Here is a 461,373-nt window from a genome sequence, read left to right as displayed (position 1 = left end):
CGCCGCGGATACGGAATTCTTTTAAGCAGCGCAGCATCTTGGTAATAGCAATCTGGTGAGTGAGGCCCCAGGTGGTAGCCTTAACCAGCAGAGAATCGTAGTACGGAGTGATGACGGAGCCGGTGAAGGCGTTGCCGCCGTCCAGACGGATGCCGAAGCCGCCGCCGCTGCGGTAATTAATCAGCTTGCCAGTATCGGGCATAAAGTTGTTGGACGGGTCCTCGGTGGTAATACGGCATTGGATAGCATGGCCGATGGTGGTCAGCTCATCCTGCTGCGGCAGGGAGATTTCCGGGCCGTGCAGGTTGTAGCCCTCGGCAATCTTGATTTGTGTCTGCACAATGTCGATACCGGTGATCTGCTCGGTAACGGTGTGTTCAACCTGAATGCGGGGGTTAACCTCGATAAAATAGAATTTGCCGTCGGGCGTAGCCAAAAATTCTACGGTGCCGGCGCTGATGTAGTCAACATTTTTCATCAGCTTGACAGCAGCGTCGCAGATAGCCTTGCGCTGCTCCACAGGCAGAGCGAAGGCCGGAGCAATTTCAACCAGCTTCTGATGGCGGCGCTGTACAGAGCAGTCACGCTCAAACAGATGCATCAAATTGCCGTGGGTATCGCCGATAATCTGTACTTCGATGTGTTTCGGATTTTGCAGATATTTTTCCAGATATATTTCATCATTGCCAAAGGCTTTTTTAGCCTCGCTTTTAGCCATGTCGTAGGCAGTTATAGCCTCTTCGGCGCTGTGAACAACGCGCATACCGCGACCGCCGCCGCCGTTGACTGCTTTAATGATGATAGGATAACCGCATTTTTCGCCAAAGGCCAGTACCTCATCGAGGCTGTTTACCGTGCCCTTGCTGCCGGGAATCATGGGGATGCCTGCCAGCTCGGCTTGTTTGCGGGCATTGATTTTGTCGCCGAACATTACCAGGTGCTCCAGACGCGGGCCGATGAAAATCAGGCCTTCCTCAGCACAGCGGCGTGCTAAATTACTGTTTTCGGATAAAAAGCCATAACCGGGATGGATGGCATCTACGTCATGCTCCTTGGCTACGCGCAGAATGTCTTCGATATCAAGATAAGCGTCGGTCGGACTTTTGCCTTCGCCGACCATATAGGCCTCGTCGGCTTTGTTGCGATGCAGGGACAGGGTGTCCTCCTTGGAATATATAGCAACAGTACGGATTCCTAATTCGTTGCAGGCGCGGAAAACGCGGATAGCGATTTCGCCGCGGTTAGCAACTAAAACTGTATTAATTTTAGGCATAAGCTTGACCTCCTTAGATAGTTACATGCTAATTGTATAGAAAACGGCATGTAAATTCAAGGGATAGAACGCATGTATACAAGTATTCTTGCAGGGGACGGGGAGAGTGTTTCAGACTGTTCAGTTACGGCAGATAATAATATTTGTTGCTGCCGCGTCCGCTGACTGCTAAAAGACCGCTGCTCATCATATCTCTGGCGATAAGATAGGCGCGTGTGCGTTTGACATCCAAAAGCTGTTGCAATTCTGTTTCAGAAATCCTTTTATGTTGTTTAAGGTATGCTATAACAGTTTGCTGTTGCTTGTCAGGATATTTGTAGCTGACAGTTTTTTCAGCGGCAAGATTAAGCTCAGGCAAAGGGTGCACACGATTTTGATTAGGCAGAATTATTTTGAATGTATGCTGTGTAATGCTTATTTGTGGCTTGATGTAGCAGTCCTTGTAAAGAGCAAAAATACGTCGGATGCCTGTACCATAGGCTTCTATAAAGTTCAGACGGTGGAAAAGCTCTGCCAGTCTTACGTTGCGCGGCTGAGAAATACCGGCCTGAATATCTTCGAGGGTGAGCTCCGGTAACAACCCGCCTAGGGAAATGAACTCCATACATTCTTTATTGATGTTGACAATAATACTGCCGCTGTAGCTGTAATCCCGATGAATTATAGCGTTGAGTAAGGCTTCACGGACAGCTTCCTGCGGATAGTCCCAGCTGTCTATACGCGAAAGACCTGCAAAGGTAGAGCGGTTTTGGTTACAGAGCATAAGAAATTCATAGGCTGCTTCCAACTGCTGCAGCAATGAACCGCTAAATTCACGGTGTGCCTGAAATTTAGTGTTTTCTCTATCCTCGAAAACAGCTATTTTAATACTGTGCTGGCATTGATCGGATAGCAGAAGTCCCAGATTGGTATAAAGATTATCTTTCAGATTAATAAGACCTAAGGCGCTGTATTTGTTTTCGCTGAAAGTAATGCCGTTGGCGGAAAATACAGTGTAAGCTGTATTGAATGTCAGTTCTTGCGAGAGGGAACGCATTGCTTCGTAGGTGTCACCATCTGTTGCTTTGATAAAATAACGGATTTGCTCAGGTGAGGCAGGGACGGAGGATGCACCCTGGCGTACATAGACACCGCTGGGCTTTAGGCCCTTGGATTTAAGATAATAAGGCTTTGCGCTGCCTTCGGCGATCTCTATGGTAATAATCCCGTCAGAATTTGAGCTGTATTTTATAAACATGGTGATATCCGGAAGGATTGCATCGCGGATAGTATTGGTGATTTGTGTATATATCTGGTCAAGATTATCTAAAGGTGCAAGCTTTCCATCATCTTTTAGACCGACTATGATTTTGCCACCATTAGTATTGGCGAAAGCGATAACGCTTTTACAAAGATTGGGGATAGCTTCCTGCTTGAATTCCAGACTTTCGCTTTCATATAGCATCTTATTCACTCCATTCAGTTATATATTCACTATATTCATTATAAGTGAATGCACAGTGAATTGCAAGCTGCCTGCCTATGGAAAAATATACGTTTTATTTCAGCAAACATGCTGACTGCATCGTCAGCTTCACATTTTTTTCGTTTGTTTATTGCTATAAATAGGTATACAATAATACTTATAAAGAATAGCGAGGAGATGAAATGATGAACGATAACAATGATAAAAAACGGCCATTGACGTATTATTATATGCTGATGCTGGTTTTGATTCTGGTATTCAATTCCGTAATCATGCCAATGTTCTTCAACCCGAAAATGAAGGAGGTTTCCTATAATAATTTTCTTCAGATGGTGGATGAAGGCAAGGTATCTAAGGTAGAAATTACCGATAAGCGTCTGGCGGCTGTTGATAAAAATAACGAAAAGGAAATTTATGTTACCGGCAGGGTGGAGGACCCGGAGCTGGCCAACCGCCTGATGAAGAGTAAGGTAGAATTTACGCAGGTTGTGCCTAAGGAACAAAGTCCGCTCGTAACCTTTTTCACTAATTGGGTACTGCCGATTCTGATTTTCTTTGGGCTGGGACAGCTGTTTATGTACTTCATGGGCAAGCGCATGGGTGGCAACGCCATGAGCTTCGGCAAGAGTAATGCCAAGGTCTATGTGGAAGCGCAGACTGGTAAAAGCTTTGCCGATGTAGCAGGTCAGGACGAAGCCAAGGAAGCGCTGATGGAGCTGGTTGATTTTCTGCATAATCCCGGCAAGTACAAGGATATCGGTGCCAACATGCCTAAGGGTGCTTTGCTGGTAGGCCCTCCGGGTACAGGTAAAACCTTGCTGGCGCGTGCGGTAGCAGGTGAAGCCAAGGTGCCGTTCTTCAGCATCAGCGGCAGTGAATTTGTAGAAATGTTCGTCGGCATGGGCGCTGCCCGTGTGCGCGATTTGTTCAAGCAGGCGCAGGAAAAGGCACCTTGCATAGTATTTATCGATGAAATCGATGCCATCGGCAAACGCCGTGATAACGGCCAGTTCGGCGGCAATGATGAACGCGAGCAGACTTTGAATCAGCTGCTGAGCGAAATGGACGGTTTTGACGGCAGCAAGGGCGTAGTTATCTTAGCAGCTACCAACCGTCCGGAATCCTTGGATAAGGCGCTGCTGCGTCCGGGACGTTTTGACCGTCGTATTCCTGTCGAGCTGCCGGATCTGAAGGGCCGTGAAGCTATCCTGAAGGTTCATGCACGTAATGTGCGTATGGCAGACAATATCGACTATGGCACGTTGGCGCGGGCAACAGCCGGAGCTAGCGGTGCAGAGCTTGCCAATATTATCAATGAGGGTGCTTTGCGTGCCGTAAAAATGCATCGTAACGTGGTGGAGCAGGAAGATCTGGAGGAATCCATTGAAACCGTTATCGCCGGTTACCAGCGTAAGGGTGCGGTAATTTCTCCTGAAGAGAAAAAGGTTATTGCCTACCATGAAATCGGTCACGCACTTGTGGCTGCGATGCAGAAGCACAGTGCTCCGGTACACAAGATCACCATTATTCCGCGTACTAACGGCGCCTTGGGCTACACCATGCAGATAAGCGAAAACGACAGCGTGCTGATGACTAAGGAAGAGCTGTTCAACAAGATTGTAACCATGACCGGCGGCCGCAGTGCCGAGGAGGTTGTTTTCGGCAGCATTACCAGCGGCGCTTCCAATGATATTGAGCAGGCTACCAAGCTGGCACGCAGCATGGTAACACGTCTGGGCATGACGGAAGAATTTGACATGATGGCCACCGAGGTTATTGCCAACCGTTATCTGGGCGGCGACGCTGCCCTGCAGTGCAGTGAAGCGACGGCCGGCAAGATTGATGCCAAGGTTTTGGCGTTGATTAAGGAGGCGCACGAAAAGGCACGCACGATTTTGCAAGACAACAGAGATAAGCTGGATGTACTGGCACAGTACCTGCTGGAGAAGGAAACTATTACCGGTGAGCAGTTTATGGCTCTGCTGCAGCAGGAGCAGGCTAAAGAAAATGCTGAGGAGAAAACTCCGGAAGTATAACAATTACAAGCTTAAACGCAGTTACGTATTCCGTAAAACGGCAACGTGACTGCGTTGTTTTTTTGCACGCAGCATTAATCGCGGAAAAAAATAAAAAATTTAAAATTAGCTATTGCTAACTGCAATAATATGTGCTACAATAATCGTGAAGTTAGTGATGGCTAACCAATGTATATCGTCCCTTCCTGATTTTGCATTGCAGCCTTGACCTTTGACCTTGACAATTTCCTTAAGTGCATTGGTTAGCTCCTCTACTTTTAAATAAGCTGCTATTTGCTTTTTAAGCAAATTCATATTTTCTCCTCCAAAAACAGACAGAACGCTGAAAATCCGTTAGGCAAGCGGGTTTCGGCGTTCTGTTTTGTTGTGTTGGCATTATTTTGGTACATTTTTATATATTTTTCTGTTGCGGCAAAGCTTATTTCCCTAAGCGTAATTTTATTATGCAATTAAGGCTGTATTGCAGATTTTTATTTGCACAAAAGCGGCCTTAGCGTTATAATAATTTATTGTATGATTTTGTTTTGAGGTGGATTTTATGAAAAACTGGAAGCTTATTCTGGCTATCCTCACGGCTAATGTCGTATTGATGGCCGCAGGCTATACCATGCTCATTCCCTTTTTGCCGATGTATCTGATGAACGAGCTGGGAGTGAGTGCGGATGATGTAAAAATGTGGAACGGTGCGATTTTTTCCATAACCTTTCTGATTGGCGGTATCATGGCGCCTATCTGGGGTAAAATGGCTGATACGCGCGGCAAAAAGATGATGGCGGTACGTGCGAGCGCAGGCCTGGCGCTGTCATACTTTCTGGGAGGCATAGTAACTACGCCGGAGCAGATGTTTGGCGTGCGTGTGCTGCAAGGCTTTGCTGCAGGACTCTGGAGTGCGTGCCTGGCGATTGCTACCAGTCTGGTGCCGATGGAAAAGCTGGGCGTGAGCCTGGGCATTATGCAGGCGGGACTGACCTGCGGCCATGTCATCGGTCCGCTTGTAGGCGGTTCACTGGCAACACTGTTTGGCATGCGTGCTTCATTTTTCGTTGCAGGTGCGTTGCTGACGATTATTACGCTGGTATTTATGTTCTATATCCCCGAGCCGCCGAAGGCGGAACCGCAAAAGCTTGCGGCCAAGCCGCAGGTACAGCTTTTACAGCAGCCTGTAATTCGTGAAACGCTGATTTATATTGCTGTAGCTCAGATGGTTATCCTGCTGATTCAGCCTATTTTGAGCCTTTATGTGGCAGAGCTGAATCATGGTGAGGGCAACATTATGTTTCTTTCCGGCGTGACCTTTTCGCTCGTAGGCATTGCCAGCGCTATTACTGCTCCTAGCTGGGGGCGCTTCGGACAGGCGCATGGCTTTTATAAAGCGCTGTGTGCTGCAGCGCTGCTTTCAAGTATTATGAATGTAGTGGCTGCATTACCGCGAACCTTACTTTTGTTCTGCGTCTGCAATTTTTGCTATGGTTTGTGCTGTGCCGGCATTCAGCCTTCGCTGAGTGCGATTTTGGCCAGCAATACATCTACCGACCAGCGCGGACGCGTTTTTGGCTTTATGTTCAGTGCGCAGCAGTTCGGTTCCATGATAGGTCCTGTACTTGGCGGAGCTGTTGCTACATATGCGCCGCTGCAAAGCCTTTTTGTGTTAGCAGGTGGTATCTTTTTTGTAATCAGCGTTTGCGCCTGGATGCGTCATGGTCATGAGCAAAATATTATTGCTTAGACTGCTTAGACCATTATAATTACAGATAATTTTCAGGAAATTAATCAGTTGAGAAAAACTCTGTAAGTCTTGTAATATGAGGCTTGCAGAGTTTTTTCTTTTGCTTGCGATAAAAAGAATCTTTTATGTCACACAGATTTCACATATGTGACAAATAAAATTAGACAGAAAATTCACAAATAACCTATAATCGGCCATGTGGAGGTGATGAAAATTAAGCTTAGAGGAGGCGTGAGCCTGGCGGAACAGATCAGCTTCTGCCGGCAACTGGCGGTAATCCTGCGCAGCGGCCTGCCGTTGCTGAATGCGCTGCAGCTTTTGCAAAAGCATGGCAGTGCAAAGCAGATGCTGCTTTGCTACCGTCTGCAGCAAAGATTGCGCCGTGGCAGCAGTCTGGCGCAGGCCTTAGCAGCGGAAGCGGACTATGGCAAGCAGCTTACTGTTGCTTTAGTGGCTGTGGGTGAAGAAAGCGGCGAGCTGGCTACGCTGTTGGAACAGCTGGCAGACTATTACAGCCGTCAGCTTAAGCTGCAGCGCTTTGTGCAGCGGGCTGTAACCTATCCTGCGTTTTTGCTGCTGGCCTCGGTTTGCGTGCTGCTGTTGTTCTTGCTGTATATTCTGCCGGTTCTGGCTGATACCTACAGCGCTATGGGCGTGCTGCCTATGGGTACCTTAGCTTTGCTGCTGACGCTGAAGGATGTTTTGCTGCAGCAGCCGTTAGCGGCGCTGGCGGTGGCGGCAGGCGTGGCAGCTGTACTTTTCTTGTTGGGGCGCAGGCTGCTGCGTTGGTTTTTACGCAGCCGGTTAAGCGGAAATTTTCATGGCCTTTTATTAGAAGTACGCTTTTGCAGATTGCTGGCCCTGCTTTTGGAAAGCGGCGTAGGCATAACAAAAGCGGTGGCGATTGTGACGGATACCATGGATGATGAGCAGTATGCACAGCAACTGCGCCTGCTGAACAGCAGGCTGCAGCGCGGAGTTGCTATTGAACAGGCTGCAGGTGGGGCGAAGGAGCTTTTTTCGCCGCTGATGCTGGAGCTTGTATGCGTGGGCGCATCTACAGGCTATCTGCCGCAAATGCTGCAGGAAGCAGTAACGGCCGGTGAGCAGCGTCTGCAGCAGCAGCTTGGCAGGCTGCAGGAGCTGTTGGTGCCCTTGCTGCTTTTAGTGGCAGCGATTATCATAGCGGGAATCGTCTGCATAGTTATCGGTCCGCTATTTGAGATGCTTTCGGCAATGCCGGAGTAAATTCAGGAGGTGCGATTATGTTAAAAACAATGCGTAAACAGGGAGGCTTTACTTTAATCGAGGTAGTGGCAGCGGCGGCGCTGATTGGTATTATGGCTACCATGCTGCTGCCTTCGCTTTCGGGTGCTAACGACAGAGTGAAGAATGCCCGTCTGCAAAATGATCTGGTGACTATCGACCAGGCAATTCAGCTGTATAAGATGGATGCAGGCACGGTGCCGGCAGAGCTTACTACTTTGGACAGCGAATATCTGGGCGGCAAGCTGGAATTCAAGGATGCCAAGGGCGAGGCTCTGACCTATACACCCAATACAGCCGACGGCACCTATACCCTCAGCGGCAAAAACAGCAAGGGTGCGGCAGTAACCTCACCGGGCAGTAAAGCTAACGCCGGTGAACAATAAGGCAGCAGGCTATCTGCTGTTGGAGCTGCTGTTAGCACTGGGGTGCCTGGGACTTGCGGCAGTAATGCTTTATCCCGGAAGCAAAACGTTGCAGCGGCAGTATTACAGGCAGCAGTTGCGCTATACAGCATATCTTTTGGCGGCGGATATCAGACAGATGCAGCAGCAGACGCTGTTTCAGCCGGAAAATTATATGTACACGCTTAAAGTCAGTGACAAGGATAAGCATAGCTACAGAATTGAGCGTGCGCATAAAATCTGGAAGCTTGTAAGGCTCGATGCGGACATCAGCCTGACGTGCGAAAAAGCGATTAAGAATCTCAGCTATAATGAAAACGGCAATCCGACAGCCATTGGCGGTTACAGGCTGGAGCATAGGCAGCTGCCTGATATGTACTGCCAGCTGACAGTACAGCCGGTTACAGGCAGGGTGTCGGTTTATGAAAAATAGCAGGGGCTTTTGCCTGGTACAGGAGCTGGTGTGCTTCTGCTTGACTGCAGTGCTGCTAGCGACAGCGATACAGGGCTTTTACCGCAGCAATTATCTGCTGAATGAAAGCCTTGAACTGCAGCAGGCGACGCAGGCCGCACAGCAGGTGCTGGCAGGCGAAGAATATAGCGGCCGCTTTGACGTGACGCAAAGGAGTAGCACCGGCAGCACAGAAGGTTTGGCGGTACAGGAGGTGCAGGCTGCGTATGGCAAGGTCAAGGTTAAGCTTATCCGTGCGCTGCCGACGGCAGAGGGGCTATCTGCTGCCGGAGGTGCTGCTGGGATTACTTCTGGCAGTGGTGCTGGTGACGCTTGTTTTTAAAGCAACAGGCATCGCCGGGCGCAGCTTTGGCCGCCTGCAGGATGAGTTGCAGCTGCAGGAGGCCAGGCGTCACATTCTGGCACAGCTGGAAAAGACAGTCTGCTATGATGCGCAGAGCGTGCGTCTGCAGGCTGACGGCAAAATAAGCTGCAGGATGCTTGAGGGGTGTAAGCAGGTGACTGTTTACAGTGATAAGCAGGGCATATACCAAAGGACGCGTACCAATAAGGGCACGGGTGTGAATCCGGTGTCGCTGGAGGGTGTGGGCGTTTTTGCATGGCAGGTGCGACGCTGCTCGCCGCAAATGCTGTGCGTAAGCTTCAGTCTTTATCGTAACGGCAGAAGCATGCGGGTGACGCAGTATCTTATTTGTTATAGTGCGAGGATAACAGATGATGCATAGCGCAAAGGGCAGTATATCGCTTCCGTGCTTGCTGGCAGCGCTGCTGTTGGCGCTCAGCGCTCAGCTTTGCTTGCATTATGCAGTAAAGGGCTATGAGGCGGAAAAGGAGTTTTTACGGGGGCAGCAGCTACGGCTGCTGTGCGGCTCCGTATTGCAGGCCATAGGTCAAAAACCGCAGCCTGCGGGTACGCAGCTTTGCTATGAGGGCGAGCTGCAGCCGGGCAACGAACCGGTAACAGTGACAAGCGAAAGCAGTTACAGCTCGGATGGGCAGATGGATTACCTGAAGGTGTCTGCCGCAGCCGCTAATCATGTTGGCGCAGTACAGCGGCTGCACAGGCTCAGGGTGAGCTTCAGTCCTGAGATTCAGGCTTTGGCAGCCAAGAGCGTTCTTGCGGGACGTTCGCTGACAGGAGGTGAATATCTGCAGCAGGCAGCGTTATATACAAGCAAAGAAGAAGTAAGGCTGCCGCAGATTAGCTTTCTGCAGAATAAATGCGCTGCTTCGCTGAACAAAAGGACTACGGAGGAAAATGGCCTCAGCGCCCGCTTTTATTATCTGAGGAGTAATACTTCGTTGAGTCTTGGCAACAAAGGCCTGCAGGGTGCAACGCTGATAGCAAATAAGCTGGCGATAATTACAGCGGCCGGTTCCTACTACCCGGACCGCATAGTGCTTATCAGTGAAGAGGGGGATATTACGCTGGGCGACGGCACTAAAATGGCACAGGCGCTGCTGCTGGCGAAGGGAACGGTGACGATAGGCGCGGGCTGTCGGCTGAACGGTTTTGTCTTGGCAGATAAAATCGTGCTTAGGGGAACAGCAGACCTTACTCCTGATACAGGTGCTGTAGAACCGATGCTGACACCGGCCTTCAATAAGCCGTAATTTTGTCAAACAAATTGCATAACCAAAAAAGAACTAGCCGGAGCTTTGACTGCTCTTGCTAGTTCTTTTGCATGTTTTGTTATTCAGCTGCAGGCTTTTCAGCCTTAGCCTTTTTCTTATTGTGCGCCTGCATAACTTCTTCGATGTCGCCGGATTTAATCCATTCCTCCAGCGCAGTGGCCATTTCTGCTACTGCTGCTTCGATAGCGGTTTTGTCCTCGCCCTGGAAGGCATGCAGTACATGGTTGACAACGGCCTTATTGTTGCGTGCCGGATGGCCTATGCCGATTTTAAAGCGTGGGTAGGCGTCGGTGCCTAAATGCTCGGTAATGGATTTGATACCGTTGTGGCCGCCGGCGCTGCCCTTGCGGCGGATGCGCAACTGGCCTACGGGCATATCCATATCATCCTGGATAACAGCGATATCATCCGGGTCGATGTGATAGAAGTTGGCGTAGGCACCTACAGCAACGCCGCTGAGGTTCATGTAGGTGGTAGGCTTGATGATGATGATTTTTTCGGGAGCGCGGTATTCTGCCATATAGGCACTGCGGTCCTCCTTGCCGAAGCTCACGCCAAGACGGCGTGCCAGCTCGTCAACTACCATAAAGCCGATGTTGTGACGGGTATTTTCGTATTCGCGGCCGATATTGCCAAGGCCGACAATTAATTTCATATTGTTGCTCCTTTTTTATTCATTAAGTTTATCAATGGTGACAAATTCATATCCCTCTGCCCGCAGACGGTCGATGATGATGCCGACTGCCTCAATCGTCTGGTCACGCGGTGCCAGATTTTTGGGACTATCGCCGTCATGCAGCAGGACGATAGCACCGGGGGCTGCGTTTTCGCAGACTCTGTCGGCGATTACCTGCACGCCGGGGTTTGTCCAGTCGCGGGGAATGATGCTCCAGTTTACTATCTGCATACCTGCATCATTGATAGCCTTGACAGTGCTCCAGTCCTTGAAGCCGTGCGGCGGACGCATATACTGCGGTGCAGTGCCGGTGATGTTCTGCAGCGTTTCCTTGCCGTAGGCGATGTTGGCGGCAGCTTCGCTGCTGCTGAGCTTAAGCAAATCCTTGTGATAGCCTGCATGCAGAGCAATCAGGTGTCCTTGTGCCTGGACGAGCTTTACTGTTTCCGGATGCTTGGCAGCGTTTTCGCCAACCATAAAGAAGGTGGCGTGCACGTTCTTGGCTGCCAAAAGCTTGAGCAGCTTTTGGGTATAGGGCGGATAAGGGCCGTCATCAAAGGTGAGGGCAATGAGCTTACGTCCGTGGGTGTTTTCCGCATGTGTTATAACCTTGCCGTAAAAGCTGTTGCCCGGAAGTACGGCGAGCAAGAGCAGCACGCCTGCAAGCGCAAGGCTGATAGCGGCGCTGACAGCGGCGGTTTTTCTGCTGATTTTTTTGTATATCCCCAGCCATAGCAGCAGTACGCCGGCAAGGGAACAGATAATAAGAAGATAAATGATACGCATAATTACTCCAAATATTAAAGCCGGTAGTTTTGCCGGCTTTAATCATAACAAAAAGGCTTGCCAGAGGCAAGCCTTTTTATATTACGCTTAGTGTTTGGTATCGAATAATTGGCTTACAGACCAGTCATTGTAGATGCGCAGAATGGTTTCTGCCAGAATCGGCGCAATGGAGAGCACCTTAATTTTCGGGTGCTTTTTGGAAGGAGCCAGAGGAATAGTGTTGGTAACAACCAGCTCGGTGATATCGGATTGAGCAATGCGGGACAGTGCCGGATCGGTCAGGATCGGGTGAGTGCAGCATGCATATACTTCTTTAGCACCGAATTTCTTCAGAGCGCGTGCGCCTTCGGTCAGGGAGCCTGCGGTATCAACCATGTCGTCTACCATGATGCAGGTTTTGCCTTTAACGTCGCCGATCAGGTTCATAACCTCAGCAACGCCGGGTTCCGGACGACGTTTGTCGATGATAGCCAGCGGTGCATTCAGCATTTCAGCGAAATTGCGGGCACGGCTTACGCCACCAAGGTCCGGAGAGATAACAACCATGTCTTCCAGATTCTTGGATTTAATGTATTCTGCCATCAGCGGGCCGCCGGGCATATGGTCAAAGGGGATGTTGAAGAAGCCTTGAATTTGTGCAGCGTGCAGGTCGATGGTTACTACACGGGTAATGCCTGCGGTTTCCAGCAGGTCTGCCATCAGCTTAGCAGTGATAGGCTCACGGCCACGTGCTTTGCGGTCCTGGCGTGCATAGCCATAGTAAGGAATAACAGCAGTGATGTGGTTAGCGCTGGCGCGTTTGAAGGCATCAGCCATAATCAAAAGCTCCATTACGTTATCGTTAACGATAGGGCCGCAGGTCGGTTGTACAATGAAGATATCCTTGCCACGTACACTTTCGTTAATCATTACCTGAACTTCGCCGTTGTTGAAACGGTTAACTACAGAATCACCAACGGTGGTTCCGAGGTAAGCAGCGATTTCGCGTGCCAGATCAGGGTTTGCATTACCGGTAAATATTCTTAACTTATTCTCGTCAGACAACATGTCCAATCCCTCCAAAATTACCTTGTTTGTAGTTTGCTGGTGCGATGAGCAAAACTTTACTTAAATTTAATTATACACAAAAAACACGTAAATCACAAGTTTTTTGTAAACTTTTTGACACATATGTGACTATAAAAGCTTATTTACCCTCGTTACGGTATTTTTCAGCCCAGCCTTCGATATTTTTCTGACGGGCACGTGCAATGCCCAGAGCATTTTCGGGTACTTCCTTGGTGATAGTGCTACCTGCACCGATGTAGGTGTTGGCCTGTACAGTAACAGGAGCAACAAGGTTGGTGTTGCAGCCGACAAAGGCATTGTCACCGATAACAGTGCGATGCTTCTTCTTGCCGTCGTAGTTGACGGTGATGCAGCCGCAGCCCATGTTAACGCCGCTGCCGATGTCGCTGTCACCGATGTAGGTGAGATGCGGCAGCTTGGTGCCTTCGCCTACGTTAGAGTTTTTAACCTCTACATAGTTGCCGATTTTAACGTGGTCGCTGATAACGGTGTCGGGACGCAGATGTACATACGGACCTGCGGTAACGTGGTTTTTAACCTCGCAGTCATGGCCGTAGATGAATTGCAGATGGTTGTCGTCACCGATTTTTACATTGGTGAAGCGGGCGTTAGGACCGATTTCGCAGTCCTCGCCGATTTCAGTTGTGCCTTCCAGCCAGGTGTAGGGATAAATAACGGTATCGCGGCCGATTTTTACGCTTGCTTCGATAAAGGTGCTGGCAGGATCCATAATGGTTACGCCTGCATCCATCAGCTTATCCAAAATGCGTTGGCGCATAACGCCTTCGGCAACGGAAAGCTGCTTGCGGGAGTTGATGCCCATAACCATATCGCTGTCGGCAGTGGAAATACCGCCAACCTTAGCGCCTGCTTCGTTGAGCTTTTGCAGTACGTCAGTCAGGTAATATTCGCCTTGTGCATTGTCGTTTGTCAGGGTAGCCAGCACGTCAAACATTTGCGGGCATTCCATGCAGTAAATACCGGTGTTGATTTCCTTGATAGCCTTCTGCTCTTCGGTAGCATCCTTTTGCTCTACGATGCCCTGTACATTGCCGTTGGCATCGCGTACAATGCGGCCGTAGCCGAACGGATCGTCCATAATTGCCGTAAGTACGGTAGCAGCAGCGCCGCTTTCCTGATGTGCTTCGCAGAATTTTTTCAGCTCTTTGCCGTCCAGCAGCGGAGTGTCGCCGCACAGGATGAGTGCAGTGCCGTGGAAGTCCTTCAGGGCATCGGCAGTCTGCATTACAGCGTGGCCGGTGCCAAGCTGCTCAGCCTGCAGGGCGATGGTGCCCTGATTGCCTACCATTGCTTCTACCAGCTCTGCTTCATGGCCTACGATAACAACCTTTTTGTCTGCGCCGGCAGCGCTTGCAGCGTCAATTACGTGCTGCAGCATGGGCTTGCCGCCTACCTTGTGCAGTACCTTGGGGTATTTGCTGCGCATTCTTGTGCCTTTGCCGGCGGCGAGGATTATTGCTACTAATTTTGACATGTGAGTTCTTCCTTTCCTGGCCGTCTATAAGGCACCATCTTACGACACCTTCTAGCCAGCCTGACATATTCTATATTATTTATTTACTTCCAATGTTACTTTCTGCTGTTCTTCGTCTACGTTATGCAGGGTGAAGAAGGCAGTGTAATCTTCTACCAGCTTGCGGTCCGGTGCAGCGGTGGCAATTAAAAAGGCTTTGCCTACAACCTGTGCGCCGACTTCGTGAGCCAAAGCAATCATGCCCTTGGCGGTGCCACCGCCCTTCATAACATCATCCACAATCAGCACACGGCTGCCGGGCTGCAATGCGCGCTTGGGCATGGCCATGTTTTGGATAACCTTGGTGGAGCCGCTGACGTAATTGATGTTGACGGTGCTGCCTTCGGTAATATCACTGGTGTGACGGGCGATAACAAGAGGCACGTTAAACGCACGCGCTGTCTGCATAGCCAGCGGAATACCGCTTGTTTCAACCGTCATGATGCAGTCAGGTGCCAGCTCCTGCAGGCGGAGCATAAAGATTTCACCCAGACGCACTACGGTTTCCGGATGGCAGAGAATGTCGGTAGTATAAAGCATACCGCCGGGCAGGATGCGGTCCGGAGAGGTGAGGCGGGCAGCAAGCTCTTCCAAGAAGGCTGCGTCATCCTCCGGCAGATGGCCGGGGATAAAGCGCACACCGCCGGCAGCACCGGAAACGGTTTCTACCTTGCCCAGGCCGTAAAGCTCCAGTCCTGATTTTACGGCTAAAACATCCTCGCTGAGGGTGGATTTGGCGATAGCAAATTTTTTACAGAAATATGAAAATGAAAACAGCCGATATGGATGATCGGCTAAAAGTTTACTTAACGCTGCTACGCGTTCAATTCTTTTGGCTTTTACCATATGTAAGCGTCCTCCTTGCAAGTTCTAAATCACTTGGTTTATCTATATCCATGCCGATACATGCATGACGGGTGATGATGGCTTTGCAGCGCATTTCCAGAAGTGCGGAGGTGCGTGTTTCCGCATCGGCCACTGTCAGGCGATGGCACAGGAGCTTTATCAAAAAGCCCCATCCGAGCCAGTTGCACAGCTTAAGCGGTGATTTGCGGCGGGCAAAGATTTCGCGTGCTTTTTGCTGACCGCCGGGAATAATTTCTTTGGCCATCAGCATCATGTTGCCGCCGGTAAAGACGCCATCACGCAGCTTGCCGTAGGTGCGCTTTGCATCGGGATAGGCGCTCAGGCAGGCATCCTTGGGGATGATGGGATAATAAAGCTGGCCTTCGGGGAAGGCATTGCAGGCTGCAAGAAAGTCGCGTACTGCAAGGGAGGTCAGCAGCGGAATGTCGTCGCATACTCCCAGCAGCTTTTCACTGGCATCAGGGCCTAAGGCTTCGGAGGCAGCGAAGGCTGTAGCCGGCAGGTCGCCTGCGGCTTTACACAGCAGAACGTCGGCCGGTAACGTACCCTCTAAAAGCGCCAAGGCTTCGGGGCGGGCAGCTACGACAATACGGCGGATGCGTCCGCTTCCCTGCAGGGCCGCAATGATATAGTCTATGAGGCGCTTATCGCCAAGCGGTGCCAGGCAGCGGTGTTCGGTGCCGGCATAGGACTTCAGCCAGGGACTGAGGCCGCCTGCTACAATAAAAGCATCTATATTAGCAGTTGTCATGCTTACGCCTTCTTCTGCGGTAGATGCTCGCTGAGGGAACGCATGAGGGTGTGCTCGGCGTTTTCCAGATGGATACGGGCTGCGTATTGCGCACGTTCTACATCATGGGCGGCAATTGCTTCTACCAGATTGCGGTGCTCGTCCATGGTTTCCACCAAACGTCCCGGGTAGCTCATGGAACGGCCGCGGATAGTAGTCATCTGCTCGCGCAGGTTATTGATGATGCTGCGCAGACGCTCGTTGCGGCTGGCAGTGTATAACATATCGTGGAAAGCAGTATCTACTTCGACGATTTTATCCATATCGTTGTTGGCGATATGCTGGCCGATTTCAATAAGATAACCGTTAAGCTGTTCAAGCTCCTCATCCGTAATACGCTCGGCAGCCAGGCCTGCGGCCAGAATATCAAGGCTGATACGGATTTCGTAAATTTCGGTGATATCCTTAATGGAAATATCGGCAACATAGGTACCGCGACGGGGAATCATAACAACGAAGCCTTCCAGCTCCAGCTTACGGATAGCTTCGCGCACGGGCGTACGGCTTACGCCCATTTCGTCAGCCAGCTGAATTTCCATGAGGCGTTCGCCGGGGCTGAAGGTGCCGTCAATAATAGCTTGACGGATATTTTCACAGACAAGCTCACGCAGAGGCTTGTAGCTGTCTAGTTTTATAGGCTGCAAATGTCCGGACATATTAGTTTCTCCTTCCGATAGTTGTCGTAATTGCTGTTTCTACATCAAAATCTGTCAGTGCCTGCTGCACGCGCTCGGCAGTTTCTTTGTCGGCGGTAAGGCCGAATACTGTCGGACCGCTGCCGCTCATAAGAGAATAGTAGGCTCCTGCTCCCAGCATAGCGGCCTTGATAGAGGCTATAACGGGGTGTGCCGGGATAGTTACTGTTTCCAAAACATTGCCCATGTAGGGGGCGATGGCCTTGCCGCCTTCGCGCAGATATGCTTCCAGCTGCCAGATGCAGGGTGCATGTACTACGCGGCCGTGGTTGAAGTTTTGGTAAACCCAGGCGGTGGAAACCTCCAGTCCGCGGGGCTTGGCCAGTACCAGCCAGGTTTCGGGCATATCCTCCAGTTTGGTGAGGACTTCGCCGCGTCCTGTTGCCAGAATGGTGCCGCCTTCGATGCAGAAGGGGATATCGCTGCCTAATTGTGCAGCGAGCTGTTCCAGTTCATAATTTTCCAGGTTAAGCTCCCAATAACGGTTCAGACCGCGCAAAACTGCTGCTGCATCACTGCTGCCGCCTGCCAGTCCTGCCGCCAGAAAAATTTTTTTGTTCAAGGCGATGTGAACGTTCGGAATAATATCGCAGTGACCTGCGAGCAATGCGGCTGCTCTGTAGGCCAGGTTATCAGGACCGCAGCTGAGGTTGTGCAGATTGCAGCTGATCTGAATGCCGTTACCCTTGCTGATAACAACCTCGTCGCTCAGACCGACGCTCTGCATAATCATACTTACCTCATGGTAGCCGTCCTCTCGCTTGCCGAGAATATCAAGTCCCAGATTTATTTTGGCATATGCCGTTTCTTTTATTTGCTTCATTATAAGTTCACCTGCCTAATGTTGTATACAGTATTATTTTATACTGCTTATGCCTGCATAGCAAGAATTTTTTTCGAACGTTCGGGATTTTGGCGAGAAAAATATTTAGTAGTTGCCTTTCTGCGTTAAAGTGTTACAATATATACATAAAAAACATATTCAGAATATTTTGCTTGCAAAGGAGAATTTTATGAATCCCGCTTTGAAGAAAAAACTTTACCATTATGCTATGGTGACCTTGGCCTGTGCAATTATGGGTATTGCGATGAATACCTTTTATATGCCTAATAAGATGCTCAGCGGCGGCATCGGCGGCGTTGCCGTACTTGCCTATTATGTTGCCGGCCTGCCGATGGGCGCTACCAGCTTAATCTGCAACGTGCCGCTGTTCTTTTTAGCCTATAAGTATATGGACCGTGAATATACTATCAGCGCGCTGTATGGTATTATTGCTTTTTCTGTATCTCTGGATTTCTTTCATTTCTTGTCAACCTATACTGTAGTGCATGACAAGCTGCTGGCCTGCATTGCCGGCGGTGTGCTTTACGGTATCGGTGCTGCGTGCATGTATCGTGTGGGCGGCTCCAGCGGCGGTACGGATATTATCGGCGCTATTATCCAGAAGAATTATTCTATCTCTATCAGTACGACAGGCTTTGCCTTCAACATCTGCCTGCTGCTCGCCAGCGTTTCCTTATTCGGCATCGAGCCGGTGTTGTATACCTTGCTTACCTTTTTTGTGATGACTAAAACCTGTAATGCGTTTACGACAGGCTTTGATTATAAAAAGAAGGTTATCATCATCAGCGAGCATCACGAGGAAATTGCGGAAGCGATTATTAAAATCGTCGGCCGCGGTGTTACCTATATCAGCGGCGAGGGCTGCTTTACGCATCGTCACCGCGAGCTGGTTTTTGTAGTCATCAAGCTGACGCAGCTGGCGAAGGTACGCTCCATTGTGCGTGAGATTGACCCCAGTGCCTTTATGATTATCAGTGATGTTAACGATGTCTTCGGCCGTGGCTTTACGCTTAAGCCGTCCGGTCCGAATTTCCCCAGACCTAAATTCCCGGAGAAGCATGAATAAGAATTTGCGTTGTTCCCCTGCCCGGTTGTGTGCAGGGGATTTTCTTTGTCTAAAATAACGAAAATATTTTTATTATAATACAGACATGTACGTTTAAAAGTGCTATAATAAAAACAAAGTTGACAGTAAAGGAGGAGAAGGCGTTGCAGCGTACCTATATCGCTATAGATTTGAAATCGTTTTATGCATCGGTAGAATGTCGCGAGCGCGGACTTGACCCTCTGGATACTAATCTGGTAGTGGCGGATGAACGGCGGACGGATAAAACCATTTGTCTGGCGGTGACGCCTTCGCTGAAAAGCTACGGTATTCCGGGGCGCGGGCGCTTGTTTGAGGTGAAGCAGCGTGTGCAGCAGATAAATGCCGCACGGCGTTTTGCTGCTCCAGGCAGGCAGCTTTGCGGTTCGTCGTGCTCCTATGCGCAGCTTCAGAGCGAGCCGCAGCTGGCACTTGATTTTATTATTGCGCCGCCGCGGATGGCCTATTATATGGAATACAGCACGCGAATTTACGAAATTTATCTGCGTTATGTGGCGCCGGAAGATATCATAGTTTATTCTGTGGACGAGGTATTTATGGACGTAACGCAGTATTATGAACTTTACGGCTTGTCGGCGCGGGAGCTGGCGATGCGTATTATTCTTGAGGTTTTACGCGAAACGGGTATTACCGCTACTGCAGGCATCGGCACTAATTTGTTTTTGGCGAAGGTGGCGATGGATGTGCGGGCGAAGCATATTGCGGCGGATGCCAACGGCGTGCGTATTGCGGAGCTGGACGAGCAGAGCTTTCGGCGTGAGCTGTGGCAGCACCGGCCGCTGACGGATTTCTGGCGCGTCGGCCGTGGCTACGCAAGTAAGCTGGAGGCCAGAGGCATATATACTATGGGTGATATAGCGCGCTGCTCGGTATATAATGAAGAGCTGCTGTACCGTCTTTTCGGAAAAAATGCGGAGCTTTTGATTGACCATGCCTGGGGCTGGGAGCCTTGTACGATTGCCGATGTGAAGGGCTACCGGCCGCAGGTCTGCAGCCTGAGCTCTGGGCAGGTGCTGCATCGTGCGTATGAATCGTCGGAGGCGCTTTTGGTGCTGCGCGAGATGGCGGATGCGTTGGCGCTGGAGCTGGTGAGCAAGGCGCTGGTGACCGACCAGATAGTGCTTACTGTGGGCTATGACATCGATAATTTGAAGCAGGGCAGCAGCTATCAGGGTGTGGTGAAGATTGACCGTTATGGGCGCAGGGTGCCGCAGCATGCGCATGGCAGCTGTAACCTGGGGTGTTTTTCTTCATCATCTAAATTGCTGGTACAGGCGGTAGCGGATTTGTACGAGCGTATTACGGACAGCAATCTTTTGGTGCGGCGGCTGACCTTAGCAGCGAATCATGTGCTTCCGGCGCAGGCGGCGGCAAAAAAGCAGGAACAGGAGCTGAGCTTGTTTGACTTTGGGAATGAGGCAGTGCAGCAGGCTGCAGGGCAGCGCGAAAACAGACTGCAGCAGGCACAGCTGGAGATTAAGCGGCGCTTTGGCAAGAATGCCGTGCTGAAGGGTATGAGTTTGCTTGACGGGGCAACAGCAAAGGAGCGCAACGAACAGATAGGAGGGCACAAGGCATGAGTGATAAGTATGAGGATATTATCAATTTGCCGCATCATGTATCAAAGCGGCATCGGCAGATGCCGCTGGCAGAGCGGGCGGCGCAGTTTGCGCCCTTCGCCGCGCTGGAGGGACATGCTGCCGCCGTAAGCAGTACGGCGCAGCGGGTGCGCCTGCAGGTTGAGGAGCGGGAGAAGGCAGAGAATATATATCAGCTATAACTGATAAAACCATGAAAAACAGGCAGAACGGTGAAAGCTTTTGCCATTTGTGAATTTTCTTCATTACTGTTATACTAGCAGTAAGAAATCTTAGTGAACGACAGCTATGGAGGTTAGTTTTATGGATAATAAAAAGCTCAAGGAGCTGGAGGCAAATTTATGGGAGGCGGCAGACGACCTGCGTGCCAATTCCAATTTGACGAGCAATGAGTATTGCATGCCTGTTTTGGGCCTCATTTTTTTACGTTACGCGGAAAGCCGTTATGAAATGGCCGAAAAGGAGATATTGAAGGAGCATCCTGTGCGCCCCGGCAGGGAGTTTAAAATTCGTCCGGAACATTTTCAGTCGAAAAGCGCTTTATTTTTGGAGAAGGAAGCACGCTACAGCTATTTGCTTAGCTTGCCTGAAAATGTCAAAACTGCTGGCTTGAAAGATAAAGACGGCAGGGAGATAGCTTCACTGGGGGAGGCGCTCGATAATGCGATGAGTCTTTTGGAGTCGCAGAGCAAGCAGCTGGAGGGCGTGCTGCCAAAGTCTTATTACAAATTTAAAGATGAATTGCTCAGTGCGCTTTTGCGCAACTTTGATAACGAGCTTTTGAATGACGTAGGCGGCGATGTTCTGGGACGTATTTATGAATATTTTCTGGGCAAGTTTGCCAAGGCGGTGGCGCAGGATGACGGCGTTTTCTTCACGCCGAAGTCGCTTGTGCGCCTGATTGTCAATATTATTGAGCCGGAGAAGGGCATTTTACTTGATCCTGCCTGCGGCAGCGGCGGCATGTTTGTGCAGACAGGCGATTTCGTCAATAACAAGGGCATGGAGGCCAATAAAAAAATGACCTTCTATGGTCAGGAAAAAACGGAGTTTAATGCGAAGCTGTGCGCAATGAATATGGCTGTGCATGGCTTAAACGGCAATATTGCCAGTGGCGAAGAGGCAAATACCTTTTATCACGATGTACACGAGCTGGCAGGCAAATGCGATTATGTAATGGCTAATCCGCCGTTTAACGTGGACAAGGTAAAGGCGGATGACGCACATAGCGCAGGCCGCCTGCCCTTCGGACTGCCGACAGTTAATAAAAAGAAGAAGGAGGTTGGCAACGCCAACTATTTATGGATTTCTTACTTTTACGCCTATCTTAATGAACACGGACGTGCGGGCTTTGTTATGGCGGCATCGGCTACGGACGGTAAAGAGGCAGAGATGCGCAGACAGCTTGTGGAGGAGGACGCTGTCGATGTTATGGTCAGCGTGGGCAACAACTTCTTCTATACGCTGTCTTTGCCCTGCTCGCTGTGGTTCTTTAATAAGGCTAAGACAGAGCAAACTGAAGATAAGGTGCTTTTTATCGACGCACGTAATTATTACACTGTTGTAGACCGCAATCTGAACGAATGGAGCGAGTGGCAGCTGCGCAACCTGACGGCGATTGTGTGGATGTACCGTGGGGAAAAAGATAAATATAAAGCTTTGCTTGCGGAGTATAAAACTGCGCTTATGGAATACGCTATACAGGCAGAAAGCCAAAAACTAGCACAGATTTTATCGGCAACTGATGATTTGCCGGCTTTAAAAGCTGAACTGGATGCTTTTGCGCAGAAAGTGCGCGATGAAGCAAAAAAAGCTGTTGAGGAGGCTAAACGTAACGAAAAGAAGCAAATGCGTGCTTATTACGACAGCGAGCTGGCTTTCATTGCGGAGATTACATCCGTCGTTGAAGCTTGGCAATGGCTCGTGGAAAAATTCGGCAGCGAGGGAGAATATCAGGACGTTGCAGGCCTGTGCAGAATTGCGGATAAGAGCGAAGTTGCCGAGAAGAATTATTCACTAACGCCGGGCGCTTATGTGGGCGTGGCTCCGGTGGCAGACGACGGCGTGGACTTTGGCGAGAGAATGCGCGAGATTCATGGCGAGCTTGTGAGCCTGCAAAAGGAGAGCAATGAGCTGATGGAGAGGATTGCGCAGGATTTGGAGGCTATGGGGTTATGAAGTGGGAGAAGAAAAAAATAGAAGATATATGTCTAAATATCACTTCTGGTGGAACTCCTAAGTCTACTAACGAAGCTTTTTATAATCCTCAAGAAATACCTTGGTTAAAAACAGGAGAAGTAAATTATTGCAGAATTTACGATACTGAAAAATACATTTCTAAAGAAGGGCTATACAATTCTAGTGCGAAAATTATACCAACAAATTCGGTAATAGTTGCAATGTATGGTCAAGGAGATACTGCTGGTAGAGTTGCAATTAATAAAATTCCTTTGACTACAAATCAAGCTTGCTGTAATTTGATTATAAATGATAAAGTTGCTGATTGTGAATTTGTGTATTATAAGTTATCTACATTGTATGAAAAGATGGTTTCGCTCAAAAATGGTGGAGCGCAACCAAATCTAAATGTTAAGATAATAAAAAGTATAGAAATTTCTCTTCCCCCTCTCCCCGTTCAACAACGCATCGCTTCCATCTTGTCCACCTACGACGACCTTATCGAAAACAATCAGAAGCAGATTAAGCTTTTGGAAGAAGCAGCGCAGAGATTGTACAAGGAGTGGTTTGTGGATTTGCACTTTCCTGGGCATGAGAACGTGAAGATTGTTGATGGCGTGCCTGAGGGATGGGAAAGTTGTAAGCTTCGTGATGTTGCAGAAATAAATGGACGAAACATTGATGAGAATTATCCATATGATAAAATAAATTATATTGACATTGCTTCCGTTAGAAATGGAAGAATTTTAGAAAAAGCAAATTATAATTTAGAAGAAGCGCCAGGAAGAGCCAAAAGAATTGTTCAAGATGGAGATGTGATTTGGGGAATGGTGCGCCCTAATTTAAGAGCGTATGCGATGGTGCTTAATCCTGACAAAAATGATGTGTTTTCACCTGGTTTTGCAGTTTTAACATCGAAGAAAGTACCTTTTTCGTTTTTATATTGTAACGTAACTACTGAAGAATTTGTGGGGTATTTAGTGAACTGTACGAATGGAGCAGCTTATCCAGCAGTCAAGCCTATACATTTCGAGGAATATAATGTATCTATTCCTCAAAATAATTTGTTAAATAAGTTTCATAATATAACAGAGCCTTACTTTAGAAAAATATATTACTTGAGCAAACAAATCTCTTCTTTACGCGAAGCACGCGACCGCCTGCTGCCCAAGCTCATGAGCGGCGAAATAGAGGTATAATAGAAAGCAGACGCGCTTGTGAAAGCTTGCGTCTGCTCTTGCAAATAGAAAATGTACGTGCTATACTAAAGATGAAAAAGGGCTCCGATAGACGGTTAACCCTAAAAAAGACTTACAAAAAATAGCTGCTTATCTTGTCAGGATTGGGGCGGCTATTTTTTTTCGTGAATTTGGCCTAATGCATAACCTATAGTAATGCCAATACCTAATGACGTCAGACATAAGCTGATGACAGAGATAAGATTATCTAAAGTTAACATGGGCCTCACCTCCCTCTTAGCTGAAGATTTCCAGCAAGTGGATCTTGAGTGCAGAGGGAAAACCGCCTACCGTTATGGAGCACCTTAAAAAATATTTTAGCATAGAAAGCATAAGCTTACAACGAACACGCTGTGAAATCAGCCTGCGTTGTAAGCTTTTCTGTTTTGCCTTGCTTGTTGTCGCCGGCCTTAATATGTAGTAAAATGAGCTTAAAGAAATTTATAAATATAATCTTCAACAGAAGCGGTGAGAATGATGATCAATGAGTATTGCGAAAATATTTTGATACAGCAGACAATGGCAGATTTTTTGCAGGAAAAATTGGGCTGGAAGGTGAGCTATGCTCATAATAAGGAAAAGCTGGGAGCGAATGGCACCTATGGCAGAGAATCGTATGAAGAGGTTATTCTGCCCAAGCAGTTCACTGCTGCCGTAAAAAAGCTCAATTCCTGGCTTACGGACGAGCAGCTCGGAGAAGTAAAAAAAGCCTTGGAAAGTCATCTTGCTTCTGCTTCCCTGATGACGATAAACGAAGAAAAACATACTCTGCTAAAAGACGGAGTTTTTGTCAGCTATGTTGACAAAAATGGTGAACGCAGACAGAGAAAGGCGCTGCTTATAGATTTTGATAAACCGGAAAATAATGACTTTTTAGCTGTGCAAGAGCTGAAAATTGCCAGTCCTCAGTTTGGCAGCCGCAGGACGGATATCGTCGGCTTCGTCAATGGCATTCCTCTTCTGTTCGTAGAGCTGAAAAAGCAGACGGTGGATATTGCCGACGCTTATAACGACAACTACCGCGATTATCTGCATAAAATTCCGCAGCTGTTTTATTACAATGCCTTTATCATTTTATCTAACGGACTTGATGCCAAAATCGGTACCTTGGGCAGCAAGTACGCCTTTTTTCACGAATGGAAACGCCTGCAGGAAAGCGAGCAGGGACGCGTAGATTTGGAAACTATGCTTCTAGGCGTGTGCAAGAAGGAAAATCTTATCGACCTTTTGGAAAACTTCATCGTGTATGACCACAGCAATGGACGTGTTGCCAAGATTATGGCACGCAACCACCAATATCTTGGTGTCAATCTTGCATTTGCCAAATATGCCAACAGGGATTTTTCCGGAGGCAGGCTGGGCGTGTTCTGGCATACGCAGGGTAGCGGCAAAAGCTATTCGATGCTGTTTCTGACGCAGAAAATAAAACGCAAATTGCCCGGCTCGCCAACCTTTGTCATGGTTACAGACCGGGAAGAGCTTAATAAGCAGCTTAGTGCGACCTTTGCCAACTGCGGTGCTTTGGGTGCGCAAAAAGCAAGCAGCTTTATTGCGTCCAGCGGCGAAGATTTAATCGATAAGCTCAAAAGCAACGGCAGCTATATTTTTACATTGATACATAAATTCAACAAGACTGATGCAGAACAGATTGTGCCTAATCATGAGCTTTTTATCATCTCTGACGAAGCACATCGCAGTCAGTACGGAGATTTGGCGGAGAATATGTGCCGTATGCTGCCTTCCGCTATCCGCATAGGCTTTACCGGCACACCTTTATTCACCAGTGATGCGATTACGCGCCGAACCTTTGGCGATTATATTTCTGTCTATGATTTTCAGCGGGCTGTTGATGATAAGGCTACGGTGCCTTTGTATTACGAAAACAGAGCCGATAAAATAAAAAATCTGCATAATCCTAAGATTACTGACGAGCTGTTGGAAGCGATTGCTAATGCAGACCTCGATGATAAGCAGAAAGAGAAGCTGGAGCATGACTTTGCCAAGGAATATCATCTGCTTACAGCGCAGGCACGTCTGGACATTATCGCAAGGGATTTTGTGAAGCATTACAGCTATATTTGGGAAACAGGCAAGGCCATGTTTGTCTGCCTGAATAAAATAACATGCGTGCGCATGTATGATCTGGTGCAGAAATATTGGCAGGAAGAGATTACGCAGCTTGAAGAAGCGATAAAACGTATACCTGACCAGCAGGATGCTCTTTATCTGCAAAGAAAGCTGGACTGGATGCAGCAGACTAAGATGGCTGTTGTCATCAGCCAGGAGCAGAATGAGGAAGAAAGGTTTGCCAAGTGGGGGCTGGACATTGCAACGCATCGCAGAAAAATGCTGCAGTGCGAGCTGGATAAGGAATACAAGGACAGTGAGAATCCCTTACGCATAGTATTTGTTTGCGCGATGTGGCTCACGGGATTTGATATACCGTCCTTGTCCTGCTTGTATCTGGATAAGCCTTTGAAGGCACATACGCTTATGCAGACTATTGCCCGTGCTAACCGTGTGGCCGAGGGTAAGACGAACGGCCTTATCATAGACTACGTTGGTATTATCAAGGCTTTGCGGAAGGCGTTGGCAGCCTACACTAACAGTGAAGGAAAAGGCGGCGTGGATCCGACTATAGACAAGGAGAAGCTCATTGCAAGGATTATGACTCTGGTGCAGGATACTAGAGGACTGCTGCTTGCAAACAAGATAAACTTAGATGAGCTGATAGCAGCGAACGGCTTTGCCAAAATTGCTATGCTTCAGGATATATCAGAAACGCTTTACAGCAGCATTGAGCTGAAAAAACGCTTTCAGCTGCAGGTTGGCGAGCTTATGCGTCTGTTGCGGTATCTTGACAGAGAGGAAATTACGGAGGATATCTGCAAGAACAAGGCTGCTTTGAGCGCGATAGAAGATATGCTGCATGAAAAACGGCGACATGTGGATACTACGGATATCATGGTTGCTGCGAACGAAATCATCAGCCGGCATTTGGAAATTGAACAGCAGGAGCAGGCTGTTGCTGCGGATAAGCTTTTTGATTTGAGCAAGATAGATTTTGCGGCTTTGGCAGCAGAATTTAAGCAGGTTAAGCATAAAAATACGTTGCTTAGAGATTTAGAAGGCGTTTTAGAGCAGCAGCTGGAGAAAATGTGCCTGACAAATCCTGCCCGTGTTGATTATTATAAGCGCTATAATGAAATCATTGATGCTTATAATAAGGAGCAGGACAGAGCAGAGATTGAGAAGCTGTTTAATGAGCTTATGAATTTAAGCAGAACTATGAGCGAGGAAGCTCAGCGCTATGTGCGCGAGAATTTTGATAATGATGAACAGCTGGCGCTTTATGACCTGCTTTTTTCTGATGAGCTGTCGAAGCAGGATATCAAGGAAGTAAAGCAGATGGTGAGAGAGCTTTATAAAAAAGTAACGCAAATGATTGCCGAATATGACCATTGGAAGGAAAAAGAAACGACATGTGCAGCAATAAAATTGGCAATAGGAGATACAATTTTGGAAGCTGCGCCGGATGTAATTTATGATAAGCAGGAAAGATATCAAAGACTTATCTATCAGTATTTCTATAACAATTATCAGTAATTGTCGAAACAATATATAAGTTATGCCAAAAGGATATATTCCCTTGATGATATTATGCTATAATAAATGGGAATAATTCGGGATAATTTTGCGGAAAAAATGGCTTGTTTCATCATTTTTGTAATAAAAGTAATTGACGCAAGTGTCAAAAATGTTATACTATATAAGGAATGAATAGTTTAGTGTTTTTCGTGTGCAAGGAATCAGGTTTCGGTGGAGAAAGAAATAAATGTTAAGTGCTTATGGTTTTCCCTTTCTGCTTGCCGCTCTGGTGAGCTATATATTGACCCCTTATATTAAAACATTAGCCTTTAAAATCGGCGCGATTGACAAGCCCGATAACCGCAAGGTGCATAAGAAGATTATGCCTCGTCTTGGCGGTCTGGCTATTTATATTGCCTTTATGATTGCCGCAGTGGCAAGCTTGGAAATGACGAAGGATATTGTCGGCATTCTGCTTGGCGGCAGCGTGATTGCCATCGTAGGCGTACTGGATGACAAATATCAGCTGCCGGCAAAGGTTAAGCTGCTGGGGCAGATTTTTGCTGCCTGCGTACTTGTGGCCTTTGATATCCGTATCGAATGGCTGAACAATCCCTTCGGCGGCTATTTTTATCTTAATGAATGGTTTATTTCCGTACCGCTGACAATTTTCTGGGTTATCAGCTTTACGAACGTTGTCAACCTGATTGACGGCCTTGACGGTCTGGCAGCAGGCGTATCTGCTATCGCTTCGATGACGGTCATTCTGGTTGCGGTTCAGATGGGTTATTACCATATAGCTGTAATGACTGCGGCTCTGGCCGGCGGCATTATCGGCTTTATCCGCTATAATTTTAATCCCGCTACTATTTTCATGGGCGATACAGGCAGTATGTTCATCGGCTATATGCTGGCAGCTATTTCGGTTTACGGCGCAGTCAAGACTGCTGCTACCGTAGCGCTGATTGTACCGGCGATTGCACTGGGCCTGCCGATTATGGATACAGCCTTTGCGATTATGCGCCGCTACAGCAACGGCCGCCCAATTTTCCAGCCCGATAAGGGCCATTTGCATCACCGCCTGTTGGCGATGGGCATGAACCAGAAGCAGGCAGTTTTGCTGATGTATGCTATTACAGCCGTGCTCGGTATCGCAGCCGTGCTGTGGGCAGAGTTCGACGGCTTCTACGCCGCACTTATTATAGCGGTTATTATTACGGCAGTTGCCGTTGGTGCTAAGAAAATCGGTATTCTGAACGACAGATAAGGGGGAGGAAGAACCGTGGAGAAGATAAAGTTAATGACAGTTTTCGGCACTCGTCCGGAAGCCATCAAAATGTGCCCGCTGGTGCTGGCAATGCGTAAATATCCCGAATATATCCAGCCGATTGTGGCAGTTACCGCACAGCATCGCGAGATGCTTGATCAGGTACTGGATTTGTTTGGCATTACGCCTGATTATGATTTGAATATTATGTCGGCAGGTCAAACCCTGTATGATGTTACTACCCGCGCGCTGATGGGCCTGAAATCCGTTATGGAGGAAGCAAAGCCCGATATGGTGCTGGTGCATGGTGACACCTCGACTACCTTTGCCGGTGCTCTGGCTGCCTTTTATGCGCAGATTCCCGTAGGCCATGTGGAAGCAGGCCTGCGTACCGGTAATAAATATTCTCCTTACCCGGAGGAAATGAACCGCAAGCTGACCGGTGCGATTGCCGATATGCATTTTGCGCCGACTTCTACCAGCAAGGCGAACCTGCTGAAGGAAAACATCTGCCCCGAGCAGATTCTGGTAACAGGCAACACTGTTATCGATGCTTTGCAGACTACGGTGAAGGAAGGCTACCGCTTTGAGGACGAAGAGTTCAACAAGGTGTTTGCCAGCGGTCATCGTCTGATTCTGATGACTACCCACCGCCGTGAAAACCTGGGCGAGCCTATGCGTCATGTTTACCGCGCTTTGAAGAGCGTACTGGAAGCACATTCCGATGTGGAAGCAATCTTCCCGGTACACAAAAACCCCAAGGTGCGTGAAATCGTCCGCGAGGAGCTGGGACATTTAGACAGAGTACATCTGATTGAGCCTATGGAATATGAACCGTTTGCCAATTTAATGGCTAAGGTTGATATCGTGCTCACCGACAGCGGCGGAATTCAGGAGGAGGCTCCTGCCTTAGGCAAGCCGGTTCTGGTTCTGCGTGATACCACCGAGCGTCCGGAGGCTGTTGAAGCAGGAACTGTTAAGCTCGTTGGCACAGCTTATGATGATGTGCTGCGCGAAACCAATCTGCTTTTGGATGATGCCGAGCATTATCGCTCCATGGCAGAGGCTGCCAATCCTTACGGTGACGGCAAGGCCTGTGAGCGTATTATCCATGCGATTTTAAGAAAAAATGGCTTTGACGTAGAAAATTTGCCGGAATTTGCGTCTAAGGCATAGACAGAAACTGTGAAAAATATTAAAATTAAAAGAGTAAATATGATTAATTTGTGAATTCGTGCTGTGGTGAAAATATCATGACTAACAAAACACCCGATAAGGAGCATATGCGGATGCTTGAAGCTTTGGCTACTGTGTCCTCTTTGGCGTTTATGGCCGTGATTGATTTTCTGCTGGCGTACTTCGGCGGCGACTGGCTCGACCGTCATCTGGAAACCGGCGACCATACGATGCGGGGCATCTGCATCGGTCTGGCAATAGTTTCACTTGTTATGACCTACTATAATCTGATTCAGAGGAGCGTCCTTTCGCGGGACACCGAACACAAGAAGGATGAAAAGTAACTTTGATTTGACGCCCATAGCGAGAAACGGCGCGAACGCCTTCGTAGCGCGCATCTGTATGTGTGCGCTGCTTGTAGCGGTGCCGCTCTGGTTATGGCAGCGCAGTGCCTTTGCCCACGGCGTGCTTTGCGGCGTGCTGGCCGGCACGATAGATCTGTCCATTCTGTTTTTAGGCATCAAAAAATCTCTGCCCTACGTAGAGGTGCCCAAGCAGGGACTGAAAATCATGAAGCGTTTCCGCTGGGCCCGACTGGCCGCTGCGGCCGCGTTTATTATTACGATGTTAAGGATGAAGCTTGCTGTGCATGGCGCATTCGGCGGGTTTCTTCTGATACATATATTCTTTATTTTAAATCTATTATTTATCGCGTACCAACATCAAAATGAGAGGGCGTGAAGAAAGGAGTGTGTAAAAATGGGAAATGCAGCAGCTGAAGGTGCAGAAAAATCCGGAGAGATTATCCATTACCTTACCCAATCTACCTTTTTAGGTGAAGTCAACATGCAAACCATGTACATGACCTGGGTAACCATGGCAATCGTCTTCGTACTGTTCCTTCTGGTTTGTAAGAACCCGAAAATGGTTCCTTCCGGACTGCAGAATGTAATGGAAATCATTCTTGATTTCTTAAATGGTCTGATGGAAGACAACCTGGGATCCAAAGGCCGTAAATTTATGGCACCGTTCATCGTTACCTTGTTTATGTTTATCCTGGTAGCAAACGAACTGGGCATTTTGCTTCCGCAGATTGGCGTTCACTGGACTTCACCTACCAATGACATTAATACCTGCTTTGCGCTTTCTTTGCTAATTGCGTTTAGCGCGTACTGCGTTGGTGTGGCGAAACAAGGTATCGGCCACTTTAAACATTTCATCAGCCCGAGTCCGGCATTCCTGCCGTTGCATCTTTTGGATGCAGTGACTAAACCGCTGACCATGGCTCTTCGTCTCTTTGGTAACATCCTGGCAGGCGAAATCCTGTTGATCGTACTGTATCAGCTGGCTCCGTGGGTAGTTCCTGAACTGTGGGTAATGTTCTCCCTGTTCATTGGCTTCGTTCAGGCTTTTATCTTTACCATTTTGTCTTTGGGCAGCTATGCACTGGCATTTGCTAGCCACGACGAACACTAAGCTTTTTAAGCAAAAAAAATTTAAAATCACAATTTCGAAAGGATGAAACAAATGTCTGAAAATGCAATCATTACTGCTGCATCTGTAATCGGTGCAGGCCTTGTTTGCTTGGGTGCTGCTGCTGGCGCTGGTATCGGTAACGGCAACATGTGCGGCAAATCTATTGAATCCATGGCTCGTCAACCGGAAGAAGCTGGTAAAATCTTTACCAACATGCTGGTTTGCGTAGGCTTGATCGAATCCATGCCTATTCTGTGCTATGTAATCGCTATCGTTCTGGTATTCGCTAACCCGTTCATTAAATAATTTAATTTTGCAAGATATTACAAAAAGGAGCGTGCTATAATTGGTTAACTTCAATGCAACACTTATCGCGCAGATCCTGAACTTTTTGGTTTTAGTTTTCGTTCTTGCAAAATTCGCTTACAAACCCGTATGCAACATTATGGAAGAGCGTAAGAACAAAATTGCAAGCGATCTGGAAGCTGCAGAAAAGGCTAAGACTGACGCAGAAGCAGTTAAAGCTGAATACGCTGCAAAGCTGGCTGAAGCTAAACAAGAAGCTCAAGCTATTGTTGATGCTGCCCGCAAAACTGCTCAGGCTGCTCATGACAAGATCATGGCAGACACCAAAGCTGAACAAGATCAGGTTATTGCAACTGCTAAAGAAGCAATCGCACTGGAACAGAAGAAAGCTATGGACGAAGTTCGTGCACAAGTTATCAACCTGTCCATGATTGCTGCTAGCAAGATCGTAGAACAAAAGTTAGGTTCTGAAGAAGACAAAAAAATGGCTAGCAAAATCGTTGATTCTATCATGAAATAATTTTGCTGCTTTCCCTATTAAGCCGGAAGTATGCCGCTGAAATGCGAAACAGCAGGCAAAACCCCGGTATTCGGAGGTGATTGGTACAATATGAAGACAGAAGAAAATATTGCTTTAATTAAGCAACAATTGTCCGACTTCAAAATCGATCTGGGCTCCATTAAAGAGCTGTTAGATGTAAACGTTACTACCGCCAAGAAATTGTCGGCTGACGAGTATCAATCCATTTCTGTAATCCTGACCGAGAAACTGGGCCGTGAGATTTTCCTGAACAAGAAAGTTGACCCGTCTATCCTCGGCGGCATCATCGTACAAGTTGGCGATAAGGTATTCGACGCTTCCGCACTGCGCAAGCTGAAGAAAATGGAAGTTGCTCTGAACGGCATCGACGTTCACGAGTACACCAAACCGGAAGCCCTGGGTGATGCTCTCAGCAACAAGCTGGAGAATTACAATGTGGATGCTGATCTGGAAGAAGTTGGTATCGTAGAAAAAATCGGTGACGGCATCGCAACCGTTATCGGTATGAAAAACGCTATGGCTGGCGAATTAGTTGAACTGCCCCACAACGTATCCGGCATGGTTCTGAACCTGAACCCGGACAGCGTTGGTATCGTACTGATGGGCGGCGAGACCAAAATTAAAGAAGGCGACGTAGTTCGCCGTACCGGCCGCATCATGGAGGTTCCTGTTGGTGAAAACCTGCTGGGCCGTGTAGTTAGCGCTATCGGTGACCCGATCGACGGCAAAGGCGAAATCGCTGCTGCTGAACGTCGTCCGGTTGAATCTCCTGCACATGGTATCGCAGATCGTAAATCCGTTGATACCCCGCTGCAAACCGGTATTAAATGTATCGACGCACTTGTTCCTATCGGACGTGGTCAGCGCGAACTTATCATCGGCGACCGTGGTACCGGTAAGACTGCAGTTGCAATCGACACCATTATCAACCAAAAAGGCCTGGGCGTTATCTGCATTTATGTAGCTATCGGCCAAAAGGCTTCTAACATTGCTCGTATTGTTCGTACTCTGGAACAACACGGCGCTATGGAATACACCATCATCGTTGCTGCTACTGCTGCTGACTCCGCTCCGCTGCAATACCTGGCTCCGTACGCTGGCGTAACCATGGCTGAATACTTCATGGATCAGGGCAAAGACGTTCTGTGCGTATACGACGACCTGTCTAAACACGCTGTTGCATACCGTGCAATGTCCCTGCTGCTCCGTCGTCCTCCAGGACGTGAAGCATACCCTGGCGACGTATTCTATTTGCATTCCCGTCTGCTGGAACGCGCTGCTAAGCTGAACGATGAACTGAAGGGCGGTTCCATCACCGCACTGCCGATCATCGAAACCCTGGCAGGTGACGTAGGCGGCTTCATTCCGACCAACGTAATTTCTATTACCGACGGTCAGATCTTCCTTGAATCCGAGCTGTTCTACTCCGGTATCCGTCCGGCTATCAACTCCGGTCTGTCTGTATCCCGTGTAGGTGGTGCTGCTCAGATTAAAGCTATGAAGCAGGTTGCAGGTACCTTACGTCTGGATCTGGCTCAGTTCCGCGAGCTGGCAGCATTTGCTCAGTTTGCTTCTGACCTCGATAAAGCTACCAAAGCACAGCTGGACCGTGGTCAACGTCTGACCGAGGTTCTGAAACAAGGCCAATACAGCCCGCTGTCTGTTGAAAAACAGGTTATGGCTATTTACCTTGGTACCAAAGGCTATCTGGATGACGTAGCAGTTAAAGATGTAACCCGCTGCGAAAAAGAATTCCTGGACTTCATGGAAGCTAACCATCCGGAAGTTGGCGGAGACATCATCAAAACCAAGAAAATCACTGATGAGAACGAAGAAGCTCTGAAGAAAGCTATCGCCGAGTTCAAGGATACCTTTGTTAGTGAAGGTAGGTGATTAACTAATGGCTACTGCACGCGAGATTCATCGCCACATGAAAAGCGTAGGTAACATTGGCAAGATCACGAAGGCTATGAAAATGGTTGCTGCTGCCCGCCTCAGAAGAGCGCAGGAAAGAGCTGCTGCAAGCCGTCCGTATGCCATCAAGATCAAAGAAGTGTTATCCAGCGTTGTGAGCGATCCGAGCATCCTTGCAGGCTTAAGTGCCAAAAAACACCCGCTGCTTCAACATCGTGATGTTAAAAAAGTTGGTTATCTGGTGCTCGCCTCTGATAAAGGTCTGGCAGGCGCATATAGTTCCAACGCTTTGAAAAAAGCAGTTGCGGAGATTTCCGAATGTGAGCATGACGTAGTCATTATCACCAGCGGCCGTAAGGCTAGAGATTTCTTCCAACGTCGCGGCTATAAAGTGCTGAGCAGCCACTTCGGCTACTCCGACAGACCGTCTTACGCAAATGCAGTAGAAATTGCTCAGGATGCAATCAAACAATTTGCTGACGAGCATTTCGACGAGCTGCATATTGTGTTTACACTTTTCAAAACCGCTTTGTCCCAAATTCCTACCAGCGATAAGATTCTGCCGGTAGAGCCTCCTGTAAAGGAGAAAGGCAAAGCTAGCGCAAGCTTTATTTTCGAGCCTGATGAAGACGAAACTCTGCAGGTACTTGCACCTAAGTATCTGGAAACTGTAGTTTACGCTGCACTGGTACAATCTGCTGCCAGTGAGTTGGGTTCTCGTATGACTGCTATGAGCTCTGCTACCGATAACGCAGGCAAGCTGGTACAAAACCTGGAGCTGTCTTATAACAAGGCACGTCAGGCATCCATTACCCGCGAGCTGAACGAAATCGTTGGCGGCGTAGAAGCTCTGAAACAGGCACAAAACTAATTAGATATTTCGTAGGGAGGCTAAAACCTTGAATACAGGTAGAATCGTACAAGTTGTAGGCCCTGTTATCGACGTAGAGTTTCCTCCTAAAAGCATGCCTGCTATCCTCAACGCACTGCACATTGACGGCACCACCGATGAGGGTAAAGTAAAAATCCACCTGACCGCAGAAGTTATGCAACATATCGGCAATAACATTGTCCGCGCTGTTGCTATGAGCTCCACCGACGGTCTGGTTCGTGGCATGGAAGTTGTAGATACCGGCGCTCCTATCAGCGTTCCGGTTGGTCCTGGTGTACTGGGCCGTATCTTCAACGTTTTAGGTGAAACTGTAGACCATGATGACACTCCGGTTGAAGCAGCTGATCACTGGCCTATTCATAGACCGGCTCCGAGCTTTGACCAACAGGCTACAGCTACTAAAATTTTGGAAACCGGCATTAAAGTCGTTGACCTTATCGCTCCGTATGCAATGGGCGGTAAAATCGGTCTGTTCGGCGGTGCTGGCGTAGGTAAAACCGTTATTATTATGGAGCTTATCCATAACATTGCTACTGCACACGGCGGCTATTCCGTATTCGCAGGCGTTGGCGAACGTACTCGTGAAGGCAACGATCTGTGGGGCGAAATGAAAGAGTCTGGCGTTATCAACAAGACTGCTCTTGTATACGGCCAGATGAACGAGCCTCCTGGAGCACGTATGCGTGTTGGTCTGACCGGCCTGACCATGGCAGAATACTTCCGTGATGTTGGCGGCCAGGACGTACTGCTCTTTATCGATAACATTTTCCGTTTCATTCAGGCTGGTTCCGAAGTATCCGCATTGCTCGGCCGTATGCCTTCCGCAGTAGGTTACCAACCTACCCTGGCAAACGATATCGGCGCACTGCAAGAGCGTATTACCTCCACCAAGACCGGTTCTATCACATCCGTACAGGCTGTATATGTACCTGCGGATGACTTGACTGACCCGGCTCCGGCAGGCACCTTCGCTCACTTGGATGCAACCACCGTATTGTCTCGTCAAATCGCAGAGCTTGGTATTTATCCGGCAGTTGACCCGCTCGACTCCACCAGCCGTATCCTCGATCCGCTGGTAATCGGCGAAGAGCATTATCATGTTGCTCGTGGCGTACAGGCTATCCTGCAACGTTACAAAGAATTGCAAGATATCATCGCAATTCTGGGTATGGAAGAATTGAGCGAGGAAGACAAAGTAACTGTTGCTCGTGCTCGTAAGATTCAGAAGTTCCTCAGCCAGGCATTCTTCGTTGCTGAACAGTTCACCGGTACCCCCGGTCAATATGTTCCTCTGAAGGAAACCATCCGCGGCTTCAAAGAAATCCTCGAAGGCAAGCATGATGACCTGCCGGAAGGTGCTTTCTACATGGTTGGTACCATTGATGACGCTGTTGCCAAGGCTGCAACTATGAAGGATTAATAGATGGCTACTCCGTTTTCTTTTGAAATTGTCACGCCGGATAAGATGCTGTTCGCTTCTGAAGAAGTAACTTATGTGGGTTTCCGTGCTTTGTCCGGTAATCTGGGCCTCAAAGCTAGACATATGCCTATCATTGCGACCATGGATATTGCGCCGATGAAGCTGGAGTTCACCGACGGCAGCGTTAAAGAATTTGCTGTTTGCGGCGGCTTTCTGGAAATGAAAGACAATAAATGCACCGTTTTGGCAACTATTGCCGAAGCTGATGCAGATATTGATACCGCTCGTGCAACTGCAGCAAAAGAACGTGCAGAGCAACGTCTTGCTTCCAAGAGCGAAGACATTGATACTGTTCGTGCCGAAAACGCGCTGAAGAGAGCTGTTGCCCGCTTGCGTACTACTCACAAGCTGTAATAAGCATTGCGACAATGCCAAAAAAATTACCCCCGTCCGTCAGGGCGGGGGTTTTTGTATTGTATACATTTCCCTTCCTCTCCCCAAAAGGTGCTATTTGTGGTATTATTTACATAGTGTCGTTTGGCACTGCTTACCAAAGCTTATACAAGGAGTGATAGATTATGACAACTGCAAAGGAATTGCAAAAGAATTTGACATGGGAATTCCCTCATATCGCTAAGAAAAACACTGCTGCCAAGGAAGCAGCGTTTGCATACTGCGAAGGCTATAAGGAATTTTTGGATACAGCAAAAACAGAGCGCGAATTTACTGCCAAGGCTGTAGAAAAGCTGGCTGCTGCAGGCTATGTTCCCTTCGAAGAAGGTAAGGCATACAAACCCGGCGACAAGGTTTATTTCGTAAACCGCGGCAAATCCCTGGCTATGTCCACCTTCGGTACTGCGCCGTTGGAGGCAGGCGTGCGCCTGAACGCTGCGCATATCGATTCTCCGCGTCTGGATTTAAAACCGAATCCGGTATACGAAAATCATGAAATGGCATATTTCAAAACGCATTATTACGGCGGTATCCGCAAATATCAATGGGTAACCGTGCCTCTGGCTATGCATGGCGTTATCATCAAAAAGAACGGCGAGCTGGTGAAGGTCTGCGTGGGCGAAAATGCCGGCGACCCCGTATTCTGCGTAACTGATTTGCTGCCGCATCTTGGCGCTAAGCAGAACGAGCGCAAGCTGAGCGAAGGCATTAAGGGCGAGGAGCTGAATATTGTTATCGGCAGCCTGCCTTTTGTTGACGAAAGCGAAGAAGAAGGCGTAAAGGATGCCGTAAAGCTGAACGCACTGGCCCTGCTCAACGAAATGTACGGTATTACCGAGCATGATTTTATGCGTGCGGAAATTGAATTCGTTCCCGCAGCCAAGGCGCAGGATGTAGGCCTGGATCGCAGCCTGATCGGTGCCTACGGCCAGGATGACAAGGTTTGCGCTTATACAGCACTGACTGCGGAAATTGATACCAAAGCACCGTACTACACCACTGTTACAGTTTTGGCAGATAAAGAGGAAATCGGTTCCTACGGCAACACCGGCCTGAATTCCGATTTCGTGCTGCACTATCTGGAGGACCTGGCAGCAACTCAGGGTGCCAACATCCGCAAGCTGCTGCGCAATACCACCGCACTTTCCTCCGATGTTAACGGTGCTTACGATCCGAGCTTTGCTTCCGTATATGAAGAGCGCAACAGCTGCTTCGTAAACAAAGGCCCTGTACTGACCAAATATACCGGTGCGCGCGGCAAATCCGGCTCCAATGATGCCAGTGCCGAAACAATGGCCAAGGTTATCAGCATTATGGATGAGGCTGATGTTTTCTGGCAGATCGGCGAGCTGGGCGCTGTAGACGAAGGCGGCGGCGGTACCGTTGCCTTGTATGTTGCTTCTATGGATATGGATGTAGTCGATCTTGGTGTGCCTATTCTGTGCATGCATTCTCCGTTCGAGCTGAGCTCTAAGCTGGATGTTTATTACACCTATAAAGCATTCGCTGCTTTCCTGGAGAGCGACAAATGAATACAGCAGCTGTAACCGCTTTGCTGGCAGGCAAGGAGCCTGTGCGCGTACTTGTTCTGGCCTCTGAAAAAGAAGCGGCAGAGCTGGCTGATTTGGGACTTCCTGTAAATACTGTTGACAGCAGCTTATCGATGCAGCATCTGGCAAGCGCAAAATTTGCTGCCGAGCGCATGCTTGGCAAGGCCGGCAGGCTGCAGGTAATGACTGTTACGCGTGAGGAGCCGCAGGCTACGGAAGCGGAGCGGGCGCTGATTTATGCGATGCTTGTGCGTTGCCGTAAGGTTATCAGCTGCCGTGACAAGCTGGAGGATATGCTGAAATTTGACGATCGTGAGGGCTGGAATGAATATAAGGCTGCTTATGAAAATAAGGTGCTGGATATTTTTAAGGCTACCTGGCGGGAGAAGGATGTCTATCCCTATAATATTATTGACAATATCAAAGAGTACAACAAAAATGAAAGCTATATTTTGAAGCAGCTGTACTGGCATCTGGCAGAGCGTACTCCGGGCAGGATTAATGACGATGACGCCAGGATGATTAACGAGCTGCGGCAGATGTTCAGCGATATCAGTATCAGTCTGCTGGCACCGGATACGGTGCTTGTGGGTGATGTGGCGCAGGACGCGCAGCTTGCTGCGTTAGCGGAAATGTTTGCTGGTAAAGCCGAAATTATCAAGCTGTAAAGTTAAGCCGTCCGGCGGGATGCTCCTGTCGGGCGGTTTTTGCGTTTTGTCACAGATTTTTCCTTGCATATTAAACTTGCTTATAGTAGACTATAATATGTAGAACTAGGCAAGGCCGCTAAGCTTCTTGAGAAGAAGCACAAGATATATAAGTAAGGACGGTGACTGTAAGATGGCTGATATCGTAGAAAGTCTGGCAGGAAACAAAATGCTGATGCTGAAGCAGGATATAGCTTTTTTGCGCAAGCGTCTGGCGGAATGTGCTGATGAGGATGCTAAAAAGGCTATCCGCAGGGAATTAATGGAGAAGGAAACCTATTATAATATTTTAGCAGACCGCCAGCGGGTGAATTTCTGAGCCGGAAGCAGTGCCGGCTTTTTCTTATAAGGTCGGGCGAAATATGCCTGTGGCAAAATTTTCCGGATTTTTATTAAGTCTTGAAAAGAGCCTGTGTTTGATGATAAAATATTTGTTACGGAAAAATTTTTCCGACTTCGCATATGCAGGAGGGTTATTTTGGAAAAACTAATTGTGAAGGGCGGAAACCGCCTCGTTGGTGCAGTTAAAACCAGCGGTGCGAAAAACGCTGTACTGCCGATTATTGCAGCTTCTATCCTGGGAACTACCCCAAGTCATCTTGATGAAGTTCCGATGCTGGAAGATGTGCATACTATAAGTGAAGTTTTAAAATGTCTGGGACTGGCTGTAGAGTGCAGTCCGGAAAAGAATGTGCTGGATATCGACAGCACCGCGATAACCTCGTATGAAGCACCGTATGAGCTGGTGCGCACCATGCGTGCGTCCTTTCTGGTAATGGGACCTCTGCTGGCGCGTATCGGTAAAGCGCGTATTTCTATGCCCGGCGGCTGCGCTATCGGTGCCCGTCCGATTGATATTCATCTCAAGGGCTTTGAGGCTCTGGGTGTAAAAATCGAGCAGGGACATGGCTATATTGAAGCAAGTGCTCCCGAGGGACTGAAGGGTACCAGCATTTATTTTGATTTCCCGAGCGTAGGTGCTACCGAAAATATTATGATGGCAGCTTCTCTTGCTGAGGGTACTACTATTTTGGAAAATGCTGCCGAGGAACCGGAGATTGTCGATTTGGCCAACTATCTGAATAAGATGGGTGCCAAAATACGCGGTGCCGGTACCGATACTATCCGCATTGAGGGTGTAGAGAAGCTGCATGGCGCAGACTATACCATTATTCCGGACCGTATTGAGGCAGGCACTTATATGATTGCTGCTGCTATGACCGGCGGTGATATTGTTGTGGAAAATGTTCTGCCGGAGCACCAGAAGCCGCTGATTGCCAAGCTGCGCGAGGCAGGTGCCGTGGTTGAAGAGGATATTGATAAGGTACGCGTTATCGGCAAGAATCCGCTGAAGGCCGTATCTATCAAAACTCTGCCTTATCCGGGCTTCCCGACGGATATGCAGGCTCAGATGATGGCGATGATGGTTATTGCCGAGGGCCGCAGCAAGGTTACGGAAACTGTTTTTGAGAACCGTTTCATGCATGTTGTTGAGCTGAACCGCATGGGTGCGCAGATTTCTACCGAGGGCCGCAGTGCCGTTATCGACGGTCCCTGCAAGCTGACAGGCTGTGATGTGCGTGCAACCGATTTGCGTGCCGGTGCCGCTATGATTCTGGCAGGCCTTGTGGCTGAGGGTACAACACGTATCGGCGATTTGCACCATATTGACCGTGGCTATGAGAACATTGTTGCTAAGCTGAAAAATCTGGGTGCGGATATTGAACGCGTAGATGTAGATTAAGGAGATATGACTAATGTTTAAAAGTATGGATATCGGTATTGATTTGGGTACCGCTAACATTCTTGTTTATGTCAAGGGCAAGGGCGTTGTCCTGAAGGAGCCTTCTGTTGTGGCTATTGACAAGGTACGCAACAAGGTGCTGGCTGTGGGCGATGATGCCAGAGAAATGCTGGGACGTGCTCCCGGCAGTATCGTTGCTATCCGTCCGCTGAAGGAAGGCGTTATTGCGAACTATACCGTAACGCAGAAGCTGCTTGCTTACGTTATTGAAAAGGTTGCAGGCAAGAGCCTGTTTTTCAAACCGCGTGTTATGACCTGTGTGCCTATCGGCATTACTTCTGTAGAAAAGCGTGCTGTTATGGAGGCTACTACTCAGGGTGGTGCATCTAAGACTTATCTGATTGAGGAACCGCTGGCTGCGGCTCTTGGTGCCGGTATTGATATTTCCGTACCGCGCGGCAATATGGTTGTTGATATCGGCGGCGGTACTACCGATATCGCTGTGCTGAGCCTTGGCGGTATTGTTGTTGATTCTTCTATCCGTATCGGCGGCGACCATTTTGATGAGGCTATTGTGCGTCATGTGAAGAAGGTACATAATGTGCTTATCGGTGAGCGCACGGCTGAAGAAATCAAGATGAATGTTGCTACTGTTATTACTGATGGTCGTCATGAGTCTATTACTGTGCGTGGCCGTGATATGGTTACCGGTCTGCCGACTACCTTCAGCGTAAGCTCTGAGGATTGCCGTGTGGCATTGGAGGATGCTGTTGCTTCTCTGATTGCTACTGTGCGCGGTGTTCTGGAAAAATGCCCGCCGGAGCTGGCTGCGGATATTGTTGATAACGGTATTTATCTGACCGGCGGCGGTGCGCTACTTGACGGCCTGGCTGAGATTATGCAGCGTGAAACCGGTATTACTACACATATTGCCGATGATCCGTTGGAGTGTGTGGCTCTTGGTACCGGCAAGGCGCTGGAGAATCTGGATAAGCTGCATCCGGGCACTGTTTATACTGCGTCTAATCTGGTGGATTGATGCTAGGGTATTGATTGTTGATTATTGATTTTGGGGAGGAGCTGCCTTTGGCAGCTCCTTTTGTGTAGATGTGAAGAAGAATCTTTGGCGTTCTGCTGTCATTCTTGCCTCTCCTAGGGGAGAGGTGGCATCGCGAAGCGATGACGGAGAGGGGCTGTATGCTACGTAATTGACATATCGTTACGCTCAGGAAAAATTTTTCCGTGCCCACAGGGCACAACGCAAATTTCGTGTGGAACCAGTACGAAACGTGCGGCGCCGATTTTGTTCGCAAGTAACCTTTAGTTTTCGGTTGCCTTGTTTCTATGGTTCCAGACACTCATTTGCTAAAATTTTTATTCGCTGCACGGTATATCAATTACTTGCTTTGGTGTTCTGCTGTCCTTCTTTCGAACTTTTATATGCTCCCTGCGTCGCAAAGCGACATTAGCACGACCGGCAGTTTCTCGCGGCGCGTAGCTTGCGATAAACTGGGTCTTAGCGTCAAGGGAGCTGGCATCGCCGAAGGCGATGACTGAGGGTTGTGCTACGATATATTAATTGCTCGTGCAAGATTTGGCTAGCCTTTTTGCCTGCCCCTTAGGGGAAGGTGCCGAGCGTAGCGAGGCGGAAGGGGGCGTATACACACGACGCTCTAATACACTCTTCTTCCTTCTACCTTTGTTTTTCTCTTAAGAGGTCCTATACATGAATTTCAAAAAACTTATATGTTCTGTTTTTATGCTGGCTGCGCTGTGTGCTGCTCCGCTTGCGGCGAGCGCCGCTCCCGTTACTGCTGTGCGCAGCAGCATTAGTCCTGCGCGTGTGCGTCTTGTGTTCGACAGCAGGGAGCCTGTTAAATATACTGCTGCAAAAAACGGTCTGCAGCTTGTGGTTACCTTGCCGGAGGGCACGGCGCTGACGCAGAAGCCTGTCTTTAAGCAGGATGCGGTGATTAAAAACATCACTGTTCCTGTCAAAAAGAAGAAAAAGGCTCAGGTGGTTATAGATTTAACTAAGGATTGCCAGTACAAGCTGTATAACCTGAAAAATCCTGACCGTCTGGTGCTGGATATTTACCGCATTCCTATCAGCAAAACAACAACGCAGCTGGCAGGCGGCGTTACCTATACCTATGCGCAGGAGGAGCTGAACGGCAGACCGCTGGTAAGCTATCTGGTGAGCGTTGCGCCTTCGGCGCGCCTGGAGCTGAGGCCTTTTTCGGCCGAAGGCATGTATAACGGACGCGGCAGTCTGGCTAAGCAGGCGGCGCAAAGAGGCCTTGTGGCTGCCATTAATGCGTCGTATTTTGATACCGATGGCTGGGTTATCGGCAATGTTAAGGATAAGGGCAATTTTGTCGCTATGGATGCTACGCCGCGCAGCGGTTATGTAGTGCAGGGCAATGAGCAGAAGATTGTGCGCGACATTGCATATACAGGACAAGTGACGCTGCCAGACGGCAGAGCGCTGCAGCTGAAGGGCATGAACCGTGCGCGCATTGCCAATGATTTGGTGCTGTTCAATTCCTATTACGCTACCTCGACCAAAACGAACCAGTACGGGCGTGAGGTAAAAATCAAAAACGGCCGCGTTGTTGCTGTATCCACGGCAGGCAATATGTCTTTGGAGCCGGGCTGCGCAGTGCTTTCCGGTCATGGCACAAATGCGGCTGCTTTGGCAGGCCTGCGCCTGGGCGACCATGTAATGCTCACGCAGAGCCTTGGCAGCAGCATTGCGGATGCGGCAACGACTGTTGTCAGCGGTGGTCCGTTGCTGGTAGAAAACGGCAGGGTGAATGTGCGTACTGCAGAGGAGCAGATGGCTCCCGATATCGCACGCGGCAGAGCGCCCCGTACTGCGATAGGCCTTAAACAGGACGGCACGCTTCTGATGCTCGTTGTTGACGGCAGAAGCAGTGCTTCCGCAGGCATGACGCTTGCTGAGCTGGCGCAGTATTTTGTGAAGCTGGGTGCGGTGAGCGCTGTCAATTATGATGGCGGCGGCAGCAGCGAAATGGTCATCAACGGCAAAATCGTCAACAACCCTTCGGACGGACGCGAGCGCTTAGTGAGCATCGGTCTGGGACTGTTTATCAAATAAGCTGGTTATATAGGCAAAATAAAAAAACAAGGGGCGGTCACACTTTAGCTGTGACAGCTCCTTGTTTTGTTGTTGTGGTTTATAGCTTAATCCTCGGTGATGATTACACCTGTGCCTATGCCGCCGTTATCGCTGCAGACAAGCTCCTTCAGGCTTTGGATATCCGCATTGCGCAGGCGGATGCAGCCTTCGGAGGCCATCGTGCCGATAGAAGCGGGATCATGTGTACCGTGAATGCCGATGCCTATCCAGCCGGTGTCCAACGAAAGGAACCAGGGGCCGTAGGCACCTTCGATTACGCCCTTGCCGTCACCGAAATCGTGCGTCCAGTAATGCGCCGGGCAAACCTCCTCGATGCGGAAGGGAACCTGCGCCGAAGGCACGCCGACTGCCGCACCTGTGTAGCGGGAGGGAATAGCTGCTGCACTGCCCCAGGAGGTGGGGGTGCGGTTGTCGCCGGTGTACTGCTTGTCACCGGGATTTTTGGCAACAGCGATAGGATAGCTGCAGACTGCTTGCTCCACGCCCTGCTGATAAACGTCAAGGCGGTAGCTTTGCTTGTGGATGCAGATGAGATATCTGGCGTTGCCGAACAGTGCGGACGCAGGCGCCGCAGCTGCTAAGCTGCAGCTTAGCAGCAGACAGACACTGAATATTAAGCCTAAAAGTTTTTTGAGCATTGGTGATACTTCCTTAATGCTTATTTAGCAGGCTACGCGTACAAAATCTGCGCTTACATAGCCAACCTCGCCTTGAGCGTTAATAGCTTTCCACCATTGGCGGCCTTCGGCTTCAAATGCGCCTTCTAACGGTGCTATTTCTTCGCCGGACATCAGCGAATCAATTACATTGCTGCTTGTGGAGGGGGCGGTGCGGAAGTTTACATAGTCACCGGTTAAAACCAGTTTTACGCCGGGAGCCCAATAGCTGTCCATGTTTTCAAATTTGCTGTAGAGATTGTATATTCTTTGATTGGAGTATTGCAAACTTTCGGCAGACATGCTGTCCCCGTATTGAGCATAGGCTTTGCGGGCAGGGATAGAGTGTGCATTTTCGGTGCGGAGATCATCGTAGGTACTGATAAAGGCATTGATATATTTTTTGTTGTCATAAATAGTAGTCAGCCAGTAATCACCGTCACCGGAATCGGCTTCGCCCTTGGCGCTGAAGCTTACTGTGGCGCCGTTACTGCTTTGCTGCACATCATACATCTGCAAGGCGGCAAAGGCAATCGCTTTGGCCTCCATATCACTGATGTAGATGCCTTTGCGGCTGAAGCAGGGAGCGACATATTCCTCGGCATAGTTTACGGTCATGGTATGCTTTACATCAAAACGGGTTTGTTTAAGCAGAAAGGCTTCTGTTTCGCCGCAGCGGGAGTCAATCTTAGTAGGGAGTCTGCTTGCAGAGGTATTATATACTGCTGCCTCCATAACAGATGTGCCGGTGAAGAGCATTGCTGCTGCCAGTGCTCCGATAGCAAAATTTTTGATTTTCATAACAACATCTCCTTTCCAGATGTGGAAATTATATTCTTTGATGCTTATATTATAGCCAAAAAAATGCTTTTGCACCCTACCCCAAAGGGTGATTTCGGGTAGGATAGGCAAAAAAAGCGTAAAAAATTATGCGCCGGTAAATTTTTAACTGCAGATGATTTTCATAATGTTTTATTTAAGAGCTGTTTACAGTCTGTTCACTTGTCAAAATATTGCGTAGGCTGTATAATTTATGTTAGAGAAATATATCTGAAATGAGGTGAGTCACATGGGTAAAAAGTTGATAGTGATTTTGACTATTGCCGCTTTAGGCATCTTTACACTTGCTGCCGTTGGCTGTGCTGCTGTGACTGACCAGCGCGCCGCTGTCAGCGGTATTGTAGTTGCCGATGGACTGGCACAGGAGGGCACCCAGGTTAAGCAGGGTGACATTCTGGTAAAGGTAAAATCTATAGCTGGCGGCAGTATTGCTGCTGCACGTGCTACAACTGCAGGTAAGGTTAGCCAGGTACTGGTTAAACCCGGTGATAAGATTGAGGCACAGCAGGTTGTAGCTAAGGTGAGTGAATAACGGTAAAGAAAACCGGCGAGCTTCTTAGCCGCCGGTTTTTGTAGTATTATGACGTAAATACCGGAAGCGGACCGGTAAATATTTTATTTTTAGGAGCGAGTATGAGAGTATTTTTATTAGCATTATTGTTTTGCTGCCAGCTGCTGACGGCAGCTGCCGCCAATGTTCCTCTGATGCCGGTGCGTGACCTGCGCGCAGGTATGCAGGGCATAGGCAAAACCGTTATCAGCGGTGATACTATTGAAACCTTCAATGTAGAAATTTTAGGTGTCAACGGCAGTGAAGCTATGGGTTATAATATTTTTGTGCGCCTTTACGGCGATCTGATTGAAAAGACAGGCGGTGTTGCTCAGGGTATGAGCGGCAGTCCTGTTTATGTAGACGGCAGACTTGTCGGTGCTGTGGCCTTCGGCAAGACCTTCAACGATCCGCATTACTGCTTTCTGACACCTATCGGCAAAATGCTGCCGCTTTTGGACGAACCGAGAGAGCTGCCGGCCGACTGGATTCCTAAGGGAACGGCGCTGATGGCAGGCGGTTTTACGGAATACGGTATGGAATATCTGCAGGAGAAGCTGCAGCCCTTCGGCCTGACTGCTGTCAACAGCGGCGGTACGGGCGCTTCCAGTGATAAACCGCTGGAGCCCGGCAGCAGCGTCGGCGTCGCTCTGATGCAGGGTGATATGACTCTTGGCGCTCTCGGTACTGTTACCTGGACCGATGACAGCGGTAAGATTCTGGCCTTCGGCCATCCCTTTATGCAGCGCGGCAGCAGCAATTTCTTTATGAATAAGGTGTGGGTGCTGGGCGTAGTTCCCAACCTGCAGAGCAGCTATAAGGTAGGCAATCTGGGCGAGGCTATCGGCAGCATTACGCAGGATCGTTCCAGCGGTATCGGCGGTGTAGTAGGCAAGCAGCCTGCTTCTATTCCGATGTTTGTTACGGTTAACGACAGCAGCCGCGGACAGGCCAACAGCATGCGCATGCGCCTGATTGACGACGAGCAGCTGGTGCCTTCGATGGTGGATGCTGCCGTAGTAAATACTGTGAGCAAGACTGTGGACCGCAACGGCGGTGGTACGGCCAAGCTGCATTTTACCATTACCGGCGTGGATAGCAAGAAGGAAATGCTGACGATTGACCGCGAAAATATGTATTATTCCAATGACGCGCTGCTGAAAAACCTGGATGCGGAGCTGACGGAGGCTGTAACGATTCTGATGCAGAACAAGTTTGAGCCTGTGCAGATTTACGGCATTAACGTAGAGGCAGAGGTCAGCAATGCGGTGCAGGTAGCGGAAATTCTTAACGTGCGCACCAAGAATGCCAAGGTTAAGCCCGGTGATAAGGTAGCTATTGATGTTACTATGAAGCCTTACCGTGGCGAAGAATTTACCAAGACAGTTTATTTCAAGGTGCCTAAGGATCATCCTGGCGGCAAGCTGGCACTGAACGTGCGCGGCGGCAGCAGCATGGCTTGGGCTATCGAATTGCTGCGTAAGCAGCAATCCGAGGGCGTACCCGCTGCCAAGAAAAAGGAAACACGCCACAAGCTCAGCGATTATATCAAGAGCGTGAATACGGCTGACAAGAATAATGAACTGATTATTGATGTGGCGATGGGCCAAATGCAGCCGCCAAATCCGGAGGCTGCGGCTAACGATGCAGGATTGGCAGGCATGCTGCAGGGCTCTCCGTTCAAGCAGAAGTATCCCTTTGACTTTATTATTGACGGCGAGAGCGAAATCGTTCTTACCGTTGACAAGTAATTTTTCTGAGTGATATTTTCTTTCGCTTAACAAAATTTTTCCCGTTACTGTATCGGTATGGCTGTTATGTGTCATACATTCGCCATAATTTGGCGGTATAATAATTATGTAGAAAAAGCTGAAGATAAGGATGTAAAGATGCTGAAATCTCTCTGTGAAGCAATGGGCAACAGAATATTGGCCTTCTGCGCTGCCAGCGGCAAGCTGACGCTGCTGTTGTTGGCAACGCTGCGACATCTGAAGGATGCCAACGCTAAGGAGGTTGTGCGTCAGATGGCATTGTTGGGAGCGGATTCGCTGCCGATTGTGATGATGACGATTCTCTGTACCGGTATGGTATTTTCTGTACAGACGGCAAAGGAATTCGTGCGTCTAGGTGCGTCCTCTTCCGTAGGTGGCATTGTAGCTATCGCTATGGCGCGTGAGCTGGTGCCGGTGCTGACAGGCGTTGTTGTTGCTGGCCGCATAGGTGCGGCGATTGCGGCGGAGCTTGGCACGATGAAGGTTACCGAGCAGATTGACGCGCTGCGCGTTATGGCTGCCAATCCGGTGAGCTATCTGGTGGTGCCGCGCTTTATTGCGCTGGTGCTGATGATGCCAGTGCTGGTGGTTTTTGCTAACTTTATCGGTAATATCGGCGGCTGGGTTGTGGCGCATTATTACGCCGGCATCGGCAGCTTTACTTATGAAAATTCTATCAGGACACTGGCAGAGTTCTATGACGTATTTGGCGGCATGGTCAAAAGCTGTGTCTTTGGTGCGATAATTGCTATCGTAGGCTGCTATAAGGGCCTGAACGCGCCGAACGGCGCTGAGGGCGTTGGTCTGGCGACTACGGCCTCGGTAGTGCTTTCGATTATTCTGGTGTTTATCACCAATTATTTTCTTTCTATCGTTTTGTATGTGTAAGGAGTCGGCAGAATGTCAAACGAAGCTATGATTCAGCTCCGACAACTTAAAATGGCCTTCGGCAGCAAGGTAATTCTTGATAATCTTGATTTGGATGTATGTCAGGGTGAAACGCTGGCGGTTATCGGCCCGTCCGGTACAGGCAAGAGCACGATTATCAAGCTGCTGACAGGACTGCTGGCACCTACTTCCGGCAGTATTGTTATCGACGGGCAGGAGGTAAGCTCCTTCACCGAGGATGAATGGGATGGCTTACGCCAGCATATGGGCGTAGTTTTTCAGTATTCCGCTTTATTCGACTTTTTGAGCGTAGGCGAGAATGTAGCCTTTGGCCTGCGGCGGCACTTTAAGCTGCCGGAGGAGGAAATACAGGAGCGCGTCGGCAAACTGCTGGAGATGGTAGGCATGCCGAATACGCAGCACATGCTGCCGGCAGAGCTTTCCGGCGGTATGAAAAAGCGCGTCGGTCTGGCGCGGGCGCTGGCTATGCAGCCGCAGATGGTTTTTTATGACGAGCCCACTTCAGGTCTGGACCCGGTAATGACGATGACCATCAGCAGGCTGATACGCAAAACTCAGCAGACGCTGGGAGTAACTTCGGTTTTGGTAACACACGATATGGAATCGGCCTATTACGCCGCAGACCGTATCGCTATGCTATATAATGGACGCATTGTGCAGATAGGCACGGTTGCGGAGATAAAAAACAGCACTAATCCTATCGTTAAAGCATTTATTAACGGTACGGAATTGAAAGAGGAGGAGAAGGATGAGCAGCAGTGAGGTTAAGGTAGGTGCCTTTGCATTAGGCGGCGCGGTGGTGCTGGCTGGCATTATTACCTTTATGGGTGCTTTCAGCTTTGGCAAAAAAGGCTACGAGCTGCGCATTAACTATCCTCAGGTAAGCGGACTGATGCCTGGGCATGTTGTGCGCTATGCAGGCGTGCAGGTAGGCACGGTCAAAAAGATTAATGTGGCACCCGATAAGGTAGAGGTTATCACAGAAATCAACGATGATATCAAAATACCGCAGGGAGCAACCTTTACGATTTCTTCCGACGGTATTATGGGCGAAAAATTTGTCAGCGTTATTCCTCCTGCTAAGCAGGGTAACGGTTATGTAGCCGAAGGCAGCACGATTAACGGTGTTGCCGGCGGCGGTATGGACGAATTTTTTGCTTCCTCCGGTGATTTGGTAAAGCGTATGGAAAATATCGCCAATGCCTTTGAAAATGTTTTTGGCGACAAGGAAGTACAGCAGTCCATGAAATCCGGCTTTAAGAATATGAATGATATTGCCGAGAACATGAATACCTTCACGAAGGTAATGGCTGATGTGGCAGTAGCCAACCAGCAGGATATTACTTCGATGATTCATCAGATTAATGAGCTGAGCCATCGCATGAACGGCACGGCGGCGCATATCGAAAGCATTATGGCCGGTGTGGACAATAACGGCAAAACGGGCCAAAATGTGGCTGCGATTGCCCAAAATATGGCAGACACCAGCCAGCGTATGGAAAATATTGTCGAGGTGCTGGAAACGGTAGCCAAGGACCCGGTAACACAAAAGTCGCTGAAGGAAACGCTGGTCAACGTCAAGGAAACGAGCGAGCGTGCCAACAGGATTTTGGGAACCCTCACCGAGGCGAAGGTTTCGACTGACGCCGGTTTTGCTGCCAAGGGCGGCGACTGGCGCGGCAGCTTAGGCGTAACGCTGCATCCTGCGGATGACACCTTCCTTTATATGGGCGGTTATGACATCGGCAATGCCAATAAATTTGATTTTCTCGTAGGCCGTCAGTATGGCAACGCTGCTTTCAGTATGGGTGCTATGCAGGGTGACTTCGGTGTCGGCGCCAGCTATGATTTAGGCAGGGATTTCAGATTGTATTCCCAGTTATATGACTTTGATGATCTCAAGGTGCGTTTGGGTGGCGAATATCGTTTGCATGATAATTTGTCACTTTACGGCGAAACCATGGATGTGCGTGGCAATAAAGCTAATACTTATATGGGCGTGCGTACTTATTTCTAAAAAATATTTGACAAACAGCCCTAAATAAATATATAATTTTACTACTGACTGGTTAGTCAGTTTTAGAAAATGGAGGTTTTTCGGATGAATAGAAATAAATTAACAAAACGTTTCTTGCTTTTATCTGCAGCGCTGACCATGGCACTGAGCCAAAGTGCTTTTGCCGGCGAAACTGTAGCCCTGAATCTGGACGATGCTATGCTGCGCGCGTTCCAGACCAACCCGACTGTAAGCATTGCTCAATACGAGCTGGACAGCGCCCGTGCCAGCTACAATGCTGCGCGCCAGAGCCGCGGCATCAGCATCAGCGCAAACCATGATAGTAATCGTGGCGGTAATAATGATGCGCCTAAGAGCATTAAAAATACGCATTCTAACACACTGACTGCAGCTCTGCCAATTTTTACCGGTGGTAAATTGAGCGGTACCATTAAACAGGCTAAGGCTAACTATCAATATAATGAGGTTGGCGTACAGCGCACCTATAATGAAATGCGTTCTACCGTTACTGACGGTTATTTCAAAATGCTGCAGGCAGATAATATCCAGAAGCTCAGTGCTGAATCCGTCACCCGTCTGGAGGACCATCTGAAAAATGTTCAGGCACAGTATGACGTTGGCGTGGTAGCCAAGGTTGACGTGCTGCGTTCCCAGGTGGAGCTGGCAAATGCTAAGCAAACCCTGATTCAGGCAGAAAATTCCTATCAGGTTGCTGAAGCAAATATGAACAAAATCGTCGGCCTGCCGATGGATACCACCCTGCAGCTTGATAACCTGCTAGTTTATAATGCTTATGATAAAAACATGGATGATTGCCTGGCTTATGCTGCCGAGCACCGTCCGGAGCTGATGCAGGCTAAATATGGCGTAGATTCTGCCAAAGGCGCATTAATGGTTGCCCGTAGCGGTCATATGCCGCAGGTTAGTGCAAGTGCTACTCAAGCTTTAGGCTCAGATCATTGGTTAGGCGACAATAGAACTAAATGGTATGCTGGTATTAATGTAAAAATGAATGTTTTCGATACCGGTGTAACCCTGTCCAAGATTCATGGCGCTGAGGCTGATCTGAAAAAGGCCGAAGAAACCTATCGCGATACTGTGAACGCTGTAAATCTGGACGTGCGCAGCAATTACCTGGGACTGCGTGAAGCAGAAAAACGTATCAGCACCACTAAGCTGGCTGTAGAGCAGGCTGATGAGGATTACCGTATCGCTCAGCTGCGTTATATGTCCGGCGTTGGCACCAACACTGACGTGCTCGATGCTCAGGTTGCGCTGACACAGGCTAAGACCAACTATACTAAGGCTCTGTATGATTACAATACCTCCAAGACCGCACTGGAAACCTCTATCGGCGTACCGATGAGCAATCCTGCTACTGCTGTAAAAGTACAGGCTGCCAAAACTGCGGAAGCTGTTAAAGCAACCGAAGCAGCAACCGAAGAAGCTGCCAAATAATTAAGGCTCAATTTAATATTTGATGATACAACTAAGCCGGTGAGGCATAAGCCTCGCCGGTTTTTTATGTGTTTTTGCCGAGATTTCAGCGGATAAAAGAAATTTCTTCTCAATAAGAGGATGTTTTCTGCTAATGTCGAATAAATAAAAGTCGAAGTATATAAAAAACAGTCTTGTCATATTTTTGTCATAGAATTTTGTTAAACTATTGAATGGTGAAGTGTCATGAAAAAATATCTACAATTTGTTGGAGCATTAATCATACTGCTTGCGGCAGGCTATATCTTTTTAGTCCATACGGTGATGCCTAAGTATATTAAACAGGCGATACCGCAAATGCAGCAGCTGGCAGCGGAATACATCAACGGCAGTGTTTCTATCGGCGGCCTGAAATGGGAAGGCGGCCTGACGGCCGAGCTGACGGACGTTGTCGTAAAGGATGCTAAGGGCGAGAAGGTGGCGGAGCTGCCGCGCACTGTGCTTACGCTGCGCCCTTGGCTGGCCATGCAGAAGCCTGAGCGTGCGCTGAGCAGGATTGATGTGATGCGCCCGAAAATATATCTCACAATGAATGACAAAAATAAATGGAATATGCAGAATCTGCTGAAGCCGTCGGATTCCGAGGAAACGCCTTTTTACGGTACGCTGGCGGTGGACAAGGGCGAGCTGTTGGTAACTATGCCGCAGGGCAAGTGGCAGTTTGGTGTGGAAGGCAATATCAACGGTGGTGCCAATCCTGATTTTGCCGTGGATTTGGCTGTGACAAGCGGTGATGATAAGCTGAAGCTGGCCGGCACGATGACTACTAAGGGCGAGGGCCGCATGAAGCTGACCGGCGACAAGCTGGCGCTGGCCCCCTATGCTGCTTTGGCCAAGCAGTACGGTAATGTTGATGAGCTGCAGGGCGGCTTAGGCAAGCTCGCTCTGATTTATGTAAATAAGAACGGCAAGCAGCGCTTTAGCGGTGAAGTGAACCTGGCGGCGCTCAGCGGTAAGCTGAGCCTGGCAGGCGAGCAGCACAGCCTGCAGCTGGACGGCCTGGTACGCGCGGAAGAAAACCTTATCAGCGTCAGCAGTCTTGACGCTCTGGTTGACGGGCAGAAGCTGCACCTGGAGGGTGAAGCGGATTTGCGCAATACGGATGCGCCTTCAGGCTTTGGCGTGCTGAGCAGTGATGCCTTGGCCTATAAAGGCTATAAGGCGGAAAAGCTGCGTGTGCCGTTTGATGTGTCTAAGGACGTGGCGCAGCTGCATGATGTGAGCGCGCAATACGGCGGCGGTACGATTACCGCTAACGGTACGTATGACCTTAAGGAGCAGGTACTGACGGCAGACGCACAGCTGCAGCAGGTTACGCAGAGCCTGCCCGGCAAACAGCAGGAGCAGGTGCATATTAACGGCAAGCTGGCTGTTCTGGCCAAGCTGGGGCAGGATAAGCTTACGCTGCATGCCGCTGCCGATACAATGGATATCAGTTGGCGCAGCCTGAAGCTTAAACGCTTAGCCTTTGACGGCAGCTATGACAGCAAGGGCTTAGTTATTGATGACCTCAGCTTTTTTGCCGAAGGCGGCGGTACCTTGGCTGCCAAAGGACGCGTGGCTAAGGATGGTGCTTTGGCTGTGCACGGACGTATGGCAGATTTTCCGATTGATCCTGTGCTGGCTGCGGCAGGTCAGGACGGACGCGGGCTGTGTTCTACCGGCTTTGATGTAGGCGGTACGCTAGATGCTCCCGAGTTTTCCGGTATGGTACAGCTGACGCAGGCAGAATTTATGTCGCAGAAGCTTAACGAAGCGCATGGCATTATCAGCATGAAGGATAATATCCTGGGCTTTAATGATTTTACCGCACATATGGATCAGGGACAGCATATTCTTAACGGTACCGTTAACCTGCAGGGTGCAGAGCCTGTGGCGGAGCTTACGCTGACAACGAAGAACGTGCGCATTGAGCCGCTGATGGTGCTTGTGGGCAAGCCTGATATAGTTACCGGTAATCTTGATAATACTATGCAGATAAAGGGCAGCCTCAGCCATCCTTATATTCATGGCGAGGTGCATGCTGCCGACGGCAGTGCCGCCAAGCAGCTGTTTAATAATATCAGCGGTCATTATGCTTATGAGGACGGCATGCTGAGATTGCAGGATTTTGTAGTCAATGCCTTTTACGGCAGTCTGACCTTGGATGGCACAATGACGGCCGACCGCAGACTGAACTTTGTTATGGATGCCAAGAATGTTGATCTGGAGCATTTGCCGATAAGTGATGATACAGTCGATTTGGGCGGCAAGCTTAATGCCAAGGGACATTTGAGCGGTACGCTCACAGCTCCCTTCTTTGACGGCGAAGTCAGCAGTGAAAAGATAACTGTTAATGGCGAAGCTTTGACGGAGCTGGAAGGAACGCTTGCCAGCAACGGACGTGATAAGAACAAGCTGAATGCTTCCTTTAAGCAGCCTTATCGTGACGACCCTGTCAATTACGGCTTATACAGTGCAGACCTTAATCTTAACCTTGTACAGCATTATATTGAGGGCAAGGTGGAAAATATTTGGGGCGATATCGGCGGCCTGCTGCGTATGGCACGTCAGGATTACGATATTAACGGCCTAATGCAGGGACAGTTGCTGTTCAGCTACAAAGGCCATGGCGAAGGTGTAAAGATTACGGCTGCGGCCGATAATGTAAAAATTCATGATCTTAATTATGCCCACATGCGTTTTGAAGGACGCATTGATAAGGGCGGCGTACTGCATTTTGACAATGTCAGACTGCAGGAGCAGGACGGCGTAAGCGATAGAGGAATTATCGCTGTCGGCGGTTCTGTTGACTTTAAGAAAAAGCTGCTGGATGTAGAGGTGGCCGCAGTTAAGGCTAATCCGGCAATCGTTACCGCAGTCATGAAGGACCCGCCGGAAATTAAAGGCGAAACGGATATGCTGGTGCAGGTGCATGGCAGCTTTGACAATCCTCAGGGAACGGCTTCGCTGGAAATTGCCAACGGTTCTGTTGCCGGCGTAAGTGTGGACGAGCTTACCGCAATGCTGGCACTGGCTGATGATAATATTAAGCTGCAGCAGCTGATTGCTACTAAGGATGCTTACGGCGTCAGCGCAGCAGGCGATATTCCGCTTGATTTGTTCCGTGATAAAAAACAGCGCCGCAATCCTGATGCACAGATGAACATTGTGATGGATCTGGATAAGGCACGCCTGGGTATTTTGCCGGCGCTCACCAAAATGGTTGAATGGGGCGTAGGCGATACACAGGGCAAAATCCGTCTGGCCGGTACGTTGGAGGAGCCGTTGCTTTTCGGTTCTGTTAAAATAGCCGGCGGCAGTGTTAAGGTTAAGTATATCAACACAGTCTTTGATGATATTAATCTGGATGTGCTGTTTAACGGCAATACCGTACAGCTGAAGAATCTTTCTGCTAAATTAGGCAAGGGCACACTCAGTGCCGAAGGCAGCTATGCACTGCACACCGATGCTGATACAGCCTACAGTCTGCATATCAAGGCAGATAAGGCGCAGCTGGCTTCCAAGATTTTCACCGGTACGATTACGAGTGACGTAAATTTACAGCCTGAACAGTATCCGGATATGAAAAACCGTAAGGGCAATGCTGCACCGCCGATGGCCTTCCGCCCGCGTATCAGCGGCAGTCTGCGTCTGGATGATGTGCTGATTAATATGCCGACGGTACCTGAGCTGGGTGAGGGCGACAGCAATATAGGCCTCGATATGAAGCTTGTACTGGGGCCGAAGGTACATCTGTACAACAGCTATCTGTATGATATCTGGCTTAAAGGCGGCATTGATATCAAGGGCAGCACAGTCTTCCCGATGATTGACGGCACGATTAAGGCCGATAAGGGCACTGTAAAATATCTGCGTACAGACTTTAAGCTGAATCAGGCAGGCCTGGTATGGGTTGACCCCGGCAGTTTCCTGCCGAACGTAAATCTGGACAGCACAGCGCGCTTCAGCCGTTATAATATCTTTATGAAGATTAACGGCCCCGTAAGCGAAATGGATTTGCAGCTGACAAGTGATCCGCCGCTGACACAAAATACGATTGTGCGTATGCTGACGCTGCAGCGTGAAAGCGCAGGCAGTAACGAGGTTACCGGTGATGATATGGCAAATCTGATGACCGTAGGCCTGCAGATGACAGTACTGGGGGACGTAGAGATGTTTGTCAAACAGACACTGGGACTTGACCAGTTCCGTATCTATACCGGCAAAACACGTTCCGGCATTGGCTTTGAAAGTGTTTATGACCGTAATAAAGAGTTGACGGCAGATGAGAAAAACCAGTATAATGTTTTAGTAAGCAAATATCTTAATGATAATTTTATGCTTGGTTATACAACAAGCTTTGATGCTGTTGACAGAAGCATTTTCGGACAGTACGATATCAGTAAGCACATGAATGTTACTTATTCACGCAGCTACGATATGTCGAGAGATCCGAAGGACTGGTATGGCTTGGAATATAAGATTTCGTTCTAAGCAAAGAATATTTTACGAGAGGAGGTGAACAGATGCTGCAAGGATATCTGGAAGAGCTGCGCAAGACTTCGCTGCTGGAGCCGGAAGAAGAGCTGGAGCTTTGGCGGCGTGACGCTGCCGGTGACGAAGCAGCACATCAGCGCCTGATGACAGCTTACCAGCCGTTGGTTTTCAAAATTGCGTCGAGCTTCAGGCTGCCTGAGGCCGATACAATGGAGCTGATTCAGGAAGGCATGGTGGGACTGCTGGAAGCGGCGGAAAGCTATGATTATAAGCGTCAGGTAGCCTTCAGCCTGTTTGCCTCATACCGTATAAGAGGAAGCATGGTAGATTATCTGAGGCACAGCACGGATAAGGGCATGCTTTATTTGGACAGTGAGCTCTCCAAGGGCTTTACCTTAAGTGATGCTCTGCCGTCGGAGCTGGCATCTCCCAGCGAGGTGACGGAACAGCATCTGCTCTGCGAAAAGGTGGCGCAGGCGATGGACCGTCTGCCGCTGAAGGAGCAGCAGGTGCTGCAGGGAATGTATTTGGAGGACAGGCCGGCACAGGCAGTTGCCGATGCTATTGATGTAAGCCTGGGTCATGTTTACCGCCTGCAGAAGCAGGGTGTGCGACGTATCCGCGGTATGCTTTCCCGCTTTATACATGAATTTAACAAGGAATAGTATTTAAGCCGATAAATAACGAAAAAAAGCGAAAATGCAAGTTAGCTTTACTAAATCTGTTGTAATCATCTGAAATGACTTGTGAAAACTCAAGGCAGCAGACGATTATATAAGACATAGTTATTAAAAACAATTATGCACAGAAAGGGGTAAAAGCATGACGCAGTCAAGCCGTACATTGTTTCAACGCATCCGCTGCATAAAGAGCAGTCTGGATAAGGCGGAGCAAAGCTTTATGGATAATAAGGATATACGGGGCGAGCTTGATTTGATGCTGGCGGAGGCTGAGCTGAAAAATCTGCGTCGGAAGAAGGACCGCCCCTGGAGCTGGAACCGGCAGGTTCTGGCAGGATGTGCAGCTGTTTTGCTGGTAGTTGCCGGTTTTGGCGGCTGGTGCTTTGCCAGAAACCATTACCGCGCGAAGGCGCAGGCCGCGTTGCCGCCGCCTGTGGCAGCACCTGTGGTCAAGCCGGAGCAAAAAATGTCGGTGCAGGCTGCGGTGCCCAAGACTGCAGCTATACAGAAACAGCAAGCTAAGGATACACCGGTACAGGAGAAACAAGGCGCTCCCGACCGTGTTACTATATCTAAAGCCGATATGCACAAATTAGTGCAGTCAGCGCGAGTTGAGTTGAGTAACTCTAAATGAAATATGAGGAGGAATATCAATTGAAGAAACAAAAATTATGGCGGCCTCTGACAATAGGCCTGACAGCAATGATGCTGGCAGCACCTGTCTATGCCGAAGAAATTCAGACACCTGCCGCAGGTGCTGATACCTCTGTAACGCAGACTGCACCGTCATCCCATCAGGAGGAAAACAAGCTGGCTCCTTACATTGGCAAGACCATTACCAAGCAGATTATTGAGGGTAATGTTACTGTGCCTGAGGCTGAAATTGCCGCTGCTTTGAAAACCAAACCCGGCATGCAGTTTACCGAAGCAGGCCTGAGCGAGGATTTGAGCGCTATTTATGATCTTGGCTGGTTCTATGACCTGCGTCCGGAATTCAAGACGGTACCGGAAGGCGTACAGGTAATTTACCATGTTATGGAAAACCCTGTATACCAAAAAACCGATGTTGAAGGCAACACTGTACTGAACAAGCAAAGGGTTGCAAGCTTTTTTGACCTGGAGCAGGGCAAAATCGCTAATCTGAAGGATATTAATAAATGCGTACAGAAGCTGGAAGAGGAATACCGTTCCAACGGCTACATCCTGGCGCGTGTTACCGACGTGCATATGGAAAAGGACGGCACTCTGAAGGTTGCTGTCAACGAAGGCGTTGTTGAAGGCTTCAAGGTTAAGGGTAACGTAAAAACCAAGGATTATGTTGTTACCCGTGAAATGAAGCTGAAAAAAGGCGAGCCCTTCAATGCCAAGGCTGCCCGCCGCAGCATGCAGCGCGTATATAACCTGGGCTATTTTGAAGACGTTAACATTAAGCTGAATCCGGGCCGTGAGCCTAATGGTGTTGAAGTAGAAATTTCCGTAGTTGAAATGAATACCGGTACCTTCGGCATCGGCGCAGGCTACAGCAATGCCGACGGCTTTGTAGGTATGGTTTCTATCGGCGATAAGAACTTCCGCGGTATCGGTGACAAGATTAACCTGCGCTGGGAGTTCGGCGGCGAGGATAACAAGAACTATGACTTCAGCTATACCCGCCCCTGGCTGGATGACAAGGAAACCAGTGCTACCATTAACCTTTACGATATCACCAACGAATATGCCGATTACAATATCGACGGTGACGAAATTGCGCGTTATGACAAAAAGCGTCGCGGTCAGGAAATTACCTTCAGCCGCAGAACCCATAATGAATTTGTCAGCAACTACATTACGATTAAAAACCGTGATGATATCTATAAGGGCGAAGCTGACGGCTACGAAGGCGATGAGAATCAATATTACGAGGATAAATTCTTCAAAAAAGAAGGCGACAAAGTTATTTATCAAAGCGGTAAATATGAATCCTGGATGCCTGAAACTAAAGAAGAGCGCCGTAAGGAAAACTTTGGTGTTACCCGCAGTATTACCTTTGGCCGCGTATATGATTCCCGCGACAACATCTATGATCCGCATGAAGGCAAGCGCATCGGCTACAGCGTAGAATGGGCCGGCGGCATGGGCGGTGACTTTGACTTCACCAAATGGACCGCTGACTGGCGCTACTACTATCGTGCAGGCGGCGAAAGCGTTTGGGCACTGAATCTGGGCGCAGGCTATGCAAGCGGCGATATGCCGTTGTCTCAACGCTTCACCATGGGCGGCAGTGACACCCTGCGTGGCTATGAGGATGACCAGTTCCGTGGCAACAGCATGCTGAAGGCAACTCTGGAATACCGCTTCCCGATTGTCAAGAAGGTTCAGGGCGTACTCTTTACCGATAACGGTTATGCATGGGATAAACGCCATGAGGATGAATTTGATATGGGACTGCTCAAGAACAGCTACGGCGTAGGTCTGCGTATCAACTCTCCGCTGGGACCGGTTAAGCTGGACTATGGCTACGGCGATAACGGTGGCAAGTTCCACTTCAGCTTTGGTGGACAGTTCTGATTTTGCGGAGAATATTTAGGCTATGAAGCTGAATAAGATTCTGTTCTGTGCTGCAATGACAAGCATCTTGCCATTGCAGCATGCTTTTTCTGCACCGGTTAACAGTGTAGAAGTACAAGTTATAGATACTAACGGCGGCACCAGTCAATTGCTGCTGCAGAAGATGAGCGGCAGCATGCAGGTGGTGGCGGACCAGCTGTTTATTGATAAGGATACGGCGATGATTGACGCTGCCGGGGAGGACTATGCCCGCCTGCTGACGGAAATCGGCGACAGGGTATTCACCGGCTACGAGCTTACCGATGTTAAGCTGGATGTAGGCGAAACTACACAGGTGAAGCTGTATGCACGTCCCTGGAACAAGGTTATCGAAAAGCCGCTTATCGATTTGCAGTTTTCCGGAGTAGAGCCGCAGACGGCGGCGCTGCTGGAGCGGCGTATTCCTGCGCTGCATGCTCAGCTGGAGCAGGCCATCAGCGGTGCATCGGTGGATGCGGGTGACTGGGCCGGCGGCGTACTGCGCAAACTGGTACGCAGCGAGGTGCAGGCACAGCTGCCGGAATTTAAGCCGGCGGTGGATGTGCTGCAGGAAGACGGACGCACGGTAGTGCAGGTCGTTATCTATCCCGTAGGACAGCTGGTGCGTAATATCCGCTATGAATTGCGCAGCGAGGCTATTCCCAATGTGCTTTTAATGAAGCTGAAGTATAAATATGTCGGCGAATGCGATAAGCTGCGCGGTTTGCCTGTTGCTTATGTGCAAAGGCATCGCCAGGAGCTGGAGCAGCAGCTTTTAGAGAAGCTTATGACTGAGCCGGAGGTGAAAAATTATCAGCTGCGCCCGGAAGTTAAAATTACTCCCGGTGCTGATCTCGGCGTAAATATTATGATTGAATCGGATGATTATAAAATCTGGTTTGAGGGCTATGGCGACATCGGCCGCAATAAGGAAAACCTTTCCGGCAAGGCCCATCTTGGTAAAATGATTTCGCCGCGCGATGAGATTTTCGGCGAGGCAGAGGTTATCCTGGATGACGTACAATGGCGCTTCGGCACAGGTTATACGCATTATTGGGGCAAGAGCGGCTGGAGCTACGTACGACGGATACCTATAGGCGACAATAATTATCGTTTAGAATACAGCCTGAGTCCTAAATGGCGTTTGCGGGCCGAGCATTTTTCCGGTGATAACCGTAATGAGTTTGCGGTGCGCTACCGCATTCATGAGTTCCTCAGCGCGGAATATGTTTACGGCGGCAAGGAATTTTACCTGCGTCTGATAGGAAATCTCTAGCAATTCTTGAAAGAATTAGCGCAGGCTGATATAATAAGATATATTATTGCAACAGACAGTACAAAAACGGATGACGGCAACTTGCTGCTGTTTTCTGCTGTTGTAGCTTCTGAAATTTTGTATGAGGAAAAGAAGGTAGGGATTTAGATTATGATGCAGAAATTGCGTAACCCTAAAAATGTAAAGCTGATCTCCTTGTTTGTAGCAGCGATTTTCGTACTGGGCTGCTTTGCGCTTTCCGTAACGCAGAGCGGTGTAGGCAAGAGTGCTTTTGCCGCTTCCAGCGAATCCGCTATCGGTGTAGTTAACTATCAGATGCTGGTAGCACAAAGCCCAGATCTGAATAGTGTTAATGAAGCTATGAACAAAGAAATCGAAGCTGCCCAAAAGGATTTCAATGAGAAAAGCAAAACCATGAATGAGGCAGAAAAGAGAAAGTATTATACGCAGACTCAGGAACGTCTGGCCAACAAACAAAAAGAGCTGATGGACCCCGTACTGAAGAAGATTGAAGCCAGCATCAAAAAGATTGCTGACAAAAAAGGTCTGGCAGTTGTAGTAGATAAGAACACTGTTGTTTTCGGCGGTGTAGATATTACTGACGAGGTTGCCAAGGCTATGCAGGCAGGCAAATAACAGCTTCTGCAGCATTGCTGCTCTGAAGTTGGCAGCTTGTCTTGTGTAATGTCAATTTAATCGCGGTATTTACGGATGGACAGCAATGTTATTGGAGGCAGGCATGAAAAAGAACAAGCTGGTAAAAATAAGTGCTATTATTGCAGCTGCTCTGCTGATTTCGGCATGCAGTACCAATGTCCGGGGACCGCAGGAAAAAATTGCTGTTATCAACTGGGAGCAGGCGGTAAGCGCCCATCCTCAGTATGCTAAGCTGGAGCAGGGTGAAAAAATTCTGCAGGATTTGCTTAATAAGCGTAAAGGTCAGGAAGAGCTGGCCAAGGCGCAGCTAAGCAGCCTGAATAAGCTGCGCAGTCTGCGGCAGCTCAGCCAGCAAAGCTTTATGGAGGCGGATTTCAATACCCGTATGGTAGAACAGAGGGAGATTGAAAATGCCAAGCTGCAGAAGTTCGCAGCTCAGGCCGAGGTGGAAGCAGATAATCAGCTGGCCGAACGCAAAAAGAATATCGAAGAAGCCTATAAGCTTAAATTATTTAATCTGCGGGCTATCCTGGAGGCTGTAAAAATGAAGCCTGATGAACGTCAGGCTGTTGAAAAACAGCTGCAGGAGCTGCAGAAAGAGCGCGGTGCACAGATTGCCGAGCTGCAGGCGGAAAAACGCCGTCTGGTTGATGCTAAGGTACTGCCGTACAAGGCAGAGGCCGAGCAGCGGATGCGTGATATGGCGCAGCAGCAGCATGCTCAGGCTATGCAGCAGCTTAAATCGCCGGAGGAACGCGACAAGGAAATGCTTGACGCGGCACCGAAGGCCTTAAATAATGCACTGAGTATTATAGACAGAGAAATTGATAAGCAGCAGGAAAAGAACGATAGCCTGAAGAAGCAAATCAATCAGGATATCGAAAGCCAGGCTGTGAAGCTGGCGCATGAGCGCGGCTATACTATTGTTTTCAATAAGTTTAGAGTTAATATGAAGGCAGAGGATATTACCGCTGCTATAATAAAGGCCCTGAAAAAGGCATGATATTGTTAAGTGTCCGGGCCTGATATGAGCTATAATTAAGTGAGGTTAAAAATTATGAAAAAAATTATTGCCGGTCTGATGATTGCAGCATCTATGTTTACTTTCGGCTGCAGCGGACGTAATGCTGATTTTGGTACTGTTGATATGAGCAAGATTGAAGCAGAAGCTCCTATCGTAAAAACCACTCAGGAAGATGTAACTAAAAAAATGACCGACCTGAAAACCCAGATGGATAAGGACATGGAAGGCAAAACCGGCGATGATGCCAAAAAGGTTGCCGAAGATTACGGTGCTAAAGCCAAGCTGATTCAAAGCGAAGCTCAAAATAAGCTGAAAGCAAGCCTGGATACTGCTCTGAAGCAGGTTTCCGACGAGAAAAAGCTGGGTGCTATTTTGGATAAGCGTGCCGTTCCTCAGGGCGGTACCGATGTTACCAGCGATGTAATTGCAAAAATGAAATAATAGCAGCACCCTGAAGCGGGCGGATAGTCCGTCCGCTTTTTGCGTAAGCGGCTTTATGGTGGAGGTATGAAATGGAGAAGAGTGTACAAGAATTAGCAGAATTTTTAAAAGGCACGGTAGAGCATGATAACCCCGAATTGCGCATTACCGGCGTTAACGGACTGGTTGAGGCAGGACCGAAGGATATTTCCTTTGCAGTTCCGCCTCATGTAGAGCACTGCCATCTTAGCAAGGCAGGCGTAATGGTTCTCAGTCCCGAAGACCCGGAGCTGGACGGCCGTCCGGTTATCAGAGTTGCTAACCCGCGTGCGGCTTTTGCTGCGCTGCTGGAGCTGTTCCGCCCGCAGGAAGAGGTTGAGCGTGTTATCAGCCCCTATGCTTATGTATCCAAGAAGGCGAAAATCGGCAGCAATGTAGCTATTCAGCCCTTTGCTGTTGTTGAGGATGATGCCGAAATCGGCGACGGCTGCGTAATCTATCCGCATGCTTATGTCGGCAAACGTGTAAAAATAGGCAAGGATTGTACCCTTTATCCTAATACCACTATCCGTGAGGACTGTGTATTGGGCGACAGAGTTATTCTGCAGTCCGGTTCTGTAATCGGCGGCGACGGCTTCGGCTATATTACCCAAAACGGCAAGCACAGCAAGGTGCTGCAAACCGGTAATGTAGTGCTGCAGGATGATGTAGAGATTGGCAATAATACCTGTATCGACCGTGCTACCGTTGACAGCACTATCGTTGGCAAGGGCACCAAGATTGATAACCTGGTGCATCTCGGCCATAACGATGTCTTAGGTGAAAACTGCCTGGTTGTTGCTCATGTAGGTATTTCCGGCAGCGTAACCGTAGGCAACAATGTTACCTTTGCCGGTCAGGTTGGTACTGTCGGTCATATTACTATCGGCAACAACTGCGTATTTGGCGGCAGAACAGGTATTACCAATAATGTTCCCGACAATTCCGTTATGGGCGGCTTCCCTGCTATGCCGATGAAGGAATGGCTGCGTCAGGAAGCAAATATGCGCAAGATGGGCGATATGCTCAAGCGCGTCAAAGCTCTGGAGAAGGAACTGGCAGAGCTGAAAAAATAATAGGGTGGTGAAAGCTTGTTAGGTTATTATATAGTCAAGCTTTTTAGTAAATTTATGTGTGTTTCCCCCATGTGGCTGCGCAAGCTGGTGGCAAAATTCCTGGGCAGCGTAGCAGTGGCGGTTGTACCGCGCTGGCGTATGCAGATGGCAGAGGCCAACATCCGCGAATGCCTGGGGGTTGATGAAGCAAGAGCTGCGGAAATCGCTGCAGACAGTCTGCACCGCTTCGGCCGCATGGTCGTTGAGGTTATGCGTTTCCCGCTGCTGAATAAGGATAATATTGACAAGAAGGTAAAGGTAGAGGGCCTGGAATATCTAGAGGCTGCCTATGCCCAGGGCAAGGGCGTCATCATGGCTACAGGTCACTACGGCAACTGGGAGCTTTTGGGCGCTACCGTAGCGCTGCACGGCTACCCGATGCTTTCTATTACCCGTAAGCAGAACAACGGTCATATGGATAAGCTTATCAATGAATTCCGCCAGATGGTGGGACAGAAGGTTACCTATAACCGTGGCGAGCATGGCCTGCTGGCTATCAGCCGTATGCTGCGCGAAAAAAATCTTCTGGGTATCCTTTATGACCAGGATACGAACGACGATGGCGTGCGCATTGACTTGTTCGGCAAGGATTCTGTTATCCCTATGGGACCGGCGGCGCTTTCGCGTATTTACGGTTCACCGATTTTACCAATCTTTCTGCACAATAATACAGATGGCACATGTACGGCTAAAATCTATCCTCCCTTGTACACCCCGAAAACAAAAAACAAGGAACAGGATTTTTATGCGGTAACCCGTGAGCTGGTAACAATACTGGAGCATGAGATTATTGCGCATCCGGAAATGTGGTTCTGGGTGCATGACCGTTGGAAAGACGGACGCCAGCGTTTTGGCAGAAAAAAATAAATTTGATAAAGGAGGAGCAAAATGACCGAGCAAAAAAAGGAATACCAGCATACAATTGCTAAAGAGGTATCCTATTCCGGCATTGGTCTGCATTCCGGCAAGGATGTGCTGATGACACTGAAGCCTGCAGAGGCTGATACAGGTATTGTCTTCGTCCGTACCGATTTACCGGGCAGACCGGAAATAAAGGCTTTGCCGGAGAATGTAAGCTCCACGGTAAAGGCAACAACACTTAGTGCAAACGGTGCTGAGGTTTTTACAGTTGAGCATCTTATGGGTGCGCTGTCTATGATGGCGATTGACAATATCCGTATTGAAATGTCTTCCCCGGAACCGCCGGTAACCGACGGCAGTGCCAAGGTTTTCTGCGAGCTGATTGAAAAAGCAGAACCGGTGCAGCAGGAGGCAGAACGTCATATATATGCCGTTGATAAAGCATTTTCCGTTTATGACAATGACCGTTATATCGTTATTTTACCTTATGACGGCTACAGAATTTCTTTTACATCCATCAACAGTCATCCGATGCTGGGAACCCAGTATTTCGATATCCTGCTCGATAAGGAGAGCTTTAAAAAGGATATTATGGCTGCCAGAACAGTTGCTTTTACTTCCGAGCTGGAAATGCTGCGTAAGATGGGACTGGGCCTTGGCGGTTCGTTAGAGAATGTAGTTGTTTTTGATGATGAAAAAATTCTTTCTGTGCCGCGTTTTGACGATGAACTGATCAGACACAAGATTCTTGATGCCATTGGCGATTTGTATCTGCTGGGACCGATTAAAGCGCATGTTATTGCCGTAAAAACAGGACATGCTTTTAACTCGCAAATCGCTAAGCAAATTCAGGCTTACAGAACAAAGGGGGAGTAATAAATGACAGTATTAGATATTAACGAAATTAAAAAGATCCTGCCGCATCGTTATCCGATGCTTTTGGTTGACCGCATTCTGGAAGTTGAACCTATGAAGCGTGCAGTAGGTATTAAAAATATTACCGCTAATGAAATGCAGTTCTTAGGTCATTTCCCTAATGAACCGATTATGCCCGGCGTTCTGCTGATTGAGGCTATGGCTCAGGTTGGCGGCGTTGCTATGCTGTATCCGGAAGAAAACCGCGGCAAGATTGCTGTTTTCGCTAAAATAGACAATGTACGCTTCCGCAAGCAGGTTGTGCCCGGTGACCAGGTTGTAACCACCGCTGAGGTAACTAAAATTATGCGCGGCAGCATGGGTATCATTCATTGCGAGGGTAAGGTTGACGGCAAGGTTGCCTGCGAATGCGATTGCACCTTTGCTATTATGGACCCGAAAGAAAATTAATCAGCAAAATATAAAAAAAGCTGTAATTGATAGTATAAGCGAGCAATACAGCTAAAATTAATGCTAAATTCATTTAACTGTGGTTTTTGTAATGTTAAAAATCGTGGATGCCTGTGATTATAGTATTATATTTGTATTTAATTGCTTGATTAACATCTTGTTTGGGGAGTGAAAATAATGAGTTCGGTTATTATGCCAACCAATGGTATCCATGAAACTGCAATCATTCATCCGTCTGCTAAAATCGGCAAGGACGTAAGCGTAGGTCCTTATGCTGTCATCGATGAAGATACGGAGATTGGCGACGGCTGCGTGATTGGCGCACATGTGACTATCCATCCATATACTAAAATCGGCAAGAATTGCCACTTTTTCCCGGGCTGCTCTATTGGCGCAGTACCGCAGGATTTAAAGTTTGTAGGTGAAAAAAGCTATACCATTATCGGTGACGGCGGCAGCTTCCGTGAATGTTGCACTGTTCACCGTGCATGCGGTGAAGGCAACGAAACCCGTATCGGCAACAACATCCTGATGATGGCCTACACCCATGTAGCACATAACTGCATCGTGGGCAATAATGTTATTATGTCTAACGTTGCAACACTTGCAGGTCACGTTATCGTTGAGGACCGTGCTGTTATCGGCGGTTTGTCTGCGGTACACCAGTTCTGCAAGATTGGCCGTAACGTAATGATCGGCGGTATGGCACGTGTAACCCAGGATGTGCCTCCGTTCATGATCTGCGCCGGTGATCCTGCTTTTGTTTCCGGTCTGAACAGCGTAGGTCTTTCCCGCGCAGGTATGCCGGTAGAGGAACGCAGTGAGCTGAAAAAGGCTTTCCGCATTCTTTATCGCAGCGGTCTGCCGCTGCAGGAAGCAATCAGCACTATGGAGCAGGAGCTGACAAGCTCCGAGCCTATGGAACATCTGATGCGTTTCCTGCGTAATGTAGAACGCGGCATCATCCGTACACGCAGAGGCTAAGGCTATGGAGGTGCTGGGCGTACTTTCAGGTGTCGGACATCTGCCGGTAGAGGTAGCACGCTCAGCGAAAGAGCTGGGTTACCATGTTGTCGCTGTAGGTGTTGTTCCCGGTATTGACGAGGAGCTGCCCGGCAGTGTTGATGTTTATTACGATATCAACATCGGCAAAATCGGCAAGATTATTTCTACACTGAAAAAAAATAAGGTTACCAAGGTCACCATGATCGGCAAGGTAACAAAGGAAGTTTTGTACAAAGCAGGCAGGATTGTTCCTGATCTGCGGGCGATAAAAATTTTGGCTACCATTCCGGACCGCAAGGATGATACTATCATGAATGCGATTGTCAAGGAGCTGGAGGACGAAGGTATTGAGGTTATGGATCAGACATTGCTGATTAAACCGCTGCTGCCGCCGCCCGGTGTCCTGACCAAGCGTAAGCCTACGGAGGCAGAGCTTGCGGATATGGAATTCGGCTTTGAGATGGCCAAAGCCATCGGCGGACTGGATATCGGTCAGACCGTTGTTGTAAAAAATCGTGCCGTTATGGCGGTAGAAGCGATTGAAGGCACTGATGCCTGCATTCTGCGCGGCGGTTTTTTAGGCAAGGGCGGCGTTATCGTAGCCAAGGCTGCCAAGCCGAAGCAGGACCAACGCTTTGATATTCCCGGTTTTGGTACAACGACGATTGAATCAATGATTCACGCCGGTGCTACAGGAGCTGTTATTGAAGCAGGTAATACTATCATTCCGGAGCGCGAAAAGGTGATTGCGCTGGCAGATGAGCATAATATTACCATTCTTGTAAAATAAATATCGGAAAAATTTCGTATTTCTTAGCGGCTGATAGCTTATGTCAGCCGCTTTTTGTGTTATAATATATACTGAATATATATAGGTAAATGCAAGGAGACATCATGGCGAAAATATTAATATCTGCCGGAGAAGCCTCTGGCGATATCCATGCAGCTGCTGTGACTGCTGCTATAAAAAAACTTGATAGCAAGGCCGAGGTCTTTGGTATGGGCGGCGATGCTCTGCGCCAAGCCGGCGGCGAGGTGCTGTGGGATATTAAGGATCACGGCGTAATGGGCTTTGTGGAGGTTATCCGCAAGCTGCCTGATTTATTCCGTCTGCGCAGTGATTTTGCGCGCATTATGGACGAACGCAAGCCGGACTGTCTGGTAGTTGTCGATTACCCCGGTTTTAATATGAAGCTGGCAAAGCTGGCTCACGATAAAGGAATTCCTGTTGTATCATATATTGCTCCGTCGGCATGGGCCTGGAACAAGGGCCGTGCCAAAAAGGTTGCGAAGATAGTGGATAAGGTTGCCTGCATCTTTCCTTTTGAATACGATGTGTACAAGGAAGCAGGTGCTCCCGTAGAGTTTGTAGGTCATCCGCTGCTGGATATTGTGCATCCTGCGATGACTAAGGCCGAGGCTGAAGCCTGGGCCGGCAAGCAGCCCGGTAAAAAGCTGGTACTGCTGATGCCCGGCAGCCGTCTGATGGAAATTGAAAAAATGCTGCCGACGCTGCTGGCAGGTGCAAAGCTTTTAAAGCAACAGCTGCCGGATGTACAGTTTGTTATGCCGCGCGCCAATACCATTCCGCTTGCTATGCTGCAGGAAAAAATTGCGGCGTATGGCATTGAGGTAAAAATTACCGAAGGCCATAACTATGATTTGTTCAGTGTAGCGGACCTGGCGCTGGCTACCAGCGGTACGGTAACGCTGGAGGCTGCTTTGTGCGGCTTGCCGAGCGTTATTGTTTACCGTACTTCCGCACTGAATGCTTTTATCGCGCGTTTGGTAATCAACATCCCCAATATCGGCTTGCCGAATATTGTTGCGGGCAAAACGATTATGCCGGAGCTTCTGCAGGAGGACTTCACCCCGGAAAAATTAGCAAAAACTGCAGTAGAGCTTTTGCAGCCTGAGCGTCAGGCACAGCTGCAAAGCGATTTGGCATATATGAAGCACAGACTTGGTGAACCCGGTGCGGTAAACCGCGTTGCTCAATTAATCTTAAAAATGACTGAGGAGAGAAAATGAATTTATACCTTCGAGCACTGAAATATGTAAAAGCCTATTGGATGCGTGCGCTGGCAGCGCTTATCTGCACCGGCATTGCCTCCGGCTGTACTGCTTATCTGCCCTGGGTTATCAAGGACATGGTAGACCAGGTTCTGCGTGATAAGGATACATCTATGCTGAACTATATTGTAATCAGCATTGTGGTTGTTTTTATTATCCGCGGTGTTTCCTATTACGGACAAAGCTACCTGATGAACTATGTCGGTCAGCGTGTGATTATTGATATCCGCAGGGATGTTTTTGAAAAGCTGCAGCGCTTGAGCATGAGCTTTTACGATAAGCATAAAACCGGTACCATTATGAGCTACGTTACCAACGACGTTAATGCGTTGCAGTCCGCAATGGTAGAAAACGTTGTGGAAATGTTTACCGAAAGCGTTATTCTTATCGTATCTATCGCTATGATGCTGTATCTGGACTGGAAGCTGTTCCTCGTAACTTTTGCAACCTTCCCGGTTGTACTGTTCTTCATTGACAGCTTCGGTAAGCGCATCCGTAAATCCGGCAGCCGTATTCAGGAGGCTGCTGCTGATATTACCTCTGTACTGCAGGAGGTTGCTTCCTCTCCGCGCGTTATCAAATCCTTCGTGCGCGAAGGCTATGAGGTAGAGCGCTTCGACAAGGAAAACATGAACAACTTCCGCGCCAACATGAAGTATGCGCAGCTTTCTTCAACGCTCACCCCGACGATTGAATTTGTTGCGGCTGTCGGCGTTTCCATTATTCTCTGGTACGGCGGCAACAGCGTTATCAACGGCAGCATTACCGCAGGCTCTCTGGTAGCCTTCCTGACCTATGCTGTTAATATTTCTAACCCGATTAAACGTTTAAGCCGTGTTATCGGCAATATTCAGAAGGCATTGGCTGCAGCGCAGCGTGTTTTCGACGTATTGGATTTGCCTGAGGTTATAAAAAATGCACCTGATGCCAAGGCTTTGCCGAAGGTGAAGGGCGATGTACGCTTCAATGATGTAAGCTTTGCTTATAACGAAAACGAAGAGGTGCTCAGCCATGTATCCTTCGAGGTTAAGCCCGGCGAAATGATTGCCTTTGTCGGTCCTTCCGGTGCGGGCAAATCTACCGTTGCCAGCCTGTTGCCGCGTTTCTATGATGCGACTAACGGCAGCATTACGATTGATGGCCAGGATATCCGCAAGGTTACGCTGGATTCCCTGCGTGAGCAGGTAGGCATTGTACCGCAGGAAACAGTGTTGTTCAACGGTTCTGTTTATGATAATATTCTTTACGGACGTCTTGATGCGACACGTGAAGAGGTGGAGGCAGCAGCGAAGGCTGCGAATGCCCATGACTTTATTATGCAATTGCCTAACGGCTACGAAACAATGCTGGGTGACCGCGGTATGAATATTTCCGGTGGTCAGCGTCAGCGCATTTCTATTGCCCGGGCAATATTGAAGAACCCGCAGATTCTGATTCTCGACGAGGCAACCTCTGCACTCGATACGGAAAGCGAGCGCGTGGTACAGGAGGCTCTGGACCGCCTGATGGTAGGCAGGACATCCTTTGTTATTGCGCATCGTCTTTCGACGATTAAAAATGCCGATAAGATTATGGTTTTGGAAAAGGGCCAGCTTATCGAGCAGGGTAACCATGATGAGCTGATGGCTATGGACGGGCTGTACGCGCATCTGTATAAGATTCAGTATCGCAGCAAGGAAGCCAAGTAAGGCGAAAAGAGGTTAGTAAATGTATATACTCTACAATATTCTTATTTTAATAGTGCTGGTAATTTTTATTGTCCCCTATTACACTTACCGCCTGTTTACAGAAAAAGGCTTCGCCTTGCGCTTTAAGCAGAGCCTCGGTTGTGTAGATGAAGAGGATATTGCCAAGGTTGCCGGCAAGGACTGCGTATGGATTCATGGTGCATCCGTAGGCGAAATTGTTGCTACCAGTCCGCTTGTCAAACAAATCCGCAAGGAAATGCCAGATCGTCCGGTATTGGTATCTGCCTTTACCGTAGGCGGTTATAACATGGCCAAGCAGATCATTCCCGAAGCAGATGCTATTATCTACTTCCCGCTGGATTTGCCGTTTGTTGCGGAATCCTTGGTTAAGCGTATTCATCCCGGCGTATTCATGCCGGTAGAAACAGAGCTGTGGCCTAATTTCCTGCGCGCTATCCGTGAACGTCATATACCTGTAATGATGGTAAATGGCCGTATCTCCGAAAAATCCGTAAAAAATTACAAATACCTTTATGGTATCTGGGATGATATGCTCAATACCGTAACCCGCTTTTGCATGCAGTCCAGCATTGATGCCGATTATATTGCGCATCTCGGTGCCGACCGCAGCAAAATCTTTGTTACCGGCAATACCAAGTTTGACCAGACTTATGCGGAGGTTACGCCGGAGGATTTGGCGAAATACCGCTTTGAGCTGGGCTTGAAAGAGGATTATCCTATTATCGTTGCCGGCTCTACGCATCCCGGCGAAGAAAAGGTGCTGTTTGAATCCTTCAAGTGCATCCGTGAAAAATATCCGCATGCACGTCTGATTATCGCACCGCGTAAAACTGCCAGAGCGGATGAAATTGCCAAGCTGGCAAGCCATTACGGCTATGAAACCGGCTTCCGTTCCAAGATGTTGGAAGAAAGTGGTGAGCGCAAGGAATATCCTTTGCTGATTATCGATACCATCGGTGAGCTGGGACGTATTTATGCCGTAGGCGACGTTGTTTTCGTCGGCGGTTCCTTCAGCAATACCGGCGGTCACAATGTGCTGGAGCCTGCTGCTCATGCCAAACCGATTCTCGTAGGCCCGAGCATGCAGAACTTTAAGGATTCCTATGCACTGTTGAGCAAGGTTAAAGCCTGCAAGATGGTTAACAATAATGATGAGCTGACGAAGGAAATGCTGGATATTCTGGGCAATGACGAGCGTCGTGCGCAGATGGGTGCGGCTTCCCTGCAGGTTATCAAAGAGAACCGCGGCGCAGATGTGCGCAGCATCCATTATCTCAAGGAGCTGCTTGATTTAACTGCTGTGCCTGCACGTGAATACAAAAGCTATCCGATTAATACGCGTAACCTGACGGATGAAGGCGGCGGACGCCTGCGTCACGGTGATGCGATTATCCAATATGTTATGCAGGTTGCCTATGGTCCGGAAACGCCATTCTTCGGCTGGCTGCTGTTGGCAGTTCTGCGTGGCATGTCTTATTTATACGAATTCGGCGTTTGCTGCAAGCTGTCTATGTATAATTGCGGCCTGTTACACAGAGAAAAGCTGAACTGCTGCGTTATCTCTATCGGTAATATTACCGTAGGCGGCACAGGTAAAACTCCTACCGCCCAGAAGATGGCGGCAATTATCAAGTCTATGGGCTATCGCGTTGTTATCCTGAACCGCGGCTATCGTTCGCATTGGGGCAAGGAGCTGGGAGTAGTTTCCGACGGCAATAAGATTTTCATGACTGCCTATGAAGCAGGTGACGAAGCTTACCTGATGGCTAAGACTTTGCCGGGTATTCCGGTAATCATCGGCAAAAACCGTGCCGTTACCGGCCGCTATGCTGTTGAAAAGCTGGATGCCGAGGTTATTATTATGGACGATGGCTATCAGCATTGGCAGCTGGAGCGCGATCTGGATGTAGTTCTGGTAGATACGCTGAATATGTTCGGCAACGGTTGCGTGCTGCCGCGCGGTACTCTGCGCGAGCCGCTCGAAAACCTAAGCCGCGGCGATTTGTTCCTGCTGACCAAAACCGACCAGAGCAGCAAGCTGAGCCGTATTCAGCTGCGTCATACTATTGCCAAATATAATGATAAGGCACCGGTGGTGGAAAGTATTCACCATCCGAAAAACTTTGTGGAAATTGCCGACTGGTACAAGGGTATTTCCGAAAATATTAAGGATCTGGAAGAGCTGCGCGGCAAGGATGTTATGGTCTTTTCCGCAATCGGCAACCCGTCCTCCTTCGAACAGACACTCTCCAGTATCGGTTTGAATATAATGGAGGCTGTACGCTATCCCGACCATCATGATTACGGTATGCTGGAAATGCAGTACATCAATGAGCGTGCCAGCAGCCTGAAGGCTGTAGCGATGGTGACTACGGCGAAGGATGCTGTTAAGATTCCGACTGAATTTATTTATTCTGCCCGCGAAATTCCTCTGTATATCCTGAACATGGATATCTGTATTACCGAGGGTATGGATAAGTTCAAAGAATATATTGACCATGCCATTAAAAAGGAGCTTGATAAAAAATGAAAGTTTTATGCGTAATTCCTGCACGTTATGCTTCTACCCGTCTGCCGGGCAAACCGCTTTCCCTGATTGCCGGCAAGCCGATGATTCAGCACGTTTATGAGCGTGCCTGCCAGGCTAAGCTGCCGGATGAGGTAGTTGTAGCTACCGATAATGAGCTTGTCAAAAAGGCTGTAGACGGCTTCGGCGGCAAAGCAATGATGACATCTCCCGACCATCCGAGCGGTACCGACCGTTTGGCCGAAGTAGCGCTGAACTATCCTGATGTTGACGTTATTGTTAACGTACAGGGTGATGAGCCGATGATTCCGCCTGAGGTTATTGACCGTCTGGCTGAATGCTTTACCGGTGACAGCGAGCTGCAGATGGCAACATTGAAGGTTGCTATGAACGAGGAGGATTACAACAATCCTGCTGCCGTAAAGGTTGTAACCGACCTTAACGGCTATGCACTGTACTTCTCACGCAGCCTGATGCCGTATCCGCGCAATAAGCCGGAGGGCTACAAGGTTTACAAGCATGTAGGCATTTATGCTTACCGCCGCAGCTTCCTGCTAAAATATGCAGCACTGCAGCCGACACCGCTGGAAAGAGCGGAAAGCCTGGAGCAGCTGCGTGCACTGGAAAATGGTTATAAGATTAAAGTTCTGGAAAGCGATTTCCAGGGCATCGGTGTTGATACCCCCGAGGATTTGGCAGCAGTCAATGAGCTGTTTGCTAAAATGAATAAATAAGCTGGAGGATACTTATGCAAATCGTTAAAGTTGGTAATTATGAAGTAGGTAAGGGCCATCCCCTGATGCTGATGGCAGGTCCCTGCGTGCTCGAAGGCTATGAGCGCAGCCTGATGATTGGTCAGCGTACAAAAGCAATCTGCGACAAGCTTGGCATTCCCTATGTATTTAAGGCTTCCTTTGATAAGGCTAACCGTTCCTCTTATGCTTCTTTCCGCGGACCCGGCATTGAAGAGGGCTTAAAGCTTTTGGCTCAGATTAAAAAGGATCTGGGCGTTCCTGTAGTAACCGATATCCACGAGCCCTGGCAGGCTGAAAAGGCTGCCGAGGTTGTAGATATTCTGCAAATCCCGGCTTTCCTGTGCCGTCAGACCGATTTGGTTTATGCAGCTGCCAAAACCGGCAAGACTGTTAATGTAAAAAAAGGTCAGTTCCTGGCACCTTGGGACATGAAAAATGTTATCAAAAAGGTTGAGGAAGCAGGCAATCATAATATTCTGCTGACCGAACGCGGAGCAAGCTTCGGTTACAATACACTGGTAACCGATATGCGCGGTCTGGCTATTATGCGTGAGCTTGGTTATCCCGTAGTTATGGATGCTACTCACAGCGTACAGATTCCCGGTGGCCAAGGCACCTCCAGCGGCGGTCAGAGCCAGTATGTTCCGCATATGGCACGTGCTGCTGCGGCTGTAGGCATTGATGCACTGTTCTTGGAGGTGCATGATAATCCGGCAGAAGCATTGAGCGATGGTCCGAACATGGTTAAGCTGGATAATCTGGAAAAATTATTGACCGACGTGCTGGCAATCGACAAGATTGTACGTGGCTAAAGGTAGGGTGAAAATATGGAAGCAATGCTAAAGCATGCACAGGATGTTCTGCGCATGGAGGCAGAAGCGATTTTAGAGCTAGTGCCACGTGTAGATGAAAATTTCGCTGCAGCAGTAAAATTGATTTTAGATTGCCAGGGCCGTACCGTTATTACCGGTATGGGCAAATCCGGCCTGATTGGCCGCAAAATGGCTGCAACCTTAGCCAGCACCGGTACACCGTCCTTTTATCTGCATCCTGCAGAGGGCATTCACGGTGACCTGGGCATGGTTACGGAAAGCGATGTTGTTATTGCTCTCTCCAACAGCGGTGAAACAGGCGAGGTTTTGAATATCCTGCCGTCCTTGCGCCGCATCGGTGCCAAGATTATCGCTATGGTTGGCAAGCCTGATTCAACACTTGGCAAGAATGCCGACGTTGTACTGAATGTCGGTGTCAGCAAGGAGGCCTGCCCGCTTGGTCTGGCTCCGACAAGCAGCACAACCGCAGCGCTGGCCTATGGTGATGCGCTGGCTTTGGCGCTGCTCAAAAAGCATAACTTTACCGCAAGCCAGTTTGCTATCTTCCATCCGGGCGGAAGCCTTGGACGTAAGCTGCTTTTGACCGTAGGCAGCATTATGCATAAGGGTGAGGAGAACCCGACTGTATTGGCTGATACCAAGGTACAGGACGCTTTGTTTGTTATTACCGACAAAGGTCTGGGTGCTGTATCCGTTGTTGATGCGGACGGCGTTATGCAGGGCGTGCTTACCGACGGTGATATCCGCCGCGGTCTGAGCAAGGGTGTTGATTTTCTGCAGCGTCCTGTTTGCGAGCTGATGACGAAGTCTCCGAAAACTATTACCGAAGACAAGCTGGCAGCACAGGCTCTGCATCTTATGGAAAGCAACAAGCCGAAACCGATTACCGTGCTGCCTGTTATTGACAAAGACAATAAGGTTATCGGCCTGCTGCATATGACCGACCTTGTAAGACAAGGAGTGGTATAATGGTAAGCTGGTTCGACGATGCACAGGATGAGGATGACGAATTTATAGAAGCAGCTAAAGCAATCAGACTGCTGGCATTGGATGTTGACGGTGTACTGACCGACGGAACCATCTATATTGCGGCAGACGGAGAATGCTTCAAGGGCTTTAATGCGAAGGATGGCATGGGCATCAGCTGTGCCCTGCGCAATGATCTTGAGGTAGCGATTATTACCGGACGCAAAAGCGAGATTATTCACCGCAGAGCCGAAGAACTTGGCATAACAACCATTATCGAAGGCGCGAAGGATAAGCGTGAAGCGCTGCGTTCCTTAAGAAGGCTGCGCGGACTGTCGGTAGAAGAGGTTGCTTATGTAGGTGATGACCTCAATGATTTGCCGGCCTTTGCCGAGAGCGGTCTTACATTTGCTCCCGATGATGCTGCCGAGGATGTGTATGATGCAGCTGATATAGGCTTAGAAAATTCCGGCGGCAAAGGTGCTGTCCGCGAGGCAATAGAGTATATTTTAGCTGCTCAGGACAAATGGGAAAAAATTGTTGCTTCATATGAGCAAGCTGGACAAGGAGATAGACAATAATGTGGCTTTATTATTTATTAAAAACAATGAGTACCGTAATTTCCTGGCTACCCTATAAGGCAGTTGTGGTTATCGGTAAGGGTATGGGCCACCTCTATCATAAAATTGCCAAAAAGCAGCGTGTGCGTGCTGAGGAAACTATCCGCGAGCGCTTAGGCTATAGTCAGGAGCAGGCCGAGGCTACAATCAAATCGCTGTTTGTGAAGCTGGGCATAACATTTATGGAAATCATGTACATGCCGGCGTTGAACAAGGACAATATCCGCGGTCTGGTAACCTTTGACCGTCCGGAGGTTCTGTGGGATGCACTCAAGGAGAAGCATGGCGTTGTTATGCTGGCCTGCCATATGGATAACTGGGAATGGCTGGGCGCTGCACTGGCGCTGAACGGCTTCCCGCTGAGTGCGGTAGAAAAACCGCAGCCTAACCGTGTTTACAGCGATTTTATGAATGAGCTGCGCAAGGGCGTAGGCCAGGAAATCTTTTCACGCGGTACAAGTGAAATCCTTGGCTGTGCGCGTGCTATGAAGAAGGGCCGTATGCTGGGCCTGATAGCTGACCAGGACGGCGGTTATGACGGCATCTTCGTTCCTTTTTTGGGCAAGATGGCATCAACGCCTAACGGACCGGCGTATTTTTCCCGTAAATTCAAAGCACCTATTGTGCCGATTTTTATAGTACGTAAGCCTGACGGCTACGGCCATAAAGCGATTGTGCGCGACCCTATCCATTATGAATTCACCGGCGACCAAAAGCTGGATGATTATAATGTTACCCTGAAAATGACTCAGGAAGTTGAAAAAATAATCAAGGAATATCCTGATAACTGGTTGTGGTTCCAGCATCGCTGGAATACACCATACACCCCACCGGAGGAGGAAAAGCAGCCAGATGAAAAATAAGAAAGTAGTTCTGTCAGTGTTGGCAGGCATTGTAATTGCCGGTGCAATTATTGCCTGGCTGATGCTGAGCGGCGATAAACCTATAACTGTAAAACCGGGTGATGGAATTACAGCGCAGATTAATGCTTCCTTAAAAAACAGTGTTATAAAAAGGGAAAAGGATGGCAAAAAGCTGTGGGAGTTTACAGTAGAAGAGGTTGTTAACGATAAGGCTAAAAACACAGCCTATCTGAAGGGAATCAAAGGCAAAGTTTATCGTGCGGACGGCAGCTTTATTGATATTTCTGCCGATAAAGGCAGTGCCGGCATGAAGAGCAATGACTTTTTCCTGGAGGGTAATATTAAGGCTGTACTGAATACCGGCGGCGAGCTTTATGCCGATAAAATAAACTGGAATCAGGAAAAAGAGCTTATTACGGCAACAGGACATTTTAAAATGCATAAGGATGCCTATACCGCAACTGCGGATAGTGCTGTAACTACCAGTGCTTTTAAGCATATTAAGCTTAAGGGTAATGCTAAAGTGGAGAAAGGCGGCGAATAAGATGGCTTATAAAAATAGATTACTGCTAACAATAGCTGCAGCCGTACTGGCAGCAGGCATAACAGCAACTGCTTATGCGGCTCCCGGCAATTTCAGCGTTCAGGCTGATGAGCTGGAGTATGACCTGGGCAGCGGTGAAGCTGTAGCAAAAGGAAATGTTGTACTGATGCAGGATGGCGGCAGAGCTACTGCCGATTATGCCAAATTCAACAGCAAAAGCAAGAGCGGTGTTTTAACCGGCAATGTTATTGCCGACCGTGATGATGCACATATTGTGTGCAATGAGTTTATAGTGCATAATGAAAATGATTTGTCTGCTGTAGGCGGTGCCATGATTACCAAGGGCGGCAAAAGCCTGAGCTCTGACAGAGTTGATTATTACAAGGCGCGCGAATTTGCCGAAACAATCGGCGGCTGGGCGCGTCTTACCGACAGCGACGGCAGTGTGCTGAATGCGGCAAAGATTGATTATAATATGGCACAGGGAGTTGCCAATGCTTATGGCGGTGTTGATATCCGCAGTGATGCACGCAGCCTGACAGCTTCTGCTGACAGCGCAGTCTACAAAACCGATAACAGCGGTTATGTAGAGCTTATCGGCAATGCCAAAGCAATTCAGAACGGCAACAGCGTTGCCGGCGACAAACTGCGTCTTACCAATACCAACGTGGCTATTGCCGACGGTAATGTAGATATTATCTATATTCCGGAAAAGCAGCCTGCGCTGCCAGGTAAAGAAACGCAGGGCGCAGATGATAAAGCTTTAGCCTAAGAAGCGGAGGGCAAAGTTTTGGTTATAACAACAGATAATCTTGTAAAAATTTATAATACCCGTCACGTTGTTGATGGAGTAAGCATCAGCGTAGAGCAGGGCAGCGTAGTAGGCCTGCTCGGTCCTAACGGTGCCGGCAAGACGACAACCTTCTATATGATTGTCGGTATTGAAAAGCCTGATGCTGGTACCGTGATGCTCGACGGCAAGGATATTTCCGCAATGCCCATGTATGAAAGAGCGCGTGCAGGTATCGGCTACCTGCCGCAGGAGGCTTCTATTTTCAGCAAAATGACGGTAGAAGACAATATCATGGCAATTTTGGAAACTACTGATCTGAATGCCTCGGAAAGAGAAGCGAAGATGAACGCTCTGCTGGATGAGTTCCGTCTGAACCATGTGCGCAAGAGCGAGGGCAAGGCACTGTCCGGCGGCGAACGCCGCCGCGTAGAGATTGCCCGTGCGCTGGCTACCGACCCGGCCTTCATTCTGCTGGACGAACCGTTTGCCGGCATCGATCCTATCGCCGTAGCGGATATCCAGGGCATGATTGCGCATCTGGCGCAGCGCGGCATCGGTGTGCTGATTACGGACCATAACGTCCGTGAAACACTGAGCATTGTTGATAAGGCCTATATTTTGGCCGAAGGTCATATTTTACTGCATGGCGACAGCGAAACAATCGCTAATGACCCTGTTGCCCGTAAATATTACCTTGGCGATAACTTTAGCATGTAACAGGAGGAAGAAAAGTGCGCTTACGATTATTAGACCGTTATGTACTGAAGGAGCTTTTATACCCCTTCGTTTTCGGCATCGCTGCTTTCTCCAGTATTTTTATTGCCAGCACGATGCTGTTTAAAATTACGCAATACATGACTAAATACGGTGCTCCGCTGGAGACTGTAGCCCGTTTGTTTATGTATAATCTGCCGGAGGTTATCAACTATACCTTCCCGATGTCTATGCTGCTGGCAGCACTGATGGCTTTTGGCAAGCTTTCCGGCTCCAGTGAGATTACGGCAATGAAGGCCGGCGGTGTCAGCTACTACCGTATTGTTGCGCCGGTGCTGGTTGTTGGCTTCTTTGTCAGCATGTTTTCCATGGTGTGGGCAGAAAAGGTAGTACCTACCTCCAAAGCGAAGGCGTCGATAATCCTGAATGAGGAAATCCGCCACAATACGCGCCCCACAACTCAGAATCATATTATCATCAAAACTATCAGCGGTGATACCCAGCGTGTTACTTATGCTAATAAGTTTGATGAAAAGCTTGGCAAGATGACTGATATCACTATCGAAGAGTTTAATAAAGGCAAGATTGCTCGTATTCAGACCGCCAAGGAAGGCTATTGGGAAAACGGCAGCTGGCGTATTGTGAATGGCAACGTTTTTGCGCTGGACGATAAGGATGGCGTACAAAGCAGTGCCAAATTCAAGGAGCAAATTATTCCTTTGAATTTCTCGCCGAAGCAGATTTCCTGGGAGCAGAAGGAGCCTGAGGAAATGACTATCCGCGAATTGCGCGAATATATCAGCATGCTGGAAGAACAGCATACCTCTGCGGCACGTCAGTGGTGCGAAATCTTTATGAGAATCAACATTCCGCTGGCAAGCTTCTTCTTTGCAATGATCGGTGCTTGTCTGGGCACTCAGAAGCAGCGTACCAGCTCTTCTATCGGTCTGGGCATCAGTATCATCGTAATATTTATTTATTACGCAATAATGACCTTCACCACCGGTTTGGGCAAGGGTGGTGCAATGCCGCCGCTGCTGGCCTGCGCATTGCCTAACATCCTCTGCTTGGGTGTCGGCGTTTATCTGATGAAAAAGAAGAATGCCTAAAAGACTTGGATGAGTAAGTCATGGAGGTGAGTACTTGGTAGGTATAAGATTAATTATCATTATGGCCATTGTAGGTGGCCTGATTGCCTATTTGGCCGATAAAATGGGCAGTAAAATAGGCAAAAAAAGAATGTCGGTATTTGGGTTGCGTCCAAAGCATACGTCCATATTACTTACGGTACTCGGCGGTACTATTATTGCTGTTCTGACTATCAGTGTTATGGCAATAGCATCACAGAGTGCGCGCACAGCTTTGTTTGGCATGGAAAAGATTCAGCAGGAGCTGCTGCTTTTAAACAAAGAAAAGGCAGACACAACTGCTGCACTTGAACAGGCTAAAGGCAAGGTTAATGAGCAGAACAAAAAAATCAGTGAGCTTGATGCTAAAATCCAGGAAGCAGTTGCCGAAAATGATGCAATGGAAGTTAAGCTGGCTCAGGTTAATGACATGTACAGCCAGGCACAGAATGAGGTAAATTCTCTTACCCAATCTAAGCTGCAGCTGACAAATGAAATTGACGAGCTGGAAAAAACTACCGAAGCTCTGCGTAAGGGTATCATCAATATGCGTGAAGGCCAGGTTTACTACCGCGCCGGTGAGGTTGTCTTTGCCGGTGTTATGCGCGGCGGTCTGAAGCATGAAGAAAATATGATTCAGATGAACTGGCTGCTGCAAAATGCAAATGAAGCAGCATTGCAGCGCTTGGGCGTAATCCACGATGAGAAAAAGCCTCTGCAGGCTATCTGGATTGGCAAAAATGTTGTTGATAATGCTGTAGCAAAGCTGGATAAAAGCAAGGGAAATATGCTTTTCCGTATCCGTGCCGTTGCCAATATCATAGTTGGCGAGCTAGCAGTATGCGATATTGAAATGGTAGATAATCAGTTCATTTATCCTGACGGAACCTTGATTTTCAGTGAGCAGTATAATCTTGGTACTAACGGCCCGAGCTATGAAAGCGTGCTTATGGAATTCCTGACGCAGATTAACCATAATGCGGTAAAGGCCGGTGTGCTGCCTGATCCGATGACGGGTAAGGTTGGCAGTATGGATGCTGCTACGATGATAGAAGCAGCTAATTCAATGCGTCGCACCAGAGGAAGCTTTATTCTGCGTGCTTATGCTAAAGGCGATATTACGACAGCCGGACCTGTAAGGGTAAGGCTGGAGGTGGTTCCGGTCAATGAGTAATTATCTTGGCGTAGATCCGGGGCGCAGCAAAACAGGATTGGCATTAGTTGCCGCTGATGGCAAAATCCTGAGCCTGCATATTGCGATGACGGATAATCTGGCTGCAGAGCTGCGACAGTTTGTCGGTTCAGCTAAGCTGCAGGGAATTATTATGGGCAACGGCACAAATAATAAGGCTATAGGCGCAGTTTTGCGTGAGCTTTATCCTGATTTGCTGCCGGAGCTTGTCGGTGAAGCGTACAGTACGGAGGAAGCTCGTAGCCTGTATTGGCAGGAAAATCCTCCTAAGGGCTGGCGCAGGCTGGTGCCGTTAGGCCTTTTGGTGCCGCCGGAGCCGCTTGATGCATATGCTGCTGTTGTACAGGTGCGCAGATGGTTGAAGAAAAATGAGGGGTTAAATTAATGAATAAACTTGGCGATTTAAGCTGTAATGATTTTTTGACGGAGCTTGCAAGCGCTGCACCTGCCCCTGGCGGTGGCGGCGGCGCTGCTATGGCCGGCGCCTTGGCGGCGGCACTTGCTTCCATGGTTGCCAATCTGACGATTGGCAAGGAAAAGTTCGCTGACCGCGAGCCGGAGGTTAAAGAGCTGCTGCAGCAGGCAGAGGCAGAGCGTCTGCGCCTTTTGGAGCTGGTAGATGAGGATGCAGCTGTTTTCAACAGCTTTATGAGCTGCTATAAGCTGCCTAAGGCTACAGATGAAGAAAAGGCAGCACGTACAGCGGCTATCCGCGCTGCTGCGAAGCAGGCAGCGACTGTGCCGCTGAACATTGCCCGTAGCTCCTTTGCTGTCCTGCAGCTGGCAGACAAGCTGGTAGTGTCAGGAAACCCCGGCGTGATTACGGACGGTGCCTGCAGCGGCCTGCTGGCACGTGCTGCATTACGCTGTGCGGAGTACAACGTGCGCATTAACCTGGGACTGACCAAGGATGAGGCGTGGAACGCGCAGGCTGCAGCAGAGCTGGTACAGCTTTTGACAGATGCCGAAGCGTTGGAAACACGTTTGCTTGCAGTAACGGATAAAGCGTTGCAATAAGGCTTTATTGATTGGTGCGGTAGAAGTACTTGACGTAAGCGTGTTTTTAAAGTATAATAAAATTCTAATGGAAAGGTGGCCGAGTGGTTGAAGGCTCTAGTCTTGAAAACTAGCGAAGGTGCAAGCCTTCCGTGGGTTCGAATCCCACCCTTTCCGCCATTAAAAAATTATAATAGGGTCTTGCAATTTAGATAAGAATCTGTTATAATAAACAAGTAGTCTAATGGAGTGGTACTCAAGCTGGCTGAAGAGGACGGTTTGCTAAATCGTTAGACGGTTTACCCCGTGCGTGGGTTCGAATCCCACCCACTCCGCCAACTATGGCAATCGGCTCTCGGAGAAATCCGAGAGCTTTTTTGTTGCTTGAATTTGTTCCTTGCGAAATGTTACAGCGGTTTACCCCGCACAGGGTTTGCTACCCCAACCCACTCCGCCACTATGGCAATCGGCTCTCAGAGAAATCTGAGAGCTTTTTTGTTTTGCTAGAAAAAACATGATAGAAAATAAAAACGAAAAATCCGTTGATAATTTTCGAAAGACGTTATATAATAAAATCAGTAGAAAATAAAAACATAAAAACCGTTTTTAGTTGGAGATGATACAATGAAAATACTGCGGATAACTGTGAATGGTTTGCCTTTATTTAAACAGGAGTTAGATCTTTTATTTTATACTCAACAACGAGTTAGTGAAGATGACAAAGAAAAACTCTATAAGATAGAGCCTAATTATTACCTGCATACAGCTTGTGCGTTTATTGGTATTAATGCTTCTGGCAAAACTTCTGTATTGAAAGTAATCAATTTAGCCTTGAATATTTTGCGCAATGAACCTATCAATCATGTTGAGTCGAGGAATATTCTTGGCGGTTGCGAGAATGCGTCGTTTAAAATTTGCTTTTTTGATAACAAGCGTAATATTTGTTGTCTGGAAACTGTTGTTAAATCTAAAAAAGCTAAAGCAGGGGGATATGTGTATTCTATAGTTGAAGAAAAGCTTTGGGAAAAGCCTGTCAGCAGCGTTAAATCTAAAAAATACCTTACTGATTTTTCTGGCCTGCGTCCAATAGCAGCCAGAAATACAGATGAGGCTTATCTGCCCGATGACGTAAGTTTTATCATAGCTCATAATAAAAAAACAAATGATAGGATAGATGTGTTTAGCCTGCTTTCATATACCAACATTAATGTTCTTCCGTTTACTGATGATATTCCGTTAGAAGTCATTACATTCCTTGATCCTACTATTGAAAAGTTATGCTTTGAAAAAATTGAAGATAAGGCGTTAATTCATTTGAAGTTTAAGGGAGAGGAAGAGCTTATTTTAAATAACGCGGTAGAACTTGAGCAGTATCTGTCTTCTGGTACAATAAAGGGCATTATTACCTTTTCTATGGTCAAAGAGGTCTTGACATCAGGAGGCTATCTTTTGATTGATGAGCTTGAAAATCATTTTAACAAAGAGATAGTTGTCACATTGATGCGCTTCTTTATGGATACCACCTTAAACAAAAGTGGTAGTACGTTGATTTTTACAACGCATTACTCGGAATTACTAGACGAATATGATAGAAATGATGCCATCTATATTGTAAGAAACCGCAATGGTATCACTGCTGAAAATTTGAGTTATATTTTAAAGCGCAATGATATAAAGAAAAGCGATGCTTATCAGAGCGGATTTCTTGAGGGCACTACTCCTGCCTATGAAGCTTATCTGCGCTTAAAGAAAAATTTAGCTGCTTCGTTAAAGTGAAGGGGGCAGTTAGATGAAACTAGCAAAATATAAGGCTTGTATCTGTGAAGGTTCTGCTGAGTCCGCAATCATTGATATTTTAGTAGATAATAATTTGTTGATTTTTACACGAGAAGAAATGTTGGATGAAAGGGTTATCAGATGCAGAAGTGCGAAGAATTTTGAAGAAAGATACTTACGCAAAGGCTTTGATGAACCTATTTCTGTTATACGCATTTTAGATTCTCGTAGAGAAAGCTTTAAGCTGAGTAAAGCTTATACTTATAAAATAGATGTTATTAACGTCATTACTGCTCCTGAGATTGAAATGCTTATTATTCATAATGAGGGAGCATATGAGCGCTTTAAGCGTTCGGGGAAGAAGCCTAGCGATTATTGCAAAATGGATTTGCATATGCGCAATGTAAAGGCATATGATTTCGTGAAAGATTATTTTTGCAATCCTAAAATTTTAGTGGAAGCTATACGAGAATACCGCAGGGTTGCTAATGTCCCTAAAGGAGAGTATAGCTTAGCAGATTTGCTGAAATAAATGATATATGGAATTGAAAAATGCCTTTGCGTTCTGTTGTTCCTATTATTGTTCCTCTCTGTTCCATATATTTGTGGTGCAATCAGAACGTTTTTTAGAGAAATTTTCAATGAAGTGACCACTATATATAGTTGTTAAAATGGCGTTGTTGCCACAAATTGTTGATTTCCCGTTTTTGCTAAATCGTGACAGCGGTTTACCACGCACAGGGTTTGCCACCCCCACCCACTCCGCCAACTATGGCAATCAGCTCTCGGAGAAATCCGAGAGCTTTTTTGTGTCTTAAATTTGTTTCTCATTTTTCCTTATGCGGTCTATATGTTTTGCCTTGCTTACCCATTTTCGAAGCGCAACGATTGGAGCAGTAGCGTTTGTCTGCGCGGCGTCCGCTGATGAGAAAATAATTGCTGCATTCAGGATTGGCGCAGCGGTGGTATTCGCCCGGATTGAGCAGCAGTTGATACAAATCAAGATAAACTGCCTGCATAAGATAACTGCATTGCCAAAGGCTGGTAAAGTTTTCTTGCGCCATGTCCATTTGCGGTCTGGCGGTATAGATATTATCGTTGATGATATCGAGCAGGATGCGTCTGGCAAAAGTGTGGTCAAGGCTTATGCTTGGAATATCTTCAGCGAGAATTATAGCAGTAAGCTGTTTCTTCGTCAGCAGATCTTTGTCATAATCAGCAAGTGTGTGCAGCATATGCTTGTCTAAAACTGTGAGAAAGCTTTGCAGCTGGCAGGCGTAGTCAGCATCTGTTTTGCGGATATTTTTGAGCAGCTGCGTGTGCGAAATACGCTTGTGCGTAGCAAAGTATTCTGCTGCCTTGAGCGTAGGTGTTTTGATGCGCGGCAGCAGGTAGTGAATGCCACGTGCACTGTAATGCAGCAGGTAGGCAAGCGCATAGATAACGCCTGCCTGTGTCCCTTCGTGTCGGAAGAGATAGCTTTGGACAATAAGAAGACTGCGGACGATTTTGACGCAGCGGGTAAAAAGGCGCAGGCTCATAATGTCTATTTCGTCTACTTCGAACAGTGTGTAATTCAAGGTAACTTCGGCATCATTGGCAGCGTAGTCTTTTTCTATAAGGATATCTCCCATAAAAAGGGTAGTGTCGATAAAGCTGAAATCGTTGATGATTACAGAATGATTTTCGTCATCAAGGTGTGCACGTTTCTCAAGGCAGCGCTGCGAAGAATAGGGCAGGCCGTAGGCATTGCAGAAGGCAAGCACCTGTTTTTTATCGTTTTCGTCAATATTGGCGAAGGCTATAGCCAGGGAAGAAGCTGTCGCACCTTCCTCACTTTGTGAAGCGATAGTTTGCGTATGAAAGGGGCCTTGGGCGCAGATAAAGTCGTCCTGACCGTTAAAAAAGCGGCGAATCTGATAATTGCCGCAGATATTATTGGTGAAGAATTTGGGAATCACTGGCGCCGGAAAGGCGCGTTGCATTGTCGTCATAGGTATAACCTCGCAAAAATCTAAAATCTTATGTTGCTAGCAGATGCTGATGTTTTGTCGGCATCTGCTAGCAACATAATATCACAAAAAAGAAATTTTATCATGGTGTTATTATTTCTGACTTCATCTTATACTAAAAGCAGGCGGTGGTCAAGTAAGCTTGCGGATATTATGTCAAATATATTCCATATATATAAAATCTAAAGCACCGCAAGAGCCATCTTTTTAGTGCATAATAGAAGGGAAGAGATAAGAAGTGATGCTTTTTGTTTGAAGAAAAATATAAAACTATTGGCTTAAATATTATGTATTATCGCAGGGCATTGAGTCTGACGCAGAGCGAGCTGGCGGAGAAAGCCCAAATGTCAAGGGCTCGCGTCTCGGATATAGAATGCGGTAAGGGACCGTTTAATATGGAATCTATATTTTTGCTGGCGCAGGCCTTGGGGGTTGACCCGGTGCGGCTTCTGCAGGAGAGAAAGTGAGAAGCAGCGGCAATAAAAAATATTAGAGGGAGGCAGATATTATGTCAAAGTATTGTATTAAGTGTGGAGCCGAAATTGACGACCAGGGAAGGTTTTGTCCGGTATGCGGGACAGATCAGTTACCAAAGATTGAGCCGACAAATGTAATTTGCCCTAAGTGTGGTACAACTTATCCTATTGGTGTCAAATTTTGCACAAAATGTGGTTTTCAGTTGGGAAAAGCTCATAGCAATGATAATCCCAAGGATTTTAAAGAAATCTTCAGCAGACTTTTTGGTAATAATCCCGAACGTAAACCTGCTTTGAATAAAGAGATTTTTAAAGAGCAGTTTTTGAGCTTTGAGGGACGCATCAATAGATTGGATTATTTCCTCAAGAGCATGAGTAGTTGTTTGGTGTTTTTTATTATCGCCTGCATCATCGACGAGTTTGTAGATGATTACTATATGGAAGCAATTGATTATCTGGCTTGCTTCATAGGCTTAATAGCTTTTACTCTTTTGGTTTGGATAAATAGTGCTATATCGGTTCGTCGCTTGCACGATTTGGATAAAGATGGCTTATTAGTATTATTAACCTTTGTGCCACTTCTCAATGGCTTTTTTGAGTTGTATTTACTGTTTGCGCCTGGTACGGTAGGTGATAATCGCTACGGAGCAGATCCTTTGCAATAGTACTTTTTTTATAAAACATTTAACTGGAAAAGTTATACGAGGAGGTCATAGTGTGAAAAAGCTGTTTTTTTATGCAATGCTTATCTTAACAGTGGTGCTTACCGGTTGTGGTAAGTCAGAAGAGCAAAAAATACATTCCATGTATCTTAACAACAGTACGAAGGTTGCCGAGATGGAAACAGAGCAGGCTCAGGCCATTCTGGAAAATCGCAATATTGATAAACAAAAAATGCTCAAGCAGATTAAGAGTTTAATTGAAGAAAATGAAAAGAATATCGCCAAGCTGAGTGATGAAAAATATGATGAAGCGAAGGCCAATGAGAGCTTTATGGATTTCAACAAGAAAATGATGGACAGCAAGGATAATGGTCCTTCTAAAAAGGATGGGGAGAAAGCCATCAAACGCTACCAAATAGCTAATTACGCTAAAAGCGTGAAGGATTATCTGCAGGCTTATAATGTTTATCTTAAAAGAGTCTGCTCTAATATGGAAAAATATTCTGGCAATGATGGACCAATGGAAATGGAAGCCTTTGAAAAGGTAGAATTCCAAAATGCTGTTTTGCAGCACGATTTAAACTGGTATGGCATGGCTAATGATGGTGAATTTCATAAGGGAGCCGCTTATTTAGATTGCAGTGACGCTTCGTATCGAGTTCAACAAATTGGCGATACCAAGCTAGGCTTTGCCGTGCTTGAACGACGCAAGATTGATGATTGGGTTTATAGTGTAACGATAGCTTTTACTAATATGAGCAAAAATGAAACAATAGACCTTGATAAGCTTTCTGTTAACCTGAGAATTGGCAATGACTTGCTAACGCCTAAAAAATTTAATGTTATTACTTTTGGCGATCGTAATGATTTAAAAGGCTTCAAATTGAATTCTAAGCAAGTTGTGACAGTAGAGTGCCAATATTTCTTAGAGAGTAAATACAAGGACTTTAATTTACACTGGACTCAGTTAGAATTAGATAATGGTAAAGGCAAGCTGCTCATCAATACAGGTGCCTATAAATATAATGTGCAAGGCATTTTAAACATGCAGCAGGAAGAGAATAATAGTAAAGCAACTACATACAACAATAACAATGCAAATAGCAATGTGAATAGCAGTGGACCGAAGTATAATTTATTTCATCCGCAAGCGTTTTTGAATGGCGATAAATATATACCGGAAGTATTCCAACGACAAGGAGCACATCGTTATGTTGATTGTCGCAGTGCGAAAATTTTGTCGCGCAATAATGGCCAAACTATTGTGCAATATGACATGATTGTAATAAGTAGCACTGGGCAGCAAAGTCGACAGCAAGGTATTTTAGGTCTGCTTACTGGTAAAGGTTATGGTGTTCAATATCAGGCTGATGATGGTTCGTGGCATCCTATGGATAGGACAACTGCTTCGCTGGCCGGCTATAACGCTGGTTTGGTATTGATTGATTATTTACAGCTATAAGGTAACAGGCAGGGCTGCGTTTTGCAGTCCTGCTAAAAATTTATTTAATATGTTGAACTTTAAATGTGTTCATGCTCATGTGGCAAATGGGTGATTTGACGTGAGGTTAGGAGAATAACGCACCATAACTTCTTATCGCAATTATGGCGGAAATATAAATTACGTAAGCACCTTGCCAAGCTTAATAGGTAAAGCGCAAGAAATTAAACTATATGTAAAATTGTGAAAAAATTGTGCAAAGATATGAATTTGAGAATGTGCGATAATATAGTGGGAAAGGGAGCTAATGCTAATTATTCGCACAGAGATATAAGAAAATAGGCACTAAGATGCCTTACTTGCAGGCAATTGAAGAGTTTGATACAGGAATAGGTTGCCAGGAAGCTGATGATTACGATGAGTGAACTAATAGCAGCGGCAATAAATACTTCTTTATAAATTTTGGAGGCGGCATATGAGTGATAAGATAAAGCGTAGTCAGGTAGATGACATTAACAGACGCAACAATGCGGCTGACAGCTATAAAAACAGATCCTTTGGCAATAAAAAAAGTATAACTGACGAATATACGGGTAAGAGAATTTTTTATGATGCTAATAAGCATATTAATGAAAAGCAATCAAACGTTGACCACATTGTTCCGTTAGATGAGCAAATCAGGCGTTATGGTTCTGATTTGACGCCGGAGCAGATAAGAACAATGGCTAATGCTGATGCAAACCTTGCTAATACCAATGCTTCGCTGAACAAGTCCAAGGGTGCGCTGAATAATCACGAGTATATAGCAAAAAAATATACTGAAGCAGGCGCTGCGCAGATTAATGATGTATCAGAGACTTTGTTTGGCAAAAAGCTTTTTAAGACAAATAAAAAAGCTGTTGACTGCCCGGATGCTGTGACGAGCGTTAATATGCTGAAAGAAGAAGTGAAGGCAGAGGCGCATATACGGACACAGGCGACTAAGTATAAAATAGAAAATACGGTTAATGAAATAAAAAACAGCAAAGTTATCAGTTCTAAGCTGGATGCAGTTGCGCCATCGGTCAAGAAGGCAACTGCTGCCGGCAGTGAAGCAGCCTTTGTAACTGCAACTGTTTCCGGCTTGACCAATCTTGTGGGCGTGGTGAAAGGTGAACAGGACATTAAGCAGGCTGTAAAAAATGTCGGGAAGGATACTGTAAGGAGCTTTGGCAGTGCTGCCAGTATTTCGGTAGTACAGGATGGCGTTGTCGCAGTAGCGAAAAAGGCCGGGGCAAAGGATTTTGCTAAGCTGGCAGGAAAAAATTTGCCGATTATGCAGCTGACGATGGCTGTAGAAATAGGTGGCATTGTTGCGAACTATTTAGATGGCAATATCAGCGGCGAAGAATGCTCTGCGCAGATTGTTTGCGGCACTGCCGGTGTATTGGCAGCAAACATGGCGTTTGCTTTGGGCGGACCGGTGGCGGCAGTGGTTACTTCCCTGGTTGTGGGGGAAATAACCAGGGCGGTCACTAAATATCAGATGGAACGCAGGCTGGATAAAAAACGTCAGGCGGAATTTAAGCATATTATTAATACTGCACTGCAAAGTCTGGCGCAGCAAAAGCAGCGGATTGATGAATACAATAAAGCAAAAGCTGCATATATGACAGCGGCCTTTGACGGTGGCTTTGAGCTTGTTATGCAGGGAGTTTACGCAGTAGATGATAAAGCAATCACCCAGGGCCTGAATGATATTTTGGCGGTGTTTAACCAAAAATGTGCTTTTCAGTCACTGGAGGAGTTTAATAGTTTTTTTGACGATAAAGATGCAGTGCTGACATTATGAAGGGGGCAGATGATATGATCGGACTGGTACTTGGGGCAGTTTTGGGCAGCGGCCTTTATGGCGCAGAAAAATCAATGCAGATAGATAGCAGGACGAGAAAGCGTTATGCTAAAGCTTTTGCGATGGAGCAAGAAGCTCACAGGCTGGTGGAAGTAAAGAAGCAGGCAGCAGATAATGCTATGAAGAAGCTTTCCAACCGTAAGCGTTCGATATTGATTACTTCAATGCAGAATTTTGTTGATGTGTACAGCAAGCTCATGAAAATTGACTTTCGTGATGACAAGATGCTGGCAGTTTTAAACCAGCAAAGCTTTAGCCCTAAAGAGATACAGATTATCAATGCAGTGGCGCAGACAGCGGTAAGACCGATGACTGATAAAGAAATTGCTGTCAGTATCTTAAAGGGCTTCGGAGTATTTGGCTTAGGCAATGCGTTTATCAATGATTCTGAAAGAGAGCTGCAAATGGCTGGTGCGCAGCTGCGCAGTTCGCGTGTTGTCTACAGTCAGGCTGAAAATTTAGCTGCTGTCTTAGACGGCGTGATAGCTTCTTGCAATAAGGTGTCTGATTTATTGCCAAGGTTAAACAGGTTGTTTATGCAAGCTATCAGCTATTCAGATGAACTGATTGCTGCTAAGGGCAGGGACAGAGCTGCTTATACAGAAAACGATCGCAAGGCCTTTTGCAGCTGTATAAATCTGGCGGTTACACTGAAAAAAATAATTGATGCTCCTGTACTTACGGACGAAGGAAAGGTTACGCAAGAAACAAAGGAAGCGTTGGCAATTGGCAGTCAGTGTATGCAGGATATAAAAAATTTGTAGATTTGGAGGAATCAAGATGAAAAAATTTGTGGTTAGTGAAAAATGCATTGCTTGTGGCAACTGCTTATTAGAAACAAAACTTTTGCAGGAAGATGCAGAAGGCAAGGCTGTGCCTGCCAATGGTGGCTATTTTAGTGATGATTTTTTAGCGAAGGCTGAAGAAATTGTTGCCAGTTGCCCTGTGCAAGCTTTAAGCATAGCGGAAGGCGCAGGCGCAGACTTAAGCAAGCTGCCGGAAAAGCTGCAAAACGCTTTAGCCAAGATTACTGTTCCGAATGTTACCAGAAAAGATGTTGAGATGCACGCACAGGATTACCGTATGACCTGCTCCTATCCGCAGGGAGAATATCGTTATGATTATTCCAGCGAAAGCAGAGCTATGAGTGCTGCGGAAAATGAATTTGACCGTATCTGCTATTCTCAGTATAAGAAATTCATTCTTGAGGTTTTTGTGCAATACAAGGAAGATAAGCTGAGAAAGTTTTATACCTTTGATGAAAGTGGCTTCTGGGGACAGATTAACAAGCAATATGCAGATGTGCTGCAGGAATTTGCCGGAGCGGCAGCTGCAGGCGGAATTATGCTGCCAGCAGACTTTAAAGAATTTGCGGTTTTCCCCGGCGGCAGTAAGAATTCTACGCTTGTTGATATCATCAATGCAAGGCTCAAAGAGTTTGAAGACCGCGGTTGCAGTGATGTAATGAGAGAGTTTAATGGCTGCAATTATACTTCCCGTAGTGATTATAGGGATTATATGGATACAGATGATACAGAAGTATATGCAGGCACTAGCTTCTTCGGTAATGATAAATATGAAGAGAAATATTGCTATAAAGATGTAAATAAGGCTTGTGAAGAATATATGGGAGATTTGAAGGACGCCATTAATTATGTGGATTACGATTCCCAGGTTATCGATACCATTGATGCGGCCTTAAAGGATTACAAAGAGCGTGTGCAAAAGGAAATAGATAAAAAGGTTGCCCTGCTGAGTAAGGCAGTTGCAAGTTCAAAAGTAGCACTGCTGAATAGCGGCGTTGGAGATTCCAAAGCAGCACTGCTGAAATAAAAATTGATAGGATTAAATAAGCATTACTTTGTTGTTGGGTTAGAAGACCTTAACCCACTCCGCCAACTATGGCAATCGGCTCTCGGAGAAATCCGGGAGCTTTTTTCTTATTCAAATATCACAAAGAAGAAATTTTATAGTGGTATTATTGTTTCTTATTTCAATTTATACTAAAAGCAGGCGGTATAATAGCAGGTTTACAGCGTGCGTGTCAAATATATTCCACATATATAAAATTTAAAGCACCGCACGAGCTACCTTTTTAGTGCATAATATAAGGTGAGAGATAAGGAGTGGTACTTTTTGTTTGAAGAAAAATATAAAACTATTGGCTTAAATATAATGTATTATCGCAGGGCATTGAGCCTGACGCAGAGCGAACTGGCAGAGAAGGCCAAAATGTCAAGAGCGCGCGTTTCAGACATTGAATGCGGCAAGGGACCGTTTAATATGGAGTCTATATTTTTGCTGGCGCAGGCTTTGGGGGTTGATCCTGTGAGGCTTATGCAGGAAAAAGAATGAGACGCAGCATAAATAAATAATGATGTAAGTACATTACCAAGCTTCCAAAAAACAAAATATGAAAATCAAACTATATGTAAAGTTATGAAACAATTGTGCAAAGATATGAAATTAAGAATGTGCGATAATATAGTGGTAAGAGGAGTGATGGCTAAATGTTTGCATTAAGATATAAGAAAATAGGTGCTAAAATCGTTTTTTACAGAAAACTGAAGAGCATGACACAGGAAAAGCTTGCAGAAGAGGTTGGCATTACGCCGCAGTATTTATCGCGGATTGAAAATGGCGGCTATACAAAAAGCGTATCACTTTCAACCCTAATGAAGATTGCCGAGAAGCTGGGTATTACTATGAGCGAGCTGATGGATGGGGTTGAAGAAAGCATTTAATGATAATAAATGTGTCAATTGAGGCCGCAAGTAATAGATAAAAAGGCTTAAGAGGATTTTTTCAAAGTTCCGGCTTTACCGGTTGTTTTATAGTTGCATTGATAATCAGCAGATTTAGCCTTATGCAGCTAAATACAAATTAAGGGGATGGTTTCTGTGAATTGGAAGGTTTATTTAAAAGTCAATCGTTGGCTATGAGTTTTGCTGAAGAATGTGCCTGCGTGGAGTGGGCGTTTGCAGGTAACGAATGTTGGCGGTTGGCTTTTTTATTTAACTTGATAAAAGGATGTGTATTATGGATAATTTGATTTTAAAAACCGTAAATTTTTTGTTTGTACCAGAAGCTGCACTAGCTGTGGTTTTTCTGATAGTATTTATCATTTTATGCATTTATGGCTATTTAAAAGTAAAAAAATGCAAATTATTTATTATGGAATTAGAACAGAATATGGAAGCTGAATTTGATAAATGTAAGGATAAATATAATCCTCATACTTTTATTAGCGGAAAATTAGCTGCCATTTCCGGGATAGAAAATGAGGTTATGCAGATACCGAATATTTTTGTAAGTATTGGTATTTTAGCAACCTTCTTAGGCTTGGGTGTAGCCATTCAAAGTGCAGCAGCTTTACTGAAAAGTAACACAGTGGAACTTGCAAAACTTAATGATGTGTTAGGCATTATTGCTTTTAAATTTCAGACTTCCGTTTGGGGCATAATGTTCTCTCTTTTGTTTCAAAAAATAATCGTTAATACCTACTTTGAGTTTAAAGAAAATATTGTTAGTGCTATGCACGAAAAGTTATATGAGAAAGTCAAGGCTGGTATACATAAAACTCTTGATGAACAGAACGGATTGCTGGAACAACAAATTGAGCTACAAAAAGAAACTCAGCAACTAAATCAAAATAATATGGATAGCTTGCAAAATTTAACAAAAGAGCATATGGATAGTTTTGCCGCTATGATGCAAGCTAATATGACTGGTTTTGCTAATATTATGCAGCAAAGTTTTGATAAGTTTAATCGGACTATGCAGGATAATTTCAGTAATTATAACAGTTCGATGAATGACAGTATGCAAAAATTTTTGAACTTAACAGAAGACTATAGAGCTATTTCTGAACAGTTTACTCAAAATGTAAATAATTTTGCTAACGAAACAAATGCTCAAAACAAGTTAAGAACTCAGCAGCTTGTAGAATTCAAGGATAATTTGGAAACACAAAAAAATTATCTTGATAGCCAGATGGAAAGATTTATCCAAAATTTGCAGGATACGCAGGAAAAGGCTAATGAGAGTAATAGAGATGCTGTATTGAGCTTTAACGAAAGCGTAAAAGCTATGGAGCAACGTTTTATTTATAATGAGAACGAGTATGCTAAGCAGACACAGGATAGACTTGGAGAAGCTTTAGATAAGCATTTGCGTATGATTTCTGATGAAACCATAGGTCAGTGTAGAGCAGTCAGAAAAACTGTAGATACCCTAGACAACACAATTAATAAGGCTGTTAATATGCTAGATGCAACCTTGAATGTAACAGACGAAAAAATGAGTTCCCTGCAAAATGTTGTTATTGACTTCAAGAAAACGCAAAAGCAACTAATTGAAGATTCAGCGTCGATAAGTGAAAATAATACTAAGCTTGTAGCGTCAATTAATGAAACGCAATTGAAGAATGAGAAATTGTTGCAGGATACGTTGGAAGAAGTAAAGCAGTTGCTGCAAACCCAGCAAGCCGGTAATAAAGATTTGTTCCAGGGTATAGTTGAAAAGCAGAATGAAGATGCTGCTGCTAACATTAACACTATTATCAGACAACTGAATAATAATAAGCAAAGTTATGATAATAAAATAGTTTCAATATTAAATTTGCTCTCGGGCAAGCAACAAGAATTCAATGATAACCTGGCAAGTGTAGATGTTAATGTTAGCAAGTGCTCAGAAAATCTGCTTGAACTTAGTAATTATATAAAGAATGCTTCAGCGGAAAACAGTGAGCTTAGAGAACAATTTGTTAGTAGAATCATCAAGGCAATTAACAATGCCCAAAAGACAAAAGCTCTAAACAATATTAACAATCTGCTTGTGAAGCAAAATGAACTCTTAGAAGGCTGTGCTGAGAATCTGGGAGTAAAGCGGGAGGTGCCTTCCGGTAATTTAGATAAGAAAAACAATGGAGGAATCATTCCTAGAAATTTATGGAGCGGTATTAAATAATGAAACAGCAAAGTAATCCTTGGATTTCAATTTCTGATTTATTGTCAAGTGTTGTACTGATATTGTTATTGCTATTTATTATGGCTTCCATTGTGCCTAAATTTAGCATGGACTCACAACGCTTGGAAATGATGAACCAGATTAATCTGGCTTTAAAAGAATACGAAAAAGAAGGTCTTGTAAAAGTGCATCGTGAATCCGGTGTTCTGGAATTCACTTCGGTAACTTTTGATCAGGGTAGTGCTCAGCTAAATAGCAATACAGAGCATCTGGTTGAGGAAATGTCTAAAAAATTGCAGGTTTATCTGAAAGAAAAACCTAATCTGGAGATTTTAATAGAGGGGCATACTGATCCTAGTGCTGTACATAATGTCGTTAATATTGGCGGCTATTATGATAGTAATATACAGCTTTCGGCATTGCGAGCTATTAATGTACGCAATACATTGCTCAGACATGTGGGTGCTGAATATTCCGGTCGTATTGGTGTTGCCGGTTACGGTGAGACTAGATTGAAGAATAAGGATAATCCCATGGCTTCAGAAAATAGACGCGTAGAAATACGTTTGCTTTGGAGCAATACAGATAATAAGTAGTTATGGAGGTTTGGCAATGACTATTAGTGGCATAATTTACCCAAAATGTTTAAAAAATGAAAAAGATATCAAAATTACTAAAGTAGGCTTAGAAGCAGAGGCCGCGGAGCTTGAAGATGCTGAAGCAGTTGAGGTAGATGTCCTTAAAGGTGCTGAAGCAACAGAGGTAAATGACCTTAAAGATACTGCAGCAGTTAGTAATGCTGCAATTGATGAGAAGCAGTATATAGCTATTGGGAGGTGATGGATTGTGAATTTAGTGGATGTAGAAGATGCTGTTCTGTATCCAAGCATCAGAGATACTGAGAGCGAAAAGGATGTAGAAATAATATATACAGACATAGTAGCTAATGGTACGCAGGAAAGTACCTATTTTCCTTATAGCTTTCGCTTACATCGTGTTGTAATTGATCTTTTAGGTAATCAATATATGCGAAGTATAGAAGAATATAGTGAAGACGAAGGTTATATTATAGGCGAACAATTATGTGAGCAAAAGAATTTGAAGCGCTTAGCAAAAGAATATCTTCCAGTAAAAAAATTCCTGGACTTTTTAAAAGAGAAAAAGTTTTGGAGTGAGAATTTGAGGATTTTTGCTATTTACTTATATGAAAGTGAGGAAAGCGCGGAAAATAAACAAGATTTTTTACTTCTGACGGATAAATGTATATATATTCGTTATGATAATGGTATGCAGTGGGAACGTTATGGCTACTATGAAAAGCAATTTTATAGCGATGTATTAGCAGCCAATCAGCCGTGTGATGTATTTAAACAATTTTTACGCGATATCAGAAGGCTAAATACTTCGATGATTTCTGCTATTACCAGTCAGCATCCTGTATGCTTGGAAAATTTTCTTTATCGTAGCAGGTATCTTGAGTTTTTAACGAAGTATGCCGTAGCTGATAATAGCATTTCGCTGTTTGCTTATAATAAGCTGGAATATATGGCGCGAGTTTTTGGAATTGCAAGCCGTGATTTTTTACAGTGGCTTAGTTCAGCTACAAAAGTAAAGGAAATAACTGATACCAAACTCAAAAAGCTTATTAATGATTTCCGCAAAGATATCAGCAGTAATGTGCAGGCTAATGTCTTGCTTGCGTATATGGATGCTTTAGAGCTGGTTTTGGATAAAGATGAAAAGTTTAAAAAGGTTTTTGCTCAGAAAACCTATTGTGGTAGGGAATTTTATGAGCAGTACATTGAGTATCTGAAACTGAAAGCAGAGCTTGTAGAGAAGCAAGAACAGGTTTGGCTTCAAGCGTCTGAAGATGGCAATGATTATAAATTGGCAGATTTCACTAAACAACTTCAATATAATCACAATATTGAAGAACAGATTTTAAGAATAGGAGTTGAAATTAATGATGTCGAGTACTGAAAATGAAGTTAGAAGAATTATGAAGGTGCAATTGCGCTTTAAAGCAAAATCGGGCGAAGAGAATGTTTATGAGCAGGAAGGATTGCAGAGCAAGCCGTTAGAGAAGATAATGATACCGTTTTCTTTAAATGCCTTTAATGAGCCGGAAGAATTTCAATTTGTGGTTTGGGAAAGCCAGGTTAGCCAGGAAACAATTAGTGATTACGATTATTTTAAGTATATAGTGAGCAATGATGTAGATGACGAGACTAAAGCAAAAGAATATGAAATGCAGAAACGCAACAGTATTTTTGCTACTTTGCCGGAAGAGTATTTTGAGCTCCAAGAGAATGATTTTCCCAAAATGAACTATTGTGATATTACTGAACAGGAAATGTTTGGCTATGATAGTATTCCTGCTAATACGTTGCTGTCGGAAAATGTTGGCTTATGGGCTGATAGTGGACTGCGTAAGCTGGAAATTAATATTAACGGGTTGGATGAACAGCTTCACGGAGCAGGAGCACAGAGAAAGGTTGGCAGCGACGAAAAGATTAAGGCTGCCTTCTATTGGGATAAAATTGAAGGCGAAGATATTCCCAAACACTTTGAAGAAAAAATCCGCTATAACGAAGCAACACATGCTTACTATGTTTTCTTGAATACTAATAAATATGGTGCCTTGATGCAAAACCAGAATACTGTTTACTGCAAATTCCAGGGACGGTTTACGCTACATGTTAGCCGTAGAGACTATAAATATGTATATTCCTATCCTGTAGAAATTTGCTTTTATAAGACAGGCCTGAATGAAAAAGGTAAAAATAAACTTATTGATAATAATCCGGTATCTATAGACTTTGGTACGAGTTCTACCTGTGCTGCGGTTAAGGCAGATGGCCGAGCAAAATTGTTTACTTTGTCTGGCAATGGTAAGCTGGAAAGAGATGCAGACAATAAGGCTGTTGATAATAAATACGAGAATCCGACCAATGTATTAATTTATAATTGGGATGAATTATATAAGCAGTGGTCGCAAGATAATCATAACATGCCATATTTTGTGACCAAAAGCGATAGCGTTGATGTGGATTGTGCAGATTATGATTCCGGTTACACTGTACAGGATGTTTTCCAGGAAGTGGACGAAGAGGATGGACGCAGAAAGATGCGTGCTATTTTAACGCAGCTGAAGATGATTCCGTATCTTTTGCAAAGAGACGTTGAAAAAAAGGTTTATCCCTACAAGGGAGAGACTGTTATAAAAATTACAGATAGTATCGACGAAGAGTCTGACAGCAAGTTTAATCCGATAGCTTTTTATGGTTATTTATTAGGCCGTGCTATCAATAATCCTAGTGGCCATAGAATATATACAAAGTATAATATTACCTGTCCTGTTAAATTTGATAACGAGGTAAAAGAAAAGATTCGCACATCGTTAGAATATGGTCTTATGCGCGCTTTGCCAAAAAATATTCGCAAGGGCGTTAATCAAAAGGGCAAAAGCATTGTTAGCGTAAAAATGGAAAATTCTGAACCGGTGGCTTGTATCGGTGCCTTTGTTGGTAAGCAGTTGAAGCTTGCTGCTAATACTGCTGAGAAGTTTGCAGTCTACGATCTTGGCGGCGGCACAATGGATTTTGTGTATGGCGTATTCCGTGAAGCCGGGGAAGAAGACAATGTAGAGCAAGATGCTGTTATTGAAATTTTAGGCTTGGGTGGCGATAGCTCTATTGGTGGTGAAAAGCTTATTCATAAGCTTGCTTATAAAATCTATAAAGATAACAGAGAAAAAATTGAAGAGAATAAAATTCCTTTTGCATTGCCTGATGGAGAGCTAAAACCCGATGGATTTGATGGCCTGATTAGAGAAAATTATGGTGCTGATGATATTGCTGATGCTAACGTCAATATCTTAAAAGAAAAAATTGCCGGTAGATTATTTAAGTATAGCGATGATATTGACAACAATATGCAGAATGTGCTTGGCGAAATTGCTCCGGATGCATCTAGCGCTATTGTAACTTTAAAAAATGTAGATAACGAAGAAGTTTCTGATTTAGAGCTTGAAGTAACAGGCATAGATGACTTTTTGGAGGACAAAATAAAAGAAACTGTAGTCAATTTTGCCCAGGAGATGGATGCAGCATTTACTAAAGAGTTCGGTAAAGACTATCGTAGGGAAGATGTGCATATTTTCCTGGCTGGCAATGCATCGAAACAAAGATACGTTTTGGAAACTATGCAGCAGGAAGAATTCTTTAATGGTGCTGATATCCAGAGAATCGGTAAAGGTACTGATGAAGAAGAAAATGATGATGGTTTGAGTGCAGAGTATAAGATTAACGAAAAGACTGCTGTTGCCTTTGGTCAGTTGGATTTAAGCAAGTATTATGTTGATGACAGCCGAATCAGAATTAACGCTGACTTACCGCCATTTCAGTTCCATGTTGGCTATAGGGATTCCAAAAATGATGAATTTGTCTGCGTTATTGCCAAAAATGCTACTTCACAGGATTGGGTGATGGCTAATCCTATTGATACGGACAATGAATGTACGCAATTAGAGTATACAGGCAGCTCCGTTGAGCAGAGAGATAGCTTTAAACCTTTGCAGCATGACATCGATGATTACGATGAGGATGATGGCAAGAGCAGATTGTATTTGAGAATTAATTCTGAAGATACGCTTGAATACAGATTGGGTACGAAAAAAGAAGGTCCACAGAATGACGAGGCTGTTGATGAAAGCAAGCTTATTAAGCTTAAATGAATTGGAAATTAAAGTTTTATACTATGCTTACATCAGAAATGGAGGTAATTTTGGTATGGATGATAGTAAAGTAAAGCAAAAAGAGGAGTTTAATAAAAAATTGCTGGATAAAGAGGATGTAGAACAGCTTATTAAAGATGCAGTAAATACGGCATTAGAAGAAAACTTTAGCATGTATTTTGCAAAGGCTGCTAAGCTTTCTCTTGCGGAAGATTTGCTTTATTTGAGAAATGCTGTTGATCAACTTGTAGCTCCGCTTAAAACTAATGTTGATGATTTGAAAAAAACATTGGAAGAAAATCATCTCCGTGATGTTAATGAATTACGTATTAAACAAAAGCAATTAGATGACAAAGAGGCAGAACTTTATATTGCCAAGGAAGAGGCTACTAATTTACAGAATCAGTTAGCTATGCAGGAGACTGAAATGGGTAGAAAAAAAGAAAAAATTAAAAATCTTGAGTTGCAAGTTGATGAACTTAAGCAAAAGTTAGCAGATAAAAAAGCCGAAGCAGAGAAGTTGTCAGCGCAGTTGAGCACAAGCGAAGAAAAAGCTGAAGGACTGGAGAAGAAATTGTCCGATAGCGAAGAAAAAGCAGAGAAGCTGTCAACTGACTTGAGAACAAGCGAAGCAAAAGGCAAAGAGCTGGAGGCAAAACTGTCTGATAGTAAAGTCAAAGCAGAGAAGTTGTCAGCGCAGTTGAGCACAAGCGAAGAAAAAGCTGAAGGACTGGAGAAGAAATTGTCCGATAGCGAAGAAAAAGCAGAGAAGCTGTCAACTGACTTGAGAACAAGCGAAGCAAAAGGCAAAGAGCTGGAGGCAAAACTGTCTGATAGTAAAGCCAAAGCAGAGAAGTTGTCAGCGCAGTTGAGCACAAGCGAAGAAAAAGCTGAAGGACTGGAGAAGAAATTGTCCGATAGCGAAGAAAAAGCAGAGAAGCTGTCAACTGACTTGAGTGCAAGCGAAGAAAAAGCCGAAGGACTGGAGCAAGAACTGTCCGATAGTAAAGCCGAAGCAGAGAAGTTGTCAAATGAACTGAGCATAAGCGAAGAAAAAGCTCAAGTACTGGAACAGGAACTGGCAAAAGTCGATGCTCTGTTACAACCTTATCATGAAATTTATAAGGCTTTTGTGGCTTGCCCTGTATTTAAGAACTTACTTTCGCAGCGTGGTATAAACGATGAAGAAAAGTCTTCAATGCTGAAATTGGCAGAGGTTTTAGGCGAAAGCTATACTATTGCCGGAGATATGTATGAGCAAATCAAGAGTGCCAAGAAGGAAAATAAAGAACCTTTGACGCATGAAGAGGGAATTGTTTATAGCCTTTTAAATAAATATTATCGTGAACATAATAATATCGAAGTAGATATTTTCACGTTGCCTGGCGAGCAGAATTTTAATCAAGACTTTGTAAAAACTGATTTTAATAAGAATGAACAAGAGGATTTAACAGATCCTTCAGGTGCTAAAAACAGAAAGTTTGCTGCTAAAGTTTATGTTCCGCGTTTCAACAGAGACAACGGCAATATGATGAAGAAAGCTATAGTTGAAGCCTCTAATATATAATGCTTTATTTAAATCATGAAGAGGAAAAGACAAAAGTTTTAGGTCCTGGTGTCAGGTATGTAGTCTGGGTACAGGGGTGTAAACGCCGCTGCCCAGGCTGCATTAACCCCTTAGGACAGCCTTTGTCTGAAAATGGTTATTGGAAAAGTGTAGCTGCTTTAGAACAGGATATCCTTCACGTTGAAGGTCTTACGGGCATAACGATTAGTGGCGGAGAACCTTTTTTGCAAGCTGAAGCTTTAGCAAAGCTGGTTAAACTAATCAAAGAAAATAGTAAGCTTGATATTATGATTTATAGTGGTTACACATTAAAGCAGCTGCGTGAGATGCAAAACGCAGATGTTGATTATATATTAGGTCATATTGATTTACTGGTCGATGGAGAATATGTGGAAGAATTGAATCATAATACCATATATCGTGGTTCAGATAATCAGGTTATACATTTCTTGTCTTCTAAATATATTTCCTTTAGAGAAAAAATTAATAATACACATAATCGTTCTGTAGAATTCGTTTATAAAAATGACGATTTGTTTTTGGTAGGAATTCCGGAAAAAGGATTCGATGAAAAGTTTTGGCAAAACTTGCAAAAGGTTTACCTAAATAAATCAAGGGAGGATATAAAATGAGTGGTAAAAAGGGCTCTGAAGTAGCTAGTGTTTTAAAAATGGGCGAAACTGCGCGTAAAGATACTGATAAAAAGTATGACATTAAAATCAATGATTTAGAAAAAAAGACGCAGAGCACTTATGAAAAAGCACAAAACCTGGAGCATACTATTTTAGAGAAAAAGATTCAGGGTACCAAAGAAGCTCAACATATGTTTGCTTCGCAATTAAAACAGGAAGAAGAACGGTTGGCAGATATAAAAAAACAAGCTATAGTAAATTTTAAAGCAAAAGATATTAAAGGACGCTTGGCAGAAGTAAAGAGTAAGTTAGCGTTAGCGGATAATAAAGCTGCTGATATAAGAGCACGTATTGCGTATAAGCATGACTATTGTGATAATGAATATAGAGAGGCTACTGCTGTAAAGAATACTTATTCAGCATGTAGAGCCGATTATGAAAATATTTATAATACTGCTGTACAAAATCTTAATGGGGCTACAGCAGAGTTAAACAGATTAAATAAGTTGAATAGTGAAGCACAACAGATAGCTGAGCAAATCGGAAAAATGAATATTATTGCTAAAGAGAAACAAGAAAGTGACAGTTTTAGACAAAAAATTAGCGATACAGTAGCTGGTATTGATAAAAAAATCGCTGAGAAGTTTTTGGCGGCTGAATATAGTGATATAGAAAAAGGTGCCCAAAGATTTTATGCAATGACTGATAAAGAGGTCTTGAACAGCTTTAGTCAATATTACGAAAAAGTAACAGCATTTGTTGGCAGCTTGAATGCAAAATATGCTCAGTGGAAACAGGAGAAAGCTGATGCTGAAGGTTTAAAGCAGCAGGTGTTAGAGATGACAGCAGAGCAGTTTGAAGATCCATATGAATGTGCGTTAGGCAATGAGGATAGTGAGCAGCTTCCATTGTTCCAGTTTTTGAAAAAGTACGTAGAGACAGACTTTGAAACAAAATATAATGCCGGTATGAACAAAATCGAAAAACTTCTTGCTGAAGAAAAGTTTGTTGAAGCCAAACAAGTATTAAGTGAAGCTCAAAATACTGTTATTGAGGCAAACAGCTTTGCAGCTAACCTTTCAGAACGTATAAAGGCGAAAAGTGGCTTGGCTTTAGAGTTGTATAATATTATGAGCGATATGGGGTATGACGTTGGCGACGAAATTATTGATGGTAACCCTGACAAGGGATTTCGCATAACCTGTCAGGCCGGTGATGAAATTATTGATTTCAATACTGTTAACATCGATGAGGATGGCCGTGTAATAGTAGATATTGACCATACAGAAGCTGTTGGTGGAACGTGCAAGAATGCGTGGCCGAAAATTGTAAAAAAATTGAGAGAAGCAGGCATTCCTATGACCGATGTAACTAAAAATGGCAACAGTATTTTGTATTCCCAAAATGTACAGGGGACTAAAACTAATAAGCAGCAGCGGGCAAAGCTGAATTAATGGAGGGATGAAACAAATGTCCAGTGAACCGAAATTAGAGACTTTCATTAGTAGAATCAAGAAAGCTGATTTACAATTAGAAGAATTATATAATAACCCGGATAATTTAAAAGAGCTTTTATGGTTTTTTGATGAAGCGAGGGGAAACGAGGTAGCACAAAAAATTCATAAAGAAGAAGTAGCTGTACACGCTACAATTGTGAAGAATTTAGCAAGCCTGTATCCGCTTTCCAAGTATGTTTTGCATGCGTTCTATCAACAAGATGCCAAAGAAACTGATGCTGATTTTATTGACGTACTTAAAGAAAGTGGCGATATAGTTGCTTCTATTAAGTCTGTTATCGGCCATATAGAAGTAGAGAAGCCTAATATAACCACTACCTTTCAGGATTATCAAAAAAGAGTAGAGAGCTTGCATAAGGAAATAGCAGAGAAGCAGGCTTCATTGAAGGATTTGGCTGCTCAGAAGGCAGAAGTAACCAGATTACAAAGTGAGTTAGATAAAATAAGCAGGGACATAAGTGATTTAAAGAATATAGAAATCGATAAGCTGAAAAAGGATAAAACTGCTAAAGATAACGAATTAAAGCGTCTTAAAAGTGAAAAAGAAAAGCTTAGCGGTGATATTGATAAAATCGAGAAGCAGTTACAGGCTGAAAAAGAAAATATTAGTGATGAAAAAATAATTGCCAAATTAAGAGAGTTATCCAAGATGTTACCGGCGGGAGTTGAGTACTAATGGAGAATGACGTAAAGATACAGCATAGAGTTATTGATAAAATTGAAGAGAAACGCCAGAAAGGACAAATAGTACATTTCCTTACAGGTAGTGGTATTCAGGATAATTATTTCTATAATTATTTGGAAGGTGTGCTTAATCTTGCGGATAGTTTAAAGACATATTATTTGCGCAAGGAAAACGAAAAAAATAGTGAAAAATATGATTTCCTGATACATTGCTCTTATGCTGCAGAAGCTGTTTCTTATTATAAGAAAAACCTGGATGGAGAAATTGATCAAATAGATTTTAAAGATTTAAAAGCTCCCAAACGCAGAGGTGGTTTTGCGAATGCAAAGGTCAATAGAACTGATAATAAGTTACAGGAAGAAGCTCAGAAAGAAGCTGAAGATGCGACAAAAGGTCATGATGTAGCGCTAGTTACGGGTAGAATTGGCGAACTTCTAAAAGAGGGGAAAAAAATAGTACTGCTTTTAGAGGGCTTGGAATGGATCAGCAAAATGTACGATGCACAGCAGGATTTGCGCTGGATTGGCATACTGACGAAATGGGCTAAGGAAAATAATTTACTTGTTGTAGCTACAATCAAAGATTTTGAAAGTATAAAAAAATATGGCTTTGAACAAGAAGAGACTTTTATTGGGAATCCGAGTGAGTTGGAGATTCTGTATACGTATTTGAGATACCTGTTGCGCAAAACGAATAATAACTACAGTTTAGATTTAAAAGTACTGCAGGATGTTACACAGGCGCTTAGTGCTGGTAAAAAATCATTGGTTGACTGTATGCGTATCTTGAGTGCTGTGCTGGCTAAAAATAAGGTTTCTTTAGTATTTGAGGATTTTAAAGATAGTATAAATAAAAATATTCCTGAAGAAGTTAAATTGGCGGATGTACGCTTAAATTCCAAAACGAAAGAAAGTATAAAAGCTTCTGTTGATAAATTCATGGATTCCCCCAAAGAAGCCAGAAAAGGCTTCATTTTAACAGGACCGCCTGGAACAGGTAAAACAATGATTGTTAAGGCGCTTGCAAATGAAGAAAAATGTTATTTTATGGCACCTACTTTAGGTGATCTTAAGGGAGAATATGTTGGACAAAGCAGTGGCAAAATAAAGCGTATTTTTGCAGAAGCCAGAGCTAATCAGCCAACTATCTTATTTATTGACGAAGCCGATACAGTATTTCCTAGTAGGAATATGGGAAGCCAGGGAGACAGTTTTGGACTTGATATGGTTAATCAGTTCTTGCAGGAAATAGATGGTGCAACGACTGGTGAGCAGAAAATCTTTACCATTGCTGCTACTAACAGAGTAGATGTAGTAGATAGCGCTATAAGGAGTCGTTTATCGGAAGTTATTACTATAGGTTTACCTGATAAGGAAATGAGAAGATTAATTTTCGAGGATAATTTAACATTCTCCATTAAAGGTAAGTGTTATGAAGAGTATATGCTGGAGAAATCCGAAAAAATGTCCGGACGTGATATTACTAATTTTGTAAAAAAATTAAAGGAAAAAGCTAAGTTAGTAAGTATCGAGTTAGGAAAAGATGATGCTATCGATAATAAATTGATAGAAGAGTGCTTTGGTAAAAAAGAACGAGAGGCATTTGAGGAGATTCAAAGAACAGGCTTGATTGAATGCAAGACTCCGGGTGAAATAAGAAATCGCTTTTCAGATGTTATTGGCTATGACGATATAAAAACTAAAATCAGACGTAAAGCTGAATATATTTCCTACAATGAAGACGAAAAGCTCAGATTTGAGAATTTTGGCCTGGAAATCAGTAAGGGTACTTTGTTATACGGTCCTCCTGGTAATGCTAAAAGTATGTTGGCAGAAGCGGTTGCAGGAGAATTTGGTTTTTACTTTTTTAAGGTAGTCAGCAAAAATTTTGTTAGCTTGTATGCTAATGACACAATTAAAAAGTTAGCAGATATTTTCTCCCGTACTATCCAATTCTCTAAGATCATGTCTGAGGCAAAAGGCATAGTTCTGTTTTTTGATGAATTTGATTCCTTAGCAGGTTCTTTGCTTAGCCAGGATATTAGAGGTTCGCTGCTGGATTTTCTCAGTGATCAGGGAGGCTTGCGTAACAAGGACTCTAAAATTCTTTTTATGGCAGCTACCAATTATTACGAGACTATTGATGAAGCAGTTAAGCGTAAGGGGAGAATTGATGAGCATATCTTTATGGATAATCCTACTGAGGAAAACGGTAAGTCTATGCTAGCTAACTTATTTAAAAAAGATAAGCATATCAAACAACCTGTAGCCAATAAAGTTTTGACAGGCCTTTATGCAAAATTGTTGGAAATTAGCCGTAGGCAAATAAAAGAAGCAATAAAAATATATGAGAATACAGGTGATGCTGGATTAAAAAAGGTGTGGGAGCAAAAATTGGCAAATACCAGACCATCTGGTTCTGATTTGCGAAATGCGTATCAGGAGCTGAAAAATATTGCTTTTTATATGGATGGTAAAATCGAAAACAATCAATTGATTATCGATGAAGATGTATTACGTGCTTATTCTCCTGAAACAAGAAATAGTTAAGCTTAGGGTAAAAATGGCTTCTAACCATAAAGTAAGCGTCAAATAAGATTACGGCTTACTAATCGTACAATTTATTATTATACAATCTGCGTAGACATAAAGCCTGCGCAGATTTTTTCTAGGCAACAATTTTTGACGCTTACTTATTTCTTCCCAAGCAATAGATAAAATTACTACTTTTTCTGTAAGCTTTGTCTTCACCCAGTTTTACAAAACCTTGTTGACAACCATCGTCAAAAGTGCTATAAATCTATATTCGATAGATGTTTTATGTACATGAGAGGATGAGTATATCATGAGAAAAAGTTTTGCCAATTCCTTTGCAGCCACGTTTATGGCTGCAAATATTTGCCTTGCAGTCCCGGCATTTGCCGATGATTTGCAGACATACAATCTTGATACGATGGTTGTTACCGCGCAGCGTGAAAGCAAGCGGGATGTAGATACGCCTGCTTCCGTTACAACCGTTTCCCAGAAGCAACTTGTGGAAACCGGTGCTTCTAATCTTTTTGATGCTTTGCGCCTGCAAAGCGGTGTTACTACCTACTCCTATGGCGGAAGCCAGTCCCTTGGCGGTATGAACGCAAAAATCCTGATGCGCGGTGCGAATAAAGGCACTGTGGTAATGATTGACGGTGTACCTGCCAACATCAATGAAACCTATTATCTGGATTCCATTCCTGTAGAATCTATTGCACGTGTAGAAATTGTTAAGGGTGCTGCTTCTACTCTTTACGGTTCCGAGGCTTCTACCGGTGTAATCAATATCATCACCAAAAAGAAAATGCCCAACACCTTGTCACTGACCAAAGGCGAATACGGCAGGGAGAAGGCAGCACTGACATTGAATGCTGATAAGCTGAACTTTGCAGTAGCGCTGGAGCAGAGTGACCCGATGAAGGGTTATAGCAGTAACTATAAGCAGATTAATGATTTAAATAAAAAGTCCTTTACTGCCAGCTATAAGTTTGATGATAACTGGAGCTTCTCGCATCAGCATAACGACAGCAAGTATTCCTATGATCAGTATGACAAAACCTGGAGCAAGCTTACCGAGGATGCTAATTATCATTATATTGATGATTTTTCTCGCTTACAATATAAGGATGACAGCGTGAGCGCCAATTTGTTTTATAACCGCAGCAACCGCAGAAATCAGACCTACAATGTTACCGGTTCTAAATGGACCAAGTCCGATCATTTACGCTTTGATACCATAGGCCTTGATTTGCAAAAGCAGATTACCGGTAAATTCGGTGATGTTATTGTTGGTACGACGGTTTCCCGTGATTCCTATAAAAATGATATTACCGTAGCCAAAAACATCAAACCCGGTACGAAGATTAACGAATTCAGAACAAATTATGCTGTGTTTGCACAGCTTTCCAAGGATCTTGGTGCAGGCTATACTGCTACCGTAGGTGCCCGTGAAACCGTTGTAGAGGCCAATAAGCGTTATAATGCCTTTACACCGCAGTTTGCTTTGCTGAAGAAGCTGGATAACAACAGCAGCTTATATGCAAATGCGGCAAAATCTTTTAAGATGCCTACATTTACCCAGATTTACGGCGGCGGCGGTGCCAACTTTGCGGCTAATCCTTTACTGGAGCCTGAAGAAGGCTGGACCTATGAGTTCGGTTACAAAAAGACATCTAATACAAGCATGTTCAAAGCTGCTTTGTATTATATGGATTTGGATACTATTGAATATGAAGGCAAGGGAACCAGCTCCAATCCGTATGTAACACGTAATATGTCCTTTAAAAACAAAGGTCTGGAAATGACCTATGAGAAGGATTTTGGCAGCAAGTACAGCTATTCTCTGGGCGCTAATTTCTGCAATCCTATGGGCAAAAATAAAAAAGGCATTTGGGAGCGTAAATTTGCACGCGAGCAATACAATGCCGGCATTAAATATCATGATGCTAAGTTCAATGCTGCACTGACAGGCATGTTTACTACGGACAGAGCCAGCGGCTGGGGCGATTTGCTGCCGGTAAACTTTATTGCCGGCTATAAGTTCGATAAGAGCAGTACGGTAGAGCTTGGTGTGGAGAATATCTTCGACAGAGATGATATCGTAAGCAATCCGGGCTCCGCTACCAAGTATTACTGCCTGCCGCGCATGGTGCATGTGACCTATATTTATACATTCTAAACATAAATAGGCTGCTATGCTTCTAGGGCATTTGGTTTGCAAAGCTTTTTATCTGACTATATTAAATATCCATAAATTGAGCTTATTCAGATGCCAGTCAAAAGGTTATAATGATTACATTATTAAAGTGAAGGAGTGTGTCTTATGACCTTAATGAATAAAGCATTGACAATTGCCGGCAGCGATACAAGCGGCGGCGCAGGTATGGAAGCGGATATTAAAACTATGGAGGAGCTGGGCGTTTTTGGTATGCCTGCTTTGACCTGCATTGTTACTATGCATCCTACTACCTGGGAGCACAGCGTATTTCCGTTGCCTTTGGATTTGGTAGAAAAGCAGCTGGTGACAGCGATTGAAGGCGTTGGCATCAATGCGATGAAAACCGGTATGCTGGGCAGTGCCGAGCTGGTAGAACTGGTTGCAGCTACTATTGATAAGTACGATTTGCAGAATGTTGTTATTGACCCGGTTATGGTCTGCAAGGGCTGTGACCTGATTTTGGTGCCGGATGCGGCAGAATCTATCAAAAAGCTGCTGATGCCGCGCTGCGACATCATTACACCGAACACCGTGGAAGCTGCTTATCTTGCAGATATGCCTGAGGTTACTACCGTAGAGCAGATTAAGGAAGCAGCAGAAAAGATTGTTGCTGCCGGTGCGAAGAGCGTTGTTATCAAGGGCGGCGAGCGTCTGAGCGACAATTCCGCAATTGATATTTTCTACGATGGCAAGGATTTCGTAGAAATGGCTGTGCCGAAGATTTATCCTTCCTACAACCATGGCGCAGGCTGTACCTTCTCGGCGGCTATTACCGCAGGCCTGGCAAACGGTCTGAGCATGAAGGAAGCGGTACTGCAGGCAAAGAAATTTGTCACTGCTGCGCTCAAGCATGGCTTTGCTATCAATAACATTGTCGGTTGCACCAACCACACCGCATATAGAAAATACGGCGAATAAAACAAATAAAACCGTCATTTCCTCAGCTTATTGGGGAAATGACGGTTTTTGTATGCGAAAATGCTTATTACAGAGTAGTGGAATCCATAGTGCAGTCTTCCAGCAGCTTTTTGGCATCAACATATTGCGCAATGCCTGCAGCTACCTTCTTCGATTCCTTCATTGCCAGTACGACGGTTGCGGGACCGTGTACCACATCGCCGCTGCTGAAAACGCCGGCGCGGGTAGTCATGCCGTAGGGACGGTCACGTGTGATAACAAAACCCTGCTTATCAACCTGAATACCCTTGGTGGAAGAAACAATGCGTGCTGCCGGTTTTTGGCCTACTGCGAGGATTACGCAGTCGCAGGGGATAAGCTCCTGGCCGCCTTCTGCGATAAACTCACCGTTTTCGGTTTTGGTGATGTTTTGCAGCAATAAGCCGGCTAATTCGGTTTCGTCCGCTGCCGTAGCCTGTCGGCGGATATTCTTTAAGGCGCGCATCTGCTTCTTGTTGAAATAGGCGATAGGCTGTTTCAGGAAGCGGAACTGTACACCTTCGGCAACAGCGGCTTCATATTCAGATGGAAAAGCAGAAATCTCGGCTTCAGTTTTGTGGTAGACGATAGTGACGTTTTTGGCACCGCGGCGGATAGAGGTGCGGGCAGCATCCATAGCCACGTTGCCTGCGCCGACAACAATAACGTTGTCACCGGTGTGCAGCAGTGTTTCGCTGGCATCCAGCTTGCCTCCGTCAGCCAATACAACCATACGCAGGAAGTAGGTGGCAGTCAAAATACCGGACAGCTCCTTGCCGGGGATATCCAGTGTGCGTGGCAGGGAAGTGCCTGTGCCCATGAAAATTGCATCATAGCCTTGGGCAAAAAGGTCATCTACGGTAAAATCTACGCCGGCAAGCTGCTTGGTGCGGATTTCCACACCGATATGCTGCAGCTCGCTGATTTCACGGCGGACAACGTCCTTTTGCAGACGGAATTCCGGAATGCCGAAAAGCAATACGCCGCCAGGCTCGCTTTGTGCTTCAAAAATAGTAACGTCGAAGTCCATTTTTGCCAAATCGCCGGCAACGGTAAGACCTGCCGGGCCGGAGCCGATTACGGCAACCTTACCGCGCAGCTTGCTTGAAGGCTGCGTGGGCTTCAAATCATTGTTGTGGGCAAAGTCGGCAATGAACATTTCCAGACTGCCGATTTCGATACCGCATTTCTTTTTGGTCAATACGCAATGTGCTTCGCACTGACGCTCATGCGGGCAGACGCGTCCGCAGATAGCGGGCAGATTGCTGCGTTCGGAAATAATCTCGTAGGCCATACCTATATTACCTTCGCTTAAGGCACGGATAAAGCCGGGAATATTGTTTTCAATCGGACAGCCGGTGCGGCACGTAGGGCGCGCACAGTTCAGGCAGCGGCGTGCTTCCTGAATGGCTTCTGCTGTGGTCATTGTTCTGCTCATTTTTCTACCTCTTTTTAGTCAGAATGCTTACTTTGAGTGTCATAAATAAGATTTTCCAATTCCTTGAGGCGGCCGTTAATTTCTTCCATGTGCTTGGCGAGCAGCTCTTCATAATCTGCTACCGGATCGGGCAGTTTATCGTGGTTCAGGTCAATCATGCTTTCAGCATCATTGTTGGAGGCAATACGTACACCGTTGCGTGTTACAACACGTCCGGGTACACCAACAACGACGGAATTGGGCGGAACCTCTTTAAGAACTACGCTGCCGCTGCCAATTTTGGAATTGTCGCCTACCTTGAAGGAACCAAGCACCTTCGCACCGCTGGAAACAACAACATTATTGCCGATGGTGGGATGGCGCTTACCCTTTTCTTTGCCGGTACCGCCGAGAGTAACTCCCTGATAGAGCGTGACGTTGCTGCCAAGCTCAGCGGTTTCGCCGATAACAAGTCCCATACCATGGTCAATAAAAAGACCGGGGCCCAGTTTAGCACCGGGGTGGATGTCAATACCGGTAAGGAAGCGGGAAAATGTATTAAGCAGGCGTGGGAATACTACCCAGCCCTTCAGATAAAAGTGATGCGCTATACGATGGAGCCAGATGGCATGTAGCCCGGGATAACACAGTGCGGCCTCCAGTCTTGTTTTTGCGGCCGGGTCGCGCAGCATAATGGCATCAATATCTTTTTTCATCTGAGCAAACATGTCAAGACTCCTTTCTTTAATATTATATCAACATGTGCTGTAGTTGTCAGCAGTCAACTGTTTTAAGTCAGACTCTTTCTGCCGACAAATACTATTTTTATATTTTAGCACAGATAGCGGTAAAAGGTAAACAGAAAAACTGTAAAACTTAGCAAAAAAGTAGGGAGTAAACATTTTGAAGCACGTATTTAGTGGACAATATTCTGAAAACTAGCTGATATTGCATCAAACTGCACATTATAAGGCAACGATTTTTTTAGCGGATATTCTTATTTGACTTTACCTATAAGTATGCTATAATTGAGTTAAATACTTAAAATTTTTTATTAATGTACGTATTGAAAAGACAAGTACGCTGGAGGCGCATTAAGATGACAAAAGAAATTTTAAAAGAAAAGGCATGTGCGACGATTGACGCATATGCGGACAAGATAAAGGCAATTTGTGCCAGCATCAACGATGAACCGGAATTAGGCTTCAAGGAAGTCAAAACCGCTGCCAAGGTTGCAGAATTTATGCGTGACCTGGGCCTGGAGCCGCAGACCGGCCTGGCAATCAATGGTGTTAAGGGACGTGCGAAAGGCGGCAAGCCCGGACCGACAGCTGCCGTTTTAGGCGAGCTGGATGCAGTTGGCTGCCCGACAAGTCCGAAGGCGGACCCGGCCACAGGCGCTGCGCATGCCTGTGGCCACAATCTGCAGATTTCCACCATGCTTGCTGCTGCCTGTGGTATTGTAAAATCTGGCGTGCTGCCGGAGCTGGCCGGTGACGTTGTGTTCTTCGGTGTTCCTGCTGAGGAATATATCGAAATTGCGTACCGCAAAAAATTAGTGGAGTCCGGCAAGCTGCATTTTATGAGCGGCAAGGGCGAGCTGATTTATGAAGGTGCTTTTGATGATATTGATATGGCAATGCAGATGCATGCCGATAAAAATATGCCGAAGCCTACGGTTTCTATCGGCGAAAGCAGCAACGGCTTTGTAGGTAAAACCGTTCGCTATATCGGTAAAACAGCTCATGCAGCTGACGCTCCGCATGAAGGTGTCAACGCGCTGAATGCTGCCTGCCTGGGACTTATGGGCATCAACGCTTTGCGTGAAACCTTCCGCGAGCAGGATGTAGTGCGTGTACACCCGATTATTACTAAGGGCGGTGACTTTGTAAATTCCGTGCCTGATGATGTACGCCTGGAGCTGTATGTGCGTGCGAAAACCATGGATGCTATTGATTCCACACATACGCGCGTTGACGCAGCACTTAAGGCCGGCGGCGATGCTGTCGGTGCCAAGACTGTTATCGAAACACTGCCGGGCATGTTCCCGCTGAGCTGCAACAAGCGTATGAATGAACTGTTTGCAGCGAATGCGAAAATTGCTTATCCGGATGTAGAGATAAAGGATGCCGGTCATTTCAGTGCCTCCACCGATATGGGTGACGTATCACACCTGATGCCTGTTATCCATCCGTTTATCGGCGGTACAGACGGACTGTTGCACACACCTGACTTCCATATGGTAGATTTTAATGCTGCCGTGCTGCTGCCGGCTAAAGCCTTTGCGATGATGCTGATAGATTTGCTGTATGATGATGCGAAAGAGGCTAAGGCTATCCTGGCTGACTTTAAGCCGATTCTGACCAAGGAAGAGTACATTGCAAAATTGGAGAGCTATTTTAATAAGTAAAATAGAAATAATTTGTGGGAGGGAATGTAATGAAGAACATTAAATTACATGCCATAATTCTGGCGCTGATCATTGTTTCCGAGCTGATCGGCACTCATACCCTGAAGTTCGGTATCGGACGCATCGTGCTGCTGCCGATGCTGTATGCTCTGCTTCTGGGCATTCTGACAACACCTAAGTTTTTGAACCTGTCCGGCAAAAAGGAAATGCTGGATGCCAGCAGTTTGGTCGGCGTAACGCTGATGCTTTTGATGGCACGCTACGGTACGCTGGTAGGTCCTACTCTGCCGAAGATTCTGGCTGCTTCTCCGGCGCTGATTCTGCAGGAGTTCGGTAACCTCGGTACTGTGCTTTTAGGCGTACCTGTTGCCGTTTACCTGGGACTGAAACGCGAAACCATCGGTGCTGCGCATTCTATCGCACGTGAGCCAAACGTAGCGCTTATCGGCGAAAAATTTGGCCTGGACAGCAGTGAGGGCCGCGGCGTTATGGGCGTTTATATTGCCGGCACTGTTTTCGGTACTATTTTCTTCGGCCTGATGGCCAGCGTTGCTGCTTCCGTACTGCCGATTCACCCGTATGCACTGGCTATGGCCTCCGGCGTAGGCTCTGCCAGCATGATGACGGCTGCTGTGGGCTCTTTGGTTGCTATGTATCCCGATATGGCTGACCAGCTGGCAGCCTTCGGCGCAGCAAGTAATATGCTTTCCGGTCTTGACGGTCTGTATATGTCCGTATGGCTGGGCCTGCCGATGACCGAATGGCTCTATAAGAGATTCTATAAGATTAAATACGGCGTACTGCCTGAAGCTGAGAAGAAAGGAGAGGAAGCATAATGAAAATTAAAGATACAATTATCATTTTGGCTATTGTAACCTTCATGAGCTTGTTCTCCAACGTATTGGGAACCAAGGCTGATATTATCCAGTCTATTCCCGGCCTGCTGATTTTGGCGGTGATTGCTTTTGTCGGCATGTTGCTTTCGAAATATATTCCCGGAGGTATTCCGGCTGCGGCATGGGTTGTAACACTGGGCTGTATTCTGACTATCCCCGGCGTTCCCGGCAGTGATATTATCAACGGCTATGTAAAAAATGTCGGCTTTGTGGCCTTATGTACCCCGATTCTGGCTTATGCCGGTGTATCCATAGGCAAGGACCTGGATGCCTTTGCCAAGACCGGCTGGCGCATTGTTATTCTGGCAATCGTTGTCTTTGTAGGCACCTATATTGCCAGTGCGATTATCGCTCAGTGCATTTTGAAGGCTTTGGGACAAATTTAAAATAATTGCTTCTGAACCGGCATCAGTTCGATGCCGGTTTTTTAAAAGCTTCAAATTTATTGTATACATGCTTTTTTGTTGAAATAATCTGCAAGTTAGAGTAAAATATGACTATAAACCATGAGGAGGTATCACTATGTCTGAAATCTTAGCGGAAGCAACTTTTCCGAGTGTAATCCATAATAATGAAGTTTGCGAAGAAATCGTTAAATGGGGCAATAAAAATGGTTTCCCTCTGCAAAAAGCAAAATTATATAATAAAATGGATGGTTATGTAGGCTTTTCTCCTGATAATTACTTCATTAAGGCAACCCGTCTGCCGCCTGTTCCCGGTGGCTGGAAGGTTGTTGTAGAAAAATATGAGGCTGAAAGCCGCATTATTCCTTTGAATGTTAAGCCAGGTACCAATGAAGTTAACCGTTTCATTCTGAAAATGATTGATGAATATGTTAAGGAAGGCCTGAAAATGGAGCTGAGTGACGAGGTTTATGAATCCTACGGCACTTATCTGCGCGATTTGAAGGTTACCGGTCACACTGTATTGATTAACACCTTTGAAGACTTTATCGAAAACATGCGTTAAGCTATGGCCGGTGTTTTGGAAAAACAGCTGGCGCGGGCGTTGGATATGCGTCTTGCGGTTTTCGCATCCAAGGCAGCAAGCGGCAGCCTGCTGCAGGATGAAATGTCTTTGCGCGCCGCTGCCTATATGGCCAGCGAAATCATTATGCCTTGCTGCTGCATGATGTGCAACAAGGCTAAGCTGGAAGCATTGCTGTCACAGACGAAGCTTTGTGCGGAAAACCAGGAATTAACGCAGCGTCTGGCGGCGCTTGTCTATGATGATTTGGCGCGTTGTAATGGGTTAGGATAGGGCTGAGAAAAAAGTTGAAAAAAATCTCAACTTTTTTCAAAAAAGGTGTTGACAAAAGTCGCCTGATGCCTTATACTTATATTCGTTGCTGATGCACATGACGCGGAAATAGCTCAGTGGTAGAGCACCTCCTTGCCAAGGAGGGGGTCGCGAGTTCGAATCTCGTTTTCCGCTCCACTTAAAAATTTGCCCGACAGATTGCTTCTGTCGGGTTTTTTGGTATTGTCAAGAAGCGAGCATTGTGATATGATATTATGAGCGATTTGTGTCAGCACATTTTCGCTAAGGAAGGCTGACAGTTTAATCCGATTATATTATTTTTTACCCACATAAATTTAAGGGAGGATTTTATTAATGAACGTTACTGTTGAAAGAGTAGAAAATGAGGCAACTTTAAAAATTACCGCTCCGGCTGCTGAGGTAAACGCAGGCTATAAGAAGGCTGTACAAAAAATTGCTGACCAGGCAAATATCCCTGGCTTCCGTAAAGGCAAAGCTCCGCGTGCTATCATCGAAATGCACTATGGCAAAGAAGCTGTAAAACAAGAAGCTTTTGAAATCGTTGCTAACCAAGCATACAGCGAAGCTCTGGATCAGGAAAAACTGATCCCTGTATCCGATCCTAAAGTTGAAGAATCTACCTTCGAAGAAGGCAAAGATATGGAACTGACCATTAAAGTAACCCTGAAACCGGAACCGGAACTGGGCGAATACAAAGGTCTGCATGTAGAGAAAAAAGAAGTTGAAGTAACTGACGAGCAAGTTGACGCTCAAATTAAAGACATGATGGGCCGCGACGCTAAAATGGTAGTTGCTGAAGAAGGCGCTGTAATTGAAAAAGGCGACTTCGCTATCATCGATTTTGCTGGTACCGTTGACGGCGAACCGTTCAGCGGCGGCGAAGGCAAAGGCTATCCTCTGGAAGTTGGCTCCAACTCCTTCATCCCCGGCTTCGAAGATCAGCTGGTTGGCCTGTCCAAAGGCGATTCCACTGACGTAGAAGTAACCTTCCCGGAAGATTACTTTGTTAAAGACCTGGCTGGCAAAGAAGCTATCTTCAAAGTAAACATCCAAGACGTAAAACGCAAAGAGCTGCCGGAACTGAACGACGAATATGTTGCTTCCAAGACCGACTTCAAAACTGTAGAAGAGCTGCGTGCTAACTACAAAGAGCGTATGCAAAAAGCTGCTGAAGCTAACGCTAAAGCTGAATACGAGCATGAACTGATTGACCTGGCTGTAGCTAACGCTAAATTCAGCGTTCCGGAAATCATGATCGAAGACAAAATCAGCCAAATGGTTGAAGAAATGAAAATGAGCCTGGAAAGCCGTAAAATGAGCCTGGATATGTACATGCAATACACCGGTCTGGACATGGCTAAAATCCGTGAAAACCAACGCCCGGTTGCTGAAGAAAACGTTAAGACCGATCTGGTTCTGGACGCTATCGCTAAAGCTGAAGACATTCAGGTTGACATGGCTGACGTTGATGCAGAAATCGCTGCTATTTCCGCACAACACGGCGCTTCTCCTGAAGAAGTTAAGAAAATCATCAAAGGCAACGGCACCATGGGCCTGCTGCTGGCTAACATCCTGCGCCGCAAAGCTGCACACGTTGTTATCGACAGCGCAAAATAATTTTAGGTTATACTTACAGTAAAGGAGTGTGACAAAATGAATTATGTGCCTATCGTTGTTGAACAATCTAGTCGTGGAGAACGTTCCTATGATATTTATTCACGTCTTTTGAAGGATAGGATTGTTTTCGTTACCGGTCCGATTGATGACAATATGGCAAATGTTGTCATTGCTCAGTTATTGTTCCTGGAGTCCGAGGATCCGGACAAAGACATCCATCTGTATATTAACAGCCCCGGTGGCAGCGTAAGCGCCGGTATGGCTATTTATGATACGATGCAGTATATTAAGCCTGACGTTTCTACTATCTGCATGGGCATGGCTGCCAGCATGGCATCTGTGCTCCTGGCAGCAGGCGCGCCGGGCAAGCGTTTTGCATTGCCGTATTCCCGTGTTATGATTCATCAGCCCTTGGGCGGTGCACAGGGCCAGGCAACGGAGATTGAAATCCATGCCCGCGAAATCCTGCGTATCCGTGAAGAAATGAACCAGGTACTGGCAAAGCATACCGGTCAGACAGTGGAAAAGATTGCTGCCGATACCGAGCGCGATCATTATCTGACAAGTAAAGAAGCTAAGGAATATGGCCTGATTGATGAGGTTGTTTCCCGTAGTAAATCTGCAGAGTAAGATATACTATAAGGAGATTTAAAATATGAATTTTGATGAAGGACATGATGGAAAACCATGCTGTTCCTTTTGCGGCAAGCGTGAAGGTCAGGTAAAAAGACTGATTTCCGGTCGTGGAGTATTTATCTGCGATGAGTGTGTCGACTTCTGCAAATCCATGCTTGACGAGGAAAAAGAAAGCGATGCTGCCGAGCAGTTGGCGAATGCAGCTGATCTGCCGAAGCCTCAGGAAATCAAGGCAATCTTAGATGAGTATGTTATTGGTCAGGATGAGGCTAAAAAGACCTTGTCTGTAGCAGTATACAATCATTACAAGAGAATCAACTACGAAATCCAGAATCCGGAGTCCAAGCGCGACCTGGAGCTGCAGAAATCCAATATTCTGATGCTCGGTCCTACCGGCAGCGGTAAAACACTGCTCGCCCAGACTCTGGCAAAGATTCTGCAGGTTCCCTTTGCCATTGCTGATGCTACTACCTTAACGGAAGCAGGCTATGTAGGCGAGGATGTTGAAAACATTCTGCTCAAGCTTATCAGCAATGCCGATTATGACATTGAAGCTGCTCAACGCGGCATTATCTATATCGACGAGATTGATAAAATTGCCCGTAAATCCGAAAACGTTTCCATTACCCGTGATGTTTCCGGTGAAGGTGTTCAGCAGGCTCTGCTGAAAATCCTTGAAGGTACTGTTGCCAGCGTTCCGCCTAAAGGAGGACGCAAGCATCCGCATCAGGAGTTTATCAATATTGATACAACCAATATCCTGTTTATCTGCGGTGGTGCCTTCGCAGGACTGGAGCATATCATCAATGCCCGCGTAGGCAAGAAAAACCTGGGCTTTGGTGCTGATATCCGCCGTAAGGAAGAGGTTGATAACGAGGCTGTATTTGCCAAGGTATTGCCTGAGGATATCATGAAGTTCGGTATTATTCCGGAATTTGCAGGACGTATGCCGGTAGTAGTAACACTCAATCCGCTGGATGAGGCTGCACTGGTACAAATACTGACTGAGCCGCGTAATGCTTTGGTTAAGCAATACCAGCGTTTCCTGGAAATGGATGGCGTGGAGCTGGAGTTTGAACCTGGTGCTCTTACTGCTATTGCTGAGGAAGCATTGAAACGTAATGCCGGAGCGCGTGGCCTGAGATCTATTATTGAATCCACCATGCGTAACGTAATGTATGATGTTCCTTCCCGTGATGATGTAACAAAGTGCATTGTTACTGAAGCTACTATACGCCAGCATTGCGAGCCGCAAATGCTTACAAAATAACAAAATATCTAAGGGGGAAGGATTATTATACCTTCTCCCTTATTTTATCGCTATGGCAAGTATGCCTGCGTGCGTACTGCCGATAAATTTCTCTCTTGTTTTGGGAGCTTAAGGAGGGATTATATGGCTAATTTGATAATTACAAAGCCCCTTCTTGCTTTGAGGGGCGTCTTGATTTTTCCGGGCATGATTGCCAATCTGGATGTCGGCCGAGAAAAATCTATAGCTGCTATTGACGCAGCCGAAGGTACGGACAAGCAAATTATTCTGGTTGGGCAAAAACAGCCTGAGCAGGAAAATGTTGTTGCCGATGATTTATATGAATGGGGCGTTCTGGCTAATATCAAGCAAAGGCTGCAGCTGCCTAACGGTGCTGTGCGCTTGCTGGTAGAAGGCTTGGAGCGCGTACATGTGCTGAATGCGGTAGAGGTTCATGAGAATGAGCAGGATTTCTTTGTCGGTGAGGTAGAAGTAGTGCCTGCTGACGATGCGGTCGATGCCGAAGCAGAAGGCCTGCGCCGTCTGCTGCTGGATGCCTTTGAGCAATGGGTACTGCTTACGAAAAAGGTTAATCCCGATACGGTGCAGTCGCTTAAATCGCGTACTGATTTAAGCAAGGTGCCTGATATTATTGTCGGCTATCTGCCGCTGTCTTTGACCGAAAAGGAAGAGCTGCTGGAAATGGCGCCGCTGAAGCTGCGTCTGCGTAAATTATACGAGATTTTGGTGCGTGAGCAGGAAATTGCCGATGTAGCCAAAAATATTTCCGAACAGGTACACCAGCAGGTGGAGCAGAATCAGAAGGAATATTATCTGCGTGAACAGATTAAGGCTATCAGCAAGGAGCTTGGCGAAAACGAAGACGTACAGGCAGAAATTGCTGATTACAAGGAGCAGATGTCCAAGCTGAAAATGCCGCAAAACGTGGCGGAAAAAATCAACAAGGAGCTTGGACGTCTGGCGAAAATGCCGCCGATGACGCCGGAGGGAGCGGTAATCCGAACCTACATCGATTCTTTGCTGGCATTGCCCTGGGGCAAATTCACTAAGGATAATTTTGACCTGGATAAGGCGCAGGCTGTTCTTGATAATGACCACTACGGCCTGAAGAAGGTTAAGGAGCGCATTCTGGAGTATCTGGCAGTGCGTGCGTTGTCTAAAAGCACACGCGGACCGATTCTGTGTCTGGTAGGACCTCCGGGCGTAGGCAAAACAAGCTTGGCAAGCAGTATTGCCAAGGCGATTAAGCGCAAATTTACCCGCGTTTCTTTGGGCGGTGTGCGTGATGAAGCGGAAATCCGCGGTCATCGCCGTACCTATATCGGTTCTATGCCGGGCCGTATTATTCACGGTATGCAGACCTGCGGCTGCATGAACCCTGTATTCCTGTTGGACGAGATTGATAAAATGGCTTCCGATTTTCGCGGTGATCCGGCTTCAGCGCTGTTGGAGGTGCTTGATCCGGAGCAGAACAACAGCTTCAGTGACCACTTTATTGAATTCCCGTTTGATTTGTCGCATGTATTCTGGATTGTAACGGCCAATGCCGTAGATACTATTCCGCCGGCTCTGCTGGACCGTCTGGAGATTATCCAGCTGAGCAGCTATACTGATGAAGAAAAGGTTAAGATTGCTCAACTGCATCTTTTGCCGAAGGAGCTGAAGCTGAATGGCCTGGAAAAATACAAGGTAAGCGTCAGCGAAAAGGCTATCCGCCGTGTAATTCACGACTATACCAGAGAAGCAGGCGTGCGTAACTTGGAGCGTAAGCTGGCAGGCATCTGCCGCAAGGTTGCGTTTAAAATTGTCAAGGGCAAGAGTAAGGGCGCTCAGGTAACAGAAAAGAATCTGGAAAAATATCTGGGACCGGTTATTTACCTTGATGATGATATCAGTCTGAAATCAAGTGTCGGCGTTGCCAATGGACTGGCGTGGACCAGTGTCGGCGGCGAGCTGCTGAAGGTAGAGGTGCTGGCGTTTAAGGGCAAGGGCAACCTTACGCTTACCGGCCAGCTGGGCGATGTAATGAAGGAGTCGGCTCAGGCCGGTTATACCTATATCCGCAGCCGTGCGGAAGCTCTGGGGATTGCAGCTAACTTTGGTGAAACGATGGACATTCATATCCATCTGCCGGAGGGCGCTGTGCCGAAGGACGGACCTTCTGCCGGTGTAACGATGGTTACTGCCATGGTATCGGCGTTGACAGGCAAAAAGGTTAAGGGCAAGCTGGCGATGACCGGTGAAATTTCCCTGTCCGGCAAGGTATGGCCTGTCGGCGGTATTAAGGAAAAAATGCTGGCGGCTTATCGCTATGGCGTAAAGACAGTACTGCTGCCGAAGCGCAATATGCAGGATCTGGACGAGCTGCCGGAAAATATTCGTAAGGAAATGCAGTTTATACCTGTTGAGCATCTTGATGATGTTTTGAAGCTGGCATTGGAGGATAAAAATGAGTAAAGATAATTGGGATATTATCCGTGCTAAATATGTGGCCTCTGCCGTGCGTGCAGACCAATATCCGCAGCCTGCTCTTATTGAGGCTGCCTTTATCGGCCGCAGTAATGTCGGTAAATCGTCGCTTATCAATTCACTCTGCCGCCGCAACGGCCTGGCACGCGTAAGCTCTACTCCGGGCAAAACGCAGACCATCAACTTTTACGAGCTGGAGGCTAAGCGCGTAGTTGAGGGTGAAGATGAAAGGGCATCCTTTTATCTGGTAGATTTACCCGGTTACGGCTTTGCTAAAACAAATCATAATAATAAAGACCAATGGTCCGGCTTTATCAGCAAATATTTATCCGGCAGTGAAAACCTCGGTGTTGTCTGCCAGCTGATTGATATTCGTCATAAGCCTCTGGACAGTGATATGGAATGCTTCAACTGGCTGCGCAGCTGTGGCCTGAAGGTGCAGGTTGTGCTGACCAAGTCCGATAAGCTTTCTAAAAATGCGGCGATGTCCCAAAAGGCGCTCTTTAAGCGTGAAATGGGCCTGAAGGAGCATGAGATTATCACTTATTCCTCCTCACAGCATACAATGCGCGGAGAGCTGATTGAGCGTATTATGGATGCTTTATCCGCTAACGGCGTAGAGCAGGAGTAAAAGCTATGTTTTTAAACCGCTTGTTGCTTTTTATCATGGCACTTTGCTTAGGCAGCCTGCTGGTACGCATGCATCTGCCGATACCGTTTTTGCTGGGCGGCCTGTTGACTGCTCTGCTTTGCAAAACACTGACGCATCGCAGTGACGTAAGCTGGCCTAAGCAATGGCGCGAATATGCATTGATGGTTGCAGGCTACGGTATCGGTTCTACCTTTACCTCGGACACTTGGAATAACTTTCTGGCAGAGCTGGTAGGTGTAGCGGAAGCAACGATAGTTATTTTGGCTGCCAGTATCGCACTAGCCTTTGTTACGGCAAAGCTGGCGCGGGAAAACCTCAAAAGCTGTGTTATGGGTATGCTTCCCGGCGGCATGACGCTGACAATGCTGCTTTGCGAAGAGGATAAAGAAGTAAATCCCAACATTGTTATGGTGATGCAAGTGCTGCGTCTGCTGGGCGTAGTTATTACTGTGCCGTTTCTTGTTATCTGGCTGCTTGATGCGCATGTGACGGGCAGTAGCGTAGCATTGCCCAACCATGGCGGTGTACATTGGCTTGTTGTAGTGCCCTTGTCTATATTGGGCAGCTTTATAGCAACGAAAATACATATGCCGACGCCGAAACTGTTAGGACCGATTTTGGCGACGGCTGCATTTTCCGTCTTTGACGGCGGTGTGCAGCCTGTGCCTTTTTGGCTCATGGCGGCGGCGCAGGCCAGCATCGGTCTGTTTATGGGTATGCAGCTTGATGCGGATCGCATCGTAAAAACAGAAAAAATGGTGCCCTATATTCTTATCGGTACGGCGATACTCATTGTTGTGAGCATCGGTATGGCTAATGTGCTTTCCGCACGCTACGGCTTTTCGCTGGTAACGGCATTTCTGGCGATGGCGCCGGGAGGCATAGCCGAAATGTCTTTAGCCGGTATGAGTATGGGTGAGAATGTTTCGATTATCCTGACCTATCAGCTGGTGCGTGTGCTGGTGATAAATATCTTTATCCCGCCGCTGCTGGCATGGTGGTTTAAGGCTAAGCAGGTATAATTTTAGAGGATTGCAGAAAAAATTTTCATGATTTAAGAAAAATTTTTCTTGCAGTCCTCTTTGCTTTTGTATGTAAAATCCTTGTAAAATCGCATGGTGCAAGGCTTTGAAGCATTATAACCATCTATTGGGACACCAAAAGTCCATAGTGGACAAAAACGTCATAAGGTGTTATACTTAATGCATGTTAAGGCAAGACCTTAAAATAAAGCAGAAAGGATGATATAAAAATGACTTTTGAAAAATTTGTTGAAACTCTGTGCAACTTTAAATGGTATATGATTCACTGATTTCGGGAGGTGAGAATAATGCTGGAAAAATTTGTCAAAGTTTTGTATGAAATGAATTTCTACTATATCCATTAACAGGTGGTATAAAAATGAAGATTGCTAAATCGTAAGAACGCTTGCAGCTGAGCTGTAGGCGTTTTTTATTGCCTTAAAGCCTGCTGCTGATATAATAGATTTCTGATTGTATTATATGTGAATTAAACACAAAGAACAGTTAATCAGAAATGAATGCAACTACACATGAGACTGATACATACATGGAATAATAACACAAAAAATAAAAATCAGCAAAAAAGGTTGACAAGGTAAATAGTAACTGCTATAATTAAGACAACAAGTTGATATTGATATTACAGGTGCGAAAGCTCAATAGAGAAGCCGGTGAAAGTCCGGCACGGTCCCGCCGCTGTGACGTGGAGCGTGTTTTGTTTATACCACTGGAGGGGTCCTCTGGGAAGGTGAAACACGTGAAGAAGCGAAGCCAGAAGAACTGCCTGTAAGATGCATCGTCGTTTGACCTGCGAGAGACGGGGAGAGATGTCGTAGAGCTGTAGTATAGGTTTGTGCGCCTAGTAGCTTTTGATATTTCGCCGTTTTTCAAAAGTCCTGCCCATATTGGGTGAAGGATTCTTTTTGAGAAACGGTTTTCTGTTTCTTATGCCATTGAAGGTCACGTGATGGCTGTGACCTTTTGGAGAGTGGCCGGGCCATCGATGTTATCTGTCATACTTGTCCGCGATACTGGACATATCGTGTTTTTCAAATCCCATTCTCAAATTTTTCTTTTAGCTGAGAACATTTCCTTTCTCCTCTCAAGTACGACAGCGTAGGGGTGCGCTGTCGTACTGACAATCCAGCCATCACAAATGTGGTGGCTTTATTTTTTGCTGTTTAAAGGGAGGTTATTGATATGAAAGAATTATATTTGGCAGGCAAAATTGCTGAACTGCTTGCAGCCTTTGAAGGTATGAAAGGCGTTGAAGAAGTTGTTGCCGGACGTGCTAAAGCCAGCGGTGAGCTGGAAGTAAAGTGCGTACGTGTACAATATAACCCCAAAAAGACAGATATCTGCGAGCTTTTGAAAAAATACTTTAATGAAGGGGTAAATCCCTATATCATCGCAGAAGATCCATTGGAACAGGCTGCTGTTATTTACAAGGCTGCCGAAGATGTTCCGCAGATTGAATACTATGCCCGTTTTATGCAGAACCGTGGCGCAGAACCCGGTGCTGCTTTAGGCAACATGATTCTTAATGATACTATGCCTGAAGAAAACGAGCTGCGCAGAGTCCAGATTAATTACGGACGTCTGCAGGAGTTCCTGGCAGATTAAACTGCCTGTTATTTTGTTATATACGGCCTGGACAACCGTGACCGTGTATATAAATGCTGTTTGCTTCTTAAAATCTATCCAAGCAAGGATGCGGCACATGTCCCCTGATGACCGGGTGAGAGCGGTCGGATAGCAGCTGCATCGGCAGACGAGATTGGCTGGAGGTGATATGCGTTTCAGCTTGGTGCTGTGAGCTTTTTCACAGTAATGATTAAATTATTAAAGGAGGATTATTTGAATGGCTGATGAACAACAAAAAACTGCAGCAGTCGTTGATGGCGAAAGACCGTTGACAGACAAAGAACTGGAAGCCATGTTGCGTAAGTCAGAGAAAGTAACCGAATTCCCGGAGGTAACTTTTGATGAATTTACCGAACCCACCTGGGATGAATGGGTGGAGGCATGTAATGCACTGTTGAAGGGCAAACCCTTTGACAAGATCATGTATACCAAAAACTACGAGGGCATTACCTTTGACCCGATTTATACTCGTAAAGGCACTGATGCAATTCTGCCGACCAACGATTATCCCGGTATGGGCGATTTCCTGCGTGGCGCAACTGTTAACGGTTATGTACACGAGCCCTGGGGCATTGCACAAGCTTGCGATGAAACCCTGCCGGCTGAAAACAACGAGCTGCTGAAGGAAGAAATTTCCAAGGGCTCCACTGTTTACAATATCAAACTGGATACTGCAACCAAAAACGGCGTAGACGTTAAAGATGCAGAAAAACCCGGCGATATTGGCGTGAACGTTACTACTGTTGAAGATATGAGCGTTCTGCTGGATGGTCTGAAACTTGACAAATATCCTATTATGATGTACACCGGTGCCGGCGCTAAAAACCTGCTGGCTCTGACTGTTGCTGCTCTGAAGGGCGCTGGTCATGATGTTAAAACCCTGCGCGGTGTTATCGGCGGCGACCCGATCGGCGAGCTGGTAAAAACCGGTAAAACCGAAACCTCTCTGGATGCTTTGTATGATGAAATGGCTGAAACCATTAAATTTGCTAAAGCTAATACTCCGGAGTTGCGCACTGTTTTCATCAACAGTGATGCTTACACCGATGGCGGTGCAGAAGCAGTACAAGAAGTTGCTTACACCTTCGCTACTGCTGTTGAATATGTACGTCAAATGCAAAAACGCGGCGTTGAGCTGCACGACATTGCTAACTCCCTGTACTTCTGCTTCAACCAAGGTGCTAACTTCTTCATGGAAATCGCAAAACTGCGTTCCCTGCGTATGATTTGGGCAGCTATTATGGAAGCATTCGGTGCTGAAGAAGCAGACCGTGCTATTAAAGTTCATGGCCGTTGCGCTCGCTTCACCAAAACCGTTGTTGACCCGTATGTAAACATGCTGCGTAACTGCACCCAAACCTTCTCCAGCGTTGTAGGCGGCGTTTGCACTTATGACAACCCGCCGTTTGACGAGCTGATCCGTAAAGGCGACGTATTCTCCCGTCGTATCGCTCGTAACCTGCACGTAATGCTGCAAGAAGAATTTGGTATGCTGAGCCCGATTGATGCTGCCGGCGGTTCCTGGGGCGTTGAAACCCTGACCAAGCAGATCACCGAAAAAATCTGGGCTGAGTTCCAAAAGGTTGAGGAAATGGGCGGCATCATTAAAGCTCTGGAAGCCGGCTATCCGCAAGCACAAGTTGCTGACGTTCTGGCTAAACGCTTCAAAGCTCTGGAAATGCGCAGCGACCGTGCTGTTGGCGTAAACATGTACCCGAACATGACCGAAGAACCGCTGGAGCGCCGCGAAGAGGACACTCCGAAACTGAAGAAAGAACGCGAAGCTGCTGTTGCTGCTTACGTTGCCGATATCGACACCAACTACCTGGCAGGCAAACTGGCTGCAGTTGAAACTGTTGAAGGCGCAATCGAAGCATTCAGCAACGGTGCTACTATCGGCCAGGTTGCTGCTGCATCCTGCAAGGCTGAAGCTCCGGAAACCGTTGAAGCAATCGCTGCTCATCACTGGACCGAGCGCTATGAAGCACTGCGTTTCGAAACTGAAGAATATGTTAAGAAAACCGGCAAAAATGTTGAAGTATTCCTGTGCAACATGGGACCGATTCCTCAACATAAAGCTCGTGCCGACTTCTCCACCTCTTTCCTGCAGGTTGGTGAATTCAACGTTCATCTGAACGATGGTTTCCAAGACGGCGAAGATGGCGATCAATACGAAAAATGCCTCAAAGCTTTCAAAGAAGGCGACTACGATGTTGCAGTTATCTGCTCCACCGATGCTACCTATCCGGAAATCGTTCCGAAACTGGCTCCGATGATTAAAGCAGCTATGAAACCGTCCGCTACTCTGTTCTTGGCCGGCGCTGCTCCGAAAGACATGGAACAAGTTTACAAAGATGCTGGCGTTGACGATTTCATCAGCGTAAAAGCTAACTGCTTCCAAACTCTGAAGATGCTGCAAAAGAAGAAAGGGATGATTGAATAATGAGCATTAATCCGGATTTCACTAAAGTAGCCCTTCCTGATCATCCTTCTTGTTCTTATGACGAATGGAAGAAAAATCTGGAAGAAAAAATGGGCGAAAATTATGATGCCCTTTATGATACTACCTTGGAACGTATTCCTAAAGCTCCGCTGTACACCAAGGATATCTATGATAAATGTAACCATTTGGACTTCATGAGCGGTATTCCTCCGTTCCTGCGTGGTCCTTACTCCACAATGTATGTATTCCGTCCGTGGACTGTACGTCAATATGCAGGTTTCTCCACTGCGGAAGAATCCAACGCATTCTATCGTCGTAACCTGGCTGCAGGCCAAAAAGGTCTGTCCATCGCGTTCGACTTACCGACTCACCGCGGCTATGACGCTGATAACCCGCGTGTAGTTGGTGACGTTGGTAAAGCAGGCGTATCTGTTTGCTCCATGCTCGATATGAACATCCTGTTCTCCGGTATTCCTCTGGATCAGATGTCCGTATCCATGACCATGAACGGCGCAGTTCTGCCTGTACTGGCATTCTTCATTGTATCCGGTGAAGAACAAGGCGTTGATAAATCCATCATGGCCGGTACCATTCAGAACGATATTCTGAAAGAGTTCATGGTACGTAACACCTACATTTATCCGCCTGCTATGTCCATGCGTATCATCGGTGATATTTTCGAATACACCACCAAATACATGCCTAAATTTAACAGTATCTCCATTTCCGGTTACCATATTCAAGAGTGCGGCGCAACCTGCGACCTTGAATTAGGCTACACTCTGGCCGATGGTATGGAATATATCCGTACTGGTGAAGCTGCAGGCCTGCCTGTAGACGCATTTGCAAAACGTCTGTCCTTCTTCTGGGATATGGGCAAAAACTACTTCATGGAAGTTGCAAAAATGCGTGCTGCTCGTGTTCTGTGGGCTAAGATTCTTAAGAGCTTCGGCGCTAAGAACCCGAAATCCATGGCACTGCGTACTCACAGCCAGACTTCCGGCTGGTCTCTGACCGAACAGGATCCGTTCAACAACATCTCCCGTACTTGTATGGAAGCTATGTCTGCTGCTCTGGGCCATACTCAATCCCTGCATACCAACGCACTGGACGAAGCTATCGCACTGCCGACCGACTTCTCTGCTCGTCTTGCTCGTAACACCCAGCTGTACATCCAGGATGAAACCAAAGTCTGCAAGATTATCGATCCGTGGGGCGGTTCCTACTATGTTGAATACCTCACTAACGAAATCATTCGCCGTGCTTGGGCTCATATCCAGGAAGTTGAAGCACTCGGTGGTATGGCAAAAGCTATTGCAACCGGCCTGCCGAAGATGCGTATCGAAGAGTGCGCAGCTCGTCGTCAAGCTAACATCGATAGCGGTAAAGAAACCATCGTTGGCCTGAACAAATATCGTCTGGCTAAGGAAGATCCGCTGAACGTACTGTCCATCGATAACACCGCTGTACGTAACGCTCAGATTAAACGTCTGGAAAAACTGAGAGCAGAACGCGACAACGACGCAGTTGCACGCGATCTGGAAGCTATCACCCGCGCAGCAGAAACCCGTGACAACGGCAACCTGCTGGAAATGGCTGTACAAGCTGCTCGCGACCGTGCTTCCCTCGGTGAAATTTCTGACGCAGTTGAAAAAGTATCCGGTCGTTTCAATGCTGTAATCCACACTGTATCCGGTGTATACTCCAGTGAATTCAGCGGCAACGATGACATGGAAAAAGCTACTAAACTGGCTGATGAGTTTGAAAAACTTGAAGGCCGTCGTCCTCGTATCTTCCTGGCTAAAATGGGCCAAGACGGTCATGACCGCGGACAAAAAGTTCTGGCAACCTCCTTCGCAGATATGGGCTGGACCGTCGACGTTGGTCCTCTGTTCCAGACTCCGGAAGAATCTGCACAAGACGCTGTAGATAACGACGTTGATATGGTTGGCTTCTCCTCCCTGGCTGCAGGTCATAAGACCCTGCTGCCGGCAATCGTAGAAGAACTGAAGAAACGTGGCCGTGAAGATATCATGGTATGTATCGGCGGCGTAATTCCTGCACAGGATTACGACTACCTGTATGAACATGGTGCAGCAGGCATCTTTGGACCTGGTACCAACATTCCTAAGTGCTGCATCCAATTACTGCAAATGTTGGTTGACCGTGCAAAAGCTGAACACGCTGAAGACTGAGGTGATATAAATGCCTGAAACTGGTGAAAAAGATATTAGGCCGAGTTGGGTACCCCTGAAAAAAGATCCTAACTTTGCCTGCTCTGTAATGGGCGGGATTGACAGTGCCGTAAACGCTGTCAGCGAGGAGAAGTATAACCCTGTGGATAAAATTAGGAAATTCCCCTTGAGGAAAAAGCCTAGTCCGGAAGAGTTAATAAAAGGAGTCAGTGAAGGCGATCGTAAAACCTTATCTCAAGCTATTACTCTTATAGAAAGCAATGCACCGAGGGATTTTGATAAAGCACAGCGTGTTCTGCAGGCTCTCCTGCCGCGTACAGGCAAAGCTTTGCGCATTGGCATTTCCGGTGTACCGGGTGCCGGCAAAAGTACCTTTATCGAGTCCTTTGGCCAGATGCTGTGTCATCAGGGCTATAAGGTCGCAGTTCTTGCTGTCGATCCTACCAGCTCTATTACCGGTGGCTCTATTTTGGGTGATAAAACGCGTATGCAGATGCTTTCGCGTGAACCTAATTGCTTTATCCGTCCGTCCCCTGCAAAGGGTACCTTGGGCGGCGTTGCCCGTAAAAGCCGTGAAACCATGCTGCTTTGCGAGGCTGCAGGCTGTGACGTTATTTTAGTTGAAACCGTAGGTGTAGGCCAGTCCGAAATCACCGTCCGTTCGATGGTTGACTTCTTTATGTTGGTTGTACTGACCGGTGCCGGTGATGATCTGCAAGGCATCAAGAAAGGCATCATGGAGGTTGCCGACGCTATCGTTGTCAACAAAGCCGATGGTGACAATCTGCCTAAAGCTATCGTTACCCAGGGTGAGTATGAGCGTATGATTGAATTCATCCGTCCTGCTACCGAAGGTTGGAAAACTCACGCTTACAGATGCTCTGCTTTGACCAAGGAAGGCCTGCTTGAGCTTTGGGCAGTAATGCGCAAGTTCGAAAAGGTTACCAAAGAATGCGGTTCCTTCGACAAACGTCGTAAATCGCAGACTATCTCTTGGGTTAACAGCATGATTGATGAGCATTTACATAACCTGTTCTTTGAAGATCCGATGATTAAAGGACGCTTACCGGCAGTAATGGAAGCAGCTGTTAATGGCGTGGTATCCCCAAGTCAGGCTGTTACCGAGCTGATTAACGCCTTTGATATTGATCGTGCTTCAATGAGGCATCGCAATCAAAACAAATAAAGTCCGGCAAGAAAGCACCCAGTGGTGATTTTTGACCGGCAAACATAAAAGGCTGTCATTGATGAAGCTTCATCGGTGACAGCCTTTTCAATTTATAACAGTTTATAAATCATCTAAGAAATCACTGTAAAAATTTAAAAAGATAACATAAAATAAAATAGAGCGTGAAAAATTTTAACTTTGAAAGAGTAAGAGATGCTAATTCTTTTGTCGTCAACAAATGAGCGCATATTTAGTGAGATACATTCTTACAATATTTTTTTCGGGAACTTTTTCGCTAAAGTCTTGACATTCTTAATCGGACTTAGTATAATTAAAAGCAACAAATCAATATTTCGTATGAAGCGCTAATTGGTGAAAATCCACACGGTCCCGCCGCTGTAACAGGCTTGCCTGGAGTCAGCAAAGTACTTCGTACAAGCATATGCTTGACCTGCGAGCGACAGGAGAAGATGTTAACAGACAAGATACTGTTTATGTGAGAGTGGCAGCTATCTTAATTGTGCGCATTAACCGTCTTTGCTTGCAAAGACGGTTTTTTTCAACTATCAAATGTGGGTCGAAATATTGATTTCCCAAACATTAGAACAAACTAAGCAAATCGGACAATTTGCTGTTCTGTTACGTAAAGATTTTTCAAATTCTCCTTCTCCTCCAATTTTATCGTGTGTAGCTTGTTACAGGGGTGTGGCAATGCAACAATAAAAAAACCGCCAGGTAAGGCGGCTTTTTTATTGCCTTCGCAAGGAAAGCATAAGCATAGTATTATAAAACAAAAAACCGCCGTGAGGCGGTTTTTGTTTTATAACGAAGAGTTTTTCAGGACTTCATCCAGGTTGCATACCTGCTGTGAATTACGTGTCTTGGAATAGAATTTGAGGAAATGCTGGGCAACGACGGAAAGCGGTCTGTCCTTAACCTTTACTACGGTCTTGTAAACGTCTGCCTTGATGTCTGATATAGGACGGGTGATAAATTCTTCACCAAGGTCCTCTCCGGGCTCTACAGGCACTATAGAAACAGCTGCCTTGACGCGTGTCCATTCCAAAGTAGTGCTGCGGGTGGTGCTGGTGCAGGTGATACGTGGCACGATGGATGCCTGCGCACAGGCCTTGAGGAAGATTTCGGAGCAGCCGGAGCTGATGCTCAGAGGTACATCCTCTAATTCCTTAAGGGTGACAACCTTTTTGCTGTCATCCAGAAAAACAGAGTTTTTATGGAAAACGGCTGTAAGCTCTTCATCACGACGGAAGAGAACCTCAAAGTTATCCTGATGCTCTACCGGTACGCTCAAAATTCCCAGCTCGGTAATACCGTTAAGCATTTGCTGTGTCTGTTCGTTGATGCTTGCTTCGAACAGCTCACATTTGATATTAGGATAAAGAGCACAGAAATCCTTGAGGGAGGATTTGATGAATAAAGCACTGCGGGAGTTGGCAATGCTGAAGCGCAGCGTACCTACAACACCGCCCATGATGTTTTCGATTTCGCTTTTGGCAAGATCCTCCAAAGCACACATGTACTTTGCTTTTTGATAGAGGACGCGTCCTGCCTCGGTCAGGAGAATCTGACGGCTGCCGCGGGTGGTAATTATCAGCTTGGTGCCGAAATAGTTTTCCAGGGCACGCAGCTGCTTGCTGAGGGCCGGCTGAGCGATATGTACGTAATCAGCCGCACCGGTAAAGCTGCCGGCTTCGATAATTGCCAAAAAGTTTCTGTAATTGTCTAATTCCATGTTTTGCAGACCTCCAACTAAAACTAAACTTATGTAAAATAAAAACAGTAATGAATTCTAAATATAGGAATAATATAATTAGTTTATCATATTGCTAGTACATTTTCAAGAAATTCAACGATTAAGGCTATTATAGAACATATGAATGCTAAAAAGAAATAATAAAATGTCATATCTATAATTCCTATTAGCTATTTTTCTTATTAAGCAATATCTGTTATACTAAATGCGTATAAAGCAGAGGCCTTATACAGAGCAAATTGACAAATTGACTTATTCAAAGCAAAGGAGAGAACAATCATGGCTGAAACAAAAATGGCAGTCGAAAAAGAAATCGGTTTATTCGCACATCTGTGCCGTCAACGCAACGGTGCAGCAAAAGTATTCCCGCATTGTGGTGAAAAAGGCTTTGCCTTCAGCAAAAGAGTACAGGGCTTCAAACTGAGCGAAGCATCCCTGAAAGCATTAAAAAGAGGTTAAGAAGAAAGATGAGCTTTGTACTGAACTATCTCAAAGAGTTGGACAGAGAATACTATAGCAAGTGGTTTAAGAATATTTTACTTTAAGCTTGAAACAGCAGCATTATATATGCCAGTCCGCAAATGATGACGTTATAGCCTACCTCCTTGTACGTCATTGGCAGACTGGCTTTTTGTTTGCCCGAAATATTCCTGACAGGTATATGAATAATGCTACACAGGTATTTTTATTCCGGCGATAATTGTCGTATAATATAAAACTGCCTGCTATAAAAAACAAGTAGAAATTAGTTCCGAAATATATTTAATTACTTTCTGAAATATACTTAATTCATATAACTTCTATTCCAACTAGGTATTTTTATTATTTTGGAATATGTTGTATAATCTCTAACAGTGAAAGGCACTCTCCAAAAGGAACAAGAAAGGAGCTGATAAGTTTTGGACATTGCACTTATCATGAATGATGAAAAAGAAGATTCTAAGATTCGGGAGTACCTGAAACAGGTAGACAAGAAATTTTACTATCGAGCTATCGAGAACAGGAAAAAGGAAGGTAAAGTCTTCCCGCATCGAGGCGAAGATGGTAAGCTCTTTGTAAACACTTTTCAATATGTAAACCTATTTAAGAAGAAATAAGTGGAGGGAAATTTTTATGACACCAGCAATTAAATGCTTGATTTTGTTAGCAGTAGTTGCACTGTTATTCGTTACCGAAATGATTCCGCTGGCAATGACCGCGGTTCTGGCTGCTATAGCCTGCAGTGCATTGGGCCTGGTTCCTGAGAACCAAATCTTCCTTGGCCTGGCAGATTCTACTGTAGTTCTTTTTGGCGGTATGTTCGTCGTTGGCGCTGCTATGTTTTACACCGGCCTTGCTCAAAAGGTTGGCGGCGCTGTAGTAAAGCTGTTTGGTACCAATGAAAACAGCCTGATGTTTGGTCTTATGGTTATTGCAGCAGTTATGTCTGCGTTCCTGTCTAACACCGGTACCACTGCTTGCCTGATTCCTGTAGTTATGGGTATCTGCGCACAAGCAAAGCTTTCCGCTTCCCGTCAGCTGATGCCGTTGGCTTTCGCTGCCGGCCTGGGCGGTACCTGCACCCTGATTGGTACCCCGCCGAACATTCTGGCAAACGTTGCTCTGAAAGCAGCAGGCATGCCGGAGCTGCAATTTGGTTTCTTTGAATATGCCTATATCGGCATTCCTATTACTGTTGCCGGCATCGTTTACATGATGTTCCTTGGCAAATACATTCTGCCGGAAGCTAAAACCGAAGAGATTGCAGATGTAGAGCAGGAGATTGATGCTACCAACACTACTCCTAAAAAACAGATGATCTGCGGTATCATCATGGTTGGCGTTATCGGTTCTATGGCAACCAGCGTCGTTCCTCTGGAACTGGCTGCTGTTGTCGGAGCGGTACTGTGCGTACTGACAGGCTGCATCACTGAAAAACAAGCCTATAACTCCATCGATTGGATTACCATCTTCCTGTTCGCAGGTATGATTCCTGTTGCAACAGCTATGAACACCAGTGGTGCAGGCAAGCTGATTGCTGAATTCACCGTAAGCCTGATGGGCGGCAATCCGTCTCCGTACCTGGTAACTGCTGTACTCTTCGGCCTGGCAGTTATCCTGACTCAGTTCATGAGCAACACCGCTTCTAAAGCTCTGCTGTGCCCGGTTGGCATCGCACTGTCCGCACAAATGGGTGCATCTCCGAAAGCTGTACTGATGGCAATCCTGATTGCTTCCAGCTGCGCATTCGCTTCTCCGGTAGGTACTCCTCCGAACACCCTGGTACTTGGCCCCGGCAAGTACAAATTCATGGATTATGTAAAATGCGGCGGCGGTCTGGTAGCAGTCAGCATGATTGTTGCAATCATCGTTATTCCTATCGTATGGCCGTTCTTCCCGACTGCAGCATAATTAACTAAAGACTCAGGTCTTACCACCTTTCTTAAAATGTCTGCAACACTCCCGCTTGGGAGTGGTCAGCAGACGCAAATTGGATAGAGAACAATTTATTATAGACGGGGCGGAAGCTGCCCTGACGCACAAAGCTTCAAAGATGCTTACACTTACAAATTCCTTCTTTCTGTATATATTTGCTTAGGGGACATTGGCAGTATATATAGGATATAAATGAAAAAAACTACCCTTCGTCATGTTGGACAGAGCATGGCGGAGGGTAGTTTTAATTTAGCGCTGCCTATAAAAAACATACCCCTATATACAATAGTAGAAAGTTGATTTACTATTATATATAGAGGGAATATTATCTTTCGTATAACAGCTTTGCTGATATCTTTGTGCTTGCTTTCGAATTCTCTTTACACAAACACATATTGCACCAGCAGCATATAGCCTATAGTGCCTGCTGCTATCGTCAGCAGCAGATTACGCAGGGTTGCCTGCAGGATAACTGTCAGTGCTACGGCTATGGCTTCAGGCAGGCCGTGGCTGCCGGTCATAATTTGCGTATCCTTAAGGGAGTAGACAACAAGCATGCCCATAACGGCCGCAGGCAGCATTTTGCCTAAAAACGCTACTAATGGCGGCGTTTTTTTATTGGCCGGAAACAGGATGAAGGTCAGAAAGCGTGTTAACATCGTGCCTGCTACAACGGCGGCAATGGTTATGATTTGTTCGGTGAAAGTCATAATTTAATGCCTCCTTTGTAATAAGCGGTGATGAATACAAGCAGCATAAGTAACATAGCAGGTGGTATAAAGCTTTGCGGACCGATGAGCACCAGGCAAACTAGCGGAATGACAATGCCTAAAACAGCAGGAGTGTGGTTTTCTGTCGCTTGCCATTGGCTGACGAAAATTGCCGTGAAGAGAGCGACGAGGGCAAAATCCAGGCCTTTGGTGTTGATTTGCAGACTGTTGCCCAAAAGACCGCCGATGGTTGCACCTACCACCCAATAAATTTGGTTCAGCAGATTTACGCAGACCATAAAGCAGCCTTTGTCGATGCCTTCGGGGATAACGGTATTGCAGTTGATGGCGAAGGATTCATCGCACATACCGAAGATCAGATAAAATTTCTTCAGGCCGGTATTCTTATACTTTTCGAGCATGCTAAGGCCGTAGAACAGATGACGAGAATTAATCATCAGTGCCATAAAAAAGCAGTACAGCGGATTGAAGGGGCTCAGCAGCATTGTGACCAGAACGAATTCCATGCTGCCGGCAAAGACCAGCGCACTGGTAAAAAACGGATACCAGGGCGAAAAGCCCTTGCTGCAGATATAAAAGCCGTAGGAAATGCCTAAAAAAAGAAACGCTGCGCAAATTGGCAGCGTTAGTGGAAAAGCAGCTTTGAATGCTTTACTATATTTGTTGTTCATAATTAAACCTGCACAATTCTTTAATTCATAGAAACTATGTAGGCTTCATTGTACAGTATCCTGCGGTAATTGTCAACGCATGGGAGCAGTGCCGCTGCTGGAGCGGGCTACAAGACGGCATTTGTATTCTACATGGGTAATAGGCTCAAATTTACCGTGGTGCTCGTAGCTGGCTATTTCCTCCTGGAGCAGCTTGAAGGCGCTTTTGCCGCACTCTGTCAGCGAGTTGTCGATAGTTGTGAGGCTGACGCCGCGCAGATGCGAGGGGAAGATGTTATCAAAACCGCAAAGGCTGATATCCTCGGGAATCTTCAGGCCTCTGTCGATAATTGCATTATATGCACCGTAGGCAACCATATCGTTGATAGCGACCATGGCTGTGGTTTCCGGCGCCGCTTCAAGACAGCGCTTGGCAAGCTCATAGCCTGTACTGTATTCTACTTCAACATGCGAAAGCTCATAGTCAGAAGTAATCTCTTGGGTAAACAGGGCAAGCTTGGCACCTGCTTCCTTGCAGGCATCCTCCAGACCTTGATAGCGGCGCACACGCGAGGTGTGCTGGTCGTTGAGAGTTGTAGAAAGATAGGCAACCTGCTTATGTCCCAAATCCGTAAGATGCTTGCCGATGAGCTGGCCTGCGGTAAAGTTGTTCATGTCTACAGTAGCAAGCTCCAAATCACTGCGTCTGTCACCGATGGCAACAACGGGCAGATATTTGCTCAGCTGATATGCCAGCTGCGGCTGTTGGGGAATCATGGCAAAGATGACACCTGCAACGTTGAATTTGCGGGCCTGTTCCATGATAAATTTTTCCGTATCAGTATCCCAATAGGTGGTGCGGACGGAGGTGACAAAGCCCTGCTTACGGGCAAGGCTTTCAATACCCTGGATAATAGTAGTATAGAAAGGATTGAATAATGAAGGACAGATAATAATGATTAGTGTATCTGAGGGCCTGACGAGGGCGTAGGCTTTTTCCTTGCTGCTTTTATAGCCGAGCTCAGTGGCGATAGCGTAGACCTGCTCAACAGTTTCTGCGTTGAAGCGGTCAATACAGCGCCTGTTGAGAATCATCGATACGCTGGCAGGCGAAAGACCTGCCTTGGCAGCAATATCCTTCAGGGTAACCTTCTTAGGCATAAACACAATCCTTTCTAATTTAATTATGTATCAGGTGGCTGATATAAATTATCTGCCTAAAACCTTTGCGGCAATGTCAGGATAATTGGTAATCAGAACGTCAACACCGGCATCAACCAGCTCCTGCATCATTTCAGCATCGTTAGGAGTCCATGCCTGCAGAGCGATGTTGTGTGCGTGCAGCTCAGCAGCAACGCCTTCCTTAGCACAGAAATAGGTGCGGGCATTTACGCTTGCAGCGCCTTGGGAAGCAGCATATTCACCGATGTTCATCAGCCAGGTGTCGGTTAAAAGACCGCATTTTGCTTCCGGCATCAGTTTTTTGATTCTGGCAACAGTGTAATGGTTGAAGGAAGAATACCAGATCTGGTCTTCCAGACCGAATTCCTTGACCATAGCAATGAGCTTTTCTTCAATGCCTTCATATTCGAAATAGCTGGTTTTGAGCTCGATATTGGTAATCAGCTTGGTAGTTTTCAGCCAGGTGAAATATTCGCGTAATGTAGGAATGGTTTGGCGGGGGAAGAAGCCTTTGACATTAACGCCTACAGAAAGCATTTTCAGCTCTTCCAGGGTATGGTCTTTCAGCCAGCCGCTGCCGTTAGTGGTGCGGTCGAGCATTTCGTCATGCATGATAACGATTTCACCGTCTTTGGTGAGCTGGATATCCAGTTCAATGCCGTCAGCAACAGTTTCTTCTGCTACCTTTTGGAAAGCAAGCATAGTATTTTCAGGATAATAGCCGCTGAAGCCGCGGTGCGCAAAAATTTGAACCATTTCTATTCCTCCTTGAAATTTTCAATGATGTTCAACACTATCTTAGCATAAGATAAGCGAAAAAACAAGTGGGACGTAATAAGGCCAATAGGGATAAAAAACGGCCAAAAGCCAGACTACAAGTACATTTGCTAAATATGCGTAAAATTATTGACAATTCTGTGTCACTCTGTTAATATGGTATCAGATTCAAAACGGGAATCTCTAATACATTAAATTTCAACAAAATTCAACAAGGGATTTAGGAGGATGAACATGAAAAAGATCGTAGCTCTTCTGTTAATGTCTGTAATGATGTTGGCTCTGACCGGTTGCGGCGGTTCTGACAAAAAGGATGAAAAGGCAGCAGGTTCTGACAAAAAGGTTGTTTTGAAGCTGAGCCATGTATTTTCTCCCGATGAGCAGCTGTACAAATCCATGGAATTGGTTGCTGAACGTATTAACAAGAAAACCAATGGCCGTGTAGAAATTCAATGCTTTGGTCAAAACCAGCTGGCTTGCTACAAGGATGGCCTGGAGCAGGTTGCTAACGGTGCTAACTTTATTTCTGTAGAAGACCCGTCTTATCTGGGTGACTACGTACCTGATTTCAAACCTTTGGTTGGCCCGATGCTGTATCAATCCTATGACGAATATGAGAAGATGATTGAAACTCCGTTGGTTAAGGACATGGAAAAGAAAGCTGAAGAAAAAGGTATTAAGGTTCTGGCTCTGGACTACATCTTCGGCTTCCGTAATGTTATGACCAACAAAGTTATCACCAAACCTGAAGATATGAAAGGTCTGAAACTGCGTACTCCCGGCAGCAAGCTGTTCATTGACACCATCAATGCTATGGGCGCTACCGCTACCAGCCTGCCGTTCTCCGAAACTCTGTCCGGCGTTTCCCAAGGCGTTGTAGACGGTCTGGAAGGCTCCGAATTCACCAACATCGGTACCAAATGCTATGAGCACGTTAAAAACGTAGCTACCACCAAGCATTTCCTGGGTACCTGCGGCGTATACATTTCCACCAAAGTATTCAACAGCCTGTCTCCGGAAGATCAGAAGATTGTTGCTGAAGAATTTGCTTACGGCGGTAAAGAAATGACCAAGATTTCCACCGAATCCTATAATAAGGTTTATAAGGAACTGGAAAGCAAGGGCGTAAAATTCAACGATGTTGACCATGCTGCTTTCGAAAAAGCTACCGAGCCTGTATTCAAACAGATGGAAGAAAAAGAAGGCGCAACTCCTGGTATCTATGAAAAGCTGAAAGCTGAGCTGGCAAAAATCCGCGCTGCAAAATAAGCTGTAGATTTTTTCAACATTACTAAACAGTTATAATGAAACACTAAGGAGCTACCACGCTGCATGCATGCGGCGTGACAGCTCCTTCCTTTGCATAAGTATTACTATAAAAAATGGAGGTAAAATTTTGGGTAAAAACCTGAGCTTCGTGCTAAATAATCTGGAAGATTTAGTTGCTGCATTTTTCATCAGCATTACTACTATCCTTGTTGTCATCAATATTGTTCTGCGTTATGTTTTTAATTCCGGCCTTGTTTGGTCTGAAGAAGTTGCTACCGGCTGCTTTGTCTGGTCGGTATTCATCGGTGCTGTTGCTGTGTTCAAGCATCGCGGTCACGTTGGCGTTGATATCATCGTTAAAAGAATGCCCCAAGGTATGCAGAAGGCTATCGGCCTGATTACCGACGTTATTCTTGTAGCGCTCAATGGCTACATGTCTTATCTTTCTGTTATCTATATTTCCAAATCCTATACGAAAATGACCCCGGTACTGGGTATTTCTTCCGTTTATATCAGTGCTTCCGTACTGATTGCGTTTGTACTCATGACCATGTATTCTATTAAATTTGTCTGGCAGGATGTTACCGGTTACGGAAAGGAGGAAAAATAATGGCTTATTTGCCCGTCATCATTGTTTTTGTGCTTTATTTTTCCAGTATTCCAATCGCTTATGCCCTGTTCGGTGCAACGATTTCCTACTTTACCTTTTTGGATGCGACTTCTCCTGCGCATCTGGTATTCCAACGTATTATTACCAGCACGCAGTCCTTCCCGCTGCTGGCAATTCCCTTCTTTATTATGGCAGGCTCTATCATGAACTATGCCGGTATCAGCGATAAGCTGATGAAATTTACTGACGTGCTCATGGGTCATATGACCGGCGGTCTGGCTCAGGTTAACGTACTGCTCAGCCTGCTGATGGGCGGTGTTTCCGGCAGTGCTAACGCTGACGCTGCTATGCAGAGTAAAATGCTTGTTCCGGAAATGGAAAAGCGCGGTTACGGCAGAGCCTTCAGTGCTGCGGTAACAGCTGCGTCCTCTGCAAGTACGCCTGTAATTCCTCCCGGAATTAATCTGATTATTTATGCGCTGATTGCCAGCGTATCCGTAACCAAAATGTTTATGGCAGGTTATGTGCCCGGCATTCTTATGGCAGTATCCATGATGATTGTTGTTGCTATTGTTTCCAAGAAGCGTGGCTACAAGCCTTCACGTGAAAAGGCTGCTACCTTCGGCGAAATTATGACTCAGCTTAAGGAATCTATCTGGGCGCTGTTGTTCCCCTTCGGTATTATCGCCGGCCTGCGCATGGGTATGTTCACTCCGTCCGAGGCAGGCGCTGTAGCAGTAGTATACTGCATCCTGGTAGGTGCCTTCATCTACAAGGAGCTGAAGTGGGAATACGCATGGCCGATTATGAAAGAAACTATTTACGGTACCAGCTCCGTTGTACTGATTATCGTAGCAGCTTCTTTCTTTGGCTATTACCTGAACTGGGAGCGCATTCCGCAGCATATCACCTCCGCAATGCTTGACTTTACCCGCAATCCGTACATGATGCTTATGCTGGTAAATATCCTGCTGCTGATTTTGGGCATGTTCCTGGAGGGTGGCGCTGCACTGATTATTCTGGCTCCGCTGCTTGTTCCTGTTGTAACTAAGCTGGGTGTTGACCCTGTACACTTCGGTATTATCTGTATTGTTAACATTATGATCGGCGGTCTGACGCCACCGTTCGGTTCGATGATGTTTACGGTTTGTGCGATAACGGAAACGCCGCTCGGCGAATTCTTCAAGGAAGTTTGGCCGTTTATCGTAGCACTGCTTGTTGCACTTCTAATCGTTACATATGTTCCGGGTTTGGTAATGTTCCTGCCTAACTTGTAAGACGTGCGATAAGGCACCATATACTTCATCAGGGTTCCTAGACGTACTAAAAGTACGCCGTCGTCACCCTTCTTCGTCTCCGTCACCTTCTCCCACGTCTTTGGCGAAGGGTTCGGGCGTGCGATAAGGCAGCGTATACATTATCAGGATTCCCAATCACATATAATTAAATATGCTTTTTTAGGAGCTGCTACGAAAGTGGCGGCTCCTTATGTTTTGTGTTATACTTAAAAATATCAAGGAAAGGTCGTGAAAGCATGAAAAATAAATATATCATGGCACTGGATTTGGGAACTACCAGCTGCCGCTGTATTTTATTTGACAAGCATGGAGAAATCTGCAGCGTAGCACAAAAGGAGTTTACGCAGTATTATCCGCAGGCAGGCTGGGTAGAGCACGATGCCGAGGAAATCTGGGCTACTCAGGTAGGCCTGATGTACGAGGCAATGAGCAAGCTGGATGTTACTCCGGCTGATATTGCCGGTATCGGTATTACGAATCAGCGCGAAACTACCATAGTTTGGGACAAGAACACCGGTCGTCCTATCTGCAAGGCTATTGTCTGGCAGTGCCGTCGTACCGCTGAATACTGTGATCTGCTGAAAATCCGTGGCTATGCCAATATGTTCCGCGAAAAGACAGGTCTGGTTCTGGATGCTTATTTCTCCGGCACCAAGCTGCACTGGATTTTGGAAAACGTACCTCATGCACGCGAGCGTGCGGAAGCAGGCCAGCTGCTGTTCGGTACTATCGACAGCTGGATTATTTGGAAGCTGACCGGCGGTAAGGTTCATGTTACGGATTATTCCAATGCTTCCCGTACATTGATGTTTAATATTCATACTCTGCAGTGGGATGACGAAATCCTGACTGTTTTGGGCATTCCGCGCCAAATGCTGCCGGAGGTTAAGCCGTCCAGCTGTGTATACGGTTCTACCGATGCGAAGCTTTTTGAAGCTTCTATTCCTATCGCCGGCGCTGCAGGCGATCAGCAATGTGCGCTGTTCGGACAGACCTGCTTTGCACCCGGTGAAGCAAAAAATACCTACGGTACGGGCGGTTTTATGCTGATGAATACCGGCGAAAAGCCTGTAGACAGCAAAAACGGTCTTGTTACAACTATTGCCTGGGGTGTAGACGGTAAGGTAGAATATGCACTCGAAGGCTCTATTTTCGTTGCCGGCGCTGCTATCCAATGGCTGCGTGATGAGCTGGGACTGATTCGCAATGCTGCCGAATCCGAGGCTATGGCGAAATCTGTACCCGATTCCAACGGCTGCTACATGGTTCCTGCTTTTGTAGGCTTGGGCGCGCCGCATTGGAACCAATATGCGCGTGGTGCGATTGTAGGCCTGACGCGCGGTGTTAACCGTAATCATATTGTGCGTGCAACGCTCGAAGCCATTGCCTATCAGGTGTACGATGTGCTGAAGGCTATGGAGGAGGACAGCGGTATTAAGCTGAGCTCGCTGCAGGTTGACGGCGGTGCCTGTGCCAACAGTTTCCTTATGCAGACGCAGGCGGATATTATCAACGTTAAGGTAGAACGCCCGAGCTGCATTGAAACAACTGCTATGGGCGCTGCTTATCTTGCAGGTCTGGCAGTAGGCTATTGGGATAACAAGGAAATGATTAAGGGCAATCACGTTATCGAGCAGACCTTTATGCCCGATATGGATGAAGAAAAGCGCAATCATCTGCTGCGCGGCTGGCACAGGGCAGTGCGTGCGTCCTGCATTAAGCTGCATCCGGAGGATTAAGCTAAATATAAAAATACAGCAAAAAAGCCTTGCAGTTTGGACTTACTGCAAGGCTTTTCTGCTTTTGATGAGTTGAGTGTTTGTTCGCCGGCGTTAGGGGATGCCGGCTGATAAGGAGTATTATAGGAGTATTATAAAAAGAGTATTGTAAGGGGTGTGATATATATAAGCTGTTAGCTTTTAGCTGAGTTAGGGGTGTTTTAGGATTGTTTTTCGATATCGCCGAAGTAGAAGGTGATGAGTCGTTTGTATTCGCCGCTCTTTTTATAGTCGCTCAAAGCAACGTTGAATTTTTTAATCAGCTCTTCATTTCCTTTTTCAGCGTAGACAACAAGGTCATCCTGGCGTTCGGAATGGCCTACAACCTGCAGGCAGTTGTCGTCATCGGTGTGAGTCATATAGAAAGCAGTAGTGAGGTTACCGCAGATAGCGTAGTCAGCTTCGCCGGTTTCTACTGCATGTAAAGCACTGGCGTTTTCCGGATATTCAACAATGATGCTGCCGGGGAAGGATTTTGCTACACGTACAGCAGAAGCACCTTTTTTGATGGCAACCTTACGGCCGTTCATGCTGTCGATATCTGCTTTGAGGTTGCTGCCTTTTTTGGCAACGATAGAGAAAGCAGCCTTGGCATAGGAATCACTTGCAGCATAGTCAATGGAACGTGCCTTGGTTTTGCTGAAGTTGTTCATTGCGATATCATATTTTTTTTGATTCAGGCCGGGCAGAAGCTCGTCGAACGGGGTGTTAACAAATTCAACCTTGTCATAGCCCATTTTTTTAGCCACATCGTTGATTAAATCGATATCAAAGCCGGTAAATTTATTTTGCTCTTTGAGATAAAGCTCAAAGGGCGGAGAAGCAGGTGATGTTGCTACACGCAGTACCTTGTCGGCGGCAGGTGCTTGCGCTGCCTGTTTGTCGCTGCCGCAGCCGGCGGATAAAAGCAGGCACAGCATGCTGACAAGAATAAATAATATCTTTTTCATTAGCAGATACCTCCAGATAATTTATTAAATTAACTACTCATATGAGCAGTTGCTCATTGGTTGCCTAAATTATATACCCCCTTTCTAGGGATTGTCAAGAGGGTATATCAAAAAATATTATTAAAAATTATTGTGTATATAATTAAGAAGCGTTTGTTTAATTATGCAGATTGTGCGGACGCAAATCCGGCGGCAGCATAGTGCAGGCTTCGTGGCTGTCCTCGCTCAAAGGATTGACATGAACCATGCAATGTTTTACCAGCGGGAAGTTGGCTTCAACGGCAGTATGGACCATTTCAGCGATGTGATGTGCCTGCAGCAGGGTAAGGTTATCCTTGACGCTGATTTCAATATCAACATAAATACGGCTGCCGAAAAGACGGCTGTGCAGACTGTCAAGGTGCTCTACACCTGGAACGCGGGAAACAAGCTCTTCCATAGCAGTTGCTGTTTCCTCATCACAGCTGCGGTCAACCATCTTATCCATAGAATCCTTGAAAACCTCATAGGCAGCATATAAAATCATCACGCAGATTACTAAGCTGGCGATGGGGTCTAAAATAGGATAGCCCATGCGTGCGCCCAAAATACCGATGAAAGCGCCGACGGAGCTCATAGCGTCACTGCGGTGATGCCATGCTTCCGCCATCAGTGCGCCGGAATTGATTTTTTGTGCAGCGTTGCGAGTGTACCAGAACATTGCTTCTTTGGCAACAATGGAAATAATTGCTGCCCACAGAGCAAGCTGTCCGGGGACCTCCAGCTCAGCCGGGTCGCCTACGATTTTTTCGTAACCGCTGTAGCCTATGAGCAGGGCGATAATCGTCAGGATTATTGCCAAAAGAATAGCTGCAATGCATTCAATACGCTCGTGGCCGTAGGGATGCTCTTCATCCGAAGCCTTGTTGGAAAATTTTACGCCGGCCATAACAATGAGGGTACCGAAAACATCGGACGCGGAGTGGATACCATCAGAAACCATAGCGGCGGATTGGGCGACAAAGCCGGCAACCAGTTTACCTAATGATAAAAGCAGATTACCGATAATACTGTTGATGGAAACAATCATAGCGATTCTTTCAGCATCGTTTTCAAATTTCATAATAAAACCTCCTAAAGTGGTCTTTGCATTTGTGCAGGCCTTTTACATACAAAAAACGCCTGCGAGATAGTAGTTAACTGTCCCGCAGACGTTGCGTCAAAGTCTGCTGCCCAGAGGGCCCGGCTGCAAAAACCCGGAAGAAGGTTTACCGCCTGATCAGTTTGTACTGTAGCTAAATTGCAGTGCAAAGAGATTATCTGAATTATAAGCGGTTAGCAAAGGCTTTGTCAAGCGGTTTTTGCAAAATATTTTACAGTTTTCAGAGAAAAATTTCCTGCATAGAGATTAAGTGCTAACTTAAGTAGGAGGGTACCTATGGCTAATCGATAAAGGCCATAGAGCAATTTTTATTCTTCGTCATCAAATTCCTTGATGGTGCCGTAGGCTACAAGAATAGTGCCCTTGGGAGATGCCAGCGCCGGGCAGACGTAAAGGATTACACCTGTCTGCTCTGCGTAATAGGTTGTCAGCGTGTTGCCGAAAACGTCGGTGATGCGTCCCAAAACCTGGCCTTCTTCAACAAAATCGCCGCTGTGGATGTGGTGCAGCCAGCAGCCTGTTTCCAGTGCTTCCAGATAAATCAGGTTTTCTACATCACGCGGAGAGTGATGGCGTGGCTTTACAGGCAGGGAGAACATTTTCAGCTTGCGCAGGATATTGCGGATATCGTCCTTGTAGGCTTCAATGTCTTCGTGCAGGCAGAGGCCGGCACCGCCGCGTTCAATAAGAATAGAAGGAAGTCCGGTGCTGGCGGCGTAGTTATAGGCACCGCCTGTTGCCAGCGAGCGTACCATATATTCCATATCGAGTACGCGTGCCACGGAACGGGATTTCTTTTCTACTTCGGCAGTAGGCTGGCCGGGATAGTAAACGTAGGGATGCAGGCTTTCGTGGATATCACCGCTGTGCATGTCTACATAAAAATCAGCAATCGGGAAAAAGTTGTTACTGATTAAATATGCAGTTTTATCGGCAAGCGTTCCCGTGGGATCGCCCGGGAAAACACGGTTAAGGTTTTTGCCGTCTTCTGGCACAATCATTTCGCGACGTGCCCAAAAGCCTTGGATATTGACAGGGTGCATCATAATCAGGCAACCGGTAACGTGCTCGGGCTCAATATCGCGGCCCAGCTCCATTGCTGCTGCGATACCGGGATATTCGCCGCCGTGGATGCCTGCGGTAATAAGCAGTGTAGGGCCATCGTTTTCGCCGTTGATAATAGTCAGGGGAATTTTTACATTGGTGTCCGGGACAGGCAGATACGTGCGCAGTTTAGTGCCGCGTTCGATAGTCAGTCCACATACCTTTAGTGTTTCAGACATGTGCTCACTCCTTTGATATATTTCTCATACTTTTTATAATATTTTTTCTATTAGCGTTAGCTAACTGAAGCCTAAAAAATTAAGCAATAGCGTATAAATTTTTCTTTTGCGAAGAATGGCAAAATTTCCGCAGAAATATTTTTGGCAATTGCTACTTTTTTACTTGCAATAAATTATAACATATGATAAGCTATTCACACAAGATGTTTTCTAAAAATAAAATTTAGTGCGAATAAACAAGGGGGGACAGATAGAGTGAACCTTCTGACTGATAGGGAATACTTGGGACTGACAATACCGTTTATGCTGTCGACAATGACGCAGCCTTTAATGGGTGCGGTGAATACGGCAGTTATGGGACAGCTTCCGGATCCTAAATATATTGCAGCAGTTTCTCTTGGAGCTATCTTGTTCAACAATTTATATTGGTTATTTGGTTTTTTACGTGTGAGTACTACCGGTTATGCGGCACAGGCCTTTGGCGCTGCCGATAAAAGACTTGGTATGCTCGCATTTTTTAAGCCTTTGGTTCTGGCAATGCTGATAAGTGCCTGCTGCATTTTGTTTCAAAAGCCGATTTTAGAACTGTATCTGGCCATGATTGGTGCTGCACCGGAGGTCAACGAGCTGTGCCGTGATTATTATTACATCCTTATCTGGGGGGCACCGCTGGTTTTTGGTAATTATGTGGCCCTTGGTTGGCTCATGGGGCAGACGCGGGTGCGGGCGAGTGTGTTTATGCAGGTTTCCATGAACGTGCTGAACATGGCGCTGAGTATCTGGTTTGTTTTTTGGCTGCATATGGATATTACGGGCGTGGCTTTTGCTACTTTGCTAAGTCAGCTTTACGGCGGTATTTTGAGCATAGTACTGATGTACTATTACGGTGATTTTGATTACAAGGAGCTGCCTTGGAGCGAGCTGCTGGATTGGCGTGAGTTTATCGGCATGCTGCAGGTGAATGTCAACCTGATGATTCGTACTGCCTGCCTGTTGACCGTAAACAACATTATTGCGGCAGTCGGAGCTTCCTTCGGTACTGTGGTGCTGGCAGCCAACGCTGTGCTGCTGCAGCTTAAGGATATTATGAGCTACCTGATTGACGGTATGGCGAACGGCGCGGCGATTTTCAGCGGCCGTGCGGTAGGTGCAAAGAACGGCAAGCTGTTTGCAGCTACCATAAAAATGACCTTCAAATGGCTGGTAGTGCTGGCTGCTATCCTGATGCTCGGCTATCACTTGAGCAATGAGTTCTTTATCCGCCTGTTTACCAATATCGAAGAGGTTGTAGCGATGGCTATGACCTACAATGTGTTTGTTTTATTCTATCCTGTTTGCGCCGGTATCGGCATGGTGCTTTACGGAGTTTTCTGCGGAGCTACCAAAACCGCACCGGTACGCAACATGATGCTGATGGCACTCTTGGTATTCTACCTTTTGCAGTGGCAGCTGGTGCCGCTTTGGGGCAACAGCGGACTGTGGCTGGCCTTGCTGGGCTTCATGTTGTCGCAGTCAATAATACTTTTATTCTATTTGTCTTCTTTGAGAAGAGAGTTTGCATAAGCAACACCTTTGTAACAAATTTGTTGCAAATAATGAGAATTAGTGTTATTATAAATTTATAAGTGTTAGCTTATTTCTTTTTGCCGATATAAAGACCTTTTACAAATCTATACTCTTCTGAGGTGCCTGCCTATGCAGGTAATAATCGGAATACGGTGCAAATCCGTAGCGGTCAAGCCACTGTGATGCCGCAAGGCTAAGTCAGGTTGATTTCCTCAGTTGATATATTCCTGCTAGCGACGGAAATATATATATAATTACAATTGTGCACATTGTAAGTATGTATCCTTTCTGCGCTCATTTTGCAGGAAGGGTAATTTTTTTGATGGAGATGATGTGCTTTGACGAAAAAGCAGCTTCTGTCCCGACTGGGGCAGATCATCCTTGTTCTGCTTGGTATCAGCTTTATTACCTTTGCTTTGGTAATGCTGGCCCCTGGCGATGTAGCTCGCCAGATGATTGCAGGTAACGAGGATATTATTGTAAGTCAGGCCGAAATTGATGCACTGCGTGCAGAATTAGGTCTGGACAAGCCCTTCTTCTTCCAGTATCTGGATTGGTTGGGTCGTGCGCTGCATGGCAACCTCGGTTTCTCCTTTATGGCTAAAAAGCCTGTTGTTGAGGAGCTGTTCGAGCGTTTGCCCGGTACTATCCTATTGTCTCTGGCTTCCCTTGCAATGATGTTGGTGGTATCTATTCCTGCCGGCATTTATTCTGCAGTTAAGCGCGGTGGCTGGTTTGACTATATAGTACGCAGCTTTACTTTCCTTGGCGTATCAATGCCGGGCTTCTGGGTTGGCTTGATGCTGCTGTGGATTTTTGGTCTGCAACTTGACCTGTTGCCTATTGTCGGCGGTACGATTGGTGTTGACACGATTATCCTGCCTGCGGCAACGTTGGCCTTTGCAATGTCTTCCAAGTACACACGTCAGGTGCGTGCTGCTATTCTGGAAGAGCTGCATCAGGACTATGTTGTCGGTGCACGCGCGCGTGGTATGAGTGAAAGCCATATTCTGTGGAAAGAGGTTCTTCCGAACGCTCTGCTGCCGCTGATTACGCTTTTAGGTCTGTCTTTAGGTAACCTTCTGGGTGGTGCTGCGGTTATCGAGATTGTTTTCCAATGGCCCGGCCTTGGCCGTCTGGCAATTGAAGCAATTACCTACCGTGATTTCCAGCTGGTACAAGGTGTTGTTGTGTGGATTGCGTTGATGTATATGGTTATCAATCTCATTGTTGATATCTCTTATAACTATCTTGATCCGCGTCTGAGAAAGGTAAGGTAAGAGCAGATGGAAACAATTATTAATGGTTTAAAAACCAACCGTGCTTTTGCCGTAACCTCAGTTCTGGTATTGGTGCTGATTGCTATTGCTTTTGCGGCACCTGTTCTTGCACCGTATGATCCGACTCATGCAACAATGCAGGATGCTTTCATGGCACCGGGCGGAAGTCATCTGTTCGGCACAGATAAGCTGGGCCGTGACTGCTTAAGCCGTGTGCTTTATGGTGCGCGTGCTTCCCTGAGCGGTGTATTGTTCCTGGTAGCCAGCGTATTTATCGTTGGTACTTCTATGGGTGTTATTTCCGGTTATTTCGGCGGTAAGGTTGATATGGTTATCATGCGTATTTCTGATATGATGATTTCCTTCCCTGGTATGATTCTGGCTATCGCTGTTGCCGGTATTATGGGTGGCAGCCTTGTCAACGCCGTAATCGCGCTGACGATTGTAAGCTGGACAAAATATGCGCGTTTATCCCGCAGCCTTGTACTGCAGATTAAACGTCGTGACTATGTAGAAGCAGCAATCGTTAACGGCGGTACCTCGCCTCATATTCTGTGGGTACATATCCTGCCCAATATTTTGCCGATGATGGTTATTACCGCAGCAGCAGATATCGGTGCTCTGATGATGGAGCTTGCAGGTCTGTCCTTCCTGGGCTTCGGCAGCCAACCGCCTGCTCCTGAATGGGGCCTGATGCTGAATGAAGGTCGTCAGCAGCTGCAGACTGCACCGTGGCTGATGTTCTTCCCCGGTTTGGCAATCTTTGTTACCGTTATGATTTTCAACCTTTGGGGCGATAATCTGCGTGATGTGCTTGACCCGCGTAATGACGTACAGGATTAATTATTTTTGCCTTAGTTTTTGATATCCGGCAGAAGTCTGCCGGGTTAAATGAGTATATGAAATGGAGAGATGACTAATGAAAAAAATGTTTAAAGCTACCGCAGCAGCGGCTATGATCGGTTTACTGGCATTTGCAGCAGCAGGCTGTGGCGGCGACAAAAAAGCTGAGCACAAGGAAGTTGTAAAATTTGGTGTTACCAACTTCGCTGACTCCCTGGAAACCACCGATAACTACTTTGGCTGGATTGTAATGCGTTACGGCCTGGGCGAATGCCTGGTTAAATTCGATAAAAAAATGAATGCTGTTCCTTGGCTGGCTGATAAATGGACCGTTTCTGATGATAAGCTGACCTGGACCTTCCACATCAACGATAAGGCTTGCTTCTCCAACGGCACCAAACTGACTGGTGAGCTGGCAGCAGCTTCTATCCAACGTACCTTTGAAAAAGCAGCTCGTGCAAAATCCATGTTCGAATATGAATCCATCAAGGGTGAAGGCCAGAACGTAATCATCAAAACCAAAAAACCGGTACCGACTCTGCCCGGTATGCTTGGTGACCCTCTGTTCATTATCGTTGATACTCAAACCATTAAAGACCGTGATACCGCAAAACAAGGCGCTATCTGCACCGGTCCTTATACAGTAAAATCCTACAGCAAAGCTAAAGCTGAAATGGTTAGAAACGAAAAATACTGGGATGGCGCAGTTCCGTTCAAAGAGGTTGATATCCTGACCATCGACGATCCTAACACCCGTGCTATGGCTCTGCAAAAAGGTGAAATCGACTTCGCTATTAACATTGCAGCAGGCGACCTGCAGCTGTTCAAAGACAAAAATAAATACAACATCTCCAATATCGCTTCCCTGCGTGACGTACTTGCTCGTCTGAATGTACGTCCGGATAAACCGTTGGGTGATATCAAAGTCCGTGAAGCTCTGCTGCGTTCTCTGGATCGTGTAACCTACAACAAGGTTCTGCTGAAAGACACCTTCGTTCCCGGTGGTCCGTATCTGCCTCCTTCTGTTGACTACGGTTATGATGAACTGTACAAATACGATAAAAACCAATACAATGTTGAAAGCGCTAAAAAGCTGCTTGCTGAAGCTGGCTGGAAAGATACCAACGGCGACGGCTTTGTTGATAAAGACGGCAAAAACCTGGAACTGAACTTCGTATTCTACAGCGGCCGTGCTGAGCTGCCTCTGTATGCAGAAGCTACCCAGGCTGATGCTAAGAAAGTCGGCATTAAAGTTAACCTGAAGAACGTTGACTACAACGTACTGGATGGTATCGGCCGTAAAGGTGATTATGACCTGCTGATTTCCAACGTACTGACTCTGCAGGCCGGCGATCCTGAAGTATTCATGAACATGTACCTCAAGACCGGTCAAGAACAGAACGGTTCTGGCTACAGCAATCCGAAATTTGATGCTCTGTCCGATAAACTGGGCGTAGAATTTGACCCGGCTAAACGTCGTGAGCTGGTTATCGAAATGCAAAAGGTTATCCTCGACGATGCAGCTTCCCTGGTATTTGGTCATCCGCAAACCAACATGGTTTCCAACAAGTCTATTGCTAACGCAGAAATCCTGCCTTGCGATTACTACTGGCTGACCAAAGATATCAAATCTGCTAACTAATAATTTACAAAGAAGGTAACGCTTAATGCTACTTGAAGTAAAAGATTTAGACATCAGCTACGGTGACAAGCTCACCGTAACCGGTGCCAGCTTAGAATTGGATAAAGGCGAGATTATGTCCATCGTTGGCGAGTCCGGCAGTGGCAAAACTACCGTTATCCGCGCTATTATGGGTTGCCTGCCCGGTGCTGGCCGCGTTAGCCGCGGCAGCATCATCTTTGACGGCAAGGATGTATTGCAAAATACTCCCGATGAATGGCGCAAAATGTATGGCAGTGAGATGTCCATGATTTTCCAGGACAGTGGCAACATGATTAATCCTATCCGCCGCATCGGCCAGCAGTTCATTGACTATGTTCAGGCTCACCAGCCGGACAAGTCCAAGGACCAGGCTTATAAGATGTGCTGCGATATGCTGACTAACGTGCGCCTGCCGAACCCGGAAAATATCATGAACAGCTATCCGTTTGAGCTGTCCGGTGGTATGCGTCAGCGTGTAGGTATTGCTATGGCTATGATTTTCAGCCCGAAAATCCTTCTGGCCGACGAACCTACCAGTGCGTTGGACGTAACTACTCAGGCTCAGATTATCCGCCAGATTGTTGATATCCGTAACGAATATGGCGTTGCCGTTATCATGGTTACACATAACCTGGGCGTTGCTTCCTATGTATCCAACAAGCTGATGGTTATGAAGGGCGGTCATGTTGTGGAATATGGCAAGCGTGAGGACGTTATTGCTAATCCGCAGGATGAATATACAAAACAGCTGCTGAAGGCAGTTCCGGTCATAGGAGGTAAGACATATTATGAGCAATAATGAAAAACCGGCCTATGAGCGTAATAAACTGGTACTGGAAATTAACCATCTTACCAAAAAATTCGCAGTTGATGGCGGCAAGTTCCTGACTGCCTGCAACGATATCAACCTGCGTGCCTATGAAGGCCGTACCCTGGGCATCATCGGTGAATCCGGCTGTGGCAAGAGTACCCTGGTGCGTACTCTGCTGCGTATTCACCCTGCTACCAGCGGTGAAGCTATTTTCGAAGGTCATGATCTGATGAAATCTAACGGTGAGCAGCTGCGTCAGGACAGAAAGAACATCCAGATGGTGTTCCAGGATCCTACTGCTGCTTTCAACCCGAAGATGCTCGTTAAGGATATTCTCACCGAGCCTTTGAAAAACTTCGGCCTGATTAAAAACAGCGAGGTAGACGCCAAAGCAGCAGAGCTACTGGAAATGGTTGAACTGCCTGCTGAATTTAAGGATCGCTATCCGCACAGCATGTCCGGCGGTCAGCGTCAGCGTCTGGGCATTGCCCGCGCTTTGGCACTGGAACCGAAGATTATTGTCTGCGACGAAGCAACCAGTGCATTGGACGTTTCCGTACAGGAAAAAATCTGCGAGCTGCTGTGCCGCATTCAAAAAGAAAAAAATATTACCTATCTGTTCATTGCCCATGACCTTGGTCTGGTAGATTTGATGTGCCATCAGGTTGCGGTAATGTACTTGGGTAACGTTGTAGAATGGCTGGAGCACGGACGTATTGCAGAAAGCTGCAAGCATCCGTACACCAAGGCACTTATGGGTGCTGTATTTAAGGTAGATTTCAAACCGGGCGAAAAGATTGAGCCGTTGGAAGGCGAAATCCCGAGTCCGCTGGACCTGCCGCCTGGATGCCCCTTTGCCAGCCGCTGCGAGCACTGCACCGAGCATTGCGTGCAGGTTAAGCCTGAGCTGAAAGAGGTTGAGCACGGCCATTGGGTTGCTTGTCACTTGTTTGACTAATGCAGTCCTGAAGCGATATGCACAAGTATAGAGCTTCTCTTTAAAGTAATTTTCTCCATCAATTTTTATAGTGGGTACAGCGAATGCTGTACCCATTTTTTTCTTAGGAATTTTTATCACTAATTTTACGAGTGAGTATTGACTCATACGTTATTTATGTTATAATATAAGTATCAAAGAATTTACTGAAAGGTGCTGTCACCTTTCCTATTATTTTTTACATAATATATGAATGAATACTCATATGAGTAGTGAGACAACCTGAAAAGAAAGGTGGTAGATATAATGAAGCAAGATTTAGAGGATATCCGTAACGGTGCCGGTGATGTAAGAGCTTTCAGACACATCGACGGTCATATTAACAGCGTAGAAGATTACAGCAAGCATCCGGAAGGCTGCACCTGCGGTCACTGCGGCAAGGACCATGATCACAAAACTATGGGACATGTGCCCAAGCATACTCATGGTGATGCCTGCGGTTGCGGACACGATCATGAACATGACCATGAAGAACATTCCCATGAGCATGGAGATGATTGCTGCTGTGGTAATGAACATGAGCATAATCACGGACATGAGCATGAAGAACACGCTCACGCACACGGCGACGAATGTGGCTGCGGACATGATCACGGCCATGAGCACGCTCATGCACACGGTGACGAATGCGGTTGCGGACACGACCACGGACATGAACACGAGCATGAACATTCCCACGCACATGGTGACGAATGCGGTTGCGGACATGACCATGAGCACGAACATGCACACGCTCACGCACATGGCGACGAATGCGGTTGCGGACACGACCACGGCCATGAACACGAACATTCTCATGCACATGGCGACGAGTGCAGTTGCGGTCACGACCACGGCCATGAACATTCTCATGTATACGGACATCACGTGCCCGGTCATCCTGATAATTGCGAATGCGAAATCTGCCATCCGCATGAGGAATACTGCGATGTATGCGGCGAAAGCCTGGCTAATTGCACCTGCCGTATGCCGGATGCCGACAAGGTAAAACGTGTATATATTCTGCAAAACCTTGGCTGTGCTAACTGCGCTGCCAAGATGGAATATAAAATCAAAGAGCTGCCGGGCGTAACCTATGCCAACGTAAGCTTTGCTACCAAGCAGCTGCGTCTCAGCGCTGCTGACCACGAAGCTTTGCTGCCGGAAATTCAGAAAATCTGTACCTCCATTGAATCCGACGTAGTGGTAGTACCGCGTGACCGCCGTCCGCAATTAGGCGGCAAGAGCAGAGTATATCTGGTGCAGAATCTGGACTGCGCTAACTGCGGTGCCAAGATTGAACGTGCGCTGAACGCTATGCCTGAGATTGATGAAGCTACCCTGACCTTTACTACGAAAAAGCTGCGCGTAAGTGCTAAAAATTACAACGGTCTGCTGGAGAAAATGCAGGCTGTAACCGATAAGGTAGAAGAGGGCGTTGTGCTGCTGGAGGCTGAAAGCAAGCCTTCTCTGGCTCCCGAGCTGGAGGAACGCAAAAAATCCGGCGGTATCTTCTCCGAGCTGAGTGAAAAGCAGACAATTATCGAAATTGTACTGGGCGGTGCAGTATTCATCATCACCGAATGGCTGGGACTGGTACCGGAAGCGTACCATATGTACTTCCTTATTTTTGCCTATATTCTGCTTGGCGGACGCATTGTGCTGACTGCCTTGAAGAATATTGCTAAAGGTAATGTGTTTGACGAAAACTTCCTCATGACCGTTGCAACACTGGGTGCGTTTGCTATTCAGGCTTGGGAAGAGGCTGTTGGTGTTATGTTCTTCTATCGCGTGGGCGAATATTTTGAGCAACGTGCGGTAGAAAAGAGCCGTGGCCAGATTATGGATGCTGTTGACCTGCGTCCGGAGGTTGTCAACCTGCTGGTAGGCGAAGATATGAAGGTTATTCCTGCCGCTGACGCACACGTAGGCGACATTCTGCTGGTGCGCGTAGGCGACCGTATTCCTCTGGATGGCGTTGTTATCGACGGCGAAAGTCTGGTAGATACCTCTCCGGTAACCGGCGAGCCTGTGCCTGTAAAACGCAAATATGGCGATGAGGTTGTTTCCGGTTGTGTAAACACCTCCGGTATGCTGAAAATCCGTGTAGAAAAGGTTTTGGAAGAATCCATGGTAACCCGCATTCTGGACAGCGTGGAGAACGCTGCTGCCAGCAAGCCGACCATCGACCGCTTCATTACCCGCTTCGCACGTGTCTATACTCCGTTTGTTGTTGCTGCCGCAGTACTGACTGCTGTGATCCCGTCCCTGATTACCGGCGACTGGAATAAATGGATTTACACTGCGCTGACCTTCCTCGTTATCAGCTGTCCCTGCGCACTGGTACTGAGCGTGCCGCTGGCCTTCTTCTCCGGCATCGGCGCCGGCTCCAAGTACGGCATTCTCTTTAAGGGCGGCGTTGCTATGGAGGCTTTGAAAAACATTGCTGCCGTAGTTATGGATAAAACCGGTACCGTTACCAAGGGTAACTTCGTACTGCAGAAGGTTAATGCTGCCGAAGGCATGAAAGCTGACGAGCTGCTGCGCCTGTGCGCAAGTGCAGAGCTTGTTTCTACCCACCCGATTGCCGTAAGCATCGTAGAGGCTGCCAAGGCTAAAAAGCTGGAGCTGGTACGCCCCGATAAATTTGAAGAAATTGCCGGTGAAGGCCTGGTTGCGTACTTTGGCGCACGTAAGGTTCTGTGTGGCAACACCAAGCTGCTGCAGCGCTTTAATGTTGAATACGGCGGCTATACTCCTACCGAAAGCGGCAGTGAGGTGCTTGTTGCCGACAATGGCTTATACATGGGCCAGCTGCTGATTAACGATACTCTGAAGGAAGATGCCAAGGAAGCAATTGCTTCTTTGAAGGCACAAGGCCTGGTAACCGCTATGCTCACCGGCGATGCGCAGAAGGAAGCGCAGGCTGTGGCCAAGGCAGCAGGTATTGATGAGGTACGCGCTCAGCTGCTGCCGCAGGATAAGCTCAGCGAGCTGAACATGCTGCGCAACAAGTACGGCCCTGTTATGTTCGTTGGTGACGGCATTAACGATGCGCCTGTACTGGCTGGTGCGGATGCCGGCGCTGCTATGGGCAGCGGTGCAGATGCAGCGATTGAGGCTGCCGATGTTGTCTTCATGAATTCCGAAGTGAAGGCCATTCCGCAGGCGATTGCGATTGCGCGTGCAACCGGTGCGATTGCCTGGCAGAACGTAATTTTCGCTCTGACTGTTAAGGTTATCATAATGATTGCAGGTCTCATGGGCTATGCTTCTATGTGGGCGGCAGTCTTTGCGGATACCGGTGTATCTTTGCTGTGCGTGCTGAATTCTATCCGTATTCTCTACAAAAAGATATAATAAAAAGCTATAGCTAATATGTTGATTTGGTTTACGTCGGCTGACTATAAGGTCAGCCGATATTTTTTGTAAACATAACAGCATAAGCTAACTAATTTTGTAAATTAGCGTAGGATTTTACAAAAAATGCTTGACAAAAATTTATAGCTGACGTAAACTTTCAATAGTAGTTAGGAATACCTAACTACTAAAAAAATCGTGTCAAGTTAGTATCTGCTAACAAATTCTTTGGAGGGAATTATGATGCCTTTATTAATGGCCCGTCGCGGCGAGACTAACAAAATCAGCGCTGTTCGCGGCAAGGATGAAATCAAACGCTTTCTGGCTAACCTGGGCTTTGTAGAAGGCTCAGCTGTAACTGTTATTTCTGAAATTGACGGCAATCTTATCGTCAATGTGAAGGATGCCCGCATTGCCCTGAGCAAGCAGATGGCAGCCAAAATATTTATCTGAAGCAAGTGGAGGATGTTATGAAAACATTAAAAGAAGTTCCTGTTGGTGAAACAGTTACCGTTGCTAAGCTCGTTGGCGAGGGTGCGGTAAAAAGACGTATTATGGATATGGGCGTGACTAAAGGTGTGAGCGTATTCGTACGTAAGGTTGCACCGTTGGGTGACCCGGTGGAGGTAACTGTACGTGGATATGAGCTGACTTTGCGTAACGGCGAGGCTGAACACATCGTTGTAGAATAATTTGGAGGGAAAAGATGAAACAGATCAAGATTGCCCTGATTGGTAACCCTAACTGCGGCAAAACAACAATGTTTAATGATTTGACCGGTTCTAACCAATATGTTGGTAACTGGCCTGGCGTAACTGTAGAGAAAAAAGAAGGCAGCCTTAAAGGTCACGATGATGTAATTATTACCGACCTGCCCGGTATTTATTCCTTGTCTCCGTACACTTTGGAGGAGGTTGTTTCCCGTAACTATCTGCTGCAAAATGATGTTGACGGTGTACTGAATCTGGTTGATGGTTCCAACATTGAACGTAACCTGTATCTGACTACTCAGGTTATGGAAATGGGTTATCCTGTAACTATTGCGTTGAACATGATTGATATCGTGCGCAAGAACGGCGATAAGATTGATACCGCTAAGCTGGCTGCCGAGCTTGGCTGCGAGATTGTGGAAACCTCCGCACTGCAGGGTGAAGGTACCGGTGAGGCTGCCGAAAAAGCAATTAAAGCTGTCGGCGGTGCTGCACCGAAATATATGCGCTTCTGCAGCGAGGTTGAGGATGCTCTGACTGCGATTGCCCGCGAAGCAGGCAACAAGGTGCACGGTATGAGCGAGCGTTGGCTGCTGGTAAAACTGTTTGAGCGTGATAAGAAAATTACTGATGCTTTGGGCCTGAGCGAAGGCGAGCAGGCTAAGATTGAAGAAATCGTTGCAGCCTGCGAAGAAGCACTGGATGATGATGCCGAAAGCATTATTACCAACGAGCGTTATAACTACATTGGCGAGCTGATGAGCAATGCAGTTGTCAAAGGCCATACCGGTCTGACTATTTCCGATAAAATCGACAGCATTGTAACGAACCGTTTCCTGGCTCTGCCGATTTTCGCGATTATCATGTTCCTGGTTTACTACATTGCTGTAGAAACCGTAGGTACTGTTGTAACCGATTTCACCAATGATACACTGTTCGGCGAATGGATTCAGCCTTGGGTGCAGGAGCATATGGAGGCTGCCGAATGTGAGGATTGGCTGGTATCTCTTGTTGTTGACGGTATCATCGGCGGTATTGGCGCACCGATTGGCTTTGCTCCGCAAATGGCGATTGTCTTCCTGCTGCTGAGCTTTTTGGAGGACTGCGGTTATATGGCGCGTGTAGCCTTCATTATGGACCGTTTCTTCCGTCAGTTCGGTATGAGCGGCAAAAGCTTCATCCCTCTGCTGATTTCTGCAGGCTGCGGCGTACCGGGTATTATGGCTTCCCGTACTATTGAAAACGAAACCGACCGTCGTCTGACTATCATGACTACCACCTTTATTCCCTGTGGCGCTAAGCTGCCTGTTATTGCTTTGCTTTCCGGCGCTATTATGGGTGGTGACTGGTACATGGCTCCGATTATGTACTTCGTTGGCTTCTTCGCTGTTATTACTGCCTGCATCATTCTGAAAAAGACTGAGCTGTTTGCCGGCGATCCTGCTCCGTTCGTTATGGAGCTGCCGCCGTACCATCTGCCTGCTGCTAAGAACGTACTGCTGCATACCTGGGAGCGTGTTGCAGGCTTCCTGAAAAAAGCCGGTACTATTATCTTCCTGTGCTGCGTTGTTATGTGGTTCTTGGCAAGCTTTGGTATTGATGAAGGCTCTGTTGCTATGGTTGATACTGAAAAGAGCTTTGTTGCTTACATTGGTAATGGTCTTGCTCCTATCTTCGCTCCTCTGGGCTTTGACAGCTGGCAGGCTGTGGCTGCTGCTTTCTCCGGCTTTGTGGCTAAGGAATCTATCGTCAGCACTATGGCTATTCTTTCCGGTCTGGCTGATGCAGCTGAGGATGAGCCTGATTTGTGGACTGCTGTTATGGCGTTCTTCCCGAGTGCTGTTGCAGCGTTCTCCTTCCTGGTGTTCAACCTGCTGGATTCTCCCTGCCTGGCAGCGATTTCCACTATGAGCCAGGAGATGAACAGCAAGAAGTGGACCTGGGCAACTATCCTCTTCCAAAACCTGTATGCTTATAGCATCTGCCTGATGGTTTACCAGTTCGGCAGAGTATTTGTCGGCGGTGAAGCGTTCAGCTTCGGTACCGGCGTGGCTGTTGTTTTCCTGATTGCGTTCCTGTATCTGCTCTTCCGTCCCGCTAAAAAGTATGATAAAGAGACGGTTATGAGCATTGATGCAAAATAAAAAGAGGTGTTTCGTATGGCAACCTGGATTATTGGTCTGATTATTGTTGGTTGTGTGTATTTGGCATCCAAGCAGGTCATCAAGGCACATAAAACCGGTGGCTGCATTGGCTGTGATGCCGGCGGCGGTAAGGCTTGCTGCCCGCATTGCAAGCATACGACAACTGTAAATCTTCGTAAGAAATAATTTTAGTATGATGAGTATTGAAGGGCCGCGCGTTCGCGCGGCTCTTTTTGTGTTTGTATGAGTTTTAGCTTAACCTTCTTGCCTCTCCTAGGGGAGAGGTGGCATCGCGAAGCGATGACGGAGAGGGGAATGTGTGCATCGCATTTGATATATCGCAACCATTCCGTCTGCTCGCAAAGCTCGCAGCCACCTTCCCTTTCAGGGAAGATATAATGATATATTGAAACTCTAACTTTCTATATGCTCCCTGCAAGGGAGCTGGCATCGCCGCAGGCGATGACTGAGGGTTGTTTCATTTTGCAGTTAACATGTCTTTGACTTTAGGCTTTCTTCTGGCCTCTCCTTGGGGAGAGGTGGCATCGCGAAGCGATGACGGAGAGGGGGTGTGTGTGCCTCGCAATTAATATATCGTGAAGTGGTAAACTTATTTTAGACACAGAGGGGGTATTTCTTGTACAGATGATATATAATGGAATACACCAATATATATATCAATAGACAAGCAATACTTCGGTCTAAACAGGAGGTTTACCATGAAATACACTAAACAAGAAAAATTAGACATTGGTCGCCGAATATATGATAGCGAGATTACTCGCTATCAAGCAGCAGAGTTATACAATATTTGCGAAGGTACAGCACGTACCTATATGCGTATGTACAGAGATGCGAATAACCTGCCTGCAAAAAATTGTAAACAACAAAAATGTAATATAATACGTCCCAATGCACCTGCACTTTCTGCGAACACGGATGATTATCAATCTATGACCAAGGAAGAATTAATTCGTGAGTTGCTTAAAGCAAGAATTGCAGAAGCTAGATTAAAAAAAGGCTATGCGGTGAAAGGGGATGGTACAGTAATTCTATACGGCAACAAGAATACCAAGTAATATTAGAACTCTCTGGCGAATTTCCGGTAAAACTTATATGCGAAACAATGAATGTACAGCGTAGCAGCTTCTATGCATGGAAGAAGAAGCTCTCACATCCTTCTACAAAAATGCGGAATCTGCTTAGTAATATTTTGCTTTTTAATGAATACCATGCTAAATATCCTTCTCACGGATATCGCTGGCTTAACGCTAAGATTCGTCTGGATACCGGTCTTATCCTTTCGGATGCATATGCACATAAGTGTTGCAAAATTACTGGTATTAAAAGTCAGGCTAAGCATTACAAATACAAGAAACCAGGGGATTCATACCGGATTTTTCCGAATCTGCTCATGAAAGAAATGCAGATTGATGGACCGCTACAATGTATTGTAAGCGATATGACTGCTTTTCATGTTAAAGGGATTTATTATGAGCTGACATTGTATATGGACCTTTGGAATAATGAAATTGTAAGTCATTCTCTTTCTTCTAAACGAGGTGACCGCATGACATATATTAGCGGTTTGGAGGATTTAATTGCTTTAAAGAAACAATATCCAGAATATGAAATGATCCTACATTCAGACCAAGGTTCCGTTTACGCGTCTAAGGCATTTAATGACTTGTTGCCAATGTATAGCATTACTCATTCCATGTCTCGTGCCGGAACACCTACCGACAATGCAGCAATGGAAGCGATTAATGGTTGGATAAAGGCAGAAATGTTTACCGATTTTCATGTAACAGGCGAAAGGCCTGTTGTAGATGAAGTAAAAGAATATATTCACTTCTTTAATGAACAGCGTCCAGCTTATTCGTTAAAATATCTGACGCCAACTCAATATCGCAAGTTGCATTACGAACGGATATCTGACTAACAGAGAATTTTTTGTTGTATATTTTTTTATGATTTGTGTCTAAAATTTGTTGACTAGTGCAGTTAGCATTTGGCAAGAAGTTAATATCTCCCCTGAAAGGGGAGGTGGCTGCGAGCGAAGCGAGCAGACGGAAGGGTTGAGGTTAAGTGAGAGCGGAGCACAACCCTCAGTCATCGCCTGCGGCGATGCCAGCTCCCTTGCAGGGAGCATATAAAATGTTAGCATGCTTGCGAACAATATAGTATTAGCGAACTATTATATCTCCCCTGAAAGGGGAGGTGGCTGCGAGCGAGGCGAGCAGACGGAAGTGTTGAGATAAAAGTTGATGCGTGTGGGTGGGGGCAACCCTCAGTCAAAATCACTGCGTGATTTTGCCAGCTCCCTTTCAGGGAGCATAAAAAAGTTCAGTGAGCTTGCGAAAGTTAGCATTTGGCAAGAAGTTAATATCTCCCCTGAAAGGGGAGGTGGCTGCGAGCGAAGCGAGCAGACGGAAGGGTTGCGCATTTTAGTTGACATTTAACGCTTCATATAATAAAATAGAATAGAATAAAATTTCAGAAAATTACAAAATGAGGTATGACGATGAAATACAATAAGCGACTTTTTAACGGATATGATAAAAAGCTAAAATCACGAGCAGATGAATTAAGGAAAAATATGACACAACAAGAATGGAATTTATGGTATTTTTATTTAAGAAACCATAGATTAAAGTGGTACAGACAACGTATTATTGACAGATTCATCGTCGATTTCTACTGCCACGCAGCCAAACTTGTTATAGAAATTGATGGCAAGCAGCATTATACGGAACAGGGAATAGCTTATGATGTGGAACGTACGCAGGTTTTACAGGAATATGGCTTAAAGGTGTTGCGTTATACCAATCAGCAATTGGAAGACAATTTTCAAGAGGTTTGTTGGGATATAGAACGCAATTTACTCCAATGACTACCTAGTCAGAAAATTTTAAGCAAACACTGTATTTTTCCCTAAATTTATGCTAAAATATACCTATATTCTGCATTATACTAATGCGTCTGGAGGAATAAGAATGAAAAAAGTTTTACGTTATTTATTGATGACCGTTATGGCTATCTGCTTCAGCATTCCTTGCTTTGGTGCTGCTGAAGCTGCAAGTGTTGCTCTGTTGCCTTTGATCAACAATGTTGAAGGCGGGGATGAGCTGGCAAATCAGGTTTTCTACAAAAACGCTCTGTCTGTTCTGAACAGCAAAAAAGGCTTTGTAGTAGTAGAAAACGATAAGCTGACCGCTGTTATTGATGCTGCTAAGATTGGCAACAAGGTTCCCAGTGCTGCAACTCTGGAAAAGATTGCTAAAGATGGCGATGTTGACATCGTTATCGCTGTTCAGCTGGACAAGCTGGATGACAAAGCTATTGATTCCAGCGAAGAACGCAGACTGCAAATCGATCTGCAAGGCTATGCAGTTGCTTACAACAAGCTCACCGGTAAAGCTTACGAGCATCGCATTTACAGCGACAAAACCATCCCTGAAGCTCTGACCAGCCGTTGGGATTGGACTCATGAAGAATTCGGCCGTGCAGTGCGCATCGAAGTAGACCGTGCTCTGCGTGTTAAATAATTCTTATACTGAGTTAGTTTAAACATCGAACCGCCTCTGCAATTATTGCAGAGGCGATTTTTAATTGCGAGCAAATAGCTTCGAAGGAAAGTTATTATATAAATGATTATTTGAGAAGGAGAGCTTCTCTATTTGCCAAATTTAAGAAAAATTTGTGAAACCCTTGTAGTATAGTTATAAAAGTGGTACAATAGAGTCATGAAAAATTTGCTTATGCTAACTGCTGAGGGCAGCGAAAAACGCAGACTGCAAGGAGTATGGTAGAGGAAACAAGGCAACTCTTACTGAAAGATGCGGCGAGCCGAGTATCAAAGCCAAGGCGAAGAAGCGTAGCAGAATTTTTCAAATGTATTTTCCTAAAGGAGGAAATTAAAATGAAAAAATCTTTAGTATTAGCTATGGCTATGGCTCTGGGCGTAACTGCTTCCGCATACGCTGCTAACCCGTTCTCTGACGTTCCTGCTGGTCACTGGGCTTATGACAGCATCAACAAACTGGCTGCTGCCGGCGTAATCGAAGGCTACGGCGACTCCACCTTCGGTGGCGACAAACTGATGACCCGTTATGAAATGGCTCAAATCGTTGCTAAAGCAATGGCTAAAGGCGCTAACGTTGATAAACTGGCTGCTGAATTCGCTGACGAACTGGACAACCTGGGCGTTCGCGTTGCTAACCTGGAGAAAAAAACTGACAACGTAAAAGTAACCGGCGAACTGCGTTACAAATACATGAGCAAAGATGTTGATGGCGAAAATGGTAATGACAGCAACCATGAAAATGATCTGCGTTCCCGTATTTGGGTAACTGGTCAAGTTAACGATGACTGGTCCTACACCGGTATGATTGAGAACACTCAAGATTTTGACAACAATAATGGCGAGGAGGATACTTCCTTTGCTCGTGCATATGTTGAAGGTAAACTGGGTGGCTTGGCTGTAACTGCTGGTCGTTACAATGCATTCTTGGCAAATGGTAACCTTTATGATGCTCGCGTTGATGGTGTTGAAGTTTCCTATGGCGATAAAGTTAAACTGACTGGTTTTGCTGGCAAAGCAACTGATGCAGAAGTAGCTAATAAATTCGGTGAAGCAAGCAGTGCTTCTTATGGTAACTATGCAGGTGCAGAATTAACAGCTGCTATGGGTAACTTCAATTTCATGGGTGGTTATGTAAACTTCAAAGATATGTATAAAGATGGTTGGAGTGACGACACTACTGATGGTAGTTATAAACAAATTGGTGAAGGCTACGACAATGCTATTTGGTATGTTGGTGGCGATTATACCATGGGTGACTTTGTTCTGTCTGGTATGTATCTGAAGGGTGATGCAAGCTATAAAGACGAAGATGTTAAAGGTATTGGGTCCGACGGCTGGACTGCTGGTTTGGCCTACAAAGGTGCTGAAGCTTCCGAAGCTGGTTCTTGGGGTCTGTTCGCTAATTACTATGATCAAGGTGGTATGACTTATGTTGCTCATACTACTGATGCTAATGTGTTTGCTGATTATGCGAACGATGGCTTCAAAGGCTATGGCGTTGGCGCTAACTACACCTTCGCTAAAAACATCGTTGGTACTGTAGTTTACTACGACACCGAAAGCAAACTGGACAGCAAGGTTGATGACCAACGCGTTTGGGCTGACCTGACCTTCACTTTCTAATTTAACGATTAGCAAGTAACATAAAATAATACACGCGCGTATAAAGGCCCCCTCGCCGAAAGGTGAGGGGGCTTTGTGTTGCAAAATTATTTGGATGTGGTATAATAAAAATAGAAAGACAACCGCCCACAAGGTGGGTTGCCAATTCAAAGGGTCAGAAAAATCCGCCTCGGTGAACAGCAAATTACAGAGGCGGTTTTTCTATGTGCATTTTACTTTTTGTTCTTAAAAATGAACGTCAGCAATGCCAGTATAAACATACCAAAAATCATAAGATCCTGGAAGGTGTAATATACCATAGACATCACCTCCATTCCAACGGAATTTCGGCAACGCCACCCTGCAACACGGTTGTCCTTATTATTGTATCATGTAAACAAATTTTTGACAAGAAAGACAAAAAACTACCGCCCTCACAGCTATGCTGCGCAGGACGGTAGTTTTGCTTTGTTAAATTACAGGCCGGCCTGCTCAATACCGCTGAACAGGAAACCTAAATGATTGGTGGAGTTCAGCAACACTACGCGCCAAATACCATCGTTATATTCTAATACATTGATACAGGTGTTATCCTGCTTAATCTGCCAGAAGTGCGACATATCAAGGCCCAGCAAATCGCAGATAATCGCCTTATTTACTGCATCATGTGCGGCAACCAGCACTGTTTTGTTGGCATATTTTTCTGCATAGTCATCAAAGGCAGCGCGCGCACGCTTGCGTACATCCTCCAGGCTTTCGCCTCCGTCAGGCATTTGTACCAGGTGCGGCTGGGTGTGCCACAGAGCAAACTCCTGCGGAAATTGCTTGGCAATTTCCGGCGCCAGTACGCCTTCCCAACTGCCATGATTGATTTCCAGCAGACGCTCATCTGTCGCCACCGGTAGCTTGTGCAGGTCAGCGCAAAACTTACAGGTCTGATAGGAGCGCTGCAGCGGGCTGGAGATGCACACATCAATAGGAATGTGGTGCAAACCCTCGGCCAGCAGGTGGCCTTGGCGCAGGCCACGCTCGCTCAGCGGCGTATCCTCCTGCCCTTGGTATCTGCCTTCTATATTCCAGGTTGTTTCACCATGTCGGACTAAAATTATTCTCATAGAATTTCCTCGCTGTAATTTATTTAGCTAACAGTCTTAGCCTTCGCAGTTGATAAGCTTAACGTCAATAATGCCTTCCACACCACGCAGCTGCAGCATGATATCGTTCGGAATGTCATCGCCAACAGCAATCGCCATAATGTTGGTGTCGGATTTAGGAGTGCTGCCAACCTGCATGCCGTTGATGTTGATGCCTGCGCTGCCAAGAATAGTAGCCATCTGACCGATCATATTAGGCTTGTTGATGTGCGGTGCCAACAGCAGGTAGCCTTCGGGATTGAAGTCAACATGATATTGGTCGATTTGTACAATCTTAGGCTGCTTGCCGTCGAACAGGGTGCCTTCAATTTTATGTGTGCCCTTGGCAGTAGCAATTTTTACATTGATAGCAGTAGTGAAGTAACCAGGCTTGTTAGCCTTAACCTCTTTAACCTCCAGATTGCGTTTTTTGGCGATGCCGGGAGCATTGACAAAGTTAACGCTTTCCTGCAGAATCGGGTTCAGCAGGCCTTTGAGGAAGGCGGTGGTGAGTGCCTGGGTTTCTGTTTCGGCAAGCGCGCCGGTGTATTCCACCTCAACACTCTTAATCGGTCCGTCTGCCAGATAGATGCCAACAGTGCCCATGCGTTCTGCCAGTTTGAAGTACGGTTGGATAACTGCTGCCACGCTTTTCGGAATAGGCGCCATATTAACGGCGGTCATAACCGGACGGCCTTCGAGAGCATCGATTACGCCGTAAGCAACATCAACAGCTACGCCGATTTGTGCTTCGATGGTAGAAGCACCGAGATGCGGAGTTTGTACAACGTTGAACAGGCCCAGGAAGGGGTTATTTTCTTTAGTAAGCGGTTCGGTCGGATAAACGTCGATAGCAGCGCCGGCAATTTTACCGGATTTTACGCCTTCGGCAATAGCTTCGGGATCCATGCAGCCGCCACGGGCGCAGTTAACGATACGCACGCCGTCCTTCATTTTAGCAATAGCTTCGGCGTTCAGCATTTTTTCCGTTTCTTTGGTGAGCGGAGTGTGAATGGTGATGTAATCGGATTTAGCCAGCAGGGTGTCAAAATCAACCAGCTCAACGCCAACCTGATGCGCACGTTCTTCAGTAATATACGGGTCGTAACCAATGGTGGTCATTTCCATAGCCTGCATACGTTTGGCAACACGGCTGCCGATACGGCCGACACCAATGATGCCCAAGGTTTTGCCCTGTACCTGAATGCCGTCAAAGGATTTGCGGTCCCATTTGCCTTCCTGAATGGATTGATGGGCCTGCGGAATGTGACGAGTCATAGCCATCATCATAGCAACGGTGTGCTCGGTAGCTGCCATGGTGTTGCCTTCCGGTGTGTTGAGTACAACAATGCCTTTAGCAGTAGCGGCAGGGATATCGATGTTATCGACGCCAACGCCGGCACGGCCGATAACCTTCAGACGGGTGGAGGCTTCAATAACCTCTTTGGTTACCTTGGTCATGCTGCGGGTTACCAGACCATCGTAATTGTTGATAACTTTGATAAGCTCATCCGGTTTCATGTTGGGCATTACATCTACATCAAAATGTTCGCGCAGCAGAGCCACGCCTTTTTCGCTGATATCGTTGCTGACAAAAATTTTCATGGTGATTTATCTCCTTTATGTATAATTTGTAGGTTATTGAACAACCCTCAGTCATCGCCTTTGGCGATGCCAGCTCCCTTGACGCTAAGGCCCAGTTTGTCGCAAGCTATGCGCCGCGAGAAACTGTTGGTCGTGCTAATGTCGCTTTGCGACGCAGGGAGCATATAACAGATAGGCGAGCTTGTGAACGTCAATATTGGGCAAGAAGTTTATATCTTCCCTGAAATACTCTTCGAGTATAACACGACCAGCATTTTTCATTGCATGAAAAATGGGTCTTAGTATAGCGAAGGTGGCTGCGAACGAAGTGAGCAGACGGAAGGGTTGTGTATATCTGATAGATTATGAATTGAAAATTATTTATTAGTTTTGTTTTCCTTCATATATTCTTCCATAAACTTTGCTAAAGCCTTGCAGGCCTCCAGCGGCACAGCATTGTAGGCACTGGCGCGGCAGCCGCCGACCAAACGATGACCGCCGATACCGACAAAGCCTGCAGCCTTGCCCTTAGCTACAAAATCCTTCTCCATTTCCGGCGTAGCCAGATTGAAGGTAATGTTCATATTGCTACGAGCTTCGGGAGCCGCATGACCCTTGTAAAAACCGTTGCTGTTATCGATAACGTCATAAATGAGCTTAGCCTTTGCTGCATTATTCTTGGCAATAGCATTTACGCCACCCTGCTTTTTAATCCAATGCAGAGTTTTGTTAACCATATAAATGGCAAAGACAGGCGGTGTATTGTACAAAGAATCGTTATTGGCGAAGGTGCTGTACTTCAGCATAGTAGGCAGATCCTCACGCGCTGTCGCCAAAAAGCTTTTCTTGGCGATGACGATAACTACGCCTGCAGGACCAAGATTCTTTTGCGCTCCTGCGTAGATAAGATCAAAATCCTTAACGTTCACTTTGCGCGAAAGAATGTCGCTGGACATATCGCAGATAACGGGAACGTCGAATTTGGGAAATTCTTTGTACTCGGTGCCGTAAATCGTGTTGTTGGCTGTAAGGTGTACATAAGAAGTATCGGGGAGGAGTGTGAACTCCTGCGGAATGTAGCTGTGGTTTTTGTCGGCGCTGCTAGCAGCTTCGTAAACCTCGCCGTAGAATTTTCCTTCCGCCATGGCCTTCTTGGCCCAAACACCGGTGTTAACATAAGCGGCATATTTTTTAGTGTGGAAATTGGCAGCTGTCATCAAAAATTGGGTACTGCCGCCGCCTTGGATAAACATAATCTCGTAGTCCTCGGGGATTTCCATCAGCTCGCGCAGCAGCTGTTTTGTTTCTGCATGCATGGCAGCGTATTCACTACTGCGATGGCTCATTTCAATGATGCTCATGCCGGTGTTTTTGTAGTTTAAGAATTCTTCCTGCGCTTCCAGTAATACCTCGAGCGGCATAGCGGAGGGACCGGCGTTAAAATTATATGCTCTTTTCATATATTCTTTCCTTCTTCCTGAAAATAAATAAGGCAAGCACATCCCTTTGGGACGAGCTTGCCTTTATCTCGCGGTACCACCCAAATTGCCATTGCCAAATTGCTTTACCTAAAAAAATAAGCCCTTCATCCCTATCTTGGGACGAGGACTGCTCGCGGTGCCACCCAATTTGCCTATGGCCAACTTTGAACGCTGTATCGGGCGCACCCGTCAAATTCGTCATTTGCCGCTTCGGAGCGGAACTGATGTGCTTCGCTGCTGCCTTGCATCAACCGCCAGCTTTCTGAAAAGACCTGCACATTGCTTCTCCATCATTGCGTTGCGTAATGTGATTTGTAGATGATTATAGCACGCCTGTTTTTAGAGTCAAGTGTTTTTATAAAGATTTTTTGTGTATACACTTTTTTTAGCAGATTTGTAACGTAGGTTACAGAGTATTGCTAAAAATATGTTTATGTGATAAAATGATTTTGACAACTGTGGTACAGGGTGGTGTTGCCTTCATTCTTAAAGAATGGAGGTGATGTCTATGGTATATTTTACATTCCAGAATCTTATGATTTTCGGTATGTTTATACTGGCATTGCTGACGTTCGTGTTTCAGAACCGTAAGTGAAATGCACATAGAAAAGCTGCCCCAATACTTTGACCGGTAAGGGCAGCTCTTCTGTTTCTTAGCGGGCAACCCACCTTGTGGGCAGTTGTCACTTTTCATCTATAATATAGCACACTGCCAGTTTTTTTGCAAGTTGTGCATATTTAACTTGCGTATTTTCGCTGTTCATGTTAAAGTAAGCATGTAAACAAAATAACGTAACCGCTAGGGGCGCAATTTGCTGAGAGGACTGATGTCCGACCCTTTGAACCTGAATCTGGTTAAAACCAGCGTAGGAAAGCGAGCAGATTTCTGCAAAAAGACAATTCAACCGCTTTCCGACAGGAAGGCGGTCTTTTAATTATTAAGGAGGAAAAAATATGGCAACACAAATGCAATTAGCACGCCAAGGTGTGATTACCGAAGCAATGAAAATTGTAGCAGAACAGGAGCATGTAACTGCGGAGTTTATTCGCGAAGGCGTAGCAAACGGTACTATTGCTATTCCCTGTAACATCAATCATAAAAATATTATTCCGCGCGGTGTTGGTACCGGCCTTACCGTAAAGGTTAACGCTAACATCGGTACTTCCAGCAGCTATCCTGATCCGGAACCGGAGCTGGCAAAACTGCAGGCTGCTATTGACGCAGGTGCGGATTCTGTTATGGACCTTTCTACCGGCAACAATATCAGTGCATCTCGTCAGGCAATTATTGCGGCATCTACCGTAATGGTTGGCACTGTACCGATGTATCAGGTAACTGTAGAAACCATTAAGAAGCGTGGCGCAGTGGTTGAGATGACTAAGGAAGATATTTTCGATGTTATTCGCCAACAGGCTGCAGATGGTGCTGACTTCATGACCATTCATTGCGGTATTAACAAAAATGTGCTGAAGGCACTCATCGACGAAGGACGCGTTATGGACGTTGTCAGCCGCGGCGGCAGCTTTATCACCGGCTGGATGCTGCACAATGAAGCAGAAAACCCGTTGTATGAATACTATGATGAAATTCTTGATATCTGTGCCGAATATGATGTAACCATCAGCCTTGGCGATGGTCTGCGTCCCGGCTGTATTGCTGATGCTACCGACAGAGCGCAGATTCAGGAGCTGCTCAATCTGGGCGAATTGACACAACGCGCTTGGGATAAGGGCGTACAGGTTATGGTAGAAGGCCCCGGCCACGTGCCCTACAACCAGATTGCTGCGAACATGCAGCTGCAAAAACGCCTGTGCCACGGCGCACCGTTCTATGTGCTCGGACCTCTCGTAACTGACGTTGCTCCCGGCTATGATCATATTACCAGTGCTATCGGCGGCACTCTTGCTGCTGTCAGCGGTGCTAACTTCCTGTGCTACGTAACTCCGGCAGAGCATTTGGGCCTGCCTGACTTAAATGACGTGCGCGAGGGTGTAATCGCTACCCGTATCGCTGCTCATGCCGCTGATTTGGCTAACGGCAACAAGCAGGCATGGGAGTGGGACCTGAAGATGGCAAGAGCACGTAAGGTTCTTGATTGGCCGGCTCAGCTTGATCTGGCTATCGACCCGGTAAAGGCTAAGGAATATCGCTGCCGCAAGAACAAATCCGATGATGAGGCTTGCTCCATGTGCGGTGATTACTGTGCAGTTAAAATTGTCGGTCAGTATCTCGAAGAGCATATGAGAAAGCACTGAGTCATTACTTGAAAAAATAGTATGAATGTGATATATTAAATATAGAAAAAGACAACCGCCCGCAAAGGTGGGTTGCCAGTTGAATTGACTTGAAAAGCCGCCTCGGAATCTGGTAAATTACAGAGGCGGTTTTTCTATGTGCGATTTACTTTCGGTTCTGAAAAATGAACGTCAGCAATGCCAGTATAAACATACCGAAAATCATAAGATCCTGGAATGTAAAATATACCATAGACATCACCTCCATTCTTAAGTGAATGAAGGCAATACCACCCTGTAAAACGGTTGTCATAAAGATTTTAACACATAAACATATTTTAGCAAGAATGCTTGATGCTTATCATTCTGAACTATGCTATAATATAGATAATTATAATATTTCTAGAGGTAACTGATGGACAAGAATATTTTAGAATATGTCGGTAAAAGATTATATAAGATACATATTTTGAAGGAAATGAAGCGTTATGTTGTTTTCCGTGCGCGTTGTGCTATGCATAGCAGCTCGGTTGATAGCTTACTGAATTTTTTTGATGCTAACAGTAATCGTCAGGCTTGGCTGCAGGGAGCACCTGCGCTTTTGGAACAGACCACCAGAGCATTTTTTTACAAAGGCTCAACTTGGGACGAACGTGTAGAACTGGTGCAAAATCATCTGCTGATTATGGAAGAGCTGTTCAAGCCGGAGCTGATGGATAAATTGTATAGCAAGGGTGAAATGGTGCAGCTGTGGGAGGATTCCTACGATGACAGACCTCTGACGCTGCAGCTGTGGTTTCATGCCGGCCAACGCAAGGAAGGCTGCATGTCTTTGGCTTTATTCTATGAAGGTGAGCCTTTATACCAGATCATGTTCTGGCTGGCAAAAAATAAAACAGACGGCAAGAATGTTATTTATATTGGTGCCCTGCAGGGACCGCAGAACGGTAATGAGCTGATTAAGGGTATGACAAAGGCTTTCTTTGGCTATCGTACCAAAAACCTGATGTTTTATGGCTTACGCTGCTTTGCTAAGGCTATAGGCGTTGAAAATATTTTCGCTGTTACTAATGACGGCTATTACGCTATGAACCATGTACGTGTAGACCGTAAGCTGAAGACTGATTTCGGTGCCTTCTGGCAGGAGTGCGAGGGTGTTATCTGCTCAGATCGCCGCTTCTACATTATGCCGACTGCGGAACACCGCAAATCTATGGAAGAGCTGAAGCCGTCAAAAAGAGCACAGCACCGTCGTCGCTTTGCTAAAATGGATGAAATGAAGGCTGCTGTTAAGGCTGCTGTTGACAGCTATAAAAAATAAAATATTACTTGTTTGGTTTGTAATATAGGCACAAAAGCTGTCTGCAATATTATTTATAGTAACAAATGATGCAAATTTTACATTGGATAAAGCAGAGGTTCAGAAGAGAACCTCTGTTTTTTTTAGACAAAACATGCTATAATAAAAATATATAGCTCTGATTGGAGGTAAGAAAATTGAAAAAACAGCTTGCAACTTTATTGTTGACCTTTATCTTTTGCTTTACAACGGTAATCCCGGGCTTTGCAGCTGATGCTGCTGTTCCCATGGCTGAAAAAATTGGTGCCATGGAAAAAATGCTTTATGGTACGGAGCAAAGCGGTTCCCTGCTGCAGCGTATGGACAGTCTTGAGGATGACGTTTACGGAACTATTACCAGCGATGCTATTATAAACCGCGTTGATAATATGTACGATTACCTTGAAGGTACTCCTGATAACGGAGAGGCTTCCTTTGCTACTAAGCTTAATGTAGTAGAATGGAAGATGAACGAAAGCATGTCCGGTGGCGCAGCCAAAAACCGTATTGAAGCTACGGAAAAGCTGCTTTATGGTCAGAACCAGACAGGTTCTTTGAGCGGTCGTCTGGAAAGTCTGCTGAAGCTCGCTTCTTATATTGATGGCAATGTGCCTGTACAGCAGGTAGTGCTTCCGAAGGATTCTGTTTTTAAAATTGCTTTTACCTCTGAGCTGAGCACTAAAATGAGCCGTAAGGGTGATGTAGTTCATTTTAAGGCAGCGGATAACCTGTATGTAAACGACGTACTGGTGCTGCCGAAGGGGGCAACCGGTATCGGTGAAGTTAAGAAGGTTGTTCAGCCCGGTATTTTCGGTAAGGATGGCCGCATCGATATTGACTTTACCTGCATCTATGGTGTGGACGGAACCAAGATTCCCGTTACTGTAGGCGAGCTTGCTAAACAAAAGGCTGAAAGCATTGCCGGTGCAGCCGGAGCTGCTATCGGCGGTATGATTATTCTTGGTCCTGTAGGCCTGGTTGGCGGTGCCTTTGTTAAGGGAAACAGTGTGACTATCCCGGTTGGCTGTGAAACCTATGTGCAAACTGCTGCAGATACTACCCTGCAGGGAGCAGTATATCAGGAATAAAATCGAAAATTATACGTGAAAAGCTCACTCTTTCGAGTGAGCTTTTGCTTTTTTTATGGTATAATGTTAAGTGGATTATTATGAAATTTTTCATTTGCAATTATAGAGAAGGAGTTTTTTCGTATGAATAAGACTTTTATAGCTGCCACATTAGCTTTGGGCATGTGTATGCCTGTTTATGCAGAACAGTTTAGCAACAGCAACAGCGATAGTATGCTGAGCCCGGTTTCTGTCAGTGAGCCGAATGCTGCATTGCCTCATCGCGAGAAGCTGGATGCAGAAAAGCAGCAGGGGCTGCCGATTCGTCTGACCGGTGAACATGCCGAATATGATACTGTCAGCGGTGATTTTCATGCCGAGGGCAATATCAAGGTATCGCAGAACGGTCAGGATATTTATACAACGCAGGTCAAAGGTAATATGAAAACCGGCGATATCTGGCTGCTGGAGGGTGGCAAGCTGGTAGAGGGTGCCAGCGAAACACAGGCTGCCTGGGGCCATTATAACTTTAACAATAAAACCGGTGAAATGAAAAAATTGACCGGTAAGAACGGCAAAGATTTCTTTGCTGCGCCTCATGCCGAAATTTATCCTGATAAGATGGTTCTTGATGAGGGAGGTTCTACGAGCCGTTGTCCGGCAGTAAAGCATCCTAAATGTCTTGAAATCAAGGCAAAGACCTTTGAAATTTATCCTCATGATAAAATGGTAGCCCGCGATGTCAAGGTTTATGTACGCGGCAAGCATATCTATTCCCGTGATTATTGGGAAAATAGCCTGACGGAAAAATCCAAGGAACGTATTCTGCCGCATATCGGCTTTAAGGACAGCGACAAGGGTACCTATGTAAATCTTTCCTACGAGCGTCCTTTAGGAGATAAAGACATAATTTACGCTGATTTGAATTATTACAGCAAGGCCGGCTATAAGCCTGTTTACGGCCTGGAGCATAACGAGCGCAACTTTAAGGTTACCTATGAAAACGGCTGGTATGAGGACGATGATGAATGGGTAGAGAAGCAGAACAATATCCGCTTTGACTATAAAAATCATCATATTGCACCAGGTTTGCCCTTATCCTACAGTGCTTACTTTGAACGTGGTCTGTGGAAAAATGATGATACCGGACGTAAGAGCTGGCATACAGAATATGGTGCCTTCCTTAACCATGACCGCATTTATCTGTTCAACAGTAAAAAAACCTCTTTAGATTTGACAATCGGTAAGAAGTGGACACGCGAGAGCGCAGATGATTCTGTAGAATCCACTAATGTTTATTATGCAACCTTAGCCCAGAAAATCAGTCCGCATTGGAATACCTGGGTTGGCTATTATCGTGAAGATTTTACGACAGATGTATTTACCTACGATCAGCCTGATATGGCAAAAGAGCTTCGCAATGGCCTGCAATATATTATGGATGACAAAAACAGCTTTACCATTGTCAACCGTTACGATTTAGACCAAAAGAAAAATTATGAAACAAGATACAGCTGGACGCATAAGTTCTGCTGCTGGCAGCTTTCCTTGATTTACAAGCATAAAGATACTGATAATAAGGACAGTGCTTTTGAAGCTAAATTTGATTTTGTAAACTGGTAATGAGGTAGAAAATGAAAGAGATTATTAAGCAACGCTTTCTGGACCATCTGCAGGTGGCAAATGCTGTGATGAACAGCGATATCCTGGCACAGATTGAGCGTATTGCTGCAGAAGTAAAAAAGGCGCTGGCCAATGGCAACAAGGTTTTGTTCTGCGGCAACGGCGGCAGTGCCGCTGACAGCCAGCATCTGGCTGCTGAATTTGTAGGCCGCTTTCAAAAGGAACGCGCCGGTCTGCCTGCTATCGCACTGACGGTAGATACCTCCATTCTGACTGCTGTCGGCAACGATTACGGCTATGATAAGGTTTTCGTACGTCAGGTGCAGGCACTCGCACGTCCGGGAGATGTGCTGGTAGGCATTTCTACTAGCGGCAACAGCGCTAATGTTGTGGAAGCTGTTGAGCTGGCCAAGAGCATGGGTGTTTTCTGCGTAGGCATGACGGCTGAGGGCGGCGGCAAAATGAAGCTGCTGTGCGACGAATGCATCGCTGTGCCGGCGAAGGTTACTGCCCGTGCGCAGGAAATGCATATTTTGATAGGCCACATTTTATGTGAGCTGGTGGATGGTGAATAATTTGGCTGATTTAGCTGTAACAACTTTTTTAGCGGAACAGATTAAAAATGTACGCATTGCTGTTATCGGCGATGTGATGCTGGACAGATATTTCCAGGGGGAGGTTAAACGCATTTCTCCGGAAGCACCTGTACCGGTAACACGTATTACAAAGATAAATTCTGTGCTGGGCGGTGCGGCCAACGTTGCTGCCAATCTGGCGCATCTGGAATGTCAGGTTTTTATGGGCGGTGTGACAGGTGATGATGAAAACCGTCTGCTGCTGGAAAAGCTGATGGATGATGCAGGCATCAATCATCAGGGACTGGTGAAAAGCAAACGCCGCAAGACTATTACCAAGCTGCGTGTTTTGGGCGGCAATCAGCAAATGCTGCGACTTGATTTTGAAGAAACCGGCGATTTGTTCCCCGAAGAAATCATAGAGTTGCGTCATTGGTTGGCAGGTTTGCTTGATGAAGGCTTGGATGGAATTATTGTTTCCGATTATGCCAAGGGTGTCTGCTCGGATGATTTTTGCCAATGGGTGATTGCTCAAGGCAAGGCCTATGATATACTGGTGTTGATTGATCCTAAGGGAGCAGACTGGTCTAAGTATGACGGCTGTGATTTTATTACGCCTAATTTAAAGGAAATGTGTGAGGCTGCCGGCTGTCAGCGTGAAAACTCTGATGAAGCCGTTGTCAGCATGGCGCAGGCTGCACGCGAAAAATTCCATATCAAAAATGTTGTTGTTACCCGCAGTGAGCGCGGCATGAGCCTGGTTAACGCTGAGCAGGTGCTGCACAGCCCTGCTACCGCCATTGAGGTGTTTGATGTTTCCGGTGCTGGTGATACGGTGGCGGCTACGCTTCTGGCAGGTGTTGCAGGCAAGCTGGCGTTGGCTGATGCTGTTTATATGGCAAACCGTGCTGCAGGAATTGTTGTGGCCAAGGTTGGCACTTATCCGGTGCACCGTGACGAGCTGCTGAAAGATTTGCTGACGGAGGAACGCAAGCAGGGCCGTGGCTATCGCACGCTGAGCTGGCAGGAGATTGCTTCTCTGGCAGCAACCTGGAGAGCATGCGGCGAAAAGATTGTGTTCACCAACGGCTGTTTCGATATTCTGCATGTAGGCCATGTAACATATCTGGAGAAGGCGCGCAACCTTGGCAAGCACCTGATTGTCGGCCTGAATACGGACGCCTCCGTACGCCGTCTGAAGGGCGAAACAAGACCTTTGGTGCATGAACTGGACCGTGCGCGTGTACTTGCAGCGCTGGCCTGCGTAGATGCGGTAGTGCTGTTTGATCAGGATACTCCGACTGAGCTGATTGAGAAAATTCGTCCCGATATTCTCGTCAAGGGCGGTGATTACAAGCCTGAGGAGGTTGCCGGCCGTGAATATGCCGGTGAAGTGCGCATTATAGAATTTGAAGACGGTTATTCCACAACCGGTGTGGTGGAAAAGATTGCCAAAATGGTTAAGGAGGGCAAATTATGATTATCGTAACTGGTGGTGCCGGTTTTATCGGCAGTAATATTGTTAAAGGCTTAAATGACCGTGGTATTGATGACATTCTTGTTGTCGATAACCTGACCAACATGGTTAAATTCAAAAATATCCAAGGCCTGAAGGTTAAGGATTATATGGATAAGTATGCTTTCATGGATGCACTGAAGGCAGGCAAATTCAATCATGAAAAAATCGACGTTATTTTCCATGAGGGCGCTTGCTCCGATACAATGGAATATAATGGCAAATACATGATGGAAAACAACTTTGAGTATACTAAAAATGTGCTGCATTTCTGCCTCGACAGAAAGATTCAGATGATGTATGCTTCTTCTGCTTCTACCTATGGTAGCGGTGCTCATGGCTTCCGTGAAGAGCCTGCCTGCGAGGAAGCACTGAATGTTTATGCTTTCTCCAAGCTGTTCTTCGACAACTATCTGCGCCGTCTGCTGCCTCAGGCACAAAGCCAGGTAGTAGGTCTGCGTTATTTCAACGTATATGGCCCCCAGGAGAATCATAAGGGCAAAATGGCTTCCATGATTTACCAAATGTATAACCAATGGAAAGCAGAACATAAGGTACGCCTGTTTGGCGAGTACGCCGGTTATGGCCCGGGAGAGCATACCCGCGACTTTGTGTATGTAAAAGACGTTGTTAAGGTAAACTTCTACTTCTGGGATCATCCGGAAATCAGCGGTATTTTCAACTGCGGTACCGGCCATGCGCATCAGTTCAATACTCTGGCGAAGGCTGTGCTGAATCACTTTGGCAGCGGCGAGCTGGAATATGTACCGTTCCCTGAAGTACTGAAGGGTAAATACCAGAGCTTTACTGAAGCAGATGACACCAACCTTTTGGCAGCAGGCTATGACGGAGGCTTTACTCCGATTGAAGAAGCTGCCGAGGAATATTGCCAGCTTCTCGACAAGACCGGCGGTTACTACGTTTATGAAGGCTAAGGCGGTATTTTTCGATAGGGACGGCGTACTCAATGTTGATGTAGCCTATCTCTACAAAATTGAGGACCTGCGCTGGATTGACGGTGCACGCGAGGCTGTGGCGTATCTGTCGCAGCTTGGCTATAAAATTTTTATTGTAACGAACCAAAGCGGTATTGCGCGTGGTTATTATACAGTAGAGCAGATGAATGAGCTGCATGCTTATATGCAGCGTGAAATTACTGCGGCAGGCGGTAAAATAGAAAAAATCTATTACTGCCCGCATCATCCCGAGGGCAGCGTGCCGGAATATACCGGTGTGTGCGATTGTCGCAAACCCAAACCGGGAATGCTGCTGCAGGCGCTGGCAGAATATGATATCGACAAGGAGCAGAGCTTCTTAGTCGGTGACAGTAAGCGCGATGTGGAAGCAGCGGAGGCTGCCGGTGTAGAAGGTTATCTTTACACGGGCGGCAATCTGCTGGATTTCGTAAAAAATATTGTAAGCGAGAGATGATAATGGAGTATCGGAATATCCTGTTAATCAAAATGAGTTCCTTGGGTGACATCCTGCACACTTTGCCGTTTGCGGCAGCGCTGCGCAAGCGTTATCCCAAGGCAAAAATCACCTGGCTGGTACATCCGCAGTTTGCCGGATTTGTACCGGATCCGCCGGTGATTGACGAGGTGCTTTATTTTGATAAGGTAAAATTTAATAAGCTGGGCTTCAGTGATAAGCTGAAATATTTTTGCGAAATGCGCTCTTTGCTGCATAGCAAGCATTTTGACCTGGTGATAGATATGCAGGGCCTTTTCAAAAGCGCAGTACTGGCTGCTATCAGCGGTTGCGATAATCGCATCGGCTATTGCGAAATGCGCGAGGGCAGCGGCCTTGTGAGCAAGGCGATTGGCGGAAGTCATAGCAAGGACCATGTTATTGAGCGCTATCTTGACGTAGCTCGTTATCTTGGTGCTAAGGTTGATTCGTTGGATGATGTGGAATTCCCGATGCCGGATTTGAGTAAGGAAACCGCTTCTGTGCAGCATAAGCTGCAGGAGGCAGGTTGGCAGGGCGGCGATTACGTTGTGATTGTTCCCGGAGCACGCTGGTGGACGAAGGAATGGCCTGTCGAGCATTATATTGAGCTGGCGAAAAAGCTGACGGCTGACGGTACTGCTGTGGTGCTAGCAGGCGGACCTGATGATGCTGTCAAGGGGCAGAAGATTGCCGAAGGCACAGCGAGCTCGCTGGTTATCGATTTGACGGGACAGACAAGCCTGCGTGAGCTGGCGGCGCTGATAAAGGGCTGCAGCTTCTATATCAGTGCGGATACCGGTCCGCTGCATTTTGCGGCGGCACTGAAAAAGCCGCTCGTGGCGATGTACGGACCTACGAAGGCTGACCGCACCGGACCATACGGCAGCAAAAATTCCACGGTACTGCTTTCACCGGCAAAATGCGCAGGCTGCTTAAAGAAAAAATGTGATAACTGGCATTGTATGCATGATATAACGCCGGAAATGGTTTATAAAATTTATCAGGAAAAGGTGGCAGAAGGCTGATGGCACAAGCTGTAGAATTAAATGGCAAAAAAATATTGGTAACATTTTTGATGCATTTGGGAGACCTGACGCTGACCACGCCTTTTATCCATGCGCTGCGTAAGGCGGCACCGGATGCGCATATTACATTTCTGGCAGATGAGAAGCTGAAGGATGTAGTGTTACACAATCCTTATTTAGATGAGGTTATCACGATTGATAAGAAGGGCAAGGACAACAGCCTGCTGGCGCTGATGGCCTGTGCCCGCCGTCTGAGCAAGATGGACTTTGATGTGCTGATTAACCTGCATCCGAATGAGCGTTGCAGCTTTATTGATGCTTTTACCAAAGTGAAATTGCGGTGCGGTACAACGCACACCATGTTCAAACCGCTTTGGGATGTGTTTACACCGCTTAACCGCAAAATTCACGCGGCGGATATGTATCTTGATGTGCTGACGCAGCTTGGCGTCAAGAAGCTGGAGCATAACGGTCTGGAGATTTTCCCGAGCGAGGAATATAAGCAGCATGCAGAAGATTTCTGGCGCGAGCACGGTGTGTTCGCTTCGGACAAGCTGGTGGGCTTTAACATCGGCAGTGCTGTTGTTACCAAGCGCTGGGCGCCGGAGCGCTTTGCCAAGGTAGCGGATATTCTTGCGGAAAATGGCTATAAGCCTGTATTCTTCGGTGGTACGATGGACGAAGAAATGGTGCAGGAGGCAGTCAGCTTCATGAAGACAACTCCTGTTGTAGCAACCGGTTGCTTCCGTATCGGCGAGCTGGCGGCGGCAATGCGCCGTTGCAGCCTGATTATCACGAACGACAGCGGCCCGATGCACGTAGCTATCAGTCAAAAGGTGCCTATCGTGGCAATGTATGGTCCGTCCAGTCCGAAGCTGTACGGTCCTTATACCAAGGATGCAACGATTGTGACGGCGCTGCCGCCTTGTCCCGGTTGTGCGGATGGCATGAAGCATAAGTGTGACGATATGCAATGTATGACACGTCTGACGGTGGAGCAGGTAGTGCAGGCTGCCGAGCAGATGTTGGAACAAAAGGAGAAATAAATTGAGTAAGCAAAGCATTATTACCGGTGAGGTTTTATTGCTGTGTGAAAGATTGGAGATGGCGCAGTTTATGCATGCCTATCTCCGGCATTTATTTAAGCAGGGTATCAGCTTGCCTAACATGCAGATTATAAATTATCAGAGTATCGATAAGTTAGACTTGCTGACTAAACGCCTTATACAGCTGGAAGGCAGAGAAATAGTGCGCAAAGCAGTATTCTTTGCCGACGCGGCTGATGAGCGCGAACGCCGAATGCAGAAATTTTTTGCAGTGCGTGACAATACTTTCTTTAGAGAAGTGGAGTATTGCACGCACTTTTTCTTTCCCGGCAAAAAAGCTACTAAACGTTGGCAAAAAGGCTATCTGGAGGATATGCTGTTGCAATCGCTGCGGCAGGAAAGCTCCGAATGCAGCGATTACTATAATCTTTATAATGTGAGTGCGGAATATCTGCAGACTGTAAATTGCTGCCGTGGGCGTGAGAACGGATTGCTGAATTACAGCAGGCATTTATTGTATACATATTTCGCGGGCACTGACCGATATGTCGGCATGCGTCTTGGTGAGGCAGCCCTGGCAGGAGCCTTTGATCTCGAGCATCCCTGTTATAACAGTCTTAAGGAATGCTTGCAAGGCTTAAACTAGAACAGCAGAATGCGAGGTTATCAAAATTACTTAATTGATTTAATATATAGTGCTAAAGTGTTAGCTTTACAGGCTATCGTCCTTTCTGAATTTTGGAAAAGCAAATAAATATGTTATAATTAACAAACAAACTAAAAAAGGGGGAGCAACATTTATGTTCGGAGAAATTATTGGAGCAATCAGCAATTTTATGTATAGTTATTTGCTGATTATCATGCTCATCGGTGTAGGCCTGTACTACACTCTGCGTACTCGTCTGGTGCAGGTACGCATGTTTAAGGAAACTATTAGTGTTATTTTGGAGAAGCCTGTTGAATCCGGTGCGGTATCATCCTTCCAGGCTTTGATGGTATCTACTGCGTCCCGTGTAGGTACCGGTAATATTATCGGCATTTCCACAGCTATCTGCCTCGGCGGTTATGGTGCTGTGTTCTGGATGTGGGTTATTGCTGTTGTCGGCGGCGCTTCTGCTTTTATTGAAAGCACCCTGGCACAGATTTACAAGAAACGTGGTCCGCACGGCAGCTACGGCGGCCCTGCATATTACATCGAAGCTGCTTTGGGCAGCCGCGGTCTGGCAGTGCTCTTTGCTCTGGCTTTGATTGTAACCTATGGCTGTGGCTTTAATATGCTGTGCTCTTACAATCTGCAATCTACCTTTGCTGCTCTCAGCTTCTATAATCCGGATACAACTCCCTGGATTATCGGCGCTGTAGAGGCTGTGCTCGTAGGCTATTGCCTGCTGGGCGGCGGCAAGCGCGTTATCAAAGCAACCTCTACTCTGGTTCCTTTGATGGGCGTTATCTACATTTCCGTAGCATTTATCCTTACTATTATGCATATCAACCTGGTTCCCGGTGTTGTAGGAAGAATTTTTGCTGAAGCATTTGATTTCAGTGCAATTTTCGGCGGCTTTGCCGGCAGCTGCATGATGTTTGGTATCAAACGCGGTCTGTACAGCAACGAAGCAGGTGTTGGTTCTGCTCCGAACGCTGCTGCTGCTGCTGACGTTTCTCACCCGGTTAAGCAAGGCCTTGTACAGATGCTGTCCGTATTTATTGATACTCTGCTGATTTGCACTGCTACCGCTTTTATGTGCCTGAGCTCCGGCATCGAGCCGACTAAAGAACTTGCCGGTGCGCCCTATGTACAGGCAGCTTTGGCAGCAAGCATGGGCGATTATGCTAAGCTGTTTATCACTGTATCCATGGTACTGTTTGCTTTCACTACTTTGCTGGGCAATCTGTATTATGTAGATAATGCTTTCGCTTATGTTCTGAAGCATGTTCCGGGCAAAACCTTTACCCTGTGCTACCGCATTCTGGCTTGCGTACTGATTTTCATCGGTGCCGGCTCCAGCATGGGTACTATGTGGGATCTGGCAGATGTTACCATGGGCTTCATGGCAATTATCAACTTGCCGGTTATCTGCATTTTGGGCGGTCCTGCTCTGCGTGCGCTGGATGATTACACCGAGCAGCGCAATGCCGGTAAGAATCCTGAGTTTAAGGCCAGCAAGATCGGTCTGACTCAAAAGTTGGATTACTGGCAGGATTAATATTTGTTTCTTTGAGCTGTTACGAGATTTCGTAGCAGCTCTTTTTTTATTGTAAAGTTAATTTGGATATAGGATTAGCTTCTCCTTAGGGAGATGTGGACGTCGGTATATAACAAAACTTCGGTGAAAACAACATCGCGATGCTATTTTTACCGAAGTGTTAAAGGTTAAATCAGATATACAGGTATATAGTAGGTTTGCTCATTGATAGGTCTTATCTTATCGCAAGAATCAATAACTAAACCGGTAGCAATATTAAGATGATACTTATCAAGAACGCTAAAGTTTTTTGTTGCTTTTTTAGGCGCTATACCTTGCTTTATTTCAATTGGACAGATGGTAGAACCGTCAACATATAATAGATCAATTTCCTTTTGGTCAGTATCCCGATAATAGAACAGGAAATCCTTAGGAGTTTTACCATGTGCGTAAAAATTTTTGACGAGTTCGCTGACAATATATGTTTCGTAAAAAGCGCCGCTCATAGCGCATTTCTCCAACATTTCCGCATCAGGCCATTTGCAGAGATAAGCGCAGAGTCCCGTATCTAAAAAATACATTTTAGGTGCTTTAATAATGCGGTTAGAAATGTTAGCCATATATGGTTGCAGCAGGTAAATAATACCGGATGTTTCTAAAATCGAAATCCATTTTTTGCATGTTCTTACGTCTATGCCGACATTGCGGGCGATTTCGTCATAATGCAGCTCTTGCGCAGTTCTTAAAGCAACAATAGAAATAAAGTTTCTGAACTGCATTTCACTGGAAGCAGCAATAAGCTTACGGACATCTTTTTCAATATATGTATCGACATATGCTTTAAAATAAATATCTCGTTTAGAGATGCCGGTAAAAATATCTGGCATGCCGCCATTAAAGATATCCTGATAAATTTCTCGCCTGGTTCTATAAGAAATTTTTTTGCTGCGTTCCAATGCTATTAATTTTTGGATATCAGCAGAAAACAGGTTATTGGGATAAGCATATTTTTCTGCCTGGGAAAGAGAAAGCATTTCGATTACTCCACATCTGCCTGCAAGGGAATCGCTGATACCTTCCTGTAGCTCAAAACGGTTAGAACCGGTCAAAATATACATAATTTGTCTTTTTTCGTTGTTACGCAACCAGATCAAACGCTGTTCATCTATTTTTATTTTTATTTCATCCAGCAGATTAGGTGCTTTTTGAATTTCATCAATAATTACGGGCCAGCTGTATTGTTCAAGAAACAAGCGTGGATTATTAATGGCTAGAGCGCGATCCTCTGCATCATCAAGAGTGACCATAGGAAATTTATCACCGAATAGCATATTAATTGTTGTTGATTTGCCGACTTGTCGTGGTCCATAGATGACTATGCAAGGGAACGATGCTGCTGCATCAAGGATGGTTTGCTCAACATAGCGTTTGATATACATGACAGATCCTCCTTTAGAAATATATAGAACGATAGCTGTTTCTCATTATTGCAAGTTCATTATATAACAAAACCTCGGTGAAAACAACATCGCAATGCTGTTTTCACCGAAGTTTTGCTGTGGTTGCGTGCTATGGTGTTTTTGCCCTACCTGTTATCGTATAATATGCTCATAAGGTTCTTTGAAAACTAAATAGCACAAAACATATTTAGTGAACTACTATTTTTGCCCTAGCATGCTTGTTATAATGAATGCAAGAAGTAAGACAAATACTGAGTTGTTGGTAGAAGTTTTATATGTATGAGATAAGAGAGGGTGCAAAACATGAACTTAAAAAAGGCATTTCAATATCAAAAACAGATTGGCAAACTTATGACTGATATTGTTGGTGATGACTTGGAGATTATAAAAACACCTGTTAACACTAAAACAACAGCAGCTGCTAATCCCAATAAGTTTCTAGTGAATAAGGAAGTTTATAAACGTAGCGAATTAAACTACCTTTTTCCTACGGAGCAGCAAATCTATAAGGATGAAGTAAAGGTATTAAAATCATATAATACCAAAGGTTATGCATTGCCAAAACTGATTGCTGTTTATAATTATTTGGCAGATTGCCGCAGACTTTTGGCGGAAGCGATTGCTGAAACTAAGCTTAGTTTAAAGATTGGTGCTAATGCTTACAGTTATGATGCAGCTGTTATTTATGCTAATGATTTGCGTAAGACGCTTACATTATACGATTGTATTGCAAATATGGGCGAAACGGAAAAGGACGAGGTTCAAAAGCTTGCCTTTAGCCGTAATAATGAGAAGCTGATAGCAGAATATACAGTAACGCATGTTAAAACGCCTATACTTGAAGCGGTACAGGCTGCTAAAACTGAATATGACCGTCTTTTAGAGCTGACGAGTGAGTTGAGTGATGCGATTGAAGCAGCTGCGCTCACAAGCAGGATAGATAACAAGGCTGTGCCTGCTTTCCCTGTTACTGCTGATCTTGATTATATTTACACACATCTGGAGAAGCTGCAAAATAAATAAACTTGTTTATACGTAGGCGTAATTTGTTTATGTCTGCAAGCAATTAAATATTGATAGTAAAGCTAACTGCAAACAGCTTTTGATTTATAGATTGCAACCATATTTCTTCCTAAATTATGGGAAACAAAGAAATTTTGGCTATATTAAGCTGTCTTGGCGGAGAGGTTAAGATACCTATGCTATGATTATTGGTCGTTAAAAGTGGAGAGCTAGGATAAAAATCGCAACTTGCTTGATGATATAATAAATATGCTAGATGCATATTATTATACTGCTACTGCCAAACACCAAGCGACTAAACACGATAATCGTTATTCGTAGTTACGTTAAGCGTAAATAGCTAATCTTTGGTTTACATGATATACAGAAGCTGTTTTGCAGAGGACTTTATTATAACTGCTGGACGTGGGATGGGCAAGTCATCCTGCGTCTGGCTTTTGTTATTTTGCGGATTGCGTTTTGTTTACCGAAAATAAGCAAACATTATACACGTTACATCGCGCCATTTTTGCCACAGCTGTTGCGCTAAAATTAAGCTATAAAAATTTATTGCAGAAAATAGCTCAAGGAGGTCGCGCAATGCTGATTAAAGGTTTAGGACGTGTAGAAGGAACGGTAGAAGATTTACAACCTGTAACATTGAAGCAACTTATTCCGCTAGATTTGCTTGATTCGTTTATAGGGATTTATTGGCACGTAGGCAAGGGTAAGTTTATCATTTATAAAGCTCCATTGCTTGATGCAAAGTATGCTGTGTTGGAGATGGGGCAGGATTATGATGAGCAGAGCAATACAGATGATTTACAGATAGATTATAATGTCTTTCATATGGATATCTGGTATGAGGATGTATTGAAAAAATATCCGGAGTTTGTTGGCTGTGAGTTTGATTATTTTTCGCGTGGCAGGATACTTTATGAAGTGCAGCAGAAGAAGGTTGTGATTTATGGTTCTAAGAGGTTGTTAAATTCTGCAAAGGTAGTGGAATTTTTGGCGCGGGAGTTTATGCTGCCAAAAGGCGGATTTTTGGTTAATGATAAGATTTATAAGGATAAAGATGATGTGAGCAGTTTGGGGGAGAGGGATTGCAGGAGTTTCAGTTGATGGCAGAGAATATGTAAGTAGTTTGTTGCGTAAGGAGGTTTTGACGATGGCAACATATGAAGATACTATTGAGAAGGTAAAGAAATTATTGGTAAATAATCAGGAGTGGAAGAATCGGTATGCTGGATATATAGATGATATTATTTTATCGTATAAGTCTGAGATAATAAAAATTGCAAGAAAAAAGTTTAATGTTCCATCGCAGTTTACTTTACATATGTCAGTGTCTAAAGCTACTGACGTAACGAAAAATATCGTGAAATTTGATTTGAGATATCATGGGCATAATGTTGCTTGTCTTAAAGTAAATGTAAATAAAGAAACTGTTGAAATTGAAGCCGTAAAAAATAATGATATCATTTCAGCGATTAATAAAGATGCTATATTCGATGAAGATAAATTAGAGGGAAAGAGTAACTGGAATGAAGCTAGTGAATTGAGAACAATATATGCTAAGCTAGAAGAAAGTATTCAAAATAGTAAGGCACAACTTACTAAGAATAAAGAGCATGAATTAGAAAGTGAGTTGCTGAAGAATTTTAGTAAAAAAAGCTCTGATGGAAAAATTATATGTAATATTAAGCCTGTAACGATGCTGAAAGAATCGTTGTTTTTTCAAATGCCTACGCCGTTAAAAGCAAGTAATGCTAAAAGTGGCATTATTGAATATTCTGCTGAAAAAGGTGGTGGAATTGATATTCTTGCACGCATAGGGAGTGGAAGAAATACACATTTAGCGATTATTGAATTAAAAGATAAGTATGAGAAAAATGAGCCGCCAGAAAAAGCAATTTGTCAAGCAATTGCGTATGCTACTTTTATACGCGAATTGTTACGTAGTAAAGAAAGTGGCGAAAAATGGTGGAGTTTTTTTGGATTTGGTGGAGACGTACCAAAGTCATTAAAATTATTTGCTATAATTGCTATGCCTAACAGTAAAAATGCTAATAAAAATTTTGTATATAATCATGATTATGATGGTATAAACTTATCGTTAGACGGAAAGGATAAGTTGGAATTAGGATACATTTATTTAGAAAATGCTGACTTGCCACAAGAGATTTCAAAAAATCTTCCGTTAAAATCTAATAGTTGATTTACTATCCACTCGCTGCGGCTTAGTGCCGCAGCTTTTCTTTACCGAAAAGCAAGCATCAGCTATACCATTTTTGCCATACCGCTTATCGTATACTATCCTTACAAAGTTCTTTTAAAACAGCATAGCAAATATAACTACTAAAATGTTTTTTGTTAGGAAGGATGGAGATAAAATGCAAAAGATAAATTTTCATAAAAATGATAATACAGAACAAAAATGTGAGCCTGATTATATCACAGCGCATGAATATTCTATGTTTAACAGAAGATTGCTTGAACATGATAAAAGATGTGGATGTTTTCATTGCCTTAAAGTTTTTGACACTAAAGAGTTAGAATGGGTTGATTTTGGCTTAACTGCACTGTGTCCATATTGTGGCATAGATGCTGTTATAGGCGAGAGTGCAGGCTATCCATTGACAGAAGAATTTTTGCAGAAGATGAGAGATTATTGGTTTAGCTGCTAAGATACAATGATAGTTTGAGATAAATAATAGGGAGCGATAAGATGTCTACCAACATAGAATTTCTTCATGCCGACCAGATTGGCGGCTGCGTAACTTTGATTAGCACAGACACAACGAAGATTTGCATTGATTTTGGCGAGAATCTGCCGGGCAGCAAGCATAAAGAAGCGCTGGAGGTCGAAGGCCTGACTTCTGGCGAGGTGCAATACGACGCAGTATTCTTCACGCATTATCATGGCGACCACATCGGGCGGTTCAATAAAATACTTCCGGGGATTCCACTGTATATGAGCCAGATGTGCCGCTATGCGCTGCTCAATATTTATCACGCTTTGGCGAAGCACGATGCGCAGTACAAGAAGCAGATTGAAATTTTGGAAGACAAAACGCTTAATCATGTGCTCTGGCCTCAGCAGGCTGTGCAGGTTGGCGATATTAAAGTCACGCCTTACACCATCGACCATTCGGCAGAGGCGGCGATGATGTTTCTGATTGAAACGCCGGATAAGCGTATTTTGCATATGGGAGATTTCCGCACGCATGGCTTTATGGGCGAGAAGCTTAAAAAGCTGTTGCTACATTATGTCTTGGGCTTGCAGCTGCATTATAAGCCTGTGGATATTCTGATTACCGAAGGCACGAACATGACGCGTGAGGAGCAGGGCATGCTGACGGAAAGTGAGCTTTTTCAGCAGGAGTGTGCGTTGCTGTCACAGCATAAGCTGGTCTTTTGCATCTGTTCGTCGACGAATTTTATCCGCTTGCGCAATTTTTATCGTGCCGCAAGGCGTGCGCATAAAATTGTGCTGGCAAGCAGATATATGCTGGAGCAGGTGCAGAGTTATTATCAATATAAGCTGGATTTGTATGCCTATCTGAATGATTCCAAACAGGACAGGCAGGTCAGATTGCCGGGAATGTACAGCCTGCTGCTGGACAAGTATGCGTTACAGGATAAATTGACCTACAAGTTACAGGAAAAAAAGCTGCGTGAACGTGGCGCGCTGATTTTTCTGAGCGGAACACAGGCTGCGGAGAAGCTGCAAAAGCTAGCGACGCAATATAGCGACCTGCAGCCGCTGGTAATTTATTCCCAATGGTCAGGCTATATTAAGGACAAAGGTGCAGAGTATTATAATGTGGAGCTGGCTGAGGCATGTGCTGTCTGCAATACAGTGCAGCTGCATACGAGCGGGCACGCGTCAAAAGAGGTAGTGGAGGAGATTATCAAGTTTGTGAACCCACGCGAGTATGTGGCGATAATTCATTCAGAGCAGGCGGAAATCAGGTACAGACAGTATTGATTTTCTTAGCAGTTGCGTATATTATAAAAAAGCAGAGTAGTTTGTTATTATCTACGCAGAGCGTTTCACTGGAAGTGAGGTTGATAGCATGGCAGAGCAGAACGCAAAATATCTTAACAAATGCCGTTTATTGCGCGTGTTTGAATATATGCAGAACACGGATGAGCAGCATCCGCTGAACATTACGCAGATTATTGCGAAGCTGCTGGAGGACGGTGTGTGCGATCATGAGCCGGACCGCAAGTCGATTATGCGCGATTTGCAGACTATTGAGGCGTGTGGTTACAAGTTGGAAGCCTGTGAAAACCATAACGATGGCAAGTATCTAAATTATGAGAATAAGCCGTTCGGGTGTGACCAGCTCAAGATGTTGGCAGACGCAGTTGCTTCAGCCCGCTTTTTGACAGCGGAGGATGCGAAAAAGCTCGTGAATAAGATTTTTCAGTTGGGTACACCTTCCGACAGGAAGTTCCTGAAGGAGGCTGTTATTTGTGATGCAAGTCTGAATGTGGCTCTAAGTAAGACGAAGTATAACTTTGATAAGATTATGGAGGCGATTAGGGATAAAAAGCAGATTAGCTTCCAATATAACTATAAGTTTGTGCCCAATCCCCAGCAGAAGGATTTGAGCCATGAGGGAATGGAATATTTTGTGAGTCCGTATTATTTCGTGCCAATGAATGATGATTATTATGTCATTGGCTGCACGGGTGAGTACAAAAATTTCAGTCATTACCGCCTGTCGCGTATGGTAAATGTGCAGGTGCAGGGAAAAGCGGCGAAGAAGCTGACGGATAGCACAGATTACAAAATGCTTACGGATTCTGGCAAAAATATCCGTGATTATCTGCGCGAGCATATTAATATGCGTTATGGTGCGACGCAGCTGGTTAGTCTACACTGTAGGCAGAAATGCCGCCTTGATATTCTGGCAAGGTTTGGTAATAGGATTAACATGTACGACTGCCCGGGTGATAAGGAATATTTTTCTACGAGCGTTGATGTGCAGTCTGACGCGGGATTTTTGGGCTGGGTGGCAGGTTTTGACGGCGATGTAATTATCGCTGGCCCCGACAGTGTACGTACGGCGTATAGGGAATATTTGCAAAAGCAGCTTGAGCTGTATAACAGCTAAGCTAAATAAAGTTATCAATAAAGCATCGTTTGTACTGCGTTTTTGCAGTGCAGGCGGTGCTTTTTTGATGTGGATAATTTGCGCTTTTACAAGCTTATAGCAATCACGCGTAGTGCTCCAATATGTTGCAGGCATTATTTCAGAAAATTTTTCTTTGCTACTAGCAGTATTTTCAGAATTAATGTAGAATAGATACGTAATAAAGCAATTTTTTGGTCAAGGTTGTTTTATGTCCTTTGCGAAGGAGGGAAAGACGATGATTTATAATTATTATCCTGGCTGTACGCTTTCTACGAAGGCGAAGCAGCTGGATATGGCAGCACGACGCTGTGCTGAGGTGTTGGGCTTTCCGCTGGTGGAGCTGCCGGAATGGCAGTGCTGCGGCGCGGTTTACCCGATGGCACCTGATGCTATTGCCGAGCGTCTGAGTGCGGTGCGTGCGCTTGTGGCAGCGCGTGAAAACGGCGGCGTTCTGGTGACGCTGTGCAGTGCGTGCTACCATGTCATCAAACGTGTGAACCACGATATGGCAACGAATGCGGAGATTCGCCAAAAGGTGAATAATTATCTGCAATTGGAGGAGCCTTATGCCGGTGAAACACGGGTTTTGCATTACCTGGAGGTTTTGCGTGATGAAATCGGTTGGGAAAAGCTGGCGCAGCTTGTGAGCCATCCTTTGAAGGAACGCAGGGTTGGCGCTTATTATGGCTGTATGCTGCTTAGACCGGGAGCGGTTTTGGCCCTCGATGACGTAGAGAGTCCAACTGTTATGGAAGCCTTTATTAAAGCGCTTGGTGCAGAGCCTGTTATTTACAGCATGCGCAACGAATGCTGCGGCGGTTATCTGGCACTGAAGGATAAGGCGCAATGCGAAAAGCTCGTCAGCGAAATTAAAAATAATGCTGCAAGCTGTGGTGCGCAGGAGCTGGTTACGGCCTGCCCGCTGTGTGCATATAACCTTACAGCCAATGGTGCCGCAGGCAGCCTACCGACGCGCTACTTTACGGAGCTTCTTGCTGAAGCGCTTGGTGTTGCGGAGAGTGAAGGAGGTGCGGAATAATGGCTGTTGATGAAAAGCAATTGACAGAGGATATTTTGCGCCTTGCTGCTACCGACGTGCGTCGCTGTATGCAATGCGGCCGCTGCAGTGCGAACTGTGAAGCTGCGTCTAAAATGGATTTGCTGCCCCACCGCGTAGTTTGGGACTTAAACAGCGGTTATGCATCCGAGCTGTTGGAGGCTGACGCACCGTGGCAATGTCTGTCCTGCATGGCGTGCGAGGAGCGCTGCCCGCGCGGAGTGAGTCCGGCGCGCGTTATGGAGGCGTTGCGCCTGCTGCAGATTCGTCAGCAGGGCAAAAATAAACTGCCTGCCGAAAGCGTGGAGTATTATCCTAGCGATATGCCGCAGCAGCTTTTGGTTGCAGCCTTTAGAAAATACAATAAATAGGGGGAAGCTACGTGCAAAAGATTGGTGTTTTTGTTTGTTGGTGTGGCAGCAACATCGCCGGCACGGTAGATGTTGCCCAGGTGGTAGAGGCAGTGCGCCAAATTCCTGACGTTGCCTATGCTATCGATTATAAATATATGTGCTCCGAGCAGGGCCAGGAGCTGATTCGCAAGGCTGTGGCAGATTATAAGCTGGACAGACTTGTTGTCTGCAGCTGCTCGCCGCGTATGCATGAGGCAACCTTCCGCAAATGTGCGGAGGGCGTTGGCATCAATCCCTACATGGTAGAGATTGCCAATATCCGCGAGCAATGCTCCTGGGTGCTGAAGGATAAGGCCGAAGCGACAGCGAAGGCGATTAAATTAGCTAAGGCAGCAATTGCCAAGGTGCGCTTTAACGGAGCACTGAAGCCCGGCGAAAGCCAGGTAGTGAAGCGCGCACTGGTTATCGGCGGCGGTATCGCCGGTATTCAGACGGCGCTGGATATTGCGGAAGCAGGCTACAAGGTAGATATTGTGGAGAAGGAGCCGACAATCGGCGGCCGTATGGCGCAGATCGACAAAACCTTCCCGACACTCGACTGCTCTGCCTGCATCCTGACACCGAAGATGGTGGATGCAGCAAACCATGAAAATATTACGCTTTATACTTATAGCGAGGTAGAAAGCGTAAGCGGTTTCGTGGGTAATTTCGATGTGACAATCCGCAAAAAGGCACGCAGCGTGAAGTCTGATATGTGCAGCGGCTGCGGTATCTGTACCGAAAAATGTCCGTCCCGCAAAACTCCGAGCGAATTCGATATGGGACTGAAGAATCGCGGCGCAATCTATATTCCCTTTGCGCAGGCCATTCCTAAGGTGCCTGTTATCGACCGTGAGGCCTGCATCAAGTTCAAGACAGGTAAATGCGGTATCTGCTCCAAGGTTTGTCCGGCAGGAGCAATTGATTATACGCAGACCGATGAGCTGATCACGGAAAAATACGGTGCAATTGTATTGGCAACAGGCTTTAAAACGATTTCTCTCGATAAGTTTGGCGAATATGGCTACGGTGCCAGCAAGGACGTTATCACCTCGCTGGAGCTGGAGCGTCTGACGAACGCAGCAGGACCGACTGAAGGACATCTCGTTTGTCCGTCTACCGGTAAGGAGCCGAAGAAGGTTATTATCGTTTCCTGCGTAGGCTCGCGTGATGTGAGCGGTCGCGGCAAGAGCTACTGCAGTAAAATCTGCTGCATGTATAATGCCAAGCATGCGATGTATATCCGTGAAAAATATCCCGATGTTGATGTAACTGTATTCTATATAGATGTGCGTACTCCGGGTAAGGGCTTTGACGAGTTCCAGCGCCGTGCAGTGGAGGAGTACGGCGTGCATTATGTACGCGGTCAGGTAGGCAAGGTTGTTGTTGACGGCGATGGCAAGCTGACGGTTTTTGCCAGCGATTTGAACAGCGGCCGCAAGCTGATGCTGAATCCTGATTTAGTAGTGCTGGCGACGGCTGTGCAGCCTTCGCCTGATGCACGTAAGCTGGCGACGATGCTGACTGCCAGCATTGATAACGATGACTTTTACGTAGAGGCGCATCCGAAGCTGCGTCCTGTTGAAAGTCCGACAGCTGGTATTTTCCTCAGCGGCATGTGCCAGGGACCGAAGGATATTCCGGAAACTGTTTCACAGGCCGGTGCAGCGGCTGTTAAGGTGGTCGGCCTGTTGGCGAAGGATAAGCTGCTGACGAACCCTTGCACTGCGCAGTGTGATACGAGCATTTGCAGTGGCTGTCTGGCTTGCACGCATGTCTGCCCCTATGGTGCGATTACCGGCGAGAGCAAGCAGGTTATCACGAAGCTGGGCGTGCGCGAAACACGCACCGTTGCTGTGGTAAACAATGCGCTGTGCCAGGGCTGCGGTGCCTGCACGGTAGCCTGCCCCTGCGGTGCTATGGATTTGCAGGGCTTTACTAATCAACAAATTCTGGCAGAGGTGGATGCATTATGCTAGAGAAGAAAAATTTTGAACCGAAAATCGTGGCCTTCTGCTGCAACTGGTGCAGCTATGCCGGTGCTGACGGCGCCGGAACGGCCCGCAAGCATTATCCTGCTAATATCAAAATCATCAAGGTTCCCTGCTCCTGCAGAGTGAATCCGCTCTTTATCCTGCGCGCGTTTCAGCGTGGCGCGGACGGTGTCATCATGTGCGGTTGTCACCCAGGTGATTGCCATTATTCGACAGGCAACTATTATGCACGCCGTCGTATGACGCTGCTGCTCAGTATGCTTGATTATCTGGGCGTGGCCGGTGAACGCTTCCGTGTGGAATGGGTTAGTGCGGCCGAGGGCGCACGCTTCGCACAGGTGATGAACGATTTTGCCGAGCATATTGCGGCATTGGGTGAGAATGTAAAGTTGAGGGATTTGCGATGCAAAAAATAGAAAAGCTGCTGCAGAAGCGTGCAGCTGAGCTGTTGGCAGAGGGCACAGTAGAGCGTGTACTGGCCTGGCAGGCAGGCGAATTCTTTTACGATAACGCACCTGCTGCCGTAAGCAGTGCGGATGAATGCGACAAGCTTGTCTATAATGAGTTCTGTCCTGCCAATCTCTGCAAATATTTAATCGAAACAAGCCATGCAGGCAAGAAAACGGCAGTTTTCTTAAAGCCCTGTGATACATATGGCGTGAACCAGCTGCTGAAGGATAACCGTATTAAGCGTGAGCTTGTGTACGCCATCGGTACACCCTGCAGCGGTATGCTGGATGTCAAAAAGATTAAGGCTGCCGGTGCTAAGGGTATCATCAGCGTGAGCGTAGACGGTGACGAGGTTGTTGTCAACACCGCTTACGGTGAAAAGCGTCTGGCAAAGGCTGACGTGCTGCTGAACAAATGCCTGATGTGCAAGGGCGCTGCTTATAAAATTGCGGACGAGGAGCTGGCCGAGCCGTTGCCTGTACCGCAGTTTACCGGTGATAAATTCGCCAAGGTCAAGGAGATTGAAGCGATGAGCGCGGAAGAGCGTTTTGCCTTCTGGCAAAGCGAGCTTTCCAAGTGCATCCGCTGCAATGCCTGCCGCGATATCTGCCCGGCGTGCAGTTGTGAGCAGTGCATTTTTGATAAGCCCGATACTCCGGTAGCAGGCAAGGCGTATGCCGACGAGGTTGAAGAGCAGATGTATCATATCATCCGTGCCTTCCACGTTGCCGGTCGTTGCACTGGTTGTGGCGAATGTGCGCGTGTTTGTCCGCAGGGAATTCATCTGGAGCTGCTGAACATGAAGTTTATGAAGGATATCAACAGCTTCTTCGGTCAGTATCAGGCTGGAGCGGACAGCGAAACACCTGCACCGCAGGTAAGCTTTAAGCAGAATGATCCCGAGGCCAACAGTGCGGTAGAAGGGAGGGAGCAGCATGTATAAGATAGCAAAGGATAAGCTGCCAAAGTTATATGACGCCCTGCAAAATATCGGTACGTTGCTGCTGCCCTGCAAGAACAAGAGCGGTCATGCGGACTTTGCTCCCTATCGCGAGGATGCGGAGGTTGCATTGGATGCGCTGCTGACGAACCGCAGCGCGAAGGACGTTTTCTTCCCGCAGGTAGAAAATCTGCTGACCTTTAAGACGAGCGGCAAGGAGCTGGCGTTGGAGCAAAATGTTCCGCCTGCCGGCGTGACGATTGTCATGGGCGTGCGTGCCTGCGATGCGCGCAGCTTTAAGATTTTAGATAAGGTGTTTTTAAAAGCACCTGTTGATACATATTATAAGACAAGACGCGAGCAATGCGTGCTCATCGGCTTAGGCTGCAGTGCTCCCGAAGAAACCTGCTTCTGCCATGCCTTTGGCATTGACGCAGGCGCTCCGGAGACGGATGTGCAGACCTGGCTGGTAGGCGAGGAGCTTTGCTGGCAGGCTGTAACAGCTAATGGCGAGGAGCTGACAGCTAAGCTTGTCGATGGCGGTGTACTGGCGGAGGCAGCTGCGGATGCTGCGGCAGCGGTCAGCGAGCAGCAGGAGCAGACGCAGAAGATTTTGAGCGTACTGCCTTTGCATGATTTCAAGATTAATGATGCGCTGACGAAGGATGAGCTCAAGGCTTTCCACAGTAAAATTTGGGAGCAGATGGCTGCAGGCTGCCTGTCCTGCTGCACCTGCACCTATGTGTGCCCGACCTGTCATTGCTATGATATCCGTGATTATCAGGAGACAGAGGAGCGCACGCAGCGTTATCGCTGCTGGGACAGCTGCATGGCGAAGGATTTTACGCTGATGGCGCATGGCAGTCCGCGTAAGACGAAGGTGGAGCGCTTCCGCCAGCGTTATATGCATAAGCTGGTATATTTCCCGGAGAACAATGAAGGTGAATATGCTTGCGTTGGTTGCGGACGCTGCCTGCAGAAATGTCCGGTGCAGCTGAATATCGTCAAGGTTGCCAAGGCCTTGGAAAAGCGGAGGTGAAGCAGGATGTGTAATTGTCAGGATACTTTGATTCCGCAGATTGGCGTGGTGACGGATATCTGCACGGAAACAGCTGATGTAAAAACCTTCCGCGTGGAGAAAATCGGCGGCGGTAAGCTGTTTGAGCATATGCCGGGACAATGCGCTATTCTTTCCGTTCCCGGTAAAGGTGAGGCGATTTTTTCCATTACCTCCTCTCCGACGAACGAGAAATATATGGAGTTCAGCATTAAACGCTGCGGCTCAATTACGAACTTTTTGCATTTTGATATTGAACCGGGCCAGCAGATAGCAGTGCGCGGACCTTACGGCAATCATTTCCCGGTTGAGGATAAATTAAAGGGCAAGGATTTGCTGTTTATTGCCGGCGGTATCGGTTTGGCGCCGCTGCGCAGTGTAATCAATTATATGCTGGATAAGCGTGAGGATTACGGCAGCATTGATGTTGTTTATGGCGCTCGCAGCAAGGAAGATTTTGTGCGTTACGATGAGCTGACGAATGTATGGCCGGCGCAAAAGGATACGCGCGTGCATCTGACGATTGACCGTGCGCAGGAGGGCTGGACTGGCAATGTCGGCTTTGTGCCTAACTTTCTGAAGGACCTGAAGTTTACGCCGGATAAGACGGTGCTGCTGTGCGGTCCGCCGATTATGATTAAGCTGTGTCTGGCGGCGTTGATTGAGATGGGCTTTGAGAAGAAGCAGGTTTATACGACGCTGGAGCTGCGCATGAAGTGCGGTGTGGGCAAGTGCGGTCGCTGCAATATCGGCAAGAAGTATGTGTGCAAGGATGGGCCGGTGTTTACTTGCGATGAGCTGGACGAGATGCCGGACGAATATTAGTATGACCGGCGATAGCACGCCATAAGTCAATATTATGCGTCGCCATAAATATATCGTTCCAGTCAGGAGCAATTTTCCTATGCCTTATGGCATAACGCAAATTTCGTGCGGAAGCAAGACGGAACTTCGGTAAAATTTGTAAGACGGTAACAGTAAGTTACGTACCCTTGTTCCTATGCTTCCAAGCACTTATTTGCTAAAATTGCTATTCCTTCCACGATATATTGATGGCTCATATGCCAGTCATAATTAAATATTATGCGTCACCCTAAATATATCGTTTCTGTCAGACGCAATCTACGATATGTTTAGGGCTCGTATGGATATAGAATAACGAAGCTGTTTTGTTTATAGCGGATTTTAGCTTTGAAATTCTTAAATACGTTTTTGGAGAAGAAAATATAAGGAGCAAAAATATGGAAGAAATGGTAACTGTTTACCTGCTGGGCAAAAAGTACAGTGTCCCGGCAACCCTGACCATTATGGATGCCATGGAATATGCAGGCTTTAAGCTGGTGCGCGGCTGCGGCTGCCGCAGCGGCTTTTGCGGAGCCTGCGCAGTAATTTATCGTTTGAAGGGCAGCACGGAGCTGAAGGTTGTGCTTTCCTGCCAGACGAAGGTTGAGGAAGGCATGTGCGTTGGCAAGATTGATTCCTTCCCGATTAACAAGCGCACTTTTAATATCGAAGAGATTAAGGCAAGCGATAATATTGTCGGTCAGCTGTATCCGGAAATTTTCAGCTGCATCGGCTGCAATGCCTGCACTAAGGGCTGTCCGCAGGGCTTGAATGTTATGCAGTATATTGCTTATGCTCAGCGCGGCGAATATGAGAAGGCAGCACATGCTTCCTTTGACTGCGTTGGCTGCAACATCTGCGCATCCCGTTGCCCGGCGCAAATCAGCCACAGCGCTGTCGGCCTGCTGTGCCGTCGCCTGACGGGCAAATATATTGCGCCGAAGTGCGAGCATCTGGCTCAGCGTGTTGCCGAAATTGAAAACGGCGATTATGTAACGCTGCTGGAAAAGCTGAAAAATATGCCTTTGGACGAAATCAAAGACCTGTATAACAAGCGTGAGATTGAAAAATAAGGAGGTGCGGCAAGGTGAGTGCATTTACTGAAGATATGTTAAAATCTATGGCTAAGGTTGAAGCTACCCGTGCCCAACGTCTGCACGCTTCTATCGAACGCTTTACGGCAGAGGAAAAGGACGAGCTGCTGAAGGAGTTCCATCCGGACTACAGCTCCAAGGGCTTCAAGGTGCTGGAGGTTGGTCCCAACAAGGGACAGAAGGTGCCGGTAGAATTGGCACAGCTGCTGGAGGGCAAAAGCCGCCTGCAGGATGTAGAGCTTGATTTGGAAAAAGTGGACTATGACGTTGATGTTTTGGTTATCGGTGGCGGCGGCGCCGGTGCTTCCGCTGCGCTGGAAGCACATAACGGCGGTGCTAACGTCCTCGTAGTTACAAAGCTGCGCATGGGTGATGCCAACACGATGATGGCCGAGGGCGGTATTCAGGCTGCGGATAAGGGCAACGATTCCCCGGCGCAGCATTATCTGGATGCTTTTGGCGGCGGTCACTACAAAAATATTCCTGAGCTGCTGGAAGAACTGGTAACCAACGGACCTTTGGCGATTGACTGGCTGAGCAAGTTGGGCGTAATGTTCGATAAGGAACAGGACGGCACTATGGTAACGACGCATGGCGGCGGCACGAGCCGTAAGCGTATGCATGCCTGCGCCGATTACACCGGTGCTGAAATCATGCGCGTGCTGCGTGACGAGGTGCAGAACCGCGGTATTCCGGTGCTGGAGTTTTCACCCGCAGTCGAGCTGCTGCTCGACGAGGAGGGTAAAACTGCCGGTGCGGTGCTGTGGGATTTCGATGCGCAGGAGTACAAGGTTGTACGTGCAAAATGCGTAATTATGGCAACCGGTGGTGCAGGACGCCTGCATTATCAGGGCTTCCCGACCTCCAACCATTACGGTGCGACTGCCGACGGCCTTGTTATGGCATACCGTGCCGGTGCGCCGTTGATTTATGCGGACGCAATTCAGTATCATCCGACGGGTGTTGCTTATCCGGCGCAGATTTATGGCGCGCTGGTTACCGAAAAGGTGCGCTCGATTGGTGCGCAGCTGGTAAACAGCGAAGGCGAAATCTTTATGCATCCTTTGGAAACTCGTGATGTGGCGGCTGCGTCCATCATCCGCGAGTGTACTGCCCGCGGCAAGGGCGTGAAGGCGCTCGATGGCGTGGCGCTGTGGCTCGATACGCCGCTGATTGAAATGCTGCATGGCGAAGGCACGATTGCCAAACGCATTCCGGGTATGCTGCGCATGTATGCTAAGTTCGGCATTGACCTGCGCAAGGAGCCGATTTTGATTTATCCGACGTTGCATTACCAAAATGGCGGTATCCTGATTGACAAGGATGCGGAAACCAAACTGCCAGGACTGTTTGTTGCTGGTGAAGCTGTTGGCGGTATTCACGGCACCAACCGTCTGATGGGCAACAGCCTGCTGGATATCATCGTCTTTGGCCGCATTGCCGGTACTAAGGCTGCCGAAGCAGCGAAGGCTGTTAAGCTGGGCAAGCTGAGCCTGGAGCATGTACGTCGCTATGCTGAGGAAGAAAAGGCTGCCGGCGTGCAGGGCGAGCTGTCGCCGAAGCTGTTGCCGGTTTATACTCATGGCAGAGATGTAAGGTAAAAACAAAATATAAATAAAAAACAAAATATAAATAAAAAACATACAACGGCAAACTTCACAGCTTGTTCGTTGTATGTTTTTGTTTTATATGCTAAAATATGTTGTAAGACAACCGTTTACGGGGTGGCATTGCCGAAATTCTCTAAGAGAATCGAGGTGATGTCTATGGTATATTTCAGTTTTCAGGACTTAATGTCTTTTGGAATTTTTATCGTAGCATTGCTGACGTTCATTTTTCAGAACAGAAAGTAATCTCGGACATAGAAAAACCGCCCCAAAACTTTGCAGGTTTGGCGGGGCGGCTTTCTAGCTAAACACCAACAGGCAACCCACCTTGTGGGCGGTTGTCTTCTTTACTATAATATAACATAAAGCATAGTTTTTTTCAAGGAATTACTTGTGAACTTTTGGGGTGGGCGCATTGGTAATGGTGCGCCAGTTTTGGCTATGTGATATAATGGGAAGAAAACGAAAGGAGCATACTTATGCAAAAACTTTTAGCGTTCTTCCTGGCGATGCTGCTCAGCGTTAGCGTAATTGCAGGCTGCGGCAGTAACAGCCCCAAGACCGATGATAAGCAGACAACCCAGACAACAACTGTTAATACAACCAAGAGCAACAACGGCCAGAATACTGCGGCCAACGTCAAGGCCAACAGCGGCAAAATCAAAATCAGCGAAAGTGCTGCCTATACCGACAAGGAGCACGTTGCTGCCTACATCAACGAATATAAGCGCTTGCCGCACAATTATATCACGAAAAATGAAGCCAAAAAGCTGGGCTGGCAGACTAAAGGCACACTCGACAAGGTTGCGCCGGGTAAATCCATCGGCGGCGACCGCTACGGCAATTACGAGGGTAAGTTGCCGAAGAAAAACGGCCGTAACTGGAAGGAATGCGACATTGATTATGTGAAGGGTAATCGTAACGCGAAGCGAATTGTCTTTTCCAACGATGGCCTGATTTACTACACCGGCGACCATTACAAGTCCTTCAGCAATCTTTACGGAAAATAAGGAGATTATTATGAGAACAATCACATTAGACCTTGAGCGCATGACATCTGTGCCTGCGCTGCATAAATATCTGCACAGCGCGCTGGCATTGCCTGTGTACTACGGTGCCAATTTAGATGCTCTGTATGATTGCCTGACAGAAATCGTCGAGCCGACGCAGCTCATTGTGCCTGCTGATATTACCGACAATGAAAAGCTTGGCTGGTATGGCGAGCAGCTGCTGCAGGTTTTGCAGGACGCAGCGGAAGAAAACGATAATTTACAGGTAACGGTAAAATAGCAATACGAAGGGCGAGCCTTGCGGTTCGTCCTTTTTACTTTTATCCGCAGGCGTGATATAATTTTAGAGTGTAAATTTTTTACAGGGAGATAAGTAAAATGATTTTAAGTGCAGAGGATTTGTCGTACAGCTATGGCGACAGATTGTTGTTTGAAAATATTACATTTAATGTAGAAGAGGGCGACAAGTACGGTATTATCGGTGTCAACGGCACAGGTAAAAGTACCTTGCTGCGCATGATTGCCAATCATGAGGCCGGTGACGGCAAGCTGACGATTCCCGGTGGCGTGGTGATGGAATATCTGCCGCAGGACCCGCCGTTTGAGGCAGATGCAACTGTCTTGGAGCAGGTTTTTAAAGGCGATTCGCCGCTGATGGTGCTGTTGCGTGATTACGAAACTGCGGTGGAACAGGCTGCAGCGGAGCCTGATAACAAAAAGCTGCAAAAGCATTTGCTGGATTTGCAGCAGCAGATGGATGATAAATATGCCTGGCAGCTGGAGAGCGAAGCGAAGGCCGTGCTCACGCAGCTTGGCATTACTAATCTGCAGCAGCAGATGGGCGAGCTGAGCGGCGGCCAGCGCAAGCGCGTGGCCTTGGCCGGTGTGCTGGTGCGTCCGTCGGACCTGTTGATTTTGGACGAACCTACCAACCATATGGATAACTCCACTGTTGCCTGGCTGGAGCAAAAGCTGTTGGCACGCAAGGGCGCTTTGCTGATGGTAACCCATGACCGTTATTTCTTTGACCGTGTTGTTAATCGTACTTTGGAGATAGATGGCGGCAAGGGCTATGTTTATGTCGGCAACTATAGCCTCTTCCTGCAAAAGCGTGAGGAACGCCGCATTGCGGAGGCCTCTGCTGCGCAAAAGCTGCGCAATATCTATCGTCGTGAGCTGGCATGGATCAGCCGTGGTGCGGAAGCACGCCGTACTAAAAAGAAGGACCGCGTGGAGCGCTTTGCTCAGATTGAAGCGGAAGTAAAGAACGTCAAGACGGAAGCAAATCTGGAAATGTCCTCCGTCAGCAGTCGTCTTGGCAAAACAATCATCGAGCTGGAAGATATCGGCATGGTGTGGGACGGCAAGGATTACATCAAAGATTTCAGCTATATCTTGCTGCGTAATGACCGCATCGGTATCGTCGGTCCTAACGGTGCCGGCAAATCAACGCTGATGGATATCATCGCCGGCAAGCTGCAGCCTACGAGTGGCGAAATGCGCGTGGGCCAGACTGTGAAGATTGGTTATTTTGCACAGCACAGCGAGTTTCCGGACAGCAATATGCGTGTACTGGAATATATTAAGGAAGCGAATAATTATATTGAAACGGCCGACGGTCAGCGTATAAGTGCGGCGCAGATGCTGGAACGCTTCCTCTTCCCGCCGGAGCTGCAATGGGTGTCGGTGTCCAAGCTCAGTGGCGGTGAAAAACGCCGTCTGTATCTGTTGCGTGTGCTGATGACGGCACCGAACGTACTGCTTTTGGACGAACCGACAAATGACCTGGATATCCCGACGCTTTCTGTTTTGGAGGATTATCTCGACAGCTTTGCCGGTGCGGTTATCGCCGTGTCCCATGACCGCTACTTCCTCGACCGCTTTGCACAAAAGATTTTCGCGTTGGAGCAGGATGGCAGCATCAAGCCTTATATCGGCGGCTACAGCGATTATGTGGAAGCATTGCAGGAGGAAAGCGCGCAGCAGGCGCAGCCTGTCAAGGCTAAGCCAGTGGCTGCGGCAAAGCCTGCCGAAGAGCCTGCGAAGAAGAAAATGACTTATGGTGAGCGCCTGGAGCTGGAGCGTCTTGACCAGGAGATTGCGCGCAGTGAAGCTGAGCTGAAAATGCTGGGTGCGGAAATCAACCAATGCGGCAGCGACTTTACCCGTCTGGCAGATTTGACGAAGCAGCAGGAGGCTGTACAGCAAAAGCTGGATGAGATGGTGGACCGTTGGGCTTATCTTTCCGAATTGGCAGAAGCAGAAGGCTGAGCTTGACAAGCAGGCTGCTTATTGTTAAAATTAAATTTGAAAAATTGTTGTGGATTTTTTCTGATTCAATAGTCATCTTTTCGCCACACGACTGTGTTTGCAGCCGTGTGGCTTTTGTTATATTAGGGAAAATGGGAGTAAGGATATGCTAAAAATTTTACACAAGGATTATAAGGATAAGGTTAAGCGTCTGCTGAGCGTTATGTTGCCGATTATCGGTACGCAGATTGCGATTATGGGCATGAACTTTTTTGATGCCAGTATGTCCGGTCAGGCAGGCGATGCGGATTTGGCCGGCGCTGCTATTGGCGGTAATATCTGGATGCCGGTGCAGACCTGCTTTGCAGGCATTTTGCTGGCGGCGATGCCTTTGATTGCCAACCTTTTGGGTGCAGGAGAAAAAGAAAAAATCTCTACGGTAGTACGTCATGGCATGCTGTTGGCTGTAGCCTTTTCTGCGCTGATAATTGTCGGCGGTATTATCTTCTTGCCGCCGTTTTTGCAGGGCATGAGCCTGGCGCCGGAGGTTTATCACATTGCGCTCTGGTATATGGCCGGACTTGGCATAGGCGTATTGCCGTTCTTTCTCATTACGCCGCTGCGCAGTCTGGTAGACACTTTGGGCTATACGAAGCTGTCGATGAAGATTTATCTTTTGGCGCTGCCGGTGAATGCTTGCCTGAACTATGTGCTGATTTTCGGCAAGCTGGGCTTGCCGCGCTTGGGCGGCATTGGCGCCGGCGTAGCGACGGGAATAACCTTTTGGCTGCTTTTGGTGATGTTCGCGGTGGTGGTGACGAAGTTGTCACCGTTCAAGCAGTATGATGTGCTGGGCTTTGTGCGCCCTGTTAAGCAGCTGGTAGCGGAATATCTGCGCATTGGCGTACCTATGGGCGTGGCTATTTTTATGGAAACGAGCATCTTTGGCGTTGTGGCGCTGTTTATTGCCAAATTTGGCACGGAGGTTATCGCTGCGCATCAGGCGGCACTTAACTTCTCTTCGCTCATCTATATGTTCCCCATGAGCTTCTCGCTGGCGCTGACGATTGTGGTGGGCGTTGAATACGGTGCGAAAAACTATCAGGGAGCGCGTGATTACACGGCGCTTGGCCTGGAGATGAGCCTTTTTATCGCTATGATTTACATGGTGCTGGAGCTGGTGGCACGCGAATATATCGCGCTCATTTATACAACGAATCCGCACGTTATTGAGCTGGTGAAGGTGTTTATTATCTACGCTATTATGTGGCAGGGAGGCGACGCAGTTGCGGCGCCGATTCAGGGCATTTTGCGTGGCTACAAGGACGTTAACGCTACGTTTTGGTGCAGCATGCTGGCCTATTGGGCGATTTGCCTGCCAGTGGGCCTGCTTTTGGATTACAAGTTCAATAATGGGGCCTTTGCTTATTGGCAGAGCCTGGATATCGGTGTAATCTGCAGTGCTGTTGTTTTATCGCTGCGTCTTGTTTTGCTGCAGCGCAGGATAAAGAAGTATGAAGAATGATTGAGGAGCGGCGCAAGCTGCTCCTTATTTTGCATTTTAAATGTAGTTGTATAGTAGAACAATGTGCGCACATAATATTCGTTAGGAAAAATGTAATTTATTGCATTTTTTCGTATGAAAAAGTGCAATAAATTACATTTTTCTGGACGAATGCCTAAAATTAAGCTTTTGACTCAAAATTAGCATTCTTCTAAATCGTAAGCAGATGTTAAGCGAAAAGTATGGTATAATTAGTTATATTTGCATAAAATATGGGGAGATGAAAGCTTTATATGAATTCTTACGCAAGATTTTTTGAGAACCTGCAGCAGGATCTCAAATCATTTATTTATTGGTGCCTGGTTTTTACGGTATTCCGTATAGCGTTTATTGCTATTTATAGCGGACAATTGAATGGAGATTATAGCGATATTCCGATGGCTTTATTGTTAGGACTGCGCTTAAGCTTAAAGACTGCGGGCATGATAGCTTTGATTGGCTTTGTGTTTGCAACACTGCCGAAGCTTATTTTGAAAAATTGGCCGGCAGATAAGCTGCGTTTTGGCTGGCATGCTGTGGCCTTAGTTTTCTTTGCGGTTTGCTTTATGACGCGCATACCGTATTACAAGATTTTTAATGCAGCCTTTAATATGATGCTGATAAATGGTGCGCATGATGATATTTATGCAATCTTGGTGACTGCGGTTAAAGAGTACCAGTTATTGTGGCGTTTTCCGTTGGCTCTGGTTTTGGGCATTGCTTTGGCTTATGGATTGCGTATATGGTTACGCAATTTGCCTGGCAAATCTTTTGAAGTTGTACAGCATAAAAAACTGACCGCCGTATTGACGTTACCTGTTCTTGCGGTTTTATGCGTATTTGTGCGTTATGGTGGTGCTTTTAACTATGCTCATTCTATCAATTGGGAAAGTGCCGCACGCTTAAAATCTAATCTTTTGAACGAAGCAATTTTAGATGATGGCCAGGCCTTATACCGTGTGCGTGATATGAAGCGTAAAATTGATAAGGTGACAAATATCAACATTACAGTTGCACAGCTACGTGAAAAAATTGCTGCAAGCGGTGGCAATGAAGCTGCGGAAAGCATTGATAAGGCCTTTATGCATACTGTTAAACAGCCTAAGCTTGCTAAGCAGCCACGTAACATTGTGCTTATAGTTGGCGAAAGCTTTGGTAATTGGCCATTTTTACCTAAGTACAAGGATTTGGGATTAGTTGATAATATGCTGACCCTGCAAAATTCCACTGATGCTGCTCACGTTGCTACTATGTTGCCTCATGGCAGCGGAACAATTTCTGCTGTTAATGGTTTGGTAAGCGGTATTCCTGATATGGGTTTATATGAAAACTATCAGGCAAACAGCTTTAATGGCAAGTATGCTACCGGTATTGGCTATATTATGAAGCAGCTTGGTTACAAGACTGTTTTTTGGTATGGTGGCTTTTCCGGATGGCAAAATATCGGCAAATTTACTAAAGCGCAAAGCTTTGATGAATTTCATTGTGCAGATGAATTCAGTGATAATAGCGGTAATGCCTGGGGCTGTTCGGATGCTGTTTTGTTTAAGCAAATTGAAGCTTATATGAGCAAGGAAAAAGAGCAGGAAAAGGTTTTCCATGTTGTATTAACAACAAGTAATCATCCGCCTTACAGTCTTGATGTGGATGGTATGGGCTTCCCCAGAGCACAGGTTAAGAGCAAGCTGCCTGCAGATATTGCCAGTGATGAAAAAACACTTACTGAGCTTGGTCATATTTGGTATGCGGATAAAACTATGGGTGATTTTGTAAAGCAGGCGCAAAGTATGTACAGTGATACGCTTTTTGTTATTACCGGCGACCATTCGGAGCGCTTCAGCTTTGCTAAGGAGCAGGATACGCGCACTTTGTCGTCTATACCGTGTATTTTTTATGGTGCCGGTGTGCAGCAAGCATGGTTTAATGATAAATCTGTTGGGAACCATATGCAGTTGGCAGGAACATTGGCTGAAATTGTTGGATCTGCTGGCTTTACTTATGCTGCATTGCAGGCAAATATGTTTGAAAATCAAGACGTGGTGTTTAATCACAGGCTATATGCTGCAGATGGAAAAATTTATACGCAAAGTTCTAATACTGATAAAAAAATCACTGATTACATCAACAGTATGCGCGGAGTAGGTGCTTGGCGTGTGCTTAAGGGTGATGCGGTGAAGTAAAAAGGAAGGCCATAGTCGTAATTTATTGCGGTCTATGGCCTTTTTTGCCAGGAATTTCAAGATTTACTCACAATGTTATGCAGTGATAGCTTACATATGGTATAATTATTGCTAAGCATAGGTTATTTCAATGATAATAATACATGTGTCTGCTTAGAATATAATGAGAGTTTTACGAAATATACACTTGAAAGGTGTCAAGTACAGATGAATAATAATCTTACGGTAGTAGTTTTAACTAAAAATGAAGAAAGCAATATAGTCGCTGTTGTGCAGAATGCTAAGCAGGCTGCAACAGAGGTGCTGATAGTTGATTCCGGCAGTACGGATAAAACGGTTCGATTAGCAGAAGAAAATGGCGCAAAGGTCGTTTATCGTGCTTGGGATAATGACTTTGCGGCGCAGCGCAATTTTGCGTTACAGCATGTAAAAACTGAATGGGTGCTGTATCTTGATGCAGATGAAAGAATGAATGATGAATTGTTAGCTTCCGTCAAGAGCGTTGTTGAGCAAGATAAACTATGTCAGTATTCGATTAAGCGTAAGTCTGTAGCTTTTGGTCAGGAATTTAATTATGGGGTTTTAAAGCCTGATTTTGTTCCGCGCTTGTTTAAAACCAAGAATGTGCATTGGGTTAATAAAGTGCATGAAAAGCCGGTGTGTGATGATAAATTAAATGTCTTAGCTGGCTATATTGAGCATTATACGTATACCGGATGGAAGCAGTACTTTAACAAGTTTAATCAATATACGACTATTTGGGCGCAGAATGCTTACGAAAAAGGGAAAAATGTCAGTTATCTTACCGCATATGGTCATGCTTTTTTTTCGTTTATTCAGATGCTGTTGCTAAAAAAAGGTCTTCTTGATGGTAGATTAGGAATAACCTTATCTATATATCATTTTATGTATACATTGACTAAATATATTAAGCTTATAGATTTGCAAAGAGGTAAAGCAAAATGAAAATAGCGATTTTAGAAAGTATCATTATGCCAGCAGGTCATGAGGTTGAGTTTGACCGTATTTTGGTTGATGAGCTGAATAACCAAGGGCATGAACCGGTGATGCTGGTTCCGGAAAATTTCCCTTTTAAAATTAAATATAATGCTAAGGTTAATTACCTTGAAGGTGGAGAGGTTGTAACTTATGCAGGTGTCAATAAGTTTCAAAAGCTGTGGTTATCTGTAAAGCGTGAAAGCCGGCGCAGAAAGTGGTTTAATTCTGCTTATAAAAAAAGCAGCGAAAATAATTATGATGCTATCATTATTCCTACAGCAACCTACAGATATTTGCGCGCAATTTTGGATACTGACTTAAAGAACAGCAAGATACCTGTATATATTATTTTCCATGGTATTAACCCTCAGGAAAAAGCTAATTTTGTGAAACAGGCAAAGCGTTGTGAACGCTATCCTAATATTCATCTGAAGGTTATTACCTTGCGTAATGATTTTGCAAATGATGGCTTGAAAAATGTAGATTTGATTGTTCCACCTGTGTTTAAGCCGCAGGATTTGCCTGTAGATAAAAATTTGACGTATATGGAGCCGTTGACCTTGGGCTTTTTTGGTCAGTATCGTCGTGAAAAGAATGTACGCTTCTTTTTAGATGCATTTAAGCGTGCTAAGTTTACTGTTCCTGTAAAGCTGATTATGCAGGGAGCGACGGCACGTACAGAGGACAGTGAAGAGTTTGAAAAGATTATCAGTGAATACAGGGATGTTCCTGGTATTGAATTTTGGCATAAGAATCTGATTGGTGAAGAGTGGCAAAAGGCGTTGCTTGGGGTTGATGTTATTATAGCGCCTTATGCTGCAGAGCGTTATCGTTATCACTGGAGTGCAATGTTGTTTACTGCTATTGGTTTTTATAAGCCAATTTTGCAGTCACCGGAAATGAATCCGGAGGTTTTGCAGGCATATAATGTTGGTGAGGCTGTCGCACTGGATAGCGTGGAGTCCTTTACTAAGCAGTTGGAAGCATTTGTTAACAGTTATCCGGAGAAGCATGGGCAGTATAAGCAAGGGTTGATAGAAGCTAATGAGGCTTATAGCCATGAGAATTTGATAAAAGCAATTTTGGCATAACATTGCTGAAGGATGGGGTATAATGAAGATTTTACTGGCTAATTTCACAAAGATGGTCAACGATAGTGGTGGTTTGGCGAAGGTAACTAGTGCTTTTGCTAATGAAATGGCAAGCCGTGGACATAATGTTAGTATTTTGTATAGCGACGAAAGCCATGGAGATTTCTTTTATCCTGTGAAAGAAACTGTCTATTGTTATAATTTAAAAGATAATGCTGATGGAAGTCATATTAAATTTCCTTTGTATTTAAAAGCAGTTCGTGAAATGTTGCGTGCTGTAGGTAAGCGTCCTGCGAGGACTGTAAATAGCTGGTTTGAAGAGCATTATTTATTGAATAATGTAAAATACTATCTTAATATAATTAAACCGGATATAATTATCAGCTACCAGCCAGCTGCCAGCAAGCTGCTGTTATGTGATGCAGGTACAGATATTCCTGTAATTACTATGTCTCATGGTGATCCGGAGGATTATTTTCACATTTACCCTGTTAAAGAAATACCAGCACTCTGCAAGAGTGCTGTTTGCCAGGTATTAATGCCTTCGTTTGAAGCGCATATAAAAAATCATTTACCAGATACAAAAACAATAACAATTGGTAATGCAATTCCGCAATTTGATTTTAGTGCTGATTTGGTTAGCTACAAAGAGCAGCATAAAATTATTTTTGTTGGTAGATTGACGAAAAATCATAAGCGTCCGCATTTATTAATCCAGGCATTTATAAAGTTAGCTGCAAAATATCCTGATTGGATTGTTGAGCTGTGGGGGGCCGAGGAGAAGGCTGCTTATTATAAAGAATTGGAGTATATGATTAAATCTGCCGGTTTACAGAGAAGGGTTTTCATAAAGGGATCGACAGATAAGGTTCCTGAAAAATTACGTGATGCTGATATTTTTGCTTTTCCTAGTGCTTTTGAAGGTTTTGGTATGGCGCTTGCAGAAGGCATGAGTGTTGGCCTGCCTTCTGTTGGTTATAAAAATTGTCCGGCTGTAAACGAGTTAATTAAGGATGGAGAAACTGGATTCTTATGTGATGATGGTGTAGAACCACTAGCGCAGGCACTTGATAAGCTGATGGGTGACAAGGAGTTGCGCGTACAAATGGGCAAGGCTGCTAAAGCAGATATGGCGCAGTTTGCACCGGAGAAGATTTGGGACCAATGGGACGATTTGATGAAGAAGGTTGCAGAAAAATAATAGGTTTATGGATGGTGTAAAGATGAATAGAAAAATTTTAGTTATATCTGAAACAGTATTTTTCAATTTGTATAAAGATGGATTATATAAGTATGCGAAAGATAACAGAGATATTATAGATTTATATTATCTGGACTATCCAAAAAAAGATTTAAACATTATTAACAAAGCAAGATACAAATACAATATAAATGATTTTAAAAGAAAGTATTACGCAAAAATAAGAGATAAACTTGTTTCTAAAATCGAAAATTACGATATAATATTATTTATAAATCTCTTCTATGATGATGAGTATTTCATTCAAGGAGAATTTGCTGAAGCATTAAAGAAAAAAGATACTAGGGTGTTTTTTGTTGATAGCATAAAAACTATAGATCAAAAAATAACTTTTTTTGATATTTTTAATGATGTTTATTCGTTTGAAGAACAGGATGTTGTATATGGAAAAGAGAAGTTTAATGTCAATATTAAATATACGACTATTGGTACTTTGTACAAAATGTTCTTGCAAGATGAGAAATATTCTAAGGATATAGATGTGTGTTTTGTTGGCATTGGTACGGAGAAGCGGTTGAAGTATCTAGATACTATTGCTGAATATTGTGAAAAGAATAAGCTTCGTTTTTTTGTAGCAGGGCATTTTTGGCATGATAATAATTGGCTTAATTATCATATTGGGCAGTGGAAATTAAAAAAAAGACATCCTGTTTTAGCTAAATACGTAGAAAATAGATTTATTGTGCCAAGGGACTTAGCTAAGATTTATGCAAGAAGTAAGATTGTATTAAATATTAATGTAGCTTATCATAAAAGTTTAAATCAAAGATGTTTTGATGTTATGGTTTGTGATAGTTTATTGTTAAATGATAAGCAAAATATTGGTAATCTACCGCTTATTGATGGTAAAGATTTTATTATGTGTAAAGATGAAGATGATATGGTTCGTAAAATTGATTTTTATCTAAACCATCAAGAAGAATGCAATGAGATAATAAATAGCGGTAAGATAAAAACAGAGAGAGAGTTTTTATTCTCAAATACATTAATGAAGTTACTACATTAAGGAGACAAGTATGGATAAATTGCAAAAAAAATATGGGATTTCTAAATACGAAGTTTTATTGTGCTGTGTCATAAGAAACCTGAAGAAATCAAATAAAGTTCCTAAGTTTTTAAAAAAATTAAGTAAGAAAAAATATGGATGGGAAGATAATTTATATAGATATTATCTAGAAAAATATTTAGATTTACAAGTAGGAAGATATACGTATGGTTACGAATATATTGGTTTGGAATTCTTTAAAAAAATAGGTTCATTTTCTTCTATCGCATTAGGAAATTGTAGTGTACATGGGAATCATCATTTAGAGTTTGTTACAACTAGCCCAATACTTACATATGAGGAGTTTAAATTTGAGCGAGGATGGAAAGAAAAAGATTATTTTCATAGTATAGAATTAGGCAATGATGTGTGGATTGGAGCAAATTGCTTGATTTTTCCTTTTGTGAAAATAGGTGACGGAGCTGTTATTGCAGCAGGTAGCATTGTCAGGAAAGATGTCCCACCGTATGCAGTAGTTGGTGGTGTCGATAGAATAATAAAGTATCGTTTTGATAAAGAAACTATTGAGAAACTATTAAAGATAAAATGGTGGAATTGGGATGATGAAATAATTAGAGAAAATATTGATTTGATGAGAAATACAAAAAAATTTGTAGAAAAATTTTATCATATTGATGATGAAAGGTAGTTAAAATGAAAAAAGTCATATGTATTATTCCTGCTGAGGGAACAGAAAGTTGGTTTTATAAAGATCCTGGTATGATAATATATAGTCTAAGCAAATATTGTAACTATAGTGGAACTTTAGCATATTTTGGAAAAGAATATCACAATAAAGAGTTTGAAAAATATGCAAAAGTATTATCGTTAGGCAATTTGAAGAATACACGCAAAGAATATATATATGAAGTAAAGAAATTTATAGAAAAAGAAATCAAAAACTATGATATTGTTATGTTCTTCAATTACGGTAGCACTAATTATAAACTAGCAGCTTACTGTAAGAATTACAATCCTAATGTAAAAGTTTATTGTAAATTAGATATGGGAGATGGCGGATATACCCATTTCTACGAAACTAGTATTAGTAGAAAAATAAAAAATCATATAGAAAGATTTAAGTCAAAATATGTAGATTTATTTACTGTTGAAACGTTAAAATACTATAATGACTTGAAAGATAATGCGATGTTTGAAGGTAGAAGAATGCGCTATCTTACCAATGGAGTATCTAATCTTGGGATAGATATAACAAAAATGGATAATATAGCTAAAAAAAATATTGTACTTACTGTAGGAAGATTAGGTATATATGAAAAAAATAATGAAATGCTTTTAGAAGTTATCGCTCAACTACCAAAAAGCTTGATTGAACAATGGAAGTTCTATTTTGTAGGTCCTAAAACAGATTCATTTGATATATTTATTGAAAAATTTTTTGAGCAACACGATAATTTAAGGAATTATGTTGTTTTTACTGGACCTATAACAAACCGAGAAGAACTGTATACGATTTATTCTAAGTCAAAAATTTATTGTTTAACATCAAGAAGTGAAGGCTTTAACATATCAGTATTAGAAGCTATGTATTATGGATGTTATCCAGTACTTTCTAATTATGGTGTATCAGCATATGATGTAACCAATGATGGTGCTATTGGTGCAATCTGTGAACAGGGAAATATTAATGAGTATGTTAATAAGCTACAGGCGGCAATATTAACTTACAATAATGAAACAGCACTAAACATCAAAGAAATTGCAAGGAATAAATATAATTACCAAAAAATAGCTGAGACACTAGATGATGCGATAAGTTGTTTAAAATAAATAATCTATTAATGGTTGTGCGTTTTACATGAGGCAATAATTATACATAGGAGAAAAACATGAAAGGCATAATTCTCGCCGGAGGTTCCGGCACACGTTTATATCCGATTACCATGGTAACAAGCAAGCAACTGTTGCCTATCTATGACAAGCCAATGATTTTTTATCCGCTGTCTACATTGATGCTTGCAGGCATCAAAGATATCTTAATCATCTCTACGCCGCAGGATCTGCCCAATTTTGAACGTCTTTTAGGCGACGGCAGCAGATACGGCATTAATCTGAGCTATAAGGTTCAGCCTTCCCCTGATGGCTTGGCGCAGGCTTTTATCTTGGGTGAAGAATTCATTGCAGGCGATAAGTGCGCTATGATTCTTGGTGATAATATTTTCTATGGTGCAGGAATGACAAAGCATCTTCAGCAGGCTGTAGCCAATGCGGAAGGGGCAACAGTATTTGGTTATTTTGTCAATGATCCAGAGCGCTTTGGCGTTGTAGAGTTCGATGCTGAAGGCAAGGCTATTTCGCTTGAAGAAAAACCTGCGCAGCCTAAGAGCAATTACGCTGTTACCGGTTTGTATTTTTACGATGAAAGGGTTTGCGAATATGCAAAGAGCTTAAAGCCTTCTGCTCGTGGAGAGTTGGAAATCGCAGATTTAAACAGAATCTATCTGGAAGATGACAAGCTTTCTGTAGTAACCTTAGGTCGCGGATATGCATGGCTTGATACTGGTACTGTAGCAAGTCTTAATGAGGCTTCTGACTTTGTAAAAGCAGTACAAGAAAACGCAGGTATTCCTATTGCGGTTCTGGAAGAGATTGCATATCTGCATGGATGGATTACGAAAGAGCAGCTTCTAGAGGCGGCAAAAATGTATGGTAAATCTCCTTATGGCCAGTATCTGCAAAAGGTTGCTGATGGCAAAATTATATACTAAGGATAGTGAAAAATAATGAAGTTTGAAAATACCAAATTAGAAGGCGTTGTTATTATTACACCCGACGTTTATGGTGATCACAGAGGCTTTTTTATGGAAAGCTGGAGTCAAAGGAAAATGGAAGAGGCTGGCCTGTTCTATAATTTTGTGCAGGACAATCATTCCTTGAGTACCGTAAAAGGCACACTGCGTGGTATTCATTTCCAAAAGGGAGATAAAGCCCAGGCTAAGCTTGTACGATGTGTGCGTGGCGCCGTACTTGATGTAGCAGTTGATCTGCGTCATGATAGTCCGACCTATAAGCAGTGGGTGGCGGTAGAACTGAGTGCTGAGAATAAAAAACAGCTTATGATTCCGCGTGGCTTTGGTCATGGCTTTGTGACATTAACTGATGAAGTAGAATTTTTATATAAGGCAGATAATTATTATGCACCTGAAGCTGATGGCGGTATTCGTTGGAATGACCCGGAGATTGGTGTTGATTGGGGTATCGAGAATCCTATTCTTTCTGAAAAGGACAAGAAAAATCCGTTTTTGCATGAAATTTTTTAGAAAATGTCAATGAGGTGAAAAATGGCTAACGAAGAATTGTTCAAAAAAATATGTGATGGAACTGCTATTTTAATTACTGGTTCAGGTGCACACATAAATGTGGAAAATCCAGATGGTCATAAGTTTTTTAGTGGAATCGACTTGACAAATTATTTATATAAACAAGTAGGAATATCTCAGGACGAAATGGATGATGATTTGAGTAATGCTGCTCAAACATATCTAGAGAAAAAAAGTGCTAATTCGTTAATTGAAGAGTTGAAATTATTATTCTCTGTAGGAAAAATAAGGGAAGAACATAAAAACTTATACAGGCAAGAATGGAAAAGAATTTATACAACTAATTATGATGAAGTACCAATATGGGCAACTAGAGAACAAGAAGCGAACAGAATTTATCCGATAACACTTTCAACAAAGTATAATAGGCGGTTATTAAATAAAAAACTATGTATATATATAAATGGATACATTGGTAATTTAAATGAAGAAACACTTGATTCTGAGTTCAAGTTAACTGAAGAAAGCTATATGAAAGCGATAGATTTTTCTCGATCATATTGGGGGAATATTTTTAGGGAAGATTTAGAAAGCAGCAGTGCAATTGTGGTTGTTGGATTATCGTTAAAATATGATTTAGACTTAAAGAGATTTCTAAGTAAAAAAACGATAGATAATAGGGTTTATTTTATACAATCAAAAGATATAAAAAACAATCTAAAGAGACAACTTGAAAGACTGGGAACGGTGTTATCTGTTGGAGTGGAATCGTTTAGTAGTGAGTTAGCAACATATGCTCAAACTTATAGTAAAAACAATATAGAAACTACTTTTGAATATAAATCGTTTGAAGAATATAAAAATGAGCCAGCGTTAGAATCTGCTAATATATTTGCCGTATATGATATGTTTATGTATGGTAAATTATCTAATAATTTATGGCATAAATCAGGTAATAAATATGATGGCATAGTATATAGAGATAAAATTAATAAAGTCATTGAAGATTTAGATAATGGTAGCAAAGCGATTTTTATACATGCTAATTTAGGTAATGGGAAAACCTTTTCCTAGAATTACTAAAACATAAGCTAAAAGAAAAAAATTACAAGATATTCACATTGAAAGAGGCTTTCGAAAGTATAACATCTAGAGAAATAGCACATATTACTTCGCTAAAGGATAAATTAGTAATCATTATAGAAAATTATTATAATTATATAAATGAAATAGAACAGTTTTCTTTACATAAAAGAAAGAATATACAATTTATATTTTCTTCTAGAAGTGTAATGTATGATGTCAGAATGAGAGAAATCTGTAGTGTATTGGAATTAAATCAAGGAACCAGTGATATAATAAACTTAAATTACTTAAATGATAAAGAGGCAACTGAATTATCAAATATATTTGATAAAAATGGTCTATGGGGGAATAAAAGTAATTTATCTAATAATCAAAAGAGAAAATTATTACTTTCAAAAAAATACGGTAATGGGCAATTACAAGTAATCTTATTAGATGTAATAAAATCGGATCTAATAAAAGATAAAATCGCAAATTTAATAAAAAACATTTCAGAAGAAGACGATAGAAAATTAGAAATTTTAATATTAGCATTATTAGTAAAAGTAATGAGCTTAAATATTAGACCTAAAGAAATATCAAATATTTTAGGAACAAATGTTGCTTTCGATGTACCATTCGTAATTGATAAAAATGTAAAGGAAATTATAGATTTTTCAGGAAGTAGTGGCGAATTTACCCTCAAGTCTTCTATTACTGCAAATTATATTCTACAAACGCTAAATTGTAATGGAGAAATAATAAATGCACTAGTAAAAACAGCGAAATACTTCAATGATTTTTTACATATAAATAGATGCGAAAATATATTAAAAAACATTGTTTCGTTTTCCCATGTAAAAACTTTCTTAGTATGGAATACAAAGAAAACAGAATTCATCCTTGAATATTATAATAAAATTAAAGAACTACAATATTATAAAAGAAATACATTTTTTTGGTTACAATATGCTATCGCTTGTATGAATTTTAAACGATATGATTTAGCACAAACGTATTTGGATAACGCATACTCTTTCTTTGAAGACGGTAACGATAATAATCCTTTTCAGGTTGATACGCAGCAAGCAAATTTGTACTTATTGATGATTAAAAACAATGTTGATTGTAATGTAGAGGATATATTCAAAAAAGCACATGGTTTATTAATGAGACCTCGAACTTCTCGAAAGGATAATCCGATAAAATCATTGTTGCTTTTTCAGTTTTACACACAAAATGAATTTATTAATAGGATAAAGTCAAGTAGTTTAGATGATTTGTATTATGATTTTTGTCGTGATGCATATAACAAACTTGAAGATTATCTGAAATATACAAGTATTGATATAGAAAACAATAGAAAAATTAAAAATATATCTAAGAAACTATTTCACATTACATGTAAAAAAACTTCAGAAGGGGGAATATAAATGAACATAATCGTAACTGGTGGTGCAGGTTTTATCGGCAGTAATTTTATTTTTCATATGCTGAAAAAGTATCCGGACTACCGCATTATTTGTCTGGATAAGCTGACATATGCAGGCAATCTTTCAACATTAGAGCCTGTAATGGATAATCCTAACTTCCGCTTTGTCAAAGCAGACATCTGCGACAGAGCAGCGGTGAATAAGCTTTTCGAAGAAGAAAAGCCTGATATTGTGGTAAACTTTGCTGCTGAGTCGCACGTTGACCGTTCCATTGAAGATCCTGGCATCTTCTTGCAGACGAACATCATGGGCACGGCAACACTTATGGATGCGTGCCGCAAGTATGGCATTAAGCGCTATCATCAGGTTTCGACAGATGAAGTGTATGGCGATTTGCCGCTCGACAGACCTGACCTGTTCTTTACGGAGGAAACACCGATTCATACAAGCAGTCCTTATTCTTCCTCTAAAGCTGGCGCAGACCTGCTCGTAATGGCTTATCACAGAACTTATGGCCTGCCGGTGACCATTTCTCGCTGTAGCAATAACTACGGACCGTATCATTTCCCTGAGAAGCTGATTCCGCTTATGATTGCGAATGCCTTGGCAGACAAGCCGCTGCCGGTTTATGGCGAAGGCTTGAATATACGCGATTGGCTGTATGTCGAAGATCACTGCAAGGCGATTGACCTGATTATTCATAAGGGCAGAGTAGGCGAGGTATATAATATCGGCGGTCATAATGAGATGCGCAATATTGATATCGTGAAGCTGATTTGTAAAGAGTTAGGCAAGCCGGAGAGCCTGATTACGCATGTAACCGACCGCAAAGGCCATGATATGCGTTACGCAATCGATCCGACTAAGATTCATAATGAGCTGGGCTGGCTGCCGGAAACAAAGTTTGCTGATGGCATTAAAAAGACCATTAAATGGTATCTTGAGAACCAAAAGTGGTGGAAGGATATCATTAATGGCGAGTATCAGAATTATTATGAGAAGATGTATGGAAATCGTTGAGGAGGGAAATGATTGAAAATATTGGTGACTGGTGCCAATGGTTTCATTGGTACCCATGTTGTAAATGAAGCGCTATCTTTAGGACATGAAGTTATAGCAGCAGATTTTAGCTTTAATAATTTGAAGCCTTCAGTCAAAAAATGTGAAATAAACTTATTTAATGCTGAACCTGATATTTTTCAAAAGATTGGCGCGCCTGAGGTATGCATTCATTTAGCTTGGAGACAAGGATTTGTTCATAATTCCAAAGCTCATATGGAAGATTTATCTAAACATGTTACTTTTTTGCAGAATATGATAGATGGAGGATTAAAATATCTATCTGTCATGGGTACTATGCATGAAATTGGTTATTGGGAAGGTAAGATAGATGAAAAGACACCTTGTAACCCATTATCACAATATGGGATTGCTAAAAATGCTTTAAGAGAAAGTCTTTTATTGTATGCAAAAGATACTGCTTGCGCTTTGCATTGGTTAAGAGCTTATTATATTACTGGAGATGAGCATAGGAGCAACAATATTTTTTCTAAAATTATGCAAGCTGCTGAAAATGGTCAGAACAAATTTCCGTTCACTTCTGGCAAGAATAAATATGATTTTATTGAAGTTGATGAATTAGCTAAAATGATAGTGTTAGCTAGTATTCAACGAGAGATTAATGGTATTATAAACGTTTGCAGCGGAAAACCGATTAGCTTAGCAGAAAAGGTTGAGAATTTTATAAGAGAAAAAAATTATACCATTAAATTGGACTATGGTGCATTTCCAGACAGAGATTATGATAGTCCTATAGTATACGGTGATGATAGTAAGATAAGAATGATTATGCAGTAAAAGATAAAAAGGCAGAATAGTAATGATGCTATATTTTAGTTTGTCCACAATTAGTTCTTAAATCTTCACGCTTATACTTAAATTTTTCTGATGCCAGCGAATTAGTTTCATCAAAGTGATTCGATTTGATATCCAATATACTGCATAATAGCTCATAGGCTAAGTCATTAGTCCAATAAAAGTTTTCATGCTTTTTCAGTGTATCGTATACTTCTTGATGCCGTGCTATATACTCATCAGCAAAATAAGTAAAAAACGGAATCCTTACGCTCGCCAGGCCTTCAAAGTTTGGCGAGCGTCTTTTGTCTGGAACAGTGGCATGATCAGAGAAGTAGACCATCGCCTGTAGGTTAAGGTTATCCTTAGCATAGTTGAAAATTTGCTCAAGCACGGAATCTGTATAAGCAATGGAATTAGCATAGTTTAATTCTAGTTCATATTTTCCAGCAGTACCCAATTTAGTAAAGCTTTCAGGATAACGATTAAGAAAATTAAAATGGCTTCCTTTTAAGTGGACAACAAGAAAATTATTTTTAGTTGTATCTAATTCTCCTAAATAATCTAATAAAGATTCGTCATATTGAATTTGATTAAGTTCCTGTTTCGTCCATTTTGCAACATCTGCAGTATTGGCAATTAATGTGACCGGGGTATCAGCACTACCAAGGTGGCCTTGATTGCTGTACCAATGTACCTTATAGCCTGCTGCATGGGCTATATCAATAATAGAGCATGATTCATAAAATTTTTTATCATTATATTGGTTTATTTCTGTCATAGCATTAGATACAGCTAAGACTGTGTTTGCACCAATTGAGAAAGCATTAGGAAAAAGAATAAAATTTTTGCTTTGAGCCATCCTGTCGAGCCAAGGAGTGGTATCATATTTGTACTCTTTATTGAAGGCTTTCATATAGTCGCGTGATGCAGATTCTCCGATAATCAAAAGAATAGTGTGCGGTTTATCTGTCTTGTTCAATAATGTAACCTGTAATTTGCTGATGCGTTTCTGCATATTTTGGCTGTATTGCAGATTAGTTGCCAGATATTCGTTGACATCTAAATAAAATTCTACAATGGCTGTGCGAACAAAAACGCCATGCTTTTTCTTCCAAAGATAGGTAGATAAAAAGATTGCTATAGCAACGATTATTGCCAGATTAAGGATGGCAGTATTCTTTTGGATTACCATTTCTTGATAATTTACGAAGAGCATAGTAGCTGTGACGAAAATACTGCCCAAGAAAGTAATGATGTTAAGCATGATAGGCATGGATTTAATATACTCAATAATTTCGTTGTAGTGAGTTTCTTGAATCATTTCCATACCATTTTCGTTAATGCAAGCTTTGTAAAGGCCATAGTAAATCAATTGTGCTATAGGGATAGCGAGCATAATTAACTCTGCAAGAGTAATAAATATAGTGGCAGGAATAGCGAGCCAGCTAACTTGCTGCGCTAGAATACCAAGAGAAGAAATCCATGCGATAAAATATAAGCCGAATACAGCTTCGAAGTGAAATTCAAAATCAGAAGAAACCTTGTGATTACTGATGAAGTAAAGAGTGGGGTACGTAAGAATCCAAAGTACTGCTATAACTGCTGGAATTAAGAACAGCGGTGAAGATAAGGGCAAGCTGGCGAGAGCAGCTGGCAGTACCGCTAAAATGGCGCAGGGAACAAAACGTCGCATTTGCAGATAAGTTGCTTTGTTTCCTAAGCCGTGGGAGATTTTTAAGTAGTAGATGTAGGAAAACAGGTAAAACACAATCGCTGTTATAATATATGTTGTATGGATGTAAATCATAATATCAGAACTCCTCTGCAGACTAATATTCAGTTAATTTAAAAACATCTTTATCATAGCAGAAAACTACTATAGAGTCAATTTTAGAGTGGTTAAATTGATGACGTATAATAAGTTGCACAAATTCAAAAAGATAGACATAGAGACTATCATTCCTTACAATGATTCTCTGGGGACAGAATATTTCTGCAGGAACAATTTATGAATCAAAAATGCTTTGCTCAAATGTGAAATTTCCGTTAGTGTATTGGCCGCGTGTACGTATCAATATTGACAGTACCTGAAATTCAGTATCCACTATTATGCAAATCTCTGATATAATTTACTTGGGATATTGTGAGCATCTACATTTCCGCATTTATTCGTAGTAGCTGACAAATAAAGGACAAATTATTTGGTGTTTTTTGACAAGGTGTTCCGCTTTTTTGGAAAATCCCCTTGTATTGCCTAAAAAAGCATTCAGAGTCATATTTGTAAAATTATAGATGGCGGTCAAGAAGCCTTTAACTTACGCAAGCAAAAATATAATATTAGATGAACAATGAGGAATGGTTATCATGGAAAATATTGAAATAAATCTATTTGAATTAGATGAATTACCAAGATATGTTGAAATAGCTTATAAAAAATTAAAGAACAGTATTTTCTTTGATAAATCCAATGTTATTACACGAAATGATCTCGTTGAATTTGAATATGGTGATCAGTGGGAGAATAAGCTCAAAGATTTAGCAGCATCACTTACTGATTCCGCAAAATGGGAAAGTAAAGAAAAAGAGATTTTAGAAGCTATAAATATTTTTATTCTTCCTAAAACAATAAATAATACTACAGATAAAGAGAAAAGTAAGGTCATTTTCAATAAGAATCATAATGAAAAAATCAACATTAAAGATTTTCAATATATGATTGACATGCCTATAGAAGGACATATTTTGGGCGTTCTGTGGATTTTACTTATCGGTCGTTATCTTGATGAAGATGGTAAGATGTATAAGCATTCTTATGGTAATAGATTGCGCAGGAGTATGTTTAAGAAGGGTAAAAAACCTACATATTATCCAGGAATGTTTGAGCCTTATTTTTCTCAATATACTGCTTGGCGTGATAATGGTATAGATATTGCCAGAGAACACCTTGATAAAGGTGATGACATAATTATTCTTACTATGGATTTACAGCGATATTATTATTCTGTAAATTATCAAGAGGACGAGTTTGATAATTTGCTCCAAGCTGTAAAAGGAGAAAATGATGATGAGAAATCCGAAGCAACTGATGTATTAACCCGTATTCATAATTTTGTGTTTAACGTGATACAGAGTTATTCCTCTAAATTGCATAGTGTGTGTAAGGGCGAAGATTTATGGATAACAAAAGATAGTATTAAGCAAACTAGTAGAGAGCATGCTAACAATGTTCTTCCGATAGGCTTTTTACCATCTTGCATTCTAGCGAACTATCGCCTCAATGTTTTAGATCAACAAATAAATAGTCGTTGGAATCCTTTGTACTATGGTCGTTACGTAGATGATATTATTATTGTTGATAAGGTAGAAAAGAATAGTGAGCTGTATAAGCTGATTTATAATCAGAATACAGAGGCTTCTGATATTATAGAATTATATTTGACAAACTGTAATGCAAAAAAATGTGAAGCTTGTTTTAATCAATCTGAAAGAGCTTTATTTTGTCATAGTAATATTAAACAAAATGATGATAAAGATGATAAAAATGTCGAAGATCAAGATTATTATTATCTTAATCCTGAATTTTTAAAGGTGCCTCTTGCTAGTAAGAGTAGTCAAAATGCTGAACCTGGTACAATGAAGGTTAATGGAGATGTGTATATAAAGGTTCAGAATAAAAAAGTTCGCTTATTTGTTTTTGATTCTGGCTCATCTGATATGCTACTACGATATTTCAAAAATGAAATCTTAAAAAATTCCAGTGAGTTTCGATTTTTAGCACCAGCAGATACGATATATAGCATTGATGCTTATTGCAAAATATTTGATGTAAAGTATTCGGACACTATCAATAAAATAAGCTCTTTAGAGGATATAGCAATAAACAAATTTGAGCTATCAAAATTCTTAGGTAAGCAGATGTCTATTAGTATGCTTACAGACAGTAAGGATAATCCTAATTTTTGTGAGCTTCTGAAGTTAATGGTTGATGATGTTTTAATAGAAAATTACATACTTTGGGAAAGAATTTTAGAAGTATTAATATTGAGGCATGATAAGAAAAATTTACTTCGCTTTACTCAGAATATATTAGATAGCTTACGCAAATTATCTTATAAAGGTGATGCTTCGTCTGATAAAGCTAAAATTTGTAGAAGGGATTTAGTAAGGGTATTCTATTCTAGTCTATGCAGAGTTATGGCACTTGCATGGGGGAGTAGCGCAGATAGAGCAATAAAAGATGTCTGCAAGATTTTCAAAGAAGTGCGGCTTGCAGATGAAGTAACTATTTTGGATGAAAAGACTATCTTCCGCTTTAGAAAACAGTATTGTTGTTCACGTATGCTGAATAAATTTATGGTTCCATTGTGCGTTGAAGGTATCATAAATAAACTGCAAGAAAAGATAAAGGTAATGGAAGATGAACTAGAAAAAGAGAATTACAAAGATGAACAGGAGAATATTTTTCTTTTTGATCTCAAAAATTCTCTAAGCTTAATTAGTGAAATTGATTTATCAACTAATAAGTACTATTATTCTCCTACAGTTATAAAACCAGAAGAATTAAAGTTTTCAATGTATACAGCTCAGATGTTCAGTAAAAAGAATAAACTGGAAGTAGATGAGAAAATTAACAAGCTTTACGCATTATTAAATTATAACTATAAGTTTAATAATGGAAATACAGGTGGCGATGATTATGACGGAGATAGGTTAGACAACGTTGTTACTATTGTTTCTTCAAATCGACCAGATACAGATAAAGATATATATACATATTATCCTGATGATGCAATAGACAAAACTTTTGTTGCTATCAAAGGTGAAGCTAAGAAAAAGTTGCGTGTTGCTATAGCTAATACAAAAATAGATGGAAGATACTTTGAAAATGTCTTAAAAGCTGTTTATAATCGCTCATTAGATAGATATGAAAAGCTTGAAGAGATCCTAAGGCTGGCGGTTAAGGAAAAAGTAGATATGATAGTCTTCCCGGAATGCTATTTACCTTATGAGTGGCTACCAAGGTTATATAGGTTTAGCGCTACGAATAAGATAGCTATCATTTCCGGAATTGAGATTATAGCCTTGAATCATTCTGATGAAAATAGCTTTCAAAAGGATATTTTAAATTTAACGGCAGTTATATTACCGTATAAGATTAATAATTATAGCTTTGCGTATATGGCATTTCATGAAAAGATTCATTTCTCGCCAGAGGAACAAAGGATGGTAGTAAACTATAGCCATTTTCCGCGTGAAGGAAAAACCTTGCAAATGTTTTATTGGCATGATGTTTTCTTTTCTGTATACTGTTGTTTTGAAATAGCTTCAATTTCTTTACGTAGTGCCTTTAAAAATTATTTAGACTTATTTGTTGCAGTAGAATGTAATAAGGATATTAATTATTTCTCTAATGTTATGGAGTCATTGTGCAGGGATATGCATTGCTATTGTTTACAGGTCAATACGTCTGATTATGGTGATAGCAGATTAATTAAACCGGCATCATCTGTTAAAATGAATATGATGCACATAAAAGGTGGTTGCAACGAAGCTATTTTAGTAGAAGATGTAGACATAGATGGGTTGAGAAACTTCCAACGTAAACAATATGAATTGCAAAGGGATGAAAAAGATAAATTTAAAACAACACCTCCAGGCTTTGATGTAAGTATCGTGGATGCGAAACTTCATAAGCGATTGGTGAAGCGAATTCAAGAGGAGTTAAGAATGAACTAGAGAAGGACTAAAAAAGGCATTGGTCCCAATTTTGTGGTCGACCTAGTCCATGCTATTGGGGGTTAATGGCTGGAGCGCATTACTCCAGCCATTTTTGCAAGCGTAAAATCCGCCGTATACAAAAAAAATCAGGACCGCTTTTGCGGTCCTGGTCAAAATCTTCATTTCTTGAAATTTAAGCTACATTTAGCTGGTGTATTTTTTGTAGTAGCAAATCGACATTGCTCTTTTTGACTAAATCTACTTTGGGTTAGCTGAAGCTTACAGCTCCTTATCTAACAGGTCCTTAAAGTATTGACGTTCTTCGGGTGGGGTTTTTAAAATATCCATGGCTTGGTCGATGGAGACATTCAGTGTAGACATAAGATTTTTGATGCCTACAGCTTTGCCTTCAGCCAAACCTTCAGCCTTGCCTTCAGCTCTTCCGTCATTAATGCCAGCTTCATAAATTTGTTTGCTGAAATTATCCATAGTTGTGAGTCCCTCCTTTGTGGTTTTGAGATTATTGATGCATTGTGAAAGTTTTCCCTGGCTAAAATCATCTGCGGCTGCGGTAGAAAAATATTGCATAAGTTGTGCAATATCACTGCTATCGTTAACCTCTGCGTTGATATAGCACATATGCAGGCCATCGTTGTAGGGAGTAGTGGTATCGCCTAAAAACTTTAAAATAGGGTAGCAGGTTTTACCAAGCTTCCAGATATCTGTCTGGCTGATATAAAAAATGTGCAGCTCGGGTACAGATGCATAAGTTTGATCACCTTTAAAAAAGTATTCATTGATGATAGTTGATGCGTAATAAAGCATCCGTTTTTCGTGTGCAATACCACCATCTGCCTTCTGAATTTCAATTTCATAAAGCTTGTTGTTGGCATCTTCAGCGAGTACATCCATAATGATGTTGTGCGAGGAGAGCTTGCTGATGACATACTGCGTTTTGTTCTTTTTGATTACCAGGGTTTTGATACCGGTAAGGATACGCAGGATGTGCTCACAGGCCTCTTTGTCCTCTAAAACAGCTCTGGCAAGCAAGTCGTTGAACAAGGTCATGCCTAAGATGTGCTTTTGCAGCTCTTCCTGTGTCAGCAGGAGACTGCTTTCGGATAGTTTTTTGGTCATAGTTTCCTCCTTTAATTATAATATTTGCTCCGGCAAAATACAACATAAGCTGCCAAACAAAAAAGCAGTACACATAGCATCCGAAAGTACGGATACCATAGGTACTGCTAAATTACTACCGACATGAGCCGGTAGGTACTGCTTATTTTGTTGTAAATGTGAAGCTAAGATAAGTATATAGAAAAGGGTAAACATAGTCAAGAGAAAATTCTGAAAATAACAACAATGTCATCTGTCGCACAGGTGATGTAGTGGATACCGATGTTTTATCCAAATTTCTGTAACCTACTTTACAAAATCTGCGCTATATACTTTTTCTGCGAGAAAAGTGCAACTTTTTGTTGACAGTTACAAAGAATTACTGTATTATCATGCACATAACTTAATAACGGGCGATGAAGAGAAGAGTAAATGTACGAGCCTGGCAAAGAGAGCCTTCGTGATGGTGCAAGAGGGAGCAGGTGGTGACATTGAAGATGGTCTTGGAGCCGATGGGCTGAGATGCATGCATTTAGGCCGTCCGGGTGCACCCGTTACAGTGCTGGAGTATTAAAGGGTAAACAACCCCTGCGTACTTGATGAGGTCCGTGTGGTGACATATGGATGAATTAGGGTGGTATCACGAAGCGACGCTTTCGTCCCTGTAGTTTTACAGGAACGGAAGCTTTTTTTATTGCTCATCCTCCTGTAGCAAGTCGAAAATCTAAGTTAGGAAATGTAGGAGGAACAAACAATGCCGATTAAAATCAATGACCATTTATCCGCTATCTGCCAACTGCAGGAGGAAGGAATTTTTACCATGACTGAGCAGCGCGCGACAACGCAGCGTATTCGTCCGCTGAAGGTATGCGTGCTGAACCTGATGCCGCTGAAGAAGCCGACGGAAATTCAGCTGCTGCGTCTTTTGGGCAATTCTCCGCTGCAGATTGAAGTCGATTTCTGCCGTACTGTGAGCCGTGAAACTACGCATACCGATAATTCGTATCTTGATCGTGCTTATCTGGAGTTTGACGATGTTAAGGACCGCTATTACGATGCGTTCTTAATGACGGGAGCGCCGGTAGAAACTATTCCCTTTGAGGCTGTAGATTACTGGAAGGAAATCGAAGCTTATCTGGACTGGGCGGAATATCACTGTTATTCTACGATGACACTTTGTTGGGGAGCGCAGGCTGCTTTGTATCATTATTACGGCGTTAATAAGACGATTTTGCCGGCGAAAATGTTTGGCATCTTCCCCTACGGCCTGACGGTAAAAAATCATCCGCTGCTGCGTGGCTTTGACGACAGATACTTTATTCCGCAGTCACGTCATACTGCAGTTGATGATGATGCGATTGATGCCTGCAAGGCTCTGCAGGTGCTGTCACGTTCGGTAGAAAACGGTATCAACATCTGCGCTACCAAGGATTTGCGCCGCATTTTCGTTTTAGGTCATTTCGAATATGATCGCTATACCTTGGCTAATGAATATTTCCGTGATAAGAAAAAGAATTTGCCGATTGATTTGCCGGAGTTCTATTTCCCCGATGGCGATACAACGCAGGAGCCTGTATTTAAATGGCGCAGCTACGCGCATCTGTTCTATATGAACTGGCTGAACATTGTTTACCAGGATACGCCCTATGATTTGCACGAACTGGCACCGGCAAGCGGCAATAAGCTGGACAAGGCTTTGGGCGACTATAATAAAATTCTTTTGCAGCTGCAGCGCATGGGTGCCGCAATTCCTGCTAACCAATAATATAATGATAAATTGTTAAAGGAGCGATAGAAAATGAGTAATTTCAAGATTAATACAAAATGCTTAGTAGGCGGTTACAAACCGGGCAATGGTGAACCGCGCCAGATTCCTATTATCCAATCCACTACCTTTAAATATGATACAAGTGAGGCGATGGGCAAGCTCTTCGACCTGGAGGCTACAGGCTATTTTTACTCCCGCCTGCAAAACCCGACCTGCGACTACGTAGCGGCAAAAATTGCGGAGCTGGAGGGTGGCGCTGCAGCAATGCTCACTTCCTCCGGACAGGCAGCGAACTTCTTTGCCCTGTTCAACATCTGCGAGGCAGGCAGCCACATTGTTGCTTCTTCTTCTATTTACGGCGGCAGCTATAATCTGATTGACGTAACGCTGGCGAAGATGGGTGTAACAGCGACCTTTGTTTCGCCCGATGCTACGGACGAGGAGCTGGACGCTGCTTTTCAGAACAACACCAAGGCAGTGTTTGGCGAAATTATTGCTAACCCCGCACTGACGGTGTTGGACATTGAAAAATTTGCCAACGCTGCACATCGTCATGGTGTGCCCTTGATCGTGGACAACACCTTCCCGACACCGATTAACTGCCGTCCTATTGAATGGGGTGCAGACATTGTAACGCATTCTACGACGAAGTATATGGATGGTCATGCTGCCTGCCTGGGCGGTGCGATTATCGACGGCGGCAAGTTCGACTGGCTGGCGCATGCCGATAAGTTCCCCGGTCTGTGCGCACCGGATGAATCCTATCACGGTATTACCTACGCCGAAAAGTTTGGCAAGGAGGGCGCGTTTATTACTAAGGCAACGGCACAGCTGATGCGTGATTTCGGCGCAATGCAATCGCCGCAAAGTGCGTTCATCCTTAATCTTGGCTTGGAATCCCTGCATGTGCGTATGCCGCGCCATGTAGAAAACGCTCAGGCTATAGCAGAATTTTTGGAGCAGCAGCCGCAGGTGGAATATGTCAATTATCCCGGACTGCCGTCCAATAAATACTATGCTTTGGCGCAAAAATATCTTGGCAACGGCGGCTGTGGCGTAGTTTCCTTCAACCTGAAGGGAGGACGCAAGGCGGCGGAAGAATTCATGAAACGCTTACAGCTTGCAGCGATTGAAACGCATGTTGCCGATGCGCGCACTTGCTGCCTGAACCCGGCAACTACAACGCATCGTCAGATGACGGATGAGCAGCTGGCGGTGGCCGGTATTCCTGCAGGCTTGGTGCGCCTGTCCTGCGGCTTGGAGGATAAGGAAGATTTGCTGGCAGATTTGCAGCAGGCTTTGGCAGGTATTACAGAGTAAAGCGTGTTATCATTATAATAAAGTTTGAAGGCCGGTCCTGTGGGCCGGTCTTCTTTTTTACATAGTTATGCTATACTATTTATTTACATCTTGCTTATTAAAGTGTACAATAAATGTAATCAAGTCTGGCAAAAAAACAGATATTTTGCTTAGATAAAAGCTGTAATAAATGGAGGAAGGGGCTATGTGTATGGATTTGTATAATGTACAAAAGCTGCTGCAGGCCAAGATTCTGACCGGCAGCGAGCTGATGCACCGCCAAATTGAGTCCTGCTGCGGCAGTGACATGATGAGCGATGTTCTGGCCTTTACCAAACGCAACACCTTGCTGTGCACAGGACTGACAAATATGCAGGTAGTGCGCACCGCCGATATGACGGAGCTGAGCGCGCTGGTATTTGTGCGTGGAAAGGTGCCTGATGCTGATATTGTGGCAGCGGCGGCGGAAAACAATCTGCCGGTTCTGGCTACCGATTATACCTTATTTGAAGCCTGCGGCATTCTTTACGGAGCAGGTATCCGTGGCTGCAGCAAAAAGGAGTAAAGCAAAATGACAGACAGTAAATCAGTAAAATTAGCCTTTGACTGCGTTGGCGGAGATTTTGAGCGCGCAGGCGAAGCTTCTTCTAAAATAAAAAAGATGCTGCAGCGCCTGGGCATTCCGGCAGATATTGTGCGCCGTATTGCTATCGGTACCTATGAGGCGGAGATGAATGTTATCATTCATGCCGGCGGCGGCAATGTAGCGGCCGAGGTTTTCCCGGATGCTACGGTGATTACGGTAACTGACCACGGCCCCGGCATCCCGGATATCAACAAGGCTTTGCAGGAGGGCTGGTCTACCGCGCCCGATTACGTGCGTCAGATGGGCTTTGGCGCCGGCATGGGCCTGCCTAATATGGTGAAGTGCTCCGATAAGTTTGATATTCAGTCCAAGGTGGGTGAAGGAACCTGCATTACGATGCAGTTCAAGCACCAGAGCGAGGATTTATAAGAGATTTTAGGAAACGAGGTGATACGCAATGGCTCCTCAACCAACAACATATTTCCATTCGGTGGAATTGCAGCGGAATAAATGTCAGGGCTGCGTATCCTGCGTCAAGCTGTGTCCGACAGAGGCCATCCGAGTACGCAACGGCAAGGCGGAGATTTTGGGAGACCGCTGCATTGACTGCGGTGCCTGTGCTGCAGGCTGTCCCTATCATGCTTTTAACGTAAAAACCGACACGCTGGATGGATTTGCAGATTATGCTTATAATATTGTGCTGCCTGCGCCTTCGCTGTATGCGCAGTTCCCGGATAATATTCCGTTGGAAAGCATCTGGCAGGGCCTGCATAATATAGGCTTTGATGAAATTTTTGATGTTTCACTGGCTTCGGAGTATATCGCCCTTGAAATAGAAGAATATGTAAAAAAGAACAGCAACGGACGCAAGCCGTTGATTTCATCTACCTGCCCCGCAGTTATGCGTCTGATTCAGGTAAAGTTTCCCGAGCTGATTAAGCAGGTGGTGCCTGTACTGCCACCGGTAGAAGCTGCTGCAATTTACGTGAAGCGTGAAGCAGCGGCGCGCAAGCAGTTGCCGAAGGAGCTGATAGGCGTATGGTTTATTTCGCCCTGTCCGTCCAAGGAAACGAACATCCGCCAGTCGGTAGATGTGCATCATACAGAGCTTACCGGCAGCTTCAGCTTGTCGGAGATTTACGGCCTGCTGCTGAAGAATCTTGGCGGTACGCATGAGCTGAATGTGCGCACCGGTTCATCCTACGGCATGGCCTGGGGAACCTACGGCGGCGAAATTGAAAGTGCCGGTATTACCAACGGTCTGGCAATTCACGGCATTGATAATGTGTATGACCTGCTGGAGCAAGTTTCCATGAATAAAATGCCGCAGCTTGATTATGTGGAATGCAGTGCCTGCAAAGGAGGCTGTCTGGGCGGCCTTTTGGCAGCAGAAAACAAGTTCGTGGCCGAATGCAATTTGCGCAGGCGTATCGCAAGCCTGCGGGAGCAGGAGCCGGCGGACAGGCGTGAGGCCATGGCGCGCACGATGGTGCTTGAGGATTTCCCGCATTCGGAGGCTTACCGCAAGAAGCTGGTGGCGCGTCCGATGATGCAGCTTGATGATGATATCATGGAAGCGATGAAAAAGTTCGAGCGCATGGAAGAAGTACTCTGCTCCTTGCCCGGTCTGGACTGCGGTGCCTGCGGTGCACCCAGCTGCCAGGGCTTGGCGGAGGATATCGTGCAGGGCAAGGCGCACGAGATAGATTGTATTTTTAAATTGCGTGCCAGTGTACATAAATTGTCACAGGGTATGCTGGAGCTGGCTAAGCAGATACCTATTTATCATGAGCCGGCAGAAATAAATAAAACGGAGGCAGACAACGATGAAGGTTAAAGAGATGATTGAGAAGCTTGATTTGAAGCTTCTGACTAAGGATGTAAGCGAGGACGCTTTATATGCAGAGGTAGAAGGCGGTTATGCTTCCGATTTACTGAGTAATGCTATGGGCCAGGGCCAGCCCGGTATGGTTTGGGTAACGATGCAGGGACATCAGAATGTTGCTGCTGTTGCTTCCCTGATTGGCTTTGCGGCAGTTATTGTAGCAGGTGACGGTCCGGTTGCGGAGGATACGCTGCATAAGGCAAATCTGAATGATGTTGTAGTTGCGGCAACCGAGGAGCCTGCCTTTGAGGTTATCGGTAAGCTGTATGAATTGGGTGTTGGCAAGAAGGACTAAACAATGCAGACAGTTCTGGCGGATTTACATGTACATACGCTGCTTTCGCCCTGTGCTGAGGTAGAAATGACACCGCATCACATCGTGATGCGTGCTGCCGAGTATGGCATTGGCGCTGTTGCTATTACAGACCATAACGCCAGTGCCAATGTGCCGGCTGCGCTGGAGGCAGCGCAGCGCTACGGCGTGAAGGTGTTCCCCGGCATGGAAGTGGAAAGCAGTGAAGAGGCGCATATTGTGGCGCTGTTTGATACGCTGGAGCAGCTGCAGAGCTGGCAGCTGCTGGTTGATGAGCACATGAACGGTATGCTGAATGATGCGGAACGTTTCGGTGCTCAGTATGTAGTAGATGCCGAGGACGAGTTTGTGCGTGAGGAGCAGCGTCTGCTGCACGCACCATTGTCGCTGACAGCGGCGCAGGTTGTGCAGCAGGTTGAAGCCTTGGGCGGCCTTACCATTGCTGCTCACATCGACCGTCCTTCCTACAGCATTTTGGGACAGCTTGGTTTTATAGAGCCGGACTTCGGCTTTGCTGCGGCCGAAATTTCTACAGCGGGCTGGCAGCGTAAGATGCAGTCCAAGCTGCAGCGTCTGACAGGCTATCTGCCTTTTGTTACGGATTCCGATGCACATAATATTTATGATTTTGTGCAGGGACCGAAAAACCTGTTAAAGGTAGAGAAATTAACAATAGCAGAGCTGAAATTGGCTCTTGCAGGCAAAGGGATGCGCAATGTCCTGGCGGGACAATTTTCAGACTTTTGTAAAGAATGATATAAATAGAGTACACTATATAACGAAAATAACGCAAATAGTATTGTGTAATTAACTGCAAAATGGTATACTGAGTGAGTAAGTTTACAAAAAATCCTTTAGAGGAGGGGTAGTATGAACAATAGTGAAAACCGTCTTGAGCGTAAATGCAGCTACTGCGGCGGCGATAATCCGGAAAAGCAGCGCATAGATGCTATTCTGGAAAAATACGCAGATGTCAAGGGACCGTTGATTCCTATTCTGCAGGAAGTGCAGAACCTGTACAACTATTTGCCTAAGGATGTACTGGAGTATATTGCCGATAAAACAGGTACGCCGATTTCCGAAATTTACGGCGTAGTAACCTTTTATTCATTGTTCCATCTTAATCCGCGCGGACGCAATGTTATTCGCGTGTGCCAGGGAACTGCCTGCCATGTGCGTGGCGGCAAAACAATTCTGCAGGCTTTGGAAAAGCAACTGGGCATTAAGGCCGGACATACGACCGATGACCTGCGCTTTACTCTGGAAACTGTAGCCTGCATCGGTGCCTGCGGGTTGGCGCCGGTTATGCAGATTAACGATGATACGCATGGACGCCTGACTACCGATAAGCTGGCAGGCATTTTGGCAAGGTATAAATAAAATGCGGGAGCTGGCATTACACATCTTGGATATAGCCCAAAATTCTGTGGCTGCCGGTGCCCGTCACATCTGGCTGACTGTCAGCGAAAATGAACAGGGATACTTTGTTTTCAGCGTTCGCGATGACGGCAAGGGTATGGACAGCGAGATGCTGCAGCGGGTGCGTGACCCCTTTGTTACCAGCCGTACTACCAGAAAGGTAGGTATGGGGATTCCCTTTATCGATATGGTTACGCAGCAATGCGGCGGACATTTGGAGCTGCAATCTGCGCCCGGAAAGGGAACCGAGCTGACTGCATATTTTGCGGCAGATAATATTGACCGGCCACCGCTGGGAGATATTGTGAGCAGCGTGCAGGTGCTGTTGGCGGGGGCGCCGCAGCTGGAGCTGGAATTTGCCTATAACGGAGCCAACGGCTCGCTGGTGTTCAGAACGCAGGAGGTCAGAGAAATATTAGGCGAAGCGTGTGACTTTGCCAATCCTGAAATATATGCCTGGCTGGGAGCCTATTTACAGGAGCAGCTGGCACATGTACAGGGTGAGGAGGTATAAACGAATGAAAAGCTTAGCGGATTTACACGCTTTGAGAGATAAGCTGAAAGCAGATATCAAGCTGCGTCAAAGTTCCGGAACTAAAATTATTGTAGGTATGGGTACCTGCGGTATTGCTGCCGGTGCGCGCGAGGTTATGAGCGCTATCCTGCAGGAGCTGAACAAGCGTCATTTATTTGATGTACAGGTACAGCAGACAGGCTGCATCGGTATGTGCGAAAAAGAGGTGCTCGTGGACGTAGTGCGTCCTGGTGAAGCGCGTATTACTTATGGCAAGGTAACCCCGGAGGATGTTCCCAAAATTATCGCAGAGCATGTGGTAAACGGTCATATTGTGGAAGAGCTTGTCGTAGGCAGGCTGGATCAGGAATAAGCCGCAGGCAGGGTACACAGTTGTTGGAGAAGCTGATGTATCGTAGCTTGTAAACAAAACAGGTGGAGGAAAAATATTATGCAGCATATAAGAGCTCACGTTTTAGTGTGTGGCGGTACGGGCTGTAAGGCTAACGGCTCGAAGGAAATCCAGCTGACTTTTGCCAGAGAGCTGCAAAAGTTCGGCCTGCAGGATGAGGTGATGGTTGTTGAAACAGGCTGCCATGGCTTCTGCGAGCACGGACCGCTGGTTATCGTTTATCCGGAAGGCACCTTCTATTGCGGTGTAAAGCCGGAGGACGTTAAAACCATCGTTGAAGAACATTTATATAAAGGACGTATCGTACAGCGTCTGCTTTATCGTGAACCCATCAATCAGGAGCAGGTTCCGCGTTATTCGGAAATCGGCTTCTATAAAAAGCAGCATCGCCTGGTACTGGCTAACTGCGGCGCTATCAATCCGGAAGCTATTGAAGAATATATCGCCGTAGGCGGTTATGAGGCATTGGCTAAGGCTGTTACGCAGATGACTCCGCAGGAGGTTGTGGACGAGGTTAAAAAATCCGGCTTGCGCGGTCGTGGCGGCGGCGGCTTTCCGACCGGTATGAAATGGCAGTTTGCCAAAAACTCCGAGAGCGATAAAAAGTATGTTATCTGTAATGCGGACGAGGGTGACCCGGGCGCATTTATGGACCGCAGCGTATTGGAGGGCGACCCGCACCGTGTATTGGAAGGCATGGCTATCTGCGGCTATGCTATGGGTGCTGATGAAGGCTATATCTATGTACGTGCGGAATATCCGCTGGCTATCAAACGCTTGCGTACCGCTATTGCTCAGGCTGAAGAAATGGGCCTGCTCGGCGAGCATATTTTTGAAAGCGATTTCAGCTTTACTATTCATATCAAAGAGGGCGCAGGTGCCTTCGTCTGCGGCGAAGAAACCGCACTGATGGCTTCTATCGAAGGTAAGCGCGGTATGCCGCGCCCGCGTCCGCCTTTCCCTGCGGTCAGCGGCCTGTGGGGCAAGCCGACTAACATCAACAACGTAGAAACCTTTGCCAATGTTGCGCAGATTATCGTTAACGGTGCAGATTGGTACTGTCAGCTTGGCACCGAAAAATCCAAGGGCACCAAGGTTTTTGCGTTGACCGGCAAAATCAATAATACCGGTCTGGCAGAAGTGCCGATGGGCATTACCATGCGCGAGATTATCTACGATATCGGCGGCGGTATTACTAACGGTAAAAAGTTTAAGGCTGTACAGATCGGCGGTCCGTCCGGCGGCTGTCTGCCTGAAAGCATGCTGGATTTGCCTGTTGATTACGATTCCCTGATTGCTGCCGGTGCTATGATGGGCAGCGGCGGTCTGGTTGTTATGGATGAGGACACCTGCATGGTTGACGTTGCCAAGTTCTTCCTGAACTTTACGCAATCGGAATCCTGCGGCAAATGCACTCCCTGCCGCGAAGGCACGAAGCGTATGCTGGAAATCCTTACCCGTATAACGGAAGGCCAGGGACGCGAGGGCGATATCGAGCTGCTGGAAAACCTTGCCAAGAATATCAAGGAAACAGCTCTTTGCGGCTTGGGACAAACAGCTCCTAACCCTGTTTTGAGCACCCTGAAATATTTCAGAGATGAATACGAGGCGCATATCAAAGAGAAGCGCTGTCCTGCAGGCGTCTGCGAAAAGATGCTGCATTACGAAATCAGCGATGCCTGCCGCGGATGCGGTCTGTGCGCACGCCAGTGCCCGGTACAGGCTATCAGTGGTTCGCCGAAAACAAAACATGTTATTGACCAGAACAAATGCATTAAATGCGGTGCCTGCATGACAGCGTGCCCGTTTAAGGCAATCAGCAAGGCATAAGGAGGGGACTGATGATGCAGATGGTTAATTTGACAATTGATGGAAAACAGATTCAGGCCCCCGCAGGCTCCAGTGTTCTGGAGGCTGCACGTAGCGCAGGTATTTATATTCCTACGTTGTGCTATCATCCGGACCTGCGTCCGGAGGGTGCCTGCCGCCTGTGCATGGTAGAAGCCAGCGGTGCGCGCACTCTGGTTGCTTCCTGCGTATATCCCGTAAGCGAGGGTATGGTAGTAAAAACTAATACCTCCAAAGTACGCGAAGCACGCAAAACAGTGCTGGAGCTGCTTTTGACAAATCATCCGAAGGATTGCCTGTGCTGTCAGAAGAACGGTGACTGCGAGCTGCAGAAAATTGCCGCTGATCTGGGCGTGCGTAAGCTGCGCTTCGAGGGTGGAGAAACAAGAGCGCGTACTATTGATAACAGCAATCCGTCACTGGTACGCGATCAGGAAAAATGCATTCTCTGCGGACGCTGCATTCGTGTCTGCCGTGATGTGCAGGGTATGAGCGTTTACAGCTTTGCCGGCCGTGGCTTCAACACCATGGTATCTACAGCCTTTGAGCATGATTTGCTTAACAGTGCCTGCACCTATTGCGGCCAGTGTGCAGATGTCTGCCCGACAGGTGCTATCGTGGAAAAGGACGATACAGACAAGGTTTGGGATGCAATCAATAATCCTGAGAAGGTTGTTGTAGTACAGACAGCGCCTTCCGTGCGTGTTGCCCTGGGCGAGGAGCTGGGAATTCCGGCAGGTCAGGTTGTTACCGGCAAAATGGTAGCGGCATTACGTCATTTAGGCTTTGATAAGGTTTTTGATACCAACTTCTCTGCCGACCTGACTATTATGGAGGAAGGTCATGAGTTTCTGCAGCGCTTGCAGAACGGCGGCGTGCTGCCGATGATTACCTCTTGCAGCCCCGGCTGGGTAAATATGATTGAGCTGAAATATCCTGAGCTGCTGCCACATCTGTCTACTGCCAAATCTCCGCAGCAGATGTTCGGTGCTGTTGCCAAAACCTACTTTGCGGAACGTGCAGGCATTGACCCGGCAAAAATTGTCAGTGTATCGGTAATGCCCTGTACCGCGAAAAAGGCAGAGGCTGCGCGCGAGGAAATGTGCGCAAGCGGCTATCGTGATGTAGATGTAGTTATCACTACACGCGAGCTGGGACGCATGATTCGCGAGGCGGGTATTGATTTTAACGCGTTGGAAGAAGCTGAGTTTGATTCTCCTCTGGGAACTGGCACCGGTGCCGCAGTTATCTTCGGCACAACCGGCGGCGTAATGGAAGCGGCTCTGCGTACCGTGGCTGAGGTTGTTGCCGGCAAGGAGCTGCCGAAGCTTGAATATAATGAGGTGCGCGGCATGGAGCAGACACGCGAGGCTGTTATTGATGTAGCAGGCGTATCCGTGAAGGTTGCTGTAGTACATACGCTGAAATCTGCCAAGATGATGTTGGAACGCATTAAAGCAGGTACCGCGGATTATCAGTTTATTGAGGTTATGGCCTGCCCAGGCGGCTGCATCGGCGGCGGCGGTCAGCCGGTTCCTGTGGATGCTTCCATCAGGCAAAAACGCCGTGAAGCGATTTTTAATTGCGACCGTACAAGCGAATTACGAAAATCGCACGAAAACCCGGAAATAAAAACACTTTATGATACTTGGTTAGGTAAACCTCTTTCTGAGAAAGCGCATAGTCTATTACACACACACTACCACGCGCAAAACCGTTAATTGTTCTATCTGGATAATACAAATCCCCCTTTTTTTCCTTGAAAAGAAGGGGGTGTTTTGTAAATTTGTAAAGAAAAAGCTTGCAGTGTTACAATTTTATTGGTATTATATATATCGTTGAGTGCAATTTGCCTGCTATGTAAAACACAGGAAAAATTTGACAGAAAAAAGTGAAGTTTTTCTGAAAATGTGTTATAATTGTAGCAGATAGTAAAGAAGCCTTTGAAAAAATATTTATAGTATAAGCAGGAGTTTTCTCTTATATGTCGAAATGACTAAATAGTCAAGTATGAAATATTTGTGAAGAGCTTGATATACGGTAATATCTTATTCGTAATGCCGCAAGGTATTGCTGATAAGTTATATGCAAAGGGGTAACACCCTTATAAAAACTCAATGTCCTAATTAAAAGGAGGAAGGTAAACATGATCGATATTAAAGATCGCATTTGTGACGTAGTAGCTGACAAAGTGATGAGCGCTGAAGCTGCTGCAGAATTCGTAAAAGATGGTGACAATTTAGGTGTCAGCGGTTTTACCCCGTCTGGCTATCCGAAAGCTGTTCCTCTGGCTCTTGCTGAAAAGGGCAAAAAAACTCCTTTCAAAGTTAACGTTTGGACTGGCGCATCTGTTGGTCCTGAAATCGACCAAGCAATGGTTGAAGCTGGCATTATTGACCGTCGTCTGCCTTACCAGACCAACGGCACCATGCGTAAAGCTATCAACGCTGGTAAAGTAAAATACGCTGATATTCATCTGTCTCACATGGCTCAAATGGTTCGCTATGGCTTCATGGCTGGCCGTCCGACCGGTCCGGATGTTGCAATCGTTGAAGTTTGCAAAATCAACGACCTCGGCGATGGCAAAGTAGGCCTGATCCCGACCACTTCCATGGGCAACAGCTCCTCTTATGTAGCTGGCGCTAAAAAGGTTATCGTTGAAGTTAACGTTACCCAACCGGTAGGTCTGGAAGGCATGCATGACTCCTATGTTCCTCTGGATCCTCCGTACCGCAAAGCTATTCCTGTTGAAAAACCGGAAGACCGCATCGGTACTACCTACATTCCTTGCGAAGTAGATAAAATCGTTGCAGTTGTACCTTGTGACATTACTGATAAAGTTCGTCCGCTGGGCGAAATCGACGAAGACGCTAAACATATGGGCGCTAACCTCGTTAACTTCCTGAAAAACGAAGTTAAAGAAGGCCGTCTGCCGAAAAACCTGCTGCCGCTGCAATCCGGCGTAGGCTCCGTTGCTAACGCAGTTATCAATGGTCTGGTTAACTCCGATTTCGAAGACCTGACCGTTTACACTGAGGTTATTCAAGATGGTATGTTCGACCTGATCGACGCTGGTAAACTCCGCGTTGCTTCCGGTACCGCTCTGACTCCGTCTCCTGAGTGCCAAAAGAAATTCTACGAGAACGTAGAACACTACAAAAAATACTTGCTGCTCCGTCCGCAAGAAATCTCCAACAGCCCTGAAGTTGCTCGTCGTATCGGCGTAATCGCAATGAACACCGCTATTGAAGTTGATATCTATGGTAACGTAAACTCCACCCATGTTTGCGGCACTAAGCTGATGAACGGCGTTGGCGGTTCTGGCGACTTCGCTCGTAACGGCTACCTGACCGTATTCTTCACCAACTCCTTGGCAAAAGGCGGCAAGATTTCTTCCGTAGTTCCGTTCTGCAGCCATATCGACCATGCTACTCTGGACGTTGATGTTATCGTTTCCGAACGTGGCGTTGCTGACCTGCGTGGCCTGAGCCCGAAAGAAAAAGCTCCGATCATCATTGATCAGATTGCTAACCCGAAATATCAGCCTTGGCTGTATGATTACTTCAAACGCGCTTGCGAAGCTTGCGGCAACAGCCAAACTCCGCATATCCTGAGCGAAGCATTCAAATGCTATGAAGTATTTGCAGAAACCGGTTCCATGGAAGGCATGGTTGAAGGTAAATAATTAAAAAAACTTTGCGAAACCCCTTGTTAAGTTTTGCAAAATAGGTTAAACTATGTAATGTGCTTGCCGGTGGGTGAGATTCCCGCCGGCAGGTATACATAGACAAAGCCTCACCTAAGGCTTTGCCAAATAAAATCAGTTGACGAAGTCTCACCCTAGACTTTGCCATATATAGCCGTCATAGACGGAACACTCTCACCATCATTTCGGAACCGTCCAATCCGAAATATGAAACACAAATATTTTAAGGAGGATTTGAGAATGGCATTTGAAAACATTAAAGCTGGTTTAGAGAAATATCATGCTGAAGTTGAAGCTAAACTGGCAAAATTCCCTGAACGCGCAAACCTGGTTCCTAACAGACTGTACACCCCGGTAGATCTTGGTGAAAACTTTGACTACATGACTAAACTGGGCTTCCCTGGTGAATATCCTTACACCCGTGGTGTTCAACCGACCATGTATCGTGGCCGTTTCTGGACCATGCGTATGTACGCTGGTTTCTCCACCGCTGAAGAATCCAACAAACGTTATCGTTACCTGCTGGCTAACGGTGGTTCCGGCCTGTCCTGCGCATTCGACCTGCCGACCCAGATCGGTTATGATTCCACCGATCCGATGGCTGAAGGCGAAGTTGGTAAAGTAGGCGTAGCTATCGACTCCCTGGCTGACATGGAAATCCTGTTCGACCAAATTTCCCTGGATAAAGTATCCACTTCTATGACCATCAACGCTCCTGCTTCCGTACTGCTGGCTATGTACATTGCAGTAGCTGAGAAACAAGGCGTTTCCGCTGACAAACTGCGTGGTACCATTCAGAACGATATTCTGAAAGAGTATGCTGCTCGCGGCACTTACATTTTCCCGCCGAAACCGTCCATGCGTTTGATCACCAACATTTTTGAATATTGCTCCAAGAACGTACCGCTGTGGAACACCATTTCCATTTCCGGTTACCATATCCGTGAAGCTGGTTCCACCGCTTCTCAGGAAATCGCATTCACCATTGCTGATGGTATCGCTTATGTAGAAGCTGCTATCAAAGCTGGTCTGGACGTTGACGCATTTGCAGGCCGTCTGTCCTTCTTCTGGAATGCTCATAACAACGTACTCGAAGAAGTTGCTAAATTCCGTGCTTCCCGTCGTGTATGGTCTAAAGTTATGAAAGAGCGTTTTGGCGCTAAGAAAGCTAAATCCATGATGCTGCGTGTACATACCCAAACCGCTGGCTCCATGCTGACCGCTCAACAACCGAACAACAACATCGTTCGTGTTGCTCTGCAAACTGCTGCTGCTGTAATGGGTGGTACTCAATCCCTGCACACCAACTCCAAAGACGAAGCTTTGGCACTGCCGACCACTGAGTCTGTAACCATCGCTCTGCGTACCCAACAAATCGTTGCTTACGAATCCGGTCTGGCTGACACCATCGATCCGCTGGGCGGCTCCTACTATGTAGAAGCTCTGACCGACAAGATCGAAGCTGAAGCTTGGGAATACATTAAGAAAATTGACGAAATCGGTGGCGCTCCTGAAGCTATCGCTAAAGGCTACATCCAAAAAGAAATCCAAGACTCTGCTTACAAATGGCAGATGGAAATCGAAAAAGGCGACCGTATCATCGTTGGCGTTAACAAATTCACTCAAGAAGAAGAAGCTCCGAAAAACCTGCTGCGCGTAGACGGCTCTGTAGGCAAGCTGCAAGCTGAAAAGATTGCTGCTCTGAAAGCTCGCCGTGACAACGCTAAAGTAGAAGAAACTCTGGCTGCTTTGAAAGCTGCATGCGCAGACGAAAATGTAAACCTGATGCCTTACATCCTGGATGCAGTTCGTGCATATGCAACTGAAGGTGAAATCTGCGGCGTTATGAGACAAGTATTCGGTGAATACCAACCTCATACTGCACTCTAATTTGTAAACTCAACCAATATACGGAGGTAAACTATAATGGCAAACGTTAAAGTTTTAGTTGCTAAACCGGGTCTGGATGGCCATGACCGCGGTGCTAAAGTTGTAGCTCGTGCTCTGCGCGACGCTGGTTTTGAAGTTATCTACACCGGTATCCGTCTGACTCCGGAACAAATCGCTGAAGCTGCTCTGCAAGACGACGTAAACGTTGTTGCACTGTCCCTGCTGTCCGGCGCTCACAACACCCTTTTCCCGAAAGTAGTTGAACTGCTGAAAGAAAAAGGCCTGAACGACGTTCTGGTTATCGGCGGCGGCGTTATTCCTGACGCTGACATCCCTGGCCTGAAAGCTGCTGGCATTGCTGAAGTATTCACTCCGGGCACCCCGACCAGCAAAATTGTTGATTTCATCAACGCTAACGTAAAATAATTCTATCCCTTAAAGCAAGCCGGGTTTGTCCCGGCTTGCCTTATAAAATATTCACTATCCAAAAACAAGGCGGTGTGAATTATGGAAATAGTAGATAAATTATTAAATCATTCTCGTCTTGCATTATCTAAAGCAATCACTGCTGTTGAAAATGAATACGATGATGCTGTCAAAATTATGACAGAGATTTATCCTCATACTGGTAATGCTTATGTAATTGGTATCACCGGCCCTCCGGGTGCTGGTAAAAGTACTCTGACTGACAAATTGGCTAAAGAATACCGTAAACGCGGCAAAACCGTAGGTATCGTAGCAATTGACCCCACTAGCCCGTATTCTGGCGGTGCTATCTTAGGCGACCGTATCAGAATGATGGATTTGACCGCAGACGAAGGAATCTTCGTACGCTCTATGGCAACACGCGGCAGTCTTGGCGGCCTGTCCCAAAAAGCAGGTGACGCTGTTAAATTAATGGATGCTTTCGGCATGGATGTTATTATCGTTGAAACTGTAGGCGTAGGACAATCTGAGGTTGACATTGTTAAGACCGCAGATACTACTATGGTAGTAGTAATTCCTGGCATGGGCGACGATATCCAGGCTATTAAAGCAGGTATACTTGAAATCGGTGACCTGTTCACGATTAACAAAGCTGATCGTGAAGGTACAGACAAGCTCAACATTGAGATTGAGATGATGCTCGAATTAAATCCCGAACATGTTGGCTGGCGTCCTCCGATTAACAGGACCATTGCCAGCAAGGGTGAAGGTATAGAGGCTGTTGTGGACTCTATTGAGGCTCACAAGGCATATTTGATTGAGAGTGGTAAATTAAACGATATCCGTAAAGCTCGTATTAAAAACGAGGTTACCGCTATGCTTAATGACCATGTAAATCGCTACATCGACAAGAACGTCATTCAAACGGAAGAATTTGACAACCTGGTTGTTAAAATGCAGTCCCGCGAGATTGAGCCGTACTCTGTCGTTGATGATATTGTTGGTAAGGTTTTAAAATAAACCACCAATAAAAACAATTTTAGGAGGAATTTATTATGGCATTCAAAACTATTTGTGTTGACCATGTAGGTATCGCTTGCGCTGGTACCTTGGAAGAAGCTGCAAAAATTTACACTGAGGTACTGGGCCTGAAAGCTACCGGCACTGAAGAAGTTAAAGAACAAGGTGTTGCTACCGTATTTGTTCCCTGCGGCGAAACCCTGATTGAGCTCCTTGTTGATATCACTGAAAACAACGATGGTCCTATCGGCAAATACATTGCTAAAAACGGCCCTGGCATCCAACATATGGCTCTGCGCGTTGACGACATCAAAGCAGCTATCGCTGACCTGACCGAAGCTGGTGTTCGCATGATCGACAAAGCTCCTCGTAACGGTGCTGGCCAAATGAAAATTGCTTTCGTTCATCCGAAATCCGCTGGCCTGCTGCTCGAGCTGTGCCAACCGGCTGCAACCTACAAAGACTAATTTATTAGTTGCGTAGATTCAGGGCGATTTAAGGTCCCATAATTTAAGCTACATAATGCTGGAGATATACAAGTGATATATCTTCAGCATCTGTGTATAAATTTGTTCTCCCAATAATGATGGAGGTGTAAGATTTGTCTACTCAAGAAAAAATTGAGAAAATGCTCAAAAAAGCCGAAGTAATTCTGGCTGCTGGTGGCGAAAAACGTGTTGCTAAACAACATGAATCCGGCAAAATGACTGCTCGTGAAAGAATCGCTGCTCTCCTCGACGAAGGTTCCTTCGTAGAACTCGACCGTTTTGTACGTCATCGTTGCTACAACTTCGGTCAAGAAAAGAAAGAACTGCCTGGTGAAGGCGTAACCACCGGTTACGGCACCATCGATGGCCGTCTGGTTTATGTATTCGCACAGGACTTCACCGTTGAAGGTGGCTCCCTCGGCGAAATGCATGCTGCTAAAATCGTTAAAGTACAACGCCTGGCACTGAAAATGGGTGCTCCGCTGGTTGGCCTGAACGATTCCGGCGGTGCTCGTATCCAAGAAGCTATCGACGCTCTGGCTGGCTATGGTAAAATCTTCTTCGAGAACACCATTGCTTCTGGCGTAGTTCCTCAGATCTCTGCAATTATGGGTCCTTCCGCTGGCGGCGCTGTATACAGCCCGGCACTGACCGACTTCATCTACATGGTAAAGAACACTTCCAAAATGTTCATTACCGGCCCTGCAGTAGTTAAATCCGTTACCGGTGAAGATGTAACCCAAGAACAACTGGGTGGCGCTATGACCCACAACAGCACTTCTGGTGTTGCTCACTTCGCTGCTGAAAACGACGAAGACTGCCTGCAACAAATCCGTTACCTGCTCTCCTTCCTGCCTTCCAACAACGTTGAAGGTGCTCCGATCGTAGAGACTGGTGATGACCCGATGCGTACCGACGACAGCCTGAACACTCTGCTGCCGGACAACTCCAACCAAGCTTACGATATGTATGATGTAATCAGATCTATCGTAGATAACGGCGAATTCTATGAAAACCAAAAATACTGGGCAACCAACATCATCACTTGCTTCGCTCGTATGGATGGTCAAACCGTAGGTATCATTGCTAACCAACCGAAAGTTATGGCTGGCTGCCTGGATATCAACGCTTCCGATAAATCCGCTCGTTTCATCCGCTTCTGCGACGCTTTCGGCATTCCTCTGCTGAACCTGGTTGACGTTCCTGGCTTCCTGCCTGGCTGCAACCAAGAATACGGCGGCATTATCCGTCACGGCGCTAAGATGCTGTATGCTTACTCTGAAGCAACTGTTCCTAAAATCACTCTGGTTACCCGTAAAGCTTACGGCGGTTCCTACCTGGCAATGTGCTCTCAAGACCTGGGCGCTGACCAAGTTATCGCATGGCCGACCGCTGAAATCGCAGTTATGGGTCCTGCTGGTGCTGCTAACATCATCTTCCGTAAAGATCCTGATGTTGAAGCTAAGACTAAAGAGTACATCGACAACTTCGCTACTCCGTACCAAGCAGCAATGCGCGGCATGGTTGACATGGTTATCGAACCGAAAAATACTCGTCCCACCATCATCAACGCTCTGCAAATGCTGGAAAGCAAACGCGAAACCCGTCCGGCAAAACGCCACGGCAACATTCCTTTGTAATTCACAAGCAGTTGCTTAGTGCTTAAACAACCTATTTTAAGATAAGATGAGGTGAAATAAATGGGTCCTGTTACTACTAATCCTTGGTTGATTGCTTTAATCAATATGACCATCGTATTCGGCGTACTGATCGCTCTGGGCATATTGATGAACTTACTCCAAGTTATCGATCCGACTAAAAAAAAAGTTGCTAAACCGGCAGTAGCTCCTACACCGGCAGCAGCTCCCGCTGCAGCTCCGGTTGCAGCAGCTCAAGATGATAGCGAAATTATCGCTGTTATCGCTGCAGCAGTAGCAGCTTGCGGCGTTAGCGCAGACCAAATCGCTTGCGTACGTCGTATTGATGCTAAATCTGCATGGACTGTAAGCAGTCGTGTTGAAGCTATTAGCGTTCGTAAAGAATGCTTCTAATGCATATAGTTTGCAATTTTAATTAAAAAACGAGATTTTAAGGAGGATTATATCCATGAAAAAGTATACTATCACCGTAAATGGTACCGCATACGAAGTTGAAGTTGAAGAAGCAGGCGTTGTTGCTTCCGCTCCGAAAGCTGCTCCGAAAGCTGCTCCGGCTCCGGCTGCTGCTCCGGCTCCGAAAGCTGCTCCGGCTCCGGCTCCGAAAGCTGCTGCTCCGGTTGCTGCTGGTGCAACCACCGTTTCCGCTCCTATGCCGGGCAAAGTTCTGTCCGTTAACGTAAAAGCTGGCGACGCTGTTAAATCCGGCGACGTTCTGCTGATTCTGGAAGCTATGAAAATGCAAAACGAAATCATGGCTCCGGCTGATGGCACTGTTTCCGACGTTCGCGTTTCCGCAGGTCAAACTGTTGCTACCGGCGACGTTATGATCGTTCTCTAATTCTTACTCGATAGTTCGCAATATCAGTAAGTCTTAAATACCCTTGATCTTTGGAGGGGGCTTTTCGCAGAGCCCCTTCCACAAATTGAAAATTGGGAGGATATTAAATGGAAGCATTTCTCGTTGCTTTGTCTTCCGTATGGGCAGATTCCGGTTTCTCTGCACTGACAGGCGGTCACGTAATCATGATCGTTGTAGGTCTGGTTCTGCTTTATATGGCTATTGGTAAAGGTTTCGAACCTTTGCTGCTGTCCCCGATCGCATTCGGTTGTATTCTGGCTAACATTCCTAAAAACGGTTTCGAAGAACCTGGTGTTATGTCCGTTATCATGTATGGTATTCACCACGAAGTATTCCCTCCGTTGATCTTCTTGGGCGTAGGCGCTATGACCGACTTTGGTCCTCTGCTGGCTAACCCGAAAACCCTGCTCCTGGGCGCTGCTGCACAGGGCGGTGTATTCGTAGCTCTGCTGGGCGCTATGCTCCTCGGCTTCACCGTACAAGAAGCTGCTGCTATCGGCATCATCGGTGGTGCTGACGGCCCGACTTCCATCTACCTGGCTGCTAAAATGGCTCCTCAGCTGTTAGGTGCAATCGCAGTTGCTGCATACTCCTACATGTCTCTGGTTCCGCTGATTCAGCCTCCTATCATGAAACTGTTCACCACTGAAGCAGATCGTAAGATCGTTATGCAACAGCTGCGTCCGGTTTCTCACTTTGAAAAGGTTGCTTTCCCGATCATGTGCACCATCGTTATTTCTCTGCTGTTACCTTCTGTAACCGCTCTGATTGGTATGCTGATGCTTGGTAACCTGTTCAAAGAAGCTGGTTGCCTGGATCGTCTGTCCGACACCGCACAAAACGCTCTGATGAACACCGTAACCATTATGCTGGCTACCGGTACTGGTCTGACCATGAGCGCTGAGTCTTTCCTGAACGCTAAGACTCTGCTGATCATCGTTCTGGGCCTGGTTGCATTCGTAGCTGGTACTGCTGCCGGCGTTATCTTCGGTAAGCTGATGTGCATGGTAGACGGTGGCAAGACCAACCCGTTGATTGGTTCTGCTGGCGTTTCCGCAGTTCCTATGGCTGCTCGTGTATCTCAAAAAGTTGGTCAGAAAGCTAACCCGGCTAACTTCCTGCTGATGCACGCTATGGGTCCTAACGTAGCAGGCGTTATCGGTACTGCAGTTGCTGCAGGTACCATGCTGGCTATGATCGGTCCTGTAGGCAAATAATCATTAGCTAACTTCAAGAGCTCACACATTAGTGTGAGCTCTTTTTTGTATCTAAAATGTAAATTTTATTGTCGGCGATACTATTAGCCTAATATTTATAGTATAATAAAAAAGAACTGTTCAAGAACTGAATAGCATTTCTTTACAAGAGGAGTCTTGAGTATATGCAACGTTTTAATTTAACCAGACAGTTTTTTAGGGATGTCTGGTATCTTACGAAAAGCTATTGGCAATCCGAAGAGAAGAAAAAGGCTTTCTTTTTATTAGGCTGTATTATAGCGCTGACACTTGGCGTGGTTTATATGCTTGTTCTGCTTAACCAGTGGAACAATAGCTTTTACAGTGCATTACAAAACTATGATGCAAAGAAGATTTTTGACGAGCTGATTCATTTTTCGTGGTTAGCTGCCATTTATATCTTATTGGCAGTATACTCATATTATTTGCAGCAGACACTTATTTTAAATTGGCGTCGCTGGCTGACGACACGCTTTATTGACATCTGGCTGCAAAACAAAACCTATTATAATCTGCAGATGTTCGGTAAGGATACGGATAACCCTGACCAACGTATCAGTGAGGATGTGCGTCAGTTTGTCGAAATGACTTTGAGCTTTGGCATAGGCATCCTCAAGGCGTTTTGCACGTTCGCATCCTTTGTTGTTATTTTATATAATCTTTCCGGCAGTCTTAGCTTTACCTTTATAGGTAAAACGTGGACCATAAATGGCTACATGCTGTGGGCATCACTGCTTTATTCTGTAATTGGTACCTATATTACGCATTTAGTCGGTCGTAAGCTGGTAAAAATCAACTTCATCCAACAGAAATATGAAGCGGATTTCCGTTTCAGTATGATTCGCTTGCGTGAAAGTGCGGAAAGCGTTGCCTTCTACCGTGGTGAAGCACAGGAAGGCAGTGTATTCAAACAACGCTTTAAAATGCTTTTGGATAACTTCTGGAAGCTGGTTAATAAACAGAAGCAGCTTGTCTTTTTAAATTCCGGTTATTCGCAAATCGCTATCATTTTTCCCTTTGTTGTAGCAATGAATCGTTATCTTACGAAAGAAGTAACACTCGGCGGACTGATGCAGGTTGCCAGTGCTTTCGGTCGTGTGCAGGATTCGCTTTCATACTTTGTTGATATGTACAGCAGCATTGCTCAATGGCAGGCTGTTGTAATGCGTTTAACTTACTTCGGCCACCATATGCATGATGTTTCCCAGCAGGCGGAACGCTTTCATGTGGAACGCTTTGCTGCTGCCGATGTTGTTGAGGCCGACAATATGCAGATTAATTTGCCTGACGGAAAGCCGCTCCTGGAAAATATCAGCTTTACACTGCATCCGGGGCATAATGTTTTGATTAAGGGTGTCAGTGGCAGTGGTAAAAGTACTCTGCTGCGTGCTATCTCAGGTATTTGGCCCTTTGTCGACGGTAAAATCTTTTTGCCGGAGCGTGATAAGCTGATGTTTATTCCGCAGAAGCCTTATCTGCCTTTAGGCACTCTGCGTGCTGCGCTTAATTACCCGGGAAATAAACCTATAGATGATACTGAATTGATTTATCTGATGGATTTGTGCCAGATTGGTTATCTTAAGGATAAACTTGATTTGGAAGCTGATTGGAGCCATGTGCTTTCTGTTGGTGAGCAGCAGCGTTTGGCCTTTGTACGTGCTCATATCCAGCAGCCACAGTGGCTTTTCCTGGATGAAGCAACCTCTGCTTTAGATGAAGACACTGAGGCGACTATGTACAGCCTGCTACAGGAACGTTTACAGCAGACTACTGTTGTAAGTGTCGGTCATCGCAGTACGCTGAATAAATATCACGAGCTTGTTTTACGCTTAAATAAATCAACTCGTCAGGTTACTCTTGAAAAATTATAAGGAGGGTTTCTTATGCTGCCATTGCAAATTGTAGAAAACATTTATGACGTTGGTGTTCAGGATTGGGCTGTGCGTGATTTTCACGGCTACAAAACAGAGAGAGGTGCAACCTATAACTCTTATCTGATTATGGATGAAAAGATAACCTTGATTGATACGGTTAAAGCGCCCTTTACCGAAGAGCTGCTTGCTAATATCAGCAAGGTAACACCATTAGATTCCATTGACTATATTGTTATCAACCATGTTGAACCTGACCATTCCGGTGCTATGCCTGCGTTGGCTAAGGCTTGCCCTAAAGCAAAATTCTATATTACTATGCAGGGCAAAAACGAAGCTATTCAGCATTACGGAGATATTTTCGATTTTGAGGTCGTTAAAGACGGAGCAACCTTAAATATCGGCAAGCGCACCTTGACCTTCGCTTCTATGGCAATGCTGCATTGGCCTGACAGTATGGCTACCTATAGTGAGTATGATAAAATTCTTTTTTCCAATGATGCCTTCGGTCAGCATTATGCTACCAGCAAGCGCTTTGACACCGAAGTAAATCAGGACGAGTTATTCTACGAAGCAAAAAAATATTTTGCCAACATTCTCTGGCCTTATGCAAAGCTGATTGGCAATGCGTTGAAAAAACTTGGCGGTCTTGATATTAAAATGATTGCGCCTTCCCATGGTGTAATCTGGATCGAGCATATTGCCGATATCCTGCGCTGTTACAGCGAATGGGGCAGCGGTGTACAGGACGGCAGCCTTGTTATTGCCTATGACAGCATGTGGGGCGGTACGGAAAAGCTGGCGCGGGCTATTGCGCGCGGAGCTGCTAATGCCGGCATTGTCGTTAAGGTATTTAAAATGGGCGCTACACCCAACAGTACGGTAGCAGCAGAGCTCTTTACTGCCTCCGGTTTTTTGGCAGGCTCTTCAACGCTTAATTGCAGCATGTTGCCGAATATGGGTTCTTTGCTGATTTATCTTAAAGGCTTAGGCGCTAAAGGCAAAAAGGCTGCAGCCTTCGGTACCTTTGGCTGGGCCGGCGGTGCGCAGAAGGATATGGAAGAGCTGTTGGCAAAAAGCTGCTTCGATGCCGTAGAACCCGGCTTTAACTGCAAGTGGACACCGCAGCAGGCAGAGCTTGAAGCCGCAGAAAAATATGGTTACGACTTTGCGCTTAAATTAAAGGCTGAATGAGCTGCGAATTTTGTGTAAAGAAAATATTTTTTCTAATAAAAAAAGTACACAAATAGCGATAATAGTGTATAATAGTAGTATAACAATGAAAGCGAGGTCTTATGATGAATAAGAAAGCTGAAGTTTACAAGAAATTCCTTGAAGAAAACAAAATTAACTGGGGAGAGGTATTCGAAGTACCCAAGGCAGACGAAGCTCCTGAAGAAAGCTTCATGCATCCGGTTGTTTACCGTTCTGCTATCGGCATCCAAGGTCAAAACCTGCCGACTATGCTGGTAATTGATGACAGCATTTATGTAATGCTGCAGGTTCGCGTAGGTGCAGGCCTGGTTAAAGAAGCCAACAAGGCTGCAGTTCTGGAACATCTGAACGCTTTGAACGAAAACTACAAGGTATTCAAATATTATGCTGACGAAGCAGGCAATATCATCATTGAAAGCTGCATTCCTTCTACCGACGATCAATTCGTACCGCAAATGATTCATGCAGTAATCGATGTTATTGTTGACCACCTCAACTCTGAATATCCTAAGCTGATGAAAGCTGTTTGGGCTGAATAACCTGAATAAAAAAATATGGGACTTTCTTAAATAAGGGGAGTAGCCGGCACAAGCCTTAGGGCTGGTGTTTACACTGCCGTCAGTACGATTCGGAAGAATCCGGCTTTGTAAGTAAGTGGCGAGACTTTGTTGTAAAATATTTTTATTTTACAGCATTGTCTCGCCTTTTTTTAATATATAATATAAGGTGAAGAGTGTACTTGCACGATTTACCGTAATTTTCGACAAGTAGCAGACGTAAGGTCAAAGGAGGAAGAAATGAGTAAATATGGCTTAAGCAAAGAGCAGATTGAAGAGTCTCGGCGCAAGTACGGTGATAACACGTTGACGCAGCCGCCGCGGGAAACCTTTTGGAGCAAACTGCTGGGTAATTTTCAGGATCCCATTATCCGTATACTGGTAGTAGCGCTTCTGGTAAATGCTTTTTTCGTGTATCTTGGTCACGGCGATTGGATTGAAACAATAGGTATTTTTCTGGCAATAATTTTGGCAACCTTTGTTTCTACCTGGTCCGAATACAGCAATGAGAATGCCTTTCAAAAGCTGCAGGAGGAGGCCAGCCGTATCCGCTGCAAGGTATGGCGTGACGGCGAGCCGCAGGAAATTGCTATTGATGATGTTGTAGTCGGTGATGCAATTATTTTAGAGGCCGGCGATAAAATACCGGCAGACGGTATTTTGCTGGAAGGAACTCTGAAGCTGGATCAGGCAGCGTTGAACGGTGAAAGTGAGGAAGCTAAAAAAACTGTTGCACCTGCTGAGTTCCAATGGGATGACGGTAAAATTGATTTTCTGGATGAACATAAGCTGTTCCGTGGCAGCGTTGTGGTAGAAGGCACCGCTGTGATGCAGGCTGTGAAGATCGGTGATAATTCTGTTTACGGCCAGCTGACGCAGGAGCTGAAGGATGATGAACGTGATAGTCCGCTGAAGCTTAAACTGAAGGGATTGGCAGAGCAGATAAGTAAATTCGGTTATGCCGGCGGTGTGCTGATAGCAGTTGCGGTAATACTGCATAAGATATATCTGGCAGGCAGCTTTGCAGCTTATTTTGCCGATATGACAACAGTAATTGCCGATTTAGTGCAGGCTGTAATCTTGGCGATTATTATTATTGTTATGGCAGTACCGGAAGGCCTGCCGCTGATGATTGCGATAGTTTCTTCGCTTAATATGCGCAAAATGCTGCATGACCATGTATTGGTGCGTAAGCTTGTCGGCATTGAAACGGCAGGCAGCCTGAACCTGCTGTTTACCGATAAAACAGGCACTATTACTAAAGGACAGCTGGAGGTAGTACGCTTTTTAACCGGCGATTTACAGGAAATTACTGATTTTACATCATTGCCTGCGCGTCTTAAGGAGCTGACCTGTCAGCAGGTTCTGATCAATACATCATCTACCGTTACTGACGGCAAAATTGTCGGCGGTAATATGACGGAAGCAGCATTAAACAATTATGTCGGTGCTTATCGTTTGCCGCAGCTGCCGCAGCGTCAGCGCTTTACTCCGTTTAACAGTGCCAATAAATATTCCTGGGCGCAGGTTGCTCCCGCTGACGGCGGCGCAGCATATTGCCTCATTAAGGGCGCACCGGAAAAGCTGCTGCAGGCTACCGATTGGTATTGGTCAAAAGATGGCAGCCGTTTGCCGTTGACTGATGAGATGAAAGCAGCTCTGGATAACAGAATGCTGGAGCTTGCAGGACAGGCTATAAGAATGCTGGCCTTGTGTACGTATGAGGGAGTACCTGCTGATAACCTGCCGGATAAGGGACTGACGCTTGCAGGCGTTGTAGCAATCCGTGACGATGTACGTCCGGAGGCAGTGGAGGCTATTAAGGCTGTACAGCAGGCCGGTGTACAGGTTGTAATGATTACCGGTGACCGTAAAGAAACCGCGGTTGCCATTGCTAAGGATGCAGGCCTGCTGCAAAGTGCGGAGGATGTAGTCTGGACCTCCGACGAGCTGGCACAGATGAGTGATGATGAGGTCAAAGCTAAGCTGACGCATCTGCGTGTAGTGGCACGTGCTCTGCCGATGGATAAATCGCGTTTGGTGCGCTTGGCGCAGGAGCTGAATTTAGTAACCGGTATGACCGGCGATGGTGTAAATGATTCGCCGGCGCTGAAAAAGGCTGATGTCGGCTTTGCTATGGGCAGCGGTACAGAGGTAGCCAAGGAAGCAGGCGATATCGTTATCATGGACGATAATTTCCTGAGCATCAAGCAGGCGATTTTGTACGGAAGAACGATTTATAATTCTATCTGCAAATTTATTGTTTTCCAGCTGACGATTAACTTTTCGGCTGTGGCAATTAACTTTATTGCTCCCTTCATCAATATTGATGAACCGCTGACGATTACGCAGATTCTGTGGATTAACCTGGTAATGGATACCCTTGCTGCGCTTGCTTTCGGCGGCGAGCCTGCATTGGCGCAGTATCTGCGCGAGGCGCCGAAACGCCGTAGTGCGCCGCTTGTCAGCAAAAAGATGCTTACGAGTGTTATTATCAGCGGCCTGTATATGACTATTGTCGGTATCGCCTTTTACAAGAGTGCGTGGGTTGACCATCTATTCCGTGATGCAGATAATCATATCTACACCTACACGGGCTTCTTCTGCGCCTACATTTTTATGGCAGTAGCCAATGGCTTTAATGTGCGTACCGATGGTTTGAACCTTTTGAAGAATATCAGTCTGAACAAGGGCTTCTTACAGGTAATGGCGCTGATTGTTGCAATTCAGGTGCTGCTGACCTTTGTTGGTGGGCGTGTACTGCGTACAACACCGCTGAATGCGCATGAATGGTGCGTTGTTGTTCTGTTTGGCGCTTCCATTATCGTTGTTGATTTACTGCGTAAGCTCATCAGCAGCAGGTAAAGTTATACACAGTTGTTGATAAGTCTGTTGATAATCTGTGGGTAAAACACATAAGCTGTGGATAAGTATTCGAGGATAGAAGCACACTAATTGCTGTTACATTGTTTACAAATTTGCTGCAAAAAAATAAATTTCAGAAAGATTGTTGACAATTAAAAGCAGAGTGCGTATAATAGCATTCAACGAATCAAATATCGTCCCTAAAAAAACGGTGAAGGGAAGAAGATATGACCGGATGGGCTAAGAGAGTCGCTGGCTGGTGTAAAGCGATGTCAATGGTTATATGCATACTGATCCCGGAGTTGCCTTTCTGATATGTAGGGAAGGACGTGTGGTCACGTTACAGGCAAAGGCCTTGTTGGAGGCTGAGAGGACAGCATTGCTGAAGTGCTGTTGAAATAGGGTGGTACAGCGTGGAATTGTTCCCCGCCCCTAATTGTGTTATAAAAAACACAGGTTAGGGACGGGGATTTTTGTTTATAATCGCTAAGAAAAGCTAGGGGGAAATTAATCATGCAGCAGGAGAAAAAATATATTCCGTTTGAACAAATAAAAATTACCGACCGTCAATGGCCTGATAAAACGATTACCAAAGCACCTGTATGGTGCAGTGTTGATTTGCGCGATGGCAACCAGGCTTTGGTTACACCGATGGGTATTCCGGAAAAAATCCGCTTTTTCCACACCTTGGTAGATTGCGGCTTTAAGGAAATCGAGGTTGGCTTTCCTTCCGCATCGGAAACAGAGTACGAAATTCTGCGTACCTTGATTGAAGGCGGACATATTCCTGATGACGTAACTGTACAGGTTCTGGTGCAGGCGCGTGAAGAGCTTATCCGCAAAACCTTTGAGGCAGTACGCGGTGCCAAGAATGTTATCATCCATTTTTACAACTCCACTTCAACACTGCAGCGTAAAATTGTTTTTGGCAAGGATATGGACGGTATCACCGATATCGCTGTGCAGGGCGCGCGTCTTATCCGCCAACTGACGGAAGAAGAAGTTGCCCGCAGCGGTATGAATATCCGCTATGAATATTCCCCGGAAAGCTTCTCCGGTACGGAAATTGATTTCTCTGTGGCAATTTGCGAAGCAGTAATGCAGGAAATGGGCTCTACCAAAGAAAACCCCATTATCCTCAACCTGCCTTCTACTGTCGAAATGTGTACGCCGAACACCTATGCCGACCAGATTGAATACTTCTGCCGTCATATTAAAAACCGTGAAGCAGCAATCGTCAGCGTGCATCCGCACAATGACCGCGGTACCGGCGTTGCCTGCGCAGAGCTGGCGCTTTTGGCCGGTGCGGACCGTATCGAAGGCACCTTGTTCGGTAACGGCGAGCGTACCGGTAACCTTGATATCGTAACTGTAGCCCTCAACATGTTTACGCAAAATGTTGATCCGGAGCTGGATTTCTCTCATATTCTGGATATCAAAAAGGTTTATGAGGAATGCACCAGAATGCATGTGCCCGAGCGTCAGCCGTACGCCGGCGAGCTGGCCTTCACCGCTTTCAGCGGTTCGCATCAGGATGCTATCCGCAAGGGCTATGAATACATGAAAAACAGCGGTACAGAATATTGGGAGGTACCGTATCTGCCTATTAACCCGGCGGATATCCATCGTGAATATGAGCCTGTTATCCGCATTAACAGTCAATCTGGTAAAGGTGGCGCTGCCTTCGTGCTGCAGCATACCGTTGGCTATAATCTGCCGAAGGAAATGCATCCGGAATTTGGCAATATCGTGAAGGCTGCTGCTGACGAATACGGCGATGAGCTTTCCAGCGAGCAGATTGTGCAGCTCTTCCGCAAGGAATACATCGACTTTGCCGGCAAATATCAGCTGCTGCGTCATCGCTTCACCGAGCTTAACGAAGCTGATGGCAGTATCCACAGCCGTTTTGAAGGCGAGATTGCTGTGGCAGGCGAAAATAAGAGTGTTGTTGGTGTAGGCAACGGTCCTATCGATGCCTTCTTCCAGGCGCTTACCGGTGTCGGAATTAATGGCTACGAATTCGTCAACTATCATGAGCATGCGATTTCCAAGGGTTCCGATGCGAAGGGTATTTGCTACATTGAGTTGAAGCAGAAAAACAATGGCCACATCTTCGGTGTAGGCATTCACTCTAATGTTAACGTAGCAGCGCTGCGCGGTATTATCTGCGCTATCAACCGCGCCGAGAAGTGATTAGTAGTCAGTGAGCAGTTGTTAGTGGTTAGAAAATAGTTGGCAGTACGGGGCAAAGAGAAAAAATATTAGAAAAATGCTCCTGTATATATTATTTTGCTAAAGGTCGGCACCAGAAAAACAGATAAGCCGGCTTTGATAACCTCCAAAATAAGGGAAAGATTTTTTGGAAAACAAGGGAAAGAAGTAAAAATAAGGGAAAGAAGCAAGCGCCGTCGGTCATAAGGCTGGCGGCGATTTGCTTTAATAAAAATATATTGCGGAATTTTCTGAATTATGATAAAATACGTCTTAGGTACTGGAGATGTATCTAAAGCGTTAAGGAGTGATACTTGTAGTGAGTGTTGCTCCAAATTTTTTAACGAAAAATGCAACTAAAAATAGTTGCATAGACGCTCGGGAAAGTTTATAATAGAGGTGAAAAGATGGGACAAAAAGAAAAGCTCATAAAAAAGTTAATGAGTAAACCAAAAGACTTTACGTTTGCGGAAGCAGAAACATTGCTTAATTATTTTGATTATGTTAGAAGCAACAAGGGTAAAACCAGTGGATCACGGATAATATTTATTAAAGAGGGATGTCACGCTATTTTATTGCATAAACCGCATCCACGCAAGGAGTTGCTGGCATATCAGATAAAAACTCTGATTTCTGCATTAGAACAGGAGGGATTACTGTGAAGAATACTATGCAATATAAAGGCTATATCGGGTCTGTGGAATTTTCGGAGGAAGATGGACTTTTCTTCGGCAGGGTTTTAGGTATACGTTCTGTAATTTCCTATGATGGTAAAAATGCACAGAAATTAGTCGAGGATTTTCATGGAGCGGTAGATGATTATTTAGCTATGTGTGCTGCCGAAGGTATTACACCGGAAAAGGCGTATAAGGGAAGCTTTAATGTGCGTATTCCCGCTGAGATGCATAAACAGGCGGCGATTTGCGCATTACAGAACAACATTTCCCTGAATAAAATTGTGGAGCAGGCTTTGCAGCGTTTTTTGCTGACAGAAAATTAAATATATGAAAAACAGGTATAGTGGTATGATATCTGGCCAAGTATATTACGCCAGACTAAGAATATAGTTGTATGTTGGTTGACGTATAATTACAATATAATAATGCTTTAAACATTCGGACTTCGTTTTAAGAGATGGAGTCCTTTACTTGTGTACAGAGCGAGTGCTTTGTACACTTTTTTCTTGACGTTTTTGTGAATAACATGCTATAATGCTAACTGTAAACTATTTTGTAATTAAAGTAAACACAAAATAGTGAAAAAAGCAAATATACAAAGTGGATAATATGCAATTTTTATCTGCAAGCATCTTAAATCAAAAAGAGCATGGTATACAATAGAGTATAGCAGATAAGCTGTTAAGAACCTAACGAGAGAACAAGAGAATAAAAGCGTATCAGGTGTATTTATACTTAATAGGTAAACAGGTGCAAAACCTGTGCTGTCCCGCAGCTGTAATGTGGAGCCGGCTTTATAATGTCACTGGGGAACCGGGAAGACAAGGCTGGCAATTAAGCAGAGCCAGAAGAACTGCCTGATATAGGGCCTTTCAAACAACCTGCGATGTACAGGATTGCGCTTTCCCAGGGATAAGTGCGTCTTGCTGTCACAGTACGGCAAGACGCTTTTATTTTGGCTGCAATATTTGCATAAAGTATATTTATTATTCTTGCATATTAACATCTGACAAGCGGAACAAGGATAGCTTGGTCAGATGCTTTTATGAAAATAAATTTTGTCCCAGTATGCTCAAGAATTACGAGAGAAAGGAGGAGCTATGAAAAGGATATTTATGCTGCTGACCTTAATTTTGGCGCTGATGTGCCCAGCACTTGCCGGTGCTTCTGAGGTATCAAGTGACAAAATGATTTTGGATTGGACAACATCCAAGGTATGGGTTAACGGCGGCGAACTGTGTGTAACAGGCACCTTTGTCAACAAGCGCAGTGATTTGACCATCACTAAGCTGAATGACTTTATTATGCGTGTTACCTACACAGACAAAAATGGCGAGCAGAAGCAGTTTACCGGCAGACCGGTAAAGTTTCCGCTGTGCAAGATTCCTGCCAATGGTTCGCGTAAGCTGAATCTTAATTTTGGCAAATTTGCTGACGAAAGCGTTGGCAACTGGGTAACGGCGCAGACCTATACGTTTACGTATATTAACGGCGCGCGGTTCTGATAATGTTTTTTGATGAGTATTAGGCGTTGAGTTTGCAAGAAACTCAAATTTTACAGAAAGAAGTGTATGAGTAACATGAAGAGAAAATATACAGCTGCGGCTGCTATGATGATGGTAATGGGCCTGTGCGCAAGCGCAAGCGCAGCATTTGACGAAAACCTGAACGATTATACCCTGGATACAATGGTAGTAGAGGCTGATGCAGTTAAAAACAAGTTCGGCGATACTATTACTGAGCAGTCCTACTATCGTACCGGCGGTGACGTAAAGGTTATTACTCGAGAGGAGATTGAAAAACGTCATTATACTGATGTAAGTGAAGCAATTAAACGTATTCCTGGTGTAACCTTCCAAAACTCCGGTTATCGTGGCGGTGAATATGGCTACAGCTTCTTTAATAATAGCATGTCTATTAATGGTGATAGTCGAGTAGTTATTTTGGTTGATGGTCGTCGTGTAGATAACTCTGTAAGTACAAAATTTGGTTCTGGAAGTGCAAATGCAACTAAAACAATGGCTGATTTAAACGCTATTGTAAACATTGAAACCATTGATAAAATTGAGGTTATCAAAGGACCTGGCGCTTCTGTATATGGTACTGACGCAACTGGTGGTGTAATCAATATCATTACTCGTAAAGGTGGTACTGAGAATCATGGTTCTATAGATTTACAAACTGGTTCTTGGCATAAACATGTTTACAATTTAACGTATTCTGGTGCTGCAGGAGAAGATAAGTCTTGGCGTTACTTTATTTCTGCTAGCCGTAATATGGCACAAGATAGTAAGTATAAGGATGCTGTTTCTGGCGGTAATCGTACTTATTTGAACACTAGATATAAAGAAGAAAGTACTAATATTCGTGTAGATAAAGACTTTAATGAAAAACAAAATTTAAAAATCAGTTATAATCACCAAAATGGTGTAGATCATTATCCTATTCTTGCTCCTAACTATGATTATTGGAGCGAAGCTGGTTGGAAAGATATGTATGATAAATATTATGGTGGTGTATCAACTAAGAATAATCCAGCATATAGAAACTTTTTTATGCTCGATGCTCTGAGCAATTCTTATAATGCTTATCGTAAAAATGATATTGATATCAGCTATACTTTTGATAAAGAGAATGGTATGGAAAGCTTTATCAGAGTATATCAACAAAAGCATCATTATGATGGTTTAGACCATTATCCTCAGTGGATTCAACCGGATGGTAATCGTGTCCCGTTCCCAGGTGGCCCAGATTGGGAAAAATTCTTTAACAGCAATTTTAAATGGCAGTCTGATAAAGATTTTACTAAAGTGAGTCATTATCTGGACGAAAATAAAGGTGTTCAATTCCAATATGCAAAAGCAGTTGGTGTAAATGACTTGATTTTTGGATTAACTTATGATAAATCTGAATCCTCTAGTAATGAACCTGTAAGAAATAGTGATGCACGTACTACTAGCAGTGTTAAACGCGATAGCATTATGGGTTTTGTTCAGGATAAAATTCATGTTAACGACAAATGGGATTTGACACCTTCTGTTAGATATTTGCATATGAGCAGCTATGAGAATACAAATGAAAATGGCAAAACTTCTGAAGTAGCTGATAGTGACATTAGTACTGTAACTCCTAGCATTAATACACAGTATGCTTTTGATGATACAACGAGTGCTTATTTTGGTTGGTCGAAAGTTTATAGACCTGTAAAAGCAAGTGACCTTACTAAAGCTGATAAGTATCTTTTTAATGGTCAGAGATTGGAAGACGAGAAAGGTAATGCTTTTACCATTGGTTTCAAAAAGGATCTTTCTGATAAAACAAGTGTTGCTGTACACTATGATTATACCGATATGAGCAATGCAGTTACGCAGTATCGTGTTTTTATAGCATCTGAGAACGATTATAAGCAAAAATTTATTAATGCTAAAGAGAAAAAGAAATCTTTCAATTTAACTGCTGATCATACATTTGATGATCATTGGAATTTAAGCCTTGGCTATTCTCATCTTAAGGATGAATGGAGTGCAAAAAATGGCATGACATTTGATCCTGATTTAAACTGGAGTGGTACAACTAATGTTAATACAATGATTAACAAATATAGACCAACTAACCATTATACAGCTAATTTGTCTTATGAAAATGATAGCTTCTATGCTGCATTGTTAGCTAACTATTTTACTGGATGTGATAGAACTGTATTTACTGATAGTCGTTTTATGGTTTTTGATTTAAGCTTAAACTATGCAGTAAACAAGGATTTAACTACATACCTTACAGTAAACAATTTAACTAATACTGCGTATGAGAATGCAGCATCATATGTATATGGTCCTGGCGCTGCTCCGCAAGCTGGCCGCTGCATTATGGTTGGTATGAAATACAGCTTCTAACTTTTAACTGATACATCATACTCTATCTCCTTTTAGGTAAAGCACTACTGCTGGCGCAGTAGTGCTTTGCCATATTCTTGCTAAAACGAGGAAGTAAATGAAAAAAATATTAACAGGAGTGCTGCTGGGAGTTTGCTTGTTGCTCACAGGCTGTGAACGCAACATTTTTACGCTTCCGGTACACGAAAACCCGGAGGCTTTGGTGCGCTTCAATACGCCGGTGCAGTACGATTATAATCCTGCGCACTACCCCGTAACTATCGAAAATTACAATACTCAGGGCGAGCCTGAGAAGATGACATATACAAAGCCGCCAGAGCGAGTGGTGGCAGTCTGGCAAAACAGCATTGAAACACTGCTGGCTTTGGGTGTGGGCGACCGCATTATTGCCGGTAACGGCGTGCCGGACAAAAAGTTTTTCCGCAAGGAATATCAGGAGCAGTACAGCAAAATACCTTATACCGGACTGCAGCTTCTGGATGTGGAAACAACGATGATGCTGAAGCCTGATTTGCTTGTCGGCTGGCATTCTACCTTTGGTCCCAAGGTGTTGCGTACAACCGATTTTTGGCATAAGCGAGGAGTTAATACCTTTATCGCACGCTCGTCTATAGGTGACGGAAAACCGCGTACTCTGCAAAATGAATATAAGGATATTCTTGATTTAGGTAAAATCTTTGATAAAAATGAAAGGGCGCAGCAGCTTGTCGGACAAATGCAGCAGGAGGTTAATTTTGCCATCAGTCAGACTGCCAGTTATAAAAAGCGCCCGCGGGTTCTGGTGTTGGAATTTTTAGGCAAGGAGCCGACGGTTTATGGTGAAAAATCACTGGCAGGCAATATCGTCAAAGAGCTGCACGGCGAATTGCTGGCAGAAAAGCAGCGTTCTATTGGCTTCGAACAGGTCGTGGAGCTTGATCCGGATGTTATCTTTGTGGTTGTGATTGAATCGCATTACGGACATGAGCAGGATATGGTTGACCGTGTTACAAAACACAAGGCACTAAAAAATTTACGCTGCGTGCAGCAGGGACGTGTGATTCCCTTACCGTTTTACGGTATTTACAGCTCAGGCGTGCGTACCTATGATGGCATAAAAATTATTGCGGCCGGAATGTATCCGGATTTGTATAAGGAGAAATAATTATGGTTGATTTTTTGAAGAAGCAGGGGTACCTGTTCATCTGCCTGGGATTGCTTGCTTTGCTGGTAATTGCCTTGTTTTGGGCGTTGTCCATTGGTACAGTTAAGCTGCCGCTGGTAAATATTTATAATACGGTTATAGAGCAGCTGTTTAGCGGACAGCCTATTGAAGGTGTTGACTGCGGACCGGTGCATGATATTGTCTGGCTGCTGCGCTTGCCGCGCCTGGTGCTGGCTGCCTTAGTAGGCATGGGCCTTTCGGTCTGTGGCGTTATCATGCAGGCTGTAGTAAAAAACCCCTTGGCGGACCCATATATTCTGGGCATTTCCTCCGGCGCTTCGCTGGGTGCGACGGCAGCAATTCTGCTGGGTATCGGCGTGGCGCTGGGTGAAAACTTTGTCGGCATTGCAGCCTTTATCGGTGCCTTCGCTATGTCGCTGGGTGTACTGTTTATCTCTAACCTGGGCGGACGCAGCAATTCCGTTAAGCTGCTTTTGGCAGGCATGGCGCTGAGCGCAGTCTGCGGTGCGTTTTCCAGCTTTATCGTTTACTTTGCCAATAATAAGGAAGGCATGCAGACTATCGCTTACTGGATGATGGGCAGCTTTGCCGGTGCTAAGTGGGAAACACTGGCAGTTATCGGACCAATCGTAGTGTTGGCAGTAATGTTCTTCTGGACGCAGAGCCGTATGCTCAACCTGATGCTTTTAGGTGATGAATCGGCGCTGACACTGGGAACGGATTTACATATTTACAGACAGATTTATCTGCTGGTAAGCTCTCTTATCGTAGGCTTTGTAGTATACGCTGCAGGTATGGTTGGCTTTGTCGGCCTGGTAGTACCGCATGTTATCCGTATGCTGGTAGGCACCGACCATAAAAAACTGATACCTGTTTCCGCTTTAACAGGTGCAGTATTTTTGGTAATTGCGGATGGTCTTTGCCGTGTAATTATTCCGCGTACCGAGCTGCCAATCGGTATTTTGATTTCGCTTATCGGCGCGCCCTGCTTCGTTTACCTGATGATTAAGAAAACCTATGGCTTTGGAGGTAACTGATAATGGAGATTTTAGCAGAAGCAGTAAAAATGGCCTTCGGACCAAAGGAAATTCTTAAGGGAATAGATTTCAGCCTGCATAATAAGGAATTTGTGGGCATTATCGGGCCTAACGGCAGTGGCAAGAGTACCTTTCTGAAATGCGTTTACCGTGTGCAGAAGCCTACGGATGGTAAAATTACCTTCAACGGAACGCCGTTGGACGAGCTATCCTACCGTGAATCGGCACTGCAGCTGGCGGTAGTAGCACAGCACAATGTCTACAGCTTTGATTTTTCGGTGCTGGAGGTTGTGCTGATGGGACGTTCACCGCATAAGAAAATGCTGGAGCGCGACAATCTCAACGATTACCGGATTGCGCGTGAAGCGTTGGCAACCGTAGGTCTGGCGGACTTTGAAGAACGCAGTTTTGCTACCTTGAGCGGTGGTGAGCAGCAGCGTGTAATTTTGGCGCGTGCGCTGACGCAGCAGACGGAATGCCTGGTGCTGGATGAGCCGACGAACCATCTGGATATCAAGTATCAGCTGCAGATTATGGATATTGTAAAATCACTTGATCTGACTGTTGTAGCAGCGGTACATGATTTAAATATTGCAGCAATGTACTGTGACCGTCTGGTTGCGATTAAGGACGGACAGATTGTTGGCATGGGAACTCCGCGTGAGCTGCTGACGGAAAAGTTTATTTATGATATGTATGAGGTGCGCTGCAGAGTGGATGAGGATGCGTCCGGAAGGATTAATATTGTGTATCTGCCACAACATTGGATGTAGTACTGAGGCGCCTTGCGTGAAAATAAGGGTTGTAGTAGGACGGCGGCGGATAAGGCACAATCTGCGGCTTCACAGCCACTCGAAGGATTTTTAGTTTTTTGACCTACTATAATATTTTTTTGTTCAAGGAGGGTTAAAATGAAAAAGCTTTTATTGATTCCGGCAGTTATGGCCATGTTCTTTGCCGGCAGCGTAGCAGCTCCTGCTGCCTTCGCTGCTCAGCCTGCACCGCCGCAGGAAAGCAAAATGATGCTGCCGCCGCCCAAGGACGGCAAGCGTCCGCCGATGCCACCGCGCATGCGCCGGCCGCAGCTTTCCAATGCAGAGGCTGCGGAAAAACTGCAGTCCGCATACGGCTATCGTTACTCTGATATGCTGCGCTTGTTGAATATCGGTCATAGCTATGGCGATATGAACACAGCTTGCTTGTATGCGTATCTGTCCGGTGAGCCGGTAGAAAAGGTGCTGCAGCTGCGTCAGCCTGCAACCTGGGGCAGGGTGCGTGCACAGCTGGGTCTTACGCCTAAGCTGTATGCTGAAAAATATATGGAATATCAGGCAAGCTATCTGCCTGCCGACAGCCCGGTAGACAGGGAAACGGCGCTGAAATATCTGCGACAGGGCTATCCGCTGGGCGATATTCTGCAAGCTGCCAAGCTGGCTAAGGAAAGCGGTAAAACTTTGGCACAGGTGCTGCCAATGCGCACTGTTACCTGTGACTGGGAGCAGGTTAAGGCAAAGCTTGGCTTGCAGCAGGAAGCAAAACAGGACCAGCCTTTCGCCTTCAGAGGACGCGGCCAGCGTAGCGGCGCAGGCTTTGCCGGCTTGCATACACGCAACATGACGGTAGAAAGAGCTGTAAAGATTTTCCACGCTGATTATCTTTTTGATGAAGCAGAGCTGCTGCCGCTATATGAAAAGTATGGCTTTGAAGGCTTGGAGGATATCTGCCTGCATGCCTACATGAGTAAAAAATCCTTGCAGGAAATTATTGACCTGCGCGATAAATATTCCTGGGAGCGTATGAAATATGTGCTTGGCTTGACACCGCAGCTATATTTTGACCGCTGCGTGGATTATCAGGCACGACGTCTGGCAGAACGCATGGATATCCCGCAGAAGGTAACGAAGAAGTATATGCATATGGGCTACGCAATGCATCATATCAACAGTGCTTATCTGCTGGCACAAAAGGCCGGGTTGGATATTAAGGATGTTATTGATTTGAAGACGCCGAAGAACTCCTGGCAGGATGTGGCGCTGAAAATCGGTCTGACTGTTGAAGATTGCCGTGAGGTTAAGAACAAAATCAGTAAGGACTTTGGGAGGCATGAATGAAACGTATTGTAATTTTACGCTGCTTGCGTTCAAATAATGTTTGTACAGGCGCAGCTTGTTTAAAGGCATTTAATAAAAAAACCGGTGCCTTCACCAGATATGGCGAAGAACCGCTGGAGCTGGAGGCTTATTGGAGCTGCAACGGCTGCGGTGACTGTCACTTTAAATACCAAGAGGGTATCGAAGAAAAGCTGGAGTGTATTATCGGGCTGAAGCCTGATGTAGTGCATGTTGGTGCTTGCGTTAAGCAGCGCACGCAGGAGGGTCAGGTTGTTACTTGCAAAAAAATAGAAGAAATTTGCGAGCGTCTGGAGGCTGCGGGACTGACGATTGTGGAAGGTACGCATTGATGAATGGACTTAGATTTGCAGAATACAAGACCTACAATGAAGCCGAAATTATGGCGTTATATAGTAGTGTTGGCTGGAGTAATTATACCAATAATCCGGTAATGCTAAGGAAAGCTTATAAGAATTCACTTTATGTTTTAGCGGCTTATGCTGATGACAAGCTTGTGGGGTTACTCCGTGCTGTCGGTGATGGTTCTTCTATAGTTTTCCTGCAGGATTTAATAGTACTGCCGGAGTATCAGCGACATGGTATTGGTTCACAGCTTATGCGAAGAGTTATGGAAAAGTATGCAGACGTCTATCAACTGCAGCTCCTTACGGAATCAAGTGAAAAAAATATTGCTTTTTATGAATATGTTGGGTTAAAAAGAGTTGAAAAGTATGGCTGCTGTGCGTTTATGAGATGAGAATGCTAAAATCGGTTATAAGCTGTAAGCAATGTAACACTATTGCAACAAATCTAAGCAAATTAGATAATTTTTGCAAACTTTAGCAGGAGTTTTCGCCTCTATAGCGAAATATAGAAGCAAAGGGATAAAGCCCGAGCCCTTGATAGAAAAATGGTAGCACCAAAGCGATTTGGCGACATACCAAAGGAGGCATTGATTATGAGTGTAAACGTAAAAGGCAGAAACATTGATGTGACCCCGGCTCTGAAAGAGTATGTGGAGAAAAAAATTACCAAGGTTACTAAGCAGTTTAAGACTGTTGGTGACATTTCTGCAGTACTGAAGGTTGAGAAAGGTAACCATATTGTAGAAATTACGGTTCCTGCAAGCGGCATTCTGCTGAGAGCACAGGAAACCACGAAAGATATGTATTCCTCCATTGATTTGGTTGTAGAGAAAATTGAACGTCAGATTCACAAATATAAAACTCGTCTGATGAAGAGAAAATACAGCAACTTTGCTGATACCGCTGTTCCTGCTCCTGCTCCGGCTGCAGAAGCTGCTGATGAAGGCGAATTCGAAATTATCAAGAATAAACGCTTCATAATGCATCCTATGACTCCGGAAGAAGCAATCCTGCAAATGAACCTGTTGAACCACGATTTCTTCGTATTCTACGATCCTGATTTGGGTGCTACCAATGTAGTTTACCGCCGTAAGGATGGTAAATACGGCTTGCTGAGCCCGGAACTGAAATAAAACAAATATTTTAACCTAAACTTCACAAAAAAGCACAGGAAATTCACCTGTGCTTTTTGCTTTTTAAGAGAGATTCTGCTATAATTTAAAATTAGGTGTATAGTCTTTTCAAACACCATAATTTTAAGGAGTGATCGTGTTGCTCGAAGGCATTTTAAAGAAAATTTTTGGTGACCCCAACGAAAAAGAAATCAAAAACATTCGTGTAATCGTAGATAAGATTAATAGTCTGGAAAAGGACATGGAAAGCCTTAGCTCTGCTAATTTGGCAGCCAAGACCAGCGAATTTAAAGTACGTTTGCAAAAGGGTGAAACCCTGGATGATATTCTTCCGGAAGCATTTGCCGTTGTCCGTGAAGCATCCAGACGTGTTACCGGCATGCGTCATTTTGATGTACAGTTAATCGGCGGCGTAGTGCTGCATCGCGGCAAGATTGCCGAGATGCGTACCGGCGAAGGTAAAACTCTGGTAGCTACTGCGCCTGTATATCTGAACGCACTGACCGGCAAGGGCGTGCATGTTGTAACTGTCAATGATTATCTGGCACGCCGCGACAGCGAGGATATGGGCCGTATTTACAAGTTCCTCGGTCTGTCTGTTGGCCTGATTGTGCATGACATGGATTTCCCCGACCGTAAAGCTGCCTATGCTGCAGATATTACCTACGGTACCAATAATGAATTTGGCTTTGACTACCTGCGTGATAACATGGTAGTTGATGAAAATCAGATGGTTCAGCGTGAGCTGAATTACTGTATTGTCGATGAGGTCGACAGTATCCTGATTGACGAAGCGCGTACCCCGCTGATTATCTCCGGCCCCGGTGAAAAATCCACTGAGTTGTATCAGGTCCTGGCCCGTGTTGTTGCCAACATGGAAGAAGGCGAGGACTACACTGTTGATGAAAAACAAAAACAGGTAGCACCTACCGAAAAGGGTATTGCCAAGGCAGAAAAAATGCTGGGCATCGGCAACCTGTATGACAATGAGCACGGTGTGGACTATTCCCACCAGATTATGTGCGCTCTGAAGGCTAAGGCTTTGATGCACCGTGACCGCGATTATGTGGTTAAGGATGGTCAGGTTATCATCGTTGATGAATTTACCGGCCGTCTGATGTTTGGCCGTCGTTTCTCCGAAGGTCTGCACCAGGCTATCGAAGCTAAGGAAGGCGTAAAGGTAGAACGCGAAAGCCAGACTTTGGCAACCATTACCTTCCAGAACTACTTCCGTATGTACAAAAAGCTTGCCGGCATGACCGGTACCGCTAAAACCGAGGAGCAGGAGTTCCAGAAGATTTATAATCTGCCGGTTGTTGTTGTACCTACCAATAAGCCGATGATTCGTGTTGACTATCCTGATGTTATCTATAAAACACGTATTGCCAAATACAAGGCAGCAGTCAACGAGATTGAAGAATGCCATAAGTCCGGTCGTCCGGTACTGGTTGGTACTACTTCCATCGCTCAGTCCGAAGAGCTGAGTGCTATGCTCAAACGCCGCAACATTCCGCATAACGTGCTGAATGCTAAGTACCATGAAAAAGAGGCTGAGATTATTTCTCATGCAGGTCAATACGGTGCTGTAACTATTGCTACCAACATGGCAGGCCGTGGTACCGATATTACCTTGGGTGAAGGTGTTCCTGAATTGGGCGGTCTGCATATCATCGGTACCGAGCGTCATGAAAGCCGCCGTATCGATAACCAGCTGCGCGGTCGTTGCGCCCGTCAGGGTGACCCCGGTTCTTCCAAGTTCTTCCTGAGCCTGGAGGATGATCTGATGCGTCTGTTCGGCAGTGATAATATTGCCGGCATCATGGATAAGCTGGGCATGGAGGACGATGAGCCGATTGAACACAGCCTGGTTACCAAGTCTATCGAAAATGCTCAGAAGAAGGTTGAAGCACGTAACTTCAGCATTCGTAAGCATGTCCTGGAATATGACGATGTTATGAACCAGCAGCGTGAGGTTATTTACTCTCAGCGTCATAAAATCCTGCATCAGGAAAACCTTAAGGATACCATCAAAGAGATGGTTGATGAAACCGTTGAACGTACTATGACTATGTACGCACCGCCTGAGGTTTACTCCGAGGATTGGGATCTGCAGGCTCTGATTAACTACGCTGAGGACTTCTATGCTCCGCGCGGTCTGCTGACTGTAGATTATCTGCAAAATCTCAGCCGTGAAGAACTGGCTGAATACCTGCAGAAGGTTGCTGATGACAACTACCAGGCACGTGAGGACGCAATCGGTCCTGAACTGATGCGCGAGCTGGAAAACCTGGTTATGCTGAAGGTTGTAGACAACCACTGGATGGAGCATCTGGATGCTATGGATATGCTGCGTGAAGGTGTTGGCCTGCGTGCATATGGTCAGAAGGACCCGTTGGTTGAGTACAAATTTGAAGCCTACGATATGTTTGAAGCTATGATGGAGGCTATCAAGGAAGACGTTGTCCGCTATATTTACCGCGTCAATGTTATTACCCAACCGCAGGTTGAAGACCCGCTGGAAAATGCTTCCACCAATAACCCGACTCCCGAGGGTGACGAGGGTAGCTTAAAAGCTGAACCCAAGAAATAAATTTTAAGTCAGCAGCCTTGGCTGCTGACTTACTTTCGCCTTGTTTGCAAGAACTCGGCAAAACGGCTTAGGCCGTAAATAACTAATATTTGCTACACGAAAGGTTGTGAGGAATTTTGTTGATTGAAGAATATAAGCCTGAAATTACAAATCTGCAAGCAAAATTAGAGGAAATGAGGGGATCTCTTTGACATCGCTGTCAAAGAAGATCGTATTGCAGAATTAGAACATAAAATGGGTGATCCTACTTTTTGGGATGATCCGGAAAAGGCACAAAAAACTGCGCAGGATGTTAACAGCTTAAAGGAAGAGGTTGACGGTTTCCATAAATTAAGCGCAGGTGTTGATGATTTGGAAGCTTTGCAGGAGATGGCTGCCGAAGAAAATGATGAAAGCCTGCTTCCTGAAATGGATGAGCTGCTGGCAAAATGCCGCAGCGAGCTGGAGCATCTGGAGCTGGGTATGCTGCTCAGCGGTGAATATGATGCCAATAATGCTATCCTGACACTGCATGCAGGTGCCGGCGGCACCGAAGCGCAGGACTGGACCAGCATGCTGCTGCGTATGTTTACCCGCTTTGCGGAGCAAAACGGCTTTGCGTTGGAAATGCTCGACTATCAGCCGGGTGATGAGGCCGGTGTAAAAAGTGCTACCATTCAGGTTAACGGTCATAATGCTTATGGCTTCTTGCGCTCTGAAAAGGGTGTACACCGCCTGGTGCGCATTTCTCCGTTTGATGCCAATGCCCGTCGTCATACCTCCTTTGCTGCGGTAGACGTAATGCCGGAGCTGGATGATACTGTTGATGTAAATATTAATATGGATGAGGTGCGCGTCGATGTTTACCGTTCCAGCGGTGCCGGTGGTCAGCACGTCAACAAAACGTCCTCTGCTGTACGTATGACACATGAACCGACAGGTATCGTTGTTCAATGTCAGAATGAGCGTTCCCAGATTCAGAACCGTGAGCGCTGCCTGCAGATGCTGCGTGCAAAATTATATGAATACGAAAAGGCTAAGCAGGATGCTCTTGTCAGCGATATTGCCGGTGATTACCAGAATATCGAATGGGGTAGCCAGATCCGTTCCTATGTATTCCAGCCTTATACTATGGTTAAGGACCATCGTACCGGCTGCGAAACCGGTAACATTCAGGCTGTTATGGATGGCGATCTGATGCCGTTCGTAGAAGCATATCTGCGCAGTCAGCAGAAGAAGGTTTAATAAAGCGAGGTCTGGACAGGTGAATTTTATGAAAAGCCGATATAATCCTTTGCTTTTGGCAGTAATCGTAATCGGTCTGGTTTGCGCCTTATGGCTGAACGTTGTCCGTCACGATGTCGAACAAAAAAACAATACTGTAGAAATGGCTATGGAGTACGAGGGCTTACGTAAGCTGGCTGCTTTGCAGGGCCTGCCGGAGGAGGATGTACTGCGTCAGTTTAAGGATGCAGGCATCAACTCGCTGATGATTTTTGATACTACGCTGGAGCGCCTGACTAACAATGGCGAAATCCAGACGGTAACAGGCGGTGAGCTGCGTCAGGCAGCTGCGCTTGGTTCCGGCATGGGTGTTTTTGCTAATGTGGGCGCCGGCGATGTTGAAGAAAATGCTGCTTACGTTGCTGCTACCGACAAGCAGTCTGTCTTAGATGATGTAGAGCAGGATTTGTGCCTGCGCTACGGTGCTGACCGTGTAAAGGTTGTAAGCGAAAATCCGCGTATTATCAAAATCAAGGGCAGCACTACACCTTTGCCTGAGGGCAAGTATGATGAGCCTCAGGGACTGCTGCAGGCTCCTTTAGGCTTGCCGGTGCAGGATATGCGTAAGGTTGCTGCTTTGGGCTTCAAAATTATCGTACGTCCGCAGAATTATGTGGATGTAACTGATGAGCAGATTGACGGCATTTTTGCCCGCATTAAAGAAGCCGGTGTACCGGTTGATGCTTTGATGCCCTGTGGTACCGAGGTTGTTGGCTATCCTAATAAAATGAAGCATTTGGGCGAGCGCATGCAGGAAAACAACATGACGCTAGTAATGCTGGAGCATTACACCCAGCTGCAGTTTGCAAAAATTGACGGCCTGTTGCCTTTGGCTGAGTTTAATGACTACAAGGCTGCCCGTTCTTATGTTATCGACCCGACTGAGCAGAAGAAAATCAGTGTGGGCGAGGCTCTGCGCCGTTGGGCGCTGACGGACGAGGAGCGTAATATCCGCGTGAACTATATCCGACCCTTCCTGATGCCTGAGGGTGGTCAGGATATTATGAAGACTAACCTGAAATATGTGCGTGATATTAAGGCCAGCGTTGAAGCGCGTGGTTATACTATCGGCGAAGCAGGTGTTTTCAGCGCCGAAAACAAAGATGGCTTTGCACCGTACTTCCCCGCTAAGGTAAGCTTTATTCCTATTGTATTGGCGATTGCCGCAGGTGTAGTGCTGTATCTTGCGCTGCTCTTTAACTTGGGAGGTAAGCAGCAAATAGCACTGTGGGCTGTTTTTTCTGCCGGAGCTCTGGCACTGCTGTTTATCGGCCGCGGCCTGTTTACACGTCAGCTGCTGGCTTTGGCGGCAGCAAGTGTTTTCCCGGTGCTTTCGATGAATGTTATCTTTAACATTTGGGATAAAAATACGAGTGATAAGCACAGCCTGCTTGCTATCTGCTGGAACGGTATCTGGCAGCTGGCACTGGCTATTGCTTTGTCTTTGGTGGGTGCAGCCTTCCTGTCCGCTATTTTGACAGACAGCCGCTTCCTGCTGGAGATTGACATCTACCGCGGCGTAAAATTAACCTTTATTCTGCCGGTTATGCTGACAGCTGTTCTCTTTATGAAACGCTATGACCTGCTGCAGGTTGTGGGCAAGGGTTTGAAAACTCTGTGGGAGCGACTGAACGGTCTGCTGGATACAGGGATTACCTTCCGCCATGTAGCAGTGCTTGCGGTGCTGCTGTTTATTGCTTATTATTTTGTCGGCCGCAGCGGTCACACCGGCGGTGTGCCTGTGCCGGCAATTGAATTGAAGATGCGTGCTTTCTTAGAGCAGCTGATGTATGCACGTCCGCGCGAAAAAGAATTTATGATCGGTCACCCGGCATTTTTCGTGGCAGTGCTTGCTGTTTACCGTTGCGCACCGCGTTGGTGGCAGTTTGTACTGACCTGTGCTGCCGTTATCGGACAGGGAAGTCTGGTGCAGACCTTCTGTCATATGCGTACACCGGTTGTTATGAGCTTTGTACGTGCTCTCGACGGCTATGCTGTTGGCGTTGTATTCGGCGTAATTGCCGTGCTGGCGCTTGGCATGCTGTTACCCTTAGTTGTTAAGTTTAAAAGGAGATACCTTGAAGAATGAGTAAGATCGTGATTTCCGGATACTATGGATTTGCTAATGCCGGAGATGAAGCTATGCTGACCGCGATCATTAAGGCTTTGCGCAGTACGGAAAAGACCGTGGAGCTGACGGTTATCTCAGGCAATCCGCCCGCTACTGCCGCAAGACACAAGGTGAATTCTCTTCATCGTTTCAGCTTTTGCAAAATTTTTGCTGCCCTCATGGACTGCGACCTGCTGCTCAGCGGCGGTGGCAGTCTGCTGCAGGACGTTACCAGCAAGCGCAGTCTGTTATATTATCTGTTTATCCTGGCTTTAGGCCTGCTGCTCAAAAAAAAGGTTATGCTTTTCGGTCAAGGTATAGGACCTATCCATAACAGACTTATGCGCAGGCTGACTAAATTTATCTGCAGCCGGGTGGATTTAATTACCGTGCGTGACCAGGATTCTTTATATGAACTGCGTCGCATCGGTGTACCGGCGGAAAAGGTGCAGCTGACAGCCGATTCTGTGCTGACCTTGCCGCAGGAGAGTAAGGAAAAAGGACTCGAACTGCTGCAGCAGTTTGGCATTCCCAAAGATAAAATGCTGATAGCTATAAGCGTACGTAAATGGCAGGAGGATGACAAGTACCTGCTGGAGCTGGCTAAGGCTGCGGATATTCTGTCCAAGGAATATAAAGCACACATTGTGCTGTTGCCGCTGCAATATCCTGTGGATGTTGCTGCCTGCAACAGATTACAGCACTTTATGAGGCGCAAAGCAGACAGTACTGTCTTGGAAACCGGCTGTGATACCGAGCAGTTTTTGTCACTGATGGGTAACTTTAATCTGCTTATCGGTATGCGTCTGCATGCATTGATTTTTGCTGCAGTTATGGAGCTGCCTTTTGTGGCTGTATCCTATGACCCCAAAATTGACGGCTTTGTCAAAGACATTAACGGCATCAGCGCAGGAGCTGTGGAAACATTGCAGGCTGCGCAGATAGTTGCGTCTGCGCGCAAGGCGCTGGCCTCTGCCAATGCTGCTCATGGACTTTTGGATACATTGAGAGCGAAAGCTTTTTTAAATGCAAAGGAAGCCTTTGATTTATTAAATTGAGAGGAGATTGAAGGTAGTGCTGAAAATGACTGATGTAAGCAAGGTATATCCCGGTGGGTCTGTTGCCTTGCAGAACGTCGATATTCATATTGAACCAGGCGAATTCGTCTTTGTTGTAGGACCTAGCGGCGCTGGTAAGTCTACCTTTATCAAAATGCTGTTCCGTGAGGTTCTGCCGACCACGGGCAGCATTTTTGTTAATGGCGTGGATATTTTATCGCTGACACCCAACGAGATTCCTTATATGAGGCGTCAGCTGGGCATAATTTTCCAGGATTACCGTCTGCTTCCGGACCGTACTGTTTATGAAAACGTAGCTTTTGCTATGGAGGTAATAGAAACACCGCGCCGCAAGATTAAGCGCAGAGTGTTGAACGTATTGGATCTTGTAGGTTTGCGTCACCGTGCCGATGCTTATCCTAATGAGCTGAGCGGCGGCGAGCAGCAGCGTATCGCTATTGCCCGTGCTATTGTCAACGATCCTATTATGGTAATTGCCGACGAGCCTACAGGTAACCTGGACCCGGAAACAAGCTGGGATATTATGGAAATCTTTAAGGAAATTAATGCTGAAGGAACTACGATTGTTATGGCAACTCACGATAAAGAAATAGTTGATGCCATGGGCAAGCGCGTTATAGCCATAGAGGACGGGCATATCGTACGTGATGAAGCAAGCGGGGTATATGGCTATGAGCTTTAGTACAAAAGAATATTTTGTTAAGGAAACCTATAAATCTATCAGGCGTAACGGCTTTATGAGCTTTGCTTCTATTTCGACTGTTGCGGTTTCGCTGTTAGTGCTGGGAATGTTTCTGCTGATTTTTCTCAACACCAACAATTTGGCACAGTATCTGGAAAGTCAGGTACAGGTGTCGGTCTATATGCAGGATAATGCCTCTGCGGAGGAGCTGAAAGCAGTAGAGGCGAAGCTGAAGAAGATGCCCGGTGTTGTTAAAGTAACGCCGGTAAGCAAGCAGCAGGCTCTGGCACGCTTCAAGGAGCGTCTTGGCGATCAGGAGCAGCTGCTCAACAGTTTGGGTAAGGACAATCCTTTCCCAAATTCCTTTGAGGTGCAGGTGGATAGTCCGGAGCGCATTAAGGTTATCACGCCTTCTATCGGACAGCTGCCTAAGGTAGAAACAGCTAAATTCGGTCAGGAGGTTGTGGAGCATTTATTTTCTCTGACCAAAATATTGCGCTTCGGCGGCATTGTGCTGGTTATATTTTTAGCTATGGCAACGCTGTTTATTATTTCCAATACTATCCGTCTGACGGTTTTTGCCCGCCGTAAGGAAGTTGTCATTATGAAATATGTCGGTGCAACCGACTGGTTTATCCGCTGGCCGTTTTTGCTGGAAGGAATGACCTTGGGCTTTTTCGGCGCTGTGATTGCATCTGTCTGCATTAACAGCCTTTACGCCGGGCTGTTGGAAAGAATCCATGCTACTCTGGCCTTTCTGCCGTTACTGCCCACATCTCCCTTATTGTTTTATGTAACAATATTTTTACTGGCGGTAGGTACCGGTATCGGCGCTTTGGGCAGTTATATCTCCTTGCGTAAGTTCTTGCGCGTTTAAGGGAGGCAGAAGTGATGGAAAAAAAGAAGCTGGGCGGTCTGCTGCTGGCATTATGGCTGGCGGTGCTGCCGCTTTACGGAGCCATGTGCTTTGCCGATACTGCTGATGACAAGCGTGCCGAGCTGAATGATGTACGTCAGCGTATGGAGCGGATGCAGACCCGCAAGGAGCAGGCGCGCAGGAAGGCTGAAAGCGCCAGCGCGGAGCTTAGCGAGGTTATGGGCAGTCTTAACGAACTGCAGGCACAGGCTAATAGTCTGCAGAAAAAAAGCGATACTCTGCAGGGAAAAATAAATGATAACCAGGCTAAGCTGGAGAAAAAGCAACAGGAAATGCAGGAGCGGATGCTGATTTACCGCAAGCGTCTGCGTGATATTTATATCAACGGTCAGATAAATTATCTGGATGTGCTTTTGGGTGCCAAGGATTTCAGTGATTTTTCCTCGCGCATGTATTTGCTGCAGAAAATCATCAGCCGTGATCTGGAGCTGTTGGAAAAGCTGAAGCAGGATGCTGCGGAAATCAACAGCCGCAAGGAGCAGCTGGCAGCTGAAATGAAGGAAATCAAGGCTACCCAGACAGAGCTGGAAGCAAAAAAGGCAAAAGTAAATAAGCTGCGTGAGCAGCGTGCCTATATGCTTTACAAGGCCCAGGAGGAAGAACAGTCCAGCCAGGAGGAATATGAGCGTCTGCTGGCTATTTCGGAAAATATCGCCTCTATGCTGCGTAATATGGAAAACTCAGGCGGCGGTGCTCCTGCAGGACAAGGCGGTACAGGTCAGTTTATGTGGCCTTGTAACGGTCCGATTACCTCCTACTATGGTTGGAGAACGCATCCGATTTTCGGTACAACCAAGTACCATAGCGGTATGGATATTGCTGTTGATTCAGGAACGCCGATTCACGCTGCTGACAGCGGCACGATTGTTTATAGCGGCTGGCTTGGAGGTTACGGCAACTGCGTAATGATTGACCATGGCGGCGGTCTGGTAACGCTTTATGCACATAATTCGGCGTTAAATGTTGGTGAGGGGCAATATGTAAGCAAGGGCGCGGTAGTTGCCTATGCCGGCAGTACCGGTTATTCTACCGGACCGCACTGTCACTTTGAAGTGCGTCTGCATGGCGAGCTTACGGAGCCGTTAAATTATTTACCGTGACAGATATAAACGGAGGCAGGAAAAGTGTTTAGAAAAAGAAGATGGCAGCTTGCAGCCTGCTGCCTGCTTACAGCATTGCTGACTACCGCAGCGGTAGTGGGAACAGAAGCTGTGCTGTTAAACAGGTTGACGGGCAGTGCCTCTGAATCGGTGCGTTTTTTGCGCACTATGAACCTTTTAAAGCGTAACTATAATGGTGAGGTAGATAATCACCAGCTGTTTGACGGCGCAATAAAAGGTATGGTGGAAGCTGCAGGCGATCCCTATACAGTTTATCTTAACAGTAAGGATTTTCAGCAGCTGAGTGAAATGACAGGGGGCAGCTTTGGCGGTATCGGTATCGTTTTTGGCAAACGCGGTAATGACTATGTAGTTATTTCTGCTTTAGAGGATAATCCGGGCGCAAAAGCTGGTATTAAGAGCGGCGATGTTATTACTGCGATTGACGGTAAACCGACGCGTGATATGAATATGGAGCAGGTAGCCAACAAAATCCGCGGCAAGCATGGCACTGTTGTCAAACTGGAGCTCAAGGGCAAGGATGGTAAACTGCGTACTGTGAGCGTTGAGCGTGGCGAAATCAAAAATCCGTCTGTCGGCGGCCAGCTTTTGCCTGATACCAAAATCGGTTATATCAGAATAGCCGTATTTAATGAAAATACCGGTGATGACTTTGCCAAAAAATATGCAGAGCTGGAAAAGCAGGGCATGCAGGCCATGGTGCTTGATCTGCGCGGCAATCCCGGCGGTGTTTTTGATGCAGGTGTTGCCGTTGCCGGTATGCTGGTGCCCAAGGGACCTATTGTTTCTGTTGTAGATAAAAATGGCAACAAGTATGAAGAAACCTCCAGTCTGGAGAAGGTGAAATATCCTTTGGCCGTGCTTGTTGACCATGGCAGTGCCAGCGCTGCGGAAATTGTTGCCGGTGCGATTAAGGATACCAAAAGCGGTAAGCTTTTCGGTACCAAAACCTTCGGTAAGGGCAGTGTGCAATCGGTATACCGCCTGGACAGCAATACGGCAGTAAAAATTACGGTAGCCAAATATTATACTCCGTCCGGGGTTTCTATTCATAATGTAGGCATTGAGCCTGATGTGAAGGTAGAACTGCCGGAGGATGCTACTGTCGATATTCAGCTGAAGGCAGCGGAGGACTATCTGCTGCAGCAGCTGCAGTAAGGAGGTACGAAAATGTTATTTATCTGTTACCCGAAATGCTCCACCTGCAAAAAGGCAGAGCAGTATCTGCAGGCTAAAGGCCTGAGCTTTACTGTGCGGGATATCAAGACTGATAATCCGACAGCTGACGAGCTGCGTACCTGGTATGCAGCCAGCGGCTTGCCGCTGAAACGCTTCTTCAACACCAGCGGTAATTTGTATAAGCAGTTGGGACTGAAGGATAAGCTGCCGACAATGAGCGAGGATGAACAGCTGGAGCTGCTTGCAAGCGATGGTATGCTTGTCAAACGTCCGCTGGTAATTTATGACGGCGGCGTGCTGGTTGGCTTTAAGCAGGCTGAATATGACGAGAAGCTCTAAGATATTAATTTAAAAATAACTTTGGAAAAACAGGCAGAACTTATGCGACAGGTCTGTCTGTTTTTCTGTTTCGGAAGTACAGTTACTTTGCCGTCATGAAAACAGCAAATGTGCTAAAATATACTTAGAATTATTTTTGGGAGGGGTTTAATGAAAAAGTTGTTATGCATATTATGCAGTTTATTGATAGTGCTGTTTGCGGTAACAGGTTTTGCGGCAGGCAGGGAAAAAAGAGTTGTATTAGGTATTGAACGCATTGATGAGCCATTTGCTAAGCAGCTGCTTGCAGGGAAAAGGCTGGGATTGTTTACTAATCAGTCCGGCGTGGACAGCAAGCTTCGCAGCAGCACAGAGCTGCTGCAGAAGAGCTATAATCTGACGGCAGTGTTTGTGCCTGAGCATGGATTGTTCGGCGCTGTGGCGGCAGGCGAAACCTTTGAGAGTCACACTTATAAGGATATACCTGTACACAGCCTTTATGGAGAAAACCGCAGGCCTACGGCAAAAATGCTGGATGAGATTGACACCATGGTGGTTGATATCCAGGATGTAGGCATTCGTCACTATACATATTTTTCTTCGCTTGCTTATATAATGGAAGAATGCGCCAAAGCGAAAAAGCAGGTTGTTGTTTTGGACCGCCCCAATCCTTTAGGCGGTGCTGTGCAGGGACCGGTTCTTAAGCCGGAATATAAAACCTTTATCGGCCTTTACGAGCTGCCGTTGCGTCATGGCCTGACTATTGGTGAATTTGCAAGCTATATCAACAGTACGCAGCATATCGGCTGTGAGCTGGCGGTGGTGCCTATGAAGGGATGGTCACGCAGAGAGCTGTGGCAGGATACAGGCTTGCCATGGGTACAGACGTCTCCGCTGATTCCTACGGCGGCGACAGCTTTCCTGTATGGCGCTACCGGTGTAAGCGGTGACAGTAATCTTTCCGTGGGGGTCGGGACAGCCAAACCGTTTTATTTTCTGGGGGCACCTTTTGCTGATGCGGATGCAGTAAAGGCAGCCTTAGATGAAAAGCAGCTTGCAGGCGTGGCTTTTAGAGCAGCGCGCTTTACACCGCGTTACGGCACCTACAGCGGTGAGCTGGTGCAGGGTGTGGAGATTTATCTTACGGATTTACGTAAGGTTAATCTGCCTGAGCTGGATTATATTTTGTTTACTACATTTAAAGGATTATATCCTGAGCAGGTAAAAACGCCGGAGCGCGGTTATGGCAGCAATGGCTATAAGCTGGATATTGCGCTTGGAGAAAGCAGCCTGCGTGAAGGTGAAGCGCCAAAAACAGCTTTTGCACGCTGGCATCAGGAGTGTGCGGCCTTTGAGCAGCAAGTAAAGCCTTATCTGCTGTATAAGTAAAACTGCGGAGAAATTAACATTTTTGTTGCATTTTCCGGCAGGATAATAACGCCGCAGGCAAGAATAAAATTAATATAGCGTAACAGCCTAAAATTTTATTTTATTAACGATAAGGAGCTGACATATAATGAATGCAGAATTACAGGCATTAAAGGAACGCAGAAGCGTGCGCAAATATAAGGCAGATATGGTACCGCAGGAGCTGATTGACCAGGTTATCGATGCCGGTCTTTATGCTGCCAGCGGTCATGGCGAGCAGGATTCGATTATTGTTGCGGTTACGAATAAAGAGGTGCGCGACAAGCTGTCGCAGATGAACCGTGCTATCATGGGTACGAAGAGTGATACGTTTTATGGTGCGCCTGTTGTTTTGATTGTGCTGGCGCCGAAGAGCAACAAGAACAGTATTTATGACGCAAGCCTTATCATGGGCAACCTGATGCAGGCAGCTCATGCTGTAGGACTTGGCAGCTGCTGGATTAACCGTGCCAAGGAAGAGTTTGCTTCCGAAGAAGGCAAACAGCTGCTGAAGGAATGGGGCATTGAGGGAGAGTATGAAGGTGTAGGCCACTGCATCCTCGGTTATGCTGACGGACCTGTTCCACAGGCTGCTCCGCGTAAAGCGAACCGTGTATTTTACGTAAAATAAAAGCGTCCTTAACGAAAGGGGGAAGAGGAATGCTGAAAAAAACTGTTCTTTGCTTAAGTCTGCTGCTGGTGGCTGCATTTCCGTGTATCGCGGGAGCTGCTACGCCTATCAACAGCGCAGGCTATTACAAAAATATCAAGCTGTGCGGTAAAGTGAAAATTGTTGACAGCTTTCCCGATATTAAGGTAAAGGTTGTCGACAGCTTCCCGGATCTTAAGGTAAAGGTTGTCCAAAGTTTTCCCAATAATATAGGCGAGTGGCAATTTGTAGAGTACGGCGAAGATTTCAGGGTTCAGTTTGTTGATAGTTTTCCGGATATAAAAATCAAGTATGTTTCTTCTTTCCCGGGCGTTGCAAAATAATATACATATGAGCTGTCAGAAGTATTGGCAGCTCTTTTTTTATGCAATATTTCAGGTGAAAGCTCTGTTGAAAAAGTACTCCTTGGGTGTACTTTATGTATGAAGAAACAGTCAATGAAACACTTGGCTACGTGTAAAGAAAGAAGCGCATTAACACGGCAGAAAGCGCTACTAATTTTTTTAAAAAAGTTGCTAAAAAGTGTTGACAGGCTGTGCATGAGATGTTACAATATACAAGTATCGCGGGAGAGCTATGCGCTCGATGAAGGAGGTAACATGATGGCACTTGAAGCTTTAAAGCAAGCTGAAAAGCATACTGTAGGCGTTAAGCAGACAGAAAAAGCTGTAGTAAGACAAGTTGCCGCTGTCGTCTATATCGCAAGTGATGCGGACGAGAGAGTTACCGGCAGGCTGATGCAACTGTGTCGGGAAAATTCAGTACCGGTTGAAAACACAGAAACGATGCTGGAAATCGGCAGAGCCTGCGGCATAAACGTCAAAGCAGCAGCGGCTGCGATACTTAAAGCCGATAAGGGCTTGGCGTGAGCCGAGTTTTTATAATCATTAAAATCTAATTGTTTGGAAAGGAGGTGCCGATATGCCTACAATTAACCAATTGGTTCGCAAAGGTAGAGAGGTTCTGAAAAGCAAATCTACTGCACCGGCATTGAAAGAATGCCCGCAAAAACGTGGCGTCTGCACTCGTGTTTACACCACTACCCCGAAGAAACCTAACTCTGCACTTCGTAAAGTAGCTCGTGTACGTTTGACCAACGGCATCGAAGTTACTGCTTATATCCCGGGTATCGGCCATAATCTTCAGGAACACAGTGTTGTTCTGATCAGAGGCGGAAGAGTCAAGGACCTTCCTGGTGTGCGTTACCATATCATTCGTGGTGCTCTTGATACTGCAGGCGTTGCTAACCGCAACCAATCTCGCTCCAAGTACGGTGCAAAACGTGCTAAAGCAAAGAAATAATTTCAAGAAAACATTAAGAATGATTTAATCCTAAGGAGGGAAACACATGCCGAGAAAAGGCCCTGTAACTAAAAGAGACGTACTGCCGGATCCGGTGTACGGTTCTAAGCTTTTAACTAGATTTATCAATAAAATTATGCTCGACGGCAAAAAAGGCGTTGCAGAACGTATTGTATACGATGCATTCGACCTGGTTCGTGCAAAGACTGGCAAAGATCCTTTGGAAGTGTTCGATGCTGCTATGCAGAACGTAATGCCGCTGCTGGAAGTTCGTGCCCGTCGTGTTGGTGGTGCAAACTACCAAGTACCTGTTGAAGTACGTGCTGACCGCAAAACCACCCTGGGTATCCGTTGGCTGGTAAACTACTCTCGTCTGCGTGGTGAGCGCACCATGTACGAGCGTGTAGCTGGTGAAATCATGGACGCTTCCAATGGCACTGGCGCAGCTGTTAAGAAACGCGAAGATACCCACAAGATGGCAGAAGCAAACAAAGCATTTGCTCATTACCGCTGGTAATGACCTGTCTCAGTTAATTTGAGGAGGATAAAGAAGTGGGCAGATTAATTCCGCTTGAGAGAACTAGAAATATCGGCATCATGGCTCACATCGATGCTGGTAAAACCACCACCACCGAACGTATTCTGTTCTATACCGGCAGAGTACATAAGATTGGTGAAACCCATGAAGGTGCTGCTACCATGGACTGGATGGTTCAGGAACAAGAGCGTGGTATTACCATCACCTCTGCTGCAACCACCTGCTACTGGGAAGGTTCCGAGCACCAATTCGATAAACATCGTATCAACATCATCGATACTCCGGGCCACGTTGACTTCACTGTAGAAGTTGAACGTTCCCTGCGTGTACTTGATGGTTCCGTTGCAGTTTTCTGTGCTAAGGGTGGTGTTGAGCCTCAGTCCGAAACCGTATGGCGTCAGGCTGACAAATACCATGTACCCCGTATGGCATATGTAAATAAAATGGATATTACCGGTGCAGACTTCTATCGTGTAATTGACATGATGAAGACCCGTCTGAATGCCAATGCAGTACCTATTCAACTGCCTATCGGCTTTGAAGATACTTTCCAAGGCATGATCGACCTGATCAAAATGAGAGCAATCGTTTATGATGATGCACTCGGTAAAGAAGAAGAGTTCGTAGAAATTCCGGCTGACATGAAAGAGAAAGCTGAGGAATACCGTGCAGCATTGGTTGAAGCTGTTGCTGAATCCGATGATGAGCTGATGATGAAATATCTGGAAGGCGAAGAGCTGACCGAAGAAGAAATCCTGGCTGGTATCCGTAAAGCAACCATCGCTTGCAAAATGACTCCGGTTTGCTGCGGTTCTTCCTACAAAAACAAAGGCGTTCAACCGATGCTGGACGCTGTAATCCAATTCATGCCTGCACCGACCGATGTTCCTAACATCAAAGGTGTAAACCCTGAAACCGGTGAAGAAGATGAGCGTCCGTCCAGCGACGAAGCTCCGTTCTCCGCATTGGCATTCAAGATTGCTACCGACCCGTTTGTTGGTAAGCTGGCATTCTTCCGTGTATACTCCGGTACCTTGACTGCTGGTTCTTATGTATATAACTCCACTAAAGGTAAACGCGAGCGTATCGGTCGTATCCTGCAAATGCATGCTAACCACCGTGAAGAAATTGAACAAGTTTACTCCGGTGATATCGCAGCTGCTGTAGGTCTGAAAGACACCACTACCGGTGATACTCTCTGCGATGAGAAAAACGAGATCATCCTCGAATCTATGGTATTCCCTGATCCTGTAATCTCCGTTGCAGTTGAACCTAAAACTAAAGCTGACCAGGAAAAAATGGGCATCGCCCTGCAAAAACTGGCAGAAGAAGATCCGACCTTCCGCGTTCACACTGATCCTGAAACTTCCCAAACCATTATTTCCGGTATGGGCGAGCTTCACCTGGACATCATCGTTGACCGTCTGCTGCGCGAATTCAAAGTAGGCTGCACTGTTGGTAACCCGCAGGTTGCTTACCGCGAAACCATCCGCAAAGCTGTTAAATCTGAAGGTAAATTTGTTCGTCAGTCCGGTGGTAAAGGCCAATACGGTCATTGCTGGCTGGAAATCACCCCGCGTGAACCTGGCGAAGGCTTCCTGTTTGAAAACAAAGTTGTTGGCGGCGCTATTCCTAAGGAATACATCGCTCCTATCGAAGCAGGCGTTAAAGAAGCTATGGAAAACGGCGTAGTTGCCGGTTATCCGATGGTTGATATCGCAGTTACTGTTTATGATGGTTCTTACCATGAAGTCGATTCTTCTGAAATGGCATTTAAGATTGCCGGTTCTATGGGCTTCAAGTCCGGTGCTGAAAAAGCTAACCCGGTTATCCTTGAGCCTTACATGAAAGTAGAAATTACTGTTCCTGAAGAATACATGGGCGACGTAATCGGCGACGTTAACTCCCGCCGTGGCCGCATCGAAGGCATGGAAGCTCGTAACGGTGCACAAGTAATCAATGCATTCGTTCCGTTGGCTGAGATGTTCGGTTATGCTACCGACCTACGCAGCAAAACCCAAGGCCGTGGTAACTACTCCATGGAAGTAGACCACTACGAAGACGTTCCCAGAAACATTGCTGAGGCAATTATTGCTAAAAACAAAGGCACCAACTAAGCCTAGTTTTAACAAACAACCTTAAGGAGGAAATTCACAATGGCAAAAGCTAAATATGAAAGAACTAAACCGCATCTGAATATCGGCACCATCGGTCACGTTGACCATGGCAAGACTACTCTGACTGCTGCTATCACCAAAGTACTGGCTGAAAAAGGCGGCGCAGAATTCATGGACTACTCCATGATCGATAAAGCTCCGGAAGAACGTGAACGTGGTATTACCATCAACACCTCTCACGTTGAATATGAAACCGCAACCCGTCACTATGCACACGTTGACTGCCCGGGCCATGCTGACTATGTAAAGAACATGATCACCGGCGCTGCTCAGATGGACGGCGCAATCCTGGTAGTATCTGCTGCTGACGGCCCGATGCCTCAGACTCGTGAGCACATCCTGCTGGCTCGCCAAGTAGGCGTACCTGCAATGGTTGTATTCCTGAACAAAGTAGATATGGTTGACGACGAAGAGCTGCTGGAACTGGTAGAAATGGAAGTTCGCGAACTGCTGAGCTCCTATGACTTCCCTGGCGATGACATCCCTGTTGTTGCAGGTTCCGCTCTGAAAGCTCTGGAAGGCGACCCGAAATACGAAGCAAAAATCATGGAACTGATGGACGCTGTTGACAGCTACATTCCGCTGCCGGAACGTGCAACCGACAAACCGTTCCTGATGCCTGTCGAGGACGTATTCACCATCACCGGTCGTGGTACTGTTGCTACCGGCCGTGTAGAGCGTGGTACTGTTAAAGTTGGCGATACCGTAGAAATCGTTGGCATGAAAGACGAGAAAAAATCTACCGTTGTAACCGGCGTAGAAATGTTCCGCAAACTGTTGGACGAAGCAGTAGCTGGCGATAACATCGGCTGCCTGCTGCGTGGTGTTGACCGTAAAGAAATCGAGCGTGGCCAAGTACTGTCCAAACCGGGCAGCATTCATCCGCACACCAAATTCAAAGGTGAAGTTTATGTACTGACCAAAGAAGAAGGCGGCCGTCACACTCCGTTCTTCAACGGCTATCGTCCGCAATTCTATTTCCGTACTACCGACGTAACCGGCGTAACCGAACTGCCGGAAGGTGTAGAAATGGTAATGCCTGGCGATAACGTAACCATGGAAGTAGAACTGATCACCCCGATCGCTATCGAAAAAGGTCTGCGTTTCGCTATCCGTGAAGGCGGTCGTACCGTTGGCGCTGGCGTTGTTTCCGAAGTAGAAGAGAAATAATTTTAGTTAGATCCCTGGAAGAATATGAGGGGGGTTAACCTCCCCTCTATTCTTATGTTTGTTGGTATGGCCCTGCGATGATGTGAAAGGTTGCTTGCCTGTTAGACAGGGAGATTTTCACGGAGTATGTCCGTTCATAGAAACTGGGCGAATTTAGGAGGATATTTTTTAATGGCTAAGTCTCAAAAGATTAGAATACGCCTGAAAGCGTATGATCATAAAGCACTTGACCAAAGTGCTTCTAAGATTGTAGAAACTGCAAAACGTACCGGTGCACAAGTTTCCGGTCCGATTCCCCTTCCTACAGAAAAAAACATTTACACTATTCTGCGTTCTCCGCATGTTAACAAAGATTCCCGTGAGCAATTCGAAATGCGTACTCACAAACGTCTTGTAGACATTCTGGAACCCACCGGTAAGACTGTTGACGCTCTGATGCGTCTTGACCTGCCCGCTGGCGTAGATATTGAAATTAAACTGTAAGGAGGAGGTGCAATAATGGCTAAAGGTATCTTAGGCAAAAAACTGGGCATGACCCAAATTTTTGAAGCTGATGGCAGACTGATTCCTGTTACTGTTGTAGAAGCAGGCCCCTGCGTTGTACTTCAAAACAAAACCGAAGAAACAGACGGTTATAATGCTGTTCAACTTGGTTTTGGTGAAATTAAAGAAAAACATACCACCAAACCGATGAAAGGCCATTTTGACAAAGCTGGTGTAGCACCGGTTAAATTTGTCAGAGAGCTGCGTCTGGCTGCTCCTTCCGAATATGCGGTAGGCGATAAAATCGCTGCTGATATTTTTGCTGCAGGCGAACTGATTGACGCAAGCGGCGTTTCCCGCGGCAAAGGTTTTGCAGGCACTATTAAGCGCCACAATTTCTCTCGCGGACCTATGAAACATGGTTCTAAGTCTCATCGTGAGCCTGGTTCTATGGGCCCCATGCATTCCGGTCCTGGCGGCCGTGTAATCAAAGGCAAAAAACTGCCTGGCCGTATGGGTAATGCAAATGTAACTGTTCAACGTCTGACCGTTGTTAAGGTTGACGCAGAACGTAATCTTATTCTGGTTAAGGGTGCTATTCCGGGTGCTACTGGTTCTTACGTAGTACTGAAGGAAACCGTAAAACCTAACAAATAATAAGATAAGCGAAAGAAAGGAGGATGCTTCTAATGCCGAAGTTATCAGTATATGATCTTTCCGGTGCACAAACCGGTGAAATAGAATTAAATGATTCCGTATTTGGCGCTGAGTTCAATGAAGCTGTAGTACATCAAGCAGTTGTAATGCAGCTGGCAAACCAACGTCAAGGAACTTCCGCTACTAAAACCCGTGCTATGGTACGTGGTGGCGGTCGTAAACCCTGGAAACAAAAAGGTACTGGCCGCGCTCGTTGCGGTTCCAACCGTTCTCCCGTATGGGTTGGCGGTGGTACCACTTTTGGTCCCCAACCCCGCAGCTATGCAAAGAAAATGCCTCGTAAAGCACGTCGCTTAGCTCTGTGCTGCGCACTGTCTGCTAAAGTAGCAGCTGGTGAACTGGTAGTTGTTGAAGGCCTGGCTTTTGACGCTCCGAAAACTAAACAAGTAGCTTCTCTGCTGAAAGCTTTTGAAGCTGTTGACACTAAAGCTCTGTTGATTACCGATGGTTCCAACGAAAACGTTGCTCTTTCCGCTCGTAACATGCCGAAAGTAACCACCATCACCAACATGGGTCTGAACTGCTTTGATATCCTGAACAGCAAAAAGGTATTCCTTGCTAAAGATGCTGTAGAAAAAATTGAGGAGGTGCTCGCATAATGGCTGCTAATCCTCGCGATATACTGATTCGTCCAATCATCACTGAAAAGACTTCTCAGATGATGCAGGAGAACAAATACACCTTCCAGGTTCCCCTGGATGCTAACAAAGTAGAGATTCGCCAAGCTGTAGAGGCGATTTTCAAAGTTAAAGTATTGAATGTAAATACCATCCGCGTACTGGGCAAAACCAAACGCATGGGTAAATATGTTGGCAAACGTTCCGATTATAAGAAAGCTATCGTGAAGCTTGCTGAAGGCAATACGATTCCCCTTTTCGAAGGAATGTAATTAACGTATAGGAGGTAAATTAAATGGCTATTAAAAGCTTTAATCCGTATTCTCCTTCCAGACGCTTTATTACTGTGTCTGCCTTCGAAGAGATTACGACTGACAAGCCTTACCGCCCGCTTGTTGAAAAACTTGGTAAACATGCAGGCCGTAATAATACCGGTAAAATGACTGTTCGTCATCAAGGCGGCGGTCATAAAAAACAATATCGTATCATTGATTTCAAGCGTACCAAAGACGGCATTCCGGCTAAGGTTGCTACCATTGAATACGATCCTAACCGTAACGCTCGCATCGCTCTGATCAACTATGTTGACGGTGAAAAACGTTACATCATCGCTCCGCTTGATTTGAAAGTTGGCGATATCGTAGTAAGCGGTCCTGACGCAGATATCAAAACCGGTAACTGCCTGCCGCTGAAAAACATTCCGCTTGGTACTACCGTACACAACGTGGAAATGAAAATTGGTAAAGGCGGCCAAATGGCTCGTAGTGCTGGTACCAGCGCACAGCTGATGGCTAAAGAGGGCGACTACGCTCTGCTCCGTCTTCCTTCTGGCGAAATCCGTAAAGTACATATCAACTGCCGTGCAACCATCGGTCAAGTTGGTAACATTGATGCTGAAAACATCTGCATCGGTAAAGCTGGCCGCAGCCGTTGGCTGGGTATCCGTCCTGCTAACCGCGGCGTTGTTATGAATCCTAACGACCATCCGCATGGTGGTGGTGAAGGTCACTCCCCCGTTGGTCGTAAACGTCCTGTTACTCCTTGGGGTAAATGTGCATTCGGTACTCGTACTCGCAGAGAGAAGAAAGCTTCTACTAAGTTAATTCTGAAACGTAGAACTAAATAATAAAACAGGATAAGGAAAGGAGGCTAACCTAGTGTCCAGATCAGTTAAAAAAGGACCTTTTGTCCATGCAAGTCTTTTGAAAAAGATTGACGTGCTTAATGCCGCTAATGATAAAAAAGTTGTTAAGACCTGGTCTCGCAGCTCTACTATTATTCCGTCTTTCGTTGGTCACACCATTGCGGTTCATGACGGACGCAAACATGTTCCGGTATTCATTACCGAGGATATGGTAGGCCACAAATTAGGAGAATTCGCTCCTACTCGTACTTACAAAGGTCACGCAGATAAGAGCACCGGCTTAAAATAAGGGGAAAGGGGGACCAAACAATGGAAGCAAAGGCAATTGCAAAATATATCCGTATTGCGCCGCGCAAACTGCGCATCGTAATCAATCTCATCCGCGGCAAATCCGTTGGTGAAGCATTCGCGATCCTCAAATATACCCCGAAGGTTGGTTCTGAGGTAATCGAGAAAGTTCTGCGCAGTGCAGTAGCAAACGCAGAGCACAATTTTGACATGAACGTGGATAACCTGATCGTATCCTACTGTGCAGTAGATCAAGGTCCGACCATGAAACGTATTCATCCTCGTTCCCGTGGACAGGCTTTCAAAATTCTGAAACGTTCTAGCCACGTAACTGTAGCAGTTAAAGAAAAATAATATCCCGTCAGAAGGAGGGAAAAGATAGTGGGTCAAAAAGTTAATCCGCATGGTCTCCGTGTTGGCGTTATCAAAGGCTGGGATTCCAAATGGTACGCTGGCAAAGACTATGAGAAATTCTTGTTAGAAGACATTAAAATCCGTGAGTTCATCAAAGAAAAACTGTTCCTGTCCGGTATCTCTAAAGTAGAAATCGAACGCGCATCTAATAAAGCCCGCATTTCCATCCATACTGCAAAACCTGGTATGGTAATCGGTCGTCAAGGCAGCAACATCGAACTGCTGAAATCCGACCTGAAGAAAATGACTGAGAGCGCTATCGAAATCAACATCGTAGAAGTTAAAACCCCGGATATGGACGCAACCTTGGTTGCAGAGAACATTGCAGCACAGCTGGAACGCCGTATCGCTTTCCGTCGTGCTATGAAACAATGCGTTGGCCGTACCATGCGTATGGGTGCTAAAGGTATCAAAATTACCTGCGGCGGTCGTCTTGGCGGTGCTGAAATTGCACGCAGCGAATCCTATCGTGAAGGCAGCATTCCTCTGCACACCCTGCGTGCTGACATCGATTATGGCACTGCAGAAGCACATACCACTTATGGCCGTATCGGCATTAAGGTATGGATTTACAAAGGTGAAGTTCTTCCTGAAAGCAAAGAAGCAGCTAAAGTTGCTCCGGCAAAGGAGGCATAATCAGACATGTTATTACCGAAGAGAGTTAAACATCGTAAACAACATAGAGGTCGTATGACTGGCCGTGCTATGCGCGGTAATAGAATCGCTCATGGCGATTTCGGTCTGGTAGCATTGGAGCCCGCTTGGATTACCAACCGCCAGATTGAGGCAGCCCGTATCGCAATGACACGTTATATCAAACGTGGCGGTCAAGTTTGGATTCAAATTTTCCCGGATAAACCGATTACTGCAAAACCTGCTGAAACTCGTATGGGTTCTGGTAAAGGTTCTCCGGAGTACTGGGTAGCAGTAGTTAAACCTGGTCGCGTTCTGTTCGAAATGAACGGTGTTAGCGAAGAAGTTGCTAAAGAAGCAATGCGTCTTGCTAGCCACAAATTGCCTATCAAATGCAAATTTGTAACTCGCGCTCAACAGGAAGCTGAAGCTGCCGCACAAGAAAAGGGTGGTGAAGCTTAATGAAAACAACAGAAATTCGTGAATTGTCTGCTGCTGAGTTAGACACCAAGTTGGCAGATTTGAAAGAGGAACTCTTCAATCTGCGTTTTCAAATGGCAACCGGTCAATGTGAAAATCCGATGAAAATTCGTGACGTTAAGAAATCCATTGCCCGTATCAAAACAATCCAGCGTGAACGTGAGCTCAAGGCTTAACTGTTTTGAAGTATAACAAGGAGGAAACAGTCGTGACCGAAGAAAGAAACGCACGTGTTACCCGTATTGGTAAAGTTGTCAGCGATAAAATGCAGAAAACTGTCGTAGTTGCAGTAGAACGTTTCGTTCAGCATCCGCTGTACAAAAAAGGCGTACAACATACTATTAAATTTAAAGCTCATGATGAAAATAACGAAGCACATGTTGGCGACGTAGTTGAAATTATGCAAACTCGTCCGCTGTCTAAAGATAAATGCTGGCGCGTTATTGAAATCTTAGAGCGTGCTAAATAATTTTGCCGAAGAGTTAGTCCGGCAAGGGAGGGAAATCCATGATACAACAACAAACTATCCTTAATGTTGGTGACAACACTGGCGCTAAGAAGGTTATGTGTATCCGTGTATTAGGCGGTTCTTACCGTAAATATGCTAATATCGGTGACGTTATCGTATGTGCTGTTAAAGATGCATCACCCGGTGGCGTTGTAAAAAAAGGCGACGTAGTTAAAGCAGTTGTTGTTCGTTCCGTTAAAGGTGTTCGCCGTGCAGACGGTTCCTACATCCGTTTTGATGAGAACGCAGCAGTTGTAATTAAAGACGACAAGAGCCCGCGCGGCACTCGTATTTTTGGGCCTGTTGCCCGCGAACTTCGCGAAAAAGACTTCATGAAAATCATTTCTCTGGCACCGGAAGTGCTGTAAGAAATTAGATAACGCACTGTAAGGAGGTGTTCTTGACATGGCAAATGCTGTAAAGCTGCATGTTAAAAAAGGCGATACCGTTCTTGTACTGTCCGGTAAGGATAAAGGCAAGCAAGGTAAGATCGTTGAAGCTCTGCCTAAGAAAGCCAAAGTGGTTGTTGAAGGCGTGAATAAAGTAAAACGTCATACCAAACCGTCTCAGGCAAATCCTCAAGGCGGCATCATTACTAAAGAAGCTCCGCTCGCTTCTTCCAAAGTAATGCTGGTATGCCCGGTTTGCAAACAAGCTACCCGTATTAAAAAGACCGAAGTTGCCGGTGCTTTCGTAAGAACCTGCAAAAAATGCGGTGAAGTAATCGATAAATAATTTTCCGGGAAAGGAGGAAATAACTGAATGGCAAAGACCAGATTGCAAGAAAAATATTTGTCTGAAGTAGCTAAGGCTATGCATGACAAATTCCAATATAAAAACGTAATGGAAATCCCTAAAATTGAGAAAGTTGTAATCAACATGGGTGTTGGCGAGGCTGTAGGCAACAGCAAAGCTCTGGAAAGCGCAGTTGCTGATATGACTCAGATCGCAGGTCAAAAACCTGTTATCACCAAAGCTAAGAAATCCATCGCAGCTTTCAAAGTACGTCAAGGCATGCCTCTGGGTGCTAAAGTAACCCTGCGTGGCGACCGTATGTACTATTTCCTTGATAAACTGATGAATCTCGCTCTTCCGCGCGTACGTGACTTCCGTGGCGTAAATGCTTCTGCATTTGACGGCCGTGGCAACTACGCACTGGGTCTGAAAGAACAATTGATTTTCCCGGAAATCGAATATGATAAGATCGATAAAGTTCGTGGCATGGATATCATCATTGTGACTACCGCTAAGACAGACGAGGAAGCTAGAGAGCTGCTCAAACTCCTCGGAATGCCGTTCGGCGCATAAGTGAGGAGGGAACACATTGGCTAAAAAAGCCCTGATCGAAAAATGGAAAGGCGAACCGAAATTCGAAGTTCGTCATTATAACCGCTGCAAAGTTTGCGGCAGACCTCATGGCTATATGCGTAAATTTGGCCTCTGCCGTATCTGCTTCCGTGAATATGCTTATAAAGGAGCTATTCCGGGCGTAACCAAAGCAAGTTGGTAAGACAGACAACAAGGAAGGAGGGTATTTAAGTATGGTAATGACTGACCCGATTGCTGATATGCTTACCCGTATTCGTAACGCAAATTCAGTTCATCATGATAAAGTTGAAATCCCCGGCAGCAAGATTAAGCTGGCTATTGCTGAAATCCTGAAAGCCGAAGGTTTCATTAAAGATTTCGAAGTTATTGCTGACAGCAAACAAAATGTTATCCGCGTCAGCCTGAAATACGGTGCTAATAAAGAGAAGGTTATCTCCGGTATTAAACGTATTTCCAAACCTGGTCTGAGAGTTTACTCTCAAAAAGACCAACTGCCTAGAGTCCTCGGAGGTCTGGGTATTGCATTAATTTCTACTTCCCAAGGCTTGATGACCGACAAAGCTGCTCGTAAAGCAGGCTTGGGCGGCGAAGTTCTTGCATACGTATGGTAATACTAAAAAGATAGGAGGTGCTCGTACGTGTCTAGAATTGGTAAGATGCCAATTACTGTTCCCGCTGGTGTAACAGTTACTATTGAAGATAATCACGTGACCGTTAAAGGTCCTAAAGGCGAATTAGCTCGCCAAATCAATAAAAACATGAAGCTGACCATGGACAATGGTGTAATCACCGTTGAACGTCCGGACGATGAAAAAGAAAGCCGTTCTCTGCATGGTCTGTCCCGCACCCTGATCAACAACATGATCATCGGTGTAACCCAAGGCTTCAGCAAAACTCTGGAAATTAATGGTGTTGGTTACCGTGCTGCTAAGCAAGGACAAAACATTAACTTCACTCTGGGTTTCTCTCACCCGGTTGTAAAAGAGCCGCCTGCAGGTATTACTTTTGAAGTTCCCGCTCCGAACAAGATCGTTGTTAGCGGTGCTGATAAAGAAGTTGTAGGTGCAGTTGCTGCAGATATCCGTACTTTGCGTCCGCCTGAACCTTATAAAGGTAAAGGTATCCGTTACGAAGGCGAACATGTTCGTCGTAAGATTGGTAAAGCCGGCGCTAAAGGCAAGAAATAATTTCTAAAAGAAGGGAGTGAAACTCTTGCTTAACAGAGTTGATAAAAACGAGAAACGTCAAAAACGTCATCTCCGTTCTCGTAGATATATTATCGGTACTGCTGAAAAACCTCGTCTGAACGTATACCGTTCCCTGTCCAACATTTATGCACAGGTTATTAACGATGAGACCGGCGAAACTATCGCTGCTGCCAGCACCGTTGAAAAAGATCTGAAAGAAAACTACGGCGGCAACATTGAGGCTGCTAAAGCTGTAGGCAAAGCAATCGCTGAAAAAGCGCTGGCTAAGGGTGTAAAAGAAGTTGTATTCGATCGTGGTGGCTATCTGTACCACGGCCGTGTAGCTGCCCTGGCTGAAGCTGCTCGCGAAGCTGGCCTGGTATTCTAAGAGAAGGAGGAAATAAAGTGGCGAACTTCGAAAATAAAGAAAACGAATTACAAGAAAAAGTCGTTTTCATCAACCGTGTTGCTAAGGTTGTTAAAGGCGGACGTCGTTTCTCCTTCGCTGCACTTGTTGTTGTAGGTGATGAAAATGGTCATGTAGGCATGGGCCTGGGTAAAGCTGCAGAGGTTCCTGAAGCTATTCGTAAAGGCGTTGAAGACGCTAAGAAAAACCTGGTTACTGTACCGCTGGTTGGTACTACCATTCCTCATGAAAACATCGGTGTATTCGGCGCAGGCCGCGTATTCCTGAAACCGGCTGCAGAAGGTACCGGCGTTATCGCTGGCGGCCCTGTACGTGCCGTACTGGAACTGGCTGGCGTTCGTGATATTCTTACTAAATCTCAAGGCTCTTCCAACCCGAACAACATGGTTCGTGCAACCATTGAAGGTCTGAAATCCTTGAAGAGTGCTGAAGCTGTTGCAGCTCTGCGTGGTAAAACCGTAGAAGAATTGTTGGGCTAAGGAGGACTTTGTCATGGCACAAATTAAAATCACCCTGACCCGCAGCCTGATCGGTTACCCCAAAGATCAGCGTGCAACCGTTAAAGCTCTGGGCTTAGGTAAAATCAATACTAGCGTTGTTAAAGAAGATACTCCGACTATTCGCGGCATGGTTCACAAGGTTGAACATCTCGTGAAGGTTGAAGAAGCGTAAGACAAGGAGGTGTACTGAAGATGAATTTACATGAATTGTCTCCCGCTCCGGGATCTAAACGTGTAGCAGTTCGCGTAGGTCGTGGCCTGGGCAGTGGCTTGGGCAAGACTTCCGGTAAAGGCCAGAAAGGTCAGAAATCCCGTTCCGGCGGTGTTAAGCGCCCTGGATTTGAAGGTGGTCAAAGACCTCTGTACCTGCGTCTTCCTAAACGCGGTTTCTACAATAAATTTGGTAAAGATTATGTTGAAATCAACGTTTCCGTACTCAATCGTTTTGAGGACGGCACCGTTGTTGAACCCGTAATGCTTATTGAAGAAGGTGTTGTTAAGAACATTCGCGACGGCATCCGTATTCTTGGCAATGGCGAATTAACCAAAAAGCTTACTGTACAAGCTATGGGCTTCAGCAAATCCGCTGAAGAGAAAATCGTTGCAGCTGGCGGTAAGATTGAGGTGATCTAAAGTGTTAGCAGCCCTTGCAAACATATTTAGAATAACAGAACTCAGGCAAAAAGTTTTATTTACTCTCGCCATGTTCATCGTATTCAGGGCTGGAACACATATACCTGTTCCTGGCGTAAACGCTTCTGTCATTGAACAGCTTTTCCGCAGCGGTAATCTCTTCGGACTGCTTGATATGTTCAGTGGCGGCGCCTTGAGCAAATTCTCCATTTTTGCTATGAGTATTACCCCATATATCAATGCTTCAATTATTTTACAGTTATTGAAGGTAGTTGTACCGACCTTGGAACAATGGTCCAAGGAAGGTGAGGAAGGCTTCAAGAAAACGACAAAGCTTACACGTATGCTGACGGTGGCTTTGGCGTTTGTCCAAGCCTGCGGTATGGCCTACGGCCTGAAGATGGCGATTAATAACCCCGGGATTTTCTCAATCCTGCTTATTGCTCTCACACTTACTGCAGGAACCGTTTTCCTTATGTGGATAGGCGAGCAGATTACAGCTCGCGGCGTCGGCAATGGTATTTCCCTGATAATCTTTGCCGGTATCGTATCCAGACTGCCGGATGGACTTAAGGTAATTTTCCAATATCTGCAGGCTGGCACGGTAAGCTTATTGAACGTTATTTTGTTCGCGGCTATAGCCCTGGCGATGGTAGTTTTCGTAATTATCATTTCTGAGGGTATTCGCAAAATCCCCGTTCAGTATGCTAAGCGTGTAGTAGGTAAAAAGGCTTATGGCGGTCATACAAGCTATATCCCTCTGAAGGTTAACCAGGCAGGCGTTATTCCGATCATCTTCGCTTCTTCGGTGTTGATGTTCCCGGTAACAATTGCTCAGTTCGTTGATGTTCCCTGGGTTAAAGCAATGGGTAAGCTCTTTCAGTGGGGCAGCCCGCTGCAGACTACATTGTATGTTCTGATGATTTTGTTCTTCACTTACTTCTATACAGCAGTAAGCCTGAACATCGGAGATCTTTCCGATAATATCAAAAAGAACGGTGGCTTTATCCCCGGTTTAAGACCCGGTAATCCTACTACAGAATATCTTGACAAGGTAATGTCCAGAATAACTTTGGCCGGTGCGGTTTTCCTCTCATTAATTGCGCTGATGCCTCATGTTATCGGATGGGTAACCCGCATTGAAGGTGTGTACTTCGGCGGTACCGCTTTGTTGATCGTTGTTGGTGTTGCATTACAAACTATGAAGCAGATAGAGTCCATGGTGCTGATGCGTCATTATCATGGCTTTATGAAATAGGAGGAGTTCAGAATGTACATTCTTTTAATGGGACCTCCGGGTGCTGGTAAAGGCACTCAAGCAGAAAAACTCATTGATGAATTTAAAATCCCTCATATCTCCACAGGAGACATGTTCCGTGCAGCAGTAAGCGCAGGCACCGAACTTGGTAAAGAGGCGAAAAAATACATGGACGCTGGCGGACTTGTCCCCGACGTCGTAACCATCGGCATTGTTCGTGAAGGCTTGTCCAAACCCGAATGTGCAAATGGTTTCATCTTAGATGGCTTCCCGAGAACTGAGGAGCAAGCAGTTGCTCTCGACGGAATCCTCAAAGACCTGGGCATTAAATTGACCGGTGTTGTTAATATCTCTGTTCCTGACTCCGAGCTGGTTGCGCGTGTAGTTGGCCGCCGTATCTGCAAAGCTTGCGGTGCTACCTATCATGTAAGCTTTAACCCCAGCAAGGTAGAAAATGTTTGCGACAAATGCGGCGGCAACCTTTATCAACGTAACGACGATAAAGAAGAAACCGTTGTAAATCGTCTGCATGCATATCATGAACAAACAGAACCGTTAATTGAGTACTACAAAAAACAAGGCCTGTACAAAGAAATCAATGGCTTGCAGCCTATCGATAAAGTATATGCCGACGTTAAAGTTAGTCTCGGATGTAGCAAATAAGGAGGTACAACAGTGTCCAAACAGGATGTTATTGAGGTTGAAGGTACAATCTTAGAAGCACTTCCCAATGCTATGTTCCAAGTTCAACTGGTTAACGGCCATACAATTTTAGCACATATATCCGGTAAGATTCGTATGAACTTCATCAAGATTTTGCCTGGTGATAAGGTTACCGTGGAGCTTACTCCGTACGACCTCAATCGTGGAAGAATTACTTATCGGTATAAATAATCCAACAGGCAAAGAGGAGGTTTAAATTATGAAAGTAAGACCGTCTGTTAAGCCAATATGTGAAAAATGCAAAGTCATTAAACGTAAAGGCCATGTAATGGTAATTTGCGAAAACCCGAAACATAAACAAAAACAAGGATAAGAAGGAGGTGCACATTAATGGCACGTATTTCTGGTGTCGATTTACCGAGAGATAAACGTATTGAGTATGCTCTGCCGTACATCTACGGCATCGGCCTGACTCTCTCTCGTGAAATTTTAGCTAAAACCGGTATTAACCCGGACACTCGCGTTCGCGACCTGACTGAAGAAGAAGTTGCTAAGATCCGTGAAACTCTGGATCAGGACTATAAAGTTGAAGGTGACCTCCGCCGTGAGGAATCCCTGAACATTAAACGTCTGATTGAAATTGGCAGCTATCGTGGCAGAAGACATCGTATGGGTCTGCCTGTTCGTGGTCAAAACACTAAAAACAATGCCCGCACCCGTAAAGGTCCGAAACGTACTATTGCAGGCAAGAAGAAATAATTAGCGAGGGAGGGATAAACCAGTGGCTGGCAAGAAAGTTGTTCGCAACAAGAAAAAAGTTAGCAAAAACGTAATCAACGGTGTAGCACATATCCGCTCCACCTTCAATAATACTATCGTTACCATCGCTGATACCGAAGGTAATGTTCTGAGCTGGGCCTCCGCAGGCGGCCTCGGTTTCCGTGGCAGCCGTAAGAGCACTCCGTTTGCTGCACAAATGGCTGCTGAAGAAGCAACCAAAGCTGCTATGGAGCATGGCTTGAAACAAGTAGAAGTATATGTAAAAGGTCCTGGCGCTGGCCGTGAAGCAGCAATTCGTGCACTTCAGGCTGCAGGTCTGGAAGTTAACTCTATTAAAGACGTTACTCCGATCCCGCATAACGGCTGCCGTCCGCCGAAACGTAGAAGAGTATAATTGGGGGTGTAAATAGATGGCAATTGATAGAACTCCTGTCCTGAAAAGATGCAGATCTTTGGGCTTAGCTCCCGCATTCATGGGCATTAGCAAGGAATCTAAACGCCAAGTTCGCCGCCAAAACAGAAAAAAGAGCGAATATGGCATTCAGTTAACTGAAAAACAAAAAGCTAAATTTATCTATGGCGTACTGGAAAAACAATTCCGTGGCTACTATGATAAAGCTAAAAAGATGGAAGGCATCACCGGTGAAAACCTGCTGATCCTCCTCGAAAGAAGAATCGACAACGTAGTTTTCCGCCTCGGCTTGGCTAACACCCGCCGTCAGGCTCGCCAAATCGTAAGACATGGCCACATTGCTGTTAACGGCAAACGTCTGGACATTCCTTCCGCATTGGTAAGAGTTGGCGATGTTGTAACCGTTATGGAAAACAGCCGTGCTAAAGAATACTTCAAAGGCATGGACGAAACTCTGGCTACCAAAGCAGTTCCGGCTTGGCTGGTACTGGACGCTGCTAACGTTAGCGGTAAGGTAGACCGTTTCCCGACTCGTGAGGAAATTGATGTTCCTATTGAAGAGCACTTCATCGTAGAGTTGTACTCCAAATAATTAGTGAATATCTTGTGCCACCCACTTATGAGACGTATTGTGGTAATACGCGATAGAAGGAGGCTTTCCGAATGATTGAAATTGAAAAACCTAAGATGGTTACATCTGATGTCAGCGAAGATGGTCGTTATGGCAAATTCGTTTGGGAGCCGCTCGAGAGAGGCTACGGCATCACGCTGGGCAACAGCCTGCGTCGTGTGCTGCTGTCCTCCCTGCCGGGTGCTGCAGTAACCTACGTCAAGATTGACGGTGTTCTGCATGAGTTTGCTACCATTCCTGGTGTTCGTGAGGATGTTGCTGATATCATCCTGAACATTAAGGCTTTGTGCCTTAAAATGGAAGGTGAAGGGGAAAAGATTCTGCGTATCGAATGTTCCGGTGAACAGGAAGTTACCGCTGCAAATATCATTACTGATAGCGATGTTGAAATTCTGAACCCTGAGCTGCATATTGCGACTTTAGATAAAGACGCAGTTTTCAATATGGAAATCCATATTGATAAAGGCCGTGGCTATGTACCTGCGGACAAAAATAAACAGCCTGATCAGCCTATCGGCGTTATTCCGGTAGACTCCATTTACTCTCCTATTACCAGAGTAAAATTTGCTGTTAACGATACCCGCGTAGGTAATGTTACCAACTATGACAAGCTTACTTTGGAAGTTTGGACAGATGGCAGCATAAAGCCTGATGAAGCTGTTGACATGGCTTCCACCATCCTGATTGACTATCTCAAGCTGTTCCAGACCAGTGATGGCAAAGGTTCTGTAATCACTGTAGCTGGCGGTTCTGAGCCTGAAGCTCCCGAACCGAGCAAGCAAGAGGGTCAAAACACAATGTCTATCGACGATTTGGATTTGTCCGTCCGCAGCAATAACTGCTTGAGACGTGCAGGTATCAATACTGTCGAAGAATTGATCCAGAAAACAGAAGCTGATATGATTAAAGTTCGTAACTTGGGTAGTAAATCTCTGGAAGAGATTAAAAAGAAACTTGAGGATATGGGCTTGCATTTTCGTAAAAACGATGAAGAATAATTAAGGGGGTCAGAAGTACATGGCATACAGAAAACTGGGTCGTAACTCCAGCAACCGTAAGGCTCTGTTTCGCAGCATTTTAACTTCCTTCTTCAAATATGGTAAGATCGAAACCACCGTTACCAAAGCTAAAGAAGTTGCTAAGCATTCCGCTCAACTGATTACTTTGGCAAAACGCAATGACCTGCATGCTCGTCGTCAGGTTATGGCAGTTCTGGTTGACGAAACCATTACCAAAAAACTGTTTGAAGAAATTGCTCCGAAATATGAAGGCAGACAAGGCGGCTTTACTCGCATTTACAGAGTAGGTCCTCGCCGTGGCGATGCAGCTGAAATGGCTATCATCGAACTCATCTAATTTAGAGCTGTAAAAAGCAGGAACTTCGGTTCCTGCTTTTTTTGCGTTCCGGCGATAGTCTGTGTATAATAATGTTATGCTAATCCTTTTGACGGATATATGGTCCGAAAATATTACAGCTTTAGCAGCCTACAAACTATCAGTATTCTAAGAGGAGGAAGATATAATGCGTTTTTATACAGTAGAGATAGCTGGACGTGAGGAAATTCTTGTTGGCTTTCGTGAGAATGAAGCCGTTTACAGACTGAATTTATTGGCAAGACTTGTGCCGGAGCTGGCAGTTGCGGATATGAATGAATTGATATGCCGTTATACGCCTGAGGTGAAGGTAAAGCTGGAGCGCCTGGCTGATAATGAGGACGTTCTGCAGGGCGCTGCAGTTAAGCTTTCGGAAGTAAAGCTGTTGGCACCGATTGTTCATCCGCGTCAGGATGTAGTCTGCCTTGGTATTAACTATGATGCACATGCTCAGGAAGCAGGACGCTTTTCCAGCGAAGCTTTCGGCGGTGAACGCCCCTATACAATTTATTTTTCCAAGCGTGTGAACAGAGCAACGGCAAGCGGCGAAAGTGTTCCGCGTTATGAAGGATTGGTAGACAGCCTTGATTACGAAGCAGAGCTGGGAGTAATCCTGGGACGCAATGCCAAGGGTGTAAGCAAAGAAAACGCAGGAGCTTATATTTTCGGTTATACAATTATCAATGATATCAGCGCGCGTAATCTGCAGACGCGTCATAAGCAATGGTATCTGGGAAAAAGTCTTGACGGCTTTACGCCTATGGGACCGTGTATTGTTACGGCAGATGAAATCGGCGATGAGCAGGCACTTGATATCAGCTGTACGGTTAATGGAGAGCTGCGCCAGAGCAGTAATACCCGTTACATGATTCAGACTGTCTGTGGGGCCATTGCAGAGCTGTCAGAGGGTATGACATTAGCTGCAGGTACAATTATTGCTACCGGTACTCCGGCCGGCGTCGGCATGGGGATGAACCCGCCGACATTCTTACAGCACGGTGATAAAATTGTCTGCTCTATCGAAAAAATCGGTTCCTTGGAGAATGTTATCGATTAAAAATTGCTAAATGGTGTAGCTGAAATAAAAATACTTGTGTTTTTGTTGCTGATGGCATAAAATAAACTTAGAGACCATAATAAATTTAAAGGAGGCTACCAAATGGGTAAATTCGTAATTTCTCAGGCAAAAAATGGCGTTAAATTTAATTTAAAAGCTGCAAATGGTGAAGTCATTGCCAGCTCCCAGGTTTATAAGGATGAGAAGTACTGTCGTAAGGGTATTGCCAGTGTTATCAACAATGCTCCTGTTGCTCCGATAGAGGACCAGACGGTAGAAGGCTTTACCCCTTGTAAGCATCCGAAATTTGAAGTTTATAAAGACAAGGCCGGAGAATTCCGCTTCCGTCTGAAAGCAACCAACGGACAGATTATTGCTACCGGTGAAGGCTACAAGGCAATGGCAGGATGCAAACGCGGCATTGAGTCCATTAAGAAAAATGTTGTTGATGCCAAAATCATTGTTGAAGCACCCAAAGAAGAAAAAGCTGAATAATGTCAATCAAAAGGACCACTACGCTATAAACACGCAGTGGTCCTATTTTTTGTAACACAACAGATTATATTAGTCTGCTGTGTATTTTTTTTGCAAAGCTTTATCCGGCAGAAGTTATTTTCCCCGCAGCTCCAATACAACCATTTCCGGAGCAACCTCTGTGCGGACCGGAGGTCCCCAAAAGCCGTAGCCGTTATTGGTGATTGCGGTCAGATTACCAAAGTTTGTACGGCCGTAATCCAACTTGTACATTTTCTTCGTCACAAGACGATTCGGGAAAAGCTGTCCTGTATGCGTATGGCCTGCCAGATAAAGGTCATAGCCTGCATTTGCAGCGGCATCCATACGGCGAGGCTGATGATCAAGCAGAATACTGTAGTAGTCTTTATTTTGGGAGGAAAGGTTTATAAGCTGGCTATTGGTACGGTTTTTGCTGTAGTCATCAATACCGGTTATTTTGATTTTGTTGTCGATTACAGTGTCACTGTTGCGCAGGATATGAAAACCTTTTTCCGTGAGCATTTGTTGCCAGCGCAATGGTTCATCAAGATAATCATGGTTGCCGAAGGCCATGTAGACAGGCGCTTTGATTTGAGCTAAGGCGGAAAGAGTATCCTCCTCTTCTACGTAAAAAATGCGTTCATCAAGCATGTCGCCGCTGACAACAACGAAGTCCGGCTGCTGCTCGTTGATGCGTGCTGCCAGACGTTCGGCGTAGTCATGGCCGAGGATTCTTCCCATATGCAGGTCGGTGAGAAAGACAATTTTATAATGAGCATTCTGCGGCAGCTTTTCCGTTACCAGCGCTTCTGTGCGTACTGTCGGGTGAAAGGCGCGCCAGCTGCCCCAGGTAATGAAGCAGCAGATAAAGGCAAGGCCGATGATACTGATTTTGGCTGAAGGCAGTTGCCAATCGCCCAGCTTACTGAAAAGCAGGCAGAGAAGATGAATGATGGCCAACAGAAGTGTGTAGTAGCAAAAAGCAATCCAAAGTCCTTCTATCCACGCAGTTAACTTGAGCAGAAAATGAGGCGTTCCCTGCGGCAGGATAACGCTGACAGCTGTGCCGAGTGCCATCAGCAGATATATAAGCCCGAAGGTCAGTGTGCGGCCGAAGGGCAGATAATGGCGATAATACATATAACCGATGATACTCATGAGAGCATCAATCGTACCGACGAAAAGAAAAATACGCATATTATTCAGTAAGGCTCCTTTATATAATTCTTGCTTACATTATACATGTTAGAGTGTACTTTAAGTCAAGTGCTGCGCTAAATAAAAAGACTGCCGGGTGCGGCAGTCTATGAGGTATAACATTATTTGCTTGGAATATCACCGACGCCGTTTAAGATAATAGACGGACGGTAGGAGAACTCCTTAATATTTTCCAACGTACTTACGCCGCTCAGAACAAGAGCTGTCATCAGACCGCTTTCCATACCGGCAACGATATCTGTATCCATACGGTCGCCAATCATAGCTGCATCCTCTGAATGAACATCCAACAGACGCAGGCCTGTGCGCATCATCAAGGGGTTAGGCTTGCCGACGAAGTAAGCCTTTTTGCCGGTAGCAAGCTCAATAGGTGCGACCAATGCGCGGCAAGCGGGGATGATACCGAAATCAGAGGGGCCGGTAAGGTCACTGTTTGTTGCAATCAGGCGTGCTCCCTGGTTAATCAGGCTGACTGCCTTGAGAATCATATTATAATTATAAGAATTGGTTTCGCCGACTACAACGTAATCGGGATTAACATCATTCATTGTGATGCCGGCATCATAAAGCGCATTTACAAGACCTGGGCCGCCGATAACATAGGCACTGCAGCCGGGGGCCTGCGAATGGATAAATTTGGCAGTGGCGAGAGCACTGGTATAGAAATGGCTTTCGTCAACCTCCAGTCCCAGACGTAAAAGCTTTTGCTGCAGCTCTTTGGGACTGCGTTCGCTGGCGTTAGTCAAAAACAAAAAGCTCTTTTTTTCTTCATAGAGCCAGTTTACGAATTCTCTTACTCCGGGCAACAGGTTATTTCCGTGGTAGATAACACCATCCATATCGCAGATAAAGCCTTCTTTTGCGCGAAGCTGTGTTAATAATAATTCATATTTTTCGTTGCTGTCCATAATTTTTACTTCCTTTACTGTTTTAGACACTTATATTATGCAAGAAAAAAATATCTTTTGCAAGAGCTTAACGGGGCAGCAGAAGCCGTAATTAGTTAACAGTTTGTAAAATATTATTCTTTTAAGTGTAGTTTTATCGCTAAATGTTAAAAGAATTCTGAAGATAGACCAACATCCTAGTTAAAGGTTGACATATTAGAAAGATAGTGGTAAAATAAAATATTTTTGACAATAAAGAAGGGGCGTGCTACAATGTATTTATCAGAATTATAATTTTAGGAGGGTTGAAGATGTTTGCGATGGGTGACAGAGTGGTATATCCGCTTCATGGTGGAGCTATTATCAAGGATATAGAAGCACATATACAGGATGGCGAGACTGTGAAGTATTACATTTTACAAATGCTTTTTGACAATATGACAGTGTCGGTACCGGTAGAAAACGCCGAAAAATTAGGTTTACGTTATATTGGCGATGATGAAGCTCTGGCAATAATTCAGAATACGCTGCATGAAGTACCGGATGTACAGACGGTGAAGGCGATTTCCTGGAATCGGCGCTTTCAGTTGTATATGCAGAAGATAAAAAGCGGCAGTGTTGCTGAGGTCGCAAGAATCTTTAAAATACTGACTATTTTAGAACGCAGAAAGAAAATTTCCGTAGGTGAGCGCAGATTGCTGCATAGTACGAAGCAGATTTTGCAAAGTGAAATAATGCTGATTAAGGATGTGGACGCAGAGAAAGCGGGCAACTGGTTAGAGCGTTGCTGTAATTAGGCAGAATATAAAGACCGTTTTAAGGCTGTTGAGTTAGAAACTGCTTTAAAACGGTTTTTTTGCAAAATTTTTAGGCCTTTTTTTCATTAATGTCATATTTAAAAAAGTTATTTACTTGTTTTTTGCGGATTATAGCTGTATTATATAATTGATATAATAGTAGGATGAAATACTATGTATCAGAAATTCAGAGAAAGGAGGAATTGAAATGCTGAGAAAAATTATTAGCCTGAGCATATCGTTAATTATTATTGTAACCGGACTTATACTAACAAATTTATCTTTACCGTTTTTATCAAATTACTTGGGCTATGATTTACACGGCAATGGCTTAATGGGAATTACCTTTGCTACCATGATACTGACCTTACCAGGTCTTTTTATATCTTCCTGGCTTGGCCTAGTATTGGCACCGTTTATTACAAAATGGCTGTTCAATTACGCTGAACGTCTGACGGTTTCTCTCTCCGGCGTACCTACCAGTGATATTCTGGTAATGATTTTCGGTATCGGCATCGGTCTGATTTTAGCAAATCTGATAGGCAGTCCTTTTTCCAGACTGCCGGTTATCGGACCGTTTATTCCCATCGTACTAAGCCTTGTACTTTCGGTTGTCGGTGCTAAGCTGGCTTTGCGTAAGCATAATGATATTGTGGAGTTTTTTAACCGCATTCCTACGCGTAAGTCCGTAAAGCCTGTCGATGAAACAAAGAGCGTATTGGAGGGCCCTTTGGGGGATCGTCTTTACAGCAGCAATAAATTGCTTGATACCAGCGTCATTATTGACGGACGTGTTATGGATATTATGGCTGCAGGCTTTTTGGACGGTCAGCTGGTAGTGCCGAATTTTGTGTTGGAGGAGCTGCAGAAGCTGGCGGATTCTTCGGATAATATGAAGCGTGCCAAAGGCCGTCGCGGTCTGGACCTGGTGCATGATTTGCAGATAAGCTACAAGGGCCGTATTCTGGTCGTAGATAACGATTACGATGATCTGGAAGGCGTGGATGCTAAGCTTGTACGTTTGGCAAGACAGGCTAACGCTGACATTATTACCAATGATTATAACCTGAATAAGGTTGCAGGTATTCAGGGCGTTAAGGTGTTGAATATCAATGAGCTGGCGAACGCTATTAAACCGGTAGTTGTTGCAGGCGAGGAAATGAACGTATTCCTGGTTAAGGAAGGCAAGGAGCAGGGACAGGCTGTTGCTTATCTTGATGATGGTACTATGATCGTTGTAGAAAACGGACGTCACTTCATCGGCCACAGCGCAATTGTTGTTGTAACCAGTGTACTGCAGACATCTGCCGGAAGAATGATTTTCGCCAAAACAAAATAGGAGCTTTGAGATGGGCAAGGATGAACTTATTGTAATTGTTCCGGCTGCAGGCGCAGGTAAGCGTCTAGGGCTGGGGATTAACAAGGCCTTTGCTATGCTGAACGGTGCACCGCTTCTGGTGCACTGTCTGCATATGCTGGAGGCAACAGGTCTGGTTAAGCGTGCTGTTGTCGTGCTGGCGCCGCAGGAGGTTGTTGAAGGCCGTGAGCTTTTGGCAGGCTATCAGAAAGATTATTTTCGGACGCTGCCGTTTTGCGTAGTAGCCGGCGGCAAGGAGCGTCAGGACAGTGTTGCCAATGCATTGGCCGCAGTAGAGGAAACAGATTGCTATATCGCTGTACACGATGGCGCGCGTCCCTTTACGGGACGCGCTGTTTTTGAACGCACCTTGGCTGCCGCTAAGGTGCATGGCGCCGCAATTGCTGCCGTTCCGGTGAAGGATACTATTAAAGTTGTCGGCACCGACGGTATTGTAACTGCTACGCCTAAGCGCAGTACGCTGATGGCAGTACAGACACCGCAAATTTTTGCATCGGACCTGCTGAAGCAGGCTTACGCGCAGCTGGCGGCACATCCCGCTGCTGTTACCGACGATGCTTCGGTAGTAGAGCTGATGGGCCATAAGGTAGCGACAGCATTGGGGCGCTACGAAAATATTAAAATTACCACGCCGGAGGATTTGCTTTTTGCAGAAAATCTGCTGGCACAACAGGAGCAGGAAGATGGAAAATAAGATTGTTATACCGCAATTTCGCATCGGCTGCGGCTATGATGTACATAAGCTGGTAGAAGACCGTAAATTAATTCTTTGCGGTGTTGAGGTGCCTTATGAAAAAGGTCTTTTGGGACACAGTGATGCAGATGTGGCTCTGCATGCGCTGATGGACGCGCTCTTGGGCGCGGCGGCCATGGGAGATATCGGCAAGCACTTCCCTGATACGGATGAACGCTTTAAGGGTGCGGACAGCATGCAGCTGACGCTGCATGTCAAAAAGCTCTTGCAGGAGGAAGGCTGGCAGGTTAATAACGTGGATGTGACGATTATTGCCCAACGCCCGAAGTTGGCAGGCTATATTGCCGCAATGCGTACTAATGTTGCTAAGGTTCTGGATGTTGCTGAGTCTGCCGTAAATATTAAGGCGACAACAACAGAAAAGCTCGGTTTTACAGGAAGAGGCGAAGGTATTGCCGCTGAAGCTGTGGCGAGCATTGTCAAGATGTGATATAATAATTAGACTGATAAGTGTAATCTGTTTGGATATACCGGCGGAAGGAAATTTATTTTAGCCGGAGCCGGAGTGATTGTGCTTTTTTGGTAAATCTAATGTTAATAGATAAATTTGGAGGGATATATCAATGTGTAATGATGAAGTTAGAGTAAGATTTGCGCCGAGCCCGACTGGCCCGTTCCATATCGGTGGTGCGCGCAGTGCGCTGTTCAACTATCTGCTGGCCCGCAAAACCGGCGGCAAGCTGATTCTGCGTATCGAGGATACCGACCGTGAGCGTTCTACCCCGGAATCCGAGGAAAATATCAAGGCTGCTTTGAAGTGGCTGGGTATGGACTGGGATGAGGGCGTTGATGTTGGCGGCCCGAACGGACCGTATCATCAGATGGAACGTCTTGATATCTACAAAAAATATACTGACAAGCTGCTGGCTGAAGGCAAGGCTTACTATTGCTACTGCACCGATGAGGAGCTGGAGGAAGAACGCCAGAGCCTGATTAAAGAAGGCAAAATGCCGCGTTATATGGGCAAATGCCGTCATCTGACCGAAGAGCAGATTGCTCAGTTTAAAGCTGAAGGCCGCAAACCGACCGTTCGCTTCCGCGTTCCTGCCGACCAGCAGATTCTCGTTCGCGACATGGTTCGTGGCGATGTAGTTTTTGATTCCAATAATATCGGTGATTTTGTTATCGTTAAATCCGACGGTATCCCGACCTATAACTATGCTGTAGTTATCGACGATGCGCTTATGCACATTACTCATGTAATCCGCGCTGAAGAGCATCTGTCCAACACTCCGCGTCAATGCCTTGTTTATGATGCACTGGGCTTCAAAAAACCGACCTTCGGTCACATTTCCCTGATTCTGGGCAAGGACCACACCAAAATGAGCAAGCGTCACGGCGCTACCAGTGTTGACCAATATCGTCAGCTGGGTTACCTGCCGGAAGCTATCAACAACTTCCTGGCACTTTTGGGTTGGGCTCCGAACAGCGAGCAGGAAATCTTCAGCATGGACGAGCTGATTCACGAATTCAGCATGGACCGTGTTGCCAAGAACCCTGCTGTTTTCGATATCGACAAGCTGAACTGGATTAACCAGCACTATATGCGTCAGCTGGATGCGGAAGCATTCTTTGAAGCTGCTAAACCGCACATGATTGCTGCAGGCTACATGACCGGTGAAGAAGAAGGCGAGAAGCTGGCTTGGCTGAAACGCGTTGTAGCAACCGCACAGGAGCACATTTCCTATGCTGCCCAAATTCCTGAATGCGTAGAAATGTACTTCAATGATGAATTCAATTTTGAAAACGAGGAAGCAGAAGCAGTTCTGAAGGCTGAAACTGTACCGACCGTTATCAATATGCTGCTGGAAGAGCTGCCGAAGGTAGAAAACCTGGACAATGCTGCCGTTAAAGCTCTGTTCAAGCAGATTCAGAAAGCAACTAAGCTGAAGGGCAAGGATGTATTCATGCCGATTCGTGTCGCTCTGACCGGTAATCAGCATGGTCCTGAGCTGGCAGCAATGGTTCCGCTGCTGGGCGTTGAGCGTACTGCAAAACGCATTAAATCCAGCTTGGCAAAAGCAGGCGTAACTCTTTGATTGATGACTGACGATAAGGCTTCAACTGCTTCGTAACGGCGTTGCTTGCATCCAAGGCCTTCTTGTCGCTCAGAGAATTTTTGCAAAGGAATAGTTATTATGAGCATTAAAGTATATAACACCTTAACCAAACAAAAAGAAGAATTCGTACCTATTCATCCGGGCAAAGCCAACATCTATGTTTGCGGTGTTACTCCGTACAACCATCCGCATGTTGGTAATGCGCGTCCGTTCGTAACCTGGGACGTTATCCGCCGCTTCCTGGAGCACGAAGGCTATGACGTAACCCATGTACAAAACTTTACCGATGTTGATGACAAAATTATCAATACTGCCAATAAAGAGGGCGTACAATGGTATGATATCTGCAACCGCTACATTGACTCCTACTTTGAAGTAATGGATAAGCTCAATGTGCGCCGTGCGCATGTTTATCCGCGTGTATCCGAGCATATCGATGATATCATCAAAACCGTTCAATGCCTGATTGACAATGGCTATGGCTATGTTGTTGACGGCGACGTTTTCTACAGTGTAGAAAAGTTTAAATACTATGGTCAGCTTTCCGGCCGTAACATTGAGGATATGATGGCCGGCGCGCGTGTAGACGTTGATGACCGCAAGCATAATCCGATGGATTTTGCGCTGTGGAAATCCGCTAAACCGGGCGAGCCTGCTTGGGAGAGCCCTTGGGGTCCCGGTCGTCCCGGCTGGCATATTGAATGCTCTACCATGAGCATGAAGTATCTGGGCGAAACATTTGACTTCCATGGCGGCGGCAGCGACTTGATTTTCCCGCATCATGAAAACGAGATCGCTCAATCCGAAGGCTGCACCGGCATTCATCCTTTCGTGCATTACTGGCTGCATAACGGCTTTATTACCGTTAACGAAGAAAAAATGTCCAAATCTCTGGGCAACTTCTTCATGGTTATCGATATTTTAGAGCATTACGATCCGGAAACTCTGCGTTTCTTCATCGTTTCCACGCATTATCGCAGCCCGCTGGACTTCAGCGATGCACGTCTTACCGAAGCACAAAAGAGCCTTGCACGTCTGCGTCAGGCACAGGAAACTTTGGGTGAGCTGAGCGAAATGCTGAGCGCCGGCCCGACTGCCGAAAGCTTGGCACTGCGCGAGAAGGTTAAAGAGCTGCGTGAAGCATTTATGGAAGCTATGCGCGATGACTTCAATACTGCGCTGGCTATCAGCCATATGTTTGCTCTGGCTAAGGAAATCAACATTTACCATAAGGCAGTTGTTGATGCCGGCATTAAACCGGACGGTAAGCTGGTTGCTATGTTCAACGATGTCTTTGCAGAAACCTGCTCTATCATCGGTGTTCTGGAAAAAACTGCTGCTCCAGCTGCAGAAGAGGCAGGCGACAGCAAGGAAGCTGAGCTGGTAGAAATGCTTATCGCTATGCGTCAGGATGCACGTAAAAACAAAAATTACGCACTGGCAGATGAGCTGCGCAACAAGCTGAATGAAATCGGCATTGTGCTACAGGATACTCCGCAAGGCGTAAAGTGGTCTAAGCAATAATGAAATTTGAACAATACAAAATGCTAAAGGAGCATGCCCTGGCAGCCTGTGCGGCTGCCGGTGCTCCTTTTCCTGCAACTAAGGAAATAAATCCGATTCTGTTGGCGTATATCGGCGACGTAGTTTTTTCTATGTATGTCCGTCTGCGCCTTTTGCCGACTTCCAAGCATGTACGCATTGTACATGACATCGGTTCCAAGATGGTTTCTGCAGTCTGCCAATGTCAGGCAATGCAGCAGCTGGAGGCAGGCCTGAGCGAGGAGGAAAGCGTTATTTTCCGCCGCGGCCGTAATGCCAAGTCGATGGTGCCGAAAAGCGCCTCAGTGCATGAATACCGTATGGCAACAGCCTTTGAAGCACTTTTGGGCTGGCTCTTCCTCGAAGAACGTGAGGAGCGCCTGCAAGAGGTTATGGATCTTTCCTTTGATATTATCAGCAAATATATGCAGGAAAATCACAAAAAATAATACCCCTCTATTTGTCCGTTAAAAAGAGAGGAGATGATAAATATGATGGTAAAATTAGTACGTCATACGCCGGAGCCGGAGCGTACTGTGGCTATGAGCGCACGTCTGTGCTATTCACCGATCGGCGCTGCTCAGCTGGAAGAAAAAATTAGTGATGAGCAGGCAGCAAATCTGGTACGCAAACTGGTAAGCATGGGGCACTTGTCCACATTGGAGCATGTTACCTTTACCTTTGCTATCGAAGGTGTATCACGCGTTTTGACACATCAGCTGGTGCGCCACCGTATTGCTTCTTATTCCCAGCAATCTCAGCGCTATGTGAAAGAGCATGATTTTGAAACAATCGTGCCTGCTTCCATTGCTTCTAAGCCTGAGGCTAAGGCTAAATTCGACAAGCTGATGACTGAGATTCAGGCAATGTATGATGAGTTTATCGCGCTTGATATTCCAGCTGAGGATGCCCGTTATATTCTGCCTAACGCAACAGAAACGAAGATTGTCTGCACGTTTAATGCACGCTCCTTGCTGAACTTCTTCAGCCTGCGCTGCTGCACCCGTGCACAATGGGAAATCCGTGCGCTGGCTAATGAGATGCTGCGCCAATGTCAGGCTGTAGCACCGGTTATTTTTGAAAATGCAGGTCCGACCTGTGTATCTGAGGGCGTTTGTCACGAGGGCGCTATGTCCTGCGGACGTCTGCAGGCAATTTTGGCGGCAAAAGCCAAGGCAGAGCAAAAGCAGTAAGGAGAAACTATGGCTGAGCAGAATAATGATTTAATAGCTGGACGTAATGCGGTTAGTGAAGCCTTGCGCAGTCAGCGTTCAATAAACAAAATACTTTTGCAGGAAGGCGCTCATGGCGGCAGCCTGGGCGAAATCATTGCTTTGGCAAAGCAAAAGGGGGTGCCGGTAGAAACCGTAAAGGCTGAAAAGCTGGATAAGCTGGCTAATGGCTTGCGTCATCAGGGCGTAGCTGCTTTGGCTGCCCCGATTGCTTTCCGTACTCTGGATGATGTTTTTGCCCGTGCGGCAGAAAAAAATGAAGAGCCGTTTATTTTGCTTTTGGATGAGCTGCAGGATCCGCAGAACGTGGGCGCGCTTATCCGCAGTGCTGATGCAGCAGGTGTACATGGTGTGCTGATGCCGCGCCGTCGCAGTTGTCCGCTGAACGCTGTTGTTGCCAAGATTTCCGCAGGTGCGGTTGAATATGTACCTGTTGTGCAAATCGGCAATATCGCCCAGACTATCGAAGAGCTTAAGCAACGCGGCTGCTGGGTTGTCGGCGCTGATATGGATGGCGTTGATTTTTATGCTGCCAATATGAGCGGTCCGATTGTACTGGTAATCGGCGCTGAGGGCAGAGGCTTAGGCCGACTGGTAAAACAAAAATGTGATGATGTTGTCAGCATTCCGATGAACGGCGGCGTTAATTCTTTGAACGCATCGGCTGCGGGAGCTGTCCTGATGTACGAGGTAGTACGTCAACGACATCAATTCTAAAGAGGTGAAGGCATGGGCGAATATCTGATAATTGATGGGTATAATGTAATTAACGCCTGGAAGGATTTTGCCCAGCTGCGCCAGGAAAACCTGGAGCATGCACGCGAGCTGCTGGTAGCGGGTGTGGCAGAATATGCTGCCTTTAAAGGCTATCGTGCTGTCGTAGTTTTTGATGCTCAGGAGGTGGCAGGCGCTGCTGCTTCCGAAAAGATTCATGGCATTGATGTTGTGTTTACTAATGAAGGTGAAACAGCAGATTCCTGGATTGAACGCAGAGCCTACGAGCTTAGACGTGTACAGGCAAAGGTTTTCGTTGTAACCAGTGACTACGCGGAGCAGATTAACATTTTGGGAGCAGGTGCGTACCGCATTTCTTCTAGGGAATTCCGCGAGCAGTATTATAAGACTAAAAAGGAAATTGCCGAGCGTCTGCATGTCCCCAGACGTGCTTTAAACCGCAATGAGCTTGGTGGCAGAGTGAGCGGGCATGTTCTGGCTCATCTGGAAAAATTGCGTCGGGAGAAAAGTTGACGTAAAACACTAGGCAGGATATAATAAAAACACTGATGCTTTTATTATGAATGTATTTGCAATAACTGTTTTGCAAGACAGTGGCAGATAGATAAACAGACGGAGGATATGCTATTGATGGCTACAGATACTGTAATGCAAAACGATCCCAATGACGCTTTTGCAAAAATGACTGATGAGGAAATCGTTTTAGAATCACAACAGCATGATAATGTTTTAGCACAGGAATATCTGCTGCATAAATACAGAAACTTCGTCAGAGCCAAGGCTCGCAGCTATTTTTTAATAGGTGCCGAGCGTGAAGATATTATTCAGGAAGGCATGATCGGTCTTTATAAGGCTATCCGTGATTTCCGTGCCGATAAGCAAGCATCGTTCCGTGCGTTTGCCGAGCTGTGCGTAACAAGGCAGATTATTACGGCGATAAAGACTGCTACCAGACAGAAGCATATCCCTCTCAACTCCTATGTATCGCTTAATAAGCCAATTTATGAGGAGGACAGTGACCGCACGCTGCTAGATGTCATCAGCGGTGTGAAGGTTGCTAATCCGGAGGATATGATTATCAGCCGTGAGGAATTCAGCGATATTGAAAGCAAGATGAATGATATTCTCAGTGACCTGGAATGGAAGGTTCTGATGAGCTATCTTGATGGCAAATCCTATCAGGAAATTGCTGCTGAGCTGGGGCGTCATATCAAATCTATTGATAATGCGCTGCAGCGTGTAAAGCGTAAACTTGAAAAATATATCATCAGCAAAGGAGATATTACTGATCTGCGTACAGTTTACAGCGGACTGCTGGCTATTGATCCGTATGAGCGTTTCAAGAATAAAAATTCCTGAAAAAGCGGATAATTGATAAAACTGTAACAAAAATCTACATCATTTTGAAATTTTCAGAATGGTGTTTTTTTATTAAGAGGATTTTTGACAAGTATAGCGAATAGATATATTAACAAGTCAGTAAAGAAAAATTGACACTTCGGTGTTAGAGGAGGTTTTTCAAATGAATCAAGTTGAAGAATTAGTGAAGGTTGTAGCAGAGGCTCAGGCCGACAAAGGAAATGTTGTTATTGTTACCGGTAAACCGGGCAGTGGCAAGAGCAAAGTTTTACGTGAAGCTGCAGAATCTCAAAAATGGACCTACGTTGACTGCCGTATGCTGATCAGTGAGGAATTCCTGGCAATTCCGGCTGCTGACAGAGGCTTGTATGCTCCTGATATGTTTGCAGATATTCTGGCAAGCTACAATGCAGATGTTATCATTCTTGACAGACTGCAGACCTTGTTTGTACCTGTATTCCACATCAATACCGACAGCCTGATGCGTAAACTGAGCAAAAAGTTTACCATCGTAACCGCATGGCCCGGATACATTGATAACGGTAACCTGTGCTATGACAAATTTGACGGTACCGAAGCTATCCGTATCAGCCCCGATGGCTTTAAGATTTGGAACGTAGAAGGTTAATAGTTAATAAGCGGAGGCTTGATATGGAGCAGAAAAAACGTCGCTTTGCTGTTTTGACAGGCGGAGGTGACTGCCCGGGATTAAACGCTGTAATCCGTGCAGTCGTAAAAACCTTCCTGCAGAACGATTGTGAGGTTTATGGCGTACTCAATGGCTTTAACGGCCTGATAAACGATAATCTGAAATTAATGGATTATGCTGCAGTATCGGGTATTTTACCGCGCGGCGGAACAATTTTAGGAACCACGAACCGTGATAATCCCTTCCATTTTGCTGTTGAAGAAAATGGTGAGCTTGTATATAAGGATATGCGTGAAAAGGTTATCGAAAACCTGCGTAAATATGATATAGAAGCCTTGGTTGTTATCGGCGGTGACGGTAGCCTGAATATTGGTGCCGAGCTGGCGCGTGAATGTGATATTAAGGTTGTTGGCGTACCCAAGACCATTGATAATGATTTGCCCTGCACAGAGCGGACATTCGGCTTTGATACTGCTATGGCTATGGCTACCGAAGCGCTTGACAGACTGCATACTACAGCCGAATCACATCACCGTGTTATGGTGTTGGAGGTTATGGGCCGTTATGCCGGCTGGATTGCTTTGCACAGTGGTATTGCCGGCGGTGCGGACGTTATTTTGCTACCGGAAATTCCTTACAAGCTGGAGCCGGTGATTGCTAAGATTCAGGCGCGCAAGGCTGCCGGAAAAAATTTTAGTATTGTAGTTGTTGCCGAAGGCGCACGTCCTGAGGGTGGCGATATGTCAATCGCACGTATGGTTGAGGGAAGCTTTGAGCCGATCCGCCTTGGCGGTGCAGGCGAAAAGGTGGCGCAGGCCATTGAAGAGCAGACAGGCATCGAATCACGCTGTACCGTATTAGGTTATCTGCAGCGTGGCGGTTCGCCTACAGCGTTTGACCGTGTGCTGTCGACGCGTTACGGCGTGGCAGCAGCAGAGGCTTGCCTAAGACGTGAATATAATGTTATGGTTTCACTGTATCATGATCAGATTGTTACCGTCTTTATTCAAAAGGCAGCATCAAAACCGCGTCAGGTTCCTGTAGACAGCGAAATTATCCGTACAGGACGCCAGCTGGGATTGTGCTTTGGCGATTGATTTAAACTTGATTACTAGATTTAACCCCAGATTAAGATTATACACTTATATTACAGAGGGTGGTGTTTGCACCATCCTCTGTTTTTGTGTGCAGCTTTATGAACTGTGAAAAATTTTAAAAAATAGTGAGATTTCATTGCAGATAAGCGTGATTCAGAGTATAATAAAAAAGCTTAGTGTTTGCGAAAGGGAGTAAATCATGGACTTAAATTTAATTGCCGTTATTGTGGGTATTGTCGAAGGTTTGACAGAATTTTTACCGGTTTCTTCTACCGGACATATGATTATTGTTGGTCACGTTTTGGGCTTTGAAGGCCAGCTGGCAGATGTTTTTGATGTCTTTGTACAGCTGGGTGCTATTCTATCTGTTGTTTTTATTTACAAAGAGCGCTTTGCCAGATTTTTTACTAAGGATGGCTGGGATATCAACAAGGGACTTTCTGTCTGGCATGTTGCTGCCGGTATCGTACCGGTTATGCTGGTAGCCTTCTTCCTGTATCACTATATCAAGGAGTATCTGTTTTCTCCTTTTACGGTAGCAATAGGCCTTTTCTTGGGCGGTTTGTTGCTGATGTTTGCGGAATATAGAACTAAAGGCCGTGAGGCTGAACTGGTTGATGATGTTGATAAAATTTCTATCCGTCAGGCAGTATGGGTTGGCATTTATCAATTTCTTTCCCTATGGCCCGGTTTTTCCCGCAGCGGTAGTACTATTGCCGGAGGTCTTTTGGTTGGGCTGACTCGCAGTGCCGCAGCAAATTATACCTTTGTGATTGCTGTACCGCTGATGTTTGTGGCCTGCATTTATGATCTGCTTAAAAACCTTCAGTATCTTTCTGCAGGTGATTTGCAGGTATTGGTAATAGGCTTTGTGGTATCCTTTATCGTTGCTTATATTTCTGTATTATGGTTCCTGAAATTTTTGCAGAATTCCAAGCTGACCAGCTTTGCTGTTTACAGAATACTGTTGGCCGGTGTAACCTACTGGTATTTTTACATGTAAGCTTGCTCTGAAATCTTTGCTTGCGAAAGTATTGACAAAACAGGCTTTATCCTTTATAATAATAAAAGAATTTTGTGCTGGCATAGCTCAATTGGCAGAGCAGCTGATTTGTAATCAGCAGGTTGTGGGTTCGATTCCTATTGCCAGCTCCAATGAAAAACCGCCTGGAAACTTTGTTTCCGGGCTTTTTTATTTTTCTGCGTAAGGTGTTTTAGCTGCTGTGATTGCAATGTGGTTGCAATCTTGCGGCGAGGTGGCTATTATTACACAATAAAAAAGCCTCGCTTGGGCTAAGACGACCAATGGTGCCAGAACCGACACATTAGTAGGCCTTATCCGCAAGCGGGCTTTGAGGATAGTATAATATATCAATAAATGTTTGTCAATTTGCGCAAGAAATATGGTTGGCTTATAACACTGTTTCCTGCAAAAAAATAACTGCTAATTCACAGCGAATTAGCAGTTATTTGCTTTATGCTTTATTCTTCTTCGGCAATTTTGCCTTTGAGGTCATGGTCGGTCATTGCGCAAACGCAGGAGTCAGACCAAACGTTTTCTGCGGTTTCAACCATATCGATGATGGTGTAAATCGGCAGGATGATACCCATGATACCGATAGGAGCGCCAATGCCGCTCATCAGAGACAGGGTGAGGAAGTAGCAGCCCATCGGTACGCCTGCGTTACCGACAGCAGCCAGTACGGATACCAGCAGCCAGGTAAGCATGGTGGTCATGGACAGCTCAAAGCCTGCATTCTGCATAACGAAAATGGAGGTAATCAAGATGAAAGCAGCGCAGCCGTTCATGTTGATGGTGGTGCAGATAGGCAGTACAAAGCGGGAAACAGCTTTGTTAACCTTCATGTTTTGTTCAGCGGACGCCATGGTTACAGGCAGGGTGCCTGCGGAGCTCTTGGTGAACAGTGCAACAGCGACTGCCGGAGACATTTTCTTGAATACATCAATCGGGTTCAGGCCTCTTGCAAGCAGGAAGATAGGCAGAACGATGAAGAACTGTACACAGTTGCTGGCCATGATAACCAGAGTGTATTTGCCCAGAGCGCCAACGATTACGCCGGCTTCAATCTGTGCGGAAAGCTGACCTGCGAATGCCAGAATACCGAGAGGCAGTACGAACAGCAACGCTTTAATAAGAGTGAACAGCAGCTCCTGGAAGCCTAATACTGCTTTCAGCAGAGCTTCTCTGTTTTCGGTTTTAGGCATAAATGCCAGACCTAAACCCATAGCAGCAGCAATCAGCATTACGGAAAGCACGTTGCCTGCGAGGAACGGCTGCAGCATGTTGTTAGGAATAACATTTAAAATGTGGTCATAGTAGCTTAACTTGCCAAGATTTTGCGGTACATTGGACATGCCGCTGCCAACAATTTCTGCCGGCAGGTTGCCGGGAGCTACCCAAAGATAGATAGCAAGACCGATGCCTGCTGCACAAACAGTAGTCAAAAAGGTGTATACTACAGCATGACCGAAAATTTGGCCGGTTTCTTTTTTGCTTCCCAAAGCAGCCAATGTAGTAATTACGGCTAAAGCAATGGTCGGTACGGCGATAAATTGGAAGAGGCGTGTATAAACGGTAGCGATGAAATTGAATAATTCATTCAAGGGTTTAATTCCCATGTAACCGAGAATGGCACCGACTACCAGTGCGCCCATCCAGATAATAAATTGACTTTTGTTGTTTTGTGACTTGTTTTGATTTATCACTTTTTGTGCTAAATCCTTCACATCTGCATTTTGCTGCATTATATCCCTCCTAAAATAGGTGCTGTCAGATTTTTTAGAATTTCTGTCAGCTAATACTCCCTAGGTAGCCTTGTGACATACCTAAAAAATATTATAGCATTTTCTGAAAGATTTGTAAATTTCAATTTAGCAGTCATTAATGATATTTGAATATGGGATGTTTGTATTTAGGCTTACTGTTATTTATTGCAGCAAAGCACGTTTTAAGAGCAGTAGGATGTATACTTAGGTCAGAACAAGACGTTATGACGCTGAAATAGCATTTTCATTGCATTTTCATGCCGTTTATGGTAATCTATAATATATTAAAAACGTATAATTTTTTACATAACTGCTATATAAGCAGCATGTTTATTTTTGAAGGAGAGTGAAGGATTGATGCAAAACAATGCACAAGAAATGGTGCTCGTAATTGACTTTGGCGGGCAGTATAACCAGTTAATCGCAAGACGCGTACGTGAAAGCGGTGTGTACTGCGAAATCGTATCCTATAAGCATAGCCTGGAAGCAATTAAGGCTAAAAATCCTAAAGGAATTATTTTTACCGGTGGTCCTAACAGTGCTTATCTGGAGGATTCTCCTACTATTGATCCGGAAATCTATACCTGGGGTGTACCTGTTCTGGGTATTTGCTACGGCAGCCAGCTGATGATGCATATGCTCGGCGGTCATGTATGCGTAGCTCCCGAGCGCGAATACGGCAAAACCGTTGTTGACCTCGACACTACCAGCCCGATGTTCGCCGGCCTTTCCGAGAAGAATGTTTGCTGGATGAGCCATAACGATTATATCGAAACCGCAGCTCCCGGATTCAAAATTGTTGCCAGCACTCCGAACTGCCCGGTTGCTGCTGCTGAGGATGAAGCACGTAAATTGTATTGCGTACAATTCCATCCCGAGGTTCTGCATACCGAAAACGGCACCAAGATGCTGAGCAATTTTGTTTACAATGTTTGTGGCTGTGCAGGAACCTGGAAAATGGATTCTTTTGTAGAGCAGACTGTTGCTGAGCTGAAAGAAAGAATCGGCGACGGCAAGGTGCTGTGCGCACTTTCCGGCGGTGTTGACTCCAGCGTTTGTGCCGCTATGCTGGCTAAGGCTATCGGCAAGCAGCTGACCTGCGTATTTGTAGACCACGGTCTGTTGCGCAAAAACGAGCGTGAAGAGGTTTGCGCTGTTTTCGGTGAAGGCGGTCAGTTCGATATCAATTTCATCTGCGTTGACGCACGCGAACGCTTCTACAGCAAGCTGGCAGGTGTAACTGCTCCGGAAGGCAAACGTAAAATTATCGGCGAAGAATTCATTCGCGTATTTGAAGAAGAAGCTAAGAAAATCGGTGCTGTTGACTATCTGGCACAGGGCACCATTTATCCTGATGTTGTAGAAAGCGGCCTCGGCGGCGAATCTGCAACTATTAAGAGCCATCATAATGTTGGCGGTCTGCCTGATTTTGTTGATTTCAAGGAAATCGTTGAGCCTCTGCGTGACCTGTTCAAGGACGAGGTTCGTCAATCCGGCCGTGAGCTGGGCCTGCCGGAAAATCTGGTAGCACGTCAGCCGTTCCCCGGTCCTGGTCTGGCAATCCGCATCATTGGCGATGTAACTCCGGAAAAGGTTGCTATCGTACAGGATGCAGATGCAATTTATCGCGAAGAGGTAGACAAGCTGCCGATGAGCGAGCGTCCGAGCCAATATTTTGCAGCTCTGACCAATATGCGCAGCGTCGGCGTTATGGGCGACGAGCGTACCTATGATTATGCTATCGCTCTGCGTGCGGTAACCACTACCGACTTCATGACTGCGGAGGTAACCATGCTGCCGTCGGCAACTATTACCACTGCGGCTAACCGTATCGTTAATGAGGTTAAGCATATCAACCGCGTACTCTTTGACTACACCACCAAACCGCCTGCTACTATTGAGTTCGAATAATTTCTGATACACTATAATAGTAAAAATTAATCCCTTAGCTGTGGGTAGAAAACTCATAGCTAAGGGATTTTTACGTTTGTACATATTTATCCGCTGGCCATATCCAGCTTTTTGCTTTACAATAATATTAAGATTGGCAAAAAGGAAAAGTGTTTGATAAAGCAGCTGCAGACAAATTATTATATGTATGCACAAAGCAAAGGAGGACTAAAAATGTCAGATAAAATGGAGGTTTATTATTTCAGTCCCACGGGAGGAACAAAAAAGGTAAGCGATATTTTTGCCGCTGCCGTAGGCAAAGATGCAGTATGGCATGATTTGGGAGATAAGCAAACGCCGACAAAGCAACCGCAGGGCGAGCTGATTATTGTTGCAGCACCTGTATTTGCCGGACGAATTCCTTCTGTCGTGCGTGAAAAAATAAAAACGCTTGCCGGTGAGGGGAAGCAGGCCGTAACTATTGCTGTTTATGGTAACAGGGCCTATGAAGATGCTTTGCTGGAGATGAATGACATTCTGATTCAAGGCGGCTTTACGGTAATAGCTTCCGCTGCCTTTGTGGCGCAGCATTCTATTGTGCCGGAGGTTGGCGCCGGCAGACCGGATGCTGAGGATATAAAAGAAATCCGTGCATTTGCAGAGGCAGTTAAGAACAGTACTTCTGCAGAAAATATTCATGTACCAGGCAATCGCCCGTATAAGCCGGAGATGAAGGTGCCGGCAGCGCCGCTTTCGCTGCCATCCTGCACTGCGTGCGGAGCATGCGCTAAAATATGCCCGACTGATGCTATTGCGATTATGGATGGCAAGATGGCTACGGATGCAGCAAAATGCATTCTTTGCATGGCCTGCGTTCATGCATGTACGAAGCAGGCAAGAATTCTTCCGCTACCATTGCAGCAAAAAACAGATAACATGCTTGCTGCATTCAAGGATGTCAGAAACAAGAATGAGGTGTTTTTCTAAGAGCTTTTGCTTAGATGCGCTTTAACGGCTTTTTAACATACAGAAATGCCGTTGCTTTTGCCAGCAGGCGTAATTTATGCTACAATATAATATCATGATTATTTAAGAGCGGAGAGTAGCGATGATAGCTAAAATAATTATAAGCGCCAACGAAGACGAAACCCGTATGGGGTTGCTGGAAAACGGAATATTGATGGAATATCTGGTAGAGCGCAAGGAAGAGCAGCATCTTGTAGGCAGCATATTTAAAGGTAAGGTCTGCAATGTAGTCCGTGGCATTCAGGCTGCCTTTGTTGATATCGGCCTGGAGCAAAATGCATTTCTGTATCTGGGCAATAAAAAGAATGTTACAGAAGGCCAAAGTCTGATAGTGCAGATATCTAAGGATGCACGCGGTACTAAAGGCCCTACCGCTAACCGCGAAATTACCTTGCCCGGACGCTATGTTGTACTGCTGCCGCAGGCGGATTATGTGGGTATTTCGCGTAAGATTACCGATAAGGAGGAGCGCGAGCGCCTGAACACTATTTGCGAGGGGGTACGTCCTGCCGGTATGGGAATTGTGGTGCGTACGGCGGCAACCGGTGTTGCGCGTGAGCTTTTGGAGCGCGATGTGCAGGAGCTGGCTGCTGACTGGAAGGTGTTGGCGGCACGTGAGCGTGTAGCGAAGGCTCCCTGCCTGCTGAGGCGTGAGCTTGATTTGCCTATCCGTATTGTGCGCGACTATCTGCGCCCGGAGCTGACGGAAATCGTGATTGATAATCTGCCGATTTATAAGCGTGTAGAAGAGCTGCTGGCCGAGATGCCGCAGGCACAAGATATCAGGGTAACGCTGTATCAGGGTCTGGAGGATATCTTTGAATATCATAAGCAGGGCGAAGCAGTTGCCGGCATCAGCGACAGACAGGTGACGCTGCCTAGCGGCGGTTATCTGGTTATTGACCATACTGAGGCGATGACTGTTATTGATGTTAACAGCGGCAAGTTCAGCGGACGTGAAAATCTGGAAGAAACGATTATGCAGATTAACCGTGAGGCGGCGCTGGAGATTGCGCGTCAGCTGCGTTTGCGTGATATAGGCGGCATTATAGTAGTAGATTTTATTGATATGCACACCGATAATCACAAAAGAGAGATTATGAACTCTTTGCAGCAGGCGCTGAAGGGTGATAAAATGCATCCCAAGGTGCAGGATATTACGGTACTGAATTTGGTGGAGATTACCAGAAAAAAATCGCGTCAGAATTTATCAAGTGTATTATATACTCCCTGCCCGGTATGCAACGGCAGCGGACGTGTGCAAAGCAGAGAAAATCTTTCTTTGGAAATCAAGCGTCGTCTGCGTACCTTGCTGAAGCGTCGCAGCAGTTCGAAAAATCTTTTGATTACCGCTAATCCATGGCTGGCAGAGTGGCTTGTAAGCAAGGATTTGCGTGCCTGGGAACGGGAACTGGCCTGCTCCCTAAAGGTTGAGGCAGATGCTTCCCTGCATGTAGAAAGTTTTATGATTTTAGATAACAGCGGTGTTGACAAATAGCAGACATTAAGGTAAAATATTCCAGTATGGACTGATTTGGTCCGTCCCCAACCGCGCAGAGAGGTTCTGAAAATCCCTGGCGTCAGGGTACCGTATTTGGCGAGTCTATCATTAAGGGAGGTGCAATAGATGTACGCAATTATCAAAACCGGTGGCAAACAATACCGCGTAAGCGAAGGCGAAACTCTGCAAGTTGAAAAACTGAACGCAGAAGTTGGCGCTGAAGTAGTTTTTGAAGAAGTTCTGACCGTTGTAAATGATGCTGATGTTAAGATTGGCAAGCCCGTAGTTGAAGGTGCAAAAGTTGTTGCTAAAGTTGTTGAACACGGCAAAGCAGACAAAATTTTCGTTTTCAAATACAAAGCTAAATCCAACTACCGTAAACGTCAAGGTCATCGTCAACCGTTCACTACTGTTGAAATCACCGCTATTAACGCATAATTTTTATGGTAAGTGTTGATTTATTCAGGAACAAGCAGGGTATGATTACCGGCTATAAGGTCAGTGGTCATGCTGGTTTTGCTGAAGAAGGCTCAGACATTGTCTGCAGCGCTGTTTCCGCTCTGACACAGGCTCCCTTGCTTGGCTTGGAAAAACATTTGAAACTCAATCCGTCCTATGTCGTTAATCAGGAGGACGGAATCTTCGAGGTAGCATTGAACAGTGCTCCTACCGACCTGACAGAGGCTATATTGCAAACCATGATTTATGGAGTGGAATCAATAGCGCGTCAGTGTCCGCAATATGTTCGCATTCAAGAACATAGGAGGTGAAAGTAATGTTTGAAATTATTCTGCAATTACATGCACATAAAAAAGGTACTGGTAGCTCCCACAACGGTCGTGACTCTAACGCACAACGTCTGGGTACCAAAGCTCATGACACCCAGCTGGTAACCGCTGGCAGCATCATCGTTCGTCAACGTGGTACTAAATTCCATCCGGGCAACAATGTTGGCATGGGCAAGGACTACACTATTTATGCTAAGGTTGAAGGTCGCGTTAAATTTGAACGCAAAGGCCGCGACAAACGCCAAATCAGTGTATATCCTGTTGAAGAAGCAGCAATGTAATCTTCATAAAAATTACTCCGTAACCCTTGGGTTACGGAGTTTTTTGTATTTCCGGCACTTAAAGTATAAAAAGCTTCCCGCAAAGGGAAGCTTTTGGTGTTATAAGCCGGTTATTTTGCTGCGCGATAGATATTTTCCATATCTTCGACACTCAGTACCTTGAACTGGCCGATGGTGCGCGTATTCATAAAGCTGCATTTATATGCCAGCTCTTTGATTTCATCTTCTGTGAGGTCCTTGCCGATAAGCTCGTGAATGCTTGTAGGCATACCGATATGGTGGAAGAAGCTTTCCATTGCAGCAATGCCTTCTAAAGCTGTAGCTTCGGGATTGCGGAAGTTATAGGGAATATGGAAAATGTTAGTTGCCAACTGTGCAAAGCGTCCGATATTTTCTTTATATACATAGCGTGCCCAGCTACCCCAGACTGCTGCCAGGCCTGCACCGTGAGCAACGCCGAACATGCTGCTCAGCTCGTGCTCCAGCTGGTGGCAGGACCAGTCTCCAAAGGTGCGGTCACCGGTGGTTTCATTGTGCGACAGGGTACCGCTCCACATGATTTCGGCGCGTGCATCGTAATTATCCGGCTCTTTGAGCGCAATTTTTGCATAGCGCATAACATTGCGCAGCAAGGTTTCGGCAATGCCGTCGATTAGTGCCAGCTGATGTGTGGCAGGAGCGGTAAAATAACGCTCCAAGGTATGTACCATGATGTCGGTGCAGCCGCTGGCTGTCTGGTAGGCAGGCAATGTATATGTAAGCTCAGGGTTCATAATAGCGAATTTGCAGTAGCCGTAGTCGGTAGAAAGGCCACGCTTGAGCATGCCGTCCTCGTTGGTGATAACGCTGCAGTTGCTCATTTCGCTGCCTGCTGCCGCGATAGTCAGCACAGCGCCGAGCGGAGCGCAGGCGGTAATCTCTTTTTTCTTGGCATAATAATCCCAAACATCTCCGGGGTTAGCTAGGCCGTAGCCAATGCCCTTGGCGCTGTCGATAACACTGCCGCCGCCGACTGCGAGAATAAAATCAACGTTCTCCTCACGGCAAAGCTCTACGCCCTTCTTAACCATGGAAAGCTGCGGATTAGGCACAACGCCTCCAAGCAGTACGTACTCCAGGCCTGCGTCATGCAGGCTGGCGCAGACGCGGTCCAGCAGACCGCTTTTCTTGGCGCTGTGGCCGCCGAAGTGTACGAGTACCTTGTGGGCACCGTAATATTTACACCATTTACCTGCTTCATTTTCGGTATTTTTACCGAAGATTATTTGTGTAGGTGCGTGAATCTGAAAATGATCCATAATATCAGCTCCTTGCCAGTAATAATTTATCATTGTTTAAAAGGTAATAAAAGAATAACAAAAAGACTGCCTGAGGTTGCAGGCAGTCTCTCTCAAAAACAAAATCCGGAGAGGACTGACATACAGCTATCAGGAATCTCTCTTACTTTGCTTATTATAGGAAATTATTTTTTCTTTGTCAATTTATTTTAAGTGTAAGGCTTAGCGCTTCTTTAATCCCAGTATTTCCTCCGGCAGCTGCGCCAAAGTAATTGCCGCAAAAACCAGAGCACAGCCAAAGATTTCACGGCTGCTCATAGCCTGTCCCAAAATAAGCCAGCCGCTTACCAGTGCGAAGGCTGATTCCAGACTCATCAGCATGCAGGCAACCAGGGAGCTGACATGTTTTTGACCGACAATCTGCAGCGTGTAGGCTACACCGCTGGACATGATACCGGCGTAGGCGATAGGTGCCCAGCCTGCAATAATATTGCTCATGGATGGTGTTTCGAAAATAAACATTAGAACACCGTTGACAACGGTGCAGGTCATAAATTGTATGAGTGACAGGCGCACGCCGTCAAGATTTTTAATGATATTTTCTATGGCGATAATCTGTGCAGCGAAGCAGAAGGCACAGATGAGTGTGTATAAATCACCTTTGTTGATAGAGAAGCCTTCGTTGATGCAGATGAAGTACATGCCTACGGCTGCTACAAAAACGCTGAGGCCCTGCAGCAGGGAAACGGAGCGACGGTAGAAGATATAGCTCAAAACAGGTACCAGAATGATATAGAGTGCTGTAATAAAGCCGCTTTTGCCTACGGTGGTGTACATTATGCCAAGCTGCTGGAAAAAGCAGGCGAGTGAGAGGAAAAGACCACAGGTGATGCCGCCCTTAAGCAGACGTTCTTTATAAATAGGGTCATCACTGCCTAAAACAGTAAAGCGCTTACCTGCCGCTTTGTCGAACAATAGGCAACAGCCAAATAAAAAGACAGTAGCTAAAACACTGCGCGCGCAGTTGAAGGTTAATGGTTCGGCGTAATCGCCGCCGACGCTTTGCGCGATAAAGGCAGTACCCCAGATGAAGGCACACAAGGTGAGCATGAGAACGCCGCGTGTACTGTGATTATTTGCTGATGAATTATTCATAAACAACACCCCTATAACAAAACAATAAGATGAAAATAATTATACCATATTTTGCAGTGCGTGTACAAAGGTAACAGCTTGAAAAATCGCTGCTGAAGGGATAATTTTGAGCTGTTTTTCTGCGGAACATTTCCTCTCGCAGGACTTTTTTGTAAAGCGATTAGCTGAAAATAGGAAAAATAAGGCGAAATGCTAAATTGGCGAAAAAATCGTCTACAAAGAATTTTATCAACATATTGATGAATTTATCTTTGACACCTACGACATATTGTGGTAGAATAAAGCTACAGAAAATGCTACGCTGAACCGTAGCTGTTTTTTATGATTAAGACAAGGCTTTGACCGTTACGGTCAGAGCCTTGAATAACGTATAGGTGTATTTTAAGAATAACTTATGGATTTTTGCTCTTAGTTATTATACGAAGATATTGATTTATAACTTTGATTTTTACAAGAAAGGATGCTGAAAGGTTATGAAAGTAATTAAGCGCGATGGCACAACAGTAGATTTTGATGCCGCAAAGATTGTCGTTGCTATTCAAAAGGCCAATGCTGCCGTAGAACCGGAATTTCGTATTGAGGAGGATAAAATCCAGGAAATTGCGGATAGCGTACAATCTCGTAACCGTATGCGCCTGCTTGTAGAAGACATTCAGGATATGGTAGAGCATAGCCTGATGGATGCAGGTAAATTTGAGCTGGCAAAGCAGTATATTATTTACCGTTATAAACGTGCTCTGGTGCGTAAGGCCAACACTACCGACGATTCTATTCTGTCCTTAATCCGCAACAGCAATAAGGACGTTATGGAAGAAAACAGTAATAAAAATGCAACGATGGCTGCTACTCAGCGCGACCTGATTGCCGGTGAAGTTTCCAAGGATTTGACAAAGCGTATCATGCTGCCGGCAAAGATTTCCAAGGCGCATGAAGAAGGCGTGCTGCATTTTCATGATGCTGACTATTTTATTCAGCCTATTTTCAACTGCTGCCTGATTAATATCGGCGATATGCTGGATAACGGCACGGTTATGAACGGCAAAATGATTGAAAGCCCTAAAAGCTTCCAGGTTGCCTGCACCGTTATGACACAGATTATTGCATCTGTTGCTTCCAGCCAGTACGGCGGTCAGTCTGTTGATATCCGTCATCTGGGCAAATATCTGCGTAAGAGCTATGAAAAGTTTAAAAAGAGCATCAAGGAAACCTCCGGAGGCAACATTGATGACGAAACTCTGGAGCGTCTGACAAATGAGCGCCTGCGCTATGAGCTGAAGGGCGGCGTACAGACCATTCAGTATCAGATTAATACATTAATGACTACCAATGGACAATCTCCGTTTGTTACCCTGTTTTTGAACTTGCAGAAGGATGATCCGTATCTGAAGGAAAACGCTATGATTGTGGAAGAAATTCTGCGTCAGCGTCTGCAGGGCATTAAAAATGACAAGGGCGTTTATGTAACCCCGGCCTTCCCGAAGCTGGTTTATGTTCTGGATGAGCATAACTGCCTGAAGGGCGGCAAGTACGATTACATTACACGTCTGGCAGTAAAATGCAGCGCTAAGCGTATGTATCCTGATTATATCAGCGCTAAGAAGATGCGTGAAAACTACGAAGGCAATGTATTCTCCCCGATGGGCTGCCGCAGCTTTCTGTCTCCTTGGAAGGATGAAAACGGTAACTATAAATTCGAAGGTCGCTTCAATCAGGGCGTAGTTTCTCTGAACCTGCCGCAGATTGGCATTGTTGCCAAAGGCGATGAGCAGAAGTTCTGGAAATTGCTGGATGAGCGTCTGGAGCTGTGCTTTGAAGCGCTAATGTGCCGTCACAATGCGCTGAAGGGCATTAAGAGCGATGTCAGCCCTGTACATTGGCAGTACGGTGCTATTGCCCGTCTGGGTAAGGGCGAAACAATAGACAAGTATCTGGAAAACGGTTATTCTACCATTTCTCTCGGCTATATCGGCCTTTATGAGCTGACCAAGCTGATGAAGGGCGTAAGCCATACCGATCCTGCAGGCGAGGATTTTGCCCTGCGCGTTATGAACCGTCTGCGCGGTGCCTGCGATAAATGGAAGGCACAGACTGGCCTTGGCTTCGGTTTGTACGGTACACCGGCAGAAAGCCTTTGCTACCGCTTCGCACGTATCGACAAGGAACGTTTCGGCACGATTGAGGATGTTACCGATAAGGGCTACTATACTAACTCCTATCATGTTGATGTACGCGAGAAGATTGATGCTTTCAGCAAATTTAAATTTGAAAGCCAGTTCCAGAATATTTCCTCCGGCGGTGCGATTTCTTATGTAGAAATTCCTAATATGCGTCACAACACCGAAGCATTGGAAGAGGTTGTCAAATTCATTTATGATAACATCCAGTATGCGGAGTTTAATACCAAATCCGATTACTGCCATGTTTGCGGCTTTGACGGTGAAATTACCATTAATGATGATAATGAGTGGGAATGTCCCGCATGCCACAACAAGGATCACTCCAAGATGACGGTTATCCGCCGTACCTGCGGTTATCTGGGAGAGAACTTCTGGAATGTAGGCAAGACTAAGGAAATCAAAGCCAGAGTAATGCATCTGTAATTTGCGAGGTGAGGGCGTATGAATTACGCAGAAATAAAAAATCTGGATATTGCTAACGGACCGGGCTTGCGTGTATCGCTGTTTGTCAGCGGCTGTACGCATCATTGCAAGGGATGCTTTAACCCGGAGTCCTGGAATTTTAATTACGGTCAGCCTTTTACGGAAACAACGCAAGAGCATTTGCTGGAGCTCTTGGAAAACGAACATATCCGCGGCCTGTCGCTTTTGGGCGGTGAACCCTTCGAGCCTGCTAATCAGGCAGCGCTGTTGCCGTTCCTGCGCAAGGTAAGAGCACGCTTCCCCAAGAAGGATATCTGGTGCTACAGCGGCTATGATTTCGAAAAGGATATGCTGACAGGTAACCTGGGACCTTGGGAAATTACCGAAGAAATGCTGTCCTATATTGACGTACTGGTAGACGGAGAATTTAAGCTTGAGCTGAAGAATCCTAATCTGCGCTTTCGCGGCAGCGAAAACCAACGCGTTATCCTGGTGCAGGAATCGCTGAAGGCAGACGGCATTGTACAATGGGATGATGGCGAAGGCTTAAGCATCTGATAAGCAGTGCGTTTACAAATTTAAAAAAATAAAGCATCCCTGCTCGCAGGAGCAGGGATGCCCGGAAAAAGAAATAGCATTGTCGGTCTTGGCAGGACTGACAATGCTATTTTAATTGTGTGCGTAATGCTTGTGGGATAACTGATTCAATAAAGGCTTTAACTATTGCCGGATCAAAATCGAGACCTGCCTTGTTCTGCAGCTCGATGATAGCGTCGGCGTGAGTTTTTTGCCAATGCTGGGTACAGGGGTTAAGGTTGCGGTCATAATAGTTGGCAACAGCAACTATGCGTGCACCGATAGGAATATTTTGGCCCTTAAGGCGTTTGGGATAACCTGTACCATCCCATTTTTCATGGTGGGCGCGAATGATATCGCTGATGGTATCAAAGCCGGGAATGTTCTCCAGCATGCTGGAGCCTGCAATACAGTGACGTTTATAAATAGACTGTTCGCGCGTAGAAAGAAACGGCAGCTTAGCCAAAATAATATTGGGTACGGAAAGCTGACCGATATCATGTAGCAGCGCTGCTGTTTTTATCTGCGAAACTTCGCTGGCAGGCAGACCGAGCTTTGCAGCAGTGCTGGCAGAATAATTGGCAACCTGCTGACTGTGCAGATAAATTTCTCTATTTTTAATTTCCAACATTCTTAAATAGAACTCGCAGATATCCTTCGTCAGGCGAGCATCTGCAAAGTCCAGGCATTGAGGTATAGCAATCATAAAGCGTGTTTCCTTTTTTTCCGTTCAATATTGAGTACCAATAGTATAGCACTTTTTGACAAAAGATAAAAGTATGCAGAGCTATTGACTTGCAAAAAAAATTTTTTCCCATTATAATAGATAGGACAACTCAGGTCTGTGGTTGCAAGTCGATGCCAGTTGCAGGCGAAACGATCCACGTAAGCAGCAAAATTTTGCTGTGAGCACGGTGCAGCTTAGAAGTAAGTCCTGCCGCAAAAAAATTATGGGCGAGAGAGGTAGTAGTGGGGAGCGGAATGCTTAGGAGCGAACCTTCCAGCAGGCGAGTGTGGGGGCGAAAACCAGGTCAGCTGAGTTGTTTTTTTGTTACCTAAATTACAGTTTGCTGTATTTTGAAAAAAAATGCGGCAAATTTTTATTTTTATACTGTTTTTTTTCATAAAAATACTTTACCTTGCGGGTATTTAGGTATATAATGTACGTATCTCAAAAATGGCTTACAATATCGAAAGGGGAAATTGATGATGAAGAAGATTTTGTTTTTAGTTATGGCAATTCTGGCTGCTGTTTCTATGATGATTGCCGGCTGCGGCGGTGGCGATAAAAAAGCTGCTGAACCGGAAAAGGTACTGCGCGTTGGTACAGAGCCTACCTTTGCACCTTTTGAATTCCAAAAAGAGGGCAGCAAAAGCTATGATGGCTTTGATATGGATCTGGCACGTGCTATCGGCAAGCAAATGGGTTACAAGGTTGAAATTGTCAGCATGGGCTTTGATGCTTTGATTCCGGCACTGAACTCCGGTAACATTGATGTTGTTGCTGCAGGCATGAGCATTAATGAAGAACGTCAAAAGGCTGTTACCTTCTCTGAGCCTTATTATACTTCTGGCCTGATTGTCATGGTAAATAAGGACAACAACGAAGTTAAGAGCGTTAAAGATCTGGAAGGCAAACGTATTGCCTGCCAAATCGGTACTACCGGTGAAAAGAATGCCAGAAATGTTGCTAACGCTAAAGTAACTGCTTTCAACACTAATGATGAAGCTGTTATGGAACTGAAAAACAAAGGCGTTGATGCGATTATCAATGATAGTCCTGTAGTTGGTTATTACCTGGCACAGGGCGGTAACACCAGCATGAAGACTGTTGGCGATATCATGGAAGCAGAGCAATATGGTCTGGCTGTTAAAAAAGGCAATGATAAGCTTGCGGGCGAAATCAACAAGGCTTTGGCTGAGTTGAAGAAAAATGGTGAATATGACAAGATTTACAAAACCTGGTTTGGTGAAGTAAAGAAATAATATTTTGTTCACTACGGAGCACGACAGGGTTTAATTGCCGGACGTGCTCCGTTTGATATTAAAAAAATAGAAAAGAAAAAATGAGGGGGACCAACAAATGAAAAAGGTATTAGTATTTTTAATGATGGCTATTATGGCCTGTAGCATGCTGCTGACCGGTTGCGGCGGTGAGGAAAAAAAGGCTGCTGACAGCGCTAAGGTTTTGCGTGTCGGCACTGAGCCTGTATTCGCACCGTTTGAATTTCCTAAGGAAGGCAGCAAGGATCTGACCGGCTTTGATATTGAGCTGATTGAAGCTCTTGGCAAGCAAATGGGCTACAAGGTTGAAATGGTAAGCATGGGCTTTGATGCTCTTATTCCGGCGCTGAATTCCAACAATATTGATGTTGCTATTGCCGGTATGACCATTACTGACGAGCGTAAAAAGGTTGTTGATTTTACTGAATCCTATTACACCTCCGGTTTGATGATCATGGTACGTAAAGACAGCAATGTAAAATCTATCGATGATTTGAAGGGTAAAACTATTGCCTGCCAAATCGGTACTACCGGTGAAAACAAATCCAGAACTGTTGAAGGTGCTAAGGTAAAGGCATTCAATACTCAGGACGAGGCTTCTCTGGAGCTGAAAAACGGCGGTGCTGATGCTGTAATCGGTGATGCTCCGGTTGTTGAATACTATATGACCAAAGCAGGCAAGGACTTTGCTAAAACTGTTGGTGAAAGAATGGAAGCTGAGCCTTATGGTATTGCTGTTAAAAAAGGCAGCAAGCTGGCTGGCGATTTAAATAAAGCTTTAGCTGAATTGAAAAAGAGCGGCGAATATGATAAGCTTTATACTAAATGGTTTGGAGAGAAAAAATAAGCAGTGGTTCTCTCCAGCCTGCAACTAAGAATTTAGAAGGGATTGGGAGAATATGAATTTTGAGCTTATGGCAAATTCGTTTCCGCTTTTGCTGGCCGGTGCCGCTATTACCGTAGAGATTACGGCGATGAGCGTTACCTTCGGTCTGCTGATTGGCTGCATGATCGGTATTGCGCGCTTGTGCAGCATTAAGCCGTTGCGTTATTTTGCCAATGTTTATGTCGATTTTATCCGCGGCACCCCGCTGTTGGTACAAATCTTCCTCGTGTATTTTGCGTTGCCGAACATTATCGGCAGCCGTGTTGATCCGTTTGTGGCAGCAATTTCCGCCTGCTCCATCAACAGCGGTGCGTATGTTGCCGAAATCTTCCGTGCAGGCATTCAGTCTATCGACAAGGGCCAGATGGAAGCAGGCCGCAGCCTCGGCATGACATGGGCACAGACTATGCGCTATATCATCATGCCGCAGGCCTTCAAGCGCATCATTCCGCCTCTGGGCAATGAATTTATTGCGATGCTGAAGGATTCCTCTCTGGTTTCCGTTATCGGTTTCGAAGAGCTGACTCGTCGCGGACAGCTGATTATTGCCCGTACCTACGCTTCCTTTGAAATCTGGATGGCTGTAGCTATTATCTATCTGATTATGACCTTTGCTGTTGCAAGGTTTACCGGTTATCTGGAGCGGAGGTTTGACACAAAATGAGCAAGGAAATGATTGTAATCAAAGATCTGAAGAAAAGCTTTGGTGATCTGCACGTACTCAAGGGTGTAAACCTGACTATTGCGGAAAAAGAGGTTGTTGTTATTATCGGCCCCAGCGGCAGCGGTAAGAGTACTCTGCTGCGCTGCATCAACTTTTTGGAGGAGCCTACCGGCGGCAGCATTGTTATCGACGGTATTCCTCTGAACGGTGAGGCTAATATCAACGAAATCCGCAAGGAAGTAGGCATGGTATTCCAGCGCTTTAATCTGTTCCCGCATATGACTGTTATGCAGAATCTGATGCTGGCACCGATGAAGGTGCGCGGCGTTTCTAAGGATGAGGCAGAAAAGACTGCGCATATGTACCTGAAAAAGGTTGGCATGGAAGATAAAGCCAACAATTATCCTGATCAGCTCAGCGGTGGTCAGCAACAGCGTGTTGCTATTGCGCGTGCGCTGTGCATGAAGCCGAAAGCTTTGCTGTTTGACGAGCCGACAAGTGCTCTTGACCCGGAAATGGTTAACGAGGTTCTGGATGTTATGAAGCAGCTGGCTAACGAAGGCATGACCATGGCTGTTGTTACTCACGAAATGGGCTTTGCCCGTGAGGTTGGCGACCGTGTATGCTTCGTAGACGGTGGCAAGATTTTGGAAGAGGGAACTCCTGAGGAGATTTTTGGCAATCCGAAAGAAGAACGCACCAAAAACTTCCTGTCCAAGATTTTATAATTACTTGATTTTTATTAAAAGCACATCTGTAAAGGTGTGCTTTTTTCAACTAATCATCATTTATGGAGTGATAATTATGCAAATGCAATTCGACGGACAACAATATCCTTACGCTTCGCGCCGTCGCGTAGTTTATGGCAGACGCGGTATGGTCTGCACCTCGCAGCCATTGGCCTCGCAGGCGGGCCTGCAGATTTTGCAGCAGGGTGGCAACGCTGTAGATGCAGCCATCGCCACGGCGATTTGCCAGACCGTAGTGGAGCCTACGAATAACGGTCTTGGCAGTGACTGCTTTGCGATTGTCTGGGTAAAGGATAAGCTTTATGGTATCAACGGCAGCGGTTATGCGCCGCAGAACCTGACGGCGGAGGCAGTGCGCGCTGCAGGCTATACAGATAAAATGCCGTTCAGAGGTTGGCAGGCTGTGACTGTTCCGGGGGCGCCTTCAGCCTGGGCGGAGCTGCACAAGCGTTTCGGCTGTCTGCCCTTTGCGCAATTATTTGCCCCGGCAATTGATTATGCGGAAAACGGTTATCCTGTTTCGCCGATAGTAGCACGCTTCTGGCAGGAGGGCATTGAGGCGCTGACGCCGTATAAGGATAATCCTGCTGTTGCGCCCTGGTTTGCAACCTTTGCTCCCCAAGGCGTGGCACCACGCACAGGCGAGCTGGTGCGTTTGCCTGACCATGCCAAAACACTGCGCCTGTTGGCGGAAAGCTATTGCGAAAGCTATTATCGCGGTGAGCTTGCCGAAAAAATTGTCGACTTCAGCGAAAAGACCGGCGGTTGCCTGACTTTGGCAGATTTGGCTGATTATAGGGCAGAATTTGTTGAACCTGTGCATATTAATTATCGTGGCTATGATGTGTGGGAGATGCCGCCAAACGGTCATGGTATTACGGCGCTTATGGCCTTGAATATTCTTAAGGGCTTTGAATTCGACGGACGTGACAGTGTAGCAACACTGCATAAGCAGATTGAGGCTATGAAGCTAGCCTTTGCCGATGGCATGCAGTATATTGCCGACCCGCGCTATATGCGCATTAAGGTGGAAGCTATGCTGAGCGAGGAATATGCAGCCAAACGCCGTGCACTGATTGGCGAGCAGGCCTTGCTGCCGGAAGCAGGCAAACCGTTCTGCGGCGGTACTGTTTATCTGTGTACTGCAGATAATGAAGGAAATATGGTATCCTTTATTCAAAGCAACTACAAAGACTTTGGCAGTGGCGTTGTGCTGCCTGGTTATGGCATCAACTTTAATGACAGAGGCGCAGGCTTTAGCTTAGACGAATCTTCGGATGATTTCCTGCTGCCGCGCAAAAAGCCTTATCATACAATTATCCCCGGCTTTTTGACTAAGGATGGCGAAGCTGTTGGTCCGTTTGGTGTTATGGGTGCCTATATGCAGCCGCAAGGTCATGTTCAGGTGCTGATGAATACGATTGATTTCCTGCTGAATCCGCAGGCTGCGCTGGACGCACCGCGTTGGCAGTGGATTGATGGGCGCGAGGTGTGGCTGGAGGACCGCTTTGCGCCGGAGATTGTTGAAGAGCTGCGCAAGTTAGGGCATGAGGTGCGCGTTATGAGTGATTACACCAGCTTTGGCAGAGGTGAAATTATTTGGCGCTGCGCTGACGGCGTACTGGCGGGAGCAACGGAGCCGCGTGCCGACGGAACTGTGGCTGCTTGGTAAGATTATACGCTTTGGTGTATGAATATAATACTTTCTGATGTGCGCAGTGGCAGTAATTTTAGCGTTATGTAGGTATATAAATGATACTACAATAGTAACCTTGCGGTAACCTGCGCACATGAAAGTGCGTACTTTACAGGTCTGCACTTTGGTATTATAATCTGTACTGATGATGCTCAATGCATCACAAGGAGGTTAACAGATTATGACACAAGAAACTTTGAATTTTGTAAAAGAACAAACTGAAGCTTTGATTGCTGCTCATAGCTGCAGCGCCGAAGCAAAGGCTGCTGCTGAAAAATGGCTGGCAGATGTTGGTACTGCAGAAGAAGCAGAAGCAACCAAAGCTTATATTGCAGAGCTGGAAGCAGACATCATGCCGATTGACGGCCTGATTGCTTTTGCCGATTCCGAAGCAGGCGTTGGCGTTTTCGGCGCTGAGCTGGCTAAAAATATTCTGGCACATGCTAAGGAAATCAAGGCTGCCGGTGCGGAGTATTGCGACTGCCCGGCCTGCGCTGCCTGCAAAGCAATTCTGGATAAAAAGGCAGAGCTGCTTTAATTAATCTTCAAAAATAACATTAACCGCTCGTATCTCAGGTGAAGGTGAGATGCGGGCGGTTTTTTGTTTGTAAAAAGCTTTTTCTTTTTGGAGCGTCCGAGAAGAATCAAACCTCCGCACACGGTTCCGGAGAAATAGCATGCTTGTTTGGCAATGATTTTCAAAGTTATAAACTACTTGTCTTTAGCTGTTGGATATAGTATAATAAACATAGAAAAAGTGCTACCGATAGACGGTTGCCCTTAGAAAATGTTAGTTAAAAATAACCGCTCGTTTTCCTAGGACGGGGCGGTTATTTTTTTGCGTTTTTACCGAGTTCATAGCCGAATTTGACACAAGCCAAACCGAAGCCTAATAATGCGAGGACTTCAAGAATATTCATCGGCGCCACCCTCTTTCTTGTAGATTTCCATAAGGATATGGATTCTTGCAATAGGAGAGCCGCAAAGCCCTCCGAGGAGAGCAACCGCCTACCGCTGTGGTAGCACTAATTAATTTTAACATACGTTTGCAGAAAAGTGAATATAGAGGAATATAAAACCGGTCGATAATATTAGTGCATAAAAAATCCCTTCCCAAACAAATGGAAAGGGTACTTTTCTTTTTGGTGCGCCTGAGAGGAATCGAACCTCCGCACACGGTTCCGGAGACCATTGCTCTATCCACTGAGCTACAGGCGCAAAAACTACAATGGAATTATACCACAGATGTGAAACTTATGCAAAGAAAAGCCTTCTTTTTTGTCTTGTGCGCGCTTATATGTTACAATAGTATTATTAATTTAATGAGCATGTATTACCTTGGACATGCGCTTTGAATAGAGGTTGCTTATGAAAGAAAGAAATCCTTATTGTCTGCTGGCCTTTGCAATTGTGCTTATCTGGGCGCTGTGGAATTACAATGTCAGCCTAAAACTGCTGGCTGGTATATATGATGTTTTGCTGCCGTTTGTCATTGGCGGTTGCATGGCTTTTATCGTCAACGTACTGATGAAGAAGCTGGAGCAATATTGGCGCAGAATTTTTAAGCAGAGCGTGGTATCGCGTTTCGAGCGTCCAGTGTGTTTGCTTTTGAGCCTTGCAATCATTATCGGCTTTTTGGCCTTTTTTGTGCTGACGATTGTGCCCGAGCTGCACGCCAGTATGAAAATGCTTGTTAAGATGCTGCCGCCGGCGTTGGCCAAGCTGAATATTTATCTGCAGCAGAAGGCGCAGGAGCTTTCCTTCTCGGCAGATGAGCTGGCTGTAGTACAGGCGCAGGCTAAGGAAGTTTATCAGACGCTGCTTAATTATCTGCAGAACAACAAGCGTCTTTTGCTGGAGCAGACGTTTTTGGCAACGGCATCACTTCTGGAGGTGCTTACAAGCTGTGTTATCGGGTTTGTAGTAGCAATCTATTGTCTGCTGGAAAAGCATCGATTAGTGCGCAACTTTAAATGCGTAATTTTTGCTTTCTGCTCGAAGGAGCGTGCTGCTTATATTCTGCATGTTTTGCAGACGGCAGAGCAGATTTTCCGTGGCTTTGTAGGCGGACAGCTGGTAGTGGCGCTGCTTTTGGGCGTGATGTATTTCGTCAGCATGAAGCTTTGCGGCTTTCCCTATGCGACGGTAATTTCGCTGCTGGTGGCTGTGCTGAGCCTGATACCGATTCTTGGTACCTTAATCAGTGCTCTTATCGGCTGTTTTTTAATACTGGTGGCCGCGCCGGAGAAAATCTGGTATTTTATCATATTATATATTGTGCTGCAGCGCATCGAAGCTGATTTGCTTTATCCTAAGATTGTGGGCAAGGCTGTAGGTCTTTCGGAGCTGTGGGTGCTGGCGGCGGTGACGATTGGAGCAAGCATTGGCGGTGTTGCCGGTATGATTGTCTGCGTACCGCTGTTTTCCGTAATTTATGCTTTGCTGGCTGAAAAAGTTAAGCATCTGCTGGCAGAGAAAAATTTACATAATTTATAAGATTTGTTAGGCACTTGGCGCCAAAAGTGCTATAATAATAAATTGATTGTAAGCCTGTTATCTGCAGGAAGCCTTGAAGATGAAAAGGAGATTTTATGATTACAATACGAGATAAGGTGCGTTTTGTTGAAACTGATATGATGGGTGTTGTGCATCATGCCAACTATCTGCGCTGGTTTGAAATGGGACGTGTAGCATATCTGCGTGCCTGCGGTATTTCCCTGGGCGAGCTGATGGCTGACGGCGTTATTTTCCCGATTACCGAGGTGCGCGCCAAGTATAAAAATTCCTGTACCTTTGATGATGATTTTGAAGTGCAGGTAAAAATGAGTGCCTTTAATAAAGCAAAAATGGAATTTGATTATACTGTTATCCGTCTGCGCGACGGCGCTGTAGCGGTGGAAGGACATACGCGCAATGTGTTTACCGATAATGAAGGCCACATTGTCCGTCTGAAGCCTGAATGGTATGATAAAATTCAGAAGGTATATGCAGCGGATAAAGCTGCGGAGGAGATGTGAGAGTATGGAAAAATATAAGATTGTTCCTGTGCCGACAAGAATTTTGACTCATCACGATGATATTTGTGATGCTATTCTGGAATATGCCAAGGATAAAATCGGCCCTAACGATGTTGTCTGCACTGCCGAAAGCGTAGTTGCTATTACCCAAGGCAGAGCAATGCGCTGTGAGGAGTTTCATCCGGGACCGCTGGCTAAGGTGCTGTCGCATCTGTTCCCGGCCAAGGGCAGTATCAGCAGCTGGTACAGCATGCAATCCCTGATTGACGCAGAGGGCGGTGCACGTGTTCTGTGGGCAGTAATCTGCGGCTTTGCGGCTAAATGCGTAGGCGTTAGCGGCACCTTCTACCGTATGGCAGGCAAACAGGCTCGCCTGATTGACGATGTTACCGGCACAATGCCTCCGTATGACAAGCATATTGTTTATGGTCCGGCAGAACCGGAAAAGGTTGCCGAAGCTATTACCAAGGCTTGCGGCTGCTATGGCGCTGCTATTGCCGACGTTAATGATTTGAAGCGCTCTGCAGTGCTTGGCTGGTCTAAGGGCGTTGATCCGGATAAGGTTGCGGAAATCCTCATTGATAATCCCTTTGGCAACGGCAGTGAAAAAACACCAATCTGCATTATCAAGGATTATCATAAGGCGTAAGGGGGGAAGCAAGATGCTGATGACGATTGTGGGAGTCCTTGTAGGACTGTTGATTTTAGGCGTTATAATTGTAGGTGTATATATTTCCATGCAGGGTGATGCTGTAATGCGTCTGCTGGTAAAGCAACGCACCAAGGCTGTTTTGGATAAGGTATATGCCGACAGAATTGATTTTTCCTTAGAGGTACCTTTTGATAACGTAGGCAAGCAGGAAGGTACTATTCTGGATGCTTATATGCGTATTTATCTGCCGCAGGAGCAGTATAGTGATGTGCTGCTGCGTGGTAAGGTTAATCGTGAGGGCTATTTGCGCGAGGATGATTATTTTGAAGCAATGCTGGTTCCTGCAGGTACCGGCGAAAAATTTGTCCTGCGCTTTGAGGCTTATGCCAAAAACGGCAAGAGCTTAGAGGAAGCAATGGAAAATATTCCTGATGTAGATGTTGCTTTGTTTGCAGATTGCCGCGGCCGCCGTGAGCTTTACACCGTAAAGGAATACTTTACTCTGACTGCGGATGAAATGCGTGCTTTGGTCAAATAAGCTGATACTTTTATGTGTTGTCTTTAAAACTATATAAACGATACTTTATTATGGATGCTTCTCTGCTGTGGGAGAGGCATCCATTTTTCTTTGCTTTGAAAGTTATGAGAGATAATCTGCAAAAAAAATTCAAAAAAATGCGGCTTTTTGCTTAAAAATGATTGATTTTGCGTGAAAATGGTTATATAATATCTGCAAGAGGAGAGATGCTCATGTTAACGCAAGAAAGATTTGAAGAAATCACTCGCATTGTCACGCGTGACGGTGCGGCGACAGTACCGGAGCTGGCAAGGCTTCTGGAAACCTCTGAGTCCACTATCCGTCGCGATTTGGTGCAGTTGGACAGCTTGGGCAAGGTACGCAAGGTGCATGGCGGTGCGACTGCCGTGCGCGAGGCGGAGCCTGTGCAGGAGCGCAATATGCAGGAAAAATACAGTCGTAACATTGAAGATAAGCGTACAATTGCTGCGTATGCGGCAACGCTGGTGCGTCCCAACGATTTTATTTTTCTTGATGCGGGCTCGACAACCGAGCAGCTGGCAACCTATCTGACGGAAAAGAATGCTGTTTATGTGACGAACGGTATTACGCTGGCACAGAAGCTGGCGCAACGCGGTCTGAAAACATTGCTGCTTGCAGGACGCGTAAAGGCGACAACTGATGCGGTAATCGGTACGGAGGCAGTTGCTTCTTTGCAGCATTACCATTTCAGCAAGGGCTTTTTCGGAACCAACGGTATTACGGTGGAAGAGGGCTTCACTACTCCTGATATAGAGGAGGCCATGAATAAGCGCGTGGCAATGGAGCATTGCCGTAAATGCTATGTATTGGCGGATGCCAGCAAGTTTGAGGCATTGTCGAACGTGTCCTTCGGCACTTTGTCCAAGGGCGTGATTATTACAGCTGCGCAGGAGGGCTTGAACGTTAGGTCCTACAAGCAGCATACGGAGGTGATTGTGCTTTGATTTATACTGTAACCTTTAACCCTTCCTTGGATTATGTGGTAAAGGTTGATGATTTTGCGGTAGGCGAGATTAATCGCACCCAAGTAGAAAATATATATCCGGGTGGCAAGGGAATCAATGTTTCGCTGGTGCTGCAAAATTTGGGGCTGCAATCGGTAGCCTTGGGCTTCACGGCCGGTTTCAGCGGTACAGAAATAGAACGCCTGCTGCAGGAGGCAGGCTGCCGCTGTGATTTTATTCGGGCTGCTGCAGGCTACTCGCGGATTAATACGAAGATTATTTCGGACTCGGAAACGGCGCTGAACGGTCAGGGTCCGCAGCTGAGCAAGGAAGAGCTACAAAAGCTTTTTGCTAAGCTGCAGGGACTGACGCAGGATGATATTTTAGTGCTGGCAGGAAGCATACCTGCTTCGCTGCCGGATGATATTTATGAGCAGATTCTGGAGCTGCTGCAGCCTGCTTGCACACGGGTTGTGGTAGATGCTACCGGCGATTTGCTGCTCAAGGTACTGAAATATAAGCCGTTTTTAATCAAACCAAACCATGAAGAATTAGGAGAGTTCTTTGGCCTGGGACCGTTGCTGAATGAGGAGGATATTCTTGCTGCTGCGCTGAAGCTGCAGCAGCAGGGAGCACGTAATGTGCTGGTTTCGCGTGGAGCGGACGGTGCTGTACTGTTGGACGAAAATGGCAGGCAGCATATGATGGCTTCACCGAAGGGAAAGCTGGTAAACTCTGTCGGTGCAGGCGACAGTATGGTGGCCGGCTTTTTGGCAGGCTATCTTAAAACGCAGGATTATGAGGAGGCGCTGCGCCTGGGCGTAGCCGCAGGCAGCGCAAGCGCGTTTAAGGATTGGCTGGCAACACGTGAGGATATTGATGAAATTATTTTACAGGGCGTGACTAATAAATAAAAAAGAAGGGGCAAAAAATAAGATGAAAATAGTTGATTTGCTGAAGGTAGAAAGCATTGACCTTAATGCGCAGCCTAAGGATAAGGCAGCAGCGTTGGAGCATTTGATTACGCTGATGGAGAGCGGCGGTAATCTGCTTGATAAGGACGAATACAGAGCCTGCGTGCTGCGCCGTGAGGAGGAGGGCAGCACGGGTATCGGTGAAGGCATTGCCATTCCGCATGCTAAGACAAGTGCTGTAAAGGCACCGGGACTGGCAGCTATGCTGGTAAAGGAAGGCGTTGACTTCGACAGTCTTGACGGAGAGCCTGCGAAGTTATTCTTCCTGATTGCTGCACCTGATACTAAGGATAATGTACATCTTGATGTGCTGAGCCATCTGAGCATGCTGCTGATGAACGATGATTTCCGCAGCGAGCTGCTGAATGCCGGCAGCGCCAAGGACTTTTTGGCAGTTATCGACAAATACGAAAACGAAAAGTTTGAGGAAGAAGAAGCACCGGCAGCAGAGCCTGCTAAGCAGCGCAAGGTGCTGGCTGTTACTGCCTGCCCGACAGGTATTGCACATACCTATATGGCAGCAGAGGCTTTGCAGGAGATGGCCGGTAAGCTGGGCGTTGCTATGAAGGTTGAAACCAATGGCAGCGGCGGCGTAAAAAATAAGCTGACGGCAGCAGATATTGAAGAAGCCGAAGGCATTATTGTGGCTGCAGACAAGAACGTGCCTGTGGAGCGCTTTGCAGGCAAGCCGGTTATCTTTGTTAAAGTAGCTGACGGTATCAACAAGCCGAAGGAGCTTATCGAGGAGATTCTGAGCGGTAATGTTCCTGCTTACGCAGGCAAGGGCGGCAGCGAGGCGACAAGTGACGTGGCAGATGCGGAGGAAAGTCTGGGGAGACAAATTTATAAGCATCTGATGAATGGCGTTTCGCACATGCTGCCGTTTGTAATCGGCGGCGGTATTCTTATCGCGCTGGCATTTATGTTCGATATGGAATTTGCCGGCACGGCTAAGTTTGGCAGCGGCACACCGCTGGCAGCCTTCTTCAAGAATATCGGCGGTTTGGCGTTCAGCATGATGATGCCGATTCTGGCAGGTTATATCGCTATGAGTATCGGCGAGCGTCCGGCACTGATGCTTGGTATCGTAGGCGGCTTTTTGGCAGCCTCCGGCGGCAGCGGCTTCTTCGGCGCGCTGTTTGCAGGCTTCATCGGCGGTTATCTGATTTTGGCATTGCGCAAGGTGTTCAGTGTACTGCCTGACAGCTTGGAAGGCTTGAAGCCGATTCTGCTGTATCCTGTTATCGGCCTGCTGCTTATGGGTATCTTGATGACCTACGTTATCAACCCGCCGACCGCAGCCTTTAACCAATGGCTGGCAGGTGCGCTGGCAAGCATGAGCACAACAAGCAAGGTGCTGATGGGTTTTGTATTGGGAGCTATGATGTCCATCGACTTCGGCGGTCCTTTGAATAAGGCAGCTTATGTTTTCGGTACTGCTTCTTTGGCTGCGGCTGACGGCAGCGCTGTAAGCAGTGAAATCATGGCTTCCGTTATGATCGGCGGTATGGTTCCGCCGCTGGCGATTGCACTGTGCACCATGCTGTTTAAGAGTAAATTTACTTCTAAGGAGCGTCAGTCCGGTGTGACCAACTTTATCATGGGCCTGTCCTTTATTACCGAAGGCGCAATTCCCTTTGCAGCAAGTGACCCGCTGCGTGTAATTCCAACCTGTGCTTTGGGCAGCGGCGTGGCAGGTGCTTTGTCTATGGCCTTTGGCTGCAGTGTTCCGGCACCGCATGGCGGCGTGTTTGTTTTCGGTGTAGTGCAGAACTGGCCGATGTATTTTGCAGCTTTGGCAGCAGGAAGTGTGCTGTCGGCTGTGCTTATGGGGTTTGTTAAACAGAACGTGAACGAATAAAAGATAGAGAAAAAGATAAAAACAAAAATAGGATTTTAAGAATTTAGCGGCAGAATATTGTTATTAGCGAAACGGAGGAAATAAAAATGAAACAATTTACTTATGTTATTACTGATGAAGCAGGCATTCATGCACGTCCGGCAGGACTGCTCGTTAAAGAGGCTGCAAAATTTGCCAGCACTACTACCATTGCCAAGGGTGCTAAAAAAGGCGATTTGAAGCGTATCTTCGGTGTTATGGCCTTGGGCGTTAAAAAGGGCGAAGAGATTACCGTTACCTGTGAGGGTGCGGACGAAGACGCAGCAGCAGCAGCTTTAGAGGCTTTCCTCAAGGTTAATCTGTAATTTCGCAGTAAGAGAGATTTTTCGCGAGGTGATAAAATGCTTTCATTAAAGGGTAAGGGCGTTTGCGGCGGCGTAACGCTGGGAACCTTGGCTGTACTGCGCCGTAATACAGCTGCGGTTAAACGCCGTAAGGTTCAAAATGCCGAGGCTGAGGTTGCACGCTTTCAGACAGCACGTCAGGAGGCTATAGCCAAGCTGGCAGAGCTTTATGAAAAGGCTGTTGTGGATGTAGGCAAAGATAATGCCGCTATTTTTGAAATCCACCAGATGATGCTGGAGGATCTTGATTATATTGAGTCTGTAGAGGGGATTATCCGCACGCAGCAGGTTAATGCAGAATATGCGGTACAGACAACGGCTGCCAACTTTGCTGAAATTTTTTCTTCGATGGAAGACGATTATATGCGTGCACGTGCTGCCGATGTCAAGGATATTTCCAACAAGGTGCTTGGCTGCCTGGGTGATGCAGGCAGCAGCTGGGAAAGCGGCAGCGGCCGCTATATTCTGGCAGCGGATGATTTGGCACCCAGCGAAACAGTACAGCTTGATAAATCGCGTGTGCAGGGCTTTGTGACGGCAGCAGGCAGTGTAAATTCGCATACGGCAATTTTGGCGCGTACTATTGGTATTCCTGCGGTTGTCAGCACCGGCAGCAGCATCGGTGAAGAATATGACGGCAAGCTGGTAGCGGTTGATGGCTATACCGGCGAGGTTTTCGTTGATCCTGATGAAGCAACGTTGGAACGTATTAAAGCGAAGATGGAACAGGATGCACAGCATAAAAAGCTGTTGGAGGAGCTCAAGGGTAAAAAGAGCATCACCGGCGGCGGCCAGCAGGTGCATGTATATGCCAACATCGGCGGCACGGGCGACCTGGCCAGCGTGCTGGCGAACGATGCAGAGGGCATCGGCCTTTTCCGCAGCGAGTTCATTTATCTGGAAAGCAAGGATTATCCGACAGAGGAGCAGCAGTTTGAAAAGTATAAGCTGGCAGCAGAAGCGATGGCCGGAAAGCGTGTAATTATCCGTACGCTTGATATCGGCGCTGATAAGCAAGCTGATTACTTCGAGCTGCCGCAGGAGGAAAATCCGGCGCTTGGCTATCGCGCTATCCGTATCTGCCTAGAAAGACCGGAGCTGTTTGCTACGCAGCTGCGTGCTATATGCCGTGCCTCTGCATATGGCAAGCTGGCGGTGATGTTCCCGATGATTATCAGCGTAGAAGAGGTGCGCAAGGCGCGCAGAATTCTGCGTGAGGTGCAGGCAGAGCTGAAGTATGCAGGCGTATCATTCGACCCGAAGATGGAAGTCGGCATTATGATTGAAACGCCGGCAGCAGCACTGATCAGTGCGGAGCTGGCTAAGGAAGTTGATTTCTTCAGCATCGGCACAAACGATTTGAGCCAGTATACGTTGGCTATAGATCGTCAGAACCAGCAGCTGGAGCCGTTCTTTGATGCACATCATCCTGCGATTTTGCGTCTGATTGAAATGACGGTGCAGGGAGCGCATGCAGCAGGCATCTGGTGCGGCGTCTGCGGCGAGCTGGGCGCTGATTTGAGCCTGACTAAGGAATTTGTACGCATGGGCATGGACGAGCTTTCCGTAAGTCCGGCAAGCATTCTGCCGCTGCGCAAAAAAATCCGCAGCCTGTAATTTTTACTCATACACATATTTCTATATAACGCATGAAAATACCCCTGATAATGCGCAAGCAGTATCAGGGGTAGCTTTCGGCGTCAATGCTTTGTTATTGCTTTATGCAGAACCGGTTTTATGGCCGGTTCTTTTTTTTGCGAAGATTATTTTTGAATTAGAAAAACAAAAAACACCGCAATTTCTTGCGGTGTCGATTTCAAAATGGTGACCTCGGCAGGACTCGAACCTGCGACCTTTTGATTCGTAGTCAAACGCTCTATCCAGCTGAGCTACGAGGCCAACAACAATACTTATTTTAACTGCAAGAGGCTATTTTGTCAATACTTTTTTGTGAAAAAATCTTGACTGTTTTTTCCTGGCGGGATATAATTTAGCTAATATATATGTGGCTGCTTTGCAAGGAAGCATCAGGAGGCGTATATTTGGTCTGCATTGGGATGCTTGCTGGTATGGGCGATGGGGAATTGTAATGACAGCACAAATGGTTTTGTATTATATGTTGTTGAAGTCTGCACGATTAGGTCTGATGTGAGGCAGTATAGGGATACTGCCAGCAATGACGTTGTATTTCTTTAACAGGCATGTATAATTTAAAGGAGGATTTTTTGTGCCTGTTTCTTTAGTCATCTTAATATTGTACATTGTTGCTTTGTTCGCTATCAGCTGGTATGCTAAAAAACGTAGTGAAGGAAACAACGAAAACTTTGCTCTTGCGGGACGCAGACTTTCTGCGCCTCTGATTTGTGTTACTATTATCGGTCTGGCTGTCGGCGGTGCGTCGACTATCGGCGTTTCCGAGCACGCCTTCCGTGTTGGTCTGAGTGCCGGATGGTATACGATTGCCTGGGCTTTGGGCGCGATTGTTATGGGCCTGTTCATGGCTAAAAAATATCGTGAACAAAACATTACGACTATCACTGAGCTTATTGAACGCCATCATACCAAGGGCGCGGTAATCTTGGGCGTTTTCTGCCAGATTGTTATTCAACTGGTAATCATCAGTCTGCAATATATTGCGGGTGGCAGTATTCTGCACGCTATCCTGCCGGATATCTTTGATTTCCACACAGGTATGATTGTCAGCGCCATCACCTTTATCGGTATTACCTTTATCGGTGGTATGTGGTCTGCATCCTTATCTAATGTATTGAACATTATTCTGATTTACGTTGGCATTTTGGCGGCAACGATTATCCAGTTCAAAAAAATCGGCAGCATGGATCATCTGGCTGCTGCTTTGCCGGCTAATGTGCCTTGGTTCAGCTTTATTGACGGTGTTGGCCCTGTAACTATCACCAGCTGGGTTGTAACCCTGATTACCGTAAATCTTTCTCTGCAAAGTATTCTGCAGATTTCTTTGGGCGCTAAAGACGCTGCAACTGCTAAGAAGGGCTTCGTCTGGGGCGGCATTCTGATGCTGCCGGTAGGCGTTCTTGCTGCCTTCCTTGGCTTGGTTGCTAAGGCTATGTATCCTGATGCGCAGGCTGCACTTGCTTTGCCGCAGGTTATCGTAGGCCTGCAGCCGGTATTGGCAGGCATCACTTTGGCAGCTCTGTGGGCTGCGGATGTATCTACCGCCTGCAACCTGCTGCTGAGCGCCGGTACTTTGTTCTCCAGCGATATCTACAAGCGCTTTATCAATCCGCAGTGCGACCAAGCGCGTCAGCTGCTGATGACACGTGCCTGCATTATTATCAGCGGTATCCTTACCTTGGGACTTGCTATGAGCGTATCCAGTATTTTGGGTACGATTATGATTGGTCTGTCTTTGACTGCTGCCTTCAGCGTTATCGTAATCGTAGCGCTGTTCTTCCCGCAGTATGCTTCTAAAGCCGCAGGCTTCTGGACTTTGCTGGCAGGCCTGGTGCTGCTGGTACTGTGGCAGCTTACCCCGGCAGTACGCATTTTCCCGAATGTAATCTATATGGAATGGCTGGTATGCATTGCTGCTTATGCTATTGCTGCAATTGTTTGCCCGGCCAAAAAAGCAGTTGCTGTTGAAGGTAACTGATAAAAATTTTATTCAATAATTAAAGCCATCTCTGTTCTTCTGAAGAATTGCAGAGATGGCTTTCTTGGTTAGCAGCGTAAGCGCATACTTGCAGCAAAAAATCCCGTTAACAGGCCTGTACCTGATAACGGGATTTTGTTTTGCACATTATAGCGAAGCGTGACCTGATTAATCAGAGGACATTGTCATACTTCCTTGCTTGGGGAATTTAAACGATTTGCTCGCCGTGGTAGCGTTCACCGTCATTGTCAGGCAGCAGGCCGTAGCGTTCGGTCCACAGAGTTTTGTATTTCAGAGCCTGAGCGTGGATTGCAGCTATACCTTTTTCGTCCAATGTTTTGATAACCTTGGCAGGAATGCCGGCAACCAGGGAATTCGGCGGTACGATGGTGCCTTTGGTTACAACGGCACCGGCAGCAACGATAGAGCCGTGGCCGATTACAGCGCCGTCAAGTACGGTGGAATGCATGCCGATGAGGCAGTGGTCTTCAACGGTGCAGGCATGCAGCAGAGCACAGTGGCCTACGGTTACATAATCGCCTACGATGCAGGCGTATTTATCGGCAACGTGCAGTACGCTGTTGTCCTGAATGTTGCTGTAGCGGCCAACCTCGATGCGGTTAACGTCGCCGCGGATAGTAACGCCGGGCCAAACGCTGGCGTACTCTTTAAGCTCAACCTTGCCAATCAGGGTGGCAGTATTAAAGGCATAGGCCTTTTCATCAATTTTGGGGGCTTGTGCTTCAAATTTAAAAATCATGGTATCACCGCTTTCTGTAAATTGGCTGCCTTCGCGGCAGTCTTGAAAGATAAACAATTTCTTCTCACACTATTATTATCATATGAGCAGATAATAAAGTCAAGGCGTTCACATTTATTTTGCAGATGTGAAGGATTGGATTTAGTTGTGGGTGGGCGGTAGAAAAAATTTTTGTGTTACCTTGACAGATTTACTGATTCGCTATATAATAACCACACAGCACTTAGACAAGCTGTATACATTTGTTTATATAAGAATTTTAGGCTATTATAATGATATTTTCCTATGCGAAAATTTCATTATAATAGCTTTTTTTGTTGCGTTTTTCGCATATTCAGTGTTATAAAGAAAGGATGATTCTTATATGGCAAATTACAGTTACACAAATTTATATGTTCATGGTCTGCAAGAGGAGCTGGCAAACCTCTTTAAAAAAGCTCAAGTGCTGGACGCACAAGGACGAGCGCAAAGAGCGTACGCCTTTCGGCTCTGGTTGGATTGGCTTTATTGCCCAAGGGGCAGGTATGCAAGCCTTTGATAATCGCGCTAGTGTGGAAACATTTCAGCACGATGGCTTGCCAGTGTATGAGGTAAAGCGAGAGGCTTGATGGGTGCAGGAAGCGGCAGTGAGGGGCTGTCGCTTCTTGAAAAAATAATTGAGCAGAAGCAATCGTATATGGTTGCAAGCAAGTTGAATTGAAGTTGCAAGTTGTTTTCAAAGATTAACTAAAAAAGAGAAAAAAAGCTGATTGAAGTTATTAACCTAAAAAAGCAGACTATATACCTAAAAAATAATTTATATAAACTGTTAATATTATAAAGAGAAGCTTGACAAGAGGTGATGACGTTGTTTGCTACACGTTACAAGAATATTGGATTGAAAATAGCATATTATAGAAAAAAGAAAGGCTATACGCAAGCAGAGCTGGCCGAGCGGATTGGTATGAGTGCCGCTTATCTTGGGCAGATTGAGCGAGGGAATAGAGGCAACAGTTTTTCTTTAGAAACTCTGTATCAGATTGCTGATGCGTTGGAGATTGATGTTAATTTGCTGATAAAAAATGAAATGTTGGCTTGATAGGTGATAGTTTGTATACATACTATCACCTATTATAAGGGAGAATATTTTGGATCAAGTAACAATTATAAATGGTAAAATATTTGATTGCAATCAATGTGGAGAATGTTGCAAACATTTATATAAAATACCTGCAATGAAAAATTTCAATAGAGGAGACGGAATATGCAAATATTTAATTAATAATAAGTGCTCGATATACAATAAAAGACCTAATATTTGTAGAGGGGAGTACTTGTATCATTTATATTTTGAAGGTATGGATGTTGAAGAGTATTATAAAATATTGCACCATTACTGTAATATGATTCGTGGAGGTAAGATAGATTGAGTAAGGATTATGTAAAAATTTTTAATGCTGTTGATTTAAAGAGAGCAAAACAGGAAGCAGAAAATATTATTGCTATGCAAGCAGCAGACTTGTATCCAAAGGAGTTCTCTTTCCCAATTACTTTACAATTTGAACTGACAGGAGCTTGTAACTTAAAATGTAAGCATTGTTATAATAGATCTGGGGATGTTGATCGTGTTCAATATACAAGCATGACTCCGCAAAAGTGGAAAAGTTTAGCTAAACAAATTGTTGAAGCAGGTGGCATTTTTCAATGCATTATTTCCGGAGGGGAACCATTGCTTCTAGGAGAAGATTTATTTGATATTATGGATATACTACATGAAGACGGGACTTCGTTTGTTGTTATTACGAATGGTATGTTGTTAAGCAAAGAAAAAGTCAAAAGATTTTCTAAGTACCGCTATTTTTGGTTTCAAATTTCTATTGATGGTTCAACACCTGAGTTGCATGACTCGTTTAGAGGTGTAGAAGGCAGTTGGGAGAAAGCTGTTAATGGAGCAATGGAAATTTCTGATAGCGGAATACCATTGGTTATAGCACATTCTGTTACTCCTAAAACATTGCCTTATTTAGATGATATGGTTAAATTAGCTTATTCAGTAGGTGCTGGCAGCATTATGATTGGTGAGATATTGCCAAGTGGTAGAGCTATTTTTAATAAAGATATTTTTTTAACACATGAGCAACGCAATTATCTTTATGAACAGATTGATAAATTGTCTAGGGAATATGCAGGAAAAATAAGAATTGAAAGATCTATGAATGTTAATACATCTATGGAACGATATGTATCTGCTCCTAATAGTGGTGGTATTATCCGCCCGAATGGAGATTTTAGATTAGATTGCATGACTCCTTTTACAATAGGCAATGTTTTGGACGAAACGATAGATTCTATTTGGAAAAATAAGGGCAAATATGCTTGGCATAATCCAAAAGTCTTAGAGTTTATAAATTCTATTGATGCTGAAAAGCAGAAAGGTAATATACTTAATCACGTCAATGATGATATAAGAATATGAAGGTACAAGTTAAAATGAAAAAACAATATAAGAAACCAATGGTTATTTCAAATGTGAGTATTGAAGGGGTTATTCCAGCCGGTTTGGCGGCGGCTATTGAAGCTTTTGCTGTAGGTGTGGCTGTTGGGACACAAGTCAAAAAGATGCTGAATGGTCGTACTGGTTGGGGTAAGGTTCAGCAACTAGTTGAAGTGGAGGGGAGAGCATGATTACATGGGAGTGGCTTAAGCATAAAAAGCTTGTCGATATTTCTTTGAAAAAACGTTGGGAAAAAGATATTATGGTGTTATATGGCAAAGAACTGGACATATGTTACTTGAATAAAATAGGTGGAGAAATAATTTCTTTGAGTAATTGCAAAAATACAGCTTCTGATATTGCTGATATGTTGCTGCAAACGTATGATGTTGATGAAAATGAATTAAGAGAAGATATTCTATGTTTGATTAGAGAATTGCAATGGAAAAGACTTGTGAGACTAGAAGAATAATTACGGAGGGTACGATAATGAAATTTACGACCATGAAAATTACAAAAAAAGTATTAGCAGGTATAATCTTGTCTGTATTAGTAGTATTGGGTGCATTTTATACATTAAAGCCTTCGCCGCTTCCCCAAATTTACATACCATCTGATATAGAATGGCAGACCCCTGCTCTTGATGCATATATTGGTGACTTTACACCAGTATGGGATAAAGAATATCCTGATGAAATACGTACAGTTTTAAGTTCAGAATATACCATACGTAAGACAAGATTAGATAAAGATTGGCAATCTGCCTTTTCTGGGAAAACTTCTGCGCATATACTTACAGAAATACAAAGTACAACGTTATGCACAAGATTGCTTAACCTATCTAACAGGGTAGCAAATGAAAGAGAAATCAAAGAACATACAGCCCAAAATATCACGAGATTTGGAGTGATTGATTACTATTTTCCCGGCACTGTATTAGCTATTGAATATAAAGATGGTTGTGTACTTTCCGCAATGATAGATAAAGATACTGGTAAATATATTAGGCTTCGTGTTAATTCTGAGAAGAATACAGAACATAATTGGGAACCATCGAAAATTTATGTAAAGCTGATGTATAATTAACAACTAAATATAAAAATATCATTGCCTGTTTTGTAAGAGGAGATTTACGATAATGAAAAAATATAGAAAGCCTTGTTTAGTAACTCAATCTAAGGTTAAAGGCATAATACCATTGGCAGCACTTAGCGTAGCTGAATTAGCTGGAGTAGCATCAGTAGTTGGTCTTGCGGTTGGGATGGCAGCTTCAAAAGGTTCAAATGATATAGTGTCGTTTAGATCTAATCTTGTTCTTCAAAAATAAAAAGAAATCAGGGTACGCATACTAAAATTGCTTTAGTCGGGCAGCCGGGTGCAGGTAAATCGAGTGTTATTAACAAATTGATAGGCAAAAATTTATTTAAATCTGGAGTATATACAGATACCACAGTGAAAAGCCAAGAAGCATCTTGGGGAGCATTGAGAATCGTTGATTTGCCTGGATATGACACGAAAAGATTTCCTTTTGAAGACTGGTGCAAACAATTTTCTGTAGAGGATTATGATTTGTATCTGTTCGTATTTGCCGGTAAATTACATGATGCCGACGGAAAGTTATTTAAAAAATTTAAGGAATGGAATCAATCTAGGAAGCATCCATATTTTATTGTGCGCAATAAGGAAGATGATATATGGGATGATGGAAAAACTTTAGACGAACTGAAGAAAGAAATCGTTGAAGATGTTTATTCCAAAGTAGGGGCTGAAGATATAAAAGTTTATTTTACAAGCTGTAAAACTGGTACTGGGTTCAGAGAATTAAAGGATGACATTTTTAATTCTGGCATTGATAAAGTAAAGCAGGACAAAATCATTGCAGTCTTTAAAGCAGATAGCATACAAGATTTGGGGAGGAAAAGAGCAAAATGCTTAGATGATATTGATGTATATGCTTGGTCTGTAGTTGCGAATGCTTTGAATCCAATTCCTGGTGTTGATGTTTGCTTTGATTTAGCGGCTTTTTATAAGATGGCTAAAGAAATTAGAGAAAGTTTTGGCCTTGATGAAACTGTTATAGAAAAATATATGACTGTGTTGGGACCTGTAGGTAAAAAACTTGGAGATAAGGTGCTTGCATATCTTACAAAAGAAGGTATAATGTGGGTTCTTAAGCGAGTAGCTGGACAATATACTAAAAAACAATTTGCAAAATATATTCCTTTTGTAGGACAAGCTGTAGCAGCTTTGGCTGGTTTTGCTATGACCAAAAAATTAGGAGAATATTACATAGATGACTGTTATGAATTGGCGAAAGCAATTCTTGAGTATGAAATAAGGCACAATGAACATGTAAATCCTGTTAAGTAGTCTTGTTCAGAATTATTTTTTGACTACTTTCTCTCTTCTAGTTATAAGTTCATTGTTAACATTTTGAAAATATAAAAAGCTCGAAAAGCGTATGGTTAAAGCATTTCGAGCTTTTTATATAGGAAATATCGATTTGAAATCAATTTAATTACTCTTTTGAAAAAGGAAAACCTCAATTCAGAATGTACAATCTGAATTAAGGCGCACTTATCCCCTAAAGGTAATATGAGATTTTTATTCGTTAAAAAAATAATCCATATCTAAGCGGAGGAATCCTGCACAGGCTTGTACATTACCAACGATAAATTGAAGCGGAAAATTACCGCAGATTACGCCATCCCCGGACGTTGCGCCGACGGTTCCTACACCTCGTCGCTTGTTCGTCGCAGCACCTTCTACTCAGAAGGAGCTATGCGTGAGCTGCTCGTCAGCAAATACGGTGCCGGCAAGGCTATGGCCGAGCTCCTGGAGCTGGCCAAAAAGGTTAACATTCCCGTCTACAAACTAAAACGCGTCTATTAGGACGCAGGGCTGCCACGCAAGTGGCGGCCTTTTTTTGTGCCTGTAAGGATAAAACACGGTATACTCTTATAAAAAGAAGTATTATATACATAGGTTATGGCGAGAATTTAAACCAATAGTACGAAACTTGTCTATGAAGGCAGATTCCGTTTGAAGCTTTTCGTTCGCAAGAGTTTTGAAAAGATATTTAGTTGGCGTGGTGTTACAATGTAATCAATCCAAGGGAAGCAACAAAGAAGCTTCTAAAGATATATAAAGCAATGGAGGTGAACAGGATGCCGGATATTACAATAATTATTGATTTTTAATTTAGCCGATGATGCTTAGGAAAGGAAGTGAGCAAAGGAGATTGTCATTGTGAATCTTGAACCGCTTGCATGGTAAGCTGCAGAGAGAAAAATGCAAGAGGTTCGGGAGAGAATTTAAAATATTAATATGAAATTTGTCTATGAAGGCGGATGCCGAGAGCTTCTGCCTGGCGCAGGAGCTTAGGCCAATGCTATTCATAGACCAGAAACGTTTTAGTAATTAACGAGGAGTGATTAGCATGTTTGATTTTATTAAAGAAAGCTTTGTTCCAAGGGATTATGGTAGAAATCCTTATTATGAACGCACTGCAAGAAAATCAGCAGAGCGTATGGCGCGTAAGGTTTGCAAGCCAGTAGGCGATGCTCTGGAGGTATATAATAATGCCTGCGACACAGTAGAAAATATTGAAGATACTCTTTCCGGTAAGTATCGGCCAGTCCCTTTTTTGAAAGATTGGTATGATACCAATTTCTCGAAAGGCGACCATATAGTTGTGCAAAGACTTAGTTATGCACATCATGGTATCTTCAAGGATAGAGAGCATGTATATGAAAACAGCACGAATGGTGTCAGGGTTGTGTCTTTGAAGCAGTTTGCTGATGGTGATGTTCCCAGGCTTTATGCAGAAGATACTATCTACACACAAGATGAAATAATCAGGAGAGCAGAATCCCGTTTGGGAGAGAGTGATTATAACCTGATTATCAACAACTGCCAGAACTTTGCTACCTGGTGCCGTTTAGGCGACTAAGGCTGCTGTAAGCATGTAGCTTTGAGAGATGTACTCGAAGCTGCGTGCTGGCAAAACCTTTTGCAGCTTTTCGTTCGCAAGAGTTTTGAAAAGATATTTAGGTGGTGTGGTGTTACAATGTAATCAATCCAAGGGAAGCAAAAAGAAGCTTCTAAAGACATATAAAGCAATGGAGGTGAACAGGATGCCGGATATTACAATAATTATTGATTTTTAATTTAGCCGATAATGCTTGGGAGTGAGATTTTAAAACTGCTGGCAAAAAGCTTGCTTATCAAACTTCCGAAGAAAATGGCTAAAAAATTCGTTGAAGAAAAGAAGGTTAATGATTTATTTTCTAAATAAGATTTAAAATTTTAGGAGGCGTACATTATGGGTTTTAAACAATGTGGAAATAATATAGTTGTCAAGTCTTCGGTTGGTTATACAGGTGGCCGTCATTTGCAAAATAACAACGGGAAGAATACAGGTACAAAAATTAATTCAAGAACAGTTGGAGCAGCAAGCTGTGGTTTGGTTGTACAGGAAGCTGCAAGGGCTGCTGCTATATCCGGCAGATTCGCAGCTGGCCTGGAAAACCTTAATACGGCACGTGGTGGCCAAAAGGGATTGTTTGGCTTTGTTGGTGAAGAGATGCAGGCAGCTGATACTTCGATTAATGGTAAAATTACCTATGTAATTAATAATAACGGTGCAGCAGATTTGGTTTACGTTGGTAAGAATGGTCATAAGTACTACCAACAGGTAAAGCTGGGTTATGAAAATAGCTTTAAGCAAAAAATAAATTTTGCAGAATATAAAGGCCAGACTATCGTTGTTGATAAAGGCAATCCGAGCTTTGCCAAGATAAAAGCTGAAGGTGCTAAGCATGGTGTAAAGGTTATTGAAGGTAACATCACAAAGTCGGAAGCACAGGAATTGGCCAGATATATGCAGCAGGAAACAGCTATAACCGGTGCTAAAAAAGCGGTTTTCGTACCTAAAGTAGCTGCTGCTCATAAAGCCGGCTTGAGCACCGCTAAAGCAGGTGCCTTGTACGGTGCCGGTTTCAGCATGGGTTCCAATCTTGTTGATGTCGCGTGTGGCGATAAGGAGATAGGAGAAGCTGCCCAGGATGTTGCCAAGGATACTGCGGTTAGCTATGCTGCCGGTTACGCTTTGGGTGCAGCTGGCTCTGCAGTAGCATCAACTTCTGCGGGAGCTGCCATGATTTCTGGTGTGAGTGCAGCAGGAACTGCTGTTACCAGTACTACTGTCGGTGCTGCTCTTGCATCCGGTGCTACGGCTGCTGGCGCTACGGTTGCCGGTGCCGGTGCAGCTGCAACCGGAGCTGTAGTAGGCTCTGTTGCTGCGGCCGGAAGTGCCGTAGGCAGTGCAGCTATTGCGGCAACTGCCGGAACTGCTATTGGTGGTGCTGTTGCAGGTGGCGTTGCTGCGACTGCTGCCGCCGGTGCTGCTGTAGGAGCTGCTGCGGTAGCTGCTGCTCCGGTAGTTGCTGTAGGTGCCGTTTTGGGATTAGGTTGCAGTGTGTTCAAAAAATTATTTGATTAATCCCGGGGCTGCCACGCAAGTGGTGGCCTTCAGGTGCCTGTATTATATGCTGAGTGTGCCGGTTTTGTATAGGCTTTGCACCACTTGCACCACATTTTTCAGCCTTTTTGCTAAAAAATCAGTGGCTCGAAAATTTTAATATAATATAAATAACAATTTCTTAAAATAGCTGTCAATGCCATAAAATAAAGGACTAGAACCCTTACGAAGACTTTACTTACAGGGATATATATTATTGTTAGTGGCGCACTTTTTCTTTTTGCTCCAAAAGTAGTGGTTCAAGTGGTGCAGAATAAGAAAAGCAAAAAATCTCAAAACTTCTTGACACATCTGATATTTTATCGTATACTAATTGCAGCGCAAAAAACGCTACCTATAATTCAACCATATAAGAATTATAAGATGTCATTACGGGAAAAATCTAAGATTGTGTGTACTAGTAGTGTGTATGCTATTAGTGTACCCAAAAATTGATTCCCATAATGGCTTTTTTTATTGCCTTTTTCTAGCCTATTTAAGTGTTTTAAAGAAAGGATGATTCTTATATGGCAAATTACTGTTACACAAATTTATACGTCTATGGTCCTCAAGAGGAGCTGGCAGACCTCTTTAAAAAGCTCAAGCGCTGGACGCGCAAGGATGAGCGTAAACCGAAAACTGCCTTTGACTGCGGCTGGCTCAGCTTCATCGCTGAGGGCGCCGGCATCCAGGCCTTTGAACTCCGCGCTGGCGTTGAAAAAATCCAGTTCGACGGCAAAGGACAGCTTTTTATCAAGTATATATCTGCAGACGGCCCGCAGCCCGCTTTCTGGGAGGCGCTGGTGCGTAAGTTCGCACCGCGCAGCTGGTCCTGCTACCTGGCGGAGGAATCCTGCACAGGCTTGTACCTTACCAACGATAAATTGAAGCGGAAAATCACCGCAGATTACGCTATTCCCGGACGTTGCGCCGACGGTTCCTACACCTCGTCGCTTGTTCGTCGCAGCACCTTCTACACCGAAGGAGCTATGCACGAGCTGCTCGTCAGCAAATACGGTGACGGCAAGGCCATGGCCGAGCTCCTGGAGCTGGCCAAAAAGGATAACCTTCCTGTCTACAAGGTGAAACGCGTCGACTAGGACGCATGGCTGCCACGCAAGTGGCGGCATTTTTGTATTTGGAAACAATTTGCCAATACTGCTTGCGCAACGTCCTCTAAACGCCGTATAATAGATGAGAGTTTGAAAATCAGAGGTTTATATGAAGAAAAAATATCTATATTTATTTTTGCGCGTGCTGGTTTATCTGCTGGTGCTGGGCGCAATTTTATATGGCTTGTACGAATCACCGTATAATCCGCATCCGCACAGTGCCGAAGATATCCGCCGCTGGGTGGTGGGCTTTGGTGTGTGGGCACCGCTTATTTATGTTGCAGTGTATACGATTCGCCCGTTGCTTTTGTTCCCGACGTTGCTTTTGAACCTGAGCGCAGGCGTGCTGTTCGGCCCATGGTGGGGAATACTGTTTCTGCTTTTGGGTGGCTTTGGCTGTGCAAGCTTTTGCTATCTTTTGGGACGTTTCGGAGGCGGCAGCTGGCTGCTGCGTAACTTTGGCGGTAGCTGGGGTGAACGCTTGACGAACTACCTTGTAGGCAGAGGCAGCTTTAAGAAGATGATTATTTTGCGCACGGTGCCGATTTTTCCGTATGATCCGGTGAGTATTATTGCCGGCAGTGTGCGCCTGCCGTTTAAAATTTATGCGGCAGCAACGGTCCTCGGTATGCTTCCGGGGGCCATTGCCTATAACTTTTTGGCAGATGCTTTCGGTACGCCGCGTTTTTATGCGGCGCTGGCTGTAACGCTGTTGGCCTTTGGTATACCGCTGGTTTGGTGGCAGAAAAATTCGGCATCGCAGGCGTTGGGCAGTTTAAAAAATTTCGGTAAAGGCAGTGATAATAATGGCAAAGAATACAGAGATTGAATTAAAGCTTTTGCTCAGCAGAGAAGGCTTGGAGAAAATGCTGCAGCTGGACTTTATGCAGCAGGCCCTGCGTCCGGACAGCTACAAAAAGCGCCGTCTGGTGAGCACCTATTACGATACTGCGGATATGGCGCTGACGCAGCATGGTATTGCTTACCGTGTACGCGACAAGGGCGACGGCAGCTTTGAAGCGACCGTAAAGACCTCCAAACAAAGCAAGGATGGTCTGAGCGAACGTCTGGAGCTGAATCTGCCGCTGGCAGAAGCAAAGCCTGAGCTGAACGGCTTTGCGGCTCTTGGCCTGGGTTACGAGCTTAGCGAATTGGCTCCTGCTGGCGTCAGGGCTTTGTTTACGGTTGATGTAGAACGCATAACCTATATTCTGGATTATGCCGGTGCTGTAATTGAGCTGGCGATAGATAAGGGCGCAATTCATTGCGGTGAAAAAAGAGACAGCATTGATGAGGTTGAATTTGAGCTTATGAGCGGTACTGTGGATGCGCTGTTGGAACTTAAGGAAAGAATAGCGTCACAGGTGGAGCTGCGTGCGGAAGAACGCAGTAAGTTTGCACGCGGACTGGCGCTTTTGCAGACAAAATAAGGAGCAGGGCAATGGCGGAATTAATACATTATCTGCATCAAGAGAAGGAAGATAATCTTTCCGGTGTTAATCATTATGGCTATGAGCAGGCGGAGAAGGTGTGCCGTTTTCATAGCAGCTTTCCCGAATATACCGTTACGCCTTTGGTGCGTCTGGAAAATCTGGCCAAGCTTTTCGGCGTTAAGGATATTTATGTTAAGGATGAAAGCTATCGCTTCGGCCTGAATGCCTTCAAGGTTTTGGGCGGCAGCTACGCGATTGCCTGTGAGCTTGCTAAGCGTCTGCAGCTTCCTGTGGAGGAACTTACCTATGACAAGCTTATGGCACCTGAGGTAAAACAAAAGCTGGGCGAGCTGACCTTTGTTACTGCTACCGATGGCAATCATGGAAGAGGCGTTGCCTGGACTGCCAGCCGTCTGCAGCAGAGGGCTATCGTGCTGATGCCTAAGGGAACAGAGCTTGCACGTTTGGAGGCAATCAAGGCTTTTGGAGCCGAAGCATATATTACGGATGTTAATTATGACGATACTGTGCGCATGGCAAGAAAAATTGCTGCCGACTGCGGCGGTATCATGGTGCAGGATACGTCCTGGGAAGGCTATGAGGAGGTTCCTCTGCACATTATGCAGGGCTACACTACCATGGGCTATGAAATCGTACAGCAGCTGCAGGGAGTGCGCCCGACGCATGTCTTTCTGCAGGCCGGAGTGGGCGCTATGGCCGGTGCTGTTGCAGCCTTTTTGGCCGACTATTATAAAGCAGATAAACCGATTATTACCATAGTAGAGCCGGAAAAGGTGGACTGCCTTTTCAAAACAGCTAAGGCTGACGACGGAAAGCTGCATAATGTAACGGGTGCTCTTGATTCGATTATGGCCGGCCTGTGCTGCGGTGAGCCCTGCAGTCTTGCCTGGGATATGCTTCGGCGCTATGCAGATAATTTTGCTTCGATGCCGGATGAATTTGCTGCCTATGGCATGCGCGTGTTGGGCAATCCCTTAAGTGGTGATACCGCTGTTGTTTCCGGCGAAAGCGGTGCTGCTGGCCTGGGCTTTGCCTTATTGGGACGCAGTGACGCACAGGCTAACTCTCTTCTGCAGCTTGATGAAAGCTCTGTTGTGCTGTGCATTTCTACCGAAGGTGATACAGCGCCGGCGAAATACAGAAGCATTGTCTGGTCCGGAGAATATAGCCTGGATAAGCTTTCCGGTGTCGAAAAATAGCTTAACGATGCAGCTTACATCTGTTTTCAAAAATAATGCAAATAAATTTATGAAAAGCTGTTGACAAACGGGCCTAAATCCTGTATAATTCTTTTTGTCGCAAACGGATGGGTTCCCGAGTGGTTAAAGGGAGCAGACTGTAAATCTGCCGCGTTTCGCTTCGTTGGTTCGAATCCAACCCCATCCACCAACTTTCATCGCGGGGTGGAGCAGTTGGTAGCTCGTCGGGCTCATAACCCGAAGGTCGGTGGTTCAAGTCCGCCCCCCGCAACCAACTAAATATTGCTGATGTAGCTCAGTCGGCAGAGCGTATCCTTGGTAAGGATAAGGTCACCAGTTCAATCCTGGTCATCAGCTCCAAATGGCGGCGTAGCTCAGTTGGCTAGAGCATGCGGTTCATACCCGCAGTGTCCGCGGTTCAAATCCGTGCGCCGCCACCAATTAGCCACTAAACCTCATTAATAAAATGAGGTTTTTTATTTTATTTGCCGAAAGCAGCAGGATTTTACTGTGCAAGGGCGAATATTATAAGATAGGTCTAGTGTACCTGCTATTTTTAAGTTGATGTATTGATTGGAGGAATTTCAAAAATGGCAAAAGCTAAATATGAAAGAACTAAACCGCATCTGAATATCGGCACCATTGGTCACGTTGACCATGGCAAGACTACTCTGACTGCTGCTATCACCAAAGTACTGGCTGAAAAAGGCGGCGCTGAATTCATGGACTACTCCATGATCGATAAAGCTCCGGAAGAACGTGAACGTGGTATTACCATCAACACCTCTCACGTTGAATATGAAACCGCAACCCGTCACTATGCACACGTTGACTGCCCGGGCCATGCTGACTATGTAAAGAACATGATCACCGGCGCTGCTCAGATGGACGGCGCAATCCTGGTAGTATCTGCTGCTGACGGCCCGATGCCTCAGACTCGTGAGCACATCCTGCTGGCTCGCCAAGTAGGCGTACCTGCAATGGTTGTATTCCTGAACAAAGTAGATATGGTTGACGACGAAGAGCTGCTGGAACTGGTAGAAATGGAAGTTCGCGAACTGCTGAGCTCCTATGACTTCCCCGGCGATGACATCCCTGTTGTTGCTGGTTCCGCACTGAAAGCTTTGGAAGGCGACCCGAAATACGAAGCAAAAATCATGGAACTGATGGACGCTGTTGACAGCTACATTCCGCTGCCGGAACGTGCAACCGACAAACCGTTCCTGATGCCTGTCGAGGACGTATTCACCATCACCGGTCGTGGTACCGTTGCTACCGGTCGTGTAGAGCGTGGTACTGTTAAAGTTGGCGATACCGTAGAAATCGTTGGTATGAAAGACGAGAAAAAATCTACCGTAGTAACCGGCGTTGAAATGTTCCGCAAACTGTTGGACGAAGCAGTAGCCGGCGATAACATCGGTTGCCTGCTGCGTGGTGTTGACCGTAAAGAAATCGAGCGTGGCCAAGTACTGTCCAAACCGGGCAGCATTCATCCGCACACCAAATTCAAAGGTGAAGTTTATGTACTGACCAAAGAAGAAGGCGGCCGTCACACTCCGTTCTTCAACGGCTATCGTCCGCAATTCTATTTCCGTACTACCGACGTAACCGGCGTAACCGAACTGCCGGAAGGTGTAGAAATGGTAATGCCTGGCGATAACGTAACCATGGAAGTAGAACTGATCACCCCGATCGCTATCGAAAAAGGTCTGCGTTTCGCTATCCGTGAAGGCGGCCGTACCGTTGGCGCTGGCGTTGTTTCCGAAGTAGAAGAGAAATAATTTTTCCGGCATAGTAATGCAAAATACAAGACCGGTCAGCTTATGGCCGGTCTTGATTTTTTAAGACTGATTGCCAAAGAAACACTTTAGAGTAATTAAGTGCCGTTTGGACAGAAAAAATTTGCGTCAGACGGATATTTATAGTTGACATAAAGTGTTAACTGTGTTACTCTATATTAGCGACAATTTGTGATTGGTTTTATTATTATGTACGTAAGCGAGGTGTAACTAAATGCGTAACCTGATTACTTTGGCTTGCACTGAGTGCAAACAGAGAAATTACCAAACCAACAAAAACAAAAAGAACGATCCTGATCGTATCGAGCTCAATAAATATTGCAAGTTCTGCAAAAAACACACTCTGCACAAAGAAACCAAATAATATTGGCTTGTGCGTAACCGGGTAGTAATAGCAAGGATGTGACAAGATGGCCGTTCCGGAAACTACAGACACTGAGAATAAGGGATTCAGCATTACAACCTTTCTTAGTGAAACTAAAGTAGAATTAAAAAAGGTTACCTGGCCTACCAAACAAGAGCTTATTGCTAACACTATAGTGGTAATTATTGCAGTTGTTTTGTGCGCAGCTCTAATCTGGATTATTGATTCCATCTTTAGTATGTTATTCCGCATAATTTTGCAATAATGAGCTGTAAGGCTTAAGTAAGGAGGGAAGGGGAAGCGTTGCTTTCCGTTTATTCATGGAAGAAGAAAAGCAAGGAAAACATTGGTATGTAATCCATACCTATTCTGGCTACGAAAATAAAGTGCGCGCAAACCTGGAACGAAAAGTTCATTCCTTGGGTATGGAAAATGAAATTTTCCGTATTGAAATACCTACGGAAAAAGAGGTTGAAATCACTTCGGATGGCAAGAAAAAAATTGTTGAGCATAAAGTTTTCCCAGGCTATGTACTGGTGGAAATGATTGTAAATGAGCGCAACTGGTATGCTGTCCGCAATACTGCAGGTGTAACTGGTTTCGTCGGTTCTGATTCTACCCATCCGACTCCGCTTACAGCTGAAGAAGTAAGGCAGATTATGCCTTCGATGGGTATGGAAGTTGAAGAAACTGTCAAACCCGCAAAAATTGATTTTCAGTTACATCAGAGAGTCCGCATCAAGACTGCGCCCTTCATGGATTTTGAAGGCACAATCAGTGAAATCAATGAAGAAAAGGGTAAACTGAAGGTACTCGTTGATATCATGGGACGCGAAACTCCTGTTGAAATTGACTTTACACAAGTTGAAGAAATTGAGTAAGGAGGTGTAATTAAATGCCGAAAAAAGTCGTTAAAATGGTAAAATTACAGGTACCGGCTGCTAAAGCTACTCCGGCTCCTCCGGTAGGTCCTGCACTTGGCCAGGCTGGTGTTAACATCATGGCCTTCGTTAAGGAATTTAACGCACGTACCGAGAAACAAGTTGGCCTCATCATTCCTGTTGAGATCACTGTATTCGAAGATCGTTCCTTTACTTTCGTAACCAAAACCCCTCCGGCTGCAGTTCTGCTGAAAAAAGCTGCTGGTCTGGAAAAGGCTTCTGGTGAACCTAACAAAAAGAAAGTTGCTAAACTGGGTCGTGACAAAGTTCGCGAAATCGCAGAAAGCAAAATGCAAGACCTCAATGCTGCAAACGTTGAAGCTGCTATGAGAATGGTAGAAGGCACTGCACGTAGCATGGGTATTGTAATCGAAGACTAATTTTAAGTAGTCTTCTCAATTTAGTGGGAGGCAAAAGCCGCTTGTACCACATAGGAGGATTTTATAACAATGGGCAAAAAGTATGATGACGCTTTGAAATTAATCGAAGCTGACAAATTCTACTCTCCGAAAGAAGCAGTAGCTCTGGTTAAGAAAACCGCTGCTACCAAATTTGACAGCACTGTTGAAGTTGCTTTCCGTCTGGGCGTTAACCCTAAATACCCTGATCAGCAAGTTCGTGGTGCACTGGTTCTGCCGAACGGTACTGGTAAATCCAAGACTGTTATGGTTTTTGCTAAAGGCCCCAAAGTTGCAGAAGCAGAAGCTGCCGGCGCAGATTTCGTTGGCGGTGAAGAATATGTTGATAAAATCAAGAACGGCTGGATGGCATTTGACGTGTGCATCGCAACCCCTGATATGATGGGTCTTGTTGGTCGTCTTGGTAAAATCCTTGGCCCTCGTGGTTTAATGCCTAACCCGAAGGTTGGTACCGTTACCATGGACGTAACCCGTGCCGTTAAGGAATCCAAAGCTGGTAAAATCGAGTATCGTACCGATAAATCCGGCAACGTACAAGCTCCTATCGGTAAAGCATCCTTTACTGAAGAGCAACTGTTACAAAACTACATGACTTTGGCTGACACCCTGGTTAAGGTTAAACCGGCTGGTGCTAAAGGTCAGTACATGAAGACTATCACCATGTCCTGCACCATGGGCCCTGGCGTTAAAGTTGACGTCCTGAAAGCTAACAGCGACAAATAATTGTAGTTTTACTTAATTTTACTAAATCAGAAGATAATCGGGCCATAGACAGCAGGTGCCACGTGCGTAAGTTTTAACTACGCCTGCCGAGGCTGGAGCGTGAAGATATATTAGACCTTCCGACCTCCGGCTACGGCCGAGAGGTCTTTTTGATTTAATAAAAACATCAAAAAAAGGAGGTGCAATCTAAATGGCAGTTATTAGACCTGAAAAAGTAGCTAAAGTTGCTGAAATTCAAGAGTTGCTTTCTAACTCCAAATGCACTATTTTAGTTGACTTCTGCGGTTTAACTGTTGCTCAGGATACCGAGCTGCGTCGCAAAATGCGTGAAGCTGGCGTTCACTACAATGTAGTTAAGAACACCCTGCTGCGTATTGCTGCAGAACAAGCTGGTATTGAAGGTCTGGAACCTTCTCTGGAGAAAAACACCGCTATCGCTGTTTCCCCGGAAGATCCTGTTGCAGTTGCAAAAATCGTTTGCGAATTCGCAAAAGAAAACAAAGAACTGAAAGTTAAAGTTGGCGTTCTTGATGGCAAAGTTATCGGTGCTGACGAAATCAAAGCACTGGCTTCTCTGCCGCCGAAAGAAGTTCTTATTGCCAAGATGCTGGGCAGCATGAATGCTCCTATCAGCGGTTTTGTCAATGTACTTCAAGGTACTATCCGCAATGTCGTATATGCTCTGGAAGCTGTACGCAAACAAAAAGAGTCCGCTTAATTCGCGGCGTGCTGCATAAGGCAGCTTAAAAAATAAAAACTTACTTATTATTGGAGGTAACTATAATGAATAAAGATCAAATCATCGAAGCTATTGAATCCATGACCGTACTCGAGCTGTCCGAACTGGTTAAAGCTCTGGAAGAAAAATTCGGCGTATCCGCAGCTGCTCCGGTAGCTGTTGCTGCTGCTCCGGCTGCTGGCGGCGAAGCTGCTGCAGCTGAAAAAACTGAATTCGACGTAATCCTGGCTTCCGCTGGCGCTTCCAAAATCGGCGTAATCAAAGCTGTTCGCGAAGCTACTGGCCTGGGCCTGAAAGAAGCTAAAGAGCTGGTTGACGGCGCTCCGAAAGCTATCAAAGAAAAAATCTCCAAAGCTGACGCTGACGCTCTGAAAGAGAAACTGGAAGCTGCTGGCGCAACTGTAGAAGTTAAATAATCTTGCTGCTACGCTAGTAGCACAATAGATTGTTGATTCGTCTGCAATCCGACTCCCGATGCACTTAGGTGTGTCGGGAGTTTTTTGATTTTCTGACTCAAAGAATATATAATATTTGCAACGGAACCGGGAGGCGAGTAGAGGATGAAAGTCAATTATCAAGGAAATCGCGACGCAAAAATAGTCTTGCTCCAAATAATAGGAGAACACGAGTTGCCGTTTATCGAAGATGAGCTTTCCCATATAAAAGCTATAACGCAGAGTATAGACTTTTTGTTTATTACAGTGCAGGTTGATAGCTGGAACGACGACCTTTCACCATGGGTGGCAGAGCCGATTTTTGGAGAGGCTGCATTTGCCGGCAACGCAGAAAAACTTCTAACACGTATAAAAAATGAAGTAATTGTTCCGTTATTAAGTGACCATCAAGATATAAAGATTTTTGCGGGCGGCTATTCTTTAGCCGGATTATTTGTATTGTGGGCGGGCTATCACACAAATTTATTTGAAGGTATAGCAGCAGTATCACCGTCTGTATGGTTTCCTGGGTTTGTTGATTTTGTGCATAACAACAAAATATTAACCAATAGAGTTTATTTAAGTCTTGGCGATAAGGAAGCAAAGACACGTAACCAAATTCTGGCACAGGTGGCAAATGATATTCGTGATGTGTATCGCTCATTGGAAGATAATAAGTTGAGTTGCATTCTTGCTTGGAATCAGGGAAATCATTTTAAGGAACCTGCTTTGCGTATGGCAAAAGGATTTGCTTGGTTGATGAACAATGAAAAGATTCATTCATAAGAATGCCGATAAATTGTTGGTTTGTCTGCAATCCTGACTCCAGATGCACTTAGGTGTGTCAGGAGTTTTTTGATTTTGTGAATGAAGCATAGTCATAGTGCAATTCAGCTGCTTCTTATGCTATAATATAAAAAATGACCTACTACATTGCTGTGTAAAAATGATAGAGATTTTTTTATAAAGGAGTTTCATATGCTTACAGATGAAAAACGTAAAAAGCTTTTAGCCGGTGCGCTGGCGGTAGTTATGCTGACGGGTGTTGCCGGTTGTGGTAACGATAAAGACAGTGAGTGGAAGAATGATAACTCTGCTCAGAATAATCAAGATGAAAAAAAGGATGAAGATAACGGCGGCGGCTTTTTTCATGGCTTCTTTCCCTGGTACTTCATCGGCCGTACCTTTGGCGTAGGCCCGATGGCAGGTGTGCGAACTGCGCCTGCAGCTAACCAAAAGCAGAATACTGCACCCGCAGGCTCGTCTACTAATCCTAAACCAAACGCTAACACCGCCAACGGCTCTACTGTGCAACAGGGAACTGCAGGAAGCACGCAAAGTTCCAAGCTCGGCAGTACGGGCAGCACCGGTAAAAGCGGTATCGGCAGCGGCATGAGCCGTTCCAGCGGCAGTGCAATTTCCTGAGGTGATGAAGATGGATAAATACCGTAAGCCTGATACCTGGCTTGATAAGATTGATTTGAATATAATGCCGTATGTGGATGCGCCGGAGTGGGAAAACCGTTATCCTACTATTAGCGCCCTGCTTATGAGCAATGCCAATAAGCGTGAGCTGCAGCGCATCAGCGCCGGCCTTACAGCAGCACTGTCACGTCTGGCAGAGGCTTTGCGTACCAATAATAATGGCGCAATGCCCTTTAATCTGTTTAATATGACGGATAAGCTCACACCGTATATACTTGCGGATAACTCGGACCATGTGAGCTATATCAGCCGTCTTGACTTTGTAAAGAATACCGACGGCTGCTATAAGCTGGTAGAAATTAATTCGGATACACCCTGCGCCTTGCCTGAAACATTTTATGCAAACAAGGTTGCTGAAGCGTACTTCGCCAAGGAGTACGGCTTGCATTTGCAGCCGCGTTCTGATGGTGAAGAGCTGGCAGAGCCGTTTTTAAAGCTGTTGGAGCAGCCTAAATATGCTGATAAGGATGTAGTGCGCATTGCTTTTGCTGCTGATAAAAGCTACAGCGAGGACTGGGCTAATGCCAAATTTTTATTTGAGCGCGTGCAAAAGGTGCTGCGTGAACGCATTTTGAGCAAGCAGCCTTTCGTTTGTCGTCTTGTCGGCTTGGATGAGCTTATAGTACATGATGACGGAGTGTACATTCCCAATGAAATCTTCAAAAATAAGGAAGATAGGATAGATATTCTCTACCGTCTACATCCGCTGGAGCTTTTGATGGATGACGAAAGCGAGGATGGCTATCCTGTTGGCTTAAAGCTCATGGAGTTAGCTAATTTCGGTGCTGTTGATCTGGTTAACCCTGTAAAATCCATTGTACTGCAGAATAAAGCGCTGCTGGCGCTGGCATGGTATTTATATCAGCACCGCTTGTTCTGGACACCGCAGGAGGAAGAACTGCTGGCTGCGCATTTAACGCCGACTTATTTGGACAGCAAACCGCTGGCAGGACAGCGTTATATCAAAAAGCCTATCTTTGGGCGTGAGGGTGCAGGTATCGCTATTGTAGAGCCTGATGGCGCAACGAGCTACGAAGCGGAGGAATGCGATGACTGCGATTTGATTTACCAGCAGTTTGTTCCTTCGGCTGATGTACAGCAGGAAACAGATAATGGTGAGGCAACCGGCAAGTACACTTATTCCTGCTTTGTAATCAACGGTAAAGCGTCAGAAACCTTTGTGCGTTTGCAGCCGGGAGAAATTACCGGCGTGGAAGCATATTTTGTGCCTGTTCTCGATGAAAAATAAGAATTTGAGGAATATCCGAAATGAATATCCAAGTATATCAATCTTTTTTGACTGTTGTACAGTGCCGCAGCTTTACGCAGGCTGCGAAATATCTTAATTTTACCCAGCCTACAATCAGCAATCATATCAACGCTTTGGAAGAAGAATACGGCGTTATTCTTTTTACCCGAGATGGCAAGAATGTTTATCTGACACAGGCCGGCAAAAACTTTGTGCCGATAGCACAGCAGCTGATGGCTGATTATCAGAAAAGCCAGGAGGTAATGCGTCAGTTTCAAAAGAAGAATTACAGTCTGAAAATAGGCGTTTCCACTCAGGGCATAAACTTTTATTTGCTTCCTGTGCTGCTGAAGCTCAAAAAGGAATTTCCCGAGCTGGAGATAGAGGTCAACCGCTGCATGACGGTAGAATCGACAATAAATGATGCTTTTGTACAAAAGCTGTATGATTTTGCTTTTGTGCATATTGATGTGCAGCCGCTTTATACTAAGCGTGTACAGCTTTGGAATCAGCCGATGGTTTTTGTAGCATCCAAAGAACTGTATGAACAGATGGGAGAAAACAATAATATTTATGATTATCCCTTTATTGCCTATCCTGCAAGCGAGGTATACTATAAGCATCTGAAATCGAAGGTTGATTTCACACGCCTGCAAAGCGTATTGACCTTCAGCGATTCGGAATCCGTACTGATGGCAGTTGAGCAGAATCTCGGTATAGCTCTGACACCGCGGGTAAAAGTAATGAAGGAACTGGAGCGGGGGACATTAGTCGAATTCCCGGCCAAGTATTCGGGAAATATGCCTATTTCGGTTCTTTATGATTATGAATTTAACTTTACCTTGCCGACAAAGCGCTTTTTGGAGCTTTTAAAAGAGTCGCAGGAAAAGATAAAGGGTTAATTTACTCTCTGTTCTTTATATAAGAATAAATTATCAAAACACTATAACAGAAAAAATTATCTTATTGATTTTTTAATTTAGGGCTTCTTCAGCGTGTTTGAAGAAGTCCTATATTTTTAGTATAAAAAGGCGTATAAGTAAGCAAATGTCCACGAATTATAGTACAAATTTTGTATACAAAATACAGAACGGCGAATGAATTGCTTATGTATACAAGAAAAATTCCAATAAGTATAGATAAAGAAAACTGTTGAGATAATTAAGCTATAATGATAAAATTTTTATAGATAGCGTTGCTTGCGCAAAATTAAGCCGGCTAGATGACTGGCAGAAACGAGGGTATTATGTCAAAGGATATGCAAAAAACTGAAGAAAAAACAAATAGGCGTATGCCAACCTTTACGGAATCCGTTATTCCTATTATTGCCATGATGGTTATTCTGACTGTCGGCAAAGGTTATCTGGGTTACGCAACCGAGCCGCTGCTGCTGCTGGTAGCTGCTATTGCCGGCCTGATTGCTTACCGCGTTGGTGTTACCTGGGATGAAATGATGGACGAAATCTGCCAGAAGATTGCTAAGGGCATGCCGGCAATCCTGATTCTGACCTGTGTTGGTGCGCTGGTTGGTACCTGGATGGCTTCCGGTACTATCCCGATGATGATTTATTATGGCGTACAGATTGTAAACCCGACCTTTATGCTGGTAACAGCTTTCCTGATTACCGCAGTAGTATCTATCGTAACCGGTACCTCCTGGGGCTCCGTTGCTACCATGGGTGTCGCATTGATGGGTATTGCCAGTACTTTGGGTGTAAACCTGGCAGCTACTGCCGGTGCTGTAATCGCCGGTTCTTATTTCGGTGATAAAATCTCCCCGCTGTCCGATACCACTAACCTGGCACCGGTTGCAGCTGGTTCTACTCTTTATGAGCACATTGCGCATATGTTCTGGACTACTGTTCCGGCAACTATTATTTCCTTGGTTGTTTACGCTTTTGTAGGCTTAAAGGGCAATATCGGCGGCGATGTTTCTTCCGAAGCAGTAAGCACTATGCTGACTCAGCTGGATGGCATGTATAACTTTAACATTCTGCTGATTCTGCCTGTACTGCTGATTCTGGCAGGCTCTATCTTTAAGAAACCGACTCTGCCGGTTATGATGGCTTCCACTGTGCTGGCTGGCGCAGAAGCATTGATTTTCCAAAACATCAACCTGAAAAACCTGCTGCTGGCTACTGTAAAAGGCTTCAAAATTTCTATGCTGACTACTCCCGGTTTTGACCCGGCTACTGCTGCTCCGCAGATTATCAAACTGCTGAACCGCGGCGGTATGGCTGAAATCATGGGTACCACTCTGCTGGTATTCTGCGCATTCTGCTTTGCCGGTATCATGAGCAAGGCAGGCTGCCTGGAAGTAGTACTGCAAAAAATCCTGACCTTTGCTAAGAGCACCGGCGATCTGATTGCTTCTACCGTTGCTTCCTGCATTACCATGGGCCTGTGCACCGGTAACTCCTATCTGTCCATTCTGATTCCCGGTGAAATGTTCCGTGATGCTTATAAAGCAAGAGGTCTTGCTGCGAAGAATTTGTCCCGTACTTTGGAAGATGCAGGTACCGTATTTGTACCGTTGGTTCCCTGGTCTGCAGCAGGTGCTTATATGACCGCCTGCACCGGTATTGAAACTCTGGATTATGCTCCGTGGGCAATTCTCTGCTACACCGGTTTCATTATCGCTCTGTTCTACGGCTACACCGGTATTGGTATCGCTAAGCTGGAAGACGAAAAGAAATAAGCCGGCTACGCAAGTATGTCGGCAGTACTGAGCCGCTGCTTGGTACGCAATGAAAGGAAAAGTGACAATTTTGATTAAACTTATTAGAAACGCTGATGTTTACGCACCTGCTCATCTTGGCAAAAAAGATGTGCTGGTTATTGCAGATAAGGTAGTGCGTATTGCTGATAAAATTGAAGGCTACGAAGGCATGCCTGAAGTAGAGGTATTTGATTTTAGCGGTAAAAAACTGCTGCCCGGTTACATTGATATGCATATGCACATCACCGGCGGCGGCGGTGAGCAGGGCCCTGCTTCCCGCGTACCAGAAGCAATGCTGAGCCAGATTACCAGCTGCGGTATTACAACTGTTCTGGGCCTGCTGGGTACGGACGGCGTAACAAGAAGCGTAGAAAACCTGGTGGCTAAGGCACGCGCACTGACGGAAGAAGGCATTACTGCCTACTGCCTGACCGGTGCTTACGGAATTCCTTCGCCGACCATTACAGGCTCTATCGAAAAAGATATTATGATGGTTCCGCCTATTATCGGTACCAAGATTGCTGTCAGCGATCATCGCAGCTCTAATCCTCAGGGACCTGAGCTGATTGAGGTTGCTACCGCAACCCGTCGCGGTGGCCTGCTGGCTAATGTTGCCGGCCTGGTAACCATGCACATGGGCTCCGGTATCGGCAAGCTGGACCCGCTGTTCTACGCATTGGACCATGCCGATGTTCCTGCAAAGAACTTCCTGCCTACTCATATGCTGCGTACTCGCGAGCTGATGGAAGAGGGCGCAAAGCTGGTACGTCGCGGTGGTTATTTCGATATGACTGCCGGCAGCACTGACGAGGATATGGAAATCGGCGCAGAGCAGATTATGGAAATCCTGAGCTGGGAGGGCATGAGCACCGACCATCTGACGATGAGCAGTGACGCTTTCGGCTCTCAACCTAAGTTCAATGAAAACGGTGACTGCATCGGTCTGACCTACTGCTCTCCTAAATATCTGCATCTGACTATCAAGAGTCTGGTGCGTCGCGGTCTGCCGTTGGAGGAGGCTATCAAGCTGCTGACCTCTACACCTGCCGAGCTGCTTGGCAAAACCGGTGTTAAAGGCTGCGTTGCAGTCGGCGCGGATGCTGACCTGCTGGTTCTGGATGAAAACCTGGATATCGACGCATTGTTTGCTAAAGGCCAGGTTGCATTGCTGGATAAAGAGATTGTACTTAAAGGACGCTTTGAATAAGCTGCGCCTATGCGAATACAGACACACCATCTTCGGTGTGTCTGTATTTTTTTGACAAAAATCTTGACAACTTGCGTAATTTATGATAACATATCATACTACATCATTATTATTTTTGCAGGTGTAAATTTTGACAACAAATACTGCCGGGTCAGTGGTTGAACGGCGTATCTTGCTTATAATGAAAGATGAGGCAGATCATCGAAGACAACTGACAAGGTCCTTGTGGTAAGAACCTTGTTGTTTTTTTTGTCACGCATGATTCGCCGAGTTTAGTGTGCTGATAATACAAGAAGGGGTGAGGAATTACATGTTTAAACCGGTTCCAGTAGGTGATAGGACTCGGTATAGTTATGCAAGAATCAATGAAATTTTGGCAATGCCTCATTTGATTGATATCCAGAGAAAATCCTACGAATGGTTCGTTCAAAAGGGCCTCATGGAGATTCTGCATGACATTTCTCCTATTAAAGACTTTGCAGGTAATCTGGAGCTTTCCTTTGAAAGCTTTGAATTAGGAACTCCTAAATACAGCGTTGAAGAGTGCAAGGAGAGAGATGAATCCTATTCTGCACCGATGAACGTTAAAGCACGCCTGATTTTCAAAGACAAGGAAAAAGGCGAAATTAAGGAATCCTCTGTATTTATGGGCGACTTCCCGCTGATGACCGATACCGGTACCTTTGTTATCAACGGTGCTGAACGTGTTATCGTCAGCCAGCTGGTGCGTTCTCCCGGCGTTTACTATAGTGTAACTATGGATCCCAGCGGTAAGAAGATTTACGGTACTACTGTAATTCCTAACCGTGGCGCTTGGATTGAATATGAAACTGACATTAATGATATTATTTCTGCTCGTGTAGACCGTACCCGTAAGGTTCCGGCAACCGTGCTGCTGCGTGCTCTGGGCTTGTCTTCCAATGATGAGATCCTGGCTTGCTTCGGCAATCATCCTGCGCTGCTGGCAACTCTGGAAAAGGATACTACCACTAACAGAGATGAAGCTATGCTGGAGCTTTACAAGAAGCTGCGTCCGGGCGAGCCTGTTATTCTGGAAAACGCCGTACAGCTGATAGAAAACACCTTCTTCGACAGCAAGCGTTATGACCTGGCTAATGTTGGCCGTTATAAGCTCAACAAAAAGCTTGGCTGGCGCAACCGCCTGAGCGGTACCGTACTGGCTGAGGCTATTGCTGATGAAGAAACCGGCGAAATTATCCTGCCGGCAGGCACTAAGATGACCGATGAAAATCTTGATAAGATTGCAGAAAGCGGTATTTATAACGAACGCGGTCTGCGTGCTGTCAAGATTCAGAACCATGAAGAAGAGATGCTTCTGATGTTCACCACCGGTATCGATGAAAAAATGCATACCGTTACTAATGAGGATGTATTTGCTTCCTTTAACTATTTGCTGAACCTGATGGATGGCCATGGCACCGGCGATGATATTGACCATTTGGGCAACCGTCGTGTACGCTGCGTTGGCGAATTGCTGCAAAACCAGTTCCGTATCGGTCTTTCCCGTATGGAGCGTGTAGTAAAAGAACGTATGACCATTCAGGACAACGAGGTTATTACCCCGCAGGCTCTGATTAACATTCGTCCTGTTGTTGCTGCTATTAAGGAATTCTTCGGCAGCAGCCAGTTGTCCCAGTTCATGGACCAGAACAACCCTCTGGCAGAGCTGACTCATAAACGTCGTCTGTCTGCCCTCGGCCCCGGCGGTCTGTCCCGTGAGCGCGCAGGCTATGAAGTCCGCGACGTACACAACTCCCACTATGGCCGTATGTGTCCTATCGAGACGCCTGAAGGTCCTAACATCGGTTTGATCGGTTCTTTGTCCACCTATGCTGTTATCAATGAATACGGCTTTATGGAAACTCCGTACCGTGTTGTTGATAAAGAAAATAAACGTGTAACTGAAGAAATCAGATACATGACTGCTGACGAAGAAGATAAATATATCGTAGCACAGGCCAACGAACCGTTGGATGATGACGGTTACTTCCTGGGCGAGCGTGTTACCGCCCGTGCTAAGGATGATGTCCTCTCCATTACTCCGGATAAGGTTGACCTGATGGACGTTTCTCCTAAACAGGTAGTATCTATCGCAACCGCGCTGATTCCGTTCTTGGAGAACGATGACGCTAACCGTGCTCTGATGGGTGCGAACATGCAGCGTCAGGCTGTACCTCTGCTCTGCACTCAGGCTCCGATTATCGGTACCGGTATGGAATACAAGGTTGCTTCCGACTCCGGTGTCTGCGTTCTGGCTAAACGTGCCGGCGAAGTTATCCGCGTAGTAGGCAACGAAATCCGTGTACGTGCAGAAAACGGTGAAGTGGATGTATATCCGCTGCTGAAATTCAAACGTTCCAACCAAGGTACCTGTGTTAACCAGCGTCCTATCGTCTTCAAAGGCGATAAGGTTACCGAAAAGCAGATTCTGGCTGACGGCCCGGCTACCGATCACGGCGAGCTGGCTTTAGGTCACAACGTAATCGTTGCTTATATGCCTTGGGAAGGCTATAACTACGAGGATGCTGTTCTGCTGAACGAGGATCTGGTAAAGGCTGATATCTTTACTTCTATCCATATTGAAGAATATGATTGCGATGCTCGCGACACCAAGCTTGGTAAAGAAGAAATTACCCGCGAGATTCCTAACGTATCCGACGAAGCTTTGAAGGATCTGGATGAGCGTGGTATTATCCGTATCGGTGCCGAAGTACGCCCCGGCGATATTCTGGTAGGTAAGGTTACTCCGAAAGGCGAAACCGAGCTGACTGCAGAAGAACGTCTGCTGCGTGCAATCTTCGGTGAAAAAGCACGTGAAGTACGTGACAGCTCCCTGCGTGTACCGCACGGCGAAGCAGGTAAGATTGTCAGCGTTAAGGTATTCAGCCGTGAAAACGGCGATGATCTGCCGCCGGGAGTAAACGAACAGGTTCGTGTACATATTGCCCAGAAACGTAAGATTTCCGAAGGCGATAAGATGGCAGGCCGTCACGGTAACAAAGGTGTCGTTTCCCGTATTATGGCACGTGAGGATATGCCTTTCCTGCCGACCGGTGAACCGGTACATATCGTACTGAACCCCCTGGGCGTACCTTCCCGTATGAACATCGGACAGGTACTGGAGAACCATCTGGGCTGGGCAGCACGTGCGCTGGGTATGGAAATTGATACTACCAACCTGGCAGCTAAGCTGAATGCCGTTGAAAAAACCGGCGCAGCAGAAGGTACTCCGGAATTTGAAGCAGCCTTCAAGGAAGAGCTGGCTAATTCCGAAACCGCTAAGAAATTAGAGCATTACGGCTACGATTATGAAAAATATGGTATGCCGGAAACTGTTGAAATTGATAAATTCGGTGGCAAGAGCGTAAAAGCAGTACAGATTTCCGTACCTGTATTCGACGGTGCGCATGAGCAGGATATTGCTGATGCACTGGAGCTTGCAGGCATTGATAAAACTGCTAAGACCACTCTGTATGATGGTCGTACCGGTGAACCCTTCGATAACCCTGTTACCGTTGGTCTGACCTATTACCTCAAGCTTCACCATTTGGTTGATGATAAGATCCATGCCCGCAGCACCGGCCCGTACTCCTTGGTTACCCAGCAGCCGTTGGGTGGTAAAGCACAGTTCGGCGGCCAGAGATTCGGTGAGATGGAAGTTTGGGCGCTGGAAGCATACGGCGCTGCTTACACCCTGCAGGAAATCCTGACTGTTAAGTCCGATGACGTTGTTGGCCGTGTTAAGACCTACGAAGCAATCGTTAAGGGCGAAAATGTACCTGATCCTGGTATTCCTGAATCCTTCAAGGTACTGGTTAAGGAATTGCAGTCCATCGGTCTGGATATCAAGGTTCTCAACGAGGACGAGGAAGAGGTTTCCTTGCGCGACGATGAGGATGACGATATTGCAACCACCGCTCGCGAGGTTGATTTAGACATCAACGGCCAGGTTGTTGAAAACGCACCTGAAAAGCCTGTTGATGATTATGCTGATAATGACGCTACCGAGGATGATAGTGATTCTGGGGATATCATTGCTGATATGGGTAATTTCACTATTACCGATAATCCCGATGGTGACTTAGATGATCCGACTAATATGTAAGAGAAGGGAGCGAATGATTCTTGATCGACGTAAATAATTTTGTGTCTATGCGTATCGGTTTGGCTTCTCCGGACCAGATTAGAGCCTGGTCCTACGGCGAGGTAAAAAAACCCGAAACCATCAATTACAGAACCCTGAAGCCGGAACGGGATGGCCTGTTCTGCGAAAGAATCTTTGGCCCTACTAAGGATTGGGAATGTCATTGCGGCAAATATAAACGCATCCGTTATAAGGGTATTATCTGCGACAAGTGCGGCGTTGAAGTTACCCGCAGCAAGGTTCGTCGTGACCGTATGGGTCACATCGAACTGGCTGCGCCGGTTTCCCATATCTGGTACTTTAAGGGTATCCCAAGCCGTATGGGCTTGATTCTGGATATTTCTCCGCGTAGCCTGGAAAAAGTTTTGTATTTTGCAAGCTTCATCGTACTTGACCCCGGTGAAGGCACTGACCTGGTTAAAGGCCAGCTGCTGACCGAGCCTGAGTACATGGAAAAACGTGATAAATATCCTGAAGCAGGCATCCGTGTAGGTATGGGCGCACAGGCTATTAAAGAGCTGCTGGAAGCTATTGATCTGGAAGCTTTGACCGAGCAGCTGCGCCATGAAATGAAGGAGCTGAGCGGTCAGCGCCGTGTACGTGCCATCCGCCGTCTGGAAGTAGCTGAAGCGTTCCTGAAATCCGGCAATCGTCCTGAATGGATGATTATGGATGTAGTTCCGGTTATTCCGCCTGAACTGCGTCCTATGGTACAGCTGGATGGCGGTCGTTTCGCAACCTCCGACCTGAATGATCTGTATCGCCGTGTTATTAACCGTAACAACCGTCTGAAACGTCTGCTGGAGCTGCATGCGCCCGATATCATTGTCCGCAATGAAAAACGTATGCTGCAGGAAGCAGTAGATGCTTTGATTGATAACGGCCGTCGCGGCCGTCCGGTTACAGGCCCCGGCAACCGTCCTCTGAAATCCTTGTCCGACATGCTCAAGGGTAAACAAGGCCGTTTCCGTCAGAACCTGTTAGGTAAACGTGTTGACTATTCCGGCCGTTCCGTAATCGTTGTAGGTCCTGAGCTGAAAATGCATCAGTGCGGCCTGCCGAAGGAAATGGCTCTGGAGCTGTTCAAACCCTTCGTTATGAAGCGTTTGGTAAACAGCGGTGAAGCAACTAACATTAAGAGTGCTAAGCGCATGGTAGAGCGTGCTACCAACGCTGTATGGGACGTTCTGGAAGAGGTAATCAAAGAACATCCTGTACTGCTGAACCGTGCACCGACTCTGCACAGACTGGGCATTCAGGCTTTCGAGCCTATCCTGTCCGAAGGCCGTGCTATTAAGCTGCATCCTCTGGTATGTACCGCTTATAACGCCGACTTTGACGGTGACCAGATGGCTGTCCATCTGCCGCTTTCTGTTGAGGCTCAGGCTGAAGCACGTATGCTGATGATGTCTGTAAACAACATCCTGGCACCGAAAGACGGCAAGCCTGTTGCTGTTCCTACCCAGGATATGGTTTTGGGCTCCTACTATCTGACTATTGAAAAGACCAGCAAGGATGACCCGAACGTTAAGGGTGAAGGAACCCGCTACAGCAGCGTGGACGAAGCTCAGCTGGCTTACTTCCACCATGCGGTAGATCTGCAGGTACCTATCGAGGTTTATATTCCCAACAGCGAAATCTATGATGAGGAAAAGGGTGCAGCTGTCGGTGAAACCGGTATGTCCCTGGTAGTTACAACTGTAGGTAATACTATTTTCAATGGCGAGCTGCCTTTGGAAATGCGTTACTATCATAAAGAAAAAGATCAGGTTGTTGAGAAGCGCCTGGATGCTTCCGGTAATGTTGTGGAAACAACTGTTGAAGTTGAACGTTGGCATCTCGGCAAGCTGATTGACAAGAAAGAATTGGGCAGACTCGTTGCTAAGGCTCACAAGCTGTACGGCAACCTGCGTACTGCCGAGATTCTGGATATTGTTAAGAAAATGGGTTACGATAATGCTTGTAAATCCGGTATTTCTATCGCAACCTCCGATATTCAGATTCCTGCTGAAAAAGAAGTTATTCTGGAAGCAACAGAGCATGAGGTTGATAAGGTTGAGCGCCTCTTCCGCCGTGGTTTGATGAGCGATGACGAACGTTATCGTAAGGTAATTGACCTGTGGAACGAAGCAACCGATAAGGTTACCGATAAGCTGATGAAATCCACCATGAACAAGTTCAATCCTGTTTCCATGATGGCTGACTCCGGTGCCCGCGGTAACAAACAGCAGATTCGTCAGCTGGCCGGTATGCGTGGTTTGATGGCCGATCCTTCCGGTCGTATCATTGACCGTCCTATCAAATCTAACTTCCGTGAAGGCCTGACCATTTTGGAATACTTCATTTCTTCTCATGGTGCTCGTAAAGGCTTGGCCGATACCGCACTGCGTACCGCTGACTCCGGTTACCTGACTCGTCGTCTGGTTGACGTTGCACAGGATGTAATTGTTCGTGAGGATGATTGCGATATCGTTGGTATGAACCTGGTTAAGGAACGCAGCCGTCTGAGCAAGGCTGTTCTTGGTGCAAGCCAGAACAAAATCCGCGAAAAGGTTATGGGCCGTACCCTGGCTTCCGGCGTACTTGATGAAGAAGGTAACCTGATTGCTGAAGCAGATACCAACATCACCGAAGAGCTTTTTGCTAAGCTCAACGATGCAGGTGTTGAAGAAATTAATCTCTATTCCGACGAAGATATGAATGGTGAGGATATCGAAAATGTCCGCATCAACATCAGCGATACCTTTGCTCATAATGTGCTGAAGGAAGCAATGATGCATAACTTCAACGGCAAAGAGATAGCAGCAGATATTGTTAACGGTGCAGGCGAGGTGCTGGCACATACCGGCGAAACTATGACCGAAGACATTATTAACGCTGTTCTGGCTGACGGTACCGTTAAGGAGCTGCGTATCCGCAATAACGAAATTGCCGGCATTGAGGTTGAGGCAATTACCGAAGGCAAAAAAGAGAAAACCATCATTGAAACCCTGCATGACCGTATTATTGGCCGTAACCTGGCTGAGGATATTCTGGATGAAAACGGTGAAATTCTTTATCATATCAATGAATATGTTACCGAGCCTATGGCAGAACGTATCTGCCAGCTGCGTGAAAAGGTTAAAATCCGCAGCGTACTTACCTGTAAGGCTAAATTCGGCGTTTGCCGCAAATGCTATGGCCGCAACCTGGCAACCGGCAAGAACGTTGATGTTGGTGAGGCAGTCGGCACTATTGCCGCACAGTCCATCGGCGAACCTGGTACTCAGCTGACCATGCGTACGTTCCATACCGGCGGCGTTGCAGGTGCAGACGATATTACCCAAGGTCTGCCTCGTGTCGAGGAGCTGTTCGAAGCACGTAAACCGAAACATCCCGGCATTCTGTCCGAGGTTGCAGGTCACGTACACATTACCCAGGAAGGCAACAGCCGCAAGGTAACCGTAATGGCACTGGATGGCGAAAACCAGGAATACCAGATTCCTTATGGCGCTAAGCTGTCTGTTGTTGAGGGTGAGGAAATCGCTAAGGGCGACCGTCTGACCGAAGGTTCTCTTAACCCGCATGACGTACTGCGTATCAGCGGCGTGAAGGCTACCCAGAACTATCTGGTATCTCAGGTAGTAGGCGTTTATAAGTCTCAGGGCGTAGATATCAACAGTAAGCACATCGAGGTTATGGTTCGCCAGATGATGCGCAAAATCCGCATCGAGGAATCCGGTGACACCACAATGCTGCCGGGTGAAGACGTTGATGTGGCAGAATTTGAAGAGCAGAATACCGAGATGCTGGAAGCAGGCAAGACTCCTGCAGAAGGCCGTGCTATCCTGCTGGGTATCACCAAAGCTTCTTTGGCTACCGACTCCTTCCTGTCCGCTGCTTCCTTCCAGGAAACCACCCGCGTACTCACCGATGCCGCTATCAAGGGTAAGGTTGACCCGCTGCTGGGCCTGAAAGAAAACGTTATCATCGGTAAGCTGATTCCGGCAGGTACCGGTATGAGCCGTTATCGTGATATCAAAGTTAAATATAATGTTCCGATGCCCGAAGTTGCAACTGCTGAAACCGCAGCAGAAGAAACTCCCGATAAGGAATAACGTATAAGCAAGCGCGCCTCAAAGCCTCAAGCTCTGAGGCGCTTTGCTCTTTAAGGAGAACTATTTTATGCTGATAAAAAAATTCCCTGTTCCCTGCCGCGTTGATTATGTTCCTTCTCCCTATGAGCCGGATGAGGACGGCGTGCAGGATGTCGGCTATTATAACGGCAAGCTGAGCGATGGCCGTGCCTATAGCCTGGAATGCTGGCGTATGGATGATATGCTGATGTTGACAGTAATGTTTTCCGACCGCTGCCTTGAAGGCTACAGACGTGAGGATATGGCGCTTTTGCTGGAGCTGGAAGATATCGTATGCTTTACCGGTACCAGCCGTAAGCTGCAGGCTACACGCACGGAGGATGACTGCGGACAGACTGTATGGGCCATTAATATAATGCTGGCAAATAAAAAAGGCACCTATGCGGAAATTGTTCCGTCATTGAACAGATATATCATGTAAGACAATCGCTGCTGAAGGCAAAGCTTTGGCAGCGATTTTTTCAGTTAAAATTAATTTTACATGCCTATACTGCATTATGATACAATAGCAGTAACGGAGGCGGAAGCAATGAAGATTTTATTAGCTGAGGATGATATAAATTTAGGCAAGCTTTTAAGCATGCTGCTGAAAAAACAAAATATAACTGTGAACTGGGTACAGGATGGCGAGGCTGCCTACGATGCTGTGTATGCCGACGGCTATGATGTGCTGGTATTGGACTGGATGATGCCGCTTTTAAGTGGCCTTGACCTGTGCAAGCGCCTGCGTGAAGAAGATTATCAGGGGAAAATATTGCTGCTGACGGCAAAGGATACATTGGCGGATAAGGTAGAGGGATTAAACAGCGGTGCGGACGACTATCTGGTAAAGCCTTTTGAGCTAGAGGAGCTGGTGGCACGTCTGAACGCTCTGTGCCGCCGCCAGGGACAGTACAGCGCGGAAAAGCTGTGTTACGGTGTTTATACTTTGGAAAGCTCTACCTATTGCCTGGCATACGGTGAACGCCGTGTGGAGCTGCGCCCGCGTGAATTTAAGCTGCTGGAGCTGCTTTTGCGTAACCGCGGGCAGGTTATGCCGCGTGCGGTGCTGCAGGACCGTATCTGGGGCATTGACAGCAATGTGACGGACAATAATCTTGACGTGCATATCCGTCTGCTGCGTAAAAAGATTATGGAGCTGAACGGAGAAGAGTTAATTAAAACGATGCGGGGCGTGGGCTATTATGTGGAATAAGCCTTTTGAAAAGCTGCGCCGACGCATGACCTGCTTATATGCGGCAATCTTCGGCGCGTTGATTTTGGTTATTGTGGCTGCTGCCTATACCTTTATCTGGTGGGAAATATTGGCGCACGAAAAGGAAAATCTTGTAACGCAAATTTACCATGAGGGCGAAGAATGGGTAGAATCGGAGGAGGCTCCCTGCTCCGAAGCAGCTATCCGCAGCGGGAAAATGCTTGCATACTTTGTGAATGCAGATGGCTCGAAGGTAATTTTAAACCAGCTTGGAACAGGTGAGGCAGGGCAGGAGCTGATGAGTCATAAAGATGATTGGCCGAAAGAGCTGAATACAGCGCGTCTTTTGCGGATGCATGGAGCAAACGGTGAGCGTTATCGTTATTTGGCTGCGGTTGCTCCTGTTATTGATGGTGATAAGCAGGTTGGCAGGCTTTATATGTTCAAGAATATGGAGTTTTATTACCATGCTGCTTATAAAACATTGTTTTTGCTTTTGTGTATTGCCCTGGTGCTGTATTTTGCCGCCTGCTATTTCGGCTATTGGCTTGCCGGCAGCAATATACGTCCGCTAAGCAATATGTATACCAAGCAGCAGCAGTTCACGGCAGACGCTTCGCATGAGATGCGCACACCGCTTGCCGTTATGAAGCTGGCTGTACAGGGACTGCAGGAGGATGAGGACAGCAGGCTGAGTGATTTCGCTAAAGAGTCGGTAGCAATGCTGCAAAGCGAATCTGAAAGACTTAGCCGTCTGACGGAAAATCTTATGACACTGGCACGCAGTGACGAGGATTTTCTGCCGGTGTATACTGCGCAGGTGGATATGACGGCAATGTGTAAAAAGGTTGCAGCGCAGATGACGCTTTTGGCAGCGGAAAAAAGGCTGCAGCTGGAGCAGGCCATTCAGGATAATCTGATAATGCTGGGGGATGAAATGGCTTTATCGCGCCTGCTGATTATTTTGCTGGATAATGCTATGAAGTATTCACCGGAGCAGACGCAAATTACTCTGCGTGCAGCCAAGGTGAAAACGCATCTGGTACTGGAGGTACGTGATGAGGGCTGTGGCATCAGTGACGAAGATAAGCAGAAGATTTTTGACCGCTTCTTTCGTGTGGACAAGGCTCGCAGCCGCAGTCAGGGTGGTCTGGGCTTAGGCTTGTCGCTGGCGTTGGCTATTGTGCGGCAGCATGGCGGCAGCATCAAGGTTCTCGACAACAAGCCGCGGGGAACTATCATGTATGTGAAGTTGCCGACGGCTGCAAAGTAATTATTAGGCTTTCTTATAAGCTGAATTTAAGATGAATACCCCTTTCAGTAATCATTAAGTGAAGGTGTTTATACTGTGCTTAATGAAAAGCGGAGTATAGAAGCTCTGCTGCTGAAGGGGGATTTTTTATGCCACGAAAATATTGGCTGCTGCTTTTTGCAGCTGCCGCAGCATTGCTTTTTGCGGGTAATGGCAGCCTGCTGATTACAGACAGCGTAGAATCTAATTATGCCTTGACGGCGAAGGAAATGGTACTGAGCGGCAATTGGCTGTCACCGCAGATTTACGGTCATTACTGGTATGATAAGCCGATTTTCTTTTATTGGCTGACGGCGCTGGCTTATAAAATGTTTGGCTTTACGGAATTTGCCTCGCGCTTCTTCCCGGCGTTGTTCGGTTTAGGCAGCGTGGCATTATTGGCGTGGGGCGGCAGCAAGCTGGAAAATGTGCGCAGCGGTTTCATCAGTGCATTGGTACTGCTGAGCAGTGTAGAATTTTTTCTGATCAGCAAGTCGGTGATTACAGATGCTGTATTGTTCTTTTTCTTCAGTGCGACATTGCTGTTTTTCTATCTTGGCTATCGTGACGGCAGGGCGCGCTATTGGTACATTATGTATGCTGCAGCAGGCTTTGCGGTTTTGACTAAGGGTCCGATTGGCGTGCTGCTGCCGGGATTGATTATTACGTTATTCCTGTTGTGGCAGCGTGATTGGCACGTACTGAAGCGCATGCATCTTGTAAGCGGCACATTGCTTTGTGCGGCGGTTGCTGTGCCTTGGTATGCTGTAATGTACAGTCTGCACGGCAGTGATTTCCTCAATACCTTCTTCGGCACACACAACTTCCTGCGCGCAACGGTATCGGAACATCCGCGTGACGATGTATTTTATTATTATACGCTGGTAAATCTGCTGGCGCTGTTTCCGTGGAGCGGACTTGTTCCATGGGCTGCTTATAAATGGTGGCGGCAGGGACAGCGCAGCCTAGAAGAACAGCAAAAATTTTTGCTGCTGTGGGCACTTGTTGTTTTCGTTTTCTTTCAATGTATGGCAACAAAATATATCACCTATACCTATCCGCTGCTTTTTCCGGTCAGCCTTTTGCTGGGAAGCATGCTGGCAAAATATACGGACTGTGTGGATGGCGGTTATATGATATTTGTCGGCGGAGGCTTTGGTTTGCTGCTTGTGGGAGCATGGTTTGCGGTAAGTCATCAGCTTATAGCATCTGAGCTGCTGTTCTTGCTGCCGCTGGCGCTGATTATCGGCGTGATGCTGGATTATATATTGCGCTTAATGACAGAAGAGCGTGCTTATGGTATTGCGGTGCTGTCGGTAGTTTTTTATATCGCATTGATTTTCGGCATTGCTGTGCCGTTTAGCGAACAACGCAGTGCTAAGGATTTGGGACAGATGCTGACAGCGGAAAATGTGCAGGAGGTTGGTCTGTATGGAACATATCCCACTTCCGCTGTTTTTTACAGCAACAGTAAAATTGTCAAGCTGATGCATGAGCGTGAGGTTGCGGGCTATGTGCCCAAGGATTTTTCCTGGACAAGCAAGAATGTTATGCCTTACGCAACACTGGAGCAGAATCCGTATCGTTTTGTTGTTGTTACGCCCAAAAGCTATGATAGATTTATTGCTCAACAGAATAAAAAATGGCAGGTTATTGATGCCGATAAAAGTTGGATTGTGCTGAGAATGAAAAAGGGGTGAGCTGAGCTATTATTGTCTATATAACCGATAAGTGCCTGTGACGTGATGTTGCAGGCGCTTTTGATAATTTTTTGATAAATTAAAGTGTATTTAAGCTTAAAATATTATGCTATAATAAGAAAATGATAACTGAATTGGAGGGGGAAGCATGCACAATAAAAATTCCGCTATGGCGTTTATCGTGCTGCTTGGTGTTGTCAGCTTGTTCAGCGATATGACACATGAAGCGGCGACAAGTATTAAGGGAGCGTATTTATTAATTTTAGGAGCAAGTGCTTCTACCATCGGTTTTATCTCCGGCATAGGCGAGCTTTTAGGCTATGGCCTGCGTTATCTTTTTGGCCGCTTAGTTGATAAAACGCACAACTATTGGGGCTTTATGATTTTAGGCTATGCTGTAGACGTTTTTGCGGTGCCGGCATTGGCGCTTGTGCATCGTGACGGCTGGATAGCCGCCTGTGTACTGCTCGTTGTTGAGCGCATCGGTAAGGCGATAAAAAAGCCTGCGAAGAATACTATTCTTTCCTTTGCGGCTTCACAGGAGGGTGTAGGTAAAAGCTTTGCTATTCAGGAAGCCCTGGATCAGCTTGGTGCTTTTATCGGTCCTCTGCTGCTTTATGTAATAATGCTTTATAAAAATGGTGATGAATACGAGGTATATAATGCAGCCTTTGCTTTTCTGACGTTGCCGGCAGTCTGTACAATTGCTTTTTTACTGTTTGCTAAAAGCCGTTTCCCGAATCCGGAAGCCTTTGAGCCGGAAGCTAAGGAGAACAAAAAGAATAGCTTTGTAGGCAGGAAAAGCTTTTATTTGTATCTTGCAGGTATCATCTGTTTTGCTTTCGGATTTGTAGATTTTCCGCTGGTGACTATGCATTTGGCAAAAAATAAGCTTTTTGATGACAGTATTTTGCCGTTGCTTTATTCCGGTGCGATGCTTGTGGATGCGGTGGCAGCGCTTTTCTTTGGCTGGCTGTTTGACAAAATGCGCACGAAGGCATTGGTTATTTCTACTGCGATTTCCGCGTTCTTTGCTGTGTTTGCTTTTGGCGCGACTTCGCCTGCTATGATTATGCTGGGTATTGCTTTGTGGGGTGTAGGCATGGGCGCTCAGGAATCAATTATGAAGGCAGCGGTTGCCACCATGACGAGCAAGGAGCATCGTGCCAGCAGCTACGGTGCGTTCGAATTTTTCTTTGGCTTAGCGTGGTTTTTGGGCAGCTGGCTGTTGGGAGCTGTTTATGATTATTCATTGAATACCTTCATAATTGTTTCTGTAGCTGTACAGCTTATTGCTTTACCCTGTTATCTTTTAAGTGAGCGCAGCTTTGCAAGTGAAAATTGCCAATAATTTGCTTCAAACGTTACAGTAGCTTATGTATTCGTGTATACATAAAAAATTATTGAAAAAAGACTTGCGTTCTTTAAAAAGTGTGTTATAATAGCGTACATAAGTAAATAACGAGTGGATGATGTATATGGGAGAAGGCACTGCCTACCGAAGGAGCAAAACTCTCAGGTGCTTAATTTTAAGCAGGAACCGTATGCTGACACAACTCTGGAGAGTCCCTTAAATGGGCGCCGAAGGTGCAAAGATGTCTTCTGAAATTCAGAAACGTCCTTATCTCTCAGGCCAGTGGACAGAGCAAAGCTTATGTGATGGCGCTATTGCCTATCATATGTCATTGACTTTTACCGGAGTATTTTTTGTATACTCCGGTTTTTTATTTGCTTATAAATAATTAATGGGAATTTAAAGGGAGATGTTTGAATCATGTTGGAAATTTTGAATGAAATTGATGCGTTTGTCTGGGGACCGCCGCTTCTGGTACTTTTGGTTGGTACCGGTATTCTGCTGACCTTCCGTTTGAAGCTGCTGCAGGTTTTCAAGCTGCCTCAGGCTTTGGGCCTGATCTTCAGTGCCAAGAACGATGGCAGCGGTGATGTAAACAGCTTTAAAGCATTGTGTACCGCACTGGCTGCAACTGTCGGTACCGGTAACATCGTTGGTGTTGCAACCGCAATTAAAGCCGGTGGCCCGGGCGCATTGTTCTGGATGTGGATGGCAGCCTTCTTCGGTATGGCAACCAAATATTCCGAATGTCTGCTGGCTGTAAAATATCGTACCGTAGATGCTAACGGCAATATTTCCGGTGGCCCGATGTACTACATTGAAAATGGCTTGGGTAAAAAATACAAACCTTTGGCTGTTATGTTTGCCGTATTCGGTGTTCTGTGCGCATACTTTGGCATCGGTACCTTTGCTCAGGTAAACTCCATTGTTGAAATTACCCAGATTTCTGCAGGTATTCCTGTTGTTTACACCGGTATTGCTCTGACTGTTGTTGTTGCTGCTGTAACCATCGGCGGTTTGAAATCCATCGCAACTGTTGCTGCAAAGGTAGTTCCTGCTATGGCTCTGCTGTACTTCCTGACTACTGTCGGTATCATGATTGTTTTTGCAGACCAGGTTCCTGCTGCAATCGCAACTGTACTGAATTCTGCTTTCACTCCGACTGCTGCTCAAGGCGGTTTCCTTGGTGCAACCGTTATGCTGGCAATGCGCAGTGGTGTTGCCCGCGGGGTATTCTCCAACGAATCCGGCTTAGGTTCTGCTCCTATCGTAGCTGCTGCTGCTAAAACCAAATGGGCTGCAGAGCAAGGCTTGGTTTCTATGACCGGTACTTTTATTGATACTATCATCATTTGTACTCTGACCGGCTTGTCCTTAGTTGTCAGTGGTGTATGGTGCGGACCTTTAAACGGTGCTGCAATGACTGAATCTGCCTTCACCATGGCGTTCCCTGCATTTGGCAGCATTCTGCTGTTGGTTGGCCTGGTACTCTTTGCTTTCACCACTATCCTTGGCTGGAACTACTACGGTGAACGTTGTGTAGAATATCTGATGGGCGTAAAGGCAATTCTGCCGTACCGCATTATTTTCATCTGTCTGATTGCCTGCGGTCCTTTCCTGAAGCTGGAAGAGATTTGGGTTTTGGCGGATATCGTTAACGGCCTGATGGCTATTCCTAACTTAATTGCTTTGATTGCTTTGTCCGGCGTAGTTGTTGCCGAAACCAAGGCTTATCAGAAGCATCTGGCTGAAGAAAAGAATAAATAAGTAAGCCTAGTATTTCATCTTTATATAGCAAAGCGGCGTTGTGCGACTCTCCCCAGAGTTCCCACAGCGCCGTTTTGTTATAAAAAAATCAATAAACATACTTTAGTTTACAGTTTTGCATGTATGCGTGTATACATTGCTGTAAGCTCTTGAATTTTGTTTAATATGTGTTATAATCAGATACATAAGTAAATAATGAGTGGATGAAGTACATAGGAGAAGGCAATGCCTACCGAAGGAGCAAAACTCTCAGGTGCTTATAAAAAGCAAGAACCGTGTACAGACACAACTCTGGAGAGTCCCTTGAATGGGCGCCGAAGGTGCAAAGATGTGCGTATACACATCCTTATCTCTCAGGCCAGTGGACGGAGCAAAACAACAATTATAGCATAGCTATCAGGGCCGCTGACAAACCGGAGTATCAGATAATCATACTCCGGCTTTTTATTTACTTAGGGAACTTTGAAAATGAGAGGGGAAATCATCATGTTGGAAACATTGAATGCAATTGATTCGTTTGTCTGGGGTCCGCCGCTACTGGTGCTGCTTGTAGGTACCGGCATTATGCTGACTATTCGTTTAGGCTTGTTGCAGGTATTGAAGCTCCCGCAGGCATTGAAGCTTATCTTCTGCGCTAAGAATGAAGGTCATGGTGACGTAAACAGCTTTAAAGCATTGTGTACCGCACTTGCCGCAACTGTTGGTACCGGTAACATTGTTGGTGTTGCTACCGCAATTAAGGCCGGTGGTCCCGGTGCTTTGTTCTGGATGTGGTTGGCTGCCTTCTTCGGTATGGCAACTAAATATGCAGAATGCCTGCTGGCTGTAAAATATCGTACTGTCGACGCTAACGGCAATATCTCCGGCGGTCCGATGTATTACATTCAAAACGGCCTCGGCAAGCAATATAAACCATTGGCAATTATGTTCTGTGTCTTCGGTATCATGTGCGCATACTTCGGCGTAGGTACCTTTGCTCAGGTAAACTCCATAGTTGAGATTACCAAAATCTCTGTTGGTATCCCGGTTATCTACACCGGTATTGCTCTTACCGTATTGGTTGCTGCTGTAACCATCGGCGGTCTGAAATCTATCTCTAATGTTTCTTCTAAGGTTGTTCCCGGCATGGCGGTAATTTACTTCTTTACTACCTTGGGCATTTTAGTTAGCTTTGCAGACCAGGTTCCGGGCGCTATCGCACTGGTTATTGAAAGTGCCTTCACTACTACTGCTGCACAGGGCGGTTTCCTTGGAGCAACTGTTATGCTGGCGATGCGTAATGGCGTTGCCCGCGGCGTATTCTCTAACGAATCCGGCTTAGGCTCTGCTCCTATCGTAGCAGCTGCTGCCAAAACTCATTGGCCTGCTGAACAAGGTCTGGTTTCCATGACCGGTACCTTCATTGATACTATCATCATCTGCACCATGACCGGTTTGTCCTTGATTGTTACCGGCGTTTGGAACGGCGATCTCAATGGTGCTGCAATGACTAATGCAGCCTTCAGCTCTGCATTCCCTGCCTTTGGTACTTGGTTACTGTTGGTTGGCCTGGTGCTCTTCGCCTTCACTACTATCCTTGGCTGGAACTACTACGGCGAACGTTGTGTAGAATATCTGATGGGTGTTAAAGCAATTCTTCCGTATCGCATCGGCTTCATTATTCTTGTAGCTGTTGGCCCGTTCCTGAAGCTGGAAGAAATCTGGGTTATGTCCGATATCGTTAACGGTCTGATGGCTCTGCCTAACCTTATCGCACTGGTTGCACTTTCCGGTGTAGTTGTTGCTGAAACTAAAGCATATCAACAACATCTCAAAGAAGAATCTGAGCTGGTTCCGGCAAAATTAGCCGAAGAAACCAATCATTAAGTTTTCCCAATTAATTTTATATAGGCAGCGGCACTGTGAGACTCTCCCCAGAGTTCCCACAGTGCCGCTTGCCTTTGCGCTTGCACAAAAGTTAGCGGTATGCTAAACTAGCCTTAGAGAGATTACTTACAATCTTTTAAATCAAATGTATCAGTAACCAACTACGTGTATATTTTTCGGTGTGCCGGTTGGTTTGTCAGTATCAGTAGATGAAAGGAAGTGTGCAATGAGCATTATCGGTAATATTATCTGGTTTTTATTTGGCGGTATTTTAGCAGGCATTATCTGGTATCTGGTAGGTCTTGTGTGGTGTTTGACAATTATCGGTATTCCTGTCGGGCTGCAGTGCTTTAAGCTGGGACGCTTGAGCTTCTTCCCCTTTGGTAAGGACGTAGTTTTGAGCGGCGAAACAACCTCATTACTGTTAAATATTTTTTGGCTGATTTTCGGTGGTATCGAACTGGCAATTACGCATGCTGTTTTTGCTGTTATTTTGTGCTGCACGATTATCGGCATTCCCTTCGGCATGCAGCATTTTAAGCTGGCTAAGCTGGCATTGCTGCCGTTTGGCGCACAGATTACGGATAAATAAGCATTAAACTTAAATGCAAGAATAGTTCATGCAGGAATTTTATTCACGATTTCTTCAAAACTTTGCCCTTGCTATGTCACAGCAATATAGTATACTATGAGTGTAGCAAGAAGTTGCTACACCCTTCCCATCAAATTCATCATAAACAGCTTTCCTAAGAGAAACAGCCTGCAATATCCCCTGCAGGCTGTTTTCTCGTTTACTGGCAAGACTGCTGCTTTTTTATCATAAATTTGCAGTAGTCTTTCTTTTTACTGGAAAATACTTTCTGATATTGGTAAAATAAAGGTTATAGTATTGTTAGTTATAATGGGGGGACTGAAAATGATCTTTTTGGCAATGATTCTGTTAGGCTGTCTGCTTGGCTTTGCCGGTGCAGGTGGTGCAGGCTTAACGATTACACTGCTTTCTGTAGGCTTTGGTGTGCCGATTCATACTGCGCTTGGTGTTGCGCTGGCTGCCATGTCATTTACGATGCTTTCCGGTGCCGTAAGCCATTTTCGTGAAGGTGATGTACTGTTGCGCCTTGGGCTGACAACCGGCGGTGCCGGTATGCTGGGAGCGTTTGCCGGCGCACGTGTTTCTGATGCCTTGCCGGGAGATATTTTATCAAAAATGACAGCAGCCTTGATGCTTGCATCATCGGTATTGCTTTACTTTATTCTTTTCCGTAAGGATATGCTGGACAGCTTTGTGGCAAAGCATGCATCGAAAGCAGAGGGCGCAAGCTTTTATGCACATGCGCTGACAATCGGTGTAGTTACAGGCTTTTTGAGCGGAGCCTTCGGTATCGGTGCGACAGCTTTTATCCAGATAAGCCTGATGCTGTTTTTTGGTGTATCGCTTTATCATGCCATCGGTACAACGATGCTGGTTATTTTGCCGATTTCTGTTTCCGGCGGTTTAGGATATTTAGTCAATGGTCACCTTGATTTTTATATTTTTCTTCAGACCTTGGGGGGACTGACTATCGGCGCATATTTGGGTGCTAAGCTTACGCGTCTGGCGTCGCGCAATACTTTGCGTTATATTGTTCTCAGTATGCCGACCATAGGCGGACTGATGCTTTTATTTAAGTAAAAAATAAGCCGTAAACGTGCTTTAGCGTTTATGGTTTACTTTTTTAGCATTATGGTTAACCTTGCAATAAAAGAAGGTTGACTAATCTTTTTATCACGTATATAATTAGTAAGTACACGAATTTATGATGGAGGCACTGTTGTGATTAGTATAAAGAATTTGAAGCATTACTATACAGATGCTGATGGCAATGAGGTAAGGGCGCTGGATGGCGTAAGCTTGGAGATTAAGCAGGGCGAATTTGTTGCTGTTATCGGCGCTAACGGCAGCGGTAAATCTACGCTGGCACGTCATTTGAACGCTTTGCTGCTGCCGACTGACGGCACTGTGCTGGTAGATGGCATGGATACTGAAGATGAAAATAAAATGTGGGATATCCGCCAAAAGGTGGGCATGGTGTTCCAAAATCCCGATAACCAGATAGTTGCTGCGATTGTGGAAGAGGACGTGGCCTTCGGTCCGGAAAATATCGGCGTACCGGGACCGGAAATACCGAAGCGTGTAGCAGATTCATTAGCTGCTGTAGGCATGACGGAATATGCCAAGCATGCACCGCACCTTTTGAGCGGCGGACAGAAGCAGCGTGTGGCTATAGCAGGTATTCTGGCGCTGCAGCCGGAATGCATTGTGCTGGACGAGCCTACAGCGATGCTTGACCCGCAGGGACGCAAGGAAATCGTGGGCACTGTACGTAAGCTCAATGAAGAAAAAAATATGACTATAGTTTATATTACGCATTACATGGTGGAAGCACTGGCTGCTGACCGCGTAGTTGTTATGGAAAAAGGTCACATCAGATTTATGGGTACTCCGCGTGAGGTTTTCAGCAGAGTGGATGAGCTGGAGGCCTTGGGACTGGAGGCTCCGCTGGCAGCGAAGGTAGCCAGCGAGCTGCGCAAAAACGGTGTAAAGCTGCCGCAGGATATTATTACAGATGAGGAGCTGGCGCAGGCATTATGTCAATAAAACTTTCTAATATATATCATACATATTCCAAGGGTACGCCGTTTGAACGCCTGGCACTCAATGATGTGTCGTTGGAGATTTCCAAGGGCGAAATAGTTGCCATTATAGGACACACCGGCAGCGGCAAATCTACCTTAGTACAGCATTTAAACGGCTTGTTGAAGCCGGATAAGGGAAGCGCAAGCATTGATGACATTGATATTACTGCTAAGGGTGCAGAGGCCAAGACTGCACGCCAGCAGGTTGGCATGGTATTTCAGTATCCCGAGCATCAGCTGTTTGCGGAAACTGTTTTTGAGGATATCGCTTTCGGCCCGCGCAATAAGGGCTTTGCCGAGGATGAGGTAGAAAAGCAGGTGCGTGAGGCTATGGCCTTCGTCGGCCTGGATTATGATACCTATGCGCAGCGCTCTCCGTTTCAGCTGAGCGGCGGCCAGATGCGCCGTGTAGCTATTGCCGGCGTGGTTGCGATGAATCCTGATTATCTGGTATTGGACGAGCCTTCCGCAGGCCTGGACCCACGCAGCCGTAATGCAGTATTCAAGGAAATCATGTCGCTGCACAAAAGTCGCGGTATTGCGATTGTGCTGGTAACGCACAGCATGGAGGAGGCAGTAAAATATGCTGACCGCCTGCTTGTTATCAACGCCGGCAAGGTGCTGTTCGACGGCACTCCCGCAGATATTTTCAAGCAGCATGCCGATGAGCTGGTTAAGGTTGGCGTAGACGTGCCGCAGGTTTACAAGCTTGCGGATTTGCTGCGTAAAAACGGCCTGGCAGTGAAAGAGAACATTAAGGACGATATGAGCCTGATTAAGGCGATTAAGCAAGCAAAGGGGTGGAAATAATGCTGACAGATATAACCTTAGGACAATATTTCCCCGGTAACTCCTTTATCCATAAGCTTGATCCGCGTACTAAGCTGTTGGCTACCTTGATTTATATCATTGCTATTTTCTTTGCGGCAACGCCGTTGGCTTATGGCATTTTGACCGCCTTTGCAGCTGTGGTAATTCTTATCTCGAGAGTACCGTGGGTGCTGGTTTTCAAATCTCTGAAGCCTATCTGGATTATCGTTATTCTTACGATGCTGATTCATATGTTTACCGCTCCCGGTGAGCATATTGTTTTTACCTGGAAGTTTTTGAGCGTAACTGCCGAAGGTATCGACATGGGCGTAAAGATGGCAGTTCGCCTGATTCTGCTGCTGCTGTTTTCTTCGGTGCTGACCTTTACGACATCACCGATTGTACTGACAGACGGTATTGAAAATCTGCTGCGTCCGTTCAAAAAGCTGGGTGTCCCTGCGCATGAGCTGGCTATGATGATGACCATTGCTTTGCGCTTTATTCCTACATTATTGGATGAAACAGACCGCATTATGAAGGCACAGACCTCTCGCGGAGCTGATTTTGCCAGCGGCAATATCTTCCAGAGAATGAAAAATATGCTGCCTTTGCTGGTACCGCTGTTTATCAGTGCCTTCCGTCGTGCCGATGAACTGGCTGTTGCAATGGAAGCACGCTGCTATCGCGGCGGTGAAGGACGTACACGCATGCACGAGCTGGTATATGCCGGCCGCGATTATCTGGCTTTTGCTTTGATTATTATACTGGCGGTTGGCCTCGCAGTATTGCGCTGGGGGAATGTATGCGTACAATAAAGCTGGTTGTAGCCTATGACGGCAGTGCCTATCACGGCTTTCAGAAGCAGAAAAACGTGCAGACGGTGCAAAATGTTTTGGAAGAAGCGTTGACTATGCTGTGCGGCGAAAAAGTAGTAACCGCAGGCAGTGGGCGCACGGATGCAGGCGTGCATGCTTTGGCACAGACGGTGACCTTTACTACGAACGGACGCATTCCCTGTGCTAATCTGGTGCGTGCGGCGGCAAGCCTGCTGCCGGAGGATATCGTGGCAGTGAGCGCTGAGGAGATGCCGGAGGGTTTCCATGCGCGCTTCAGCGCAAAGTGGAAAACGTATCATTACAAGCTGCTTGTCAATGAGCACGTCAATCCCTTTATGGTGCGTTACGCCTGGCAGCTGCGTCAGCAGCTTGAGGTGAAGGCCATGAACGAAGCGGCGGAGCTGCTGCTAGGAACGCATGATTTCAGTGCCTTCCGCAGCAGCGGCAGTGTTGATACTTCTCCGATAAAAACAATTTATGCTGCCAAGTGGCAGCAGCAGGGAGAAGAGATTCTTTTCCGCATCAGCGGTGACGGCTTTTTGTATCACATGGTACGCAACATAGTCTGGTCCCTGGTACAGGTGGGAATGGGCAAGCGCACGGTGCAGGATTTTGCTGCCGAGCTGACGGCACAGCGCTGTGAATTCCTGAACGAGCCTGCTCCGGCACAGGGTTTATACCTGGCGGAGGTCGGTTATCGGGAGTATCCGCAGTTTTAAGGGAAAAACTCTTGGAAAATGCTAAAATTTTAACAAAAATACTTGACTTAAACTCTTAAGTTGCGTATAATATATCTACGTGATTTTCCGCTTGATTTCACTAGCCCCGAAATACGGTGAGAAGATCGCAACGAACTGTATATTTGGAAAATATCTAGGAGGGACATAAGCGATGAAATCTTTTATGGCTAATCCGTCTAACATCGAACACAAATGGTACGTTGTTGACGCAGCTGATAAAACTCTGGGCCGCCTGGCTGCAGAGGTTGCAAAAGTCCTGCGCGGTAAACATAAACCGACCTTTACCCCGCACATGGACACCGGTGATCACGTAATCATTATCAATGCAGATAAGGTTGTTCTGACCGGCAAAAAACTGACTCACAAAATTTATTTCCGTCATTCCGGTTATCTCGGCGGCGACAGCTATGTAAAAGCTGGCGACATGCTGAAGAAAAACCCTGTAAGAATGGTAGAGCTCGCTGTTAAAGGCATGATTCCGCACAACAGCCTCGGCGCTCAAATTTTCTCCAAACTTCATGTATATGCTGGCAGCGAACATCCGCATGCAGCTCAAAAACCTGAAGTAATGGAAATCAACGTTAGATAATATCCGGGAGGGAACAAATAAATGGCAGTAGTTACTTATAACGCAACTGGTCGTCGTAAATCTTCTGTTGCTCGCGTTCGCCTGGTTCCGGGTGAAGGCAACATCGTTATCAACGACCGTGAATTGAACAAATACTTTGGTCTGAAAACCTTAGAGCTGATTGTTAACCAACCACTCGAAGTTACCGAAACCAAAGGCAAATATGACGTACTCGTTAACGTAAACGGCGGCGGCATTTCCGGCCAAGCTGGTGCTATCCGTCACGGCATTGCTCGCGCACTGCTGAAAGTTGACGCTGAATTCCGTCCTGCACTGAAAAAAGCAGGCTTCCTGACTCGCGACCCGCGCGAAAAAGAACGTCGTAAATACGGCTTGAAGAAAGCTCGTAAAGCTAGCCAGTTCTCCAAACGTTAATTTTTGGTTTACTGTCAAGCACCAATCACAAACACAAATCGCACAAATTACTCCGCAACTGTTGCAGTTGCGGAGTTTTTGTATTGTCTGTGTTCTTTGGAATATATATGGAAAATTTTTTAAAGTGTCCTTAATGCATGGAATTTAAGGTACGTATGTAACAGGTATGTAGCGAGTATGTAACGCATATGCAACAAACTATATTGAATTTATAGCTTCTAATAGCTGTTCCAATGTCTTATGAGTGTAAATCCTTTATGTCATACCAGAGTAGTAGTGTCAAATAATCAGCTTCTAAATTTTTAAATTTACATACTTGTTATCAGGTTTGTGTTGTGGTTGCTGTGAAATAAATGAACTATGATGAAGTTATTATTAATAGTATATTTTAGGTATACAGGGTAGTGCGTAGCAATCAGGGCGCAGTGTATGCGTAAATTATTCTTTGCAAATATACAAGTATCTTTGTATTTGTTTTTTACGTTAAATAAGTACGATTTTTATTTTCTTTTTCTTGATTTTTATGTTAGTAAAAAGTGTTTAATGATTTGGCAAAAGCAATAGTAGATTACACATAAATCTATGTTTTGCAAATTTAGCTATTTATAATAGTTTAGGACTAGCAACATTCTCCTTGATTTGATATAAATTCGTTAGGATAAGACCGTTACAGTTTGTTAGAATAATGTCATAAGTTTTAATGTATTACTTTCTTTCTAGTATTTGAAAACAGCATTCCCACTTATAATCTAAGCGAGAATGCTGTTTATTCATTAAGCGTTTCGTTCACGGTCATATTTTTCAAGAGCATTTAATATATACATAAGCCCCATATGGGTTGGTGTGCCCTGATAAACTGGTTGCCAGTTAGCGTTAGGACGGAGGGTATCTTCCATCAGTTCCTTTGTTGATATTTTTCTTACAACAGTCCTAGTGCATCTAGATTTTCCCATGTACACGTTATACTCAATATTGTTACTAATTACTCTATCATTTTGGTTGTCCCATTTCCATATTGTATAGTCAATCGTTTCTTTCTCTGTTGCTAAAACAATACTTTGAGTATCAATAAAAATTTTTTGATTATAAAATTCTCCTATATCTACAAATCTATTACCAGCAAGAGCTGTCGAAGAAAAAATTAGTGCAATCAGAGTTAATATTAAAATTATTATTTTTTTCATTCTATCAACCTCTTATCTATAAAGAATATCAAGTTCCAATTTGTCTACTTTTTTCTTTAGAAAAAATAAGTCAGCACGCAAAGCTTCTATTTCGTTTGGTCCGCTTGGACATTCTATATCTTCAAGGCGGCTTTCTATGCTATCTAATCTCTTGGTAATATCTGCTGTGTCTGATATATTCTGCTTTATACTAGATATATCAGAACAAGCTTCGCTGGCTTCATATCTGGCTTTGTTTACTTCACTCATTAGAGAAAAAATCATTCCTAATTGCACAATAGCGATAAGCAATAATCCAATAATTAGGTTTGTTTGATATTTGGTTATAACTTCTTTCACCATCAAATCCTCCTTATAATATCATTTATTTTCAGCGATTTAGTAATTTCATATTTTTTAATTCATCTCTGTGGACTTCCGCGTAGCATGTCTAGTACTCCTATCGGTAATTTTGATTCGGGAAAAGCAATAATAGTTACCGTATAAGCGTAGGCTATTATTTTTTTGTTTGAAAATATCATCACGTAAAGCCAGGTACATTTCCGTTACTGTCATATGTTTAGTATCATCGGAAGTCTTTCCTTTGAATATCGCAAGTAAGATAAATAGAACGTAGAAAAGAGTAATACTCCACACAGTAAAGTAAGCAACAGGACTTATAATTTTAATTATAATTACAAATGGAATTAAGGATAATACAAATAAATATAAATTATCTACATTCCTGTATAGATAACTTACAAATTTAATTGTAGCAACTGCTATTACGCCTTGCACAACGGCCATATAACCGGAGCCAAAGCATGAGCCGAACGCAAATACAAAGCAATAAAAGTAAAAAAGTTCCGAGCATCTTCCTAGCACAATCTATCTTTCTCCTATATATGTATTAATAGTAAAAATTGAGCATTTATTATACTATAATTGTCACGTCTTGTGCCAATGGCATAGTAAAGATTGTTCAGTAGATCTTTTTGTATTGCATGCTCATACTGTCACTGCCAACTGTGATAACAACTAAGTTTTCTATTTAAATTAATTAAATAATAGCACATTCTGTTGAAACGCGCAATTTCAATAGTTGTTTTTTTCATTTTATGGTGTGTTGGCATTAATGGTGTAGTATCAGAAGGGCCTAATTTGAAATATAGGATGAACTGTAATTTTTGGTTTACTGTCAAGCACCAATCACAAACACAAATCGCACAAATTACTCCGCAACTGTTTCGGTTGCGGAGTTTTTGTATTTCCGGGCTAAGCTGATTCGGATTGAAAATGTAATTTTAACTAAGCGCTTTGTTTCAGTAGTCGTAGTAAACGAAAATAGCACACCTCATAATGCTTTCGGTATTTCAAAGGAATTTACGGTTTACGAATATAAGTTGCCTCATCAAACAGTATAATCAGATATTTTGGAATTGTGCTTTGCTCAAATGTTAATAAGTTTACACAAAGAAATGCTCGTGGTTAAAATTATATAAAAATGTAATTTTCACTTGTCAAAAACCTATGAAACATATATACTATAACAAATCGGTCTATTTTCGGACTGAAATAGTATATATGTTTTGAAAGGGGTATCGTTTTGTTTACAAGTATGTTTTTTTATTTATTCATCTGCCTGTTGCTTTTTGGCATTGGTGATGTGTTGGGTGTTGCAACAAAGGCAAAGGTATCTGCTGTATTTGTCAGCCTGATGCTTTTCCTTGTTGGTTTTATGACAGGTGTTCTGCCGCCGGATATTATTAAGCTTGCCGGTCTTACTGACGTAGGCAAATGGTCATTGATTTTCGTGGTATTCAGCATGGGTACCAGCCTGAATATTAAGCAGCTGATTGCTGAATGGCGCACAGTTGCAGTTGCTGTTTTATCCATGATTGTTTTGATTGCCGGTAGCGTTGTTCTGATTCCCGTAATCGGCTATCAGGAAACTATTGTCAGCATTCCTATTATCAACGGCGGTATCGTTGCTACTCAGATTATGACCAGCGCTGCTATGGATAAAGGCTTTGCTATGGCTGCTGCTTTGGGTACTGTTTTGTACGCTGTGCAAAAATTCTTTGGCACTCCTGTTGCTTCTTACTTTGGCCTGCGTGCTGCTAAGGAAGCATTGGCGGAATTCCGTCGTACCGGTGTTAATCCTTATGCACCGAAGGAAGAGGTGCATGGCGGTGCAGCTCCTAAAGAAACCTTCTTTGAAAAACACAAAAAATTCTATGGTCCTTTTGCTTCTCTGACTATCGCAGCCTTCTTCAGTTGGCTGGCATTCGTTATCGGAAAATATACCGGTCTGAGCGCTACTATTTGGTCTTTGATTTTAGGTGCAGTAATTGGCAGCACCGGCCTTGTTCCGCCGAAAATCCTGGATCATGCAAAATCCTCCGGTATCTTTAACGTTGGTGTATTTGCGGTAATTATTCCTTCTCTGGCAAAAATTAAAGTCAGTGATTTGATTGTATTGAGCTTTAATACCATTATGGTATTTATCGTGGTATTTGCTGTACTTTTCCTGTTCTTCTATATTCTGCCGCTGTGGAAAATCCTGGGCAACAGAAACCTGGCTATGGGTGTAGCCGTAATGCAGCTTTTGGGCTTCCCGGCCACCTATCTGGTAGCAAACGAAATTGCGATTGCTACAGGTGAAACGGAAGAGGAAAGGCAGGTTGTCAACGATGCCATTATGCCGAAATATCTTGTAGGCGGTTTTGCTACCGTTACTACTTTCTCGGTAATTACTGCCGGTATTTTAGAGAAATTCCTGTAAGTTGGTAAAGGAGAATAGCAATGAAATTTGATGCACAAAATTATCCGTATGCTTCTAAACGTAGTGTTGTTTATGCTAAAAACGGTATGGTATGCGTAGGTAATCCTACCGCTGCTTCCGCAGGCCTGCAAACCTTGCTTAAGGGCGGTAACGCAATTGATGCCGCTATTACTGTTGCAACCTGTCAGCCTGTAGTTGAGCCTACCGGTAATGGCCTTGGCAGTGACTGCTTTGCACTTATCTGGTATAAGGGCAAGCTGTATGGTATTAACGGCAGCGGCCCGGCTCCGATGGCTGCTTCTATCGCAGCTTTGAAGGAACGTGGCTTTGATAAAATTCCTCCCTATGGTGTTGAGCCGATTAACGTTCCGGGTGCTGTAGGCGCATGGATGGAAATTCATAAAAAGTTTGGCAAGCTGCCTATCAAAACTGTTATGGAACCCTCCATCAACTATGCGGAAAACGGCTATCCTGTTTCTCCGAACATGAGCCGCCTGTGGGAAGAGGCTGACGGCTTCTATACCAAATATAAAGACAGACCGGAATTCAAAGGCTGGTTTGATACCTTTGAGCCTAACGGTCATTGGCTGCAGCCGGGCGAAGTATTTAAGAATCCCGATATGGCTAAAAGCCTGCGCCTGATTGCCGAAACCTATGGTGATGCTTTCTATAAAGGTGAACTGGCAGATAAGATTGACGCTTTTATGCAGGAGCATAACGGCTTCCTGCGCAAGAGCGACCTTGAAGCCTACAAACCGGAATGGGTTGAACCGCTGAGCGTTAACTATCGCGGCTACGATATCTGGGAGCTGCCTCCTAACGGTCATGGTATTACCGTACTTATGGCGTTGAACATTCTTAAGGGTTACAACTTTACTGAGCGCGATACCGTAGAAACAATGCACAAGCAAATCGAAGCTATGAAGCTGAGCTTTGTTGATACTAAAGAATATGTTGCCGAGCCTTCCTACATGAAGGTTACTGCCGAGCAGCTTTTGAGTGAGCGCTATGCCGCAGACCGCCGTGCTCTGATTAATGATAAAGCGCTGGAGCCGGTTGTAGGTGACCCGCGTTATAGCAGCACTGTTTACTTCTGCACCGCTGATGCCGAGGGTAATATGGTCAGCATGATTCAGAGCAACTATCGTGGCTTTGGCAGCGGTATCGTTGTACCAGGTACTTCTATTTCCTTTAATGACCGTGCCGAGAACTTCTCTTTTGATGAAAACCATCCGAATGCTTTGCAGGGTGGCAAGCGTCCGTACCATACCATTATTCCTGCCTTCATGACCAAGGATGGTCAGGCTGTGAGTGCCTTTGGTATTATGGGCGGCTTTATGCAGCCGCAGGCTCATGTTCAGGTTGCTATGAACATGATTGATTTCGGCCTGAATCCGCAGCAGGCACTGGATGCGCCGAGATGGCAGTGGATTGGCGGTAAAACTGTAGAAGTTGAGCAGGATACTCCTAACCACATTATCCGTCAGCTGCAGCGTATGGGCCATAATGTTGTGGTTCAGCCCGACCCGTATCATATGGGCCGCGGACAGATTATTATCCGCGATGAGGATGGCGTGCTGTGCGGTGCAACCGAAAAGCGTACAGACGGACAGATTGCCTGCTTCTGATTTAACAGCAGCTTAATAAAAAACTATTTCCCCGGTATTGCGTATTTGCGCGATATCGGGGATTTTTGCAATGATGAAGAAGTTAAGCTTGCCGATATCTGTGGTAAAAGAAGAATCTCTTTAAATTTTGCAATATCTTTGTGAAAATCAAAAATAAAAAAAGGATTTTGGATATACTTGCAAGAATTAATAATAGTTACGAAGCTGTGTGAAGGAGTGAAAGCATATGATAGTAGGCATAGGCTGTGATATTATTGAAATAGAACGTATTGCCCGGGCAATAAAGAGCGAATCTTTTATCCGGCGAGTGTTTACTGCTGAGGAAGCTGCCTATTGTCAAAGAAGGGGACAGCAGGCAGCAGCAAGCTTTGCAGCACGCTTTGCTGCTAAAGAAGCGGTGCTGAAAGCATTGGGAACCGGTCTGCGCGAAGGCTCGCTACAGGAAATAGCCGTAGACAACGATGGGCTGGGCAAGCCTTTGGTGCAGCTTAGCGGTCACTTTGCAATGTTGGCAAAACAGCTTGGAGTAAAAAATATACAAATCAGCTTAAGCCATAGCAGAGAGTTTGCTGTGGCGTATGTAATAATGGAGGATGACAAATGAAATTAGTAAATGTACAGGAAATGAAACAGCTTGATCAACTGGCGACAGCGGAATATGCTGTACCGGGAATCTTGTTGATGGATAATGCAGCGCAGGCTGTTGCCGATGCTGTTAATGATAGCTTAGACGAGCTGGATGGTAAGAGCGTAGTTGTTTTTTGCGGTGGCGGCAATAATGGCGGTGATGGCTTCGGTGCTGCCCGTTGGCTGCAAAATTATGGCGCAAGAGTGCGCGTTTTTGTCGTAGGCAAGGCACTCGAGGCTGTGACTGGTGATGCTGCGGCAGAGCTGGCGATGCTGCAAAAAACTGATGCTAAGGTAGAGGCTATTGCCGGCGAGGATGACTGGGTAGTAGCAGAGCTGGCTGCTGCGAAGGCTGATATTTTGGTTGATGCTTTAGCAGGAACCGGCTTTCATGGCGAGCTGGAGGGCGATTTGCTGCGTGCCTGCAGACTGATGAATGACAGCGAAAAATATATTGTTGCTGTTGACGTACCGACAGGTGTAAATGCAGACAATGGTGCTGTTTCTGAAAATGCTGTACGTGCGGATAAAACAGTGACGATGGCTTTGTTGAAAACCGGTCTTTTGCTCTATCCCGGCCGTGAATATTGCGGTGACATTGAGCTGGCAGATATAGGTATGCCTGCAAAAATGGTAGAGGAATGTGCAAGCAAAAAATATCGTCTGACAGACGATATTGTGCGCGAGCTGCTGCCGCTGCGTAAAGCAGATGCGCATAAGGGCGATGCAGGACGTGCTGTTATCTGTGCCGGCAGCCCAGGCTTCACAGGTGCTGCTGCTTTGAGCAGCTACGCCGCAGTTAAGGCCGGTGCAGGCTTGGTAGCGCTTTATACTCCGCTCAGTAGCCGTGATGTGCTTGCAGGCAAGCTCACGGAGGTTATGGTGCACGGCTTGCTGGAGCGTATGCCCGGTATCCTTGGCGGCGGCGCAACAGGCGATGTAGTAAAAAATGCTAATGCTGCCGATGTATTGGCAATCGGACCCGGCTTAGGCACAAGCGAAAGCACACAGCAGGTGGTGCGTGATATTCTGCTGCAGGTGCAGGTACCTGTTGTTATTGATGCGGATGCATTGACAGCATTACAGGGACATACGGAAATTCTGACACAGATGCAGGCAGCAAAGGTGCTGACTCCGCATCCCGGTGAGATGGCACGTCTTATCGGCAAGGAAATCAGTGAAATTAATGCTGACCGTATCAATATTGCCGCACAATATGCTCAGGAATGGAATGCTGTGCTGGTGCTCAAGGGAGCGCCGACCGTTATTGCCTGCCCGGATGGCACTGTTTATGTCAACAGCACCGGCTCCAGTGCTTTGGCTACAGGTGGCAGCGGTGATGTGCTGACAGGTATCATTGCCGGTCTGGCAGCGCAGGAGATTACTCTGCAGGAGGCTGCTGTGTGCGGTGTTTATCTGCACGGAAAGGCTGCGGATATCAGCGGCATTGATATCGGACTAGCAGCAGGCGAGCTGGCGCAGTTTTTGCCGGAGGCCCGCTGTGAGGTTCTGAAGGGCAATTAATGCTTTAACGGTAATTTTGTTTACAGACTTCTGTAATTAGTGTTAAAATAAATTGTTGAAGTAAAATCTTCGGTAAGAGTGTGTAAGTTTGCGAGGTGGAACTATTGCGCAAGATTTTCCTGCTGACGCTGCTGGCCTGCTGTATGCTTTTAGACGCGGTTGCTCAGGCGGCGCAGATAACAGATGTAAAATGGGGTGTCAATAAAGCAGACGTTCTGCGTATTGTTGTTGATGTAACGGATACTGCAGGCTATGCTGTTGATATGGAAGGCGATACGCTGAATCTGACGGTGAATGCTGATAAGGGAGCGCAGGTGCCGCATAGTAAGGCTGTAAAAAGCTCTTTGGCTGATTTCTTGAAAATTGTGGATAAAGGCAGCTATACGGTGGTGCGTGTACCGCTGAAACAGCGCCTGCTGGAAAAAAGCTATAAGGCTTTCGTCTTAAAGAAGGATCCTGCAACAGGCCGTCCCTTCCGTGTAGTGCTTGATGTTACGCCGCGCCAGGCTTCCTACAGCGGTTCCGGTGCTGCAACCACCGTTGTAAGCAACAGACCGGTAGTAAGCAACCGTCCGACAAAGACTAACAGCAGTATCAAGAAAAATACCGTTATAAAAACAAGTACCGCAGCGGATAAGAAAGCGGACAAAAAGAAGAGCAGCAGTAAAAAGAAAAACGATAATAAGAAAAATACTGCAGCTGCCAAAACAGAAACAACAGTAAATAAACCGGTCAATAAATCTGATGCTGATAAGCTTGCTGTAATCAAAGGAAACGGCAGGTTCCGCACAAGCGGCGGCCTTGACGGTAAAATTATTACCTTAGATGCAGGCCATGGCGGCAGCGATCCGGGCGCTATCGGCAGTGATGGTACCAAAGAAAAAAATATCACCTTGGCTATTACAAAAATAGTTAAGGAAATTCTGGAAGATAAGGGTGCCAAGGTTTATATGACGCGTACTACCGATGTTGATGTATTCGGACCTAATGCCAGTGATGCAGAGGAACTGCAGGCACGTGTAAACGTAGGCGAAAAATATAATTCGGATATGTTCGTCAGCCTGCATATTAATTCTTCGGTCAATAAAAATGTTGGTGGTTTTTCTACATACTACTATCCGAAAACCGATAATGATTTGCGCTTAGCCAAAAATATCCAAAATAAGCTGGCTGCTAATTTTGGTGTAGATGATTTGGGTGTACGTCAGGCAAACTTTTATGTTATCAAGCGTATCAGTATGCCGGCAGTTTTGGTAGAAATGTGCTTTATCAGCAATGAAAAGGAGCTGACCTTGATGAAGGGACAATGGTTCCAGAAGAAGACAGCTCGTCTGATTGCTGAAGGCATTGAAAAATATTTTGCATAATACGGAGGCGGCAAGAATGAGAAAGCTAATTTTATTGATGCTGCTTTTGTGTGCAGTAATAGCAAGCGGTTGCAGTGAAAATGTTCCGCCGAAAGAGGATGCTAAGAATGCGGTAACTGCTGCAGTGCAGGAAAAAAAGGATATCAGCTTTATTGTTTATCGTGCAGCTTCCGATGGCAGCGAAAAGCTGTTACCGGAAAAAATTACGATGAAGGATAACGGCAAAAGTTTGCCGGAAAATGCTTTGATTGCTTTGGTGACTACTAAACCGCAGGACGCGAAGATGGATGATGTTGTACCTATCGGTACTAAGGTGCGCAGTCTTAAAATTGAGCAGGACGGCACTGCCTATGCTGATTTTACGCGCGAGCTGGCAAAGAAGGGACAAGGATCCTATGGTGAGATGATGCTTTGCTACGCTATTACCAATACCTTGACAGAGTTTCCGGAAATTAAACGGGTACAGATTCTGATAGAAGGTAAAAAGGCTATTACCTTGAGTGGTCATATGGATATTGAGGATCCGCTGACGCGTAATACAACTTTATTGTAAAAAACAAAGAAGCGGTACTGGTAAGTCTGGTGCCGCTTTTTCAAATTATTGATTACTATGGCAAGTGTTTTTGCCAAATGTGAGGAGAGTTGGTTATGGAAATTTATTTGCAGGACAGCGCTGCAACAGAAGCCTTGGGAAGACTTTTGGGCAAGCATGCGGCAAGCGGTGACGTTTTCTGCCTGAGCGGTGACCTGGGCGCAGGCAAAACACTGCTCAGCCGTGGTGTTGCTGTGGCCTTGGGAGCAGCTGCGGAGGATGTCAACAGTCCTACCTTTGCTATCATGAATGTTTATCAGGGGCGTGAGCTGGAAATAAGGCATTTTGATTTATATCGCCTCAACCGTCCGGAGGAGCTGGAGGACATCGGCTTTGAGGAATATGCCGGAGGCGATGGTGTAACACTGATTGAATGGGCTGAGCTGTTTAAGGAGGAGCTGCCGGAGGAATATCTGCAGATTACTTTGCTGCATGATGGTGAAGGCCGTCGTGCTGTGCTGCAGGCTCAGGGTGAAAGATATGAAAAACTGCTGCGGGAGGTAGAAGAAGATGCTGACTTTGGCAATTGATACGGCCACTAAGGTGTGCACGATTGCATTATGCCGTGATAAGGAAATTTTAGCTGAATATACGATTAATATGGGGATGACACATAGTGAAGGACTGCTGCCGCAATTAGACCAGCTGCTGCAGCGTACCGGTGTACAAAAGCAGGACATCGAGCTTTTGGCTGTCAGCATGGGACCCGGTTCTTTTACCGGTTTGCGTATCGGTCTGGCAACTGCGGAAGCTATGGCCTACAGCTGGCAGTGCTGTCTGCACGGAGTTGATACTTTAAAGGCTATGGCTTATAATATTCAGCTTGAAGGCAGGGTGCTGTCACCGGTGCTGGATGCGCAAAAGGGCAATTTTTATCAGGCCTTATATGAATGGCGCAACGGTGAGCTTGTAGAGCTTGCACCTGTTGAGGTTGTCAGTGCGGAAAAAGCATTAGAAAGAATTGCGTTGCATGGAACCCCTGCGTTGCTTTTGGGCGAGTGCACCAAGCTCGCAAAAAACGGTCTGCCTGATTTTATCAGCGTGGCACCCGAAGCATTGCGTATGCCTAAAGGCAGCTCTGTTGCTTTGGCTGCCTTGGCAGAATTTGATGCAGAAAACGATAAGAAAATTTTTGGCCTGGAGCCATACTATATCAGAAGATCGGAGGCTGAGGAATTGTGGGAGAAGAAGCACAAGCAACAATAAGCTTCAGAGCAATGACGGAAGCGGATATTCCGGCTTTGGTTGGCATAGAGGCACAATCCTTTTATGATGCCTGGAATGAAAATATGCTGCGTAATGAAATAGCCAACGAGCTGACTACCTATCTGGTAATGGAATGTGCCGGCAAGCTTGTCGGTTATGCAGGCTTCTGGCTGGTGGCAGGCGAAGCGCAGATTACCCGTGTGGCTGTTGCCGATGAAGAACGCGGCCAGGGCTATGGTACGCGCCTGACGGCAGCCTTAGTAAACAAGGCCTGGGAGCTTGGCGCTACGGCTATGACGCTGGAGGTGCGCGAGGGAAATATTGCCGCGCAGAAGGTTTATCTGACCTGTGGCTTTGCCAGCGAAGGCATTCGTCCGAATTATTACGAAGACAATCATGAAAATGCAGTTATAATGTGGCTGTATAAAGAAGGAGCAGGCCATGAATAAAGAGCAGAAGGATGTATATATTTTAGGTATTGAAAGCAGCTGTGATGAAACTGCGGCTGCCGTAGTAAAGAACGGGCGTGAGGTACTGAGCAACATTATCTCCTCCCAAATCGTTATTCACCGCAAATTCGGCGGTGTTGTGCCGGAAATTGCTTCGCGTAAGCATATCGAGAATATTATGCCTGTTATTGACGAGGCTTTGTCTCAGGCTGGCGTCGGCATGGAGCAGATAGATGCTGTTGCCGTTACCTACGGACCTGGTCTTGTAGGCGCGCTGCTGGTCGGTCTTTCGGCTGCCAAGGCGCTGGCCTGGGCAACGGATAAACCGTTGATAGGTGTCAACCATCTTGAAGGCCATGTATTTGCCAACTTTTTGGCAGACAGCGAACTGAAGCCGCCGTTCATGGCGCTGGTTGTCAGCGGCGGACACACGGCATTGCTGAAGGTTACCGGCTACAACAGCTTTGAGCTTTTGGGGCAAACACGTGATGACGCAGCAGGTGAAGCCTTCGATAAGATTGCCCGCGTTATGGGATTGCCTTATCCCGGCGGTCCGGAAATTGAGCGCTTGGCATTGGGCGGCAATGACCATGCTATTGATTTTCCGGTAGCACGTCTGGATAAGCCTTACGAATTCAGCTTCAGCGGTCTGAAATCCGCCGTAATCAATTATCTGCATAATCAGCAGCAGGCAGGCCGTGAGGTGAACCGCAGCGATGTTGCGGCCTCCTTCCAGCGTGCGGTTGTTGATGCATTGGTTAAGGAAGCGGTGCATGCAATGCAGCATACAGGCTACAATAAAATTGTGCTGGCCGGCGGCGTTTCTGCCAATAAAACTTTGCAAAACACACTGGCAAAGGCTATGGAGGAGATTGGTGCCCAGCTGGTGCATCCGACGCCGATTTTGTGTACCGATAATGCTGTAATGATTGCCTGCCGTGGTTATTTTATGTATCAGGCCGGTAGCTTCAGTCCATTGGACTTGAACGCTAATCCATCATTGAAATTAGGCTAAACAAGTGTCTTTTATAGTGCATAAGCCTGTGGATATTGTGGATAAACGGGCAATATCCACATATAAGCGCATTAATGTTGTGGAAAAGCTTGTGGATATAGTGGATAAAATAGTGGATTAATCAGAAAAAGCTGTGGAAAGGACAACAGCAGGAAGAAGAGGGGAAACATGCTGAGCAATTTAACAGCAGAACAAAGAAACAGTTTACAAGCTATGCCACAGGTGCTCGGCTTGGCAGCAGATATAGCGCATGCTGCTGTGACGATTTATCTGCCGGGAGAAAATAAAAAGTTTTTAAATGTTTATAAGCAGGAACAGCCGATGACTCAGGTTGGCAATGTGCGTCCTGATATGACAGGGCGACGTGTGCGTGCGGTTGAAGAGCCGCTTGTTGCGCGTGTGCTGCAGAAAAACGTGCCTGTTAACGGCAAGCGTGAATGGGCTTTGGGCATGTTCAACAGTCTGAAGGTTTTTCCGCTGCGTGACAGCCGCGGACATTGCTACGGTGCCGTCAGCTTTGAAAGTGCTGCTCCCGATGATATTATTATTGCTCAGTCGTTGGAGCTTTTGTGTAATCTGCGGCAGGATGTCAGCAATAACAGCAATTATCGGCGACTGCTGCCTTCTGACGGCATTATGGTAGTAGATGCCAACAGAGTGATTGTTGCTGCCAACAATCGTGCGCGTCATATGTTTGATGTTATGGATATTTCTCATCTTGTCGGCTGCCGTACCAATGATGTTGCTATCAACTGGCCGTTGGTCGGTATGGTTATGGAAACAGGCACGGCGGAAAGCAAGGAATTTACGATGCATGGCATTTTGCTTTCCATACGTATTCTGCCGGTAATTCCCAGGCCTAAGGCCGGTTGTGCTATTGTCATTTTGCAAGATATTACCGAGCTGCGCAAAAAGGATGAGGAGCTGCTGATAAAATCTGTGGTAATTAAAGAGATTCATCACCGTGTAAAGAACAATTTGCAGACCATCGCCAGTCTGTTGCGCCTGCAGGAGCGTCGCGCGCAGTGTGACGAAACCAAAATAGTTTTGCGTGACTGCGTCAACAGAGTCAACAGCATTGCTATTGTGCATGAGTATCTTTCGCAGCAGGATACCGGTCTGATTGATGTCGGTAAGGTGGCTAAGGGAATTTATCAGGCAATTATCAGCAGTATGCTGCATCCGGAATTTATCCTGCATGCCGATTTTAAAGCAGATCCTGTACAGCTGCCGTCTGATAAGGCAACAAGCATCGCTTTGATTCTCAACGAATTATTGCAGAATACTATAGAACATGCTTACGAAGGACGCATGAGTGGCAGCCTTAATGTGCGCTTTGCGGAAGAAAGCAAGCGTTATGTTTTATCGATTGTCGATGACGGTGTAGGTCTTCCGGAAGGATTTTCTTTAAACAGCAGCCGTCAAAGCTTAGGATTGAAAATTATCAAGACTATGGCGGAAGCAGACCTGCAGGGGAGCTTTAGCTTGGCGAATCGTGATGATGGCGGTACACTTGCTTTAGTAACAATTCCAAAGGGGGGGACTGGAAGATGTTAAATAAACTGAGAATATTATTGGCAGATGACGAAGCTATTTTGCGTCTTGATTTGCGCGAAATGCTGGCGGATGCCGGTCATGAAATAGTAGGCGAGGCAGCCAACGGACAGGAGGCAGTAAAGCTTGCTGCGGAATTGAAGCCTGATTTTATTATTATGGATGTTAAAATGCCGATTATGGACGGCATTACGGCGGCAAAAATTATTGCTGCCGATAATATTGCGCCGGTATTGCTGCTTACAGCTTACAGTCAGCAGGATATTGTTGAGCAGGCATCGGATGCAGGCGTTATTGCTTATCTGGTTAAGCCTGTACGTGAGGAACAGCTTTTCCCGGCGATGGAGATTGCGGCCAAACGCTTTCAGGAAATGCATAAGCTTAATTTGGAGCTTGATAAGCTGAAGGAAAGCCTGGAGAACCGCAAGCTGCTGGACCGTGCCAAGGGTATCCTGATGGCAGCGCACGGAATGACCGAGCAGGAAGCATATCGTAAGATGCAGCAGTTCAGTATGGCAAAACGCATCAGCTTAAAGGAGCTGGCGGAAAGCATTATTGCAGCTGCGGCCAAAAGACAACAATGAACTGAAAGGGCAGTGGAAACTGCTCTTTTTTTTGTGCCCAAGCAAAAAAATGGGCCTGCGAAGCAAAAAAACAAGGCGCTGAAGCCGATTTTTGAGGGCGTGAAGAAGAATTTGCGACAAATTTGTAAAAAACAGTGAAAAAGTACTTGCAATTTTTCCTAATATGGATATAATAAGAATTGTGGTTAGCACTCAGAGTAAATGAGTGCTAATAACCAAGAAGCAAATTACTCTCACGTAAGTAAGAATACTCGAAAGGGGTTATAAAAATGTTAAAACCATTAGCTGATCACGTAATTGTAGAGGTTGTAGAAGTAGAAGAAAAAACTGCCAGCGGCATTTTCCTGCCGGATACTGCAGTAAAAGAAAAACCGCAACAGGGCAAGGTTCTGGCTGTAGGCAGAGGCAAATACAGCGACAACGGCACTCTGATTAAACCTGAAGTAAAAGTTGGCGATGAAGTTATCTTCGCAAAATACAGCGGTACTCCTGTTAAACATCAAGGTAAGGATTACCTGATTCTCAGCGAACGCGATATCTTAGCTACAATTGAGAAGTAACATAAAAACTGTAATTAATTTGTAATTGAATTTTCAAAGGAGCGATATAAAATGGCTAAACAAATTCTGTTTAATGAAGAAGCTCGTCGTAGCCTGGAGCGTGGCGTAAATGCTCTGGCTGACGCTGTAAAAGTAACCCTCGGTCCTAAAGGCCGTAACGTTGTACTGGAAAAGAAATTCGGCGCACCGACCATCACCAATGACGGTGTAACCATTGCCCGCGACATCGAACTGGAAGATCCGTTTGAAAACATGGGCGCACAGCTGGTTAAAGAAGTATCCATCAAAACCAACGATGTTGCCGGCGACGGCACCACCACTGCTACCGTTCTGGCACAGGCTATGATTAACGAAGGCATGCGCAACGTTGCTGCCGGCGCTAACCCGATGGTTCTGAAAAAAGGTATCAAAAAAGCAGTTGACGTACTGGTTGACGAACTGAAAAATGTTTCCCAAAAGGTTGAAACCAAGGCTGCAAAAGCACAAGTTGCTTCCATCTCCGCAGCTGATGATGAAATCGGTAACCTGATTGCCGACGCTATGGAAAAAGTTGGCGACGACGGTGTTATCACTGTTGAAGAATCCAAGACCATGGAAACTCATCTGGAAACTGTTGAAGGCATGCAGTTCGACCGTGGCTACATTTCCCCGTATATGGCAACCGATGCTGATAAAATGGAAGCTGTACTGAGCAATCCGTATGTATTCATTACTGATAGAAAAATCACCATGATTGCCGACATTATGCCGGTTCTGGAAAAAGTTGTTCAAAACGGCGGCGAACTCTTAATCATCGCTGAAGATGTTGAAGGCGAAGCACTGGCAACCCTGGTTGTTAACAAACTGCGTGGCACCTTCAAGGCTGTTGCTGTTAAAGCTCCTGGCTTCGGCGACCGTCGTAAAGCAATGCTGCAGGATATCGCTACTCTGACCGGTGCAACCGTTATCAGTGAAGAAGTTGGCCGTAAACTGGACAGCGCAAGCATGGCAGACCTTGGCCGCGCAGGTCAGGTTCGTGTAACCAAAGAATTGACTACTATCGTTGATGGCCTGGGTGATAAAGATGCTATTGCTGCACGTGTTGCTCAAATCCGTGCACAAATTCCGGAAACCACTTCTGATTTCGATAAAGAAAAACTGCAAGAACGTCTGGCTAAACTGGCCGGTGGCGTAGCTGTTATCAAAGTCGGCGCTGCTACCGAAGTTGAGCTGAAAGATAAAAAACTGCGCATTGAAGATGCTCTGAACGCTACCCGCGCTGCTGTTGCTGAAGGCATTGTTGCCGGCGGCGGTACTGCTCTGCTGCAAGTACAGCCTGCTCTGGCAAAAATCAAAGCTACCGGCGATGAGAAGACCGGCGTAGAAATCGTTAAACGCGCTATTGAAGAGCCTGTTCGTCAAATCGCTTACAACGCTGGTCTGGAAGGCGCTGTTATCGTTGATACCATTAAACGCAGCCGCAAGGGCTATGGCTTCAATGCTCTGACCGAAGAGTATGTTGACATGATCGAAGCAGGTATCGTTGACCCGACTAAGGTTACCAGAAGCGCACTGCAAAATGCTGCAAGCATCGCTTCTATGGTTCTGACCACTGAATCCATCGTAGCTGACAAACCTGCTAAGGAAGGCGCTGCTATGCCGGCAATGCCTCCGATGGGCGGCGGCATGCCCGGTATGATGTAAGCTGCAGACCGGATGTCAAAACTGTATAATATAGCTTGAGTAGGCTATAGATAGCACACCATGTTACTGATTTGGTAGCAGGGTGTGCTTTTTTGTTACAAAAAAGCTGATGTGAAAAATTTTCTAGGTATTAGTGTAGTCTAATTATGTTTTTTTGCTGGCAAATATGCTATAATAATTTCATTCTATAGACAGAAGGAGCTGTTGATAATGGGTGAAGCTGCAGCCGAAAAAGATTTTTACTGGAAGCTGTTTAAATCGACCTTTATAATTAGTGCCTTTACTATCGGCGGTGGTTTTGTAATCATTCCGCTGTTGAAGGCCAAATTTGTTGATGAGTATAAATGGATGGATGATAAGGAAGCACTGAACCTTGTGGCGATTGCGCAGTCTGCGCCGGGTGTTGTGGCAGCCAATGCGGCAATCAGCATGGGCTACAAGCTTGGCGGTATCCGCGGTACGCTTACTGCTTTGCTGGCAACTATTCTGCCGCCGCTGATTACCCTGAGCGTTATTTCCTATGCTTATGATGCCTTTGCGCATAACCAGTATATTCAGCTGGTTTTGAAGGGCATGCAGTGCGGTGCGACGGCTATTATTATTAACGTTGCAATCGACCTGCTCAAAAAAGAGCTGAAGAAAAAATTTGCACTGCCGCTTTTGATTATTGTCGGTACCTTTATTGCCAATTATTTCTTTAATGTAAATCTGATGTATGCAGTCGTTGTGGATGCTATTATCGGCTTCTTCCTGCTGCGTGACAAAAAGTACGCGTAAGGAGGTAGCGAGATGTATATTTATTGGGAGCTTTTCTGGAGCTTTGTCAAGGTTGGTGCCTTTTGCGTCGGCGGCGGTTATGCTTCTATGCCGTTGATTCAGGCGGAGGTTATTGAAAATCATGCATGGATGACTATGCCGCAGTTTATTGATATTTTTACTATTTCGCAGATGACACCGGGTCCAATCGGTATCAATGCAGCGACGTTCGTCGGTACAAAGGTTGCAGGCTTGCCCGGTGCTATTGCTGCAACTGTGGGTTTTGTTTTTCCGTCGGTGTTCATTGTACTGGCACTCGCAAAATTATTCTTTAAATATGGCGATATCGGTCCGATTCGCGGTATTCTGAACGGTCTGCGTCCTGCGGTTGTGGCACTCATCTGCTCTGCCGGATTGAGCTTTGTAATGCTGGCGCTGTGGAATACGGAAACACTGCCGAAGGATTTTACCAAGGTGGATTTGCTTGGCTGCATTGTGCTGCCGATTTCTCTGTGGTGTATCCGTCATAAGATGAGTGTTATCCGTACCCTGTGCGTGAGCGGTGTTTTGGGCTTGATTTTGGGTATCGCGGGTATTCGCTGATATTTACTGTAATAGCGCGCTGCGCTGTGAGCTTTGGCTCGCGGCATGGCGTGCTTTTTGTTATATTGAAGTTAACTTCTGCAAATTAACGGTTGACGCAAGCGGAATTCTGCTATATAATAGATACAGTTAACCAACGAATAGCGTCGGTTAACTACTAAGGTTAGGGATGTGAATTACAATGCAAAAGATTATTGCACTGGCCGAGAAGGTTTTGAACGGTCAGGCTATTACTAAAGAAGAAGCTGAATTTTTGATTAACGTGAGCGATGATGACACCATGCTGCTTTTGGCCATGGCTGACAAGATTCGCCAAAAATATGCCGGCGATGCTGTTGACTGCTGTGCAATCATCAACGGCCGTAGCGGTAAATGCAGCGAGAACTGCAAGTTCTGCGCACAATCCGCACATTATCATACCGGTGTTAAGGAATACGGCCTGCTGAGCGAAGAGGAAATCTTCAATGCAGCTAAAAAAGCTAAGGAAGCAGGCGCTGTACGCTTCTCCATCGTTACCAGCGGTCGCGGACAGAGCAAGGCCGATGACTTTGAAAATATCTGCCGTACCCTGAAACGTATTAAAGAAGAACTGCACATTGAAGTTTGCGCTTCTTTGGGCATTTTGACTGTAGAGCAGGCAAAAGAGCTGCGCAAAGCCGGTGTAACCCGCTATCATTCCAATCTGGAAACCGCAGGCAGCAATTTCCCGAATATCTGCACTACTCATACCTATGCTGATAAATTTGTTACCATCAAAAATGCACAGGCTGCCGGCCTGCGGGTTTGTAGCGGTGGCATTTTAGGACTTGGCGAAACACGTGAGCAGCGTGTAGAATGGGCCTTCACTCTGAAGGAGCTTGGTATTGACAGTGTACCTCTGAATATGCTGACTCCGATTCCGGGCACTCCGTTTGAAAACAACAAACCGCTGCCGCCGCTGGAAATTCTGCGTGCGTTCGCTGTTTTCCGTTTTGTTCTGCCGAAGGCACAAATCCGTACCGCAGGCGGTCGCGAAGTAAACCTGCGTGACCTGCAGGCACTGGCACTCAATGGCGGTGCAAGCGGCATTATGATTGGTGGTTACTTGACTACTGCCGGCCGTGGTACTGATCGCGATATGCAGATGCTCAAGGATCTTGACCGTCCGCGCAGCGTGCCGAATCTTGATTAATTAGTTTTCCATGAATTTTTAATACAAATCTTACACCTTAAAATCTCAAAAAGATAAGCAGACTGGAGTTGCGACCAGTCTGCTTATTTTTTTATGCGTGCGTGATAACGCACCGTCTTACGCATCACCATTCCCTCGACGTATGAGAAATACGCCGTCGGGATTGCTTCTTTGAATCCGGCACGTTCTGACGCACGCATTTATTCGATAACGCACCATCTTCTGCATCATCAATCCATCATTTATTTGCGGACGCACTGCCCTCTACGGCAAATTTTATGATATAATATAATTTACTAATGACTTTCAAGAGGTGAAGCAAAATGCAGTCACACTTTCTTATTATTACCGGTATGTCCGGTGCAGGCAAAACGCAGGTTGTGCGTACCCTGGAGGATTTAAATTTCTTTTGCATTGACAATTTGCCGGCAACCTTGATTCCTAAGTTTGCGGAGCTTTGCCGTCAGACCTCGGAGGACAAGGTAGCTCTTGTTGTTGATATCCGTGGCGGACGCTTTTTTGATAAGCTGCTGCAGGTTTTGGATGAGATGGAGGCCAGCGGCCAAAAATATGAGCTGCTGTTTTTGGATGCTTCCGATGCGACACTGGTGCGCCGTTACAAGGAAACGCGTCGTCGTCATCCCTTGGGTGAGCGCAATACCTTGCTGAAGAATATTACTTGTGAGCGTGAATTGCTTGATCCGCTGCGCGAAAAGGCTACGCATATTATTGATACCTCAACGCTGACTACGGCACAGCTGAAGGCTAAGGTAACGGAAATGTTTGGCGAGGGCTCTTCTAAAGAGCGTATGGGCATTGTTGTGCGTTCGTTCGGCTTCAAGCATGGCCTGCCGCTGGACAGTGACTTGGTGCTTGATGTACGCTTTTTGCCGAATCCGTTTTATGTGGAGGAGCTGCGCAATATGACTGGCAACGACCGCCCGGTAGCGGATTTTATCTGCCGCTATCCGCAGACCTTCCAGTATCTTAAGCTGGAGGAGCAGCTGCTTGATTTTCTTGTACCGCAATATATTAACGAAGGCAAGGCACAGCTTGTTATCAGCGTAGGCTGCACAGGCGGACAGCACCGCAGCGTTTTTATTGCCAATAAATTGTACGAATATCTGCGTGAAAAGGGTTACAGCGTTGATGTGACGCATCGTGATATTCCTCACAGAAAGTAAGGGAGGAGCCTAATGGGTTGGATTAGTTGGCTGTGTCCCGGCATTAATTTGAAGCGCTGGCTGCTGCTTTTTGCGGTAGGTGTACTTTTATGTGCTTTGGGACTGGCTTTGTTTTTTAATTATCAGCTGATGGGCAAGGCAGAAGAACTGCTTTTCCAGATGACCTATCTGACAACAGGACGCTATTCAAACGGCCTGATTATGACGATGGGCGTGGGCTTTCTTATCGTGGGCTTTGCTATTATGGTGTACGGAACACGCCGCTTAATCAGTTCGGTAGTATCTGTTGTAGTGCCCGACAAAAACGGTTCATTGATGGAAACGATTTTTATGCAGCGCAAGCTGACACGTGGCCCTGCCATTACCGTTGTCGGCGGCGGTACCGGTTTGTCGACGCTGCTGCGCGGCATGAAGTATATTACTAATAACTGTACGGCCGTAGTAACAACTGCTGATGACGGCGGTTCTTCCGGACGTTTGCGCAAGGAGCTGGGTATTATTCCGCCCGGTGATTTGCGTAACTGCCTAACGGCTCTGGCTGACCGCGAGCCATTGATGGAACGTTTGATGCAGTACCGCTTTCAGGGCGATTCCCCGCTTGCAGGGCATTGCTTCGGCAATCTGTTTATTGCGGCGATGGCACAGGCTGAAGGTGGCATGGAGGCCGGACTCAATGCTACGAGCCAGATTCTGAAGGTACGCGGCAGGGTTATTCCGTCTACGCTGGAGGATATCCGCCTGCAGGCACGGATGACTGACGGCAGCATTGTGACTGGCGAATCAGAGATTCCTAAGGTGCACAAGCATATTAAGAAGATGATGATGCTGCCGGCGGATGCACAGGCGGCAAACGGAGCTATCGATGCAATTTTAAACGCCGATGTACTTATTTTCGGACCGGGCAGCCTGTATACCAGTGTTATTCCTAACCTGTTGGTTGAGGGAATCCGTGATGCCGTTGTACGCTCGAAGGCAATCAAAATTTACATCTGCAATGTTATGACACAGCCCGGCGAAACCGACGGCTACGGTGCTTATGACCATGTACAGGCGTTGATTGACCATGTCGGTACACAGTTCTTGGATTACGCTATTGTCAATTCCCAGGATGTTACTTCGGAGCAGCTGCGTCAGTATGATGCTGAAGGCTCGCGTCCTATTACGCCGGATATTGATAAAATCCGCAGTCTGGGAATTACGGTTGTGCCGGCGCGCTTGATAAGCAAGGATGATCTGGTGCGTCATGATCCGCGTAAATTAGCGCGTGTACTTATTGCTTTGATTTATCGTCTGCGTCTTTTTGGGCGCGGTATGCAGTTTTTTGATTATTTCTTTATGCGTGCAGGCATGAAGAAGCTGTATAAACAGAAATAAAAACAGAAATAAAAACAGAAATAAAAACAGAAATAAAAACAGAAATAAAAACAGAAATAAAAACAGACGCTGCAGCCTTGTCGGCTGAGAAGGGAGGAGTCTGCTTGTCTTTTTCCAATGATGTAAAAAATGAATTATCTCGTATAGAAACTAACGATGCGACCGGTGACAAAGCAGAGCTGCTCGGTCTTTTGCGTATGAGCGGTGCAATTGTTATCCGCGGTATGAATATAGGTATCCACTTTTCTACAGAAAATGCTGCTTTGGCCAGACGTGTACTGCAGCTGTTGAAAAGCAATTATCAAGTGCAGACGGAGGTAGTTATTACCCGTTCACGCCGTTTGAAGAAGAATAACCGTTATCAGGTACATGTAGTGCCGGCGCCGCAGGTAAGCAAGGCGCTGAACGAGCTGCAGCTCTTAAGTGTAGAGGGCGATTTGAAAAATCCGCTGCTTTCGCATCACGAAGGCAAGCGTACCTTTTTGCGCGGAGCCTTTTTGGGCGGCGGCAGCATCAGCCGTCCGGCCAGCGATTACCATCTGGAGATGGTTACCGGCAACGAGAATTTTGCTCATACGATTATTAAGGTTATGCAGAGCTTTTCCTTGAAGGCCAAGCTGACCGACAGAAAAAACGAGTATATTGTTTATCTGAAGGATGGCGAAAGCATTATCAATTTCCTGAGTGTTATCGGTGCACATAATGCGATGATGGAGCTGGAAAATGTCCGCATTGTCAAGGAAATGCGCAACAATGTCAACAGAGCGGTAAATTGTGAAACTGCAAACCTGAACAAGGTGGTTAAGGCGGCTGTGCGTCAGGTAAGCTGTATCCATTATATTGATGAGCATATGGGCTTGAGCGAGCTGCCTCAGGGATTGCAGGATACGGCGCGTCTGCGTCTGCAGTATCCCGATGTATCGTTAAATGATTTGGTGGAATACTCCGGTGGCCTGGGTAAATCCGGCATAAATCATCGTTTGAAAAAGCTGCAGGATATTGCAGTAGGTTTAGGTATGGAATTGGAGAAAGCAGATAAATGATTAAGAAAGTATGCTTAGTATTCCTGGCGCTGGTTGTCGTACTTTTGGCGGCTGCAGGTGTTGCATGGAAGCTTAACGGTGAGCGTTGGCAGCAGGAATATGCGGCCTTTAGGAAAACCGGTGCACCGGTACTGATGTATCACGCTGTCGGTCCGGAAGAAGGCGCAGACTGGCCAAAAACGCTGATTATGAAGCCGGAGCTGTTTGAAGCACATTTGAAGTACCTGAAGGAGCAGGGCTACACGATTGTGACGGTAGCAGAGCTGGCAGAGCGTCTGCAGCAGGGAAAAAGTGTAGATAAGTACGTTGCCTTGAGCTTTGATGATGGCTATAAGAATAATCACAGTGTAGTCCTGCCGTTATTGCAGAAATATGATGCCAAAGGTTCTTTCTTTGTCATCAATAGGGACATCGGCGATGAGCTGCATATGAATGAGCAGGAAATCAAGGAGCTGATTGCTGCCGGCATGGAGCTTGGTTCGCATACCTACAGCCATAATCCGCTGGCTGCTATCGATGAAAAATATCTGGTATGGGAAACGGATACGTCGCGTTATTGGCTGAAGAAAAAATTTGACGGTTATATTGTGCGTACTTTGGCTTATCCTAACGGCAGCTATAACGACAGGGTTATTGCTGCAGCGAAAAAATACGGTTTTTACAGGGCGCTGACAGGTCACGTAGGTGTTAATACGGCGGCGACTTATCAAAAGGCACCTTTCGAAATGTACCGCGTAACCGTTGCCGATGACGGTAACGGACTTGAAGGCTTCAAGAAACGCCTGGAGCAGGCATATTTCTTCGGCTTTTTGCAGACCAAGGGCATTGATATCAATATTGTGCGCGACATATTTGTGCGGTAAGGAAAATTTAGGGAGACGGTTGTCTCCCTTTTCTTTTGCAAGCAATGTTAACCGTAAAAATAAAATAGGTTGACAATAAATAAAAACTGGCGTATCCTATAAACTATGAACTGTAACAGAGGTTACAGAAGCTTTGGAGGCGTAAAATATGCATTTGAGTACGAAGGAACTGATTTTATGCGCATTGTTTATTGCGCTTATTACTGTGGGAACGTTTATTAAAATTCCGGTAGGCACTGATGTCTATACACTGCAGTTTTTGTTTACTTTGCTGGCCGGGTTGCTGCTCGGACCGCGTCTGGGTGCGATTGCCGTCGGCACTTATGTTGTTATGGGTCTGGTCGGAATTCCTGTTTTTGCATCAGGCGGCGGACCCGGTTATATTGCGCAGCCGACGTTCGGTTATCTGCTGGGCTTTATCGTGCAGGCATGGGTAAACGGTGCCTGGGCGCGCAAGGCTAAGCAAATTAATTTCCGTAGCCTGTTGGAAGCAAATCTTGTCGGTATGTTCATTGTTTATCTGTTCGGATTAGTTTGGTTCTACGTTGTGTCCAATTATATAATCAATGCTCCGATTTCCGTGTGGGCGGTTATCTGGTACTGCGGTATTCTGCAGGTTATTCCTGATGTTGTGCTCTGCATTGGTGCGGCGATGCTGGGTGTGCGCGGTTATAAGGCCGGCATCTGGCTGAAGGCGTAAAAAAAGCAGTCCTTGCAATCTTATAAAAAGGTTGCGGGACTGCTTTTAGCTTTTTAGAAGGCCTTCTGCAGGAAGGCATCGAGGGAAGATTCGTTCATGCTGCCGACGATGCGTGCAACTATATGGCCGTCGGCGCTGATGATGTAGGATGCCGGAATAGCGTCAATGCCGTAGGCTCGTCCGAGTGACTGATGGTTGCCGTAGGCAGCGGGGAAGGTGTAGCCCTTGCTTTTAATGAAACGTGCAGGATCCTGTTCGTTATCATCTACGCTGAGAATAACAAAATGCATTTTGTCTTTGTATTCGGCGTATTTCTTTTCAATATGAGGCAGCTCGCCGACACAGGGAGGGCACCAGGTCGCCCAGAAATTGATAAAGACAGGCTTGCCCTTTAAGTCACTCAGGCGCATGGTTTTGCCGCTGCCTAACTCTTTGTAGCTGAAATCGGGTGCGACTTCGGCAGCTGAGGCAGCAGCGGTGTTCATTTGCGGTTTGCTGTCGGCAGTTTTATCGGAGAAGGGACAGCTGCAGCCTGCGGTAAATAATAGCAGCGCAGTCATAGATAAGGTAAGCAGGATTTTTTTCATGTTGACCTCCTTATAAGAATAAGAGAAAAAGGTGTATATAAATTAAAACTTTTTGCCTAGAGAAATTGCCTTTACCGGGCAGACCTTGCGGCATTCACCGCAGGCGATACATTCGCTGTCGCCTATATGCCGGCAATCCATTTTGCAATGCTCCATACAACGGTCGCAGTTGATGCACTTTACAGTATTAACCTTCATGCCAAAGAGGGAGATTTTATTAAACAGTCCGTAAATAGCGCCTAAAGGGCAGATGAAGCGGCAGAAGGGGCGATAGATGAAAATGGCTGTCAGTACGGTAAGGCACAGCAGTGTCAGCTTCCAGATAAACAGATGGCCCAAAAGCTCACGAATCTGCGGCTTGAAAAATGCCAGGGGCAGAGCAGCCTCCAAAGTACCTGCTGGGCAGATAAATTTACAGAAGGCAGGTACGCCACTGCCGGTGAAATGATAAAAGGCTAAGGGCAAAAGCAGAAGAAAAATCAATGCAATAAAATATTTCAGATAGCTGAGCAGATAGGTAAAGCGGTTGCGCTGCAGCTTAGGCGTAGGAATTTTGTAGAGCAATTCCTGCACAAGGCCGAAGGGACAGCCCCAGCCGCAGATAAGACGCGCAAAGATTAACGCAAAGAGCAGAATAAAGCCCAGCACATAGAAGGGAATGCGCAAAAATACACCGCTGAGCGAGCTTTGCAGCGAACCAAGCGGGCAGGCGCCCAAGGCTCCGGGGCAGGAATAGCAGTTCAAACCAGGCAGGCAAAGATTCTTGCTGCTGCCCTTCCAGATATTGCCATCGGTAAAGCCTGCAAAATTGCCGTTATATAGGAGGGCGGTGCAAATTTGTACAAGCTTACGTTTAACCAATGCCGATACACTCCAGACAAATTGTCGCTGCCTTGCGCCAGACGGCAAGATATTCTCTGTTGCAGATACCATACGTCAGCATGGCGGCAGCGCTCAGAAGGATTAAAATACGTGTTATTTTCATAGCAAGCAGACCTCCTATATAATTACTAAGAATATTCTAGCATATACGATGAAATTTTACTATGAATGCATGACTATACATTATTGAGGTTGGGTAGCAAATAGCAGAAAATAATATTAAATTATTTCTATCCGCGTATTGCAATGATTTTCTGACAGGTGTTGTATGGATAAAAGCGTTTAAACAGGCTATAATAAAACAGATAATGCAATGGAAGAATATAGGTCGCGAAATAGTATTTGTAAATGAGCAATTTAAAAAAATCCTTGCAAAATAGGCAAAAACAAGGTAAAATAAAACAAGTAATAATATATTTTTTTGGAGGTAATCGTTATGCGTAAACACATCAAAACTGTTAATAAAGCAATGCTGAACAAAACTCTGCGTACCGGTGGCTGCGGCGAGTGCCCGGCTTCCTGCCAATCCGCTTGCAAAACTTCCTGCACCGTTGGCAACCAGGTTTGCGAACACTGCAAATAATATCTGAGCTTAATGCAGCTCCCTGTCTGGTGCAGGGGGCTGTTTTACTATCTATGTAAAAAAGAAAGGTTGGAATACATGCTGATACATAAAATGCGTCTTGATGACAATATGGCTGTGCTGGATATCAACAGCGGTGCCGTTCATCTTGTAGACGATGTTATTTACGATTTACTCGATTATTATGATGGCAGCAATGATGCTGAGGCTATGGCTGCTTTGAAGGATAAATACAGCGAAGAGGATTTGCGCGATGCATTGGAAGAAATGCACGGCCTGCAGGATGAAGGCCTGCTTTTCAGCCCTTCCTTTGACGTGCCGCCGACTTTTGCCGAAAAGCCGATTGTCAAATCCCTGTGTCTGCTTGTAACCCATGACTGCAATCTGCGCTGTGGTTATTGCTTTGCCGACACCGGTTCTTTCGGTGGCTGCCGTCAGCTCATGAGCAAGGAAACTGCGGAAAAGGCTATCGAGTTTGCTATTGAAGGCAGCAAGAAGCGCCATAACCTGGAGCTGGATATGTTCGGCGGTGAACCGCTGATGAACTGGCCTGTTGTTGTACATATTACCGAATATGTACGCCGTCGCGAAAAAGAAACCGGTAAGAATATTAAGCTGACGCTTACTACCAACGGTACTCTTTTGAATGATGATAATATTAAATTCCTCAACGATAACCGTGTTATGCTGGTTCTGAGCCTGGATGGAAAGAAGGAAACTCATGATGCTATGCGTCCGTTCCCGAATAAAGCCGGCAGCTATGATGCAGCAGTACGCGGCTTCAAGAAGGTAATTGACAGCCGTGAGGGCAAAAACTACTATCTGCGCGGCACCTATACCCATTTCAGCACCCATTTCTGTGAGGATGTGCTTGATATGACTAAGGTGGGCAAGGAGATTTCCGTAGAGCCTGTAGTAGGTATTGATGAACCTTGGGTATTGACCGAAGAAGATCTGCCGGTTATTTTCAATGAATATGATAAGCTGGCACGCGCATATCTGGAGCGTCGTCGTGAAGGCGATCCCTTTGACTTCTTCCATTTTAATGTAGCACTTGATAACGGTCCGTGCGTAGCTAAGCGCTTGGCAGGCTGCGGCGCCGGTCATGAATACTATTGCATTACCGCTGATGGCGATATTTATCCGTGCCACCAGTTTGTCGGCCGTGAACAATATAAGATGGGCACCCTGGATACCGGTATTGTTACACCTGAAATGGTGCAGAAGTTCCGTCATACCCATGTTCTTACTAAGCCGGAGTGCAGCAAATGCTGGGCTCGCTTCTTCTGCAGCGGTGGCTGCCACGCCAATGCGGATTTAATTAACGGCGATATTACCAAGCCGTATGAGTATGGTTGTCGTCTGCAAAAGAAACGTCTGGAGAATGCTATCATTGTTCAGGCCGTTCTGTCTGCCGAAGCACAGGAAGGCGAGGATCTGCGTCCGCATATCAACAACTTCACTTACGAAAAATAACAGATGGTTTCTCGTGCGCTCTGCGAAAGCAGAGCGCATTTTTTGATTTTTTTACAGATTGCGGTTAAAAAGTATAAAAGAAAAAAGCAGTACAAAGCAAAAAAATCTTGGAATTTTTTTGAAGAAAAAGCATTTTTTTACGCAGATTTTGCCGTTTTTCTGTAGAAAATCTAACTTTTTTTGAAGTTTTTTTTAGAAATTTTGATGCCGAAAAAGGCGATAATCAAGCATGTTCCTTTTTACACGAACCCTAGTGTTTCACAAAAAAAATGTTAAAAAAGTAACAAAAAAGGTGTTGACATAATGCAGGCCACATGGTATTATATACAAGTCGACGCGATACGGCAACAAAACAAAAGCCAAAGTCGCTAGGCACTGAACCTTGAAAACTGAACATTGAACCTAGAAAAAAGCGAATGTGCGGGTCGAGCGCGAAAGCGCAAGACCAAGTCAAATAACTTCTTTTTTAAATAATAAGAGCTAGATTAGTTCTTCAATAAACTTTATTGGAGAGTTTGATCCTGGCTCAGGACGAACGCTGGCGGCATGCCTAACACATGCAAGTCGAACGGAGATTACTTCGGTAATCTTAGTGGCGAACGGGTGAGTAACGCGTGGGCAACCTGCCCTCTAGATGGGGACAACATCCCGAAAGGGGTGCTAATACCGAATGTGACAGCAATCTCGCATGAGGATGCTGTGAAAGATGGCCTCTATTTATAAGCTATCGCTAGAGGATGGGCCTGCGTCTGATTAGCTAGTTGGTGGGGTAACGGCCTACCAAGGCGATGATCAGTAGCCGGTCTGAGAGGATGAACGGCCACATTGGGACTGAGACACGGCCCAGACTCCTACGGGAGGCAGCAGTGGGGAATCTTCCGCAATGGGCGAAAGCCTGACGGAGCAATGCCGCGTGAGTGATGAAGGAATTCGTTCCGTAAAGCTCTTTTGTTTATGACGAATGTGCAGGTTGTGAATAATGACTTGTAATGACGGTAGTAAACGAATAAGCCACGGCTAACTACGTGCCAGCAGCCGCGGTAATACGTAGGTGGCGAGCGTTGTCCGGAATTATTGGGCGTAAAGAGCATGTAGGCGGTTTTTTAAGTCTGGAGTGAAAATGCGGGGCTCAACCCCGTATGGCTCTGGATACTGGAAGACTTGAGTGCAGGAGAGGAAAGGGGAATTCCCAGTGTAGCGGTGAAATGCGTAGATATTGGGAGGAACACCAGTGGCGAAGGCGCCTTTCTGGACTGTGTCTGACGCTGAGATGCGAAAGCCAGGGTAGCGAACGGGATTAGATACCCCGGTAGTCCTGGCCGTAAACGATGGGTACTAGGTGTAGGAGGTATCGACCCCTTCTGTGCCGGAGTTAACGCAATAAGTACCCCGCCTGGGGAGTACGTCCGCAAGGATGAAACTCAAAGGAATTGACGGGGGCCCGCACAAGCGGTGGAGTATGTGGTTTAATTCGACGCAACGCGAAGAACCTTACCAAGGCTTGACATTGATTGACCGCTCCAGAGATGGAGCTTTCCCTTCGGGGACATGAAAACAGGTGGTGCATGGCTGTCGTCAGCTCGTGTCGTGAGATGTTGGGTTAAGTCCCGCAACGAGCGCAACCCCTATCCTATGTTACCAGCGGGTAATGCCGGGGACTCATAGGAGACTGCCAAGGACAACTTGGAGGAAGGCGGGGATGACGTCAAGTCATCATGCCCCTTATGTCTTGGGCTACACACGTACTACAATGGTCGGCAACAGAGGGAAGCGAAGCCGTGAGGCAGAGCAAACCCCAGAAACCCGATCTCAGTTCGGATTGCAGGCTGCAACTCGCCTGCATGAAGTCGGAATCGCTAGTAATCGCAGGTCAGCATACTGCGGTGAATACGTTCCCGGGCCTTGTACACACCGCCCGTCACACCACGAAAGTTGGTAACACCCGAAGCCGGTGGGGTAACCGTAAGGAGCCAGCCGTCTAAGGTGGGGCCGATGATTGGGGTGAAGTCGTAACAAGGTAGCCGTATCGGAAGGTGCGGCTGGATCACCTCCTTTCTATGGAGTACATGAACGAGGAAACTTGTTCGTACGACAAGTCGACGCACATTCGCTTAGGTTGATGTTTAGTTTTGAAGGTTCAAAAAACCTTCTATTGTACCTTGAAAACTTCAAACAGAAGAATAAAAAGTCCTTGTTATTGATGAGATGACAAGGCACCTCTAATCAATGCGAAAGCAAAGAGAATGAGTTAACGAGATCTAGGAACGCAAAGTTCTTAGTAAGCTGAAAAAGTCAAGCTACTAAGGGCATACGGCGGATGCCTAGGCGCCATCAGCCGATGCAGGACGCGGTAAGCTGCGAAAAGCTACGGGGAACTGCAAGCAAGTATTGATCCGTAGATATCCGAATGGGGAAACCCACCTGCCGTCATGGGCAGGTATCCGAAAGGAAGGGAACCCGGGGAACTGAAACATCTAAGTACCCGGAGGAAGAGAAATCAAACGAGATGCCCACAGTAGCGGCGAGCGAAGAGGGCAGAGGGCAAACCGGTGAGCTACGGCTCGCCGGGGGTGAGGACTGCGGTTAGTCTCAATGGTCTATCCGAACTACCTGGAAAGGTAGGCAAAACAGTGTAAAAGCCACGTAGGTTAAAGACCAGAGAGATGAGCAGTATCCAGAGTACCACGAGGCACGAGGAATCTTGTGGGAAGCCGGGGGGACCACCCTCCAACCCTAAACACTGAATGGCGACCGATAGCGCATAGTACCGTGAGGGAAAGGTGAAAAGAACCCCGGGAGGGGAGTGAAAGAGAACCTGAAACCGTATGTCTACAAGCAGTCGGAGCGAAAGCGACGGCGTGCCTATTGAAGAATGAACCAACGAGTTACGTGCACTAGCGAGGTTAAGTGGAAGACACGGAGCCGAAGCGAAAGCGAGTCTTAAGAGGGCGAATAGTTAGTGTACGTAGACCCGAAACCGCAGTGATCTACCCATGTCCAGGTTGAAGCGCAGGTAAAATTGCGTGGAGGACCGAACCTGTGAGCGTTGAAAAGCTTTAGGATGAGATGTGGGTAGAGGTGAAATTCCAATCGAACGCGGAGATAGCTGGTTCTCCCCGAAATAGCTTTAGGGCTAGCCTCAAGTAGTAAGTATAGGCGGTAGAGCACTGATCGGGCTAGGGACCATAAAGGTTACCGAACCCTGTCAAACTCCGAATGGTTATACTGTAGAGCTTGGGAGTCAGACTACGAGTGATAAGATCCGTGGTCAAAAGGGAAACAGCCCAGACCACCAGCTAAGGTCCCCAATGTCGTACTAAGTGGAAAAGGATGTGGGGTCTCTAAAACAACCAGGATGTTGGCTTAGAAGCAGCCACCATTTAAAGAGTGCGTAATAGCTCACTGGTCGAGAGACCCTGCGCCGAAGATTACCGGGGCTAAAGTACGAAACCGAAGCTGTGGCTACGACATATGTCGTGGGGTAGGGGAGCGTTCTGTGAGGGCTGAAGTCGTTCTGTAAGGAACGGTGGACTTCACAGAAGTGAGAATGTTGGTATGAGTAGCGAAAAGAATGGTGAGAATCCATTCCACCGAAAGCATAAGGATTCCTGGGCAACGATCGTCGTCCCAGGGTAAGTCGGGACCTAATCCGAGGCATAGAGCGTAGGAGATGGACAACTGGCAGATATTCCAGTACCGGTAATGATTGTTTGAGCGATGGAGTGACACAGGAGGGCAGGCAGGCAGGAGATTGGTTGTTCCTGTACAAGCGTGTAGGATAGGTTGCAGGCAAATCCGCAACCTGTGAGTCTGAGGCGTGATGTGGAGGTTCCGGAAACGGAACTGAAGCTGCTGACCCCACACTGTCGAGAAAAGCTTCTAGTTAGAGAATTACCGCCCGTACCGTAAACCGACACAGGTATGCGGGGAGAGAATCCTAAGGTGCGCGGGAGAACCCTCGTTAAGGAACTCGGCAAAATGTACCCGTAACTTCGGGATAAGGGTAGCCGCTGTTGTGAAGTCTGTACAGACGGAGCATGAGGCGGTCGCAGAGAAGAGGCCCAAGCGACTGTTTACCACAAACACAGGTGCCTGCTAAAGAGAAATCTGACGTATAGGTGCTGACACCTGCCCAGTGCCGGAAGGTTAAGGAAGGATGTCCGGAGCAATCCAAAGCATTCGACCGAAGCCCCGGTGAACGGCGGCCGTAACTATAACGGTCCTAAGGTAGCGAAATTCCTTGTCGGGTAAGTTCCGACCCGCACGAAAGGTGTAACGATTTGGGCACTGTCTCAACGAGGGACCCGGTGAAATTGAAGTACCTGTGAAGATGCAGGTTACCCGCGACTGGACAGAAAGACCCCATGGAGCTTTACTGTAACCTGACATTGGGTTCTGATACATCACGTACAGGATAGGTGGGAGGCATGGAAGCGAGGACGCTAGTCTTCGTGGAGCCGCCGTTGGGATACCACCCTTGATGTATCGGAATTCTAACCGTAGGAGTAACGAAACTCGGGACAGTGTCAGGCGGGCAGTTTGACTGGGGCGGTCGCCTCCCAAAGAGTAACGGAGGCGCCCAAAGGTTCCCTCAGCGCGGCCGGAAATCGCGCGAAGAGTGTAAAGGCAGAAGGGAGCTTGACTGAGAGCCAAACACGGCGATCAGGTACGAAAGTAGGGCTTAGTGATCCGGTGGCATCCAAGTGGAAGGGCCATCGCTCAACGGATAAAAGCTACCCTGGGGATAACAGGCTAATCTCTCCCAAGAGTCCATATCGACGGGGAGGTTTGGCACCTCGATGTCGGCTCATCACATCCTGGGGCTGAAGTCGGTCCCAAGGGTTGGGCTGTTCGCCCATTAAAGTGGTACGTGAGCTGGGTTCAGAACGTCGTGAGACAGTTCGGTCCCTATCCATCGCGGGCGCAAGAGATTTGAAGGGGGCTGCTCCTAGTACGAGAGGACCGGAGTGGACGAACCAATGGTGTACCAATTATCTCGCCAGAGGTATAGTTGGGTAGCTACGTTCGGAAAGGATAAACGCTGAAAGCATCTAAGCGTGAAACCAGCCTTAAGATGAGATCTCTCATAGAGTAATCTAGTAAGACACCTTGGAGAAGACGAGGTTGATAGGTCGGGAGTGTAAGTACAGTAATGTATTCAGCGGACCGATACTAATATGTCGAGGGCTTGACTTAAAGAAGTAAGCCTAATCTTAAAGAAATTCTTCTGTTGAAGTTTTGAGGGTACAAACCTCAATTGAATAATCCGGTGGTGATGGCTAAGGGGATCCACCTGTTCCCATCCCGAACACAGTAGTTAAGCCCTTATACGTCGAAAGTACTTGGCTGGAAGCGGCCTGGGAGGATAGATAGCTGCCGGTTAGAAAAAAAGAACTCACACATTGTGTGAGTTCTTTTTTTCTGCCTGCATTTATCTTATGACCAGCAGCGGGCCTGGCTGCCCAGCCGCCACGTCTAAAGGAGCTATGCGACGAATAGACGTGTAAGCGGCGAGGCATGTCGAAAAGCATGTTTACATGCTTTTCGACTGAGAAGCGACACCCGATTTGTCACGAGCTTTGCGACGTGAGAAATCGAGATGGTGGAGCTTTCTCCGAAAATGCGACTGAATAAGGAGCATTTTTGGAGGGATAGATAGCCATGCTTGAAGGAGCAGAGCGACGCGCAAGCATGTGTCAGGTTTTCTATCAAACTTTCTCTATTCGCGAGAGGTATATCGTTTCAGTCAGCAGCAATTTCTTAACGCAAATTTCGCATGGAACCAGGACGAAGTGCCGCAAAACTCGCGCGAAGCTAAAAAATTCTTCAATATAAGTTAAGTTTAGCGCTCAAACAATTGCGACACTTCTATGGTTCCAAATGCTCATTTGCTAAAATTGCTATTCCCTACACGATATACCTTTCGCTCAATTTACTTGTGTCTAAGAACGTGTAAATGAGTGGAATCATAACGAAACGTGCGGCGCCGATTTTGTTCGAAAGTAATAGTTAGGTTTTGGTTGCCTTGTTTCTATGGTTCCAAATGCTCATTCGCTAAAATTGCTATTCCCTACACGATATACCTCTCGCTCAATTTACTTGTGTTCTTATCAATCAGCGTCGTCCTGCGGACTCGCTTCTTCGATTTACGTTGCTGCAATATACTATTACGACGCATTTCTTCGATTCCATAAAAAATCCAAACATCCTCATACAGTGGACGTATATTCGCACAAATCAAACGAGCGAAAAACATTGACAGTTTTGAGAAGAAATAGTATCATTATTGTTAACTGTTCGGCAGAAGATATATAAAAGAACAGAATTTGTTTTTTATGAAGGGAAAGAAAACTATGAAAATGACAAACTTTAGATGGAAGGTAGCGTGGCTGATCTTTGCTATCAGCTTTGTATCCTACATGGACCGCGTTAACCTTTCTGTTGCAACACCTGTAATCATGAAGGAATTTGGCTTTACAAAAATTGATATGGGCCTTATTCAATCCTTCTTCTTCGCCGGTTATGCTTTAATGCAGGTTCCGGGAGGTATGCTGGCTGAAAAATTCGGCCATCGCTTTACCGGTTCTATTGCCTGCGGCTGGTGGTCTGTATTTACTGCCTTGACTGCTGTGGCAAGCGGTAAGTATACCTTTGCAATTGTACGTTTGATGTTTGGCTTGGGCGAAGCACCTATTTATCCTGCGTTCGCAATGGCTGAGCACAAATGGTTTAATAAAGACGAAAAGGGTAAGGCAAGCTCCTTTATTCTCAATGGCTGCTTCTTTGGTCCTGTAGTCGGTCCTGCTGTTGTAGTATGGCTGATGACTACCTTTGGCTGGCATCATGTATTCCTCAGCTTTGGTGTAGTTGGTCTGATTTTGGCTTGGGCATGGCATAAATATGTTACAGATGATCCGAAGGACAGTCCTTACGTTAATGAAGCAGAACTTGCTCACATTAACGAAGGCCGCGTGGAAGCAACCGGTGAAAAGCAGATTGCTCCTTGGGGCAAGCTGCTGCGTTCTACCCAATTCTGGGCTTTGGGTATTCAGTTCCTGATTACTGACTATATCATGTACGTATTCCTGGCTTGGCTGCCGATGTATCTCATGGAGGTGCACAAATTCTCCTTAGCAAAAATGGGTATCTGGGCAGCTGCTCCCTGGATTTCTCTGATGGCTGTGGTTACTCTTTGCGGTCACTATTCCGATAAACTGCTGCGCAGCGGCATGTCTCAGAACATGGTTAAGACTGCAACCGGTGCTGCAGGTATTCTTCTTTGTGCAGGTGCGCTGTATATTTCCACCCGTACTGCCGATCCGATGATGAATGTTCTCTGGCTTTCCGTATCCTTAGGTTCTCTCGGCTTGACCATGAGTGCTTCCTGGTCCAGCGTTATCAGCATGGGCGGTAAATTTGCCGGTTCCGTATCCGGCTGGATGAACTTCTGGGGCAATATTGGCGGTGTACTGGCTCCGACCGTTACTGCCTGGTTTGCAACAAACTATGGCTGGCAGGCTGCTTTGGCAGCAACTGCTGTAACCGGTATCTGCGGTGCTATTGCCTGGTTCTTTGTAAAGCCTGATAAAGCGATTGTATAATAATAGATAAGCTATAACGCTTTTAAGACAGACACCTCGATATGCTTTAAGTATGTCGGCGGTGTCTGTTTTTGATTATGCTATTTTCTTATGCTGGACAAATAGCGCGATATGCTGTATAATATCCTAGAAGTTCATAACAGACAGTTCGTAACCATCCTGTCTATAAATAAAACTACGGGCGATGTACTGGCGCCGGCCGGTATTTTTTATGTATGCAAGGATTTCGTCTGTAGATGACGGAATCCTTTTATATTTTGTGGACTTTGCCCGCTCGTTATCGGGAGGAAAAAATGAAGGTTTTAGTATTATTAAGCGGTGGCGTAGACAGCTCAACCTGTCTGGCACTGGCAAAAGAAAAATACGGCGATAATGTTCTGGCCTTGTCGATGTCTTATGGTCAGAAGCATGCCAAGGAGCTTGCAGCAGCGCAGGCTATTGCCGATTATTATCATGTAGAGCTGCTGCATATGGATTTGTCAAAGATTTTTGCACACAGCAAATGCTCTCTGCTGCAGGGCTCGGAGGAAAGCGTTCCGCACGCATCCTATGCAGAGCAGCTGAAGGAAAGCAAGGGTGAGCCTGTCAGCACCTATGTACCGTTCCGTAATGGCTTGTTTTTGTCTGCTGCGGCAAGCATTGCCTTGGAATATGAATGCAATGAGATTTACTACGGTCCCCATGCCGATGATGCTGCAGGCAATGCTTATCCTGATTGCAGCGTCGAATTTAACGAGTCGATGAATTTGGCTGTATATCTGGGAAGCGGACGCAAGGTGCGTCTGGTTGCGCCCTTTGTTGACAAAACAAAGAAGGATATTGTTGCCGAGGGCTTGCGTCTTGGCGTTCCCTATGAGCTGACTTGGAGCTGTTATGACGGTGGCGAAAAGCCCTGTCACAAGTGCGGTACCTGTATTGACCGTGAGGCAGCCTTTGCTGCCAATGGTGTTGTTGATCCCTTAGCAGAGGCTTGAAGGAGGTAAGGATAATGAAGAGTTTAAGTAACCAGAAATTAGTATTTTCCGCATTATGCATTGCTTTATATATTGTTGTGATGATTTGCACCCAAAGCTTTGCTTTTGGTCAGTATCAGATTCGTATTGCTACTGCGCTGTATGGCTTGAGCGCTATTTTCCCGTTTTTGATTTTACCGTTTGGCTTGGCAAACGTTGTCAGCAACACGGTGATGGGCGGTCTTGGTCTGCCGGATATTATCGGTGGTTTCATTGTCGGCATCGTAACAACAAGCATTATTGTGTTTGCTAAGCGTCGTGGCTGCGGCAACTGGATTATCTGGGCTGCAGTTACCTTTGTACCGGGACTTGGTGTTCCTGTATGGCTGAGCGTACTGCTGGATATCCCTTATCTGGTACTGGCAAGCAGCCTGCTGATTGGCCAGTGCATCTGCGGTATCGCAAGTGTAATGCTGGTTACCGCATTGGAACGTGTGGGAGCAGGTAAACTGTTTGCATTTGATGGAGGTAAGCAATAATGACAAGTGGCAGAAGTAAAGAAGAATTGCAGGGTGTAAGCCTGTTAGGCCATAAAACTGCTTATAAAAGCGATTATGCGCCGGAGGTTCTGGAGTCCTTCCCGAATAAGCATCCGCAAAATGATTACTGGGTTAAATTTAACTGCCCGGAATTTACCAGCCTGTGTCCGATGACAGGACAGCCTGATTTTGCGACTATCTATATTTCCTATGTTCCGGACGAACGTCTGGTAGAAAGCAAATCCTTAAAGCTGTATCTCTTCAGCTTCCGTAATCACGGTGATTTCCATGAGGATTGCGTAAACATCATTATGAAGGATCTTATCAAGCTGATGGAGCCTAAATATATTGAGGTTTGGGGCAAATTCCTGCCGCGCGGCGGTCTGTCCATCGATCCGTATGCCAACTACGGCAAGCCGGGAACCGAATGGGAGCAGGCTGCGAAGAAGCGCCTTTTCATGCATGATATGTATCCCGAAACAGTTAATAACAGATAAAAATTTGGAGCTGCTGCGCAATGCGGCGGCTCTTTTTTTGCGCTTTGTGAACAAATCAGCAGAAAAAAATATTTTCAGGCAGTTTGAGTTAGCGACAGCTAATCGAAGACTGATTTTAACAAAAATTTTTCGATAAACACTAATACAGCACTTTATTTCTTAATTAGAGTATGCTATAATGAGCTATAGACAAATAATTCACTTATTTGTATTGAATCCGTGGGACACGAAAAGTACCACGAGGGACAAAACACGTCAAGGGATGTAACTGGTTATGGATAGTATTATTAATCTGCAAAAGAAAATTGTACCGGAGCTGACTGATTTGCTCGTACAGCGTTACCAGATTTTGCGTCAGGTGAGTCACGAAGCGCCGATAGGCCGACGTGCGCTGGCTGCAAGACTGGGACTCAGCGAAAGAGTGCTGCGTGCTCAGGTTGATTTTCTCAAGAAAAGCGGCCTGCTGGATTTTTCTTCCAGCGGCATGAGCGTAACTGATGAGGGAGCGGATATTCTTAAGGAGCTGGCGGATTATGTACGCAAGCTGCAGGATATTTCGTTTTTGGAAAGCACTCTCAGTGATACGCTGAAGATTGGCAAGGTTGTCATTCTTCCCGGTGATTCGGACCAGGAGGACGTTGTCAAGCGTGAAATCGGCCGTACTGCAGCACATATTCTCAGCAAGCTGCTGAGTGATGGCAATAAGCATATAGTCGCTGTCAGCGGTGGCACGACTATGGCGGCTATGGCAGCCAATGTTTCCGGCTCCCAGCCTAATACGGTGGTTGTACCGGCTCGTGGCGGCTTGGGTGATAATGTGGAACTGCAGGCTAATACGATTGCAACTGTCCTGGCGCAAAAGCTCGGAGCATCCTACCGTCAGCTTTATGTTCCCGACTGTGTAAGTGAGGATATCTTAAACAGTATTCTTAAAGAGGATATCGGTGTACGCGCTGTCGTTGATATTATCAAGCAGGCAGACATTCTTGTCCACGGTGTAGGCCGTGCCAGTGTTATGGCAAGACACAGACGCTTAGGCAGCGAGGTAATTGCCAAGCTGGAGGCGGATGGTGCTGTAGGCGAGGCGTTTGGCCAGTATTGCGCTTTGGACGGCAGACAGGTTTATATGACTAATAATGCCGGCCTGATGCTGCAGGACTTGCAACATATCGGCACAATTATCGGTATTGCCGGAGGTAAATCGAAGGCTGCCGCAATTTTGTCGGTTATCCGTGCTTCCAGACAGGATATTCTGATTACCGATGAGGCTGCAGCACATGAGATTCTCAAAATGGCTAAAGAGCAATAAACAAGCGAAGCTCTTAAAGTATTAATTTGTTACTGAGCACATTTGTGCAAAATTTAGATTCTCTCAGAATTAAGGAGGAAATTATTATGACAAAAGTAGGTATTAATGGTTTTGGCCGTATCGGCCGCGAGGTTTTCCGTGTAGCATTCAACAATCCTGAGGTAGAGGTTGTTGCTGTCAACGATCCTGGCGACATCACCGCTTTGGCTCACCTGTTGAAATATGACTCTATCCATGGCACCTTCAATCATGAAGTTAGCATTGAAGGCAACTACATTATCGTTGACGATCGCAAAATCGAAGTATTTACTTGCCTGGATCCCGCAAAGATTCCTTGGGGCGAAGCCGGTGCTGAAATTGTTGTAGAATCCACCGGCCGTTTCACCGAAGCTGCAAAGGCTGCAGCTCATCTGCATGACACTGTTAAAAAGGTTATCATCTCCGCTCCTGCAAAAGGCGAAGATATTACCATCGTTATGGGTGTTAACGAAGACAAATATGATCCTGCAAAACATAACATCATTTCCAACGCTTCCTGCACCACCAACTGCCTGGCTCCGTTCACCAAAGTATTGCTGAACAAATTCGGTATCGAAAGCGGTCTGATGACTACTGTTCACTCCTACACCAATGACCAGAGAATTCTGGACCTGCCGCATAAAGACCTGCGCCGTGCCCGCGCTGCTGCTTGCTCCATCATCCCGACCACTACCGGTGCTGCAAAAGCAGTTGCTCTGGTTCTGCCGGAACTGAAGGGTAAACTGAACGGCTTCGCAATGCGCGTTCCGACTCCGAACGTTTCCATCACCGACCTGACCGTACTGCTGCAAAAAGACACTACTGCCGAAGAAATCAACGCAGTGCTGAAGGAAGCTGCTGAAGGCGAACTCAAAGGCATCATGGGCTACAGCGACGAACCGCTGGTATCCCGCGATTACAACGGCTGCCCGCTGAGCTCCATCATCGATGGCCTGTCCACCATGATGGTTGGTCCGCGTATGGCTAAGGTTGTAAGCTGGTACGATAATGAATGGGGTTATTCCAACCGCGTAGTTGACCTGGCTGCTTATATTGCTAAAAAAGGTCTGTAATAAAGGAGATTCTTATCCGTGGATAAAAAAACTGTACGTGACTTAGACGTTGCCGGTAAAAAAGTACTGGTACGCGTAGATTTTAACGTTCCTCTGAATGATAAAGGCGAGATTACCGATGATACCCGTATCACCGCATCTCTGCCGACCATTCAATATTTGCTGGAGCAAAAGGCTGCTGTTATTTTAATGGCACATCTCGGCCGTCCTAAAGGACAGGTTAAACCGGAATTGTCTTTGGCTCCCGTAGCTAAGCATTTGGGCATGCTGCTGGGCAAAAAGATTCTGTTTGCTCCGGACTGCGTAGGTGAGGCTGCACAGGCTGCTGCCAGCAAGCTGAAGCCGGGGCACATCCTGCTGCTGGAAAATCTGCGTTTCCATAAGGAAGAGGAAAAGAACGACATGGAATTTGCCGAAAAGCTGGCTTCTTTGGCAGATTTGTATGTAAATGACGGCTTCGGTGTATCTCACCGCGCACACGCTTCTGTTGAAGGCGTAACCCACTTCCTGCCTGCAGCTGCAGGCTTCCTGTTGGAAAAGGAAATCCAGTATGTAGGTCAGGCTGTAACCAATCCGCTGCATCCTTTCGTTGCTATCATCGGCGGTGCTAAGGTAAGCGACAAAATCGGCGTTATCAGCAACCTGCTTGATAAGGTTGATACCCTGCTTATCGGCGGCGGTATGGCTAACACCTTCCTGGCTGCACAGGGCTACAAAATGGGCAAGTCCCTGGTAGAAGAGGATAAGCTGGACCTGGCTAAAGAGCTTCTGGCTAAGGCTAAGAAAAATAAAGTAAATATGCTGCTGCCTACCGATCTGGTAATGGCTGCTGCATTTGCTCCCGACGCTGAGCATGTAACCGAAAAGGTGAAAAACTTGAATCAGGCTTATATGGCTCTGGATATCGGTGCGGAAACCAGCAAGGCTTATGCGGAAGCTCTGGCTGACGCTAAGATGATTGTCTGGAACGGACCTATGGGCGTTTTTGAAATGGATGCATTCTGCAAGGGTACCGAGGCTGTAGCGAAGGCTGTAGCTAAGAGCCGTGCTACCAGCATTGTTGGCGGCGGCGACAGCGTTGCTGCTATCGAAAAGCTGGGCCTGGCTAAACGCATTACCCACATTTCCACCGGCGGCGGTGCTTCTCTGGAATATCTGGAAGGCAAGGTACTGCCCGGCGTTGCTGCGCTGGATGACCTGCGCCGCAAAATGATTGCCGGCAACTGGAAAATGCACAAAACCGTAAGCGAGGCTGTAGAGCTTGCTGAGGATATTGTTATGGAAACTAACGGTACCTTAAACGAGGTTGTTATTTTCCCGCCGTTCACCGCACTGGAAACTGTTGCGGATGCTATTGACGGCAAGCATGTAGGCTACGGCGCACAGGATTTGCATTGGGAAGACAAGGGTGCCTTCACCGGCGCTGTTTCCGGTGCGATGATTGCCGATATCTGCGCTGAATATGTTCTCGTTGGTCACAGCGAACGCCGTACCATTTTTGGTGAGAACGAAAAAATTGTTGCCAGCAAGATTATTGCTGCTTACCGCAACGGTCTGAAGCCGATGCTGTGCGTTGGTGAAAATCTGGCTGAGCGTGAAGCAGGCAAAACTGCCCGCAAAATCAATATGCAGCTGAAGAGCGCTCTGCGTGTAATTTCTGCAGAGGATGCAGAAAACCTTGTTGTTGCTTATGAGCCTATCTGGGCTATCGGCAGCGGTAAGGCTGCTACTCCGGAGGATGCTTTGGAAGTATGCACTCTGATTCGTGAAAAAATAGGCAAAATCTTTACACCTGATATTGCCCGCAAGGTTCGTATTCTTTACGGCGGCAGTGTTAATGAAAAGAACGCTGCTTCCTTCAACCTCAGCGGTATTGACGGTGTGCTGGTAGGCGGTGCAAGCCTGAAGGCTGACACCTTTGCCGCAATCGTAAGAAGCTTTTAATAAGACCTCGGAGAAAGCACCTGTTGCTTTCTCCTTCGTCTTTAGGAATTTGATAATGAAAAAACCAGTTTTACTAATGATTCTTGATGGTTGGGGCATTGCTCCCGCAGATAAAACAAACGCTGCGGCTATGGCAAAAACTCCTAACCTGGACAGTTATTTTGCAAAGTATCCTCATACAACATTGGAAGCAAGCGGCAAGGCTGTCGGCCTGCCGGCAGGCCAAATCGGCAATTCGGAGGTAGGTCATCTGAATATCGGTGCCGGCCGCATTATCTACCAAAGCTTGACACGCATTGACAAGGCGATTGAGGATGGCGATTTGTATAAGAACAAAGAGCTCAGCAGGGTAATGGACGAAACGAAGCAGGCAGGCAAGGCACTGCATCTTCTGGGACTGTTATCCGACGGCGGCGTCCATAGCCATATTGAGCATCTTCTGGCACTTATCTGCATGGCGAAGGTTAAAGGCCTGACCAAGATTTATATGCATGCTTTCCTCGACGGACGTGATGTCGGTCCGAAAACAGCGCTGGAATATATCCATGAGCTGGAAGATGGTATGGCGCAGATTGGCGTAGGCAAGATTGCTACAGTCAGCGGACGCTATTACGCAATGGACCGCGACAAGCGCTGGGAGCGCGTGGAGCGTGCCTATAAAGCACTGGTGCTGGGCGAGGGCGGCAAAGCTGCAAGCGCTGCTGCCGGCGTAGAGGCATCCTATGCCGCAGGCGTAACGGACGAGTTTGTCGAGCCCTTCACTGTTGACGGCGTAGATGGCAAAATCACTGCCGGTGACGGTGTGATTTTCTTCAACTTCCGTCCTGACAGAGCGCGTGAAATTACCCGTGCGCTGCATGATGAGGACTTCCCGTATTTTGCACGTCCCGAGGGCGCACGCCCTGTAAATTATGTGTGCATGACGCAGTATGATGCAACAATTACCGCACCGGTAGCCTTTCCTCCGGAGGAGATTAAGGATACCTTGGGTGAGGTGTTGGCACAGCATGGACTGCACCAGCTGCGCATTGCGGAAACCGAAAAATATGCGCATGTAACCTTCTTCTTCAACGGTGGTGTGGAAGCTCCGAATGCTAATGAGGAGCGTATTCTGATTCCGTCGCCGAAGGTTGCAACCTATGATTTGCAGCCGGAAATGAGCGCGGAAGAGGTTACGCAGGCACTGTTGGCAGAGCTGGATAAGGATAAATTTGATGCGATTATCCTGAACTTTGCAAATCCGGATATGGTTGGCCATACCGGTGTGCTCAGCGCTGCGATTACCGCTATGGAAAAGGTTGATGACTGTGCTGGCCGTATTGTACGTAAGGTGCTGTCCCTTGGCGGAAGCGTGTGCATTACTGCGGACCACGGCAATCTGGAGAAGATGGCCGAAAGCGATGGTTCGCCGAACACCGCGCATACCACTAACCCTGTACCGTTTATTTTAGTAAGCGAAGAGCAGCACAAGCTGCATAACGGCATTTTGGCCGATATTGCACCGACGCTGCTGCAGCTGCTTAATATTAAACAGCCTGCCGCTATGACAGGTAAAACTTTGATAGACTAATCATGAGGTGATAAGAAATGGCAATGATTACTGAAGTTTACGCTCGCGAGATTCTGGATTCCCGCGGCAATCCGACCGTAGAAGTTGAAGTATGCCTGGAAGACGGCGCTATGGGACGCGCTGCTGTTCCTTCTGGCGCATCTACCGGCGTACACGAAGCTGTAGAGCTGCGTGACGGCGACAAAGAGCGTTACCTGGGCAAGGGCGTTACCAAAGCAGTTGATAATGTTAACGACATTATTGCCGAAGCAATTATCGGCTTAGACGCAACCCGCCAAACCGAAATTGATGAGCTGCTGGTTCGTCTGGACGGCACTCCGAACAAAGGACGCCTCGGCGCTAACGCTATCCTAGGCGTTTCCATGGCTGTAGCTAAGGCTGCTGCTGCTTCCGTAGGCCTGCCGCTGTACCTGTACTTAGGCGGTGTTGCTGCCAAAGAGCTGCCTGTACCGATGATGAACATTTTAAACGGCGGCGAGCATGCAGATAACAACGTTGATATTCAGGAATTCATGATTATGCCGGTTGGCGCTAAATCCTTCAGCGAAGCACTGCGCATGAACGCTGAGATTTATCATAACCTGAAGGCTCTGCTGAAGGAAAAAGGCCTGAGCACTGCTTTGGGTGATGAAGGCGGTTTTGCACCGAACCTGAAATGCAACGCAGATGCTATCGAGGTTATTCTCGAAGCAACCGAGCGTGCAGGCTATAAACCCGGTAAAGACATCGTTATGGCAATGGACGTTGCTTCCAGCGAATTCTATGTAGACGGCAAATACAAAATGACCGGCGAAGGCGTAGAAATGACCAGCGAAGAAATGGTTGATTATCTGGCAGGCCTGTGCGAGAAATATCCTATTATCTCCATCGAAGACGGTATGGCAGAGGATGACTGGGACGGCTGGAAGAAGCTCACCAAAAAGCTGGGCAAAAAAGTACAGCTTGTTGGCGACGACCTGTTTGTTACCAACGAAGAGCGTCTGGTTCAGGGCATTGAAAAGGGCGTAGCAAACGCTATTCTGATTAAAGTAAACCAAATCGGTACCTTGACCGAAACCTTCAACGCTATCGAAACTGCAAAACGTGCAGGCTATACCTGCATCATCTCTCACCGCAGCGGTGAAACCGAAGACACCACTCTGGCAGATATTGCTGTTGCTGTAAACGCTGGCCAGATTAAAACCGGTGCTCCGGCTCGTACCGACCGTGTTGCTAAATACAACCAGCTGCTGCGTATTGAAGAGGATCTCGGCAAGGCTGCAAAATATAACGGCATGAAGGTATTCTACAACATTAAAAAATAAGCAGACAAAGCTTTCTGATTTGCTGTAAAAGATGAGGTGAGAGCTCTGACTCTCACCTTTTTCTTTATTTAGGGCGCTTTTGTAAAATATTTTGCAAAAGTAGATTGTAAGAGTACGCCTTTTATGGTAAAATACTATGGTACAAAAATATGAGGAGGTAAGCTCTGTGATTGAAACTGTCTTGATGGTTCTTGAAGTTATCGTTTGCATAGCACTCATTGGCGCAGTTCTGCTGCAGTCCGGAAAAGGCGGCGGTATGGGCAGTACTTTCGGCGGCAGTGACGGTGCTTTTTTTGGCAAGGGCAATGATCTGGATACACTCATGGCGAAGGCTACGATTTATTTAGGTGTTGCATTTGCTGTTATTACATTGGCGCTGGCAAAAATCAACGCTTAAGGCTGACGGGATTTTCCTGTTTTCCGCACTCATCATGTTACCAAGAGTGCAACCGCACTCTTAAAATTTTAAATTTTTTTATAAAAAGAAAGGGGTTTGGGTCTTGAATTTCTTAATGATCTCCATTGTTGTCGGCCTCATTGCACTCGCAGTTGCACTGATGCTGAGCAGCGCAATCGGTAAGGCTCCTGCTGGTACAGCACGTATGCAGGAAATTGCCGGTTACATCCACGAGGGCGCTATGGCGTTCCTGTTCCGCGAATACAAAGCACTGTCTGCTTTCGTAATCGTTGTTGCTATCGTAATTTCTATGTTCTTATCTCCGCTTACTGCAGTATGCTTCGTTGCAGGTGCAGTATTCTCCGTATGTGCAGGCTACATCGGCATGACCGTTGCTACCAAAGCTAACGTTCGTACTGCTGCAGCTGCTCAACATGGCGGCATGCCGGAAGCTCTGAAAATTGCTTTCTCCGGCGGTGCTGTTATGGGTCTGGGCGTTGTTGGTCTGGGTATCGTTGGTGTTGCTGCTGCTTACATGCTGTTCGGCAACATTGATATCGTTACCGGCTTCGGTCTGGGCGCAAGCTCCATTGCATTGTTCGCTCGTGTTGGCGGCGGTATCTACACCAAAGCTGCTGACGTTGGCGCTGACCTGGTAGGTAAAGTTGAAGAAGGTCTGCCTGAGGATGACCCGCGTAACCCGGCTACCATCGCTGATAACGTAGGCGATAACGTAGGCGACGTTGCAGGCATGGGCGCTGACCTGTTCGAATCCTATGTTGGTGCTATCATCTCCGCTATTACCCTGGGTGCTGTTGCATATCCCGGCGGCGAAGGCATTATGTTCGTATTCGAGCTAGCTTTCGCTGGTATCATTGCTTCCCTGATCGGTGTATTCTATGCTCGCAGCAGCAAATCCACCAACCCGCAGGCTGCTCTGAACCATGGTACCTATGTTGGCGGCGTAATCGTAATTGCTGCTGCTTACTATCTGTCCACTTCCATCTTCGGTAACACTGCTGCATTCGTAGCTATTGCTTCCGGTCTGGTAGTTGGTCTGTTAATCGGTAAAATCACCGAAATCTACACCTCTGCTGATTATGCTTCCGTTAAGAAGATTGCTGAGCAATCCGAAACCGGTCCGGCAACCACCATCATCTCCGGTCTGGCTGTTGGCATGTATTCCACCTTCCTGCCGATGATCTTCATCTGCGTTGGTGTAATCCTGGCATTCTTCACCATGGGCGGTGCTAAAGATGCAGGCATGGGCCTGTTCGGTATCTCCCTGGCTGCAGTTGGTATGCTGTCCACCACCGGTCTGACCGTAGCAGTTGACGCTTATGGTCCTATCGCTGATAACGCTGGCGGTATCGCAGAAATGTCCGAGCTGCCTCCTGAAGTACGTGAAATCACCGATACCCTGGACTCCGTTGGTAACACCACCGCTGCTATCGGTAAAGGCTTCGCTATCGGTTCCGCTGCTCTGACTGCTCTGGCTCTGTTCTCTGCTTATGCACATACTGTAGGCCTGAAAGCAATCGACCTGCTGAACCCTGTAACCCTGATCGGTCTGTTCATCGGTGCAACCCTGCCGTTCGTATTCGGTGCTATGACCATGGAATCTGTTGGTAAAGCTGCTTACCAGATGATCGAGGAAGTTCGTCGTCAATTCCACGAAATCCCCGGCCTGCTGGAAGGCAAAGCTAAAGCTGACTACCAAAAATGCGTAGACATCTCCACCGCAGCTGCTCTGCACGAGATGATTATGCCTGGTGTTATCGCAATCGTTGCTCCTCTGCTGGTTGGCTTCCTGTTCGGTACTGAAGCTCTGGGCGGCCTGATTGGCGGCTCCCTGGCTTCCGGCGTACTGGTTGCAATCCTGATGGCTAACGCTGGCGGTGCATGGGATAACGCTAAGAAGTTCGTAGAAGCTTCCGGCCGTAAACATACTCCGGTGCATGATGCAACCGTAGTAGGCGATACTGTAGGTGACCCGTTCAAAGATACTTCCGGACCTGCAATGAACATCCTGATCAAACTGATGACCATTGTATCCCTGGTATTTGCTCCTGTACTGGCAGCAAATGGCGGCATCCTGCTTGGCCTGTTCAAATAATTTTATAGTTAAGCTATAATCCACGCTGCTGCAGCATTAGCTGCAGCAGCTTTTTTGTATACAAAAACCCCGCCATTGTGGCGGGGTTAAAAAGAGCTTAAGCGGTGAGCAAAGAAAAGAAGCTCCTAATGTGATAATATACTAATGACCTGCCAGTCAAAGTAAAAAACACATTAGGAGGACATTAAAATGCCGAAAAAGCAAGATAATATCGTAAATAGTTTAGCACATACCAAGTGGAATTGTAAGTACCATATAGTATTTGCGTCAAAATATCGTAGAAAAATTTTTTATGAAGAAAAAAGATTGGCGATAAGGGATATATTAAGAACAATATGCGGATGGAAAGGAGTAGAGATAATAGAGGGAGAAGTATGTCCAGATCATGTACATTTGTTGTTAAGTATCCCGCCCAAAATGAGCGTTTCGTATTTCGTAGGATACTTAAAAGGAAAAAGTAGTCTGATGATGTTCCAACGGTTTGGAAATATGAAATTCGCATATCGAAATCGCGAATTTTGGTGTAAGGGATACTATGTAGATACAGTAGGTAAAAATACTACTGCAATAAAAGAATACATAGCAAATCAATTGGAGCGAGATAAAGAAATGGACCAGTTAGTGTTATTTGATCCTAAAGACCCATTTATGGGTAGCAAGTAATAATTGCATGGCTGGCAGGCCAATAAAAGACACATTTATGTGTGGCTGCTGAAGATAGGGCTATGCCCGAAAAATAAAAGCCACCCGCTAGGCGGGTGGATCTTTACTGTTGTGCTTATGCTGTAATACAGCTTTTTGATAAATTTATACATTTGTAGGCAAATGCTTTTTACTTTAAAATACAAGTGTAACAGTAAAACAAAATTCAAGTAAAATCAATAACAGATTAACAGAAAAAAACTTGCGCTAAATGTTGATGCATGGTATAATGCAACTATCAGCAAGAAAAAGATGTGGTTTTCTTACTGATTACTATTGCTTTATAAATCATTGCTATGGAAAAACCGGCAAAGGATGACAGAGGAAACAAGGCAACTCTTGAGCGGAATTTGCGGGAGACTCCGGAAGGTGATTTGTAAAAATATAATATTAGCAGTCTGATAATACTGCTACTTCCTGAGGAGGAAACAACAATGAAAAAATCCTTAGTACTCGCTATGGCTATGGCACTGGGCGTAACCGCTTCTGCTTATGCTGCAAATCCGTTCTCTGATGTACCTGCTGGCCACTGGGCTTATGACAGCATCAACAAACTGGCTGCTGCTGGCGTAATCGAAGGCTACGGCGACTCCACCTTCGGTGGCGACAAACTGATGACCCGTTATGAAATGGCTCAAATCGTTGCTAAAGCTATGGCTAAAGGCGCTAACGTTGACAAACTGGCTGCTGAATTCGCTGACGAACTGGACAACCTGGGCGTTCGCGTTGCTGCTCTGGAGAAAAAAGCTGACAACGTTAAAATCACTGGTGAAGCTCGTTATCGTTATTGGGATAATGACTACAACACCAAAAAAGATGGTTCCACCGACGCTCTGCGTTCCCGTATCTGGGTTAAAGGCCAAGTAAACGATGACTGGTCTTACACTGGTATGCTGGAAAATATCCAATCTTTCCAACACAGCAATTCTGGTGAAGAAACTACTAAATTCCAACGTGCTTATGTAAATGGTAAACTGGGCGGTTTGGCTGTTCAAGCTGGTCGTTATGGCTTCACCGATTTTACCGGCGGCAACATCTATGATACTCGTATGGATGGCGGCCAAGTTGCTTACGGCAAAGATGTAAAACTGACGCTCGGCGCTGGTAAAGCTGCTGATGCTGCTTTTGCACCTTCTACTGCTACCAAAAACGATGGTAGCAAAGCTGACAACCTGTACTATGCAAACCTTGCTGGTAAAGTTGGCGTAGTTGATGCTAACGTTGGTTACTACAAATTTGAAGATGTTACCAAACTGTCTGATGATGACAGCATTTGGACTGTTGGCGTTGCTTTCCCGGTTCTGAAAGACCTGAAACTTGGCGCAACTTATTTGGCATCTGATTATGACAAAAATAATGCTGATGACGACGGCTATGTAGTATCTTTGGACTACAAAGGTGCTAAAGCTGGCGTAGCTGGTACTTGGGGCATCTTCGCTAAATACTATGACCAAGGCGTTGGCACTTACATTGCTCACACCATGAATGGTGCAATTGGTGAATTTGACATTGCTGAAGATGGCTTCAAAGGATATCAAGTTGGTGCTAACTACACCTTCGCTAAGAACATCGTTGGTCAAGTTGAATACTATGACCTCGAAGCTAAAAAAGGCTCCAAAGAAGCTAAGACTTTCTACGGCCAAGTAAACTTCATGTTCTAATTTGACTTTACGTCAATCCGCTGAAAAGCAAAAAATCGCATATGCATAAATTAAAAGAGGACGGTGCGCACCGTCCTCTTTTTGTGTGTTGATAAAGGAATAAATCTCTTGCTTTTTGATACACTTTTGTGTACACTTAGACTAAAAGGAGGGGATTACTTTGATGTATCCGTTTTTAACCTTAGACGATAATACAGAAATTGTACATTCCGAGATGCGCAGTGATGGAACTGTAAAAGTTTACATTGAAAAGCCCGATGCCAAGGATTGCTTTCATCATGCTACGTGTTATTTACCAGATTATAAGTGGGAAGATATATTTGGTTTTTCACAAGAAGAAATAGATAAGTATCAGGAAATTATTGAATCAACAGCGCATTTAATTATGCAATTTGCTCAAGAAGGTGGGTTCGATAATGCCTCAGGTTTTTAAGATAGGCTCTTACTGGGTTTATTTTTGGACCAACGAAAATGAACCATTAGAGCCTATACATGTGCATGTCTCTCAGGGTTCGCCTAGAGCTAATGCTACAAAAATTTGGATTACAAGGGCTGGAAAGTGTTATTTGTGCCACAATAATTCACATATTCCTGAGCGAGTTTTGAAAAACATTATGTCTATTATCGAAGCAAGAAGCCAAAGTGTTGTAAATAAGTGGCAAGATTATTTTGGACAAGTGAGATATTTCTGCTGATTTTAATAATGTCACAAGGAGAGGACGGTGCGCACCGTCCTCTTTTTGCATACGCAAGATAGCTTTTGACTTTTTTGCTGAAATACAGTACTATGTAAGTAGGATAGTGTGTTTAGAAAGGTTGGTGTCTTATGAGTCAACAAAAATATATTTCTGACGAGCAGGTTGTAAAACGTGCTAATTGTGCCGTAAAAATTGCATTAGAAAAGAAACGTGCTATGGATGTGCCTATTTTTACATATGATAGGGAAACGCAGAGTATTTGTGTAATTGGCAGTGATGGTAGCAAAACTCAGGTATGTAGGAGATATAATCATGGACGCTATAGCGAAAGAGTCAAATAAAAAGCCGGAGATAATTGTTTTTGCTGGACCAAACGGTTCCGGTAAGAGTACTTTTACAGATTTATTAAAACCACCTGTTGACTATATTAATGCTGATGAAATCAAGAAAAATTTAAAATGCGATGATTTGACTGCAGCGCAAATTGCTGAAAAGCAGAGAGAGGATCACTTGAAAAATAGAGAGGACTTCTGTTTTGAAACAGTTATGTCTACACCTAGAAATTTAAATTTGCTGCAACGAGCTAAGGACGCAGGTTATTTTATACGTTGTTACTATATTTTAACTGTTGACCCTTTTATTAATGTTTATCGAGTAAAATCTCGTGTCGCAGAAGGTGGTCATGATGTGCCGGTCGAGAAAATAATCGAACGCTATGATAAGGCTTTGGCTCAGGTTGGTGATATTGTTTATGTTGCAGACGTTTGCCATATATACGACAACTCGACAGAGCATCCTTTTCGTATTTTCAAAAAACGCAAGAGTGAGGAATTTTTTGACGTTTGCGATGAGTGGCATCAGGAAGATATTAAGCTTTTAACTGGTAGCGAAAATATGCAGTATAAAAACTTAAATAAGTAAAGATCCACCCGCCTAGCGGGTGGCTTTTATTTTTCGGGCATAGCCCTATCTTCAGCAGCCACACATAAATTTGTCTTTTATTGGCCTGCCAGCCATGCAATTATTACTTGCTACCCATAAATGGGTCTTTAGGATCAAATAACACTAACTGGTCCATTTCTTTATCTCGCTCCAATTGATTTGCTATGTATTCTTTTATTGCAGTAGTATTTTTACCTACTGTATCTACATAGTATCCCTTACACCAAAATTCGCGATTTCGATATGCGAATTTCATATTTCCAAACCGTTGGAACATCATCAGACTACTTTTTCCTTTTAAGTATCCTACGAAATACGAAACGCTCATTTTGGGCGGGATACTTAACAACAGATGTACATGATCTGGACATACTTCTCCCTCTATTATCTCTACTCCTTTCCATCCGCATATTGTTCTTAATATATCCCTTATCGCCAATCTTTTTTCTTCATAAAAAATTTTTCTACGATATTTTGGCGCAAATACTATATGGTACTTACAATTCCACTTGGTATGTGCTAAACTATTTACGATATTATCTTGCTTTTTCGGCATTTTAATGTCCTCCTAATGTGTTTTTTACTTTGACTGGCAGGTCATTAGTATATTATCACATTAGGAGCTTCTTTTCTTTGCTCACCGCTTAAGCTCTTTTTAACCCCGCCACAATGGCGGGGTTTTTGTATACAATGAAAAGAGGACGGTGCGCACCGTCCTCTTTTTGCTACATTCCGATGTATAAAACCTCTCAAAAACACCAATTACATACATTGCAATGTATGTAGTTGGTAAAAATTGATGCTTTTCTACATCGCAATATATGAAGTTCTTGCAAAATCAAAGCATGCTGTAATCAGTATGCTTTTTTTATGATATAATATAAATTAGTATAGAATAATTTTGAGGTGAAGCTTGTGCGGATAATTGAAGGTGCAGAATCATTTCTGTTGGAAGGAAAAAATAATAAGGCGGTTTTGCTCTTGCATGGTTACACCGGTGCGCCGTCGGAAATGCGTCCGCTGGGTGATTATCTGCATGCGCTTGGCTATACTGTGAGCTGTGTGCGCCTTCCCGGCCACGGTACGAGCATCAAGGACCTGGAGGCAAGCACCGCGACGGATTGGTATGCTGCTGCCGAAGCGGAATGCCTGGAGCTGCTGGCGCGTTTTGACAGCGTTTATGTGGCAGGCCTTTCGATGGGCGGACTGCTGGCCATCAAGCTGGCAGCAAAGCTGCCGGTGAAGAAGGCTGCCTTTATTTCGGCACCGATTTTTGTGCAGGATAAGCGTGCGCCGCTGTTGGCGTTCTTGCGCTTTTTCATCCACTATCTGCCCAAGCATAAGAAGAATTATCAGGAGCTGCAGGAATATTGCATCTCCTATGCCAAAATGCCGACGAAGCCGTTGATGAGTCTTTTTAAGATGCTTAATGAATGCAAGAATAAGCTGCTGGCAGAAATCAAAATCCCCTGTTTGATTTTGCAGTCGAAAACAGAGCATACCGTGCAGCCGCGCAGTGCCGAATATATCTATAATAAATTGACTGCAGCCGCCGGCAGAAGGCTGGTATGGTTTGAGCATAGCGGGCACATTCTGACGCTGGACCGCGAGCATGAGGCAGTTTTTAAGGAAATCGCCGATTTTTTTGCGGAATAAAAGGATATTGAAGGGTAAACGAAGAAATATGGATAAGTCACTGTTGAATAATAACGAATACAGCTGGTGCTTTGCCTGTGGCAAGGATAATCCCAGCGGATTGCATATGCGGTTTGAAATTGATGACGACAAATGTACAGCGTATTTTACGCCGCGCCGGGAGCACCAAAGCTACCCCGGTCGTATGCATGGCGGACTTGTTGCCGTACTGCTTGATGAGGTAACAGGCAATTATCTTTTTGCCAAGGAGGGCAAGCCTTCCTATACGGCGAAGATTGAAATCCGCTACCGTCAGCCGTTGGCGATAGGTGAAGAGGTTGTCTGCACCGGACGTGAGCTGAAGCGCAAGGGGCGTATGGTTGAGATGCAGGGTACAATCTGCAAAAAGGACGGTACGCTGTTGGCGGAATGTCTGTCGAAGATGATGATTGTGGATGAAACGCCGCAACCGTCACGCAAGCTCGCCGCAGGCGAGGGTGAAGAAGAATAGAGGTAAAATTATGCAGACGAAGGATATACGTGAAAAAATATTAAATTTTATGCGTGAAGAAAGCTATGCACCGATGACCTCGGAGGAGCTGGTGGATGCGCTGGGGCATGATGTTAATCCCAATAAGTTTTGGGACGAGCTGCTGGCGCTGGAGCAGAACGGCGAGATTATCAAAACACGCTTTGAAACATATGGCCTGCCGGAGAAAATGGGCCTGGTTGCAGGACGCTTTCAGCTGACGAGCAAGGGCTTTGGCTTTGTTATTCCGGATAACAAGGGTGACAGACCGGATGTGTTCATTCCGCCGCGTGCTTTGCATGGTGCGATGAACAATGACCGCGTGCTGGCGCGTGTGAATAATGCGGCGCAGGGCAAAAAGCCTGAGGGTGAAATCCTGCGTATCATCACGCATGCTAATAATAAAGTTGTAGGCGTTTTCCACCAGACCGGTGATTTCGCCTTTGTAACGCCTGACGATAAGCGCATCGGTCAGGATGTATATGTTATGCGCAAGCATTTTAATGGTGCGAAGGACGGTCAGAAGGTAGTAGTAGAAATTACCGAATGGCCGCAGGAGCACCGCAAGGCAGAAGGCAAAGTTACCGAGGTTTTGGGCAATATCGGTGATGTGGGTTTGGAAATTCTGTCGATTATCAAGCAGAATGATTTGCCGCTGACCTTCCCTGATGAGGTGCTGGAGGCTTCGCGCAAGGTGCCGAAGTCTATTAAAAAGAGCGAGCTGGCCGGACGTCGTGACCTGCGTGAGCGCACTGTCGTAACCGTCGACGGCGAGGACGCCAAAGACTTGGACGATGCTGTTTATGTAGAGCAGATTAACGATAACGAATACCTGCTGGGCGTTTATATTGCGGACGTCAGCTATTATGTTACCGAGGACAGCGTGCTGGATAAGGAAGCAAGAGAGCGCGGCACAAGCGTTTATCTTGTCGACCGCGTACTGCCGATGCTGCCGGAGCGTCTGTCGAACGGCATCTGCAGCCTGAATGCAGGTGAGGACCGTTTGTCTATGGCCTGCGAGATGCATATCGATAAAATGGGCAAGGTGCTCAGCTACGAGATTTTCCCGGCGGTTATCAATGTCCGTCATCGCCTGAGCTACAATATTGTGCGTGCAATTTTGGCAGGCGACAAGGAGATGTGCGACAAGTATGAGGACATTTTGCCGATGATTGCCCGCATGGATATTCTGCGCCAAATTTTGCATGACAAGCGTGCGCGCCGCGGTGCTGTGGACTTTGATTTGCCGGAACAGAAGGTTATTCTGGACGAAAAGCTGCATCCGATTGAGATTGTGCAGCGCATCCACGGCAATGCGGAGTCTATTATCGAGGAGTTTATGCTGGCGGCTAACGAAACCGTTGCGCAGCACATGTTTAATCAGCACTGGCCGTTCATCTACCGCGTGCACGATATTCCGAACGAGGAAAAGATGCAGGAGTTCGCTAAGCTGCTGGCAAACTTTAATATTAAATTCATTCCTAAGGAAGAAACGGAGCCGAAGGATATTCAGCAGGCCGTGAAGGAAATCGCCGGCCGTCCGGAAGAACGCCTGGTAACAACAGTAGCGCTGCGCTCCATGAAGCAGGCAGTTTACCAGACGGATAACATCGGTCACTTTGGCTTGGCGGCGAAGTATTATACGCACTTTACCTCGCCGATCCGCCGTTATCCCGACTTGATTGTGCACCGCCTGCTGCGTGCCTGGATGACCAAGCCCACACTGAAGGAAGCAGACGCCGAAAAGCTGGGTGATAAGCTGGACGTTATTGCCGACCATTCCTCTATTCGCGAGCGTGCGGCAGCGGATGCGGAGCGTGCAACCGTTGACCTCAAAATGTGCGAATATATGGCAGACCATATCGGCGAAGAATTTGACGGCGTTATTTCCGGCGTGACGGCTTTCGGTATGTTCGTTGAGCTGGAAAACGGCGTTGAGGGCCTGGTGCATATTTCCAGCCTGATGGACGATTACTACGAATATTACGAGGAGCGTTATGCGCTCGTCGGTACGCACAGTGGTCACACCTATCGCCTGGGCGATAAGGTACGCATTGAGGTGCTGCAGGTAAATATCAGCGACGTGAGCATCGACTTCATCATGGCAGGGGAGAACGCAGGCGTGCGTGAGCACATCCGCCAGCAGCTGCTGATGAAGCAGAAGCCGAGCAGCGGACGCAGTTCGCAGAGCATCGCTATTAGTGCGGAAACGCAGAAGAAAAAGCACAAGGGTGCGAAGAATAAAGAGGCCGGACGCCGCAGCGCTAAGCACGGCAAGCCTGCACCGAAGAGCAGTTCTAAAGGTGGCAGCAAATCCGGCAAAAAGAGCAGAAAAAAGAATAGGAAAAGCAGATAATTATGGCAGAACAAAAGATTAAAATTATAGCAGAAAATCGTAAGGCACGCCATGACTTTACCATTTACGAAACCTTTGAGGCAGGCATTGCGCTGACCGGTACGGAGGTAAAGTCCCTGCGTGCGGGCAAGGCAAATATGAAGGACAGCTATGCGCAGGTAACACGTCAGGCGGAGGTCTTTGTGTATAATCTGCACATCAGTCCTTACGACCATGGCAACATCTTTAACCATGATCCGCTGCGCAGCCGTCGCCTTTTGCTGCACCGTGCGGAGATTAATAAGCTCATCGGCAAGGTGAAGGAAAAGGGCTATGCGCTTGTACCGCTCAAGCTGTACTTTAAGCATGGTCTGGTGAAGATGGAGCTGGCGCTGGCAGTAGGCAAGAAGCTGTACGATAAGCGTCAGGATATGGCCAAGCGCGACGCTAAACGCGAGATGGAGCGCGCGCTGAAGGACAGGAATCGCTGATAGACGGGTGAATTCACAAATTCTTCATGCACAGTGATTTGACTTTTTGACTAAAGTATAGTAAAATATCATTGTAGCGTATCGGCTCTTTCACCGATATATTCCAATTTGGGGATGTACTGGTTTCGACGGGGGTAGGTGCGGTATGATAAGCGAGCCGTGGTTCCATCTGCACGATAATCGGTGGGCACGTTTAAATATAAACGCTGAACAAGAATACGCTTTAGCAGCTTAATCTGCTAACTGTCTCTGAGCCTCCTCCCGCGGGTGAGGAATGACAGTCAATTGTGGGATACCTTAAGGCTGATTCCTATAGGCTTTAAGGGAAACTCTTTAGGATAGCAATGTGAAGGCCCGTCGTCAGGCAATCGCAGCGCGAAACAAAGTATGACGTCTGCGCTCGGAGAAAGTTGTATGGCAATATTTTCGGACAGGGGTTCGACTCCCCTCATCTCCACCAGAATTAGTCCAATCGTGACAGTTGATTGGTGGAATAAAAAGCAGAGGATAGTGTATGACAGCACTATCCTCTGTTTTTGTTTGCAAGCTGTTTGATGTATGGCGGTTATTTACCTATAACAGCACGAGGATAATGTACTTTCGCGGTACGTTGTCCTCTTTTTTGTTTTTAGGATGAATTTAAGCATCAGTGATGCAAAATTTTTATTCTATAGCTTTTTTATGAGAGCAACGACAGTTTCTGTCCATGACGTCATATATAATTTACTTATAAGATTCCTTAAATGAAAAAACAGCACTGAATATATAAAAAGGAGCGGATATATTATGACGAAGAAAGCCTTGAAAAAGCAATTAAAGAAGCAGCTGAAAAAAGCTGCCAAGCAGGAAGCAAAAAATAAAAAAGCTATAAAATTACTCAAAAAGCAGTTGTCGGTCTTTGAAGCAAAGTCAATGAGTTATTTGGAGCGGCTTTTTATGAGCAATGTGGATTATCCGGTAGATGATTTCAGTGCTATTGCCTATGTTGATGCAAGCTATAGCGATACTGGGCGTTTTGGCTCTATCGGTATAGTACTGCTTACAAGCAGCGAGGTTATTCAGTATTCGGAGATCCCGGAGAATTTGGAGGACTGCGCTCTTACCTCCACTAATCATGAGCTGCTTGCTGCAGCTAAGGCAATTAAGATGGCCAAGGAAAGACACATCAAGAATCTTATTATTAAGCATGATAATAGTTCCATCGGTGAATTGGCTAAAAGCCATTCTGTAAGCAAGACAAGCATGGAGGAATGGTACAAGCAATTAGTTATGAAGCATAGAGAAAAGATGAGCATAACTTTTAAAAAGGTCAAAGGACATTCCAAGGAGTATTTTAATGAGCTTGCTGATAGATTGGCATATAAAGCGATGAAGGCGGAGCGTGTGAAGCGCGCTAATACACCGCTGTTCTTTTCCCTGGGCGATAAGTTTCAGGAGGCTTTGGCTAAGGTAAAGATTTGCGGTTAAATATTATACATACTTGTTTAATTTTATCTTGAACTGCTTGTCTTTGGAAAACACATTTAGAAGAATTATTAACCTCGGAAGCACGTGGCATATAAGCTGTATTTTGTAGTATAATTATATAAACAAAATACGGAGGTTAATACCATGACTAGAGAAATGCATATGGGCGACATTGTGCGCCATTTTAAAAGAGAAACTGTCGAAAATCCTACGACGGAATACTTATATAAAATACTGGCCTTTGCCGAGCACACGGAAACAGGCGAAAAGCTGGTGGTGTATCAGGCGCTGTATGCTCCGTTCAAAATTTGCGCTCGTCCTTACGCTATGTTTATGAGCGAGATGGACCGCGAAAAATATCCTGCAATTAAGCAAAAGTACCGCTTTGAGGTTGTGACGGAGTTCTGATTGTGGCAGACTGATTAGCTGATTGGCTGCCGGGGTTGCTGATTTTGTTTGCAGGGGAGAACGGAAATGCTTTATCCGATTTTAGAGCAATATGATGTTGATATAAAAAAGGCGCTGGCCTACGGCTTTGTGCAGGAGGGCGAAGGGCTTACTCTGCGTAAGGTGTTGCCGGAAACGGAGTTTTACGCTGTCGTTACGCTTGCAGGCAAGGCCTTATCCGTAAATGTTATGGAACGCGATACGGATGAGGAGTACCTGCCCTTTAACGTTGCCGATAACATCAGCGGTTACGTGATGAGCGTGCGCGAGAAAGCAGAGGCATTACTGGAAGAAATAAAAACGCAGTGCCTGATAAAGAGCAACGTTAAGCTGCAGCTGATGGATTACTGCTCGCAGCGCTTCGGCACTGTACCCGACGCTCCGTGGCCGGAAACGCCGGAGAATTTTACCTTTAAGACGGCGCGGAGAAATAAATGGTACGCTTTGTTTATGACGATTCCCTATAAAAGCTTGGGCATAGCGAAGGCGGGGAAGGTTGATGTTTTGAATATTAAGCTGCCGCCGGCAAAGATTGAGCAGCTGGTGGACAGGCAGCATTTTTATCCTGCGTATCATATGAATAAAAAGCATTGGCTGACGGTAATGCTGCAAAAGGATGCAGACATTTCGTTGGTGCAGGAGCTGTTGGCGGAAAGCTATCAGCTGGTGGAAAAATAGCAAAGGAGATTGAGCAAGTGTTACATATAGGTTGTCATTTATCCTCATCGAAGGGCTTTCTGGCGATGGGAAAAACGGCGCTGTCTATCGGTGCCGATACGTTTCAGTTTTTTACGCGCAATCCGCGCGGAGGCAAGGCGAAGGCCGTTAAACCCGAGGACGCGGTGGCGTTGAACGCTTTGATGCGGGAGCATAATTTTGCGCCCATTCTGGCACACGCACCGTATACGATGAACCCCTGTGCAGCGGACGAAAAGCTGCTGGAGTTTGCACAGATGGTGATGGAGGGCGATTTGGCGATGCTGGAATATGTGCCGGGGAATATGTATAATTTTCATCCCGGCAGCCATGTGAAGCAGGGCGCTGAGGTTGGCATAGAAAAAATAGCAGCGCTGCTCAACAGTGTGCTGCACAAGGATTTGCATACCACGGTTCTGCTGGAAACGATGGCCGGCAAGGGCACGGAGGTTGGCCGCAGCTTTGAGGAGCTGGCAGCTATTTTGAGCAAGGTGCAGCTTAACGAGAAGATGGGCGTCTGCCTTGATACCTGTCATATTTTTGACGGCGGTTATGATATCGTTAATGATTTGGACGGCGTACTGGCGCAGTTCGATAAAATTATCGGCCTGGAGCGTTTGAAGGCTGTGCATCTGAATGACAGCCTGAATATCTGCGGCAGTCATAAGGACAGGCATGCGTGCATCGGTGCAGGCAACATCGGTCTGGAGGCGCTGACGTCGGTGATTAACCATCCGGCGCTGCGCAGCCTGCCGTTTTATTTGGAAACGCCGAACGAGCTGCCGGGCTACGCTGCGGAAATCAAGCTGCTGCGTGAGCGCTTTGCAGAGTAATATACCAAGAATTTTTGCAAGAGGTGAAAGATAGAAATGGCTTATACGGAGCTGAATGCGAAGCTGTGTGCTTTTTTGGATAAAACGCCTAACAGCTTTTTCGCGGTGAAAAATATTAAGGAGGAGCTGGCGGCGCATGGCTTTACCGAGCTGCAGGAAAACAGCAGATGGCAGCTGCAGGAAGGCGGCAAATATTATGTGAGCCGTAACGGTTCGGCACTGCTGGCCTTTGTGATTCCGCAAAAGGCTTACCTGGGCTTTCAGGTTTACGCCTGCCATTGCGATTCGCCGGCGTTCAAGCTGAAGAATAATGCCGAAATTGTGGTAGACAAAAAGTATGTGAAGCTGAATGTGGAAAAGTACGGCGGCATGCTGCTGAACACCTGGCTGGACAGGCCGCTTTCCGTTGCCGGACGCGTGCTGTGCAACGTTGACGGCCGCTTAGAAGCGCGCCTTGTTAATGTTGAGCAGGACCTGATGATGATTCCGAATCTGGCAATCCACATGAACAGGGAAGCCAACGATGGTGTTAAGCTGAACGCGCAGACGGATATGCTGCCGCTTATCGGCAGTGCTGCAACTAAGGACGGCCTGCAGAAGCTGTTGGCGGAGGCCTGCGGTGTTACCGCAGAGCAGATTGTAGATACGGAGCTTTTCCTTTACAACAGAATGCCTGCGACTACCGTGGGTCTGGAGCAGGAATATGTTGCCGGCAGCAGGCTGGATGACCTGCAGTGCGTGTTTGCAGGATTGCAGGGCTTTTTGGCGGCAGAAGCAGGCGAGAGTGTGCCGGTATTCTGCATGCTGGATAACGAAGAGGTTGGCAGCGGCACGAAGCAGGGCGCGGCGGCGACCTTCTTAAAGGATGCGCTGCAGCGCATCAATATGGCACTAGGCAGGGACGAGGAGGATTATCTGGTGTCCCTGGCCAACAGCCTGATGCTTTCGGCGGACAACGCTCATGCGGTGCATCCCAATCATACGGATAAGAACGATCTGACGAACAAGACCTATCCTAATGAGGGCGTAGTTGTCAAATACAGTGCTAACCAAAAATATACTACGGACGCGGTATCCGGCGCGCTGGTGCAGCTGCTGGCTAAAAATGCGAACGTGCCGCTGCAGCTTTTCTATAACCGTTCGGATATGGCAGGCGGTTCAACCTTAGGCAATATCTCTACAAGCCAGGTAGCAATCAAATCGGTGGATATAGGCCTGGCGCAGCTGGCGATGCATTCCGCCTATGAGATGGCCGGCGTTAAGGATACGGCGTATCTGGCAGAGCTGGCGCAGGCATTTTTTGCCGCCGCTGTGGCGGAGGCTGCCGACGGAACGTACTTCCTGAAATAATAATTTAATATGTATAGATATAGGGGCATAGCAGATGCTGGTGACAGGTCTGCTGTGCCTTTGCTATTAGTTGCGGGCGTTTCGGCGTGGTGATATACTGAGCTTAGGAAGATTCATAAGCGAAAGTGGTGATTATATGTTGCAGGCAATACGCAGATTATCTAAAACTCATCTTGTAACGCTGGTAGTCTGCCTGCTGGCGGTGGGCGGCGCTGTTTATTTCTTTTTGGCGCAGCGTGCAAGCCGTCATGCGGCGGAGCTTTTTAATTATTATATGGCAAAGCAGCAGGTGCTGACAGGCACGGTGATGGCCGAGGAGCTGCGCGCCGATATCTGGGGCAATGTATATTTTAAAAACCTGACCTGGGATTCGCCGGAGAACGAACGCCTGGTGGATGTGCCGGAGGGACGCATCAAAATTAAGCCGAAGGACATCATACTGCGCATAGCAGGCATTGATACGGTGCAGGAGGTTGAGCTGCACAATGCTTATATTCATCTTGGCTTTGATGATAAAATGCGCCTGGATATCCTGCAGAATAAAAAGACGGCGGAGGAAAAAATTCTGCTGGACGAGGTGCCTATGGAAAAGCGCCATCTGCAGATTAAGGGCAGACTGCCGAATATTAAGCTGATTTTGCATGATACGGTGCTGTCAGCGGAATATAAAAAGCGTAATTTTATTTTGAATGACGTGGAGGGAACGGCGCAGATACATGAGCATCAGCAGTTGGAGCTGCATCTGGCGGCAGGACGCTACGGCGGCAGCATTGCAGGCAAGGGACTGAATATTGACGGCACCTGCGACCTGAAGGGGGAGCAGAAGGTGAATATCAACATCTGCCTGTATGATGTTATTCCGGATTCGCTGGGCATGAAAAATGTTAAGGATGCGATGACGGTGACCGGGCAGATGACCGGCAGCCTGAAAAAACCTGTGATTGATGGTGCACTGGCGCTGAAGGAGCTGCATCTGAACGATTTGTATTTTACGAATATCGACGGCACCTACCATTATGAAAATGCGCTGATAACCTTTCACGATGTAACAGGCAGTATTTTCGGCGGCACCTTTGATGCTATCGGCCTGTATCATTTTGATAATCGCTATTACAAAATCGACGTTGACGGCAAGGATCTGATGGCTTCGCTGGCTGCCAAAAGCAGCAAGATAAATACGAGCGTTGATTTGAAGATTAAGTTCCGCAACGAGGGACCGCATGGCAATAATTTGGTATACGGCAGCTTTTCTACGGGTAAGGGAACGTACATGGTGGTGCCGTTTTTGAGCCTGCGCGGCAGCTTCAGCGACCAGAGCGGTGAGCTGGCGTTCAGTAATGTGGAGATTGAAACCAAGGTGGGCACGTTTGAAAGCGATGTCTTTAAGATTGTGGACGGCAAATTGCAGCTGGGCGAGATTTTCCTGGCGAACGGCGAAGGCAGGCGGATACGTGTGAGGTAGGAGGGAGGAGAACGTTAGTTTTATGGAGAATTTTCTAAGTGAGTATATGAGGAAAAACTTTTGATATTAGGAGGATAAGTAAAGATGAAGTATATTGGACATAGAAGTGATGATGGCGAAAATAGAGAACAAGCTCTCTTTGAACATTTGAATGGAACAAGTACTTTATGTGCTGAGTTTGCCAAAAAATTTACAATGGAAGAAATAGGAAAGCTGCTAGGCTTATATCATGATGTTGGAAAGTATTCTATTGGTTTTCAGAAACGAATTCAACAGAATGGACCCAAAGTAGATCATTCAACTGCAGGGGCACAATTACTTGGAAGATATTTTTTACCATTCGCTTTTTGTATTGCAGGTCATCATAGTGGTTTAATGAATCTTGGCGTTAGAGGCGATATTAATAACGGGACTTTGGTAGCCCGTATGAGAAAGGTATTAGGAGGAAATTTAGATTATAGTGTCTTTAAAAACGAATTGCCTGAATTAAATGTAAACAGAAAACTGTTTCCAAATTTTAATGATACATTTTCAGATATGTTTTTCACAAGAATGCTATTTTCCTGTTTGGTAGATGCTGATTTCTTAGATACGGAAAGGTTTATGCGACCTAATACTCTGAAGAGAGGAGAGTTTTCTGATTTAGAAGAGCTATACAAACGATATAATGCCTATATCATGGCTTGGGGTAATCCTACAAATAAATTGAATGAAAAACGTACGGAAATTCGTGAAGAATGTATTAATGCAGCTCATGGTCAAGAAGGCATTTATACGTTAACTGTTCCTACTGGTGGCGGTAAAACAATCGCGTCGCTTGGTTTTGCTTTAGAGCATGCTATGCAATATAAAAATAAAGAACGTATTATCTATGTGATTCCTTATACTTCCATTATTGAGCAGACCGCTGATGTTTTTCGTTCTATCGTAGGAAGTGAGAATGTAGTTGAACATCATATGAATGTTGATTATGATGATGCAGAATTTAGTGATAATAAACAAAAAGAAAATGAACGTAAAAAGTTGGCAACAGAAAATTGGGATGCACCGATTATTGTAACGACTAATGTGCAGTTTTTTGAATCATTATATGGCAATAAAACGAGTCGTTGTCGTAAGTTGCATAATATTGCTAACAGTATTGTGATTTTTGATGAAGCACAGATGTTGCCTAATGATTATTTAATTCCTTGTATGCGAGCTATAGGGGAATTAGTAAGTAATTATCATGTGACTGCGGTATTGTGTACAGCAACGCAGCCTAGTTTGAATAAATATTTTACTGAAGATGTACAACTACATGAAATTTGTTCTAATGTAGATGATTTGTATGATTTTTTTAGGCGTGTTCATTATGAAAAGACTGATTTTGAGGACACAGAAGCTTTGGTTGCACAACTTAATATACATAAACAGGTATTATGTATTGTTAATTCTAAAAAAGCTGCACAGAAAATTTTTGATGGCTTGAACGGAGATGGTTGCTATCATTTATCAACTTTTATGTATCCGCAGCATAGACGAAAAATCTTGGTTGAAGTTAGGGAACGACTTAAGAATAATTTGCCGTGTAAGCTTGTAGCTACCAGTCTTGTTGAAGCGGGTGTCGATGTGGACTTCCCGGTAGTTTATCGTGAAATTGCCGGCTTAGATAGTATAATTCAGGCAGCCGGCAGGTGTAATCGTGAAAATAAAAGGCTGTTAGAAGAGAGTATTGTTTATATATTTGAAATTAAGAATGATGATACTAAAATTCCCAGTTTTATAAAATTGCCAAGAGAAATTACGCAAATGCTTTTACAAGAAGTTGATGATGTTTCATCTACTGCGGCAATAAAAAAATATTTTGATCTCTTGCATGAATACAAAGGTGAGAGTTTGGATGCACATAATATTATGAAGATGTCTGATAAAGAAATGCTGTTTAAAGATATTGCTTCGGATTTTAAGATTATAGGTGAAACTGGTCGAGGAGTTTTTATTCCAAGTGATGATGTCAGCAAGAAGTTGTTGGAACAACTGCGTGCTGGCGTATGTAACCGTTCATTGATGAGAAAAGCAGGACAGTATATAGTAAATGTTTATGAAAATCAATTTCTTAAGTTGCAAGGAGCAGGAGTTATTGATGTT

Annotated in this window: 438 protein-coding genes, 10 tRNA genes, 3 rRNA genes, 1 other RNA gene, 1 pseudogene, 7 riboswitches and 3 other annotated features (2 of these 463 only partly in view); of the genes and pseudogenes, 406 read left to right on the top strand and 47 right to left on the bottom strand. The window is 45.8% G+C overall.

Going from position 1 to position 461,373, the window contains the following annotated elements; all coding sequences use genetic code 11:
• Together KAH19_RS03195 and KAH19_RS03190 are read right to left on the bottom strand one after the other, a co-directional pair.
• Nucleotides 1–1,273, bottom strand: the 5' portion of a protein-coding gene (locus KAH19_RS03195; protein WP_246869416.1) for a pyruvate carboxylase. Its footprint begins 2,168 nt before the window's first position; only the first 1,273 of its 3,441 coding nucleotides appear in the window; it begins with the start codon at nt 1,271–1,273; its stop codon lies off the left edge, out of view.
• A gap of 124 nt (nt 1,274–1,397) precedes the next feature.
• Nucleotides 1,398–2,717, bottom strand: a complete 1,320-nt coding sequence (locus tag KAH19_RS03190; RefSeq protein WP_210685072.1) for an RNA-binding domain-containing protein — start codon at nt 2,715–2,717, stop codon at nt 1,398–1,400.
• Nucleotides 2,718–2,923: 206 nt separating this feature from the next.
• On the opposite strand from KAH19_RS03190, the gene ftsH reads away from it, so the two are divergent.
• Nucleotides 2,924–4,774, top strand: coding sequence for an ATP-dependent zinc metalloprotease FtsH (ftsH, locus tag KAH19_RS03185; protein ID WP_210685488.1), 1,851 nt, complete (start codon nt 2,924–2,926; stop codon nt 4,772–4,774).
• A gap of 105 nt (nt 4,775–4,879) precedes the next feature.
• On the opposite strand, the gene KAH19_RS03180 is transcribed toward ftsH, so the two are convergent.
• The gene (locus tag KAH19_RS03180; RefSeq protein ID WP_210685071.1) at nt 4,880–5,068 is read right to left on the bottom strand and encodes a hypothetical protein; all 189 of its coding nucleotides are present in this window, start codon (nt 5,066–5,068) and stop codon (nt 4,880–4,882) included.
• A 244-nt stretch (nt 5,069–5,312) separates the two neighbouring features.
• Between KAH19_RS03180 and KAH19_RS03175 the strand changes: the two genes are divergently transcribed.
• From KAH19_RS03175 to KAH19_RS03145, 7 genes are all read left to right on the top strand, one after another.
• Entirely contained in the window at nt 5,313–6,500 is a 1,188-nt protein-coding gene (locus tag KAH19_RS03175; protein WP_210685070.1) for an MFS transporter, read from the top strand.
• Nucleotides 6,501–6,707: 207 nt separating this feature from the next.
• The gene (locus tag KAH19_RS03170) at nt 6,708–7,748 is read left to right on the top strand and encodes a type II secretion system F family protein (RefSeq protein WP_210685069.1); all 1,041 of its coding nucleotides are present in this window, start codon (nt 6,708–6,710) and stop codon (nt 7,746–7,748) included.
• Between the two features lie 17 nt (nt 7,749–7,765).
• Nucleotides 7,766–8,152 carry a type II secretion system protein gene (locus KAH19_RS03165; RefSeq protein ID WP_210685068.1) on the top strand — a complete coding sequence of 129 codons (387 nt, stop codon included), beginning with the start codon at nt 7,766–7,768 and terminating at the stop codon, nt 8,150–8,152.
• The gene (locus KAH19_RS03160; protein ID WP_210685067.1) at nt 8,142–8,603 is read left to right on the top strand and encodes a hypothetical protein; all 462 of its coding nucleotides are present in this window, start codon (nt 8,142–8,144) and stop codon (nt 8,601–8,603) included. The genes KAH19_RS03165 and KAH19_RS03160 overlap by 11 nt, the downstream gene beginning before the upstream one ends.
• Nucleotides 8,593–8,964 (top strand): hypothetical protein, encoded by a 372-nt coding sequence (locus tag KAH19_RS03155; RefSeq protein WP_210685066.1) that lies wholly within the window; start codon nt 8,593–8,595, stop codon nt 8,962–8,964. The genes KAH19_RS03160 and KAH19_RS03155 overlap by 11 nt, the downstream gene beginning before the upstream one ends.
• Nucleotides 8,948–9,367 carry a hypothetical protein gene (locus KAH19_RS03150; RefSeq protein ID WP_210685065.1) on the top strand — a complete coding sequence of 140 codons (420 nt, stop codon included), beginning with the start codon at nt 8,948–8,950 and terminating at the stop codon, nt 9,365–9,367. The genes KAH19_RS03155 and KAH19_RS03150 overlap by 17 nt, the downstream gene beginning before the upstream one ends.
• Nucleotides 9,357–10,256 carry a hypothetical protein gene (locus KAH19_RS03145; RefSeq protein ID WP_210685064.1) on the top strand — a complete coding sequence of 300 codons (900 nt, stop codon included), beginning with the start codon at nt 9,357–9,359 and terminating at the stop codon, nt 10,254–10,256. Before KAH19_RS03150 ends, KAH19_RS03145 begins: the two co-directional genes overlap by 11 nt.
• A gap of 79 nt (nt 10,257–10,335) precedes the next feature.
• Here the strand turns inward: KAH19_RS03145 and pth are convergent, their stop codons facing one another.
• The 8 genes from pth to ispE form a co-directional block, all read right to left on the bottom strand.
• On the bottom strand, nt 10,336–10,932 hold the full coding sequence (gene pth, locus KAH19_RS03140; protein WP_009144934.1) for an aminoacyl-tRNA hydrolase: 597 nt from the start codon (nt 10,930–10,932) through the stop codon (nt 10,336–10,338).
• A gap of 15 nt (nt 10,933–10,947) precedes the next feature.
• Nucleotides 10,948–11,739 carry a polysaccharide deacetylase family protein gene (locus KAH19_RS03135; protein WP_210685063.1) on the bottom strand — a complete coding sequence of 264 codons (792 nt, stop codon included), beginning with the start codon at nt 11,737–11,739 and terminating at the stop codon, nt 10,948–10,950.
• An 87-nt stretch (nt 11,740–11,826) separates the two neighbouring features.
• Nucleotides 11,827–12,786, bottom strand: coding sequence for a ribose-phosphate pyrophosphokinase (locus KAH19_RS03130; protein WP_021719247.1), 960 nt, complete (start codon nt 12,784–12,786; stop codon nt 11,827–11,829).
• A gap of 139 nt (nt 12,787–12,925) precedes the next feature.
• Nucleotides 12,926–14,302, bottom strand: a complete 1,377-nt coding sequence (gene glmU / locus KAH19_RS03125) for a bifunctional UDP-N-acetylglucosamine diphosphorylase/glucosamine-1-phosphate N-acetyltransferase GlmU (RefSeq protein ID WP_210685062.1) — start codon at nt 14,300–14,302, stop codon at nt 12,926–12,928.
• Between the two features lie 75 nt (nt 14,303–14,377).
• Nucleotides 14,378–15,187 (bottom strand): pur operon repressor, encoded by an 810-nt coding sequence (gene purR, locus KAH19_RS03120; RefSeq protein ID WP_009144939.1) that lies wholly within the window; start codon nt 15,185–15,187, stop codon nt 14,378–14,380.
• Nucleotides 15,165–15,959 (bottom strand): NTP transferase domain-containing protein, encoded by a 795-nt coding sequence (locus KAH19_RS03115; RefSeq protein ID WP_210685061.1) that lies wholly within the window; start codon nt 15,957–15,959, stop codon nt 15,165–15,167. Before KAH19_RS03115 ends, purR begins: the two co-directional genes overlap by 23 nt.
• Nucleotides 15,960–15,961: 2 nt before the next feature.
• Complete coding sequence (locus KAH19_RS03110) at nt 15,962–16,654, bottom strand: GntR family transcriptional regulator (protein ID WP_009144941.1); 693 nt, start codon at nt 16,652–16,654, stop codon at nt 15,962–15,964.
• Nucleotide 16,655: 1 nt separating this feature from the next.
• Complete coding sequence (gene ispE, locus KAH19_RS03105; protein ID WP_210685060.1) at nt 16,656–17,516, bottom strand: 4-(cytidine 5'-diphospho)-2-C-methyl-D-erythritol kinase; 861 nt, start codon at nt 17,514–17,516, stop codon at nt 16,656–16,658.
• Between the two features lie 190 nt (nt 17,517–17,706).
• Between ispE and KAH19_RS03100 the strand changes: the two genes are divergently transcribed.
• The 23 genes from KAH19_RS03100 (at nt 17,707) to KAH19_RS02990 (ending at nt 43,811) form a co-directional block, all read left to right on the top strand.
• Entirely contained in the window at nt 17,707–18,603 is an 897-nt protein-coding gene (locus KAH19_RS03100; protein WP_246869414.1) for a YitT family protein, read from the top strand.
• Between the two features lie 143 nt (nt 18,604–18,746).
• The gene (locus KAH19_RS03095; protein ID WP_210685058.1) at nt 18,747–20,222 is read left to right on the top strand and encodes a DNA methylase; all 1,476 of its coding nucleotides are present in this window, start codon (nt 18,747–18,749) and stop codon (nt 20,220–20,222) included.
• A complete protein-coding gene (locus KAH19_RS03090) occupies nt 20,219–20,422 on the top strand; it encodes a hypothetical protein (protein ID WP_210685057.1) in 204 nt (67 codons plus the stop codon). The genes KAH19_RS03095 and KAH19_RS03090 overlap by 4 nt, the downstream gene beginning before the upstream one ends.
• A gap of 121 nt (nt 20,423–20,543) precedes the next feature.
• On the top strand, nt 20,544–22,418 hold the full coding sequence (locus KAH19_RS03085; protein ID WP_210685056.1) for a class I SAM-dependent DNA methyltransferase: 1,875 nt from the start codon (nt 20,544–20,546) through the stop codon (nt 22,416–22,418).
• Nucleotides 22,415–23,617, top strand: a complete 1,203-nt coding sequence (locus tag KAH19_RS03080; protein ID WP_210685055.1) for a restriction endonuclease subunit S — start codon at nt 22,415–22,417, stop codon at nt 23,615–23,617. Before KAH19_RS03085 ends, KAH19_RS03080 begins: the two co-directional genes overlap by 4 nt.
• A gap of 516 nt (nt 23,618–24,133) precedes the next feature.
• Nucleotides 24,134–27,262 carry a type I restriction endonuclease subunit R gene (locus KAH19_RS03075; protein ID WP_371816694.1) on the top strand — a complete coding sequence of 1,043 codons (3,129 nt, stop codon included), beginning with the start codon at nt 24,134–24,136 and terminating at the stop codon, nt 27,260–27,262.
• Nucleotides 27,263–27,491: 229 nt separating this feature from the next.
• Nucleotides 27,492–28,511: a glycosyltransferase family 4 protein gene (locus tag KAH19_RS03070; protein ID WP_210685053.1), complete on the top strand. Its 1,020-nt coding sequence runs from the start codon at nt 27,492–27,494 to the stop codon at nt 28,509–28,511.
• A gap of 15 nt (nt 28,512–28,526) precedes the next feature.
• Entirely contained in the window at nt 28,527–29,687 is a 1,161-nt protein-coding gene (gene wecB, locus KAH19_RS03065; RefSeq protein ID WP_366939724.1) for a non-hydrolyzing UDP-N-acetylglucosamine 2-epimerase, read from the top strand.
• Between the two features lie 77 nt (nt 29,688–29,764).
• Nucleotides 29,765–30,031, top strand: coding sequence for a hypothetical protein (locus KAH19_RS03060; protein ID WP_210685052.1), 267 nt, complete (start codon nt 29,765–29,767; stop codon nt 30,029–30,031).
• The gene (locus KAH19_RS03055; RefSeq protein WP_021719238.1) at nt 30,021–30,428 is read left to right on the top strand and encodes a hypothetical protein; all 408 of its coding nucleotides are present in this window, start codon (nt 30,021–30,023) and stop codon (nt 30,426–30,428) included. The genes KAH19_RS03060 and KAH19_RS03055 overlap by 11 nt, the downstream gene beginning before the upstream one ends.
• An 18-nt stretch (nt 30,429–30,446) precedes the next feature.
• Nucleotides 30,447–31,163: a F0F1 ATP synthase subunit A gene (atpB, locus tag KAH19_RS03050; RefSeq protein WP_210685051.1), complete on the top strand. Its 717-nt coding sequence runs from the start codon at nt 30,447–30,449 to the stop codon at nt 31,161–31,163.
• Between the two features lie 42 nt (nt 31,164–31,205).
• Nucleotides 31,206–31,469, top strand: coding sequence for a F0F1 ATP synthase subunit C (gene atpE / locus KAH19_RS03045; RefSeq protein ID WP_363186368.1), 264 nt, complete (start codon nt 31,206–31,208; stop codon nt 31,467–31,469).
• 40 nt (nt 31,470–31,509) lie between these two features.
• Nucleotides 31,510–31,989, top strand: a complete 480-nt coding sequence (gene atpF, locus KAH19_RS03040; protein ID WP_021719235.1) for a F0F1 ATP synthase subunit B — start codon at nt 31,510–31,512, stop codon at nt 31,987–31,989.
• A 90-nt stretch (nt 31,990–32,079) separates the two neighbouring features.
• Nucleotides 32,080–33,903, top strand: coding sequence for a F0F1 ATP synthase subunit alpha (gene atpA, locus KAH19_RS03035; RefSeq protein ID WP_021719234.1), 1,824 nt, complete (start codon nt 32,080–32,082; stop codon nt 33,901–33,903).
• 7 nt (nt 33,904–33,910) lie between these two features.
• Entirely contained in the window at nt 33,911–34,795 is an 885-nt protein-coding gene (gene atpG, locus KAH19_RS03030; RefSeq protein ID WP_021719233.1) for an ATP synthase F1 subunit gamma, read from the top strand.
• A 28-nt stretch (nt 34,796–34,823) separates the two neighbouring features.
• Nucleotides 34,824–36,236, top strand: a complete 1,413-nt coding sequence (gene atpD, locus KAH19_RS03025) for a F0F1 ATP synthase subunit beta (RefSeq protein ID WP_021719232.1) — start codon at nt 34,824–34,826, stop codon at nt 36,234–36,236.
• A gap of 3 nt (nt 36,237–36,239) precedes the next feature.
• Nucleotides 36,240–36,650, top strand: a complete 411-nt coding sequence (gene atpC, locus KAH19_RS03020; RefSeq protein ID WP_210685050.1) for an ATP synthase F1 subunit epsilon — start codon at nt 36,240–36,242, stop codon at nt 36,648–36,650.
• 164 nt (nt 36,651–36,814) lie between these two features.
• Nucleotides 36,815–38,221, top strand: coding sequence for an aminopeptidase (locus KAH19_RS03015; protein ID WP_210685049.1), 1,407 nt, complete (start codon nt 36,815–36,817; stop codon nt 38,219–38,221).
• On the top strand, nt 38,218–38,907 hold the full coding sequence (locus KAH19_RS03010; protein WP_210685048.1) for a hypothetical protein: 690 nt from the start codon (nt 38,218–38,220) through the stop codon (nt 38,905–38,907). Before KAH19_RS03015 ends, KAH19_RS03010 begins: the two co-directional genes overlap by 4 nt.
• 172 nt (nt 38,908–39,079) lie before the next feature.
• Nucleotides 39,080–39,265, top strand: coding sequence for a hypothetical protein (locus tag KAH19_RS03005; protein WP_009144962.1), 186 nt, complete (start codon nt 39,080–39,082; stop codon nt 39,263–39,265).
• Between the two features lie 159 nt (nt 39,266–39,424).
• Nucleotides 39,425–40,690: a UDP-N-acetylglucosamine 1-carboxyvinyltransferase gene (murA, locus tag KAH19_RS03000; RefSeq protein WP_210685047.1), complete on the top strand. Its 1,266-nt coding sequence runs from the start codon at nt 39,425–39,427 to the stop codon at nt 40,688–40,690.
• A gap of 13 nt (nt 40,691–40,703) precedes the next feature.
• Nucleotides 40,704–41,729 (top strand): rod shape-determining protein, encoded by a 1,026-nt coding sequence (locus tag KAH19_RS02995; protein ID WP_210685046.1) that lies wholly within the window; start codon nt 40,704–40,706, stop codon nt 41,727–41,729.
• Between the two features lie 687 nt (nt 41,730–42,416).
• Nucleotides 42,417–43,811, top strand: a complete 1,395-nt coding sequence (locus KAH19_RS02990) for a phosphodiester glycosidase family protein (RefSeq protein WP_210685045.1) — start codon at nt 42,417–42,419, stop codon at nt 43,809–43,811.
• Between the two features lie 86 nt (nt 43,812–43,897).
• Here KAH19_RS02990 and KAH19_RS02985 read toward each other — a convergent pair whose 3' ends face one another.
• Together KAH19_RS02985 and KAH19_RS02980 are read right to left on the bottom strand one after the other, a co-directional pair.
• Nucleotides 43,898–44,491: a L,D-transpeptidase gene (locus KAH19_RS02985; protein ID WP_210685044.1), complete on the bottom strand. Its 594-nt coding sequence runs from the start codon at nt 44,489–44,491 to the stop codon at nt 43,898–43,900.
• A 24-nt stretch (nt 44,492–44,515) separates the two neighbouring features.
• Nucleotides 44,516–45,310, bottom strand: a complete 795-nt coding sequence (locus KAH19_RS02980; RefSeq protein WP_210685043.1) for an SH3 domain-containing protein — start codon at nt 45,308–45,310, stop codon at nt 44,516–44,518.
• Between the two features lie 268 nt (nt 45,311–45,578).
• On the opposite strand from KAH19_RS02980, the gene KAH19_RS02975 reads away from it, so the two are divergent.
• From KAH19_RS02975 to KAH19_RS02785, 39 genes are all read left to right on the top strand, one after another.
• On the top strand, nt 45,579–45,881 hold the full coding sequence (locus KAH19_RS02975) for a hypothetical protein (protein ID WP_009144968.1): 303 nt from the start codon (nt 45,579–45,581) through the stop codon (nt 45,879–45,881).
• A 101-nt stretch (nt 45,882–45,982) separates the two neighbouring features.
• Complete coding sequence (locus tag KAH19_RS02970) at nt 45,983–47,650, top strand: SpoIVB peptidase S55 domain-containing protein (protein ID WP_210685042.1); 1,668 nt, start codon at nt 45,983–45,985, stop codon at nt 47,648–47,650.
• A gap of 138 nt (nt 47,651–47,788) precedes the next feature.
• Nucleotides 47,789–48,559, top strand: coding sequence for an ABC transporter permease (locus tag KAH19_RS02965; RefSeq protein ID WP_246869412.1), 771 nt, complete (start codon nt 47,789–47,791; stop codon nt 48,557–48,559).
• Between the two features lie 27 nt (nt 48,560–48,586).
• Entirely contained in the window at nt 48,587–49,342 is a 756-nt protein-coding gene (locus tag KAH19_RS02960; RefSeq protein WP_371816693.1) for an ABC transporter ATP-binding protein, read from the top strand.
• The gene (locus KAH19_RS02955) at nt 49,329–50,597 is read left to right on the top strand and encodes an MlaD family protein (protein WP_210685039.1); all 1,269 of its coding nucleotides are present in this window, start codon (nt 49,329–49,331) and stop codon (nt 50,595–50,597) included. Before KAH19_RS02960 ends, KAH19_RS02955 begins: the two co-directional genes overlap by 14 nt.
• A gap of 84 nt (nt 50,598–50,681) precedes the next feature.
• Nucleotides 50,682–52,055, top strand: a complete 1,374-nt coding sequence (locus KAH19_RS02950; RefSeq protein WP_246869411.1) for a TolC family protein — start codon at nt 50,682–50,684, stop codon at nt 52,053–52,055.
• A gap of 225 nt (nt 52,056–52,280) precedes the next feature.
• Entirely contained in the window at nt 52,281–56,570 is a 4,290-nt protein-coding gene (locus KAH19_RS02945; protein ID WP_210685037.1) for a translocation/assembly module TamB domain-containing protein, read from the top strand.
• 32 nt (nt 56,571–56,602) lie between these two features.
• A complete protein-coding gene (locus KAH19_RS02940) occupies nt 56,603–57,238 on the top strand; it encodes a sigma-70 family RNA polymerase sigma factor (protein ID WP_009144975.1) in 636 nt (211 codons plus the stop codon).
• 157 nt (nt 57,239–57,395) lie between these two features.
• Nucleotides 57,396–57,887: a hypothetical protein gene (locus KAH19_RS02935; protein WP_210685036.1), complete on the top strand. Its 492-nt coding sequence runs from the start codon at nt 57,396–57,398 to the stop codon at nt 57,885–57,887.
• Nucleotides 57,888–57,907: 20 nt separating this feature from the next.
• A complete protein-coding gene (locus KAH19_RS02930) occupies nt 57,908–59,800 on the top strand; it encodes an outer membrane protein assembly factor (RefSeq protein WP_246869410.1) in 1,893 nt (630 codons plus the stop codon).
• 22 nt (nt 59,801–59,822) lie between these two features.
• Nucleotides 59,823–61,094, top strand: coding sequence for a hypothetical protein (locus KAH19_RS02925; protein WP_210685034.1), 1,272 nt, complete (start codon nt 59,823–59,825; stop codon nt 61,092–61,094).
• Between the two features lie 150 nt (nt 61,095–61,244).
• Nucleotides 61,245–61,730: an OmpH family outer membrane protein gene (locus KAH19_RS02920; protein WP_210685033.1), complete on the top strand. Its 486-nt coding sequence runs from the start codon at nt 61,245–61,247 to the stop codon at nt 61,728–61,730.
• Nucleotides 61,731–61,833: 103 nt separating this feature from the next.
• Nucleotides 61,834–62,754: a hypothetical protein gene (locus KAH19_RS02915; RefSeq protein ID WP_210685032.1), complete on the top strand. Its 921-nt coding sequence runs from the start codon at nt 61,834–61,836 to the stop codon at nt 62,752–62,754.
• Nucleotides 62,755–62,808: 54 nt separating this feature from the next.
• Nucleotides 62,809–63,216, top strand: coding sequence for an OmpH family outer membrane protein (locus KAH19_RS02910; protein ID WP_210685031.1), 408 nt, complete (start codon nt 62,809–62,811; stop codon nt 63,214–63,216).
• A 71-nt stretch (nt 63,217–63,287) separates the two neighbouring features.
• Nucleotides 63,288–64,310, top strand: a complete 1,023-nt coding sequence (lpxD, locus tag KAH19_RS02905; protein WP_210685030.1) for a UDP-3-O-(3-hydroxymyristoyl)glucosamine N-acyltransferase — start codon at nt 63,288–63,290, stop codon at nt 64,308–64,310.
• Nucleotides 64,311–64,325: 15 nt separating this feature from the next.
• Nucleotides 64,326–65,216: a lysophospholipid acyltransferase family protein gene (locus KAH19_RS02900; protein ID WP_210685029.1), complete on the top strand. Its 891-nt coding sequence runs from the start codon at nt 64,326–64,328 to the stop codon at nt 65,214–65,216.
• 21 nt (nt 65,217–65,237) lie between these two features.
• Nucleotides 65,238–66,086: a UDP-3-O-acyl-N-acetylglucosamine deacetylase gene (gene lpxC, locus KAH19_RS02895; RefSeq protein ID WP_210685028.1), complete on the top strand. Its 849-nt coding sequence runs from the start codon at nt 65,238–65,240 to the stop codon at nt 66,084–66,086.
• Nucleotides 66,087–66,089: 3 nt separating this feature from the next.
• Entirely contained in the window at nt 66,090–66,536 is a 447-nt protein-coding gene (gene fabZ, locus KAH19_RS02890) for a 3-hydroxyacyl-ACP dehydratase FabZ (RefSeq protein WP_021720680.1), read from the top strand.
• Nucleotides 66,537–66,713: 177 nt separating this feature from the next.
• Nucleotides 66,714–67,520 (top strand): acyl-ACP--UDP-N-acetylglucosamine O-acyltransferase, encoded by an 807-nt coding sequence (gene lpxA, locus KAH19_RS02885; RefSeq protein WP_210685027.1) that lies wholly within the window; start codon nt 66,714–66,716, stop codon nt 67,518–67,520.
• Between the two features lie 4 nt (nt 67,521–67,524).
• Nucleotides 67,525–68,331, top strand: a complete 807-nt coding sequence (locus KAH19_RS02880) for an LpxI family protein (protein WP_009144988.1) — start codon at nt 67,525–67,527, stop codon at nt 68,329–68,331.
• Between the two features lie 104 nt (nt 68,332–68,435).
• Nucleotides 68,436–69,572 (top strand): lipid-A-disaccharide synthase, encoded by a 1,137-nt coding sequence (gene lpxB, locus KAH19_RS02875; protein ID WP_246869408.1) that lies wholly within the window; start codon nt 68,436–68,438, stop codon nt 69,570–69,572.
• Complete coding sequence (msbA, locus tag KAH19_RS02870) at nt 69,569–71,302, top strand: lipid A export permease/ATP-binding protein MsbA (protein ID WP_210685025.1); 1,734 nt, start codon at nt 69,569–69,571, stop codon at nt 71,300–71,302. Before lpxB ends, msbA begins: the two co-directional genes overlap by 4 nt.
• Before the next feature lie 19 nt (nt 71,303–71,321).
• The gene (gene lpxK, locus KAH19_RS02865) at nt 71,322–73,853 is read left to right on the top strand and encodes a tetraacyldisaccharide 4'-kinase (RefSeq protein ID WP_210685024.1); all 2,532 of its coding nucleotides are present in this window, start codon (nt 71,322–71,324) and stop codon (nt 73,851–73,853) included.
• Entirely contained in the window at nt 73,850–74,584 is a 735-nt protein-coding gene (gene kdsB / locus KAH19_RS02860; RefSeq protein ID WP_009144992.1) for a 3-deoxy-manno-octulosonate cytidylyltransferase, read from the top strand. The genes lpxK and kdsB overlap by 4 nt, the downstream gene beginning before the upstream one ends.
• 14 nt (nt 74,585–74,598) lie before the next feature.
• Nucleotides 74,599–75,417: a 3-deoxy-8-phosphooctulonate synthase gene (kdsA, locus tag KAH19_RS02855; RefSeq protein ID WP_210685023.1), complete on the top strand. Its 819-nt coding sequence runs from the start codon at nt 74,599–74,601 to the stop codon at nt 75,415–75,417.
• A gap of 15 nt (nt 75,418–75,432) precedes the next feature.
• The gene (locus KAH19_RS02850) at nt 75,433–76,407 is read left to right on the top strand and encodes an SIS domain-containing protein (protein ID WP_293806754.1); all 975 of its coding nucleotides are present in this window, start codon (nt 75,433–75,435) and stop codon (nt 76,405–76,407) included.
• Nucleotides 76,407–76,985: an HAD family hydrolase gene (locus KAH19_RS02845; RefSeq protein WP_210685022.1), complete on the top strand. Its 579-nt coding sequence runs from the start codon at nt 76,407–76,409 to the stop codon at nt 76,983–76,985. Before KAH19_RS02850 ends, KAH19_RS02845 begins: the two co-directional genes overlap by 1 nt.
• Entirely contained in the window at nt 76,985–77,887 is a 903-nt protein-coding gene (locus KAH19_RS02840) for a lysophospholipid acyltransferase family protein (RefSeq protein WP_210685021.1), read from the top strand. Before KAH19_RS02845 ends, KAH19_RS02840 begins: the two co-directional genes overlap by 1 nt.
• Nucleotides 77,877–78,431, top strand: coding sequence for an LPS export ABC transporter periplasmic protein LptC (gene lptC / locus KAH19_RS02835; RefSeq protein ID WP_210685020.1), 555 nt, complete (start codon nt 77,877–77,879; stop codon nt 78,429–78,431). The genes KAH19_RS02840 and lptC overlap by 11 nt, the downstream gene beginning before the upstream one ends.
• A gap of 1 nt (nt 78,432) precedes the next feature.
• Complete coding sequence (locus KAH19_RS02830; protein WP_210685019.1) at nt 78,433–79,203, top strand: LptA/OstA family protein; 771 nt, start codon at nt 78,433–78,435, stop codon at nt 79,201–79,203.
• 18 nt (nt 79,204–79,221) lie between these two features.
• Complete coding sequence (gene lptB / locus KAH19_RS02825; RefSeq protein WP_210685018.1) at nt 79,222–79,941, top strand: LPS export ABC transporter ATP-binding protein; 720 nt, start codon at nt 79,222–79,224, stop codon at nt 79,939–79,941.
• 14 nt (nt 79,942–79,955) lie between these two features.
• Nucleotides 79,956–81,047, top strand: a complete 1,092-nt coding sequence (locus KAH19_RS02820; RefSeq protein ID WP_210685017.1) for an LptF/LptG family permease — start codon at nt 79,956–79,958, stop codon at nt 81,045–81,047.
• Nucleotides 81,048–81,081: 34 nt separating this feature from the next.
• On the top strand, nt 81,082–82,239 hold the full coding sequence (locus KAH19_RS02815; RefSeq protein ID WP_210685016.1) for a DUF3084 domain-containing protein: 1,158 nt from the start codon (nt 81,082–81,084) through the stop codon (nt 82,237–82,239).
• Nucleotides 82,232–82,642, top strand: a complete 411-nt coding sequence (locus tag KAH19_RS02810) for a pre-16S rRNA-processing nuclease YqgF (RefSeq protein ID WP_210685015.1) — start codon at nt 82,232–82,234, stop codon at nt 82,640–82,642. Before KAH19_RS02815 ends, KAH19_RS02810 begins: the two co-directional genes overlap by 8 nt.
• Nucleotides 82,642–83,274, top strand: a complete 633-nt coding sequence (locus KAH19_RS02805) for a cyclodeaminase/cyclohydrolase family protein (RefSeq protein ID WP_210685014.1) — start codon at nt 82,642–82,644, stop codon at nt 83,272–83,274. The genes KAH19_RS02810 and KAH19_RS02805 overlap by 1 nt, the downstream gene beginning before the upstream one ends.
• Before the next feature lie 69 nt (nt 83,275–83,343).
• Nucleotides 83,344–83,433, top strand: a tRNA-Ser gene (locus KAH19_RS02800).
• A gap of 66 nt (nt 83,434–83,499) precedes the next feature.
• Nucleotides 83,500–83,591, top strand: a tRNA-Ser gene (locus tag KAH19_RS02795).
• A gap of 286 nt (nt 83,592–83,877) precedes the next feature.
• Nucleotides 83,878–85,029, top strand: a complete 1,152-nt coding sequence (locus tag KAH19_RS02790; RefSeq protein WP_210685013.1) for an ATP/GTP-binding protein — start codon at nt 83,878–83,880, stop codon at nt 85,027–85,029.
• Nucleotides 85,030–85,042: 13 nt separating this feature from the next.
• Nucleotides 85,043–85,561 carry a hypothetical protein gene (locus KAH19_RS02785; protein WP_210685012.1) on the top strand — a complete coding sequence of 173 codons (519 nt, stop codon included), beginning with the start codon at nt 85,043–85,045 and terminating at the stop codon, nt 85,559–85,561.
• Between the two features lie 295 nt (nt 85,562–85,856).
• Here the strand turns inward: KAH19_RS02785 and KAH19_RS02780 are convergent, their stop codons facing one another.
• A complete protein-coding gene (locus KAH19_RS02780; RefSeq protein ID WP_210685011.1) occupies nt 85,857–87,023 on the bottom strand; it encodes a CGNR zinc finger domain-containing protein in 1,167 nt (388 codons plus the stop codon).
• A gap of 266 nt (nt 87,024–87,289) precedes the next feature.
• Here KAH19_RS02780 and KAH19_RS02775 point away from each other — a divergent pair, with 266 nt between their 5' ends.
• The 20 genes from KAH19_RS02775 to thiD all read left to right on the top strand — a co-directional run bounded on the left by KAH19_RS02775 (nt 87,290) and on the right by thiD (nt 111,279).
• A complete protein-coding gene (locus KAH19_RS02775; RefSeq protein WP_210685010.1) occupies nt 87,290–87,508 on the top strand; it encodes a helix-turn-helix domain-containing protein in 219 nt (72 codons plus the stop codon).
• A 41-nt stretch (nt 87,509–87,549) separates the two neighbouring features.
• Nucleotides 87,550–88,182, top strand: coding sequence for a zinc-ribbon domain-containing protein (locus KAH19_RS02770; protein WP_021720659.1), 633 nt, complete (start codon nt 87,550–87,552; stop codon nt 88,180–88,182).
• A gap of 52 nt (nt 88,183–88,234) precedes the next feature.
• Nucleotides 88,235–89,641, top strand: coding sequence for a hypothetical protein (locus KAH19_RS02765; RefSeq protein WP_210685009.1), 1,407 nt, complete (start codon nt 88,235–88,237; stop codon nt 89,639–89,641).
• A 454-nt stretch (nt 89,642–90,095) separates the two neighbouring features.
• On the top strand, nt 90,096–91,451 hold the full coding sequence (locus KAH19_RS02760) for a hypothetical protein (protein WP_210685008.1): 1,356 nt from the start codon (nt 90,096–90,098) through the stop codon (nt 91,449–91,451).
• Nucleotides 91,452–91,465: 14 nt separating this feature from the next.
• Entirely contained in the window at nt 91,466–92,275 is an 810-nt protein-coding gene (locus tag KAH19_RS02755) for a hypothetical protein (RefSeq protein WP_210685007.1), read from the top strand.
• 16 nt (nt 92,276–92,291) lie between these two features.
• Complete coding sequence (locus tag KAH19_RS02750; RefSeq protein ID WP_210685006.1) at nt 92,292–93,344, top strand: ferredoxin; 1,053 nt, start codon at nt 92,292–92,294, stop codon at nt 93,342–93,344.
• Nucleotides 93,345–93,647: 303 nt separating this feature from the next.
• Nucleotides 93,648–93,866: a helix-turn-helix domain-containing protein gene (locus KAH19_RS02745; protein WP_210685005.1), complete on the top strand. Its 219-nt coding sequence runs from the start codon at nt 93,648–93,650 to the stop codon at nt 93,864–93,866.
• 155 nt (nt 93,867–94,021) lie between these two features.
• Nucleotides 94,022–94,255, top strand: a complete 234-nt coding sequence (locus tag KAH19_RS02740; protein ID WP_210685004.1) for a helix-turn-helix domain-containing protein — start codon at nt 94,022–94,024, stop codon at nt 94,253–94,255.
• A gap of 295 nt (nt 94,256–94,550) precedes the next feature.
• The gene (locus KAH19_RS02735; protein WP_210685003.1) at nt 94,551–96,479 is read left to right on the top strand and encodes a hypothetical protein; all 1,929 of its coding nucleotides are present in this window, start codon (nt 94,551–94,553) and stop codon (nt 96,477–96,479) included.
• Nucleotides 96,479–97,075: an OmpA family protein gene (locus KAH19_RS02730; RefSeq protein ID WP_210685002.1), complete on the top strand. Its 597-nt coding sequence runs from the start codon at nt 96,479–96,481 to the stop codon at nt 97,073–97,075. The genes KAH19_RS02735 and KAH19_RS02730 overlap by 1 nt, the downstream gene beginning before the upstream one ends.
• Nucleotides 97,076–97,091: 16 nt before the next feature.
• Nucleotides 97,092–97,319, top strand: coding sequence for a hypothetical protein (locus tag KAH19_RS02725; RefSeq protein ID WP_210685001.1), 228 nt, complete (start codon nt 97,092–97,094; stop codon nt 97,317–97,319).
• 6 nt (nt 97,320–97,325) lie between these two features.
• On the top strand, nt 97,326–98,459 hold the full coding sequence (locus KAH19_RS02720; protein WP_210685000.1) for a hypothetical protein: 1,134 nt from the start codon (nt 97,326–97,328) through the stop codon (nt 98,457–98,459).
• On the top strand, nt 98,443–101,214 hold the full coding sequence (locus KAH19_RS02715) for a hypothetical protein (RefSeq protein ID WP_210684999.1): 2,772 nt from the start codon (nt 98,443–98,445) through the stop codon (nt 101,212–101,214). Before KAH19_RS02720 ends, KAH19_RS02715 begins: the two co-directional genes overlap by 17 nt.
• Nucleotides 101,186–102,781, top strand: a complete 1,596-nt coding sequence (locus tag KAH19_RS02710) for a hypothetical protein (protein WP_210684998.1) — start codon at nt 101,186–101,188, stop codon at nt 102,779–102,781. Before KAH19_RS02715 ends, KAH19_RS02710 begins: the two co-directional genes overlap by 29 nt.
• Entirely contained in the window at nt 102,781–103,413 is a 633-nt protein-coding gene (locus KAH19_RS02705) for a 4Fe-4S single cluster domain-containing protein (protein WP_210684997.1), read from the top strand. The genes KAH19_RS02710 and KAH19_RS02705 overlap by 1 nt, the downstream gene beginning before the upstream one ends.
• Nucleotides 103,410–104,867: a hypothetical protein gene (locus KAH19_RS02700; RefSeq protein ID WP_210684996.1), complete on the top strand. Its 1,458-nt coding sequence runs from the start codon at nt 103,410–103,412 to the stop codon at nt 104,865–104,867. The genes KAH19_RS02705 and KAH19_RS02700 overlap by 4 nt, the downstream gene beginning before the upstream one ends.
• Before the next feature lie 16 nt (nt 104,868–104,883).
• Nucleotides 104,884–105,606: a hypothetical protein gene (locus KAH19_RS02695; RefSeq protein ID WP_210684995.1), complete on the top strand. Its 723-nt coding sequence runs from the start codon at nt 104,884–104,886 to the stop codon at nt 105,604–105,606.
• Entirely contained in the window at nt 105,606–108,164 is a 2,559-nt protein-coding gene (locus tag KAH19_RS02690; RefSeq protein WP_210684994.1) for an ATP-binding protein, read from the top strand. The genes KAH19_RS02695 and KAH19_RS02690 overlap by 1 nt, the downstream gene beginning before the upstream one ends.
• Nucleotides 108,165–108,459: 295 nt before the next feature.
• Complete coding sequence (locus KAH19_RS02685) at nt 108,460–110,322, top strand: TonB-dependent receptor (RefSeq protein WP_210684993.1); 1,863 nt, start codon at nt 108,460–108,462, stop codon at nt 110,320–110,322.
• 144 nt (nt 110,323–110,466) lie between these two features.
• Nucleotides 110,467–111,279 carry a bifunctional hydroxymethylpyrimidine kinase/phosphomethylpyrimidine kinase gene (thiD, locus tag KAH19_RS02680; RefSeq protein ID WP_210684992.1) on the top strand — a complete coding sequence of 271 codons (813 nt, stop codon included), beginning with the start codon at nt 110,467–110,469 and terminating at the stop codon, nt 111,277–111,279.
• A 67-nt stretch (nt 111,280–111,346) separates the two neighbouring features.
• Here the strand turns inward: thiD and KAH19_RS02675 are convergent, their stop codons facing one another.
• Together KAH19_RS02675 and cysE are read right to left on the bottom strand one after the other, a co-directional pair.
• Nucleotides 111,347–112,735, bottom strand: a complete 1,389-nt coding sequence (locus tag KAH19_RS02675; RefSeq protein ID WP_246869407.1) for an NAD(P)-dependent oxidoreductase — start codon at nt 112,733–112,735, stop codon at nt 111,347–111,349.
• A gap of 14 nt (nt 112,736–112,749) precedes the next feature.
• On the bottom strand, nt 112,750–113,442 hold the full coding sequence (cysE, locus tag KAH19_RS02670) for a serine O-acetyltransferase (RefSeq protein WP_210684991.1): 693 nt from the start codon (nt 113,440–113,442) through the stop codon (nt 112,750–112,752).
• A 371-nt stretch (nt 113,443–113,813) separates the two neighbouring features.
• On the opposite strand from cysE, the gene KAH19_RS02665 reads away from it, so the two are divergent.
• From KAH19_RS02665 to meaB (KAH19_RS02590), 16 genes are all read left to right on the top strand, one after another.
• On the top strand, nt 113,814–115,124 hold the full coding sequence (locus tag KAH19_RS02665) for an amidohydrolase (protein ID WP_210684990.1): 1,311 nt from the start codon (nt 113,814–113,816) through the stop codon (nt 115,122–115,124).
• 29 nt (nt 115,125–115,153) lie between these two features.
• Entirely contained in the window at nt 115,154–115,960 is an 807-nt protein-coding gene (locus KAH19_RS02660) for a DUF3100 domain-containing protein (protein WP_210684989.1), read from the top strand.
• A complete protein-coding gene (locus KAH19_RS02655) occupies nt 115,960–116,406 on the top strand; it encodes a hypothetical protein (RefSeq protein ID WP_009144843.1) in 447 nt (148 codons plus the stop codon). The genes KAH19_RS02660 and KAH19_RS02655 overlap by 1 nt, the downstream gene beginning before the upstream one ends.
• A 136-nt stretch (nt 116,407–116,542) precedes the next feature.
• Nucleotides 116,543–116,989 (top strand): hypothetical protein, encoded by a 447-nt coding sequence (locus tag KAH19_RS02650; RefSeq protein WP_210684988.1) that lies wholly within the window; start codon nt 116,543–116,545, stop codon nt 116,987–116,989.
• A 3-nt stretch (nt 116,990–116,992) separates the two neighbouring features.
• Nucleotides 116,993–117,280, top strand: coding sequence for a hypothetical protein (locus KAH19_RS02645; RefSeq protein WP_210684987.1), 288 nt, complete (start codon nt 116,993–116,995; stop codon nt 117,278–117,280).
• 102 nt (nt 117,281–117,382) lie between these two features.
• A tRNA-Gly gene (locus tag KAH19_RS02640) sits at nt 117,383–117,457 on the top strand.
• A gap of 177 nt (nt 117,458–117,634) precedes the next feature.
• Nucleotides 117,635–118,918 (top strand): trigger factor, encoded by a 1,284-nt coding sequence (tig, locus tag KAH19_RS02635; protein ID WP_210684986.1) that lies wholly within the window; start codon nt 117,635–117,637, stop codon nt 118,916–118,918.
• 36 nt (nt 118,919–118,954) lie between these two features.
• Entirely contained in the window at nt 118,955–119,548 is a 594-nt protein-coding gene (clpP, locus tag KAH19_RS02630) for an ATP-dependent Clp endopeptidase proteolytic subunit ClpP (protein WP_009144839.1), read from the top strand.
• Nucleotides 119,549–119,573: 25 nt separating this feature from the next.
• On the top strand, nt 119,574–120,824 hold the full coding sequence (clpX, locus tag KAH19_RS02625; RefSeq protein WP_009144838.1) for an ATP-dependent Clp protease ATP-binding subunit ClpX: 1,251 nt from the start codon (nt 119,574–119,576) through the stop codon (nt 120,822–120,824).
• A gap of 123 nt (nt 120,825–120,947) precedes the next feature.
• Nucleotides 120,948–123,281: an endopeptidase La gene (gene lon, locus KAH19_RS02620; RefSeq protein ID WP_210684985.1), complete on the top strand. Its 2,334-nt coding sequence runs from the start codon at nt 120,948–120,950 to the stop codon at nt 123,279–123,281.
• On the top strand, nt 123,274–123,924 hold the full coding sequence (gene yihA, locus KAH19_RS02615) for a ribosome biogenesis GTP-binding protein YihA/YsxC (protein ID WP_210684984.1): 651 nt from the start codon (nt 123,274–123,276) through the stop codon (nt 123,922–123,924). The genes lon and yihA overlap by 8 nt, the downstream gene beginning before the upstream one ends.
• Before the next feature lie 5 nt (nt 123,925–123,929).
• Complete coding sequence (locus KAH19_RS02610; RefSeq protein ID WP_210684983.1) at nt 123,930–124,967, top strand: AbrB family transcriptional regulator; 1,038 nt, start codon at nt 123,930–123,932, stop codon at nt 124,965–124,967.
• A gap of 627 nt (nt 124,968–125,594) precedes the next feature.
• A riboswitch (cobalamin riboswitch) is annotated at nt 125,595–125,770 on the top strand.
• A 397-nt stretch (nt 125,771–126,167) separates the two neighbouring features.
• Nucleotides 126,168–126,590 carry a conserved domain protein gene (locus tag KAH19_RS02605; RefSeq protein ID WP_009144834.1) on the top strand — a complete coding sequence of 141 codons (423 nt, stop codon included), beginning with the start codon at nt 126,168–126,170 and terminating at the stop codon, nt 126,588–126,590.
• A 238-nt stretch (nt 126,591–126,828) separates the two neighbouring features.
• Entirely contained in the window at nt 126,829–129,054 is a 2,226-nt protein-coding gene (locus tag KAH19_RS02600; protein ID WP_210684982.1) for an acyl-CoA mutase large subunit family protein, read from the top strand.
• Nucleotides 129,054–131,249, top strand: coding sequence for a methylmalonyl-CoA mutase (gene scpA / locus KAH19_RS02595; RefSeq protein ID WP_009144832.1), 2,196 nt, complete (start codon nt 129,054–129,056; stop codon nt 131,247–131,249). Before KAH19_RS02600 ends, scpA begins: the two co-directional genes overlap by 1 nt.
• A gap of 10 nt (nt 131,250–131,259) precedes the next feature.
• Complete coding sequence (gene meaB / locus KAH19_RS02590; protein ID WP_210684981.1) at nt 131,260–132,435, top strand: methylmalonyl Co-A mutase-associated GTPase MeaB; 1,176 nt, start codon at nt 131,260–131,262, stop codon at nt 132,433–132,435.
• 802 nt (nt 132,436–133,237) lie between these two features.
• On the opposite strand, the gene KAH19_RS02585 is transcribed toward meaB (KAH19_RS02590), so the two are convergent.
• Nucleotides 133,238–134,170, bottom strand: coding sequence for a LysR family transcriptional regulator (locus tag KAH19_RS02585; protein WP_210684980.1), 933 nt, complete (start codon nt 134,168–134,170; stop codon nt 133,238–133,240).
• Between the two features lie 300 nt (nt 134,171–134,470).
• Here KAH19_RS02585 and KAH19_RS02580 point away from each other — a divergent pair, with 300 nt between their 5' ends.
• From KAH19_RS02580 to KAH19_RS02570, 3 genes are all read left to right on the top strand, one after another.
• Nucleotides 134,471–134,650 (top strand): hypothetical protein, encoded by a 180-nt coding sequence (locus KAH19_RS02580; RefSeq protein ID WP_040564748.1) that lies wholly within the window; start codon nt 134,471–134,473, stop codon nt 134,648–134,650.
• Between the two features lie 440 nt (nt 134,651–135,090).
• The gene (locus tag KAH19_RS02575; protein ID WP_021720459.1) at nt 135,091–135,288 is read left to right on the top strand and encodes a hypothetical protein; all 198 of its coding nucleotides are present in this window, start codon (nt 135,091–135,093) and stop codon (nt 135,286–135,288) included.
• Between the two features lie 16 nt (nt 135,289–135,304).
• A complete protein-coding gene (locus tag KAH19_RS02570) occupies nt 135,305–136,582 on the top strand; it encodes an SLC13 family permease (RefSeq protein ID WP_210684979.1) in 1,278 nt (425 codons plus the stop codon).
• A 404-nt stretch (nt 136,583–136,986) separates the two neighbouring features.
• On the opposite strand, the gene KAH19_RS02565 is transcribed toward KAH19_RS02570, so the two are convergent.
• The 4 genes from KAH19_RS02565 to KAH19_RS02550 all read right to left on the bottom strand — a co-directional run bounded on the left by KAH19_RS02565 (nt 136,987) and on the right by KAH19_RS02550 (nt 139,925).
• Nucleotides 136,987–137,316, bottom strand: coding sequence for a branched-chain amino acid transporter permease (locus KAH19_RS02565; RefSeq protein ID WP_210684978.1), 330 nt, complete (start codon nt 137,314–137,316; stop codon nt 136,987–136,989).
• A complete protein-coding gene (locus tag KAH19_RS02560; RefSeq protein WP_210684977.1) occupies nt 137,313–138,008 on the bottom strand; it encodes an AzlC family ABC transporter permease in 696 nt (231 codons plus the stop codon). The genes KAH19_RS02565 and KAH19_RS02560 overlap by 4 nt, the downstream gene beginning before the upstream one ends.
• 72 nt (nt 138,009–138,080) lie before the next feature.
• Nucleotides 138,081–139,148 (bottom strand): LacI family DNA-binding transcriptional regulator, encoded by a 1,068-nt coding sequence (locus tag KAH19_RS02555; RefSeq protein WP_210684976.1) that lies wholly within the window; start codon nt 139,146–139,148, stop codon nt 138,081–138,083.
• 48 nt (nt 139,149–139,196) lie between these two features.
• Nucleotides 139,197–139,925: a glycerophosphodiester phosphodiesterase gene (locus tag KAH19_RS02550; RefSeq protein ID WP_210684975.1), complete on the bottom strand. Its 729-nt coding sequence runs from the start codon at nt 139,923–139,925 to the stop codon at nt 139,197–139,199.
• Nucleotides 139,926–140,174: 249 nt separating this feature from the next.
• On the opposite strand from KAH19_RS02550, the gene dctP reads away from it, so the two are divergent.
• The 4 genes from dctP (at nt 140,175) to glpK (ending at nt 144,862) form a co-directional block, all read left to right on the top strand.
• Nucleotides 140,175–141,215 carry a C4-dicarboxylate TRAP transporter substrate-binding protein gene (gene dctP, locus KAH19_RS02545; protein WP_210684974.1) on the top strand — a complete coding sequence of 347 codons (1,041 nt, stop codon included), beginning with the start codon at nt 140,175–140,177 and terminating at the stop codon, nt 141,213–141,215.
• Nucleotides 141,216–141,342: 127 nt separating this feature from the next.
• Nucleotides 141,343–141,825 (top strand): TRAP transporter small permease, encoded by a 483-nt coding sequence (locus KAH19_RS02540; RefSeq protein WP_246869406.1) that lies wholly within the window; start codon nt 141,343–141,345, stop codon nt 141,823–141,825.
• Nucleotides 141,825–143,102 (top strand): TRAP transporter large permease, encoded by a 1,278-nt coding sequence (locus KAH19_RS02535; protein WP_210684972.1) that lies wholly within the window; start codon nt 141,825–141,827, stop codon nt 143,100–143,102. The genes KAH19_RS02540 and KAH19_RS02535 overlap by 1 nt, the downstream gene beginning before the upstream one ends.
• A 257-nt stretch (nt 143,103–143,359) precedes the next feature.
• A complete protein-coding gene (gene glpK / locus KAH19_RS02530; protein WP_210684971.1) occupies nt 143,360–144,862 on the top strand; it encodes a glycerol kinase GlpK in 1,503 nt (500 codons plus the stop codon).
• 200 nt (nt 144,863–145,062) lie between these two features.
• Here glpK and KAH19_RS02525 read toward each other — a convergent pair whose 3' ends face one another.
• From KAH19_RS02525 to KAH19_RS02515, 3 genes are all read right to left on the bottom strand, one after another.
• On the bottom strand, nt 145,063–145,851 hold the full coding sequence (locus KAH19_RS02525) for an ABC transporter substrate-binding protein (RefSeq protein ID WP_210684970.1): 789 nt from the start codon (nt 145,849–145,851) through the stop codon (nt 145,063–145,065).
• A 157-nt stretch (nt 145,852–146,008) separates the two neighbouring features.
• Entirely contained in the window at nt 146,009–146,953 is a 945-nt protein-coding gene (locus KAH19_RS02520) for a cation diffusion facilitator family transporter (protein ID WP_210684969.1), read from the bottom strand.
• Between the two features lie 75 nt (nt 146,954–147,028).
• Nucleotides 147,029–147,123, bottom strand: a riboswitch (NiCo riboswitch).
• Between the two features lie 177 nt (nt 147,124–147,300).
• Nucleotides 147,301–148,275, bottom strand: a complete 975-nt coding sequence (locus KAH19_RS02515) for a M14 family metallopeptidase (RefSeq protein ID WP_210684968.1) — start codon at nt 148,273–148,275, stop codon at nt 147,301–147,303.
• A 255-nt stretch (nt 148,276–148,530) separates the two neighbouring features.
• On the opposite strand from KAH19_RS02515, the gene KAH19_RS02510 reads away from it, so the two are divergent.
• The 16 genes from KAH19_RS02510 (at nt 148,531) to KAH19_RS02435 (ending at nt 166,837) form a co-directional block, all read left to right on the top strand.
• Nucleotides 148,531–149,838 carry an MATE family efflux transporter gene (locus KAH19_RS02510; protein ID WP_210684967.1) on the top strand — a complete coding sequence of 436 codons (1,308 nt, stop codon included), beginning with the start codon at nt 148,531–148,533 and terminating at the stop codon, nt 149,836–149,838.
• Between the two features lie 124 nt (nt 149,839–149,962).
• A riboswitch (adenosylcobalamin (AdoCbl) riboswitch) is annotated at nt 149,963–150,094 on the top strand.
• Between the two features lie 85 nt (nt 150,095–150,179).
• Complete coding sequence (gene nikB, locus KAH19_RS02505) at nt 150,180–151,121, top strand: nickel ABC transporter permease (protein ID WP_210684965.1); 942 nt, start codon at nt 150,180–150,182, stop codon at nt 151,119–151,121.
• A gap of 6 nt (nt 151,122–151,127) precedes the next feature.
• A complete protein-coding gene (gene nikC / locus KAH19_RS02500) occupies nt 151,128–151,964 on the top strand; it encodes a nickel transporter permease (protein WP_210684964.1) in 837 nt (278 codons plus the stop codon).
• Between the two features lie 76 nt (nt 151,965–152,040).
• A complete protein-coding gene (locus tag KAH19_RS02495; RefSeq protein WP_210684963.1) occupies nt 152,041–153,606 on the top strand; it encodes an ABC transporter substrate-binding protein in 1,566 nt (521 codons plus the stop codon).
• Between the two features lie 25 nt (nt 153,607–153,631).
• A complete protein-coding gene (locus KAH19_RS02490) occupies nt 153,632–154,426 on the top strand; it encodes an ABC transporter ATP-binding protein (protein WP_210684962.1) in 795 nt (264 codons plus the stop codon).
• Nucleotides 154,416–155,396: an ABC transporter ATP-binding protein gene (locus tag KAH19_RS02485; protein WP_210684961.1), complete on the top strand. Its 981-nt coding sequence runs from the start codon at nt 154,416–154,418 to the stop codon at nt 155,394–155,396. Before KAH19_RS02490 ends, KAH19_RS02485 begins: the two co-directional genes overlap by 11 nt.
• A gap of 1,005 nt (nt 155,397–156,401) precedes the next feature.
• Nucleotides 156,402–158,774, top strand: a complete 2,373-nt coding sequence (locus KAH19_RS02480; protein WP_210685484.1) for a heavy metal translocating P-type ATPase — start codon at nt 156,402–156,404, stop codon at nt 158,772–158,774.
• A 243-nt stretch (nt 158,775–159,017) separates the two neighbouring features.
• Nucleotides 159,018–159,227: a FeoA family protein gene (locus KAH19_RS02475; protein ID WP_363186546.1), complete on the top strand. Its 210-nt coding sequence runs from the start codon at nt 159,018–159,020 to the stop codon at nt 159,225–159,227.
• A gap of 17 nt (nt 159,228–159,244) precedes the next feature.
• Nucleotides 159,245–159,466 carry a FeoA family protein gene (locus KAH19_RS02470; protein WP_021720435.1) on the top strand — a complete coding sequence of 74 codons (222 nt, stop codon included), beginning with the start codon at nt 159,245–159,247 and terminating at the stop codon, nt 159,464–159,466.
• Nucleotides 159,467–159,480: 14 nt separating this feature from the next.
• Nucleotides 159,481–161,628, top strand: a complete 2,148-nt coding sequence (feoB, locus tag KAH19_RS02465) for a ferrous iron transport protein B (RefSeq protein ID WP_246869404.1) — start codon at nt 159,481–159,483, stop codon at nt 161,626–161,628.
• 15 nt (nt 161,629–161,643) lie between these two features.
• A complete protein-coding gene (locus KAH19_RS02460; protein WP_009144802.1) occupies nt 161,644–161,814 on the top strand; it encodes a hypothetical protein in 171 nt (56 codons plus the stop codon).
• A 533-nt stretch (nt 161,815–162,347) separates the two neighbouring features.
• Nucleotides 162,348–162,707 (top strand): hypothetical protein, encoded by a 360-nt coding sequence (locus KAH19_RS02455; protein WP_210683834.1) that lies wholly within the window; start codon nt 162,348–162,350, stop codon nt 162,705–162,707.
• On the top strand, nt 162,707–163,570 hold the full coding sequence (locus KAH19_RS02450; RefSeq protein ID WP_246869447.1) for an IS3 family transposase: 864 nt from the start codon (nt 162,707–162,709) through the stop codon (nt 163,568–163,570). The genes KAH19_RS02455 and KAH19_RS02450 overlap by 1 nt, the downstream gene beginning before the upstream one ends.
• Before the next feature lie 582 nt (nt 163,571–164,152).
• A complete protein-coding gene (locus tag KAH19_RS02445) occupies nt 164,153–164,521 on the top strand; it encodes an endonuclease domain-containing protein (RefSeq protein WP_210684959.1) in 369 nt (122 codons plus the stop codon).
• A 103-nt stretch (nt 164,522–164,624) separates the two neighbouring features.
• Nucleotides 164,625–165,176, top strand: coding sequence for a hypothetical protein (locus KAH19_RS02440; protein ID WP_210684958.1), 552 nt, complete (start codon nt 164,625–164,627; stop codon nt 165,174–165,176).
• Nucleotides 165,177–165,550: 374 nt separating this feature from the next.
• Nucleotides 165,551–166,837, top strand: coding sequence for an S-layer homology domain-containing protein (locus KAH19_RS02435; protein ID WP_210684956.1), 1,287 nt, complete (start codon nt 165,551–165,553; stop codon nt 166,835–166,837).
• A gap of 212 nt (nt 166,838–167,049) precedes the next feature.
• Here KAH19_RS02435 and KAH19_RS11035 read toward each other — a convergent pair whose 3' ends face one another.
• The 4 genes from KAH19_RS11035 to serC all read right to left on the bottom strand — a co-directional run bounded on the left by KAH19_RS11035 (nt 167,050) and on the right by serC (nt 170,993).
• A complete protein-coding gene (locus tag KAH19_RS11035) occupies nt 167,050–167,136 on the bottom strand; it encodes a putative holin-like toxin (protein WP_363316394.1) in 87 nt (28 codons plus the stop codon).
• 156 nt (nt 167,137–167,292) lie between these two features.
• The gene (locus KAH19_RS02430; RefSeq protein ID WP_210684955.1) at nt 167,293–167,931 is read right to left on the bottom strand and encodes a histidine phosphatase family protein; all 639 of its coding nucleotides are present in this window, start codon (nt 167,929–167,931) and stop codon (nt 167,293–167,295) included.
• A gap of 36 nt (nt 167,932–167,967) precedes the next feature.
• Nucleotides 167,968–169,554 carry a phosphoglycerate dehydrogenase gene (gene serA, locus KAH19_RS02425; RefSeq protein ID WP_210684951.1) on the bottom strand — a complete coding sequence of 529 codons (1,587 nt, stop codon included), beginning with the start codon at nt 169,552–169,554 and terminating at the stop codon, nt 167,968–167,970.
• A gap of 356 nt (nt 169,555–169,910) precedes the next feature.
• Nucleotides 169,911–170,993: a 3-phosphoserine/phosphohydroxythreonine transaminase gene (gene serC / locus KAH19_RS02420; RefSeq protein ID WP_210684950.1), complete on the bottom strand. Its 1,083-nt coding sequence runs from the start codon at nt 170,991–170,993 to the stop codon at nt 169,911–169,913.
• Between the two features lie 514 nt (nt 170,994–171,507).
• Between serC and KAH19_RS11030 the strand changes: the two genes are divergently transcribed.
• Nucleotides 171,508–171,609: a putative holin-like toxin gene (locus tag KAH19_RS11030; protein ID WP_371816687.1), complete on the top strand. Its 102-nt coding sequence runs from the start codon at nt 171,508–171,510 to the stop codon at nt 171,607–171,609.
• Nucleotides 171,610–171,805: 196 nt separating this feature from the next.
• Nucleotides 171,806–171,904: riboswitch (TPP riboswitch) on the top strand.
• Between the two features lie 64 nt (nt 171,905–171,968).
• Nucleotides 171,969–173,270: a phosphomethylpyrimidine synthase ThiC gene (gene thiC, locus KAH19_RS02415; RefSeq protein WP_210684949.1), complete on the top strand. Its 1,302-nt coding sequence runs from the start codon at nt 171,969–171,971 to the stop codon at nt 173,268–173,270.
• A 145-nt stretch (nt 173,271–173,415) separates the two neighbouring features.
• Here the strand turns inward: thiC and KAH19_RS11025 are convergent, their stop codons facing one another.
• A complete protein-coding gene (locus tag KAH19_RS11025; protein ID WP_368495543.1) occupies nt 173,416–173,502 on the bottom strand; it encodes a putative holin-like toxin in 87 nt (28 codons plus the stop codon).
• A gap of 162 nt (nt 173,503–173,664) precedes the next feature.
• Here KAH19_RS11025 and KAH19_RS02410 point away from each other — a divergent pair, with 162 nt between their 5' ends.
• The 11 genes from KAH19_RS02410 to KAH19_RS02360 all read left to right on the top strand — a co-directional run bounded on the left by KAH19_RS02410 (nt 173,665) and on the right by KAH19_RS02360 (nt 185,096).
• Nucleotides 173,665–174,570 (top strand): VirK/YbjX family protein, encoded by a 906-nt coding sequence (locus tag KAH19_RS02410; protein WP_210684948.1) that lies wholly within the window; start codon nt 173,665–173,667, stop codon nt 174,568–174,570.
• 176 nt (nt 174,571–174,746) lie between these two features.
• Nucleotides 174,747–175,676 carry a hypothetical protein gene (locus KAH19_RS02405; protein WP_210684947.1) on the top strand — a complete coding sequence of 310 codons (930 nt, stop codon included), beginning with the start codon at nt 174,747–174,749 and terminating at the stop codon, nt 175,674–175,676.
• 123 nt (nt 175,677–175,799) lie between these two features.
• A complete protein-coding gene (locus KAH19_RS02400) occupies nt 175,800–177,278 on the top strand; it encodes an organic solvent tolerance protein OstA (protein ID WP_210684946.1) in 1,479 nt (492 codons plus the stop codon).
• Nucleotides 177,279–177,289: 11 nt separating this feature from the next.
• Nucleotides 177,290–177,853: an SIS domain-containing protein gene (locus KAH19_RS02395; RefSeq protein ID WP_210684945.1), complete on the top strand. Its 564-nt coding sequence runs from the start codon at nt 177,290–177,292 to the stop codon at nt 177,851–177,853.
• On the top strand, nt 177,843–179,333 hold the full coding sequence (gene rfaE1, locus KAH19_RS02390) for a D-glycero-beta-D-manno-heptose-7-phosphate kinase (RefSeq protein WP_210684944.1): 1,491 nt from the start codon (nt 177,843–177,845) through the stop codon (nt 179,331–179,333). The genes KAH19_RS02395 and rfaE1 overlap by 11 nt, the downstream gene beginning before the upstream one ends.
• Nucleotides 179,330–180,304 (top strand): ADP-glyceromanno-heptose 6-epimerase, encoded by a 975-nt coding sequence (gene rfaD, locus KAH19_RS02385; protein WP_009145598.1) that lies wholly within the window; start codon nt 179,330–179,332, stop codon nt 180,302–180,304. Before rfaE1 ends, rfaD begins: the two co-directional genes overlap by 4 nt.
• Complete coding sequence (gmhB, locus tag KAH19_RS02380) at nt 180,294–180,800, top strand: D-glycero-beta-D-manno-heptose 1,7-bisphosphate 7-phosphatase (RefSeq protein ID WP_210684943.1); 507 nt, start codon at nt 180,294–180,296, stop codon at nt 180,798–180,800. Before rfaD ends, gmhB begins: the two co-directional genes overlap by 11 nt.
• Before the next feature lie 2 nt (nt 180,801–180,802).
• Entirely contained in the window at nt 180,803–181,846 is a 1,044-nt protein-coding gene (gene waaC / locus KAH19_RS02375; protein ID WP_246869403.1) for a lipopolysaccharide heptosyltransferase I, read from the top strand.
• A complete protein-coding gene (locus tag KAH19_RS02370; protein WP_210684941.1) occupies nt 181,846–182,892 on the top strand; it encodes a glycosyltransferase family 9 protein in 1,047 nt (348 codons plus the stop codon). Before waaC ends, KAH19_RS02370 begins: the two co-directional genes overlap by 1 nt.
• 1 nt (nt 182,893) lies before the next feature.
• On the top strand, nt 182,894–183,538 hold the full coding sequence (locus KAH19_RS02365) for a hypothetical protein (protein ID WP_210684940.1): 645 nt from the start codon (nt 182,894–182,896) through the stop codon (nt 183,536–183,538).
• 154 nt (nt 183,539–183,692) lie between these two features.
• A complete protein-coding gene (locus KAH19_RS02360; protein ID WP_210684939.1) occupies nt 183,693–185,096 on the top strand; it encodes a sodium:alanine symporter family protein in 1,404 nt (467 codons plus the stop codon).
• A gap of 167 nt (nt 185,097–185,263) precedes the next feature.
• Here KAH19_RS02360 and KAH19_RS02355 read toward each other — a convergent pair whose 3' ends face one another.
• Complete coding sequence (locus tag KAH19_RS02355) at nt 185,264–186,514, bottom strand: ATP-binding protein (RefSeq protein ID WP_210684938.1); 1,251 nt, start codon at nt 186,512–186,514, stop codon at nt 185,264–185,266.
• A gap of 324 nt (nt 186,515–186,838) precedes the next feature.
• On the opposite strand from KAH19_RS02355, the gene KAH19_RS02350 reads away from it, so the two are divergent.
• The 33 genes from KAH19_RS02350 to KAH19_RS02195 all read left to right on the top strand — a co-directional run bounded on the left by KAH19_RS02350 (nt 186,839) and on the right by KAH19_RS02195 (nt 221,136).
• Nucleotides 186,839–187,558 carry a hypothetical protein gene (locus KAH19_RS02350; RefSeq protein WP_210684937.1) on the top strand — a complete coding sequence of 240 codons (720 nt, stop codon included), beginning with the start codon at nt 186,839–186,841 and terminating at the stop codon, nt 187,556–187,558.
• Nucleotides 187,559–188,137: 579 nt separating this feature from the next.
• The gene (locus tag KAH19_RS02345) at nt 188,138–188,662 is read left to right on the top strand and encodes a hypothetical protein (protein ID WP_210684936.1); all 525 of its coding nucleotides are present in this window, start codon (nt 188,138–188,140) and stop codon (nt 188,660–188,662) included.
• Between the two features lie 46 nt (nt 188,663–188,708).
• Nucleotides 188,709–189,758, top strand: a complete 1,050-nt coding sequence (locus KAH19_RS02340) for a hypothetical protein (protein WP_210684935.1) — start codon at nt 188,709–188,711, stop codon at nt 189,756–189,758.
• A 175-nt stretch (nt 189,759–189,933) separates the two neighbouring features.
• A complete protein-coding gene (locus KAH19_RS02335) occupies nt 189,934–190,227 on the top strand; it encodes a cytoplasmic protein (RefSeq protein WP_210684934.1) in 294 nt (97 codons plus the stop codon).
• 41 nt (nt 190,228–190,268) lie between these two features.
• The gene (locus tag KAH19_RS02330; RefSeq protein ID WP_210684933.1) at nt 190,269–191,531 is read left to right on the top strand and encodes an MBL fold metallo-hydrolase; all 1,263 of its coding nucleotides are present in this window, start codon (nt 190,269–190,271) and stop codon (nt 191,529–191,531) included.
• Between the two features lie 88 nt (nt 191,532–191,619).
• Nucleotides 191,620–192,666: a YafY family protein gene (locus tag KAH19_RS02325; protein ID WP_210684932.1), complete on the top strand. Its 1,047-nt coding sequence runs from the start codon at nt 191,620–191,622 to the stop codon at nt 192,664–192,666.
• A gap of 256 nt (nt 192,667–192,922) precedes the next feature.
• Complete coding sequence (locus tag KAH19_RS02320) at nt 192,923–193,726, top strand: CoB--CoM heterodisulfide reductase iron-sulfur subunit B family protein (protein WP_246869402.1); 804 nt, start codon at nt 192,923–192,925, stop codon at nt 193,724–193,726.
• Entirely contained in the window at nt 193,726–194,115 is a 390-nt protein-coding gene (locus KAH19_RS02315) for a 4Fe-4S dicluster domain-containing protein (protein ID WP_210684930.1), read from the top strand. Before KAH19_RS02320 ends, KAH19_RS02315 begins: the two co-directional genes overlap by 1 nt.
• 11 nt (nt 194,116–194,126) lie before the next feature.
• The gene (locus tag KAH19_RS02310; protein WP_210684929.1) at nt 194,127–196,115 is read left to right on the top strand and encodes a CoB--CoM heterodisulfide reductase iron-sulfur subunit A family protein; all 1,989 of its coding nucleotides are present in this window, start codon (nt 194,127–194,129) and stop codon (nt 196,113–196,115) included.
• On the top strand, nt 196,109–196,546 hold the full coding sequence (locus tag KAH19_RS02305) for a hydrogenase iron-sulfur subunit (protein ID WP_021719456.1): 438 nt from the start codon (nt 196,109–196,111) through the stop codon (nt 196,544–196,546). Before KAH19_RS02310 ends, KAH19_RS02305 begins: the two co-directional genes overlap by 7 nt.
• Nucleotides 196,534–197,523 (top strand): 4Fe-4S dicluster domain-containing protein, encoded by a 990-nt coding sequence (locus tag KAH19_RS02300; RefSeq protein WP_210684928.1) that lies wholly within the window; start codon nt 196,534–196,536, stop codon nt 197,521–197,523. The genes KAH19_RS02305 and KAH19_RS02300 overlap by 13 nt, the downstream gene beginning before the upstream one ends.
• The gene (locus KAH19_RS02295) at nt 197,516–198,559 is read left to right on the top strand and encodes a 4Fe-4S dicluster domain-containing protein (RefSeq protein ID WP_210684927.1); all 1,044 of its coding nucleotides are present in this window, start codon (nt 197,516–197,518) and stop codon (nt 198,557–198,559) included. Before KAH19_RS02300 ends, KAH19_RS02295 begins: the two co-directional genes overlap by 8 nt.
• A gap of 6 nt (nt 198,560–198,565) precedes the next feature.
• On the top strand, nt 198,566–199,402 hold the full coding sequence (locus tag KAH19_RS02290; RefSeq protein WP_210684926.1) for an FAD/NAD(P)-binding protein: 837 nt from the start codon (nt 198,566–198,568) through the stop codon (nt 199,400–199,402).
• 416 nt (nt 199,403–199,818) lie between these two features.
• Nucleotides 199,819–200,493, top strand: a complete 675-nt coding sequence (locus KAH19_RS02285; RefSeq protein WP_009145612.1) for a 4Fe-4S dicluster domain-containing protein — start codon at nt 199,819–199,821, stop codon at nt 200,491–200,493.
• Nucleotides 200,494–200,528: 35 nt separating this feature from the next.
• Nucleotides 200,529–202,115, top strand: a complete 1,587-nt coding sequence (locus KAH19_RS02280; protein ID WP_210685481.1) for an FAD-dependent oxidoreductase — start codon at nt 200,529–200,531, stop codon at nt 202,113–202,115.
• A 159-nt stretch (nt 202,116–202,274) separates the two neighbouring features.
• A complete protein-coding gene (locus tag KAH19_RS11020; RefSeq protein WP_371816686.1) occupies nt 202,275–202,367 on the top strand; it encodes a putative holin-like toxin in 93 nt (30 codons plus the stop codon).
• Between the two features lie 233 nt (nt 202,368–202,600).
• On the top strand, nt 202,601–203,131 hold the full coding sequence (locus KAH19_RS02275) for a ribonuclease domain-containing protein (protein ID WP_210684925.1): 531 nt from the start codon (nt 202,601–202,603) through the stop codon (nt 203,129–203,131).
• Nucleotides 203,132–203,141: 10 nt separating this feature from the next.
• The gene (locus tag KAH19_RS02270; protein WP_210684924.1) at nt 203,142–203,411 is read left to right on the top strand and encodes a barstar family protein; all 270 of its coding nucleotides are present in this window, start codon (nt 203,142–203,144) and stop codon (nt 203,409–203,411) included.
• 98 nt (nt 203,412–203,509) lie between these two features.
• A complete protein-coding gene (locus KAH19_RS02265) occupies nt 203,510–205,402 on the top strand; it encodes an ABC-F family ATP-binding cassette domain-containing protein (protein ID WP_210684923.1) in 1,893 nt (630 codons plus the stop codon).
• Nucleotides 205,403–205,547: 145 nt separating this feature from the next.
• Nucleotides 205,548–206,906, top strand: coding sequence for an MATE family efflux transporter (locus KAH19_RS02260; RefSeq protein ID WP_210684922.1), 1,359 nt, complete (start codon nt 205,548–205,550; stop codon nt 206,904–206,906).
• 272 nt (nt 206,907–207,178) lie between these two features.
• Nucleotides 207,179–209,104: an LTA synthase family protein gene (locus KAH19_RS02255; RefSeq protein WP_210684921.1), complete on the top strand. Its 1,926-nt coding sequence runs from the start codon at nt 207,179–207,181 to the stop codon at nt 209,102–209,104.
• Nucleotides 209,105–209,311: 207 nt separating this feature from the next.
• A complete protein-coding gene (locus tag KAH19_RS02250) occupies nt 209,312–210,070 on the top strand; it encodes a glycosyltransferase family 2 protein (protein ID WP_210684920.1) in 759 nt (252 codons plus the stop codon).
• Complete coding sequence (locus tag KAH19_RS02245) at nt 210,067–211,194, top strand: glycosyltransferase (RefSeq protein ID WP_210684919.1); 1,128 nt, start codon at nt 210,067–210,069, stop codon at nt 211,192–211,194. The genes KAH19_RS02250 and KAH19_RS02245 overlap by 4 nt, the downstream gene beginning before the upstream one ends.
• 22 nt (nt 211,195–211,216) lie before the next feature.
• Nucleotides 211,217–212,395, top strand: coding sequence for a glycosyltransferase (locus tag KAH19_RS02240; protein WP_210684918.1), 1,179 nt, complete (start codon nt 211,217–211,219; stop codon nt 212,393–212,395).
• 22 nt (nt 212,396–212,417) lie between these two features.
• Complete coding sequence (locus tag KAH19_RS02235) at nt 212,418–213,461, top strand: glycosyltransferase (RefSeq protein WP_210684917.1); 1,044 nt, start codon at nt 212,418–212,420, stop codon at nt 213,459–213,461.
• A 10-nt stretch (nt 213,462–213,471) separates the two neighbouring features.
• On the top strand, nt 213,472–214,149 hold the full coding sequence (locus KAH19_RS02230) for a CatB-related O-acetyltransferase (RefSeq protein ID WP_210684916.1): 678 nt from the start codon (nt 213,472–213,474) through the stop codon (nt 214,147–214,149).
• Between the two features lie 5 nt (nt 214,150–214,154).
• Nucleotides 214,155–215,291, top strand: a complete 1,137-nt coding sequence (locus tag KAH19_RS02225) for a glycosyltransferase (RefSeq protein WP_210684915.1) — start codon at nt 214,155–214,157, stop codon at nt 215,289–215,291.
• Nucleotides 215,292–215,350: 59 nt separating this feature from the next.
• Nucleotides 215,351–216,229, top strand: a complete 879-nt coding sequence (gene rfbA, locus KAH19_RS02220) for a glucose-1-phosphate thymidylyltransferase RfbA (protein ID WP_210684914.1) — start codon at nt 215,351–215,353, stop codon at nt 216,227–216,229.
• Nucleotides 216,230–216,244: 15 nt separating this feature from the next.
• Nucleotides 216,245–216,781 carry a dTDP-4-dehydrorhamnose 3,5-epimerase gene (rfbC, locus tag KAH19_RS02215; RefSeq protein ID WP_210684913.1) on the top strand — a complete coding sequence of 179 codons (537 nt, stop codon included), beginning with the start codon at nt 216,245–216,247 and terminating at the stop codon, nt 216,779–216,781.
• 21 nt (nt 216,782–216,802) lie between these two features.
• Entirely contained in the window at nt 216,803–217,855 is a 1,053-nt protein-coding gene (locus tag KAH19_RS02210; protein ID WP_210684912.1) for a hypothetical protein, read from the top strand.
• Between the two features lie 47 nt (nt 217,856–217,902).
• A complete protein-coding gene (locus KAH19_RS02205) occupies nt 217,903–219,279 on the top strand; it encodes a hypothetical protein (RefSeq protein WP_210684911.1) in 1,377 nt (458 codons plus the stop codon).
• Nucleotides 219,280–220,299 (top strand): dTDP-glucose 4,6-dehydratase, encoded by a 1,020-nt coding sequence (rfbB, locus tag KAH19_RS02200; protein ID WP_210684910.1) that lies wholly within the window; start codon nt 219,280–219,282, stop codon nt 220,297–220,299.
• Between the two features lie 12 nt (nt 220,300–220,311).
• Nucleotides 220,312–221,136 (top strand): NAD(P)-dependent oxidoreductase, encoded by an 825-nt coding sequence (locus KAH19_RS02195; RefSeq protein WP_210684909.1) that lies wholly within the window; start codon nt 220,312–220,314, stop codon nt 221,134–221,136.
• A 28-nt stretch (nt 221,137–221,164) separates the two neighbouring features.
• Here the strand turns inward: KAH19_RS02195 and KAH19_RS02190 are convergent, their stop codons facing one another.
• Nucleotides 221,165–222,943, bottom strand: coding sequence for a phosphoethanolamine transferase (locus tag KAH19_RS02190; protein WP_210684908.1), 1,779 nt, complete (start codon nt 222,941–222,943; stop codon nt 221,165–221,167).
• A 557-nt stretch (nt 222,944–223,500) separates the two neighbouring features.
• Here KAH19_RS02190 and KAH19_RS02185 point away from each other — a divergent pair.
• Nucleotides 223,501–226,872 (top strand): hypothetical protein, encoded by a 3,372-nt coding sequence (locus KAH19_RS02185; protein WP_210684907.1) that lies wholly within the window; start codon nt 223,501–223,503, stop codon nt 226,870–226,872.
• A gap of 261 nt (nt 226,873–227,133) precedes the next feature.
• Here KAH19_RS02185 and KAH19_RS02180 read toward each other — a convergent pair whose 3' ends face one another.
• The gene (locus KAH19_RS02180) at nt 227,134–227,991 is read right to left on the bottom strand and encodes a PD-(D/E)XK nuclease family transposase (protein WP_210684906.1); all 858 of its coding nucleotides are present in this window, start codon (nt 227,989–227,991) and stop codon (nt 227,134–227,136) included.
• 386 nt (nt 227,992–228,377) lie between these two features.
• Nucleotides 228,378–228,637 (top strand) — a binding site (T-box leader).
• A gap of 87 nt (nt 228,638–228,724) precedes the next feature.
• Between KAH19_RS02180 and metA the strand changes: the two genes are divergently transcribed.
• The 86 genes from metA to KAH19_RS01750 all read left to right on the top strand — a co-directional run bounded on the left by metA (nt 228,725) and on the right by KAH19_RS01750 (nt 302,969).
• The gene (gene metA / locus KAH19_RS02175; protein ID WP_210684905.1) at nt 228,725–229,735 is read left to right on the top strand and encodes a homoserine O-succinyltransferase; all 1,011 of its coding nucleotides are present in this window, start codon (nt 228,725–228,727) and stop codon (nt 229,733–229,735) included.
• A 33-nt stretch (nt 229,736–229,768) separates the two neighbouring features.
• Nucleotides 229,769–231,058 carry an O-acetylhomoserine aminocarboxypropyltransferase/cysteine synthase family protein gene (locus KAH19_RS02170; RefSeq protein ID WP_210684904.1) on the top strand — a complete coding sequence of 430 codons (1,290 nt, stop codon included), beginning with the start codon at nt 229,769–229,771 and terminating at the stop codon, nt 231,056–231,058.
• 184 nt (nt 231,059–231,242) lie between these two features.
• Nucleotides 231,243–231,602 carry a DRTGG domain-containing protein gene (locus tag KAH19_RS02165; protein WP_246869400.1) on the top strand — a complete coding sequence of 120 codons (360 nt, stop codon included), beginning with the start codon at nt 231,243–231,245 and terminating at the stop codon, nt 231,600–231,602.
• A gap of 6 nt (nt 231,603–231,608) precedes the next feature.
• Nucleotides 231,609–232,052, top strand: a complete 444-nt coding sequence (locus KAH19_RS02160; protein ID WP_009145643.1) for an anti-sigma regulatory factor — start codon at nt 231,609–231,611, stop codon at nt 232,050–232,052.
• 28 nt (nt 232,053–232,080) lie between these two features.
• Nucleotides 232,081–233,460, top strand: a complete 1,380-nt coding sequence (locus KAH19_RS02155) for a [Fe-Fe] hydrogenase large subunit C-terminal domain-containing protein (RefSeq protein WP_210684902.1) — start codon at nt 232,081–232,083, stop codon at nt 233,458–233,460.
• Entirely contained in the window at nt 233,450–233,803 is a 354-nt protein-coding gene (locus tag KAH19_RS02150) for a serine kinase (protein ID WP_210684901.1), read from the top strand. Before KAH19_RS02155 ends, KAH19_RS02150 begins: the two co-directional genes overlap by 11 nt.
• 3 nt (nt 233,804–233,806) lie before the next feature.
• Nucleotides 233,807–234,577: a PHP domain-containing protein gene (locus KAH19_RS02145; RefSeq protein ID WP_210684900.1), complete on the top strand. Its 771-nt coding sequence runs from the start codon at nt 233,807–233,809 to the stop codon at nt 234,575–234,577.
• Nucleotides 234,578–234,691: 114 nt separating this feature from the next.
• A complete protein-coding gene (gene nuoE / locus KAH19_RS02140; protein ID WP_210684899.1) occupies nt 234,692–235,201 on the top strand; it encodes an NADH-quinone oxidoreductase subunit NuoE in 510 nt (169 codons plus the stop codon).
• A 25-nt stretch (nt 235,202–235,226) separates the two neighbouring features.
• The gene (locus tag KAH19_RS02135; RefSeq protein ID WP_210684898.1) at nt 235,227–235,754 is read left to right on the top strand and encodes an ATP-binding protein; all 528 of its coding nucleotides are present in this window, start codon (nt 235,227–235,229) and stop codon (nt 235,752–235,754) included.
• A 4-nt stretch (nt 235,755–235,758) separates the two neighbouring features.
• Nucleotides 235,759–236,127 carry a ferredoxin gene (locus KAH19_RS02130; protein WP_009145649.1) on the top strand — a complete coding sequence of 123 codons (369 nt, stop codon included), beginning with the start codon at nt 235,759–235,761 and terminating at the stop codon, nt 236,125–236,127.
• A 78-nt stretch (nt 236,128–236,205) separates the two neighbouring features.
• Nucleotides 236,206–237,996: an NADH-quinone oxidoreductase subunit NuoF gene (nuoF, locus tag KAH19_RS02125; protein WP_210684897.1), complete on the top strand. Its 1,791-nt coding sequence runs from the start codon at nt 236,206–236,208 to the stop codon at nt 237,994–237,996.
• 14 nt (nt 237,997–238,010) lie between these two features.
• A complete protein-coding gene (locus tag KAH19_RS02120) occupies nt 238,011–239,735 on the top strand; it encodes an NADH-dependent [FeFe] hydrogenase, group A6 (RefSeq protein ID WP_293852087.1) in 1,725 nt (574 codons plus the stop codon).
• Nucleotides 239,736–240,160: 425 nt separating this feature from the next.
• A complete protein-coding gene (locus tag KAH19_RS02115; protein WP_210684895.1) occupies nt 240,161–241,699 on the top strand; it encodes a succinate CoA transferase in 1,539 nt (512 codons plus the stop codon).
• Nucleotides 241,700–241,960: 261 nt separating this feature from the next.
• Nucleotides 241,961–243,610 (top strand): methylmalonyl-CoA mutase, encoded by a 1,650-nt coding sequence (locus KAH19_RS02110; protein ID WP_246869399.1) that lies wholly within the window; start codon nt 241,961–241,963, stop codon nt 243,608–243,610.
• A 36-nt stretch (nt 243,611–243,646) separates the two neighbouring features.
• Complete coding sequence (locus KAH19_RS02105; protein WP_009145655.1) at nt 243,647–244,036, top strand: cobalamin B12-binding domain-containing protein; 390 nt, start codon at nt 243,647–243,649, stop codon at nt 244,034–244,036.
• 81 nt (nt 244,037–244,117) lie between these two features.
• Nucleotides 244,118–245,056 (top strand): methylmalonyl Co-A mutase-associated GTPase MeaB, encoded by a 939-nt coding sequence (gene meaB, locus KAH19_RS02100; RefSeq protein ID WP_021719204.1) that lies wholly within the window; start codon nt 244,118–244,120, stop codon nt 245,054–245,056.
• Between the two features lie 35 nt (nt 245,057–245,091).
• Nucleotides 245,092–245,523, top strand: coding sequence for a methylmalonyl-CoA epimerase (gene mce / locus KAH19_RS02095; protein ID WP_021719203.1), 432 nt, complete (start codon nt 245,092–245,094; stop codon nt 245,521–245,523).
• Nucleotides 245,524–245,684: 161 nt separating this feature from the next.
• Nucleotides 245,685–247,184, top strand: a complete 1,500-nt coding sequence (locus KAH19_RS02090) for a carboxyl transferase domain-containing protein (RefSeq protein WP_210685480.1) — start codon at nt 245,685–245,687, stop codon at nt 247,182–247,184.
• Nucleotides 247,185–247,244: 60 nt separating this feature from the next.
• Entirely contained in the window at nt 247,245–247,595 is a 351-nt protein-coding gene (locus KAH19_RS02085) for an OadG family protein (RefSeq protein ID WP_021719201.1), read from the top strand.
• 55 nt (nt 247,596–247,650) lie between these two features.
• Complete coding sequence (locus KAH19_RS02080; RefSeq protein WP_021719200.1) at nt 247,651–248,040, top strand: biotin/lipoyl-containing protein; 390 nt, start codon at nt 247,651–247,653, stop codon at nt 248,038–248,040.
• Between the two features lie 107 nt (nt 248,041–248,147).
• Nucleotides 248,148–249,278 carry a sodium ion-translocating decarboxylase subunit beta gene (locus KAH19_RS02075; protein ID WP_210684893.1) on the top strand — a complete coding sequence of 377 codons (1,131 nt, stop codon included), beginning with the start codon at nt 248,148–248,150 and terminating at the stop codon, nt 249,276–249,278.
• 164 nt (nt 249,279–249,442) lie between these two features.
• Entirely contained in the window at nt 249,443–251,167 is a 1,725-nt protein-coding gene (locus KAH19_RS02070) for an ABC transporter ATP-binding protein/permease (RefSeq protein ID WP_210684892.1), read from the top strand.
• Nucleotides 251,168–251,179: 12 nt separating this feature from the next.
• Nucleotides 251,180–252,361 carry an FprA family A-type flavoprotein gene (locus KAH19_RS02065; protein ID WP_210684891.1) on the top strand — a complete coding sequence of 394 codons (1,182 nt, stop codon included), beginning with the start codon at nt 251,180–251,182 and terminating at the stop codon, nt 252,359–252,361.
• A gap of 101 nt (nt 252,362–252,462) precedes the next feature.
• A complete protein-coding gene (locus KAH19_RS02060) occupies nt 252,463–252,921 on the top strand; it encodes a YbjN domain-containing protein (RefSeq protein WP_210684890.1) in 459 nt (152 codons plus the stop codon).
• 207 nt (nt 252,922–253,128) lie between these two features.
• Nucleotides 253,129–255,804, top strand: a complete 2,676-nt coding sequence (locus KAH19_RS02055) for a calcium-translocating P-type ATPase, PMCA-type (RefSeq protein ID WP_256437812.1) — start codon at nt 253,129–253,131, stop codon at nt 255,802–255,804.
• A 202-nt stretch (nt 255,805–256,006) separates the two neighbouring features.
• Nucleotides 256,007–256,241: a binding site (T-box leader), on the top strand.
• A 76-nt stretch (nt 256,242–256,317) separates the two neighbouring features.
• Complete coding sequence (gene leuA, locus KAH19_RS02050) at nt 256,318–257,997, top strand: 2-isopropylmalate synthase (RefSeq protein ID WP_210684888.1); 1,680 nt, start codon at nt 256,318–256,320, stop codon at nt 257,995–257,997.
• 425 nt (nt 257,998–258,422) lie between these two features.
• Nucleotides 258,423–258,677: a type II toxin-antitoxin system HicA family toxin gene (locus KAH19_RS02045; RefSeq protein WP_210684887.1), complete on the top strand. Its 255-nt coding sequence runs from the start codon at nt 258,423–258,425 to the stop codon at nt 258,675–258,677.
• Complete coding sequence (locus tag KAH19_RS02040) at nt 258,674–259,015, top strand: type II toxin-antitoxin system HicB family antitoxin (protein ID WP_210684886.1); 342 nt, start codon at nt 258,674–258,676, stop codon at nt 259,013–259,015. Before KAH19_RS02045 ends, KAH19_RS02040 begins: the two co-directional genes overlap by 4 nt.
• Before the next feature lie 381 nt (nt 259,016–259,396).
• Nucleotides 259,397–259,568: riboswitch (cobalamin riboswitch) on the top strand.
• A 224-nt stretch (nt 259,569–259,792) separates the two neighbouring features.
• A complete protein-coding gene (locus KAH19_RS02035) occupies nt 259,793–260,197 on the top strand; it encodes a hypothetical protein (RefSeq protein ID WP_210684885.1) in 405 nt (134 codons plus the stop codon).
• A gap of 66 nt (nt 260,198–260,263) precedes the next feature.
• On the top strand, nt 260,264–262,585 hold the full coding sequence (locus tag KAH19_RS02030; RefSeq protein ID WP_210684884.1) for a TonB-dependent receptor: 2,322 nt from the start codon (nt 260,264–260,266) through the stop codon (nt 262,583–262,585).
• A gap of 97 nt (nt 262,586–262,682) precedes the next feature.
• A complete protein-coding gene (locus tag KAH19_RS02025; RefSeq protein ID WP_210684883.1) occupies nt 262,683–263,729 on the top strand; it encodes an ABC transporter substrate-binding protein in 1,047 nt (348 codons plus the stop codon).
• A gap of 2 nt (nt 263,730–263,731) precedes the next feature.
• Entirely contained in the window at nt 263,732–264,787 is a 1,056-nt protein-coding gene (locus KAH19_RS02020) for an iron ABC transporter permease (protein WP_246869397.1), read from the top strand.
• Nucleotides 264,788–264,789: 2 nt separating this feature from the next.
• Nucleotides 264,790–265,560, top strand: a complete 771-nt coding sequence (locus KAH19_RS02015) for an ABC transporter ATP-binding protein (protein WP_210684882.1) — start codon at nt 264,790–264,792, stop codon at nt 265,558–265,560.
• A 138-nt stretch (nt 265,561–265,698) separates the two neighbouring features.
• A complete protein-coding gene (locus tag KAH19_RS02010) occupies nt 265,699–266,898 on the top strand; it encodes a hypothetical protein (protein ID WP_210684881.1) in 1,200 nt (399 codons plus the stop codon).
• Nucleotides 266,895–267,248, top strand: coding sequence for a CGGC domain-containing protein (locus KAH19_RS02005; protein WP_210684880.1), 354 nt, complete (start codon nt 266,895–266,897; stop codon nt 267,246–267,248). The genes KAH19_RS02010 and KAH19_RS02005 overlap by 4 nt, the downstream gene beginning before the upstream one ends.
• Nucleotides 267,248–267,655 carry a GNAT family N-acetyltransferase gene (locus KAH19_RS02000; protein WP_210684879.1) on the top strand — a complete coding sequence of 136 codons (408 nt, stop codon included), beginning with the start codon at nt 267,248–267,250 and terminating at the stop codon, nt 267,653–267,655. The genes KAH19_RS02005 and KAH19_RS02000 overlap by 1 nt, the downstream gene beginning before the upstream one ends.
• Before the next feature lie 201 nt (nt 267,656–267,856).
• Entirely contained in the window at nt 267,857–268,396 is a 540-nt protein-coding gene (gene hpf / locus KAH19_RS01995; RefSeq protein ID WP_210684878.1) for a ribosome hibernation-promoting factor, HPF/YfiA family, read from the top strand.
• 130 nt (nt 268,397–268,526) lie between these two features.
• Entirely contained in the window at nt 268,527–270,986 is a 2,460-nt protein-coding gene (secA, locus tag KAH19_RS01990; protein ID WP_371816685.1) for a preprotein translocase subunit SecA, read from the top strand.
• A 119-nt stretch (nt 270,987–271,105) separates the two neighbouring features.
• A protein-coding gene (prfB, locus tag KAH19_RS01985) for a peptide chain release factor 2 (RefSeq protein WP_187363676.1) occupies nt 271,106–272,210 on the top strand; the annotation gives its coding sequence in 2 pieces (ribosomal slippage) (nt 271,106–271,174 and nt 271,176–272,210; 1,104 coding nt in all).
• Nucleotides 272,211–272,238: 28 nt separating this feature from the next.
• Nucleotides 272,239–274,338: a DUF5693 family protein gene (locus KAH19_RS01980; RefSeq protein WP_210684875.1), complete on the top strand. Its 2,100-nt coding sequence runs from the start codon at nt 272,239–272,241 to the stop codon at nt 274,336–274,338.
• Nucleotides 274,335–275,417 carry a polysaccharide pyruvyl transferase CsaB gene (gene csaB, locus KAH19_RS01975; RefSeq protein WP_210684874.1) on the top strand — a complete coding sequence of 361 codons (1,083 nt, stop codon included), beginning with the start codon at nt 274,335–274,337 and terminating at the stop codon, nt 275,415–275,417. The genes KAH19_RS01980 and csaB overlap by 4 nt, the downstream gene beginning before the upstream one ends.
• Nucleotides 275,418–275,442: 25 nt before the next feature.
• Nucleotides 275,443–276,120: a cell division ATP-binding protein FtsE gene (gene ftsE, locus KAH19_RS01970; RefSeq protein WP_210685478.1), complete on the top strand. Its 678-nt coding sequence runs from the start codon at nt 275,443–275,445 to the stop codon at nt 276,118–276,120.
• Complete coding sequence (gene ftsX, locus KAH19_RS01965) at nt 276,110–276,997, top strand: permease-like cell division protein FtsX (protein WP_210684873.1); 888 nt, start codon at nt 276,110–276,112, stop codon at nt 276,995–276,997. The genes ftsE and ftsX overlap by 11 nt, the downstream gene beginning before the upstream one ends.
• A 14-nt stretch (nt 276,998–277,011) precedes the next feature.
• Nucleotides 277,012–278,157: a murein hydrolase activator EnvC gene (locus tag KAH19_RS01960; RefSeq protein WP_210684872.1), complete on the top strand. Its 1,146-nt coding sequence runs from the start codon at nt 277,012–277,014 to the stop codon at nt 278,155–278,157.
• 24 nt (nt 278,158–278,181) lie between these two features.
• On the top strand, nt 278,182–279,336 hold the full coding sequence (locus KAH19_RS01955; protein WP_246869395.1) for a S41 family peptidase: 1,155 nt from the start codon (nt 278,182–278,184) through the stop codon (nt 279,334–279,336).
• Nucleotides 279,337–279,348: 12 nt separating this feature from the next.
• Entirely contained in the window at nt 279,349–279,696 is a 348-nt protein-coding gene (locus tag KAH19_RS01950; protein WP_210684871.1) for an arsenate reductase family protein, read from the top strand.
• Nucleotides 279,697–279,846: 150 nt separating this feature from the next.
• Nucleotides 279,847–281,064 carry a DUF1343 domain-containing protein gene (locus tag KAH19_RS01945; RefSeq protein ID WP_210684870.1) on the top strand — a complete coding sequence of 406 codons (1,218 nt, stop codon included), beginning with the start codon at nt 279,847–279,849 and terminating at the stop codon, nt 281,062–281,064.
• Between the two features lie 127 nt (nt 281,065–281,191).
• Nucleotides 281,192–281,713 (top strand): nitroreductase, encoded by a 522-nt coding sequence (locus tag KAH19_RS01940; RefSeq protein ID WP_210684869.1) that lies wholly within the window; start codon nt 281,192–281,194, stop codon nt 281,711–281,713.
• A 29-nt stretch (nt 281,714–281,742) separates the two neighbouring features.
• Nucleotides 281,743–282,075: a hypothetical protein gene (locus KAH19_RS01935; RefSeq protein ID WP_210684868.1), complete on the top strand. Its 333-nt coding sequence runs from the start codon at nt 281,743–281,745 to the stop codon at nt 282,073–282,075.
• Nucleotides 282,076–282,174: 99 nt separating this feature from the next.
• On the top strand, nt 282,175–282,621 hold the full coding sequence (locus tag KAH19_RS10905) for a ribosomal L7Ae/L30e/S12e/Gadd45 family protein (protein WP_246869394.1): 447 nt from the start codon (nt 282,175–282,177) through the stop codon (nt 282,619–282,621).
• A gap of 52 nt (nt 282,622–282,673) precedes the next feature.
• The gene (gene rpsL, locus KAH19_RS01925) at nt 282,674–283,054 is read left to right on the top strand and encodes a 30S ribosomal protein S12 (protein WP_009144758.1); all 381 of its coding nucleotides are present in this window, start codon (nt 282,674–282,676) and stop codon (nt 283,052–283,054) included.
• Between the two features lie 46 nt (nt 283,055–283,100).
• Nucleotides 283,101–283,571, top strand: a complete 471-nt coding sequence (rpsG, locus tag KAH19_RS01920) for a 30S ribosomal protein S7 (RefSeq protein ID WP_009144757.1) — start codon at nt 283,101–283,103, stop codon at nt 283,569–283,571.
• Nucleotides 283,572–283,606: 35 nt separating this feature from the next.
• The gene (gene fusA / locus KAH19_RS01915; RefSeq protein ID WP_210684867.1) at nt 283,607–285,709 is read left to right on the top strand and encodes an elongation factor G; all 2,103 of its coding nucleotides are present in this window, start codon (nt 283,607–283,609) and stop codon (nt 285,707–285,709) included.
• 39 nt (nt 285,710–285,748) lie between these two features.
• The gene (gene tuf / locus KAH19_RS01910) at nt 285,749–286,939 is read left to right on the top strand and encodes an elongation factor Tu (protein WP_009145072.1); all 1,191 of its coding nucleotides are present in this window, start codon (nt 285,749–285,751) and stop codon (nt 286,937–286,939) included.
• 171 nt (nt 286,940–287,110) lie between these two features.
• On the top strand, nt 287,111–287,422 hold the full coding sequence (gene rpsJ, locus KAH19_RS01905; protein ID WP_021719359.1) for a 30S ribosomal protein S10: 312 nt from the start codon (nt 287,111–287,113) through the stop codon (nt 287,420–287,422).
• Nucleotides 287,423–287,437: 15 nt separating this feature from the next.
• Nucleotides 287,438–288,079 carry a 50S ribosomal protein L3 gene (gene rplC, locus KAH19_RS01900; RefSeq protein ID WP_021719360.1) on the top strand — a complete coding sequence of 214 codons (642 nt, stop codon included), beginning with the start codon at nt 287,438–287,440 and terminating at the stop codon, nt 288,077–288,079.
• A 32-nt stretch (nt 288,080–288,111) separates the two neighbouring features.
• Entirely contained in the window at nt 288,112–288,738 is a 627-nt protein-coding gene (gene rplD, locus KAH19_RS01895; protein WP_021719361.1) for a 50S ribosomal protein L4, read from the top strand.
• Nucleotides 288,738–289,028, top strand: coding sequence for a 50S ribosomal protein L23 (gene rplW / locus KAH19_RS01890; RefSeq protein WP_210684866.1), 291 nt, complete (start codon nt 288,738–288,740; stop codon nt 289,026–289,028). Before rplD ends, rplW begins: the two co-directional genes overlap by 1 nt.
• A gap of 23 nt (nt 289,029–289,051) precedes the next feature.
• Entirely contained in the window at nt 289,052–289,882 is an 831-nt protein-coding gene (gene rplB, locus KAH19_RS01885; protein WP_009145388.1) for a 50S ribosomal protein L2, read from the top strand.
• 31 nt (nt 289,883–289,913) lie between these two features.
• Entirely contained in the window at nt 289,914–290,189 is a 276-nt protein-coding gene (gene rpsS / locus KAH19_RS01880) for a 30S ribosomal protein S19 (protein ID WP_021719363.1), read from the top strand.
• Nucleotides 290,190–290,209: 20 nt separating this feature from the next.
• A complete protein-coding gene (gene rplV, locus KAH19_RS01875) occupies nt 290,210–290,542 on the top strand; it encodes a 50S ribosomal protein L22 (RefSeq protein WP_009145390.1) in 333 nt (110 codons plus the stop codon).
• 27 nt (nt 290,543–290,569) lie between these two features.
• A complete protein-coding gene (rpsC, locus tag KAH19_RS01870; RefSeq protein WP_009145391.1) occupies nt 290,570–291,238 on the top strand; it encodes a 30S ribosomal protein S3 in 669 nt (222 codons plus the stop codon).
• Between the two features lie 6 nt (nt 291,239–291,244).
• Nucleotides 291,245–291,697 (top strand): 50S ribosomal protein L16, encoded by a 453-nt coding sequence (gene rplP, locus KAH19_RS01865; RefSeq protein WP_021719364.1) that lies wholly within the window; start codon nt 291,245–291,247, stop codon nt 291,695–291,697.
• Nucleotides 291,697–291,891 (top strand): 50S ribosomal protein L29, encoded by a 195-nt coding sequence (gene rpmC / locus KAH19_RS01860; protein WP_009145393.1) that lies wholly within the window; start codon nt 291,697–291,699, stop codon nt 291,889–291,891. The genes rplP and rpmC overlap by 1 nt, the downstream gene beginning before the upstream one ends.
• Before the next feature lie 32 nt (nt 291,892–291,923).
• Nucleotides 291,924–292,184: a 30S ribosomal protein S17 gene (gene rpsQ / locus KAH19_RS01855; RefSeq protein WP_021719365.1), complete on the top strand. Its 261-nt coding sequence runs from the start codon at nt 291,924–291,926 to the stop codon at nt 292,182–292,184.
• Between the two features lie 38 nt (nt 292,185–292,222).
• Nucleotides 292,223–292,591 (top strand): 50S ribosomal protein L14, encoded by a 369-nt coding sequence (gene rplN, locus KAH19_RS01850; protein ID WP_009145395.1) that lies wholly within the window; start codon nt 292,223–292,225, stop codon nt 292,589–292,591.
• 37 nt (nt 292,592–292,628) lie between these two features.
• Entirely contained in the window at nt 292,629–292,958 is a 330-nt protein-coding gene (rplX, locus tag KAH19_RS01845) for a 50S ribosomal protein L24 (protein ID WP_009145396.1), read from the top strand.
• A 27-nt stretch (nt 292,959–292,985) separates the two neighbouring features.
• Complete coding sequence (gene rplE, locus KAH19_RS01840; protein WP_009145397.1) at nt 292,986–293,531, top strand: 50S ribosomal protein L5; 546 nt, start codon at nt 292,986–292,988, stop codon at nt 293,529–293,531.
• Nucleotides 293,532–293,547: 16 nt separating this feature from the next.
• Nucleotides 293,548–293,733, top strand: coding sequence for a type Z 30S ribosomal protein S14 (locus tag KAH19_RS01835; protein WP_009145398.1), 186 nt, complete (start codon nt 293,548–293,550; stop codon nt 293,731–293,733).
• Nucleotides 293,734–293,764: 31 nt separating this feature from the next.
• Complete coding sequence (gene rpsH / locus KAH19_RS01830; RefSeq protein WP_009145399.1) at nt 293,765–294,163, top strand: 30S ribosomal protein S8; 399 nt, start codon at nt 293,765–293,767, stop codon at nt 294,161–294,163.
• A gap of 27 nt (nt 294,164–294,190) precedes the next feature.
• The gene (gene rplF, locus KAH19_RS01825; RefSeq protein WP_210684865.1) at nt 294,191–294,739 is read left to right on the top strand and encodes a 50S ribosomal protein L6; all 549 of its coding nucleotides are present in this window, start codon (nt 294,191–294,193) and stop codon (nt 294,737–294,739) included.
• A 25-nt stretch (nt 294,740–294,764) separates the two neighbouring features.
• Nucleotides 294,765–295,127 carry a 50S ribosomal protein L18 gene (gene rplR / locus KAH19_RS01820; RefSeq protein WP_021719367.1) on the top strand — a complete coding sequence of 121 codons (363 nt, stop codon included), beginning with the start codon at nt 294,765–294,767 and terminating at the stop codon, nt 295,125–295,127.
• 17 nt (nt 295,128–295,144) lie between these two features.
• Nucleotides 295,145–295,645, top strand: coding sequence for a 30S ribosomal protein S5 (gene rpsE / locus KAH19_RS01815; protein ID WP_009145402.1), 501 nt, complete (start codon nt 295,145–295,147; stop codon nt 295,643–295,645).
• A 13-nt stretch (nt 295,646–295,658) separates the two neighbouring features.
• Nucleotides 295,659–295,838 carry a 50S ribosomal protein L30 gene (gene rpmD, locus KAH19_RS01810; RefSeq protein WP_021719369.1) on the top strand — a complete coding sequence of 60 codons (180 nt, stop codon included), beginning with the start codon at nt 295,659–295,661 and terminating at the stop codon, nt 295,836–295,838.
• A 20-nt stretch (nt 295,839–295,858) separates the two neighbouring features.
• The gene (gene rplO, locus KAH19_RS01805) at nt 295,859–296,299 is read left to right on the top strand and encodes a 50S ribosomal protein L15 (protein WP_009145404.1); all 441 of its coding nucleotides are present in this window, start codon (nt 295,859–295,861) and stop codon (nt 296,297–296,299) included.
• A gap of 1 nt (nt 296,300) precedes the next feature.
• Nucleotides 296,301–297,557 (top strand): preprotein translocase subunit SecY, encoded by a 1,257-nt coding sequence (gene secY / locus KAH19_RS01800; protein ID WP_210684864.1) that lies wholly within the window; start codon nt 296,301–296,303, stop codon nt 297,555–297,557.
• A 12-nt stretch (nt 297,558–297,569) separates the two neighbouring features.
• Nucleotides 297,570–298,220: an adenylate kinase gene (locus KAH19_RS01795; RefSeq protein WP_210684863.1), complete on the top strand. Its 651-nt coding sequence runs from the start codon at nt 297,570–297,572 to the stop codon at nt 298,218–298,220.
• Nucleotides 298,221–298,232: 12 nt separating this feature from the next.
• Nucleotides 298,233–298,451 (top strand): translation initiation factor IF-1, encoded by a 219-nt coding sequence (infA, locus tag KAH19_RS01790; RefSeq protein ID WP_009145407.1) that lies wholly within the window; start codon nt 298,233–298,235, stop codon nt 298,449–298,451.
• A gap of 28 nt (nt 298,452–298,479) precedes the next feature.
• A complete protein-coding gene (gene rpmJ, locus KAH19_RS01785) occupies nt 298,480–298,593 on the top strand; it encodes a 50S ribosomal protein L36 (protein WP_004092858.1) in 114 nt (37 codons plus the stop codon).
• A gap of 17 nt (nt 298,594–298,610) precedes the next feature.
• Nucleotides 298,611–298,979, top strand: coding sequence for a 30S ribosomal protein S13 (gene rpsM, locus KAH19_RS01780; protein WP_009145408.1), 369 nt, complete (start codon nt 298,611–298,613; stop codon nt 298,977–298,979).
• A gap of 22 nt (nt 298,980–299,001) precedes the next feature.
• Nucleotides 299,002–299,394: a 30S ribosomal protein S11 gene (gene rpsK / locus KAH19_RS01775; protein WP_009145409.1), complete on the top strand. Its 393-nt coding sequence runs from the start codon at nt 299,002–299,004 to the stop codon at nt 299,392–299,394.
• A gap of 16 nt (nt 299,395–299,410) precedes the next feature.
• Nucleotides 299,411–300,004, top strand: coding sequence for a 30S ribosomal protein S4 (gene rpsD / locus KAH19_RS01770; protein ID WP_009145410.1), 594 nt, complete (start codon nt 299,411–299,413; stop codon nt 300,002–300,004).
• Between the two features lie 71 nt (nt 300,005–300,075).
• Complete coding sequence (locus KAH19_RS01765; protein WP_210684862.1) at nt 300,076–301,041, top strand: DNA-directed RNA polymerase subunit alpha; 966 nt, start codon at nt 300,076–300,078, stop codon at nt 301,039–301,041.
• A gap of 19 nt (nt 301,042–301,060) precedes the next feature.
• On the top strand, nt 301,061–301,399 hold the full coding sequence (gene rplQ / locus KAH19_RS01760; protein ID WP_009145412.1) for a 50S ribosomal protein L17: 339 nt from the start codon (nt 301,061–301,063) through the stop codon (nt 301,397–301,399).
• Nucleotides 301,400–301,565: 166 nt separating this feature from the next.
• A complete protein-coding gene (locus KAH19_RS01755) occupies nt 301,566–302,474 on the top strand; it encodes a fumarylacetoacetate hydrolase family protein (RefSeq protein WP_210684861.1) in 909 nt (302 codons plus the stop codon).
• Between the two features lie 102 nt (nt 302,475–302,576).
• Complete coding sequence (locus tag KAH19_RS01750) at nt 302,577–302,969, top strand: YegP family protein (RefSeq protein WP_210684860.1); 393 nt, start codon at nt 302,577–302,579, stop codon at nt 302,967–302,969.
• Nucleotides 302,970–303,083: 114 nt separating this feature from the next.
• Here KAH19_RS01750 and KAH19_RS01745 read toward each other — a convergent pair whose 3' ends face one another.
• Both KAH19_RS01745 and KAH19_RS01740 read right to left on the bottom strand, forming a co-directional pair.
• The gene (locus KAH19_RS01745) at nt 303,084–304,166 is read right to left on the bottom strand and encodes a metallophosphoesterase (RefSeq protein ID WP_210684859.1); all 1,083 of its coding nucleotides are present in this window, start codon (nt 304,164–304,166) and stop codon (nt 303,084–303,086) included.
• Between the two features lie 122 nt (nt 304,167–304,288).
• Nucleotides 304,289–305,095 carry an HAD-IIA family hydrolase gene (locus KAH19_RS01740; protein WP_210684858.1) on the bottom strand — a complete coding sequence of 269 codons (807 nt, stop codon included), beginning with the start codon at nt 305,093–305,095 and terminating at the stop codon, nt 304,289–304,291.
• Nucleotides 305,096–305,385: 290 nt separating this feature from the next.
• Here KAH19_RS01740 and KAH19_RS01735 point away from each other — a divergent pair, with 290 nt between their 5' ends.
• The 15 genes from KAH19_RS01735 to KAH19_RS01665 all read left to right on the top strand — a co-directional run bounded on the left by KAH19_RS01735 (nt 305,386) and on the right by KAH19_RS01665 (nt 317,832).
• Nucleotides 305,386–305,871 carry a CarD family transcriptional regulator gene (locus KAH19_RS01735; RefSeq protein ID WP_210684857.1) on the top strand — a complete coding sequence of 162 codons (486 nt, stop codon included), beginning with the start codon at nt 305,386–305,388 and terminating at the stop codon, nt 305,869–305,871.
• A gap of 208 nt (nt 305,872–306,079) precedes the next feature.
• The gene (locus tag KAH19_RS01730) at nt 306,080–307,210 is read left to right on the top strand and encodes a PIN/TRAM domain-containing protein (protein WP_210684856.1); all 1,131 of its coding nucleotides are present in this window, start codon (nt 306,080–306,082) and stop codon (nt 307,208–307,210) included.
• Between the two features lie 10 nt (nt 307,211–307,220).
• Nucleotides 307,221–307,943: a 2-C-methyl-D-erythritol 4-phosphate cytidylyltransferase gene (gene ispD / locus KAH19_RS01725; RefSeq protein ID WP_210684855.1), complete on the top strand. Its 723-nt coding sequence runs from the start codon at nt 307,221–307,223 to the stop codon at nt 307,941–307,943.
• Nucleotides 307,933–308,433 carry a 2-C-methyl-D-erythritol 2,4-cyclodiphosphate synthase gene (gene ispF / locus KAH19_RS01720; RefSeq protein WP_210684854.1) on the top strand — a complete coding sequence of 167 codons (501 nt, stop codon included), beginning with the start codon at nt 307,933–307,935 and terminating at the stop codon, nt 308,431–308,433. The genes ispD and ispF overlap by 11 nt, the downstream gene beginning before the upstream one ends.
• Nucleotides 308,434–308,566: 133 nt before the next feature.
• On the top strand, nt 308,567–310,042 hold the full coding sequence (gene gltX / locus KAH19_RS01715) for a glutamate--tRNA ligase (RefSeq protein ID WP_210684853.1): 1,476 nt from the start codon (nt 308,567–308,569) through the stop codon (nt 310,040–310,042).
• 96 nt (nt 310,043–310,138) lie between these two features.
• Complete coding sequence (gene cysS, locus KAH19_RS01710; protein ID WP_365688232.1) at nt 310,139–311,587, top strand: cysteine--tRNA ligase; 1,449 nt, start codon at nt 310,139–310,141, stop codon at nt 311,585–311,587.
• On the top strand, nt 311,587–312,054 hold the full coding sequence (locus tag KAH19_RS01705; RefSeq protein ID WP_210684851.1) for a Mini-ribonuclease 3: 468 nt from the start codon (nt 311,587–311,589) through the stop codon (nt 312,052–312,054). Before cysS ends, KAH19_RS01705 begins: the two co-directional genes overlap by 1 nt.
• A 42-nt stretch (nt 312,055–312,096) precedes the next feature.
• Nucleotides 312,097–312,798: an FAD-dependent thymidylate synthase gene (thyX, locus tag KAH19_RS01700; RefSeq protein ID WP_040565068.1), complete on the top strand. Its 702-nt coding sequence runs from the start codon at nt 312,097–312,099 to the stop codon at nt 312,796–312,798.
• Nucleotides 312,799–312,807: 9 nt separating this feature from the next.
• On the top strand, nt 312,808–313,554 hold the full coding sequence (gene rlmB, locus KAH19_RS01695) for a 23S rRNA (guanosine(2251)-2'-O)-methyltransferase RlmB (RefSeq protein ID WP_210684850.1): 747 nt from the start codon (nt 312,808–312,810) through the stop codon (nt 313,552–313,554).
• 12 nt (nt 313,555–313,566) lie between these two features.
• Nucleotides 313,567–314,085: an NYN domain-containing protein gene (locus KAH19_RS01690; protein ID WP_210684849.1), complete on the top strand. Its 519-nt coding sequence runs from the start codon at nt 313,567–313,569 to the stop codon at nt 314,083–314,085.
• A gap of 108 nt (nt 314,086–314,193) precedes the next feature.
• Nucleotides 314,194–314,931, top strand: a complete 738-nt coding sequence (sigH, locus tag KAH19_RS01685; RefSeq protein WP_009145428.1) for an RNA polymerase sporulation sigma factor SigH — start codon at nt 314,194–314,196, stop codon at nt 314,929–314,931.
• Between the two features lie 163 nt (nt 314,932–315,094).
• A complete protein-coding gene (gene brxF / locus KAH19_RS01680; RefSeq protein ID WP_021720626.1) occupies nt 315,095–315,559 on the top strand; it encodes a BREX-3 system P-loop-containing protein BrxF in 465 nt (154 codons plus the stop codon).
• A gap of 23 nt (nt 315,560–315,582) precedes the next feature.
• Nucleotides 315,583–316,677 carry a 6-phosphofructokinase gene (locus KAH19_RS01675; protein WP_210684848.1) on the top strand — a complete coding sequence of 365 codons (1,095 nt, stop codon included), beginning with the start codon at nt 315,583–315,585 and terminating at the stop codon, nt 316,675–316,677.
• Between the two features lie 199 nt (nt 316,678–316,876).
• Complete coding sequence (locus KAH19_RS01670) at nt 316,877–317,680, top strand: undecaprenyl-diphosphate phosphatase (RefSeq protein ID WP_021720624.1); 804 nt, start codon at nt 316,877–316,879, stop codon at nt 317,678–317,680.
• Between the two features lie 76 nt (nt 317,681–317,756).
• A tRNA-Thr gene (locus KAH19_RS01665) sits at nt 317,757–317,832 on the top strand.
• Nucleotides 317,833–318,159: 327 nt separating this feature from the next.
• Here the strand turns inward: KAH19_RS01665 and KAH19_RS01660 are convergent.
• Nucleotides 318,160–319,443 (bottom strand): dicarboxylate/amino acid:cation symporter, encoded by a 1,284-nt coding sequence (locus KAH19_RS01660; protein WP_210684847.1) that lies wholly within the window; start codon nt 319,441–319,443, stop codon nt 318,160–318,162.
• A 378-nt stretch (nt 319,444–319,821) separates the two neighbouring features.
• Here KAH19_RS01660 and guaA point away from each other — a divergent pair, with 378 nt between their 5' ends.
• The 6 genes from guaA (at nt 319,822) to rpmA (ending at nt 324,950) form a co-directional block, all read left to right on the top strand.
• The gene (guaA, locus tag KAH19_RS01655; protein ID WP_210685475.1) at nt 319,822–321,375 is read left to right on the top strand and encodes a glutamine-hydrolyzing GMP synthase; all 1,554 of its coding nucleotides are present in this window, start codon (nt 319,822–319,824) and stop codon (nt 321,373–321,375) included.
• Nucleotides 321,376–321,588: 213 nt separating this feature from the next.
• Nucleotides 321,589–322,341, top strand: coding sequence for an EFR1 family ferrodoxin (locus tag KAH19_RS01650; RefSeq protein ID WP_246869393.1), 753 nt, complete (start codon nt 321,589–321,591; stop codon nt 322,339–322,341).
• A 121-nt stretch (nt 322,342–322,462) separates the two neighbouring features.
• On the top strand, nt 322,463–323,878 hold the full coding sequence (locus KAH19_RS01645) for an Rne/Rng family ribonuclease (protein WP_210684846.1): 1,416 nt from the start codon (nt 322,463–322,465) through the stop codon (nt 323,876–323,878).
• Nucleotides 323,879–324,007: 129 nt separating this feature from the next.
• Complete coding sequence (rplU, locus tag KAH19_RS01640; protein WP_009145437.1) at nt 324,008–324,319, top strand: 50S ribosomal protein L21; 312 nt, start codon at nt 324,008–324,010, stop codon at nt 324,317–324,319.
• A gap of 5 nt (nt 324,320–324,324) precedes the next feature.
• Nucleotides 324,325–324,651, top strand: coding sequence for a ribosomal-processing cysteine protease Prp (locus KAH19_RS01635; RefSeq protein WP_256437807.1), 327 nt, complete (start codon nt 324,325–324,327; stop codon nt 324,649–324,651).
• Nucleotides 324,652–324,656: 5 nt separating this feature from the next.
• The gene (gene rpmA / locus KAH19_RS01630; RefSeq protein ID WP_021720615.1) at nt 324,657–324,950 is read left to right on the top strand and encodes a 50S ribosomal protein L27; all 294 of its coding nucleotides are present in this window, start codon (nt 324,657–324,659) and stop codon (nt 324,948–324,950) included.
• Between the two features lie 110 nt (nt 324,951–325,060).
• Here rpmA and KAH19_RS01625 read toward each other — a convergent pair whose 3' ends face one another.
• A complete protein-coding gene (locus tag KAH19_RS01625; protein ID WP_210684844.1) occupies nt 325,061–326,248 on the bottom strand; it encodes an iron-containing alcohol dehydrogenase in 1,188 nt (395 codons plus the stop codon).
• A gap of 201 nt (nt 326,249–326,449) precedes the next feature.
• The gene (locus KAH19_RS01620; RefSeq protein WP_246869392.1) at nt 326,450–327,382 is read right to left on the bottom strand and encodes a DMT family transporter; all 933 of its coding nucleotides are present in this window, start codon (nt 327,380–327,382) and stop codon (nt 326,450–326,452) included.
• Between the two features lie 473 nt (nt 327,383–327,855).
• Between KAH19_RS01620 and nrdD the strand changes: the two genes are divergently transcribed.
• Together nrdD and nrdG are read left to right on the top strand one after the other, a co-directional pair.
• Nucleotides 327,856–329,982, top strand: coding sequence for an anaerobic ribonucleoside-triphosphate reductase (gene nrdD, locus KAH19_RS01615; RefSeq protein WP_021720612.1), 2,127 nt, complete (start codon nt 327,856–327,858; stop codon nt 329,980–329,982).
• An 18-nt stretch (nt 329,983–330,000) separates the two neighbouring features.
• Nucleotides 330,001–330,540, top strand: coding sequence for an anaerobic ribonucleoside-triphosphate reductase activating protein (gene nrdG, locus KAH19_RS01610; protein ID WP_210684843.1), 540 nt, complete (start codon nt 330,001–330,003; stop codon nt 330,538–330,540).
• Nucleotides 330,541–330,646: 106 nt separating this feature from the next.
• On the opposite strand, the gene KAH19_RS01605 is transcribed toward nrdG, so the two are convergent.
• Nucleotides 330,647–331,264 (bottom strand): HD-GYP domain-containing protein, encoded by a 618-nt coding sequence (locus KAH19_RS01605; protein WP_210684842.1) that lies wholly within the window; start codon nt 331,262–331,264, stop codon nt 330,647–330,649.
• Between the two features lie 500 nt (nt 331,265–331,764).
• On the opposite strand from KAH19_RS01605, the gene KAH19_RS01600 reads away from it, so the two are divergent.
• The 6 genes from KAH19_RS01600 to KAH19_RS01575 all read left to right on the top strand — a co-directional run bounded on the left by KAH19_RS01600 (nt 331,765) and on the right by KAH19_RS01575 (nt 337,095).
• Complete coding sequence (locus KAH19_RS01600; RefSeq protein ID WP_371816684.1) at nt 331,765–332,544, top strand: basic amino acid ABC transporter substrate-binding protein; 780 nt, start codon at nt 331,765–331,767, stop codon at nt 332,542–332,544.
• 97 nt (nt 332,545–332,641) lie between these two features.
• Nucleotides 332,642–333,409, top strand: a complete 768-nt coding sequence (locus KAH19_RS01595; RefSeq protein ID WP_210684841.1) for a basic amino acid ABC transporter substrate-binding protein — start codon at nt 332,642–332,644, stop codon at nt 333,407–333,409.
• A gap of 52 nt (nt 333,410–333,461) precedes the next feature.
• Nucleotides 333,462–334,112: an amino acid ABC transporter permease gene (locus tag KAH19_RS01590; RefSeq protein WP_009146117.1), complete on the top strand. Its 651-nt coding sequence runs from the start codon at nt 333,462–333,464 to the stop codon at nt 334,110–334,112.
• Between the two features lie 8 nt (nt 334,113–334,120).
• Nucleotides 334,121–334,840, top strand: coding sequence for an amino acid ABC transporter ATP-binding protein (locus KAH19_RS01585; RefSeq protein WP_044484609.1), 720 nt, complete (start codon nt 334,121–334,123; stop codon nt 334,838–334,840).
• Between the two features lie 82 nt (nt 334,841–334,922).
• Complete coding sequence (locus KAH19_RS01580) at nt 334,923–336,533, top strand: gamma-glutamyltransferase family protein (protein WP_371816692.1); 1,611 nt, start codon at nt 334,923–334,925, stop codon at nt 336,531–336,533.
• Between the two features lie 205 nt (nt 336,534–336,738).
• Nucleotides 336,739–337,095: a molecular chaperone Hsp90 gene (locus KAH19_RS01575; RefSeq protein WP_210684839.1), complete on the top strand. Its 357-nt coding sequence runs from the start codon at nt 336,739–336,741 to the stop codon at nt 337,093–337,095.
• Between the two features lie 605 nt (nt 337,096–337,700).
• Here KAH19_RS01575 and KAH19_RS01570 read toward each other — a convergent pair.
• Nucleotides 337,701–337,775 (bottom strand) — tRNA-Arg (locus KAH19_RS01570).
• A 150-nt stretch (nt 337,776–337,925) separates the two neighbouring features.
• Here KAH19_RS01570 and KAH19_RS01565 point away from each other — a divergent pair.
• The 9 genes from KAH19_RS01565 (at nt 337,926) to ptsP (ending at nt 346,564) form a co-directional block, all read left to right on the top strand.
• Nucleotides 337,926–339,053 carry an AI-2E family transporter gene (locus KAH19_RS01565; RefSeq protein ID WP_210684838.1) on the top strand — a complete coding sequence of 376 codons (1,128 nt, stop codon included), beginning with the start codon at nt 337,926–337,928 and terminating at the stop codon, nt 339,051–339,053.
• A 95-nt stretch (nt 339,054–339,148) separates the two neighbouring features.
• Nucleotides 339,149–339,574: a thioesterase family protein gene (locus KAH19_RS01560; RefSeq protein ID WP_009146111.1), complete on the top strand. Its 426-nt coding sequence runs from the start codon at nt 339,149–339,151 to the stop codon at nt 339,572–339,574.
• A gap of 4 nt (nt 339,575–339,578) precedes the next feature.
• Nucleotides 339,579–340,223, top strand: a complete 645-nt coding sequence (locus KAH19_RS01555) for a coenzyme F420-0:L-glutamate ligase (RefSeq protein WP_210684837.1) — start codon at nt 339,579–339,581, stop codon at nt 340,221–340,223.
• A 13-nt stretch (nt 340,224–340,236) separates the two neighbouring features.
• Complete coding sequence (locus KAH19_RS01550) at nt 340,237–340,764, top strand: hypothetical protein (protein ID WP_210684836.1); 528 nt, start codon at nt 340,237–340,239, stop codon at nt 340,762–340,764.
• Between the two features lie 212 nt (nt 340,765–340,976).
• Nucleotides 340,977–341,729: a DeoR/GlpR family DNA-binding transcription regulator gene (locus KAH19_RS01545; RefSeq protein ID WP_246869391.1), complete on the top strand. Its 753-nt coding sequence runs from the start codon at nt 340,977–340,979 to the stop codon at nt 341,727–341,729.
• The gene (gene pfkB / locus KAH19_RS01540; protein ID WP_210684834.1) at nt 341,726–342,643 is read left to right on the top strand and encodes a 1-phosphofructokinase; all 918 of its coding nucleotides are present in this window, start codon (nt 341,726–341,728) and stop codon (nt 342,641–342,643) included. Before KAH19_RS01545 ends, pfkB begins: the two co-directional genes overlap by 4 nt.
• A 22-nt stretch (nt 342,644–342,665) precedes the next feature.
• Entirely contained in the window at nt 342,666–344,564 is a 1,899-nt protein-coding gene (locus KAH19_RS01535; protein ID WP_210684833.1) for a fructose-specific PTS transporter subunit EIIC, read from the top strand.
• An 86-nt stretch (nt 344,565–344,650) separates the two neighbouring features.
• Nucleotides 344,651–344,908 (top strand): HPr family phosphocarrier protein, encoded by a 258-nt coding sequence (locus KAH19_RS01530; RefSeq protein ID WP_210684832.1) that lies wholly within the window; start codon nt 344,651–344,653, stop codon nt 344,906–344,908.
• 36 nt (nt 344,909–344,944) lie between these two features.
• A complete protein-coding gene (ptsP, locus tag KAH19_RS01525; RefSeq protein ID WP_210684831.1) occupies nt 344,945–346,564 on the top strand; it encodes a phosphoenolpyruvate--protein phosphotransferase in 1,620 nt (539 codons plus the stop codon).
• Nucleotides 346,565–346,769: 205 nt separating this feature from the next.
• Here the strand turns inward: ptsP and KAH19_RS01520 are convergent.
• Nucleotides 346,770–346,846 (bottom strand) — tRNA-Arg (locus KAH19_RS01520).
• A gap of 328 nt (nt 346,847–347,174) precedes the next feature.
• Between KAH19_RS01520 and KAH19_RS01515 the strand changes: the two genes are divergently transcribed.
• Entirely contained in the window at nt 347,175–348,578 is a 1,404-nt protein-coding gene (locus KAH19_RS01515; RefSeq protein ID WP_210684830.1) for a sodium:solute symporter family protein, read from the top strand.
• Nucleotides 348,579–348,786: 208 nt separating this feature from the next.
• On the opposite strand, the gene KAH19_RS01510 is transcribed toward KAH19_RS01515, so the two are convergent.
• Nucleotides 348,787–349,335, bottom strand: a complete 549-nt coding sequence (locus KAH19_RS01510; protein ID WP_371816691.1) for a gamma carbonic anhydrase family protein — start codon at nt 349,333–349,335, stop codon at nt 348,787–348,789.
• A gap of 844 nt (nt 349,336–350,179) precedes the next feature.
• On the opposite strand from KAH19_RS01510, the gene KAH19_RS01505 reads away from it, so the two are divergent.
• The 49 genes from KAH19_RS01505 (at nt 350,180) to rpsI (ending at nt 396,715) form a co-directional block, all read left to right on the top strand.
• Nucleotides 350,180–350,416: a helix-turn-helix domain-containing protein gene (locus tag KAH19_RS01505; protein WP_044484232.1), complete on the top strand. Its 237-nt coding sequence runs from the start codon at nt 350,180–350,182 to the stop codon at nt 350,414–350,416.
• A gap of 327 nt (nt 350,417–350,743) precedes the next feature.
• Nucleotides 350,744–351,793: a radical SAM/SPASM domain-containing protein gene (locus tag KAH19_RS01500; protein ID WP_021719944.1), complete on the top strand. Its 1,050-nt coding sequence runs from the start codon at nt 350,744–350,746 to the stop codon at nt 351,791–351,793.
• Nucleotides 351,790–352,002 carry a hypothetical protein gene (locus tag KAH19_RS01495; protein WP_021719945.1) on the top strand — a complete coding sequence of 71 codons (213 nt, stop codon included), beginning with the start codon at nt 351,790–351,792 and terminating at the stop codon, nt 352,000–352,002. The genes KAH19_RS01500 and KAH19_RS01495 overlap by 4 nt, the downstream gene beginning before the upstream one ends.
• Nucleotides 351,999–352,283: a PqqD family protein gene (locus KAH19_RS01490; RefSeq protein ID WP_021719946.1), complete on the top strand. Its 285-nt coding sequence runs from the start codon at nt 351,999–352,001 to the stop codon at nt 352,281–352,283. Before KAH19_RS01495 ends, KAH19_RS01490 begins: the two co-directional genes overlap by 4 nt.
• Before the next feature lie 17 nt (nt 352,284–352,300).
• Complete coding sequence (locus KAH19_RS01485; protein WP_210684828.1) at nt 352,301–352,897, top strand: hypothetical protein; 597 nt, start codon at nt 352,301–352,303, stop codon at nt 352,895–352,897.
• A gap of 52 nt (nt 352,898–352,949) precedes the next feature.
• Complete coding sequence (locus tag KAH19_RS01480) at nt 352,950–353,138, top strand: hypothetical protein (RefSeq protein ID WP_021719948.1); 189 nt, start codon at nt 352,950–352,952, stop codon at nt 353,136–353,138.
• Nucleotides 353,135–354,181, top strand: a complete 1,047-nt coding sequence (locus tag KAH19_RS01475; RefSeq protein ID WP_210685471.1) for a GTPase — start codon at nt 353,135–353,137, stop codon at nt 354,179–354,181. Before KAH19_RS01480 ends, KAH19_RS01475 begins: the two co-directional genes overlap by 4 nt.
• Before the next feature lie 285 nt (nt 354,182–354,466).
• On the top strand, nt 354,467–354,703 hold the full coding sequence (locus KAH19_RS01470) for a hypothetical protein (protein ID WP_210684827.1): 237 nt from the start codon (nt 354,467–354,469) through the stop codon (nt 354,701–354,703).
• 547 nt (nt 354,704–355,250) lie between these two features.
• Nucleotides 355,251–355,763, top strand: coding sequence for a lecithin retinol acyltransferase family protein (locus tag KAH19_RS01465; RefSeq protein ID WP_210684826.1), 513 nt, complete (start codon nt 355,251–355,253; stop codon nt 355,761–355,763).
• 372 nt (nt 355,764–356,135) lie between these two features.
• Nucleotides 356,136–357,314 (top strand): hypothetical protein, encoded by a 1,179-nt coding sequence (locus tag KAH19_RS01460; RefSeq protein WP_210684825.1) that lies wholly within the window; start codon nt 356,136–356,138, stop codon nt 357,312–357,314.
• Nucleotides 357,315–357,859: 545 nt separating this feature from the next.
• Nucleotides 357,860–358,432: a hypothetical protein gene (locus KAH19_RS01455; RefSeq protein WP_210684824.1), complete on the top strand. Its 573-nt coding sequence runs from the start codon at nt 357,860–357,862 to the stop codon at nt 358,430–358,432.
• A gap of 121 nt (nt 358,433–358,553) precedes the next feature.
• Entirely contained in the window at nt 358,554–359,273 is a 720-nt protein-coding gene (locus KAH19_RS01450) for a TVP38/TMEM64 family protein (protein WP_210684823.1), read from the top strand.
• Nucleotides 359,251–359,874: a CYTH domain-containing protein gene (locus tag KAH19_RS01445; RefSeq protein ID WP_210684822.1), complete on the top strand. Its 624-nt coding sequence runs from the start codon at nt 359,251–359,253 to the stop codon at nt 359,872–359,874. Before KAH19_RS01450 ends, KAH19_RS01445 begins: the two co-directional genes overlap by 23 nt.
• 11 nt (nt 359,875–359,885) lie before the next feature.
• The gene (dpaL, locus tag KAH19_RS01440; RefSeq protein WP_210684821.1) at nt 359,886–361,097 is read left to right on the top strand and encodes a diaminopropionate ammonia-lyase; all 1,212 of its coding nucleotides are present in this window, start codon (nt 359,886–359,888) and stop codon (nt 361,095–361,097) included.
• Nucleotides 361,098–361,202: 105 nt separating this feature from the next.
• A tRNA-Tyr gene (locus KAH19_RS01435) sits at nt 361,203–361,287 on the top strand.
• 8 nt (nt 361,288–361,295) lie between these two features.
• Nucleotides 361,296–361,371: transfer RNA gene (locus tag KAH19_RS01430), tRNA-Met, on the top strand.
• Between the two features lie 10 nt (nt 361,372–361,381).
• A tRNA-Thr gene (locus KAH19_RS01425) sits at nt 361,382–361,457 on the top strand.
• A 3-nt stretch (nt 361,458–361,460) separates the two neighbouring features.
• Nucleotides 361,461–361,537: transfer RNA gene (locus KAH19_RS01420), tRNA-Met, on the top strand.
• 150 nt (nt 361,538–361,687) lie between these two features.
• Nucleotides 361,688–362,878, top strand: coding sequence for an elongation factor Tu (tuf, locus tag KAH19_RS01415; protein ID WP_009145072.1), 1,191 nt, complete (start codon nt 361,688–361,690; stop codon nt 362,876–362,878).
• A gap of 232 nt (nt 362,879–363,110) precedes the next feature.
• Nucleotides 363,111–363,260, top strand: a complete 150-nt coding sequence (gene rpmG / locus KAH19_RS01410; RefSeq protein ID WP_009145199.1) for a 50S ribosomal protein L33 — start codon at nt 363,111–363,113, stop codon at nt 363,258–363,260.
• Nucleotides 363,261–363,306: 46 nt separating this feature from the next.
• The gene (secE, locus tag KAH19_RS01405; protein WP_210684820.1) at nt 363,307–363,525 is read left to right on the top strand and encodes a preprotein translocase subunit SecE; all 219 of its coding nucleotides are present in this window, start codon (nt 363,307–363,309) and stop codon (nt 363,523–363,525) included.
• 55 nt (nt 363,526–363,580) lie between these two features.
• Nucleotides 363,581–364,141, top strand: coding sequence for a transcription termination/antitermination protein NusG (gene nusG / locus KAH19_RS01400; RefSeq protein WP_210684819.1), 561 nt, complete (start codon nt 363,581–363,583; stop codon nt 364,139–364,141).
• Between the two features lie 14 nt (nt 364,142–364,155).
• Nucleotides 364,156–364,581, top strand: coding sequence for a 50S ribosomal protein L11 (gene rplK, locus KAH19_RS01395; RefSeq protein ID WP_009145196.1), 426 nt, complete (start codon nt 364,156–364,158; stop codon nt 364,579–364,581).
• Nucleotides 364,582–364,650: 69 nt separating this feature from the next.
• The gene (rplA, locus tag KAH19_RS01390) at nt 364,651–365,343 is read left to right on the top strand and encodes a 50S ribosomal protein L1 (protein ID WP_021721101.1); all 693 of its coding nucleotides are present in this window, start codon (nt 364,651–364,653) and stop codon (nt 365,341–365,343) included.
• A gap of 24 nt (nt 365,344–365,367) precedes the next feature.
• Nucleotides 365,368–365,503, top strand: a sequence feature (ribosomal protein L10 leader region).
• Between the two features lie 30 nt (nt 365,504–365,533).
• Entirely contained in the window at nt 365,534–366,061 is a 528-nt protein-coding gene (rplJ, locus tag KAH19_RS01385; protein ID WP_009145194.1) for a 50S ribosomal protein L10, read from the top strand.
• A 65-nt stretch (nt 366,062–366,126) separates the two neighbouring features.
• A complete protein-coding gene (rplL, locus tag KAH19_RS01380) occupies nt 366,127–366,498 on the top strand; it encodes a 50S ribosomal protein L7/L12 (protein ID WP_210684818.1) in 372 nt (123 codons plus the stop codon).
• Between the two features lie 144 nt (nt 366,499–366,642).
• Nucleotides 366,643–367,302, top strand: coding sequence for a hypothetical protein (locus KAH19_RS01375; RefSeq protein WP_210684817.1), 660 nt, complete (start codon nt 366,643–366,645; stop codon nt 367,300–367,302).
• A 192-nt stretch (nt 367,303–367,494) separates the two neighbouring features.
• The gene (locus tag KAH19_RS01370) at nt 367,495–367,941 is read left to right on the top strand and encodes a hypothetical protein (RefSeq protein WP_210684816.1); all 447 of its coding nucleotides are present in this window, start codon (nt 367,495–367,497) and stop codon (nt 367,939–367,941) included.
• Between the two features lie 10 nt (nt 367,942–367,951).
• A complete protein-coding gene (locus tag KAH19_RS01365) occupies nt 367,952–369,250 on the top strand; it encodes a glutathionylspermidine synthase family protein (RefSeq protein WP_210684815.1) in 1,299 nt (432 codons plus the stop codon).
• Between the two features lie 20 nt (nt 369,251–369,270).
• The gene (locus KAH19_RS01360) at nt 369,271–370,152 is read left to right on the top strand and encodes a LysR family transcriptional regulator (protein WP_210684814.1); all 882 of its coding nucleotides are present in this window, start codon (nt 369,271–369,273) and stop codon (nt 370,150–370,152) included.
• 344 nt (nt 370,153–370,496) lie between these two features.
• Complete coding sequence (nhaC, locus tag KAH19_RS01355; protein WP_210684813.1) at nt 370,497–371,948, top strand: Na+/H+ antiporter NhaC; 1,452 nt, start codon at nt 370,497–370,499, stop codon at nt 371,946–371,948.
• A gap of 61 nt (nt 371,949–372,009) precedes the next feature.
• A complete protein-coding gene (gene iadA, locus KAH19_RS01350) occupies nt 372,010–373,176 on the top strand; it encodes a beta-aspartyl-peptidase (RefSeq protein ID WP_246869390.1) in 1,167 nt (388 codons plus the stop codon).
• A gap of 310 nt (nt 373,177–373,486) precedes the next feature.
• The gene (gene rpoB / locus KAH19_RS01345) at nt 373,487–377,302 is read left to right on the top strand and encodes a DNA-directed RNA polymerase subunit beta (RefSeq protein WP_210684811.1); all 3,816 of its coding nucleotides are present in this window, start codon (nt 373,487–373,489) and stop codon (nt 377,300–377,302) included.
• 20 nt (nt 377,303–377,322) lie between these two features.
• The gene (rpoC, locus tag KAH19_RS01340) at nt 377,323–381,438 is read left to right on the top strand and encodes a DNA-directed RNA polymerase subunit beta' (RefSeq protein WP_246869389.1); all 4,116 of its coding nucleotides are present in this window, start codon (nt 377,323–377,325) and stop codon (nt 381,436–381,438) included.
• A gap of 67 nt (nt 381,439–381,505) precedes the next feature.
• Nucleotides 381,506–381,898, top strand: coding sequence for a hypothetical protein (locus KAH19_RS01335; protein WP_210684810.1), 393 nt, complete (start codon nt 381,506–381,508; stop codon nt 381,896–381,898).
• A gap of 108 nt (nt 381,899–382,006) precedes the next feature.
• Entirely contained in the window at nt 382,007–382,672 is a 666-nt protein-coding gene (locus tag KAH19_RS01330; protein WP_246869388.1) for a response regulator transcription factor, read from the top strand.
• Nucleotides 382,662–383,945 carry a cell wall metabolism sensor histidine kinase WalK gene (locus KAH19_RS01325; RefSeq protein WP_210684808.1) on the top strand — a complete coding sequence of 428 codons (1,284 nt, stop codon included), beginning with the start codon at nt 382,662–382,664 and terminating at the stop codon, nt 383,943–383,945. Before KAH19_RS01330 ends, KAH19_RS01325 begins: the two co-directional genes overlap by 11 nt.
• A gap of 128 nt (nt 383,946–384,073) precedes the next feature.
• A complete protein-coding gene (locus KAH19_RS01320) occupies nt 384,074–385,663 on the top strand; it encodes a glycosyltransferase family 39 protein (RefSeq protein WP_210684807.1) in 1,590 nt (529 codons plus the stop codon).
• A 148-nt stretch (nt 385,664–385,811) separates the two neighbouring features.
• The gene (locus KAH19_RS01315) at nt 385,812–387,014 is read left to right on the top strand and encodes an MFS transporter (RefSeq protein WP_210684806.1); all 1,203 of its coding nucleotides are present in this window, start codon (nt 385,812–385,814) and stop codon (nt 387,012–387,014) included.
• A gap of 197 nt (nt 387,015–387,211) precedes the next feature.
• A riboswitch (glycine riboswitch) is annotated at nt 387,212–387,317 on the top strand.
• A gap of 120 nt (nt 387,318–387,437) precedes the next feature.
• Nucleotides 387,438–388,784 carry a sodium:alanine symporter family protein gene (locus KAH19_RS01310; protein WP_210684805.1) on the top strand — a complete coding sequence of 449 codons (1,347 nt, stop codon included), beginning with the start codon at nt 387,438–387,440 and terminating at the stop codon, nt 388,782–388,784.
• Between the two features lie 281 nt (nt 388,785–389,065).
• A riboswitch (glycine riboswitch) is annotated at nt 389,066–389,163 on the top strand.
• Nucleotides 389,164–389,270: 107 nt separating this feature from the next.
• Nucleotides 389,271–390,650, top strand: a complete 1,380-nt coding sequence (locus KAH19_RS01305) for a sodium:alanine symporter family protein (RefSeq protein WP_246869387.1) — start codon at nt 389,271–389,273, stop codon at nt 390,648–390,650.
• 226 nt (nt 390,651–390,876) lie between these two features.
• On the top strand, nt 390,877–391,242 hold the full coding sequence (locus KAH19_RS01300) for a YccF domain-containing protein (protein WP_021720957.1): 366 nt from the start codon (nt 390,877–390,879) through the stop codon (nt 391,240–391,242).
• A 324-nt stretch (nt 391,243–391,566) separates the two neighbouring features.
• A complete protein-coding gene (locus KAH19_RS01295; protein ID WP_210684803.1) occupies nt 391,567–392,322 on the top strand; it encodes a sulfite exporter TauE/SafE family protein in 756 nt (251 codons plus the stop codon).
• Between the two features lie 141 nt (nt 392,323–392,463).
• On the top strand, nt 392,464–393,288 hold the full coding sequence (locus KAH19_RS01290) for an energy-coupling factor transporter ATPase (RefSeq protein WP_210684802.1): 825 nt from the start codon (nt 392,464–392,466) through the stop codon (nt 393,286–393,288).
• Nucleotides 393,279–394,136, top strand: a complete 858-nt coding sequence (locus tag KAH19_RS01285) for an energy-coupling factor transporter ATPase (RefSeq protein WP_210684801.1) — start codon at nt 393,279–393,281, stop codon at nt 394,134–394,136. The genes KAH19_RS01290 and KAH19_RS01285 overlap by 10 nt, the downstream gene beginning before the upstream one ends.
• Entirely contained in the window at nt 394,136–394,951 is an 816-nt protein-coding gene (locus KAH19_RS01280; protein ID WP_210684800.1) for an energy-coupling factor transporter transmembrane protein EcfT, read from the top strand. Before KAH19_RS01285 ends, KAH19_RS01280 begins: the two co-directional genes overlap by 1 nt.
• Nucleotides 394,939–395,691, top strand: coding sequence for a tRNA pseudouridine(38-40) synthase TruA (gene truA, locus KAH19_RS01275; protein ID WP_210684799.1), 753 nt, complete (start codon nt 394,939–394,941; stop codon nt 395,689–395,691). The genes KAH19_RS01280 and truA overlap by 13 nt, the downstream gene beginning before the upstream one ends.
• Nucleotides 395,692–395,863: 172 nt before the next feature.
• Nucleotides 395,864–396,301, top strand: coding sequence for a 50S ribosomal protein L13 (gene rplM, locus KAH19_RS01270; protein ID WP_021720962.1), 438 nt, complete (start codon nt 395,864–395,866; stop codon nt 396,299–396,301).
• Nucleotides 396,302–396,322: 21 nt separating this feature from the next.
• Nucleotides 396,323–396,715 (top strand): 30S ribosomal protein S9, encoded by a 393-nt coding sequence (rpsI, locus tag KAH19_RS01265; RefSeq protein WP_009145170.1) that lies wholly within the window; start codon nt 396,323–396,325, stop codon nt 396,713–396,715.
• A 773-nt stretch (nt 396,716–397,488) separates the two neighbouring features.
• Here the strand turns inward: rpsI and KAH19_RS01260 are convergent.
• Entirely contained in the window at nt 397,489–397,899 is a 411-nt protein-coding gene (locus tag KAH19_RS01260; protein ID WP_210684798.1) for a hypothetical protein, read from the bottom strand.
• A 12-nt stretch (nt 397,900–397,911) separates the two neighbouring features.
• Nucleotides 397,912–398,241 carry a hypothetical protein gene (locus tag KAH19_RS01255; RefSeq protein WP_210684797.1) on the bottom strand — a complete coding sequence of 110 codons (330 nt, stop codon included), beginning with the start codon at nt 398,239–398,241 and terminating at the stop codon, nt 397,912–397,914.
• A gap of 1,243 nt (nt 398,242–399,484) precedes the next feature.
• Here KAH19_RS01255 and KAH19_RS01250 point away from each other — a divergent pair.
• The 22 genes from KAH19_RS01250 (at nt 399,485) to KAH19_RS01145 (ending at nt 421,146) form a co-directional block, all read left to right on the top strand.
• Nucleotides 399,485–400,663, top strand: coding sequence for a hypothetical protein (locus KAH19_RS01250; RefSeq protein WP_246869386.1), 1,179 nt, complete (start codon nt 399,485–399,487; stop codon nt 400,661–400,663).
• Between the two features lie 20 nt (nt 400,664–400,683).
• Complete coding sequence (gene ggt / locus KAH19_RS01245; protein ID WP_021719482.1) at nt 400,684–402,291, top strand: gamma-glutamyltransferase; 1,608 nt, start codon at nt 400,684–400,686, stop codon at nt 402,289–402,291.
• A 226-nt stretch (nt 402,292–402,517) separates the two neighbouring features.
• On the top strand, nt 402,518–402,895 hold the full coding sequence (acpS, locus tag KAH19_RS01240) for a holo-ACP synthase (RefSeq protein ID WP_210684796.1): 378 nt from the start codon (nt 402,518–402,520) through the stop codon (nt 402,893–402,895).
• A complete protein-coding gene (locus KAH19_RS01235) occupies nt 402,892–404,442 on the top strand; it encodes an NAD(P)H-hydrate dehydratase (protein ID WP_210684795.1) in 1,551 nt (516 codons plus the stop codon). The genes acpS and KAH19_RS01235 overlap by 4 nt, the downstream gene beginning before the upstream one ends.
• A 104-nt stretch (nt 404,443–404,546) precedes the next feature.
• Nucleotides 404,547–405,809, top strand: a complete 1,263-nt coding sequence (locus KAH19_RS01230) for an N-acetylmuramoyl-L-alanine amidase (RefSeq protein WP_210684794.1) — start codon at nt 404,547–404,549, stop codon at nt 405,807–405,809.
• Nucleotides 405,810–405,825: 16 nt separating this feature from the next.
• On the top strand, nt 405,826–406,362 hold the full coding sequence (locus tag KAH19_RS01225; RefSeq protein WP_210684793.1) for a GerMN domain-containing protein: 537 nt from the start codon (nt 405,826–405,828) through the stop codon (nt 406,360–406,362).
• Between the two features lie 95 nt (nt 406,363–406,457).
• Nucleotides 406,458–406,931, top strand: a complete 474-nt coding sequence (gene tsaE / locus KAH19_RS01220; RefSeq protein ID WP_210684792.1) for a tRNA (adenosine(37)-N6)-threonylcarbamoyltransferase complex ATPase subunit type 1 TsaE — start codon at nt 406,458–406,460, stop codon at nt 406,929–406,931.
• The gene (tsaB, locus tag KAH19_RS01215) at nt 406,912–407,607 is read left to right on the top strand and encodes a tRNA (adenosine(37)-N6)-threonylcarbamoyltransferase complex dimerization subunit type 1 TsaB (RefSeq protein ID WP_210684791.1); all 696 of its coding nucleotides are present in this window, start codon (nt 406,912–406,914) and stop codon (nt 407,605–407,607) included. The genes tsaE and tsaB overlap by 20 nt, the downstream gene beginning before the upstream one ends.
• Nucleotides 407,580–408,056: a ribosomal protein S18-alanine N-acetyltransferase gene (gene rimI / locus KAH19_RS01210; RefSeq protein WP_210684790.1), complete on the top strand. Its 477-nt coding sequence runs from the start codon at nt 407,580–407,582 to the stop codon at nt 408,054–408,056. Before tsaB ends, rimI begins: the two co-directional genes overlap by 28 nt.
• Nucleotides 408,049–409,071 carry a tRNA (adenosine(37)-N6)-threonylcarbamoyltransferase complex transferase subunit TsaD gene (gene tsaD, locus KAH19_RS01205; RefSeq protein ID WP_210684789.1) on the top strand — a complete coding sequence of 341 codons (1,023 nt, stop codon included), beginning with the start codon at nt 408,049–408,051 and terminating at the stop codon, nt 409,069–409,071. The genes rimI and tsaD overlap by 8 nt, the downstream gene beginning before the upstream one ends.
• 168 nt (nt 409,072–409,239) lie before the next feature.
• Nucleotides 409,240–410,628 carry a sensor histidine kinase gene (locus tag KAH19_RS01200; RefSeq protein ID WP_210684788.1) on the top strand — a complete coding sequence of 463 codons (1,389 nt, stop codon included), beginning with the start codon at nt 409,240–409,242 and terminating at the stop codon, nt 410,626–410,628.
• Entirely contained in the window at nt 410,622–411,209 is a 588-nt protein-coding gene (locus KAH19_RS01195) for an ANTAR domain-containing response regulator (RefSeq protein WP_210684787.1), read from the top strand. Before KAH19_RS01200 ends, KAH19_RS01195 begins: the two co-directional genes overlap by 7 nt.
• Before the next feature lie 269 nt (nt 411,210–411,478).
• Nucleotides 411,479–411,769, top strand: a complete 291-nt coding sequence (gene groES, locus KAH19_RS01190; RefSeq protein WP_210684786.1) for a co-chaperone GroES — start codon at nt 411,479–411,481, stop codon at nt 411,767–411,769.
• Nucleotides 411,770–411,820: 51 nt separating this feature from the next.
• Nucleotides 411,821–413,452, top strand: a complete 1,632-nt coding sequence (gene groL / locus KAH19_RS01185; RefSeq protein ID WP_009145698.1) for a chaperonin GroEL — start codon at nt 411,821–411,823, stop codon at nt 413,450–413,452.
• A 210-nt stretch (nt 413,453–413,662) separates the two neighbouring features.
• Nucleotides 413,663–414,229 (top strand): chromate transporter, encoded by a 567-nt coding sequence (locus KAH19_RS01180; RefSeq protein ID WP_246869385.1) that lies wholly within the window; start codon nt 413,663–413,665, stop codon nt 414,227–414,229.
• Between the two features lie 12 nt (nt 414,230–414,241).
• Nucleotides 414,242–414,811: a chromate transporter gene (locus tag KAH19_RS01175; protein WP_210684785.1), complete on the top strand. Its 570-nt coding sequence runs from the start codon at nt 414,242–414,244 to the stop codon at nt 414,809–414,811.
• A gap of 181 nt (nt 414,812–414,992) precedes the next feature.
• Nucleotides 414,993–415,982 carry a biotin synthase BioB gene (gene bioB, locus KAH19_RS01170; protein WP_210684784.1) on the top strand — a complete coding sequence of 330 codons (990 nt, stop codon included), beginning with the start codon at nt 414,993–414,995 and terminating at the stop codon, nt 415,980–415,982.
• A 323-nt stretch (nt 415,983–416,305) separates the two neighbouring features.
• On the top strand, nt 416,306–417,166 hold the full coding sequence (gene rapZ / locus KAH19_RS01165; RefSeq protein ID WP_210684783.1) for an RNase adapter RapZ: 861 nt from the start codon (nt 416,306–416,308) through the stop codon (nt 417,164–417,166).
• A 12-nt stretch (nt 417,167–417,178) separates the two neighbouring features.
• Nucleotides 417,179–418,540, top strand: coding sequence for a YvcK family protein (gene yvcK, locus KAH19_RS01160; RefSeq protein WP_210684782.1), 1,362 nt, complete (start codon nt 417,179–417,181; stop codon nt 418,538–418,540).
• A 104-nt stretch (nt 418,541–418,644) separates the two neighbouring features.
• Complete coding sequence (gene whiA / locus KAH19_RS01155; protein ID WP_246869384.1) at nt 418,645–419,583, top strand: DNA-binding protein WhiA; 939 nt, start codon at nt 418,645–418,647, stop codon at nt 419,581–419,583.
• Complete coding sequence (locus tag KAH19_RS01150; RefSeq protein ID WP_210684780.1) at nt 419,580–420,446, top strand: polysaccharide deacetylase family protein; 867 nt, start codon at nt 419,580–419,582, stop codon at nt 420,444–420,446. The genes whiA and KAH19_RS01150 overlap by 4 nt, the downstream gene beginning before the upstream one ends.
• Before the next feature lie 148 nt (nt 420,447–420,594).
• A complete protein-coding gene (locus KAH19_RS01145; RefSeq protein ID WP_210684779.1) occupies nt 420,595–421,146 on the top strand; it encodes a biotin transporter BioY in 552 nt (183 codons plus the stop codon).
• Nucleotides 421,147–421,199: 53 nt separating this feature from the next.
• On the opposite strand, the gene KAH19_RS01140 is transcribed toward KAH19_RS01145, so the two are convergent.
• The 3 genes from KAH19_RS01140 to KAH19_RS10900 are packed head-to-tail and all read right to left on the bottom strand — an operon-like array spanning nt 421,200 to nt 422,718.
• Complete coding sequence (locus KAH19_RS01140) at nt 421,200–421,733, bottom strand: TlpA disulfide reductase family protein (RefSeq protein WP_210684778.1); 534 nt, start codon at nt 421,731–421,733, stop codon at nt 421,200–421,202.
• 42 nt (nt 421,734–421,775) lie between these two features.
• Entirely contained in the window at nt 421,776–422,594 is an 819-nt protein-coding gene (locus tag KAH19_RS01135; RefSeq protein WP_246869383.1) for a 4Fe-4S binding protein, read from the bottom strand.
• Nucleotides 422,587–422,718 carry a CD1871A family CXXC motif-containing protein gene (locus tag KAH19_RS10900; RefSeq protein WP_021719506.1) on the bottom strand — a complete coding sequence of 44 codons (132 nt, stop codon included), beginning with the start codon at nt 422,716–422,718 and terminating at the stop codon, nt 422,587–422,589. The genes KAH19_RS01135 and KAH19_RS10900 overlap by 8 nt, the downstream gene beginning before the upstream one ends.
• Nucleotides 422,719–423,051: 333 nt before the next feature.
• On the opposite strand from KAH19_RS10900, the gene scfA reads away from it, so the two are divergent.
• The 22 genes from scfA (at nt 423,052) to KAH19_RS01025 (ending at nt 447,977) form a co-directional block, all read left to right on the top strand.
• The gene (gene scfA, locus KAH19_RS01130; protein WP_009145710.1) at nt 423,052–423,198 is read left to right on the top strand and encodes a six-cysteine ranthipeptide SCIFF; all 147 of its coding nucleotides are present in this window, start codon (nt 423,052–423,054) and stop codon (nt 423,196–423,198) included.
• Between the two features lie 78 nt (nt 423,199–423,276).
• Nucleotides 423,277–424,674: a thioether cross-link-forming SCIFF peptide maturase gene (scfB, locus tag KAH19_RS01125; RefSeq protein WP_210684776.1), complete on the top strand. Its 1,398-nt coding sequence runs from the start codon at nt 423,277–423,279 to the stop codon at nt 424,672–424,674.
• Between the two features lie 503 nt (nt 424,675–425,177).
• Nucleotides 425,178–426,729, top strand: a 16S ribosomal RNA gene (locus KAH19_RS01120).
• Nucleotides 426,730–426,964: 235 nt separating this feature from the next.
• Nucleotides 426,965–429,870, top strand: a 23S ribosomal RNA gene (locus KAH19_RS01115).
• A 69-nt stretch (nt 429,871–429,939) separates the two neighbouring features.
• Nucleotides 429,940–430,056, top strand: a 5S ribosomal RNA gene (rrf, locus tag KAH19_RS01110).
• Together the 16S, 23S and 5S rRNA genes form the textbook arrangement of a ribosomal RNA operon.
• A 971-nt stretch (nt 430,057–431,027) precedes the next feature.
• Complete coding sequence (locus KAH19_RS01105; protein WP_021719876.1) at nt 431,028–432,275, top strand: MFS transporter; 1,248 nt, start codon at nt 431,028–431,030, stop codon at nt 432,273–432,275.
• 293 nt (nt 432,276–432,568) lie between these two features.
• Nucleotides 432,569–433,249, top strand: a complete 681-nt coding sequence (queC, locus tag KAH19_RS01100) for a 7-cyano-7-deazaguanine synthase QueC (RefSeq protein ID WP_246869382.1) — start codon at nt 432,569–432,571, stop codon at nt 433,247–433,249.
• Between the two features lie 14 nt (nt 433,250–433,263).
• Nucleotides 433,264–433,767, top strand: coding sequence for a QueT transporter family protein (locus tag KAH19_RS01095; RefSeq protein WP_009145816.1), 504 nt, complete (start codon nt 433,264–433,266; stop codon nt 433,765–433,767).
• Complete coding sequence (gene queF, locus KAH19_RS01090) at nt 433,767–434,264, top strand: preQ(1) synthase (protein ID WP_210684774.1); 498 nt, start codon at nt 433,767–433,769, stop codon at nt 434,262–434,264. The genes KAH19_RS01095 and queF overlap by 1 nt, the downstream gene beginning before the upstream one ends.
• Before the next feature lie 274 nt (nt 434,265–434,538).
• Complete coding sequence (locus KAH19_RS01085) at nt 434,539–435,573, top strand: sugar-binding transcriptional regulator (RefSeq protein ID WP_009145819.1); 1,035 nt, start codon at nt 434,539–434,541, stop codon at nt 435,571–435,573.
• An 83-nt stretch (nt 435,574–435,656) separates the two neighbouring features.
• On the top strand, nt 435,657–436,664 hold the full coding sequence (gene gap, locus KAH19_RS01080) for a type I glyceraldehyde-3-phosphate dehydrogenase (RefSeq protein WP_210685467.1): 1,008 nt from the start codon (nt 435,657–435,659) through the stop codon (nt 436,662–436,664).
• A gap of 18 nt (nt 436,665–436,682) precedes the next feature.
• Nucleotides 436,683–438,608, top strand: a complete 1,926-nt coding sequence (tpiA, locus tag KAH19_RS01075; protein WP_210684773.1) for a triose-phosphate isomerase — start codon at nt 436,683–436,685, stop codon at nt 438,606–438,608.
• Nucleotides 438,609–438,663: 55 nt separating this feature from the next.
• Nucleotides 438,664–440,178 (top strand): 2,3-bisphosphoglycerate-independent phosphoglycerate mutase, encoded by a 1,515-nt coding sequence (gene gpmI / locus KAH19_RS01070; protein WP_371816683.1) that lies wholly within the window; start codon nt 438,664–438,666, stop codon nt 440,176–440,178.
• 17 nt (nt 440,179–440,195) lie between these two features.
• Nucleotides 440,196–441,482 carry a phosphopyruvate hydratase gene (eno, locus tag KAH19_RS01065; protein ID WP_210684772.1) on the top strand — a complete coding sequence of 429 codons (1,287 nt, stop codon included), beginning with the start codon at nt 440,196–440,198 and terminating at the stop codon, nt 441,480–441,482.
• 166 nt (nt 441,483–441,648) lie between these two features.
• The gene (gene secG, locus KAH19_RS01060; RefSeq protein ID WP_210684771.1) at nt 441,649–441,879 is read left to right on the top strand and encodes a preprotein translocase subunit SecG; all 231 of its coding nucleotides are present in this window, start codon (nt 441,649–441,651) and stop codon (nt 441,877–441,879) included.
• 115 nt (nt 441,880–441,994) lie between these two features.
• On the top strand, nt 441,995–443,995 hold the full coding sequence (locus KAH19_RS01055; protein ID WP_009145825.1) for a sodium-translocating pyrophosphatase: 2,001 nt from the start codon (nt 441,995–441,997) through the stop codon (nt 443,993–443,995).
• 189 nt (nt 443,996–444,184) lie between these two features.
• Nucleotides 444,185–444,658 (top strand): IS200/IS605 family transposase, encoded by a 474-nt coding sequence (gene tnpA, locus KAH19_RS01050; protein WP_210683796.1) that lies wholly within the window; start codon nt 444,185–444,187, stop codon nt 444,656–444,658.
• Between the two features lie 473 nt (nt 444,659–445,131).
• Nucleotides 445,132–446,358, top strand: a complete 1,227-nt coding sequence (locus tag KAH19_RS01045) for an S-layer homology domain-containing protein (RefSeq protein WP_210684770.1) — start codon at nt 445,132–445,134, stop codon at nt 446,356–446,358.
• A 160-nt stretch (nt 446,359–446,518) separates the two neighbouring features.
• A complete protein-coding gene (locus tag KAH19_RS01040; protein WP_210684769.1) occupies nt 446,519–446,791 on the top strand; it encodes a hypothetical protein in 273 nt (90 codons plus the stop codon).
• Complete coding sequence (locus KAH19_RS11015) at nt 446,775–447,053, top strand: DUF4160 domain-containing protein (RefSeq protein WP_210684768.1); 279 nt, start codon at nt 446,775–446,777, stop codon at nt 447,051–447,053. The genes KAH19_RS01040 and KAH19_RS11015 overlap by 17 nt, the downstream gene beginning before the upstream one ends.
• A gap of 131 nt (nt 447,054–447,184) precedes the next feature.
• Nucleotides 447,185–447,397 (top strand): hypothetical protein, encoded by a 213-nt coding sequence (locus tag KAH19_RS01030; RefSeq protein WP_210684767.1) that lies wholly within the window; start codon nt 447,185–447,187, stop codon nt 447,395–447,397.
• The gene (locus tag KAH19_RS01025; protein WP_210684766.1) at nt 447,369–447,977 is read left to right on the top strand and encodes a zeta toxin family protein; all 609 of its coding nucleotides are present in this window, start codon (nt 447,369–447,371) and stop codon (nt 447,975–447,977) included. Before KAH19_RS01030 ends, KAH19_RS01025 begins: the two co-directional genes overlap by 29 nt.
• A 103-nt stretch (nt 447,978–448,080) precedes the next feature.
• On the opposite strand, the gene tnpA (KAH19_RS01020) is transcribed toward KAH19_RS01025, so the two are convergent.
• On the bottom strand, nt 448,081–448,554 hold the full coding sequence (tnpA, locus tag KAH19_RS01020; protein ID WP_210684765.1) for an IS200/IS605 family transposase: 474 nt from the start codon (nt 448,552–448,554) through the stop codon (nt 448,081–448,083).
• 359 nt (nt 448,555–448,913) lie between these two features.
• Between tnpA (KAH19_RS01020) and KAH19_RS01015 the strand changes: the two genes are divergently transcribed.
• From KAH19_RS01015 to cas3, 12 genes and pseudogenes are all read left to right on the top strand, one after another.
• The gene (locus KAH19_RS01015) at nt 448,914–449,654 is read left to right on the top strand and encodes a carboxylesterase (protein WP_210684764.1); all 741 of its coding nucleotides are present in this window, start codon (nt 448,914–448,916) and stop codon (nt 449,652–449,654) included.
• Nucleotides 449,655–449,682: 28 nt separating this feature from the next.
• The gene (locus KAH19_RS01010; RefSeq protein ID WP_009146157.1) at nt 449,683–450,144 is read left to right on the top strand and encodes a PaaI family thioesterase; all 462 of its coding nucleotides are present in this window, start codon (nt 449,683–449,685) and stop codon (nt 450,142–450,144) included.
• Between the two features lie 10 nt (nt 450,145–450,154).
• Nucleotides 450,155–452,518: a ribonuclease R gene (rnr, locus tag KAH19_RS01005; protein ID WP_371816690.1), complete on the top strand. Its 2,364-nt coding sequence runs from the start codon at nt 450,155–450,157 to the stop codon at nt 452,516–452,518.
• A 2-nt stretch (nt 452,519–452,520) separates the two neighbouring features.
• A complete protein-coding gene (gene smpB / locus KAH19_RS01000; RefSeq protein ID WP_009146155.1) occupies nt 452,521–452,988 on the top strand; it encodes an SsrA-binding protein SmpB in 468 nt (155 codons plus the stop codon).
• A gap of 110 nt (nt 452,989–453,098) precedes the next feature.
• Nucleotides 453,099–453,448, top strand: a transfer-messenger RNA (tmRNA) gene (gene ssrA / locus KAH19_RS00995).
• Between the two features lie 326 nt (nt 453,449–453,774).
• Complete coding sequence (locus tag KAH19_RS00990) at nt 453,775–454,455, top strand: RNase H family protein (RefSeq protein WP_210684763.1); 681 nt, start codon at nt 453,775–453,777, stop codon at nt 454,453–454,455.
• 159 nt (nt 454,456–454,614) lie between these two features.
• Nucleotides 454,615–454,863, top strand: a pseudogene (locus tag KAH19_RS00985) (DUF1653 domain-containing protein); the annotation flags it as partial.
• 66 nt (nt 454,864–454,929) lie between these two features.
• A complete protein-coding gene (locus KAH19_RS00980; protein WP_210684761.1) occupies nt 454,930–455,580 on the top strand; it encodes an MmcQ/YjbR family DNA-binding protein in 651 nt (216 codons plus the stop codon).
• 17 nt (nt 455,581–455,597) lie between these two features.
• Nucleotides 455,598–456,431 carry a deoxyribonuclease IV gene (locus KAH19_RS00975; RefSeq protein WP_210684760.1) on the top strand — a complete coding sequence of 278 codons (834 nt, stop codon included), beginning with the start codon at nt 455,598–455,600 and terminating at the stop codon, nt 456,429–456,431.
• 36 nt (nt 456,432–456,467) lie between these two features.
• Complete coding sequence (locus KAH19_RS00970; protein WP_210684759.1) at nt 456,468–457,781, top strand: M18 family aminopeptidase; 1,314 nt, start codon at nt 456,468–456,470, stop codon at nt 457,779–457,781.
• A 136-nt stretch (nt 457,782–457,917) separates the two neighbouring features.
• Nucleotides 457,918–459,243 (top strand): hypothetical protein, encoded by a 1,326-nt coding sequence (locus tag KAH19_RS00965; RefSeq protein ID WP_210684758.1) that lies wholly within the window; start codon nt 457,918–457,920, stop codon nt 459,241–459,243.
• 84 nt (nt 459,244–459,327) lie between these two features.
• Nucleotides 459,328–461,373: the 5' portion of a CRISPR-associated helicase Cas3' gene (gene cas3 / locus KAH19_RS00960; protein WP_210684757.1), read on the top strand. Its footprint extends 99 nt past the window's final position; 2,046 of the gene's 2,145 nt are visible here — the first part of the coding sequence; it begins with the start codon at nt 459,328–459,330; the stop codon falls past the right edge of the window.

The organism is Phascolarctobacterium sp. Marseille-Q4147 (genome assembly GCF_017968825.1).
Taxonomy (GTDB): domain Bacteria; phylum Bacillota; class Negativicutes; order Acidaminococcales; family Acidaminococcaceae; genus Phascolarctobacterium_A.
This window is presented reverse-complemented; position numbering and strand designations above follow the sequence as displayed.

Excerpts from the sequence above, each read along its gene's own strand:
- lptC (WP_210685020.1), top strand. The coding sequence starts at position 77,877 with ATGAAAAATAAGAAAGTAGTTCTGTCAGTGTTGGCAGGCATTGTAATT.
- KAH19_RS02985 (WP_210685044.1), bottom strand. The coding sequence starts at position 44,491 with ATGCTCAAAAAACTTTTAGGCTTAATATTCAGTGTCTGTCTGCTGCTA.
- lpxB (WP_246869408.1), top strand. The coding sequence starts at position 68,436 with ATGGCGAAAATATTAATATCTGCCGGAGAAGCCTCTGGCGATATCCAT.
- KAH19_RS02280 (WP_210685481.1), top strand. The coding sequence starts at position 200,529 with ATGTTAAAATCTATGGCTAAGGTTGAAGCTACCCGTGCCCAACGTCTG.
- KAH19_RS02070 (WP_210684892.1), top strand. The coding sequence starts at position 249,443 with ATGCAACGTTTTAATTTAACCAGACAGTTTTTTAGGGATGTCTGGTAT.
- tsaD (WP_210684789.1), top strand. The coding sequence starts at position 408,049 with ATGAATAAAGAGCAGAAGGATGTATATATTTTAGGTATTGAAAGCAGC.
- KAH19_RS02360 (WP_210684939.1), top strand. The coding sequence starts at position 183,693 with ATGTTCGGAGAAATTATTGGAGCAATCAGCAATTTTATGTATAGTTAT.
- KAH19_RS03170 (WP_210685069.1), top strand. The coding sequence starts at position 6,708 with ATGAAAATTAAGCTTAGAGGAGGCGTGAGCCTGGCGGAACAGATCAGC.
- KAH19_RS01945 (WP_210684870.1), top strand. The coding sequence starts at position 279,847 with ATGAAAAAGTTGTTATGCATATTATGCAGTTTATTGATAGTGCTGTTT.
- KAH19_RS02935 (WP_210685036.1), top strand. The coding sequence starts at position 57,396 with ATGACGCAGTCAAGCCGTACATTGTTTCAACGCATCCGCTGCATAAAG.
- KAH19_RS01585 (WP_044484609.1), top strand. The coding sequence starts at position 334,121 with ATGATTGTAATCAAAGATCTGAAGAAAAGCTTTGGTGATCTGCACGTA.
- KAH19_RS01545 (WP_246869391.1), top strand. The coding sequence starts at position 340,977 with ATGTTAACGCAAGAAAGATTTGAAGAAATCACTCGCATTGTCACGCGT.
- KAH19_RS03110 (WP_009144941.1), bottom strand. The coding sequence starts at position 16,654 with ATGTCCGGACATTTGCAGCCTATAAAACTAGACAGCTACAAGCCTCTG.
- KAH19_RS02785 (WP_210685012.1), top strand. The coding sequence starts at position 85,043 with ATGAAACTAGCAAAATATAAGGCTTGTATCTGTGAAGGTTCTGCTGAG.
- KAH19_RS01625 (WP_210684844.1), bottom strand. The coding sequence starts at position 326,248 with ATGGATCATTTTCAGATTCACGCACCTACACAAATAATCTTCGGTAAA.
- KAH19_RS01620 (WP_246869392.1), bottom strand. The coding sequence starts at position 327,382 with ATGAATAATTCATCAGCAAATAATCACAGTACACGCGGCGTTCTCATG.
- KAH19_RS03135 (WP_210685063.1), bottom strand. The coding sequence starts at position 11,739 with ATGCGTATCATTTATCTTCTTATTATCTGTTCCCTTGCCGGCGTACTG.
- acpS (WP_210684796.1), top strand. The coding sequence starts at position 402,518 with ATGATAGTAGGCATAGGCTGTGATATTATTGAAATAGAACGTATTGCC.
- KAH19_RS02160 (WP_009145643.1), top strand. The coding sequence starts at position 231,609 with ATGACAGACAGTAAATCAGTAAAATTAGCCTTTGACTGCGTTGGCGGA.
- KAH19_RS02695 (WP_210684995.1), top strand. The coding sequence starts at position 104,884 with ATGTCCAGTGAACCGAAATTAGAGACTTTCATTAGTAGAATCAAGAAA.
- KAH19_RS01455 (WP_210684824.1), top strand. The coding sequence starts at position 357,860 with ATGGCAAATTACTGTTACACAAATTTATACGTCTATGGTCCTCAAGAG.
- KAH19_RS01485 (WP_210684828.1), top strand. The coding sequence starts at position 352,301 with ATGAAATTTACGACCATGAAAATTACAAAAAAAGTATTAGCAGGTATA.
- KAH19_RS03180 (WP_210685071.1), bottom strand. The coding sequence starts at position 5,068 with ATGAATTTGCTTAAAAAGCAAATAGCAGCTTATTTAAAAGTAGAGGAG.
- clpX (WP_009144838.1), top strand. The coding sequence starts at position 119,574 with ATGAATTTTGATGAAGGACATGATGGAAAACCATGCTGTTCCTTTTGC.
- KAH19_RS02260 (WP_210684922.1), top strand. The coding sequence starts at position 205,548 with ATGCTAAAAATTTTACACAAGGATTATAAGGATAAGGTTAAGCGTCTG.
- KAH19_RS01095 (WP_009145816.1), top strand. The coding sequence starts at position 433,264 with ATGAAGAGTTTAAGTAACCAGAAATTAGTATTTTCCGCATTATGCATT.
- KAH19_RS01195 (WP_210684787.1), top strand. The coding sequence starts at position 410,622 with ATGTTAAATAAACTGAGAATATTATTGGCAGATGACGAAGCTATTTTG.
- KAH19_RS01295 (WP_210684803.1), top strand. The coding sequence starts at position 391,567 with ATGATCTTTTTGGCAATGATTCTGTTAGGCTGTCTGCTTGGCTTTGCC.
- KAH19_RS02085 (WP_021719201.1), top strand. The coding sequence starts at position 247,245 with ATGGGTCCTGTTACTACTAATCCTTGGTTGATTGCTTTAATCAATATG.
- KAH19_RS02525 (WP_210684970.1), bottom strand. The coding sequence starts at position 145,851 with ATGAAAAAGATATTATTTATTCTTGTCAGCATGCTGTGCCTGCTTTTA.
- KAH19_RS02035 (WP_210684885.1), top strand. The coding sequence starts at position 259,793 with ATGAAAAGGATATTTATGCTGCTGACCTTAATTTTGGCGCTGATGTGC.
- KAH19_RS01505 (WP_044484232.1), top strand. The coding sequence starts at position 350,180 with ATGACGTTGTTTGCTACACGTTACAAGAATATTGGATTGAAAATAGCA.
- KAH19_RS01320 (WP_210684807.1), top strand. The coding sequence starts at position 384,074 with ATGCCACGAAAATATTGGCTGCTGCTTTTTGCAGCTGCCGCAGCATTG.
- KAH19_RS02655 (WP_009144843.1), top strand. The coding sequence starts at position 115,960 with ATGAAAATTAAAGATACAATTATCATTTTGGCTATTGTAACCTTCATG.
- KAH19_RS02080 (WP_021719200.1), top strand. The coding sequence starts at position 247,651 with ATGAAAAAGTATACTATCACCGTAAATGGTACCGCATACGAAGTTGAA.
- thyX (WP_040565068.1), top strand. The coding sequence starts at position 312,097 with ATGATGGTAAAATTAGTACGTCATACGCCGGAGCCGGAGCGTACTGTG.
- KAH19_RS02790 (WP_210685013.1), top strand. The coding sequence starts at position 83,878 with ATGAAAATACTGCGGATAACTGTGAATGGTTTGCCTTTATTTAAACAG.
- KAH19_RS02705 (WP_210684997.1), top strand. The coding sequence starts at position 102,781 with ATGCTTTATTTAAATCATGAAGAGGAAAAGACAAAAGTTTTAGGTCCT.
- KAH19_RS02285 (WP_009145612.1), top strand. The coding sequence starts at position 199,819 with ATGGAAGAAATGGTAACTGTTTACCTGCTGGGCAAAAAGTACAGTGTC.
- KAH19_RS01560 (WP_009146111.1), top strand. The coding sequence starts at position 339,149 with ATGATTACAATACGAGATAAGGTGCGTTTTGTTGAAACTGATATGATG.
- KAH19_RS03005 (WP_009144962.1), top strand. The coding sequence starts at position 39,080 with ATGGCTGATATCGTAGAAAGTCTGGCAGGAAACAAAATGCTGATGCTG.
- KAH19_RS01480 (WP_021719948.1), top strand. The coding sequence starts at position 352,950 with ATGAAAAAATATAGAAAGCCTTGTTTAGTAACTCAATCTAAGGTTAAA.
- KAH19_RS01445 (WP_210684822.1), top strand. The coding sequence starts at position 359,251 with ATGGCAAAGAATACAGAGATTGAATTAAAGCTTTTGCTCAGCAGAGAA.
- KAH19_RS02535 (WP_210684972.1), top strand. The coding sequence starts at position 141,825 with ATGGCTTATTTGCCCGTCATCATTGTTTTTGTGCTTTATTTTTCCAGT.
- KAH19_RS01305 (WP_246869387.1), top strand. The coding sequence starts at position 389,271 with ATGTTGGAAACATTGAATGCAATTGATTCGTTTGTCTGGGGTCCGCCG.
- nuoE (WP_210684899.1), top strand. The coding sequence starts at position 234,692 with ATGAACAATAGTGAAAACCGTCTTGAGCGTAAATGCAGCTACTGCGGC.
- thiD (WP_210684992.1), top strand. The coding sequence starts at position 110,467 with ATGACCTTAATGAATAAAGCATTGACAATTGCCGGCAGCGATACAAGC.
- KAH19_RS01565 (WP_210684838.1), top strand. The coding sequence starts at position 337,926 with ATGAAAGAAAGAAATCCTTATTGTCTGCTGGCCTTTGCAATTGTGCTT.
- KAH19_RS02995 (WP_210685046.1), top strand. The coding sequence starts at position 40,704 with ATGTTTAAAAGTATGGATATCGGTATTGATTTGGGTACCGCTAACATT.
- KAH19_RS02170 (WP_210684904.1), top strand. The coding sequence starts at position 229,769 with ATGAGTAATTTCAAGATTAATACAAAATGCTTAGTAGGCGGTTACAAA.
- KAH19_RS00965 (WP_210684758.1), top strand. The coding sequence starts at position 457,918 with ATGTTGCAGGCAATACGCAGATTATCTAAAACTCATCTTGTAACGCTG.
- ispE (WP_210685060.1), bottom strand. The coding sequence starts at position 17,516 with ATGAAGCAAATAAAAGAAACGGCATATGCCAAAATAAATCTGGGACTT.
- feoB (WP_246869404.1), top strand. The coding sequence starts at position 159,481 with ATGAAACAGATCAAGATTGCCCTGATTGGTAACCCTAACTGCGGCAAA.
- KAH19_RS02685 (WP_210684993.1), top strand. The coding sequence starts at position 108,460 with ATGAGAAAAAGTTTTGCCAATTCCTTTGCAGCCACGTTTATGGCTGCA.
- KAH19_RS02325 (WP_210684932.1), top strand. The coding sequence starts at position 191,620 with ATGGCAGAGCAGAACGCAAAATATCTTAACAAATGCCGTTTATTGCGC.
- KAH19_RS02915 (WP_210685032.1), top strand. The coding sequence starts at position 61,834 with ATGAAAAAGAACAAGCTGGTAAAAATAAGTGCTATTATTGCAGCTGCT.
- KAH19_RS02265 (WP_210684923.1), top strand. The coding sequence starts at position 203,510 with ATGATTTTAAGTGCAGAGGATTTGTCGTACAGCTATGGCGACAGATTG.
- rplQ (WP_009145412.1), top strand. The coding sequence starts at position 301,061 with ATGGCATACAGAAAACTGGGTCGTAACTCCAGCAACCGTAAGGCTCTG.
- KAH19_RS02585 (WP_210684980.1), bottom strand. The coding sequence starts at position 134,170 with ATGGAATTAGACAATTACAGAAACTTTTTGGCAATTATCGAAGCCGGC.
- KAH19_RS01645 (WP_210684846.1), top strand. The coding sequence starts at position 322,463 with ATGATAGCTAAAATAATTATAAGCGCCAACGAAGACGAAACCCGTATG.
- KAH19_RS02495 (WP_210684963.1), top strand. The coding sequence starts at position 152,041 with ATGAAAAAAATGTTTAAAGCTACCGCAGCAGCGGCTATGATCGGTTTA.
- rfbA (WP_210684914.1), top strand. The coding sequence starts at position 215,351 with ATGAAAGGCATAATTCTCGCCGGAGGTTCCGGCACACGTTTATATCCG.
- KAH19_RS01360 (WP_210684814.1), top strand. The coding sequence starts at position 369,271 with ATGAATATCCAAGTATATCAATCTTTTTTGACTGTTGTACAGTGCCGC.
- tsaE (WP_210684792.1), top strand. The coding sequence starts at position 406,458 with ATGGAAATTTATTTGCAGGACAGCGCTGCAACAGAAGCCTTGGGAAGA.
- KAH19_RS01285 (WP_210684801.1), top strand. The coding sequence starts at position 393,279 with ATGTCAATAAAACTTTCTAATATATATCATACATATTCCAAGGGTACG.
- rpmA (WP_021720615.1), top strand. The coding sequence starts at position 324,657 with ATGTTTGAAATTATTCTGCAATTACATGCACATAAAAAAGGTACTGGT.
- KAH19_RS01980 (WP_210684875.1), top strand. The coding sequence starts at position 272,239 with ATGAAAAGCCGATATAATCCTTTGCTTTTGGCAGTAATCGTAATCGGT.
- rpsG (WP_009144757.1), top strand. The coding sequence starts at position 283,101 with ATGCCGAGAAAAGGCCCTGTAACTAAAAGAGACGTACTGCCGGATCCG.
- KAH19_RS02730 (WP_210685002.1), top strand. The coding sequence starts at position 96,479 with ATGAAACAGCAAAGTAATCCTTGGATTTCAATTTCTGATTTATTGTCA.
- dctP (WP_210684974.1), top strand. The coding sequence starts at position 140,175 with ATGAACATGAAAAAGATCGTAGCTCTTCTGTTAATGTCTGTAATGATG.
- KAH19_RS02155 (WP_210684902.1), top strand. The coding sequence starts at position 232,081 with ATGGCTCCTCAACCAACAACATATTTCCATTCGGTGGAATTGCAGCGG.
- yihA (WP_210684984.1), top strand. The coding sequence starts at position 123,274 with ATGAGTAAAGATAATTGGGATATTATCCGTGCTAAATATGTGGCCTCT.
- rapZ (WP_210684783.1), top strand. The coding sequence starts at position 416,306 with ATGCAGTCACACTTTCTTATTATTACCGGTATGTCCGGTGCAGGCAAA.
- KAH19_RS01225 (WP_210684793.1), top strand. The coding sequence starts at position 405,826 with ATGAGAAAGCTAATTTTATTGATGCTGCTTTTGTGTGCAGTAATAGCA.
- kdsB (WP_009144992.1), top strand. The coding sequence starts at position 73,850 with ATGAAAGTTTTATGCGTAATTCCTGCACGTTATGCTTCTACCCGTCTG.
- KAH19_RS01555 (WP_210684837.1), top strand. The coding sequence starts at position 339,579 with ATGGAAAAATATAAGATTGTTCCTGTGCCGACAAGAATTTTGACTCAT.
- KAH19_RS02920 (WP_210685033.1), top strand. The coding sequence starts at position 61,245 with ATGATGCAGAAATTGCGTAACCCTAAAAATGTAAAGCTGATCTCCTTG.
- tsaB (WP_210684791.1), top strand. The coding sequence starts at position 406,912 with ATGCTGACTTTGGCAATTGATACGGCCACTAAGGTGTGCACGATTGCA.
- KAH19_RS01150 (WP_210684780.1), top strand. The coding sequence starts at position 419,580 with ATGATTAAGAAAGTATGCTTAGTATTCCTGGCGCTGGTTGTCGTACTT.
- KAH19_RS02945 (WP_210685037.1), top strand. The coding sequence starts at position 52,281 with ATGAAAAAATATCTACAATTTGTTGGAGCATTAATCATACTGCTTGCG.
- KAH19_RS02130 (WP_009145649.1), top strand. The coding sequence starts at position 235,759 with ATGAAAAGCTTAGCGGATTTACACGCTTTGAGAGATAAGCTGAAAGCA.
- rfaD (WP_009145598.1), top strand. The coding sequence starts at position 179,330 with ATGATTATCGTAACTGGTGGTGCCGGTTTTATCGGCAGTAATATTGTT.
- rplL (WP_210684818.1), top strand. The coding sequence starts at position 366,127 with ATGAATAAAGATCAAATCATCGAAGCTATTGAATCCATGACCGTACTC.
- KAH19_RS02710 (WP_210684998.1), top strand. The coding sequence starts at position 101,186 with ATGAAAGCAAGCTTATTAAGCTTAAATGAATTGGAAATTAAAGTTTTA.
- KAH19_RS02840 (WP_210685021.1), top strand. The coding sequence starts at position 76,985 with ATGTGGCTTTATTATTTATTAAAAACAATGAGTACCGTAATTTCCTGG.
- serC (WP_210684950.1), bottom strand. The coding sequence starts at position 170,993 with ATGAAAAGAGCATATAATTTTAACGCCGGTCCCTCCGCTATGCCGCTC.
- KAH19_RS01450 (WP_210684823.1), top strand. The coding sequence starts at position 358,554 with ATGAAGAAAAAATATCTATATTTATTTTTGCGCGTGCTGGTTTATCTG.
- rpmD (WP_021719369.1), top strand. The coding sequence starts at position 295,659 with ATGGCACAAATTAAAATCACCCTGACCCGCAGCCTGATCGGTTACCCC.
- KAH19_RS02755 (WP_210685007.1), top strand. The coding sequence starts at position 91,466 with ATGATCGGACTGGTACTTGGGGCAGTTTTGGGCAGCGGCCTTTATGGC.
- rplX (WP_009145396.1), top strand. The coding sequence starts at position 292,629 with ATGGCAAATGCTGTAAAGCTGCATGTTAAAAAAGGCGATACCGTTCTT.
- KAH19_RS02555 (WP_210684976.1), bottom strand. The coding sequence starts at position 139,148 with ATGCCTAAGAAGGTTACCCTGAAGGATATTGCTGCCAAGGCAGGTCTT.
- KAH19_RS02105 (WP_009145655.1), top strand. The coding sequence starts at position 243,647 with ATGGCAAACGTTAAAGTTTTAGTTGCTAAACCGGGTCTGGATGGCCAT.
- glmU (WP_210685062.1), bottom strand. The coding sequence starts at position 14,302 with ATGTCAAAATTAGTAGCAATAATCCTCGCCGCCGGCAAAGGCACAAGA.
- KAH19_RS02400 (WP_210684946.1), top strand. The coding sequence starts at position 175,800 with ATGAATAAGACTTTTATAGCTGCCACATTAGCTTTGGGCATGTGTATG.
- KAH19_RS02980 (WP_210685043.1), bottom strand. The coding sequence starts at position 45,310 with ATGAAAATCAAAAATTTTGCTATCGGAGCACTGGCAGCAGCAATGCTC.
- KAH19_RS02715 (WP_210684999.1), top strand. The coding sequence starts at position 98,443 with ATGATGTCGAGTACTGAAAATGAAGTTAGAAGAATTATGAAGGTGCAA.
- KAH19_RS01280 (WP_210684800.1), top strand. The coding sequence starts at position 394,136 with ATGCTGACAGATATAACCTTAGGACAATATTTCCCCGGTAACTCCTTT.
- rplW (WP_210684866.1), top strand. The coding sequence starts at position 288,738 with ATGGCTGCTAATCCTCGCGATATACTGATTCGTCCAATCATCACTGAA.
- KAH19_RS02740 (WP_210685004.1), top strand. The coding sequence starts at position 94,022 with ATGTTTGCATTAAGATATAAGAAAATAGGTGCTAAAATCGTTTTTTAC.
- rplE (WP_009145397.1), top strand. The coding sequence starts at position 292,986 with ATGGCAAAGACCAGATTGCAAGAAAAATATTTGTCTGAAGTAGCTAAG.
- rplP (WP_021719364.1), top strand. The coding sequence starts at position 291,245 with ATGTTATTACCGAAGAGAGTTAAACATCGTAAACAACATAGAGGTCGT.
- lpxK (WP_210685024.1), top strand. The coding sequence starts at position 71,322 with ATGTATATACTCTACAATATTCTTATTTTAATAGTGCTGGTAATTTTT.
- KAH19_RS02435 (WP_210684956.1), top strand. The coding sequence starts at position 165,551 with ATGAAAAAATCTTTAGTATTAGCTATGGCTATGGCTCTGGGCGTAACT.
- KAH19_RS02015 (WP_210684882.1), top strand. The coding sequence starts at position 264,790 with ATGGAGATTTTAGCAGAAGCAGTAAAAATGGCCTTCGGACCAAAGGAA.
- brxF (WP_021720626.1), top strand. The coding sequence starts at position 315,095 with ATGAATCAAGTTGAAGAATTAGTGAAGGTTGTAGCAGAGGCTCAGGCC.
- KAH19_RS02245 (WP_210684919.1), top strand. The coding sequence starts at position 210,067 with ATGAAAATAGCGATTTTAGAAAGTATCATTATGCCAGCAGGTCATGAG.
- KAH19_RS02240 (WP_210684918.1), top strand. The coding sequence starts at position 211,217 with ATGAAGATTTTACTGGCTAATTTCACAAAGATGGTCAACGATAGTGGT.
- purR (WP_009144939.1), bottom strand. The coding sequence starts at position 15,187 with ATGGTAAAAGCCAAAAGAATTGAACGCGTAGCAGCGTTAAGTAAACTT.
- KAH19_RS11025 (WP_368495543.1), bottom strand. The coding sequence starts at position 173,502 with ATGGTATATTTTACATTCCAGGATCTTATGATTTTCGGTATGTTTATA.
- KAH19_RS02660 (WP_210684989.1), top strand. The coding sequence starts at position 115,154 with ATGAAGAACATTAAATTACATGCCATAATTCTGGCGCTGATCATTGTT.
- KAH19_RS02005 (WP_210684880.1), top strand. The coding sequence starts at position 266,895 with ATGAAACGTATTGTAATTTTACGCTGCTTGCGTTCAAATAATGTTTGT.
- KAH19_RS01765 (WP_210684862.1), top strand. The coding sequence starts at position 300,076 with ATGATTGAAATTGAAAAACCTAAGATGGTTACATCTGATGTCAGCGAA.
- KAH19_RS01960 (WP_210684872.1), top strand. The coding sequence starts at position 277,012 with ATGGAAAAAAAGAAGCTGGGCGGTCTGCTGCTGGCATTATGGCTGGCG.
- KAH19_RS02340 (WP_210684935.1), top strand. The coding sequence starts at position 188,709 with ATGGCAACATATGAAGATACTATTGAGAAGGTAAAGAAATTATTGGTA.
- KAH19_RS02115 (WP_210684895.1), top strand. The coding sequence starts at position 240,161 with ATGATCGATATTAAAGATCGCATTTGTGACGTAGTAGCTGACAAAGTG.
- scpA (WP_009144832.1), top strand. The coding sequence starts at position 129,054 with ATGAGCATTAATCCGGATTTCACTAAAGTAGCCCTTCCTGATCATCCT.
- metA (WP_210684905.1), top strand. The coding sequence starts at position 228,725 with ATGCCGATTAAAATCAATGACCATTTATCCGCTATCTGCCAACTGCAG.
- KAH19_RS02045 (WP_210684887.1), top strand. The coding sequence starts at position 258,423 with ATGGGACAAAAAGAAAAGCTCATAAAAAAGTTAATGAGTAAACCAAAA.
- groL (WP_009145698.1), top strand. The coding sequence starts at position 411,821 with ATGGCTAAACAAATTCTGTTTAATGAAGAAGCTCGTCGTAGCCTGGAG.
- KAH19_RS01465 (WP_210684826.1), top strand. The coding sequence starts at position 355,251 with ATGTTTGATTTTATTAAAGAAAGCTTTGTTCCAAGGGATTATGGTAGA.
- tig (WP_210684986.1), top strand. The coding sequence starts at position 117,635 with ATGAACGTTACTGTTGAAAGAGTAGAAAATGAGGCAACTTTAAAAATT.
- KAH19_RS01745 (WP_210684859.1), bottom strand. The coding sequence starts at position 304,166 with ATGCGTATTTTTCTTTTCGTCGGTACGATTGATGCTCTCATGAGTATC.
- serA (WP_210684951.1), bottom strand. The coding sequence starts at position 169,554 with ATGAAAATTTTTGTCAGCAACGATATCAGCGAAAAAGGCGTGGCTCTG.
- waaC (WP_246869403.1), top strand. The coding sequence starts at position 180,803 with ATGGAGTATCGGAATATCCTGTTAATCAAAATGAGTTCCTTGGGTGAC.
- KAH19_RS02665 (WP_210684990.1), top strand. The coding sequence starts at position 113,814 with ATGACAAAAGAAATTTTAAAAGAAAAGGCATGTGCGACGATTGACGCA.
- KAH19_RS02845 (WP_210685022.1), top strand. The coding sequence starts at position 76,407 with ATGGTAAGCTGGTTCGACGATGCACAGGATGAGGATGACGAATTTATA.
- fabZ (WP_021720680.1), top strand. The coding sequence starts at position 66,090 with ATGACAGTATTAGATATTAACGAAATTAAAAAGATCCTGCCGCATCGT.
- guaA (WP_210685475.1), top strand. The coding sequence starts at position 319,822 with ATGCAAAACAATGCACAAGAAATGGTGCTCGTAATTGACTTTGGCGGG.
- KAH19_RS01335 (WP_210684810.1), top strand. The coding sequence starts at position 381,506 with ATGCTGATAAAAAAATTCCCTGTTCCCTGCCGCGTTGATTATGTTCCT.
- KAH19_RS03070 (WP_210685053.1), top strand. The coding sequence starts at position 27,492 with ATGTTAAGTGCTTATGGTTTTCCCTTTCTGCTTGCCGCTCTGGTGAGC.
- KAH19_RS01635 (WP_256437807.1), top strand. The coding sequence starts at position 324,325 with ATGGTAAGTGTTGATTTATTCAGGAACAAGCAGGGTATGATTACCGGC.
- KAH19_RS02550 (WP_210684975.1), bottom strand. The coding sequence starts at position 139,925 with ATGGTTCAAATTTTTGCGCACCGCGGCTTCAGCGGCTATTATCCTGAA.
- KAH19_RS01705 (WP_210684851.1), top strand. The coding sequence starts at position 311,587 with ATGAAATTTGAACAATACAAAATGCTAAAGGAGCATGCCCTGGCAGCC.
- KAH19_RS01045 (WP_210684770.1), top strand. The coding sequence starts at position 445,132 with ATGAAAAAATCCTTAGTACTCGCTATGGCTATGGCACTGGGCGTAACC.
- rfbB (WP_210684910.1), top strand. The coding sequence starts at position 219,280 with ATGAACATAATCGTAACTGGTGGTGCAGGTTTTATCGGCAGTAATTTT.
- rpsL (WP_009144758.1), top strand. The coding sequence starts at position 282,674 with ATGCCTACAATTAACCAATTGGTTCGCAAAGGTAGAGAGGTTCTGAAA.
- KAH19_RS02810 (WP_210685015.1), top strand. The coding sequence starts at position 82,232 with ATGAGTAATTATCTTGGCGTAGATCCGGGGCGCAGCAAAACAGGATTG.
- rpsM (WP_009145408.1), top strand. The coding sequence starts at position 298,611 with ATGGCACGTATTTCTGGTGTCGATTTACCGAGAGATAAACGTATTGAG.
- KAH19_RS02965 (WP_246869412.1), top strand. The coding sequence starts at position 47,789 with ATGCTGAAATCTCTCTGTGAAGCAATGGGCAACAGAATATTGGCCTTC.
- KAH19_RS00970 (WP_210684759.1), top strand. The coding sequence starts at position 456,468 with ATGGCTTATACGGAGCTGAATGCGAAGCTGTGTGCTTTTTTGGATAAA.
- KAH19_RS01690 (WP_210684849.1), top strand. The coding sequence starts at position 313,567 with ATGGGCGAATATCTGATAATTGATGGGTATAATGTAATTAACGCCTGG.
- KAH19_RS01735 (WP_210684857.1), top strand. The coding sequence starts at position 305,386 with ATGTTTGCGATGGGTGACAGAGTGGTATATCCGCTTCATGGTGGAGCT.
- atpB (WP_210685051.1), top strand. The coding sequence starts at position 30,447 with ATGGGAAATGCAGCAGCTGAAGGTGCAGAAAAATCCGGAGAGATTATC.
- KAH19_RS01590 (WP_009146117.1), top strand. The coding sequence starts at position 333,462 with ATGAATTTTGAGCTTATGGCAAATTCGTTTCCGCTTTTGCTGGCCGGT.
- KAH19_RS03055 (WP_021719238.1), top strand. The coding sequence starts at position 30,021 with ATGAAAAGTAACTTTGATTTGACGCCCATAGCGAGAAACGGCGCGAAC.
- KAH19_RS02270 (WP_210684924.1), top strand. The coding sequence starts at position 203,142 with ATGAGAACAATCACATTAGACCTTGAGCGCATGACATCTGTGCCTGCG.
- KAH19_RS02675 (WP_246869407.1), bottom strand. The coding sequence starts at position 112,735 with ATGAGCAGAACAATGACCACAGCAGAAGCCATTCAGGAAGCACGCCGC.
- KAH19_RS01600 (WP_371816684.1), top strand. The coding sequence starts at position 331,765 with ATGATGAAGAAGATTTTGTTTTTAGTTATGGCAATTCTGGCTGCTGTT.
- cysE (WP_210684991.1), bottom strand. The coding sequence starts at position 113,442 with ATGTTTGCTCAGATGAAAAAAGATATTGATGCCATTATGCTGCGCGAC.
- rpoB (WP_210684811.1), top strand. The coding sequence starts at position 373,487 with ATGTTTAAACCGGTTCCAGTAGGTGATAGGACTCGGTATAGTTATGCA.
- KAH19_RS02460 (WP_009144802.1), top strand. The coding sequence starts at position 161,644 with ATGGCAACCTGGATTATTGGTCTGATTATTGTTGGTTGTGTGTATTTG.
- KAH19_RS02000 (WP_210684879.1), top strand. The coding sequence starts at position 267,248 with ATGAATGGACTTAGATTTGCAGAATACAAGACCTACAATGAAGCCGAA.
- KAH19_RS02480 (WP_210685484.1), top strand. The coding sequence starts at position 156,402 with ATGCCGGATGCCGACAAGGTAAAACGTGTATATATTCTGCAAAACCTT.
- meaB (WP_021719204.1), top strand. The coding sequence starts at position 244,118 with ATGGAAATAGTAGATAAATTATTAAATCATTCTCGTCTTGCATTATCT.
- KAH19_RS01030 (WP_210684767.1), top strand. The coding sequence starts at position 447,185 with ATGAGTCAACAAAAATATATTTCTGACGAGCAGGTTGTAAAACGTGCT.
- KAH19_RS01375 (WP_210684817.1), top strand. The coding sequence starts at position 366,643 with ATGAAAGTCAATTATCAAGGAAATCGCGACGCAAAAATAGTCTTGCTC.
- KAH19_RS01795 (WP_210684863.1), top strand. The coding sequence starts at position 297,570 with ATGTACATTCTTTTAATGGGACCTCCGGGTGCTGGTAAAGGCACTCAA.
- KAH19_RS03010 (WP_210685048.1), top strand. The coding sequence starts at position 38,218 with ATGAATACAGCAGCTGTAACCGCTTTGCTGGCAGGCAAGGAGCCTGTG.
- KAH19_RS02470 (WP_021720435.1), top strand. The coding sequence starts at position 159,245 with ATGAAAACATTAAAAGAAGTTCCTGTTGGTGAAACAGTTACCGTTGCT.
- ptsP (WP_210684831.1), top strand. The coding sequence starts at position 344,945 with ATGCTTTCATTAAAGGGTAAGGGCGTTTGCGGCGGCGTAACGCTGGGA.
- KAH19_RS02490 (WP_210684962.1), top strand. The coding sequence starts at position 153,632 with ATGCTACTTGAAGTAAAAGATTTAGACATCAGCTACGGTGACAAGCTC.
- KAH19_RS02940 (WP_009144975.1), top strand. The coding sequence starts at position 56,603 with ATGCTGCAAGGATATCTGGAAGAGCTGCGCAAGACTTCGCTGCTGGAG.
- KAH19_RS01755 (WP_210684861.1), top strand. The coding sequence starts at position 301,566 with ATGCGTTTTTATACAGTAGAGATAGCTGGACGTGAGGAAATTCTTGTT.
- ftsX (WP_210684873.1), top strand. The coding sequence starts at position 276,110 with ATGAGCTTTAGTACAAAAGAATATTTTGTTAAGGAAACCTATAAATCT.
- rplU (WP_009145437.1), top strand. The coding sequence starts at position 324,008 with ATGTACGCAATTATCAAAACCGGTGGCAAACAATACCGCGTAAGCGAA.
- KAH19_RS03085 (WP_210685056.1), top strand. The coding sequence starts at position 20,544 with ATGGATAATAAAAAGCTCAAGGAGCTGGAGGCAAATTTATGGGAGGCG.
- KAH19_RS03165 (WP_210685068.1), top strand. The coding sequence starts at position 7,766 with ATGTTAAAAACAATGCGTAAACAGGGAGGCTTTACTTTAATCGAGGTA.
- KAH19_RS02520 (WP_210684969.1), bottom strand. The coding sequence starts at position 146,953 with ATGAAATTTGAAAACGATGCTGAAAGAATCGCTATGATTGTTTCCATC.
- queF (WP_210684774.1), top strand. The coding sequence starts at position 433,767 with ATGACAAGTGGCAGAAGTAAAGAAGAATTGCAGGGTGTAAGCCTGTTA.
- KAH19_RS02560 (WP_210684977.1), bottom strand. The coding sequence starts at position 138,008 with ATGAACAACAAATATAGTAAAGCATTCAAAGCTGCTTTTCCACTAACG.
- KAH19_RS02610 (WP_210684983.1), top strand. The coding sequence starts at position 123,930 with ATGTTTTTAAACCGCTTGTTGCTTTTTATCATGGCACTTTGCTTAGGC.
- KAH19_RS02320 (WP_246869402.1), top strand. The coding sequence starts at position 192,923 with ATGATTTATAATTATTATCCTGGCTGTACGCTTTCTACGAAGGCGAAG.
- KAH19_RS03060 (WP_210685052.1), top strand. The coding sequence starts at position 29,765 with ATGACTAACAAAACACCCGATAAGGAGCATATGCGGATGCTTGAAGCT.
- KAH19_RS01175 (WP_210684785.1), top strand. The coding sequence starts at position 414,242 with ATGTATATTTATTGGGAGCTTTTCTGGAGCTTTGTCAAGGTTGGTGCC.
- KAH19_RS02445 (WP_210684959.1), top strand. The coding sequence starts at position 164,153 with ATGAAATACAATAAGCGACTTTTTAACGGATATGATAAAAAGCTAAAA.
- secE (WP_210684820.1), top strand. The coding sequence starts at position 363,307 with ATGGCCGTTCCGGAAACTACAGACACTGAGAATAAGGGATTCAGCATT.
- yvcK (WP_210684782.1), top strand. The coding sequence starts at position 417,179 with ATGGGTTGGATTAGTTGGCTGTGTCCCGGCATTAATTTGAAGCGCTGG.
- meaB (WP_210684981.1), top strand. The coding sequence starts at position 131,260 with ATGCCTGAAACTGGTGAAAAAGATATTAGGCCGAGTTGGGTACCCCTG.
- KAH19_RS01730 (WP_210684856.1), top strand. The coding sequence starts at position 306,080 with ATGCTGAGAAAAATTATTAGCCTGAGCATATCGTTAATTATTATTGTA.
- groES (WP_210684786.1), top strand. The coding sequence starts at position 411,479 with ATGTTAAAACCATTAGCTGATCACGTAATTGTAGAGGTTGTAGAAGTA.
- KAH19_RS02350 (WP_210684937.1), top strand. The coding sequence starts at position 186,839 with ATGAACTTAAAAAAGGCATTTCAATATCAAAAACAGATTGGCAAACTT.
- KAH19_RS11020 (WP_371816686.1), top strand. The coding sequence starts at position 202,275 with ATGTCTATGGTATATTTCAGTTTTCAGGACTTAATGTCTTTTGGAATT.
- KAH19_RS02570 (WP_210684979.1), top strand. The coding sequence starts at position 135,305 with ATGACACCAGCAATTAAATGCTTGATTTTGTTAGCAGTAGTTGCACTG.
- KAH19_RS02275 (WP_210684925.1), top strand. The coding sequence starts at position 202,601 with ATGCAAAAACTTTTAGCGTTCTTCCTGGCGATGCTGCTCAGCGTTAGC.
- KAH19_RS02925 (WP_210685034.1), top strand. The coding sequence starts at position 59,823 with ATGAAGCTGAATAAGATTCTGTTCTGTGCTGCAATGACAAGCATCTTG.
- KAH19_RS01085 (WP_009145819.1), top strand. The coding sequence starts at position 434,539 with ATGGATAGTATTATTAATCTGCAAAAGAAAATTGTACCGGAGCTGACT.
- lon (WP_210684985.1), top strand. The coding sequence starts at position 120,948 with ATGGCTAATTTGATAATTACAAAGCCCCTTCTTGCTTTGAGGGGCGTC.
- KAH19_RS02950 (WP_246869411.1), top strand. The coding sequence starts at position 50,682 with ATGAATAGAAATAAATTAACAAAACGTTTCTTGCTTTTATCTGCAGCG.
- KAH19_RS02475 (WP_363186546.1), top strand. The coding sequence starts at position 159,018 with ATGCCTTTATTAATGGCCCGTCGCGGCGAGACTAACAAAATCAGCGCT.
- KAH19_RS02645 (WP_210684987.1), top strand. The coding sequence starts at position 116,993 with ATGGCCGGTGTTTTGGAAAAACAGCTGGCGCGGGCGTTGGATATGCGT.
- KAH19_RS01370 (WP_210684816.1), top strand. The coding sequence starts at position 367,495 with ATGCTTACAGATGAAAAACGTAAAAAGCTTTTAGCCGGTGCGCTGGCG.
- KAH19_RS01650 (WP_246869393.1), top strand. The coding sequence starts at position 321,589 with ATGTCAGATAAAATGGAGGTTTATTATTTCAGTCCCACGGGAGGAACA.
- KAH19_RS02395 (WP_210684945.1), top strand. The coding sequence starts at position 177,290 with ATGAAAGAGATTATTAAGCAACGCTTTCTGGACCATCTGCAGGTGGCA.
- KAH19_RS02180 (WP_210684906.1), bottom strand. The coding sequence starts at position 227,991 with ATGACCAAAAAACTATCCGAAAGCAGTCTCCTGCTGACACAGGAAGAG.
- KAH19_RS02430 (WP_210684955.1), bottom strand. The coding sequence starts at position 167,931 with ATGAGAATAATTTTAGTCCGACATGGTGAAACAACCTGGAATATAGAA.
- KAH19_RS03190 (WP_210685072.1), bottom strand. The coding sequence starts at position 2,717 with ATGCTATATGAAAGCGAAAGTCTGGAATTCAAGCAGGAAGCTATCCCC.
- KAH19_RS02955 (WP_210685039.1), top strand. The coding sequence starts at position 49,329 with ATGAGCAGCAGTGAGGTTAAGGTAGGTGCCTTTGCATTAGGCGGCGCG.
- KAH19_RS02025 (WP_210684883.1), top strand. The coding sequence starts at position 262,683 with ATGAAAAAAATATTAACAGGAGTGCTGCTGGGAGTTTGCTTGTTGCTC.
- KAH19_RS01140 (WP_210684778.1), bottom strand. The coding sequence starts at position 421,733 with ATGAAAAAAATCCTGCTTACCTTATCTATGACTGCGCTGCTATTATTT.
- hpf (WP_210684878.1), top strand. The coding sequence starts at position 267,857 with ATGAGTGTAAACGTAAAAGGCAGAAACATTGATGTGACCCCGGCTCTG.
- nrdD (WP_021720612.1), top strand. The coding sequence starts at position 327,856 with ATGAAAGTAATTAAGCGCGATGGCACAACAGTAGATTTTGATGCCGCA.
- KAH19_RS01660 (WP_210684847.1), bottom strand. The coding sequence starts at position 319,443 with ATGCAGCAAAATGCAGATGTGAAGGATTTAGCACAAAAAGTGATAAAT.
- ftsH (WP_210685488.1), top strand. The coding sequence starts at position 2,924 with ATGAACGATAACAATGATAAAAAACGGCCATTGACGTATTATTATATG.
- KAH19_RS03155 (WP_210685066.1), top strand. The coding sequence starts at position 8,593 with ATGAAAAATAGCAGGGGCTTTTGCCTGGTACAGGAGCTGGTGTGCTTC.
- KAH19_RS02010 (WP_210684881.1), top strand. The coding sequence starts at position 265,699 with ATGAAAAAGCTTTTATTGATTCCGGCAGTTATGGCCATGTTCTTTGCC.
- KAH19_RS02210 (WP_210684912.1), top strand. The coding sequence starts at position 216,803 with ATGGCTAACGAAGAATTGTTCAAAAAAATATGTGATGGAACTGCTATT.
- atpE (WP_363186368.1), top strand. The coding sequence starts at position 31,206 with ATGAAACAAATGTCTGAAAATGCAATCATTACTGCTGCATCTGTAATC.
- KAH19_RS01310 (WP_210684805.1), top strand. The coding sequence starts at position 387,438 with ATGTTGGAAATTTTGAATGAAATTGATGCGTTTGTCTGGGGACCGCCG.
- KAH19_RS02410 (WP_210684948.1), top strand. The coding sequence starts at position 173,665 with ATGGACAAGAATATTTTAGAATATGTCGGTAAAAGATTATATAAGATA.
- KAH19_RS02295 (WP_210684927.1), top strand. The coding sequence starts at position 197,516 with ATGTATAAGATAGCAAAGGATAAGCTGCCAAAGTTATATGACGCCCTG.
- KAH19_RS02970 (WP_210685042.1), top strand. The coding sequence starts at position 45,983 with ATGAGAGTATTTTTATTAGCATTATTGTTTTGCTGCCAGCTGCTGACG.
- ispD (WP_210684855.1), top strand. The coding sequence starts at position 307,221 with ATGGGCAAGGATGAACTTATTGTAATTGTTCCGGCTGCAGGCGCAGGT.
- KAH19_RS02805 (WP_210685014.1), top strand. The coding sequence starts at position 82,642 with ATGAATAAACTTGGCGATTTAAGCTGTAATGATTTTTTGACGGAGCTT.
- KAH19_RS02230 (WP_210684916.1), top strand. The coding sequence starts at position 213,472 with ATGGATAAATTGCAAAAAAAATATGGGATTTCTAAATACGAAGTTTTA.
- glpK (WP_210684971.1), top strand. The coding sequence starts at position 143,360 with ATGAAAAATAAATATATCATGGCACTGGATTTGGGAACTACCAGCTGC.
- rplK (WP_009145196.1), top strand. The coding sequence starts at position 364,156 with ATGCCGAAAAAAGTCGTTAAAATGGTAAAATTACAGGTACCGGCTGCT.
- rpsI (WP_009145170.1), top strand. The coding sequence starts at position 396,323 with ATGGCAGTAGTTACTTATAACGCAACTGGTCGTCGTAAATCTTCTGTT.
- KAH19_RS01940 (WP_210684869.1), top strand. The coding sequence starts at position 281,192 with ATGAATGCAGAATTACAGGCATTAAAGGAACGCAGAAGCGTGCGCAAA.
- eno (WP_210684772.1), top strand. The coding sequence starts at position 440,196 with ATGGCAATGATTACTGAAGTTTACGCTCGCGAGATTCTGGATTCCCGC.
- scfA (WP_009145710.1), top strand. The coding sequence starts at position 423,052 with ATGCGTAAACACATCAAAACTGTTAATAAAGCAATGCTGAACAAAACT.
- nrdG (WP_210684843.1), top strand. The coding sequence starts at position 330,001 with ATGAATTACGCAGAAATAAAAAATCTGGATATTGCTAACGGACCGGGC.
- KAH19_RS01255 (WP_210684797.1), bottom strand. The coding sequence starts at position 398,241 with ATGGTGAAAGAAGTTATAACCAAATATCAAACAAACCTAATTATTGGA.
- KAH19_RS02725 (WP_210685001.1), top strand. The coding sequence starts at position 97,092 with ATGACTATTAGTGGCATAATTTACCCAAAATGTTTAAAAAATGAAAAA.
- KAH19_RS11030 (WP_371816687.1), top strand. The coding sequence starts at position 171,508 with ATGGAGGTGATGTCTATGGTATATTTTACATTCCAGAATCTTATGATT.
- KAH19_RS01670 (WP_021720624.1), top strand. The coding sequence starts at position 316,877 with ATGGACTTAAATTTAATTGCCGTTATTGTGGGTATTGTCGAAGGTTTG.
- KAH19_RS01200 (WP_210684788.1), top strand. The coding sequence starts at position 409,240 with ATGCTGAGCAATTTAACAGCAGAACAAAGAAACAGTTTACAAGCTATG.
- KAH19_RS01550 (WP_210684836.1), top strand. The coding sequence starts at position 340,237 with ATGCTGATGACGATTGTGGGAGTCCTTGTAGGACTGTTGATTTTAGGC.
- rfbC (WP_210684913.1), top strand. The coding sequence starts at position 216,245 with ATGAAGTTTGAAAATACCAAATTAGAAGGCGTTGTTATTATTACACCC.
- dpaL (WP_210684821.1), top strand. The coding sequence starts at position 359,886 with ATGGCGGAATTAATACATTATCTGCATCAAGAGAAGGAAGATAATCTT.
- nuoF (WP_210684897.1), top strand. The coding sequence starts at position 236,206 with ATGCAGCATATAAGAGCTCACGTTTTAGTGTGTGGCGGTACGGGCTGT.
- KAH19_RS03100 (WP_246869414.1), top strand. The coding sequence starts at position 17,707 with ATGAATCCCGCTTTGAAGAAAAAACTTTACCATTATGCTATGGTGACC.
- rplO (WP_009145404.1), top strand. The coding sequence starts at position 295,859 with ATGAATTTACATGAATTGTCTCCCGCTCCGGGATCTAAACGTGTAGCA.
- KAH19_RS02515 (WP_210684968.1), bottom strand. The coding sequence starts at position 148,275 with ATGTCTGAAACACTAAAGGTATGTGGACTGACTATCGAACGCGGCACT.
- KAH19_RS02650 (WP_210684988.1), top strand. The coding sequence starts at position 116,543 with ATGTCTGAAATCTTAGCGGAAGCAACTTTTCCGAGTGTAATCCATAAT.
- rplN (WP_009145395.1), top strand. The coding sequence starts at position 292,223 with ATGATACAACAACAAACTATCCTTAATGTTGGTGACAACACTGGCGCT.
- KAH19_RS01365 (WP_210684815.1), top strand. The coding sequence starts at position 367,952 with ATGGATAAATACCGTAAGCCTGATACCTGGCTTGATAAGATTGATTTG.
- KAH19_RS02850 (WP_293806754.1), top strand. The coding sequence starts at position 75,433 with ATGGAAGCAATGCTAAAGCATGCACAGGATGTTCTGCGCATGGAGGCA.
- KAH19_RS11015 (WP_210684768.1), top strand. The coding sequence starts at position 446,775 with ATGCCTCAGGTTTTTAAGATAGGCTCTTACTGGGTTTATTTTTGGACC.
- KAH19_RS03130 (WP_021719247.1), bottom strand. The coding sequence starts at position 12,786 with ATGTTGTCTGACGAGAATAAGTTAAGAATATTTACCGGTAATGCAAAC.
- rplJ (WP_009145194.1), top strand. The coding sequence starts at position 365,534 with ATGGCAGTTATTAGACCTGAAAAAGTAGCTAAAGTTGCTGAAATTCAA.
- KAH19_RS01495 (WP_021719945.1), top strand. The coding sequence starts at position 351,790 with ATGAAGGTACAAGTTAAAATGAAAAAACAATATAAGAAACCAATGGTT.
- KAH19_RS02750 (WP_210685006.1), top strand. The coding sequence starts at position 92,292 with ATGAAAAAATTTGTGGTTAGTGAAAAATGCATTGCTTGTGGCAACTGC.
- ispF (WP_210684854.1), top strand. The coding sequence starts at position 307,933 with ATGGAAAATAAGATTGTTATACCGCAATTTCGCATCGGCTGCGGCTAT.
- KAH19_RS11035 (WP_363316394.1), bottom strand. The coding sequence starts at position 167,136 with ATGGTATATTACACCTTCCAGGATCTTATGATTTTTGGTATGTTTATA.
- lpxA (WP_210685027.1), top strand. The coding sequence starts at position 66,714 with ATGAGTTCGGTTATTATGCCAACCAATGGTATCCATGAAACTGCAATC.
- KAH19_RS02250 (WP_210684920.1), top strand. The coding sequence starts at position 209,312 with ATGAATAATAATCTTACGGTAGTAGTTTTAACTAAAAATGAAGAAAGC.
- KAH19_RS01935 (WP_210684868.1), top strand. The coding sequence starts at position 281,743 with ATGCTGAAAAAAACTGTTCTTTGCTTAAGTCTGCTGCTGGTGGCTGCA.
- KAH19_RS01750 (WP_210684860.1), top strand. The coding sequence starts at position 302,577 with ATGGGTAAATTCGTAATTTCTCAGGCAAAAAATGGCGTTAAATTTAAT.
- KAH19_RS01055 (WP_009145825.1), top strand. The coding sequence starts at position 441,995 with ATGATCTCCATTGTTGTCGGCCTCATTGCACTCGCAGTTGCACTGATG.
- KAH19_RS02990 (WP_210685045.1), top strand. The coding sequence starts at position 42,417 with ATGAATTTCAAAAAACTTATATGTTCTGTTTTTATGCTGGCTGCGCTG.
- rpmJ (WP_004092858.1), top strand. The coding sequence starts at position 298,480 with ATGAAAGTAAGACCGTCTGTTAAGCCAATATGTGAAAAATGCAAAGTC.
- thiC (WP_210684949.1), top strand. The coding sequence starts at position 171,969 with ATGGCAACACAAATGCAATTAGCACGCCAAGGTGTGATTACCGAAGCA.
- KAH19_RS03075 (WP_371816694.1), top strand. The coding sequence starts at position 24,134 with ATGATCAATGAGTATTGCGAAAATATTTTGATACAGCAGACAATGGCA.
- KAH19_RS02760 (WP_210685008.1), top strand. The coding sequence starts at position 90,096 with ATGAGTGATAAGATAAAGCGTAGTCAGGTAGATGACATTAACAGACGC.
- KAH19_RS02225 (WP_210684915.1), top strand. The coding sequence starts at position 214,155 with ATGAAAAAAGTCATATGTATTATTCCTGCTGAGGGAACAGAAAGTTGG.
- clpP (WP_009144839.1), top strand. The coding sequence starts at position 118,955 with ATGAATTATGTGCCTATCGTTGTTGAACAATCTAGTCGTGGAGAACGT.
- KAH19_RS03015 (WP_210685049.1), top strand. The coding sequence starts at position 36,815 with ATGACAACTGCAAAGGAATTGCAAAAGAATTTGACATGGGAATTCCCT.
- KAH19_RS02880 (WP_009144988.1), top strand. The coding sequence starts at position 67,525 with ATGGAGGTGCTGGGCGTACTTTCAGGTGTCGGACATCTGCCGGTAGAG.
- KAH19_RS01595 (WP_210684841.1), top strand. The coding sequence starts at position 332,642 with ATGAAAAAGGTATTAGTATTTTTAATGATGGCTATTATGGCCTGTAGC.
- atpC (WP_210685050.1), top strand. The coding sequence starts at position 36,240 with ATGGCTACTCCGTTTTCTTTTGAAATTGTCACGCCGGATAAGATGCTG.
- leuA (WP_210684888.1), top strand. The coding sequence starts at position 256,318 with ATGCAGCAGGAGAAAAAATATATTCCGTTTGAACAAATAAAAATTACC.
- rpsJ (WP_021719359.1), top strand. The coding sequence starts at position 287,111 with ATGGCTAAGTCTCAAAAGATTAGAATACGCCTGAAAGCGTATGATCAT.
- KAH19_RS03090 (WP_210685057.1), top strand. The coding sequence starts at position 20,219 with ATGAGTGATAAGTATGAGGATATTATCAATTTGCCGCATCATGTATCA.
- KAH19_RS00980 (WP_210684761.1), top strand. The coding sequence starts at position 454,930 with ATGCTTTATCCGATTTTAGAGCAATATGATGTTGATATAAAAAAGGCG.
- KAH19_RS02370 (WP_210684941.1), top strand. The coding sequence starts at position 181,846 with ATGGCACAAGCTGTAGAATTAAATGGCAAAAAAATATTGGTAACATTT.
- rpsD (WP_009145410.1), top strand. The coding sequence starts at position 299,411 with ATGGCAATTGATAGAACTCCTGTCCTGAAAAGATGCAGATCTTTGGGC.
- KAH19_RS02455 (WP_210683834.1), top strand. The coding sequence starts at position 162,348 with ATGAAATACACTAAACAAGAAAAATTAGACATTGGTCGCCGAATATAT.
- KAH19_RS02305 (WP_021719456.1), top strand. The coding sequence starts at position 196,109 with ATGCTAGAGAAGAAAAATTTTGAACCGAAAATCGTGGCCTTCTGCTGC.
- KAH19_RS02355 (WP_210684938.1), bottom strand. The coding sequence starts at position 186,514 with ATGTATATCAAACGCTATGTTGAGCAAACCATCCTTGATGCAGCAGCA.
- lpxC (WP_210685028.1), top strand. The coding sequence starts at position 65,238 with ATGACCGAGCAAAAAAAGGAATACCAGCATACAATTGCTAAAGAGGTA.
- scfB (WP_210684776.1), top strand. The coding sequence starts at position 423,277 with ATGCTGATACATAAAATGCGTCTTGATGACAATATGGCTGTGCTGGAT.
- KAH19_RS02565 (WP_210684978.1), bottom strand. The coding sequence starts at position 137,316 with ATGACTTTCACCGAACAAATCATAACCATTGCCGCCGTTGTAGCAGGC.
- rplM (WP_021720962.1), top strand. The coding sequence starts at position 395,864 with ATGAAATCTTTTATGGCTAATCCGTCTAACATCGAACACAAATGGTAC.
- KAH19_RS02605 (WP_009144834.1), top strand. The coding sequence starts at position 126,168 with ATGAAAGAATTATATTTGGCAGGCAAAATTGCTGAACTGCTTGCAGCC.
- kdsA (WP_210685023.1), top strand. The coding sequence starts at position 74,599 with ATGCAAATCGTTAAAGTTGGTAATTATGAAGTAGGTAAGGGCCATCCC.
- tnpA (WP_210683796.1), top strand. The coding sequence starts at position 444,185 with ATGCCGAAAAAGCAAGATAATATCGTAAATAGTTTAGCACATACCAAG.
- rplB (WP_009145388.1), top strand. The coding sequence starts at position 289,052 with ATGGCTATTAAAAGCTTTAATCCGTATTCTCCTTCCAGACGCTTTATT.
- rplA (WP_021721101.1), top strand. The coding sequence starts at position 364,651 with ATGGGCAAAAAGTATGATGACGCTTTGAAATTAATCGAAGCTGACAAA.
- KAH19_RS02185 (WP_210684907.1), top strand. The coding sequence starts at position 223,501 with ATGGAAAATATTGAAATAAATCTATTTGAATTAGATGAATTACCAAGA.
- mce (WP_021719203.1), top strand. The coding sequence starts at position 245,092 with ATGGCATTCAAAACTATTTGTGTTGACCATGTAGGTATCGCTTGCGCT.
- KAH19_RS02780 (WP_210685011.1), bottom strand. The coding sequence starts at position 87,023 with ATGACGACAATGCAACGCGCCTTTCCGGCGCCAGTGATTCCCAAATTC.
- KAH19_RS01530 (WP_210684832.1), top strand. The coding sequence starts at position 344,651 with ATGAAACAATTTACTTATGTTATTACTGATGAAGCAGGCATTCATGCA.
- KAH19_RS02300 (WP_210684928.1), top strand. The coding sequence starts at position 196,534 with ATGCAAAAAATAGAAAAGCTGCTGCAGAAGCGTGCAGCTGAGCTGTTG.
- KAH19_RS01605 (WP_210684842.1), bottom strand. The coding sequence starts at position 331,264 with ATGATTGCTATACCTCAATGCCTGGACTTTGCAGATGCTCGCCTGACG.
- KAH19_RS01490 (WP_021719946.1), top strand. The coding sequence starts at position 351,999 with ATGATTACATGGGAGTGGCTTAAGCATAAAAAGCTTGTCGATATTTCT.
- KAH19_RS02110 (WP_246869399.1), top strand. The coding sequence starts at position 241,961 with ATGGCATTTGAAAACATTAAAGCTGGTTTAGAGAAATATCATGCTGAA.
- gmhB (WP_210684943.1), top strand. The coding sequence starts at position 180,294 with ATGAAGGCTAAGGCGGTATTTTTCGATAGGGACGGCGTACTCAATGTT.
- KAH19_RS02975 (WP_009144968.1), top strand. The coding sequence starts at position 45,579 with ATGGGTAAAAAGTTGATAGTGATTTTGACTATTGCCGCTTTAGGCATC.
- KAH19_RS02255 (WP_210684921.1), top strand. The coding sequence starts at position 207,179 with ATGAATTCTTACGCAAGATTTTTTGAGAACCTGCAGCAGGATCTCAAA.
- rplC (WP_021719360.1), top strand. The coding sequence starts at position 287,438 with ATGGCTAAAGGTATCTTAGGCAAAAAACTGGGCATGACCCAAATTTTT.
- KAH19_RS02020 (WP_246869397.1), top strand. The coding sequence starts at position 263,732 with ATGGTTGATTTTTTGAAGAAGCAGGGGTACCTGTTCATCTGCCTGGGA.
- KAH19_RS02335 (WP_210684934.1), top strand. The coding sequence starts at position 189,934 with ATGCAAAAGATAAATTTTCATAAAAATGATAATACAGAACAAAAATGT.
- KAH19_RS02330 (WP_210684933.1), top strand. The coding sequence starts at position 190,269 with ATGTCTACCAACATAGAATTTCTTCATGCCGACCAGATTGGCGGCTGC.
- KAH19_RS02580 (WP_040564748.1), top strand. The coding sequence starts at position 134,471 with ATGGCTGAAACAAAAATGGCAGTCGAAAAAGAAATCGGTTTATTCGCA.
- KAH19_RS02345 (WP_210684936.1), top strand. The coding sequence starts at position 188,138 with ATGCTGATTAAAGGTTTAGGACGTGTAGAAGGAACGGTAGAAGATTTA.
- gpmI (WP_371816683.1), top strand. The coding sequence starts at position 438,664 with ATGAAAAAACCAGTTTTACTAATGATTCTTGATGGTTGGGGCATTGCT.
- KAH19_RS02910 (WP_210685031.1), top strand. The coding sequence starts at position 62,809 with ATGAAAAAAATTATTGCCGGTCTGATGATTGCAGCATCTATGTTTACT.
- KAH19_RS02690 (WP_210684994.1), top strand. The coding sequence starts at position 105,606 with ATGGAGAATGACGTAAAGATACAGCATAGAGTTATTGATAAAATTGAA.
- KAH19_RS02830 (WP_210685019.1), top strand. The coding sequence starts at position 78,433 with ATGGCTTATAAAAATAGATTACTGCTAACAATAGCTGCAGCCGTACTG.
- KAH19_RS03175 (WP_210685070.1), top strand. The coding sequence starts at position 5,313 with ATGAAAAACTGGAAGCTTATTCTGGCTATCCTCACGGCTAATGTCGTA.
- KAH19_RS02060 (WP_210684890.1), top strand. The coding sequence starts at position 252,463 with ATGATGAATAAGAAAGCTGAAGTTTACAAGAAATTCCTTGAAGAAAAC.
- KAH19_RS01330 (WP_246869388.1), top strand. The coding sequence starts at position 382,007 with ATGAAGATTTTATTAGCTGAGGATGATATAAATTTAGGCAAGCTTTTA.
- KAH19_RS10905 (WP_246869394.1), top strand. The coding sequence starts at position 282,175 with ATGAAGAAACAGTCAATGAAACACTTGGCTACGTGTAAAGAAAGAAGC.
- rpsH (WP_009145399.1), top strand. The coding sequence starts at position 293,765 with ATGGTAATGACTGACCCGATTGCTGATATGCTTACCCGTATTCGTAAC.
- queC (WP_246869382.1), top strand. The coding sequence starts at position 432,569 with ATGAAGGTTTTAGTATTATTAAGCGGTGGCGTAGACAGCTCAACCTGT.
- KAH19_RS02150 (WP_210684901.1), top strand. The coding sequence starts at position 233,450 with ATGAAGGTTAAAGAGATGATTGAGAAGCTTGATTTGAAGCTTCTGACT.
- atpA (WP_021719234.1), top strand. The coding sequence starts at position 32,080 with ATGAAGACAGAAGAAAATATTGCTTTAATTAAGCAACAATTGTCCGAC.
- KAH19_RS01145 (WP_210684779.1), top strand. The coding sequence starts at position 420,595 with ATGCATTTGAGTACGAAGGAACTGATTTTATGCGCATTGTTTATTGCG.
- KAH19_RS03080 (WP_210685055.1), top strand. The coding sequence starts at position 22,415 with ATGAAGTGGGAGAAGAAAAAAATAGAAGATATATGTCTAAATATCACT.
- smpB (WP_009146155.1), top strand. The coding sequence starts at position 452,521 with ATGGCAGAACAAAAGATTAAAATTATAGCAGAAAATCGTAAGGCACGC.
- rplV (WP_009145390.1), top strand. The coding sequence starts at position 290,210 with ATGGAAGCAAAGGCAATTGCAAAATATATCCGTATTGCGCCGCGCAAA.
- csaB (WP_210684874.1), top strand. The coding sequence starts at position 274,335 with ATGAGTAAGATCGTGATTTCCGGATACTATGGATTTGCTAATGCCGGA.
- msbA (WP_210685025.1), top strand. The coding sequence starts at position 69,569 with ATGAATTTATACCTTCGAGCACTGAAATATGTAAAAGCCTATTGGATG.
- rplD (WP_021719361.1), top strand. The coding sequence starts at position 288,112 with ATGCCGAAGTTATCAGTATATGATCTTTCCGGTGCACAAACCGGTGAA.
- KAH19_RS02735 (WP_210685003.1), top strand. The coding sequence starts at position 94,551 with ATGGATAATTTGATTTTAAAAACCGTAAATTTTTTGTTTGTACCAGAA.
- nusG (WP_210684819.1), top strand. The coding sequence starts at position 363,581 with ATGGAAGAAGAAAAGCAAGGAAAACATTGGTATGTAATCCATACCTAT.
- KAH19_RS02065 (WP_210684891.1), top strand. The coding sequence starts at position 251,180 with ATGCTGCCATTGCAAATTGTAGAAAACATTTATGACGTTGGTGTTCAG.
- KAH19_RS01010 (WP_009146157.1), top strand. The coding sequence starts at position 449,683 with ATGGATAAGTCACTGTTGAATAATAACGAATACAGCTGGTGCTTTGCC.
- rpmC (WP_009145393.1), top strand. The coding sequence starts at position 291,697 with ATGAAAACAACAGAAATTCGTGAATTGTCTGCTGCTGAGTTAGACACC.
- KAH19_RS02600 (WP_210684982.1), top strand. The coding sequence starts at position 126,829 with ATGGCTGATGAACAACAAAAAACTGCAGCAGTCGTTGATGGCGAAAGA.
- KAH19_RS02235 (WP_210684917.1), top strand. The coding sequence starts at position 212,418 with ATGAATAGAAAAATTTTAGTTATATCTGAAACAGTATTTTTCAATTTG.
- KAH19_RS02120 (WP_293852087.1), top strand. The coding sequence starts at position 238,011 with ATGCAGATGGTTAATTTGACAATTGATGGAAAACAGATTCAGGCCCCC.
- KAH19_RS02190 (WP_210684908.1), bottom strand. The coding sequence starts at position 222,943 with ATGATTTACATCCATACAACATATATTATAACAGCGATTGTGTTTTAC.
- KAH19_RS02440 (WP_210684958.1), top strand. The coding sequence starts at position 164,625 with ATGAAAAAAGTTTTACGTTATTTATTGATGACCGTTATGGCTATCTGC.
- bioB (WP_210684784.1), top strand. The coding sequence starts at position 414,993 with ATGCAAAAGATTATTGCACTGGCCGAGAAGGTTTTGAACGGTCAGGCT.
- KAH19_RS01740 (WP_210684858.1), bottom strand. The coding sequence starts at position 305,095 with ATGGACAGCAACGAAAAATATGAATTATTATTAACACAGCTTCGCGCA.
- KAH19_RS00990 (WP_210684763.1), top strand. The coding sequence starts at position 453,775 with ATGACGAAGAAAGCCTTGAAAAAGCAATTAAAGAAGCAGCTGAAAAAA.
- KAH19_RS10900 (WP_021719506.1), bottom strand. The coding sequence starts at position 422,718 with ATGAAAATAACACGTATTTTAATCCTTCTGAGCGCTGCCGCCATGCTG.
- KAH19_RS01950 (WP_210684871.1), top strand. The coding sequence starts at position 279,349 with ATGTTATTTATCTGTTACCCGAAATGCTCCACCTGCAAAAAGGCAGAG.
- KAH19_RS02700 (WP_210684996.1), top strand. The coding sequence starts at position 103,410 with ATGAGTGGTAAAAAGGGCTCTGAAGTAGCTAGTGTTTTAAAAATGGGC.
- KAH19_RS01025 (WP_210684766.1), top strand. The coding sequence starts at position 447,369 with ATGGACGCTATAGCGAAAGAGTCAAATAAAAAGCCGGAGATAATTGTT.
- KAH19_RS01580 (WP_371816692.1), top strand. The coding sequence starts at position 334,923 with ATGCAATTCGACGGACAACAATATCCTTACGCTTCGCGCCGTCGCGTA.
- rpmG (WP_009145199.1), top strand. The coding sequence starts at position 363,111 with ATGCGTAACCTGATTACTTTGGCTTGCACTGAGTGCAAACAGAGAAAT.
- ftsE (WP_210685478.1), top strand. The coding sequence starts at position 275,443 with ATGACTGATGTAAGCAAGGTATATCCCGGTGGGTCTGTTGCCTTGCAG.
- KAH19_RS02960 (WP_371816693.1), top strand. The coding sequence starts at position 48,587 with ATGATTCAGCTCCGACAACTTAAAATGGCCTTCGGCAGCAAGGTAATT.
- lpxD (WP_210685030.1), top strand. The coding sequence starts at position 63,288 with ATGGAGAAGAGTGTACAAGAATTAGCAGAATTTTTAAAAGGCACGGTA.
- tnpA (WP_210684765.1), bottom strand. The coding sequence starts at position 448,554 with ATGCCGAAAAAGCAAGATAATATCGTAAATAGTTTAGCACATACCAAG.
- KAH19_RS01315 (WP_210684806.1), top strand. The coding sequence starts at position 385,812 with ATGCACAATAAAAATTCCGCTATGGCGTTTATCGTGCTGCTTGGTGTT.
- truA (WP_210684799.1), top strand. The coding sequence starts at position 394,939 with ATGCGTACAATAAAGCTGGTTGTAGCCTATGACGGCAGTGCCTATCAC.
- KAH19_RS02315 (WP_210684930.1), top strand. The coding sequence starts at position 193,726 with ATGGCTGTTGATGAAAAGCAATTGACAGAGGATATTTTGCGCCTTGCT.
- KAH19_RS01260 (WP_210684798.1), bottom strand. The coding sequence starts at position 397,899 with ATGAAAAAAATAATAATTTTAATATTAACTCTGATTGCACTAATTTTT.
- KAH19_RS01460 (WP_210684825.1), top strand. The coding sequence starts at position 356,136 with ATGGGTTTTAAACAATGTGGAAATAATATAGTTGTCAAGTCTTCGGTT.
- atpG (WP_021719233.1), top strand. The coding sequence starts at position 33,911 with ATGGCTACTGCACGCGAGATTCATCGCCACATGAAAAGCGTAGGTAAC.
- rfaE1 (WP_210684944.1), top strand. The coding sequence starts at position 177,843 with ATGGTGAATAATTTGGCTGATTTAGCTGTAACAACTTTTTTAGCGGAA.
- KAH19_RS02145 (WP_210684900.1), top strand. The coding sequence starts at position 233,807 with ATGCAGACAGTTCTGGCGGATTTACATGTACATACGCTGCTTTCGCCC.
- KAH19_RS01180 (WP_246869385.1), top strand. The coding sequence starts at position 413,663 with ATGGGTGAAGCTGCAGCCGAAAAAGATTTTTACTGGAAGCTGTTTAAA.
- KAH19_RS01300 (WP_021720957.1), top strand. The coding sequence starts at position 390,877 with ATGAGCATTATCGGTAATATTATCTGGTTTTTATTTGGCGGTATTTTA.
- ggt (WP_021719482.1), top strand. The coding sequence starts at position 400,684 with ATGAAATTTGATGCACAAAATTATCCGTATGCTTCTAAACGTAGTGTT.
- KAH19_RS01105 (WP_021719876.1), top strand. The coding sequence starts at position 431,028 with ATGAAAATGACAAACTTTAGATGGAAGGTAGCGTGGCTGATCTTTGCT.
- gltX (WP_210684853.1), top strand. The coding sequence starts at position 308,567 with ATGTGTAATGATGAAGTTAGAGTAAGATTTGCGCCGAGCCCGACTGGC.
- KAH19_RS01535 (WP_210684833.1), top strand. The coding sequence starts at position 342,666 with ATGAAAATAGTTGATTTGCTGAAGGTAGAAAGCATTGACCTTAATGCG.
- sigH (WP_009145428.1), top strand. The coding sequence starts at position 314,194 with ATGCTATTGATGGCTACAGATACTGTAATGCAAAACGATCCCAATGAC.
- KAH19_RS01575 (WP_210684839.1), top strand. The coding sequence starts at position 336,739 with ATGACACAAGAAACTTTGAATTTTGTAAAAGAACAAACTGAAGCTTTG.
- KAH19_RS02075 (WP_210684893.1), top strand. The coding sequence starts at position 248,148 with ATGGAAGCATTTCTCGTTGCTTTGTCTTCCGTATGGGCAGATTCCGGT.
- tuf (WP_009145072.1), top strand. The coding sequence starts at position 285,749 with ATGGCAAAAGCTAAATATGAAAGAACTAAACCGCATCTGAATATCGGC.
- KAH19_RS03145 (WP_210685064.1), top strand. The coding sequence starts at position 9,357 with ATGATGCATAGCGCAAAGGGCAGTATATCGCTTCCGTGCTTGCTGGCA.
- KAH19_RS03115 (WP_210685061.1), bottom strand. The coding sequence starts at position 15,959 with ATGACAACTGCTAATATAGATGCTTTTATTGTAGCAGGCGGCCTCAGT.
- KAH19_RS01235 (WP_210684795.1), top strand. The coding sequence starts at position 402,892 with ATGAAATTAGTAAATGTACAGGAAATGAAACAGCTTGATCAACTGGCG.
- KAH19_RS01675 (WP_210684848.1), top strand. The coding sequence starts at position 315,583 with ATGGAGCAGAAAAAACGTCGCTTTGCTGTTTTGACAGGCGGAGGTGAC.
- KAH19_RS02165 (WP_246869400.1), top strand. The coding sequence starts at position 231,243 with ATGTGTATGGATTTGTATAATGTACAAAAGCTGCTGCAGGCCAAGATT.
- KAH19_RS02290 (WP_210684926.1), top strand. The coding sequence starts at position 198,566 with ATGTGTAATTGTCAGGATACTTTGATTCCGCAGATTGGCGTGGTGACG.
- tuf (WP_009145072.1), top strand. The coding sequence starts at position 361,688 with ATGGCAAAAGCTAAATATGAAAGAACTAAACCGCATCTGAATATCGGC.
- KAH19_RS02770 (WP_021720659.1), top strand. The coding sequence starts at position 87,550 with ATGTCAAAGTATTGTATTAAGTGTGGAGCCGAAATTGACGACCAGGGA.
- rnr (WP_371816690.1), top strand. The coding sequence starts at position 450,155 with ATGCAGACGAAGGATATACGTGAAAAAATATTAAATTTTATGCGTGAA.
- KAH19_RS01325 (WP_210684808.1), top strand. The coding sequence starts at position 382,662 with ATGTGGAATAAGCCTTTTGAAAAGCTGCGCCGACGCATGACCTGCTTA.
- KAH19_RS02090 (WP_210685480.1), top strand. The coding sequence starts at position 245,685 with ATGCTCAAAAAAGCCGAAGTAATTCTGGCTGCTGGTGGCGAAAAACGT.
- KAH19_RS02485 (WP_210684961.1), top strand. The coding sequence starts at position 154,416 with ATGAGCAATAATGAAAAACCGGCCTATGAGCGTAATAAACTGGTACTG.
- rlmB (WP_210684850.1), top strand. The coding sequence starts at position 312,808 with ATGGCTGAGCAGAATAATGATTTAATAGCTGGACGTAATGCGGTTAGT.
- nhaC (WP_210684813.1), top strand. The coding sequence starts at position 370,497 with ATGTCAAAGGATATGCAAAAAACTGAAGAAAAAACAAATAGGCGTATG.
- pth (WP_009144934.1), bottom strand. The coding sequence starts at position 10,932 with ATGAAATTAATTGTCGGCCTTGGCAATATCGGCCGCGAATACGAAAAT.
- nikC (WP_210684964.1), top strand. The coding sequence starts at position 151,128 with ATGGAAACAATTATTAATGGTTTAAAAACCAACCGTGCTTTTGCCGTA.
- KAH19_RS02030 (WP_210684884.1), top strand. The coding sequence starts at position 260,264 with ATGAGTAACATGAAGAGAAAATATACAGCTGCGGCTGCTATGATGATG.